The organism is Streptomyces sp. NBC_01017 (genome assembly GCF_045162795.1).
Classification (GTDB): Bacteria; Actinomycetota; Actinomycetes; order Streptomycetales; family Streptomycetaceae; genus Streptomyces; species Streptomyces machairae.
The window spans coordinates 4137006-4598378 of the sequence record NZ_CP108683.1 but is presented as its reverse complement, the minus strand read 5'-3'; the positions used below and the strand labels follow the sequence as shown (position 1 = coordinate 4598378).

General features: G+C 70.6%; 413 protein-coding genes, 5 pseudogenes and 1 riboswitch (1 of these 419 cut by a window edge). Of the genes and pseudogenes, 217 read left to right on the top strand and 201 right to left on the bottom strand.

Annotated elements, in window-relative coordinates; genetic code table 11:
* Positions 1-116 precede the first annotated feature (116 nt).
* From OG331_RS20730 to OG331_RS20715, 4 genes are all read left to right on the top strand, one after another.
* On the top strand, positions 117-1832 hold the full coding sequence (locus OG331_RS20730; RefSeq protein ID WP_406198383.1) for a serine/threonine-protein kinase: 1716 nt from the start codon (positions 117-119) through the stop codon (positions 1830-1832).
* Between the two features lie 38 nt (positions 1833-1870).
* Positions 1871-3700: a protein kinase domain-containing protein gene (locus tag OG331_RS20725; RefSeq protein WP_406198381.1), complete on the top strand. Its 1830-nt coding sequence runs from the start codon at positions 1871-1873 to the stop codon at positions 3698-3700.
* Between the two features lie 104 nt (positions 3701-3804).
* Positions 3805-5418, top strand: coding sequence for a succinic semialdehyde dehydrogenase (locus OG331_RS20720; RefSeq protein WP_406198378.1), 1614 nt, complete (start codon positions 3805-3807; stop codon positions 5416-5418).
* Positions 5419-5466: 48 nt separating this feature from the next.
* Positions 5467-7275: a GMC family oxidoreductase N-terminal domain-containing protein gene (locus OG331_RS20715; RefSeq protein WP_406198375.1), complete on the top strand. Its 1809-nt coding sequence runs from the start codon at positions 5467-5469 to the stop codon at positions 7273-7275.
* 93 nt (positions 7276-7368) lie between these two features.
* Here OG331_RS20715 and OG331_RS20710 read toward each other — a convergent pair whose 3' ends face one another.
* Both OG331_RS20710 and OG331_RS20705 read right to left on the bottom strand, forming a co-directional pair.
* Entirely contained in the window at positions 7369-8418 is a 1050-nt protein-coding gene (locus OG331_RS20710) for an LAETG motif-containing sortase-dependent surface protein (protein ID WP_406198372.1), read from the bottom strand.
* A gap of 722 nt (positions 8419-9140) precedes the next feature.
* Positions 9141-9428, bottom strand: coding sequence for a chorismate mutase (locus OG331_RS20705; RefSeq protein WP_383237483.1), 288 nt, complete (start codon positions 9426-9428; stop codon positions 9141-9143).
* 317 nt (positions 9429-9745) lie between these two features.
* Between OG331_RS20705 and guaA the strand changes: the two genes are divergently transcribed.
* Positions 9746-11323, top strand: coding sequence for a glutamine-hydrolyzing GMP synthase (gene guaA, locus OG331_RS20700; RefSeq protein ID WP_406198369.1), 1578 nt, complete (start codon positions 9746-9748; stop codon positions 11321-11323).
* Between the two features lie 11 nt (positions 11324-11334).
* On the opposite strand, the gene OG331_RS20695 is transcribed toward guaA, so the two are convergent.
* Complete coding sequence (locus OG331_RS20695; RefSeq protein ID WP_406198367.1) at positions 11335-11808, bottom strand: pyridoxamine 5'-phosphate oxidase family protein; 474 nt, start codon at positions 11806-11808, stop codon at positions 11335-11337.
* Positions 11809-11966: 158 nt separating this feature from the next.
* Between OG331_RS20695 and OG331_RS20690 the strand changes: the two genes are divergently transcribed.
* Positions 11967-12773 carry a class II aldolase/adducin family protein gene (locus OG331_RS20690; RefSeq protein ID WP_406198364.1) on the top strand — a complete coding sequence of 269 codons (807 nt, stop codon included), beginning with the start codon at positions 11967-11969 and terminating at the stop codon, positions 12771-12773.
* 91 nt (positions 12774-12864) lie between these two features.
* Here the strand turns inward: OG331_RS20690 and OG331_RS20685 are convergent, their stop codons facing one another.
* Positions 12865-13752 carry a DUF4429 domain-containing protein gene (locus OG331_RS20685; RefSeq protein ID WP_406198362.1) on the bottom strand — a complete coding sequence of 296 codons (888 nt, stop codon included), beginning with the start codon at positions 13750-13752 and terminating at the stop codon, positions 12865-12867.
* A gap of 367 nt (positions 13753-14119) precedes the next feature.
* On the opposite strand from OG331_RS20685, the gene OG331_RS20680 reads away from it, so the two are divergent.
* Both OG331_RS20680 and OG331_RS20675 read left to right on the top strand, forming a co-directional pair.
* The gene (locus OG331_RS20680) at positions 14120-15400 is read left to right on the top strand and encodes a hypothetical protein (RefSeq protein WP_406198360.1); all 1281 of its coding nucleotides are present in this window, start codon (positions 14120-14122) and stop codon (positions 15398-15400) included.
* A gap of 495 nt (positions 15401-15895) precedes the next feature.
* On the top strand, positions 15896-16426 hold the full coding sequence (locus OG331_RS20675; RefSeq protein WP_328879842.1) for a DoxX family protein: 531 nt from the start codon (positions 15896-15898) through the stop codon (positions 16424-16426).
* Between the two features lie 13 nt (positions 16427-16439).
* Here the strand turns inward: OG331_RS20675 and OG331_RS20670 are convergent, their stop codons facing one another.
* Together OG331_RS20670 and OG331_RS20665 are read right to left on the bottom strand one after the other, a co-directional pair.
* On the bottom strand, positions 16440-16709 hold the full coding sequence (locus OG331_RS20670; RefSeq protein ID WP_406198357.1) for a hypothetical protein: 270 nt from the start codon (positions 16707-16709) through the stop codon (positions 16440-16442).
* Positions 16696-18138 carry a PspC domain-containing protein gene (locus OG331_RS20665; protein WP_406198355.1) on the bottom strand — a complete coding sequence of 481 codons (1443 nt, stop codon included), beginning with the start codon at positions 18136-18138 and terminating at the stop codon, positions 16696-16698. The genes OG331_RS20670 and OG331_RS20665 overlap by 14 nt, the downstream gene beginning before the upstream one ends.
* 178 nt (positions 18139-18316) lie before the next feature.
* On the opposite strand from OG331_RS20665, the gene OG331_RS20660 reads away from it, so the two are divergent.
* Positions 18317-19606 (top strand): PspC domain-containing protein, encoded by a 1290-nt coding sequence (locus OG331_RS20660; RefSeq protein ID WP_406198352.1) that lies wholly within the window; start codon positions 18317-18319, stop codon positions 19604-19606.
* Positions 19603-20322 carry a LuxR C-terminal-related transcriptional regulator gene (locus OG331_RS20655; protein WP_406198350.1) on the top strand — a complete coding sequence of 240 codons (720 nt, stop codon included), beginning with the start codon at positions 19603-19605 and terminating at the stop codon, positions 20320-20322. The genes OG331_RS20660 and OG331_RS20655 overlap by 4 nt, the downstream gene beginning before the upstream one ends.
* Before the next feature lie 65 nt (positions 20323-20387).
* Here OG331_RS20655 and OG331_RS20650 read toward each other — a convergent pair whose 3' ends face one another.
* Positions 20388-21458 (bottom strand): NlpC/P60 family protein, encoded by a 1071-nt coding sequence (locus tag OG331_RS20650; protein WP_406198347.1) that lies wholly within the window; start codon positions 21456-21458, stop codon positions 20388-20390.
* A gap of 447 nt (positions 21459-21905) precedes the next feature.
* Here OG331_RS20650 and OG331_RS20645 point away from each other — a divergent pair, with 447 nt between their 5' ends.
* Positions 21906-22259: a hypothetical protein gene (locus OG331_RS20645; RefSeq protein WP_406198344.1), complete on the top strand. Its 354-nt coding sequence runs from the start codon at positions 21906-21908 to the stop codon at positions 22257-22259.
* Here the strand turns inward: OG331_RS20645 and OG331_RS20640 are convergent.
* Both OG331_RS20640 and OG331_RS20635 read right to left on the bottom strand, forming a co-directional pair.
* The gene (locus OG331_RS20640; RefSeq protein WP_406198341.1) at positions 22237-23223 is read right to left on the bottom strand and encodes a tellurite resistance/C4-dicarboxylate transporter family protein; all 987 of its coding nucleotides are present in this window, start codon (positions 23221-23223) and stop codon (positions 22237-22239) included. The genes OG331_RS20645 and OG331_RS20640 overlap by 23 nt on opposite strands.
* Before the next feature lie 260 nt (positions 23224-23483).
* Positions 23484-24650: an NlpC/P60 family protein gene (locus OG331_RS20635; protein ID WP_406198339.1), complete on the bottom strand. Its 1167-nt coding sequence runs from the start codon at positions 24648-24650 to the stop codon at positions 23484-23486.
* 8 nt (positions 24651-24658) lie between these two features.
* A riboswitch (cyclic di-AMP (ydaO/yuaA leader) is annotated at positions 24659-24827 on the bottom strand.
* A 365-nt stretch (positions 24828-25192) separates the two neighbouring features.
* Between OG331_RS20635 and pcrA the strand changes: the two genes are divergently transcribed.
* On the top strand, positions 25193-27679 hold the full coding sequence (gene pcrA / locus OG331_RS20630; RefSeq protein WP_406198337.1) for a DNA helicase PcrA: 2487 nt from the start codon (positions 25193-25195) through the stop codon (positions 27677-27679).
* Positions 27680-27775: 96 nt separating this feature from the next.
* Here the strand turns inward: pcrA and OG331_RS20625 are convergent, their stop codons facing one another.
* From OG331_RS20625 to OG331_RS20615, 3 genes are all read right to left on the bottom strand, one after another.
* A complete protein-coding gene (locus tag OG331_RS20625; RefSeq protein WP_406198335.1) occupies positions 27776-29245 on the bottom strand; it encodes a M23 family metallopeptidase in 1470 nt (489 codons plus the stop codon).
* A 291-nt stretch (positions 29246-29536) separates the two neighbouring features.
* Entirely contained in the window at positions 29537-30397 is an 861-nt protein-coding gene (locus OG331_RS20620) for an esterase/lipase family protein (RefSeq protein ID WP_406198333.1), read from the bottom strand.
* A 218-nt stretch (positions 30398-30615) separates the two neighbouring features.
* Positions 30616-30825, bottom strand: coding sequence for a hypothetical protein (locus OG331_RS20615; protein ID WP_406198331.1), 210 nt, complete (start codon positions 30823-30825; stop codon positions 30616-30618).
* A gap of 220 nt (positions 30826-31045) precedes the next feature.
* Between OG331_RS20615 and OG331_RS20610 the strand changes: the two genes are divergently transcribed.
* Positions 31046-31462: a cobalamin B12-binding domain-containing protein gene (locus tag OG331_RS20610; protein ID WP_362385184.1), complete on the top strand. Its 417-nt coding sequence runs from the start codon at positions 31046-31048 to the stop codon at positions 31460-31462.
* An 86-nt stretch (positions 31463-31548) separates the two neighbouring features.
* Here the strand turns inward: OG331_RS20610 and OG331_RS20605 are convergent, their stop codons facing one another.
* Both OG331_RS20605 and OG331_RS20600 read right to left on the bottom strand, forming a co-directional pair.
* Positions 31549-33195 carry a DUF5691 domain-containing protein gene (locus OG331_RS20605; RefSeq protein WP_406198328.1) on the bottom strand — a complete coding sequence of 549 codons (1647 nt, stop codon included), beginning with the start codon at positions 33193-33195 and terminating at the stop codon, positions 31549-31551.
* Positions 33196-33373: 178 nt separating this feature from the next.
* Entirely contained in the window at positions 33374-34732 is a 1359-nt protein-coding gene (locus OG331_RS20600) for an SWIM zinc finger family protein (protein ID WP_406198326.1), read from the bottom strand.
* 166 nt (positions 34733-34898) lie between these two features.
* Here OG331_RS20600 and OG331_RS20595 point away from each other — a divergent pair, with 166 nt between their 5' ends.
* The 7 genes from OG331_RS20595 to sucD all read left to right on the top strand — a co-directional run bounded on the left by OG331_RS20595 (position 34899) and on the right by sucD (position 46861).
* Entirely contained in the window at positions 34899-36029 is a 1131-nt protein-coding gene (locus tag OG331_RS20595) for an AAA family ATPase (RefSeq protein WP_406198323.1), read from the top strand.
* A 286-nt stretch (positions 36030-36315) separates the two neighbouring features.
* Entirely contained in the window at positions 36316-38877 is a 2562-nt protein-coding gene (locus OG331_RS20590) for a DUF5682 family protein (protein ID WP_406198320.1), read from the top strand.
* Between the two features lie 148 nt (positions 38878-39025).
* Positions 39026-40189 (top strand): VWA domain-containing protein, encoded by a 1164-nt coding sequence (locus OG331_RS20585; RefSeq protein ID WP_406198317.1) that lies wholly within the window; start codon positions 39026-39028, stop codon positions 40187-40189.
* Positions 40190-41275: 1086 nt separating this feature from the next.
* Positions 41276-42001: a hypothetical protein gene (locus OG331_RS20580; protein WP_406198315.1), complete on the top strand. Its 726-nt coding sequence runs from the start codon at positions 41276-41278 to the stop codon at positions 41999-42001.
* A gap of 243 nt (positions 42002-42244) precedes the next feature.
* On the top strand, positions 42245-44299 hold the full coding sequence (locus OG331_RS20575; protein ID WP_406198313.1) for a hypothetical protein: 2055 nt from the start codon (positions 42245-42247) through the stop codon (positions 44297-44299).
* Positions 44300-44767: 468 nt separating this feature from the next.
* A complete protein-coding gene (sucC, locus tag OG331_RS20570; RefSeq protein WP_406198310.1) occupies positions 44768-45949 on the top strand; it encodes an ADP-forming succinate--CoA ligase subunit beta in 1182 nt (393 codons plus the stop codon).
* Positions 45950-45976: 27 nt separating this feature from the next.
* On the top strand, positions 45977-46861 hold the full coding sequence (sucD, locus tag OG331_RS20565) for a succinate--CoA ligase subunit alpha (protein WP_363035549.1): 885 nt from the start codon (positions 45977-45979) through the stop codon (positions 46859-46861).
* A gap of 77 nt (positions 46862-46938) precedes the next feature.
* On the opposite strand, the gene OG331_RS20560 is transcribed toward sucD, so the two are convergent.
* Entirely contained in the window at positions 46939-48135 is a 1197-nt protein-coding gene (locus OG331_RS20560; RefSeq protein ID WP_406198306.1) for a helix-turn-helix domain-containing protein, read from the bottom strand.
* Between the two features lie 96 nt (positions 48136-48231).
* Here OG331_RS20560 and OG331_RS20555 point away from each other — a divergent pair, with 96 nt between their 5' ends.
* The gene (locus OG331_RS20555) at positions 48232-49989 is read left to right on the top strand and encodes a DUF6350 family protein (protein ID WP_406198304.1); all 1758 of its coding nucleotides are present in this window, start codon (positions 48232-48234) and stop codon (positions 49987-49989) included.
* Between the two features lie 280 nt (positions 49990-50269).
* Here OG331_RS20555 and OG331_RS20550 read toward each other — a convergent pair whose 3' ends face one another.
* On the bottom strand, positions 50270-51061 hold the full coding sequence (locus OG331_RS20550; RefSeq protein ID WP_406198302.1) for a hypothetical protein: 792 nt from the start codon (positions 51059-51061) through the stop codon (positions 50270-50272).
* A 146-nt stretch (positions 51062-51207) separates the two neighbouring features.
* On the opposite strand from OG331_RS20550, the gene purN reads away from it, so the two are divergent.
* Both purN and purH read left to right on the top strand, forming a co-directional pair.
* On the top strand, positions 51208-51993 hold the full coding sequence (gene purN / locus OG331_RS20545) for a phosphoribosylglycinamide formyltransferase (RefSeq protein WP_406198299.1): 786 nt from the start codon (positions 51208-51210) through the stop codon (positions 51991-51993).
* Positions 51990-53555 (top strand): bifunctional phosphoribosylaminoimidazolecarboxamide formyltransferase/IMP cyclohydrolase, encoded by a 1566-nt coding sequence (purH, locus tag OG331_RS20540; protein WP_406198297.1) that lies wholly within the window; start codon positions 51990-51992, stop codon positions 53553-53555. The genes purN and purH overlap by 4 nt, the downstream gene beginning before the upstream one ends.
* Positions 53556-53616: 61 nt before the next feature.
* On the opposite strand, the gene OG331_RS20535 is transcribed toward purH, so the two are convergent.
* The 5 genes from OG331_RS20535 to OG331_RS20515 form a co-directional block, all read right to left on the bottom strand.
* Entirely contained in the window at positions 53617-55383 is a 1767-nt protein-coding gene (locus OG331_RS20535; RefSeq protein ID WP_406198295.1) for a protein kinase domain-containing protein, read from the bottom strand.
* 262 nt (positions 55384-55645) lie between these two features.
* The gene (locus OG331_RS20530; protein ID WP_406198293.1) at positions 55646-56032 is read right to left on the bottom strand and encodes a hypothetical protein; all 387 of its coding nucleotides are present in this window, start codon (positions 56030-56032) and stop codon (positions 55646-55648) included.
* A 92-nt stretch (positions 56033-56124) separates the two neighbouring features.
* A complete protein-coding gene (locus tag OG331_RS20525; RefSeq protein WP_406198291.1) occupies positions 56125-57711 on the bottom strand; it encodes a serine/threonine protein kinase in 1587 nt (528 codons plus the stop codon).
* Entirely contained in the window at positions 57708-58502 is a 795-nt protein-coding gene (locus OG331_RS20520; RefSeq protein ID WP_406198288.1) for an FHA domain-containing protein, read from the bottom strand. The genes OG331_RS20525 and OG331_RS20520 overlap by 4 nt, the downstream gene beginning before the upstream one ends.
* 143 nt (positions 58503-58645) lie before the next feature.
* Entirely contained in the window at positions 58646-59362 is a 717-nt protein-coding gene (locus OG331_RS20515; protein WP_362385003.1) for an RDD family protein, read from the bottom strand.
* Between the two features lie 256 nt (positions 59363-59618).
* Here OG331_RS20515 and OG331_RS20510 point away from each other — a divergent pair, with 256 nt between their 5' ends.
* From OG331_RS20510 to OG331_RS20475, 8 genes are all read left to right on the top strand, one after another.
* Positions 59619-60473, top strand: coding sequence for a bifunctional methylenetetrahydrofolate dehydrogenase/methenyltetrahydrofolate cyclohydrolase (locus OG331_RS20510; protein ID WP_384194535.1), 855 nt, complete (start codon positions 59619-59621; stop codon positions 60471-60473).
* Entirely contained in the window at positions 60463-60957 is a 495-nt protein-coding gene (locus OG331_RS20505; RefSeq protein WP_406198285.1) for a DUF3017 domain-containing protein, read from the top strand. The genes OG331_RS20510 and OG331_RS20505 overlap by 11 nt, the downstream gene beginning before the upstream one ends.
* Before the next feature lie 225 nt (positions 60958-61182).
* Entirely contained in the window at positions 61183-61701 is a 519-nt protein-coding gene (locus OG331_RS20500; protein WP_406198283.1) for a helix-turn-helix domain-containing protein, read from the top strand.
* Positions 61702-62138: 437 nt separating this feature from the next.
* The gene (locus OG331_RS20495; protein WP_406198281.1) at positions 62139-63509 is read left to right on the top strand and encodes a DUF2690 domain-containing protein; all 1371 of its coding nucleotides are present in this window, start codon (positions 62139-62141) and stop codon (positions 63507-63509) included.
* A gap of 435 nt (positions 63510-63944) precedes the next feature.
* The gene (locus OG331_RS20490; protein ID WP_406198279.1) at positions 63945-64934 is read left to right on the top strand and encodes a malate dehydrogenase; all 990 of its coding nucleotides are present in this window, start codon (positions 63945-63947) and stop codon (positions 64932-64934) included.
* 311 nt (positions 64935-65245) lie between these two features.
* Positions 65246-67084, top strand: coding sequence for a hypothetical protein (locus OG331_RS20485; protein ID WP_406198277.1), 1839 nt, complete (start codon positions 65246-65248; stop codon positions 67082-67084).
* 67 nt (positions 67085-67151) lie between these two features.
* Positions 67152-67535 (top strand): hypothetical protein, encoded by a 384-nt coding sequence (locus OG331_RS20480; protein ID WP_406198274.1) that lies wholly within the window; start codon positions 67152-67154, stop codon positions 67533-67535.
* Between the two features lie 153 nt (positions 67536-67688).
* Complete coding sequence (locus OG331_RS20475) at positions 67689-68435, top strand: hypothetical protein (RefSeq protein WP_406198272.1); 747 nt, start codon at positions 67689-67691, stop codon at positions 68433-68435.
* Between the two features lie 38 nt (positions 68436-68473).
* On the opposite strand, the gene OG331_RS20470 is transcribed toward OG331_RS20475, so the two are convergent.
* Together OG331_RS20470 and OG331_RS20465 are read right to left on the bottom strand one after the other, a co-directional pair.
* Positions 68474-69364, bottom strand: a complete 891-nt coding sequence (locus tag OG331_RS20470) for a GNAT family N-acetyltransferase (protein ID WP_406198269.1) — start codon at positions 69362-69364, stop codon at positions 68474-68476.
* Positions 69352-69591, bottom strand: coding sequence for an alpha/beta fold hydrolase (locus OG331_RS20465; RefSeq protein ID WP_406198266.1), 240 nt, complete (start codon positions 69589-69591; stop codon positions 69352-69354). Before OG331_RS20465 ends, OG331_RS20470 begins: the two co-directional genes overlap by 13 nt.
* A 381-nt stretch (positions 69592-69972) precedes the next feature.
* On the opposite strand from OG331_RS20465, the gene OG331_RS20460 reads away from it, so the two are divergent.
* Positions 69973-70395 carry a hypothetical protein gene (locus OG331_RS20460; RefSeq protein ID WP_406198264.1) on the top strand — a complete coding sequence of 141 codons (423 nt, stop codon included), beginning with the start codon at positions 69973-69975 and terminating at the stop codon, positions 70393-70395.
* A 39-nt stretch (positions 70396-70434) separates the two neighbouring features.
* Here the strand turns inward: OG331_RS20460 and OG331_RS20455 are convergent, their stop codons facing one another.
* Positions 70435-71718 carry a DUF3533 domain-containing protein gene (locus tag OG331_RS20455; protein ID WP_406198262.1) on the bottom strand — a complete coding sequence of 428 codons (1284 nt, stop codon included), beginning with the start codon at positions 71716-71718 and terminating at the stop codon, positions 70435-70437.
* Positions 71719-72007: 289 nt separating this feature from the next.
* On the opposite strand from OG331_RS20455, the gene OG331_RS20450 reads away from it, so the two are divergent.
* The 5 genes from OG331_RS20450 (at position 72008) to OG331_RS20430 (ending at position 79248) form a co-directional block, all read left to right on the top strand.
* Positions 72008-73534, top strand: coding sequence for an aldehyde dehydrogenase family protein (locus OG331_RS20450; RefSeq protein WP_406198260.1), 1527 nt, complete (start codon positions 72008-72010; stop codon positions 73532-73534).
* A 63-nt stretch (positions 73535-73597) separates the two neighbouring features.
* Positions 73598-75127 carry a GMC family oxidoreductase gene (locus tag OG331_RS20445; protein WP_406198257.1) on the top strand — a complete coding sequence of 510 codons (1530 nt, stop codon included), beginning with the start codon at positions 73598-73600 and terminating at the stop codon, positions 75125-75127.
* Positions 75127-76317, top strand: coding sequence for a glycine betaine/L-proline ABC transporter ATP-binding protein (locus tag OG331_RS20440; protein ID WP_406198255.1), 1191 nt, complete (start codon positions 75127-75129; stop codon positions 76315-76317). Before OG331_RS20445 ends, OG331_RS20440 begins: the two co-directional genes overlap by 1 nt.
* On the top strand, positions 76317-78266 hold the full coding sequence (locus OG331_RS20435; RefSeq protein WP_406198253.1) for an ABC transporter permease: 1950 nt from the start codon (positions 76317-76319) through the stop codon (positions 78264-78266). Before OG331_RS20440 ends, OG331_RS20435 begins: the two co-directional genes overlap by 1 nt.
* A gap of 1 nt (position 78267) precedes the next feature.
* Positions 78268-79248 (top strand): ABC transporter substrate-binding protein, encoded by a 981-nt coding sequence (locus OG331_RS20430; protein ID WP_406198251.1) that lies wholly within the window; start codon positions 78268-78270, stop codon positions 79246-79248.
* 3 nt (positions 79249-79251) lie between these two features.
* On the opposite strand, the gene OG331_RS20425 is transcribed toward OG331_RS20430, so the two are convergent.
* The 3 genes from OG331_RS20425 to OG331_RS20415 form a co-directional block, all read right to left on the bottom strand.
* A complete protein-coding gene (locus OG331_RS20425; protein ID WP_406198249.1) occupies positions 79252-79989 on the bottom strand; it encodes an isocitrate lyase/phosphoenolpyruvate mutase family protein in 738 nt (245 codons plus the stop codon).
* A gap of 20 nt (positions 79990-80009) precedes the next feature.
* Positions 80010-80411: a carboxymuconolactone decarboxylase family protein gene (locus OG331_RS20420; RefSeq protein ID WP_406198247.1), complete on the bottom strand. Its 402-nt coding sequence runs from the start codon at positions 80409-80411 to the stop codon at positions 80010-80012.
* Positions 80412-80533: 122 nt separating this feature from the next.
* On the bottom strand, positions 80534-81112 hold the full coding sequence (locus OG331_RS20415; protein WP_406198245.1) for a carboxymuconolactone decarboxylase family protein: 579 nt from the start codon (positions 81110-81112) through the stop codon (positions 80534-80536).
* A 47-nt stretch (positions 81113-81159) separates the two neighbouring features.
* On the opposite strand from OG331_RS20415, the gene OG331_RS20410 reads away from it, so the two are divergent.
* On the top strand, positions 81160-82806 hold the full coding sequence (locus tag OG331_RS20410) for an aminotransferase class I/II-fold pyridoxal phosphate-dependent enzyme (RefSeq protein WP_406198243.1): 1647 nt from the start codon (positions 81160-81162) through the stop codon (positions 82804-82806).
* 257 nt (positions 82807-83063) lie between these two features.
* Here the strand turns inward: OG331_RS20410 and OG331_RS20405 are convergent, their stop codons facing one another.
* The gene (locus OG331_RS20405; protein WP_406210171.1) at positions 83064-83936 is read right to left on the bottom strand and encodes a hypothetical protein; all 873 of its coding nucleotides are present in this window, start codon (positions 83934-83936) and stop codon (positions 83064-83066) included.
* A 168-nt stretch (positions 83937-84104) separates the two neighbouring features.
* Between OG331_RS20405 and OG331_RS20400 the strand changes: the two genes are divergently transcribed.
* The 3 genes from OG331_RS20400 (at position 84105) to OG331_RS20390 (ending at position 86784) form a co-directional block, all read left to right on the top strand.
* Positions 84105-84467: a hypothetical protein gene (locus OG331_RS20400; RefSeq protein WP_406198241.1), complete on the top strand. Its 363-nt coding sequence runs from the start codon at positions 84105-84107 to the stop codon at positions 84465-84467.
* A gap of 15 nt (positions 84468-84482) precedes the next feature.
* Positions 84483-85721: a glutathionylspermidine synthase family protein gene (locus OG331_RS20395; protein WP_406198239.1), complete on the top strand. Its 1239-nt coding sequence runs from the start codon at positions 84483-84485 to the stop codon at positions 85719-85721.
* A 190-nt stretch (positions 85722-85911) separates the two neighbouring features.
* Complete coding sequence (locus tag OG331_RS20390; protein WP_406198237.1) at positions 85912-86784, top strand: alpha/beta fold hydrolase; 873 nt, start codon at positions 85912-85914, stop codon at positions 86782-86784.
* Positions 86785-86808: 24 nt separating this feature from the next.
* Here OG331_RS20390 and rocD read toward each other — a convergent pair whose 3' ends face one another.
* Entirely contained in the window at positions 86809-87996 is a 1188-nt protein-coding gene (gene rocD, locus OG331_RS20385) for an ornithine--oxo-acid transaminase (RefSeq protein WP_406210168.1), read from the bottom strand.
* Between the two features lie 322 nt (positions 87997-88318).
* On the opposite strand from rocD, the gene OG331_RS20380 reads away from it, so the two are divergent.
* Positions 88319-89767, top strand: coding sequence for a glycine hydroxymethyltransferase (locus tag OG331_RS20380; RefSeq protein ID WP_406198235.1), 1449 nt, complete (start codon positions 88319-88321; stop codon positions 89765-89767).
* 26 nt (positions 89768-89793) lie between these two features.
* On the opposite strand, the gene OG331_RS20375 is transcribed toward OG331_RS20380, so the two are convergent.
* The 4 genes from OG331_RS20375 to OG331_RS20360 form a co-directional block, all read right to left on the bottom strand.
* On the bottom strand, positions 89794-90408 hold the full coding sequence (locus OG331_RS20375; protein WP_406210165.1) for a hypothetical protein: 615 nt from the start codon (positions 90406-90408) through the stop codon (positions 89794-89796).
* A gap of 255 nt (positions 90409-90663) precedes the next feature.
* On the bottom strand, positions 90664-91371 hold the full coding sequence (locus tag OG331_RS20370) for a hypothetical protein (RefSeq protein ID WP_406198233.1): 708 nt from the start codon (positions 91369-91371) through the stop codon (positions 90664-90666).
* Between the two features lie 242 nt (positions 91372-91613).
* Entirely contained in the window at positions 91614-92609 is a 996-nt protein-coding gene (locus OG331_RS20365; protein WP_406198231.1) for a hypothetical protein, read from the bottom strand.
* The gene (locus OG331_RS20360) at positions 92602-93162 is read right to left on the bottom strand and encodes an RNA polymerase sigma factor (protein WP_406198229.1); all 561 of its coding nucleotides are present in this window, start codon (positions 93160-93162) and stop codon (positions 92602-92604) included. The genes OG331_RS20365 and OG331_RS20360 overlap by 8 nt, the downstream gene beginning before the upstream one ends.
* Positions 93163-93304: 142 nt before the next feature.
* Here OG331_RS20360 and trpS point away from each other — a divergent pair, with 142 nt between their 5' ends.
* Positions 93305-94318 carry a tryptophan--tRNA ligase gene (gene trpS / locus OG331_RS20355; protein WP_406198227.1) on the top strand — a complete coding sequence of 338 codons (1014 nt, stop codon included), beginning with the start codon at positions 93305-93307 and terminating at the stop codon, positions 94316-94318.
* A 213-nt stretch (positions 94319-94531) separates the two neighbouring features.
* The gene (locus OG331_RS20350; protein WP_406198225.1) at positions 94532-95110 is read left to right on the top strand and encodes a 2'-5' RNA ligase family protein; all 579 of its coding nucleotides are present in this window, start codon (positions 94532-94534) and stop codon (positions 95108-95110) included.
* A 162-nt stretch (positions 95111-95272) separates the two neighbouring features.
* On the opposite strand, the gene OG331_RS20345 is transcribed toward OG331_RS20350, so the two are convergent.
* Together OG331_RS20345 and OG331_RS20340 are read right to left on the bottom strand one after the other, a co-directional pair.
* Entirely contained in the window at positions 95273-96028 is a 756-nt protein-coding gene (locus OG331_RS20345) for a decaprenylphospho-beta-D-erythro-pentofuranosid-2-ulose 2-reductase (protein WP_406198223.1), read from the bottom strand.
* Positions 96029-96112: 84 nt separating this feature from the next.
* Positions 96113-97468: an FAD-binding protein gene (locus tag OG331_RS20340; RefSeq protein WP_406198221.1), complete on the bottom strand. Its 1356-nt coding sequence runs from the start codon at positions 97466-97468 to the stop codon at positions 96113-96115.
* 133 nt (positions 97469-97601) lie between these two features.
* Here OG331_RS20340 and OG331_RS20335 point away from each other — a divergent pair, with 133 nt between their 5' ends.
* From OG331_RS20335 to OG331_RS20320, 4 genes are all read left to right on the top strand, one after another.
* A complete protein-coding gene (locus OG331_RS20335; RefSeq protein ID WP_406198218.1) occupies positions 97602-98138 on the top strand; it encodes a phosphatase PAP2 family protein in 537 nt (178 codons plus the stop codon).
* Positions 98131-99123 carry a decaprenyl-phosphate phosphoribosyltransferase gene (locus OG331_RS20330; protein WP_406198216.1) on the top strand — a complete coding sequence of 331 codons (993 nt, stop codon included), beginning with the start codon at positions 98131-98133 and terminating at the stop codon, positions 99121-99123. Before OG331_RS20335 ends, OG331_RS20330 begins: the two co-directional genes overlap by 8 nt.
* A gap of 224 nt (positions 99124-99347) precedes the next feature.
* The gene (locus OG331_RS20325) at positions 99348-99773 is read left to right on the top strand and encodes a GtrA family protein (RefSeq protein WP_406210162.1); all 426 of its coding nucleotides are present in this window, start codon (positions 99348-99350) and stop codon (positions 99771-99773) included.
* On the top strand, positions 99761-100759 hold the full coding sequence (locus OG331_RS20320) for a YihY/virulence factor BrkB family protein (protein ID WP_406198214.1): 999 nt from the start codon (positions 99761-99763) through the stop codon (positions 100757-100759). Before OG331_RS20325 ends, OG331_RS20320 begins: the two co-directional genes overlap by 13 nt.
* Here OG331_RS20320 and OG331_RS20315 read toward each other — a convergent pair.
* Positions 100707-101993, bottom strand: a complete 1287-nt coding sequence (locus OG331_RS20315) for a D-alanyl-D-alanine carboxypeptidase family protein (RefSeq protein ID WP_406198212.1) — start codon at positions 101991-101993, stop codon at positions 100707-100709. The genes OG331_RS20320 and OG331_RS20315 overlap by 53 nt on opposite strands.
* A 91-nt stretch (positions 101994-102084) precedes the next feature.
* Here OG331_RS20315 and OG331_RS20310 point away from each other — a divergent pair, with 91 nt between their 5' ends.
* From OG331_RS20310 to OG331_RS20295, 4 genes are all read left to right on the top strand, one after another.
* Positions 102085-102324 (top strand): SCO4848 family membrane protein, encoded by a 240-nt coding sequence (locus OG331_RS20310; RefSeq protein ID WP_062702372.1) that lies wholly within the window; start codon positions 102085-102087, stop codon positions 102322-102324.
* Between the two features lie 57 nt (positions 102325-102381).
* Positions 102382-104013, top strand: a complete 1632-nt coding sequence (locus OG331_RS20305) for a metallophosphoesterase (RefSeq protein ID WP_406198210.1) — start codon at positions 102382-102384, stop codon at positions 104011-104013.
* A 237-nt stretch (positions 104014-104250) separates the two neighbouring features.
* Positions 104251-105810 carry an ABC transporter substrate-binding protein gene (locus OG331_RS20300; RefSeq protein WP_406198208.1) on the top strand — a complete coding sequence of 520 codons (1560 nt, stop codon included), beginning with the start codon at positions 104251-104253 and terminating at the stop codon, positions 105808-105810.
* A gap of 170 nt (positions 105811-105980) precedes the next feature.
* Positions 105981-106388 carry an ATP-binding protein gene (locus tag OG331_RS20295; RefSeq protein WP_406198206.1) on the top strand — a complete coding sequence of 136 codons (408 nt, stop codon included), beginning with the start codon at positions 105981-105983 and terminating at the stop codon, positions 106386-106388.
* A 1-nt stretch (position 106389) separates the two neighbouring features.
* Here the strand turns inward: OG331_RS20295 and OG331_RS20290 are convergent, their stop codons facing one another.
* On the bottom strand, positions 106390-107847 hold the full coding sequence (locus tag OG331_RS20290; RefSeq protein WP_406198204.1) for a sensor histidine kinase: 1458 nt from the start codon (positions 107845-107847) through the stop codon (positions 106390-106392).
* Positions 107844-108533, bottom strand: a complete 690-nt coding sequence (locus OG331_RS20285) for a response regulator transcription factor (protein ID WP_365061233.1) — start codon at positions 108531-108533, stop codon at positions 107844-107846. Before OG331_RS20285 ends, OG331_RS20290 begins: the two co-directional genes overlap by 4 nt.
* Positions 108534-108697: 164 nt before the next feature.
* Between OG331_RS20285 and OG331_RS20280 the strand changes: the two genes are divergently transcribed.
* On the top strand, positions 108698-111142 hold the full coding sequence (locus OG331_RS20280; RefSeq protein ID WP_406210159.1) for an MMPL family transporter: 2445 nt from the start codon (positions 108698-108700) through the stop codon (positions 111140-111142).
* Between the two features lie 18 nt (positions 111143-111160).
* On the opposite strand, the gene OG331_RS20275 is transcribed toward OG331_RS20280, so the two are convergent.
* The 5 genes from OG331_RS20275 to OG331_RS20255 all read right to left on the bottom strand — a co-directional run bounded on the left by OG331_RS20275 (position 111161) and on the right by OG331_RS20255 (position 114728).
* On the bottom strand, positions 111161-111958 hold the full coding sequence (locus OG331_RS20275) for a TetR/AcrR family transcriptional regulator (RefSeq protein ID WP_406198201.1): 798 nt from the start codon (positions 111956-111958) through the stop codon (positions 111161-111163).
* A gap of 37 nt (positions 111959-111995) precedes the next feature.
* Positions 111996-113012 (bottom strand): trypsin-like serine peptidase, encoded by a 1017-nt coding sequence (locus tag OG331_RS20270; RefSeq protein WP_406198199.1) that lies wholly within the window; start codon positions 113010-113012, stop codon positions 111996-111998.
* A gap of 197 nt (positions 113013-113209) precedes the next feature.
* Entirely contained in the window at positions 113210-113743 is a 534-nt protein-coding gene (locus tag OG331_RS20265; protein WP_406198197.1) for a thiol-disulfide oxidoreductase DCC family protein, read from the bottom strand.
* Between the two features lie 4 nt (positions 113744-113747).
* Positions 113748-114155 carry a hypothetical protein gene (locus tag OG331_RS20260; protein ID WP_406198195.1) on the bottom strand — a complete coding sequence of 136 codons (408 nt, stop codon included), beginning with the start codon at positions 114153-114155 and terminating at the stop codon, positions 113748-113750.
* Positions 114156-114317: 162 nt separating this feature from the next.
* Complete coding sequence (locus tag OG331_RS20255) at positions 114318-114728, bottom strand: VOC family protein (RefSeq protein ID WP_406198193.1); 411 nt, start codon at positions 114726-114728, stop codon at positions 114318-114320.
* Positions 114729-114796: 68 nt separating this feature from the next.
* On the opposite strand from OG331_RS20255, the gene OG331_RS20250 reads away from it, so the two are divergent.
* From OG331_RS20250 to OG331_RS20240, 3 genes are all read left to right on the top strand, one after another.
* Positions 114797-115189 carry a hypothetical protein gene (locus OG331_RS20250; RefSeq protein ID WP_406198190.1) on the top strand — a complete coding sequence of 131 codons (393 nt, stop codon included), beginning with the start codon at positions 114797-114799 and terminating at the stop codon, positions 115187-115189.
* Complete coding sequence (locus OG331_RS20245) at positions 115189-117678, top strand: DUF4132 domain-containing protein (RefSeq protein ID WP_406198188.1); 2490 nt, start codon at positions 115189-115191, stop codon at positions 117676-117678. The genes OG331_RS20250 and OG331_RS20245 overlap by 1 nt, the downstream gene beginning before the upstream one ends.
* Before the next feature lie 80 nt (positions 117679-117758).
* The gene (locus OG331_RS20240) at positions 117759-118688 is read left to right on the top strand and encodes a hypothetical protein (RefSeq protein WP_406198185.1); all 930 of its coding nucleotides are present in this window, start codon (positions 117759-117761) and stop codon (positions 118686-118688) included.
* 10 nt (positions 118689-118698) lie between these two features.
* On the opposite strand, the gene OG331_RS20235 is transcribed toward OG331_RS20240, so the two are convergent.
* From OG331_RS20235 to OG331_RS20205, 7 genes are all read right to left on the bottom strand, one after another.
* Positions 118699-119031, bottom strand: coding sequence for a hypothetical protein (locus OG331_RS20235; RefSeq protein WP_406198183.1), 333 nt, complete (start codon positions 119029-119031; stop codon positions 118699-118701).
* On the bottom strand, positions 119028-119606 hold the full coding sequence (locus tag OG331_RS20230) for a hypothetical protein (protein ID WP_406198181.1): 579 nt from the start codon (positions 119604-119606) through the stop codon (positions 119028-119030). The genes OG331_RS20235 and OG331_RS20230 overlap by 4 nt, the downstream gene beginning before the upstream one ends.
* A gap of 175 nt (positions 119607-119781) precedes the next feature.
* Entirely contained in the window at positions 119782-120543 is a 762-nt protein-coding gene (locus OG331_RS20225; RefSeq protein WP_406198179.1) for a succinate dehydrogenase iron-sulfur subunit, read from the bottom strand.
* Entirely contained in the window at positions 120543-122297 is a 1755-nt protein-coding gene (sdhA, locus tag OG331_RS20220; RefSeq protein ID WP_406198177.1) for a succinate dehydrogenase flavoprotein subunit, read from the bottom strand. Before sdhA ends, OG331_RS20225 begins: the two co-directional genes overlap by 1 nt.
* A gap of 22 nt (positions 122298-122319) precedes the next feature.
* Positions 122320-122802, bottom strand: coding sequence for a succinate dehydrogenase hydrophobic membrane anchor subunit (locus OG331_RS20215; RefSeq protein ID WP_406198175.1), 483 nt, complete (start codon positions 122800-122802; stop codon positions 122320-122322).
* Positions 122803-122807: 5 nt separating this feature from the next.
* On the bottom strand, positions 122808-123188 hold the full coding sequence (gene sdhC, locus OG331_RS20210) for a succinate dehydrogenase, cytochrome b556 subunit (protein ID WP_328879756.1): 381 nt from the start codon (positions 123186-123188) through the stop codon (positions 122808-122810).
* 253 nt (positions 123189-123441) lie between these two features.
* Positions 123442-123981 (bottom strand): 2-oxo-4-hydroxy-4-carboxy-5-ureidoimidazoline decarboxylase, encoded by a 540-nt coding sequence (locus OG331_RS20205; protein ID WP_406198172.1) that lies wholly within the window; start codon positions 123979-123981, stop codon positions 123442-123444.
* Positions 123982-124207: 226 nt separating this feature from the next.
* Between OG331_RS20205 and OG331_RS20200 the strand changes: the two genes are divergently transcribed.
* The 3 genes from OG331_RS20200 (at position 124208) to OG331_RS20190 (ending at position 127146) form a co-directional block, all read left to right on the top strand.
* Positions 124208-125821 (top strand): beta-N-acetylhexosaminidase, encoded by a 1614-nt coding sequence (locus tag OG331_RS20200; RefSeq protein WP_406210156.1) that lies wholly within the window; start codon positions 124208-124210, stop codon positions 125819-125821.
* A gap of 89 nt (positions 125822-125910) precedes the next feature.
* Entirely contained in the window at positions 125911-126414 is a 504-nt protein-coding gene (locus tag OG331_RS20195) for a hypothetical protein (RefSeq protein WP_383237259.1), read from the top strand.
* 117 nt (positions 126415-126531) lie between these two features.
* Positions 126532-127146 (top strand): hypothetical protein, encoded by a 615-nt coding sequence (locus tag OG331_RS20190; protein ID WP_406198169.1) that lies wholly within the window; start codon positions 126532-126534, stop codon positions 127144-127146.
* Between the two features lie 133 nt (positions 127147-127279).
* On the opposite strand, the gene OG331_RS20185 is transcribed toward OG331_RS20190, so the two are convergent.
* Positions 127280-127741, bottom strand: coding sequence for a DUF1877 family protein (locus OG331_RS20185; protein WP_406198167.1), 462 nt, complete (start codon positions 127739-127741; stop codon positions 127280-127282).
* 166 nt (positions 127742-127907) lie between these two features.
* Between OG331_RS20185 and OG331_RS20180 the strand changes: the two genes are divergently transcribed.
* On the top strand, positions 127908-128291 hold the full coding sequence (locus OG331_RS20180; protein WP_406198165.1) for a hypothetical protein: 384 nt from the start codon (positions 127908-127910) through the stop codon (positions 128289-128291).
* 70 nt (positions 128292-128361) lie between these two features.
* On the opposite strand, the gene OG331_RS20175 is transcribed toward OG331_RS20180, so the two are convergent.
* Complete coding sequence (locus OG331_RS20175; protein WP_406198163.1) at positions 128362-129246, bottom strand: septum formation family protein; 885 nt, start codon at positions 129244-129246, stop codon at positions 128362-128364.
* Positions 129247-129498: 252 nt separating this feature from the next.
* Here OG331_RS20175 and OG331_RS20170 point away from each other — a divergent pair, with 252 nt between their 5' ends.
* Together OG331_RS20170 and OG331_RS20165 are read left to right on the top strand one after the other, a co-directional pair.
* On the top strand, positions 129499-130116 hold the full coding sequence (locus OG331_RS20170; protein ID WP_362385090.1) for an RNA polymerase sigma factor: 618 nt from the start codon (positions 129499-129501) through the stop codon (positions 130114-130116).
* Positions 130117-130409: 293 nt separating this feature from the next.
* Complete coding sequence (locus OG331_RS20165) at positions 130410-131210, top strand: hypothetical protein (RefSeq protein ID WP_406198161.1); 801 nt, start codon at positions 130410-130412, stop codon at positions 131208-131210.
* An 82-nt stretch (positions 131211-131292) separates the two neighbouring features.
* On the opposite strand, the gene OG331_RS20160 is transcribed toward OG331_RS20165, so the two are convergent.
* Entirely contained in the window at positions 131293-132102 is an 810-nt protein-coding gene (locus tag OG331_RS20160; RefSeq protein ID WP_406198159.1) for a GNAT family N-acetyltransferase, read from the bottom strand.
* A gap of 398 nt (positions 132103-132500) precedes the next feature.
* On the opposite strand from OG331_RS20160, the gene OG331_RS20155 reads away from it, so the two are divergent.
* Both OG331_RS20155 and OG331_RS20150 read left to right on the top strand, forming a co-directional pair.
* A complete protein-coding gene (locus OG331_RS20155; protein ID WP_362385093.1) occupies positions 132501-133163 on the top strand; it encodes an RNA polymerase sigma factor in 663 nt (220 codons plus the stop codon).
* The gene (locus OG331_RS20150; RefSeq protein ID WP_406198156.1) at positions 133163-134296 is read left to right on the top strand and encodes a hypothetical protein; all 1134 of its coding nucleotides are present in this window, start codon (positions 133163-133165) and stop codon (positions 134294-134296) included. Before OG331_RS20155 ends, OG331_RS20150 begins: the two co-directional genes overlap by 1 nt.
* 200 nt (positions 134297-134496) lie before the next feature.
* Here OG331_RS20150 and OG331_RS20145 read toward each other — a convergent pair whose 3' ends face one another.
* Positions 134497-135357 carry a L,D-transpeptidase family protein gene (locus tag OG331_RS20145; protein ID WP_406198154.1) on the bottom strand — a complete coding sequence of 287 codons (861 nt, stop codon included), beginning with the start codon at positions 135355-135357 and terminating at the stop codon, positions 134497-134499.
* Positions 135358-135538: 181 nt separating this feature from the next.
* On the opposite strand from OG331_RS20145, the gene OG331_RS20140 reads away from it, so the two are divergent.
* On the top strand, positions 135539-137119 hold the full coding sequence (locus OG331_RS20140) for a methylmalonyl-CoA mutase (RefSeq protein WP_406198152.1): 1581 nt from the start codon (positions 135539-135541) through the stop codon (positions 137117-137119).
* Between the two features lie 31 nt (positions 137120-137150).
* Positions 137151-137222 (top strand): annotated as a pseudogene (locus OG331_RS20135) (LysE family transporter); the annotation flags it as partial.
* On the opposite strand, the gene OG331_RS20130 reads toward OG331_RS20135, so the two are convergent.
* Entirely contained in the window at positions 137223-138644 is a 1422-nt protein-coding gene (locus OG331_RS20130; protein WP_406198149.1) for an FAD-dependent oxidoreductase, read from the bottom strand. It lies immediately after the preceding pseudogene.
* 73 nt (positions 138645-138717) lie between these two features.
* Here OG331_RS20130 and OG331_RS20125 point away from each other — a divergent pair, with 73 nt between their 5' ends.
* A complete protein-coding gene (locus tag OG331_RS20125) occupies positions 138718-139368 on the top strand; it encodes a TetR/AcrR family transcriptional regulator (RefSeq protein ID WP_328424254.1) in 651 nt (216 codons plus the stop codon).
* A gap of 13 nt (positions 139369-139381) precedes the next feature.
* On the opposite strand, the gene OG331_RS20120 is transcribed toward OG331_RS20125, so the two are convergent.
* From OG331_RS20120 to OG331_RS20100, 5 genes are all read right to left on the bottom strand, one after another.
* Positions 139382-140311, bottom strand: coding sequence for a class I SAM-dependent methyltransferase (locus tag OG331_RS20120; RefSeq protein ID WP_406198146.1), 930 nt, complete (start codon positions 140309-140311; stop codon positions 139382-139384).
* A gap of 200 nt (positions 140312-140511) precedes the next feature.
* On the bottom strand, positions 140512-141384 hold the full coding sequence (locus tag OG331_RS20115; RefSeq protein WP_406210153.1) for a sulfotransferase family protein: 873 nt from the start codon (positions 141382-141384) through the stop codon (positions 140512-140514).
* 146 nt (positions 141385-141530) lie between these two features.
* Positions 141531-142700 carry an acyltransferase family protein gene (locus OG331_RS20110; RefSeq protein ID WP_406198143.1) on the bottom strand — a complete coding sequence of 390 codons (1170 nt, stop codon included), beginning with the start codon at positions 142698-142700 and terminating at the stop codon, positions 141531-141533.
* 666 nt (positions 142701-143366) lie between these two features.
* On the bottom strand, positions 143367-144701 hold the full coding sequence (locus tag OG331_RS20105) for an alpha-2,8-polysialyltransferase family protein (RefSeq protein ID WP_406198141.1): 1335 nt from the start codon (positions 144699-144701) through the stop codon (positions 143367-143369).
* Positions 144698-145675 (bottom strand): glycosyltransferase family 2 protein, encoded by a 978-nt coding sequence (locus tag OG331_RS20100; protein ID WP_406198139.1) that lies wholly within the window; start codon positions 145673-145675, stop codon positions 144698-144700. Before OG331_RS20100 ends, OG331_RS20105 begins: the two co-directional genes overlap by 4 nt.
* A 198-nt stretch (positions 145676-145873) precedes the next feature.
* Here OG331_RS20100 and OG331_RS20095 point away from each other — a divergent pair, with 198 nt between their 5' ends.
* The 4 genes from OG331_RS20095 to OG331_RS20080 all read left to right on the top strand — a co-directional run bounded on the left by OG331_RS20095 (position 145874) and on the right by OG331_RS20080 (position 150739).
* Positions 145874-147187: a DUF6716 putative glycosyltransferase gene (locus OG331_RS20095; RefSeq protein ID WP_406198136.1), complete on the top strand. Its 1314-nt coding sequence runs from the start codon at positions 145874-145876 to the stop codon at positions 147185-147187.
* 65 nt (positions 147188-147252) lie between these two features.
* Entirely contained in the window at positions 147253-148554 is a 1302-nt protein-coding gene (locus OG331_RS20090; RefSeq protein WP_406198134.1) for a cytidylyltransferase domain-containing protein, read from the top strand.
* A 13-nt stretch (positions 148555-148567) separates the two neighbouring features.
* Complete coding sequence (locus OG331_RS20085) at positions 148568-149506, top strand: N-acetylneuraminate synthase family protein (RefSeq protein WP_391393857.1); 939 nt, start codon at positions 148568-148570, stop codon at positions 149504-149506.
* A 162-nt stretch (positions 149507-149668) separates the two neighbouring features.
* On the top strand, positions 149669-150739 hold the full coding sequence (locus tag OG331_RS20080; RefSeq protein ID WP_406210150.1) for a hypothetical protein: 1071 nt from the start codon (positions 149669-149671) through the stop codon (positions 150737-150739).
* On the opposite strand, the gene OG331_RS20075 is transcribed toward OG331_RS20080, so the two are convergent.
* Both OG331_RS20075 and OG331_RS20070 read right to left on the bottom strand, forming a co-directional pair.
* On the bottom strand, positions 150740-150934 hold the full coding sequence (locus OG331_RS20075; protein WP_406198132.1) for a DUF397 domain-containing protein: 195 nt from the start codon (positions 150932-150934) through the stop codon (positions 150740-150742). It abuts the gene before it with no gap.
* An 8-nt stretch (positions 150935-150942) separates the two neighbouring features.
* Positions 150943-151794, bottom strand: coding sequence for a helix-turn-helix domain-containing protein (locus OG331_RS20070; protein WP_406198130.1), 852 nt, complete (start codon positions 151792-151794; stop codon positions 150943-150945).
* Positions 151795-152022: 228 nt separating this feature from the next.
* Here OG331_RS20070 and OG331_RS20065 point away from each other — a divergent pair, with 228 nt between their 5' ends.
* Positions 152023-152433: an ATP-binding protein gene (locus OG331_RS20065; protein ID WP_406198127.1), complete on the top strand. Its 411-nt coding sequence runs from the start codon at positions 152023-152025 to the stop codon at positions 152431-152433.
* Position 152434: 1 nt separating this feature from the next.
* Here OG331_RS20065 and OG331_RS20060 read toward each other — a convergent pair whose 3' ends face one another.
* Together OG331_RS20060 and OG331_RS20055 are read right to left on the bottom strand one after the other, a co-directional pair.
* The gene (locus OG331_RS20060) at positions 152435-153124 is read right to left on the bottom strand and encodes a class I SAM-dependent DNA methyltransferase (protein ID WP_406198124.1); all 690 of its coding nucleotides are present in this window, start codon (positions 153122-153124) and stop codon (positions 152435-152437) included.
* A 98-nt stretch (positions 153125-153222) separates the two neighbouring features.
* Entirely contained in the window at positions 153223-153576 is a 354-nt protein-coding gene (locus OG331_RS20055) for a hypothetical protein (protein WP_406198121.1), read from the bottom strand.
* Between the two features lie 648 nt (positions 153577-154224).
* On the opposite strand from OG331_RS20055, the gene OG331_RS20050 reads away from it, so the two are divergent.
* The 8 genes from OG331_RS20050 (at position 154225) to OG331_RS20015 (ending at position 164350) form a co-directional block, all read left to right on the top strand.
* Positions 154225-155445 (top strand): M20 family metallopeptidase, encoded by a 1221-nt coding sequence (locus OG331_RS20050; RefSeq protein ID WP_363046720.1) that lies wholly within the window; start codon positions 154225-154227, stop codon positions 155443-155445.
* Between the two features lie 538 nt (positions 155446-155983).
* Positions 155984-157039 (top strand): BMP family protein, encoded by a 1056-nt coding sequence (locus OG331_RS20045; protein ID WP_406198118.1) that lies wholly within the window; start codon positions 155984-155986, stop codon positions 157037-157039.
* A gap of 301 nt (positions 157040-157340) precedes the next feature.
* Positions 157341-158387 (top strand): BMP family protein, encoded by a 1047-nt coding sequence (locus OG331_RS20040; protein WP_406198116.1) that lies wholly within the window; start codon positions 157341-157343, stop codon positions 158385-158387.
* Between the two features lie 209 nt (positions 158388-158596).
* Positions 158597-160183 carry an ABC transporter ATP-binding protein gene (locus OG331_RS20035; RefSeq protein ID WP_406198113.1) on the top strand — a complete coding sequence of 529 codons (1587 nt, stop codon included), beginning with the start codon at positions 158597-158599 and terminating at the stop codon, positions 160181-160183.
* Positions 160183-161307: an ABC transporter permease gene (locus tag OG331_RS20030; RefSeq protein WP_406198110.1), complete on the top strand. Its 1125-nt coding sequence runs from the start codon at positions 160183-160185 to the stop codon at positions 161305-161307. Before OG331_RS20035 ends, OG331_RS20030 begins: the two co-directional genes overlap by 1 nt.
* Positions 161304-162578, top strand: coding sequence for an ABC transporter permease (locus OG331_RS20025; RefSeq protein ID WP_406198108.1), 1275 nt, complete (start codon positions 161304-161306; stop codon positions 162576-162578). Before OG331_RS20030 ends, OG331_RS20025 begins: the two co-directional genes overlap by 4 nt.
* A complete protein-coding gene (locus OG331_RS20020) occupies positions 162575-162982 on the top strand; it encodes a cytidine deaminase (protein ID WP_406198106.1) in 408 nt (135 codons plus the stop codon). Before OG331_RS20025 ends, OG331_RS20020 begins: the two co-directional genes overlap by 4 nt.
* Positions 162983-163072: 90 nt before the next feature.
* Positions 163073-164350 (top strand): thymidine phosphorylase, encoded by a 1278-nt coding sequence (locus tag OG331_RS20015; protein WP_406198103.1) that lies wholly within the window; start codon positions 163073-163075, stop codon positions 164348-164350.
* 79 nt (positions 164351-164429) lie between these two features.
* On the opposite strand, the gene OG331_RS20010 is transcribed toward OG331_RS20015, so the two are convergent.
* Positions 164430-165350, bottom strand: coding sequence for an AEC family transporter (locus OG331_RS20010; RefSeq protein ID WP_406198100.1), 921 nt, complete (start codon positions 165348-165350; stop codon positions 164430-164432).
* 175 nt (positions 165351-165525) lie between these two features.
* On the opposite strand from OG331_RS20010, the gene OG331_RS20005 reads away from it, so the two are divergent.
* Positions 165526-165912: an STAS domain-containing protein gene (locus OG331_RS20005; protein ID WP_406210147.1), complete on the top strand. Its 387-nt coding sequence runs from the start codon at positions 165526-165528 to the stop codon at positions 165910-165912.
* On the opposite strand, the gene OG331_RS20000 is transcribed toward OG331_RS20005, so the two are convergent.
* The 3 genes from OG331_RS20000 to OG331_RS19990 all read right to left on the bottom strand — a co-directional run bounded on the left by OG331_RS20000 (position 165796) and on the right by OG331_RS19990 (position 168671).
* Entirely contained in the window at positions 165796-166815 is a 1020-nt protein-coding gene (locus OG331_RS20000) for a sigma-70 family RNA polymerase sigma factor (protein ID WP_406198098.1), read from the bottom strand. The genes OG331_RS20005 and OG331_RS20000 overlap by 117 nt on opposite strands.
* A 191-nt stretch (positions 166816-167006) precedes the next feature.
* Positions 167007-167369: an ATP-binding protein gene (locus OG331_RS19995; protein ID WP_406198096.1), complete on the bottom strand. Its 363-nt coding sequence runs from the start codon at positions 167367-167369 to the stop codon at positions 167007-167009.
* Positions 167370-167507: 138 nt separating this feature from the next.
* Positions 167508-168671: an adenosine deaminase gene (locus OG331_RS19990; RefSeq protein ID WP_406198094.1), complete on the bottom strand. Its 1164-nt coding sequence runs from the start codon at positions 168669-168671 to the stop codon at positions 167508-167510.
* A gap of 173 nt (positions 168672-168844) precedes the next feature.
* On the opposite strand from OG331_RS19990, the gene OG331_RS19985 reads away from it, so the two are divergent.
* Positions 168845-169606, top strand: a complete 762-nt coding sequence (locus OG331_RS19985; protein ID WP_406198092.1) for an alpha/beta hydrolase — start codon at positions 168845-168847, stop codon at positions 169604-169606.
* 99 nt (positions 169607-169705) lie between these two features.
* Here OG331_RS19985 and OG331_RS19980 read toward each other — a convergent pair whose 3' ends face one another.
* Positions 169706-170659 (bottom strand): LysR substrate-binding domain-containing protein, encoded by a 954-nt coding sequence (locus tag OG331_RS19980; RefSeq protein WP_406198089.1) that lies wholly within the window; start codon positions 170657-170659, stop codon positions 169706-169708.
* A gap of 62 nt (positions 170660-170721) precedes the next feature.
* Here OG331_RS19980 and OG331_RS19975 point away from each other — a divergent pair, with 62 nt between their 5' ends.
* Positions 170722-171996, top strand: coding sequence for an MFS transporter (locus OG331_RS19975; protein ID WP_406198086.1), 1275 nt, complete (start codon positions 170722-170724; stop codon positions 171994-171996).
* Between the two features lie 88 nt (positions 171997-172084).
* On the opposite strand, the gene OG331_RS19970 is transcribed toward OG331_RS19975, so the two are convergent.
* From OG331_RS19970 to afsQ1, 5 genes are all read right to left on the bottom strand, one after another.
* Positions 172085-172294: a PspC domain-containing protein gene (locus tag OG331_RS19970; protein WP_328424202.1), complete on the bottom strand. Its 210-nt coding sequence runs from the start codon at positions 172292-172294 to the stop codon at positions 172085-172087.
* A 108-nt stretch (positions 172295-172402) separates the two neighbouring features.
* Positions 172403-172954 carry a VanZ family protein gene (locus tag OG331_RS19965; RefSeq protein ID WP_406198083.1) on the bottom strand — a complete coding sequence of 184 codons (552 nt, stop codon included), beginning with the start codon at positions 172952-172954 and terminating at the stop codon, positions 172403-172405.
* A 395-nt stretch (positions 172955-173349) separates the two neighbouring features.
* A complete protein-coding gene (locus OG331_RS19960; protein WP_406198081.1) occupies positions 173350-173967 on the bottom strand; it encodes a hypothetical protein in 618 nt (205 codons plus the stop codon).
* Entirely contained in the window at positions 173967-175553 is a 1587-nt protein-coding gene (locus OG331_RS19955) for an ATP-binding protein (protein WP_406198079.1), read from the bottom strand. Before OG331_RS19955 ends, OG331_RS19960 begins: the two co-directional genes overlap by 1 nt.
* Positions 175550-176227, bottom strand: coding sequence for a two-component system response regulator AfsQ1 (gene afsQ1 / locus OG331_RS19950; RefSeq protein WP_031477770.1), 678 nt, complete (start codon positions 176225-176227; stop codon positions 175550-175552). Before afsQ1 ends, OG331_RS19955 begins: the two co-directional genes overlap by 4 nt.
* Before the next feature lie 267 nt (positions 176228-176494).
* Here afsQ1 and OG331_RS19945 point away from each other — a divergent pair, with 267 nt between their 5' ends.
* Complete coding sequence (locus OG331_RS19945) at positions 176495-177241, top strand: SigE family RNA polymerase sigma factor (protein ID WP_362385156.1); 747 nt, start codon at positions 176495-176497, stop codon at positions 177239-177241.
* Between the two features lie 196 nt (positions 177242-177437).
* Here the strand turns inward: OG331_RS19945 and OG331_RS19940 are convergent, their stop codons facing one another.
* The 5 genes from OG331_RS19940 to deoC all read right to left on the bottom strand — a co-directional run bounded on the left by OG331_RS19940 (position 177438) and on the right by deoC (position 182016).
* Complete coding sequence (locus tag OG331_RS19940) at positions 177438-177809, bottom strand: DUF6281 family protein (RefSeq protein WP_406198076.1); 372 nt, start codon at positions 177807-177809, stop codon at positions 177438-177440.
* Positions 177810-177870: 61 nt separating this feature from the next.
* Positions 177871-178506: a uridine kinase gene (locus OG331_RS19935; protein WP_328879686.1), complete on the bottom strand. Its 636-nt coding sequence runs from the start codon at positions 178504-178506 to the stop codon at positions 177871-177873.
* Between the two features lie 192 nt (positions 178507-178698).
* Entirely contained in the window at positions 178699-179613 is a 915-nt protein-coding gene (locus OG331_RS19930; RefSeq protein ID WP_406198074.1) for an aldehyde dehydrogenase family protein, read from the bottom strand.
* A complete protein-coding gene (locus OG331_RS19925) occupies positions 179606-181042 on the bottom strand; it encodes an aldehyde dehydrogenase family protein (protein WP_406198072.1) in 1437 nt (478 codons plus the stop codon). The genes OG331_RS19930 and OG331_RS19925 overlap by 8 nt, the downstream gene beginning before the upstream one ends.
* A gap of 5 nt (positions 181043-181047) precedes the next feature.
* Complete coding sequence (gene deoC / locus OG331_RS19920; RefSeq protein ID WP_406198070.1) at positions 181048-182016, bottom strand: deoxyribose-phosphate aldolase; 969 nt, start codon at positions 182014-182016, stop codon at positions 181048-181050.
* A gap of 253 nt (positions 182017-182269) precedes the next feature.
* On the opposite strand from deoC, the gene OG331_RS19915 reads away from it, so the two are divergent.
* Complete coding sequence (locus tag OG331_RS19915) at positions 182270-182971, top strand: PH domain-containing protein (RefSeq protein WP_406198067.1); 702 nt, start codon at positions 182270-182272, stop codon at positions 182969-182971.
* Positions 182972-183033: 62 nt separating this feature from the next.
* On the opposite strand, the gene OG331_RS19910 is transcribed toward OG331_RS19915, so the two are convergent.
* From OG331_RS19910 to OG331_RS19890, 5 genes are all read right to left on the bottom strand, one after another.
* Positions 183034-184230, bottom strand: a complete 1197-nt coding sequence (locus OG331_RS19910) for a hypothetical protein (RefSeq protein ID WP_406198065.1) — start codon at positions 184228-184230, stop codon at positions 183034-183036.
* A 169-nt stretch (positions 184231-184399) separates the two neighbouring features.
* Entirely contained in the window at positions 184400-186040 is a 1641-nt protein-coding gene (locus OG331_RS19905) for a phospho-sugar mutase (protein ID WP_406198063.1), read from the bottom strand.
* A 254-nt stretch (positions 186041-186294) separates the two neighbouring features.
* Complete coding sequence (locus OG331_RS19900) at positions 186295-187119, bottom strand: purine-nucleoside phosphorylase (RefSeq protein WP_362385168.1); 825 nt, start codon at positions 187117-187119, stop codon at positions 186295-186297.
* Between the two features lie 109 nt (positions 187120-187228).
* A complete protein-coding gene (locus tag OG331_RS19895) occupies positions 187229-187507 on the bottom strand; it encodes a hypothetical protein (RefSeq protein WP_362385170.1) in 279 nt (92 codons plus the stop codon).
* A gap of 50 nt (positions 187508-187557) precedes the next feature.
* Entirely contained in the window at positions 187558-187995 is a 438-nt protein-coding gene (locus OG331_RS19890) for a gamma-glutamylcyclotransferase (RefSeq protein ID WP_328879680.1), read from the bottom strand.
* Positions 187996-188091: 96 nt separating this feature from the next.
* Here OG331_RS19890 and OG331_RS19885 point away from each other — a divergent pair, with 96 nt between their 5' ends.
* Positions 188092-189540 carry an NAD(P)H-quinone dehydrogenase gene (locus OG331_RS19885; protein WP_406198059.1) on the top strand — a complete coding sequence of 483 codons (1449 nt, stop codon included), beginning with the start codon at positions 188092-188094 and terminating at the stop codon, positions 189538-189540.
* Between the two features lie 178 nt (positions 189541-189718).
* Positions 189719-190675, top strand: a complete 957-nt coding sequence (locus tag OG331_RS19880) for a DeoR/GlpR family DNA-binding transcription regulator (protein WP_328879678.1) — start codon at positions 189719-189721, stop codon at positions 190673-190675.
* A 122-nt stretch (positions 190676-190797) separates the two neighbouring features.
* On the opposite strand, the gene OG331_RS19875 is transcribed toward OG331_RS19880, so the two are convergent.
* Both OG331_RS19875 and OG331_RS19870 read right to left on the bottom strand, forming a co-directional pair.
* Entirely contained in the window at positions 190798-191421 is a 624-nt protein-coding gene (locus tag OG331_RS19875; RefSeq protein WP_406198056.1) for a TetR/AcrR family transcriptional regulator, read from the bottom strand.
* Between the two features lie 137 nt (positions 191422-191558).
* On the bottom strand, positions 191559-193331 hold the full coding sequence (locus OG331_RS19870) for an acetyl/propionyl/methylcrotonyl-CoA carboxylase subunit alpha (RefSeq protein WP_406198054.1): 1773 nt from the start codon (positions 193329-193331) through the stop codon (positions 191559-191561).
* Between the two features lie 364 nt (positions 193332-193695).
* Here OG331_RS19870 and OG331_RS19865 point away from each other — a divergent pair, with 364 nt between their 5' ends.
* Positions 193696-194211 carry a hypothetical protein gene (locus OG331_RS19865; RefSeq protein WP_406198052.1) on the top strand — a complete coding sequence of 172 codons (516 nt, stop codon included), beginning with the start codon at positions 193696-193698 and terminating at the stop codon, positions 194209-194211.
* Here OG331_RS19865 and OG331_RS19860 read toward each other — a convergent pair.
* A complete protein-coding gene (locus tag OG331_RS19860; protein ID WP_406198050.1) occupies positions 194180-194800 on the bottom strand; it encodes a Maf family protein in 621 nt (206 codons plus the stop codon). The genes OG331_RS19865 and OG331_RS19860 overlap by 32 nt on opposite strands.
* A 31-nt stretch (positions 194801-194831) precedes the next feature.
* Positions 194832-194960 carry a morphogenic membrane protein MmpB gene (gene mmpB, locus OG331_RS19855; protein ID WP_328424162.1) on the bottom strand — a complete coding sequence of 43 codons (129 nt, stop codon included), beginning with the start codon at positions 194958-194960 and terminating at the stop codon, positions 194832-194834.
* A 121-nt stretch (positions 194961-195081) separates the two neighbouring features.
* On the opposite strand from mmpB, the gene OG331_RS19850 reads away from it, so the two are divergent.
* Complete coding sequence (locus OG331_RS19850; protein WP_406198047.1) at positions 195082-196236, top strand: SGNH/GDSL hydrolase family protein; 1155 nt, start codon at positions 195082-195084, stop codon at positions 196234-196236.
* On the opposite strand, the gene OG331_RS19845 is transcribed toward OG331_RS19850, so the two are convergent.
* Both OG331_RS19845 and OG331_RS19840 read right to left on the bottom strand, forming a co-directional pair.
* On the bottom strand, positions 196233-196442 hold the full coding sequence (locus OG331_RS19845) for an acyl-CoA carboxylase epsilon subunit (protein ID WP_328879672.1): 210 nt from the start codon (positions 196440-196442) through the stop codon (positions 196233-196235). The two genes, OG331_RS19850 and OG331_RS19845, sit on opposite strands and share 4 nt — an antisense overlap.
* Positions 196443-196459: 17 nt before the next feature.
* Positions 196460-198091: an acyl-CoA carboxylase subunit beta gene (locus tag OG331_RS19840; protein ID WP_406198044.1), complete on the bottom strand. Its 1632-nt coding sequence runs from the start codon at positions 198089-198091 to the stop codon at positions 196460-196462.
* A gap of 110 nt (positions 198092-198201) precedes the next feature.
* On the opposite strand from OG331_RS19840, the gene OG331_RS19835 reads away from it, so the two are divergent.
* Entirely contained in the window at positions 198202-199062 is an 861-nt protein-coding gene (locus OG331_RS19835; RefSeq protein ID WP_406198042.1) for a biotin--[acetyl-CoA-carboxylase] ligase, read from the top strand.
* Between the two features lie 97 nt (positions 199063-199159).
* Positions 199160-200287 (top strand): adenylate/guanylate cyclase domain-containing protein, encoded by a 1128-nt coding sequence (locus tag OG331_RS19830; protein ID WP_328879669.1) that lies wholly within the window; start codon positions 199160-199162, stop codon positions 200285-200287.
* A gap of 7 nt (positions 200288-200294) precedes the next feature.
* Here OG331_RS19830 and OG331_RS19825 read toward each other — a convergent pair whose 3' ends face one another.
* Positions 200295-200942, bottom strand: a complete 648-nt coding sequence (locus tag OG331_RS19825; protein ID WP_406198040.1) for a hypothetical protein — start codon at positions 200940-200942, stop codon at positions 200295-200297.
* 215 nt (positions 200943-201157) lie between these two features.
* Here OG331_RS19825 and OG331_RS19820 point away from each other — a divergent pair, with 215 nt between their 5' ends.
* The 3 genes from OG331_RS19820 (at position 201158) to hutH (ending at position 204846) form a co-directional block, all read left to right on the top strand.
* Complete coding sequence (locus OG331_RS19820) at positions 201158-201958, top strand: enoyl-CoA hydratase/isomerase family protein (protein ID WP_406198038.1); 801 nt, start codon at positions 201158-201160, stop codon at positions 201956-201958.
* Between the two features lie 108 nt (positions 201959-202066).
* Positions 202067-203215 carry a diguanylate cyclase domain-containing protein gene (locus tag OG331_RS19815; RefSeq protein WP_406198036.1) on the top strand — a complete coding sequence of 383 codons (1149 nt, stop codon included), beginning with the start codon at positions 202067-202069 and terminating at the stop codon, positions 203213-203215.
* A gap of 92 nt (positions 203216-203307) precedes the next feature.
* A complete protein-coding gene (gene hutH / locus OG331_RS19810) occupies positions 203308-204846 on the top strand; it encodes a histidine ammonia-lyase (RefSeq protein WP_406210145.1) in 1539 nt (512 codons plus the stop codon).
* Between the two features lie 71 nt (positions 204847-204917).
* Here hutH and OG331_RS19805 read toward each other — a convergent pair whose 3' ends face one another.
* Both OG331_RS19805 and OG331_RS19800 read right to left on the bottom strand, forming a co-directional pair.
* Positions 204918-205697, bottom strand: coding sequence for a hypothetical protein (locus OG331_RS19805; protein WP_406198034.1), 780 nt, complete (start codon positions 205695-205697; stop codon positions 204918-204920).
* Between the two features lie 42 nt (positions 205698-205739).
* The gene (locus OG331_RS19800) at positions 205740-206078 is read right to left on the bottom strand and encodes an LAETG motif-containing sortase-dependent surface protein (RefSeq protein WP_406198032.1); all 339 of its coding nucleotides are present in this window, start codon (positions 206076-206078) and stop codon (positions 205740-205742) included.
* A gap of 109 nt (positions 206079-206187) precedes the next feature.
* Between OG331_RS19800 and OG331_RS19795 the strand changes: the two genes are divergently transcribed.
* The 6 genes from OG331_RS19795 to OG331_RS19770 all read left to right on the top strand — a co-directional run bounded on the left by OG331_RS19795 (position 206188) and on the right by OG331_RS19770 (position 214852).
* Positions 206188-206541: a hypothetical protein gene (locus tag OG331_RS19795; protein ID WP_328879664.1), complete on the top strand. Its 354-nt coding sequence runs from the start codon at positions 206188-206190 to the stop codon at positions 206539-206541.
* Positions 206542-206761: 220 nt separating this feature from the next.
* Entirely contained in the window at positions 206762-208009 is a 1248-nt protein-coding gene (locus tag OG331_RS19790) for an Ig-like domain-containing protein (RefSeq protein WP_406198028.1), read from the top strand.
* 158 nt (positions 208010-208167) lie between these two features.
* Positions 208168-209652, top strand: a complete 1485-nt coding sequence (locus tag OG331_RS19785) for an ABC transporter permease (RefSeq protein WP_406198025.1) — start codon at positions 208168-208170, stop codon at positions 209650-209652.
* A 154-nt stretch (positions 209653-209806) separates the two neighbouring features.
* The gene (locus tag OG331_RS19780) at positions 209807-210490 is read left to right on the top strand and encodes an ABC transporter ATP-binding protein (protein ID WP_406198023.1); all 684 of its coding nucleotides are present in this window, start codon (positions 209807-209809) and stop codon (positions 210488-210490) included.
* A 196-nt stretch (positions 210491-210686) separates the two neighbouring features.
* The gene (locus tag OG331_RS19775) at positions 210687-213998 is read left to right on the top strand and encodes a S8 family peptidase (RefSeq protein ID WP_406198020.1); all 3312 of its coding nucleotides are present in this window, start codon (positions 210687-210689) and stop codon (positions 213996-213998) included.
* An 83-nt stretch (positions 213999-214081) separates the two neighbouring features.
* Positions 214082-214852, top strand: a complete 771-nt coding sequence (locus OG331_RS19770; protein WP_406198017.1) for a group II truncated hemoglobin — start codon at positions 214082-214084, stop codon at positions 214850-214852.
* Positions 214853-214881: 29 nt separating this feature from the next.
* On the opposite strand, the gene OG331_RS19765 is transcribed toward OG331_RS19770, so the two are convergent.
* Complete coding sequence (locus tag OG331_RS19765) at positions 214882-215265, bottom strand: VOC family protein (protein WP_406198015.1); 384 nt, start codon at positions 215263-215265, stop codon at positions 214882-214884.
* 190 nt (positions 215266-215455) lie between these two features.
* The gene (locus OG331_RS19760) at positions 215456-216496 is read right to left on the bottom strand and encodes an NAD(P)-dependent alcohol dehydrogenase (protein ID WP_406198013.1); all 1041 of its coding nucleotides are present in this window, start codon (positions 216494-216496) and stop codon (positions 215456-215458) included.
* Between the two features lie 187 nt (positions 216497-216683).
* Here OG331_RS19760 and OG331_RS19755 point away from each other — a divergent pair, with 187 nt between their 5' ends.
* Positions 216684-217625, top strand: coding sequence for a helix-turn-helix domain-containing protein (locus tag OG331_RS19755; RefSeq protein ID WP_406198010.1), 942 nt, complete (start codon positions 216684-216686; stop codon positions 217623-217625).
* Between the two features lie 7 nt (positions 217626-217632).
* Here the strand turns inward: OG331_RS19755 and OG331_RS19750 are convergent, their stop codons facing one another.
* The gene (locus tag OG331_RS19750; protein ID WP_406198007.1) at positions 217633-218106 is read right to left on the bottom strand and encodes an SRPBCC family protein; all 474 of its coding nucleotides are present in this window, start codon (positions 218104-218106) and stop codon (positions 217633-217635) included.
* 92 nt (positions 218107-218198) lie between these two features.
* On the opposite strand from OG331_RS19750, the gene OG331_RS19745 reads away from it, so the two are divergent.
* A complete protein-coding gene (locus tag OG331_RS19745) occupies positions 218199-218996 on the top strand; it encodes a carbon-nitrogen family hydrolase (protein ID WP_406198004.1) in 798 nt (265 codons plus the stop codon).
* Positions 218997-219057: 61 nt separating this feature from the next.
* Here OG331_RS19745 and OG331_RS19740 read toward each other — a convergent pair whose 3' ends face one another.
* Genes OG331_RS19740 through OG331_RS19730 form a run of 3 tightly spaced genes read right to left on the bottom strand, consistent with a single transcriptional unit; the run spans position 219058 to position 221527 of the window.
* Complete coding sequence (locus tag OG331_RS19740) at positions 219058-219849, bottom strand: ABC transporter permease (RefSeq protein WP_406198002.1); 792 nt, start codon at positions 219847-219849, stop codon at positions 219058-219060.
* A complete protein-coding gene (locus OG331_RS19735) occupies positions 219846-220820 on the bottom strand; it encodes an ATP-binding cassette domain-containing protein (protein ID WP_406197999.1) in 975 nt (324 codons plus the stop codon). Before OG331_RS19735 ends, OG331_RS19740 begins: the two co-directional genes overlap by 4 nt.
* A 32-nt stretch (positions 220821-220852) precedes the next feature.
* The gene (locus OG331_RS19730) at positions 220853-221527 is read right to left on the bottom strand and encodes a DUF4097 family beta strand repeat-containing protein (protein WP_406197997.1); all 675 of its coding nucleotides are present in this window, start codon (positions 221525-221527) and stop codon (positions 220853-220855) included.
* Positions 221528-221748: 221 nt separating this feature from the next.
* On the opposite strand from OG331_RS19730, the gene OG331_RS19725 reads away from it, so the two are divergent.
* Both OG331_RS19725 and msrA (OG331_RS19720) read left to right on the top strand, forming a co-directional pair.
* Complete coding sequence (locus OG331_RS19725) at positions 221749-222489, top strand: helix-turn-helix domain-containing protein (RefSeq protein ID WP_406197995.1); 741 nt, start codon at positions 221749-221751, stop codon at positions 222487-222489.
* Between the two features lie 249 nt (positions 222490-222738).
* Positions 222739-223251: a peptide-methionine (S)-S-oxide reductase MsrA gene (gene msrA, locus OG331_RS19720; RefSeq protein WP_406197993.1), complete on the top strand. Its 513-nt coding sequence runs from the start codon at positions 222739-222741 to the stop codon at positions 223249-223251.
* A 103-nt stretch (positions 223252-223354) separates the two neighbouring features.
* Here msrA (OG331_RS19720) and OG331_RS19715 read toward each other — a convergent pair whose 3' ends face one another.
* The 7 genes from OG331_RS19715 to OG331_RS19685 all read right to left on the bottom strand — a co-directional run bounded on the left by OG331_RS19715 (position 223355) and on the right by OG331_RS19685 (position 231510).
* Complete coding sequence (locus tag OG331_RS19715) at positions 223355-224389, bottom strand: MerR family transcriptional regulator (protein ID WP_406197990.1); 1035 nt, start codon at positions 224387-224389, stop codon at positions 223355-223357.
* A gap of 3 nt (positions 224390-224392) precedes the next feature.
* A complete protein-coding gene (locus tag OG331_RS19710; RefSeq protein ID WP_406197988.1) occupies positions 224393-225064 on the bottom strand; it encodes a HEAT repeat domain-containing protein in 672 nt (223 codons plus the stop codon).
* Positions 225065-225225: 161 nt separating this feature from the next.
* Entirely contained in the window at positions 225226-226512 is a 1287-nt protein-coding gene (locus tag OG331_RS19705) for an ATP-binding protein (RefSeq protein ID WP_406197986.1), read from the bottom strand.
* Between the two features lie 87 nt (positions 226513-226599).
* Positions 226600-227313 (bottom strand): peptide-methionine (S)-S-oxide reductase MsrA, encoded by a 714-nt coding sequence (gene msrA, locus OG331_RS19700; protein ID WP_406197984.1) that lies wholly within the window; start codon positions 227311-227313, stop codon positions 226600-226602.
* Between the two features lie 81 nt (positions 227314-227394).
* The gene (locus OG331_RS19695; RefSeq protein WP_406197982.1) at positions 227395-228513 is read right to left on the bottom strand and encodes a hypothetical protein; all 1119 of its coding nucleotides are present in this window, start codon (positions 228511-228513) and stop codon (positions 227395-227397) included.
* Positions 228514-228679: 166 nt separating this feature from the next.
* Positions 228680-230278, bottom strand: coding sequence for a M48 family metalloprotease (locus OG331_RS19690; protein ID WP_406197980.1), 1599 nt, complete (start codon positions 230276-230278; stop codon positions 228680-228682).
* Between the two features lie 113 nt (positions 230279-230391).
* The gene (locus OG331_RS19685; protein ID WP_406197978.1) at positions 230392-231510 is read right to left on the bottom strand and encodes a hypothetical protein; all 1119 of its coding nucleotides are present in this window, start codon (positions 231508-231510) and stop codon (positions 230392-230394) included.
* A 196-nt stretch (positions 231511-231706) separates the two neighbouring features.
* On the opposite strand from OG331_RS19685, the gene OG331_RS19680 reads away from it, so the two are divergent.
* A complete protein-coding gene (locus OG331_RS19680) occupies positions 231707-232861 on the top strand; it encodes a cystathionine gamma-synthase (protein WP_363037908.1) in 1155 nt (384 codons plus the stop codon).
* Between the two features lie 42 nt (positions 232862-232903).
* Here OG331_RS19680 and OG331_RS19675 read toward each other — a convergent pair whose 3' ends face one another.
* From OG331_RS19675 to OG331_RS19665, 3 genes are all read right to left on the bottom strand, one after another.
* On the bottom strand, positions 232904-233152 hold the full coding sequence (locus OG331_RS19675) for a hypothetical protein (protein ID WP_406197975.1): 249 nt from the start codon (positions 233150-233152) through the stop codon (positions 232904-232906).
* Positions 233149-233661, bottom strand: coding sequence for a sigma factor-like helix-turn-helix DNA-binding protein (locus tag OG331_RS19670; RefSeq protein ID WP_406197972.1), 513 nt, complete (start codon positions 233659-233661; stop codon positions 233149-233151). Before OG331_RS19670 ends, OG331_RS19675 begins: the two co-directional genes overlap by 4 nt.
* Positions 233662-233859: 198 nt before the next feature.
* A complete protein-coding gene (locus OG331_RS19665) occupies positions 233860-234366 on the bottom strand; it encodes a MarR family winged helix-turn-helix transcriptional regulator (protein ID WP_406197968.1) in 507 nt (168 codons plus the stop codon).
* A 163-nt stretch (positions 234367-234529) separates the two neighbouring features.
* On the opposite strand from OG331_RS19665, the gene ilvA reads away from it, so the two are divergent.
* From ilvA to OG331_RS19645, 4 genes are all read left to right on the top strand, one after another.
* Positions 234530-235759, top strand: coding sequence for a threonine ammonia-lyase (ilvA, locus tag OG331_RS19660; protein ID WP_406197966.1), 1230 nt, complete (start codon positions 234530-234532; stop codon positions 235757-235759).
* A gap of 207 nt (positions 235760-235966) precedes the next feature.
* The gene (locus tag OG331_RS19655) at positions 235967-236944 is read left to right on the top strand and encodes an ATP-binding cassette domain-containing protein (RefSeq protein WP_406197964.1); all 978 of its coding nucleotides are present in this window, start codon (positions 235967-235969) and stop codon (positions 236942-236944) included.
* On the top strand, positions 236941-237141 hold the full coding sequence (locus OG331_RS19650; RefSeq protein ID WP_406197962.1) for an integral membrane transport protein: 201 nt from the start codon (positions 236941-236943) through the stop codon (positions 237139-237141). Before OG331_RS19655 ends, OG331_RS19650 begins: the two co-directional genes overlap by 4 nt.
* Positions 237138-237938 (top strand): ABC transporter permease, encoded by an 801-nt coding sequence (locus OG331_RS19645; protein WP_406197959.1) that lies wholly within the window; start codon positions 237138-237140, stop codon positions 237936-237938. Before OG331_RS19650 ends, OG331_RS19645 begins: the two co-directional genes overlap by 4 nt.
* 567 nt (positions 237939-238505) lie before the next feature.
* On the opposite strand, the gene OG331_RS19640 is transcribed toward OG331_RS19645, so the two are convergent.
* The 3 genes from OG331_RS19640 to OG331_RS19630 all read right to left on the bottom strand — a co-directional run bounded on the left by OG331_RS19640 (position 238506) and on the right by OG331_RS19630 (position 241691).
* Positions 238506-239633: a pentapeptide repeat-containing protein gene (locus OG331_RS19640; RefSeq protein ID WP_406197957.1), complete on the bottom strand. Its 1128-nt coding sequence runs from the start codon at positions 239631-239633 to the stop codon at positions 238506-238508.
* Positions 239634-239840: 207 nt separating this feature from the next.
* On the bottom strand, positions 239841-240302 hold the full coding sequence (locus OG331_RS19635; protein ID WP_406197955.1) for an ArsI/CadI family heavy metal resistance metalloenzyme: 462 nt from the start codon (positions 240300-240302) through the stop codon (positions 239841-239843).
* Between the two features lie 27 nt (positions 240303-240329).
* Positions 240330-241691 (bottom strand): NAD(P)-binding domain-containing protein, encoded by a 1362-nt coding sequence (locus OG331_RS19630; RefSeq protein WP_406197952.1) that lies wholly within the window; start codon positions 241689-241691, stop codon positions 240330-240332.
* 105 nt (positions 241692-241796) lie between these two features.
* Between OG331_RS19630 and OG331_RS19625 the strand changes: the two genes are divergently transcribed.
* Positions 241797-242882: a flavin-containing monooxygenase gene (locus OG331_RS19625; protein WP_406210142.1), complete on the top strand. Its 1086-nt coding sequence runs from the start codon at positions 241797-241799 to the stop codon at positions 242880-242882.
* Positions 242883-242940: 58 nt separating this feature from the next.
* Here OG331_RS19625 and OG331_RS19620 read toward each other — a convergent pair whose 3' ends face one another.
* Both OG331_RS19620 and OG331_RS19615 read right to left on the bottom strand, forming a co-directional pair.
* Positions 242941-244074 carry an MFS transporter gene (locus OG331_RS19620; RefSeq protein ID WP_406197950.1) on the bottom strand — a complete coding sequence of 378 codons (1134 nt, stop codon included), beginning with the start codon at positions 244072-244074 and terminating at the stop codon, positions 242941-242943.
* Entirely contained in the window at positions 244071-244427 is a 357-nt protein-coding gene (locus tag OG331_RS19615; protein ID WP_406197948.1) for an ArsR/SmtB family transcription factor, read from the bottom strand. Before OG331_RS19615 ends, OG331_RS19620 begins: the two co-directional genes overlap by 4 nt.
* Before the next feature lie 86 nt (positions 244428-244513).
* On the opposite strand from OG331_RS19615, the gene OG331_RS19610 reads away from it, so the two are divergent.
* Together OG331_RS19610 and OG331_RS19605 are read left to right on the top strand one after the other, a co-directional pair.
* The gene (locus OG331_RS19610) at positions 244514-244888 is read left to right on the top strand and encodes an ArsR/SmtB family transcription factor (RefSeq protein WP_406197945.1); all 375 of its coding nucleotides are present in this window, start codon (positions 244514-244516) and stop codon (positions 244886-244888) included.
* A gap of 57 nt (positions 244889-244945) precedes the next feature.
* A complete protein-coding gene (locus OG331_RS19605) occupies positions 244946-245689 on the top strand; it encodes a TIGR02391 family protein (protein ID WP_406197942.1) in 744 nt (247 codons plus the stop codon).
* 21 nt (positions 245690-245710) lie between these two features.
* Here OG331_RS19605 and OG331_RS19600 read toward each other — a convergent pair whose 3' ends face one another.
* Genes OG331_RS19600 through OG331_RS19590 form a run of 3 tightly spaced genes read right to left on the bottom strand, consistent with a single transcriptional unit; the run spans position 245711 to position 247924 of the window.
* Positions 245711-246766 (bottom strand): ArsO family NAD(P)H-dependent flavin-containing monooxygenase, encoded by a 1056-nt coding sequence (locus OG331_RS19600; RefSeq protein WP_406197939.1) that lies wholly within the window; start codon positions 246764-246766, stop codon positions 245711-245713.
* Positions 246763-247572 carry an aquaporin gene (locus OG331_RS19595; RefSeq protein ID WP_406197937.1) on the bottom strand — a complete coding sequence of 270 codons (810 nt, stop codon included), beginning with the start codon at positions 247570-247572 and terminating at the stop codon, positions 246763-246765. The genes OG331_RS19600 and OG331_RS19595 overlap by 4 nt, the downstream gene beginning before the upstream one ends.
* A 37-nt stretch (positions 247573-247609) precedes the next feature.
* Entirely contained in the window at positions 247610-247924 is a 315-nt protein-coding gene (locus OG331_RS19590; RefSeq protein ID WP_406197934.1) for an ArsR/SmtB family transcription factor, read from the bottom strand.
* A gap of 103 nt (positions 247925-248027) precedes the next feature.
* Between OG331_RS19590 and OG331_RS19585 the strand changes: the two genes are divergently transcribed.
* The gene (locus OG331_RS19585) at positions 248028-248663 is read left to right on the top strand and encodes a low molecular weight phosphatase family protein (protein WP_406197932.1); all 636 of its coding nucleotides are present in this window, start codon (positions 248028-248030) and stop codon (positions 248661-248663) included.
* Between the two features lie 48 nt (positions 248664-248711).
* Positions 248712-249122 (top strand): arsenate reductase ArsC, encoded by a 411-nt coding sequence (locus OG331_RS19580; protein WP_406197929.1) that lies wholly within the window; start codon positions 248712-248714, stop codon positions 249120-249122.
* 343 nt (positions 249123-249465) lie between these two features.
* On the opposite strand, the gene OG331_RS19575 is transcribed toward OG331_RS19580, so the two are convergent.
* A complete protein-coding gene (locus tag OG331_RS19575; RefSeq protein ID WP_406197927.1) occupies positions 249466-250257 on the bottom strand; it encodes a protein kinase in 792 nt (263 codons plus the stop codon).
* 137 nt (positions 250258-250394) lie between these two features.
* Positions 250395-250823 (bottom strand): annotated as a pseudogene (locus OG331_RS19570) (glycine-rich domain-containing protein).
* 1377 nt (positions 250824-252200) lie between these two features.
* On the opposite strand from OG331_RS19570, the gene OG331_RS19565 reads away from it, so the two are divergent.
* Positions 252201-253214: a tetratricopeptide repeat protein gene (locus tag OG331_RS19565; RefSeq protein ID WP_406197925.1), complete on the top strand. Its 1014-nt coding sequence runs from the start codon at positions 252201-252203 to the stop codon at positions 253212-253214.
* A gap of 84 nt (positions 253215-253298) precedes the next feature.
* Here OG331_RS19565 and OG331_RS19560 read toward each other — a convergent pair.
* A pseudogene (locus tag OG331_RS19560) lies at positions 253299-253460 on the bottom strand (IS5/IS1182 family transposase); the annotation flags it as partial.
* A gap of 390 nt (positions 253461-253850) precedes the next feature.
* On the opposite strand from OG331_RS19560, the gene OG331_RS19555 reads away from it, so the two are divergent.
* On the top strand, positions 253851-254219 hold the full coding sequence (locus tag OG331_RS19555; RefSeq protein WP_406197923.1) for a hypothetical protein: 369 nt from the start codon (positions 253851-253853) through the stop codon (positions 254217-254219).
* A gap of 82 nt (positions 254220-254301) precedes the next feature.
* A pseudogene (locus OG331_RS19550) lies at positions 254302-254733 on the top strand (ABC transporter permease); the annotation flags it as partial.
* A gap of 76 nt (positions 254734-254809) precedes the next feature.
* Here the strand turns inward: OG331_RS19550 and greA are convergent.
* Both greA and OG331_RS19540 read right to left on the bottom strand, forming a co-directional pair.
* Positions 254810-255310 carry a transcription elongation factor GreA gene (gene greA, locus OG331_RS19545; protein WP_328879636.1) on the bottom strand — a complete coding sequence of 167 codons (501 nt, stop codon included), beginning with the start codon at positions 255308-255310 and terminating at the stop codon, positions 254810-254812.
* A 211-nt stretch (positions 255311-255521) separates the two neighbouring features.
* Entirely contained in the window at positions 255522-255920 is a 399-nt protein-coding gene (locus tag OG331_RS19540) for a DUF4307 domain-containing protein (RefSeq protein WP_406197921.1), read from the bottom strand.
* Positions 255921-256088: 168 nt separating this feature from the next.
* On the opposite strand from OG331_RS19540, the gene mca reads away from it, so the two are divergent.
* Positions 256089-256949 (top strand): mycothiol conjugate amidase Mca, encoded by an 861-nt coding sequence (mca, locus tag OG331_RS19535; protein WP_406210139.1) that lies wholly within the window; start codon positions 256089-256091, stop codon positions 256947-256949.
* Complete coding sequence (locus tag OG331_RS19530) at positions 256942-257202, top strand: hypothetical protein (protein ID WP_363037898.1); 261 nt, start codon at positions 256942-256944, stop codon at positions 257200-257202. The genes mca and OG331_RS19530 overlap by 8 nt, the downstream gene beginning before the upstream one ends.
* A gap of 73 nt (positions 257203-257275) precedes the next feature.
* On the opposite strand, the gene OG331_RS19525 is transcribed toward OG331_RS19530, so the two are convergent.
* On the bottom strand, positions 257276-260476 hold the full coding sequence (locus OG331_RS19525; protein ID WP_406197918.1) for a tetratricopeptide repeat protein: 3201 nt from the start codon (positions 260474-260476) through the stop codon (positions 257276-257278).
* 159 nt (positions 260477-260635) lie between these two features.
* On the opposite strand from OG331_RS19525, the gene OG331_RS19520 reads away from it, so the two are divergent.
* From OG331_RS19520 to OG331_RS19495, 6 genes are all read left to right on the top strand, one after another.
* Positions 260636-261970, top strand: a complete 1335-nt coding sequence (locus tag OG331_RS19520; RefSeq protein WP_406197915.1) for a recombinase family protein — start codon at positions 260636-260638, stop codon at positions 261968-261970.
* Entirely contained in the window at positions 261948-263981 is a 2034-nt protein-coding gene (locus tag OG331_RS19515; protein WP_406197913.1) for a thioredoxin domain-containing protein, read from the top strand. The genes OG331_RS19520 and OG331_RS19515 overlap by 23 nt, the downstream gene beginning before the upstream one ends.
* Before the next feature lie 191 nt (positions 263982-264172).
* The gene (locus OG331_RS19510; protein WP_406197910.1) at positions 264173-265435 is read left to right on the top strand and encodes a glycosyltransferase; all 1263 of its coding nucleotides are present in this window, start codon (positions 264173-264175) and stop codon (positions 265433-265435) included.
* Entirely contained in the window at positions 265432-267081 is a 1650-nt protein-coding gene (locus tag OG331_RS19505) for an ArnT family glycosyltransferase (RefSeq protein WP_406197908.1), read from the top strand. Before OG331_RS19510 ends, OG331_RS19505 begins: the two co-directional genes overlap by 4 nt.
* Positions 267078-268283: a glycosyltransferase gene (locus tag OG331_RS19500; RefSeq protein WP_406197906.1), complete on the top strand. Its 1206-nt coding sequence runs from the start codon at positions 267078-267080 to the stop codon at positions 268281-268283. The genes OG331_RS19505 and OG331_RS19500 overlap by 4 nt, the downstream gene beginning before the upstream one ends.
* A complete protein-coding gene (locus OG331_RS19495; protein ID WP_406197903.1) occupies positions 268280-270697 on the top strand; it encodes a galactose oxidase-like domain-containing protein in 2418 nt (805 codons plus the stop codon). The genes OG331_RS19500 and OG331_RS19495 overlap by 4 nt, the downstream gene beginning before the upstream one ends.
* Here OG331_RS19495 and OG331_RS19490 read toward each other — a convergent pair.
* The 4 genes from OG331_RS19490 to OG331_RS19475 form a co-directional block, all read right to left on the bottom strand.
* Positions 270694-271422 (bottom strand): Mut7-C RNAse domain-containing protein, encoded by a 729-nt coding sequence (locus tag OG331_RS19490; protein ID WP_406197900.1) that lies wholly within the window; start codon positions 271420-271422, stop codon positions 270694-270696. The two genes, OG331_RS19495 and OG331_RS19490, sit on opposite strands and share 4 nt — an antisense overlap.
* 33 nt (positions 271423-271455) lie before the next feature.
* Positions 271456-272085, bottom strand: a complete 630-nt coding sequence (locus OG331_RS19485; RefSeq protein WP_406197898.1) for a TetR/AcrR family transcriptional regulator — start codon at positions 272083-272085, stop codon at positions 271456-271458.
* 5 nt (positions 272086-272090) lie between these two features.
* Positions 272091-272240, bottom strand: a complete 150-nt coding sequence (locus tag OG331_RS19480) for a hypothetical protein (RefSeq protein WP_406197896.1) — start codon at positions 272238-272240, stop codon at positions 272091-272093.
* 151 nt (positions 272241-272391) lie between these two features.
* Positions 272392-273138 carry a hemolysin III family protein gene (locus OG331_RS19475; RefSeq protein WP_406197893.1) on the bottom strand — a complete coding sequence of 249 codons (747 nt, stop codon included), beginning with the start codon at positions 273136-273138 and terminating at the stop codon, positions 272392-272394.
* Positions 273139-273479: 341 nt separating this feature from the next.
* Here OG331_RS19475 and OG331_RS19470 point away from each other — a divergent pair, with 341 nt between their 5' ends.
* Entirely contained in the window at positions 273480-275303 is a 1824-nt protein-coding gene (locus tag OG331_RS19470) for a phosphoenolpyruvate carboxykinase (GTP) (RefSeq protein WP_406197891.1), read from the top strand.
* Between the two features lie 186 nt (positions 275304-275489).
* Here the strand turns inward: OG331_RS19470 and OG331_RS19465 are convergent, their stop codons facing one another.
* From OG331_RS19465 to OG331_RS19440, 6 genes are all read right to left on the bottom strand, one after another.
* The gene (locus OG331_RS19465; RefSeq protein WP_406210136.1) at positions 275490-276080 is read right to left on the bottom strand and encodes a hypothetical protein; all 591 of its coding nucleotides are present in this window, start codon (positions 276078-276080) and stop codon (positions 275490-275492) included.
* A gap of 4 nt (positions 276081-276084) precedes the next feature.
* Positions 276085-277674 (bottom strand): substrate-binding domain-containing protein, encoded by a 1590-nt coding sequence (locus OG331_RS19460; RefSeq protein WP_406197888.1) that lies wholly within the window; start codon positions 277672-277674, stop codon positions 276085-276087.
* The gene (locus tag OG331_RS19455) at positions 277671-278846 is read right to left on the bottom strand and encodes a toxic anion resistance protein (RefSeq protein WP_406197885.1); all 1176 of its coding nucleotides are present in this window, start codon (positions 278844-278846) and stop codon (positions 277671-277673) included. The genes OG331_RS19460 and OG331_RS19455 overlap by 4 nt, the downstream gene beginning before the upstream one ends.
* Positions 278847-278860: 14 nt before the next feature.
* Complete coding sequence (locus OG331_RS19450) at positions 278861-279925, bottom strand: hypothetical protein (protein ID WP_406197883.1); 1065 nt, start codon at positions 279923-279925, stop codon at positions 278861-278863.
* Positions 279926-280194: 269 nt separating this feature from the next.
* Positions 280195-280617 (bottom strand): hypothetical protein, encoded by a 423-nt coding sequence (locus OG331_RS19445; protein WP_362380798.1) that lies wholly within the window; start codon positions 280615-280617, stop codon positions 280195-280197.
* 117 nt (positions 280618-280734) lie between these two features.
* A complete protein-coding gene (locus tag OG331_RS19440; protein ID WP_406197880.1) occupies positions 280735-281946 on the bottom strand; it encodes a pyridoxal phosphate-dependent aminotransferase in 1212 nt (403 codons plus the stop codon).
* A 111-nt stretch (positions 281947-282057) separates the two neighbouring features.
* Here OG331_RS19440 and OG331_RS19435 point away from each other — a divergent pair, with 111 nt between their 5' ends.
* Together OG331_RS19435 and OG331_RS19430 are read left to right on the top strand one after the other, a co-directional pair.
* The gene (locus OG331_RS19435; RefSeq protein ID WP_406197877.1) at positions 282058-282690 is read left to right on the top strand and encodes a hypothetical protein; all 633 of its coding nucleotides are present in this window, start codon (positions 282058-282060) and stop codon (positions 282688-282690) included.
* Between the two features lie 231 nt (positions 282691-282921).
* Complete coding sequence (locus OG331_RS19430; RefSeq protein WP_406197875.1) at positions 282922-283851, top strand: serine protease; 930 nt, start codon at positions 282922-282924, stop codon at positions 283849-283851.
* A 55-nt stretch (positions 283852-283906) separates the two neighbouring features.
* On the opposite strand, the gene OG331_RS19425 is transcribed toward OG331_RS19430, so the two are convergent.
* Both OG331_RS19425 and OG331_RS19420 read right to left on the bottom strand, forming a co-directional pair.
* Complete coding sequence (locus tag OG331_RS19425) at positions 283907-285529, bottom strand: amidohydrolase family protein (RefSeq protein WP_406197872.1); 1623 nt, start codon at positions 285527-285529, stop codon at positions 283907-283909.
* Positions 285530-285548: 19 nt separating this feature from the next.
* Positions 285549-286820 carry an amino acid deaminase gene (locus OG331_RS19420; RefSeq protein WP_406197870.1) on the bottom strand — a complete coding sequence of 424 codons (1272 nt, stop codon included), beginning with the start codon at positions 286818-286820 and terminating at the stop codon, positions 285549-285551.
* Positions 286821-286956: 136 nt separating this feature from the next.
* On the opposite strand from OG331_RS19420, the gene OG331_RS19415 reads away from it, so the two are divergent.
* From OG331_RS19415 to OG331_RS19395, 5 genes are all read left to right on the top strand, one after another.
* Positions 286957-288162, top strand: coding sequence for a sugar kinase (locus tag OG331_RS19415; RefSeq protein WP_406197867.1), 1206 nt, complete (start codon positions 286957-286959; stop codon positions 288160-288162).
* Positions 288159-288935, top strand: a complete 777-nt coding sequence (locus OG331_RS19410) for an IclR family transcriptional regulator (RefSeq protein ID WP_328879610.1) — start codon at positions 288159-288161, stop codon at positions 288933-288935. Before OG331_RS19415 ends, OG331_RS19410 begins: the two co-directional genes overlap by 4 nt.
* Positions 288936-288946: 11 nt before the next feature.
* A complete protein-coding gene (locus tag OG331_RS19405) occupies positions 288947-289357 on the top strand; it encodes a RidA family protein (protein WP_406197864.1) in 411 nt (136 codons plus the stop codon).
* A gap of 123 nt (positions 289358-289480) precedes the next feature.
* The gene (locus tag OG331_RS19400) at positions 289481-290959 is read left to right on the top strand and encodes a GntP family permease (RefSeq protein ID WP_406210134.1); all 1479 of its coding nucleotides are present in this window, start codon (positions 289481-289483) and stop codon (positions 290957-290959) included.
* A gap of 137 nt (positions 290960-291096) precedes the next feature.
* Positions 291097-291717, top strand: a complete 621-nt coding sequence (locus OG331_RS19395) for a hypothetical protein (RefSeq protein ID WP_406197861.1) — start codon at positions 291097-291099, stop codon at positions 291715-291717.
* Here OG331_RS19395 and OG331_RS19390 read toward each other — a convergent pair whose 3' ends face one another.
* Positions 291718-293067, bottom strand: coding sequence for a M14 family metallopeptidase (locus OG331_RS19390; RefSeq protein WP_406197858.1), 1350 nt, complete (start codon positions 293065-293067; stop codon positions 291718-291720).
* Positions 293068-293450: 383 nt separating this feature from the next.
* On the opposite strand from OG331_RS19390, the gene OG331_RS19385 reads away from it, so the two are divergent.
* The 4 genes from OG331_RS19385 (at position 293451) to OG331_RS19370 (ending at position 298852) form a co-directional block, all read left to right on the top strand.
* Complete coding sequence (locus OG331_RS19385; protein ID WP_406197855.1) at positions 293451-295883, top strand: ATP-binding protein; 2433 nt, start codon at positions 293451-293453, stop codon at positions 295881-295883.
* A 79-nt stretch (positions 295884-295962) separates the two neighbouring features.
* The gene (locus tag OG331_RS19380; RefSeq protein WP_406197852.1) at positions 295963-296877 is read left to right on the top strand and encodes an anti-sigma factor RsbA family regulatory protein; all 915 of its coding nucleotides are present in this window, start codon (positions 295963-295965) and stop codon (positions 296875-296877) included.
* Positions 296878-296974: 97 nt separating this feature from the next.
* The gene (locus OG331_RS19375; protein WP_406197850.1) at positions 296975-297466 is read left to right on the top strand and encodes an ATP-binding protein; all 492 of its coding nucleotides are present in this window, start codon (positions 296975-296977) and stop codon (positions 297464-297466) included.
* A 66-nt stretch (positions 297467-297532) separates the two neighbouring features.
* Positions 297533-298852, top strand: coding sequence for an Nramp family divalent metal transporter (locus tag OG331_RS19370; protein ID WP_406197848.1), 1320 nt, complete (start codon positions 297533-297535; stop codon positions 298850-298852).
* Here the strand turns inward: OG331_RS19370 and OG331_RS19365 are convergent.
* Positions 298849-300099, bottom strand: coding sequence for a hypothetical protein (locus OG331_RS19365; RefSeq protein ID WP_406197845.1), 1251 nt, complete (start codon positions 300097-300099; stop codon positions 298849-298851). The genes OG331_RS19370 and OG331_RS19365 overlap by 4 nt on opposite strands.
* 72 nt (positions 300100-300171) lie before the next feature.
* Entirely contained in the window at positions 300172-300687 is a 516-nt protein-coding gene (locus tag OG331_RS19360) for a SigE family RNA polymerase sigma factor (RefSeq protein WP_406197842.1), read from the bottom strand.
* Positions 300688-300826: 139 nt separating this feature from the next.
* Here OG331_RS19360 and OG331_RS19355 point away from each other — a divergent pair, with 139 nt between their 5' ends.
* Positions 300827-301243, top strand: coding sequence for a hypothetical protein (locus tag OG331_RS19355; protein ID WP_406197840.1), 417 nt, complete (start codon positions 300827-300829; stop codon positions 301241-301243).
* A gap of 15 nt (positions 301244-301258) precedes the next feature.
* Here the strand turns inward: OG331_RS19355 and OG331_RS19350 are convergent, their stop codons facing one another.
* Entirely contained in the window at positions 301259-302941 is a 1683-nt protein-coding gene (locus tag OG331_RS19350; RefSeq protein WP_406197838.1) for a chitinase, read from the bottom strand.
* Between the two features lie 275 nt (positions 302942-303216).
* On the opposite strand from OG331_RS19350, the gene OG331_RS19345 reads away from it, so the two are divergent.
* From OG331_RS19345 to OG331_RS19280, 14 genes are all read left to right on the top strand, one after another.
* Positions 303217-304026, top strand: coding sequence for a hypothetical protein (locus tag OG331_RS19345; protein ID WP_406210131.1), 810 nt, complete (start codon positions 303217-303219; stop codon positions 304024-304026).
* Positions 304027-304114: 88 nt separating this feature from the next.
* Positions 304115-304822 (top strand): Flp pilus assembly protein CpaB, encoded by a 708-nt coding sequence (gene cpaB / locus OG331_RS19340; RefSeq protein ID WP_406197835.1) that lies wholly within the window; start codon positions 304115-304117, stop codon positions 304820-304822.
* A gap of 9 nt (positions 304823-304831) precedes the next feature.
* Positions 304832-306094, top strand: a complete 1263-nt coding sequence (locus OG331_RS19335) for a CpaE family protein (protein WP_406197833.1) — start codon at positions 304832-304834, stop codon at positions 306092-306094.
* A gap of 65 nt (positions 306095-306159) precedes the next feature.
* Positions 306160-306480: a pilus assembly protein gene (locus OG331_RS19330; protein ID WP_406210128.1), complete on the top strand. Its 321-nt coding sequence runs from the start codon at positions 306160-306162 to the stop codon at positions 306478-306480.
* Between the two features lies 1 nt (position 306481).
* Entirely contained in the window at positions 306482-306853 is a 372-nt protein-coding gene (locus OG331_RS19325) for a TadE/TadG family type IV pilus assembly protein (protein WP_406197830.1), read from the top strand.
* Positions 306854-306865: 12 nt separating this feature from the next.
* Positions 306866-308203, top strand: coding sequence for a CpaF family protein (locus OG331_RS19320; RefSeq protein ID WP_328879595.1), 1338 nt, complete (start codon positions 306866-306868; stop codon positions 308201-308203).
* A 10-nt stretch (positions 308204-308213) separates the two neighbouring features.
* Entirely contained in the window at positions 308214-309158 is a 945-nt protein-coding gene (locus OG331_RS19315) for a type II secretion system F family protein (protein ID WP_406197827.1), read from the top strand.
* A gap of 34 nt (positions 309159-309192) precedes the next feature.
* Positions 309193-310101 (top strand): DUF5936 domain-containing protein, encoded by a 909-nt coding sequence (locus OG331_RS19310; protein ID WP_406197825.1) that lies wholly within the window; start codon positions 309193-309195, stop codon positions 310099-310101.
* Between the two features lie 22 nt (positions 310102-310123).
* Positions 310124-311557: a sensor histidine kinase gene (locus OG331_RS19305; RefSeq protein ID WP_406210125.1), complete on the top strand. Its 1434-nt coding sequence runs from the start codon at positions 310124-310126 to the stop codon at positions 311555-311557.
* A complete protein-coding gene (locus OG331_RS19300; protein ID WP_406197823.1) occupies positions 311554-312279 on the top strand; it encodes a response regulator in 726 nt (241 codons plus the stop codon). The genes OG331_RS19305 and OG331_RS19300 overlap by 4 nt, the downstream gene beginning before the upstream one ends.
* Positions 312280-312412: 133 nt before the next feature.
* A complete protein-coding gene (locus tag OG331_RS19295) occupies positions 312413-312610 on the top strand; it encodes a Flp family type IVb pilin (RefSeq protein ID WP_406197821.1) in 198 nt (65 codons plus the stop codon).
* Positions 312610-313242 (top strand): pilus assembly protein TadG-related protein, encoded by a 633-nt coding sequence (locus tag OG331_RS19290; RefSeq protein WP_406197819.1) that lies wholly within the window; start codon positions 312610-312612, stop codon positions 313240-313242. Before OG331_RS19295 ends, OG331_RS19290 begins: the two co-directional genes overlap by 1 nt.
* Positions 313243-313258: 16 nt before the next feature.
* Positions 313259-313840, top strand: coding sequence for a hypothetical protein (locus OG331_RS19285; protein WP_406197817.1), 582 nt, complete (start codon positions 313259-313261; stop codon positions 313838-313840).
* Positions 313841-313847: 7 nt separating this feature from the next.
* Complete coding sequence (locus OG331_RS19280) at positions 313848-314477, top strand: OmpA family protein (protein WP_406197814.1); 630 nt, start codon at positions 313848-313850, stop codon at positions 314475-314477.
* 30 nt (positions 314478-314507) lie between these two features.
* Here the strand turns inward: OG331_RS19280 and OG331_RS19275 are convergent, their stop codons facing one another.
* Positions 314508-314870 (bottom strand): DUF192 domain-containing protein, encoded by a 363-nt coding sequence (locus OG331_RS19275; protein WP_406210122.1) that lies wholly within the window; start codon positions 314868-314870, stop codon positions 314508-314510.
* A gap of 30 nt (positions 314871-314900) precedes the next feature.
* Here OG331_RS19275 and OG331_RS19270 point away from each other — a divergent pair, with 30 nt between their 5' ends.
* Positions 314901-315836, top strand: coding sequence for an LLM class flavin-dependent oxidoreductase (locus tag OG331_RS19270; RefSeq protein ID WP_406197811.1), 936 nt, complete (start codon positions 314901-314903; stop codon positions 315834-315836).
* Between the two features lie 31 nt (positions 315837-315867).
* Here the strand turns inward: OG331_RS19270 and OG331_RS19265 are convergent, their stop codons facing one another.
* Positions 315868-316365, bottom strand: a complete 498-nt coding sequence (locus OG331_RS19265) for a DinB family protein (protein WP_406197808.1) — start codon at positions 316363-316365, stop codon at positions 315868-315870.
* 51 nt (positions 316366-316416) lie between these two features.
* Between OG331_RS19265 and OG331_RS19260 the strand changes: the two genes are divergently transcribed.
* Positions 316417-317202, top strand: coding sequence for a methyltransferase domain-containing protein (locus OG331_RS19260; protein WP_406197806.1), 786 nt, complete (start codon positions 316417-316419; stop codon positions 317200-317202).
* A gap of 17 nt (positions 317203-317219) precedes the next feature.
* On the opposite strand, the gene OG331_RS19255 is transcribed toward OG331_RS19260, so the two are convergent.
* On the bottom strand, positions 317220-318401 hold the full coding sequence (locus OG331_RS19255; protein WP_406197803.1) for a winged helix DNA-binding domain-containing protein: 1182 nt from the start codon (positions 318399-318401) through the stop codon (positions 317220-317222).
* Between the two features lie 894 nt (positions 318402-319295).
* On the opposite strand from OG331_RS19255, the gene OG331_RS19250 reads away from it, so the two are divergent.
* The 4 genes from OG331_RS19250 (at position 319296) to OG331_RS19235 (ending at position 324390) form a co-directional block, all read left to right on the top strand.
* The gene (locus OG331_RS19250) at positions 319296-320069 is read left to right on the top strand and encodes an isoprenyl transferase (protein ID WP_328879582.1); all 774 of its coding nucleotides are present in this window, start codon (positions 319296-319298) and stop codon (positions 320067-320069) included.
* Positions 320070-320373: 304 nt separating this feature from the next.
* Positions 320374-321699: a PhoH family protein gene (locus OG331_RS19245; protein WP_369273146.1), complete on the top strand. Its 1326-nt coding sequence runs from the start codon at positions 320374-320376 to the stop codon at positions 321697-321699.
* 418 nt (positions 321700-322117) lie between these two features.
* On the top strand, positions 322118-322813 hold the full coding sequence (locus OG331_RS19240) for a transglycosylase SLT domain-containing protein (RefSeq protein ID WP_328423974.1): 696 nt from the start codon (positions 322118-322120) through the stop codon (positions 322811-322813).
* A gap of 149 nt (positions 322814-322962) precedes the next feature.
* Positions 322963-324390 carry an AI-2E family transporter gene (locus OG331_RS19235; RefSeq protein WP_406197800.1) on the top strand — a complete coding sequence of 476 codons (1428 nt, stop codon included), beginning with the start codon at positions 322963-322965 and terminating at the stop codon, positions 324388-324390.
* Between the two features lie 24 nt (positions 324391-324414).
* Here OG331_RS19235 and OG331_RS19230 read toward each other — a convergent pair whose 3' ends face one another.
* Positions 324415-324954, bottom strand: a complete 540-nt coding sequence (locus OG331_RS19230) for an alkyl hydroperoxide reductase (protein ID WP_406197797.1) — start codon at positions 324952-324954, stop codon at positions 324415-324417.
* A 5-nt stretch (positions 324955-324959) separates the two neighbouring features.
* The gene (locus OG331_RS19225; RefSeq protein ID WP_328879577.1) at positions 324960-325514 is read right to left on the bottom strand and encodes a peroxiredoxin; all 555 of its coding nucleotides are present in this window, start codon (positions 325512-325514) and stop codon (positions 324960-324962) included.
* 170 nt (positions 325515-325684) lie between these two features.
* Between OG331_RS19225 and OG331_RS19220 the strand changes: the two genes are divergently transcribed.
* On the top strand, positions 325685-326662 hold the full coding sequence (locus OG331_RS19220) for a LysR substrate-binding domain-containing protein (RefSeq protein ID WP_406197795.1): 978 nt from the start codon (positions 325685-325687) through the stop codon (positions 326660-326662).
* A 12-nt stretch (positions 326663-326674) separates the two neighbouring features.
* Here OG331_RS19220 and OG331_RS19215 read toward each other — a convergent pair whose 3' ends face one another.
* The 5 genes from OG331_RS19215 to OG331_RS19195 form a co-directional block, all read right to left on the bottom strand.
* A complete protein-coding gene (locus OG331_RS19215) occupies positions 326675-329011 on the bottom strand; it encodes an ABC transporter permease (RefSeq protein WP_406197793.1) in 2337 nt (778 codons plus the stop codon).
* A complete protein-coding gene (locus tag OG331_RS19210; RefSeq protein ID WP_328879574.1) occupies positions 329008-329697 on the bottom strand; it encodes an ABC transporter ATP-binding protein in 690 nt (229 codons plus the stop codon). The genes OG331_RS19215 and OG331_RS19210 overlap by 4 nt, the downstream gene beginning before the upstream one ends.
* Positions 329694-330218 carry a PadR family transcriptional regulator gene (locus tag OG331_RS19205; protein ID WP_362380760.1) on the bottom strand — a complete coding sequence of 175 codons (525 nt, stop codon included), beginning with the start codon at positions 330216-330218 and terminating at the stop codon, positions 329694-329696. Before OG331_RS19205 ends, OG331_RS19210 begins: the two co-directional genes overlap by 4 nt.
* A gap of 365 nt (positions 330219-330583) precedes the next feature.
* Positions 330584-330841 carry a hypothetical protein gene (locus OG331_RS19200; RefSeq protein ID WP_328879572.1) on the bottom strand — a complete coding sequence of 86 codons (258 nt, stop codon included), beginning with the start codon at positions 330839-330841 and terminating at the stop codon, positions 330584-330586.
* Positions 330838-331773, bottom strand: a complete 936-nt coding sequence (locus OG331_RS19195) for an SPFH domain-containing protein (protein WP_406197790.1) — start codon at positions 331771-331773, stop codon at positions 330838-330840. Before OG331_RS19195 ends, OG331_RS19200 begins: the two co-directional genes overlap by 4 nt.
* Before the next feature lie 277 nt (positions 331774-332050).
* On the opposite strand from OG331_RS19195, the gene OG331_RS19190 reads away from it, so the two are divergent.
* Positions 332051-334435 carry a transglycosylase domain-containing protein gene (locus OG331_RS19190; RefSeq protein ID WP_406197788.1) on the top strand — a complete coding sequence of 795 codons (2385 nt, stop codon included), beginning with the start codon at positions 332051-332053 and terminating at the stop codon, positions 334433-334435.
* A 103-nt stretch (positions 334436-334538) separates the two neighbouring features.
* On the opposite strand, the gene OG331_RS19185 is transcribed toward OG331_RS19190, so the two are convergent.
* The 4 genes from OG331_RS19185 to OG331_RS19170 form a co-directional block, all read right to left on the bottom strand.
* Positions 334539-336704, bottom strand: a complete 2166-nt coding sequence (locus OG331_RS19185) for a SpoIIE family protein phosphatase (RefSeq protein WP_406197786.1) — start codon at positions 336702-336704, stop codon at positions 334539-334541.
* A 310-nt stretch (positions 336705-337014) separates the two neighbouring features.
* Positions 337015-337713, bottom strand: coding sequence for a DUF402 domain-containing protein (locus OG331_RS19180; RefSeq protein ID WP_406197784.1), 699 nt, complete (start codon positions 337711-337713; stop codon positions 337015-337017).
* A gap of 72 nt (positions 337714-337785) precedes the next feature.
* Positions 337786-339171, bottom strand: a complete 1386-nt coding sequence (locus OG331_RS19175; RefSeq protein ID WP_406197781.1) for a class II fumarate hydratase — start codon at positions 339169-339171, stop codon at positions 337786-337788.
* Positions 339172-339455: 284 nt separating this feature from the next.
* Positions 339456-341123 (bottom strand): fumarate hydratase, encoded by a 1668-nt coding sequence (locus OG331_RS19170; RefSeq protein WP_406197778.1) that lies wholly within the window; start codon positions 341121-341123, stop codon positions 339456-339458.
* A gap of 187 nt (positions 341124-341310) precedes the next feature.
* Here OG331_RS19170 and OG331_RS19165 point away from each other — a divergent pair, with 187 nt between their 5' ends.
* Positions 341311-341994, top strand: coding sequence for a DUF1707 domain-containing protein (locus tag OG331_RS19165; protein ID WP_406197775.1), 684 nt, complete (start codon positions 341311-341313; stop codon positions 341992-341994).
* Between the two features lie 175 nt (positions 341995-342169).
* Positions 342170-342547: a WhiB family transcriptional regulator gene (locus OG331_RS19160; RefSeq protein ID WP_328879564.1), complete on the top strand. Its 378-nt coding sequence runs from the start codon at positions 342170-342172 to the stop codon at positions 342545-342547.
* 180 nt (positions 342548-342727) lie between these two features.
* Here the strand turns inward: OG331_RS19160 and glpX are convergent, their stop codons facing one another.
* The gene (gene glpX / locus OG331_RS19155) at positions 342728-343765 is read right to left on the bottom strand and encodes a class II fructose-bisphosphatase (protein ID WP_406197773.1); all 1038 of its coding nucleotides are present in this window, start codon (positions 343763-343765) and stop codon (positions 342728-342730) included.
* Positions 343766-343891: 126 nt separating this feature from the next.
* Between glpX and OG331_RS19150 the strand changes: the two genes are divergently transcribed.
* The gene (locus OG331_RS19150) at positions 343892-344413 is read left to right on the top strand and encodes a DUF4245 domain-containing protein (protein WP_406197771.1); all 522 of its coding nucleotides are present in this window, start codon (positions 343892-343894) and stop codon (positions 344411-344413) included.
* An 84-nt stretch (positions 344414-344497) separates the two neighbouring features.
* Here OG331_RS19150 and OG331_RS19145 read toward each other — a convergent pair whose 3' ends face one another.
* From OG331_RS19145 to OG331_RS19130, 4 genes and pseudogenes are all read right to left on the bottom strand, one after another.
* Positions 344498-345088: a malonic semialdehyde reductase gene (locus tag OG331_RS19145; protein WP_328879561.1), complete on the bottom strand. Its 591-nt coding sequence runs from the start codon at positions 345086-345088 to the stop codon at positions 344498-344500.
* Between the two features lie 148 nt (positions 345089-345236).
* Positions 345237-345494, bottom strand: coding sequence for an exodeoxyribonuclease VII small subunit (locus OG331_RS19140; protein ID WP_406197768.1), 258 nt, complete (start codon positions 345492-345494; stop codon positions 345237-345239).
* Positions 345495-345503: 9 nt separating this feature from the next.
* Entirely contained in the window at positions 345504-346748 is a 1245-nt protein-coding gene (gene xseA / locus OG331_RS19135; protein ID WP_406197765.1) for an exodeoxyribonuclease VII large subunit, read from the bottom strand.
* Between the two features lie 67 nt (positions 346749-346815).
* Positions 346816-348202 (bottom strand): annotated as a pseudogene (locus OG331_RS19130) (APC family permease).
* A 117-nt stretch (positions 348203-348319) separates the two neighbouring features.
* Here OG331_RS19130 and OG331_RS19125 point away from each other — a divergent pair.
* Both OG331_RS19125 and ppgK read left to right on the top strand, forming a co-directional pair.
* Positions 348320-349345, top strand: coding sequence for a 4-hydroxy-3-methylbut-2-enyl diphosphate reductase (locus OG331_RS19125; protein ID WP_406197763.1), 1026 nt, complete (start codon positions 348320-348322; stop codon positions 349343-349345).
* A 29-nt stretch (positions 349346-349374) separates the two neighbouring features.
* On the top strand, positions 349375-350124 hold the full coding sequence (ppgK, locus tag OG331_RS19120) for a polyphosphate--glucose phosphotransferase (RefSeq protein ID WP_406197760.1): 750 nt from the start codon (positions 349375-349377) through the stop codon (positions 350122-350124).
* Positions 350125-350139: 15 nt separating this feature from the next.
* On the opposite strand, the gene OG331_RS19115 is transcribed toward ppgK, so the two are convergent.
* The gene (locus tag OG331_RS19115) at positions 350140-350478 is read right to left on the bottom strand and encodes a DUF6542 domain-containing protein (protein ID WP_406197758.1); all 339 of its coding nucleotides are present in this window, start codon (positions 350476-350478) and stop codon (positions 350140-350142) included.
* Positions 350479-350915: 437 nt separating this feature from the next.
* Positions 350916-351272, bottom strand: a complete 357-nt coding sequence (locus OG331_RS19110; protein ID WP_406197756.1) for a hypothetical protein — start codon at positions 351270-351272, stop codon at positions 350916-350918.
* Between the two features lie 823 nt (positions 351273-352095).
* Between OG331_RS19110 and ychF the strand changes: the two genes are divergently transcribed.
* The 6 genes from ychF to OG331_RS19080 all read left to right on the top strand — a co-directional run bounded on the left by ychF (position 352096) and on the right by OG331_RS19080 (position 357880).
* Positions 352096-353184 (top strand): redox-regulated ATPase YchF, encoded by a 1089-nt coding sequence (gene ychF, locus OG331_RS19105; RefSeq protein WP_328423923.1) that lies wholly within the window; start codon positions 352096-352098, stop codon positions 353182-353184.
* 284 nt (positions 353185-353468) lie between these two features.
* Positions 353469-353729 (top strand): anti-sigma factor family protein, encoded by a 261-nt coding sequence (locus OG331_RS19100; protein WP_406197753.1) that lies wholly within the window; start codon positions 353469-353471, stop codon positions 353727-353729.
* Positions 353730-353865: 136 nt separating this feature from the next.
* Complete coding sequence (locus OG331_RS19095) at positions 353866-354546, top strand: RNA polymerase sigma factor (RefSeq protein WP_406197750.1); 681 nt, start codon at positions 353866-353868, stop codon at positions 354544-354546.
* The gene (locus OG331_RS19090; RefSeq protein WP_363047663.1) at positions 354533-354763 is read left to right on the top strand and encodes a zf-HC2 domain-containing protein; all 231 of its coding nucleotides are present in this window, start codon (positions 354533-354535) and stop codon (positions 354761-354763) included. Before OG331_RS19095 ends, OG331_RS19090 begins: the two co-directional genes overlap by 14 nt.
* 116 nt (positions 354764-354879) lie before the next feature.
* Positions 354880-356523 (top strand): NAD(P)/FAD-dependent oxidoreductase, encoded by a 1644-nt coding sequence (locus tag OG331_RS19085; protein WP_406197748.1) that lies wholly within the window; start codon positions 354880-354882, stop codon positions 356521-356523.
* On the top strand, positions 356516-357880 hold the full coding sequence (locus OG331_RS19080; protein WP_406197745.1) for a hypothetical protein: 1365 nt from the start codon (positions 356516-356518) through the stop codon (positions 357878-357880). Before OG331_RS19085 ends, OG331_RS19080 begins: the two co-directional genes overlap by 8 nt.
* A gap of 73 nt (positions 357881-357953) precedes the next feature.
* On the opposite strand, the gene OG331_RS19075 is transcribed toward OG331_RS19080, so the two are convergent.
* From OG331_RS19075 to OG331_RS19005, 15 genes are all read right to left on the bottom strand, one after another.
* Positions 357954-358463 carry a DM13 domain-containing protein gene (locus OG331_RS19075; RefSeq protein WP_406197742.1) on the bottom strand — a complete coding sequence of 170 codons (510 nt, stop codon included), beginning with the start codon at positions 358461-358463 and terminating at the stop codon, positions 357954-357956.
* Positions 358464-358572: 109 nt separating this feature from the next.
* Positions 358573-358956: a hypothetical protein gene (locus tag OG331_RS19070; RefSeq protein WP_363047670.1), complete on the bottom strand. Its 384-nt coding sequence runs from the start codon at positions 358954-358956 to the stop codon at positions 358573-358575.
* A gap of 59 nt (positions 358957-359015) precedes the next feature.
* Complete coding sequence (locus OG331_RS19065) at positions 359016-359915, bottom strand: hypothetical protein (protein ID WP_406197738.1); 900 nt, start codon at positions 359913-359915, stop codon at positions 359016-359018.
* Between the two features lie 128 nt (positions 359916-360043).
* Positions 360044-360745, bottom strand: coding sequence for a flavodoxin family protein (locus OG331_RS19060; RefSeq protein ID WP_363047672.1), 702 nt, complete (start codon positions 360743-360745; stop codon positions 360044-360046).
* A gap of 63 nt (positions 360746-360808) precedes the next feature.
* A complete protein-coding gene (locus OG331_RS19055; protein WP_406197736.1) occupies positions 360809-361192 on the bottom strand; it encodes a CU044_2847 family protein in 384 nt (127 codons plus the stop codon).
* A gap of 34 nt (positions 361193-361226) precedes the next feature.
* On the bottom strand, positions 361227-362450 hold the full coding sequence (locus OG331_RS19050; RefSeq protein WP_406197734.1) for an ABC transporter substrate-binding protein: 1224 nt from the start codon (positions 362448-362450) through the stop codon (positions 361227-361229).
* Positions 362447-363262 carry a hypothetical protein gene (locus OG331_RS19045; protein ID WP_406197732.1) on the bottom strand — a complete coding sequence of 272 codons (816 nt, stop codon included), beginning with the start codon at positions 363260-363262 and terminating at the stop codon, positions 362447-362449. The genes OG331_RS19050 and OG331_RS19045 overlap by 4 nt, the downstream gene beginning before the upstream one ends.
* Positions 363263-363342: 80 nt before the next feature.
* On the bottom strand, positions 363343-364794 hold the full coding sequence (locus OG331_RS19040; RefSeq protein WP_406197730.1) for a VWA domain-containing protein: 1452 nt from the start codon (positions 364792-364794) through the stop codon (positions 363343-363345).
* 84 nt (positions 364795-364878) lie between these two features.
* Positions 364879-367032: a tetratricopeptide repeat protein gene (locus OG331_RS19035; RefSeq protein WP_406210119.1), complete on the bottom strand. Its 2154-nt coding sequence runs from the start codon at positions 367030-367032 to the stop codon at positions 364879-364881.
* A gap of 10 nt (positions 367033-367042) precedes the next feature.
* Positions 367043-368749, bottom strand: coding sequence for a serine protease (locus OG331_RS19030; RefSeq protein ID WP_406197728.1), 1707 nt, complete (start codon positions 368747-368749; stop codon positions 367043-367045).
* A gap of 65 nt (positions 368750-368814) precedes the next feature.
* On the bottom strand, positions 368815-370968 hold the full coding sequence (locus tag OG331_RS19025) for a hypothetical protein (RefSeq protein WP_406197726.1): 2154 nt from the start codon (positions 370966-370968) through the stop codon (positions 368815-368817).
* Between the two features lie 14 nt (positions 370969-370982).
* The gene (locus tag OG331_RS19020; protein WP_406197724.1) at positions 370983-372323 is read right to left on the bottom strand and encodes a VWA domain-containing protein; all 1341 of its coding nucleotides are present in this window, start codon (positions 372321-372323) and stop codon (positions 370983-370985) included.
* A complete protein-coding gene (locus OG331_RS19015) occupies positions 372320-374794 on the bottom strand; it encodes a DUF5682 family protein (protein ID WP_406197722.1) in 2475 nt (824 codons plus the stop codon). The genes OG331_RS19020 and OG331_RS19015 overlap by 4 nt, the downstream gene beginning before the upstream one ends.
* A 28-nt stretch (positions 374795-374822) precedes the next feature.
* Complete coding sequence (locus OG331_RS19010; RefSeq protein WP_406197720.1) at positions 374823-375923, bottom strand: AAA family ATPase; 1101 nt, start codon at positions 375921-375923, stop codon at positions 374823-374825.
* A complete protein-coding gene (locus OG331_RS19005) occupies positions 375920-379597 on the bottom strand; it encodes a DUF4132 domain-containing protein (protein ID WP_406197718.1) in 3678 nt (1225 codons plus the stop codon). Before OG331_RS19005 ends, OG331_RS19010 begins: the two co-directional genes overlap by 4 nt.
* A 149-nt stretch (positions 379598-379746) precedes the next feature.
* Here OG331_RS19005 and OG331_RS19000 point away from each other — a divergent pair, with 149 nt between their 5' ends.
* Together OG331_RS19000 and OG331_RS18995 are read left to right on the top strand one after the other, a co-directional pair.
* Positions 379747-382035: a DUF4132 domain-containing protein gene (locus tag OG331_RS19000; RefSeq protein ID WP_406197716.1), complete on the top strand. Its 2289-nt coding sequence runs from the start codon at positions 379747-379749 to the stop codon at positions 382033-382035.
* A gap of 62 nt (positions 382036-382097) precedes the next feature.
* Positions 382098-384374 carry a DEAD/DEAH box helicase gene (locus tag OG331_RS18995; protein WP_406197714.1) on the top strand — a complete coding sequence of 759 codons (2277 nt, stop codon included), beginning with the start codon at positions 382098-382100 and terminating at the stop codon, positions 384372-384374.
* 66 nt (positions 384375-384440) lie between these two features.
* Here the strand turns inward: OG331_RS18995 and OG331_RS18990 are convergent, their stop codons facing one another.
* Positions 384441-385346, bottom strand: a complete 906-nt coding sequence (locus tag OG331_RS18990) for a LysR family transcriptional regulator (RefSeq protein ID WP_406210116.1) — start codon at positions 385344-385346, stop codon at positions 384441-384443.
* Positions 385347-385464: 118 nt separating this feature from the next.
* Between OG331_RS18990 and OG331_RS18985 the strand changes: the two genes are divergently transcribed.
* Together OG331_RS18985 and OG331_RS18980 are read left to right on the top strand one after the other, a co-directional pair.
* Complete coding sequence (locus tag OG331_RS18985; protein ID WP_406197713.1) at positions 385465-386295, top strand: oxidoreductase; 831 nt, start codon at positions 385465-385467, stop codon at positions 386293-386295.
* Positions 386296-386501: 206 nt separating this feature from the next.
* Positions 386502-388079 (top strand): S8 family peptidase, encoded by a 1578-nt coding sequence (locus tag OG331_RS18980; RefSeq protein WP_406197711.1) that lies wholly within the window; start codon positions 386502-386504, stop codon positions 388077-388079.
* 7 nt (positions 388080-388086) lie between these two features.
* Here OG331_RS18980 and OG331_RS18975 read toward each other — a convergent pair whose 3' ends face one another.
* The gene (locus OG331_RS18975; protein ID WP_406197709.1) at positions 388087-389298 is read right to left on the bottom strand and encodes a serpin family protein; all 1212 of its coding nucleotides are present in this window, start codon (positions 389296-389298) and stop codon (positions 388087-388089) included.
* An 87-nt stretch (positions 389299-389385) separates the two neighbouring features.
* Here OG331_RS18975 and OG331_RS18970 point away from each other — a divergent pair, with 87 nt between their 5' ends.
* The 6 genes from OG331_RS18970 (at position 389386) to OG331_RS18945 (ending at position 396096) form a co-directional block, all read left to right on the top strand.
* On the top strand, positions 389386-390597 hold the full coding sequence (locus tag OG331_RS18970; protein ID WP_406197707.1) for a DUF4190 domain-containing protein: 1212 nt from the start codon (positions 389386-389388) through the stop codon (positions 390595-390597).
* 147 nt (positions 390598-390744) lie between these two features.
* On the top strand, positions 390745-391497 hold the full coding sequence (locus OG331_RS18965) for a GntR family transcriptional regulator (protein WP_406197704.1): 753 nt from the start codon (positions 390745-390747) through the stop codon (positions 391495-391497).
* A 390-nt stretch (positions 391498-391887) separates the two neighbouring features.
* Positions 391888-392079, top strand: coding sequence for an SPOR domain-containing protein (locus tag OG331_RS18960; protein ID WP_328879534.1), 192 nt, complete (start codon positions 391888-391890; stop codon positions 392077-392079).
* A 23-nt stretch (positions 392080-392102) separates the two neighbouring features.
* Positions 392103-392522 carry a (deoxy)nucleoside triphosphate pyrophosphohydrolase gene (locus OG331_RS18955; protein WP_406197701.1) on the top strand — a complete coding sequence of 140 codons (420 nt, stop codon included), beginning with the start codon at positions 392103-392105 and terminating at the stop codon, positions 392520-392522.
* A gap of 173 nt (positions 392523-392695) precedes the next feature.
* Positions 392696-393127, top strand: coding sequence for an ATP-binding protein (locus OG331_RS18950; protein ID WP_406197700.1), 432 nt, complete (start codon positions 392696-392698; stop codon positions 393125-393127).
* A gap of 260 nt (positions 393128-393387) precedes the next feature.
* Positions 393388-396096: a SpoIIE family protein phosphatase gene (locus OG331_RS18945; RefSeq protein WP_406197698.1), complete on the top strand. Its 2709-nt coding sequence runs from the start codon at positions 393388-393390 to the stop codon at positions 396094-396096.
* A 33-nt stretch (positions 396097-396129) separates the two neighbouring features.
* Here the strand turns inward: OG331_RS18945 and OG331_RS18940 are convergent, their stop codons facing one another.
* The 5 genes from OG331_RS18940 to OG331_RS18920 form a co-directional block, all read right to left on the bottom strand.
* On the bottom strand, positions 396130-397821 hold the full coding sequence (locus OG331_RS18940; protein ID WP_406197696.1) for a hypothetical protein: 1692 nt from the start codon (positions 397819-397821) through the stop codon (positions 396130-396132).
* Positions 397822-397923: 102 nt separating this feature from the next.
* On the bottom strand, positions 397924-398694 hold the full coding sequence (locus tag OG331_RS18935; RefSeq protein WP_406197694.1) for a succinate dehydrogenase/fumarate reductase iron-sulfur subunit: 771 nt from the start codon (positions 398692-398694) through the stop codon (positions 397924-397926).
* On the bottom strand, positions 398691-400658 hold the full coding sequence (locus tag OG331_RS18930) for a fumarate reductase/succinate dehydrogenase flavoprotein subunit (protein WP_406197692.1): 1968 nt from the start codon (positions 400656-400658) through the stop codon (positions 398691-398693). Before OG331_RS18930 ends, OG331_RS18935 begins: the two co-directional genes overlap by 4 nt.
* Positions 400659-400678: 20 nt before the next feature.
* Positions 400679-401500, bottom strand: a complete 822-nt coding sequence (locus tag OG331_RS18925; RefSeq protein ID WP_363034829.1) for a hypothetical protein — start codon at positions 401498-401500, stop codon at positions 400679-400681.
* A gap of 31 nt (positions 401501-401531) precedes the next feature.
* A complete protein-coding gene (locus OG331_RS18920) occupies positions 401532-401822 on the bottom strand; it encodes a hypothetical protein (RefSeq protein ID WP_406197690.1) in 291 nt (96 codons plus the stop codon).
* Positions 401823-402195: 373 nt separating this feature from the next.
* Between OG331_RS18920 and OG331_RS18915 the strand changes: the two genes are divergently transcribed.
* From OG331_RS18915 to OG331_RS18880, 8 genes are all read left to right on the top strand, one after another.
* Entirely contained in the window at positions 402196-404514 is a 2319-nt protein-coding gene (locus OG331_RS18915) for an ABC transporter substrate-binding protein (protein ID WP_406197687.1), read from the top strand.
* A gap of 312 nt (positions 404515-404826) precedes the next feature.
* Positions 404827-406734 carry a translational GTPase TypA gene (gene typA / locus OG331_RS18910; protein ID WP_406197684.1) on the top strand — a complete coding sequence of 636 codons (1908 nt, stop codon included), beginning with the start codon at positions 404827-404829 and terminating at the stop codon, positions 406732-406734.
* Positions 406735-407170: 436 nt separating this feature from the next.
* Positions 407171-408205, top strand: coding sequence for an ABC transporter permease (locus OG331_RS18905; protein ID WP_406197682.1), 1035 nt, complete (start codon positions 407171-407173; stop codon positions 408203-408205).
* A gap of 64 nt (positions 408206-408269) precedes the next feature.
* The gene (locus tag OG331_RS18900; RefSeq protein WP_406197680.1) at positions 408270-410078 is read left to right on the top strand and encodes an ABC transporter substrate-binding protein; all 1809 of its coding nucleotides are present in this window, start codon (positions 408270-408272) and stop codon (positions 410076-410078) included.
* Positions 410079-410177: 99 nt separating this feature from the next.
* A complete protein-coding gene (locus OG331_RS18895; RefSeq protein ID WP_406197677.1) occupies positions 410178-411158 on the top strand; it encodes an ABC transporter permease in 981 nt (326 codons plus the stop codon).
* Between the two features lie 14 nt (positions 411159-411172).
* Entirely contained in the window at positions 411173-412234 is a 1062-nt protein-coding gene (locus OG331_RS18890) for an ABC transporter ATP-binding protein (protein WP_406197675.1), read from the top strand.
* Positions 412235-412270: 36 nt separating this feature from the next.
* Positions 412271-413389 (top strand): ABC transporter ATP-binding protein, encoded by a 1119-nt coding sequence (locus OG331_RS18885; RefSeq protein ID WP_406197673.1) that lies wholly within the window; start codon positions 412271-412273, stop codon positions 413387-413389.
* Positions 413390-413426: 37 nt separating this feature from the next.
* The gene (locus OG331_RS18880; RefSeq protein ID WP_406197670.1) at positions 413427-413723 is read left to right on the top strand and encodes a hypothetical protein; all 297 of its coding nucleotides are present in this window, start codon (positions 413427-413429) and stop codon (positions 413721-413723) included.
* A gap of 4 nt (positions 413724-413727) precedes the next feature.
* On the opposite strand, the gene OG331_RS18875 is transcribed toward OG331_RS18880, so the two are convergent.
* A complete protein-coding gene (locus OG331_RS18875) occupies positions 413728-414468 on the bottom strand; it encodes a class I SAM-dependent methyltransferase (protein ID WP_406197667.1) in 741 nt (246 codons plus the stop codon).
* A 50-nt stretch (positions 414469-414518) separates the two neighbouring features.
* Between OG331_RS18875 and OG331_RS18870 the strand changes: the two genes are divergently transcribed.
* Complete coding sequence (locus OG331_RS18870) at positions 414519-414908, top strand: VOC family protein (RefSeq protein ID WP_406197664.1); 390 nt, start codon at positions 414519-414521, stop codon at positions 414906-414908.
* 33 nt (positions 414909-414941) lie between these two features.
* Here OG331_RS18870 and OG331_RS18865 read toward each other — a convergent pair whose 3' ends face one another.
* The 7 genes from OG331_RS18865 to OG331_RS18835 form a co-directional block, all read right to left on the bottom strand.
* Entirely contained in the window at positions 414942-415982 is a 1041-nt protein-coding gene (locus tag OG331_RS18865; protein WP_406197662.1) for an amidohydrolase family protein, read from the bottom strand.
* 71 nt (positions 415983-416053) lie between these two features.
* The gene (locus OG331_RS18860; RefSeq protein WP_406197659.1) at positions 416054-416806 is read right to left on the bottom strand and encodes a metallophosphoesterase family protein; all 753 of its coding nucleotides are present in this window, start codon (positions 416804-416806) and stop codon (positions 416054-416056) included.
* Between the two features lie 161 nt (positions 416807-416967).
* Positions 416968-418011, bottom strand: a complete 1044-nt coding sequence (locus OG331_RS18855) for an ABC transporter ATP-binding protein (RefSeq protein WP_406197656.1) — start codon at positions 418009-418011, stop codon at positions 416968-416970.
* Positions 418012-418041: 30 nt separating this feature from the next.
* Positions 418042-419076 (bottom strand): ABC transporter ATP-binding protein, encoded by a 1035-nt coding sequence (locus OG331_RS18850; protein ID WP_406197654.1) that lies wholly within the window; start codon positions 419074-419076, stop codon positions 418042-418044.
* 52 nt (positions 419077-419128) lie between these two features.
* Complete coding sequence (locus tag OG331_RS18845; RefSeq protein ID WP_406197652.1) at positions 419129-420109, bottom strand: ABC transporter permease; 981 nt, start codon at positions 420107-420109, stop codon at positions 419129-419131.
* 106 nt (positions 420110-420215) lie between these two features.
* Positions 420216-421976, bottom strand: a complete 1761-nt coding sequence (locus OG331_RS18840) for an ABC transporter substrate-binding protein (RefSeq protein ID WP_406197650.1) — start codon at positions 421974-421976, stop codon at positions 420216-420218.
* Positions 421977-422054: 78 nt separating this feature from the next.
* Positions 422055-423083, bottom strand: coding sequence for an ABC transporter permease (locus tag OG331_RS18835; protein WP_406197648.1), 1029 nt, complete (start codon positions 423081-423083; stop codon positions 422055-422057).
* Between the two features lie 528 nt (positions 423084-423611).
* Here OG331_RS18835 and OG331_RS18830 point away from each other — a divergent pair.
* The 5 genes from OG331_RS18830 to OG331_RS18810 all read left to right on the top strand — a co-directional run bounded on the left by OG331_RS18830 (position 423612) and on the right by OG331_RS18810 (position 429287).
* A complete protein-coding gene (locus OG331_RS18830) occupies positions 423612-425246 on the top strand; it encodes an ABC transporter substrate-binding protein (protein WP_406197646.1) in 1635 nt (544 codons plus the stop codon).
* A 7-nt stretch (positions 425247-425253) separates the two neighbouring features.
* Complete coding sequence (locus OG331_RS18825; RefSeq protein ID WP_406197644.1) at positions 425254-426177, top strand: ABC transporter permease; 924 nt, start codon at positions 425254-425256, stop codon at positions 426175-426177.
* Positions 426170-427210, top strand: a complete 1041-nt coding sequence (locus OG331_RS18820; protein ID WP_406197642.1) for an ABC transporter permease — start codon at positions 426170-426172, stop codon at positions 427208-427210. The genes OG331_RS18825 and OG331_RS18820 overlap by 8 nt, the downstream gene beginning before the upstream one ends.
* 69 nt (positions 427211-427279) lie before the next feature.
* A complete protein-coding gene (locus OG331_RS18815) occupies positions 427280-428254 on the top strand; it encodes an ABC transporter ATP-binding protein (protein WP_406197640.1) in 975 nt (324 codons plus the stop codon).
* Complete coding sequence (locus OG331_RS18810; protein ID WP_406197637.1) at positions 428247-429287, top strand: ABC transporter ATP-binding protein; 1041 nt, start codon at positions 428247-428249, stop codon at positions 429285-429287. The genes OG331_RS18815 and OG331_RS18810 overlap by 8 nt, the downstream gene beginning before the upstream one ends.
* 128 nt (positions 429288-429415) lie before the next feature.
* On the opposite strand, the gene OG331_RS18805 is transcribed toward OG331_RS18810, so the two are convergent.
* Entirely contained in the window at positions 429416-431530 is a 2115-nt protein-coding gene (locus OG331_RS18805) for a prolyl oligopeptidase family serine peptidase (RefSeq protein ID WP_406197636.1), read from the bottom strand.
* Between the two features lie 175 nt (positions 431531-431705).
* Between OG331_RS18805 and OG331_RS18800 the strand changes: the two genes are divergently transcribed.
* The 8 genes from OG331_RS18800 to OG331_RS18765 all read left to right on the top strand — a co-directional run bounded on the left by OG331_RS18800 (position 431706) and on the right by OG331_RS18765 (position 439448).
* The gene (locus OG331_RS18800) at positions 431706-431900 is read left to right on the top strand and encodes a hypothetical protein (protein ID WP_328423806.1); all 195 of its coding nucleotides are present in this window, start codon (positions 431706-431708) and stop codon (positions 431898-431900) included.
* Between the two features lie 45 nt (positions 431901-431945).
* A complete protein-coding gene (gene mshB, locus OG331_RS18795; RefSeq protein WP_406197634.1) occupies positions 431946-432809 on the top strand; it encodes an N-acetyl-1-D-myo-inositol-2-amino-2-deoxy-alpha-D-glucopyranoside deacetylase in 864 nt (287 codons plus the stop codon).
* Positions 432806-433207 (top strand): DUF6113 family protein, encoded by a 402-nt coding sequence (locus OG331_RS18790; protein WP_406197632.1) that lies wholly within the window; start codon positions 432806-432808, stop codon positions 433205-433207. The genes mshB and OG331_RS18790 overlap by 4 nt, the downstream gene beginning before the upstream one ends.
* A 249-nt stretch (positions 433208-433456) precedes the next feature.
* Complete coding sequence (locus OG331_RS18785; protein ID WP_406197630.1) at positions 433457-435850, top strand: hypothetical protein; 2394 nt, start codon at positions 433457-433459, stop codon at positions 435848-435850.
* 130 nt (positions 435851-435980) lie between these two features.
* Positions 435981-436934, top strand: a complete 954-nt coding sequence (locus OG331_RS18780) for an ABC transporter ATP-binding protein (RefSeq protein WP_406197628.1) — start codon at positions 435981-435983, stop codon at positions 436932-436934.
* Positions 436931-437671, top strand: coding sequence for an ABC transporter permease (locus OG331_RS18775; RefSeq protein WP_365060892.1), 741 nt, complete (start codon positions 436931-436933; stop codon positions 437669-437671). Before OG331_RS18780 ends, OG331_RS18775 begins: the two co-directional genes overlap by 4 nt.
* Positions 437668-438837 (top strand): sensor histidine kinase, encoded by a 1170-nt coding sequence (locus OG331_RS18770; protein WP_406197625.1) that lies wholly within the window; start codon positions 437668-437670, stop codon positions 438835-438837. Before OG331_RS18775 ends, OG331_RS18770 begins: the two co-directional genes overlap by 4 nt.
* The gene (locus OG331_RS18765; protein ID WP_406197623.1) at positions 438834-439448 is read left to right on the top strand and encodes a response regulator transcription factor; all 615 of its coding nucleotides are present in this window, start codon (positions 438834-438836) and stop codon (positions 439446-439448) included. Before OG331_RS18770 ends, OG331_RS18765 begins: the two co-directional genes overlap by 4 nt.
* 130 nt (positions 439449-439578) lie before the next feature.
* On the opposite strand, the gene OG331_RS18760 is transcribed toward OG331_RS18765, so the two are convergent.
* Together OG331_RS18760 and OG331_RS18755 are read right to left on the bottom strand one after the other, a co-directional pair.
* A complete protein-coding gene (locus tag OG331_RS18760) occupies positions 439579-440430 on the bottom strand; it encodes a transglutaminase-like domain-containing protein (protein WP_365060886.1) in 852 nt (283 codons plus the stop codon).
* 39 nt (positions 440431-440469) lie between these two features.
* Entirely contained in the window at positions 440470-441462 is a 993-nt protein-coding gene (locus OG331_RS18755; RefSeq protein ID WP_406197621.1) for a GNAT family N-acetyltransferase, read from the bottom strand.
* Positions 441463-441602: 140 nt separating this feature from the next.
* Here OG331_RS18755 and fdxA point away from each other — a divergent pair, with 140 nt between their 5' ends.
* Positions 441603-441923 carry a ferredoxin gene (gene fdxA / locus OG331_RS18750; protein ID WP_007495984.1) on the top strand — a complete coding sequence of 107 codons (321 nt, stop codon included), beginning with the start codon at positions 441603-441605 and terminating at the stop codon, positions 441921-441923.
* A gap of 118 nt (positions 441924-442041) precedes the next feature.
* The gene (locus tag OG331_RS18745) at positions 442042-443136 is read left to right on the top strand and encodes a bifunctional succinyldiaminopimelate transaminase/glutamate-prephenate aminotransferase (protein ID WP_406197619.1); all 1095 of its coding nucleotides are present in this window, start codon (positions 442042-442044) and stop codon (positions 443134-443136) included.
* 151 nt (positions 443137-443287) lie between these two features.
* On the opposite strand, the gene OG331_RS18740 is transcribed toward OG331_RS18745, so the two are convergent.
* On the bottom strand, positions 443288-443752 hold the full coding sequence (locus OG331_RS18740; protein WP_406197617.1) for an ATP-binding protein: 465 nt from the start codon (positions 443750-443752) through the stop codon (positions 443288-443290).
* A 374-nt stretch (positions 443753-444126) separates the two neighbouring features.
* Positions 444127-445104: a heavy metal transporter gene (locus tag OG331_RS18735; RefSeq protein WP_406197615.1), complete on the bottom strand. Its 978-nt coding sequence runs from the start codon at positions 445102-445104 to the stop codon at positions 444127-444129.
* A gap of 92 nt (positions 445105-445196) precedes the next feature.
* Here OG331_RS18735 and dapE point away from each other — a divergent pair, with 92 nt between their 5' ends.
* Positions 445197-446276 (top strand): succinyl-diaminopimelate desuccinylase, encoded by a 1080-nt coding sequence (gene dapE / locus OG331_RS18730; RefSeq protein WP_406197613.1) that lies wholly within the window; start codon positions 445197-445199, stop codon positions 446274-446276.
* A gap of 173 nt (positions 446277-446449) precedes the next feature.
* Positions 446450-447208, top strand: coding sequence for a TIGR00730 family Rossman fold protein (locus OG331_RS18725; protein WP_362380688.1), 759 nt, complete (start codon positions 446450-446452; stop codon positions 447206-447208).
* Positions 447209-447375: 167 nt separating this feature from the next.
* On the opposite strand, the gene folP is transcribed toward OG331_RS18725, so the two are convergent.
* Positions 447376-448236 (bottom strand): dihydropteroate synthase, encoded by an 861-nt coding sequence (gene folP, locus OG331_RS18720; RefSeq protein WP_328879489.1) that lies wholly within the window; start codon positions 448234-448236, stop codon positions 447376-447378.
* A gap of 146 nt (positions 448237-448382) precedes the next feature.
* Here folP and OG331_RS18715 point away from each other — a divergent pair, with 146 nt between their 5' ends.
* Entirely contained in the window at positions 448383-448733 is a 351-nt protein-coding gene (locus tag OG331_RS18715) for a DivIVA domain-containing protein (RefSeq protein WP_406210113.1), read from the top strand.
* Positions 448730-449317 (top strand): DNA-3-methyladenine glycosylase I, encoded by a 588-nt coding sequence (locus OG331_RS18710; RefSeq protein ID WP_406197609.1) that lies wholly within the window; start codon positions 448730-448732, stop codon positions 449315-449317. The genes OG331_RS18715 and OG331_RS18710 overlap by 4 nt, the downstream gene beginning before the upstream one ends.
* A gap of 93 nt (positions 449318-449410) precedes the next feature.
* Here OG331_RS18710 and OG331_RS18705 read toward each other — a convergent pair whose 3' ends face one another.
* Positions 449411-450214, bottom strand: coding sequence for an enoyl-CoA hydratase/isomerase family protein (locus OG331_RS18705; protein WP_406197607.1), 804 nt, complete (start codon positions 450212-450214; stop codon positions 449411-449413).
* A gap of 65 nt (positions 450215-450279) precedes the next feature.
* On the opposite strand from OG331_RS18705, the gene OG331_RS18700 reads away from it, so the two are divergent.
* Together OG331_RS18700 and OG331_RS18695 are read left to right on the top strand one after the other, a co-directional pair.
* Positions 450280-450444 (top strand): hypothetical protein, encoded by a 165-nt coding sequence (locus tag OG331_RS18700; RefSeq protein ID WP_406197605.1) that lies wholly within the window; start codon positions 450280-450282, stop codon positions 450442-450444.
* 146 nt (positions 450445-450590) lie between these two features.
* Complete coding sequence (locus OG331_RS18695) at positions 450591-450758, top strand: DUF3117 domain-containing protein (protein WP_003966491.1); 168 nt, start codon at positions 450591-450593, stop codon at positions 450756-450758.
* Positions 450759-450947: 189 nt separating this feature from the next.
* Here OG331_RS18695 and OG331_RS18690 read toward each other — a convergent pair whose 3' ends face one another.
* Positions 450948-451646, bottom strand: a complete 699-nt coding sequence (locus OG331_RS18690; RefSeq protein WP_406210110.1) for an O-methyltransferase — start codon at positions 451644-451646, stop codon at positions 450948-450950.
* Positions 451647-451881: 235 nt separating this feature from the next.
* Here OG331_RS18690 and sigE point away from each other — a divergent pair, with 235 nt between their 5' ends.
* From sigE to OG331_RS18665, 5 genes are all read left to right on the top strand, one after another.
* Complete coding sequence (gene sigE, locus OG331_RS18685; protein WP_406197603.1) at positions 451882-452580, top strand: RNA polymerase sigma factor SigE; 699 nt, start codon at positions 451882-451884, stop codon at positions 452578-452580.
* Positions 452577-453548, top strand: a complete 972-nt coding sequence (locus OG331_RS18680) for an anti-sigma factor family protein (protein ID WP_406197601.1) — start codon at positions 452577-452579, stop codon at positions 453546-453548. The genes sigE and OG331_RS18680 overlap by 4 nt, the downstream gene beginning before the upstream one ends.
* 1165 nt (positions 453549-454713) lie before the next feature.
* Entirely contained in the window at positions 454714-456405 is a 1692-nt protein-coding gene (locus OG331_RS18675) for a trypsin-like peptidase domain-containing protein (protein WP_406210108.1), read from the top strand.
* Between the two features lie 183 nt (positions 456406-456588).
* Positions 456589-457029, top strand: a complete 441-nt coding sequence (locus OG331_RS18670; RefSeq protein ID WP_406197599.1) for a sec-independent translocase — start codon at positions 456589-456591, stop codon at positions 457027-457029.
* Between the two features lie 228 nt (positions 457030-457257).
* The gene (locus OG331_RS18665; protein ID WP_406197597.1) at positions 457258-457914 is read left to right on the top strand and encodes a hypothetical protein; all 657 of its coding nucleotides are present in this window, start codon (positions 457258-457260) and stop codon (positions 457912-457914) included.
* A gap of 79 nt (positions 457915-457993) precedes the next feature.
* On the opposite strand, the gene OG331_RS18660 is transcribed toward OG331_RS18665, so the two are convergent.
* From OG331_RS18660 to OG331_RS18650, 3 genes are read right to left on the bottom strand one after another with little or no spacing between them, the layout of a single operon-like run.
* Complete coding sequence (locus OG331_RS18660) at positions 457994-459127, bottom strand: Mrp/NBP35 family ATP-binding protein (RefSeq protein ID WP_406197595.1); 1134 nt, start codon at positions 459125-459127, stop codon at positions 457994-457996.
* 43 nt (positions 459128-459170) lie between these two features.
* Positions 459171-459782 carry a DUF1003 domain-containing protein gene (locus tag OG331_RS18655; protein ID WP_406197593.1) on the bottom strand — a complete coding sequence of 204 codons (612 nt, stop codon included), beginning with the start codon at positions 459780-459782 and terminating at the stop codon, positions 459171-459173.
* Positions 459772-461067 (bottom strand): magnesium transporter MgtE N-terminal domain-containing protein, encoded by a 1296-nt coding sequence (locus OG331_RS18650; RefSeq protein WP_363034910.1) that lies wholly within the window; start codon positions 461065-461067, stop codon positions 459772-459774. The genes OG331_RS18655 and OG331_RS18650 overlap by 11 nt, the downstream gene beginning before the upstream one ends.
* Positions 461068-461316: 249 nt before the next feature.
* Between OG331_RS18650 and OG331_RS18645 the strand changes: the two genes are divergently transcribed.
* On the top strand, positions 461317-461373 hold the beginning of the coding sequence (locus OG331_RS18645) for a hypothetical protein (protein ID WP_406197591.1). It continues 645 nt past the right edge of the window; the window shows 57 of its 702 coding nt (coding positions 1-57); the start codon lies at positions 461317-461319; its stop codon lies off the right edge, out of view.

Here is a 461373-nt window from a genome sequence, read left to right as displayed (position 1 = left end):
CTCGTGCCGACCAACCTCGGATAAAGCGGAGATAAGTTGCGAGCTGAGTCACGGCTCTGTGACCGGAAAGCGTTCCCGCTGGATACGGGGGCGCTTACCGCGATATGGATGGACGCATGAGCAGCAACGGGGGAGCCCCTTACCGGTCCGACGAGCCGACGAGTTTTGAACTGCAACCACCGCAGCCGAACCCGCCGGGCCCCGTTCCGCACCCGGACAACCCGTATGCGTCGCCCGCTCAGGCCGTACCGCAGTCAGCCGTACCGCAGTCAGCCGTGCAGCAGCAGGCTGCGCCCTACCAGCCCGGGCCCCACCAGCCCGCACCCGCAGGGCCCGCCCCGGACCCCGGCACGGGACGCCTGATAGCCGGCCGCTATCGGCTGCTCGCCAAGCTCGGGCACGGCGGGATGGGTACCGTCTGGCGGGCCAAGGACGAGACGGTGGACCGCGAAGTCGCCGTCAAGGAGCCCCGCGTACCGGATCACCTTCCCGATCGCGAACGTGCCAACGCCTTCGAGCGGATGCGTCGCGAGGCCCGTGCCGCTGCCCGGCTCGACCATCCGGCGGTCGTGAACGTGCATGACGTCGCGGTCGTGGACGGCCAGCCGTGGATCGTGATGGAGCTGGTGCAGGGCCGTACGCTGGGCGACGCGCTGCAGGAAGGCACGCTCGGCGCCCGGGACGCGGCGAGAATCGGCCTCGAAGTACTCGGCGCGCTGGAGGCCGCGCACGCGGCGGGCATCCTGCACCGCGACGTGAAGCCGGACAACGTCCTCCTCGGCCGCCATGACCGCGTCGTCCTCACCGACTTCGGCATCGCCCAGATTGAGGGCGAGACCAACCTGACCGACACCGGCGGCTTCGTAGGCTCGCCCGAGTACATCGCGCCGGAGCGGGTGCTGGGCCAGCGGCCTGGGCCCGCGAGCGACCTGTGGTCCCTGGGCGTCGTCCTGTACGCGGCGGCGGAGGGCGTCTCGCCGTTCCGCCGCAGCAACACCCCGGCGACCCTCCAGTCGGTCCTCAACGCCACGCCCGCGCCGCCCGCCTCCGCGCAGGGCCCGCTCGCCGACGCCATCAACGGCCTCCTCCAGAAGGACCCGGCCCGCCGTCCGAACGCAGCGCAGACGCGTGCGCTGCTGGAGCAGACGGCCAACCCGCCGGCGCCGGCTCCGACGACGCAGATCGTGCGGGTCGCGCAGGGCGCCAAGGGAGGCATCCTGCTGGGGCGCAAGGCACTGCTCGGAATCGGGGCGGCGGTCGTCGCCGGTGCGCTGGCGGCGTATCTGGTGATCGCGGATCCGTTCGCGGGGTCCACGCCGGACGGCTGGACGCAGCGGGCGCACCCGAAGCTGGGTGTGACCCTGAAGGTGCCCGCGGCCTACCAGCTCACCAAGCCGGACCCCGACGACACGGACAAGAACTGGATCACCTACTCCGACTGGAGCGGCAGTGTCTGGGTCGGCGTGAGGCTGGCCCGGAAGTCCGAGGACACCTCGAACCAGATCAAGAACTCCGCGGCGGCCGAGATGTACGCCGACAACGAGCAGTTCAAGGAGCAGGGCGAACCCGAACTCTCCATGCCCGACGGTCCTCAGACCGACACGAGGCAGACCACGTACCAGGGCAAACAGTCCGCCGAGAACACGGTCAAGTACACGACCGACGACATCCAGAACCCCCGCCCCCGCGAGTTGAAGATCTTCTACTACAAGACCACGGCGGGCGACATGTACAAGGTGACGATCAGCTATCCGGGCAAGGGTGACTTCACGGACCGCGGACGTGAGGTGGCGCGGGCGACCATCGCGAACCTGGACATCGGCAAGCTCTGAACTGGCCAACGGCCCGCCCCGCAGGGTAGGCATGGTGCATGAGTAGCGACGGGGGCGGCACCGGCCCCAAGGGGCGTGTGATCGGCGGGCGTTACCGCCTGGTCGAGCGCATCGGCTCCGGCGGTATGGGCACCGTCTGGCGGGCACTCGACGAGCTGGTGGACCGTGAAGTCGCCGTCAAACAGCCGAGGTTGCCCGGCGACCCGGAGGACGCGGGCCATCAGCGGGCCGCCCACCGCCTCTACCGCGAGGCCCGCGCCGCGGCTCGCGTCGACCATCCGGCCGCCGTCTCGATCCATGACGTCGTCGTGGAGGACGGACTGCCCTGGATCGTCATGGAGCTGGTGCGCGGCGAGTCCCTGCACGAGGTCCTCCAGCGCGGCCCGGTGGAGGCCGCGGAGGCCGCCCGCATCGGCGTCGCCGTCCTCGGTGCCCTGCGCGCCGCGCACGCCGTCGGCATCGTCCACCGCGACGTCAAGCCGGCCAACGTGCTGCTCGGCGCCCACCGCCGCGTGGTCCTCACCGACTTCGGCATCGCCCACATCCAGGGCGAGGAATCCCTCACCGTCAGCGGCGAGTTCGTCGGCTCCCTGGAGTTCATCGCGCCCGAGCGGATGTCCGGCCGCGGCGCCGGCCCCGCCTCCGACCTGTGGTCGCTGGGCGTGCTCCTGTACGCCGCCGTGGAGGGCTGGTCGCCCTTCCGCCGTACGACCCTGGAGTCCACGCTCGCCGCGATCCTCGCCGCCGATCCGCCCGAGCCGAAACAGGCGGGGCCGCTGGGGTCGCTGATCGTGCGGCTGCTGATGAAGGATCCCGAGCTGCGCCCCGACGCGGAGGATGTCGGGGCCGTGCTGGAGGCGGTCGCACAGGGGTGGCCGGTGCCGGAGCCCGCCGTGGGCTCGGCGGGAGCCGGGTCTCAGGACGTCTCGGGGCTGCGGGAGTTCACGGAGGACGCGGGGACGATACGGCTCTCGGGCGCGACGGCTTCCGAAGGGGCGGCCTCCGAAGGGGCGGCCTCCGAAAGGGCAGCTTCCGAAGGGGCAGCGCCCGAAACGGCGGTCTCCGAAACGGCCGGTGACCAGGGGGCGCCGGGCCCTGAAGCGGCGCCCGGAGCAACCCCGGACGCGCCCCCGGAAGCGCTGCCCGAACCGGCGACCGCCGCCATGCCCCCGACCTCCTCCAGCCCCAAGGGCCGCTCCTGGCTGCGCCCCCTTCCCGTCGCCGTTCTGGGCGTCCTCCTCGTGGCCGGCACCTGGTTCACCACGTCCTCCTTCCTCGTCGACACCGACGAAGGCTCCAAGGAGATGGACCCCGTCCACACCTCGTCCCCCCTGGCGCCGGGCAGGACCACCCCCAGCTCCACTCCCAGCTCCACCGCCGGCGCCTGGATCGCGCACCGGGAGAAGGAGATGGACGCCGTGCTGTCCCTCCCGGCCGAGTACAAGGAGATGGCGCGGGAAGGCAGCACCACCGACCAGCCCCGCCTTGTCGTCTACGACATCGGCCTCGTCCAGGTCCGCCTCACCCTGTGGGACAGGTCGCCCCGCCCGCTGCTGGACCAGGCGCAGAACGCGCTCGACACCTGGGACAGCTACAACCACGACGCCAGTGGCCAGTCCACCCGCACCACCTTCAAGGGCTCCGACGCCGTCCAGTCCGACATCACCTACAACAAGGAAGAATCGCCGACCCGCGTCATGCAGCTGTTCGTGGTCACCGGTGACGACCGCATGTACGAGCTGCGCGTCGACATGCCCAAGGGCACGCCCACGGAGAAGAAGGGCACCGCGGTCTTCAAGGGCGCCCGTGACCGACTTGAGATCGGACCGGACCGAGCGCCACCTCCTCGTCCCCGCGCAACGCCCTGATCAGCGCGTTTACTGCCAGTGGACACTGGCAGCATGTGAGCACTCGGTGAATCCCCGTTACCGACGGGTACACAAAGCCTCCGTCGCGGCATACTCTGCGGCTCATGACGGACGCGCAGGCCCCGGCCAAGACCGGCACGAACCCCCTCGCCCCCGCCCCGGAGGGCGCCCGTACCGCCGCCGACGTGGTCACCCCCGAGCTGGTCGCCCAGCTCACCAAGGGCGTGGCCGGCTCCGGCCGTACCGCGAACCACACGCCGTTCACCGGCGAGAAGCTGGCCGACCTGCCCGAATCCACGCCGGAGGACGTGCAGAAGGCGTTCGAGGCGGCCCGGAAGGCCCAGGCGGTCTGGGCGCAGGTCCCCGTACGGCAGCGGGCCGCCGTCCTGCTCCGCTTCCACGACCTGGTGCTCGAACGCCAGGCCGAGGTCCTCGACCTCATCCAGCTGGAGACCGGCAAGGCTCGCCTGCACGCCCACGAAGAGGTGCAGGCCGTAGCCGTCGCGGCCCGCCACTACGGCCGTAAGGCCCCCGCCTATCTGAAGCCGAAGCGGCACGCGGGCGCCATGCCCACGCTGACCAAGGTCACCGAACTGCGCCACCCGCGCGGTGTCGTCGGCCAGATCGCGCCGTGGAACTACCCGCTGGAACTGTCCGTCGGCGACGCGCTCCCGGGGTTCGTCGCGGGCAACGCGGTCGTGATGAAGCCCGACACCGAGACCTGCCTGACCGCCCTGTGGGCCCGTGACCTGCTCATCGAGGCGGGGCTCCCCGCCGACGTCTTCCAGGTCGTCCTCGGCGAGGGCCCGGTCATCGGCCCCGAGGTCGTCAAGCACGCCGACTACGTCTCCTTCACCGGCTCCACCCGCACCGGCCGCGAGGTCGCCCAGGGCGCCGCCGCCCGCCTGGTCGGCGTCTCGCTCGAACTCGGCGGTAAGAACGCGATGCTGGTCCTTCAGGACGCCGACGTGGAGAAGGCCGCCGCCGGCGCCGTCCGCGCCTGCTTCTCCTCCGCCGGCCAACTGTGCATCTCCATCGAGCGCCTGTACGTCCACGAGTCCGTCGCCGACGCCTTCGTGGAGCGCTTCGCCGCCCGCACCAAGGCGATGCGGCTCGGCAAGTCCCTCGCGTACGGCGCCGACATGGGTTCCCTGGTCGGCGAACGCCAGCTGGAGACGGTCACCCGGCATGTGGACGAGGCCGTCGCCAAGGGCGCGAAGCTCGTCGCCGGCGGCACCGCCCGCCCCGACATCGGCCCGTACTTCTTCGAGCCGACGATCCTCGACGGCGTCGAGGCGCCGATGGCCGTCTGCTCCGAGGAGACCTTCGGCCCGGTCGTCTCCATCTACCGTTTCAAGACCGAGGAGGAGGCGATCGAACTCGCCAACTCCACGCCGTACGGTCTCAACTCGTCGGTCTGGACGAAGGACGGCAGCCGCGGTCGCGCGGTCGCCGCCCGCCTGCGCACCGGCACGGTCAACGTCAACGAGGGCTACGCCCCCGCATACGGCAGCGTCCAGTCGCCCATGGGCGGCATGAAGGACTCCGGCCTCGGCCGCCGCCACGGCTCCGAGGGCATCCTCAAGTACACGGAGGCCCAGACGGTCGCCCAGCAGCGGCTGCTGCCGATGGCGCCGTCGCTGGGGATGGACGACGAGAAGTACGCCCAGTTCATGAGCCGCAGCCTGCGCCTGATGAAGGCGTTCCGCTTCCGCTAGATCCCGCTCGACCGCACCGCCGCTTCACGCTTTCAATGAGGAGAGCAAGTGTCACAGGAGAACTCTGCCCAGAAACAGGACGACGGCTCCGGATACGACTATGACGTCATCGTCGTCGGGTCGGGGTTCGGCGGGTCCGTAACAGCGCTGCGCCTGACGGAGAAGGGCTACCGCGTCGGCGTCCTCGAAGCCGGCCGCCGCTGGACCCGCGACACCCTCCCCAAGAACTCCTGGGACCTGAAGAACTACCTGTGGGCCCCCAAGCTCGGCATGTACGGCATCCAGCGCATCCATCTGCTGGGCAACGTCATGGTGCTCGCGGGAGCGGGCGTCGGCGGCGGCTCCCTGAACTACGCCAACACCCTCTACGTACCGCCGAAGGCCTTCTTCGACGACCCCCAGTGGCGTGACATCACCGACTGGCAGGAGGAGTTGAAGCCGTACTACGACCAGGCGCAGCGGATGCTCGGCGTACGGATCAACCCGACGATGACCCCGTCGGACGTCCACCTGAAGGCGGCCGCCGAGCGGATGGGCGTCGGCGACAGCTTCCACATGGCGCCGGTCGGCGTGTTCTTCGGCGACGGCAAGGACGCCGCGGGGGAGTCGCAGGCCGAGCCCGGCCAGGAGGTGTCCGACCCGTACTTCGGCGGGGCGGGCCCGGCGCGCAAGGCGTGCACCGAGTGCGGTGAGTGCATGACCGGCTGCCGGCACGGCGCGAAGAACACCCTCAACGAGAACTACCTCTACCTGGCCGAGAAGGCGGGCGCGGTGGTCCACCCCCTGACGACGGTCGTCTCGGTCACGGACGACTCCCAGGGCGGCTTCGCGGTGGCGACCCTGCCGACCGACCGTGGGAAGAAGGGCGAGGGCAGGCTGTTCAAGGCCCGCAAGGTGGTCATCGCCGCCGGCACCTACGGCACCCAGACCCTGCTGCACCGGATGAAGGCGGGCGGCCAACTGCCCCACCTCTCGGCGAAGCTGGGCGAGCTGACCCGCACCAACTCGGAGGCCCTGGTCGGCGCGCAGACCGACAACCGGCGCTACCGCAAGGCGACGGGGCAGCCGAAGGTCGACTTCACGCGCGGAGTCGCCATCACGTCCTCGATCCACCCCGACGAGAACACCCACATCGAGCCGGTCCGCTACGGCAGGGGCTCCAACTCGATGGGCGGCCTGTCGATCCTTCAGGTGCCGTACGTGGACGGCCGTTCACGGGCCGGCGCCTGGCTGGCGAACGCGGCCCGCCATCCCCTCCTCGTCCTGCGCTCCCTGTCCAACCGCCGCTGGTCGGAACGGACCATCATCGGCCTGGTGATGCAGTCGCTGGACAACTCGCTGACGACGTACCTGAAGCCGGACGGCGTGGGCAAGGGCCTGCTGACCGCCCGCCAGGGCCACGGCGCCCCCAACCCCAAGCAGATCAAGGCCGCCTCGGAGGCCGCCTCGGTGATCGCGGCCGACATCAACGGCTTCGCCGGTTCCAACGTCGGCGAGCTGATGGGCACCCCGCTCACCGCCCACTTCCTCGGCGGCTGCCCGATCGGCGACTCGCCCGAGACCGGCGTACTCGACCCGTACCACCGGCTGTACGGCCACCCCGGCATCTCGGTCGTCGACGGGGCGGCGGTGTCCGCCAACCTCGGCGTCAACCCCTCCCTCACGATCACCGCGCAGGCCGAGCGGGCGATGTCGTACTGGCCCAACAAGGACGAGGCGGATCAGCGCCCGGCGCAGGGGACGGCGTACGAACGCCTCAAGCCCGTCGAGCCGAAGTCCCCGGTGGTCCCGGCGGAGGCCTTCGGGGCCCTGAAGCTGCCGTTCCTCGGGATGCCGGCGGTGCCGCCGAAGAAGTAACGGCCGGCGACGCGACAGCCGACAACGGAGAAGGACCTGCGCCCCCCTCCGAGCGCAGGTCCTTCTCCGTCTTGCGTAGAGCTTCGGTGAGGCTTAGGCCTCCGCACCGACCTTGCGGCGCTTCATGGCGAACACGACGCCGGCACCGGCGAGGATGGCGACGCCGCCGATCGTCCCGATGACCGGGAGGTTCGAGTCGGCGCCGGTCTCCGCCAGGTTGCCGCTGACCTCCTGGACCTCGCCCTGCGGCTTCTTGCCGTCGATGCCCGAGGGCTTCTCGCCGGTCGGGTCGGCCGGGTCGACGTCACCCGGGTTGCTGCCCGCGGCGAGCACGGTGAACTCGTAGAACTCACCGTTGCCGTAGCACGCGGCGTCGTCGCCCGCGTAGATCGCCTGGCTCAGCGCGAAGGACGAACCGGCCGGGGCGGACGACTTCACGCGCACACGCAGGTCCAGCGTGGAGGAGGAGTTCGCCTCCAGCTTGTCCAGGGAGGCGACGAAGCTGCCGGTGAAGACGACCTCGCCGTTCTCGTCCTGGTAGAAGTCCTGGTAGCTGCTGGTCCACTTGCCGTCCTGCTTGACCTGGATCTCGGCCATGTCCAGGTACAGCGACTCGTCGGCGTTCTCCTCCGCGTACTCGGTGAACGCCTCGATCCAGACGTTCTCCAGGTCCTTGTCGGAGTTGTTCGTGGCGACGAACTCGAAGTTGTGCCAGCCCGAACCCGCGACGATCTTGCTCGGCAGGCCCGAGATCTCGGCCTTGAGGTTGTCGTCGAGGTCGAAGGTCTCGCAGTCCTCGTACGGGTTCCAGGACGGGTCGTCCTCGGGGGTGCTCTCCTCCGGGGCCGGCGTGCTCTCCTCGGCGGCCGGGGTCGACTCCTCGGCGGCCGGCGTGCTCTCCTCCGCGGCGGGGGTGCTCTCCTCCGCGGCGGGCGTGCTCTCCTCGGCGGCCGGGGTCGACTCCTCGGCGGCCGGCGTGCTCTCCTCGGCCGCGGGGGTGCTCTCCTCGGCGGCGGGGGTGCTCTCCGACGCCGTCGGCGTCGCAGTGTCGTCCGTGGCAAACGCAGCCGGCGCGGACAGCAGTGCGATCGGCGCTATGACTGCCGTCGCGGCCGCAGCGGCCAGGGCACGGCGAAGCTTCATGAAGACCTCGAAAGTCCGGAGTGCTGCGATGTCGCAGCACGCGCATACAGGGAGGCCTCCGCGTGTGGGGCGCGGGAGTGGCCCTTGGTACGCACGGTTTGATCAGTGACGGCTGTGAATGGTTGCACCGTCACTAACAAATACTTTATGTGGCCTGCATCACATGGCGGCCGTGAGGCGGCATGAGACGGGCATGAGAAGGGCCCCGCGGGACGGAGCCGCGGGGCCCTTCTTTCGTCAGCACCGACGTCAGGGCAGCGTCGGTGCCTGGGGAGCGGCGCCGGGGGGTGCGCCGCTGGTCCTGGTGGCCGCGGCCGCCGGCAGTGCGTCAGCGCACGGCGGGGCCGAGGGAATTGCAGGTGTCCTACGGAGGGGCTTGGAGCTTTCTACGCATCGTGCTGGACGGGTGGGGCCACCGCAACCGCTCGATCCCGGCGTTACTCCGTCCTGCCCTTTCCGCCGGCCGACCCCGGGCGTCCCCGGAGCCGACCGTTCTCTAGGGTGACCGGGCTGCTGTCCCCTGCCGTCCGGTCACTTTCCCGGAGCGAGGTCCCACGACGCACGGGACGATCCGTACGTCACATCGCTCCAGCGAGCCACGCGTGGTTCTTTCGGGCCCGCCCCTGGCTGGCACGGACACCGGTACCAACGAAGGGGCCGGGAAGGTGTCACGCTCCGGACGGGTGAGAGCGGATGCGTACGTCTGTCCCCGGAACGTGGATTCAGATCCGACCGCGGCACAGCTCCAGAAGCGTCATCGCCAGCGAGGTGCCCTGCTTGCCCAGCGCCTCGCTGTAGTGGTTGAGGATCTCCATCTCGCGGGAGAGGTTCACGCGTCGGCCGCCCGAGGTGATCCGCGCCTCCTGGATCACCGCGGAGACGGCCATGCGTTCCTGGATCAGACCGATGATCCGGTCGTCGAGCGCGTCGATGCGTTCACGGGCACCGGTGATCACGCCGGCGGCCTCGGGGGTGCGGGCGCCGGTCTTTTCGGCGGCGGTGGCAGTCATTCGGGGCTCCTGTAGAGGCTGGGGTCGCCCCGGAGCGGCAGGACCCGGAAACGCCAGACGCCCCGGGCCTTGTCGGCCCGGGGCGCCTGGGAAGTCGCTTGTCAGTTGCTCAAGCAGCACGACCATGGCAGCCGGTGGGCCGGTTGCCATAGGTAAAGAGGAAGGTCGGGTGCGTGAGCATGGGGCCAGTATGCCGCGCCGCCCGGGGGAGTCCAAAGGGGTTCGCATCCTGAGACGGGGCTGGCCCCGGGAGGGGCCCCGCGGACCCCGGTAGACTCGGGCCCACACACACCTCGCTCACCGCCGGAAGGCAACCCGTGTCATCAGCGAACCCCGCAGCCGCCCCCGACACCGTCCTGGTCGTCGACTTCGGTGCGCAGTACGCCCAGCTCATCGCCCGTCGCGTCCGCGAGGCCCGGGTCTACAGCGAGATCGTGCCGAGCACCACGCCGGTCGCCGAGATGCTCGCCAAGAACCCGGCGGCGATCATCCTCTCCGGCGGCCCCTCGTCCGTGTACGAGGAGGGCGCCCCCCGCCTCGACCGCGCGCTCTTCGAGGCCGGCATCCCCGTCTTCGGCATGTGCTACGGCTTCCAGCTGATGGCGCAGAGCCTGGGCGGGACGGTCGACAACACCGGAGCGCGCGAGTACGGCCGTACCGATCTCCACGTGTCGAAGTCGTCCTCCACCCTCTTCGAGGGCACCCCCGCCGAGCAGGCCGTCTGGATGTCGCACGGCGACGCCTGCTCCGCCGCCCCCGAGGGCTTCTCGGTGACGGCCTCCACGGACGTCGTCCCGGTCGCCGCCTTCGAGAACGACGAACTGAAGCTGTACGGCGTCCAGTACCACCCCGAGGTCATGCACTCCACGCACGGCCAGCAGGTGCTGGAGCACTTCCTGTACCGCGGTGCGGGCCTGAAGCCGGACTGGACCACCGGCAATGTCATCGAGGAGCAGGTCGCGGCCATCCGCGAACAGGTCGGCGACCGGCGCGCCATCTGCGGGCTGTCCGGCGGCGTGGACTCCGCCGTCGCGGCGGCGCTGGTCCAGAAGGCCATCGGCGCCCAGCTGACCTGTGTGTATGTCGACCACGGCCTGATGCGCAAGGGCGAGACCGAGCAGGTCGAGAAGGACTTCGTGGCCGCGACCGGCGTACAGCTGAAGGTCGTGGACGCGGAGGAGCGGTTCCTGAAGGCGCTCGCCGGGGTGTCCGACCCCGAGGAGAAGCGGAAGATCATCGGCCGCGAGTTCATCCGGGTCTTCGAGCAGGCGCAGGCCGAGATCATCGCGGACGAGGGCCCGGCGGTGGAGTTCCTCGTCCAGGGCACCCTGTACCCGGACGTGGTCGAGTCCGGTGGCGGCACCGGCACCGCCAACATCAAGTCCCACCACAACGTCGGCGGCCTCCCCGAGGACCTCGAGTTCCAGCTGATCGAGCCGCTGCGCAAGCTGTTCAAGGACGAGGTCCGGATGGTCGGCCAGGAGCTCGGCCTGCCGGACGAGATCGTCCAGCGCCAGCCGTTCCCGGGCCCGGGCCTGGGCATCCGCATCGTCGGCGAGGTGAACAAGGAGCGTCTCGACCTCCTGCGCGAGGCCGACGCCATCGCCCGCGAGGAGCTCACCGCCGCCGGTCTCGACCGTGACATCTGGCAGTGCCCGGTCGTCCTGCTCGCGGACGTCCGCAGCGTGGGCGTGCAGGGTGACGGCCGGACCTACGGCCACCCGATCGTCCTGCGGCCGGTGTCGAGCGAGGACGCCATGACCGCCGACTGGTCGAGGCTGCCGTACGACGTGCTGGCGAAGATCTCGACGCGGATCACCAATGAGGTGTCGGACGTCAACCGTGTCGTCCTCGACGTGACCTCGAAGCCGCCGGGCACCATCGAGTGGGAGTAGGCGAGTAGGCCCTAGGTGCGCTTGATTGTGCGCAGGGGCCGGCCGGGCTGCCAGATCTTGACGACGAGGTACTTGTCGTCCTCGATGTAGGTCCTCACGACCTCGGTGAGCTCGGTACGGAAGAGGTGGAACGGCTCCGGCGGTTCCACCTCTTCGCCGTATGCGGCCTTCGTCCCGGGGTCCTCGACCTCGATCGCCCGCCCGGCGATCCGTACGTCGCCCCCGCCCATGGACTGCCCCTCCCCGGGGTTCGCCTGGAGCGCGAACCGCGGGTCGCGGCGCAGATCGAGGGCCTTGAGCGAGTCCGGCATCATGCCGAGCCACAGCTCGCCGTTCAGGAAACGGACCTCCAGGCCGGTGGTGCGCGGGGAGCCGTCCTTGCGGAGGGTGGCCAGGACGTGGTGCGTGAAGGCGCCGAAGCGCTCCTCCGCGGTGCGGGGGAGGTCCGGCTCGGCCGCGGTGAAGGTTGCCCAGTTCGCTGTCATACGGCGAGTGTGGCGCCGATACCTGACATCTGCTGTCGGGTATGCGCCCAACCGGCTCCCGCGAGCGTTGCGTGCGTCATCTTTACAGAACAACTCTGTTTTCCTGCGCTGACCGACGGTAACTTCCGCCCCGTAAGCAACCCAGTGCTGGAGGACAGATGCACGGGACGCCCCTCGGGTCCACCCCGCCCTCGCCCCTGCCGACCGACCGCCTGCAGTTCGCGATGCCGCCCATGCACGAGTCGGTCGAGGACGAGCGCCGGCACCGCAAGGAGCGGCTCGCGGGCGCGCTGCGGATCTTCGGGCGGCTCGGGTTCGAGGACGGAGTCTCCGGGCACATCACTGCGCGCGATCCGGAGTTCAGCGACTGTTTCTGGGTCAACCCCTTCGGAATGCCATTCAGGCATGTCACCGTCAGCGACCTGGTCCTCGCCAACTCCGAGGGGCAGGTGATCGAGGGCCGCTACCACGTCAACCAGGCGGCGTTCACCGTCCACTCCCAGGTCCATGCCGCCCGCCCGGACGTCGTCGCGGTCGCCCACTGCCACTCGGTGCACGGGCGGGCCCTCGCGGCGCTCGGCGAACTCCTCGACCCGATCACTCAGGAGAGCTGCGCCTTCTACGAGGACCACGCCCTCTACGACGCCTACTCGGGCGTGGCCGTCGACGCCTCGGAGGGCCGGCGCATCGCGACCGCGCTGGGCTCGCGCAAGGCCCTCGTTCTGCGCAACCACGGCCTCCTGACCGTCGGCGACTCGGTGGACGCGGCGGCCTGGTGGTTCCTGTCGATGGAACGCTCCAGCCAGGTGCAGCTGACGGCACGGGCGGCGGGGCGTCCCGTCCTCATCGAGCATCGGCAGGCCGTGGCCACGCGGGAGCAGCTGGGCGGGGATCTGGTGGCGTGGATCAACTATCAGCCGCTGTGGCAGGACGTCAGCCGGAGTGAGCCGGATCTGTTGAGCTGAGGGTTGCATGGGCTTCGGTCTTCGGTCTTCGGGCTCGGGGGAGGGCTCGCGGTGAGTGGGCCCTATGAGGGCCGGCCGGCTGCGCGGGCCGTCAGAAGCCGCGCAGGACGACCGCCTTCGTCATCGCGAACTCCTCGTCAGTGAGCACGCCGTCGCGGTGCAGCTCGCCCAACTCCCGCAGCCTGCGCAGGAGTACGTCGTGGTGGTCGGCCCGGGGCGGGACGGCGGCCGCGAGCTGCCGGCGGTCGGTGGGGTCCTCGACGCGGGGGCGGCTGGACGGGTGCGGCAGGCGGGCGGTGACGGCGGTGGCGACCAGGGCGGTGAGCAGGTCACGGCGGGCGTTGCCCCACAGGTCAAGGGCGTACGGGTCCTTCTCCGGCGGCAGTTTGGAGAGCACCGTCTCCCTGGTCACGAAGCGTAGGAAGCCGTCCTCGTAGCCGGAATTGGGCAGCCATTCGACCTGGACGAGGTCGCCGACATCGACGATGCGCGGGCCGGTCGCCCGCTTGACCCGCTCCGCGGTGTCCGACCAGTCGATCCGCACCTGCACGCCGTCGAAGGAGACCGTGCCGTCCGAGGAACGGACCGAGACCGGGACCGGTGGGCCGGGGAGCAGGTAGGCCCTGGTCGGCTCCTTGGGGATCTGGTCCAGCAGCAGCGCGCGGCGGATCTCCTCGGCGACGTACTCGGCGACCCCGGCGCGGTCGACGTCCACCGTCAGCCGATAGGGGTCGGCGGAGTCGGGGAGCCGGCCGCCGGTCGCCTGGAGGAGCGGGTCGGCGCCCTCGCGCAGCCGCATGCGCAGCCGTCCACGCTTGCGCTCGGGCTCGAACACGATGCTTGCGACGGCTTCCAGGGGTACGGCGATCTCTCCGTACGTCTGCCGGAACAGCGGCACGGAGCGGTGGAGTCCCGGCGTGATCCGGACCGTTGTGCCGTCGAAGGCCCAGGTCCCGTCGCGCTGGATGATCTCGGCCATGGAGAAATTCTCGCAGCCGGGTCAACACGGTGGCCCTGTCTTCACCCGCGCCGACCGGACCTGCCGGGTGGGGAGCGGGCGGGGTGCGGGACAATTCGCTGTCATCGTGCGGGAGTTATCGGTGGTGCGGCGGTCGTTCGGCGGTCGTTCGGCGGTGGTGCGGCGGTCGTTCGGCGGTGGTGCGGCGGAGGTCGAGGACAGCGATGTCCGAAAACGGTGATGGCCGGTATCTGAGATCGGGCTGCCGATCGGTGGGCCATGCGGCTATAAGGCCATGAGGGTTGTCGGGGCCTGTGAAGGGCGTAGTGCCCCCGAGGGTCGTGAGTTCGTCAGTACGTAAGAGTTGTCGGGAAGGCGGGCGTCGGGCGTGGCGGTGCAGGAGGCTGGGCATGGGGGCGCGGTGGTGGGCGCGCATGGGGGCGGCTGCACCTGTGGGAACTGTCCGTACGGGGCGCGGGCGGGGCATCGGCGTGCGGTCGCCGAGTTCCTGCTGAAACGGGACGAGTTCGCGGCCGGGCAGGGACTGCCGGCGGCCGTGGCCCACTCGGCCTCCGCCTCCCGGCAGTGGGTCTCCGAGGAGTTGACGCAGTCCGCGGAACTCGTCGCCCAGCGGGGGCGGGCCGAAGGAGACGCGTGGCTGGCGCGGCTGTGGTCGCGTACGGCGTGTGTGGTCTGGGCGCTGGTCGTGGCGTTGCTCCTTGGGCAGGCGTTCACGGCGATCGGCGCCGGGTGGACGGCCGCGCGTACGGCCGGGCTGCTGGCCGCGCTGGTGACGGCCGGGGCGCTGACCGCCGCGTCGTGGTTCCACCGGGCGCGGGGCGGGGCGCTGGCGCCGGTCATCGGTGAGGACAACCGGCTGTCCACGTCGCGTGCGGTGGCCGGGGCGTGGGTGCTCTTCGTCGCGTACGCCGTGCTCGTGCTGGTGGGGCAGCTGGCGTTGGCGTCCGGGCACGCGGAGCGCGATGCGCTGATCGCCGGCCTTGACCTGGGGCGGGGCGCGGGGGTCGTGACCGTCCTCGCCGTGTTGTGTGCGATCGCGGTCCTCGTGCGGCGGGTCGTCGGGGTACGGGTGCTCGGGCAGCGGCTGCAGAAGCTGCGGGCGGACCGGCCTCGGGCGGCGGATCTGCTGACGGATGATGCGGGGCGGGGGACGTTCGCCGACATCCAGTACGTCGTGATCGGTGGGGTTGCGCTGCTGTTCGCGGCGGTGCGGTTGGGGCGGCGGCCGGATCAGTTGCCCGATCTGCCGTGGGGGTTGGCGGTGGTGGTGCTGATCTCGGCGGCCACCTATCTGGCCGGGAAGTATGCGGAAGGGGGGCGGCCGGTGATCCTTTCCGTGGTGCGGGCGCGGGAGGCGGGGGATCTGGACGCGCCTATCCGCACCGGCGACGACATCGAGATTCGGGGGGCTGGATTCGTGCCGCCGGGGGCTCAGGGGGCGGAACGGCTGTCGCGGATGGTCGTGCGGGTCGGGGCGGTGCATGTGCATGTGCCGTTGGTGCCGGTGAGTGGGGGGTTCAGCAACCCGACGGATGCGGTGCTCACTGTGCCTGTGCCGGTGGAGGTGGAGCCTGGGCGGGTGGACGTGCAGGTGGTTACTGCGGCGGGGGTGGAGACCAATCGGTATGCGATTGATGTGACCGATTGACCGGTTGCCTCCGGCGGTTGGGTGGGGGGGGGGCCTGCGGCGGCCTGTGGCTGTTTCGGTGGGGGTGCGCGTAGCGCCTGCGGGTGTGTGGTGGGTCGGGGCTGTGCCGGGGGGTGTCCGTCCTCGGACCGGCGGTCGGGGTCGGGCAGGGTGGTGCCGTTTCTTGACGCCGGCCACTGCGGGCGGACACCCCCCGGCACGTCCCCTTCGCGCCGTGGGCGACTGCGGCGCCGCGGGGGTGCGCCACCCACGGCCAGTTCGCCGGTCTCTTTCCAATGCCGGTCCAGGCATTCCAGCCCGTCCTGTGTGTGAGGACGAGGCCCGTTGAGGGCCGAAGCGGGGGGCTGGGGGCCGTAGACCCCTGGGGCTCGGGTGCGACGCAGGGTTTCCTTCGGGCGGGGGAGGTCCCAGAATTCGGGTTGAGCGGCGCAGCCACTGCGTACGTATCGTTTTTTGAGGGGTCACGGCACGGCGGGCGAGAGGCGGCTACGGGCGATGACTCACGGTATGCATTCGGACACGCACCCCCCTTATCTCGATGGCGACCGGAACTGGCGGGACTCCGCCACCCGGTATGCACTGCTTCCGCTCCGCGTCTTCCTGGGCGTCACCTTCATCTATGCCGGCCTGGACAAGCTCACCGACAGCGCCTTCATGAAGGACTCCGGAGCGGGCTCGATCGGCGACATGATGCGGGCCGTTCGGGACTCCTCCGCGATTCCGGCCATGGTCGACCTGGCTCTGGACAGTCCCGTTGCGTTCGGCTACGCCATCGCCTTCGGTGAGCTGGCTGTCGGGATCGGCACGCTGATCGGACTGTTCGCCCGTTTGGCGGCGCTCGGTGGGGCGCTTATCTCGCTGAGTCTGTGGCTGACGGTGAGCTGGGCCTCCGATCCTTACTACTACGGCAATGACCTGGCCTACTTGATGGCCTGGCTGCCTCTCGTGCTGGCGGGCGCCCCCATGTTCTCGGTGGATGCCGCATTTCACAGGCGGCGACGGCAGCGGACCGGGGGCTATCGGTAGCTCGCGGGTGACGTCAGTGGGGTGTGTCCGGGTTTGAGTTCGGGGCCCGGTCCGGGGTTGGGGGGTGGACTTTGGGCGTAGTGCGGGAGCTGCGGCGTCTGCGTATTCCTCGGGTCGTCAGCGCCACCGCGGCTGCGAGGCACAGGCCGCCGGTCACTATGGGGATCACCACGAACCATGGGGTCTCCCAGGCGTCGCCCGCGTCGCCGATGTAGATGATGCCCGCGAGGGTCAGGAAGGTGCCGGCGACCAGTCGGCCGGGCTGGAACTCATGACGTAGCACGGGTCACCTCCGCCTGTCCCACGCCGACGCTCAGGTCGAGGTCCAGCGTGCCCGCCTTCTTGGTGCCCTTGGCCGGTGTCAGGGTCAGCTCCTTGTGCTTTCCCGGTGCCACGTCCACGTCCTGCTTGTCGTCACCCGGCAGCTGGATGTCGCCCACCCCCACGTCGATGCTCAACTCCACGGTCACGTCCTTGGGGACGATCACCTTGAGTTGGCCCACGCCCACGTCCGCTCTCGTCGTCACCGTCTGGGTGTCGGTGAGGTTCAGGCGGGTCAGGTCGAGGGTGCCGACTCCGGTGCCCAGGTCGTACTGCTGCCGGACGTCGGTCACGGCCGCCGGGCGCCAGCTTCTCTCGATCCAGTGGGTGCTGATGTCCTTGGGCAGTGCTGCCGAGGCGGCCAGCATGCCCGCGGTGATGATCGCCAGGAATATGGAGCCCGCTCCCGTGCGGCCCAGGAACGCGCTCACGGCTATGCCCAGGCCGAGGACTAGCAGGGCGCAGGCCAGGCCGGTCTGCAGACTGGTGCCGAGTGCCTGGTCCGACCAGGTCGCGCTGGTGCCGAGGGCGCCCGCGAGCAGGGCCAGCAGGAACACCCAGCCGCCGATCCAGCGGGGGCCGCGTTGCTTCGGCTGCTGAGGGTGTCGGGTGCGTATGTCCTGGCGGCTGCTCCAGGTGCTGCCGAGGCTGATGTTGACCGCTGCCGCGATATCGCGATCGCGGGAGTCGCGGGGGCCCCAGAGATAGCCCGTGCCGCCCTCGTGCGTGCCGTCCTTGACGATGGGTTCGCGCCACCAGGAGGAGAAGGCGGCGGGGACCGGCGGGGCCTGGGCCTCCGGTGGGGCGTCGGCGACGGCCTGGGCGGCGAGCGGGTCGGGGTCGGGGGTGCTGCGGTGCCGCGACCAGTATCCGGCGCCCGCGAGGAGGAGGGAGAGGACCACGGCGAAGACCAGCACACCGCCGTTTCTGAGCAGGGTCAGCAGGACGCCGCAGCCGACCAGCGCGAACAGCACGGCCGTTAGCGCCTGGCCGTCCACCCGGCCGGTCAGCAGCTTGCGCACCTCGTTCTCGTCCTCGTCGTCGTACGGGACGAAGAGCCAGGCGAAGCCGTAGAAGATGAGGCCGATGCCGCCGGTCGCGGAGAGGACGGCCAGGGTGATCCGGAAGATCACCGGGTCCATGTCGCACTGCCGCCCGAGCCCGGCGCAGACACCGGCCAGCATCTTGTGCCGGCGGTCTCGCCGGAACCGGTGCGGCGAGTCGAGTGTGCCCGCTTCCTCGGGCGGGGCTGCTTCTCCGCTTTCTCCGCCCGGGCGCACGCGGGGTTCCTCACCCGCGGCGCTCGCGGGTGCCGCGTCGGACGCGGTGCCCGCGGTGGGCACGGCGTCCGGCTCGGGCACGGAGTCCGCGGCGTGCTGGTGATCTGTCATGTGTCCATGGTGACGGGCGGGTCGGCGTGGCGGGAGTCGGAATGACCCTGGTCGGACCCTGATATCGGCCCTGAGGCGGCTGCGGGGAAGCGTTCGAGGCCGTGATGGTCGAAGATCAGGGGAGTATCGGGGGTCGACCCTGATGCTCCGGTGGTCCGACCGTGTGAACATCGATGGCATGCCGGAAGCCGCAGCAGCGCCACTCGTCGAACCGCGGCCGCCGCGCAAGCTCTACCGCAGCAGCGACGGACGCTGGCTCGGGGGCGTGGCGCGGGGGCTCGCCGGGCATCTCGGCCTGCCCGTCATCTGGGTGCGCCTCGTCTTCGTCGGCCTGTTCATGGCGGACGGACTGGGGGCGTTGCTGTATGCCGCGTTCTGGTTCTTCGTGCCGCTCGGCGTCGGCGGCGTCGACGCGCAGAAGCCGTCGACGTTCACCACCGAGACCGCGACAGACGGCCGCCGCAGACTCGTCGCCCGCAAGCCGGACAAGGGGCAGATCGTCGCCCTGCTCCTCATGGTCGTGGTGGCGATGGTCTTCGTCGGCAGCGTGGACCTGGGAAGCGGTGCCAAGGCCTATCTTCTTCCCGCCGTGCTCGTCGGTGCGGGAGTCGCCCTGGTCTGGCGCCAGGCGGACAACGCCCGCCGGGCCCGGTGGATGGAGGTCGGACGACGTCGGCACACCCTCACGCTGCTGCGTGCCGCGGGCGGCGTCGTGCTGGTCACGGCCGGCGTCTCCGGCATCTTCGTCCTGCAGGGCTCCGTCGCCCACCTCGGCTCGGTCCTGCAGGCGGCGCTGGCGGTCCTCGTCGGCATAACACTCCTCGCGGGCCCGTACCTGGTCCGGATGACCCAGGACCTCTCCGAGGAGCGCCTGATGCGCATCCGCGCCCAGGAGCGCGCCGAGGTCGCCGCGCACGTCCACGACTCGGTGCTGCACACCCTGACCTTGATCCAGCGCAACGCGGAGAACGCGAACGAGGTCCGCCGCCTCGCCCGCGCCCAGGAGCGCGACCTGCGCACCTGGCTCTACAAACCCGAGGGCACCGGCAAGGACGAGGCCGACGAGCCCACCAACCTCGCCGACGCGGTCCGGCGCAACGCCGCGGAGATCGAGGACAAGCACGGCGTCCCCATTGAGGTCGTGGTCGTCGGCGACTGCCCGCTGGACGAGAAAATCGCCGCACAGATGCAGGCCGCACGCGAGGCTATGGTGAACGCCGCGAAGTACGGTGGCGAGGGCGGCGCCGTGCAGGTCTTCGCCGAGGTGGAGGGCAAGACCGTCTTCGTGTCCGTCCGGGACCGCGGTCCGGGCTTCGACCTCGACTCGATACCCGCCGACCGTATGGGCGTCAGAGAATCGATCATCGGCCGCATGGAGCGCAACGGCGGTACGGCCCGGCTGCGGGCGGTACCCGGCGGTGGCACGGAGGTCGAGCTGGAGATGGAGAGGGCGGAGAAGACGTCATGAGCGACCCGACCGAGGCGAACGAGCCCGTGGAGTCGACCGGCGGGAGCGCGGGCGAGCGACACGCGCGCGTGGTCCTCGTCGACGACCACCGCATGTTCCGTACGGGAGTCCAGGCCGAGATCGGCCGGACCGAGCAGACCGGCGTCGAAGTCGTCGGAGAGGCCGCGGACGTCGACCAGGCGGTCACGGTCATCACCGCGACCCGCCCCGAGGTCGTCCTCCTCGACGTGCACCTCCCGGGCGGCGGCGGAGTCGAAGTCCTACGCCGTTGCGCCCCGTTGATGGCGGACGCCGAGCAGCCCGTCCGCTTCCTCGCCCTGTCCGTCTCGGACGCGGCGGAGGATGTGATCGGGGTGATCCGGGGCGGTGCGCGCGGGTACGTGACGAAGACGATCACCGGCACCGACCTGGTCGACTCCATCTTCCGGGTCCAGGACGGCGACGCGGTCTTCTCGCCGCGCCTCGCCGGGTTCGTACTGGACGCCTTCGCGTCGACGGACGCGCCGCCGGTCGACGAGGACCTCGACCGGCTCACTCAGCGCGAGCGGGAGGTGCTGCGGCTGATTGCGCGGGGGTACGCGTACAAGGAGATCGCCAAGCAGCTGTTCATCTCCGTCAAGACGGTCGAGTCCCATGTGTCGGCGGTTCTGAGGAAACTTCAGCTGTCCAATCGGCACGAGCTGACTCGGTGGGCGACGGCACGGCGTCTGGTGTGATGCCGGGCTCCGGTTCGCGGGCCGAGGTCCGCGGCGGGCCAGGGTATGGCCGGGTCCGGGCCGGGTCACACCACGCGTGTGGCCCCCGCGAACGGCATCTCGTCGAGTGGGGCCACCCGGACCGGGGCCGAGGGGTTCGGGGCGTGGATCATCTGGCCGTTGCCGATGTAGAGGCCGACGTGGCTGATGCCTGAGTAGAAGAACACCAGGTCGCCCGGGAGCAGTTCCGAGCGGGAGACGCGGCGGCCGGCGTCGATCTGGGCATAGGTCGTGCGGGGGAGGGAGAGGCCCGCAGAGCGGTACGCGGCCTGGGTGAGGCCGGAGCAGTCGAAGGCGTTCGGGCCGGTCGCGCCCCAGACGTAGGGGCTGCCCAGTTTTGAGTACGCGTACGAAATGGCCGACGCGGCGCGGGCGTTGGGTGCCTGTGCGGTGGCCGGGCCGGGAGCGGTCAGGGCGTCTCGGGAGCCTGTCGAGGAGCGGGCCGCGCGGTCGGTGCCGCCGCTCGCGCTCTGGAGGCGGGCGCGCTCCTCGGTGGTCAGTTGGGTGAGCAGAGTGCGGGCGGCGTCCAGCTTGTCGGTGATCGTTTTCCTGTGCCCTTGCAGTTCCGCCTGGCGGGACTGCAGCGAGGTCAGTTCGATGCGCGCGGCCCCGCGCAGTTGCTCGATCTCGCGTAGTTGCCTGCGGACGCTCGCGACGGATGCCGCCTGACGGTTGCCGGCGCGTTCGGCGAACTCCGCGCCGTCGAGGTAGCGGTCGGGGTCGTTGGAGAGCGCGAGTTGGAGGGCCGGTTCGACGCCGCCGTCGCGGTACTGCGCCGCGGCCATCGAACCGAGCGCTTCACGCGCCGAGTTGAGTTTCTCCGTCTTGCGGGCTGCCTCGTCCTGCAGCGACCTGATCCGCCGCTCGGCAGCGTCCGCCTTCTCCTTCGCGCCGTTGTACTTCTCGGTCGCGACCTCCGCCTCGTGGTACAGCTTGTCCACCTTCGCCTTGACCTGAGCCGGTGTCAGCTGCGGTTCGGCGTGACCGGTCCCGTCGAAGCCCGTCGCCGTCGCCGCGCCCGCCAGGGCGATCGTCCATGCCGTGCGGGCCGTACTGCCGCCGACCGAGCGCTGACGGGGCTTTCGGTGCGCTGCCACGTGGACTGCACGTCCTTTCGTACGACCGCCTCGTCCCGCACGTCCGCCACGACAGCCTGGGGAGCGGACGGACGACTGCCCGCGGGCGGATGACGCGTCCGGCGACGGCCCACACAGGGGGGAGCGGGCCGCCGCCGGACCTTTCTCGGCGGTGGTGTCCGACTGCCGCCCCTGGCCCGGGCGGCGGTGGGGAGCCGGTCACCTGGTGGAGGACGCTAAACCTGGGTGTGCCGGGGTGGTAACGCGTTGTGCGGAAGTGCCGGGAGTGGATCGTTGGGTGACCGTAAGTGAGCGTGATCGCGAGATGGGGGCGTCTTGTTCACGCTGTGTGCTGACCGATGTGGCGGAATGGGGGGTGGGCGGGGGCTGCGGGGTGCTATGGGGCGCATATATGCAAGACCGGGGCGGTGGTGGGTGCCCTGACGGGGCTGATTAGGCTCCGGCCCCATGGACGTACTCATCCACCTTTTCGTCGGTCTGCACATCATCGGTATCGCCGCGTTGCTGGGTGGTTTCTTCACCCAGATGAAGGCGATGGGCCAGGGCACCGCGCGGTTCGTGCCCGCGATGCTGCACGGCGCGCTGACCATGCTGGTCACCGGCGTCATCCTCGTCGGCCTCAACCAGGCGGACGATCAGTCCGTCAACAACATCAAGATCGGCGTGAAGCTGGCGCTGCTGATCGTGATCCTCGGGCTGGTGTACGTGAAGCGGGACGAGGAGACGGTGGACAAGCGGCTCTTCGGGTTGGTGGGGCTGCTGGCCATGGTGAACGTCTTCATCGCCGTTCTGTGGACGTGACCTCGGTGTAGCTCAGTACTGCGCCTGCCGCGACCGCAAGCCATGCCGCGACGGCGATCCACAGCAGTGCCTCGCCGGGGGTCTTGAGCCACGGGACGTCCACTGCGGTGGCGACGGCGAGGACCGCCGCGGCCGTCATGCCCATGGGGAACACGGTTGCCCAGCGGCGTACGTCGTAGCGCAGCCGTGGCCGGCCGATCTCGGCGAGGAGCAGGACGGCGTACCAGGCCAGGTCCAGGACGAGTAGGGCGACGGTCACCGTGCGCAGGACGTCGGTGTCGTCCTCGTTCCAGAGGTACAGGCTGGCGCTGTCGGCCGACATGAGCTTCGAGCCGGCGAGTGCGGAGATGGCGAGGGCGCCGCCTGCCACCCAGTGGTCGCCGGCGCCCCTGGTCACCTGCCGCAGGTCGAAGCGGGTCAGGGCCATGACGTAGAGCACCAGGCCGAGCCAGAACAGGACCAGGGCCGCGTGGGCGAGCCATGCCGTGGACTCGGTCGCGGCGAGGGTTGCGGCCAGGACGGCGAGGCCCTGGGTGGCCACGCAGCTGAGGAAGACCGCGCCGGGCATGCGGGGGTGCAAGCGGCGTACCACGGCGATGAGGAGGCCCGGCCAGAGCAGAGCCGCCAGGGCCAGTAGGGCCTTGGCGAGGGGTTGCCAGCCGAGGGTGGCGAAGCGGGTGCCGAGAACCGCCGTCGCTGCGATGGCGGTGAGGGCGGCGGGGGTGGCTGCCTCTTTGAGCCACCTGGCGCGGTCCCGGAGGAGCCTCGCGGTGAAGCCGCCCGCGAGGGCCAGCCAGGCTGCGCAGGCGAGGGCGAGGGCGATTCGGGACAGGGTTTCGTAGCCGGCCTGGTGGAGGGCGACCGACAGGATGCCGGTTGCCATGACGGCGGCGCCGGCGGTGGGGGGACTCTGCGACCACCAGGTGTGGAGGGGGGATGCGGGGGTGGTCGTGGGGGCGGGCATGGGGTCGATGCTAGGGATTGGGGGGTGTGGGGTGGGTGGGGGCACGCGCGCGTGTGGGGTGAAATGCACGTCTGCCGCGCGACGGTTGGGCGACGGGTGCCTGCGGCGGCCCGCTCGGGTGAGTGGGGGTTCGCGTAGCGCCTGACTGTTCGTTGTGGGTCGGGGCCGTGCCACCGTACGCGGGTGCGGGTGCGGGTGCGTTTGCCGCACCACTACGCGCGCGTGGCGGAGGCAGTGCGCCACGCGCGCGTGTGTGTTCGTCAGGCCGGGCGGACCACGCTGTGGATCGACGACTCTCCGTCGTAGTAGATCGATTCCTCGCGGACGTACGCGCCGGGCTTCGGGGCGTGGATCATCATGCCGTTGCCGATGTAGAGGCCTACGTGCGTGATGTCGTCGTAGAAGAAGACCAGGTCGCCGGGCTGGGCGCTGGAGACGGGGACCGCGGTGCCGGCGTTGACCTGGTCGTAGGTGACACGGGGGATGTCCACGCCTGCGGCCTTCCAGGCGCCCTGGGTGAGGCCGGAGCAGTCGTAGGAGTCGGGGCCGGTGGCGCCCCAGACGTACGGCTTGCCCACCTGGGCGCGGGCGAAGGCCAGGGCCTTCTCGGCCTTGGTGGCGTACGAGGAGTCCGACGCCGACGAGTCGGAGGAGGACGAGTCGGACGAGGAGTCGTTGCTCTCCTGCTGCTGCGCCGCCTCCTGGCGCCGGCGCTCGGCCGCCTCTTGCTGCCGGGCCAGTTCCGCCGCCTTGCGGGCGGCCTCCTCCTGCTTGCGCTTCTCGATCGCGGCGAGGCGGGCCTTCTCCTCCGCCGTCAGCTTCGACAGCAGTTCGCGTGCGTCGGCGAGCTTCTTCTGGACGGTGGACTTGGCCGTCTGGAGGTCGTTCTGCGACTCGGTGAGCGTTTCGAGGCTCTGGGTGGCCTCCTTGCGCTTCTTCATCGTCGCGGACTGCTGGGTGAAGTAGTCGTCGACCGATTCCTTCTGGCGGCCCGTCATGCGGTCCATCAGCTGGGTCTGGTCGAAGTAGTCCTGCGGGCTGTCAGCCAGGAGGAAGGTCGCCGTGTCGGGGGCCGAGGTGCCCGTGCGGTACTGGGCGGCTGCGTTGCGGCCGAGTTCCTCGCGCGCGTCGTTGAGCTTCTGGGTGCGCTGGGCGACGTCGTCGAGGAGGGTGTCGACGCGCTTGCGCTGCTTTGCGGTCTTCTCTTTGGCCGCGTTGTACTTCTCGGTCGCCGACTCCGCCTGGCGGTAGAGGTCGTCGACCTTCTTCTCGACCTCTTCGAGGCTCGGTTTGTCGTCCGTCGAGGGGCTCGCGTTGGCCGTCTGGGACAGCAGGGCGACGGAGGTGAGGGCCGCCGTGGCGAGGGCGGGGGTCCGTATGCCTGCTACGCGCGTACCAGCGGGACGCGACTTGCGGTGCGACGCCAAGGGAGGCGACTCCTTCCATGCTCCGCCTACCGAGTTAGCTGTCGGGTTCGGGCGGATGGTTAGGAAGGGTTGCCCTACGGCCGCTCCCCGGGCGGGAGTCGGGCCGATTCACCCCAAGTTCGGTGGGTCCCCGGCTCCGGGTGCACGGCGGCGCTCCGGACTCGGCGGAGGCCGTGCGGCCCGGCGACGTTCGCCGGTGGGGGTCGTACGGCCTGTCCGGCACGGTAGCCAACTCGTGTGGCCCCTGTGAAGGTTGATGTTCGATATGCCCGATACATTTTCGTGACCTTGGCGATGTGTGCCGTGGATCGTGGTCGATGTGGCGGGGTTGGTGGTCAGTTGTGAGCGTTTTGGGTTTTGAGGGTATTTCGGCCGACTCGGGTCGGTTGGTTTCGGGGGATTGCGGATCGTAATGGGGTGGTTCTGGAGGGTGAGGGGAGTGTTTGGGGTGCGTGGGTTCTGAAGATCGGTGAGTGCTGAAACAGGTGATGTTCTCAGGGCGGCGGCGGGCTGTCAGTGGGGCGCCCTAGACTCGGAGAGCGATGAGCAGCCTCTTTGACGACAGCTTCCTGGCGGGCCTCCAGGCCCCGCGGGCCCATGCGGGCGAACCACCACCGCCGCCCGAGGACGATCACGCTCCGGAGCCGGTTCCGGACGATCTGTTCGGCGGGAAGTTCGACGTGCCGCCGGACCGGGACGACTACTACCGCGACGGCGCCCCGCGCCCGGCCCTGGATGCGGCAGCGCTGCTGGCGGGGCTGAACGAGAACCAGCGTGCGGCCGTCGTCCACTCCGGCGGCCCGCTGCTCATCGTGGCTGGCGCCGGGTCCGGCAAGACGCGTGTGCTCACCCATCGCATCGCGTACCTGCTGGCCGAGCGGAATGTGCATCCGGGGCAGATCCTCGCGATCACCTTCACCAACAAGGCCGCGGGTGAGATGAAGGAGCGCGTCGAGCAGCTCGTCGGCCCGCGCGCGAACGCGATGTGGGTGATGACCTTCCACAGCGCGTGCGTGCGCATCCTGCGCAGAGAGAGCAAGAAGCTCGGGTTCACCTCGTCGTTCTCGATCTATGACGCCGCCGACAGCAAGCGGCTGATGGCGCTCGTGTGTCGTGATCTGGATCTCGACCCCAAGCGGTTTCCGCCCAAGTCCTTCAGCGCCAAGATCAGCAATCTGAAGAACGAGCTGATCGACGAGGAGGACTTCGCCGCCCAGGCGACGGACGGCTTCGAGAAGACCCTCGCGCAGGCGTATGCCCTGTACCAGTCGCGGTTGCGGGAGGCCAACGCCCTCGACTTCGACGACCTGATCATGACGACGGTCAATCTGCTGCGCGCCTTCCCGGACGTCGCCGAGCACTACCGCCGGCGGTTCCGGCATGTGCTGGTCGATGAGTACCAGGACACCAACCACGCGCAGTACGCGCTGGTGCGCGAGCTCGTCGGTACCAGTGAGCACCCCGTCGACGTGCCGCCGAGCGACAACGACATCCCGCCCGCCGAGCTGTGCGTGGTGGGTGACGCCGACCAGTCGATCTACGCCTTCCGGGGCGCCACCATCCGCAACATCCTCCAGTTCGAGGAGGACTACCCGGACGCGACGACGATCCTCCTGGAGCAGAACTACCGCTCCAGCCAGACGATCCTGACCGCCGCCAACGCGGTCATCGAGCGCAACGAGTCCCGGCGCCCCAAGAACCTGTGGACCAACGCGGGCGCCGGTGCGCGCATCACCGGCTACGTCGCGGACACCGAGCACGACGAGGCGCAATTCGTCGCCGAGGAGATAGACCGACTGACGGATGCGGGCGATGCGAAGGCCGGTGACGTCGCCGTCTTCTACCGGACGAACGCCCAGTCCCGTGTCTTCGAAGAGATCTTCATCCGCGTCGGCCTGCCCTACAAGGTCGTCGGCGGGGTGCGGTTCTACGAGCGCAAGGAGGTCCGGGACGTCCTGGCCTACCTGCGCGTGCTGGCCAACCCCGAGGACTCCGTACCGCTGCGGCGGATCCTGAACGTCCCCAAGCGGGGCATCGGCGATCGCGCCGAGGCGATGATCGACGCGCTTGCACAGCGGGAGAAGATCAGCTTCCCGCAGGCGCTGCGGCGGGTCGACGAGGCGTACGGCATGGCCGCGCGGTCGACCAACGCCGTCAGGCGGTTCAACACGCTGATGGAGGACCTCCGTACGATCGTCGAGTCCGGTGTGGGACCGGCGACGGTCCTGGAGGCGATCCTCGAACGGACCGGGTACCTGGCCGAGTTGCAGGCCTCCACCGACCCTCAGGACGAGACCCGTATCGAGAACCTTCAGGAACTCGCGGCCGTGGCCCTGGAGTTCGAGCAGGAGTCGGCTGAGGATGAGGCCTCCGGTGGGCTCGCGGCCTTCCTGGAGCGGGTCGCGCTCGTCGCCGACTCGGACCAGATCCCGGACGAGGACGAGGACGGCTCCGGCGTCATCACCCTGATGACCCTGCACACCGCCAAGGGCCTGGAGTTCCCGGTCGTCTTCCTCACCGGCATGGAGGACGGCGTGTTCCCGCACATGCGCGCCCTCGGCCAGACCAAGGAGCTGGAGGAGGAACGGCGGCTCGCGTACGTCGGCATCACGCGCGCGCGTGAGCGGCTGTATCTGACGCGCTCGTCGATGCGGAGTGCGTGGGGGCAGCCCTCGTACAACCCGCCGTCCCGCTTCCTGGAGGAGATCCCGGCGGCGCACGTGGACTGGAAGCGGACGGGGGCGACCTCGCCCGTGTCCTCCGGTCCGGCGGCCGGCGTGGCGGCCTCGCTGTCCTCGTCCCGTTCGCGCTCCTCGGCGTCGGGGGCGTCCGGGTTCGCCACCCGGCGGACCTCGGAGAAGCCGGTCGTCCAGCTGGCGGTCGGGGACCGGGTCACGCACGACCAGTTCGGGCTCGGCACCGTGACGGCGGTCAAGGGCACGGGCGGGAACGCCGAGGCGACGATCGACTTCGGGGACACCAAGCCGAAGCGGCTGCTGCTGCGGTATGCGCCGGTGGAGAAACTGTAGCGCTTACAGGTGTGCGCCCTCGCTGAGCTGTTGAGGAGCGGGGGCGCCTGAGCGCACAAGGCAGTTGGCGGGTTGCCGGGAACGTCGGCCGGTTGCCTACGACGGGTCCAGGCCGTGGCTGCGCAGCCAGGACAGTGGGTCTATCGCCGAGCCGCCGCCCGGTCGCACCTCGAAGTGCAGGTGCGGGCCGGTTGAGTTGCCGGAGTTGCCGGAGTACGCGATGGGGTCGCCGGCCTTCACCGTCGTACCGGAGGCGACACGGTAGCTGGAGAGGTGGCAGTACCACGTCTCCGTGCCGTCCTTCGCGGTCACGATCATCATGTTGCCGTAGGCGCTGTTCCACTGCGTGCGGACGGTGCCGTCGGTCGCGGCCATAACCGTCGTGCCGTACGAGACGGGGAAGTCGATGCCGCTGTGAATGGACATCCAGTTGATGCCGGACTGGCCGAAATAGGCGCTGAGGCCGTGCTGTGCGACCGGAACCGCGAACTTCGGGCGCAACCGCTCCTTGCGGGCCGCCTCCTCGGCGGCCTTCTTCTTCTCGGCCGCCTGCTGAGCCTTGAGGTCGATGCGCTCCTGCGTGCGGCTGGCCCGGTCGGCGAAGTCGTCGGCGCCGGCGGAGAGGCTCTCGAGCTGGGTGTCCAGCTTGTTGTTCGCGGTGGACGGCTTCACGGCCTCGCCGTCCGAGGCCAGCGTGGAGGACGCTTCCTTGTCGTCGGTCAGGCTGCCGACGGAGGCGGCGGCGATTCCCGCGACACCCATCACACACGCCGACGGCACGGCGACGGTCAGGAACGCGGAGCGCTTGGGGGGCGTGCGGCGGCGGGAGCGGGACCCGCTGCGGGAGGCGGCGCGCGGGGAGGGGGCCGGAGTGGTCTCCTCCTGGTCGTCGAGGAGGGGCGTCACGGCGGGGAGTTCACCGGTCGCGGTCAACTCGGCGTCGCCCTGGACGGGGGCGTCGTACGCCGTGGGGTCCAGGTGCTCGAAGTGCGCGGTCGCCTGCTGATCGAAGGATTCTGCTGAGTGCTCGTACTCGTCGATCGCCTGCGCGGTGGCCTCTACGGCGCCGTCGGAGTTCCACTGTGTGGCGTCGTACGCGCCCGTGTCGAAGGCCTGCGTGCCCCATTCCCAGTGCTGGGTCTGGTCGGCCGGGGCGCCGGACTGGTCGGGCTGGAGCCAGGCGTTCGCGTCCCACTGACCCGAGGTGTCGTGGCCGACTGCCTGCTGCGGGACGAAGGCGAGCCGTTCGTGGTCGGTCGTCCAGGCGGTGGTGTCGTACGCGCCGGTGTCGTAGGCGGCGTGGTGCTGGGCCGCGTAGGCGTCGTAGTTCACGGTGTGGTGGCTGCCCGTCGACCACTGCGTGGTGTCGTACGCGCCCGTGCTCTCGCCGGGGAGGCTGCCGAAGAGGGGGTCCGCGTCGAAGGTCGTGGTGGCGTGCCCGGTGGCGCCGAATCCGGTGGCGTCGTAGGTGCCGTACGTGGTGGAGTCACCGTACTGGGCTTCCTGGGCGCCGTAGGACGCGTAGTGCGCCGAGGCGGCATCGGAAGCCGAAGTCGGGGAGGTCATGGTCCCCGACGGGTGACGATCGTTCACCAACTTCTCTCTCGCCTCGACAACAGGGGCTGCCAGAGCAGTGCGGCGACTGTACCCGGCGGTATGCGGGCACGACAATCTTCGGCAGGTTTCGCGCGCGCAGGAAACGGGCATTCGGCCGTGTTTTGGCGGACTGCGGGCGTGAGTTTGGCCTTGTGTTCGAAGATTGTTCGACGTTTGGTCAGCTGTCCTGAGGCCGTGCGGCGAGTGCGATCAGGTCGTCGGGCGGCCGTCGGGCGCGGCCGGCGGGATGGTGCGGGAGGGCTACGCCACTGTCAGGCCGCCGGCCTGGGCGGTGGCCTCGGCTCCGGTTCGTGCGGAGTCGAGGGCCTGCCGGATCCCGGTTGCCACGGCGGGGTGCACGGGCAGGGCGAGGTGTCCGATGCCGGTGACGCGGACGTTCTGCGCCATCAGGTCCGGGTGCGCGATGCAGGCCGTCTCCAGCGGGTCCATCAAGTGGTCGAGGTCGCTCCAGAAGCTCACGAAATGGGTACGGCAGCCGGGCGCGGGACCTGCCAGCTCCTCTAGAACCGGTGAGCCGGGGCGCATCTGACGCACGATCGGGTGCGCGTTCGCCAGCGGGACGACGCGGGTGCCGGAGTGCGGCGTGCCGAGCGTGACGAGGGTGCGGACCCTGACGTCGCCGCCGAGACACTGCACGTAGTAGCGCGCTATCAGCCCGCCGAGGCTGTGCCCGACGACGTCCACCTGCCTGCTGCCGGTTCGCTCGCAGATCCCCTCTATGTGCCGGCCGAGCAGTTCGGCGGCGGTGCGGATGTCGCAGGTCAGCGGGGAGTAGTTGAGCGACTCGACCTGGTGCCTGCCGTGCTGGGCGAGGCTGCGGCGCAGCAGGACGAAGACGGAGCGGTTGTCGATGAAGCCGTGCAGCAGGACGACGGGGGGAGTGGTCTCCGTCGGCAGCTGGGCCGTGTCCTGCGCGGGGAGCTGTGGGGTGGTCCGGCGCTCCTGTGTGATGCCCGAGGGGTAGAGCAGCACGTGGCCGGCGAGGATCGCGAGCTCGAGGGCGGTCGCCTTCAGCAGGGCCAGGGAGAGGCCGGCGAGACTGCTCGGAAGCAGGCGTCGGCAGAGCGGGAGAAAGGGGAATACTGCCCCGGTGACCTTCATGGCCGACCTCCTTGCGGCACGCAGGAGGACGGCTCCGGCCCCCGTTGTGCCCTCATGGGAAGTCGCGGTGGAGGTGGCCGGCGAGGCACGAGGAAGGCGCGTGGGGTGAGCGAGGCGCGTGAAGTGAGTCGGTCGGGTCGGCCAAAGTGCACCGATGACCTGACGGGGCTCCCTGCCGGTGTGGCGACGAGGCTCCCCGCTGTCGTGCCTTACCTGCCCTACGTGCCCTTCGTGCCACCGTCGATGCGCCGCACCGCCACGTCGCGCGGCCTGCGGCGCGGTGGTGCGGCGACCTCGTTGCGGCTCCCGTTGCGCTTGGTCCCGCTGCGACGCGTGTGCCGCAGACCGCTGCGGCGCGTGTGCCGCAGAGATATGGAACGGTGCGCGGCGAACGTGTCCCACCGTGTGATTTCCCCCTCGCTCTGCACCGCGAAACTGCCGGTTGCGGGATGCTGGAGATAACGTTCGTTTACTTGCCCGGGCGGTGTGGCCCGGGGCGTCCGTGCCGTGAGGGTGCGTCCGGTGCTGTGAGCGGCGGAAAAGTGCGATACGCGCACCATGTATGACAAGTGCGGCCAGTGCGGCATAACTCATATGTGAGCGGTGCTTGTCGGTACGGATGGATGTAGTCGCTTCATGGAGGCAGTGATGGGTGTGGCAGCCGGTCCGATCCGCGTGGTGGTGGCCAAGCCTGGGCTCGACGGCCATGATCGAGGGGCCAAGGTGATCGCGCGGGCGCTGCGCGACGCCGGTATGGAGGTCATCTACACCGGGCTCCACCAGACTCCCGAGCAGATCGTCGACACAGCGATCCAGGAGGACGCCGACGCGATCGGCCTGTCCATCCTCTCCGGTGCCCACAACACCCTCTTCGCCGCAGTGATCGACCTCCTCAAGGAGCGCGACGCGGAGGACATCCTGATCTTCGGCGGCGGGATCATCCCCGAGGCGGACATCCCCCCGCTGAAGGAGAAGGGTGTCGCGGAGATCTTCACGCCGGGGGCGACGACTCAGGCGATCGTGGACTGGGTGCGGGCGAACGTCCGGCAGCCGGCGGGAGCGTAGGGCGCTGCTCTGCGCGCGTTCGTCGGGGTGGCCGTTGGCTGGGGGCTCCGCTCCCAGACCCCCCTTGGGCCTGAACGGCCTCGTCCTCAAACGCCGGACGGGCTGGATTCGCCCGGGCTGGACGGCGTCAGCTCGTCGATCATGGCCGCTCGCAGCCGCAACGTCGTGACCAGCCGCTGGAACGCCTCCGCCCAGTAACCCCCCGCCCCCGGAGACGCGTCCTCCGGCTCGTCCGGTACCGCCAGCAGGCCGTCGAGGCGGCCTGCCTCGGCCGGGTCGAGGCAGCGCTCGGCCAGGCCCATCACTCCGCTGAAACTCCATGGATAACTCCCCGCGTCCCGCGCGATGTTGAGCGCGTCGACCACCGCCCGCCCGAGCGGCTCAGCCCAGGGCACGGCGCAGACTCCGAGCAGCTGAAACGCCTCGGACAGGCCGTGCGTCGCGATGAACCCGCCGACCCACTCGGCCCGTTCGGCGGGACTCAACGTGCCGAGAAGCTTTGCGCGCTCGGCCAGGGACACCGCACCAGGACCGCCGGCTTCCGGGGCCGAGGGTGACCCGAGAAGTGCCCTTGCCCATGCGCCGTCCCGCTGGCGCACCGCCGCCCGGCACCATGCCGCGTGCAGCTCGCCCTGCCAGTCGTCCGCCACCGGCAACGCCACGATCTCCCGAGGCGTACGTCCGCCGAGCCGCCCCGGCCAGGTGCCGAGCGGCGTGGCCTCCACCAACTGGCCGAACCACCACGACCGTTCACCCCGCCCCGCCGGGGCCTTGGCCACGACACCGTCGCGCTCCATGCCCGCGTCGCACTCGTGCGGTGCCTCCACGGTGATCGTCGGGGCCTCGCCGGTGTGATCGAGGGCCACGCATGTCCCGGCCCGCACCGCCATCCGTGCCGCGAGTGCCGAACCCGGCAGCGCCGACAGCAACTCCGCCGCAGTCGCCCGGACGTTGCGGCTCCGGTCGGACAGTGCCTGCTCCAGGAACTGCTCGTCCTGCGGGCCCAGACCACTGCGCAGCGAGTCGAGGAACATCAGCCGGTCCTCGGCCCGCTCGGTCGCCCACGTCGTGGCCAGCAGCTCGCGCGCGGCAGCGGGCTCACCCGCGCGTATTGCGGAGAGCAGGGCGACCCGCTCGGCGAACAGCCCCTCCTGCCAGAGCTGCTGGACTTCGGCGGGGTTGTCCAGGTGCGGCAGTGACGCGCCGCCGCCAGGGGTCGCGCGCAGGGCGAACCGCCAGTCCGGGTTCAGCCGGGCGAGCCACACCGCCCGCGGGCCGGCGAACGTCAGCGCCGCCGGACGCAGGTCCGTCCGGCCCCGCGCCGCGTCCAGCAGCGCCGGCAGCAACTGCGGGGGCGGTGCGAAGCCGCGGTCGTTCGCCGTCGCGAGCCACTGGGGCAGCAGTTCCATGAGGTCGGGCGCCGTGCCCCTACGGCCGCTGCCCACACCGGGACGGTCGGTCAGCAGCATCGCCAGCCTGCGGGTCGCCGCCGGGGGTAGTGCGGGGCGAGGGTCCGCTGGAGCCGGCTGCGGCCGCTGCGCCGCCCGGGCCGGCCGCAGCCCGGCACGCCGTCGTACGGTCTCCACGGCCGCCGTGTCGAGCAGCGCCAGCGGTGCTTCCTGGCCCGGTGTGCAGCCGGGAGGCGTACGCCGGTCCGTCCCGAGCAGCGCCGCGGTGACGAGTTCCTCCCAGGCGCTGGGCGGCGAGTCCACGGGAACCGAGGGGCTGTTCATCAGGGTCGTTCCTCTCTGCCTTCGTGCTGGGTGCCGTGGGGTGGTGACAGGGGCCTTGGAGTGGGGTGGTCCTGGGGGAGGGGCGGGTGCGCGCGGATCCGGGCGGCCCTGAGGGAGGGGGGAGTGCGCGGAGCCGGGTGGCCCCGCGAGATGGGCGGGTGCGCGGAGCCGGTCGCGCTCAGCACAGCTGCACCACCTCTCCCTGTCCCTCTGGCCAGGCCGTCAGCGGGGTGAAGCCGCGATGGCCGCACTCGCCGAACACCTTGACCGGCGCGCCGCCCGACAGCGCGACCAGGCGCCACAGGCCCGGGCGGGCACGGTAGGCCGGGGTCAGTGGCAGAGCCGAGTCCGTGTCGGCGTCGGCCAGTTGCCACGAGTCGCCGTCCGGGGTCGGTACGACCCGGTCCAAGGTCACCGGGACGGAGTCCAGCCACGGGTCGTCACGGAGCGCCTCGCCGTATCGTGCGGTCGCCTCGGTCGTCGTCACGCCCGGCGGCCGTATGACCGCGGGCGCGGGCGGTGCGAACTGCTCGCCCAGGGCCGCCCGCAGCTGTCCGGCACCCGGGTACGTCGACACCTCCGCCTCCAGGGCCAGCCCCACCGGCAGTGCCAGCTCCGGGGCGCGGCCGGCGGCGCCATAGGAGAGGAGCAGTGCGGTGCGGCCCGACTCGGCGCCGTACAGCCATATCCGGCGCGTCGTCAGCTTTGTGTCCGCCGTGTCGTACTGGGCGAGGACCAGCCAGCGGTCCCGGACCGGCGGGCCGTCCGCCGAGGCGGGCAGGCCGATGCGGGAGCGGACCGTGTCCCCCAGGGCGTCGGGCAGCCCCTCTCGACGCAGCCAGCCCTGGTCGAGGAGGTGGAGAAGCGCGCACTCCTCCAGCAGACGCACCGGCCAGCCGGGGCCGGACGCCGGGATCGCGCCCAGCTCCCGCACCCGCGCGGCCAGTCCGGGCGCCTGGGCGTCGACCATGCGGGCCGCTGTCTCCTCCCACAGCCCGTACCCCGCCTGTTCCGCGCCGGCCAGGCCGCCGCGCAGCAGGTCCGCCAGGCGCTGCTCCAGCTCCGTCGCCCCCGCCGTGACGCGCACGGCCCGGCGCTCCGCACGACGCCGCGCCGCCTCCGGATCAGCGGACGCCGTCGAGGAACCGGAGGCGCCCGCCGTCCGCTTCTCGTCAGCGCGCTGCCTTCTCCCCTTTGTCCACTCCTCCGCCCAGTCCGGCGGCTGCTGCGCCGGCGGCACCGCACCTTCGCCGCCCGCCCAGAGCAGCAGCAGACCGAGCGCGTGCTTGCACGGGAACTTCCGGCTCGGACAACTGCACTTGTACGCGGGCCCGGACGCGTCCGCGATATCGATGACCGTCTGATACGGCTTGCTGCCACTGCCCTTGCACAGCCCCCACATCGTCCCCTCGTCGGAACTCCCCGCCTCGGACCACGGCCCTGCCGCGCCCAGTTTGCTTCCCGCTTTGCGTGATGCGGCGTCAGGTGCCAGTGCCAGCACCTGGTCCGCGGTCCAGCGCACCCCCTGCTGAGTCATGCCATCGAAGGTAGATCCCACCACTGACAATCGGCCCGGGCGCAGCGCCCGCGAACGGCTCCGCAAGGGTGTTTGCGCAGGTCGGAACGCATTGTCAGTGGCGTGGTGCAACGTGGATGCCAGATCCGAAACGGCTGAACCGGCCGAGCTGGAGGGGGACTTTGCCATGTCTGTTTCCGTAGAACCGAAATCCGTCGAAGCGGGGGAGACGGAAGCGGCCGAGGTGTTGCGACCGCACGCCGAGGACGCCTTCGCCCATGAACTCGCCGCGCTCGCCGAGCAGGATGATCGCCCGCGCCCGACCCGCTGGAAGCTGTCGCCGTGGGCGGTGGCCACGTACCTGCTCGGCGGCACGCTGCCGGACGGCACGGTGATCACACCGAAGTACGTGGGCCCGCGCCGCATCGTCGAGGTCGCCGTCACCACGCTCGCCACGGATCGCGCACTGCTCCTGCTCGGCGTGCCCGGCACCGCGAAGACCTGGGTCTCCGAGCACCTCGCCGCGGCGGTCAGCGGCGACTCGACGCTGCTGGTGCAGGGCACGGCGGGCACGCCGGAGGAGGCGATCCGGTACGGCTGGAACTATGCGCAGCTGCTCGCACACGGGCCGAGCCGTGACGCCCTGGTGCCCAGCCCCGTCATGCGGGCGATGGCGGAGGGGATGACCGCGCGGGTCGAGGAGCTGACCCGTATTCCGGCTGATGTGCAGGACACGCTGATCACGATCCTGTCGGAGAAGACGCTGCCGATACCGGAGTTGGGACAGGAGGCGCAGGCGGTCCGCGGCTTCAACCTCATCGCCACGGCCAACGACCGCGACCGCGGGGTCAACGACCTCTCCAGCGCTCTGCGCCGCCGCTTCAACACGGTCGTGCTGCCGCTGCCGGAGAGCGTCGAGGCCGAGGTGGACATCGTCTCCCGGCGCGTCGACCAGATCGGCCGCTCCCTCGATCTGCCGGCCGCGCCCGACGGCATCGACGAGATCCGCCGCGTCGTGACCGTCTTCCGCGAGCTGCGCGACGGGGTGACCGCCGACGGCCGCACGAAGTTGAAGTCGCCCAGCGGCACGCTGTCGACGGCCGAGGCGATCTCCGTCGTCACCAACGGCCTCGCCCTGGCTGCCCACTTCGGCGACGGAGTGCTGCGCTCCGGCGACGTCGCCGCGGGCATCCTCGGCGCCGTGGTCCGCGATCCGGCGGCCGACCGGGTCGTCTGGCAGGAGTACCTGGAGGCGGTCGTGCGTGAGCGGGACGGCTGGACGGACTTCTACCGGGCGTGCCGCGAGGTGAGCGTGTGAACGAGGACGACCTTGGATGGGGCCGCCCGGGCGGTGGGTCGAAGTCGGGTGGGTCCGTGGCGGCGGATTAGGGGGACGGGATGGTCGGGGTGGCGGCAGGTCGTGGTCCGACGGGTGGGGCGCGGCGGGTGCGGTCGGCGGCGTCGTCCGGCGGCCATGGGCGAGCGGGGCAGGTTGCGGTGAGGGGTGACGAGATGCGTCGGGAGCTGGGCGCGGGGGTGTGGTCGGCGTACGCGGCCGTGTGGGCGGCGGCATCGTCGGACAGTTGGGGACCGAGGGGGACGGTGTGACTGGCGTGGACAGGTCCGGCGGCGAGGGGCGCGGTGTCGGGCCGCTGCTGCTCGGCGTACGGCATCACGGGCCCGGGTCTGCGCGGACGGTGCGGGCGGCGTTGGACGCGGCGCAGCCTCGGGTCGTGCTGATCGAAGGGCCACCGGAGGCCGATGCCCTGATCGCGCTCGCCGGTGACGAGGACATGCGACCGCCGGTCGCCCTCCTTGCCCACGCCGTGGACGAGCCGGGCCGCTCGGCCTTCTGGCCGATGGCCGAGTTCTCCCCGGAGTGGGTGGCCATCCGCTGGGCCCTGGAGCACGGGGTGCTGGCTCGCTTCATTGACTTGCCGGCCACGCACACGTTGGCGTGGGGGAGGGATGAGGAGTCGGCGTCTGTTGATGAGGACGGGGGGCCGACGCCCGCTGACAAGGACGCGGGGCCGGCCCCGGCCGACAGGGGAGCCGATGAGCCTGACGGGGAGCGGGCCGGGAGCGGCCCCGGTCTCGCCGTTGACCCTGGCTCCGACGGCCCCGGCCCCGGCGCCGACGTCCGGGTCGACCCCCTCGCCGTACTCGCCGATGCCGCTGGTTACGACGATCCCGAGCGGTGGTGGGAGGACGTCGTCGAGCACCGGGGGGTGGGAGACGGGGACGCGTTCGCGCCGTTTCTCGGGCTCGAAGAGGCCATGGGGGCGTTGCGGGAGGCGTACGGGAGCGGGGGGCATGAGCGGGATCTCGTGCGGGAGGCGTATATGCGGCTCCAAGTGCGGGCCGCGCAGCGGGAGTTCGCGGATGACGTGGCCGTGGTGTGCGGGGCGTGGCATGTGCCCGCGCTGCGGCAGAAGAGCACCGTGGCCGCCGACAAGGCGCTGCTGAAGGGGCTGCCCAAGGTCAAGGCCGACATGACCTGGGTGCCGTGGACGAACCGGCGGCTGGCCCGGGCCAGCGGGTACGGAGCGGGCATCGACTCGCCGGGGTGGTACGGGCACCTCTTCGGCGCACCGGACCGGCCGGTCGAGCGGTGGATGACCAAGGTGGCCGGGCTGCTGAGGGACGAGGACCGGATCGTGTCCTCGGCGCACGTCATCGAGGCCGTGCGGCTGGCGGAGACGCTGGCGGCGATGCGCGGACGCCCGTTGCCGGGACTGGGCGAGATGACGGACGCGGTGCGGGCGGTGATGTGCGAGGGCTCGGACGTGCCGCTCGCGTTGGTGCGTGATCGGCTGGTCGTGGGGGACGTGCTCGGGGAAGTGCCGCGGTCGGCGCCGGCAGTGCCGTTGCAGCGGGACCTCGACCGGATCCAGCGCCGGCTGCGGCTCAAACCGGAGGCGCTGGAAAGGGAGTTGGAGCTCGACCTGCGCAAGGAGAACGACGCCGAGCGCAGCAGGCTGCTGCACCGGCTGCGGCTGCTCGGCGTGGAGTGGGGTGAGCCGGTCGCGTCGCGGGGGAGTACGGGGACGTTCCGGGAGACGTGGCGGCTGCGGTGGGAGCCCGAGCTGTCCGTGCGGATCGCGGAAGCCGGGGTGTGGGGAACCACCGTGTTCGCGGCGGCCACCGCCAAGGCAGAGGCGGATGCCGTAGCCGCGCGGGGGCTCGCCGATGTCACCGCGCTCGCCGAGCGCTGTCTGCTGGCCGACCTGTCGGACGCGCTGCCTGCGGTGATGCGGATCCTGGCCGACCGGGCGGCACTCGACGCCGACGTCGGCCATCTCGCCCAGGCGCTGCCCGCGCTGGTGCGGTCCCTGCGGTACGGCGATGTGCGGGGCACAGACACCAGGGCGCTCACAGAGGTCGCCGCGGGGCTCGCCGAGCGCATCTTCGTCGGACTGCCCCCGGCCTGTGCCGCGCTGGACGCGGACGCCGCCGAGGAGATGCGGCGCCATGTGGACGCGGTGCACGGAGCGTTGGGGTTGCTGGGCGACGCAGTGACGTCGGCGCGGGGCGAGGACGAGGACGCCTCGGAAGGGCCCGGTACTGCTCCGGGCGACTCGACCGCGCTCGGACACGGCGACCTGCGCAACCGTTGGCACGGGGTGCTTCGGGTGCTGTCCGTGCGGGACACCGTGCCCGGCGTCATCAAAGGGCGTGCCGTGCGGTTGCTCCTGGATGACGGGGAGTTGGTGCAGGAGGAGGCGGCCCGGCTGATGGGGCTTGCCTTGTCGCCGGGGACGCCGCCGGGGGACGCGGCTGCGTGGATCGAGGGATTCGTCGGCGGTGGTTCCGGCGGCGGGATGCTGCTGGTGCACGACGAGCGACTCCTCGGGCTGGTCGATGCGTGGCTGACGGGGGTGTCGGCGGAGGCGTTCACGGACGTGTTGCCGCTGCTGAGGCGGACGTTCTCGGCTTATGAGGCCGGGGTGCGGCGGACCTTGGGTGAGTTGGTCCGGCGTGGTCCGGGGCAACGGGGGAGCAGGGAGGCCGGCGGATCCGGCATACCCGGCTTCGGCGCCGAGCTCGATGTCGAGCGAGCGGATGCCGTGGTGCCGGTGGTGCGGTTGCTGCTGGGGCTGGACCGGGTGGAAGAGGACGCCGAGAGCGACGTCGGCGCGAACAGGCTGGTGGGGGCTACGGGATGACGACTGGCGGAGTGACGGAGCCGAGGGAGCGCGCCGGAGTGGTGGGCGCCGTCGGGCCATCGCAGTGGTTCGCGGCGCAAGGCCGGCGGACGACCACGACCGTGCCGGTGATGCCGCTGTGGGAGCGGCCTCGTGAAGGAGCATGCCGATGACGACCGAGGCGATGGATCCGGCCCGGGAGCGGCTGCGGCGGTGGCGGATGGTGCTGGGCGGGGACAACGCCGACGGCACCGGGTGCGCGCTCTCCGGGAAGGACGCAGCGATGGACGGGGCGCTCACCGCTCTCTACGGCAAGGGGGACAAGTCGCCCGCTGGGAAGGACCGTTCGGCGGGGCTCGGGGCGTCGGCGCCGTCCGTGGCGCGATGGCTCGGGGACATCCGGACGTACTTCCCCTCCTCCGTCGTGCAGGTCATGCAGCGGGACGCCATCGACCGGCTCGGGCTGTCCACGCTGCTGCTGGAGCCGGAGATGCTGGAGGCGGTGGAGGCGGACGTGCACCTCGTGGGCACGCTGCTCTCGCTCAACAGGGCGATGCCGGAGACCACGAAGGAGACGGCACGGGCCGTCGTGCGCAAGGTCGTCGAGGACCTGGAGAAGCGGCTCGCCACCCGCACGCGGGCCACTCTCACCGGGGCCCTCGACCGCAGTGCCCGTATCAACCGGCCGCGCCACCATGACATCGACTGGAACCGCACGATCGCGGCCAACCTCAAGCACTACCTCCCGGAGTACCGGACGATCGTGCCGGAGCGGCTCATCGGGTACGGGCGGGCGTCGCAGTCCGTGAAGAAGGAGGTCGTTCTCTGCATCGACCAGTCGGGGTCGATGGCGGCGTCGGTGGTGTACGCGTCGGTGTTCGGGGCCGTGCTGGCGTCCATGCGGTCCATCAACACGCGGCTCGTCGTCTTCGACACCTCCGTCGTCGACCTCACCGACCAGCTCGACGACCCCGTCGACGTCCTGTTCGGCACGCAGCTCGGTGGCGGCACGGACATCAACCGGGCGCTCGCGTACTGCCAGTCGCAGATCACCCGGCCCGCGGAGACGGTGGTCGTGCTGATCAGCGACCTCTATGAGGGCGGTATCCGGGACGAGATGCTCAAGCGGGTCGCCGCGATGAAGGCGTCGGGGGTGCAGTTCGTGGCGCTGCTGGCGCTGTCGGACGAGGGGGCACCGGCGTACGACCGGGAGCACGCAGCCGCGCTCGCCGCACTGGGCGCACCGGCCTTCGCCTGCACGCCCGACCTGTTCCCGGAGGTGATGGCGGCGGCCATCGAGAAGCGGCCGATACCGGTGCCGGACACGGTGTGAGGGGGACGGGAAGAGGGGTGAGGGGAGGGCCAAGGGACGAGAGGAGGGGGCCGGGGGCTGCGAGAAGGGGGCCGAGAAGACGTCGAGGAAGAGGGTCGAGAGGGTCGGGAGGGTCGAATAGCCCGGAATGGCTGGCGATTTGTCGACCTGGTGACGCCCGACTTGGGCCAGAAAAAGGGACATGAGGTGCATCGGTAGCGGAGGGCTTGCGCACCATCGGGAGGGCCGTGCGAGTATCGGACGCCTGTTCAGCGGTGCGTCGCGCTCCGCCTGTCCGTACCGCGTCGCATCGACTCGCTGCTCATCACGCGTACTTCGTTCCGCCGCACGGGAGGGCTCCCCGTCTTGACTTGGCCGGCCACCTTGCCCGGTGCCGCTCTGCGTGTCCTGCGCGGTGCGGCTGGGTGGCGTGCGCTGCAGCTGGTCCTGCTGGTGGGCGGCGTCCTCGCGGTCGGGCTCCTCTGCGGAGAGCGGGCGTATGCGGCCGACGGGGTGTCGGTGGGGACGGCCGTGTCGTCGTCCTCGGGCTCGACACCCTCCGCTGTCGTCGGGGCCACGGCTTCGGCGCCGGAGGGTGAGCGGATCGGGACGTTGACGAGGGGCGCGGTCGGGCGGTTGGTCAGCGACCTGGCGGAGGCGGGAGCGAGCGCTGTGGCCGGCCCGGCAATGCCGGAGCCTCCGGCAAGTCCGCAGCCCCCGGCGACTTCGCCGTTCTCCCCGACCTCGCAGCCCCCGGCTGCCAGTGGCCCGGGGCCCCAGGCTCCGGCTCCGGCTCCCGGAGTCTCCGCTCCCGGTGGCCCGGCGCCCCACGCTCCGGCGCCCCACACTCCGACTAACGGCTCTCCGGCGCCCCACGCTCCGACTAACGGCGCTCCGACTAACGGCGCTCCGGATCACGGCGCTCCGGCTCACGGTGACCCCGCTCCAAATGCGCCAACTCCCGGCGCCCAGCTGCCCCCCGGCCAGGCTCCCCATGGCCAGGGCAATGTCGGCCATGTTCACGGCCAGGCCAATGCCGGTCAGGCCAACACCGGCCACGCCACCCCCGCCGTCCCGCACCCCGCCGACGACCAGGTCCTGCGCCCCGTGACCGAGCGTGTCATCCAGGGCGTGGGTCATCGCGTCGTCGAACCGGTCGGGGACGTGGTCGAGTCGGTGACCGGCGGATTGGCCGAGGCACAGGCGAAGGTGCCGCCGTTGGCGTCGCTCCCGGCACTGCCTGCGCTCCCGGCACTGCCTGCGCTGCCCGCTCTTCCGACGGCGCCCGAGTCGTCGGTGTGGCCGAGTTGGCCCAGCTGGCCGGGACTGGAGTTCCCTGAATTCCCGCGTCCGGGGCTTCCCGGCGCCGACCTTCCCAGCCTCCCCGACGTCCCGGGGCTCCCCGGTTTTCCCGCCGTGCCCGGGCAGACGTTGCCCGCGCCCGGCGCCGCGACGCCCCGCCCAGTCGCGGAGGTGCCCGGGTCCGTCGACGGGCGGGGTGATGTGGGGCGTACCGGCAAGGACGTGGTCGTCGACTACGGCCCCCAGTTCGTCGCTGATGTCGCCGCGGCGGCGCACGCCTCGGCGTCCAGCGGTGCACGCACGACCGCGCCTTCCCGTTATGCCCCCGTTCCTCAGGCGCCGGTCGAACACCCGGGTGGTGTGCAGGGGAACCGTTCGGCGGGGGACAACAACTCGCCGCGGCACGGGGACGCGCACGCCGTCTCGTTGAACGGGCGGGCTCCGCTGCGGTTGGTGCCCGGCGCCGCCGCCCGCGTCGAGGCGGACGAGATCCAGGACAGGCACCGGGACATTCCGGTTTCCCCCGCTTAGGGCAGTAGGCCGGCCCGTCCGTCCGGAGACCCCACGTCAGTTCGCCGATGTCCCTCTGACATCGCCGGACCTTCCCGGACGGAAGCCGCCGGAGCCGTACCCGGTACCGCTGGTCCTCAACTCCCCGGACCGCGACCGGAGCCGGTGCCGCAATGTCCCCATTCCGTCCGAAGTCCCGGAGTTCCTTGGATCTCCGATCCTCCGGGGCCTTCGGAGCCCAAGATCTAGGGATCCGACGTACGTATGAACAAGAACATTCGCCGTTCGATCGTCATAGCCGCCGGGGTCACCGGCGCGTGGGCGCTCGGTTCGGCCGCCGCCAGCGCGGACGAGCTGCACGCCTCCACTCTCTCCGTACCGGACACGACCACCGACGCGACCGACGCGGCTGAGGCCGCCGACAGCGCCGACGCCCCCGGGCTGCTCAGCGCGGTCACCGGCAACGTCGACGGCGTCGTCTCCGACGTGGCCAACACCGTCACCGGCGTCACCGACGCCACCGACGGCGCCACCAGCGTGGTAGCCGAAACCGCCAGGACCGCGCCCGCGAACACGGGCGGCGCCGAGAAGGCCACTGGGGGCACCACCGCCACCACCGCCACGAAGGCCAAGGCAAGGAGCGCCACCGAGGTCATCCAGGGCGCCCAGGCCGCCCGCGCGGACAAGGCGGCGACACAGGACGCCGCGCATGCCGAGGCCAACGTCTCCGCGGCCGCCGCCGCTGCCGTCACCGACCTCAGGAACGCACCCGAGGGCACGCCACAGCTCCCCGGCACCCCCGGCATACCCAGCGCCCCCGGCACGATCGACTACCTCTTCGGCCCCCTCGCCGCCTTCGCCCCCGAGCTGGAGCAGGCGCTCGCCGCCACGCAGACGAAGCTGCAGGGCGCGGGCCGCACAGGGACGGGCGCGCAAGACGTCGCCCGGGCCGCCGCAGCCGAAGTCCAGGGCAGGGCCACGGGGACGGCAACGGCCGCGCAGGCCACCGCCACCGGCCGGGCCACCGACGTCGAGCAGCGGGTCGTCGGCACGGTCAGTGCCGTCCCCGGCACGGTCACCCCGGTCGTCACGCAGACTGCCCACGCGGTCGCCCCGCCGATCGCGACGCAGGCCGTGAACGGTGTACTGCCCGTCGCCGGCCAGGTGGTCGAAGGCGTCGTCCCGACCGCCGAGCACGCCGTCTCCGGCGTCGTCCCCATCGCCATCCACACCGCGGCCGGGGTGACGCCGGTCGGCACGAACGCCGTGGGCAGCGTCCAGTCGGTGGCCGGCGGTGCGGTGACCGGAGTGCGACCGGTCGTCGGGCGGGCCGTGGACGGCGTCGTCCCCGTCGCCCACGGCGTCGTGGCCGGGGGCACCCGGACCGCCGGGCACACGGCCGACGCCGCGACCGCGCTGGCGTACGGCGTCGTCGCCGACGTGCAGCCCATGGCAGGGCAGGCCGTCGCGGGCGTCCAGCCGGTCGCCGCCGATGCCGTGCAGGGGGTCCGGCCGGTCGTCGGCGGGGTAGTCCAGGGCGTGCAGCCGACGGCCCACGGCGTGCTCGGCGACGTCCAGCACCTTGCCCACGGCACGGTCGGCGACGTCCGGCCCATCGCCTCCGGCGCCGTCGACGGCGTGCAGCCGGTCGTGCGGGGTGCTGCCACTGACGTACCCCCGTATGCCACCGGTCTCGTCGGCCAGGTCGCCACGGACGTCACCGGCGCCGTCCTGCCGCCCGTCGCCGACACCGCCGTGCACGGCGTCGTGCCGGTCGCCGGGCAGGCCGTCGCGGATGCGGGCGGGCTGGCGTACGGCGTGGTCGGCGATGTCCGGCCGTTCGCGGGCGGTGTCGTCGGCGAGGTCGACCCGCTCGTGCACGGGGTGGTGGCCGGGCAGGCCGTGCCCCTCGCCGAGGGCGTCACGGGGGAGGTGCCGCCGTTCGCGTATGGCGTCACCGGTGCCGTGCGGCCCGTCGTCGACACCGTCGTGGACACCGTCCGGCCGGTCGTGCGGGGCGTCGGCGGCAGCGCCACGACGCTGGCGTACGGCGTGGTCGGCGACGTGCACCCCTTCGCCGGCGGTGTCGTCGGCGAGGTCGACCCCTTCGTGCACGGCGTCGCCGGGCAGGCCGCGCCCTTCGCCGAGGACCTGACCGGCACGGTCCGCGACTCGGCGGGCCCGCTGGCCGGCAACGCCGCGACCGGTGTGCAGCAGGTCGGCCGGTCGGTCACGCCGGACTACGCGCAGGACCTCCAGCGCGATCTGCGGAACGAGGTCCGGCACGACCTCCCCCAGGGCGGCGCGTCCCGCATCTGACGCACCGCTTCCCACCGACTCCGCGGGGCAGACGGCCCGGGCGGCCGAAAGCCGTCGGCTGTACCGACCGGAACCCCGCGGACGGGCCGGGTGATCCCCATTGGGGTGGGGATCACCCGCCCGGAGCCCACCGGGGCTGCCCATTCGTGCCCCTACGGGCGGTTCAAGGGACCTCACCGGGTCAACCCCAACCCGGTGAGGTCCTTCCGTCTCGCCTTCCGAGTGCCTCACAGTCGGCACGCCGTGCCAGTGATCCCCGCTGATCGCGGCATCATGTGACAGGTATCACCGCTCAGGTGTGACCCTCGATTTAGGGGCCTCCTTCAAGCAGAGATAACCTGCGGGACGGACATGCCGCGCGCTCGGACACCGTGTGCGCCTCCCTTGTGACAGCGGACGTCACGTTGCCCTTCGCGGCACGCCCACGCATCCAACGAACCGCGAGATCACTGATAGGGACGGAAGCGCGTGGACCTGTTCGAGTACCAGGCGAGGGACCTCTTCGCCAAGCACGATGTACCGGTGCTGGCCGGTGAAGTCATCGACACGCCTGAGGCGGCCCGCGCAGCCACCGAGCGTCTCGGTGGCAAGTCCGTCGTCAAGGCCCAGGTGAAGGTCGGCGGCCGTGGCAAGGCCGGTGGCGTGAAGCTCGCCGCCACCGCGGACGAGGCCGTCGCCCGCGCGACGGACATCCTCGGCATGGACATCAAGGGCCACACGGTCCACAAGGTGATGATCGCCGAGACGGCCCCGGAGATCCTGGAGGAGTACTACGTCTCCTTCCTCCTCGACCGTGCCAACCGCACCTTCCTCTCCATCGCCTCCGTCGAGGGCGGCATGGAGATCGAGGAGGTGGCGGCCACCCGCCCGGAGGCCGTCGCCAAGATCGCGATCGACGCCATCGACGGCGTGGACGAGGCCAAGGCCCGCGAGATCGTCGAGGCCGCCAAGTTCCCGGCCGAGGTCGCGGACAAGGTCGTCAACGTCCTCATCACGCTGTGGGACACCTTCATCAAGTCGGACGCCCTCCTCGTCGAGGTCAACCCGCTCGCGAAGGTCGCCTCCGGTGACGTCATCGCCCTCGACGGCAAGGTGTCGCTCGACGAGAACGCCGAGTTCCGCCACCCCGAGTACGAGGAGCTGCACGACAAGGACGCGGCCAACCCGCTCGAGGCCGCCGCCAAGGAGAAGAACCTCAACTACGTCAAGCTCGACGGCGAGGTCGGCATCATCGGCAACGGCGCGGGTCTCGTCATGAGCACCCTGGACGTCGTCGCGTACGCCGGTGAGAACCACGGCAACGTCAAGCCGGCCAACTTCCTGGACATCGGCGGTGGCGCCTCCGCCCAGGTCATGGCCAACGGGCTGGAGATCATCCTCGGCGACCCGGACGTCAAGTCCGTCTTCGTCAACGTCTTCGGTGGCATCACCGCCTGTGACGAGGTCGCCAACGGCATCGTCCAGGCCCTGAAGCTCCTCGAGGACCGCGGCGAGAACGTCTCCAAGCCGCTCGTCGTCCGTCTCGACGGCAACAACGCCGAGCTCGGCCGGCAGATCCTCACCGACGCCAACCACCCGCTGGTCCAGCGCGTCGACACCATGGACGGCGCGGCCGACAAGGCCGCCGAGCTGGCCCACGCCGCCAAGTAAGCACTCAGGACGAGGACACAACACACCATGGCTATCTGGCTCAACAAGGACAGCAAGGTCATCGTCCAGGGCATGACGGGCGCCACCGGCATGAAGCACACCAAGCTCATGCTCGGTGACGGCACCAACGTCGTGGGCGGCGTGAACCCGCGCAAGGCGGGTCAGACCGTGGACTTCGACGGCACCGAGGTACCCGTCTTCGGGTCGGTCGCCGAGGCCATCGAGAAGACCGGCGCCAACGTCTCCGTCATCTTCGTGCCGGAGAAGTTCACCAAGGACGCCGTCGTCGAGGCCATCGACGCCGAGATCGGGCTTGCCGTCGTCATCACCGAGGGCATCGCCGTGCACGACTCGGCGTCCTTCTGGGCGTACGCCGGCAAGAAGGGCAACAAGACCCGGATCATCGGCCCGAACTGCCCCGGCATCATCACCCCGGGTCAGTCGAACGTCGGCATCATCCCGGGCGACATCACCAAGCCGGGCCGTATCGGCCTGGTCTCGAAGTCCGGCACGCTGACGTACCAGATGATGTACGAGCTGCGTGACATCGGCTTCTCGACCGCCGTCGGCATCGGTGGCGACCCGATCATCGGCACCACGCACATCGACGCGCTCGCCGCGTTCGAGGCCGACGCCGACACCGACCTGATCGTCATGATCGGCGAGATCGGCGGCGACGCCGAGGAGCGGGCCGCGGACTTCATCGCGAAGAACGTGACCAAGCCGGTCGTCGGCTACGTCGCGGGCTTCACCGCCCCCGAGGGCAAGACGATGGGTCACGCCGGCGCGATCGTCTCCGGTTCGTCCGGTACGGCGCAGGCGAAGAAGGAGGCCCTGGAGGCCGCGGGCGTCAAGGTCGGCAAGACGCCGACCGAGACGGCGAAGCTGGCTCGCGAGATCCTCGGCGGCTGACCTTCACAGGCGCCCAGCGCATCATCCGGTGGGCCCGTCCCCTGCGTGGGGGCGGGCCCACCGGCGTTTTCGGCAGCTCACTGTGGCTGTGGTGCGAGTCTCTCCGGGCCGTGCTGCATCTTCGCCCTGAGCTTCGCGCGCAGCTTCTGCTCCTTCTCCGACAGCGGACCCGGCGCCACCCTCGGCGGTACGCCGAGCACGGTCTCCCCGGGCGGCACCGGCGGTTCGTACTGGGTCGGGGCGGTGCGCAGGGTCAGGGCTGTCGTGCCGATGAGGGCCACGGTGAACGCGATCGCCGCGCGGGTCCAGAAGCGGGCCCGGCGTTCGCTGCCGTCGCGTACCACCGCCGGTTTGGCCGCGCGCAGGCGCTCCGTGGAGGCGAGTTCGACCAGGCGGTGGTGGAGCTCGGTGGGGTCGGACAGGTCCGGGAGGCGGGCGGCGACCGCGGCGCGGGCGTTGAGGAGACGGTTGGCGGTGGCCGGTGTGGTCGCCTCCGTCTCCGCCGCCGTCTCGGGCAGGTCGAGGCCGACACCGTCGTACAGGAGCAGCGCGCGGCGCTGGGGCGGGGTGAGTTCGAGGAGCACGTTCAGCAGGGCGCGGTCGGATGCGTCCGACGGTGGGGGCTCGGGGTGCCGGTAGCGCGGGCGGAAACGGTGCCAGGGGGAGAGTGCGAAGTCGTACGCCGTTGCCCGGACCCAGCCCGCCGGGTCCGGGTCGCAGGCCACCTCGGGCCAGCGCTGCCAGGCGCGTTCGAAGGCCCGCTCGACCGACTCGCGCGCGAGTTCGCGGCGCCCGGTGAGCAGGTAGGTCTGCCGTACGAGGGCCGGGGCGCAGAAGGCGTAGAGCGCGTCGAAGGCCTGGGCGGGGGAGAGGGTGCGTTCGGGCCGGGCCTCGGGGGGCGGTGCCGGATCCTCGACGGGGACGGCTGCCGGTACGGCAGTCCGTACGGCTGTCTCGGCGCGCTCGCGGGCACCCTGACCTACCGTCATGTCGCGCCCTCCCATGGCTTCCTGAGGCTCTGTCTCTTCCGGTGACTTCTCCGCCGTGATCTCCGCCGTCACCTCTGCCGTCTGCTCCGCGAGCGAGCCGAGCAGGTGCGCGTACGCCACCCTCCTCCGGCCGCGTGGTGTCGTACGGCCGTTCTCCCAATCGCGTACTGTCTCGCGGCTGACGCCGACCCGTGCCGCGACCTGAGCCTGCGTCAATGAAGTGGCCTCGCGCAGGCGTCGGCGTTCCTTGGGCGGGGGAAGCGGGGGTACGGGGCTCTGCGTCACAGTACGCCCCTTCGTGCGAAAAAGTACATAAACGTATATTGAGCGACACTTCGGAGGTTCGCCTGTTACGGCGGGAAAGCGCGTGTCGTTGGGAGCATGGCGGGCGTGAACGAGATGACCGCTCGTCGAACGCCCCTGGCGTCCCTGCTCACTCGGCTGCGCTACCGCACGCCCGGACTCGGCGCGAGCCTTCTCGGCGGCGCGGTCGCGGCGGGGCTGGGGCTCGGTGTGATCTCCGTGGTGGTGATGGTGCTGTGGGTCAGTTCGCCGTATCCGGACAAGGGGCCGGGGGGCGCGTTGCAGGTCGCCGCCCTGCTGTGGCTGCTGGCGCACGGTGCCGAACTCGTCCGCACCGACACCCTCTCCGGTCTCCCCGCACCGGTGGGTGTCACGCCCTTGCTGATGCTCATGCTTCCGGTGTGGCTGGTGTACCGGGCGGCGCGGGACGCGGCGGCGGACGGCGGTGACGGGGCGCCGCTCGTGTCGGGGCGTACGGCGTGGGCGGGTGTCGTGCTCGGGTACCTCGGGGTCGGGGTGGCGGCCGCGGTGTACGCGGCGGGCGGTGAGCTGCGGCCCTCGTGGTGGTGGACCGGGGTGTGCGTGCCCCTTCTCGCGATGGCGGCGGCGGGGGTGGGCGTGTGGACGGCGTGCGAACGGCGGCCCGAAGCGGCCGACGGTGTGCTGGGCGTGATGCCGACACGGGTACGGCGGCTGGTTCCCGACGCGGAGGCGCCTGCCCGTCTCGGCGCGGCGGCCCGGGCGGCCGGGGCCGGTGCGGCGGCGCTCGTCGCGGGTGGGGCGTTGCTGGTGGGCGTCTCGCTGGCGTGGCACGGCGCCGCGGCACGGGGGTCGTTTCTGCAGCTGACGGAGGGCTGGTCGGGGCGGTTCGCGGTGCTGTTGCTGTGCGCGGCGCTGGTGCCGAACGCGGCGGTGTGGGCGGCGGCGTACGCCCTGGGGCCGGGGTTCGTGCTCGGGACGGGGCATGTGGTGGGGCCGCTGTCCGCGGCGCCGGCGCCGTTGCTGCCGCCGCTGCCGTTGCTGGCGGCGGTGCCGGACCCGGGGGTAGGGGGGCCCGTGCAGTGGGGGGTCGGGGCGGTGCCGGTTGTGGCGGGGGTGGTCGTGGGGTGGTTCGCGGCGGGGTGGGGTGGCGGGCCTGCGGCTCGGTCGGAGAGCGGGCACGCGCCGGCCGCGGCCTGGGCACCCGGGCGGACCGCCGGCGTTGCCCTGCTGGCGGCCGTGTTCTGCGCGGTCGTGGTCGCCGAGCTGGCCGAGCTGTCGGGTGGGCCGCTGGGGCGGGGGGCGCTTGCGGAGTTCGGGCCGGTGTGGTGGCAGGTGGGGGCGGCGGCGTTGGGGTGGGTGTCGGTGGTGGCGGTTCCGGTGGCTGTGGTGGTGCGGGGGTGGCGGTGCCACATGGAGCGGCGGGCGGGACGCCGGCTTGGCGAGACGGAGGGGGCTTGGATCGGCCGGCCTCGTGTGGAGGCGGCGACGGGGGAGGCCGTGGGGCGGTCGGCCCTCGTCCAGGAAGGGCCGTTCACGGCGTTGGGGCAGGACCAGGAGGGGCGGGGGGTTGGGCCTGACGAGGACGAGGGCGAGGGCTACGGGGGTGATGGGGAGGGGGTTCCGTACGGAGCGTACGACCATGACACGACGTTCGAGCCGGATGACTTTTCCGCTGTCGAGGTGCCGTCCGCGGAGGTGGCGGAGCCTGAGCCTGAGCCTGAGTTGGAGTCGGGGTCGGGGGCGGAATCGGCGCTCTCGCCCTGGGGTGACGATGACTCGCGTGAGGCTCGCTGGGCGGCGATGAAGGACGTGGCGGATCCGCCGGACGCGCCCGAGGGGTCGGCGTCGCGGTGAGCGCCGAGGAGGGTCTCGCCCCCGCCGCCCCTACCCTTCCCGTCCTTGAAGGGGCGCCGCCCCTTCGACCCCGGACCTGGGGGCCTGCGGCCCCCAGACCCCCGCTGTCGGCCTGAACGGCCTCGTCCTCAAACTCCCCCAGAGGGGGCACCCCAGACGGGCTGATTTCGCCTGGACCGGCGCCGACAGGCACCGCGGGTCTGCGCGCACAGCCCTCGTCCTCACGCGCCGGACGGGTTGGGGTGCCTGGACCGGCGTCAAGGAGCAGCGTCCGCGGTCCTCAGTCCCCCGTCCCCAGAACCCCCCGCAGCTCCTCCGGTAGATGCTCCTCGCACGACTGCTTCGCCGCGGTCGTCAGGGCGTCGCTCGTGCAGGTGTAGTAGTCGCTGTAGACCATCTGTGCCGTGAAGCCGGCGGCGACCACTGCGATGGCGAGGGAGGCTGTGACCAGGCCGCTTACTGCTGCCGTGGTCTGGGGGCGGCCGGTGGGGCGAGAGGGCGCCGGGGTGTTCGGGTCTGGGGTGCGGGGTTTGGCCCGGAGGCTGCTGATGCCCCAGTAGAGGGCCAGGGCACCCAGCAGCAGGGCGACGTACGGCCAGCTGAAGAGGGCGAAGAAGAAGGCCCACATGCCGGACAGCAGTGCGAAGCGAGCGCGGCGCTGGACGGGGTCGGTCGGGTCCCAGCGCAGGTTGGGGCCGGGCGCGGGGCCGCCGGGGCCGTCCTGGCCGCGTCGGGAGTTGTCGCCGAAGCCGTCGGGGGAGCGGCCCGGCTGGCGGTCGCTCCACTGGTTGCCCCAGGGTGAGCGGCCTCTGCCGTCGTCGGAGTCCTGTGAGTCGTCCTCGCCCGACGGGCGGCGGCGCGGCTGCCACGGGCGGTCCGGGGTGCCCTCCGGCGGCGGAGCGAAGGGGTTGTCGTCCTGCCCCTGGCCGCTGCCCCGCTCGTCGCCGTTCTGCCCGCCCGAAGGCGCGTCGGGCGGTGAGGCGGGGCGCTCCCGCAGCAGCACGCCGCTGTGCTCCCCTCCCTGCACCGGGTGCGGGGGGAACGTGAGGAGTCGCAGACTGCGGTCCGGCATCAAGTGAGCGTCTTCCCCTAGGTGATAAGGCTGGCTGTTCTGAGCTGTCACACGAAGAACGCACCGCACGACGACCGCGTTCCCGAGCCCGCTCGCCCCAGACGCTACCTTCCGGCCACGCCCCCGTCCCGTGGGGGCCTTCCGGTGTGCCGGTATCGTTGCTGACGGTCGGCTGCTTCGTAGACTTCCCCGTATCCCGGGGCGCGATGCATTCGTATGAACGTACAGATGCGAGACGTACGGACGCGAACGTACATGCCGTCGGCCGCATGAAGAACGCACCCCCGAGAAAGGGCCCCACCGTGGCCGCCAAGCCCGTGGCCAAGCGCCTCGTCGTGCTGGTCTCCGGATCCGGCACCAATCTGCAGGCGCTGCTCGACGAGATCGCCGCCGTCGGTTCCGAGGCGTACGGCGCGCGGATCGTGGCCGTGGGCGCCGACCGCGACAACATCGAGGGGCTCGCCCGGGCCGAGCGCGCGGGGCTGCCGACCTTCGTGCGGAGGGTCAAGGATCACGGCAGCCGGGAGGAGTGGGACGCGGCGCTCGCCGAGGCCGTGTCCGCCCACGAGCCCGATCTCGTCGTCTCCGCCGGGTTCATGAAGATCGTGGGGAAGGAGTTCCTCGCGCGCTTCGGCGGGCGGTTCGTCAACACCCACCCCGCGCTCCTGCCCAGTTTTCCCGGCGCCCACGGCGTTCGCGACGCCCTCGCGTACGGCGCTCGGGTCACCGGCTGCACCGTCCACTTCGTCGACGACGGCGTCGACACCGGGCCGATCATCGCTCAGGGCGTGGTCGAGATCCGGGACGAGGACGACGAGAGCGCTCTGCACGAGCGCATCAAGGAAGTCGAGCGAAGGCTGCTCGTCGAGGTCGTGGGGCGCCTCGCCCGCAACGGCTATCGCATTGAGGGACGAAAGGTAGTTATCCAGTGACCGCCGAGAGCAACAAGCGGGCCATTCGACGGGCGCTCGTCAGCGTCTACGACAAGACCGGTCTGGAAGACCTCGCGCGCGGCCTGCACGAGGCGGGCGTCGAACTCGTCTCCACCGGCTCCACGGCGGCGAAGATCGCCGCGGCCGGAGTCCCCGTCACCAAGGTCGAGGAGCTCACCGGCTTCCCCGAGTGCCTGGACGGCCGCGTCAAGACGCTGCACCCGCGCGTGCACGCCGGCATCCTCGCCGACCTGCGGCTGGAGAGCCACCGGCAGCAGCTCGACGAGCTGGGCGTGGCGCCGTTCGACCTCGTCGTCGTCAACCTCTACCCGTTCCGCGAGACCGTCGCCTCCGGGGCCACGCCCGACGAGTGCGTCGAGCAGATCGACATCGGCGGCCCGTCGATGGTGCGCGCCGCCGCCAAGAACCACCCGTCCGTCGCGGTCGTCACCAGCCCCGCCCGTTACGCCGACGTCCTCGCGGCCGTCCGCGACGGCGGCTTCGACCTCACCACCCGCAAGCGGCTCGCGGCCGAGGCCTTCCAGCACACGGCGGCGTACGACGTGGCGGTGGCTTCGTGGTTCGCCTCCTCCTACGCCCCCGTTGACGACTCCCGGTTCCCCGACTTCCTCGGCGCCACCTGGGAGCGCGAGAACACCCTGCGCTACGGCGAGAACCCGCACCAGCCGGCGGCCCTGTACGTCGACGGCAGCGGGAGCGGTCTCGCGCAGGCCGAGCAGCTCCACGGCAAGGAGATGTCGTACAACAACTACACGGACACGGACGCCGCCCGCCGTGCCGCGTACGACCACGCCGAGCCCTGCGTCGCGATCATCAAGCACGCCAACCCGTGCGGCATCGCGGTCGGCGTGGACGTCGCCGAGGCGCACCGCAAGGCACACGCGTGTGACCCGCTGTCGGCGTTCGGCGGCGTGATCGCCGTCAACCGCCCGGTCAGCAAGGAGATGGCGGAGCAGGTCGCGGAGATCTTCACCGAGGTCATCGTCGCGCCGGACTACGAGGAGGGGGCCCTGGAGGCCCTCGCCAAGAAGAAGAACATCCGGGTGCTGCGCGCCCCCGACGGTCCGACGAACGACGTCGAGGTCAAGGCCATCGACGGCGGCGTCCTCCTCCAGGTCACCGACCGCCTCCAGGCCGACGGCGACGACCCCGCCAACTGGACCCTCGCGACCGGTGAGGCGCTCGGCGCCGAGGAGCTTTCGGACCTCGCCTTCGCCTGGAAGGCCTGCCGGGCCGTGAAGTCCAACGCCATCCTGCTCGCCAAGGACGGCGCGTCCGTGGGCGTGGGTATGGGGCAGGTCAACCGCGTCGACTCCGCGAAGCTGGCCGTAGAGCGGGCCGGCGCCGAGCGCGCACAGGGGGCGTACGCCGCGTCCGACGCGTTCTTCCCGTTCCCCGACGGCCTGGAGATCCTGACCGAGGCCGGCGTGAAGGCCGTGGTTCAGCCCGGCGGTTCCGTCCGTGACGAGCTGGTCGTCGAGGCCGCGCAGAAGGCCGGCGTCACGATGTACTTCACGGGGACGCGGCACTTCTTCCACTGAGCCGGCATGGGTGAGGGGCGGGCCGTACCAGCGGCCCGCCCCTCACCCGCGTCGATCGCCGTTACGTCGAACTGCGCAGCGCCGCCCAGGTGTTGGGCCCCACCTCGCCGTCGACTTCCAGCCCCTTGTCGCTCTGGAACAGCCTGACCGCGGACTCCGTGTCCGCGCCGAACTCTCCGTCCACGCCCGAGCCGCCGACGCTGTAGCCGCGCTTGCTCAGCATGCACTGCACCTGGACGACGCGCCGGCCCTTGTCGCCCCGGTCGGTGATCTCGGTGCCGGAGTAGTGGGTGCAGTCGGAGATCCAGGGCGGGGTGGCGGGTGTCGTGGCTGTCTTGGTGGGGGCGGCGGTCGGGGCGCCGCTCCCGCCATTGCCGCTGGTGGGCGTGGCCTGCGTGCCGCCCGCGGCGCTGTCGGAGGCGCTCGGGCCGGCGGACTCGGCTGCGACGGCAGACGCCTTGGCGTCGGTGTCCTTCCCCGTCCCCTCCGCCTCCCTTTCCCTTTCCCTTTCCTCCTTCTCCTTGTCACGGGAAGGCGACGAGGAGGAGCCGGGGAGGGAAGAGTCCTGAGCGTCGTCGTCGGCGGTGCTGCCGGCCGCCGTGGCCGAAGCCGCCGCCGGGGCCGTTTCGTCGACGGACGGGCCGGTGACGAAGAAGGCGCCCGCGGCGACCGAGCACACGGCGAGACCCGCGGCGACGGCGAGGTATGCCCTCCGCCTGCGCCGCTTGCCGTCGTCCTCGGAGGCGGGGACGGCCGTACGCTTCCCCGGCAGCCGCAACTGGACCGTCTCCTGGGACGTCCGCGAGGTCCGCGAACTCAGGGGTGCCGGGGTGGTCTCCTGGACGGCGACAGCTTCCAGTACCTCGCAGGCCTGCCGTCGGGCCAGCAGCCGGGCGCTCAGCGGCTCGTGCCAGACGGCTGCGCCGCCGTGACCGGCTGCCGTGGCGGCGTCGGTGAGCTGTCGCGGGGTGGGGCGTCCGGCGGGATCCTTGGCGAGGCAGGCGGCCAGTAGGTCGGCCAACGCGGGGTCCACGGCGGAGAGTTCGGCCATGATGTCCTGCTTGGGCTCCTCGAACGCGACCCGGTGCATCACGTCGACGCCCGTTCCGTCCCCGAACGGGGCGTGCCCGGTGGCGGCGTAGATCAGGCTTCCCGCGAGCGAGAAGACGTCGGAGGCGGTGTCGCAGCGGCCCTCGCGCAGATACTCGGGCGCCATGAAAGCGGGCGTGCCGACCCGGCTTCCGGTCGAGGTGATCGCGCTGCTGTCGGCGGCCTGCGCGATGCCGAAGTCGATGACGTGGGCGCCCTGCAGGGACAGGATCACGTTGGACGGCTTGAGATCCCGGTGTACGACGTCGGCGGCGGCCAGCGCCGACAGGGCCTGCCCCATGTCCCCGACCAGCCGCCACACCCCGGCGCGCCCCAGCCGGCCGCACTCGCGGACCGCCTCGGCGAGGTCCAGGCCCGGCAGGTACTGCGTCGCCGTCCACAGCAGCGAGTCGTCGAACCCGGTGCCGAGCAGCTGCGGCGTGCGCGGGGTGTGGACCCGCCCGTGCACGGCGGCCTCCCGCTCGAAACGCCGCCGGAAGCGGGGGTCTTCGGCGTACTCGGGGCGGATCACCTTGACGGCGGCCAGGCCGGGGGTGTCGTCGGCGGGGCGGGCCAGGTAGACGTGGCCCATGCCGCCGCTGCCGAGCAGGCCGAGGGGTGCGTAGGGGCCGATGCGGGCGGGGGCGGTCGGCTTGAGGGGGGTGGCGCCGGCCTGCGTCAGGGCGGCGTCGAGGGCCGCCGGGGTGGGTGATGGCGTGGGCTGCCGCTGGTCGGTCATGGATCCCCCGTGCCGCTCTGCACCAACGGCCACTCGTGTCACGTCAGTTGGTGTGAGGCTACCGCGTGAGACAGCGAGGGGAAGGGTGGTCGCGGCTACGGGAGGGTGCCGCAGTGGCCGGTGGTGCTGCGCCACTTCAGCCTGTCGCGGGTCTTGGGGCCGTACACGCCGTCGTGCTGCCTGTGAAGCGCGGGCACGCGTCGCGGCCTCCGGCCCTCCCCCGAGGGAGCCGGAGGCCGCGGGTCGAGCGGTCAGCAGGCGCTCAGCAGGTGCGCAGCCCCGGGATCGCCCCGTAGTTCACGCCGCCGGACACCTTGTTGGCGGGGAACCAGCCCCAGCCGCCGTTGCTGACGTTGGTGTCGGCCTGGGTCCACAGCCACCAGTCGTTGCGGGCGTCGCCGACCGGCGGGTTCTCCTGGCCCGGGAACTTCCTCTGGCAGACGAACCAGTTGTCGCCCGCGTTCAGGCGGCCCGCGACGTTGCCGTTGAACATCACGTCGCCGGCCTGGTAGTTGTGGCAGTAGCGGGAGTTGTTCGGCCCGCTGCCCCAGCAGCCGTTCGGTGCCGCCGAAGCCCCCGCCGGCGTCAGGGCCACGGCGCCCGTGGCGAGTACGGCAACGGCGCCCAGCGAGGCGAGCATGCGCTTCATGGTCGGTGTCCCTCCGGAATTGCCACCCCCGTTGGTGGACGGCAACACCGTGACGCCGAGCGGCCCCGAGCGGTACCTGAGAACTCTCAGGGTCACCTCTTCGCGGGCGGCGTGTACTCCTTGAGGTAGTGGGCGACGCGGGCGGCGTAGTCGCGGTACTTCGGGGGAACTCCGCCCGCGTTGTTCACCACCTTGGTCGAGGTGCGGTAGGCGGCGGCCAGCAGCACCTGGCGGTCGCCGGACAGGCCGGTCCGGTCCAGGAGCGGCTCCATGTAGCAGAGGTAGCGGCCCACGGCGGGGATGGACTGGGCCGGTGTGAGGGGAGGCTTGGGGGTCGCCGTCGCGGGCACGCCGTCCGCGCGGATCCACCAGCGCAGCAGACTCGGCGTCCAGCGGGCGATGCCGTACTCGCCCTCCTTGCCCACGGACGGGTCGGACAGGTCCGGGTCGAAGTTGCTCTCCGCCTTCAGCAGGGCGGCGATCAGCGCGGGGGTGACCTCGGGCCGGACGCAGTCGTGGGCGGAGTCGACGATGAGGCGCCGGTAGGCCACCGGGACGCCCTTGTCGGTACGGAGTTCGGAGGCGCCGTAGGCGGCGGCCGTGCCCCTCGTGGTCTCGCGCCCCGGCCCGCCGGCCCCGCTCCCGCCCCCGTCGGCGCCGGTGTCCGCCCAGTTGCTGACGCCGTAGCCGAGGGCCGCCACCGCCACCACGGCGGTCGCGGCGGTCAGCATCGTCGTACGGCGGGAGCGGCGGCGGGGGAGGAGCGCCCGCGGCAGCCGCGGCGAGCGGCCCGTGCCCGCGGCGGCGCCGACCCGCCGCTGCAGCGCCTGGGTGCCGATCCGGTCGCCGTGCGTACGGGTCAGGCAGTCCCGCACGATCTCCCGCCAGGCGTCCGGGAGTTCGGACGACAGACGCAGTTCGTCGGTGCCGCGCGCGTAGGCGGCGGCAGCGTCGCGGCGGGTCGACGGGGTGGCGCCGGGCAGCGGGAAGGCGCCGGTGAGGACCAGGTGGGCGAGGACGCCGAACGCCCAGACATCGGCCGACGGGCGGATGCGCCGGCCGCGCTCGCCGATCTCCGACCAGAGCAGCTCCGGCGGCGTGTAGTCGGGTGTGGAGAAGGCGGGTGTGTACGCGTGCGTGCCCTCCAGCTCCGCCGCCATGTTGAAGTCGGCGAGCCGGGCCGAACCGTCCCTCATCAGCAGCACGTTGGCCGGCTTCAGGTCCCCGTGCACCCAGCCCGCGTGATGCAGTTGCGCCAGCCCCTCGCAGATCTGCGCGAGCAGGACGGGACCGGCGGCGGGGCGCGGCTGAGCCGCGAGCAGCGCGGACAGGGAGCCCTCCGCCTTCTCCAGTACGAGGACCGTGGCACCGTCGAGGGCGGGACGGGCCGGGTCGTCGACGGTGAGGGTGTCGTACATCCGGATCAGCCGCGGCTGCTTCAGCCGGCGGTGCAACTCGACCTCGCGCTCGATGAGTTCGCGCAGGTGGGTGAGCTGGCGGGGAGTGCCGGTGCCGGTGGGCAGGAACTTCAGGGCGACCGTCTTCGGCAGGTCCTCGTCGTCTCCGACGCGCCTGCCCTCGTAGACGCTCCCGAAAGCCCCCGTGGCGATCGGCTCCCGCACCTCCCACGCGCCCACCCGGTACCCCTTCGGCACCGGCACGGCGTACGGCTCGGTCACCGGGCCACCCGGCCGGACGCCGACGCCGACGCCGACGAAGCCGAGAGCGACGCAGCCGGCGGTGAGGACGCGCGCAGGACGACGAGATCGTCCTCGCGCACCAGGTCGAACCGGAGCGCCAGCGAGACCAGCGACTCCTTCTTTCCGTTGAGCCGCGGCCCCGTGTCGGCTGTCTCCGGGCCGGGCTTGAGCCGCAGCTTCACCGCGAGGTAGTCGATGTTCCACTGGACCGACGTACGGGACGCGGCGGGCCAGTTGGGGCGCAGCCGGTCCACGACCTGGTCGACGGTGGGCAGCGGGGCGTGCGGTTCGCCACGCAGCCGGGGCTCGCACAGGGCGGCCAGGACCGCGAAGTAGCGCTTGGTGCGGTCGACCGAGAAGGCGGGTGCGGTGGTCGCGCCGTCCAGGCCGCCCTCGGAACTGAGGTAGTCGTGGCGCGGCGCCCACACCTCGATCGGCAGCAGATCACCGGCCGCCGGCAGCACGATCCGCGAGAACTCGAAGGGGATCGGCGCGTCGAGCCGCCCCGGCCCCACCTTGATGTGCTCGCCCGCGCCCTCCGGGTTCTCCACGACGTACGTCTGTTCCCGGCTGAGGTTGCTCAGTATCCAGAAGGCGCCCTGCGCGGTGATCTCACCGGCTCTGCGGGACACGCCGTCGTGCGCGATCGTGAGGTCGTTGTCGGAGGCGGAACGGCCGAAGCCGAGCCGCTCGCCGGGCGCCAGCCGGAGCTGGGTGCGGCCGGTCTCGTCCTCCGTGGTCGGCGGAGGTACCACGATGATGCTGTACAAGGTGCGTCTCCCCGTGCCTGACGGCTACCCACGTCAGAGTAGGGCGACGCAGCGAGGCCGCGCCCCCCTCGTACGAGTGAGACACGGCCATCGGCTGTGTTTGGCGTGAACTGAGTCCCGCCCCAACGGGACCCTCGGTGAGGTCAGTTCTGTACGACCATCGTGCTCGCGGCCTTGTCGTGCCAGCCCTGCTGGCGGCCCGACTTGTCCCAGAACGGGGACAGGTAGACGAGGAGCTGGCCGATGCCGCAGGCCAGGCTGCCGACGATCGGGATGATCCAGCGGATGAACGAGGAGCCCAGGCCGGGCTTCTGGCCGGTGTCGGCCTTCACGACCCGCAGGCCGACGGCCATCTTGCCGAGGGTGGCACCCACCAGGCCGACCATCAGCCACTCGTACAGCAGACCGATCACCGCGAAGACACCGAACACGGCGCCGACGGAGGCCACGATGTCGCTGCTGGCGTCGTTCACACAGGTGCTGTAGTCGACGGCGGAGGGGTCGCAGTCATTGGCCGCGTTGAAGGAGCCCGCGACACCGACGGCGGCGAGGATGATGTAGATGACGGTGAACGCGACACCGTCGATCAGCCGGGCACCGAAGCGGCGGCCCATGGACGCCACGCGGGGAGGGAAGCCCGGACCGCCGCCGGGGTAACCCGGCTGCTGCGGATAGCCGTAGCCGCCCTGCGGGGGCACGCCCTGCGGCGACTGCGGGTAGCCGTAACCGGCCCCGCCCTGCGGGTAGGGAGGCTGTCCCGGCTGGGGGTAACCGGGCTGCTGACCTTGCTGCGGGTACCCGTAGCCCTGATTGGGGTCCTGCGGCTGACCGTAAGGCGGGTTGGGCGAGCCGAAACTCATGGCCGGATTCCTCCGTTGCGAATGCGGGGACGATGCGGCATTGCGCGGAGGAACTTCACGATTTGAGCGGTTTTGCCCCCCGAACATGTTCCGCGAAACTGCGCCGTTCATCGTTCTAGCTAACGTGCGATTTTGTCCAGTCTGAGGCGGAACCTGTTGTGCAGATGCAATCTTCGGGATCTTGCAAGGGCGATGTGCGTCACGGGTCAGGCGTCCGATTGGAACCGGGAGGGCGTCATCCGGGAGGATGGGTGTCATGACCGCCCAGATTCTCGATGGCAAGGCCACCGCAGCCGCGATCAAGTCCGATCTGACCGCCCGCGTGGCGGCGCTGAAGGAGAAGGGCATCACGCCCGGCCTCGGCACGATCCTGGTCGGGGAGGACCCCGGCAGCCAGAAGTACGTCGCCGGCAAGCACCGCGACTGCGCCCAGGTCGGCATCGCCTCCATCCAGCGCGAGCTGCCCGCCACGGCCACGCAGGAGGAGATCGAGGCGGTCGTCCGCGAGCTGAACGAGGACCCGGCCTGCACCGGCTACATCGTCCAGCTGCCGCTGCCCAAGGGCATCGACGAGAACCGGATCCTGGAGCTCATGGACCCGGACAAGGACGCCGACGGCCTCCACCCGATGAACCTGGGCCGGCTGGTCCTCAACGAGCCCGCTCCGCTGCCCTGCACCCCCAACGGCGTCCTCACCCTCCTTCGCCGCTACGGCGTCGAGATCAAGGGCGCCGAGGTCGTGGTCGTCGGCCGCGGCGTGACCATCGGCCGCCCGATGCCGCTGCTGCTGACCCGGCGCAGTGAGAACGCGACGGTGACCCAGTGCCACACCGGCACGCGGGACCTGTCCGCACACCTGAAGCGCGCGGACGTCATCATCGCCGCCGCGGGCTCCGCGCACCTGATCCGCCCCGAGGACGTGAAGCCCGGCGCCGCCGTCCTCGACGTCGGGGTCTCGCGCAGCGCCGAGGGCAAGATCGTGGGCGACGTCCACCCCGGCGTCGCCGAGGTGGCCGGCTGGATCTCCCCCAACCCCGGTGGCGTGGGCCCGATGACGCGGGCGCAGCTGCTGGTCAACGTGGTCGAGGCGGCGGAGCGCAGTGTCGGCTGAGGGCGGCGTCGGCAAGACGCAGGACACCGAGGACGTCGAGGAGCTCGAGGTCCGGGATCCGGTGAGCGCACCGGACGCGGAGGGCACGCCCCGGCGTACCACCCGCCGCTTCCCGCTGTTCACCAGGGACACGGCACGCCCCGAGGGCGGCGGCCGCGCCGCTGCCGGTGACGCCCCGGCGCCCGCCCGGCAGTGGCCGGTCCTGCTGGTGCTGGGCCTGGTCGCGGTGGGTCTGTTGATCACCGCGCTCGACGTGTTCCGGGTCGGCACCCTGGTGATCGGCAGCGCCCTGCTGGCCGGCGCGGTGCTGCGGTGGCTCCTGCCGAGCGTCGGCATGCTCGCCGTGCGCTCCCGCTTCACGGACATAGTGACGTACGGCGTGCTGGGCCTCGTGATCGTGCTCCTGGCGTTGATGGCGCAGCCGGAGCCGTGGCTGAGGATCCCGTTCCTGAAGGACGCCCTGCATTTCACGGTGGACAGCTGAGGCCTCCCGGCCCCGCAGGCCACACGGCGCGACGGCGGCCCGTCCTCTCCCCCGAGGAAGGACGGGCCGCCGTCTGCGTCAACCCTCGGGCACGGCGAAGGGGCCGTTCAACGCCTGTCAGTGCGCTGTGGCACGGAAGTGACCGTTCCGCTACGTCGCGGCACATCGGGAACCAATGCGCCGCCCGGTGTCGTCACCCGATCGGATCTGGTTCGGAGGTGAGCGATGGGTGCGTGGCAGCCGCTGCCCGACGATCTGCCGCCGGAGGTGCGGCACTTCGTGGAGCAGTTGCGGCAGCTCAAGGACCGCACGGGCCTGAGCCTGGTCGCGCTGGGCGCGCGCACCGCGTACAGCAAGTCCTCCTGGCAGCGCTACCTCAACGCCACCCAGCCCCCGCCCCGGCAGGCGGTCATCGCGCTGTGCCGGGTGGCGGGGACCGGCAGGGACGAGGCGGAGCGCTTCGGGGTGCGGTGGGAACTGGCCGTGCAGGCATGGCCGAAGCCCGCGGTGATGCCGACGAAGGCGGAGCACGGGGCGGACGGGGTGCACAGGCCGCGTGAGGCGGACGGGATGCCCAGGGAGTACGAGGAGCGCGAGGAGTACGAGGACGACCCCACCCTGCCGTGGTGGGACGCGCCGCCCAAGGAACCGGAGCCGTCGTCGAGTCGGCTGCTGGTGGCCGCCGTCGTGCTCGCCGTGGTTCTGGTGCTGACGGCGCTGATCGGGGCCCTTGCGCTGGGGTGAGCCCGGTGAGGCTGTGGCGTCGGACTTGCCCGAATACAGCGCATGTGACGTACGTGATCGTTTATGTGCTTTCTGTGTGTCGATGTGTTGACAAGTTCGGCAATTACGAGGAAGTCGCTCAACAGGCGGGCTAGCGTGGTCGACCGGGACGCCCGGGGTCGTCCCACGTGTTGGCAAGGGCTTACTACCAGGGTTGCGTCGGCCGGGGAGGGGCGCCGGTGGAACACTGGACGCCATTCGATGGGCGTGCAACGGTGCATGCCCACGGTCCCAATGCTCCCGTGCGCCCCCACCCCGGGAACTGAGATCCTTACTGGGCGCATCCCTGTGGGTAGCCACATCGGGGACTCGGCAGAGGGCACCACGCGCGGGGGAACGCGAGAAACACCAGCACGAACCGGGGGGAAGAGGGGGAAGCAATGCCTCGTTGGAGGGCTTTGCCGGATGAACTCGATCCGCAGGTCAGGGAGTTCGCGAGCCAGCTGCGCCGGCTTGTGGACCGCAGCGGTCTGAGCATCGCGGCGTTGGCCGACCGCACGGGATACAGCAAGACGTCCTGGGAGCGGTATCTGAACGGGCGGCTGCTCGCGCCCAAGGGCGCGATCGTGGCGCTTGCCGAGGTCACGGGTACGAATCCGGTCCACGTGACGACGATGTGGGAACTCGCCGAACGGGCCTGGAGCCGTTCGGAGATGCGCCACGACATGACCATGGAGGCCATCCGGATCTCCCAGGCCCGCGCGGCGCTCAGCGAGTTCGGGGCACCCCCGGCGAACGCCAAGGGGGGCGCGAAGGCGGGCCGGACGGCGCGCAAGAGCGGCAGCGCGACGGCGACGCCCGGCATCGCGGGTCCGGCGGGCGTGGCGCCGACGGTACCGCCGGTGCCTGCGCAGCCGACGGCACCGGAGGTCCGGGACTCGGCGGTCCGGGATTCCGCGGTCCGGGATTCTGTGGTGCGCGATACGCCGGTGCGGGATTCCTCCGTCCGGGACGCGGTCCGGGATTCCCAGGTACGCGATTCCTCGGTACGGGACTCGCCGGTCCGGGACTCCGGCGGAGGTGACGTCCGCGAGGACGGGTCCGCGTCCGGGGGCAACTCGTGGGGACTGCAGGGGTATCGAGGTCCGGCGCCCGTGAGCAGCCGTACGTCGGGGGCGGTGCCGTCGGGAGTGTCCGGGGCGTCTGCGACGTCCGGGGCATCCGGCGCCTCCGAGGCGTCCGGCGCCGCGTCGATGTGGGCGCAGGGCGCGTCCCAGCCGTACGGCGAGCCCCCGCAGGGGCCCCGCCCCGGAGGCGGGTCCGCCGGGGGCGGTGGTGGCAAGCGCCGGCTGACGATGTTCCTCGCGGGGGTCGTCGGTGTGCTGGTCGTGATCGCCGCGGTGTTCTTCCTCACCGACGCCGGCCGTGGCCAGAAGGGCGACGAGGCCACCAACTCGCCCTCGCCGTCCGCGACGACCGACCCCGACCTGCCTCCCGGCGTGAAGTGCAGCGGTGACTCCTGCACCGGCAAGGATGCGGAGAGCATGGGGTGCAGCGGCGACCTCGTGACGACCGCCAAGACGGCGACCGTCGGCGCGGCCGTGGTCGAGGTGCGCTACAGCGAGGCGTGCGGCGCCGCGTGGGGCCGTATCACGCAGGCCGCCCAGGGGGACGAGGTGGTGGTGACGGTCGGCAAGACGAAGCAGAACGGCACGATCACCGTCGTCGGCGACACGATCGCGTACACCCCGATGGTGTCCGTGAAGGACGCGGGCGAGGCCACGGCCTGCGCGACGCTGGCCGCCGGGCAGGAGGGCTGCACGCAGTAGCGGGGCACCTGAAAGGGCAACGGAGCGGCATCTCGACGCCGGTCAGGCAATCGCAGCCTGGCCGGCGTCGGGCGTTCGGACGGGGCCGGGGGATCGGGGCGACCGGGGCGGAAGGACCGACCCGAAACAATTTCGAGTCGGACAGGAATGGCCGTCGGCAAAGTGGGCACGCGCACCGTACCCCCACGGGAGTCCGGCAACCGGTACCCCCACCCGGCGGCCGCACGGTCCACCCTCTCCCGGACTGGGCGGCCGCCGCTTTTTGCCCCAGTGGTGGCTTTCTGTGGGCCGGGCCACACGGACCCGGCCGTGCGGGATCCCGGAGGCGCGATAGCCTGACCGGTGGATCTCTCGACGCCAAGAGATCGATCATCTCTACGTCCCGCACCCCGGGGCAGGGATGCCCTCACCGCCAGCTGTCATACGGAGAACGCCATGACCCGCACTCCCGTGAACGTCACCGTCACCGGCGCGGCCGGCCAGATCGGTTACGCCCTGCTCTTCCGCATCGCCTCCGGCCAGCTGCTCGGCGCGGACGTGCCGGTCAGGCTGCGCCTCCTTGAGATCACCCCCGCGCTCAAGGCCGCCGAGGGCACCGCCATGGAGCTCGACGACTGCGCGTTCCCGCTCCTCCAGGGCATCGACATCTCGGACGACCCGAACGTCGCCTTCGACGGCGCCAACGTCGCGCTGCTCGTGGGCGCCCGCCCGCGCACCAAGGGCATGGAGCGCGGTGACCTCCTGGAGGCCAACGGCGGCATCTTCAAGCCCCAGGGCCAGGCCATCAACGGCCACGCCGCGGACGACATCAAGGTCCTGGTCGTCGGCAACCCGGCCAACACCAACGCGCTCATCGCGCAGGCCGCCGCCCCGGACGTACCGGCCGAGCGGTTCACCGCGATGACCCGCCTCGACCACAACCGCGCGCTGACCCAGCTCGCGAAGAAGACGGGCTCGACGGTCGCCGACATCAAGCGCCTGACGATCTGGGGCAACCACTCCGCGACCCAGTACCCGGACATCTTCCACGCCACGGTCGCCGGCAAGAACGCCGCCGAGGTCGTCAACGACGAGAAGTGGCTGGCCGACGACTTCATCCCGACCGTCGCCAAGCGCGGTGCGGCGATCATCGAGGCCCGTGGCGCCTCCTCCGCGGCCTCCGCCGCCAACGCCGCCATCGACCACGTCCACACCTGGGTCAACGGCACCGCCGACGGTGACTGGGTCTCCATGGGCATCCCGTCCGACGGCTCGTACGGCGTCCCGGAGGGCCTGATCTCCTCCTTCCCGGTCACCACCAAGGACGGCAAGTACGAGATCGTCCAGGGCCTGGACATCAACGAGTTCTCGCGCGCCCGCATCGACGCCTCCGTCAAGGAGCTCGAGGAGGAGCGCGAGGCGGTCCGCTCCCTCGGCCTCATCTGACAGGCGCGAGCCGACACTCACACCGATCCCCGGGCGGCACGGCTGCCCGGGGATCGGTGCGTCCGCTCCTTGTTCTTCGCAGCAGCAGAAGAAGCAGATGAAGCAGCAGCATCGTCGTCGAACGCCCGTGCAGGCGCTGCGCAGGAAACGTGAGCGGAAGGAGGGAGACCGCGGCTTCGGGTGACCCGTGTCACACCTGTGTCCTATGCTGGTCGATCCAGACGCGGCCAACTCCTGTGCGGGATGGGGGAGTTGGCTGCGCCATGACAGGGCAACCTGCCATGACTGGTTCCTGAATCGGGGGACGATCCATGACTCAGCCGCAGCTCCCGCCCCAGCGGGGGCAAGAGCCGAGATCCGGGCCACGCCGTCCGGTCGACCCGGCGCGGAGTGAGGCGTGCCGGCTGCTCTGTGCGGGGACGTATCTGCACGTCGGCTACCGGGACGCGGTGATCGACGAACTGTACGTGCACCGCGAGCGGTTCGCCGCGCCCTCCTACGGCTACGACGCGGCCCGCGTCCTCGCCCACGCCCTGCGTTCCCGCCGCCAGGAAGTGGCGTGGTCGGCAGGGATGATCGCCCTGTGGGTGGTCGTGGCGGCGCTCACCAAGTTCCACATCACCGTGGTGATCTGGCCGATCCTGTTGATCGCGCTGGGCCGCCGGCTGGGCGGCAGCCGTGACATCGACGGGAAGTTCCCGCAGTTCGCCATGTTCCGGCGGCTCCTCGCCTTCGTACTGCGCTGGTACGGGCGTCTCACCCTGCTCTTCGTCTACGTCACCCTGTTCCGGCTGCTCATCGCCGGTCCGGACGAGTACGCGTCCGACTCCTACGGTGGTTCGGGTGACAGCTTCCTCGACTCGTCGGACGGCGCCGATTTCGGCACCCCCTTCGACCCGTTGAACGCGGCCCTCGCGGAACCCAACCGCTTCACCGCCGCGTGCCTGCTAGCGCTGCCGCTGCTGCTGGCCCTGCTCAGCGTGGGACAGCGGGGCCAGTTCGCGCGCACGATCGCGGGCGAGCTGTCCAAGCAGCGTTTCCCGAACGCCGCCGACGACCCGGCCGAGTCGGCATCCGCACCTAGGTTCGGCGAACTGAGCCGGCGTATCCGCCAGGAGCAGCACGCGCCGCTCATCCTCTACGCGAAGGCCGAGCCGTTCCGCGGCGCGGGACTGCCCTTCGAACCGTGGTCCCTGTCGATCGAACTGCGCCCCCGCACGGCCGGCGACGGGGACTCCCCCCTCGACGCGCTCAGGAAGACCGACGCCGCGCCCGCGGAGCCGCTCGACAACGCCACGGTGCTGGAGAAGATCAAGCCGCTGGTGGAGCAGTTGCGGGAGCCCTCGGCGCGCACCTCCCCGCAGGCCGCCGACGCCGTGCTGGACCGGCTGCGCGAACTCGTCGTGGACGAGTGCGTGTTCCTGCCCGCGGAAGGGCTGCCGGGGCGGATGGCCTTCCCGTACACCAAGGACACGTATCTGATGCACCGCACGGACGCGGTGGAGGAAGGCGGCGAGCAGCGGCGGCACTTCCTTCGGGTGCGCGTCGGCGGGTGGGACGAGGAGATCGTCGTCACTGTCTTCGTCCGAGTCCACACCCAGGGCGGCATGCTGATGCTCGAGGTCGCCCCGCACGTACTGCCGCCGGTCAACGCGCTGTTCGCCACCGCTGACAGGAAGGCGCACGAGCATCTGCACCGCGGCGGTTTCGGCCGCTACCTCTTTGCGTTGCTGCGCATCCCGGCCGCGACCGGCGACGCCTTGCGGGTCCTCGCCCGTGCCGTCGCCCAGACGTGGCGGCAGCTCACCGACGTCCACGCGGACACGCTGCCGGACGGGCCCGGTGCCTCCGTGCGGGAACTGGGCGCGGACGACCGGGCGACCCTCTTCCAGGAGATGGACGTCGCCCGCTATCTCAAGTCCATCCAGGACCGGATCGCGAGCGGGGTGGGCGAGGCGCTGTGGAACGCCGGGTACGAGGTCGCCGAGTTCGAGCAGAAGGTCACCAACGTGTTCAACAACAGCGGGACCTTCGTCGGCGGCAACGTGCAGGGCAACGGGATCGCGATCGGCAAGGACAGCAAGGCCAACTCGCCGGCCGGCAAGCCGCCCCCGGCCTCGTCGGCCGGTGCCGGTGGCGCGTCGAAATAGCGCGTCGCAATAGCGCGTAGTGCGTCGCATCAGCGTGTCGAACAGCAGCAGACAACGGAGGGACCACATGAACCAGCCGCCAGCGGCCGACGGACCCGGCTCCGGTACGTACGTCGGGGGATCCGTCACCGGCAACGGCATCGCCGTCGGTGCCGGTGCCAGTGCCGCGTACACCTCGATGTCGGCGCCGGCCGACGAGTCGCATCAGGCCTTGCTGAAGGCCGTCCGCGATCTCAGCGAGGACCTGAAGAGGTACCCCGCCACCTCCGAGACGGAGGAGCTCTCCGCGAGCCTGGACGAGGCCGAACGACAGGTGACCACCACCGGCCGCGCCCAGCCCGGCGTCCTGGACCGGCTCCGCACCGCCCTGGAGGCGGCGAGCGGAGTCCTCGGCGCGATCACGTCCGCGACCGCCCTCGGCACGGCCGTGGCCGGCCTCATCGGGGGCTGAGCTATGCGCGGCGGGGGCGCCGGCGAGGTCCGGTGGAACAAGGACACACAGTCGTGGGAGCCGGTGGGCGCAGGCGGTCCTTCCGCCCCGCCTCCGCCGCCCGAGAGGCCGCCGACGGCCGGGGCGCCGGGGGAATGGCCCGCCGGGGAACAGGTGGGCGGGCCGTTACCGCCCGCCCCGGGCCCCGACTGGCCGCAGCCGCCCGCCGCACCGCCCGAGGCCCCGCGTGGCCGCCGGAACAGGGCCATCGCCGGCGCGGTCGGCGCGGCGGTCGCGGTCACCGCGCTCGCGACCTGGCTCGCGGTCGACCAGGCAGGGGACGACGACAAGGCGGGCGGCGCCGCGTCGAGTACGGCCACCACGTCCCGGGACGGCCAGGCCGAACCGCCCTCGGATGCCTCGTCCGACCCGGTTCCCACCTCCGAGGACCCGTTCACCGCGGCCTCCGAGTCGCCCGAGGTACCCGACGGGTTCCGGGCGGTCGAGGATCCGGCGGGCTTCTCCACCGTCGTCCCCGAGGACTGGACCCGCAGCGAGCAGAAGGGCGGAGCCGTCGTCTTCTACACCTCGCCCGACGAGCTCGGCCTGCTGCAGATCTTCGAGGTCGTCGAACTGGGCTACACCCCCGACGACGCCCTCGACATCGCCGTGGACAGCCTCTCCGGGCAGCCCGGCTTCACCCAGGTCAGCCGGGGAGCCGTCCCGGGCGAGACGTATGCGAGCGAACTCGTCTACGAGTACGACAGCAAGGACCTCGGCGAGCGGGTCAAGGCCGTCGACCGGGTCTTCCAGACCGACGACGGGCGCCTGTACGCCATGGTCGTGCGCGGCACGACGGAGGACTGGCCCGGGACGCAGGAGACGCTGGAGACGGTCAGGGCGGCGTTCACGCCGAGCTGAAGCCTTCAGGGTCGGTCGGCGAGCGGGGCAGCGGGCGGTCAGGGGGAGGGCAGCCGCTTCTCGAACCAGTGGCTGGCATAGACGTTGTCGTCATACGCCGGGATGTCCGTGTATCCGCAGGCCCGGTACATCGCCTGCGCCTCGGTGAGCGCGGCGTGCGTGTCCAGGCGTACGGCGGTCAGGTGCCGTGCGGAGGCCTCCTGTTCGAGGGCGGCGAGGAGACGGCGGGCGAGGCCCATGCGGCGGGCGTCGGGGTGCACCCAGACATGGCGGATCTCGCCGACGCCGGGTTCGAGGCGCCGTAGCGCTCCACAGCCCACGGGGCGGCGTTCCTCGTAGGCGACGAAGAACGCGCCGGCGTCGCCGGACACCTCCTCGGGCCGTACGAGGTCGTCCTTGTCGAACCCCTCGGGGAACCGCTCGTCGAGGTCGGCCGCGTAGGCGTCCAGACAGGACCGGGCGTCCGGTGCGGCGCCGTCGACGAGGGCGACGGTGATGCCCGCGAGGCGCAGCAGCCGTTGAGCGGTGGCCATCGCCCCGGTCAGTTCGGCGCGCTGCGGTGCGCTCAGGCCGGCCAGCAGCCCGGCCGCGGCCACGCCCGCGCGCCGGTCCTGCTCCGTCACCTCCACCCGCCCCGCCGGGGTCAGCTCGATCATGCGCGACCGGTTGTCCTGCGGGTGCGCGCTCAGGCTGACCATGCCCTGGGCTTCCAGCGCCTTGGCCATCCGGCTCAGATACCCGGCGTCCAGACCGAGCCGGCTCCTGAGCTCCCGCAGGGACGTGCCGTCCCCGATCTCGAACAGCAGCCGGGCCTCGCCGAGGGGGCGGTCCTGGCCGAGGTAGTGGTCGTCCAGTACGCCGATGCGGCGCGTGAAGTAACGGTTGAAGCGGCGGAAGGCCGTCACATGGTCCGTCGTCACTGGCTCCATATTTCTTTGACTTTAGTCAAAGGTGCCGTCTGCGTCCATCCCTCGGCCGATGGTCGGTGCGCCTGCCACCAGCGGGTGATGACCTCGGCGTAAGCGTCCGCCGCTTCTTCCCAGACGAAATGGCCGGCATCGATGATGTCGAGCCTGCTGTCGGGCAGGCGCTCGTCGAGGTATTCCGCGTTCTCCACCGGGACCACGTTGTCGTCGCGGCCGATGACGACCTGCACCGGTGCCTCGACCGGTCGCCGAACCGCTGCCCCGTGTACGAGGCCAGGTGGTCCTCGCGTACGACGTCCGGGAGCTCGTAGCCGTGGATGTTGCCGGTCGCGGCCGCCACTGCCGTCCTGGGCGGCATGGTGCGGAAGGGGGCGAGGTAGCGCCGCAGCGGTGCCGATGTCCGGGCCCACGACATGCGGCGTCGCCAGCGGAGTGTCCGAACCCGGGCAGGTCCACCGTCACCAGTCGGGCCTGACCGGCCAACCGTGACCACGTCACTTCGTAGCTGTTCAGGCTCTCCGGCCAGGGAACCTGCCGGTGCGCGGCACTGGGCGGAGGTGCATCCTGAGAAGTGGGTCCTTCAGTGGTCTTCTCGAACGAAGGAGCAGGTCATGCCATCCCTCCATTTTCACGTGAACTCCTCGATGAGCCCATCCGAGGTGATGGGGGTGCTGACCAATTTCAGCCCCACCCGCGTCGAGGAGTGGCCCTCCATCGACGCCGAGCACTTCCAGGTCCACGAGCGGGGCGACACCTGGGCCGAGGTCACCGAGGGAAATGAAAAATCGTGGGAGCGTGCTCGCTACGAATGGGACCCGTCGACGAATCACGTCACCGTCACGACCCGCGACTCGAAGCCCTTCGGCTCGGGTGGATGGGAGTTCCAGATGACTCCCACGGATGACGGCACGCGTATCGACGTCGACCTCGAACGGCATCCCACCTCGTTCAAGGCGAAGATGATGTCTCCGATCATTCCCTTCGCCGGGTCGGTGTTCCGCAAGTCCTTCAAGGAGCCCCTGCACACCATGTAGCCACTTGGGCGAAGGCAGCGGCTGCGGCACGCACGCCACTCAGGCTTCCTGGAGGACCAGGCGGTGCAGCCCCTTGCGGTCGTAGTAGCGGGTCATGGCGAAGCCGAAGAGCAGAGCGACGGCGAGGCCGATGGCGATCATGGTCCAGCCGCGGGCCAGGCCGGCGTCGGCGCGGGCGTCGAAGTAGAGGATGGCGCGCACGCCGTCGGTCACCTGGCGGAACGGTTCGAACAGGGCGAGGAAGCGGTAGAAGTCGGGGACCGCCTGGAGGGGAACCGTCGCTCCCGAGGACGGGAGGGCCAGGGCGATGAACACGAACATGGACACCACCTGGCCGATTCCGCCGAAGGCCGCGTTGATGGCCTGCACACCCAGGCCCGCGGCCACGCTGGCGCAGAACGAGAAGATCCACAGCAGCGGCAGATGCGACGCGTCCATGCCCAGGATCGCGACCGTGGCGACCATCGTCAGGCTGGTGGTGAGCACGGCAATGCCGCCAGACATGATCATTTTCAGCAACAGGGTCTGCGTGCGGCTGATCGGGACCGTCGGCCGTCGCGAGTGCCAGGGTCCGATCTCGTTGTCGGTGTAGCCCAGGCCCGCGTCGACGCCGTTGTTGATGATGTTGCCGCCCACGAACGCGGTGAGCACCAGGAGCAGCGTGTAGTAGAAGGCGGTCAGGCCCAGGCCGCTGTGGCGGCCGATCGGGTGGCCCACCCGGGTGGTGACGGTGACCGGGTCGGCCAGGAGAGCGCGGAGCGTCGCGTCGGAACCGCCGGCCTCGGCCCGGTCCGTCAGCTGACGGCCGATCTTCAGGGAGCTCTGGTGAGCGGCGCGCTGGGAGATCTGGTTGGCCAGGGACGAACCGAGGCTTCCCAGGCCGGGGTTGGTGAGAATGGTGAGGGCCGGCCGTGCCGTGGCACGGGAGGTCGTCAGAGCCGCCACCGACTTGGTGAAGTCGGCCGGGACGACGAGGGCGCCGTAGATCTTGCCCGCCGCCAACTGCTCCTGCATCTGGGCCCGGTTCAGTCTGCGCCACTGCACCGCCTTCGACGGAGTCGCCGCGATGACCTCCCGGCTCAGCTGTGCCCCCACGGGCTGCCGCTGTCCCGGCAGCGGCGGGCCCTCGTCCGCGTCGACCAGGGCGATCGGCAGATCACGCAGGCTGTCGTTCGGATTGACGATGCCGCCCATGTAGAGCAGCGACAGGAACAGTGCCACCAGCGCGGACAGGACGGTCGGCACGAGCCAGAGCTTTCCGTGCCGCGCGACGACGACCGCGCGCGCGTGCGGCTGGTGCTGCCCGGACCCCGCTGATGTCATGGCACTCCGTCCGGCTCCGATCCGACATCGTGCCGGCCTCGCCGTGATGTCGACGGTCGGACCGCGACGATAGCTCCGCCGCTGCCGGCCTCCCGCCACGACACGCTGCGCCGAGCGGGGGAGGAATCCGCTGACTTTTGTCGCTTTTGTTCGCATCTTCCGTGACGCAGCGCACTTTCGACCGCGGATCGCGCATGCATTCGGAGGCCGGGGGCAGGCGCACTCGGTCCCGTGAGTGACACGTGTGTGACACAGGGGCTCTGAACAGGAACGGAAGGCAACACCGATCATGGCGGACAGTACGGAACTCCAGGCGCGCGGCACCCTCCACATCGGAGGAGAGTGGCGGGCGGCCGTCTCCGGCGCGACACGCGAGATCCTCGACCCCGCGGATGCCACGCCGTTCGCCGTGGTCGCCGAGGGCGACGAGAAGGACACCGATCTGGCGGTGGCGGCAGCCCACCGTGCCTTCGACGGCGGCCAGGGGGAGTGGCCACGCACGCCCGTCGCCGAGCGCGCCGCCCTGCTGCGCCGCGTCGCCGACCTGCTGACGCGCGACCGCGAGCAGCTCGGCCTGCTGGAGAGCCGCGACGCCGGCAAGACCGTCGAAGAGGGCCGGGTCGACATCGACTGCGTCGCCGACGCCTTCCGCTACTTCGCCGACCTCGTCGCCGCCGAGGCCCCGGGCCGGGTCGTCGACGCGGGCTCGCCCGACCTCCACAGCGTCGTCGTCCATGAGCCGGTCGGTGTCTGTGCGCTGATCACCCCCTGGAACTACCCCCTCCTCCAGGCGAGTTGGAAGATCGCGCCGGCCCTCGCCGCCGGGAACACCTTCGTCGTCAAGCCCAGCGAGATCACCCCGCTGACCACCATCGCCCTGATCGAGCTGCTCGTCGAGGCGGGGCTGCCCGCCGGGGTCGCCAACATCGTGACCGGGCCCGGCCACACCGTCGGCGCGCGGCTCGCCGAGCACCCCGACGTCGACCTCGTCTCCTTCACCGGTGGCCTGGTCAGCGGCACGAAGGTGGCCCAGGCCGCGGCGCCCTCCGTCAAGAAGGTCGCCCTCGAACTCGGCGGCAAGAACCCCAACGTCGTCTTCGCCGACGCCTGCGCCGGCGACGACGCCTTCGACACCGCCGTCGATCAGGCCCTCAACGCCGCCTTCATCCACAGCGGCCAGGTCTGCTCGGCCGGCGGCCGGCTCATCATCGAGGAGTCCGTCAGGGACCGCTTCGTCGCCGAACTCTCCCGCAGGGCAGGCCGGATCCGGCTCGGCCGCGGCACCGCCGACGGCGTCGAGTGCGGACCGCTCGTCTCCGAGCAGCAGCGCGCCAAGGTCGAGGCGTACGTCGACTCGGCGCTCAAGGAGGGCGCGGTGCTGCGCTCCGGCGGCAGGCGGCCCGAACCGTCCCCGGAGCGCCCGGTGAACGGCTACTTCTACGAGCCGACCGTCCTCGACCACTGCCACCGCGAGATGCGCGTCGTGCGCGAGGAGGTCTTCGGCCCGGTCCTCACCGTCGAGACCTTCCGCACGGAGGACGAGGCGATCGCCCTCGCCAACGACACCGAGTACGGCCTCGCCGGCGCCGTCTGGACCGCCGACGCGGGCCGCGCCCGCCGGGTCGCCGGCCGGCTGCGGCACGGCACCGTCTGGATCAACGACTTCCACCCCTACCTCCCGCAGGCGGAGTGGGGCGGCTTCGGCAAGAGCGGGGTCGGCCGCGAACTCGGCCCCGCCGGACTCGCCGAGTACCGCGAGAGCAAGCACGTCTACCAGAACCTCGCGCCGAAGCCGGTCCGCTGGTTCGCCGGCTGACCGGTCCGGTCCCGCTCCCCTCAACCCCGTAAGACCTCGCACGCCCCTGGAGCCACCCCCACCATGTCCCAGAGCACCCATGTCTACGACTACGTCGTGATCGGCGGCGGCACGGCCGGCTCGGTCATCGCCTCCCGCCTCACCGAGGACCCCGACGTCACGGTCGCCGTGATCGAGGGCGGACCCAGCGACGTCGGCCGCGACGACGTCCTCACGCTGCGCCGCTGGATGGGCCTGCTCGGCGGCGAGCTGGACTACGACTACCCGACCACCGAGCAGCCACGCGGCAACTCGCACATCCGGCACAGCCGGGCCCGCGTCCTCGGCGGGTGTTCCAGCCACAACACCCTCATAGCCTTCAAGCCGCTGCCGTCCGACTGGGACGAGTGGGAGGAGGCCGGCGCCACGGGCTGGGGCGCGGTGCCGATGGAGGCGTACTACGCCCGGCTGAAGAACAACGTCGTCCCGGTCGACGAGAAGGACCGCAACGCCATCGCCCGCGACTTCGTCGACGCCGCACAGGGCGCACTCGGCGTCCCGCGCGTCGAGGGCTTCAACAAGCAGCCCTTCACCGAGGGCGTCGGCTTCTTCGACCTCGCCTACCACCCCGAGAACAACAAGCGCTCGTCCGCGTCGGTGGCGTATCTGCACCCGGTGATGGACGAGCGCGAGAACCTGACGATCCTGCTGGAGACCTGGGCGTACAAGCTGGAGCTCGACGGCACCCGCGCCGAGGGCGTCCACGTGCGCACCAAGGACGGCGAGGAACTCCTCGTCCGCGCCCGGCGCGAGGTCGTCCTGTGCGCCGGCGCCGTCGACTCGCCGCGGCTGCTGATGCACTCCGGCATCGGTCCCAAGGAAGACCTCACCGAGCTGGGCATCCCGGTGGTCCACGACCTGCCGGGCGTCGGCGAGAACCTGCTCGACCACCCCGAGTCGGTGATCGTCTGGGAGACCGACGGTCCGATCCCGGACAACTCCGCGATGGACTCCGACGCGGGCCTGTTCGTCCGCCGCGACCCCGAACACCAGGGCCCGGACCTGATGTTCCACTTCTACCAGATCCCGTTCACGGACAACCCGGAGCGACTGGGCTACGAGCGGCCGGAGTTCGGGGTGTCCATGACCCCGAACATCCCCAAGCCCAAGAGCCGCGGCCGGCTCTACCTCACCAGCGCCGACCCGTCCGTGAAGCCGGCGCTCGACTTCCGCTACTTCACCGACGAGGACGACTACGACGGCCGCACCCTCGTGGACGGCATCCGCATCGCCCGCGAGATCGCCAGGACCGAACCACTGGCGAACTGGCTCAAGCGCGAGGTGTGCCCCGGCCCGGACGTCACCGGCGACGAGGAGCTGAGCGAGTACGCCCGCAAGGTCGCGCACACCGTGTACCACCCGGCCGGTACCTGCCGTATGGGCGCCGCCGACGACGAACTGGCCGTGGTGGACCCGCAGTTGCGGATCCGCGGCCTGGACGGAATTCGTATCGCCGACGCCTCCGTCTTCCCGACGATGACCGCCGTGAACCCGATGATCGGGGTGCTCATGGTCGGGGAGAAGGCCGTCGACCTGATGGGAAGTGAGGCGTGATGAGTACTGCGACGCCCGAGAACGTGACGAGTACGACGACTGCGACGACTGCGACGACTGCGACGACGCCCGAGGACACGCCGGTCTTCTCGGTCGAGGGCCTGTGGAAGGTCTTCGGCTCGAAGGCGCACCGCGTCCCCGCCGACCCGGAGCTGGCCTCGCTCGCGCCCGCCGAGCTGCGCGCGCGCACCGGCTGCACGGCGGCGGTGCGGGACGTGTCCTTCGATGTGCGCAAGGGTGAGGTCTTCGTCGTCATGGGCCTGTCCGGCTCCGGCAAGTCCACGCTGGTGCGCTGTCTGACCCGGCTCATCGAGCCGACGGCGGGCTCCATAGCCATCGACGGCGAGGACGTCCGCGCCATGGACAAGACCCGGCTGCGCGAACTGCGCCGCCACCGCGCCGCGATGGTCTTCCAGCACTTCGGACTGCTCCCGCACCGCACGGTCCTGGACAACGTGGCGTACGGCCTGGAGATCCAGGGCGTCGGCAAGGCGGAGCGCCGGGAGCGGGCCGCCGAGGTGGTCGCCAAGGTCGGCCTGGAGGGCATGGAGCACCGCAGGCCGGGCCAGCTGTCCGGCGGCCAGCGCCAGCGCGTCGGCCTCGCGCGAGCGTTGGCGGTGGACCCGGAGGTGCTGCTCTTCGACGAGCCGTTCAGCGCGCTCGACCCGCTGATCCGGCGGGACATGCAGGAGGAGGTCGTGCGCCTGCACCGCGAGGAGGGCCGCACGATGGTCTTCATCACGCATGACCTCAGCGAGGCCCTGAAGCTCGGCGACCGTATCGCCCTGATGCGCGACGGCGCCGTCGTCCAGCTGGGCACGCCCGAGGAGATCGTGGGCTCCCCGGCCGACGACTACGTCCGCGAGTTCGTCCGGGACGTCCCGCGCGAGCAGGTCATGACCGTGCGGTCGGCCATGCGGGCCGCGTCGGCGGACGAGACCGGCAGCGGCCCCGCGATCGCGCCGGACGCGACGGTGTCCGAGGCGATCGAGGCCGTGGCGCGCACCGGTTCCCCGGCCCGGGTCATGGAAGGCGGACGGTGCCTGGGAGTCGTCGACCACGAGCGGCTCCTCGGCGTCGTGGCGGGGACGCAGCAGGGCGCCGCGGCGGGGTCGGCGCACAGTGCCGCCGCAGCGGGTGCGGAGAACAGGTCCGCAGCGGGCGCGGAGAAGAGTAAGGAGGTGGCTTGATGGCCACCGTCACCGCCGCCGCCCCTCGGGCCACCGCGCCCGGCGTCCTCAAGCACCCGGTCGTCCGCAAGCTCCTGCTGCTGGTCCTCGCCGCCGCCATCCTCGTGCCGCTGGCGAACGCCCGCTGGGCGAGCGGCACCTGGCCCTCCGCGCTGACCGTCGACTTCTCCGACCAGCTCACCAAGGCCAGCGTCTGGATCATCGACAACCGGGACAGCCACCCGCTGTTCGTCTACTTCTTCGGGCACCTCAGCAACGCGGTCGTGATCTGCGTACGCGCCGTCTACCTGGTGCTGCTCGCCGCCGGCTGGGCCGGTGTCACGGCAGCCGCGTCCCTGATCGCCTGGCGCGTCGCGGGCTGGAGGCTGGCCGCCGGTACCGGTGCCGCGATCCTGGCCTGCGGGTTCCTCGGCATGTGGATCCCGACCATGCAGACGCTCGCGCTGATGGTCGTGGCGGTCCTCGCCTCGGTCGTCGTGGGCATGCTGCTGGGCCTCGCCGCAGGACTGTCCGACCGTATGGACCGGGCCCTGCGTCCCGTCCTGGACACCATGCAGGTGCTCCCGGCGTACGCCTACCTGCTCCCCGTCGTCCTGGTCTTCGGCATGGGCGTCCCCGCGGCCGTCCTGGCCACCGTCGTCTACGCCGCCCCGCCGATGGCCCGCCTCACCGCCCTCGGACTGCGCGGCGCCGACAAGGAGGTGCTGGAGGCCGTCGAGTCGCTCGGCGCCACCGCACGGCAGCGCCTGCTGACCGCCCGCCTCCCGCTGGCCCGCAAGGAGCTCCTGCTCGGCCTCAACCAGACGATCATGATGGCGCTGTCGATGGCGGTCATCGCCTCGGTCATCGGCGCCGGCGGCCTCGGTGACCGCGTCTACCAGGCGCTGGGTTCGGTCGACGTCGGCGCCGCGCTCGCGGCCGGCATCCCGATCGTGCTCCTCGCCGTCGTACTGGACCGGGTGACCTGCGCGGCCGGGGAGAGCCTCGGCGACGAGCCCCGGCCGAACGGCCGGGCGCGCTGGCTGTACGCCCTGGTCGCCGCCGTAGCCGTAGCCGTCGCCGGACGCCTCCTGGGGCGCCTCGACTGGCCCGACGCCTGGACCCTGAACATCGCCGAGCCGGTCAACCGCGCCGTCGACTGGATGACCGCGCACCTCTACTCCGGTGTCCCCGTCATCGGCGGCACCGCCGACTGGGCGGCCCACTTCACCACCTGGGTCCTCGACCCCGTGCGCGACGGCCTGCAGTGGCTGCCCTGGTGGTCGGTTCTGCTCATCGTCGCCACCCTCGCCTGGCTGATCGGCACCTGGCGCACCGCGCTGACCGCCGTGCTCGCCATGGCCGCGATCGGCGTACTGGGCGTGTGGGGCCCGTCGCTGGACACCCTCTCCCAGGTCCTCGCGGCCGTCGCCGTCACGCTGGTCCTGGGCTTCGCGACCGGCATCGCGGCGGCCCGCAGCGACCGCGTCGAACGCCTGCTGCGGCCCGTCCTGGACGTCTTCCAGACGATGCCGCAGTTCGTGTACCTGATCCCGGTGGTGGCGCTGTTCGGCGTCGGCCGCGCACCCGCGGTCGCCGCAGCCGTCGTCTACGCCCTGCCCGCCGTGGTCCGCATCACCACCCAGGGCCTGCGCCAGGTCGACCCGGCCGCCCTGGAGTCCGCCCGCTCACTCGGCGCGACCCCCGCCCAGCAACTGCGGCAGATCCAGCTCCCGCTCGCCCGGCCGGCGTTGCTGCTCGCCGTCAACCAGGGCGTGGTCCTGGTCCTCGCCGTCGTCATCATCGGCGGCCTGGTCGGCGGTGGCGCGCTCGGCTACGAGGTCGTCGCCGGCCTCGCGCAGGGCGACCTCGCGACCGGTCTGGTGGCCGGCGCCGCGATCGTCTGCCTGGGACTGATGCTGGACCGCGTGACCCAGCCGACGGAACGCCGCGCGAAGAAGGGAGCGTGACATGCGACTTCGTATGCGTAGTACTCGTGCGTCTCGTACGACTGCCGTAGTGGCCGGCGTGTCCTCGCTGGCGCTGCTGACCGGCTGCGGCGCGGCCGACATGACCAAGCAGGCCTCGCCGTTCGCCAACGCGCAGGGCGCCAAGTCCGTGACGCTGTCCGTCCAGTCCTGGGTCGGCGCGCAGGCCAACGTGGCCGTCGTGCAGTACCTGCTGGAGCACGAGCTCGACTACCGCGTCGACACCGTGCAGATCGACGAGGTGCCCGCCTGGGACGCCCTCAGCCAGGGCCGCGTCGACGCGCTCCTGGAGGACTGGGGCCACCCGGAGGAGGAGCAGCGGTACGTCAAGGACAAGAAGACGATCGTGCCCGGCGGCGACCTCGGGGTCACCGGGCACATCGGCTGGTACGTCCCGACGTACTTCGCCAAGCAGCACCCGGACGTCACCGACTGGAAGAACCTCAACAAGTACGCCGACCGGATGCGCACCGCCGAGAGCGGCGGCAAGGGCCAGCTGATGGACGGCTCGCCCTCCTACGTCACCAACGACAAGGCGCTGGTGAAGAACCTCGACCTGGACTACCAGGTCGTGTTCGCCGGCTCGGAGGCCGCGCAGATCACGCAGATCAAGCAGTTCGCCAAGGAGAAGAAGCCCTTCCTGACGTACTGGTACGCGCCGCAGTGGCTGTTCAAGAAGGTCCCGATGACCGAGGTGAAGCTGCCTGCGTACAAGGAGGGCTGCGACGCGGACCCGGAGAAGGTCGCCTGCGCCTATCCGCACACCCCGCTGCAGAAGTACCTCAACGCCGACTTCTCGAAGGAGGGCGGCAAGGCGGCGGCCCTGCTGAAGAAGTTCAAGTGGACGACCGAGGACCAGAACGAGGTCTCCCTGCTGATCGCCGACCAGAAGATGTCGCCCGAGGAGGCGGCGAAGAAGTGGGTGGACAGCCACGAGTCCACATGGAAGCCGTGGCTGTCCTGACGTTCACGTCGTGAGGTCGGCCGCGATGCCGCGCAGCGCCTGGGTGGCGGTGCGGTGGAGTCCCGGCCCGAACGTGACGCGGGTGGCCCCGAGTTCGCCGAGTTCGGCGGGCGAGGGGCCGCCGGTCACCGTGCCGTGCACATTGACCGGCCCCTGGATGCCGGACCGCAGCAGTGGCAGTACGTTCACGGGGGCGCCGATCGGATAGACGCAGTCGGCGCCGGCGGCGACGTACAGGGCGGCGCGCTCGATGGCCTGTTCGGCCGCCCGTTTGGGGTCGGCGTCCTGACGAGCCCGGACGAAGGTGTCGATCCGGGCGTTGACGAAGAGCCGGTCGGCGGCGGCGTGCCGCACCTCGGCGAGCCACTCGGCGTGCCGACGCGGTTCCTTCAGGACCCCGCCCTCGGAGTCCTCCAGGTTGCACCCCACGGCCCCGGTCTCCAACAGCCGTTCCACCAGCTCCTTCGGCGCGATCCCGTATCCGCCCTCGATGTCCGCCGACACCGGCACGTCGACCGCCCGTACGATCCGCGCGACCGCCGCGAACATCTCGTCGGCCGGGGTCTGTCCGTCCTCGTGGCCCAGGGAGGCGGCGACACCCGCGCTCGGCGTGGCGAGTGCAGGGAACCCCGCCTCGACGAAGACGCGGGCGCTGGCGGCGTCCCAGGGGCCGGGCAGGACCAGCGGGTCGCCGGGGGAGCGGCGCCGGTGCAGTGCACGTAAGGCCTCGATCCTGCTCACGGTTTCCGTCCGTCGTTCGGTCACGTCGGGTATCCCCCTGGTGGCATGCGGCGGGCGACCATCACCCGGTTCCAGTTGTTGATGGCGGCGATCAGCCCGATGAGATGGGCGAGTTCGGAGTCGTCGAAGTGCGCGGCGGCCCGCTCGTACACATCGTCCGGCACGAAGCCGTCCGTGAGGACCGTGACGGCCTCGGTCAGCGCGAGTGCGGCTCGTTCCCGCTCGTCGTAGACGTCCTCGGCCTCCTCCCAGGCGGCCAGCAGATCGAGCTGCCGCTCACTCACGCCGTGCTTGCGGGCGATGGTGAGATGCATGTCCAGGCAGAAGGCGCAGTGGTTGAGCTGCGAGGCCCGGATCACGACGAGCTCGGCGAGAGCGGGATCGCCGAGCCCCTTCTTCGCGGTGGCGCTGAGGGCGGACATGGCCTGCCCGACCGCTTGGTCGAGACGCCGGGTCCGGACCGTTCGGACCGGTTGGGCCACTTGGACCGGTTGGATCGGTTGGACCGGTTGGATCGGTGGGGCCGGTTGGGCCGTTTGGGCGGTCACTTGTGCCCGACCGAGCCCGCGGCCGCGTGCTGGGCGGGCTGGTGGTGCCCGGGGGCCATGCGGAAGGTCACGCCGAACCGGTTCCACGCGTTGATCACCGCGATCGCCGAGATCAACTGAGCCAGCTCGGCCTCCTCGAAGTGCTTGGCGGCCCGCTCGTACACCTCGTCGGGCACGAAGCCGTCCGTGAGGACGGTCACCGCCTCGGTCAGCTCCAGGGCGGCGATCTCCTTCTCGGTGTAGAAGTGCCGCGACTCGTCCCAGGCGCTGAGCTGGACGACCCGCTCGACGCTCTCACCCGCCGCGAACGCGTCCTTGCTGTGCATGTCGACGCAGAACGCGCAGTGGTTGATCTGCGACGCGCGGATCTTCACCAGCTCGTACAGCCTGTGGTCCAGGCCCTGCTTGGCGGCGGTGTCGAGCCGGATCATCGCCTTGTAGACGTCGGGGGCGAGCTGGGCCCAGTGCAGGCGAGCGGGGCGTTCGGGGGCGTACTCGATCGTCGAGGGCGAGGGCGAGGTATTGGGCGAGGGCGAGGTATTGGGCGAGGTCGAGGTCGTGTCCGTCGTCGTCATGATCTCGACCCTAGGAGCGAAGCAGCCCAGGAGTATGGTCCACTTCCATGCCGAAACCTTGGGCCACTCTGGGCGTCGACCTCCACCTGGAACCGGCGGGTGGGGGCCTGCGACGGGGCCTGACAGACGCCCTGCGCGAAGCCGTCCGCACCGGCCGCCTCGCCCCGGGAACTCGTCTGCCCTCCTCCCGCTCCCTCGCCGCCGACCTGGGCATCGCCCGCAACACGGTCGCCGAGGCCTACGCCGAACTGGTGGCCGAGGGCTGGCTCACCGCCCGCCAGGGGTCGGGCACGAGGGTGGCCGACCGGGAGGTGATCCCGCCGACGGGAGGGGTGACGGGAGGGGTGACGGCATCGGGCGCAGGGTCCGCTTCCGGCGCAAGGTCCGCACCCGGGGCCGCCTCCGGCCCCGGCCCCATGCCCGCCTCCGGCCCCATGCCCGCCTCCGGCCCCATGCCCGCCTCCGGCCCCATGCCCGCCTCCGGCCCCATGCCCGCCTCCGGCCCCATGCCCGCCTCCGGCCCCATGTCCGCCCCCGGTGCCGGCACCGCACCCCGCGCGATCGCCCCACCTCACACCCCCGCCCGATCCGTCACGGCTCCCCGTCCGGAACGCCCCCGCCCCGGCTACGACCTCGTCCCCGGCACCCCCGACCTCTCCGCCTTCCCTCGCACGGAGTGGCTCAAGGCGGCCCGCCGTGCATTCCTCGCCGCCCCGAACCACGCCCTCGGCTACAGCGACCCGCGCGGCCGCGTCGAGTTGCGCACCGCCCTCGCCGGCTACCTCTCCCGAGCCCGTGGCGTCCGCGCCGACCCCGACCACATCGTCGTGTGCGCGGGTTTCGCTCACGGCCTGCATCTGCTCGCCACCGTGCTGCGGGCGCGCGGGCTGAAGACGGTCGCGGTGGAGTCGTACGGCTTGCCACCCCACTGGAGGCAGCTGTCGAGAGCGGGCCTGTCCACCACCCCGCTGCCCTTCGATGAACTGGGCACGAATCCGGGGCAGTTGAGCGACGAGGGTGCGGTCCTCCTCACCCCCGCCCACCAGTTCCCGATGGGCGTGCCCCTGCACCGCGACCGCCGGGCGACGGTGGTCGACTGGGCGCGCCGCACCGGCGGAGTGGTCCTGGAGGACGACTACGACGGCGAGTTCCGCTACGACCGCCAGCCCGTCGGCGCACTCCAGGGCCTCGACCCCGACCGCGTCGTCTACCTCGGCACGGCCAGCAAGTCCCTCGCCCCCGGCCTGCGCCTGGGCTGGATGGTGGTGCCGCCGACCCTGCTGGAGGAGGTGACGGAGGCGAAGGGCGGCGTGGACACCTGCGGCGCCCCGGACCAGCTGACCCTGGCTGAGTTCCTCACCTCCGGCGCCTACGACCGCCACGTCCGCGCCGCCCGCCTGCGCTACCGCCGCCGCAGAGACGCCCTGGTCCGCACCATCGCCACCCACGCCCCCCATCTCCAGGTCACCGGCATCGCCGCCGGCCTCCACGCCGTCCTCCGCCTCCCACCCGGCACGGAACAGTCCGTCACCCAGGCGGCAACCTGGCAGGGCCTGGCCCTCCACGGCCTGACCGCCTACCGCCACGAGTCGGCGACGGTGCCCCCGCTGGACGCCCTGGTCGTGGGGTACGGGACACCGCCGGACCATGCGTGGGCGGGGGCGTTGGAGGCGTTGGGGAGGGTGTTGCCGTGAGGGGGGAGGGTTTGCGGGGCATGGGATGCGGAGTGTGCGGCGCGGGACGCGGGACGCGGGACGCGGGACGCGGGACGCGGGACGCGGGACGTGGGGCGTGGGATGCGGAGTGTGGGGCGTGGGATGCGGAGTGTGGGGCGCGGGACGCGCGGCGTGGGACGTGGGGCGCGGGACGCGCGGCGTGGGGTGCGGGCGCCGGTCCAGGCATTCAGCTCGTCCGGCGTTTGAGGACGAGGCTCGTTCAGGGGGCTGACAGCTCAGTCGGCCACCCGAGCCCGCCCCTCCCCGTCCTCGTCCCCTACCCCGCCGGAGGCAACCGGAGCCTCCCCGAACCGCGCCAACACCAACGCCCCCACCACCGACACCACAAACCCCAGCACCGCCAGCCAGGCCAACCCCTCGCGTGTCCGGTCCCCCAACCACACCACCCCCACCAGCGCCGGCCCCACCGTCTCCCCGATCACCATGGCCGCCGTCGCAGTCGTCACAGACCCCCGCTGCAACGCCGACGTCAAGGCCAGAAACGCAGCCCCACCCCCCAGCAACAGCGCATACGTCGCCGGATTGGCCAAAAGCTCCGGCACCGCCACCGAGTCGATCAACCGCACCGCCACCTCCACCACCCCGAACCCGAACCCCGCGGCCAACCCCAGCACCAACCCCCGCCCCCGCTCCGGCAACCGCCCGCCCGCCAGGCCGACCCCCAGCACCCCCAGAGCAACGCCGAGCATCGCGAACCTGAGCGCGTCCGATCCCTCCCGGTCCCCTTCCGCCCCCGAAGCGAGCCCCAGCATCGCGAGCCCTGCACACACCACGCCCACCGCGGCCCACTCGCTGCGCCGCAACCGCACCCGCAGCAACCGCGCCGCGACGACCGCCGTCACCGCGAGACTGGACGCCAACGCCGCCCCGACGGCGTAGATGGGAAGCGACCGCAGGGCGACGACCTGCAACACGAACCCCAGCCCGTCCAGGGCCAGCCCGGCCAGATACCGCCACTGCCGAAGCGCCCTCAGCAGCACCCCTGCCTCGCCGCCCCGGCCGCCCTGGGCACTCGCCGTCCGCGCGGCCATCGCCTGAAGGACGGTGGCCGTACCGAAACAGACCGCCGCACCCAGCGCACACAACATCCCAAACAGCACAAAGCGACTCTAGGTGAGCGGCGGAAGGGCAGCCCCCCGACAGCCCCACTCGAAACGATCTCTAGGCTGTCCGCCGGACGAGCAAGAACCGGATCATCGGATTCATCGGGTCCGTCGGATTGATCGGGAACAACGGGAACCTCGGGGGAGACCCACATGGCGGAAACGCGACGCAGGCTGCGCTCCAGCACAGTCGTACTCGGCGGCATGGGAGTCATTGCCGCGGCCCTCACCTCATGCAGCTCGGACCCGGACCGCCGCTGCGTCGACCGCGACAGCTACACCTACGAGGGCTACAAGGTCGTCGCGGACAAGAACTGCACGTCCGGCACGGGTTCGAGCACCTCGTACGGCAAGAGCGGCAAGGGCGGCAAGACGAAGACCGGCGGCGCGGACGCCGCCTGGTACTACGACGCCGACGCCTCCGGGGGCCGCGCCGACTACGGCACCTTCAGCCGCAGCGAGGCCGTCGACCGCGGCGGCTTCGGCTGCTCGGGCTCGGGCAGCAGCGGCGGCTGAGCGGGACCGTAGAAGATGGAGCGCCGCACGACGACCCCCCGCCCCGGCTGGCAGCAGACCGTCGAGGAGCAGGGGCTCATCTATCCCCTCACCCGCCACCCCGACAACTCCCTGCGCCCGTACTGGGACGAGAGCGCCTACTACGTCTTCTCCCTGGAGGAGGTCGAGGCGCTTGAGGAGGTCGTCGAGGAACTCCACCGCATGTGCCTGACGGCGGCCGAGCACATCGTCGCCGAGAACCGCTTCGCCGACCTCGGCATCACCGATCCGCGCATCGTGCACGCGGTCACCGAAGCCTGGCACCGCCGCGCCGAACTCCCTTCCGTCTACGGCCGCTTCGACCTCCGCTACGACGGCACCGGCCCGGCGAAACTCCTGGAGTACAACGCCGACACCCCCACATCCCTCGTCGAGGCCGCCTCGCCCCAGTGGTTCTGGATGGAGGAACGCTTCCCCGGCGCCGACCAGTGGAACTCCCTCCACGAACGCCTCATCGCCGCCTGGAAGAAGCAGTCAGCCCTGCTCCCGCCCGGCAGCCCCCTGTACTTCGCGTACTCCTCCGCCGACGAACTCGGCGAGGACATGATGACCGTCGCCTATCTGAAGGAGACGGCGGAGCAGGCGGGGCTGGACACCGGCTGGATCTCCATGGAGGAGATCGGCTGGGACCGCCTCTCCGGCCGTTTCGTCGACACCCGACTGCGCTTCATCCGCAGCTGCTTCAAGCTGTACCCCTGGGAGTGGCTCACCACCGACCGCTTCGCCGACCACGTCCTCGGCACCCTCGACAACGGCGGCGGCACCGGCTCGACACTGTGGATCGAGCCCGCCTGGAAGATGCTCCTCAGCAACAAGGCCCTCCTCGCCATCCTCTGGGAGCTCTACCCGGACCACCCGAACCTGCTTGCCGCCCATCTCGACGGGCCACGGGAACTGGCGACGACGACGGGCTACGTCGCCAAGCCCCTGCTGGGCCGGGAGGGCGCCGGGGTGACCGTGCACGAGCCGATGCCCTCGAACACCACCGGCGCCGACCCCGCCGACCCCGCCGACCCCGCAGTCTCCGCCGCCCCCGTCGCCCGTGAAGAGCGCTGCTGCTACCAGCAGTTGGCCCCGCTCCCCGCCTTCGACGGCAATCACGTCGTCCTCGGCGCGTGGGTCGTCGAGGACGAGTCGGCGGGCCTGGGCATCCGCGAGTCGTCCGGCCTGATCACGGACGAGTACGCACGCTTCCTCCCGCACGTGATCCTCTGACCGCACGTGGTCCTTGATCGCACGTGGTCCTTGACCGCGCATGGTCCTCTGACCGCACGTGATCCTCTGAAGGCGCGGGCCGGCGGAGCCATCCGTTGCTGCCGCCCGGCGGGGCTCCCCCAGAGGCGATGGCGGCGATGCGATACGATCCGTATCGTCTCGTGCATCCGGAGGCAGCGAAGGGAGCCCCATGGACCACGTCATCGACGTAACACCCGGCATCCGCCTCTGGGCAGAAGACCGCGGCGCCTCCGACGCGCCCCCGCTCCTGCTGATCATGGGCGCACAGGCCTCCGGTCTCGGCTGGCCGGACGACCTGGTCGACCTCCTCGCCGCGCAGCACCGCGTCATCCGCTACGACCACCGCGACACCGGCCGCTCCACCTGGGCATACGACAGCCACCCCTACCCCCTCACGACCCTCGCCGACGACGCCCTCGCGGTCCTGGACGGACTAGGCGTCGCTCGTGCCCATGTCGTCGGCATGTCACTGGGCGGCATGCTCACCCAGCTCCTGATCGCCGATCACCCCGATCGCCTGCTGAGCGCGACCCTGATCGGCACGGGGGCCCTCAGTGACGCCCCGTACCTCCACCCGGACGGCACCCGCACCCCGCCGGAAGAACTCCCCGGCGTCGACCCCCGCATCATCGAACTGTGGTCCCAGCCGTCGACGGACCAGGGTCAGGAAGCCGAGCTGGACCGGCGGGTCGAACACTGGCGAGCCCTGTCCGGCGACCAACTCCCCTTCGACGCCGACTACTTCCGCACTCAGGAACGCAAGATCATCGCCCACACCGGCCACCACAGGCCCGGCGACGCCCACGCCCGCGCCGACACCACCGGCATGCTCCGCACCGAGCAGCTCGCCCGGACCGCGGTCCCCACCCTCGTCATCTCAGCCCCTGCCGAACCCGTCTACCCCCTCCCGCACGCCCACCACCTGGCCCAGACGATCCACGGTGCCAATCTCGTGGAACTCCCCGGCATGGCCCACGCCCTCCCGCCCGAGATCCACACGCCCCTCGCGGACGCGATCCTCGATCACACCGCACACAGCTGAAACCGGACGGCCGGCGGCGCCGGTTCACATCCCGAGCACACCCCGCAACTGGGCGAGCCCCCAGTCCAGATCCTCCTTCCCGATCACCAGCGGCGGTGCGATGCGGATCGTCGCTCCATGGGTGTCCTTCACCAGCACACCCCGGTCCATCAGCTGCTCCGACACCTCCCGCCCCGTGCCGTACATCCGGGCGATGTCGACCCCCGCCCACAGGCCGCGCCCCCGCACCGCGGTCACCCGCCCCGTCCCGGCCAGCAGGCCCAGCTCCCGGTGCAGATGCGCGCCGAGCTGCGCCGCCCGCTCCTGGAACTCGCCCGTCCGCAGCATCGCGATCACCTCCAGCGCCACCGCACAGGCCAGCGGATTCCCGCCGAACGTCGACCCGTGCTCCCCGGGCCGGAACACCCCGAGCACAGCGGCCGACGACACCACCGCCGACACCGGCACGACCCCGCCCCCGAGGGCCTTCCCGAGCACATACACATCCGGCACCACCCCCTCGTGCTCGCACGCGAACGTCCGTCCCGTGCGCCCCAGCCCCGACTGGATCTCGTCCGCCATGAACAGCACGTTCCGCTCCCGCGTCAGCTCCCGCACCGCCGGCAGATAACCGGCCGGCGGAACGAGCACCCCCGCCTCGCCCTGGATCGGCTCCAGCAGCACCGCCACCGTGTTCTCCGTCAACGCCTCCCGCATCGCCGTCAGATCCCCGTACGGCACGATCTCGAAGCCCGGCGTGTACGGCCCGAAGTCCGCCCGCGCCTCCGGGTCGGTGGAGAAGCTGATGATCGTCGTCGTACGGCCGTGGAAGTTGTTGCCCGCGACGACGACCTTCGCCATCTCCGCCGGCACCCCCTTGACCCGGTAGCCCCACTTCCGGGCGGTCTTCACCGCCGTCTCCACCGCCTCCGCCCCGGTGTTCATCGGCAGCACCATCTCCATCCCGCACAGCTCGGCGAGCTGCTCGCAGAACGCCGCGAACCGGTCGTGATGAAACGCCCGCGACGTCAGCGTCACCCGCTCCAGCTGCGCCTTCGCCGCGTCCACGATCCGCCGGTTGCCGTGGCCGAAGTTGAGCGCCGAATACCCGGCCAGCAGATCCAGATACCGCCGCCCCTCCACATCCGTCATCCATGCCCCGTCCGCCGTCGCCACGACGACCGGCAGTGGGTGGTAGTTGTGGGCGCTGTGCGCGTCGACCGCGGCGATCATGGATTCGGTGGTGCTCGACGTACTCACGGGGCTCTCCGTTCCGCCACCACGAGGGCTCGCGCTCCGCCAGTCACGAGGCTCGTGGTCACTGTCCATTTCTGGCCGTTCGAGTGCTTTGCGGCCCCTTCCTATCGTTGCTCGCATGGCGGACGCGGGACCATGCCGCGTCGGCGCGCCCGGTAGTCTGATCGACGGGCCGTGACTGGCGCGCTGGGATGGGACCGACCATCGGGGAGCGGCCCACTGGACCTCGTCGTCCAGCACCGAGTGCCGTGCGCCTGGGCCGAACCGTGAACGCTGCACACGACGTCCGGAGGTCCCCATGCCAGCCGAGCCCCTCTCCAACGAGTCCACCGCCTTCCGTTCCGCCCTCGACGTGATCCGCGCCGTCGAGCCGCGCGTGGCCGACGCCATCGGCCAGGAGGTCGCCGACCAGCGCGAGATGCTCAAACTGATCGCCTCCGAGAACTACGCCTCCCCGGCCACCCTCCTGGCGATGGGCAACTGGTTCAGCGACAAGTACGCCGAGGGCACCGTCGGCCGCCGCTTCTACGCGGGCTGTCGCAACGTCGACACCGTCGAGTCCCTCGCCGCCGAGCACGCCCGCGAGCTCTTCGGCGCCCGCCACGCCTACGTCCAGCCCCACTCCGGCATCGACGCCAACCTCGTCGCCTTCTGGGCCGTCCTCGCCGCCCGCGTCGAGGCCCCCGCCCTGGAGAAGGCCGGCGTCCGCCAGGTCAACGACCTCACCGAGGCCGACTGGGCCGAGCTCCGCCAGGCCTTCGGCAACCAGCGCATGCTCGGCATGTCCCTGGACGCCGGCGGCCACCTCACCCACGGCTTCCGCCCGAACATCTCCGGCAAGATGTTCAACCAGCGCTCCTACGGCACCGACCCCACCACGGGCCTGATCGACTACGAGGCGCTGCGTGCCTCCGCCCGCGACTTCAAGCCGCTGATCATCGTCGCCGGCTACTCCGCCTACCCCCGTCTCGTGAACTTCCGGATCATGCGTGAGATCGCCGACGAGGTCGGTGCCACGCTCATGGTCGACATGGCCCACTTCGCGGGTCTCGTCGCCGGCAAGGTCCTCACCGGCGACTTCGACCCGGTCCCGCATGCCCAGATCGTCACCACGACCACCCACAAGTCGCTGCGCGGCCCGCGCGGCGGCATGGTCCTGTGCGACGACTCCCTCAAGGACCAGGTCGACCGCGGCTGCCCGATGGTCCTCGGCGGCCCGCTCCCGCACGTCATGGCCGCCAAGGCCGTCGCCCTGGCCGAGGCCCGCCAGGAGTCCTTCCGCGACTACGCCCAGCGCATTGTCGACAACTCCCGGGCGCTGGCCGAAGGCCTGATGCGCCGCGGCGCGACCCTCGTGACCGGCGGCACCGACAACCACCTCAACCTGATCGACGTCGCCTCCTCCTACGGCCTCACCGGCCGCCAGGCCGAGTCCGCGCTCCTCGAGTCCGGCATCGTCACCAACCGCAACGCCATCCCGGCCGACCCCAACGGCGCCTGGTACACCTCCGGCATCCGCATCGGCACCCCCGCCCTGACCACGCGTGGCCTGGGCACCGCGGAGATGGACGAGGTCGCCGCCCTCATCGACCGTGTCCTGACCACCACCGAGCCGGGCACCACCAGCAAGGGCGCCCCCTCCAAGGCTCAGCACATCCTGGACCCGAAGGTCGCCGACGAGATCTCCCACCGCGCGACCGCCCTCGTGGCGGGCTTCCCGCTGTACCCGGAGGTCGACCTGGGCTGACGCCTCCGGGCCTCGTCCTGGCGCTCTCAGAGATCCAGGTCGATCAACTCATGGCGTGGTTCCTCCCGCGGCGGTCCGGCTCCCGGCCGGGCCGCCGCGCGGCGTATCAGCAGCGTGCCGCCCACTCCGGTCGCGAACCCGACAGCCAGCCCTGCCACCGCCCACCCGGCATCACCCAGCGCCGGGCCGGGCTGCTTCCCGGCACCAGTGGCCTCGACGAGCCGGTCGTCGGTCTCGCCGAGGAGCCCTGCCAGGTCCAGCCGCTCGAAGACGGAGCGTGGCGCCCGGTGCCAGCGGATGTCGTCGTCCTCCACATCGGGAGCGAGATCCGAGCGCACCCAGGGGGTGCCGTCCCCGGCCACGAACAGCTGGTCCTGGCGCTGGACGGCCACGTCTCCTCCCGGCGGCCGATTCGTCCGGGGCCAGCCCCCGATCCCGGTCAGTCCCCAGATCACCGTGATGCGCATCCGCGGATGACGCCCCTCGACCCACTCCTCGGATACCCGCTCCGTCCCGACGTACGTCGGCTGCAGCAACTGCCAGAGGCGGGCGAAGGCCGACTCGCCGGAGCGCATGGTCGTCGTCCGTCCCGTGCCACCCGCGACGACCATCGCCACATCGGGAACGTCCCGCCCCTGCATCGGCGCCGCCGCGCCGGCCGTCACTGTTCCGCGCAGGACCAGCGCAGCCGACAGCGGGACGAGCAGCGCGAGCCGTGCCCTGCCACACCCACCTGGTCTCCACCATCTCCACGCTCTCCGTCCTCCGACGTGTGCCCCCACAGCTCCCCCTCACGTCTCATCAGCCCCATCAGTCCGCACAACGGGCTCGCCGGTCCGTGCCGGGCATGGCCTCCAAGCCCCGCCCCGGTCCGCGGTCCGCTTCTCAGGCCTCCCTCACACGTCGCGCAGCTCCTGCCTGGGCCCCGGCTCACCCTGCAAGCGCGCCAGAGGCAGCCGCGTGGCCAAGGGCCGCAGTACCAGCGCAATCACCGCTCCGGCTGCGGCGCCCGGCAGTGCCCACCACCAGTCGGTGCCGTCACCCGACCCGGTTGACTGGGCCAGGGGCGCCTCGGTCGCGGTGTCCGTGGCGTCGGTCGCAGTGCCGGACGAGTCCTGCGCGCCCACGCCCTCGCCGGGTGCCTTCGACTCCGGAGGGACGGCTGCTTGGCTTCCCCCGGCCGAGGTCTTGCCCGTCAGGCCCAGGTCCTTGAACAGGGTGCGCAGCTGGGCCGGCTGCTCGGCGCGATGCCAGGTGCCGTTTGCCGGCTGGTTGCGGCCCACAGCGGTGTGTATCCAGACGTTCCGCCCGTCGTCCATCTCGTAGACGCGGTCGAGGCGCCACGGCGTCACGTCATGGGCCATCCACGTGACGCTGACCTGGTGGGCCGCCATGAGGTCGGCCTCGGGCGGCTTGTCCCGCGTGCCCCTGCCGACGGGGCCGAGCAGCCGGTCCAGTTCGCCGTACTCCTCGTCCGAGTAGTACAGCGAAGCCGTCTTCTGGCTCTCCGGTGAGGCCAGGAAGACGCTTGTCGACCCTCCGGCCGAGGCGGGCGTCGCACCCCACAGCAGTAGGGCGAGTGTGGCGGCCAATGCCCCGGCCATGGCCGTCAGTTCACGACACCTGCTCCTCCAGTCGCCCCCGCGACCAGGCCGCCGATCTCCCGAGCGGCCGATCTCATGTCCCCACATCCGAACCCCCAAGTCGAGCGATGCCCGTCCGGCCCGTCCCCGAGCCGCATGTCACTTCTGGTACACCGCCCGACCCGTCGGGGTTCCCACCCTCGGCCCACTATTTCCGGACCGGCTTCTTCGGGGTTGGTCCTGCCTAACGGGGCTGTTCCTGCCTAATTCGAGGACACCTCGGCCGGCCCTTCGAGCGACCGCGCGATCTTCACCGCTCGGTCCTTCGACGCCACACCCTCCAGCCGCAGCGTCACGGTCTCGCTCCCGGCCATGTGGGTCCACAGCAGCGTCGGCCCGGCCGTCCGCTCCTCGTGGGCATGGCGCCGGCCGCCCGCGTCCACCAGCCAGAAGGTCAGCAGGTGCGGTCGGGCGAACCACAAGGCCGGGTCGGTCGTGCCGCCGGTCGAGGTGTCGGTGCCCAGGGAGATCCATTCCGGCGGTTCGCGCACCGTCTTGGCGAAGCCGGCGTCCAGGCTCGCCCGCCGCTCGTCCAGCCGTATCGTGCGCCCGTCCTCGCGCCAGCACAGGCTCACCACGACCCGCCCCTGCGGCTCACTCGTCACCGAGGCGGTGTCCGGCATGCCGAGCTCCTCCGGCACCGGCGGTTCGAACCCGGCCCGGCGCTCCGCCTCGGCGAGCGGCACCGAGCGGCCGCAGCCGGGAACCTCGGCGCCGGGTGTGGGGACGGCAGACGGGTCGTACCGCACGTCGACCCCGGCGAAGTCGAACCAGTCGAACACCGCAGCCCGCACCGGGGGCGTGAGCACAAGCACCGCCAGCAGGCCGCACAGGGCCGCCGTCAGCGAACGCCACCGCATCCGCGTCCAGCGCCGCAGTGCCCGCAGCCGTTCTGCGGCGCCCGGTGGCTCGGCCACCGGAACCGGTACCTGCTCGGCGAGTAGCTGCCCCAGCACCCGCTCGACCATCGTCTCGGCGCCGTCCGCCGCGCCCGGCGCGTCCAGTGAACGTCCGAGTGCCCGCAGCTCCGTGGGAAGCCCTTCGGCGGCGTCGCGTCGGCCGCGATCACCGGTGCCCGCGCTGCCGGCTCCCCGACCGCTCCGACCGGCGCCGTCACGCCCGCACGTACGCCGTCCGACACCTTCACCCTTGGGCGCCCCCGGACCGTCGCCGTCGTACGGCCTCTGTCCGTCACCCATGCTCATCACCCCCTTCCCGAGGCTGAAAATCGGGCAGCAAGCGCCCCAGCTTCCGCAGCGCGCGGTTCAGCCGGGATTTCACCGTGCCCCGGGGCCAGCCCAGGGCCTGGGCCGTCTCGGACTCGTCCATTTCCAGGAGGTAGCGGTAGGTCACGACCAGGCGATGCTCCTCGCTCAGCTTCTCCAGGGCGGACTGCAGCGCGGCACGGCGCTCTATCTCCAGGGCGGCCACCGCCGGGTCCGCCGACTCCGCTATCAGGGGCTCCGCCTCCACGAATGCCGCCTCGCGCCCGGCGAGCGAGCGCTGGCGGGCCGCCGTGCGCACTGTGTTCCTCGTCTCATTGGCCACGATCGCGAGCAGCCACGGCTTGAACGCCGAGCCGTCCTTGAACCGTCCCAGCGAGCAGTACGCCTTGACGAAGGCCTGCTGCACCACGTCCTCCGCGTCCGCACCCGCCCCGAGCGCGGCGGCCGCCCTGAGCGCGATGCCCGAATGGGCCCGCACCAGCTGCGCATACGCCTCCGGCTCTCCGGCGCGTACGCGTGCGATCACCGCGGCCTCATCGACGATGCGGCCCCCCTCCCGCGTTCTCACATTCTTGGTACACCGCCCGGACCGGATCGGTTCCCACCCGTGTCGCATCTGTTTCGGTGCCGTTCCGGATCGGCCCCCGACACCTGAGAGAATGGTGAGCATGGCCTCTGATCGACCCCGCGTGCTCTCCGGAATCCAGCCCACCGCAGGCTCGTTCCACCTCGGCAACTACCTCGGCGCCGTCCGCCAGTGGGTGGCCCTGCAGGAGACCCACGACGCGTTCTACATGGTCGTCGACCTGCACGCGATCACGCTCCCGCAGGACCCCGCGGACCTGCGCGCCAATACCCGGCTCGCCGCCGCCCAGCTTCTCGCCGCCGGCCTCGACCCCGAGCGCTGCACGCTCTTCGTCCAGAGCCATGTCCCCGAGCACGCCCAGCTCGCCTGGGTCATGAACTGCCTCACCGGCTTCGGCGAGGCGTCCCGCATGACCCAGTTCAAGGACAAGTCCGCCAAGCAGGGCGCGGACCGGGCGTCGGTCGGCCTGTTCACGTACCCGATCCTGCAGGTCGCGGACATCCTGCTGTACCAGGCCAACGAGGTCCCGGTCGGCGAGGACCAGCGCCAGCACATCGAGCTCACCCGCGACCTCGCCGAGCGCTTCAACGGCCGCTTCGGCCAGACTTTCACCGTCCCGAAGCCGTACATCCTCAAGGAGACGGCGAAGATCTACGACCTTCAGGACCCGTCGATCAAGATGAGCAAGTCGGCCTCCACGCCGAAGGGCCTCATCAACCTCCTCGACGAGCCCAAGGCCACCGCCAAGAAGGTCAAGAGCGCGGTCACCGACACCGACACCGTCATCCGCTACGACGTCGCGAACAAGCCGGGCGTCAGCAACCTGCTCACGATCTACTCGACCCTCACCGGGGCGGGAATCGCGGACCTGGAGCAGAAGTACGACGGCAAGGGCTACGGTGCGCTCAAGACGGACCTCGCCGAGGTCATGGTCGAGTTCGTGACGCCGTTCCGGGAGCGGACCCAGCAGTACCTGGACGACCCGGAGACGCTGGACTCGATCCTGGCCAAGGGCGCGGAGAAAGCGCGTGCCGTCGCCGCGGAGACGCTCTCCCAGGCGTACGACAGGGTGGGCTTCCTGCCTGCCAAGCACTGAGCCCGCGCCACGGCAGACGACCGGAACACGGCCGTACCACCGCACAGCGCTGCACATCACTACGGTTGCGCCTGCCCGCAGCACCGCCGTGGCCGTACAGTCGATAGCCGAGCGACCGCATCGGCGGCCGCTCACGCTCACCAACAGGGCACGAGCTCACAACAGGACGAGCCTCGCGATGCGCGAGCTCACCGACAGACGACAGGAGACGACGTGGGGACCGTAACGATCGGCGTGTCGATCGCGGTCCCGGAGCCTCACGGCAGCCTGCTCCAGGAGCGGCGCGCGGGCTTCGGCGACGCCGCGGCTCACGGCATCCCCACGCACGTCACACTGCTGCCGCCGACAGAGGTCGACGCATCGCTGCTGCCCGCGATCGAGACGCACCTCGTCGAGGTCGCGGCCGCCGGCCGCCCCTTCCCGATGCGGCTGTCCGGGACCGGCACCTTCCGGCCCCTCTCGCCGGTCGTCTTCGTCCAGGTCGTCGAGGGCGCCGCGGCCTGCACCTGGCTGCAGAAGCAGATCCGCCACGCCTCCGGTCCGGTCGCCCGCGAACTGCAGTTCCCGTACCACCCGCATGTCACCGTCGCGCACGGCATCGACGAGGCATCGATGGACCGCGCCTTCGAGGAGCTGGCCGATTACCAGGCCGCATGGTCCTGCAACGGCTTCGCCCTCTACGAGCAGGGCGCCGACGGCGTGTGGCGCAGGCTGAGGGACTTCGCCTTCGGCGGCTCCGTGGTGCCGCCGCAGGCAGGGGCGGTGGAGCGCGGGTCGATCCCGGCGGGGTAGCTCCGCTGGTGGGGTGGGGGCGGTTGGTGGTCGGCTGCGGGTTCGTGGTGGCTGGTTGCGCAGTTCCCCGCGCCCCTGGGGGTTTCGGGGCGCGGTGTTGATGCGGCGCCCCAATCGCGCGCCCCTGCGGCGTTGTGGAGTTGGCGCCCCATGCAGTGGGACCTAGATCGGCAGGCGGCGGAACATCGATCGCGGCATGTGCCGTAGCGCTGACATCACCAGCCTGAGTGCGCCCGGGACCCACACCGTCTCCGAGCGGCGCCGTAGGCCCACTTCGATTGCCGTCGCGACCGCCTCCGGGGTGGTCGCGAGCGGCGTTTCCTCCAGGCCGGCGGTCATCTTGGAACGTACGAATCCGGGGCGGACGATCATGACGTGGACGCCGGTGCCGTGCAGGGCGTCGCCCAGGCCCTGGGTGAAGGTGTCGAGGCCGGCCTTGCTGGAGCCGTAGATGAAGTTGGCGCGCCGGGCCCGCTCGCCGGCGACCGAGGACAGGACGACCAGGGAGCCGTGGCCCTGGTTCTGGAGGGCGCTCGCGCTGACCAGGGTCGCCGACACGGCACCCGTGTAGTTGGTCTGGGCGACCCGCACCGCGCTCAGCGGCTCGCGCTCGTCGTGGGCCTGGTCGCCGAGGATCCCGAAGGCGAGCAGCACCATGTCGATGTCGCCCTCCGCGAAGACCTTGCCGAGCGCCGTCTCGTGGGTCCCGGGGTCGAGCGCGTCGAAGGCCACCGTGTGCACGTCGGCCCCCAGAGCGCGCAGATCGGCCGCGGACTGCTCCAGGGCGGGCGACGGGCGGCCCGCCAGCCAGACCGTGCGGGTACGGCGCGCGATCAGGCGGCGTGCGGTGGCCAGCGCGATCTCGGACGTACCGCCGAGGACGAGCAGGGACTGGGGGAGGCCGAAGGCGTCCTTCACGACAGCTCCTAGGGATCTGAGGTCCGAGGGTGAGCGGTTGATGGTGCGAGAGGTCGGTACGGTGCGAGAGGTCCGTTGCCGGTGCTACAGGCTCAGTCGGCGGGCCAGGTCCGACACGAACACGCCGTGCGGGTCCACCTCCGTGCGCAGCGCGCGGAAGGCGTTCAGGCGGGGGTACATCGCGGCGAGCAACTCGGGCCGCAGCCGGGAGTCCTTGGCGAGGTACACGCGCCCGCCCGCCGCGGCCACCTCCTCGTCCAGCGCGTCGAGGAGAGTGCCGAGGCCGGGCAGGCCGGCCGGGATGTCCAGGGCCAGGGTCCAGCCGGGTGCGGGGAAGGAGAGCCAGCCGGGGTCGGCCTCCCCGAAGCGTTTGAGGACGGCCAGGAAGGACGGGCAGCGGTGCTCGGAGATGCGCCGCACGATCCGGCGCAGCGTCTCCTCCTGGCCGTGTCCGACGACGAACTGGTACTGCACGAAGCCGCCGCGGCCGTAGATCCGGTTCCAGTGCGGGACGCCGTCCAGCGGGTGGAAGAAGGCGGTGAGCCGCTGCAGTTCGCCGGTACGCGCGTGTGGCGCCTTGCGGTACCAGAGCTCGTTGAAGCAGCCCACGGTACGGCGGTTCAGCAGGCCCTCCGGCAGGAACGCGGGCGCGGCCGGCAGACGGGAGGGGCGGAAGGCGAGCGGGTCTCGCCACGCGCGTGTGCCTTCGCGCAGCGCCTCCAGGGGCGCGTGGTCGCCGCGGGTGAGCACCGCGCGCCCCGTCGCCGCGCCGCGTGCCAGCAGGTCGATCCACGCCACCGAGTAGCGGTAGTGGTCGTCGGTGGCGGCCAGGCGTGCCATGAGGTCGTCGAGGTCCCGCGCGCGTTCCGTGTCGACCGACATCAGCGAGGTCTGCACCGGCTGGAGTTGGAGCGTGGCCGTCAGGATCACGCCGGTCAGGCCCATGCCGCCGGTGGTCGCGTCGAACAGGGGCGTGCCGCGCCGGACGGTGCGGATCTCGCCGTCGGCGGTGAGGAGTTCCAGTGACAGGACGTGCCGGGAGAAGGCGCCCGAGACGTGGTGGTTCTTGCCGTGGATGTCGGCCCCGATGGCGCCGCCGACCGTCACATAGCGGGTGCCGGGCGTCACCGGCACGAACCAGCCGAGCGGGAGCAGCACCTCCATCAGCCGGTGCAGGGAGACGCCCGCGTCGCAGGCCACGGTGCCGCCGTCGGCGTCGATCGCGTGGATGCGGTCCAGGCCGGTCATGTCGAACACCGCGCCACCGGCGTTCTGCGCCGCGTCCCCGTACGCCCGCCCGAGGCCCCTCGGGATGCCTCCGCGCGCCCCACAGCCCCGGACGGCGGCCGCCGCCTCCTCGTACGTCCTGGGGCGGATCAGACGGGCTGTCGTGGGGGCGGTGCGGCCCCATCCCGTGACGGAGACGGTGTCGGCAGGCATGTCGGCGACCGTAGCGCCCGCATCTGAGGGATTACTTCTGAAACATCCAGCTTCTCCCCGAAATGGGTGATTAATGGGATGTCGCTCAATATTGCCGTAATTCTGGCCCTGTGGGCGTGAACAGTGAGTCCACATGGACCACCTCGACGACATCGATCAGCGAAGCCTTCGGGGCGCGGACCGCCGAATCCTTTCCGCACTCCATGCCCGTGGTGGCGACCCACGGGTCGCCACCGCCGCTCGTGCCCTCTCCCGGGCGGGCGAGCACGGCGCGCTGTGGCTGGCGGCAGGCGTCGCGGGGGCGGCTGTGGACGGTGCGCGACGTGGCGCATGGTTGCGCGGGACGGCGGTCACCGCGGGTGCGCACCTCGTCAGCATGGGTGTGAAACGGGTGGTGCGCCGCCCGCGTCCGGCGCATGTCGAGCCCCTGGTGCGCACCCTCGGCCGGCACTCCTTCCCCAGCTCCCACGCGGCCTCCGCGGCCGCTGCCGCCGTCGCCTACGGCGCGCTCGGCGCGTACATGATCGTGCCGCTCGCCGCCGCGATGTGCGTGTCGCGCCTGGTCGTCGGGGTGCACTACCCCTCGGACGTGGCGGCAGGCGTGGCGCTCGGGGCGCTCACGGCGCGCGCCGGGGCACGCTGGGTGAGCACGGGGGACGCCCGTGCCTGAGACCGCGCACCTGACAAGCGCCGCGCGCATCAGGCAGGCGGCACTCCACGAGCAGCGCACGCCCCCACGGCGGGCCGTACCGCCACCCCGCAGAGCCGGCCTCCGCGCGCTTCTGAAAGGCCTCCTCAAGACCGCGCGCCCCAAGCAGTGGATCAAGAACATCCTGGTCATCGCCGCTCCGGCCGCCGCCGGTCGGCTCTTCTCGGTCCATGCCCTCACCCAACTCGCGCTCGTCTTCGCCCTCTTCACCGCCAGTGCCGCCGCCGTCTACCTGATCAACGACGCCCGCGACGCCGAGGCGGACCGCGCGCACCCCACCAAGCGCCACCGCCCGGTCGCCGCCGGACAGGTCCCCGTGCCGGTCGCCTACGCCGTCGGCGGCACCCTGGCCGCCCTCGCACCGACCGCCGCGGCCTGGCTGACCTCACCGGCTGTAGCGGCCCTGCTCGCGGCGTACATCGGCATGCAACTGGCGTACTGCGTCAGCCTCAAGCACGTCCTGGTCGTCGACCTCGCCGTCGTCACGACCGGGTTCCTGATGCGGGCGATGATCGGCGGGCTCGCGCTGGGCATTCCGCTGTCGCGCTGGTTCCTGATCACGACCGGGTTCGGGGCGCTGTTCATGGTGTCGGCCAAGCGGTACTCCGAAGCCGTGCAGATGGCCGGGAAAGCGGGCGCCACGCGCGCGTTGCTCACCGAGTACACCACCGGCTATCTGCGCTTCGTCTGGCAGCTGGCGGCCGGCGTCGCCGTGCTTGCCTACTGCCTGTGGGCCCTGGAGGAGGGCGGCGTCCCGCACGCGAGCCTGCTGCCCTGGCGCCAGCTGTCCATGGTCGCCTTCATCCTCGCCATCCTGCGCTACGCCGTCTTCGCCGACCGCGGTACCGCGGGGGAACCCGAGGACGTCGTCCTGCGCGACCGCGCGCTCGCCCTCATCGGCGTGGTGTGGCTGGCCATGTACGGGTTGGCGGTGGCCAATTGGTAGGCACGCGTGTGTGGAGGGGCCGGCGTGAAGAGGTCGGCACGCGTGCGTGGGACGGCGGGGGTGAGGGGGTCGGCACGCCTGTGGCTGAGGGCGGGGGTGACGGGGATGGCCTACGTGTGGGGGATAGCCGGGATGAGGGAGTCGGCACGCGTGTGGGGAAGCCCTGGGGTGAGGCGGGGGGTACGCGTGTGTGGGAGCGCGGGGGCGAGGCGGGCGCCACGCGTGTGTGGGGTGACCGGCGGGAACTCCTCGGCTTCGCCGGCGTCGGCCTCCTCGCCTACACCGTCGACCTCGCCCTCTTCACCTGGCTGCGAGGCCCGGCCGCCCTCGACCCCCTCACCGCCAAGGCCCTCTCCTTCGTGGCCGCCTGCACGGTCGCCTACGTCGGGAACGCCCTCGGCACCTACCGCCACACCCACCCGAGGGGCCTGCGCCCCTACGCCCTCTTCCTCGTGGTGAACGCCGCCGGGGCGGCCGTACAGCTGCTGTGTCTCACCGTGAGCCACTACGGGCTCGGCTTCACCTCCCAGCGCGCGGACACCGTGTCCGGAGCCGGAATCGGGATGGTGCTGGCTACGGTCCTGCGGTTTTGGGGCACACGGACATTGGTCTTCCGGAGGGAGGGCAGATTCGGATCATGGACTGGCTGAAAAAACTCCCCGTCGTCGGGTCCGCGGCGACCTGGCTGATGACCACGCATGCGTGGCGGTCGTACGAGCGCATGGACCGGGTGAAGTGGACACGGCTGGCCGCCGCGATGACGTTCACCAGCTTCGTGGCGCTGTTCCCGCTGCTCACCGTGGCCGCCGCGATCGCCGCCGCGACGCTGAGCACGGAGCAGCAGAACAAGCTTGAGGACAAGATCGCCGATCAGGTGCCCGGCATCTCCGACCAGCTCAACATCGACGCGCTGGTGCAGAACGCCGGCACCGTCGGTCTCATCGCCGGTGCTGCCCTGCTGGTCACCGGCATCGGCTGGGTCACGGCCACGCGCGAGTGCCTGCGCGCGGTGTGGGAGCTCCCCGACGACGAGGAGAACCCCGTCCTGCGCAGGGCCAAGGACGCGGGCGTCCTCCTCGGCTTCGGCGGCGCCGTACTCGTGACGATCGCGGCCTCCACGGTCGCCTCCGCCCTGGTCGGCTGGATCACCCGGCAGCTGGGCATCGACGAGGGCGGCTGGGGCGGGATCCTGCTGCAGACCGCCGCGTTCCTGGTGGCCGTGCTCGCCAACTTCCTGCTCCTGCTGTACGTGCTGACCCTGCTGCCCGGCGTCGAACCGCCGCGCCGCCGGCTGATGGTGGCCGCACTGATCGGCGCGATCGGGTTCGAGCTGCTGAAGCTGCTGCTCAGCGGCTATATGCAGGGCGTGGCGACGAAGAGCATGTACGGCGCGTTCGGTGTGCCTGTCGCCCTGCTGCTGTGGATCAACTTCACCTCGAAGCTGGTGGTGTTCTGCGCCGCCTGGACGGCGACGCAGAGCAAGGAGGTCGAGCTCGCCGACGAGTCCGAAGGCCCCGGCGAGCCCGAGAACAGGGAGCCCGGGAAGGATGAACCCGGGAAGGGTCAGCCCGGGCAGCCCGGGGTCAGGAACGGCCCCGACGCCGCACCAGGTCGGGCAGCGGCCACCGGCGGTTGATCAGGAACGCGCCCGCCGCGAGCAGCACCAGCGCCCCGCCGGTGATCCCGAGCGCGACCCCGACGCCGCTCGAGCCGTCCGCGGCCGAGGCACCCACCGCCGACTTCGAGGACTTCTCGGCGTCCCCGGTGCCGCCGGCCTCCCCGGAGTCGTTCGCACCCGGCTGGGCGGTGGCCTGCGCCGCGCTCTTCGGCGGCACCAGCTCACCCACCGGCTGCACCTTGCCGGCCGCCTGGAAGCCCCAGTCGAAGAGCCTCGCGGTTTCCTTGTAAACCTCGTTGTGCTCGCTCTTCTCCGGGTTCATGACGGTGACGAGCAGCACCTTGCCGTTGCGCTCGGCGACGCCGGTGAAGGTGGAGCCGGCGTTCGTCGTATTGCCGTTCTTGACACCCGCGATGCCCTGGTAGACGGAGATGTCGGAGTCGCCGCTGAGCATCCGGTTGGTGTTCTGGATCTCGAAGGTCTCCCGGACGGACTTGCCCTTCTTGTTCTTCGTCGTCTCGCCCGGGAACTTGGCGCTGACGGTCGAGCAGTACTCCCGGAAGTCCTTCTTCTGCAGCCCCGAGCGGGCGATCAGCGTCAGGTCGTACGCCGACGAGACCTGGCCCGGAGCGTCGTAGCCGTCGGGGGACACCGCGTGCGTGTCGAGGGCTTGCAGCTCCTCGGCGTGCTCGTTCATCTCCTCGACGGTGTTGTCGATTCCGCCGTTCATCTTCGACAGCACATGCACGGCGTCGTTGCCGGAGCGCAGGAAGACCCCGAGCCACAGGTCGTGGACGCTGTACGTCTCACCCTCCTTTATCCCGACCATGCTGGAGCCGGACCCGATGTCCGCCAGGTCGGACGGGACGACCTTGTGCTCCGTGGTCTTCGGGAACTTCGGCAGCACCGTGTCGGCGAACAGCATCTTCATGGTGCTCGCGGGCGCGAGCCGCCAGTGCGGGTTGTGCGCGGCGAGCACATCGCCGGACTCGGCGTCGGCGATGACCCAGGAGCGGGCGGTCAGGTCCTTGGGCAGGACGGGGACGCCGCCCGCGAGGTTCACCTGGGTGCCGGGCTGCCCCAGCCGCTCGCCGCCAACGGTCGACATGTTCGCCGGGGGAGTGGCCGACGGACTCGTACTCGGTGACGGCTTGGGGGCCGCGTAGGAGACGGGCGCGGTCAGCGCGAGGGACGACACGACGGCTGAAGTGACCAGCAGGGCTCGCCCGGTGGTCTTCTTGGGTGCGGACACGAGCGAGAACGTACATGCCGTTCCCATGGAAGTCCCGCTTCTGTCCCCACCCCGCTCGGAGGGCCGGACACGCGACGGCGATACTGAACGCATGAAGCTCAGCCGCCCCGTCTCCTGGTTCCTGCTCGCCTTCGGGGTGTGGAGCTGGGTCATCTGGGTCACTTTCGTCAAAAACCTGATCAAGGACAGCAGCGGGCTCGCGTTCGACGACGGTCACCCGACGGCGTACTTCTGGGTGCATCTGCTGCTCGCCGTCGTCTCCTTCGTATTGGGGACGGTCGTCGGCGTGATCGGGTTGCGTGGAGTGCGCGCACTGCGCCGGACGTCATAGGAACTCGGCCATCGCGCCGGGCGTTCACTCAGCACGCAACGGAAAGGGAACGTCGGCGTGGTCATCGTCTTCGCGCTTGTCGCACTGCTGGTGCTGTCCGTCCTGGTGGTGGGCAACTGGTGGCTGTGGCGCCGTCTGTTCCGCGACACGACCCGCGGCCCCGGGTTCGTGCGCCGCGCGGGCGTGGTGGTCATCGCCGGTGGCTGGGCGCTGACGATCGGGGCCCTCGTTGCCGAGCGCTCGGGCGCGCCCTTCTGGCTCCAGCAGGTCCTGGCCTGGCCGGGCTTCCTGTGGCTGGCGCTGTCGATGTACCTGATGCTGGGCGTCCTGGCGGGTGAGGTCGTACGACCACTGCTGCGACGCCGGCTCGAGCGGCGGGCGCGCGCGGGCGAGCCCGAGCCGAAGCCGGTGCCGGCAGGTATGGCGCCGGTCACGTCACCCGACACGGGACCAGCCGATCGCCAGACCCTCACCCACGCGTCCGGCCCGACGCCGATGCGCACGGCCGCCCCGGACTCGGGGCCCACGGCCATCCCGACCGGGGAGCCTGCGACGGGCTCGACCACGGCGCCCACGACAGTCCCGGCCACGGCACGAACGACAGGTTCGGCCGCGGCGCCTTCGACGAGCGCTGCCGCAGCGACCAAGACCGACGCGGCCCCGGCGCTCACGACCGACCCGTCTCCGACCCTCACCACCAGCACGTCCTCGGCGCCCGTGACGGACCCGATCGCGACATCCGCGAACGGATCGGCCTCGGCGTCTGCGAACGGATCGGCCCCGGCAACCCCGACCGACCCCACCCCGGCCCCCACCCCCACCCCCACCCCCGACCCCACAGCCCCCTCCCGCCCCCTGGCCACCCCCACCCGCCGCCTCTTCGTCTCCAGAGTCCTCGCTGGTGCCGCCGCCGCGGCTGCCGTAGGGACCGTCGGTTACGGCACGTACGGAGTAGTGCGCGGTCCCAAGGTGAAGCGGGTCACCGTCCCGCTGGCCAAGCTTCCGCGCGCGGCGCACGGTTACCGGATCGCCGTCGTCAGCGACATCCATCTGGGCCCGGTCCTGGGCCGCGGTTTCGCGCAGAAGGTCGTCGACACGATCAACGGCACGCAGCCCGACATGATCGCGGTGGTCGGCGACCTGGTGGACGGCAGCGTGAAGGACCTCGGCCCGGCAGCGGCCCCGCTCGCCGGGCTTCGGGCGAGACATGGCGCGTTCTTCGTCACCGGCAACCACGAGTACTTCTCGGGCGCCGAGCAGTGGGTCGAGGAGGTACGCCGCCTGGGCCTGCGCCCCCTGGAGAACGCCCGCACGGAACTGCCCCACTTCGACCTGGCCGGCGTCAACGACGTCGCGGGCGAGAGCGAGGGCCAGGGCCCCGACTTCGCCAAGGCCCTCGGCGACCGGGACACGGCACGCGCGTGCGTGCTCCTCGCCCACCAGCCGATCCAGATCCACGACGCCGTCGACCACGGCGTCGACCTCCAGCTCTCCGGCCACACCCACGGCGGCCAGCTCTGGCCGGGCAATCTCGTCGCGGAGCTGGCGAACCCTACCCTGGCCGGTCTGGACCGGTACGGCGACACCCAGCTGTACGTCAGCCGGGGCGCGGGCGCCTGGGGTCCTCCGACGCGGGTGGGCGCCCCCTCGGACATCACGGTGATCGAGCTGGCGTCCCGTCAGGCCTGACGACGGCTGCCCGGCCCGCACAAGGCCGGTCCAACTCGCCTCACTTGGCCTGTGAATGAACTACGGACCACCTGTGAAACACGGCCGAAACGCCCGTAGGTAAGTTCTTTCCCATGTCACCAGAATCCTCTTCCCCCTGCTGAAACGCGTGTGATTAGGTGTGCGCGCCGCCAAGGGGAGGCGGCGCGATTCACTGCTCATGCGGGGCCCGTTCAGGGCCGGGGAGAGGGCACACCCATGCGTTCGGTTCGCATGCGGATTCTCGCGACGCTGCTCGTGCTGGCGGCCGTGGGAGTGGGCGGCTGGCAGCTGTTGCCGTCGCAGCGGGACGAGAACAGGACCATCACGGTCGGCACGACGGACGCCGTCACGTCGCTCGACCCGGCCGGCGCCTATGACGCCGGCTCGTGGGCGCTGTTCAACAACGTCTTCCAGTCACTGCTGACGTTCGAGCCGGGCGGGGTCACACCCGTGCCGGACGCGGCCCGGAGCTGCGAGTTCGTCGGCAGTGACCTGAGTACGTACCGCTGCGAGCTGCGCGAGGGACTCACCTTTCCGAGCGGGCGCGCCATGACCGCACAGGACGTCAAGTACTCCTTCGACAGGGTCAAGCGGATCAAGTCGGACGTCGGCCCGTCCTCCCTGCTGGACACCCTCGGCTCGGTGAGTGCCGGCGGTCGTACGGTCACCTTCCGACTGTCGTCGCCCGACGCGACGTTCCCGCTCAAGGTGGCCACCGGGGCGGGCGCCATCGTCGACCGTGAGAAGTACCCGGCCGACGCGCTGCGCACCGACAACGCTGTCGACGGCACCGGCCCGTACACCCTGACCGCGTATACGAAGGACAGCAAGGCCGTCCTCGCACCCAACTCCCTCTACAAGGGCGCTCTCAAGGAAACCGGCCGTCCCGTCGAACTGCGTTACTACTCCGACGCGGACGCCCTCGACAGCGCGTGGAAGGCGAAGCGGATCGATGTCGCCACCCGCACGCTGCCGCCCGAGGTCCTCGCCGGTCTGAACTCCGCCGACCCGGGCCAGCGTGTCTCCGAGGCCGACAGCTCCGAGATCCGCAATCTGTACTTCAACACCCGGGCGGGCTCGCCGCTGCACGACGTCCGGGTGCGGCAGGCCCTGGCCTGGCTGATCGACCGCGAGCGGCTGGCGGCCACGGTCTACAAGGGGACCGTGGACCCGCTGTTCTCGCTGATCCCGACGGGCATCACCGGCCACACCACGTCGTTCTTCGACAGCTACCCAAGCCTGAGCCCCACCAAGGCGCGCGCCCTGCTCGACGAGGCCGGCGTCAGCCTGCCCGTCCGCTTCACCTACGGCTACGCCACCGGCCGGGGCGCCGCGAGCGCCGAGGAGGCTGCGGAGCTCAAGCGGCAGTTGGAGGCGAGCGGGCTGTTCAAGGTGACGGTCAAGGGCTACGAGTGGACCGACTTCCAGAAGCGCTGGGCGAGCGGCAAGCTCGACGCGTACGCCGTCGGCTGGGTCGCCGACTTCCCCGACCCGGACACCTACGGCGGCCCGCTCGTCGGCACCAAGAGCACCATGAACACCGGTTACAGCGACAAGGCCGTCGACCGGCTGATCACGGCCAGTCAGCAGTACGCCGACCGCAGCGAGGCCACGAAGGACTTCCGCTCGCTGCAGGAGGCCGTCGCCCGCGACGTCCCCGTGATCCCGCTGTGGCAGGCCAAGGAATACGTGGTCACCAGCGAGGACGTCGGCGGCGGCCAGTATCTGTCGGACGGCACCGGTCTGTTCCGGCTCTGGAGCCTCAACTGGATCTGACGTCCCACCTGAGCCCTGACGTCCCACCTGAGCCTTGACGTCCCATCCGAGCCCTGACGCCTCACCCGGATCTGACGCGATCTCGCGGCCTTGACATCCGCCCGATGATGCCAGGGGGCCACTCGGCGCTGCACCATGTGTCGAAGGTGTGCGCGGGGTGAGGAGCAAACGTGCTGAGACGCAACGCCTTCCGGCTGCCCCGGCATCCGGCGTCGGTAGGTCTCGCCCGGCGCCGGGTCCGGGACCACCTGGCCGACTGGGGGCACGGGCCGCGGGATCCGGCGCTGGAGGACGCGGTACTGCTCGTCTCCGAACTGGCCACCAACGTCGTACGCCACGGCCCTCTGCTGGAGCGCGAGTTCGAGGTCGCCGTGACCGCGCTCGCCGACGGTTCCTGTCTGATCGAGGTGTCGGACGAGGGCCAGCACGCGCCGCGCCTGCGGCCGGTGGGGGAGTCGGAGGAGGCCGGCCGCGGCCTGCACCTGGTGGAGAGCCTGGCCGCGGCGTGGGGCGTGTGGAGCCGGGGGCGGCACGGCAAGACGGTGTGGGCACTCGTCCTCGCCGAAGCCACCTCATGACTCACCGCGACGGCAGCGTCACCGTCACCGCCAGCCCCTCACCCGGCGCGGTCCGCACCGCGACCTCCCCGCAGTGCGCCTCCACCACCCCCTGCACGATCGCCATCCCCAGCCCGCTGCCCGCGCCCCCGCCCGTCCGGAAGAACCGGTCGAAGACACGTGCCGCGTCCTCCTCGCACAGCCCCGGCCCCTTGTCCGCGACACACAGCCGTACGACCCCGTCCGCCCGCTCCACCCCCAGCCGCACCGGCACATCGGCCGGCGTGTGCGTGCGGACGTTGCTCAGCAGGTTGCCCAGCACCTGCCGCAGCCCCGACTCGTCGGCGTGCACGAGCAGTGTGCCGTCCGCGTCGACGGCGATGGGCCGCTCGGGCTGCTGCACCCGCAGGTCCTCCGCGGCCTCGCGCACGAGACGGCTCAAGTCGACGTTGCGGAAGCGCAGTTCGGGCCGCTGGTCGAGACGGGCCAGGGTGAGCAGCTCGTCGACGAGGCGCCCCATGCGGTCGACCTCGCCGTTCATCCGGTCCCAGGCCCGTCTGCGCTCGGCCGGGTCGGTGAGCATCCCTTTGTCGTACAGCTGGAGGTAGCCGCGTATCGCGGACAGCGGGGTGCGCAGTTCGTGCGAGGCATCGCCGACGAACGAGCGCAGCTGGGCCGTGCTGCGCTCGCGCGTGCGGTAGGCCGACTCGACCTGGTGGAGCATGGAGTTGAGGGCGACCCGGAGCTGTTCGACCTCCAGGGTCGGGTCGCGGCTGGAAGGGACGCGCCGGGTCAGATCGCCCTCGGCGATCGCCGACGAGGTCTCCACCATGTCCTCCAGCGGGCGCATCCGGCGGCGCACGCTGAACATCGTCAGGCAGCCGAGCAGGGCCAGCAGCAGGGCGCCGACGGCGAGGTCCATCCGCAGTGCCTTGCCCATGCCCTCGTGCAGGCTCTCGGTCGGCATGGCGATCAGCACGACGGTGCCGTCCGACAGCCGTGCGCCGACCATCCGGTGGCGGTCACCCTCGACCCGTACGTCCCGTGGCTCCTCGTCGGCGGCGAAGGCGACCGGGTCCTTCGCGGCTGCGGCGAGGGCATGCTGCCGGGGCGTCGGCTGCAAGGGGCCCAGGGCCACCGGCTTCCCGCCGGAGCCGACCGCGACGTACACCATGCTCGGGCTCGGCAGCGGATCGGTGTCCGAGGCGCCGCCGCCGTTGAACCTGTCCAGCGCGATGCCCAGTTCGCTCAGCGACTCGATCTGCCGCAGGGTGAACCCGGCGTTCTGCAGGGTGGTCCGCGCCCCCTGGAGTTCGGTGTCCACCTTGTCGAGCAGGTAGAACCGCGCGGTCATCAGGCTGACCGCGGTCGCGACGACGATGCCGACGGCCAGCAGCGCCACGTTCGCCAGCGTCAGCTTGCCGCGCAGTGAGTGGATGCCGCGCCGGCGGCAGACGTCGAGGATCCCGGCGAGCCTCATGCCAGCCCGTATCCGACGCCCCGCCGCGTGGTGATCACCGGCGGTCCCAGGGTGTCCAGCTTGCGCCGCAGATAACTGATGTAGGTCTCCACGACGGTCGACTCGGGCGGCGTGTGCTCGTACTGCCAGACGTGGCGCAGGAGTTGCTCCTTGGGCACGATCCGGCCGCCGTTGCGCACCAGGAAGCGCAGCAGGGCGTACTCGGTCGGGGTGAGTTCGACGGTGCGGCCCGCTCGGTGCACGGAGTACGTCGTCTCGTCCAGCTCCAGGTCGCCGTACCGCAGGGGCGGGCGCTGCGGCAGGACGTCGGCCGGGCGGGTGCGGCGCAGCACCGCCGTGACGCGGGCGATGACCTCGTCGATGTTGAACGGCTTGGTGATGTAGTCGTCGCCGAAGCCGAGGGCGCCGACGATCTCGGCGGGGGAGTCGCGCGCGGTGAGGAAGACGAGCGCCAGGTCGGGGCGTCGCTCGCGCAGTTCACGCCCGAGCGCCCGGCCGTCCCCGTCCGGGAGCATGACGTCGAGCAGCGCCGCGTCGGGGCAGGTGCGCTCGACCAGCGTGAGCGCCTCGCGGACCGTGCCCGCGGTCATGACCTCGAAGCGGTGGTAGCGCAGGGCGATCGCGAGGACGTCCGCGATGCTCTCCTCGTCCTCCACGATCAGCACGGTGCCGGAAGCCGTCGTCATGCCCCCAGTATCGGCGGCGCCACTGACAGTCGGGTGGCCGGCCGCTTTGGAGTTCCTTGAGAGTCATGGCCTTCGCCTGCCACGCGCGCGCGGCGCCGCCAATCCTGTTGCCCAGGACCTGGGGGACCGACCGAACCGAATAAGGAGCGTTGAGCGTGGCGGCATTGGCACGGTGGTGCTATCGGCACCGGCTGGTGGTCCTGTTGCTGTGGTTGGGGGCACTGTTCGGCCTGGGGGCGGCGAGTTCGGCCGCGGGCACGAACTACGCGAACGTCTTCTCCCTCCCGAACACGGACTCCACGACCGCGTACGACCTGATGGAGAAGGCCTTCCCGGAGCGCGCGGGCGACACCGACACGGTGGTGTGGAAGGTCGACGGGGACGGCGGGGGGAGCGTCCGGGACGAGTCCGTACGGTCCCGGATCGAGCCCGCGCTGGAGGAGATCGGGCGGATGAAGGGGGTCGGTGAGGTCACCGACCCGTATGCGGCGCAGGGGGCCGCGCAGATCAGCCGGGACGGGCGGATCGCGTACGCGCAGATCACCTTCACCGAGCAGGCGAACGCCATCCCGAAGGAGCTGATCGAGGACGTCGTCGACACGGCGCAGGCCGCCGAACGCGACGGACTCCAGGTCGAGCTGGGCGGCCAGGCGATCGCCCGCACCCAGGAGCCGCCGCAGGGCACCGCGGAGGCGGTCGGCATCCTCGCCGCCTCGGTCGTGCTGTTCCTCGCGTTCGGCTCGCTCTTCGCGATGCTGCTGCCGATCGTCGTGGCGCTCGCGGGCGTCGGCACCGGCCTGATCGGGACGATGCTGCTCAGCCATGTCACGGACGTACCCGAAGTGGCCCCGCTGCTCGGCTCGTTGATCGGCCTCGGCGTCGGTATCGACTACGCCCTGTTCATCGTCACCCGGCACCGGCGCGGCATCCTGCGCGGGATGAAGCCGGAGGAGTCGGCGGTGACGGCCCTCAACACGTCCGGCCGAGCGGTGCTGTTCGCGGGCGGCACGGTGTGCATCGCGCTCGCCGGCATGCTGGTGATGAACATGCGGTTCCTGGACGGCGTGGTCGTCGCGACCTCCCTGACGGTAGTCCTGAGCGTGCTGGCCGCGATCACCCTGCTGCCCGCCCTTCTGGGCCTGCTCGGCATGCGCGTCCTCAGCCGCCGGCAGCGGCGCCGGCTCGCCGCCGCGGGACCGGAGCCGGAGGAGGCGAGCGGCCTCGCGGCGCGCTGGTCGGCGTACGTCCAAAGGCGCCCGCGCCGGCTCGCGGCGCTGGCCGTCGTGGTCATGGCTGTCCTGGCGATCCCGGTGCTGTCGCTCCGCCTCGGCGCCACCGACCAGGGCAACCACCAGGAGTCGACCACGACCCGGCAGGCCTACGACCTGCTCGCCGAGGGCTTCGGGCCCGGCTTCAACGGCCCCCTCCAGGTGGTCGTCGAGGGCGACGCCCCCGCCGGACTGGTCGACGGCATCCGGGCGACCGAGGGCGTCGCCCAGGTGGCCGCCGTCCCGCCCGCGAACGGCGTCACGGTCATCCAGGTCGTACCGACCACCTCCCCCCAGTCCGAGCAGACGGACCGGCTGATCGACCGCCTGCGCGACGACGTGATCCCGCAGTCCGGGGCCGAGGCCCATGTCGGCGGAGTGACGGCGGTCTTCAAGGACTTCGCCTCGGTGACCGGTGATCGTCTGCCGTACTTCGTCGCGACGATCATCGCGCTCGGCTTCCTGCTGCTGATGGTGGCCTTCCGCTCGCTGGTGGTGCCGCTGACGGCGGCCCTGATGAACCTCATCGCGGCGGCCGCGTCCTTCGGCGTCCTGGTGGCGATCTTCCAGTGGGGCTGGGGCACGGAGCTGATCGGCGTCGGAAAGGAGGGCCCGATCACGTCGTTCCTGCCGGTCATCATGCTGTCCCTGCTGTTCGGTCTCTCCATGGACTACCAGGTGTTCCTGGTGAGCCGGATGCACGAGGAGTGGGTGCACACTAAGGACAACGCGCGCGCGGTCCGCGTCGGCCTCGCGGAGACCAGCCGGGTCATCAACTCGGCCGCTCTGATCATGATCTGCGTGTTCAGCGCGTTCGTGCTGAGCGGCGACATGGAGGGCGCGATGGCGGGCATCGGCCTCGCCGCCGCCGTCGCGCTGGACGCGTTCATCCTGCGTACGGCACTGGTGCCGGCCGCGATGCACCTGCTCGGCACGTCCAACTGGTGGCTGCCGGACTGGCTGGAGAAGCGGCTGCCACACCTGGCGGTCGAGCCGAAGGAGGAGGCGCCGGCGCCGGCGGCCGAGGAGGAGCCGGCCGAGGCGGGCCGGGCCTCGGCCGTGCACGGCTACGTCCGCACCGCCGACGGTGAGCCGGTCGACGGGGCGGCGGTGACGCTGCTGACGAAGGGCGGGCGCCAGGTGGACCGGGTGACGTCGCTGGCGGACGGCTCGTACATCGTGTCCGTGCCGGCGCCGGGGACGTATCTGCTGGCGACGACCGCCCCCTCGTACGGGTCGCGGGCGGGGCAGGTCGTCGTGACGGGCGGGCCGCTCGTGCACGACGTCGAGCTGGCCGAGGGCGAGGTGGACGCCGCGCCGCGCGGGGGCGGCGTCAACTGACCGGCGCGGAAGGAGGCTTCAGGGGCGCTCGTCCTCGGCGGGCGCCTCTTTGCCCTGCGTCCTGCCCTGGGTCTTGCCCTTCGTCCTGTCCTTCGCCGGGTCCGGCAACGCGTTCGTCATGCCGGGCAGGAAGTCCGTGAACAGCTCGTGCACGTCGCGCACCAGCGGCCGCAGCACCCGGAACCGAGCCAGCGCCACACCCCGGGCGGTCAGCCGGGCGGACCGCTCGGCCAGCCGATAGCTGCGCTCGCGCCCCTCGGTCCGGTCGAAGATCCAGTACAGGACGAGCCCCATCTGGCCGAGCCACATCATCTCGGGCAGTACGTCCCGGAGCTCCTCGGGCACCTTGGTCTTCGCCGAGCCCGCAAGCACCTGCCGGTGGAGGTCGATGGCCTCCACGCGCGCGTGCTCCGACTCGGCGGAGAACGGGCTGAGCGGGCTGTCGGGATCGGCGGCGTTCTTGAAGAACTGCACCGCGAACTCGTGGTACGGCGTGGCGATGTCCAGCCACACCTTCAGCACGCCCGCGAGCCGCGCCTCCAGATCGGTCTCGCGGGCCAGGACGTCCCGGACCGCCGCTCGGTGCTCGGCGGCGATCCGGTCGTAGAAGCCCTGGATCAGGTGTTCCTTGCCCGCGAAGTAGTAGTACGCGTTGCCGACGGAGACCCCGGCCTCCTGGGCGATCGCCCGCATGGTCGTCTTGTCGTAGCCGCGCTCCTGGAACAGCCGCATGGCCGTCTCCAGGATGAGCGCACGGGTCTGCTCGGACTTGCTGGGCGCATCGCCCTGTTCAGGGCTGTCGTTCTTCGAGGGCACGGAAAGAGAGCCTAACGAGTGCCGATTCGGCCGCCGGTCAGGAGGCCTGTGCCGCCTGGTAGAGGTTCTGGGCGTCGGCGCCGAAGTGCGGGCCGTACATCCGGTTCGGCAGGAAGTTGTACTTGAAGCTGTTCACCGAGGACAGCAGGCCGGTGCCCGTGGCCTCATTGAACTGCGTGAACCAGGGGCCGCCGCTGGCGCCGCCGGTCATGTTGCAGTTCATGCCGTGGTCGTCGGACAGCAGGAAGTCCCGGTTGGTGTTGCCGCTGCAGTAGATGAACTTCTCGCCGTCGTACGGGGCGGCGGCCGGGAAGCCGAACGCGTACATGCGCAGGTTGTAGCCGGTGTTGAAGGCCAGCCCCTGTCCGCCGACGACGTCGGTGAGCAGCTTGCCGTCCAGCGGGGCGACGACCGCCGCGCCGACGTCGTAGTTAATGTCCTCGCTCGCCGTCCACTGCGGGGTGGACAGGGTCTTCGACGCGGTCCAGCGGCCATGGGGGGCCTGTCCGTCGTGGTAGCCGGGCACGAAGACCCAGTTGGTGTGCCAGGCGCCCTCCAGCCGCACGCAGTGGCCCGCCGTGATCACGGTGCTCTTGTTGGCGCTGGTGACGGCGTTGCCGGAGCAGGACGCCGTACGCCCCTGGTACGAGAAGAACACGCGGCCCGCGGTGGATACGACCGCTCCGCCGCCGCTCCACTGGCCGCCGCCGTTCGGGAAGGCCAGGAGGCCGATGTCCGAGGCGGTGCGGTCGGCCGGGGTGGTGGGCGCGATGGTCGTCGCCTTGCCCTTGCGGGGCGCCGAGCCGCCGTCGACGTGCCCGTTCACGGTCACCAGGTCGAGCGGGGTGGCCGCGCGCATCCGTTCCGATGTCCAGAACTCACGGGCCTGCTGCTGTGCGCCGGCCGAGACGGACCGGACGCCGGTCGGGGTGTCCGGCTTCGGCGCGGCGCCCGCGGGTGTGGCGAGGGCGCCGGCGGTGAGCAGCGCGGTGACGCCGACCAGGGCGTCGAGGAGGGGGCGGGGTATGCGGGTGACGCGGGGTATGCCTCTCACGCGTACTCCTTCTGCGATGGGGGGAACCGGGCGGCCCGATGGGCGCCGCCCGGCGGACGACAGACAGTCGGTGCGAGTGCGGAGTGGTGAACCGGGACGCAGAGTGCCAACCCCGGGCCGGTTTTGGAAGGGTGCATACCAAACCGGTGACCCAAAACGTGCCGTTCAGGACGAGTTGGGCTCGCTCGGTACCCGCCTCATCGCGTGGCGCAGGTGCCGCTCTCGCAGCCCGGCGGCGCGTACGTCCAGCCCCGGCTCGTGTCGTACGACCACCCGTCCGTGCGCCGATAGGTACGCCCGCCCTGGCGTGTCCCGTCCCACTGCGCCCCTCGCCACTTGGCGGCGGCGAGCACGGCACCCTTGGCGAGCCGTGCCCCCGACGGAGTGCTGAGGCGATGCGCGAGCGGCCGGTGCTCGCGCAGGGCCCACAGGGTGACGATCCAGGCGGCGCCGCCCCGGTAGACCTGCCCCGCGTCGCCGACCACGGTGATCTCGGTGAGGGTGGCGCTGTGGTCGAGCCCGGGGTAGCGCCGCCGGGCCTCGTCGGACCCGGCGGCCACGAAGTCCAGCGGCACCAACTGGGGCTGCCGTACGAGCCAGTCGTGCAGGAAGGTGCACAGGGAGCACTGGGCGTCGTGGAGGACGGTCAGGCGGCGGACCGGGGTTCCGGGCGTGTCGGTCGCGACGCGGTCCGCCACCGCGTCCGTCCTGCCGGTCGCCTCGCCGGGCATTCGCTCACACCCCGGCCGACGGAGCGACCCAGTCCTGCGGTGCGACCGGTGGCGTCTGCTCCCGCTCCATGACCCCGCGCCGCCGGATCTTGTTGAGCACGTAGACGTTGCCCAGGTGCATCACGCCGAGCACCAGGAGCACCACGCCGAGCTTGGTCGACAGGGCCTCGAAGACCCCGCGGATGTCCACGATGGTGTCGTCGTCGCTCAGGTACAGGGCGACGAAGCCGAGGTTGACGAGGTAGAAACCGACCACCAGCAGGTGGTTCACGGCGTCGGCGAGCTTCTCGTTCCCGCGCAGCACGTCGGCGAGGAAGATCCGTCCGTTGCGGCTGAGCGTGCGGGCCACCCAGATGGTCAGGGCGATGCTGACGACCAGGTAGATGACGTAGGCGATGACCGTGCGGTCCATGACGCCTCCCCCTCCTTGAACACGTTCAAAATGCTGACAGTGAAGACTCTAGAGCTGTCTTTGAACGTGTTCAACTCGATTGCGTGAGGTCTGCGTCACGCGCCTGTGCCACGCCGGCGGCGGGCGTCCGGCAGGGAGGCCGTCAGCCCGCCGTGACTCAGGTCAGGGCCTGCGCCCGAGCATCGGCCGCTTGGTGTAGTCCGTGAACCCGACGACGTTCCCCCAGGGGTCGGCGATCTCGACGGTCCAGCCGGTGGCCACGGAGGCGGGCTCGTCGAGCAGCACCATGCCCGCCCCGGTCAACGCCCGCCCCGCCGCGCGCGCGTCCGGCACCTCCAGCCACACGCGCGCGGTGGGCCAGGGCGGCGGCCGGTATCCCAGCCCTTCCTCCGTGCGGAGCAGGATCCCGGGCGTCTCGCCGCCGACCTTCAGCCCTGCGATCCCGGCCTCGTCGAGCCGGAACCCGACCGAGAACCCGGCGCGCTCGTAGAACGCGAGGGCCTCGCCGAGGTCGCCGACCGGCAGCAGCACGTTGTCGAACCCGAGCAGTTCGTACGACTCGTCATCTGACATACCGTCAGGGTAAGGCGATGATCGGCCGGAACCGGTGATTGTCAGTGCCGGCTCGTACTGTCGTCGTCATGGGAATCGTGACGTTCGTCGACGAGACGACAAGCGGGGGCCGCAGCGACGGCTGGGGGCTCGAGATCGCCGAGGAGCGGCTCACCGTGCGCGAGTTGATCCGGCGCCGGGTGTTCCAGGAGGTCGCCGAGTACAACGCGCGCACGCCGGAGGTCTTCCAGGGCCTGGTGCAGCCGCAGGACACGGAGCGCGTGCTGAACGGCTACGCGGTGCGCACCCGCCGCCGGACAGACCCCGAAGCCCAGACCGAGCAGGCGCTCAAGGCCTTCGCCGGCAATGGATTCCTTGTGCTGGTCGGCGACCGTCAGGTCACCGAGCTCGACGACGAGATCGAGCTCGGGCTAGGCACCGAGATCACGTTCCTGAAGCTCGTGGCGCTGGTGGGTGGCTGATGGTCGCTTCGACGCCGGAACACGCGGCGCTGGTCGGCGAGGCCCTCGACCTCATCGAGGCCGAGGACGCCGAGCGGCTCGTCCCCGAACTGCTCGGGCTTTTCGAGATGACCGACGGCAAGTGGCGCCGCGACGGCCACAACGTCGCCGAAGCCGTCTATGCCGCGGACACCACCTTCCAGGCGCGGCTCCTGCACGGGCTGGCCGCCCGGTACCACGAGCTGGAGCCCGGCGCGGTCGGGCGCCGCCACATCGTGGACCTGCTCAACAGCTTCCGGATGCTGCGGGCCGCCGCCGAGGGACAGCCGCCCGCCACGCGCGCCGCGCTGATCGGCCTGATCGCCGACCAGGACGTGCATCACGACCCGGGCGGGCTGGTCCGGCTCGCCGATCAGGAACTCGCCGACGCGCGGGAGCTGTCCGGCGAGTTCGTCGCCGTGATCCGCCGCTCGTATCTGACGGTGTGGAAGGGCAAGAAGAGCCTGGGGGACCTGGTCGCGCGGCTCGACGGCCCGCCGGTGAATCCGGGCGAGACATGGTCCGACCGGGCCCTCGCGGAGGTGGCCGAGCTCGGCGGCGACTGGCGGCGACTGCTCGCCCACGCGGCCACGGCGACCAGCGCCCGCCCGTCCGCGAAGTGGGACCGGACCGGCCGGGCCCTGATCGCGGCACTCGATGCCGACGCGGTGCGGGAGCGGCTGCTGTCCTGGCTGCGGCTTGCGGGCAGGCCGCGCACCGGCCTCCTGCTCGAACCGCGCTACGGCCCGAATCCCAACGCCACCTACGACCCGTACAACGCCGACGCCCTGCGTGGCCTCGCCTGGCTGCTCTCCCTCCTGCCGGCACACCCGGAGACCGCCCGCACCCTGGGCGCTCTCGTCGAGACCGCCCTGCGCAAGGTCGCAGGCCTCGGACCGGTGAACCCCAAGGTCGCCAACGCCGCCGTCATCGCGCTGGGCCGCATCGACGACGAGCCGGCCCTCGCCGAACTCGCCCGCCTGGCCGGCCGCGTCACCTTCAAGGGCACGCTCAAGGTCCTCAACACCGCTCTGGACGCCCGCGCGGAGGCGATGGGCCTGAGCCGGGAGGAGATCGAGGAACTGGCCGTACCGGGGTACGGCCTGACGGAGGTGGGCCGCGCGGAGCACCGGCTCGGTGAGGTCACGGCGCTGCTCGAAGTCCGTGGCGCCAAGGCGGTGTTGAGCTGGCACAACGCGGGCGGCAAGGCCGTCAAGAGCGCCCCCGCCGCCGTACGCCGCGACCATGCCGAGGAGCTCAAGGAGCTGAAGGCCGCGGTCAAGGACATCGACAAGATGCTGTCGGCCCAGAGCGAGCGCCTGGACCGCCAGTTCCTGTCCCGCCGCACCTGGCCGTACGCCGCCTGGCGCGAGCGCTACCTCGACCACCCCCTGGTCGGCACGCTCGCCCGTCGCCTGCTCTGGACGGTCGACGGCACGACCGTCGGGTACACCGACGGCGAGCTGCGGACCCTGGCCGACGCACCGGTGACCGGGGGCAGCCGCGTCGAGCTCTGGCACCCGGTCGGCCACGAGCCCGCCGAGATCGTCGCCTGGCGGGACTGGCTGGAGCGGCACGGCATCACCCAGCCCTTCAAGCAGGCCCACCGCGAGGTGTACCTGCTCACGGACGCCGAGCGCGCGACGGGGACTTACTCCAACCGCTTCGCCGCGCACTTCCTTCGCCAGCACCAGTTCCACTCGCTGGCGGCGATCCGCGGCTGGAACAACAAGCTGCGCCTGGCCGTCGACGACGAGGCGCCGCCGGCCGTCCGGGAGCTGCCGCAGTGGGGGCTGCGCGCCGAGTACTGGATCGAGGGCGACGGCGGCGAGAACTACGAGGACATCACCGACTCCGGCAGCTTCCTGCGCCTGCGCACCGACCAGGTCCGCTTCTACCCGATCGACGCCCCGCAGAACTGGGCGCACTGCGACGGCGGCGAGTACCGCATGTGGCTGCGCGACGGCGCGGACCCGGTCGACCCGCTGCCCCTTACCGACGTCCCGCCCCTGGTCCTCTCAGAAGTCCTGCGCGACGTCGACCTGTTCGTCGGCGTGGCGAGCGTCGGCAACGACCCGGCCTGGCAGGACGGCGGCCCCGGCGGCCGCTTCCGCGAGTACTGGACGTCTTACGGCTTCGGCGAACTGGGCGCGAGCGCCGAGACTCGCCGGGCCCTGCTGGAACGCCTGGTCCCGAGACTGGCCATCGCCGACCGCTGCGCGATCGAGGGCCGCTTCCTGCACGTGAAGGGCGACCGCCACACGTACAAGATCCACCTCGGCTCGGGCAACATCCTCAGAACCCCGAACGACCAGTACCTCTGCATCGTCCCGAAGTCCAACCCTTCGGCGCCGCAGGCGGGTTACCTGCCGTACGAGGGGGACCGGATGCTGGCGATGATCCTGAGCAAGGCGATGATGCTGGCGGCCGACACGGAGATCACGGACCCGACGATCCTGAGCCAGCTGTAGCGGCACCCCTTCTCCGCTCCGCGCACGCCCGCCCCCCATACTGAACAGCGCTCAAGCGGCGTATGGGGAGGGCGGGCTTCGTGCGACGGGTGCTGGCGGTGCACTTTGCGCCGTGCGCGCTGTTCGTTGCCGGGGTGCTTGCGCTGATGCGGGCGGGGAGCTTTTCCGGGCGGAGCGACTGGGAGGCCGTGTGGCCGCAGCGGCCGACGGCGATCCTCGGCGTGATCTCGACGGTCGTCGTCTGCTCCGCCCTGCTCGGTCTCTTGCTACAGCCGTTTCAGGTGCGGGCGGTGCGCGTTCTGGAGGGCTATTGGGACCGGTGGTCTCTCACGGCAGGGCTCGCAGAAGCGCTGGCCCGGGTGCAGCGTCGGCGGTGGGAGGCATTGCGCAGGCGGGCCCACGAGGTGGCGGACGGATCGCGGCACGTGCGGGTGCGGGCAGATGCCCGGCGCCGACTCGCCGCACGCCCACCGGTCGAAGCTCTGCTGCCCACGGCACTGGGCAATGCATTGCGCTCCGGGGAGCTGACCGCAGGAGAACGCTACGGCCTGACGACACTCTCCTCCTGGCCGCGCATCTACCCGCAAGTCTCCGACCGCCTGGCCGAGGTGCTCCGCTCGGGCCGCGACGCGCTCGACACCGCGGTCAACCTGTGCTGGTCGTTCCTCGCGCTCACCGGGGCGAGCGCGTTTGCCCTGTACGACGAGCCGTCCGTCTGGTGGCTGTGCGGCGTCGGTCTGCTCATGGCGGGCGTGGCCTACAAGGGCGCGGTGACGGTGGCGCAGGGCTACTCGGGCCTCATGCACATCGTGTACGACCTGCACCGCTTCGACTTGCTGGAGGCGCTTCACTACCCGCTGCCTGCGGACCGGGCGAGTGAGGCGGAAGTGTTCTCCGACCTGTCGGACCTGTTCGCCGGGATGGCCCCGGAGGGCCGAGGATACGAACATCCGGACGCGTCGGGCCGTTCGGCCGAGGCTCAGGACAACGGGAAACCCACCGGGGCGTAGATCCCGGGCGTCATGCGTCGTCCGGTTCGGTCGGGCTGCCGTCCCTGCCAAGTGCGTCGTCCAGATCCTTCCTGGCGCGCAGCAGCTGCTCCCACGTTTCGCACAAGTCATGTACCGCCGGGGGCAGTTCGCGGAAGGGGCAACCGGTCTTGTGTCGCATGCCGGCATCGGCGTTGTGCTCGGTCTGATGGGCCTTGATCGCGTCAGGACCGGCTTTCAACGCCTCTTTCCAGGCATTCCGGAGGGGCACGGGGCGACGTACGAGTCCGAGGTCCCCCTGGCAGTAGCCGCAGGTCGTCGTGTGGGGCTGGTAACCGGGGAGCTCCATGGCGTGCATCGTCATTGAGGGCCTCCTTGCCCGACTGCGCCGGCGCTTTGCCGGGCTCGTTCATCCACGGCGCGCTTGAGTTTTCGTTGCCAGTAGATCTCTCCGACGGCGCAGCCCAGCACGATGGCCGCCGCGAACCAGCGCCAGGGCCGCTGAGTGCTGTCGTCACCGGGGGCCAGGGCCGCGGCGACACCGAACGCCAGCAGCACGGTCCCCGCGTTGAAGTAGCGGTTGGCCTTGTTGTTGTACTTCCTCCAGGTGCGGAAATCGTTGAACTGACCGATGCGCAGTTCCCTCAGAGTCTGCTGATCGGCGTCCTCCAGGTCGCACCAGTCCTCGACATCCTGGCGGGAGTAGAGGAACTTCCTCGCGTGATAGGCAAGTTGGATGCTGAAGATCAGTGCCATGGCCGAGAGCACGAGGACGAGGAGGGTCGGGCCCGAGAGGAGGAACAGGTCGTCCTTCGCTCCCGCCACGACTCCCGCCAGGCCGAGGGCGGCTGCCGCCAGCAGAGGAGCAGCGACGAACTGGGCTTCCTTGGCGCCTTGCCCGTAGCCCAGCGGAGTAGGGCGCTGCCAGTCGGGCGTCAAACCGTCGAGTGGTGTTGACACGTGCCCCCGCCTTCTCCAACACCCGTGGTCGGAACGTTCGACAGGAGTCTGGTGGCGGAATGCCTCCCTCCGTAGGAGCGGGAACCAGCCAAAACACCAGAGGGCCCCGTTCCCGAAGTGACGGAAACAGGGCCCTGATGTGGACCTGGGAGGGTCAGAAGCGCCGAGTGATCAGCGCCTTCTTGACCTCCGCGATCGCCTTCGTGACCTCAATGCCGCGCGGGCACGCGTCCGTGCAGTTGAACGTCGTGCGGCAGCGCCACACGCCGTCCTTGTCGTTGAGGATCTCCAGGCGCTGCTCGCCGGCCTCGTCGCGCGAGTCGAAGATGAAGCGGTGCGCGTTGACGATGGCGGCGGGGCCGAAGTACTGGCCGTCGTTCCAGAAGACCGGGCACGAGGACGTGCAGGCGGCGCAGAGGATGCACTTCGTCGTGTCGTCGAAGCGTTCCCGGTCCTCCGCCGTCTGGAAGCGCTCGCGCGTCGGCTCGTTCGTGTCCTTCGTGATGAGGAAGGGCATGACGTCGCGGTACGCCTGGAAGAACGGCTCCATGTCGACCACGAGGTCCTTCAGGACCGTCAGGCCCTTGATGGGCTCGACCGTGATCGGCTTCTCGGGGTTGATGTCCTTGATCAGCGTCTTGCAGGCAAGGCGGTTCTTGCCGTTGATCCGCATCGCGTCCGAGCCGCAGATGCCGTGGGCGCACGAGCGACGGAAGGTCAGCGTGCCGTCGATGTCCCACTTGATCTTGTGGAGGCCGTCGAGGACGCGCTCCTTCGGGTCGATCTCCAGCTCGAAGTCTTCCCACACAGCCTCTGCGGAGACTTCCGGGTTGAAGCGGCGGACCCGGAACGTGACCGTGATGTACGGGGAGTCCGCGGACTCCGCCTCGACCTTGTCCATAACGGGGGTTGCCATCAGTACTTACGCTCCATCGGCTGGTAGCGGGTCTGGACGACCGGCTTGTAGTCGAGACGAATGGACTCCGTGCCGTCGTCGCCGACCTCGCGGTACGCCATGGTGTGGCGCATGAAGTTGACGTCGTCGCGGTTCGGGTAGTCCTCGCGGTAGTGACCGCCGCGGGACTCCTTGCGGGCCAGGGCCGAAACCGCCATGACCTCGGCGAGGTCCAGGAGGTTGCCGAGCTCGATGGCCTCCAGCAGGTCCGTGTTGAACCGCTTGCCCTTGTCCTGGATCGAGACGTTCTTGTAGCGCTCGCGCAGCTCCGCGATCTTCTCGACCGCCGTCTTGATCGTCTGCTCGGTCCGGAACACCATGACGTTGGCGTCCATGGTCTCCTGCAGCTCCTTGCGGAGCGTGGCCACCCGCTCGGTGCCGGTGGAGGTGCGCAGGTTCTCCACCTGGTCGATCACCAGCTCCGCCGGGTTCTCCGGCAGCTCGACGTAGTCCGCCGTCTGGCTGTACTCCGCCGCGGCGATGCCGGCCCGGCGGCCGAACACGTTGATGTCCAGGAGGCTGTTCGTGCCCAGCCGGTTCGCGCCGTGGACGGACACGCAGGCGACCTCGCCGGCCGCGTACAGGCCCGGGACCACCGTCGTGTTGTCGCTCAGGACCTCACCCTCGACGTTCGTCGGGATGCCGCCCATCGCGTAGTGCGCGGTGGGCTGGATCGGGATCGGGTCCGTGTAGGGCTCGATACCGAGGTACGTGCGCGCGAACTCCGTGATGTCGGGCAGCTTCGCGTCCAGCTGCTCCGGCGGGAGGTGCGTGAGGTCCAGGAAGACGTGGTCGCCCTCGGGACCGCAGCCACGGCCCTCGCGGATCTCCGTGTAGATGGAGCGCGAGACGACGTCTCGGGACGCGAGGTCCTTCATGACCGGCGCGTACTTCTCCATGAAGCGCTCGCCGTCCTTGTTGCGGAGGATGCCGCCCTCACCACGGGCGCCCTCCGTCAGCAGGATGCCCATGCGCCAGATGCCGGTCGGGTGGAACTGGAAGAACTCCATGTCCTCCAGCGGCAGACCCCGGCGGTACACGGCCGCCTGGCCGTCGCCGGTCAGCGTGTGCGCGTTCGACGTCACCTTGAAGAACTTGCCGGTGCCGCCGGACGCGTAGATCACGGCCTTCGCCTGGAAGACGTGGATCTCGCCGGTCGCCAGTTCGTAGGCGACCACACCGGCGGACCTCTTGACGCCGTCCACCTCGGTGATCAGCTGGTCGAGGACGTAGAACTCGTTGAAGAACTCCACGCCCTCCTTGACGCAGTTCTGGTACAGCGTCTGGAGGATCATGTGGCCGGTGCGGTCGGCCGCGTAGCAGGACCGGCGAACCGGGGCCTCGCCGTGGTTACGGCTGTGACCGCCGAAGCGGCGCTGGTCGATGGTGCCGTTCGGGGTGCGGTTGAACGGCAGGCCCATCTTCTCCAGGTCGAGGACCGAGTCGATGGCCTCCTTCGCCAGGATCTCGGCGGCGTCCTGGTCGACCAGGTAGTCACCGCCCTTGACCGTGTCGAAGGTGTGCCACTCCCAGTTGTCCTCCTCCACGTTGGCCAGCGCGGCGGCCATGCCGCCCTGCGCGGCGCCCGTGTGGGAGCGGGTCGGGTAGAGCTTCGTCAGCACGGCGGTACGGCTGCGCTTCGTCGACTCGATGGCCGCGCGCATACCGGCGCCACCGGCGCCGACGATGACGGTGTCGTACTTGTGGATCTTCATGGTGTTTGCCTCAGCCCCGTGCCTAGCGGATGTTCGGGTCGAAGGTGAAGATCACCAGCGTGCCCAGCAGGATGGTGAACACCGTGGCGGTGTAGAGCAGGCCCTTCAGCCACAGCCGGGTGTTCGCGCGCTCCGCGTAGTCGTTGATGACCGTGCGCAGGCCGTTGGCGCCGTGCAGCATCGCGAGCCACAGCATCAGCAGGTCCCAGGCCTGCCAGAACGGGGACGCCCAGCGGCCCGCGACGAACGCGAAGCCGATCTTGGACACGCCGCCGTCCAGCACGAGCTGGATCAGCAGGTGGCCGATGACCAGGACGACCAGCACGACGCCGGACAGGCGCATGAACAGCCAGGCCGCCATCTCGAAGTTGCCCCGAGTGGACTTCGGGGTCTTCTTGGTGCGCTGGCGCGGGGCCTCGATGTAGGGGGCCGGGTTGTCGACGTTGTAGAGGGACTCGCCCTCGACCGGGCCGATACCCGTGGCGGTCTTCTCAGTGGTGGACATACGCGTCAGCTCCCGAACAGTTCACGAGCGGCGTGGCCGAGGACGGGGTAGATCGCCCCGAGCATCAGCACGACCCACAGGCCGACGACGGACCAGAGCATCTGCTTCTGGTAGCGAGCGCCCTTCGACCAGAAGTCGACGGCGATGACGCGCAGGCCATTGAGCGCGTGGAAGAGGATGGCGGCCACGAGGCCGTACTCCAGCAGCGCGACGATCGGGGTCTTGTACGTGGCTACGACCTTGTCGTAGTCCTCGGGAGAGACGCGGACGAGAGCGGTGTCCAGCACGTGAACGAACAGGAAGAAGAAAATGAGGACGCCGGTGACTCGATGAGCCACCCAGGACCACATTCCTTCCCGGCCGCGGTACAGCGTTCCAGCCGGCACGGAAGTTCCTCCGGGAGCGGGGATTGGGGCCGCGCCGGCTTGTGCTGTCGGTCGGGCCCGGCCGGGTACGGTCCACCGGCCCTCAGCATCGTATCCACGTGGGGCCGCGCGGCTGAGCGGGGGGCTGGGTATGTGATCAAAGTGGCACGCGGATGGGGTATTGGCGGCCAATGGGATGGAACATTCGGTTATCAGCCGAGTGCGGGGCCGTTGGGGCTGGTCGCGCGCCCGCGCGGCCCTGGCGGTACGTCGACTACAGCCCCGCGCCCCTGAGGGAATGCAGCAACCGCCCCTTCGCCAGGCGGCGCAGTTCCTCTGCCGCGACGACCCGCTCCTCCTCCGGATCGTTCGCCAAACGTGACCGGATTCCTGCCAGTACCTGGTCCAGGGCCTCGTTCGGCGACAGGTTGTCCACGCAGATCACGAACGCGTGGCCGAATTTCGCCTCGTATGCGGCATGTGCGGCGCTGAGTGCCGTATGGGCCGCTCCGTACACACCCTCCGGCAGCACGGGCAACGTTTCTCCTGCCAGGGCCTCCGCCAGATCGGCCGGAGTCAGGTCGTACGCCGCCTCGTCGGACGCGGCCAACAGGGAGTCGACGTCGGGGTACGGGCGGTGGTCGGCGAGGCGGTCGGCCCAGCGGGGGCTGTGCAGGCAGGTCAGGAGGGTGTGCAGGACCTCGTCGGCGGGGGCAGCGTTGAACGCCTCCAGCGTGTCTGCGGACGGTGGAGTGCGGGTCTGCTCGGGCAGCGACGGTATGGCGACTCGGCCAGGAAGGTGTGTGGGCGTCACGTGGTTTCGACAGAAGATTTTGGGGGAGGAGTGGCGCCACGTTACCGAGTGTGGACGTGAGGTGTCCGACGGATGCCCGAATTTCAGTCGAACGGGAGAGTTTCGGAACGCTCGCTGGACGGCCCGTCGGACGGCGGACCCAGCCCAAAGGGCCTAGGTTGGCGATGTGAGCCAGCACAAGCACAGGCGCCGGGCATCGGCCAGGAGGGCGCTGAAGCAGACGTGGGTGCTGATCGTCGCGGTGGTCCTCGTGACGGTCGGGGCCGGAGTGGGCATCGGACTCCTGGCCACCGGTGACGACGGATCGTCGGCCCGGTCGGAGCAGCAGCGGCGGTCGGGGCCGGGCACCGGCGAGGCCGCCTCGCCCTCCGCCCCGAGAGGGGCGGCTCCGACTCCTACGCCAACCCGGTCGTATCCGCTCTCGAAGGCCCCCAGCACCATCCCGTCCGTGAACTCCCACACCGCCGCCCGTGGGCCCGGCTGGCGTCCGGCGCAGGGTGAGCGGGTCGTCGTGAGCGACGCGGACCTGGCCGACGAGGGCCGGCTCATCGCCGGTGAGCTGGGACTGAAGTACGCCGGCGAGAAGGACGACGTGCAGGCCGGGGATGTGCGGCTGGCCCTGAACGACGACGAGGGTGCGGACCCGGAGTCGTACGCCATGACCGTGCGCGGCGGGCGGGTGACCATCAGCGGGCCCGGTGAGGCGGGGGTCTTCTACGGGACCCGGACGCTCAAGCAGGAGGTCCACGACGGGGGTACGGCGCCGGAGGGCGTCGTGCGGGACGAGCCCGCCAAGCCGGTGCGCGGGTTCATGCTCGACATGGCCCGCAAGTACTTCACCGCGGACTGGATCGAGGACCGGGTGCGGGAGCTCGGCGACCTGAAGTACAACCAGCTGGGGCTGCACTTCTCCGACGACCAGGGTTTCCGCATCGAGTCCACGTCGCATCCCGAGATCGTGTCCCAGCAGCACCTGACCAAGGCGCAGGTCCAGAAGATCGTCAAGCTGGCCCAGAGCCGGCACATCCAGATCGTGCCCGAGATCGACTCGCCGGGGCATCTGGGCGCGGTCATCGCCGCGCACCCCGATCTTCAGCTGCGCAATGTCAACGGCGTGGCGACCCGGGGTGCCATCGACATCTCCAAGCCCGAGTCCGCCGAGATCGTCGACGACCTGCTCAACGAGTACGCCGGTCTCTTCCCCGGCAACCAGTGGCACCTCGGCGGCGACGAGTACCAGGCGCTGGTCGTCTCGAACCCCGAGGCGTCCTACCCGCAGCTCGCCGCCGCCGCCCGCAAGGCCTACGGCTCCGGCGCCACCGTCGCCGACCTCGCCACCGGGTGGCTCAACGGCCGCGCCGCCACCGTCCGCGCCGACGACCGCACGCCGCGGGCGTGGAACGACGGCTTCTTCCGGGACACCTCCGTCCAGCCGGACAAGGACATCCAGGTGGCGTACTGGACGGGCAAGGAGATCGGCGCCCGGGCGCCGGTCGAGTACCTGAGCACGGGCCGGAAGGTCATCAACTACAACGACGAGTTCCTCTACTACGTGCTCGGGGAGCCGCAGACCTTCGTCTATCCGACGGGGCAGCGGATCTACGAGCAGTGGACACCGCGGGTCCTGCGCGGCACGACGGCCGTGCCGGCCAAGTACGACGACCAGATCCTCGGCGGGTCCTTCGCCGTGTGGTGCGATCTGGCGAACTCGCAGACGCAGGCGCAGGTCGCGGCCGGAATCCGGATGCCGCTGCGGGCGACGGTGCAGAAGCTGTGGGACGCGGGTGCGCCGGAACTGTCCTGGGCCGAGTTCAGGGCGCTCGCCGACCGGCTGGACTGAGCCGCGGATTTGGCCGATACGGCTGCGAACCCCCGTGCGACTGTGGTGTATTCGGCCCGAGCCGTACCGAACGACCAGGGGGAACCTAAATGGGGTACTGGGGGTACTTCGTCGTGGGCCGCGGGGAGCGGCCGCTGGCGGAGCTGGACGCGCTGGCGGGCGCCGAGGGGATGACCCTGCGGGCCCAGGCGCCCGGCGGGTGGCAGGTGTGGGAGTACCCGAGCAGCGGCGCCGACGTCGGGAGCATGAACGCCCTGGCCCTGGAGACCGGGGCGCCCGCGCTCTTCGGCTACGTCATGGACAGCGACTGCGTGGTGGTGGAGGCGGCGGCGCCGGAGAGCGGGGCGTGGACGACCTGTCTGGCGCGGGGCGCGATGGCCGGGTATCTCGGCGCCGGAAGCGAGGGGCTCACGCTGGAGGACTACTTCCTCGAACCCCCGGACGCGGCCGAGCGGGCCGTCGCCTGGGCCGCCGAGGCCGGGCACGAGGTGAACGCCGAGTCCCTCGTGGACGTACTCACCGCTGATGCGGACCCAATGGCCGAAAACCTCTTCTTCCGGTTGCTCGACCGGCTCGGCGTCGTGCCGCTGTGACACTCCCGGGCCGTTGCGCGCAGTAAGGGGAAGTGCGGGCTCCGTAAAGGACGGTGCCCGCCAGGGTTCTGTGCGGGGACACCGACCCTCAGGAATGACCCGCTTAGGGAGGCGTGGATGAGCCTGGTGGAATTGATCGCTCAGGCCGACGAACGCGGACTGGCCGCCAGCGGGTTGGCTTGTTTGGATCGGTGCGTGCCGCTGCTCGGCGGTGACGACGAGGTGCTGCGGCCCCTGTGGGCCAACCTCGCGGACGGCGGGGACTCCGCCGCGTGGGGTGAACTGCTGGAGCAGGTACGCGGGAAGCTGGGCGTCGCCGACGTCATGGACGACGCGGACGTCGAGGACGAGGCCGCCCTGCTCGCCCGGCGGATGCTGGCCGCGGCCCCGGTCGTACGGTCCGCCGCCGAGGCACGGATCTGGGCCGACGCCTGCTCCGTCGCCTCGCTGCAGATCCACCGGCTCCTCGACCCCGCGGAGGACGACGCGTCCTCGGCCGGCGCCCTCCCCGAGGCGATCGGCTCGGCCCGGGCGGAGGGGACCACTGCCGAGGGCCGCGCACAGGGCATGTCGCCGCTCGTCGCCGCCGAACTGCGCCGCCAGATCAGCGTCCTGGAGATCCTGGCCGGGCATGGCGCGAGCGGGTTGCGCCGGGCGCTGGAGGTGTCGACGGAGGGGCGGCGGGTGTTGCGGGCGGTGGTCTCCCGGCGTGCGCGGACGCTCCGCGGATAGCTCCGCGGGTGGTGCCGGGCGCCTGAGGGGGTGCCTCGGGGGGTTGTCGGGCGGGTGCGGGTGCGGGTGCGGGTGCGTGGGGGCTTGTCGCGCAGTTCCCCGCGCCCCTTGGGGCGTTGCAGGACTCTTGCCTTCATCGCAGGAGGCACTTCACCACCGCGTCGCCGTACTCCGCGGTTCGGGTGTAGAAGGCCGTCAGGTCGCGGTGGGCCGCAGCGAGGATGGCGTGCACTTCCGGATCGGGAGGGGCTGTGGCCCGCAGTGTGCGCCACAGTGTCTCGAAGCCGGTCGATCCGAGGTAGTCGGCCACGCGGGTGACCTGTGCCGCGGTGAGGATCAGGAACGGCGGGTGTTCCGGCACCGGGTGGGTCACCGGCCGGCCGCCCAGGACCACGTCGGCCTGGGGCCCGTCCTGCGCCTGCCCCGCGTAGAGGGCGTGCTGGTCGGCGTACCGCTGGTCCAGCATCTCCTCGAGGTGCCGGTCGAGACGTCGGCGCACGGTGTCCCAGTCGTCCTCGAACAGGCGCTGGAACCAGGTCGCGCTGTTGCGCAGTGCGGGAGGCGGCACCGCTCGGAGATGGAAGTACAGGCTCATCAGTGACTGGAGCGCACGGGAGCGGCAAAGCGTCACTCCCGGGTAAACCTCGTTCCTGGGGGAGTCGTGTGACTGTCGTGGGAGCGAGCTGGGGCGGTCCTGCACCGGTCCCGGGAAGTCGCCGGATCCGGGTGACGAATCCCAGTTCAGGCACGCTTTCCAGGGTGTGACGACTCAGCAGGAAACCAGGCCCGCAGCCGCAACCAGACCGGTGCGGTGGGCGGCGGACGCGGTGGCGACGATGCGCGAGGGGGCGCGGCTGCGACTCGACTACTCGGCGCAGAGCCTGTGGCGGGTCGACCGGATGATCGAGGAGCTGCGCCGGGAGCGGACGCCGTATCCCGCCGTGGAGAACACGCTGCGCGGTCTCGGCGCGTACGCCGGTGAGGTGATCGCCCGTCAGGCCGGCGCCGAGTGGTGGGCGACGGGCGGCGACCACTGGATCCGTACGCCCGATGGGCGGCTGTGGGACCCGATCGACGAGGCGCGGCGGTGCTTCGCCGGCGACGGGTCGCTGCGGTTGCTGTGCCGGGACGCCGTACAGCGGTAGGCGAGGAAGTGGCGGTGGCCCGGCCGGGGCTGCGTGAACGGGCGGGGCCCCGGCCGGGTCCGAGGGGGCGTCAGCTCGCCCAGACCTCGGCCTCGTCGGCCGGGACGGTGGTGGCCAGGCCCAGTTCCTTGCGGGCGGCGACCGACTTCTTCGGGTCGATGCCGGTGAAGGCCGAGTCGTAGGCGATGTAGAACGTGTCCGTGTCGGCGGCGCTCGCGGCCTTCCTCCACTGCTCGGCCGTCTTGGTCAGGTCGGCGCGCAGCTTGCCGACCTCCGCGCCGTCGATGTCCTTCATGCCCTTCACATGCGCGTCGAGGGCGGCCGCCACGGCCTTGGCCTGCGCCTTGTAGCCGGCGAAGTCCGCCTCGACGGTGTCCTTCTCGGACTGGTTGGCCCAGAGCGCGTCGTAGACGCCGTTCGAACCGTTCAGGTACGCGGTCTGCTCGGGCTTGAGGGACTTCGCGTTCAGCGCGCCGGTGAAGGTGCCCGACTCCTTGGTGTAACTGCAGCTCACGGCGCGGTCGCCGGTCGCCCAGCTCTCCCTGGTCGGGGTGTAGTGCAGGAGGGCGACGCCCTTGGGGAGCGCCCAGGTGTCCGGGGCGAACCTCCCGGCCTCGGCCGGGCATCGCTCGTCGGCGATGGCGGCGATCGCGTCGTCGCCGGGGTACTTCGACCCTTCGTCGATCTTGAAGTCGCCGACGACCTGACCCGTGTGCGCCTCGGCGCAGGGCACGATCTCGACGAGGATCTCCGTGCCTTCGCCCTTGTTGTTCGGGTTGTAGCAGTCCCCGACGCTCAGCGAGAACACCGATCTCTGGCGGGCCACCTTCTTCGCGCCGTCCTGGGCACTGTCGACGGCATCCGAGACGTCCGAGCACCCCACAGCGCCGATCGCGAGCAGGGCGACGACGGAGGATATGCCGCGAAGAGAGCGAAAAGGACTACGAACTGACATGACGTTACATCCCTTTATGCGAACTTTATGTGGATCGCGCGCATCGTATGCCATCCCTGTGACGGGGCTGTGCGCAGGTCGCGGCGACTCTGACTTCCGGTGAGCGGCAATGGTTGTAGCGGCCAGCCACGTGTACGGCCCCTGTGACACTTCTGTGAGGCCGGGCGCTGTTGACCGTGGAGGGGCGTGGGCAAGGGTGGCCGCACCGCGGGGTGCGAATCCGCCGCGAACCGGTACGGACGAGGACAGTTCTTGGGCCAGGGAGGGGAACCCCGCCGCGGACACGCGCACGACGGGGAGTTGAGCGCGGCCGTCGCGCGGGCTCAGGAAGGTGACGAGGCCGCCTTCGCGGTCGCGTACCGGCTGGTGCAGCCGGGACTGCTCGGGTACCTGCGCGGGCTGGTCGGGGACGACGCGGAGGACGTGGCGTCCGACGCCTGGCTGGAGATCGCCCGGGACCTCGGCCGGTTCAGGGGCGACGGCGCCGGGTTCCGGGGCTGGACCGCGACCATCGGCCGGCACCGGGCGCTGGATCATCTGCGCCGGCAGAAGGTACGGCCCCGGTCGTCGGCGCTGGAGCACGACGTACTGGACCTGCCCGGTCCGCAGAACACGCACGACCAGGCCCTGGAGTCGATCTCCACCGAGCACGCCCTGCGACTGGTCCGCGGGCTGCCGAAGGACCAGGCCGAGGCAGTACTGCTCCGGGTCGTCGTCGGCCTCGACGCCCCGGCCGCCGCACGCGTCCTCGGCAAGCGCCCCGGCGCGGTCCGGACGGCCGCGTACCGGGGGCTGAAGCGCCTGGCCGAGCAGCTGGGCGTCGCAGGTGTGACGGATGACGGCCCTCGGACGCTGGGGGAATCGAAATGAACAGTGAGGGTGTCGGCGGCTGACGGGCGGCGCCGGGGTGCTTCGCGCATCGGCACCACGGCGACATGGCACCACGGCGACATGGCGGTACGGCGCCAGGTCGCCACGGCGCTTCGATGAGGCGAGGCGGCGGGCGCGGTGAGTCGTACGGGGCGTGACGGACGTACAGGCTCTAGAAGCTCGTGAGTCACAACAGCAACGCAGCCACAGCAGCCACGCAGGTCGCAGCGGCTGCGCAGCCAAAGGGTGGCGAAGCCCAACCAAGCAGGTCGGACAGGGACGGGAAGACGGACATGGGTGAACGGCAGAGCGGCGGCGGAGAATCCGGCCGTCGGCGTGCGCACCCTGACGACCGGGCCCGGGGTCACGGCTCCGGCCCGGCAGTGGCCCTCGACGACGCCGAGCTGGAGGCGCTGCTCTCCGCCGCCGTACTGCGCGGGCATCGCGTGGACACCGAGGGCGAGCAGCGTGCCGTGGCCGCGTTCCGCGCCGCCCGCGCCGCGGGGGCACACCGGGCACGCACCCGGCGCCGGGACGACTGGCGGCCGTGCGAGCGGCGTCGGCTGGCGCTGTCGGTGAAGACCACGCTCTCCCTGTTCGTCGCGAGCCTCACGCTGGGCGGCGTGGCGGTCGCCGCGATCGGCTCGTCCGGCTCCTCGGAGGCCCCCGGCGAGGACAGGGCCAGGCCCACCCCGGCGGCCGGCGCCTCCGACGGGCCGGCCGCCGCGCACCGCTCCGCGGCGCCCGGCGTCGCCTCCGCCAAGCCCGCCCACCCGACCACCGCCCAGGACACCGAGGCCGAGTGCCGCGCGTACGACCAGGTCGAGGAGCGCGGCAACGCCCTGGACTCGACGGCCTGGCAGCGGCTCGTCGTGGCGGCGGGCGGTGCGGACAGGGTGGCCGCGTACTGCGTCGAGCAGTTGGCGGGGGCGAAGAGCGGGCCGACGAACGGGCCCAGGAACAAGGACGACGGGGGCGGCACCACCGGCCAGGGTCAGGCCCCGGTCCCGGGCTCGGGCGACAAGGGCGAGGGCGAGGGCGGCAGGATCGCCGAGAAGGCCGACAAGGCCGGTAAGGCCGACACCAAGGACTGAGTCCGCCCGCCGGACCTTTCAGCGAGCCATCTCCCGCGGCTGAAACGCGAGACGGACAAGCTGGAGACCTGGTTCGAAACCCCTACGGCGTGCGGAACCCGCGAAAGGTCACCTGCATGCGGCTTTCGAAGCCGAGCCGTTCGTAGAGTGCGATCGCGGCGGTGTTCGTGTCGGCCACGTGCAGGAAGGGGCGTTCGTCCCGGGACAGGATGCGTGCGGCCAGGGCGCTCACCAGGCGGTGAGCGTGGCCTTGCCCGCGTGCCTCGGGCGCTGTGCAGACGGCGCTGATCTCGGTCCACCCCGGAGGCCGTAGCCGCTCGCCGGCCATGGCCACCAGCTTGCCGCCCGCCCGGATGCCGAGGTAGGTGCCGAGTTCGCGGGTGCGCGGCCGTAACGGTCCCGGTTGCGTCCGTGCCACGAGGTCGAGCATCTCCGGTACGTCGGACGCACCGAGTTCGACCACGCCGGCGTCGATCGCGGTACGGGCCGTGGGCCGGTCGCTGCCGGGCCGGATCATCTGCCGGCCTTCGAGGACGAAGACCGGCTCCCAGTCCGGCGGCGGGACCGCCGGGCAGCTGAACAGGTCGGCGAACCCGCCTCGGCCGAGCAGCCGGGCGAGGTCGGCCCAGTCCGCCGGGTCCGCGGCGGGGGACACCGCCGAGAAGGTCGCGATGTCCGGCAGGTAGGTGGCGGCACGGCCGAGCCGGCGGGCCAGGCCTGAGTGGTGGCCGCGCAGCGACTCGCCCACTGGGTCGTCGAGTACGGCTGCATCCCCGCTCAACACCAGAACTTCCTCCAGGGCGTCCGGCTTCGGGTCCGGACCGGGCTCGGCCGTCTTCAGGGTACGGATCATGAAGTGCGCGACGTAAGCCTGGTGTCTGGTGCGGAGCACGACCAGTGGGTCAGCGAAGTCCGCGGCGGCTACCTCGTTGTCGACGTCCGGTAGCGGGGCGGGGCCAGGGCGCGAGACGACCGGGGCCGCCACCCCCCACAGGAGAGGCCCCGGCCGTCGCGCGGTACGGGCCGCGCGGCGGCCCGTACCTTCTACAGCGTCATGACTGCGTTTTCTGTCACACCCGTGCGGACACATCGCGGATTCCGGGGTAGTTGCACGTTGTACGGACATGGACGAGCAGCGCTTTCAGGCCGTAACGTGCCTTTCGCGCCGGACGCGGAAGGTGTACGACCACCGCAACCACCTGCGGTTCCAGAACCGCAATCAACTGAGGAACCACGACGGCGAGAACCGGTCCGCGACAGCGGCACCGGCTGAGGCGCAAAAGGGGCGCAGTGCTGGGGGACGACGCGGAGCTGACCGCCGCGGTGCTTGCGGCACAGGACGGGGACGAGAGCGCGTTCCGGACTGTGTACCGCGCTGTGCACCCGCGGCTGCTCGGGTACGTACGGACGCTGGTCGGCGACCCGGACGCCGAGGACGTCGCGTCTGAGGCGTGGCTGCAGATAGCGCGTGACCTGGAGCGCTTCAGCGGGGACGCGGACCGCTTCCGTGGCTGGGCCGCGCGGATAGCCCGTAACCGCGCGCTGGACCACATACGCATGCGCGGCCGCCGCCCCGCGATCGGCGGCGACGAGACGGAGCTGACCGGGAAGGCTGCCGAGTCCGACACGGCGGGCGAGGCCATGGAGGCCCTGGCCACCGACGGCACCCTCTCCCTCATCGCCCGCCTGCCGCAGGACCAGGCCGAGGCCGTCGTCCTGCGCGTGGTCGTGGGGCTCGACGCCAAGACGGCCGCTCAGACGCTGGGCAAGCGTCCGGGTGCCGTACGAACCGCCGCGCACCGGGGTCTGAAGCGGCTCGCCGAGCTGCTCGGCGACGATCCGGAATCGGCCGGGGTGCTCGACGCCCTGCCTCCCCAGCGAGGAACCCGCGACCGTGCGGTGACGTCTGCGAGTGTGACGCATATGCGTGCGCGTACGCAGAAGGATGTGTGATGGCCGACGAGCAGTACAGGTGGCTGGACCGCGAAACGGCGGATCGTTTGCTGGGCGGAGAGTCACTGGAAGCTGTCGACCCGGCCGACCGAGACCAGGCCGAACGCCTCGCCAAGACGCTTGAGGCGCTGACCGCCGAACCCGCGCTGAGCAGCGCGGAACTCCCGGGAGAGGCCGCAGCGTTGGCGGCGTTCCGCGCGGCGCGCGCGGGCCGGGACCCCGCGTCCGCGACCGTCGGCCACAGTTCCGCATCCGGTGCCTCCGAGGTCTCCGACGCCCCCGGCGCAGGGCCCGTCGACGTCGGACTGGTCCGCATCGGTGGCGCCGACAACGGTGTCTGCCGCCCCCGCCGACCCCGCTGGGCCCGCCCCGTACGGCTCGGTCTCGCCGCCGCGCTGGCCGTCGGCATGGTCGGCGGAGTCGCGGTCGCGGCCGGAACCGGAGTCCTGACATCGCCGTTCGTCGGAGACGAAGGGGGCCGCCCGGCCGCCACGGTCTCGGCACCGGCACCGCCGGAACGCCCGCTCTTCTCGCCCTCGCCGGAGGGCGGTGTGCGGGGCGGACCCACGCCCGACGACGACTCGCAGGCCCCCACCGACCCGGGCACCACCGAGGGCGCCGAACCCGGCGGTCCCGCCCCGGACCGCGGATCCGCCCCCGGCCGGGACAAGGCCGCCCGCGGCTGGTGGAAGGTCGTCACGGCGTACTGCCGCGACCTGCGCGACGGCAAGGAACTGTCGAGCGACCGCCGCCGTGCCCTGGAGAGCGCGGCGGGTGGCTCCGAGCGCGTGCGGAAGTACTGCCGGGGCGTCCTCGGTGCCGTCGGCGACGGCACCTGGGGCAAGTCGGGCAGCGGCAAGGACGGGGACCGCGACCGGGACCGGGAACGGGACAGGAACCGGGACCGGGACAGCGACGACGACGAGGGTGACCGTGCCGGTTCGGGTGGCGACGGCTGGGGCGGCCGGGACGGCGACGACGACCGTGACCACCACGGTCACCGCGGCCGTGACCGTGACGGCGGCCGTGACGGCCACCGCACGCAAGGCGCCGTAGCGGCCACGTCCACTGTGGTGGCGCGGACGGCGGCCCTTCTGCCGGGCCGTGCCCTCACTTCCGTAACAAGTCGCTGACCTGCAGTTTTGTGATTAGTTGAAAATTCTTCGCCGCCGGAGTGACACTTTCGGCCGCCATGGCGCTGATGTGAGTGAGCCGACTGGTCATCGGCCGTCGCACAGAGCCGGGGTTCCCCCCGTACCTACGGCTCGTGCATCGGCGCGGGCGGGACACGTTCCCCCGGTCCCGCCCGCGCCCCACACCCACCTCCCGCGCCTCACCAGTGGACGACGACCTTGTCGCCGGTCCCCACCTGCGCGAACATCTCCGCGATCGCCCGCTCGTCCCGGACGTTGACACAGCCGTGCGAGGCGCCGGCGTAGCCCGTGGCAGCGAAGTCGGACGAGTAGTGCACCGCCTGGCCCCCGCTGAAGAACATCGCGTACGGCATCGGTGAGTCATAGAGCGTCGACACATGGTGCCGTGACTTCCAGTAGACGCTGAACACACCTTCCCGGGTCGGTGTGTACTGCGACCCGAACCGTACGGGCACGGTCAGGACCGACCGCCCGTCGATCATCCAGCGCAGGGTCCGGCTCGACTTGCTGATGCACAGCACCCGGCCGGTCAGGCACCGCGCGTCCGGCGCGTCGGCCGGCTGGCCGCCCATCAGGTACAGGTCCCACTTGCCGGGCTCGCGCGTCATCTTCAGCAGCCGCTCCCAGGTGACCTCGTCGGTCTTCCCCGTTCTCGGCAGCCCCCGCTTGCCCTGGAAGCCCCTGACCGCCTGCTCCGTCAGATCGTCGTACGTCCCGGTCGGCCCGTCGAAGAGCCAGGCGATCTGACGCAGACGGGCCTGGAGCTCCCGGATGTCACGGCCCTCGTCGCCCCGCGACCACAGCACGGCGGCCGGTGCCGCGGGCGTGGGCTTCGCGCTCGGCTTGTCGTCGGGAGGCGCCGACTTCGGGGACGGTGTGCCGCTCGGGAGCTCTATGTGCACGGGCGAGCGCCGATCCTCCTCGCCGGAGGCCTGCACGGTGCAGCCGCACAGCACGGTCAGCGCGGCACCGCAGGCCAGTGCGGCGGTCCCTCGTCCCGTGCCCCTGCCCCGTGTCCGCCCCATACCCCTGGTACGCATCCCGGCCCCCGTCGTCTCACCGCGGCCACCCCCGACCGCCCGACCGCCCTGGTGTCACCTGAGATGTTCCCCGCACGTGACCGGTTGCGAACTACGCGGCATGGTTGGACACAGAGGTGAAGGACACCGTCCACCGTCCGCGGTGGCGGGCGACAGCCACGGCGAGCTCGGAGGCCACACCATGGCGCGAGAGTCTGAGTCCAAAGTGCCCATCGAGCCGGTTTACGGGCCGGACGCGCTGAGCGGCTGGGACCCGGCCGAGAAGCTGGGGGAGCCGGGCTCGTACCCCTTCACCCGCGGCGTGTACCCCACGATGTACACCGGCCGCCCCTGGACGATGCGCCAGTACGCCGGCTTCGGCACGGCGACGGAGTCCAACGCCCGCTACCGGCAGCTGATCGCCCACGGCACGACCGGCCTGTCGGTCGCCTTCGACCTGCCCACCCAGATGGGCCACGACTCCGACGCGCCGATCGCGCACGGCGAGGTCGGCAAGGTGGGCGTTGCCATCGACTCGGTCGACGACATGCGGGTGCTGTTCGACGGGATCCCGCTGGACCAGGTGTCGACGTCGATGACGATCAACGCGCCGGCCGCGCTGCTGCTTCTGCTGTACCAGCTGGTCGCGGAGGAGCAGGGGGTCCCGGCGGACCGGCTCACCGGCACGATCCAGAACGACGTGCTGAAGGAGTACATCGCGCGTGGGACGTACATCTTCCCGCCGAAGCCCTCGCTCCGGCTGATCGCCGACATCTTCCGGTACTGCCAGGCCGAGATCCCGCGCTGGAACACGATCTCGATCTCCGGCTACCACATGGCCGAGGCCGGCGCGTCCCCCGCGCAGGAGATCGCCTTCACGCTCGCCGACGGCATCGAGTACGTCCGCACGGCGGTGGCGGCGGGCATGGACGTGGACGACTTCGCGCCCCGGCTGTCCTTCTTCTTCGTGGCCCGTACGACGATCCTGGAGGAGGTCGCCAAGTTCCGTGCGGCGCGCAGGATCTGGGCCCGGGTGATGCGGGACGAGTTCGGCGCGCGGAACCCCAAGTCCCTGATGCTGCGCTTTCACACGCAGACGGCCGGCGTCCAGCTGACGGCCCAGCAGCCGGAGGTGAACCTGGTGCGCGTGGCGGTCCAGGGCCTCGCGGCCGTCCTCGGCGGCACCCAGTCCCTGCACACCAACTCCTTCGACGAGGCGATCGCGCTGCCCACGGACAAGAGCGCCCGCCTCGCGCTGCGCACCCAGCAGGTGCTGGCGTACGAGACGGACGTGACGGCGACCGTGGACCCCTTCGCGGGCTCGTACGCCATCGAGCGGATGACCGACGACGTCGAGGCGGCAGCGGTGGAGCTGATGCAGCGCGTCGAGGACCTCGGCGGCGCGGTGGCGGCCATCGAGGACGGCTTCCAGAAGGGCGAGATCGAGCGAAACGCGTACCGGATCGCCCAGGAGACGGACGCCGCCGAACGGGTCGTCGTCGGCGTCAACCGCTTCCAGCTCGACGAGGAGGAGCCGTACGAGCCCCTCCGCGTCGACCCCGCGATCGAGGCCCGGCAGGCGGAGCGCCTCGCGAAGCTGCGCGCGGGGCGCGACCGGGGCGCGGTGGACTCGGCCCTGGCCGCGCTGAAGAAGGCCGCCGCGGGGGAGGACAACGTCCTGTACCCGATGAAGGACGCGCTGCGGGCCCGGGCGACGGTGGGGGAGGTGTGCAACGCGCTGCGGGAGATCTGGGGGACGTACGTCCCGAGCGACGCCTTCTGATCCGCGCCGTCCCGCCCGCTGAAATCCGGGATTCCGGCGGGCCTTGGTCGTCAGCCTCCTCAACCCCAAGGCGATCCTCTTCCTCGTCGCCTTCTTCGTGCAATCAGAGGCCGACGCGCGCCAGGTAGGCAGTCAGGCCGTCGGCCGCCTCGCCCGCCCACCCCACATACCCGTCCGGCCGGACCAGGAGCAGACCCTTCCCGTACGACGCCTGCTCCTGCCCGCCGACCACCCGTACCGCCTCCGGCAGTTCCGGTGCCGGCGCGCCCACCGCGACCAGCGTCCAGTGCGGTCCCCGGAACGCGTCGAACAGCCGCACGCCGCCCAGCGTCCCGTCCGGCGCGCGATCGCCCGCCCGCACCGGGCCCGGCGCCGGCCGTGTCTCCCGGGTCAGCGGCGACTCCCGGTACCCCAGGCCGAGCTGGCGGGTCGCCTCGCCGCGGCGCACCTGGCCGCGGTGCACGCTCGTCGACAGGCCGAGCATGTCCGCGGCGATGGGACGCCGTTCCTCCTCGTAGGTGTCGAGGAGTGCCGCGTCGGCCCCGTCCCGCAGCACCGCGCCCAGTTTCCAGCCCAGGTTGTAGGCGTCCTGGACGCTGGTGTTGAGGCCCTGCCCGCCGGCCGGCGAGTGGATGTGCGCGGCGTCCCCCGCGAGGAACACCCGCCCGTCCCGGAACCGGTCCGCCAGCGCCGCGCGCGGCCGGAAGTCCGAGGCCCAGCGGACCTCCGTCACGTCTTCCGGCGCGAGGTGGGAACGCGCGGCGACCGCCTTGCGCACGCCGTCCGCCGAGACGTCCACCGACGCCCCCTCGGGGAACCGGGCCGCGACCTGGAAGTCCTCCGTGCCGGCGAGCGGACAGATCGCGAGGAAGTCCTGGCCCTCCCCGCGCGGCGGGAAGAGGTGCCAGTTGTCCCGGTCCAGGCCCGTGATCCTGACGTCCGCCACCAGCGTCGGGTTCGGGTCGACGGTCTCGCCGGTCATGCCGATGCCGAGGGCCCGCCGTACGGCCGAACGCCCGCCGTCGGCGGCGACGACGTACCGCGCGCGGACGCTCCCGCCCGCCGCGAAGCGGGCCGTCACGCCGTCCTCGTCCTGTGCGACCCCGACGAGCTCCCGGCCGAAGGCGACCTTTCCGCCCAGCTCCGTCAGCCGCGCGAAGAGGATCTCCTGCGTCCGCCACTGCGGGACCATCCACGGCTCGGTGTACGGCGAGTCCTCCGTGACCTCCGCCGGGTCGAACATCTGGTGCTCGCCGACCCGCCTGCCGTCCTGCCAGATCATCCCGACCGGATAGCTGCCGCCCGCCGCGCGGATCGCGTCGAGCACGCCGAGGTCGTCGAAGACCTCCATCGTGCGCGGCTGGATCCCCTTGCCCCGTGAGCCGGGGAAGAGCCGATCTGCCCGCTCCACGACGAGCGCGTCCACGCCGCGCCGGGCGAGATCGATGCCGAGGGCGAGGCCGGTGGGGCCCGCGCCGACGATCAGTACATCCGTGTCCGCCGGTGCATCCGCATGCGTGTTCATGAGCGCCATCTCCTTAACGCTGTTAAGTTCCCTTGGCCACGAGCGTGCCCTTAACGGCGTTAAGCTGTCAAGCGTGAATACGGAACGCCGAGCGCCCCTCGATCGCACACGCGTCGCGGACACCGCCCTCAAGCTCCTGAACGAGGTCGGCCTCGACGGCCTGACCCTCCGGGCCATCGCCAAGGAACTGGACGTCAAGGCGCCGGCCCTGTACTGGCACTTCAAGGACAAACAGGCGCTGCTCGACGAGATGGCGACCGAGATGTACCGGCGGATGGTCGCCGCGACGCCCCTCGACCCGGACGAGGGCTGGCGGGAGCGGCTCCTGAGGTCCAACCGGGGGCTGCGCGCGGCGCTGCTCGGCTACCGCGACGGGGCCAAGGTCTTCAGCGGCTCACGCTTCACCGGCATCGAGCACGCCGAGCAGATGGAGGACAACCTGCGCCTGTTCACGGCCGCCGGCTTCGCCCTCGCCGACGCGGTCCGCGCGACCTCGACGACGTACTTCTACACCCTCGGCTTCGTCACCGAGGAGCAGGGCGTCGAACCGCTCGCGGGTGAACGCCGTGAGGGGTACGACATAGAGCAGCGCGCCCGCCTGATGGCCGACTTTCCCTTGTCGGCTCAGGCGGGCGCGGAGATCTTCACCGACTACGACCGGCACTTCGAGGAGGGGCTGGCGGTGGTGATCGCCGGCATCGAGGCGCGGTACGGGGTCGGCTGAGCGGTGCGGCGGATCACCTCGCCCGGCGGCGGGCGTTGCGGATCGCGCGGGTGACGACCGGCGGGAGCACATCCGCGGCGAGCTTGCGGGCGCGGCTGCGCGGCGGCTTCGGACGCGCGGGGCGAGCGGCGGAGGCGGCGGGCGCGGCGGGCGCGGAGGGCTCCGCGGGGATGCTGTCCGCGTGCCGGGACGGCGGGAACGGCGGGGCCTGCATGCCCTTGGCCTTGAGGCGGATGATGCGGTGTCCGGCCGCCTGCTGGACGCTGAGGTGGCAGTCCTTGCGGGCCCGCACCATCGCCAGCAGCTCCTCCTGGACCGGCTCGGGGTCGCCCCAGGTGGCGTACAGCTTCTGGGTGCTCAGACAGATCGGGCGCAGGCCACGGTTGATCACGGCCTCCCAGGTGGCTATCGCCACTCCCGGCGTGTGCTCGGAGCGGAAGTCGTCCAGGACGACCACCCCGTCCGGCAGCAGCAGGTCGTGAGCCGCGCCGATGTCGCCGTACACGTGCTCGTACAGGTGCGAGCCGTCGACGTGGACGAACCGGCAGGAGCCCGCCGGGACCTCGTCGGGCACGATCGAGCTGGGGCCCTGAAGGACGCGCGGCAGTTCGTCGTGGAAGGAGAGGTAGTTCTCCTCGAAGGCCTGCCGGGTCAGCGCGCTGTACGACTTCGTCGACTCCGCCTTGTTGGCGTCGTCCGGCGCGTCTCCCTCGAAGAGGTCGCACACCGTGTAGCGCTCACCCGGCTGGAGGCGCCGGCCGAGGAAGGTCGCGCTCTTACCCATGAACACCCCGACCTCCAGCAGGTCGCCGCGCATCCCCGAGGACTGCTGCCGGTCGAGGAGCCAGTCGAAGAGCACCTGGTCGAGCGGGGGGAACCAGCCGGGGACGTCGTCAAGGGTGCGGGGGCGTCGGACGGCGGGCGAGGACTGTGTGGCTGCCATAGGCGCGAGCACTCCGTTGTGATCCTGCGAGTCGGACGGGGTACTCCGGTGTCTGCCCCGTGCGAATACGCCAAACCAGCTGTGCGATGAACGGCAGGACAACATCGCATGGTCAACGGGGGGCTCATCGGTTTCCGCGCGGTGTACCGGATCGCCGGGCCGTGGCAGGCCGCGCCCGGCGGGGCCTCGACCAGCGATTTTCAGTCCGGATAGCCCCATGCGCGGGCCAATTCCGCCAGCCGTTTCGGAAGCTCGACGTCCGGGTGGGCGGTGCGGGCGGGCTGGATCCGGCCGGACTTGAGGGTGCTGGACCAGTCGCCGAGCTGGGGGCGGAGGGTGCCGTGGTCCTGTGCGCCGTAGTCGAGCATGCCGGGCTCCCACGGGAGGCCGAGGTAGGCGCAGATGCCGCGGGTGACCCGCTCCGGCTCCGCGGTCAGCTCCTCGTACCGGATCACATGGGCGTCGAGGTTCTGCCGCGCCTCCTCCAGCTTCTCGCTGTAGCCGAGGACCTCGGCCCGGACGGCCTCGTGGTCGGGGTCCGCCCGGCGGCTGGTCAGGGACGCGATCACGGCGGCCGGGTGACGCAGCAGGAGGATGTGGCGTGCCTGGGGCCAACATCGGTGCAGCCGGGGCCAGATGAGGGTGTTCGGCGGGGTCTTGTCGACGATGACGTCCTTGCCGCTGCGGGTGAGCTCCAGATGCAGAACCCGGTCCCACAGCAGGTGCTCCAGCTCGTCCTTGTCGAGCTCCAGCTCCCGCATGGCGGCCGCGGTGAACTCGCGGGAGAGGTGCACGTGCAGCGTGCGCAGATGCATCTCGTGCGGGGCCCGGATCCGGCTGTGGCTGTTCAGCAGCACCCGCAGCAGCGTCGAGCCGGAACGCACCGAGGACAGCACGAAGACCGGCGACTCCACCAGGCGCGGAGCGGGCGGAGCGGGCGGGGCGGTGTAGCCGGCTTCGGCGTCATCCGCGCTGCGGGGCGAGGGGACGGCGTTCAGGTTCCCGCGCGGTGGGCTCACGGCCTGCATCATCAGCCTGCCCCGACGCTTCAGTCCCTTGCTGATCGCCGTCATCCGAGGGTCTCGCACGGTGACACCTTTCTTTCGCGCTGTGCCTCCGCATCCCAGGGGCGGCAGTTGAACGGCAGATGGCGCGCAGGAGAAGCAAAGCGGGGACGTGCATGCGCACATCCCCGCTGACCAGGTGTCTTACCGCTTCCTTAATTCTTCCTGGGAATCGAGGCCAGCTTGCGGCGAATCAGCGGAGTGGCCCAGTCCTCCACGTACCGGTTGAGCAGCCGGGCGAGCAGCAGCATCGCGCCGACGGTCAGCAGGACGGTGGCGTACGACGGGATGTTCAGCCCCTGGTGGAGTGCCTTGATGACGACCCAGCCCAGGTGCTCGTGCACGAGGTAGAAGGGGTACGTCAGGGCGCCCGCGACCGTCAGCCAGCGCCAGTTGGCCCAGTGCAGCCGGCCCAGGGCGATCGCGGCCACGGCGACGTAGCCCAGGGTGACCACCAGCATGATGCCGAAGGAGCTGCGGTAGGAGAACGCGTCCACGTCGGGGGCGTGCCACAGCCGCGACACCGCGTAGTGCTGGCCGATCAGCCAGCTCACGATCACGATGCCCCAGGCGTACACGTCCTTGCGGTCGCGGTGCACCAGGTACAGGCCGACGCCGCCGATGAAGTACGGGGCGTACTCGGGCATCAGGACGATGTCGAGGAGCGGCTGCTGCGCACCCTCCGTGATGACCGCGGCGAGGGTCCAGACGGCGCAGAACAGGATCACGCGGCGGCGGGTCGCGCCGGGCAGTACCACGCACAGCGCGAACAGGGCGTAGAAGCGGATCTCCGCCCACAGGGTCCAGCACACGCCGAGCACCCGGTCGACGCCCAGCGGCTGCTGAAGCATCGTCAGGTTCACCAGGGCGTCGCTGGGGGACACCGCCTTGTACGTGACGACGGGCAGTGCGAAGACGAGCGTCACGATGACGATGGCCGCCCAGTAGGCCGGCAGCAGCCGGGCGGCGCGGGACGCGAAGAACGACTTCAGCGGCCTGCCCCAGCCGCTCATGCAGATCACGAACCCGCTGATCACGAAGAACACCTGGACACCCAGGCAGCCGTACGCGAAGTAGCCGTGCAGCGTGGGGAACTGCTGCTGGGGCGAGCTTCCCCAGGCGTCGGTGACCTCGCCGCCGCGGCCGCCGTAGTGGTACGCCGCCACCATCAGCGCGGCGACCAGGCGCAGTCCGTCCAGTGCGCGCAACCGGGTCTCGCGAGGCTTGTCCGGCTTGGGTGGGCGGGACGAGGCGACCGGTGGGAGGACGGTGCGTACCACGGTGCCCGTGGAGGTCACTTTGGTGTCCTCGGGCGTGTCGATCACAGGATTCCCCTCGCTGGGATTCAGCCGGACCACAGCACACTAGTCCGAATCCAAGCGCCCACTTCGGCGAGCGGCGCAAGATTCGCCCCGCCGTCCGCGCGAGTTCACCTATGCGTCGCTTCCAACTCCGACCCCACCGGCCTCACCCGCGCGACGCCCCCCGGTTGTGAAAACGCCGCATAGACGGAGTGTCGTTCCGGCGACGCGGGGGTGCCTTGTTGGGGGCGGGCCCGGGTGGGTGAGGGCAGTTGAACAACTGCCCGACGGGGAGGGGCGGGCGGGGTCCTCCGGGCGTATCAGCGGGACGTCGAATGGCCCGATGGGCGCCCCCGCGCGGCGTCGCCCTCGGCGGGCTGTGCGCAGCGCTGTCCCTGCCGTGGCCGGGGACCGCAGGCCCCCACGCTCGAACAGCCTCGCCGCAGCGCCGCCACTCTTCCGCGGCCGGCCGGAGGCTCCTCCTGCTCGGACAGCCTCGCGCGAAGGCGCTCCGTCAGGGCCCCCGGCGGGCGCATTCCGGGCTCACGTCAGCCTCGCGCCGGGTGCACCACAACGGCCTCTCTTCCGTGGCCGGCCGCCGGAGGCCCCGTGCCGAAGAGAGAGGGGCGTGGGGCGCCCCCGACGTCAAGACGCCGTCAGTTCCCTTCCGAGTGGTCCGCCGGCCAGGCGTCAGCGGCGTACCGCCCGTCGCAGGTTGCGGGCCTTTCGGGCCATGCGGCGGACCGTGGCGTTGCGGGGGATGAAGGACAGCTGGGCGGGGAGGCCGCCCGGCAGGGCCAGGGAGGTGAGGCGCTTGCGCTTGAAGTAGCGGAGCGTCCGCTCGCTCAGGTTCTTGGAGAGGTAGCGCTCCGTCTCCTCGCGCAGCCCCGGCAGGATCTTCGGCTGCATCGCGAAGCCCACCGCACGCACCAGCGCCCCCAGCGCACCGACGTCCATGCTCCGGCGCTGCTCGGTGACCGCGGTACGGTCGCCCAGCTCCGGAAGCAGCGCGTGCACGATCGTGACCGGCACCCGGTTGCTGTTCTCGTACGGTGTCAGCCGCTCCAGCAGCAGCTCGGTGCCCACCTGCGCGACCGGCAGGCCGTACAGCGCGGACGCGGTGAGCAGGGCCGTGGAGAAGCAGCCCACCACCAGCGCGGGCCGCATCCGCTGGTACAGCACCTCGGCGAGAACCGGCGTGTCGAGCACGGTGAGCTCGACGCCGAGCTTCTCCGCCTCCTTCTCCAGGCTGCGGGTGAAGCGGGCCGGAGCCGAGGGGTGCGGCTTGAACACCACCTTGTCGTGGCCCAGCCCGGCCGCGCCCTTCAGCATCCGCACATGCAGGTCCTCCTCCTCGTCATCGCTGAGGATGCCGAGCGCGGAGAGGTACTGACCGAGCAGCAGCGCGGGTTCCTCGATCTCCGGCAGCGCGTCACCGGAAGCGACGAGTTCCGCCAGCACCTTGGTGATGGCCGGAGTCGGCACGATCTCCGCCGGCACACCGAACTCGGTGAGCAGCAGCGGCTTCAGACCGGGCACCAGGTCGAGGTGGAGCACCCGGTCCACGCGGGTGCCGACCAGCGGGTCGATCTTGTTGCGGGTGGGGCCGTAACTCATCAGGCCGTCGGCGTAGACGGTGACCGGCGCGCCGGTGAAGATCTGCGCGATGCCCAGCGACGGGTTGACCTGGATCGACTCCACCGCCAACTCGACGTCGTCGTCGCCGAGTTGCCACTCGTGGCGCAGGAACCTCTCCCACAGCGGCAGGTCGTCCTGCCGGGGCGACCAGCCACCGGGGTGGAAGGGGAAGATCGTCTCGTTGTACGACAGCACGTTGTCGAAGCGCTCACGCAGCCGCTCGAAGCCCGGCATCTCGTCGAGGCCGGGCGTCGTCTCGGGCGTGGTGGCGTTGTTGCAGACCAGCAGGATGCGCCGGTCGGCGGGGCGGAAGCAGCCGGAGTCCAGGGCGGTGGCGAGGGTGGCCACGCCGTAGAGGGTGGACGCCTGGAAGATCTGGGTGGTCACGCGGCGACCCCCGCAGGAGCGGGACGGCGACGCAGCCGGCGCAGCCGCGTGGCGCGCTGGATGTCCATGGAGTCCAGCGCCTCGTCCAGTACGTTCTGCGGCATGCGGCGCAGGGCCGCGGCACTCATGGATTTCAGCTTTTTCGCCACCGCGGGCTCGAACCTTTCGATGGATCCCAGATGATGGGAAATGATGGCGCAATAAGTACGCACGGCCTTCGGCAGGAGTTTGTCCGCCTCCCGGTCCTGCGCGGTTTCCTCGATGACCTGGTCGAACGCACGAATGAAATCGAGTTGGCGCACATCGCCGATCTGGGTGAGCGAAGAGGCGACCCCACGCCGGTAGAAGACGCCGAGCAGGCTCACCGCGGCGAAGGAATCCGCCTCCCGGTGCAGCTTCCAGATCCACGGCCGGTCCTCGGCGGTACGCAGCCCGTCGGTGAAGTGCAGCACCCCCTTGTCGACCAGCCGGCGGTGGTAGATCCCCGCCCAGGCGTACGCGTAGTCGACGGAGGTGGAACGGTCGGCGGGCAGGATCGCCTCGCGCGGAGTCATCACGACGTTCCGGCGCCCGTGCGGCACCCGGTGCACAGCGCGCGCCCGTGCCGTGCACTGGACGTGGTCGGTGCGCAGGAAGTCGCAGCCCAACTCCTCGATCGCGGCGACCAGCCGGGGGTAGTAGCCGGGGGCGAGCCAGTCGTCGCCGTCCAGGAACGTCAGGTACTCGCCGCGTGCGCGGTCGATACCGGTGTTGCGCGCGGTCGCCAGTCCCCCGTTCTTCTCGTGTCTGACATATACCGCGCCTGGCAACTCGCGTTCCGCGCGCGCGAGGATCTCTGGCGTCCCGTCGCGCGAGCAGTCGTCGACGAGAATGAATTCGAAGTCCTCACGTGCGTTCGCACGCAGGCTCCTCAGGGTGTCGGGCGCGTATTGCTGCACGTTGTAGAACGGCACGATGACGGAGAGCTTGACCACGCAATGGACGTTAGGACGAAGCCCGTCATTCGTCTTGACGATCGCCTTGAATCGAGGTGAACGACGTGTGGCGAAGCCGTGAACCGGGCTTTTTTACAGCCCGTTCCCGGCTCGATTCGCCGTTCGTCGATGTGCTGTTAACCGTCTGTTGCATTCTGGTTGGGCAGAACCTCGAAAAGGCTTCCTAGCGTCTTCGGTGTGCCAGCAAGTGCGACGAAGACCCGACGAGTTGCCGTCCTCGCGGATTCCGATACCCGGTGGAAATGGGGCGCGCTCACCGCGAACCGTATCTCCCCGGAGGATTCGGACATCCGTCTGGACGGATTCCTCCTGCGTGGCCGGGCCACCCCCACCGCCCGCCAGCTCCAGGAGGTGGGCGTCCACGCCGACTCCCTCCGTGAGGTGAGCGCCGTCGAGTTCCTGCGCACCATGGCGCAGGAGTCGTACGACGTCCTGGTCCTCGCCCTCGTCGGCGGGGGCGTACAGGCCATGCTGCACGGCCTCAAGCGGGTCTGGGAAGAGCAGCCCCAGCGGCCCGTGATCGTCACCGGCTACGTCGGTGTCGTCTACGAGAAGCTCGCCGACGGCCTGCTCCTGCGGCACGGCGCGGACCTCGTCCTCGCCAACTCCCGCCAGGACGCCGAGCGTTTCCGCGCGGTGTACGTCGGGGTCGGCGCCGACTCCTCGGCGGTGACCGAGGTCGCCCTACCGTTCCTCGGCGGCGCGCCCTACCCCGGCGAGCACGACCCGTACACGGTCGTCTTCGCCGCCCAGCCCTCCGTGCCGGACAGCCGCAAGGACCGTACGTACCTGCTGAACCGGCTCATCCAGCATGCCCGCAGGCACCCCGAGCGCGAGGTGCTGCTCAAGCTGCGCTCCAAGCCGGGCGAACACACCACGCACATCGAGGAGTTGCCGTACCAGAAGCTGGTCCAGCGGCTCGACCCGCCGGCCAACTTCAAACTGGTGTACGGGAACATGGGCGAGGTCCTCGACCGCACCGACCTGCTGGTCACGATCAGCTCCACGGCGGCGCTGGAGTCGCTGCACCGCCGTATCCCCACCGTCGTCCTCAGCGACCTCGGCGTGCGCGAGGTGCTCGGCAACCACCACTTCGTGGGCTCCGGCTGCCTCGCCTCCTGGGACCGGCTGGACGACGGGTACAGCCCGACGCCCGACGAGGAATGGGTCTCCCGGCAGGGCGTCTGCGCCGACGGCTCGTACGCCACCGCCTTCGACGCGGCCCGCGAGCGCATCACCAAGCTGCTGGAACGTCCGGGCGGTCTGCCCGCCCTCACGCCGTACTACACGCCGGCCACCGCGCCCGGCTATCTGCCCGGCATCCTCGCCCGCCACCACCTCGGCCCGGACGGCAGCCCGCTGCCCGGCGCCCCCGCCCACGACAGGGAGCCCGGCCCCGTCCGGCAGATCGTGCGCCGGGCGGCGCGCGGCGCCTACCGGCACGGCGTGCAGCGCGTGGCCCCCGTCATCCGGCGGATGGGGGAGCTGTGAGCGACCCGACCGGGGCGCCGGGACGCGCCCCGAAGCCTTTGCAAGGAGCCCAAGGAGTGGAGCCCATGTCCAACCCGGAAGCAGGTCAAGGCACCTCGGTGCCCAGGGTGCTCGCCGTGATCCCCGCGCGCGGCGGCTCCAAGGGCGTGCCCGCGAAGAACCTCATGCCCGTCGGCGGCGTACCGCTGGTGTCGCGTGCCGTGCGTGAGTGCCGGGCCTCGCGGCTCGTCACGGACGTCGTCGTCTCCACCGACGACCAGGGCATCGCGGCCGCCGCCCGCCAGGCCGGCGCCGAGGTCGTGCTGCGCCCCGCCGCCATCGCCGGTGACACCGCCACCTCCGAGGCGGCCGTCCTGCACGCCATGGACGCCCACGAGGCGGTGCACGGCTCGCCGGTGGACGTGGTCCTGCTCGTGCAGTGCACCAGCCCGTTCATCATCCGCGAGGACCTCGACGGCGTCGTCAAGGCGATCGTCGCCAACGGCGCCGACACGGCCCTGACCGTCGCGCCCTTCCACGGCTTCGTGTGGCGCCACGGCGACGACGAGCCGGCCGCCCTGCGCGCCGAGCGCGAGGCCGCCGAGGGCGGCACCAACACCGTCACCACCCGCACCACCACCAGCGGCGGCGGCTACGGCGTCAACCACGACAAGTCCTTCCGCCCGCGCCGCCAGGACCGCCCCCAGGACTTCCTGGAGACCGGCGCCGCCTACGCGATGGACGCCGACGGCTTCCGCCAGCACAAGCACCGCTTCTTCGGCCGCACCGAACTCGTGCGCACCGACCCCGCCCGGGTCCTGGAGATCGACGATCCCCACGACCTGGCCCGCGCCCGCGCGCTGGCCCCGCTGTTCGACGCGGACCGGCCCGGCGCGCTCCCGACCGCCGACGACATCGACGCGGTCGTACTGGACTTCGACGGCACCCAGACAGACGACAGGGTGCTGATCGATGCCGATGGAAAGGAGTTCGTCTCCGTGCACCGCGGAGACGGCCTCGGCATCGGAGCCCTGCGCAAGAGCGGGCTCAAGATGCTCATCCTCTCCACGGAGCAGAACCCGGTCGTCGCCGCCCGCGCACGGAAGCTGCAGATTCCCGTGCTGCACGGCATCGACCGGAAGGACCTCGCACTCAAGCAGTGGTGCGAGGAGCAGGGCATCGCGCCTGAGCGCGTGCTCTACGTCGGCAACGACGTCAACGACCTCCCGTGCTTCGCCCTCGTGGGCTGGCCCGTGGCGGTCGCGAGCGCCCACGACGTCGTGCGCGGCGCCGCACGCGCGGTCACCACCACCCCCGGTGGCGACGGCGCAATCCGAGAGATCGCCAGCTGGATCCTCGGCCCCTCTCTCGATTCCCTCACCAAGTAAGGACATCTCTGCCATGAGCACCTACTCCCGCCTGCGCACCTTCGGTTCGCGTGAAGTCGGCCCGGGCAAGCCCGTCTACATCTGCGGCGAGATCGGCATCAACCACAACGGTGAGCTGGAGAACGCCTTCAAGCTCATCGACGTGGCCGCCGAGGCCGGCTGTGACGCCGTGAAGTTCCAGAAGCGCACGCCGGAGATCTGCACCCCGCGCGACCAGTGGGACATCGAGCGCGACACCCCCTGGGGCCGGATGACCTACATCGACTACCGCCACCGCGTGGAGTTCGGTGAGGACGAGTACCGCCAGATCGACGAGTACTGCAAGTCCAAGAACATCGACTGGTTCGCCTCCCCGTGGGACACCGAGGCCGTCGCCTTCCTGGAGAAGTTCGACATCCCGGCCCACAAGGTCGCGTCCGCGTCCCTCACGGACGACGAGCTGCTGAAGGCGCTGCGCGCCACCGGCCGCGCCGTCATCCTCTCCACCGGCATGTCGACGCCGAAGCAGATCCGTCACGCGGTCGAGGTCCTCGGCTCCGAGAACATCGTCATGTGCCACGCCACCTCGACGTACCCGGCGAAGGCCGAGGAGCTCAACCTCCGCGTGATCAACACGCTGGAGAAGGAGTTCCCGAACGTCCCGATCGGCTACTCCGGCCACGAGACGGGCCTGCAGACCACGCTGGCCGCGGTCGCCCTCGGCGCCGTCTTCGTCGAGCGTCACATCACCCTGGACCGCGCGATGTGGGGTTCGGACCAGGCCGCCTCGGTCGAGCCGCAGGGCCTGGTGCGCCTCGTCCGCGACATCCGCACCATCGAGGCCTCCCTCGGTGACGGCGTCAAGAAGGTCTACGACTCCGAGCTGGGCCCGATGAAGAAGCTGCGCCGCGTCGCCGGTGCGGTCGCCGAGGCGGAGATCGCCGCGGCGGCGGGCGAGCCGGTTTCGGTCTGACCCGGAACGCCCCGAGTTCGAACGCGCGCCGATGTCCGAGTGCCCCGAGCAGGGGCGCTCGGGCTCGGCGCCCTTCGAGCTTCCCGAACACGAGCAGCGCGAGCTGCACGAGCTGAATACGAGCGCCGCATGAGCGCCTTACGACGGGACGGTCGTACGTCGATGAGCCCCCGCGCCGGGAACACCGGCCCCCACACTCTCGCCTTCGTCGAGAGCCCGGTACAGCTCCTCAATGTGCTGGAGTGGGCGCACGCCCGCCGGCATGCCGTCGGCACGGGACTCACCCTCGTCGTCCTGTCCCCGAACGACCCCATGACCCGCGGCCAGCTGCGCCGGATGGCCGAACTGGCGCGCGAGGACGGGCACGCGGTCCGCTGGGAGGAGGCGCGGGGCGGCCCGGCGGCTCCCTTCCAGACGATCGGCGGCCTGGCGGGCCTGCTGCGCCGTGCCGACCGGATCGTCCTGGGCGACCCCTTCTCCCGCTACGTACAACTCCTGCTGACCATCACCAAGGCCCGTGACATCGTCGTCGTCGACGACGGCACGGCGACCATGGAGTTCGTCGCCCAACTCGCGCGCGGTGAGCGCCTGGTTCGCTGGCACCGCAAGGGCGGCCGCCCTGGCCCCCGCGACCTGGTCTTCGCGCCGGTGTCCGCCGCCGCCCGCAAGCGTCTGACGCCGAGCGAGCACCGCAAGGTCGAGATCTTCTCCTCCATGCCGATGGAGGAGACCCTGGCCGGCGTGACGGTCACCGCCAACACCTTCGCCTGGACCCGCGACCGCTTCGGGCCGCCCCGCATCACCAAGGGCGCGGACATGGTCGGCACGTCCCTCGTCGAAACGGGTGTGGTCGACGGCGACCGCTACCTCGAAGCCGTCCGCTCCCTGGCCAAGGCCCACGGCGCCACGCGCTACTTCGCCCACCGCCGTGAGAGCGCGGAGAAGCTGCACCGGCTGGCGGTGGAGACGGGTCTGGAGGTCGTACGGCCCGATCTCCCGCTGGAGTTGATCGCGCGCCGGGGTCCGATCGGCCGTACGATCCTGAGCTTCCCGTCGACGGTCGTCCACACCCTGCCGCTGGCGCTGTCGGGGACCGAGGTCCGGGTGGCGGTGTGCGACATCGACCCGGCGTGGCTGACGGAGAACGCGTCGCCGCGGGCGCAGGGGTTCTTGTCGGGGGTTACGGGGACGGCGCGGGATGTGCACCGGTTGTCGGCGGTTACGGCTGTGTGATCACTGGGCTGAAGGGGCCTTCAAGGCTTCGATGAAGGGGGCGAAGGCCTCGGTGGGGACCGTGAGGGTTCCGTGGGCCGGGGCCTTTGAGTCGCGGATGGCTATGTGGGTGCGGCGGTCTGAGATTTCCACGCAGGCGTTGCCGTCGCCGCCACCGGAGTACGACGACTTCCGCCAGTTGTCGGGAGTGTTCACGGTGTGCCTCACAGCTCCTTGGCCAGCTTGTGGATCAGTTCACGCGACCGTTCAGGACCGAGTGACGCAGCTTCTACTCTACGGAAAAGCGTTCGAAAGACGCCGAGTTGGGCCTCGGAATCGATGAACGTCGTGCCGTGCGGGCCGTCGCGCACCACGGTGTCCAGCTTCGGCACGACGCCGTTCGCGTAGATCATGGCGCTGCCGGTGTCGTCGAAGCGGTCCAGGGCGAAGGGGATGACGCGGACGGTGACGTGGTCCGCTTCGGAAAGTTCCAGGATGCGGGCGAGCTGAGCATGTGCGGCGGCCCGGCCGCCGACTCTGATTCGCAGTGCCGCCTCGTGGATCACCGCCTCGTACGGGGTAGGCGTGGCCCCTTGGATGATCAGACGCCGCTGCATGCGGTGCCGCACACGCAACTCGAGCTCGCTCTCCGGGAGTTCCGGAATGCGGGTCGAGAAGAGCGCCCGTGCGTAGTCCTCGGTCTGCAGAAGGCCTGACACGTGGAGCAGGTCCACGTCCCATCGGGAGGTGGCGTGGTGTTCCAGCTCGGACAGGTCCAGAAATGAATTGGGCAGATGCCCCCTGTACTCCTCCCACCAGCCGTGTGTCCGGTCCGTTGCCATGGCCACCAGGGCCTCGGTCAACTCGGTGTCCGTACAGGCGTAGTGAGCTGCAAGGCGTCGTACGCGTTCCTCGCTCACTCCCGCTGTGCCGAACTCGATCTGACTCAACTGAGCTGAGTCCGTGCCGAGCAGCGCGGCGGCGTCACGTCCCTTGAGTCCTGCGGCCTCACGAAGTTTGCGCAGTTCGGAGCCTAGGCGCTCCTGGCGTGCGGTGGGCTGTTTCCTGCGCGCCATGTCTTCCTCCTTGCCTGCCCAACTGCTGTGGGGCAGCACCTCGTTCGAGGGAGAGATTATGGCAACGGCTTGCAAGGTCCCAAATTGTGGCCCTACCGTCGGTGACGCGACGCACACCCTGCGGAACCCCGGGACCCCGGAAGCGCACCACTCCGTCCTGCCACGACGGCTGCGGCACTGCCACCGCCCGCCCACCGCACCCCCACACCACCGAACCGGAGCTGACGCATGCCCGAAACCGAGCCCGAGTCCTGGGAGTACTCCCTCTACATCCCGAACGACGTCAGAGCCGTCACCGTGTCCCGCCGAACCCTCCGTCTGATCCTCACCATGCACGGCCTGATCAACCTCGTGGATGTCGCCGAACTGCTCGCCACGGAGCTGGTGTCCAACGCCGTACGCCACACGAAGGGCACCGCCGCCCTGCGGGTGCGCTGGGCGGCGGGCGTGCTGCGGATCGGGGCCTGGGATGCCGATCCCGAACCGCCCGAACCGCCACGGCCGTTGGATGACCCGGCCGAACTGGAGGACGGGCGCGGCCTCGCCCTCGTCCGGGCCTGCTCCGACCTGTGGGGATGGCAGCCGCTGTCCCGGCACGGCAACCGGGGCAAGTACGTGTGGTGCGAACTGGCCAGGTAGGTCACGCCTGCTTGCGGGCCAGGACGAACGCGCGGGGGCGCGTCTCCCCGTCGACCGGCTCGCGCAGCACGCGGGCCTGGGCCGGCAGGTCCGCCTTGGCCAGGTGGGCGGCGACCGCCTCCGGGGTGCGCCAGTAGTAGTCGAGCGAGATCTCGTGGCCGAAGCGCTCCGCGAGGTGGAGGTGCTCCTCGTCGCCGTCGGGACTGCCGGACTGGAACCCGAGGAGTACATGCCCGCCGGGGACCAGGACGCGGTGCAACTCGGCGAACGTGGCGGCGAGATGCTCGGTCGGGATGTGGATGACCGAGTACAGCGCGATGACCCCGCCCAGCGTCTCGTCCGGGAGGTCGAGGGAGGTCATCGAGCCCACGTGGAACCGTAGTTCGGGGTGCGCGCGGCGAGCCAGGGCGACCATCCGCGGCGAGAGGTCGACCCCGAAGACCGGGATGCCGAGGGCGTTGAGGTGGGCGGTGACGGAGCCGGGGCCGCTGCCCAGGTCGGCGACGGGGGCAGGGGCCAGCTCGCGGGCCATTTCCGCGAAGGCGGTGATCAGGGAGCGGTCCAGAGGCGCGCTGTCGGCGAGCCAGTCGGGAAAGTGGTCCGTGTAGGCGGGGGCTATCGCGTCGTACGAGGCCCGGGTGGCCTTGAGGAAGTCGGCGTATCCGGGGTTCGCGGGGATGTCGGCGGTCACAGGGCGCACCTTAGTCAGGACGGAGGGCGGGAACCGGTGCGTTCACCGGGGCTGCGCCGACTGTTCCCGGACCACCTGACGTGACGGCCTGCAGCTGATCACCCGCCGTTCGTCACGTACACCGCGTAAGGGATCAAGACCGCCGGCAGGGTCAGCAGGTGTGGCTTGAGGGGACGGCCGGCGCGCAGGGGGCGCAGAACGTCGAAGAGGAGGAGCAGGAGGAGGACGAGGGAGCCGATCAGGATCAGGGCGATCAGGGCGAAGCCGCTGTTCTCGATCTGGTCGTAGGTGCACCCGTCCAGGTCGCGGCGGCCGAGGTCGCCGTACTCGCAGTGGCCGTATGCGAGGTACCAGCGCGCGCAGACGAAGGCGAGGGCCGCGGGGACGCCTATCAGGAGGTGAACCAGGAGCGGCGGCAGGTGGCAGCGCAGGGCGCGCAGGGCGGTACGCATCCGGCCACCTCACCAGGACAGGGGCGGCCGGGCTGTGGCGGAAGCCACTCCTCCGGTCACGGGACCGTCACAGGCTCCGGGCGGGGCGGCGATCGCACCGCCGGAAGATGACAGAAAGCGCACGCAACCGGCCTGAGGCGCCTGATGGTTGCCCCCTTGGTCCGCCAGGGTCCGGCAGGGGCCGCCGGGGTTCGCGAGGGCGTCGATGCGCGTCAGGACGCCTGTGATCACGTCGGTCCAGGGCCATCCAGGTGAGCTGATCGAGTGCGATCTGGATGATCTCCGGTAGGTCCGGTTCGGTCCCTGGAGCAGGCCCGCCCGCGTGGCGCAGTTCACGGGTCGGCGATCAAGGGTGTTTCCGGTGCTGGTGGCGACGCAGGTCAGACGCTTCCCGCCCATGTCAGGGCAGCCAGTCCTCGCCGCAGCCGCTCGCCCCGCATGGGGGTAGCAGTGCGATCCCACAAGGTGAACAGAGCCGCTGAGGGAGCGCGGAGCGTGGTATGCGTAGAGAATTGAAGTGTTTACCCATCTCAACCCACACCCATGCGTCGGGCGGCCAGATTTTCTTCCCCTAACGGGCTGAACTTTTGTTGATCGAGGGTCAGTTGGCCACCCCGGCCTCCTACCCTTGAGCGGGTGAAGCAACTGATGTCCCCAGAGTCCGAAGCCGATCATCCCGGGGAAGCCGTCCTTCCCGGCACCTTGCCGGAGGCGCTCCGTGCCGAACTCATCGAGTTCCGGCGCGACTTGCACATGCACCCGGAGCTCGGCAACCAGGAGTTCCGTACGACCGCAGCGATCAAGGGCCGCCTGGAGAAGGCCGGCCTGAGGCCCCGCGTACTCGACTCCGGAACCGGGCTCGTCTGTGACATCGGGGAGTGGGACGGCGAGCGCCCCATGCTCGCCCTGCGCGCCGACATCGACGGCCTGCCCATCCCGGACACGAAGAGTGAGTGCTCGTATCGCTCGACCGTGCCGGACCGGGCGCACGCCTGCGGGCACGACGTGCACACCACCGTGGTGCTGGGCACCGGCCTGGTCCTGGCCGAGCTGCACAGGCGCGGGCAGCTGCCCCGCCCCGTCCGCCTCCTCTTCCAGCCCGCCGAGGAGGTCCTCCCCGGCGGCGCCCTCGACGCCATCAAGTGCGGGGTGCTCGAAGGGGTCGGCCGGTTCCTCGCCCTGCACTGCGACCCCAAGGTGGACGCCGGGAAGCTCGGCCTGCGGGTGGGCCCCATCACCTCCGCCTGCGACCGGCTGGAAATCGCCCTGGACGGGCCCGGCGGGCACACGGCCCGCCCCCATCTGACGACCGACCTGGTCACCGCCGCCGCCCGGGTCGTCACCGACGTGCCCGCTGTCGTCGCCCGGCGCACCGACGCCCGCAGCGGCCTGTCCGTGACCTGGGGCCGGATCGAGTCCGGCCACGCGCCCAACGTCATCCCGCAGCATGCCGAGCTCTCCGGGACCGTACGCTGCCTGGACCTCGACACCTGGCGGCAGGCGCCCGATCTCGTCGTCGCCGCCATCGACGAGGTCGCCAATCTGCACCGCGCCAAGTCGGAGATCAACTACGTCCGCGGCGTCCCGCCCGTCGTCAACGACGAGGACTCGACCGAGCTGCTGCGCGCCGCCATGACCGCCCGCCGTGGCGCCGACTCCGTCGAGAGCACCGAGCAGAGCCTCGGCGGGGAGGACTTCTCCTGGTACCTGGAGCACGTGCCCGGCGCCATGGCCCGGCTGGGGGTCCGTGTGCCCGGCGACCGGATCGGGCGCGACCTGCACCAAGGCGACTTCGACGTGGACGAGTCCGCCATCAAGGTGGGCGTGGAGCTGTTCACGGCGGCAGCGCTGCTCGACGCCGCGGGTTAGGCGTGGCCCGGTCGTCGTAGGGGGCTCGGGCCCGTCGTGGCTGGTCGCACCCGCGTGGCGGAGCCGCGTGTCGACACAGCCCCGCGCCGCCCCTTGCGGCGTGGCGTGCACGGCGTTGGGCAGGACCCGCCGCGCTCGACGCCGTGGGTCAGGCGGGGGCCGGTCGCCGTAGGGGGCTCGGGCCCGTCGTGGCTGGTCGCACCCGCGTGGCGGAGCCGCGTGTCGACGCAGTCCCGCGCCCCTTTGTGGCGCGGCCGTGCACGGCGTTGCACCCTACGCTCCGCTCCGCTTGCGGGCCGCGCCGAGCGGGGGGAGTCTTTCCCCATGGCGGGCGGTCCTGAGCGCCATCGTGGCGAAGGCACCACCGGTGCTGTCGCCCCATGCGTGCCTTTCGATCCGGTGGTTCACAAGGACGTAACCGGCCATCGGCACGAATGGATAACGGCCGGGCGAAACCCCGTTCCCAGGAGTGTCTACGCGCGTTAATGTGCGCCGAACTCAGCACCCACTGCGGGGCTTGGAGAATGGGGACTTCACGATGCGTCGGACATCCAAACTGACCCGTGTCGCGGTGGGGGTCGCGTCGATCGCGCTCGCCGCCACGGCGTGCGGTGGTACCAGCAGCGACAGCGGCGGCGACAGTGACGGCAGCGGCGACACCAAGGGTCTCGCCATCGCGTACGACATCGGCGGCAAGGGCGACCAGTCCTTCAACGACGCCGCGTACGCCGGTCTGCAGAAGGCCCAGAAGGAGTTCAAGTACAAGACGGCCGACATCGAGCCCACCGAGGGCGAGACGGACGCCGACAAGGAGCAGCGCCTGGCCTCCCTGGCCAAGCAGGGCTACAACCCGGTGATCGGTGTCGGCTTCGCCTACGGCCCCGCGATGGAGGCCGTGGCCAAGAAGTACCCGGACACCACCTTCGGCATCGTCGACTCGGTGGTCGAGGGCGACAACGTCGCCTCGCTCGTGTTCGCCGAGGAGCAGGCCTCCTACCTGGCGGGCGTCGCCGCCGCCAAGGCCACCAAGACGAACACGGTCGGCTTCATCGGCGGTGTGGACATCCCGCTGATCCACAAGTTCGAGGCCGGCTACAAGCAGGGCGTCCAGGACACCAGCGGCGGCAAGGTCAAGGTCCTCTCGCAGTACCTGACGCAGACCGCGGAGGAGGGCGGCTTCTCCAGCCCCGACAAGGGCAAGGCCGCCGCCGAGGGCCAGATCGAGAAGAACGCCGACGTCCTCTACCAGGCGGCGGGTCTGTCCGGTCAGGGCGTCATCGAGGCTGCCGCGAAGGCCAAGGTCTGGGCGATCGGCGTCGACTCCGACCAGTACGAGCAGGCCGCCCTGGCTTCGTACAAGGGCTACATCCTGACCTCCGCGCTCAAGGACGTCGGCGGCGCGGTCTACGCGCTGGCCAAGTCCGTCGAGGACGGCAAGCCGCTGACCGGCACCCAGACCTTCGACCTGAAGGTCAACGGCGTCGGCCTGTCCGAGACCAACCCGGAGTTCGCGAAGATCCCGGGCCTCACGGAGGCCGTGGCGAAGGCCAAGGAAGGCATCATCGACGGCTCGATCAAGGTCAAGACCGAGTAGTCACGGTCGACGTACGACGTCGTACAGCGTCGTACAACCTGGTACGGCTGGAAGCGGGCGGGCATCCGAGGGTGCCCGCCCGCTTCGCTGTCCCCGGCCCCTCCGCCTCCGCTCCCGCTTTGCTTTCGGCAAGCCCTGGGTCAAGGTCGCGCGTGGACTTGGCCACGGGCGCATAACAAGGTGGACAGAAGGGGTTTTCAGGTTGGTCTACGCGCGTTAATCTGCGGCGAAAGCCAGCGCCGTTGCTGTGAAGCTGTACCGAGCTGTACCGTCCGGCGCTTGTACTAAGGAGCACCTACACATGCGCCGGATTTCCCGGATCACGGTCGCAGGCGCAGCGACCGCCTCCCTGGCCCTCGCGCTCTCCGCCTGCGGCGGCACCTCGACGTCCGCCTCGTCGGACTCGAAGGGCAACAAGGGTCTCGCCATCGCGTACGACGTCGGCGGCAAGGGCGACCAGTCCTTCAACGACGCCGCGTACGCGGGCCTGGAGCAGGCGAAGAAGGAGTTCCAGTACGACACGGCCGACGTCGAGCCCACCGAGGGTGAGACGGACGCCGACAAGGAGCAGCGCCTGGCCTCCCTGGCCAAGCAGGGCTACAACCCGGTCGTCGGTGTCGGCTACGCCTACGCGGCCGCCGTCAAGGGCGCCGCGGAGAAGTTCCCCGACACCACCTTCGGCATCGTGGACGACTCCACCGTCGAGTCGAAGAACGTCGCCGACCTGGTCTTCTCCGAGGAGGAGGCCTCGTACCTGGCGGGCGTCGCCGCCGCCAAGAGCACCAAGACGAACACGGTCGGCTTCGTGGGCGGTGTGGACATCCCGCTCATCCACAAGTTCCAGGCCGGCTTCGAGCAGGGCGTCAAGGACACCAACCCGCAGGCCAAGGTCCTGACCCAGTACCTCACGCAGACCGCGGAGGAGGGCGGCTTCTCCAGCCCCGACAAGGGCAAGTCGGCCGCCGAGGGCCAGATCGAGAAGAAGGCCGACGTCGTCTACGCGGCCGCCGGTCTGTCCGGTCAGGGTGTCATCGAGGCCGCCGCCGCCAACAAGGTGTGGGCGATCGGTGTCGACTCCGACCAGTACAAGCAGGAAGCCCTCGCCAAGTACAAGGACTCGATCCTGACCTCGGCGATGAAGGACGTCGCCAAGGCGGTGTACAACCTGGCGAAGTCGGTCGAGGACGGCAAGCCCGAGACCGGTATCGTTCGTGGCGATCTGAAGACCGGCGAGGTGAGCCTGTCGAACTCCAACCCGAAGTTCGCGGACAACACCGAGCTGCAGGACGCCATCAAGACGGCCAAGGAGAAGATCATCAGCGGCGAGATCAAGGTCAAGTCCAGCTGATTGAAGCAAGACCCTGAGCAGCGGTAACCGAGGGGTTACGTCCGCTCAACGGGGTACGGGGAGGATTCTCCCCGTACCCCGTTGTCGCGGTGCGTCGGCCCCTTATCAGGCCATAGGGGCGCTACGCGCGTAGACGACCCCCGTCCCCAGGAGAGTGCGCCATCAACGCGTCCAGCAGCCCTCCGGCCGGAGCGGCGGTCAACGGTCAGGTGACCGCCGTCGAGCTCGCCGGGATCACCAAGCGTTTCCCGGGCGTCGTGGCCAACCACGACATCCACCTCACCGTCCGCAAGGGCACCGTCCACGCCCTCGTCGGCGAGAACGGTGCCGGCAAGTCGACGCTGATGAAGATCCTCTACGGCATGCAGAAGCCGGACGAGGGCACCATCGCCATCGACGGCCGGCAGGTCACCTTCTCGTCGCCGGCCGACGCCATCGTCCGCGGCATCGGCATGGTGCACCAGCACTTCATGCTCGCCGACAACCTCACCGTCCTCGAGAACGTCGTACTGGGCAGCGAGAAGCTGTACGGCATCGGCGCCAAGGCCCGTCGCAAGATCAAGGAGATCTCCGAGCGCTACGGCCTCGGCGTGGAGCCCGACCGCCTGGTCGAGGAGCTCGGCGTCGCCGCCCGCCAGCGCGTGGAGATCCTCAAGGTCCTCTACCGCGGCGCCACCACGCTGATCCTCGACGAGCCCACGGCCGTCCTGGTGCCGCAGGAGGTCGACGCGCTCTTCGACAACCTGCGCGAGCTGAAGTCCGAGGGCCTGTCGGTCATCTTCATCTCCCACAAGCTCGGCGAGGTCCTCTCCGTCGCCGACGAGATCACCGTCATCCGCCGCGGCACGACGGTCGGTACGGCCGTGCCCGCCGAGACCACTCCGAAGCAGCTGGCCGAGATGATGGTCGGCAGCGAGCTGCCGACGCCGGAGACCGCCGAGTCCACGGTCACCGACCGCCCGGTCATCACCGTCGACAAGCTGCGCCTGGAGGCGGTGGGCGGCAAGGCCCTGCTGGACGACATCACGTTCACCATCCACGCGGGCGAGATCCTGGGCATCGCCGGCGTCGAGGGCAACGGCCAGACCGAGCTGGTCGACGCGCTCATCGGCCTCAAGGGCGCCGACTCCGGCACGATCACCCTCATCGACGAGGAGATCACCGGCTGGGCCACCCGCAAGCGCCGCGAGCAGGGCATCGGTTACATCCCCGAGGACCGCCACCGCCACGGTCTGCTCCTGGATGCCCCCCTCTGGGAGAACCGCATCCTCGGCCATGTCACCGAGAAGCCCCTCGCCAAGGGCGTCTGGCTGAACCCGAAGGCCGCGCAGGAGGACACGCGTCGCATCGTCGAGGCGTACGACGTCCGCACGCCCGGCATCGACGTCACCGCCGCCTCCCTGTCCGGCGGCAACCAGCAGAAGCTGATCGTCGGCCGCGAGATGAGCCACACGCCCCGCTTCCTGATCGCCGCGCACCCGACCCGTGGTGTGGACGTCGGCGCGCAGGCCGCGATCTGGGACCACATCCGTGAGGCCCGCCGCGAGGGCCTGGCCGTGCTGCTGATCTCCGCCGACCTCGACGAGCTCATCGGCCTGTCCGACACCCTCCGCGTGATCTACAACGGCAAGCTGGTCGCCGACGCCGACCCGGCCACCGTCACCCCGGAGGAGCTCGGTTCGGCGATGACCGGCGCCGCGACCGGTCACCTGGAACACGACGAGACCCCCGAGACCCCGGCAGACACCCCCGAGATCCGCAAGTCTCCCGAGTCCGGCGAAGACGAGGCCCGCTGATGAAGAAGTTCGACAAGGAGCGCGTGCTCCTCGCGGTGGCCGGCCCGGTCATCGCGCTCGCCGTGGCCTTCGTGCTCAGCGCGATCGTGCTGATCGCCTCCGGCAAGAGCCCGGTCGAGCCGTACACCCTGATGTTCGAGCAGCTCGGCTTCTCGGACATCCAGGTCCTGATCATCAACCAGGCCTCGATGTACTACATCGCGGCTCTGGCGGTGGCCATCGGCTTCCGGATGAACCTGTTCAACATCGGCGTCGACGGCCAGTACCAGCTCGCCGCCATGATGGCCGCGATCGTCGGCGCCCACGCGAACCTGCCGGCCGCCCTGCAGATCCCGCTGCTGCTCCTCACCGCCGTCTGCACCGGCGCCTTCTGGTCCGGAATCGCCGGTGTCCTCAAGGTCACCCGCGGTGTCAGCGAGGTCGTCGCGACGATCATGCTCAACGCGATCGCCACGTCGGTCATCGCCTACCTGTGGCTGCCGAACGTCTTCGGCGTCAAGGTCGGCAACAACAACACCACCGGCGAGATGCACGAGTCCGGCTGGGTCCCCGGCATCAGCGTGGGCGACGCCGGCGAGATCTACGGCCTGGTCTTCCTCGCCGTCCTGCTCGGCATCGCCTACTGGGTCGTCCTCAACCGCACCCGGTTCGGCTTCGACCTGCGCGCCTCCGGCGCCTCGCAGACCGCCGCCGCGGCCAGTGGTGTCGACCCCAAGCGCATGGTGCTCACCGCCATGCTGCTCTCGGGCGGTCTCGCCGGTCTCGCCGGTCTGCCGATCCTGCTCGGCGACACCCACACGTACAGCCTGAACTTCCCCACCGGCATCGGCTTCCTCGGCATCGGCATCGCCCTGCTCGGCCGCAACAACCCCGTCGGCATCGCGTTCGCCGCCCTGCTGTGGGCCTGGCTCGACAAGGCCTCGCCGGAGCTCGACTTCCACGGCTACGACAAGGAGATCGCGGTCATCATGCAGGGCCTGATCGTGCTCTCGGTCGTCGTCTCCTACGAGGCCGTCCGTGAGTGGGGCCTGCGCCGCCAGCAGCGCCAGGTCGGCGCCGAACTCGCCGCCGGTCACGTCCTCGGCGCCGACAACAACACCACGAAGGAGGTGGCTGGCCGATGAGCGCCCCGACCTCGGCGACCGACGTCAACCAGCCCACGCTGCAGCCCGCGGCACCGACCGGCCGCCGCCTCTCGTGGCCCGTCCTGCTCCTGGTCATCGCCGGAGCCCTTGCGCTGACCTCGATCGTCCGCCTGATCACCGGCGCCGACGGCATCACCAACGTCAGCCAGATGTCCACCGCCCTCCAGCTCGCCGTGCCGATCGGTCTCGCCGGCCTCGGCGGTCTGTGGGCCGAGCGGGCCGGCGTGGTCAACATCGGCCTCGAGGGCATGATGATCTTCGGCACCTGGTTCGGCGCCTGGGCCGGCTTCCAGTGGGGCCCGTGGACCGGTGTCGTCTTCGGCATCCTCGGCGGCTGCATCGGCGGCATCCTGCACGCCATCGCCACCGTCACCTTCAGGGTCAACCACATCGTCTCCGGTGTGGCGATCAACATCCTCGCCCTCGGCATCACCCGCTACCTCGCGCCCCTCGCCTTCGAGGGCCACGCGGGCGGCTCCGCCAAGCAGTCCCCGGCGATCGACTCCCTCGGCCACTTCACGGTGCCCGGCCTGTCCGACGGGCTGCGGGACCTGAACAACCAGGGCTGGTTCTTCATCTCCGACATCGCCGGCCTGCTCGGCGGTCTGGTCACCAACGTCTCCTGGCTGACCCTGATCGCCATCGCTCTGATCCCCGGCACCTGGTGGATCCTGTGGCGCACCGCCTTCGGTCTGCGCCTGCGTTCCTGCGGTGAGAACCCGGTCGCGGCCGAGTCCCTCGGCGTGAACGTCTACAAGTACAAGTACATCGCCGTGATCATCTCCGGCGGCCTGGCCGGCCTCGGTGGCGCCTTCCTCTCCATCGTCGCCAACCCCTTCTACCTGGAGGGCCAGGTCAGCGGCCGCGGTTACATCGGCCTCGCCGCGATGATCTTCGGTAACTGGATGCCGGGCGGCCTCGCCCTCGGCGCCGGCCTGTTCGGCTACACCGACAGCCTCAACCTGCGCGGCGGCTCCACGAACGTGCACGCCCTGCTGCTGCTCGGCGCGCTCCTGCTGATCATCGGCGCCATCTGGCTGGTGATCCGCAAGAAGTACGCGCCGTCGATGATCACCGCGGTGGTCGGCGCCCTGGTCTACACCTGGTACGCCACCACCAACGAGGTCCCGAACCAGGTCGTCTCCGCCACGCCGTACGTCGTCACGCTCGTCGTCCTCACGCTGTCCGCACAACGCCTGCGGATGCCCAAGGCGGACGGCCTGCCGTACAAGAAGGGCGAGGGCAAGTGACCTCGGCCGCGTCCCACGACGTCGACTGGGACAAGCTGCGCGCCGCGGCCCGGGACGCCATGTCCCGTGCCTACGCGCCGTATTCCGGATACCCGGTCGGTGTCGCGGCCCTGGTCGACGACGGCCGTACGGTCACCGGCTGCAATGTCGAGAACGCGTCGTACGGCGTCGGCCTGTGCGCCGAGTGCGGACTGGTCTCGGAGCTGCAGAACACCGGGGGCGGCCGCCTGACGCACTTCACCTGCGTCGACGGCGAGGGCGACGTCCTCGTCCCCTGCGGCCGCTGCCGCCAGCTGCTCCACGAGTTCGGCGGCCCTGAACTGCTGCTGGAGACCCCGGCGGGCATCCTGCCGCTGTCGGAGATGCTGCCGCAGGCCTTCGGGCCGGGCCACCTCAGAAAGTAACTCCCGTGCGGCCCTTCCGAGTTGCTCCAGTGAGCCGCTCGGAGGGGCCGTGCCGTTTCCGAATGTTCGGCCGGAAGGAAAGTCATGGCCATGGACGCAATCTCTGTCATCCGCACCAAGCGGGACCGCGGTGAGCTCAGCGACGAGCAGATCGACTGGGTCATCGACGCGTACACCCGCGGGGAGGTCGCCGACGAGCAGATGTCCGCGCTCGCCATGGCGATCCTGATCAACGGCATGAACCGCCGCGAGATCGCCCGCTGGACGGCGGCGATGATCGCCTCCGGCGAGCGCATGGACTTCTCGTCGCTGTCCCGCCCGACGGCCGACAAGCACTCGACCGGCGGCGTCGGCGACAAGATCACGCTGCCGCTGGCCCCCCTGGTCGCGGCCTGCGGCGCGGCCGTCCCCCAGCTCTCGGGCCGCGGCCTCGGCCACACGGGCGGCACGCTGGACAAGCTGGAGTCGATCCCGGGCTGGCGCGCCCTCCTCTCGAACGAGGAGATGCTGAACGTCCTCGACACCACCGGCGCGGTGATCTGCGCGGCGGGCGACGGCCTGGCCCCGGCGGACAAGAAGCTGTACGCGCTGCGCGACGTCACCGGCACCGTCGAGGCGATCCCCCTGATCGCCTCGTCGATCATGTCGAAGAAGATCGCGGAGGGCACGGGCTCCCTGGTCCTGGACGTGAAGGTCGGCACGGGTGCCTTCATGAAGACGATCGAGGACGCGCGCGAGCTGGCGTCCACGATGGTGGGCCTGGGCACGGATCACGGCGTCAAGACGGTCGCGCTCCTCACGGACATGTCCACCCCGCTCGGCCTCACCGCGGGCAACGCCCTGGAGGTCCGCGAGTCGGTGGAGGTCCTGGCGGGCGGCGGCCCGGCGGACGTGGTGGAGCTGACCATCGCCCTGGCCCGCGAAATGCTGGACGCCGCCGGGGTGAAGGACGCCGACCCGGCCAAGGCCCTGGCCGACGGCTCGGCGATGGACGTCTGGCGCCGCATGATCGCGGCCCAGGGCGGCGACCCGGACGCGAAGCTGCCGGTGGCGCGCGAGCAGCACGTCATCAAGGCCCCTTCCTCCGGCGTCCTGACCCGCATCGACGCCTACGACATCGGCGTCGGCGCCTGGCGCCTGGGTGCCGGACGCGCCCGCAAGGAGGACCCGGTCCAGGCGGGCGCGGGCATCGAGCTCCACGCCAAGCCGGGCGACACGGTCACCGAGGGCCAGCCCCTGCTGACCCTGCACACCGACACCCCGGAGCGCTTCGAGTACGCGCTCCAGTCGGTGGAGGGCTCGTACGACATCGCGGCCCCGGGCACGGACTTCACGGCTTCGCCGGTGGTGCTGGAGCGGATCGCCTGAGGCGCATGAGCGGGCGACGGGCCGGGGCCTTCGGGTCCCGGCCCGTCGTCCTTCGTGCTGCCTTCAGGGACCGCCCGGGTCAGCCGAGACGAGCGGCGACGACCACCAGCACCGGCACCGAGATCACCGTCGACAGCAGGATCGAGTCCCGCGCCAACCGCTCGCCCACCCCGTAACTCGACGCGTACGTGTAGAGGTTCTGCGCGGCAGGCAGTGCCGACGTCACCACCACGTCGAGCAGCGGAGCGCCCCGCAGGCCGAAGACGCCCGCCGCCAGCGCCCAGGCTGCCGCCGGCTGGCCCAGGGACTTCAGGGCGACCGAGAGCAGGACCGGATGCCGGTCGGGCCCGCGGCCGGGCATCGTGCTGCCGCACAGGGAGATGCCGAAGGCCAGCAGGACCGCCGGGACCGACATGCCGCCGATCAGGGTCAGGGGGTCCAGGGCGGGTGCCGGGATGCGCAGACCCGTCGCCGACACCGCCACGCCCGCCAGCGAGCCGACCGCGATCGGGTTGCGCAGCGGGGTCAGCAGGCGGCGCCACAGCGGGCCCTTCCCGCCCCCGCCGGACAGGTCGAGGATCGTCAGCGCGATCGGGGTGACCCCGACCAGCTGGAACAGCAGCACCGGCGCCACCAGCGAGGCGTCGCCCAGGACGTACACCGCGATCGGGATGCCGAGATTGCCGGAGTTGACGTAACTGGAGCACAGCGCGCCGATCGTCGTACGGCCCACTCCCCAGCGTCGTACGACACCCACCGCGACGAAGACGCCGGCCGCCGCGGCCGTGCTCAGGGCGGTCACCAGGAGGCGGCTGGAGAAGATCACCGAGAGGTCGGTCTGCGCGAGCGTGGTGAAGAGCAGCGCCGGGGACGCCACGTGGAAGGCCAGCTTGGTGAGGACCTCGCGGCCGTGGTCGCCGAGGTAGCCGCGCCGGCCGATTGCATAGCCCACCCCGATGACGACCGCGATCACCGCGAAGCCCGTCAACACCCCCTGCACGGCACCTCCTTGGCGGAAAGGAAACCGCAGGGTATTCGGGGAGGTGCTGATACGTGGGGCATACAGCCAACCCTCTGGGGAAGGAGGGCACCCGGTCAATGTGATCCCGGCAGGCGGACACCCCACGGCGCACGGACACCGGGCGGCGGGCGACGGACGGGGGCCTCCGGCCGCGATGAGTTATCCGTCGCCGCCCGGTCTACCGATCGTGGATGCCATGACACCCGCTGTACTCGTGTTGGCCGGCCCCGTCACCCGGGATGAGGTGGCAGGGCTGTGCGACGACGTGCGGGCCCGGCTGGAGGCCGGCAGAGCGGGCGTCGTGGTGTGCGATGTCGGAGGGCTCGGACCCCCGGGACTGGGCACCGTCGACCTGCTGGCACGGCTCCAGCTGGCCGCCCGGCGCGCCGGGGGCCGGATACGGCTGCGGGACCCCGACCCCGCGCTACACGCCCTCCTCGACCTGGTGGGCCTCCGCTTCGAGATGGAGGGGGAGCCCGAACAGCGGGAACCAGCGCTTGGTGTCGAGGAAGCAGTGGAACCCGGTGATCCGGCCGTCTGAGACCTCCAGCACCTGCACCGCCCACGGCGTGAAGCCGCCCGCCTCCGGGTCGGGCTTGTACTGGGCGAAGCCCGGCAGCCCGTTGACCTGGACCGGCAGCAGACGCGAGCCCGCGCAGGGGGCGCCGAGCGTCGTCATGAAGCCCGTGATGTCCTTGACGCCGGTCAGCCACAGGTCGAACGGCGGCATCGTCATGATGGCGTCCTCGTGCAGCAGGGCCGTGAGCGCCGTCATGTCGTAGCCCTCGAAGGCCGCGACGTACCGCTCCAGGAGCTTTTGCTGCTCCTCGTCCAGCGGATCGGAGAGGGCGGCCTCGGCGCCCGGCTGCTGCTGCTCGGCGAGCGTGGCGCGCGCCCGCTGCAACGCGCTGTTGACCGACGCGACCGTCGTGTCGAGCAGCTCGGCGACCTCGCTCGCCTTCCAGGCCAGCACCTCGCGCAGGATCAGCACCGCCCGCTGCTTGGCGGGCAGCTGCTGCAGGGCGGCCATGAAGGCGAGCCGCACCGTCTCCTTGGCGACCGCGGCCTCCGCCGGGTCCTCGGTGCTGGGCAGCACCCGGTTGTCCGGCATCGGCTCCAGCCAGGTGTTGTCCGGGCGCGGCGAGAGCGCCGCCTGCGCGAGCGGGGTCGACTCCGTGAGGTCCATGGGCCTGGCCCGCTTGTTGCCGGCCGTCAGCATGTCCAGGCACACGTTCGTCGCGATGCGGTACAGCCACGACCGGAGACTGGAGCGCCCCTCGAACTTGTCGTAACTCCGCCAGGCGCGCACCATCGTGTCCTGGACCGCGTCCTCGGCCTCGAAGGAGGAGCCGAGCATGCGGTAGCAGTACCCGGTCAGTTCGACGCGGTGTTTCTCCAGCCTGACGTCCAGGTCCGTTGTCGTAGTCGCCGTGCCGTCGCTCATCGTCCACCCACCCCTGTGGCCGTTCCCGAAGTGCGCCTCATCGCGCCCCACACTTCGGAAGCTACCGCAGCCCACTGACAATGGCCCCCGGAGCGAACAAAGCAGCAGTTCAGAAGGGGTCGACAACACGCCGCTGGGGCGCACCCGGTGTCCAAGGTGCGCCCCAGCGGCGTGCTTCGGGAGATGCGTGATCAGGCGAGCGGAACGCCGCTCACGGGCAGGGTCTGCAGCGGCAGACCGCCGAGCAGCCCGGTGGCGACGCCGGTCGGGCCCCCGGCCAGCGCCTGCTCGGCAGCCGGCTGGGCGGCGGCCAGTCCGGCGCCGAGCGCCTCCTGACCCTGGGCGAGACCCGCACCGCCCTGGGCGAGACCCGCACCCGCGGCGGGCGCCGCCTGGGAGAGGTTCTCGGCCGGGAGCGTCCGGGTGACGGTGTCCAGCGCCGAACCGGCGGCGTCCGGGGCGACCGGCGCGGCGTTCGCGGCACCCGCACCGGCGGCGGCGAAGGCGGCACCGAGAGCGGCGACACCGAGGGTCTTGGCAGCAGACTGCTTCATGAAGGTAAGTCCTCGAAATTCGTTACGGGGTTGTGAGCGGTTCTCGACCGTAAACACGCCCCGCACGCCACCGCAAACATCGAAATGCGGACGGATTGTGAATGGCGTCCGCATTCCGTGTGCACGGAGAACTTCCGGTCAGCCCTCCTCACCCTCAGAACCGCTGGTAGAGCTGGTCTGACGGAACAGCCATTCGGACTTGAGTTCGGCATATCCGGGCTTGATCACGTCATTGATCATCGCGAGTCGTTCATCGAAAGGAATGAACGATGATTTCATCGCATTGACGGAGAACCACTGCATGTCATCGAGCGTGTAACCGAATGCTTCGACAAGGTGCTCGAATTCCCGGCTCATGCTGGTGTGGGACATCAGGCGGTTGTCGGTGTTCACGGTGGCGCGGAAGTGCAGCCGCCGCAGCAGACCGATGGGGTGCGCGGCGTACGAGTCGGCCGCGCCCGTCTGGAGGTTGGAGCTCGGGCACAGTTCCAGCGGGATGCGCTTGTCCCGGACGTACGAGGCGAGCCGGCCGAGCTTCACGGAGCCGTCGGACTGCACCTGGATGTCGTCGATGATGCGCACCCCGTGCCCCAGCCGGTCGGCGCCGCACCACTGCAGGGCCTGCCAGATGGACGGCAGACCGAAGGCCTCGCCCGCGTGGATGGTGAAGTGGTTGTTCTCGCGCTTGAGGTACTCGAAGGCGTCGAGATGCCGGGTGGGCGGGTGGCCGGCCTCGGCGCCCGCGATGTCGAAGCCGACGACGCCCAGGTCGCGGTAGCGGTTGGCGAGTTCGGCGATCTCCAGCGCGCGGGCGGCGTGCCGCATGGCGGTCAGCAGCGCGCCCACGCGGATGCGGTGGCCGTTCTCGCGCGCGATCCGCTCGCCCTCCCGGAAGCCCTCGTTGACGGCCTCGACGACCTCTTCGAGGCTGAGCCCGCCCTCGAGGTGCTGTTCGGGCGCGTACCGCACCTCGGCGTAGACGACCCCGTCCTCGGCGAGGTCCTCCGCGCACTCGCGCGCGACCCGGACGAGGGCGTCGCGGGTCTGCATCACCGCGACGGTGTGGGAGAAGGTCTCCAGGTACCGCTCCAGGGAGCCGGAGTCGGCGGCCTCGTGGAACCACACGCCGAGCTTGTCGGGGTCGGTCTCGGGGAGCTGGGTGTAGCCCGACTCGCGGGCGAGCTCGACGATCGTGCCGGGACGGAGCCCGCCGTCGAGGTGGTCGTGCAGCAGAACCTTCGGGGCCCGGCGGATCTGGTCCGAGCTCGGGATGTTCGCCTTCTGGGCAGTCTCGCTCGTCATTTTCGCACTCTAACGCCTACGCGCGTAGACGGCGCCTTCATCGCTGATTTCCCTGCCGCCGTCGCGCATTTCTCCCCTGGTGTACGAATCCGTCGGCTGTACGAATCCGTCGATACGTAACGGTGACCCCGAGGACGGGTGGCGTACACCCGCGCTTCTGACACTGTTCTGTCATGGCACAGCAAGCGACGCCGGTGCGCAGGGTCCGGCTGGGCAAGGTGATCGGGCCGGAGCCGACGGCGGTGAGCGGAGTGGTGCTCCTGCTGCCCGGAGGTGACGAGGTCTCACATCGCAAGCCGGCGACGTTGTTGGCGACCTCCCATGTGCGCACCCTCGGGCGTCGGCTGGCGCGGGCGGGGCGCGAGGAGGGTCTGGCCGCACATGTCGTCCGCTACCGCTTCCGCGGGTGGAACGGCAGCGACGCGAACCTCTTGAGCGACGCGTTGTGGGCCGCCGACGAGGTCGTACGGCGCTACGGCGACGTTCCCGTGTGCCTCGCCGGTGTCGACATGGGCGCGCGGGCGGCGGTGCGGGCGGGTGGCCACGAGGCCGTCAACTCCGTGCTGGCGATAGCTCCTTGGCTGCCGGAGGAGGATGTCGCGGCGTCACCCGAACCGGTGAAACAGCTCGGGGGGCGGCGGGTGATGTTCGTGCACGGCACCAACGACGAGCGGACCGATCCCGAGCTGTCGTTCCGGCTGGCGGAGCGGGCGAAGAAGGCCAACCGGGACGTGTGCCGGTTCGAAGTGCACTCCGATCGGCACGGGTTGCAGCAGCACCGGGATGAAGTCCTCGCGTTGGCCGAGGACTTTGTCATGGGGGTGCTGTTCGGGAGGTCGTTCTCGCGGCCGGTCGCCGATGCGTTTGCGGCTCCGCCTCCTTTGGGGTTGCGGATGCCGTTGGCTGCGGGGTTCGGTAAGTCGTTGCGGCGGTAGTGCCGTTGGGGTTCGGGCTTGGGGTCGGCGGCTGCCGGCTGTGTGTGGTTGCTCGCGCCCACGCGGCGGAGCCGCACATCGATACAGCCCCGCGCCCCTTCAGGTTGGCAGCAGATTGCCTCTCCTTGAGAGCAGGAACTTCTTGAAAGCGGCCACAGGGGGCGTGTCCGGGCGGTCGGCCATCCATGCAACGCCGATCTCGCGTGCTGCCCGCGGCGCTGTGACCGTCAGTTCCATGACCCCTGGGCGAGGCACTGCCGGTGGTGGCAGGAGTGCGACTCCGAGGCCCGCCGCCACCAGGCCCCTCAGCGTCTCCGCCTCCTCGCCCTCGAAGGCGATGCGCGGCTTGAAGCCGGCCTCCTGGCACAGGTCGTCGGTGATGCGGCGCAGGCCGTAGCCCGGTTCCAGGGTCACGAAGATCTCGTCGGCCGCCTCCTCCAGGCGGATGCGCTTGCGGGTGGCCAGACGGTGATCGGCGGGGACGACCAGGCGGAGTTTCTGCTCGTCCAGGCGGCGGGCGACCAGGTCGGGGGCGTCGGGGACGGGGGAGGTGAGGCAGAGGTCCAGCTCGCCGGCCCGGAGTCGTTCGAGCATGGCCTCGCCGTAGTTCTGGACCAGGCTGAAGCGGACCCGGGGGTGGTCGGCGCGGAAGGCGTGGATCAGGCCGGGGACCGTTTCCGCGCCCATGGTGTGCAGGAACCCGAAGGCGACCTTGCCGGTGGCCGGGTCGGCGTCCGCGCGGACCTCGTCGGCGGCGCGCCGGATCTCGGCGAGGGCGCGTTCGGCGGAGGCGAGGAAGGTGCGGCCGGCGGGGGTGAGGGAGACCGTACGGCCGTGGCGGGCGAACAGGTCGACGCCCAGGTCCTGTTCCAGGCGGACCATGGCGCGCGAGAGCGTGGACTGCGGGACCTGCATCTCCTGGGCGGCCCGGGTGACGTGCTCGGTGCGGGCCACGCCGGCGAAGTACGCGAGGCGGGGTGCGAGCAACATCGTCATGTCTTCTGTGTCACTGGATGGTGACAGTCGAGGCTGTGAGCTGTGCTGATGCGCCATGGGAACGATTATGGCGAATCCATGCATTGGACGGATGAGTGGGGCGTACGTAGCTTCGAAGCATGTCTCCCGCCAGTACCGGGGCGTCCACCACCGTGGGCGCCGCACCCTCAGTCCCCGTCGTCGACTCCCGAATGGCCCCGGGCGGCCCCGGCTACCGCCGGATGAGCTTCGCCCTCTTCCTCGCCGGTGTCGCGACCTTCGCGCTTCTCTACTCCACGCAGGCCCTGCTGCCGCTGATCTCCGGTGAGTTCGGCGTGGCGGCGAGCGAGGCGAGCTGGACGGTGGCGGCCGCGACGGGTGGTCTGGCGCTGTTCGTGCTGCCCATGAGCGCGCTGTCGGAGCGGTTCGGACGCCGTACGGTCATGACGGCGTCCCTGGCGGTCGCGGTGGCGGTCGGTGTGCTGGTCCCCTTCGCGCCGAACCTGACCTCCCTGGTCGTGCTGCGGGCGGTCCAGGGTGCGGCGCTGGCGGGTCTGCCGGCGTCGGCGACAGCGTATCTGGCCGAGGAGGTCCGGCCGAAGGCGTTGGTGACGGCCATCGGACTGTTCGTCGCGGGCAACAGCGTCGGCGGGATGAGCGGCCGTGTGATCACCGGCTGGGTCGCCCAGGAGTGGGGCTGGCGGGTCGCGGTCGGCGTGATCGGCGTGATCGCGGTGGCGTGCGCGGTGGCCTTCCGGCTGCTTCTCCCGGCCCCGCGCCACTTCAAGCCGGGCTCGCTGCGTCCGCGCGTCCTTGCCCGCGCGGTCCGCGACCACCTCTCCAACCCGCTGCTGCGCCGTCTGTACGCGATCGGCGCCCTGTTCATGACGGTCTTCGGCGGCGTGTACACCGTCATCGGCTACCGCCTCACGGAGGAGCCGTTCTCGCTGCCCCAGGGCATCATCGGCTCGATCTTCCTCGTGTACCTGGTCGGTACGGTGTCCGCGTCCACGGCGGGACGGCTGGTGGGCCGCCTGGGCCGCCGCGGCGCGCTGTACGCGGCCGGCGCCACGACGGCGGCGGGCCTGCTGCTGTCCCTGGCGGACTCGCTCCCGCTGGTCCTCCTCGGCCTGGTCCTCATCACGGGCGGCTTCTTCGCGGGCCACGCGGCCGCCTCCTCGGCGGTCGGCAAGACAGCCACCCACGGCCGCGCCCAGGCCTCGGCGCTCTACCAGTCCGCCTACTACATCGGCTCCAGCGCGGGCAGCACGGTCGGCGCGGTGGCCTTCCACGCAGGCGGCTGGGCCGGCACGGTCGGCGTCGGCCTGCTGGCGGTGCTCGGCGTCGTGACGATCACGGTGTTCGGCACGCGGGCGGCGCGGCTCGAGCAGCGGCGGCTGGCTACGGCGGCCTGAGGCGGGCGTAGCTCGTAGGCTCCGTCCCCACTGGCACAAACGACTGCGCCCCGCCGGACATCGGCGGGGCGCAGTCGTGTTTGTGCGGTTACCAGGCCTCGCGCGTCTTGTTCGCCTTGTCCTCCGAGGGGAGCAGGATCCACAGGACTATGTAGAGCAGGAACTGCGGGCCGGGGAGCAGGCAGGAGATCAGGAAGATCACGCGCATCGTCGTTGCGGAGGTGCCGAAGCGCCGTGCCAGCGCGGCGCACACTCCGCCGATCATGCGGCCGTTGGTGGGTCGGGCGAGCGCGGTCATGGTGCGGCTCCTTCGCGAGCGTCGGCCGGAGGCCCCCTTGTGGGGCCTCCCGAGGGCTTCCCTCATCTGACATCCACGCTACGGCGACGAACCGGGCAAAGCGTCCCTCTACGGAGCTATCCCGACCCTGGGAATCGTCGGGGTCCGACCCTGGGAAGGCTCCTCCTGGGGGACCGGTGCCCGCTCTGTGCGCTCGGACCTGCGGCGGAGCCAGGCGCGGGACGCGGGGACGATCGCCGCGTGTGCCAGGGCCACGCCCACGGTGTTCAGCAGCAGCGAGTCGATGTCGACGATCTGGCCGGGCACGCCGGTCTGCAGCAGCTCTATGCCCAGCGAGATCAGGGCGCCGGCGGCGACCGCACGGACCAGGGAGCCCAGCGGGGAGGCGTTGATCCTGCCGTGTGCCATCGGGATCAGCACGCCCAGCGGTGCGAGCAGGGCGATGCCCTCGGCGATGTGCCGGGCGCCCTGCTGCCAGCCCAGCGCCAGATCGGCTCTGATCCCGTCGAACGGCCGCAGGTTGGGCGGCATCACCCAGGGGACGTCCAGGGGGCGCAGCGTGAGCCAGGCGACGAACGCGAGGTGCGCGACCAGGAGAACACCCCCAGTCGCACGGATGCGGATCTCGGCGCTGCCGCCGATGGAGCCTTGACGCTGCACGCCCCCCTAGACGCGCCCCCCGGCAGGATCGGTTCCGGGAGGGGGCTTACGGGGGTGAGGCGTCCGCCACACGGGCCTCCGGCGGTGGGTGCGCGTCTTTGCCTGCGGCGGCCTGTGCGGGGTGGGTGGGGGTTCGCGTAGCGCCTGCGGGTGTGTGGTGGGTCGGGGCCGTGCCGGGGGGTGTCCGTCCTCGGACCGGCGGTTGGGGTTGGGCAGGGTGGTGCCGTTTCTTGACGCCGGCCACTGCGGGCGGACACCCCCCGGCACGTCCCCTTGCCGCCGTGGGCGACTGCGGCGCCGCGGGGGTACGCCTTCCGGAACGTCCCCTGCCGCCCTACGCGGGTGCGGCGCCGCGGGGGTGCGCCTTCCGGCACGTCCCCTGCCGCCGTACGCCGTCAGTTGTCTGTGATCTCCGTTGACGGGGGCTCGTTGCTGCCGGGGCGGGTGCGGACCTCGTCCGTGCACTCGTAGCGGCGCAGGGGGTCGGCGCCGGGGCCGCCCAGGATCACCGAGCCGTCGCCCTCGGCTGCCGTCGAGTCCGAGAAGGTGCAGACGATCTGGGCGAGGGCGTACGAGGTGAGGTCGTTGGGGGGTGTGCTCAGGCGCAGGGTCTCGTCGGGGTCGCCGGGGTGCGGGCCGCTCGCTTCCATGGCCCCGCGGACGTCGGTGGTGTAGCCGGCCTCCTTCTCGGCGGCCGACGGCGTTGCCTCCAGTTCGTCGAGCAGTCCCTGTGCCACCAGCACGCGCCGCGCCGAGTCCGCCGTACCGTCTCCCACCCGCACCGTTCGGTCCACGGCCACCAGCTGTGACCCGCAGAGCAGGAAGACCTGCACCGGGAGGCCTCGCGTGGCCTGCGTCGACACGTTCGGTTCGGAGAGTGAGCAGTGCACGCGCGAGGGAGCGGGACCGAAGTTGGTCGGCACCTCCGTGGAACGGATGCCGCACCCGGTCAGCAGGGCGGCAGCAGTTGCGGAGAGGGCCAGGAGGCTGCCCGCCGGGCCGCGTACCTTCATCAGGCGTCCCCCTTCTTCGGCCCGTCGGAGCCCTTGCCGTCGGTCTCGTTGGCGTCCGTCTGTTCGGTCAGGTTCGATGCGTCCCGGGGGAGGCGCAGGGTGAACACCGCGCCGCCGTCGGGGGAGTTGGCGGCGGTGATCTCGCCGCCGTGGATGTGAGCGTTCTCCAGAGCGATGGACAGGCCGAGGCCACTGCCCTCGGAGCGGGGGCGGGAGGCGCTGGCCTTGTAGAAGCGGTCGAAGACGTGCGGGAGGACGTCCTCGGGGATGCCGGGGCCGTGGTCCCGTACGGCGATCACGATCGAGTCGTCCGCCTCCCTGACCGCGACCCGCACCGGCGAGCCGCCGTGCTTGAGCGCGTTGCCGATGAGGTTGGCCAGGATGACGTCCAGGCGGCGCGGGTCCAGGCGGGCCATGATGCCGCGCTCGGCGTCCAGGTCGACCGCGTCCAGCCAGGCGCGGGCGTCGATGCAGGCCGTGATCTGGTCGGCGAGGTCGACCTGGTCGATGACCAGGCGGGCCGTGCCCGCGTCGAAGCGGGTGACCTCCATGAGGTTCTCGACGAGGTCGTTCAGGCGGCGGGTCTCGCTGACGACCAGGCGTACGGCCGGTTCGATCATCGGGTCCATGGAGCCGGTCTCCATCTCCAGCTCCTCCTCCAGCACCTCCGTCACGGCGGTGATCGCGGTGAGGGGGGTGCGCAGTTCGTGGGACATGTCGGCCACGAAGCGGCGGGACGCATCGTCCCGTCCGGCCATGTCGGCGACCCGTTTCTCCAGCGCCTCGGCGGCCTTGTTGAACGTCCGGGAGAGATCGGCCAGTTCGTCCGTGCCCGAGACGCGCAGGCGGGTGTCCAGCTTGCCCTCGCCGAGCCGGCGGGCGGCGGCACCGAGGCGTTGGACCGGCTTCAGTACGGTCGTGGCGGCGGCCTGCGCGAGCAGCGCGGAGCCGATCAGCGCGAGGCCGGTGGCGATGCCCAGCGACCAGGCGAGGGAGTTGAGGTCCTTGGCCTCCGGCTCCAGGGACTTGAGCATGTAACCGGTGGGGCCACCGCCGATCACCTTCGTGCCGGCGACCAGGTAGGGGGTGTCGTCGGCGACTATCCGCTGCCAGTACAGGTGGTACTCGGCCTCGTTGGAGGAGTCGACCTGCTGCTTCTCGTTCACCGCCGTGCGCAGCGACTGGGGCACGTCCGCGAGCGTGAAGCCGTCCAGGCCGCCGGAGTTGCCGTACGCGGGCTTGCCGGCGGCGTCCTGGGCGACGAGCAGCACGCTGAAGCGCTGGCTGCTGTTGGCCATCTGCCCGGCGGTGTGCTGCAGTTCGTCCTGCGTCGGCTCCTCGGGCAGCAGGCCCGCGCGGTTCTGCATCTCCTGCTGGAAGTCGCGCAGCACCGCGTCCTGGGTACGGGTGAGCACCGCCTCGCGGTTGAGCCAGTAGGCGATGCCGGAGGCCGATACCGCGGCCGTCAGCGCCACGAGGCCGAAGACGACCACCAGTCGCAGGCGCAGGCTGGTGAAACGCAGCCTCGACCACACTCCCTTGCGAGCCGCGACCCAGCCGCGGAATCCCCCCTGCTCGTCCGTCACTGAGGCGCGTCCAGGCGGTAGCCGACGCCACGGACGGTACGGATGAGTGTGGGGGACGACGGGACGTCCTCGACCTTGGCGCGCAGCCGCTGGACGCAGGCGTCCACGAGGCGGGAGTCGCCCAGGTAGTCGTGCTCCCAGACGAGGCGCAGCAGCTGCTGGCGGGACAGGGCCTGGCCCGGGCGGCGGCTCAGTTCGAGCAGCAGGCGCAGCTCGGTCGGGGTGAGCTGGAGGTCCTCGCCGTTCTTCGTCACGGTCATAGCCGCACGGTCGATGACCAGGCTGCCGTACGTAGCCGCGTCGTTCGACTCCCGCTCCCCGCGCCGCAGCACCGCCCGGATCCGGGCGTCGAGCACCCGTCCCTGCACCGGCTTGACGACATAGTCGTCCGCGCCGGACTCCAGGCCGACCACGACGTCGATGTCGTCACTGCGCGCGGTCAGCAGAATGATCGGCAGCTGGTCCGTGCGCCGGATGCGCCGGCACACCTCGAACCCGTCGATGCCGGGCAGCATCACATCCAGCACGATGAGGTCCGGCCGCTGCTCACGCAGCAGTTTCAGACCGTCCTCGCCGGTGGCAGCGGTGGCCACCCGGTGTCCCTGGCGCGTCAGTGAGAGCTCCAGGGCCGTACGGATGGCGTCGTCGTCCTCGATCAGCAACAGGGAAGGCACGGGGCTCATTCTGGCCCATGCGGGGGTCGTCTTTCGACACCTGTACGAGCTGTACAGCTACGGGCACGTAGCGCTCATGACTGTGTCCGCGCTGTCGCCCGCCTGGGGGCGACCTACGACACAGGCCCCTGTGACACGTCTGTGACAGTCGGCGGACACGGCGATGAAGGTGCCCCGGCAAGCTTCTCGGCACAGGCAAGACAGCAGGACGCAACACAGCAAGCCGTACCAAGCAGAACACCGGAAGTCCACGACGGGGGGCGCGAGATGAACACGCTGCACGGCACCAGCACCAGCGCAGTGATCACGCGTCTGCACGACGTGAACGGGGGCCGGGGTTCCGAGAAGTCCGGTGCCGTGAGCGGGCGGGGGTGCGCTCGCGGCACCGGGCGTCAGCACACCGCGTACATGACGGTGGTTGACGGTTTCACGGGGGAAACGCACGGGGGAGCCGCGTACAGGGAGGACTCGGGGGAGCGTCGTCGCTCGCTGTCGGAGGCGGAGTTCACCGCCTACGTCCAGGAGCGCCGCGCCTCCCTGTACGCAACCGCCTACCACCTGACCGGTGACCGCTTCGAGGCCGAGGACCTGCTCCAGAGCGCACTGTTCTCGACGTACAGGGCCTGGGACCGGATCAGTGACAAGGCCGCCGTCGGGGGTTACCTGCGGCGGACGATGACCAACCTGCACATCAGCGCGTGGCGCCGCCGCAAGCTGAACGAGTACCCGACCGAGGAACTGCCGGAGACGCCCGGCGACACGGACGCGATGCGCGGCACCGAACTGCGCGCGGTCCTGTGGCAGGCGCTGGCCCGGCTGCCCGAACTCCAGCGCACGATGCTGGTCCTTCGTTACTACGAGGGCCGCACCGACCCGGAGATCGCGGACATCCTCGACATCAGTGTCGGCACGGTGAAGTCCAGCATCTGGCGGTCGCTCCGCCGGCTGCGCGAGGACGAGGTCCTCAGCTTCGGCCGTGACGAGGAGGACGCCTTCGGGGAGCTTGTCGCCTGAAGGTCCGGGGGGACCGCATCCGGGGGGATGCAACGGGGGAGCGGTAAGAAGTGGGGGGGACCCACGGGGGCCGGGGGGCCCACGGGGGACCAACGGGGAAACACGGGGGAGTGCTCCCACGGGGGATTCGGGGGAGCACGACGAGAGCGGGGCTGGAGGGCCGGGGGGTCCGTCCAGTCCCGTTCTTCGTGTGCGGTCAGTGGGCCTTCATGAGGATCGCTCCGGCGGGAGTGTCACCGACGGCGATGGCGGCTGCCGGGTCCGTTCCCTCGACCGCGTACGCGGTGATCCGCTGCTCGCCGATGGCGTCCGGGGGATCGTTCGGGGTGTCGTCGCACGCCGGGATCGTGGCGGTGCCCAGCTTCTTCCCGACGGTGAAGTCGGTGTTCGCGACGTCCTGGTAGGAGCGGTTCCCGTACGTCACCACGTACGCGCAGGATGCCTCGGCCGCGCCGCCCGGCTCCGCGCCGCCCGGCTCCGCGCCGCCCGTTTCCGTGCAGCCGACGGCCGTGCCGAGGAGCAGTGCGGCCATGAGCAGACGTCGGCCGGACCGGAGGGTGGTGCGCATCGGGCTTCCTTTCCGCGGGGACCGTATTCCGGTCCTACGACGGACAGGGCGTCCTGTTCGTTCAGGTGGCCGGCGTCGCCGCCGGGCGGCGGCCCGCTGCTGCTGCGGTGAGGCGGCCGAGGGCCTCGTCCCTGTCGCAGGCGTGGGCGCCCAGGGACGTCTGGTGGGCGACGATCGAACGTTCCAGGCGCATCAGGCGCCAGCCGCGGCGCAGCAGGAACGGGACCGACTTGCGGCCCTCTCGCAGGTCGCGGAGGAAGCGGCGGCGGAACGTCTTCATGGGGCCGCGGCTCAGGCACAGCGCGTCGGCGAGGAGGCCGAGCTCCCGGCAGCGGGTCACGATCTCGGCCGCGAAGATGCCCTCCGCGATGAAGAGGGGGGTGCGGCCGATGTCGACGGTCTCCGCGCCCGTGCGGGCACTCAGCGAGAGGTCGTACAGCGGAACGTCCGTACGGCCCGTGCGGCACAGCTCCGCGATCGCGGCGACAGCCGTGTCCGCGTCCCACGAGTCGGGGTGGTCCCAGTCGATGTCGGAGCTCCCGGGGACCTGCGGCAGGGTCGGGTCGTCACCCTCTTTGTAGAAGTCGTCGAGCCGCAGCACCGGAAGACCGGAGTGGGCGGCGAGAAGGGACTTGCCGGAGCCGGAAGGGCCGCAGAGCAGCACGACTCGCGTCGGTATGGGCGGATGGGAACTCACGGGACACCAGTGTGAGGCATCGCAGGGCCCGTGTACGACCCGGCGTACCGCAATTGAAGCGCGCGTCACACCTCACAGCCCTCTCGCGTTCACATGACAACTCGTCGCGGCGGCGGCAGGGCAGAGAGCCGCGCCTCCCCTGGACGGAGGGGAGGCACGGCTCTCCGGTCTGGGTGGCCGTCGTGCCGGTGATCAGTACGACGAGCCGGACGCGCCCAGCGAACCCGTCGGGTGCCAGACCGTCTTGGTCTCCAGGAACGCCGTCATGCGGTCGATGCCGGGAGTGGCGGCCCAGTCGTCCACAGGCTGTGGACGAAGAACGCGCTTCAGGTTGTCGGCCGCCGCGATCTCCAGTTCCTTCGCCAGCACCTCGTCGGCGCCGGCCAGGTCGATCGCGTTGACGTCCTGGTGCGCGGCCAGCGGCGTCGCGATCTCCGCCGTACGGCCCGACAACACGTTGACGACGCCGCCCGGCAGGTCGGACGTGGCCAGGACCTCGCCCAGGGAGAGGGCGGGCAGCGGGGACTTCTCGGACGTCACCACGATCGCCGTGTTGCCCGTCGCGATCACCGGGGCCAGCACCGAGACCAGGCCCAGGAAGGACGACTCCTGCGGGGCCAGAACGGCGACCACGCCGGTCGGCTCGGGGGAGGAGATGTTGAAGAACGGGCCCGCGACCGGGTTTCCGCCGCCGACCACCTGGGCGATCTTGTCCGTCCAGCCCGCGTACCAGACCCACCGGTCGATCGCCGCGTCGACCTGCGCCGCCGCCTTCGACTTCGACAGGCCCTCGGCGTCGGCGACTTCACGGACGTACTGCTCGCGGCGGCCCTCCAGCATCTCCGCGATGCGGTAGAGGATCTGGCCGCGGTTGTACGCCGTCGCGCCGGACCAGCCGCCGAACGCCTTGCGCGCGGCGACCACCGCGTCACGGGCGTCCTTGCGGGAGGACAGGGGGACGTTCGCCAGCCAGTTGCCCTTCGAGTCCGTCACCTCGTACACCCGGCCGCTCTCGGAACGCGGGAACTTCCCGCCGACGTACAGCTTGTAGGTCTTGAAGACGGAGAGCCGCTCGGCGCGCTCGGTCTTGTCGTTCTTCTCAGACATCGAGGTACGCCTCCAGGCCGTGGCGGCCGCCCTCGCGGCCGAAGCCCGACTCCTTGTAGCCGCCGAACGGCGAGGTCGGGTCGAACTTGTTGAACGTGTTGGACCAGATGACGCCCGCGCGGAGCTTGTTCGCGACGGCGAGGATCCGCGACCCCTTCTCCGTCCAGATGCCCGCCGACAGGCCGTACGCGCTGTTGTTGGCCTTGGCGACGGCCTCGTCCGGCGTGCGGAAGCTCAGGACCGACAGGACCGGGCCGAAGATCTCGTCGCGGGCGATCCGGTGCGCCTGGGTGACGTTCGTGAAGAGCGTCGGGGCGAACCAGTAGCCGCTCTCGGGGAGTTCGCAGGCCGGCGACCAGCGCTCGGCGCCCTCCGCCTCGCCCTGCTCGACGAGCGAGGTGATGCGGGTGAGCTGTTCCTCGGAGTTGATCGCGCCGATGTCGGTGTTCTTGTCGAGCGGGTCGCCGAGGCGGAGCGTGGAGAGGCGACGCTTCAGCGAGTCCAGCAGCTCGTCCTGGATCGACTCCTGGACCAGCAGCCGGCTGCCGGCGCAGCAGACCTGGCCTTGGTTGAAGAAGATGCCGTTGACGATCCCCTCGACCGCCTGGTCGATCGGGGCGTCGTCGAAGACGATGTTGGCGCCCTTGCCGCCCAGCTCCAGGGTGACCTTCTTGCGGGTGCCGGCGACGGTCCGCGCGATCTCCTTGCCGACCGCCGTCGATCCCGTGAAGGCGACCTTGTCGACGTCCGGGTGCGCGACGAGCGCGGCGCCGCTGTCGCCGTAGCCGGGCAGGATGTTGACGACGCCCTTGGGCAGGCCCGCCTGGCGGCAGATGTCCGCGAAGAACAGGGCCGACAGCGGGGTGGTCTCGGCCGGCTTCAGCACGACCGTGTTGCCGGTCGCCAGCGCCGGGGCGATCTTCCACGCCAGCATCAGCAGCGGGAAGTTCCAGGGGATGACCTGGCCGGCCACGCCGAGGGGCGCCGGGCTCGCGCCGAAACCGGCGTGCTCCAGCTTGTCGGCCCAGCCCGCGTAGTAGAAGAAGTGCGCGGCGACCAGGGGGAGGTCGGCGTCGCGGGTCTCCTTGATCGGCTTGCCGTTGTCCAGCGTCTCCAGGACGGCCAGCTCACGGCTGCGCTCCTGGATGATCCGGGCGATGCGGAACAGGTACTTCGCGCGCTCGGAGCCGGGCAGCGCCGACCACTTCACGAAGGCCTTGCGGGCGGCCTTCACGGCGCGGTCCACGTCCGCCTCGCCGGCCTGGGCGATCTCGGCGAGGACCTCCTCGGTGGACGGGGAGACGGTCTTGAAGACCTTGCCGTCCGCCGCCTCCACGAACTCGCCGTCGATGAACAGGCCGTACGACGGCGCGATGTCGACGATCGAGCGGGACTCGGGGGCCGGTGCGTATTCGAATACCGATGCCATGGTGATCAGTCCACCGTCACGTAGTCGGGGCCGGAGTAGCGGCCGGTGGCCAGCTTCTGACGCTGCATCAGCAGGTCGTTCAGGAGCGAGGAGGCGCCGAAGCGGAACCAGTGGTTGTCCAGCCAGTCCTCGCCGGCGGTCTCGTTCACCAGGACGAGGAACTTGACGGCGTCCTTGGTCGTCCTGATCCCGCCGGCCGGCTTGACACCCACCTGGATGCCGGTCTGGGCGCGGAAGTCGCGCACCGCTTCCAGCATAAGCAGGGTGTTCGCGGGGGTGGCGTTGACGGCGACCTTGCCGGTGGACGTCTTGATGAAGTCGGCGCCCGCCAGCATGCCGAGCCAACTCGCGCGCCGGATGTTGTCGTACGTCGACAGCTCGCCGGTCTCGAAGATGACCTTGAGGCGGGCAGAGGTCCCGCAGGCCTCCCTCACGGCGACGATCTCGTCGTACACCTTCATGTAGTTCCCCGCGAGAAACGCCCCGCGGTCGATGACCATGTCGATCTCGTCCGCACCGGCGGCGACGGCGTCCCGGACGTCCGCCAGCTTCACACCGAGGGCGGCGCGCCCGGCCGGGAAGGCGGTCGCGACCGAGGCGACCTTGACCGAGGAGCCGGCGACGGCCTCCTTGGCGGTGGCCACCATGTCGGGATAGACGCAGACGGCCGCGGTCGCCGGGGTCGTCCGGTCGCTCGGGTCGGGGTGGACCGCCTTGGCGCCGAGCGCCCGGACCTTGCCCGGGGTGTCCGCGCCTTCCAGCGTCGTCAGGTCGACCATCGAGATGGCGAGGTCGATGGCGTACGCCTTGGCGGTCGTCTTGATGGAACGGGTCCCGAGGGACGCGGCGCGCGCCTCCAGGCCGACCGCGTCGACGCCGGGCAGCCCGTGAAGGAAGCGGCGCAGCGTGCTGTCGGACGCGGTGACGTCCGTAAGGGTGTGAGCTGCGGTGGGTGCATTGGTGGGCATGGTCACCAGACGAGCATATCTACGCGCGTAGCGGCTGTACACCCCGAGGGACAGGGATCTGTTCTGCGGCAAGGGAACGGATCTGTTTCTGCGGCGATGGGGAACGGATCCGCGCCATGCCGGGGAGCTGTCCGACCCAAGGGGCGCGGGGAACCGCGCGAGCAACCCACCCACCACCCGCACCCGAGCCCGCAGCCCGCCCCCATGGCGAAGGGGCGCCCCACCAAGTCGCCGGAAGGCATACGGCAGAATCGGCCCCATGACGACCCCGGAGTACCAGCCCCCCACCCCGGCCCCCGTGTCGAAGGACCGCGTCTACCGCTCGCCCATGGGCATGATCGGCGGCGTCGCGCTGCTCGGAATCGCGCTCTGGCTGGGCATCGACGCACTGGTCCGGGGCGAGGGCCGCACCCAGTGGGTGGCGCTCGCGGCGCTGATCCTGATCGTGCCGCTGGTGTCCGCGTTCACGCTGAGGCCCGCCGTCTACGCCAACGAGGACCGGCTGCGCGTCCGCAACCCGCTGCGCGTGATCGTGCTCCCGTGGGGCCAGATCGCCGCACTGCGGTCCGGCTACTCGAACGAGGTCGTCGACAAGTCCGGCACCAAGTTCCAGCTCTGGGCGGTCCCGGTCTCGCTGCGGGCCCGCAAGAAGGCGGCACGGCGTTCGGCCCGGTCGGCGGCGGAGCGGAGCGCTGCCGCGCGGGGTGAGCGCAGTGGCCGCGGCGGCGGGGGTATGGGATTCGGCGGGCTCGGGTTCGGGGCGCCGCGAGGCGATGTCGACATGGACGGCCCGGCGCGGGCCGAGACCGACAAGGTGATGGACGACCTGCGGGAACTGCTGGAGCAGCGGGAGAAGCTGGAGTCCTCGCAGGGTGAGGTCACCGTGCGGTGGGCCTACGAGGTGGCGGGGCCGGTCATCGCCGGGGCCGTGCTGCTGGCGATTCTGCTGGCGACGGCCTGACGCGCCGGGTCCGAGCCGTGATGGGGGCGCCCAACCCGCCGTGAACCGGGCCGCGTCGGGGCTCAGGGGGCGCCCGGATACACGAGTGCCATGTACGCACCGCAGTAGGCGGAGCCGGTGACCGCCGCCGCGAGGACCAGCATGCGGTGGCGGCGGGAGGCGCGGGCCAGATGCAGGGCGAGGGGGAGCAGGAGGGGAAAGGCGGGCAGGAGGAACCGGGCGCGGGGGAAGTAGACCCCGCCGCTGCCCAGGACGATCGCCAGCAGTACGGCCGTGAAGACCAGCAGCGGCACCGGCTGCCGGTCCCACACCGACAGCCCGAACAGCATCACCGACGCGATCAGCGTGAGCGTCACGACCACCAGGAACAGCTCCGGCATCCGGTCGTACACCAGCAACTGCCGCATCAGACGCAGGGTCTCGCGGCCGCCGTCCAACTCGTTGCGCCACAGCCGCTGCACGGCGAAGTATCCGTCCCAGCGGCCCACGCGCAGGCCCACCCAGCCGACGTATCCGCACCAGCCGAGCGGCGCGATCACGGCGGCCGCGAGGGTACGCGGACGGAAGCGGCGGCGCAGCGCGAGCAGGGCCGCCACCGTGACGGCGGCCGCCACCGCGACGCCGGTCGGGCGGGTCAGGCCCGCGAGCACCGCGAGCCAGGCGGCGGCGAGGAGGCGGCCGGTGAGCACGGCGTACAGCGACCAGGCCGCGAGCGCCGTGAACAGGGACTCTGTGTAGCCCATCCACTGCACCAGCCCGACCGGCAGCGCGGCCCACAGGACCGTGAGGAGAACGCCGACCCGGCGCCCGTGCAGCCGGTCCCCGACCGCGAAGACGCCCCACGCGGCGACGAGGGAGGCGATGACGGCGAGGGCGAGACCGGTACTGGCGAGGGAGCCGGGCGTGACCGCCGTGGCCCCTTTCACCAGCACCGGGTAGAGCGGGAAGAAGGCGAGGTTGTTGGCGTTGTACGCGGTGCCGAGCCCGTGCGCGTACCCGTGCTCGGCGATCCCGAGGTACCAGTCGGCATCCCACTGCGTCGCCAGGATCGGCCAGACTCCGTGCCGCTGCCGGTGTGCCCAGACCGTGAGCACCAGCAGGCCCGTGCCGCGTACGGCGAGGTAGGCGAACAGGGCGGGAGCCGCGTGCCGCAGGGCGTGCACTGGTGCGGGGCGCCCCCGTGGGGGCGGGGAGCCGGACCGTGCCTCGCCGTGGGCGGCGGTGGTCGCTCGGGGGGTCGGCCGGACGGTCGTGGACACGGCGGCGGCTCCAGGCAACTCGGTGACGCGCTTGCCCGTCCACCGTTGCCCGTGCGCCGGGGCCGCGCGTGGAGCCCGGGTCAACCACCGTGAGGAAATCGCCCGAAGGGGTGCCTCCGAATGGGGGCACCCCTTCGCGAACGACCAGAACTTTGCCTGTTCGTACGGCTCAGATGCCCGCCGCCGCCGACAGATCCCGCTTGATCGTCGCGAGCAGCCCGGCCGCCTCGGCGCGGGCGGCCGGGAGGTCGGCGTGGGTCGCGACCGGGACGACGACCTCCAGGTAGCACTTCAGCTTGGGCTCCGTGCCGCTCGGACGGACGATGACGCGGGCGCCCTCGAGCGTGTAGCGCAGACCGTCGGTGGGCGGGAGGGTGTCCGTGCCCCGGGTGAGGTCCTCGGCACGGGTGATGGCCAGCCCGGCGAGCTCGGTCGGCGGCTGCTCGCGCAGCTGCCGCATGGCGTCGGCGATGACCGACAGGTCCTGGACGCGCACCGAGAGCTGGTCGGTGGCGTGCAGACCGTGGGTCACGGCGAGGTCGTCGAGGAGGTCGAGGAGCGTGCGGCCCTCGGCCTTCAGGACGGACGCCAGCTCCGTGATCAGCAGGGCGGCGGTGATGCCGTCCTTGTCGCGTACGCCGTCGGGGTCGACGCAGTAGCCGAGGGCCTCCTCGTAGCCGTAGCGCAGACCGTCGACGCGGGCGATCCACTTGAAGCCGGTGAGGGTCTCCTCGTACGGCAGCCCCGCCTTCTCGGCGATTCGGCCGAGGAGGGAGGAGGAGACGATGGACTCCGCGAAGGTGCCGCGTGCTCCACGGTCGACCAGGTGGGCGGCGAGCAGGGCGCCAACTTCATCGCCGCGGAGCATCCGCCACTCGTCCCCGCTCTCCCCGTCCCGTACGGCCACGGCGCAGCGGTCGGCGTCCGGGTCGTTGGCGATGACGAGGTCGGGAGCCGTCTCGCGGGCCTTCGCGAAGGCCAGGTCCATCGCGCCGGGCTCTTCCGGGTTGGGGAAGGCGACGGTGGGGAAGTCCGGGTCGGGCTCGGCCTGCTCGGCGACGAGGGCGGGGGCGGGGAAGCCGGCCCGCTCGAAGGCGGCGAGGAGGACGTCCTTGCCGACACCGTGCATCGCCGTGTAGACGGTGCGGGCGGTGCGCGGGGAGTCGGGGGACAGGACCGCGTCCGTGCGGGCGAGGTAGGCGTCCAGGACGCTGTCGTCCAGGCTCTCCCAGCCCTCCGTGGGGCGGGGGACGACGGTGAGGGACGGCACCGCGGCGATCTCCTGCGCGATGTCGATGTCCGCGGGCGGGACGATCTGGGAGCCGTCGCCGAGATAGACCTTGTAGCCGTTGTCGCGCGGAGGGTTGTGGCTGGCGGTGACCTCGACTCCGGCGACCGCGCCGAGGTGCCTTATCGCGTACGCGAGGACCGGGGTGGGGAGCGGGCGGGGCAGTACGGCGGCGCGCAGGCCCGCGCCGGTCATCACGGCGGCCGTGTCCCTGGCGAAGTCCTCCGACTTGTGGCGGGCGTCGTAGCCGATGACGACGAGACCGCCCTCGTGGCCCTGCTTCCTCAGGTACGCGGCGAGGCCGGCCGCGGCGCGGATCACGACCGTGCGGTTCATGCGCATCGGGCCGGCGCCGAGCTCGCCCCGCAGGCCCGCGGTGCCGAACTGGAGGGTGCCGCTGAAGCGCGCGGCGAGTTCCTCGACGTCCGCGGCGTCGATGAGCTTGGCGAGCTCGTCGCGGGTCTCCGGGTCCGGATCCTCGGCGAGCCACGCCTGGGCCCGGGCGATGAGATCGTCGTGCACGTCGGTCAACCTCTCGTTCTGGTGGTGAGGAAGGGGGGCTGAGGGTGGGATGGTTCTCGCCCCCGCCGCCCCTACCCGTCCCGTACCTGGGGGCTGCCGCCCCCAGACCCCCGCTGTCGGCCTGAACGGCCTCGTCCTCAAACGCCGGACGGGCTGAAAATTCAGCCCCTCCGGCGTTTGAGGAGCGGGGTCGAAGGGGCGGAGCCCCTTCAAGGACGGGACGGGTAGGGGCGGCGGGGGCGAAGAAAGCGGCCCTACAGACGCCCCAGCACCTGCGCCAGCAACGACCCCATCTGCGTGGCCGAGTCCCGCCCGGCCTGCAGAACCTCCTCGTGGTTCAGCGGCTCCCCCGTCATCCCCGCCGCAAGGTTCGTCACCAGCGAGATCCCCAGCACCTCGGCCCCCGCCTCACGCGCGGCGATGGCTTCGAGCACCGTCGACATACCCACCAGATCGGCCCCGATGACCCGAGCCATCCGGATCTCCGCCGGCGTCTCGTAGTGCGGCCCGGGGAACTGGGCGTAGACGCCCTCCTCCAGCGAGGGGTCGATCTCCTTGCACAGCGCCCGCAGCCGCGGCGAGTACAGGTCCGTGAGGTCGACGAAGTTCGCGCCGATGATCGGGGACGTGGCCGTGAGGTTGATGTGGTCGCTGATCAGGACCGGCTGCCCGGGACGCATGCCCTCGCGCAGACCGCCGCACCCGTTGGTGAGGACGACCGTCTTGCAGCCGGCGGCCACCGCGGTACGCACCCCGTGCGCGACGGCGGCCACCCCACGGCCCTCGTAGTAGTGCGTACGGCCCAGGAAGACCAGCGCGCGCTTGTTGCCGATCCGGTACGAGCGGATCTTGCCGCCGTGCCCTTCCACCGCCGGCGGGGGGAACCCCGGCAGCTCGGTGACCTGGAACTCGGCCTCGGGTTCGCCGAGGGCGTCCACGGCCGGAGCCCAGCCGGAGCCCATCACGAGGGCGACGTCGTGGGTCTCGGCGCCCGTGAGTTCGCGCAGGCGCGCGGCGGCGGCGTCGGCGGCGGCGTGGGGGTCGCCCTGGATGTCGTCCGGAAGAAGAGATGCGTTCACGCGACTGAGGGTAGCCGGTCTGGGCCTACGCGCGTAGATGACAGAGCTCACGGGATGGCGATCGTTGTCTTGTCGTTTCCAACGAAGACCGCACCGGGAAGCGGCACGCTCACTCCTCGGGAATGAGGACGTCCTTGTCGTTGAAGACCTCGACGATGAAGATCAACAGCCGGCCGCGGCTGACCGTGTACTCCACGAGGACGTTCTGCGTGAGCCGGATCGTCCGGTCGTCGCCGGTGGAGCTTATGGGCCGTGACACCGAGAGGAACGGGTCGCGGGCCAGCAGCGCGATGCCCTTGTCGAACGCGTTGCGCTGCCTGTCGTCGAGCCGGTCACGGGCCTCGGCGGCCTGCACCGTGTAGTAGACGTCATACGTGGTGGGGGCCATGAGTTCTCCCGATGATGGGCCGATTCGCCCAGTCTAGAAGTCGCCCTCCGTCAGCAGGGGCGCTTCCGCAGCTCCATCACGTAATCGTGTGGCGCGCCGGCCGACTCCGCAGCATCCGCGACCTCGCCGAGGTACCGCGCGGAGGGCAGCCCGCCCTCGTACGCGTTCAGCACGTACACCCACGCCGACTCCTCGCCCTCCAGCGTGTGCACGCGCACCCGCAGCCGGCGGTATATGCCGAGGCCGACGCCCTCCCAGCGGTCCAGGGAGTCCTCGTCCATCGGGGCGACGTCGTACAGCGCGACGAAGACCTGCTCGCCGGGTTCCTCGACGAGCGTTGCCAGCGCGCCGTCCCAGCCGAGCTGCTCGCCCCCGAACGTCAGTCGCCACCCGTTCAGCCAGCCGGTGGCGCGCAGCGGCGAGTGCGGGGCGCGGCGCGTCATCAGCCGCGCGTCGAGATTGCCGGCGTACGCGGCGTAGAGCGACATGGGGAGAGGGTACGGCAGGTGAATCGTGTGCCCCTCCCGTAACGGTGGTGTCTCGGGCGGGCCCCCAGGCAGTACCACGGTGATGCGTGCGGGACAATGGAGTACGTGACTCGGATCGTGATCATCGGTGGCGGACCCGGCGGATACGAGGCGGCCCTGGTGGCCGCCCAGCTCGGCGCGGAGGTGACCGTCGTCGACTGCGACGGTCTGGGCGGGGCGTCGGTGCTCACCGACTGCGTGCCGTCGAAGACTCTCATCGCCACGGCCGAGGTGATGACCACCTTCGATTCCTCGTACGAGGAGCTGGGGATCATCGTCGCCGACGACACCCCGCACATCGATACGCCCGCGCGTGTCGTCGGCGTGGACCTGGGCAAGGTCAACCGGCGTGTCAAGCGGCTCGCGCTCGCGCAGTCCCACGACATCACCGCCTCCGTCACCCGCGCCGGCGCCCGGGTCCTGCGCGGCCGCGGCCGGCTGGAGGGCATGCAGGGCCTCGACGGCTCGCGCAAGGTCGTCGTCCGTGCCGCCGACGGCACCGAGGAGACCCTCACCGCGGACGCCGTCCTCATCGCCACCGGCGGTCACCCGCGCGAGCTGCCCGACGCCCAGCCCGACGGCGAGCGCATCCTCAACTGGACCCAGGTCTACGACCTCACCGAGCTGCCCGAGGAACTCATCGTGGTCGGCTCCGGTGTCACCGGCGCCGAGTTCGCGGGCGCCTACCAGGCGCTCGGCTCGCGGGTCACCCTCGTGTCGTCCCGGGACCGCGTGCTGCCGGGTGAGGACCCGGACGCCGCCGCCGTCCTCGAGGACGTCTTCCGGCGCCGCGGCATGAACGTCATGGCCCGCTCGCGTGCCGCCGCCGCCAAGCGGGTCGGCGACCGCGTCGAGGTCACCCTCGCCGACGGCCGCGTCATCAGCGGCAGCCACTGCCTCATGGCCGTCGGCGCCATCCCGAACTCCGAGGGCATGGGCCTGGAGGAGGCCGGCGTCAAGCTGCGCGAGTCGGGACACATCTGGACCGACAAGGTGTCCCGGACGACGGCCCCCGGCGTGTACGCGGCCGGTGACGTGACCGGAGTCTTCGCCCTCGCGTCGGTCGCGGCGATGCAGGGACGTATCGCCGTGTACCACTTCCTCGGCGACGCGGTGGCCCCGCTGAACCTGAAGACGGTCTCGTCCAACGTCTTCACCGACCCCGAGATCGCCACCGTCGGCTACACCCAGGCGGATGTCGACGGGGGCAAGATCGATGCCCGGGTCGTCAAGCTCCCCCTCCTGCGCAACCCGCGCGCGAAGATGCAGGGCATCCGGGACGGCTTCGTCAAGATCTTCTGTCGTCCGGGCACGGGCATCGTGGTCGGCGGCGTGGTCGTCTCCCCGCGCGCCTCGGAACTGATCCATCCGATCTCGATCGCGGTCGACAACAATCTGACGGTCGAACAGATCGCGAACGCCTTCACCGTGTACCCCTCTCTTTCGGGGTCGATCGCCGAGGTGGCACGACAGCTCCACACCCGGAAGTCCGGAGGCGAACTCTAGGGCGAAACCGGGCGGCCGGAACCGATTCCCCGCTGGTCACAGGGAGTTGTCGAGCATGCGTACGGCATAGGCGGCGGGACTAGGCCCTATACCACTCCTTGCCCTCGCGTGCGAACAACTTCTGTTATTCGGCGCAAACTGCTGAAACCAGACGGTCGTTGGGGTTACTGTCAGTTTCGTGTTCGCTGCAGAACGTCGCCAATTGATCCTCGAAATGGTGCGAGCGAACGGGGCCGTGTCGCTCCGTGAGCTCGCCCGCGTCGTCCAGACCTCCGAAGTGACCGTACGGCGGGACGTGCGCGCACTGGAGGCAGAAGGACTCCTCGACCGCCGGCACGGCGGTGCGGTATTGCCGGGCGGGTTCACGCGGGAGTCCGGCTTTCCGCAGAAGTCACATCTCGCGACCGCCGAGAAGACGGCCATCGCCGACCTCGCCGCGAATTTCGTGGAAGAGGGCGAGGCAATCGTCGTCGGGGCGGGAACCACCACACAGGAGCTGGCCCGCCGGCTCGCCCGGGTGCCCGGACTGACCGTCGTCACCAACTCCCTCCTGGTGGCCCAGGCGTTGGCCCATGCCAACCGGGTCGAGGTCGTGATGACCGGCGGGACGCTCCGCGGGTCCAACTACGCCCTGGTGGGCAGCGGTGCCGAGCAGTCCCTGCAGGGGCTGCGGGTGTCGCGGGCCTTCCTCTCCGGGAGCGGTCTGACCGCCGAGCGCGGCCTGTCCACGTCCAACATGCTCTCGGCCTCCGTCGACCGGGCCCTCGTCCAGGCGGCCGCGGAGGTCGTCGTCCTCGCCGACCACACCAAGCTCGGCACGGACACGATGTTCCAGACGGTGCCCACGGATGTCATCACCCGGCTGGTCACCGACGAGCCGCCGGCCCATGACGACCGCGCCCACACCGAGCTCCAGGCCCTGGCCGATCAGGGGGTGCAGATCGCCGTGGCCGGGGCGACCGGGAACCCGGGGGGTGACGAGGTCCCGGCGCGGCGGCGTGCCTTGCCGGGGCCGCGGCGGGGTCAGGTGCCGGGCGGTGCCGCGGGGTTGCGTTCGGCCGCGGCGGTGCTGGGTGAGCAGGGGGCGGAGCGGGAACGCGAGCGGGCTCGCGTCGCGGATCTGCGGCGGCGGTAGTCTGCCGACGGCGCGGCCGGGCGCCACTTCGCCGTAGGGGTTTGCGCTGATGTGCGCGTGCGGGTGGTTTGTGGCTGGTCGCGCCCACGCGGCGGAGCCGCACATCGATACAGCCTCGCCCCCTAGGCCGGCTTCAGTCCCCGCAGCGTCAAGTGCAGCAATCTGTCCGCGAGGTCCGGGTCTCCCGGCGTTTCCTCCGCCGCCAGTGCGATCGCGTGGGTCAGCTGAAGCAGGTCGTTGATCGAGACGTCCGGTCTCACGGCACCCGACTCCTGAGCCCGGGCCAGCAGCGCGCCGCCCGCCTGTCTGATCGGGCCGCTGCATCGGGCCAGGGCCGAGGTGTTGTCGTACGAGACGGACATCAGGGACCTGGCCAGGCCGCGGTACTCGCCGGCATGGGTGACCATCTCGCGCAGCCAGGTCACCAGGGCCGCGCAGGGCTCCGGGGCGTGCAGGAGTTCGCGGGACCTGGTCAGCAGGTCGCCGACGGCGTCCTCGAAGACCGCGCTCAACAGGGCGTCGCGGTTGGGGAAGTGGCGGTACAGCGTGCCGATCCCGACGCCCGCGCGGCGGGCCACGTCCTCCAGCGACGCGTCCGTGCCGTGGGCGGCGAAGGCGGACCTGGCCTCGGCCAGCAGGCGCTCATGGTTGCGGCGGGCATCGGCGCGCATGGCACGCGGCTGTGCCGTCGGCGTCGCCGCCGTGCCCGAGTTCCCCGCACTCTCGCGCGAGATCGCGCCCACCATGACTCTCACCTGCCCTCTCTCGCGCCCTTGGCGTGCCTCCAGGATGCCATCGCGCCCGGCTGCAACGAGGCGCCCGGCGGACTGTGTGTTCCAGTCCGCCGGGCGCCTCGGATGCCGTAAGGCTTGTGCCGGGTGCGTCAGTCCTTGATCTCGCAGATGGCCGCGCCGGAGGTGAGCGACGCGCCGACCTCGGCGGACAGGCCCTTGATGGTGCCGGACCTGTGGGCGTTGAGCGGCTGTTCCATCTTCATCGCTTCGAGTACGACGATCAGGTCGCCTTCCTTGACCTCCTGGCCTTCCTCGACGGCGACCTTGACGATGGTGCCCTGCATCGGGGAGGCGAGGGTGTCGCCGGAGGCGGCGGGGCCGGACTTCTTGGCCGCGCGGCGCTTCGGCTTGGCCCCGGCGGCGAGGCCGGTGCGGGCCAGGCTCATGCCGAGCGAGGACGGGAGGGAGACCTCCAGGCGCTTGCCGCCGACCTCCACCACGACCGTCTCGCGGCCGGCTTCCTCGTCCGCCTCCACGTCGGCGGGGGCGGCGAAGGGCTTGATCTCGTTGACGAACTCGGTCTCGATCCAGCGGGTGTGGACCGTGAACGGGTCGCTGGAGCCGGTCAGTTCCGGCGCGAAGGCCGGGTCCTTGACGACCGCGCGGTGGAACGGGATCGCGGTGGCCATGCCCTCGACCTGGAACTCGGCGAGGGCGCGGGCGGCGCGCTGGAGCGCCTGCTGACGGGTGGCGCCGGTGACGATCAGCTTGGCGAGCAGGGAGTCCCACGCCGGGCCGATGACCGAGCCCGACTCGACGCCGGCGTCCAGGCGGACGCCCGGGCCGGTCGGCGGGGCGAACGTGGTGACCGTGCCGGGGGCGGGCAGGAAGTTGCGGCCCGGGTCCTCGCCGTTGATGCGGAACTCGAAGGAGTGGCCGCGCAGCTGCGGGTCGTCGTAGCCGAGTTCCTCGCCGTCGGCGATGCGGAACATCTCGCGCACGAGGTCGATGCCGGTGACCTCCTCGGTGACCGGGTGCTCGACCTGGAGGCGGGTGTTGACCTCCAGGAACGAGATCGTGCCGTCCATGCCGACGAGGAACTCGACGGTGCCTGCGCCGACGTAGCCGGCCTCCTTGAGGATGGCCTTGGAGGCGGAGTACAGCTCCGCGACCTGCGCCTCGGAGAGGAACGGGGCCGGGGCTTCCTCCACCAGCTTCTGGTGGCGGCGCTGCAGCGAGCAGTCACGCGTGGAGACGACCACGACGTTGCCGTGCTGGTCGGCCAGGCACTGCGTCTCGACGTGGCGGGGCTTGTCGAGGTAGCGCTCGACGAAGCACTCCCCGCGCCCGAACGCCGCCACGGCCTCACGGACCGCGGAGTCGTACAGCTCCGGCACTTCCTCCAGCGTGCGGGCGACCTTCAGTCCGCGTCCGCCGCCGCCGAAGGCTGCCTTGATCGCGATCGGCAGGCCGTGCTCCTCGGCGAAGGCGACGACCTCATCCGCCCCCGACACCGGGTCGGGCGTGCCCGCGACCAGCGGGGCGCCGGCGCGCTGGGCGATGTGCCGGGCGGCGACCTTGTCACCGAGGTCGCGGATGGCCTGCGGCGGCGGGCCGATCCAGACCAGACCGGCGTCCAGGACGGCCTGGGCGAACTCGGCGTTCTCCGACAGGAACCCGTAGCCCGGGTGGATGGCGTCCGCGCCGGACTCGCGTGCCGCGTTCAGGACCTTGTCGAAGTCCAGATAGCTGCTTGCCGGGGTGTCACCGCCCAGGGCGAACGCCTCATCCGCAGCGCGGACATGCAGAGCGTCGCGGTCCGGATCCGCGTAGACGGCCACGCTCGCGATCCCGGCATCCCGGCAGGCCCGGGCCACGCGGACAGCGATTTCGCCACGGTTGGCGATGAGCACCTTGCGCACGATTGAGGCTCCCTCCTTGAAACAAGCCGAGTTTAGGGACTGCCGACACGCCACATCGACCCGTCCCCAGTGGTGAGCTTGCCCACACGGAGCGTGATTCCAGGCTTGCTCGACCTGCGAAATCCCATGTCGCGCCTCGGCACGCAGGTCTCTCCCGGAAAACCCTAGCCCTCCTCTGTGGTCAAGGTCTCTGTCATCACGTGCTGCGGGCCACTCGGTTTCTTTGTGGAATCCCTACGAATGGCCCAATGATTCTTTGCCCCCGACCGAACCCTTGTCCCGGGGTTTACCCGTTAGTAGCGTTCGCGATGTAGTTGAACGTACTTGGGGTAACAGCGCGGAGCTCGGAAGTGGGTGGGGCCCGGTGGTGCGCAGGCCGGTGGCGTGGGTGGTGGCGGTCGTGCTCTTCACGGAGGCGCTAGGCATCGCCGCTGTGAACTGGTTCCTCGGGGTCGTCGTCGACCGTCAGGACATGTCCTTGGCGGGGCTCGACCCGAACATGATGTCGGTGTCCTCGAAGGTCGGCGGCCTGGTCTTCGGCGCCTACTTCGCGCTGTGCGGCCTGGTCGCCCTGCTCGTGGCCGTGCGCGACCGCGCCCCGGCCGGCTTCGGCCGCATCCTGCTGATCAGCGCGGCCGTGGTGCACGCCCTGCTGGGCGCGTTCGCCTGGGGCCTGGTGGGCTGGACGGCGTTCCTGTTCATGGTCGTCGTGCTCGGCCTGATCGTGCTGCTGCTCATGACGTACGACGCCCACGGCGCCGCGGGGGAGCCCGCCGACGCCGCTCCTGACGGGGGCAAGGGCGGCGACGGCTCCCCGGCGGCAGGCTCCCCGGCGGGAGGCTCTCCGGTCACGCCTCCGCCGGCGCCCACAACTCCGTGATGCCGATGCCCAGTTGCGCCAGCAGTCGGCGCACCAGCGGCAGGCTGATGCCGATCACGTTGCCGTGGTCGCCGTCGATGCCGTCGATGAACGGGGCCGAGCGGCCGTCGAGGGTGAACGCCCCGGCGACGTAGAGGGGTTCGCCGGAGGCGACGTACGCGGCGATCTCCTCGTCGGTCGGCTCGCCGAAGCGGACGACGGTGGAGGCGGTGGCCGAGGTGTACCGGCCGGTCGCGGTGTCGTAGACGCAGTGGCCGGTCTGCAGCGTGCCCGCCCGGCCGCGCATCGACTTCCAGCGTGCCGTGGCCTCCTCGGCGTCGGCCGGCTTGCCCAGGGCCTGGCCGTCCAGGTCCAGGACCGAGTCGCAGCCGATCACGATCGCGCCCATGACCTCGGGCTTCGCCGCCACGACGGAGGCCTTCGCCTCGGCCAGGGCCAGGGCCAGCTCGGCGGGGGTGGGCGCGGTGACGGCGTCCTCGTCGACGCCGCTGACGATGACCTCGGGAACCAGGCCGGCCTGGCGGAGGAGATTCAGCCGGGCGGGGGACTGGGAGGCGAGGACGAGCCGGCGACGGGGCTGATCAGTCATGCGGTCAGCGTATCGGCGTGCCCGGCCGGACTCACCTCAGACCGAGCACGATCATCGTGAGCACCATGGCCAGCGCCATGAGAACGCCCAGCCGCCGCAACATCTCCTGCGTCTCGCGCAGTTCCTCGGGCGGCTCGTTCTCGGGGTCGGACCACAGCATGCCTTCCATCGTCGGTCGGCGGTTCGCGGCGGCGCCTGAGTACGCATACTCAACTTTCCCCTAAATGGTGCTACCGTTCCATTAGCTAAAGGGATTACAGTTCCGTTTGGAGGGTCGTGTCATGTTCACCACTTCCTGGACCGCATCACCTCAGCTGCCCAGCGAGGGCTTCACGCCCAACTGGTCCCGCGAGGGCTTCTGGCGCCAGTCACTACGGCAGGTCGTACGCCTCTCGGCGGGAGGCGGCCGGGTGCGGGTGCGGCTCTCCCACGCGTACGGCACGTCGCCCGTCCGGATCGCGGGTGCGAGCGTGGGGCGTACGGCCGCCGGGGCGGCCGTGGAGCCGGGCTCGCTCACGCGGCTCACCTTCGGGGGTGCCGCACAGAGCGTGCTGCATCCACGGCGCGCCTCCGGCGCGACGGCGCGCGGGGAGCTGGTCAGCGACGACGTCCCCCTCGCCGTCGCCGCCGGTGAGTCGGTGACCGTCACGCTCCACTTCGACACCGCCACCGGCCCGGCGACCTTCCATGCCCAGGCCTTCACGACCAGTTACCGGGGCGAGGGCGACCGGTCGGCGGAGCCCGGCGGCGAGGGCTTCGACGCGGCGACCGAGTCGTGGTACTTCCTGTCGGCCGTGGAGGTCGACGCGGGCCGTACGGACGCCGTCGCCCTCTTCGGTGACTCGATCACCGACGGGTTCGGGTCGACGCCGGGCGCGGACCGGCGCTGGTCGGACGTCCTCGCCGAGCGCACGGGCCGGCCGGTCCTGAACGCGGGGATCGGCGGGAACCTGCTGCTCAACGACTCGGCGTGGTACGGCGAGAAGGGCGTGCACCGGTTGCGCCGGGATGTCCTCGACCCGCCGGGCGTGGACACGCTCGTCGTCCTGCTCGGCTTGAACGACATCGGCTTCAGCGAGACGGACGAGCAGCCCACCTACAAACCGGCGCCGGTGCTGGAGGCCGGGGAACTCATCGCCGGGCACCGGGAGTTGATACGGCAGGGCAGGGCGGCGGGAGTCAGGGTGATCGGGGCGACGCTGCTGCCGTTCGGGGGCTCGGACCACTGGGGCGAGCGGGCGGCGAAGGTGAGTCACGAGCTGAACGAGTGGATCCGCAGCTCGGGAGAGTACGACGCGGTGGTGGACCTGAACCGTGCGCTGGCCGATCCGGCGGACCCGGACCGGCTGCGTCCGTCGTACGACTTCGGCGATCACCTGCACCCGAACGACGCCGGGTACGAGGTGATGGCCGAAGCCGTGTCAACGGCCCTTTAGCCGGGCCAGTACGTGCGCGCCCACGTCGACGGACCCGGCTGCGGCAGCCGGTGCGCGGCGATGCGGGACGGGTCCGACCACCCGTCCCGCGGCTTGGGTGCGCCGGGCGGCGTGGCTGCTGCCGCCGCGGCGCGGGCGCGGACCACCGCCAGTGCGGCGGCCAGCTCCTCGGGTGTCGGGTTGCCCCGGAGGACCTTGATGTTCATGACGGCTCCCAGCAGGCCTAGAGGGGGATGTTGCCGTGCTTCTTCGGGGGCAGGGATTCCCGCTTGGTGCGCAGCTGACGCAGACCGCGCACGACATGGCGGCGGGTCTCGGACGGCATGATCACCGCGTCGATGTAGCCGCGCTCGGCCGCGACGTAGGGGTTGAGGAGCGCGTCCTCGTACTCCTGGATCAGCCGGGCGCGCACCGCCTCAGCGTTTTCGGGGTTCTCGCCGCCGGCCTCCGCCTCGGCGATGGTGCGCCGGTGCAGGATGTTGACCGCGCCCTGGGCGCCCATGACGGCGATCTGGGCGGTGGGCCAGGCCAGGTTGAGGTCGGCGCCGAGGTGCTTGGAGCCCATGACGTCGTAGGCGCCGCCGAAGGCCTTGCGGGTGATGATCGTGATCAGCGGGACCGTCGCCTCGGCGTAGGCGTAGATCAGCTTGGCGCCGCGGCGGATGATGCCGTCGTGCTCCTGGTCGACGCCCGGGAGGAAGCCGGGCACGTCGACGAAGGTGATCACCGGGACGTTGAAGGCGTCGCAGGTGCGCACGAAGCGCGCGGCCTTCTCGGAGGCGGCGATGTCGAGACAGCCGGCGAACTGCATCGGCTGGTTGGCGACGATGCCGACCGGGCGGCCCTCGACCCGGCCGTACCCGGTGACGATGTTCGGCGCGAACAGCGGCTGCGTCTCGAAGAACTCGGCGTCGTCCAGGATGTGTTCGATCACCGCGTGCATGTCGTACGGCTGGTTCGCGCTGTCCGGCACGATCGTGTCCAGCTCGCGGTCCTCGTCGGTGACGGCGAGGTCCGCCTCCTCCGGGAAGGCCGGGGGCTCGGAGAGGTTGTTGGACGGCAGGTACGACAGCAGCTGCTTGACGTACTCGATGGCGTCCTTCTCGTCGCCGGCCATGTGATGCGCCACGCCCGAGGCGGAGTTGTGGGTGCGCGCGCCGCCCAGCTCCTCGAAGCCGACGTCCTCGCCGGTGACCGTCTTGATGACGTCCGGGCCGGTGATGAACATGTGCGAGGTCTGGTCGACCATGATCGTGAAGTCGGTGATGGCGGGGGAGTAGACCGCACCGCCCGCGCAGGGCCCGACGACGAGCGAGATCTGCGGGATCACACCGCTGGCGTGGGTGTTGCGGCGGAAGATCTCGCCGTACGCGCCCAGCGAGGCCACGCCCTCCTGGATACGGGCGCCGCCGGAGTCGTTGATGCCGATGACCGGGCAGCCGGTCTTCAGCGCGAAGTCCATGACCTTGACGATCTTCTGGCCGTAGACCTCACCCAGCGCACCGCCGAAGACGGTGAAGTCCTGCGAGAACACGGCGACGGGGCGGCCGTCGACGGTTCCGTACCCGGTGACGACACCGTCGCCGTACGGGCGGTTGGCCTCCAGGCCGAAGTTGGTCGAGCGGTGCCGGGCGAACTCGTCGAGCTCGACGAAGGACCCCTCGTCGAGGAGGAGGTCGATGCGCTCACGGGCCGTCAACTTGCCCTTGGCGTGCTGCTTTTCGACGGCGCGTGCGGAGCCGGCGTGCGTCGCTTCCTCGATACGGCGCTGGAGATCCGCGAGCTTGCCCGCGGTGGTGTGGATGTCGATCCCTTGGGGCTCTTGGATCTCGTGACGCTCTTCCGGCTCGGACATCGGGATGGCGCTCCCTGCCTGCTCAAAAGGGGGGACGGTTACTCATCCGTAGAGTAGTGGGGGGCCTACGAATCAGCAGTGCGGCGTTTCACACACCTAGGGTGGCTTGCATGACGCCGCGAGATGCATCAGACGACAGCCGTTGGTCCGACCTGGACCGTCCACCGCTGAACGCCGCCGCACTGCGGCGCGGGCTCATCCGGGACGGCGGGCTGTGGCGCGAGGTGGAGGTGGTGCAGCGCACCGGCTCCACCAACAGCGACCTGGTGGGCCTGGCGACCGACGGCAAGGCGGTCGAGGGCTCGGTGCTGGTCGCCGAGGAGCAGACGGCCGGCAAGGGCCGCCTGGACCGCACCTGGACGGCACCGCCCCGCTCGGGGCTGTTCTTCTCCGTGCTGCTGAACCCGGCCGAGGTGCCGGTGCCCCGGTGGGGCTGGCTGCCGCTGCTCACGGGGGTCGCCGTGGCGACGGGGCTGTCGCGCGCGGCAGGCGTCGACACGGCACTCAAGTGGCCGAACGACCTGCTGGTGACCGTCGGCGGCGAGGAACGCAAGGCCGGCGGGATCCTGGCGGAGCGGGCCGGGGACGAGGGTGTGGTCATCGGCGTCGGCATCAATGTCACGCTGCGTGCGGACGAGCTGCCGGTGCCGCAGGCGGGCTCCCTGGCCCTCGCCGGAGCCGTGAGCACGGACCGGGATCCCGTGCTGCGGGGCATCCTGCGCTCGCTGGAGGAGTGGTATGGACGGTGGCGGGCCGCGACCGGGGATCCGGTGGTGAGCGGGCTCCAGGAGACGTATGCGGCGGGGTGCGCGACGCTGGGGAGAGTGGTGCGGGCCGAGTTGCCGGGACATCGGTCGATCATGGGGGAGGCCGTCGCGATCGACGGGGACGGGCGGCTGGTGCTGGCCACGGCGGAGGGCGTGCAGGAGCCGGTGGGAGCAGGCGACATCGTGCACTTGAGGTTGGCGTGACTTCGCCTACCGGGCTTCCGGAGTGAGGTGGCCCACACCTGCCGTAAAGTGAAGGCCGGTCGATTACTGACCGCGGCAGATCGGAAGGGCAGCAGGCGTGACCGTCGACGACACGGGCTCCGGCGCGGGCGAGGACGGCCGGGTGGATTCCCCCGACGCCGACCCCGGCGAGGATCCGCTCGCGCTGCGCCTCGAACAGCTCATCCTCGGTGCCGAGCGGCGCTACACCCCGTTTCAGGCGGCCCGTAGCGCCGGTGTCTCCATGGAGCTGGCGTCCCGGTTCTGGCGGGCCATGGGCTTCGCCGACATCGGACAGGCCAAGGCGCTGACCGAGGCCGACGTCCTGGCGCTCAGGCGCCTCGCCGGTCTCGTCGAGGCGGGGCTGCTCAGCGAGGCCATGGCCGTGCAGGTGGCCAGATCCACCGGGCAGACCACCGCGCGTCTGGCCGACTGGCAGATCGACTCGTTCCTGGAGGGACTCACCGAGCCGCCGGAGCCGGGGATGACGCGGACCGAGGTGACGTATCCCCTGGTCGAGCTGCTCCTGCCCGAACTGGAGGAGTTCCTCGTCTACGTCTGGCGCCGCCAGCTCGCCGCCGCGACCGGCCGGGTCGTGCAGGCCGCCGACGACGAGGAGATGGTCGACCGGCGGCTGTGCGTGGGCTTCGCGGACCTCGTCGGGTTCACGCGGCTGACCCGCCGGATGGAGGAGGAGGAACTCGGCGAACTCGTCGAGGCCTTCGAGACCACCGCCGCCGACCTGGTGGCCGCGCGCGGCGGGCGACTGGTCAAGACGCTCGGCGACGAGGTGCTCTTCTCGGCCGACGACGCGGCGGTCGCCGCGGAGATCGCCCTGCGGCTCATCGAGACGATGGCCAACGACGAGACGATGCCCGAGCTGCGCGTCGGCATCGCCTTCGGCACGGTGACCACCCGAATGGGCGATGTCTTCGGTACGACCGTGAACCTCGCCTCGCGCCTGACGTCGATAGCTCCGCGTGACGCCGTCCTCGTCGACAGTGCGTTCGCCGAGGAGCTCATTCGATCGGGTGAGGCCCCGGCCTCCGAGGCGGAGGCGGCGGAGGCCGCTCTCGCGGCGGAGAAGGAAGGCGAGGAGTCGCCGGTGTACCGGTTTGCGCTTCAGCCGATGTGGCAGCGGCCGGTGCGAGGGCTCGGGGTCGTCGAGCCCTGGCTGTTGACGCGCAGGGCGTTGCCGGCGGACTGAACGCCGTTCAGCCGCCGCCGGTCACGTGGTCCACACAGAGGCCGATGATCGGGATGCACACGCTCCCGTCGTCGGGGTCGTCCGGCCGTGGGGCCGGGGGGTTCGATGCGGTCCGGCTCGGGGCCGGGGTCTTGGTAGGGGCCGGGGCCGGTTGCTGCGCCTGCCCGGTCGTGGCCGGTGCGTCCGGTGCGGGAGTGGGCGCCGCGGCGTCGTCCGCCGGGCGCCCCCGGCCGTTGGGCGGCGTGGTGGCAGGGCTGTTCGTGGTCGGTACGACGATCGTGCCCGTCGTCGGTGTTGTTCCCAGGCCGCCCATGGCGGAGGTCGCCGACGGGCTCGGCTTCGGGGTGGTCGTCGGGATCGCGGCGGCGGCGTTGGTCGCGCTGTCCGTGTCCGTACCGGGGACCGGGGTGGGGTCGGCTTCCGCCGCGCCGAGGCCGGTGACGTCGGAGTCGGGGGTCAGGCGTACGAGGCTCAGCGCGCCGGCGGCCAGGGCGAGGCCTCCCGCCGCGAGGAGGACCCTGCGGGGGCGGGGTCGGCGATGGCGGCCGCGGGGGCCGAAGAGGCGGCTCGCCTCGGTGTCCGCCGGTGCCTCGCTCGCTTCGGTACTCCGCGCCGCCGCGCCTCTCGCCTGCGGTCCTTCCGCCGTCACACCCATCACGACCCCTCCCAACGCGCTCGCGCCCCCAATGCGCTGTGGCTCGCGCACGTTATGTGCTGTCGTTGGCGGTAGGGCGGGAGTTGGGCGGGATGTCACTCGAACGGGGTGTCGGGACTCGACTCGGGAACCGCCCGCGGTGGGCCTTTCCCCGGCGGGGTCCGGCTGCGATGATCGGGGCGAGTGTTGTTAACCCGCGTTAACCGGAGGGTGTCATGAGTGAGGAGCGGTACGGGGAGTTCGTGCTGGTGCGCAGGCACGGGCCCGGACATGTCGCGGAGCTCGTACTCGACCGGCCCAAGGCCATGAACGCCGTGTCGACGGAGATGGCCCGTTCGATCGCGGGGGCGTGTGCGGCACTGGGTGCGGACAACGGCGTACGGGCCGTCGTTCTGACCTCGACGCATGAGCGGGCGTTCTGTGTCGGTGCGGATCTGAAGGAGCGGAACTCCTTCAGCGATGCGGATCTGGTGCGGCAGCGGCCGGTGGCGCGGGGGGCGTACACGGGGGTGCTGGAGTTGCCGGTGCCGACGATCGCGGCGGTGCACGGCTTCGCGCTGGGGGGCGGCTTCGAACTGGCGCTGTCCTGCGATGTGATCGTGGCCGACCGCACGGCTGTGGTGGGACTGCCCGAGGTGTCGGTCGGAGTGATTCCGGGGGGTGGGGGCACGCAGTTGCTGCCGCGCCGGGTGGGCGCGGCCAGGGCCGCGGAGCTGATCTTCACCGCGCGCCGGGTCGAGGCCGTCGAGGCCCGGGAGCTCGGGCTGGTGGATGAGCTGGTGGAAGAGGGGCAGGACCGGGAACAGGCGCTGGCCCTCGGGGCTCGGATCGCCGCGAACTCGCCGGTCGGACTGCGGGCCGCCAAGCGGGCGCTGCGGGTCGGGCACGGCATGGACCTGAGGGCCGGGCTGGAGATCGAGGACGCGGCCTGGCGGGCCACGGCGTTCTCGGGGGACCGGGCGGAGGGGGTGGCCGCGTTCAACGAGAAGCGGAAGCCCGAGTGGCCCGGCGAGTGAGGCCGGCCGGGGGGAGTGACGGTGTCTTTCGGCTTGCGGGCCGGTGCTGAGCTCCCCGTTCGCCACACCAAAGTCCCAAATCATGGCAAACCTCCCTAACCTGGAGTGATGGGTGAGGACACACGGCTCGCGGCCGTAGTGGCGTTGGCGCAGGGGATGGCGGCGGTGCACACCCCGCGGGAGTCCTGGCGGGCTGCGGCGTTCGGGGCGTGTCGGGCGCTGGCCGGGAGTTTTGCCGCGCTGTCGGTGTGGGAGCGGGAGCTCGGGCGATTGCGGGTGCTGGTCAACGTCGGGGACCGCACCCAGGGGGAGGAGGAGTTCCCCGGGGATGAGGCCTATCCCGTGCATCAGTTCCCGGAGATCACCGAGTTCCTGCATGAGCGGTGGGCCGCCGGCGGGGAGCCCAACGCCTGGGTGGAGACGGCCGAAGGTCCCGCCGCCGGGCAGCCCGGCTACTGCCACCAGCGGGTCGCCGCCCTGCGGCGGCGGGGGCGGGGGTGCTGTGTCGTCGCGCCGATCGTGCTGAACGGGCGGGCGTGGGGGGAGCTCTACGTGGCCCGGTCCGCAGGGGCTCCCGTCTTCGACCGCGGGGATGCCGACTTCGCCACCGTGCTCGCCTCCGTCGTGTCCGCCGGCCTTGCGCAGAGCGAGCGGCTGGAGGAGGCGCGGCGGCTGGCGTTCACCGACGCGCTCACCGGGCTCGCCAACCGGCGTGCCGTCGATGTGCGGTTGGAGGAGGCCATCGAGCGGCATCGCAGGGACGGGGTCGTGGTCAGCCTCGTGGTCTGCGACCTCAACGGGCTCAAGCGGGTCAACGACACCCAGGGGCATGCGGTGGGTGACCGTCTGCTGGAGCGGTTCGGGTCGGTTCTGTCGTTGTGCGGCGCCATGCTGCCCGGCGCTCTCGCGGCGCGGCTCGGCGGTGACGAGTTCTGTCTGCTGGCCGTCGGGCCGGCCGCCGACGACGTGGTGAAGGCTGCGGATGAACTGTGCCGCCGGGCCGCCGAGTTGGAGCTCGGGGAGGGGGTGGCGTGCGGGGTCGCGTCCACGGAGGATCCGATCGGGGCCGTGCCTTCTGCCCGGCGGTTGTTCCGGCTGGCCGATGCCGCGCAGTACCAGGCCAAGGCCGTGCTGTCCGACAGGCCCGTGATCGCCGGGCGGGAGGGGCCGGACGACCCGGTCGTACGCCTCGCCGACGCGGAGCCCTCCGGGGAGGGGGCGGTGGAGCGGCGGCGGTTCCGGGGGCGCCTGCCGTGAGCCGCCGGCTGTGCTGACCGGCGTGTAAGGGGTGTACCCCCCACCCACTAGTGACATCTTCGTCTTCACTGCGTACGCTCCTGAATATGGATATGCACACTGTGGTGGTGGGGACGTCCGGGGTCACCGCGTCCGACGTCCTTGCCGTGGCGCGGGGTGGGGCCCGGGTCGAGCTGTCGGAGGAGGCGGTCGCGGCGCTGGCTGCGGCTCGCGGGATCGTGGATGCGCTGGCGGCCAAGCCCGAGCCCGTCTATGGCGTGTCCACCGGCTTCGGCGCCCTGGCGACCCGGCACATCAGCCAGGAGCTGCGGGCACAGCTGCAGCGCAACATCGTTCGTTCGCACGCGGCGGGGATGGGGCCGCGGGTGGAGCGGGAGGTCGTACGGGCCCTGATGTTCCTGCGGCTCAAGACCGTCTGCTCGGGGCACACGGGAGTACGGCCGGAGGTCGCGCAGACCATGGCCGACGTGCTCAACGCCGGGATCACGCCCGTCGTCCACGAGTACGGCTCCCTCGGCTGCTCCGGTGACCTCGCTCCCCTCTCGCACTGCGCCCTCACACTGATGGGGGAGGGGGACGCCGAAGGCCCGGACGGGAGCGTGCGGCCCGCCGGTGAGCTGCTTGCCGCGCACGGCATCGCCCCCGTCGAACTGCGTGAGAAGGAGGGGCTCGCCCTCCTCAACGGCACCGACGGCATGCTCGGCATGCTCGTCATGGCCCTCGCCGACCTGGACGCGCTCTACAAGTCCGCCGACGTCACCGCAGCGCTCAGCCTCGAAGCGCTGCTCGGGACCGACAAGGTGCTCGCGCCCGAACTGCACGCCATCCGGCCGCACCCGGGACAGGGCGCCTCCGCCGCCAACATGCTCGCCGTGCTGAAGGGTTCGGAGCTGACCGGGCATCACCAGGACGACGCTCCCCGCGTCCAGGACGCCTACTCGGTGCGCTGCGCCCCGCAGGTCGCCGGCGCCGGGCGCGACACCCTGGCGCACGCACGGCTCGTCGCCGAGCGGGAACTCGCCTCCGCCGTCGACAACCCGGTCGTGCTGCCCGACGGACGCGTGGAGTCCAACGGCAACTTCCACGGGGCGCCCGTCGCCTACGTGCTCGACTTCCTCGCCATCGCCGTCGCCGACCTCGCCTCCATCGCCGAGCGGCGTACCGACCGGCTGCTCGACAAGAACCGCAGCCACGGGCTGCCGCCGTTCCTGGCCGACGACGCCGGTGTCGACTCGGGTCTGATGATCGCCCAGTACACGCAGGCGGCGCTGGTGAGCGAGCTGAAGAGGCTGGCCGTTCCGGCGTCCGCCGACTCGATTCCCTCCTCCGCCATGCAGGAGGACCACGTCTCCATGGGCTGGTCGGCCGCACGCAAGCTCCGTACCGCCGTCGACAACCTCACGCGCGTCCTGGCCATCGAGCTCTACGCCGCCACCCGCGCCATAGAACTGAGGGAGGGGCTCGCCCCCGCGCCGGCCTCGCAGGCGGTCATCGACGCCGTACGGGACGCCGGGGTCCAGGGCGCCGGGCCCGACCGGTTCCTGGCACCCGACCTCGCCGCGGCCGACGCGTTCGTGCGCGGCGGGGAGCTGGTCACCGCCGCGGAGAAGGTCACCGGGCCGCTCCAGTGACAAGCGAAGGGGCCCTGTCGTACGACCGACAGGGCCCCGACGCCGCTTGAGCGGGTTACTTCTGGAGCCGGTTACTTCAGCTTGGCGCTCTGGGCGTCGATCAGGGCGGCCGGGACGTCGTACGGCTTGTCCGTGAACATCAGGCCGAGGTTGATCGTGTAGTACGTGGCGATGGTGCTGCCGTGCCGCACCACCTCGATGTGCGTGGTGCCCGTGTCGCCGTCCTGCTCACTGACCGCGGTGAACGCCACGGACTCGTCACCGGCACCGGACGCCTTCTCCGCGGTGATCTTGGTGAGCTTCTGGTCGCTGCCCTGCATGGTGACGGGGAAGCCGCCGGAGCAGCTCTTCACCGCGTCCGACACGGACTTGAAGGTCTCGGTGGCGCCGTCACCGTCGTACGAGGACAGGCCCACGACCGTCATGTTGAGGCTCATCGCGTTGGTGAGAGAGTCCTCGATCTCGCCCTCGCCCAGGTCCTCGAGGGACTTGGAGGCGTTGTCGGTGGGCTTCTCTTTCTTCTCGCGGGTCATGACGGCCGCGTTCGACGCCGAATCGCCCGGCGGCAGCCCGCCCATGGCGTAGGCCAGCGGTGTGCACTGCGCCTCGCTGCTCTTGATCTGGTCCTTGGACTTCGGCAACTGCTTGCCGGACGCGTCCACCTCGTAACCCTCGACATCGCTCTGCGCGATGATCGCCTTCTTCAACTCCGCGGCGCTGAGCGCCTTCGCGGCCTGCCCGTCCGACCCGTTCGAGTCGTCCGACCCCCCACCGCAACCCGTGACAAGGGCGAGCGACAGTGCGCTCACGGCAACCGTGGCGGCTGCACGCACGCCCGATGATCTCTTCATGGGCGGACTATGAAGCCGATGTGAAGGAATCGTCAAGTGAATTCAGAAGCCGAGGCGTTCCCGGCGTACCGAGTAGGCGACGAAGCCCGCGCCCAGCGCGAGGAACACGGTCCCGCCGACGATGTACGGCGTGGTGTCGAAGCTTCCGGTGTCGGCGAGCCGGGTGCCGTCCCCGGTGCTGTCGTCGGCGCTCGCGGACGCGGCCCGTGCCTGCTGGGTGACCTGGGCCGTGGGTATCGCCGTGGGCTCCGTTCTCGCCGGCCCGTCGCCCGTGGCGTTCGCGGAGGGTACGAACCACAGGGCGCCCAGCAGGGCTCCCGCGGCGGTGGCGGTCAGCAGCGATCGGCGTGCGGTGGACGTCGATCGATGAGCGGCGGACACGGAATATCGATCCCCTTGTGGCGCTGGCGAATTGGCCGTGTGGGGCGATGTTAGTGAAAGTCGCGGGTCACGGGAAAGTCACGGGAGAAAAGGGCCGTACTCTCCGGGCATGAGTACTGCAGAAACATCACGGTTTGTACGGCTTCGCGTGGAGCTCGTCCTCGAAGTGGACGAGCGGGACGCCGTGACCAAGGCCGCCCTGCGGCGGATCGCCGACGACGTCACCATGCCGGTCGACGAACGAGCCCACGCCGAAGCCGCTGTGACGGAAGACACTGCCGAGGCCCTCGCCTATCTCGTTGATCCGTTCGACCTGGTCAGCGAGGTGCCGGGAGTCGAGCTCGCACAGGCCTCCTGGTCCAGCGAGCGGATCGACTACGACCCGGATTCGCCGGAGTGGGACCTCGGCGAGGATGATGGTGAGGAGGACTTCGACCGCGAAGTGGCCGAGCGGGCCGGCTGAGGCGTCTTGGGGAAATCGTGACCCCGGGCGGCAACCGCCGCCCGGGGTTTCGTCGTCTCATGGGGCGCACTGACCGAAACCCGCACCACCTGCGTTCAGCAGACGTGGTGTGCCCCACACATGCGGGGAATGTGGAACGGGATGAACCGGTCGTAGCGTTGAAGATCCTTGACGGGGACTCTCGGGGTTCTGGGGATTCGGGAAGATGGAGAAGCGTGTGATGACGAACAGTAGGCGGCGCAAGGGCCTGACGGTCGCGTCCGCACTGCTCGGCGGTGTCCTGGTGCTCTCGGCCTGCTCCGGCGGCGACAGTGCCTCCGGCAGCGACGGGGGCGACTCCTCGCAGGCCAAGGTCGACGAGGCGGCTGCCAAAAAGACCTCCGAGGCCCAGATCAAGATCAAGCCCGAGGACGGCACCGACAACGCCTCCATCAACAACTCCGCCGCCGTCACCGTGAGCAAGGGCACGCTCACCGAGGTGACGATGACCACCGCCGAGGGCGCCGCGGTCGAGGGCGAGATATCCGCCGACAAGACCAGCTGGAAGCCCAGCGCCCAGCTGGAGCGCTCGACCACCTACAAGATCTCGGTGACCGCGAAGGACACGAAGGGCCTGGACGCCCACGAGAACGCCTCCTTCACCACGGTCTCCCCGAAGAACAGCTTCCTCGGCTACTTCACGCCGGAGGACGGCTCGACCGTCGGCGTCGGCATGCCCGTGTCGATCAACTTCGACAAGTCGATCAGCAACAAGGCTGCCGTCCAGAAGGGCGTCACCGTCTCCACCACCAGCGGTCAGGAAGTCGCCTGTCACTGGTTCAACGACACCCGCATGGACTGCCGGCCCGACGAGTACTGGCAGGAGGGCTCGACCGTCACCCTGAAGATGGCCCTGGACGGGGTCGAGGGCGCCGACGGTGTCTACGGCGTCCAGGAGAAGACGGTCACCTTCAAGATCGGCCGCAACCAGGTCTCCTACGTCGACGCGAAGACCAAGCAGATGAAGGTCACGCAGGACGGCAAGACCATCAAGACCATCCCGATCTCGGCCGGTTCCCCGGAGAACAAGACCTACCAGGGCGTCATGGTGATGTCCGAGAAGTTCAAGGAGACGCGCATGAACGGCGCGACCGTGGGCTTCACGGACGACGACGGCAAGGGCGAGTACGACATCAAGGACGTGCCGCACGCCATTCGCCTCAGCGGCTCCGGCACCTTCATCCACGGCAACTACTGGGGTGCGAAGTCCATCTTCGGCAGCGTGAACACCAGCCACGGCTGCGTGGGCCTGTCCGACACCAAGGGCGCCAACGACAAGGGCACCGCGGGCTACTGGTTCTACAACAACTCGATCGTCGGTGACGTCGTGGTCGTCCAGAACACCGGCGACAAGACGATCGCGCCGGACAACGGCCTCAACGGCTGGAACATGGACTGGGCGCAGTGGAAGGCCGGTTCGGCCGCCTGATCCGTCCCGCGCGCGTAGCCGCCGCACAGTCCCCTCACAACTGACCGATGCCGCCCCCAGGGGCGGCATCGGTGTTTTGGGGGCTGCTCCCAGCCTTCTCATCCATCTCTTATTTCGGCCTTATCCCTTCATCACGCGCCGTACCTACTTTGCGGCGCATGTTCTTCACCTACCTGAGGCGCGAGCTGCGCCGCCGCAGAAAGGCGGCCCTCGTCGTCGCCTCCGGACTCGCGCTGGGCATCGCGCTGGTCATCGTGGTCAACTCCGTGTCCTCCGGCATGAGCAAGGCCCAGGACAAGGTCCTGCAGTCCCTGTGCGGCCTGGGCACGGACATGACCGTCACCAAGGCCGCCGAGCCGGCCGCGAGCAGTTCCGAGCGGCCGCGCTTCCAGTTCGACGCCCGGGAAGACGGCTCCGACGAGGAGCAGTCCACCGACCGTGTCATGGTCCAGGGCTTCCAGACGCTCGCGAGCTCGACCGTGACCAAGGTCGGTGCGCAGAGCGGTGTCTCGGACGCCGTCGGCGGGCTGAGCCTTCAGGTCGTCAAGGTCAGCGGGCAGTTCACGCGGGGGCAGTTCCAGCAGGACCAGAGCGGCAGCGGGGGCCGGCAGGGCGGCGGGCCCGGGCAGGGCGGGGGCGGCAGCAGCCAGCCGCAGGGCGAAGTGCGGGGCGGCGGAGCCGACTTCGACGTCAACAGCTACTCCGTCTACGGCGCCGACGTCACCAAGCCCGCGCTCGGCCCGCTGACGTCCTCGAAGGTCACCAGCGGTCGTACGTTCAAGTCGTCGGAGACCAACGCGAAGGTCGTGGTCGCCGACACCTCCTACGCCAAGGAGAAGAAGCTCAAGGTCGGCTCCACCGTCACCGTCAAGGGCACCAAGTTCACGGTGATCGGCATCGCCACGCCCGACAGCGGCGACGCGGCGGCCAACCTGTACATCCCGCTGAAGCGGGCGCAGACGCTCGCCGACGCGAAGGACAAGGTCACCACCATCTACGTCAAGGCGTCCGACTCGCAGCAGATCGACGCCGTCAAGTCGGCCATTCAGAAGAACATCTCCGGTACGACGGTGACGACCTCCGCGGACCTCGCGGACACGGTGTCCGGCTCCCTGTCCACGGCGTCCTCCCTCGCCACCAGCGTCGGCAAGTGGCTCTCCATCGCGGTGCTCATCGCCGCGTTCCTGGTGGCCGGGCTGCTGACCTCCTCGGCGGTGTCGCGCCGGGTACGGGAGTTCGGCACGCTGAAGGCGCTGGGCTGGAAGTCGGGCCGGGTGACCCGGCAGGTGGTCGGCGAGGCGATCGTGAACGGGCTGCTGGGCGGGGCACTGGGCATCGCGATCGGCCTTGCGGGAGCGTACGTCGTGACGGCCATCAGCCCGACGCTGCAAGCCCAGTTGGGCGGGGGTGGCGGTGGCGGCGGCATGGGCGGCGGCCCGGGCGGGGGTGGCTTCGGGGGCGGCGGCCCCGGGCGGCAGACGGCAAGCACGACACTCGACGTCGCCCTGACGGCACCGGTGAGCCTCACGACGGTCGCGCTGGCGGTCGGGCTCGCGGTGACGGGTGGGCTGATCGCGGGCGCGTTCGGCGGCTGGCGCGCGTCACGGCTGCGCCCGGCGGACGCACTGCGGCGCGTCGAGTAGCCGACGTCGGCGGGGGCTGGGCCGAGGCCGGCCGTGGCTCGGCGGGACTGCAACCCCCCAAGGGGCGCGGGGAACTGCGCCACCAGCCCCCACTCACCCGCAGCCGAAAACGACGCGAACCACCCCCGAACCTCACCCCACCCAGGAGCACCCCATGTACGAACTCAGAAGCGTCACCAAGCGCTACACCCGAGGCAAGGAATCCATCCACGCCCTCGACGGAGTGGACCTCACCATCGCCGACGGCGACCGGCTCGTCATCCAGGGCCCCACCGGCGGCGGCAAGTCCACCCTGCTCCAGATGATCGGTGCCCTGGACCGGCCGACCTCCGGCGAGGTCGTGCTGGACGGCACCGACCTGGCCAAGCTCTCCGAGACCCGGCTGACAAAGGTCCGCAGCGAGAACATCGGCTTCGTCTTCCAGTCGTTCAACCTCATCCCCACCCTCACCGCACAGGAGAACGTGGAGACCGCCCTCGTCCCCCTCGGGGTCAAGGCGAAGGCGCGGCGCGAACGGGCCGCCGAGGCGCTGCACTCCGTAGGCCTGGGCGAGCGGCTCGGACACCTCCCGTCCGAGATGTCCGGCGGCCAGCAGCAACGCGTCGCGATAGCCAGAGCACTCGTCAAGCAGCCCAAGGTTCTGCTCGCCGACGAACCCACCGGAAACCTCGACGAGTCGATGCGCGACGAGATCATGGACGTACTCGAACGCATGTGGAAGGAGCTCGGGTTGACCTTCATCATGGTCACCCACGACTCGGCGATCGCGAAAAAGGCCCCGCGGCTGGCGACCATCCGCAAGGGGCGGATCACTGTCAAGGAGAACGCGGGGGCGTAACCCGGCGACTGCGTAACGGAGTTCGCGCCGTCGCGTAACAGTCGGCCGGCGTGCTTCTTACCTTCTTCTCATCTCTTGAGGTGTCTGATCGCCCCTCGGCATACTCCGTATTCCGGGGGGCGGCGCGCATGCGTACGGGACCTCCCCCGGCCGGGTGAACGGGGTAATTCGCCCGGACCTTCTGCAAGGGGGAAACTTGCGCAGACAATTCAAAAGAGTAGGCGCGGCCTCTGTCGCCACGGCCGCCGCCGTCGCCCTCGCCGCGGGAATGACCAGCCCGGCGTCGGCCGAACCGGAGCAGCGCCCGTCCGGCGCCGCTGCCTCGCTCACGTCCCCCCACCGCATCACCCTGATCACGGGTGACCGGGTCTCCGTCGACTCCAAGGGCCGCGTGGTCGGCATGGAGCGGGCGAAGGGGCGCGAGCACATACCCGTACAGATCCGCAAGGTCGACGGACGCACGCTGGTGATACCCGCCGACGCGGCCCGGCTGGTCGCCACCGGCCGGCTCGACCGGCGACTGTTCGACATCTCCGAGCTCAACAAGTCCGCGAGCCGCGCCTCCCAGGCCAAGGGCCTCAAGGTGATCGTCGGCTACCAGGGCGCCGCCGCCGGCGCCAAGGCGGACGTCCGAGACGCGGGCAAGCTCCGCCGGACCCTGAAGTCCCTGAACGCGGACGCGGTGCAGACCCCGCACCGGGACACGCCCGAACTGTGGGACGCGCTCACCAACGGCGACAAGGCGGCCTCCGGCATCGCGCACGTCTGGCTCGACGGCGTCCGCAAGGCCAGCCTCGACAAGTCCGTGGCGCAGATCGGCGCCCCCAAGGCGTGGGCGGCCGGCTACGACGGCAAGGGCGTCAAGATCGCCGTCCTGGACACCGGGGTCGACGCGACCCACCCGGACCTCAAGGACCAGGTCGTCGCGGCGAAGAACTTCACCCCCGCCGCCACCGCCGAGGACAAGGTCGGCCACGGCACGCACGTCGCGTCCATCGCGGCGGGCACCGGCGCCAGGTCCGGCGGCAAGTACAAGGGCGTGGCGCCCGGCGCCGACATCCTCAACGGCAAGGTCCTCGACGACGGCGGCTTCGGCGACGACTCCGGCATCCTCGCCGGCATGGAGTGGGCGGCCGACCAGGGCGCCCAGGTCGTCAACATGAGCCTCGGCGGCGGCGACACCCCGGAGATCGACCCGCTGGAGGCGACGGTCAACAAGCTGTCCGCCGAGAAGGGCATCCTCTTCGCGATCGCGGCGGGCAACTCCGGTCCGGAGACGGTCGGTTCGCCCGGCAGCGCGGACGCCGCGCTCACGGTCGGTGCCGTCGACGACAAGGACGTCCTCGCGCCCTGGTCCAGCACCGGCCCCCGGCTCGGCGACGGCGCGATCAAGCCGGACGTGACCGCGCCGGGCGTGGCCATCACGGCGGCGTCCGCCAAGGGCAGCCTCATCGAGCAGGAGGTCGGCGAGAACCCGCCCGGCTACCTGACCATCGAGGGCACGTCCATGGCGACCCCGCATGTCGCGGGCGCGGCGGCGATCCTCAAGCAGCAGCACCCGGACTGGACGTACACCGAGCTCAAGGGTGCCCTCACCGGTTCCACCAAGGGCGGCAAGTACACGCCGTTCCAGCAGGGTTCGGGCCGTATCCAGGTGGACAAGGCCATCAAGCAGGACGTGATCGCCGACCCGGTGTCGGTGAGCTTCGGCACGCAGGCGTGGCCGCACACCGACGACAAGCCCGTCACCAAGGAGCTGACGTACCGCAACCTCGGTACGAAGGACGTCACGCTCCAGCTCGCCGAGACGGCCACCAACCCCAAGGGCCAGGCGGCTCCGGCCGGGTTCTTCAAGCTCGGCGCGACGAAGGTGACGGTCCCGGCGGGCGGCAAGGCCTCCGTCGGCTTCACCGTCGACACCAAGCTGGGCGGCACGGTCGACGGCGCCTACTCCGCGTACGTGACGGCGACGGGCGGCGGGCAGAGCGTCCGTACGGCCGCCGCGGTGCAGCGTGAGATCGAGTCGTACGACGTCACCGTCAAGCACATCGGCAAGGACGGCAAGCCGGCCCCCGAGTACCTCACCGACCTGATCGGCTACTCGGGTCTGGCGACGGACCGTGCCTTCCAGGTGCCGGTCACCGAGTCCGGCGTGACCAAGATGCGGCTGCCCAAGGGCACGTATCTGATGGATGCCTGGATCGCCAAGGACTGGGTGAACTTCGAGGGCGGCCTCGACTGGGTCGTCCAGCCGAAGCTGAGCGTCACCAAGAACACCTCCGTGACGATCGACGCCCGCACCACCAAGTCGGCCGACATCACCGTGCCGGACGCGCAGGCCAAGCAGGTGCTCGCCGGCACCAACTACTTCTATGCCCCGGCCGGTATCGGCATCGGCGTCGGCCTCGCCTCCTTCGCCGACCTGCGCCTGGCGCACCTCGGCCCGGAGATCCCGAGCGGTCTGACCCAGACCTGGAACGGGCAGTGGACCAAGGGTGACGCCGCCGAGTACGACGTCGCCACCACCGCCAAGGTCAAGAAGGTCCAGGGCGACAAGGTCCGCCACTTCAAGGCGGGCGAGCTCGCCAAGGTGAAGAACGACCTGGGTGCCTCGGCTCCGGGCAAGAGCGGCGCGCTGATGCCCCTGGGGGCCTTCCCCGAGGACGTCGTGTTCGGCACGCCGGTCGAGCAGAAGCTGCCGGGCTCGCGGACGCTGTACCTGTCGACGTCGGACAAGGTCCAGTGGACGTGGGACTTCCAGCAGTACGCCGGCAAGGACGCGGACGGCTTCCCGGTCATCGACGCGTTCTACACGCTGGGCACGCCGCAGACCTTCAAGGCGGGCCAGAGCTACTCGAAGACCTTCAACACGGCGGTCTTCGGCCCGCACATCAACAAGGAATTCGGCCTGTTCCGCCAGGGCAACGACCTCTACGGTTTCCTGCCGCTGTTCGCCGACGCGAGCAAGCACGCCGGCTCGTCGGACTTCACGGCGGTGACCACGAACCTGTACCGCAACGGCACCAAGCTCGCCTCCAACGACGACCCGCTCTTCGGCGAGCAGGCCTTCACCGTTCCGGCCGCGGACGCCGAGTACAAGCTGACGACCTCGGTCAAGCGCAGCGTCAAGGTCGCGGCCGCGTCCACGCGGATCGACGCGAGCTGGACCTTCCGCTCCAAGAAGTCGACCGCGGACCGGGTCACGCTCCCGGCCTCCACGGTCCGCTTCGGCGCCAAGACCGGACCGGACAGCCGGGTCGAGGCCGACAAGAAGGTGACGTTCCCGGTCACCGTCGTCGGCGCGGCCTCGGGCAGCAACCTCAAGTCGCTGCACGTGTACGTGTCGTACGACTACGGCCAGACCTGGAAGAAGCTCGACGTCAAGAACGGCAAGATCACCGTGAAGAACCCGGCGAAGGGGAAGGCCGTCTCCTTCCACGCCAAGGTCGCCGACAAGAAGGGCAACAAGTCGACGATCTCGATCTACAACGCGTACTACGGCAAGTGAGCCACGGTTAACCGGCTGAGCCGATAGCGAACCGTCCGCCGGAAGTGCAGCTTCCGGCGGGCGGTTCGTGTTTCCGTGAGGCCATGACGGCTCACACGGTGGAATACATCCGGTACCGCATCCCCGAGCAGAAGTCGGCCGAGTTCCTGGCCGCCTACACCCGCGCCGCGGCCCAGCTCGCCGCGTCCCCGCACTGCGTCGACTACGAACTCGCCCGCTGCGAGGACGACTTCGAGCACTTCATCCTGCGCATCACCTGGACGTCGACCCAGGACCACCTGGAGGGCTTCCGCGAGTCGGAACTGTTCCCCGACTTCCTCGCCGAGATCCGCCCTTACATCCCGCACATCCAGGAGATGCGCCACTACAAGCCGACGACGGTACGCGGCGCGGGCGCGTCGGTGCCGACGCTGTACGCCTGGGCGGGCGGCGCGGAGGCGTTCGCCCGGCTGACCTCGGCGTTCTACGACAAGGTCCTCAAGGACGACCTCCTGGCCCCGCTGTTCGCCGACCTCGACCCGGCCCACGCGGAACACGTGGCCCTGTGGCTCGGCGAGGTCTTCGGCGGCCCGCCCGCCTACTCCGAGACCCAGGGCGGCCACGGCCACATGGTCGCCAAGCACATGGGCCGCGGCATCACCGAGCCCCAGCGCCGCCGCTGGGTCAACCTCATCCAGGACGCCGCCGACGAGGCCGGCCTGCCGACGGACGCGGAGTTCCGCTCGGCGTTCCTGGCGTACGTGGAGTGGGGGACCCGGCTGGCGGTGTACTTCTCCGGCCCGGACGCGGTGCCGCCGGCGGAGCAGCCGGTGCCCAGGTGGAACTGGGGGGTCATGCCGCCGTATCAGGGGTGAGGCTCGGTGCGGGGCTTCAGCGCGGGGCGTCAGTCGCCGCTGCCGTACGGCCTCGTCAGGATCTCCAGGTTGTGGCCGTTCGGGTCATCGAAGTATGCGCCGCGACCGCCGTCGTTGTGGTTGATCTCGCCGGGGCGGCGGTGGTAGGGGTCGGCCCAGAACGTCAGACCGGCCTCCCGTATCCGGCCGAAGATCGTGTCGAACTCGTCCTCCGACACCAGGAACGCGTAGTGCTGCGCCGTGATCGTGCCGGGCGAGTCCAGGTAGTCCAGGGTCACACCGTTGGGGATCTCGACCGGGATGAAGGGGCCGTACTGCGGGCTCACCTCCAGGCCCAGGATGTCGGCGAGAAACCGGGCCGAGGCCTTCTTGTCGTGCGCGGCGACGATGGTGTGGTTCAGCTGGACGGTCATGGGGGGCTGCCTCCTCGTGTGCACGGTTCGGACGGGCTCCTGGTTTCACGGTAGGCAGGGCCGCCGCACGGCACATCGGTCCTGAGGAGGGGCGGCCGTACTCCTCCGGTGCTCCGTCCCTCCACGAGCCGGGTACGCCGAAGGCCCCGGAGCGGTGCCGCTCCGGGGCCCTGGAACAGGGAACGAACGATCAGATCGTCGCCGTGTCGATCACGAAGCGGTACCGCACGTCGCTGTTCAGCACCCGCTCGTACGCCTCGTTGATCTCGGAGGCGGCGATCAGCTCGATCTCGGCGCCCAGGCCGTGCTCGGCGCAGAAGTCCAGCATCTCCTGGGTCTCCTGGATGCCGCCGATGCCGGAGCCGGCGAGGGTCTTGCGACCGCCGATCACCGAGAAGAGGTTGAGCGCGACGGGCTCCTCGGGCGCGCCGACGTTCACGAACGCGCCGTCCGTCCTGAGGAGGGACAGGAACTGGTCCAGGTTCAGCGGGGCCGAGACCGTGGACAGGATCAGGTCGAAGGTGCCGCGCAGCTCCTCGAAGGTCTTCGGGTCGCTGGTGGCGTAGTAGTGGTCCGCGCCCAGCTTCAGCCCGTCGTCCTGCTTGCGCAGGGACTGCGACAGGACCGTCACCTCGGCGCCGAGCGCGTGCGCGATCTTCACGCCCATGTGGCCGAGGCCGCCCATGCCGAGGATCGCGACCTTCTTGCCGGGGCCGGCGTTCCAGTGCCTGAGCGGGGAGTACGTGGTGATGCCGGCGCACAGGAGCGGCGCGGCGACGTCGAGGGAGAGGCCGTCGGGGATGCGGAGGACGAAGTTCTCGTCGACGACGACCTTCTGCGAGTAGCCGCCGTAGGTGGGCTCGCCGTCCTTGCCGACGGCGTTGTACGTGCCGACGACGCCGCCGGTGCAGTACTGCTCCAGGCCGGCCCTGCAGTTCTCGCACTCGCGGCAGGAGTCGACCAGGCAGCCGACGCCCACACGGTCGCCGACCTGGTACTTGGTGACCCCGGAGCCGACCTCTGAGACGATGCCCGCGATCTCGTGACCGGGGACCATCGGGAAGATCGCCTCGCCCCAGCCCTCGCGGGCCTGGTGGATGTCGGAGTGGCAGATACCGGCGAACTTGATGTCGATCAGGACGTCGAACTCGCCGACCTCACGGCGCTCGATCGTGGTGCGCTCCAGCGGAGCCTTGGCGGCGGGTGCTGCGTATGCGGCAACGGTGGTCATGCCGGGGTTCTCCTAGCGGGGGTTCTGCGCCCGGCTGCCTTCTGGTCTGGTTCTGCTTCCGTCCGGGCACGGCATTCAGCCTGGTGGAGAGCGCAGAAAGTACCCAGACCCCGGTTGTACGTACGTCCGCCGGTCCTACCACTGACGGGGACAGGCTGGTGTGCGTACGACCGGGAATACTTGAGGCATGGACGATAAGCCCGAATCGATGAGGGGAGCCGCCGACACCGGCGCGAGCCTGGACCGGCGCGCCGAGCTCAGCGAGTTCCTGCGCACCCGGCGTGCCCGGCTGAAGCCGGAGGACGTCGGGCTGCCGGACTTCGGGCGGCACCGCAGGGTGCCGGGCCTGCGGCGCGAGGAGCTGGCACAGCTGGCCGGGGTGTCCGTGGCCTACTACACGCGCCTGGAGCAGGGCAACGGGCGGAACGTCTCGGCGGAGGTCCTGGACGCGATCGCCCGTGCCCTGCGCCTGAGCGACGCCGAGCACTCGCACCTCACGCATCTCGCGAAGCCGAAGCAGCACAAGAAGAAGCCGGCCAAGCGGACGGAGCAGGTGCGGCCGGCGCTGCGGCAGCTGCTGGACTCGATCGACGGCGTCCCCGCGTACGTCTCGGGCCGGCGCTCGGACATCCTCGCCTGGAACCGGATGGCGGCGGCGGTCTTCGGCGACTGGTCGGAGCTGCCGGCGCAGGAGCGGAACTGGGCGCGGCTGGTGTTCCTGAAGCCCGAGTACCGCGATCTGTTCGTGGAATGGGACCAGAAGGCGTCCGACATGGTCGCCTTCCTGCGCATGGACGCCGGCTGCCACGCCGACGACCCGCGGCTGTCCGCCCTGGTCGGCGAACTCTCCCTCAAGAGCGAGGAGTTCCGGCGGCTGTGGGCCAACCACGACGTCAAGGAGAAGAGCTACGGCGTCAAGCGCCTGCGGCACCCGCTGGTGGGCGAACTGACCCTGAACTTCGAGTCGTTCCGCCTGTCCGACGGCACGGAACAGGTCCTGATCACGTACCACGCGGAGCCGGGGTCACCGTCGGCGGAGGCGCTGAGGCTGCTGGCCAGCTGGGGCGCGGACGCGACGAAGGCGGGGGCGGCCGGGGCGGCGGGGGCTACGGGGACGTCGGGGGCGTAGGGGCCGTCTACAGCCTTCGGCCCTCGACCGCCGAGGCGACATCGTCCAGGTCCTTCGCGATGGCCTTGCGCACCGCGCGCGCACCCACGCCGCCGAGAATCTTCGCGAGCAGCCCCGCGACGCCGCCGGAGCCCGCGACGGGCGCGCCCGAGAACGTCATCCGGACCGTCGTCGCCGACGGCCCGTCCGCGAGAAGCTCCCACTCCGAGACGTAGTGGGTTCCGTGCGACTCGGCCTCCACGACATACCGCTCGGGCGGCTCGCACGCGGTCACCCACATCTCCTCGGTGGCCTCCTTCCCGAACATCTTCCGGGTCTCGCGCCACCGGGTACCGACGCCGAAGGCGCCGTCCGTGAGCACCTCGACCTTCGACACCCCACTGAGTACGCGCTCCATACCCCGAAGGTCGGTCACGGCCTCCCAGACAGGGCCCTGACCTGCGGCGATATGCCGCTCCACGACGACGCTTGTGTTGGCCATGCCCCCATGAAAGCAGCAGGGTCCGACAATCGCGCGGGAGAGCGGCTGTCGTCCTACGCTCGTAGAAGGGGACGGTCACGGAGGTGACAGCCATGCGTGCCTCGCTGATACAGCTCTCCGTGGACTCGTCGGATTCCGCCGACGAGCGCCGCCGGAGGGCAGCCTCGCTGGTACGCGAGCGAAGAGGCGACGATCTGGTGGTCCTGCCGGAGCTGTGGACGGCCGGGGCGTGGGCGTACGACGGCTGGCAGCGCGATGCCGAAGAGGCCGACGGCCCCACTGCCGAGGTCATGTCCGCCGCCGCACGCCAGGCCGGCACCTGGCTCCACGCCGGATCGATCGTCGAGCGGGACGCGGACGGGACGCTCTACAACACCGCCCTCCTCTTCGACCGGTCCGGAGACCTGCGCGGTCGCTATCGCAAGATCCATCGGTACGGCTTCGACACCGGCGAGGCGACCCTGATGGGCGGTGGCGACGACATCGTCACCGTCCCCACCGACTTCGGCGTGATCGGTCTCGCCATCTGTTACGACCTGCGCTTCCCCGAACTGTTCCGGGGCCTGCTCGACGCGGGCGCGGAGCTGATCGTGGTGCCCGCCGCGTGGCCCGCGGCTCGTCTCACCCACTGGCAGCTCCTCACGCGCACGAGGGCCCTGGAGGAACAGGTCTTCCTCCTGGCCTGCTGCGCGACCGGTGAGCATGCCGGCATGCGGCAGGCCGGGCACAGCATGGCCATCGACCCGTGGGGAACCGTGCTGGGCGAGGCCGGGACCGCGCAGGAGACGCTGACGGTGGACTGCGACATGACCCAGGTGGCCCGGATCCGCTCCGAACTCCCCGTCCTGCGCGATCGCGTCCTGGCCATTGCAGCACCAGGAGGACGGTGACCTTTGCGGTCGCCGCCCTCTGGTGAAGCGCGTTGCGGGATGGCCCGCGTTGTCATGGCAGTTACTTCGGGTCGTCGTTGAACTTCGAGGTCGACCAGAGGTAGCCGAGCACCGCGAGGCCCAGGCACCAGAGGACGGCCAGCCATCCGTTGTGGCCGATCTCGCTGCCGAGGAGCAGCCCGCGCAGGGTTTCGATGGCCGGGGTGAAGGGCTGGTACTCGGCGATCGGCCGGAACCAGCCCGGCATCGAGTTGACGGGGACGAAGGCGCTGGACAGGAGGGGCAGCAGGATCAGGGGCATGGCCTGGTTGCTGGCGGCCTCGGCGTTCGGGCTGGACAGGCCCATGCCGACCGCGATCCAGGTGAGAGCCAGGGCGAAGAGTACGAGCAGGCCGAACGCGGCGAGCCATTCCAGGACGGTGGCGTCGGTGGAGCGGAAGCCGATGGCCACGCCGACGGCTCCGACGAGGACCACGCTGAGGATCGACTGCAGCACGCTGCCGATGACGTGTCCGATGAGGACCGATCCGCGGTGGATGGCCATGGTGCGGAAGCGGGCGATGATGCCCTCGGTCATGTCCGTGGCGACGGAGACGGCGGTGCCGATGGTGGTGCTGCCGATGGTCATCAGCAGCAGGCCCGGGACGATGTAGGCGATGTACTTCGAGCGGTCCGCACCGCCTCCGCCGATGCCCGCGCTCATGGTGTCGCCGAAGATGTAGACGAAGAGCAGCAGGAGCATGATCGGGGTGAGCAGGAGGTTCAGGGTGAGGGAGGGGTAGCGGCGCGCGTGCAGGAGGTTGCGGCGCAGCATGGTGGTGGAGTCGCGTACGGCGAGGGAGAGGGAGCTCATCGGACGTTCTCCTTGGGCTGGTTGGGCTGGTTGGGCTGGTGGGGGATGGCGGTGCCGCCGGTCAGGGCGAAGAAGACGTCGTCGAGGTCCGGGGTGTGCACGGTGAGTTCGTCGGCCTCGATGCCGGCGGCGTCGAGCCGGTCGAGGATCGAGCGCAGCTCGCGCTGACTGCCGTCGCTGGGGATCTGCACGGCGAGGGCCTCGTCGTCTCGGGTGGCTTCACGCAGTGCGGTCGCGGCGTTCTGGTAGGTGGCCGGGTCGGTGAAGCGGAGCCGGACGTGTCCGCCGGGGATGAGCCGCTTGAGTTCGGCGGCGGTGCCCTCGGCGGCGATCTTCCCGTCGTTGAGCACGGCGATACGGTCGGCGAGTTGGTCGGCTTCCTCCAGGTACTGCGTGGTGAGGAAGACGGTGACACCACCGGAGACGAGCTCGCGGATGATCTGCCACATGTTGTGCCGGGAGCGCGGGTCGAGACCGGTGGTCGGCTCGTCGAGGAAGATGATCCGCGGGTTGCCGACCAGGGTCATGGCGATGTCGAGGCGGCGCTTCATACCGCCGGAGTAGGTGGAGGCGGGCTTCTTGGCGGCCTCGGTGAGGTCGAAGCGCTCCAGCAACTCGGCGGCGACGCGCCGCCCTTCGTGCTTGGACAGGTGGTGCAGGTCCGCCATCAGGAGCATGTTCTCCTCGCCGGTGATCAGCCCGTCGACGGCGGAGAACTGCCCGGTCACGCCGATCGCGGCACGCACGGCCTGCGGTTCGGCGGCGAGGTCGTGACCCGCGACCCGGGCCTGTCCGCCGTCGGCGGTGATGAGGGTGGACAGGATCTTCACGGCGGTGGTCTTGCCGGCGCCGTTCGGGCCGAGCAGGGAGAAGACCGTTCCTTCCGGGACGGCCACGTCGATGCCGTCGAGCACGAGCTTGTCGCCGTAGGACTTGCGCAGCCCGTTCGCCGCGATGGCCACGTTGGTCATGAGGGGTGCTCCTTCTACAGGCTGCGGGCGGGTCAGAGGCTGCGGGCGGTGACGTCGCCGTAGGTGGTGGTCGCGTGGATGTTCAGGCCGGCTGCGGCGCCGTCGGCGTTCATGAGCGCGTTGTGGATCCGGCCGTAGGTGGTGCCGGCGTCCAGGGAGGCGGAGACCCCGCGGGCGGCGCCGACCGAGATCTCGCCGTGCTCGGTGCGCAGCGTGACGGTGCCGCGCACGGCTTCGGTGATGTGGAGGTCGCCCTTCAGGGTGCTGATCTCCGCGGGCCCGGTGAGGCGGCCGACCGTGATGTCGCCGGCCTGGAGGGCGAGGCGGGCGCCCGCGGTCTCGTCGAGCTTGACCGTGCCCTGCGCGCCCTCGAAGGTGACGTCGCCGAGGCGTCCGACGCCGCGGAGTTCGGCGGCGGCCGCCTTCGCCTCGACTCGGGAGCCGGTGGGCAGTTGGACCGTCACCTCGATCGACCCGGAGGAGGCGCCGAGGACCCGGTTCTTCCCCGCCGGCACCTCGATGCGCAGGACGCCGTCGCCGTAGGCGACCTCGGTCTGCTCCGCCGCCTGCACGTCGCGGCTCCTGGAGGCGTCCGCGGGGCGGACCTCGACGGTGGTGTCGGCCCGGTCGGCGGCGATGAAACGGATGCGTCCGGCGGGGATGTCGAGGACGGCGGAGACGGGGGCGGGGGTGTCGAACTTCTGCATCGTGCTCTCCTTGATTCGTCGTTTCCGATGAGGGAAAAGCTACGTTGCGTTCAAGGATTGCGCAATCAAGTCGTTGCGCTATGGCGGCGTATTTGCAGGTAAACTGAAGGATTTCGTTGCAACGGTCTTGAAATTAACGCAACGAAATGCAGCTGCTCGTTGCAATGGAATGGAGCTGAACGCTATGCTGGCCGGCACCAGAAAGTGCGAAGGAGATTGCGGTGCCCGGAGGCAGACTCACCCAGCAGGAACGCCAGCAGATCGCGCTGGGACTGGCCGACGGCCTCGCCTACGCGGAGATCGCCAGACGCCTCGACCGTCCCACCTCGACGGTCACGCGCGAGGTGATGCGCAACGGCGGCCCGACCGCCTACCGCGCCGACCTCGCCCACCGCGCCACCGAACACCGCGCCCACCGGCGCAGGCAGGCCGCGCCCCGAGGATCGGAGGCGCCCCCGCCGGCCCACGGGCGTGACGCCGAGGCCGTACGCGAGTACGAGGAGCTGCTCACGACCGTCTTCATGCAGTCGGGCATGCCCAAGATGATGTCCAGGGTGATGGCCTGCCTCACCATCACCGACGCGGGCAGCCTGACCGCGTCCGAACTCGTCCAGCGCCTTCAGGTCAGCCCGGCGTCCATCTCCAAGGCGATCACGTTCCTCGACAGCCAGGGCTTCGTCCGCCGGGAACGCGACGAACGCCGCCGCGAGCGCTACGTCGTCGACGACGACGTCTGGTACGACTCGCTGATGGCCAGCGCCCGCGCCATCGCCCAGGTCGTCGTGACCGCACGGCAGGGCGTCGGCGTTCTCGGCCCCGGCACCCCGGCCGCCACCCGCCTCGACAACATCGCCCGCTTCCTCGACTTCGTCTCCGAGAGCACGGCCCGCGCCGCGGAGCAGGCCCGGGAAGTGCTCTACACGAAGCCCGAGACGACCTCGGACGCAACCGCCGAGTCGTAGGGGGCGGCCGAACCCGGCTGACGGGGGGTGCCTTCTCCGCCTGGCGGCGGACGGCGGACGGCGGACGGGGGGACGGCGGAGGGGGGCAGGGGTAGGGCGGGGCGACGGGCAGAGGCGGGGGCGGGGGCGAGGGCGAGGGCGGCGGAATCGCCAGGCCCCCTCATGCGTTGACGGGAGTGGGCATGGGATGCCGGTGTGTGCGAGCAGAGCAGCCCGAGTGACCGAGCTGACCGATATTGGAGGGCCACGATGGCTGCGCAGACGCAGAGGGCCGTGCTGGCGGGCGGATGCTTCTGGGGGATGGAGGAGCTGATCCGCCGACTGCCGGGCGTGACGGCGACCCGGGTGGGATACACCGGGGGTGACGTGCCGAACGCGACGTACCGCAACCACGGCACGCACGCGGAGGCCATCGAGATCCTTTTCGACCCCGCGAAGACCGACTATCGCGCGATCCTGGAGTTGTTCTTCCAGATCCACGACCCGAGCACGAAGAACCGCCAGGGCAACGACATAGGCCTCAGCTACCGCTCGGCGATCTACTACGTGGACGACGAGCAGAAGCGGATCGCCGAGGACACGATCGCGGATGTGGACGCCTCTGGCCTGTGGCCGGGCAAGGTCGTCACCGAGGTCGAACCGGTGGGCCCCTTCTGGGAGGCCGAGCCCGAGCACCAGGACTACCTCCAGCGTTACCCGGACGGCTACACCTGCCACTTCCCGCGCCCGGGATGGCGGCTGCCCGCCCGCGCCGAGGGCTGACCGAGGGGCGGCCCGGGGGACGGCGGAGGCCGACTGGCACAGACTCCGCCGTCCGCGGCACGCCAGGACGAACCGGTCCTGCACGCCAGGACGAACCCGTCCGTCACCGTGCGTCGCGTAGCCGGCGAAGGTACGCCGCGGTCAGCGCAACGGCACGGTCCCCGTCCTGCGACAGATCCACGAGGGCATCAGAAGCCGTGCTCCCCGGGATGTCCGCCAACGCCTGGGTCAGCCGTACGCGTGCGGGCGCTTCGGTGGTGCCGTGGGCGAGGCGGTCGACGAGCCCGGTGGCGATCTGATCCACAGCGGCCTGATCCACGGCGGCCTGATCCACCGTCGCGGCGTCGCCGGCCAGCATGCTCAATGCATCGGCGGCATCGGTGTCGTTCCTTCCCGCCACGATCATGTCGATGAGCGCCGGGATCGCCTCGGCCACTCCACGCGTCCCGAGCGCCAGAGCCGCATGGCCGCGGACGACGACATCGGCGTTCGCGAGGGCGTCCCGCAGCCGGGCGGTGGCCTCATCGCCGGGCATCTCTGCGAGGGACTGAACGGCACGCTCCCGCACCTCGGCCACCGGTGAGTAGAGGCCCTCCGCCAGCAGTGCCGTGCCGCCGTCACCCGATCGCGCCAGCGCCCATCGAAGGGCTCCGGCGACGTTCGGCTCCGACTCCCTCAGTACCGCCTCGACCAGGGCTTCCACCGGCACCGGAACCTCGCCGGTCGAGGAGAGGGCCGCGCGCTGGCGTGCGGCTGCGCTCTTCGACCCCAGCGCCTGGAGGAAGGCGACGACCTGGAGGACGTCCTCCCAGTCGGCGGGTTCCACGGCATCGATCCGGCGTAGCCGCGTGAGCAGCTCGTTCTCGGCCGCGATGCGTTCGTGTGTCTGACGGATGAGGTCGTCGACGAGCGCCGAGGGCGTGAAGCGGGGATCGTCGAGCGCCCGTCCGATCTCACGCAGCGACAGCCCCAGCGACCTCAGGCTCTCGATGTGGAAGATCCGCCGGATGTCGTCGCCGGAGTACTCCCGGTAGCCGGAACCCGTGCGACCCGAGGGCCGCAACAGGCCGAGCGACTCGTAATGCCTGAGCATGCGGGCACTGACCCCGGACCGTCGCGCCACCTCACCGATCAACACTTCCTATCGTCCCTCCTGGCCGGACCCGCCGAGGGCCACGAGGCGCTTCGCCTCCTCGATCGCGAACTCGAATCCCGCATCGGGGTCTTGCAGCAGCCGTTCCGTGGCGAGCGCGTGCGTGCGCACATGCCGGTCAGCAGCTGTCGTCGCAGCACGCAGTGCCGGCACGACGGCCTCACCCAGTGCGACCAGCGCCCGGCTGAGGCTCAGCTGAGTCTCCCGCTCACCGCGCCCGAACTGCGTCGCCAGTACGGCGGCCAGCCCGGACTCCTCGCCTTCCGGCACGAGCACGACTGCGGCCCGCCAGGCGCTCCGCGCCACCGCGTCGTCGGCGTCGGTCAGGAGCGCCCGCGTGATCGCCGGCCACGCCTGCCGGTCCCCGATCTTGGACAGCGTGTGCAGCGCTTGACTGCGTGCCTGCGCCCGCTCCGAGCGGACTGCGCGGAGCAGCGCGGGGAGCGTCAGGGACACCGGGTGGCGGGTGAGCGCCCAGGTCAGCATGTCGCGGACGAAGAACTCGGGCTCGATCGCGCAACGCTCGACGAGCTTGTCGACGAAGCGCGGATCCGGCGTCGTGCCGACCGCCATAGCCGCCCGCAGCCGCACGGACGAACTGCCGTCCTCCAGTGCCTGGAGTGCTCGTATCGCATCCGTTGCCTGTCGCGTCATGGTCATCGGGACCACCTCCTCGGCAAGCAGTGAAGGCCTTGTCACCGTGTCAAGGTCAAAGCCTCGCAGGCAACTTCGCTGCTTTGCCGGTCCTGAGGGCAGGTCCTGCGGCGGCCGGCGGCCAACGGCACGACGCTCGCCGCCGGGGCCAAGGACCGGCTCCGGTTTCAAAGGCGGCTGAACTTTTCGATGTCCTCGGAGAAGTCCTTGATGGCCTGTGCGGTGAGCGTCGGCCGGACGTCGGCGATGGCGGTCATGTAGTCCTCGGTGGTGGCGGGTCGGCCGCTTCGGTGGGTGACCTCGCGCTCGAATGCTGCCTGCGCACCCTTCCGTGCCGCGAACTCGATGTCGGCCGGGGTGAACAACTCGCTGGCGTTGACCAGCCGGGCGAGGTCCACCGAGTGGGCGGAGGCTCCGACATAGCGCGCCCAGATCGCCGCGCGGGCCGTCGGGTCCGGTGGGCCGATGGGAATGACGTTGTCGAACCGGCCCGGTCGCAGGAAAGCCGGGTCGAGCGAGCGCACGGAGTTGGTGGCACAGGCCAGCAGCCGCGCGTCGTGCTCGCGGAAGACAGGGATCAGTTTGAGCAACTCGTTGGTCACCCCGTGTCCCGGATCGACCGCCTTCCCGGACCGCACGCCGGCGATCTCCTCGACCTCGTCGATGAAGAGCAGCACCGAGTCCAGTTCCGCCAGGTCCGCGAAGGCTTCCCGCAGCGCCGCGGCCAGCCCCTCGCTCGTGTCGGCAGCGAGCCGTGACGGGAAGAGCTCGACGAACGGCCAGCCGAGCCGCGAGGCCACCGCTTTGGCGAAGCTGGTCTTCCCGGTGCCGGGAGGGCCGAACAGGATGACGGCCTTGGGAGGGACGACACCGTAACGGTCGGCCAGCGCAGGCTCCGTCAGCGGGAGCACGACACGGCGTTCGACGACCTGTTTCTCCCGCTCCATGCCGGCCATGGCATCCCACAGCCCTTCGGGCAGCATGCGTCCGCCCAGTGACGCGAGGACGTCGGCGTTGGCGGCACCTGGCGGTTCGAGCTTTTCGTAGTAGGTCAAGCCGTCGCGGGACCGGTAGCCGGAGTTCTCCAGAGCCTTCGTGCCGGCGGCCCCGGCGGGCAGCAGCGCGCTGATGTGGCGCACGCCCAGTGCCCGCAGGCGCCGTTCGAGCTCGGCGAGGAGAGCGCTGCCGATCCCGCGCTCGCGCCAGCGGGAGGCGAGCGCCACCAGGAGGATCCACCCCCGCTTGCCGGACGACTGCGCTACGGCCATGCCCACCAGTTCGTCGCCGACCACCGCGACCACCGCCGTCTGACCGGCCTTGGCCGCGGCCATCACCTCGGAGACAGAAAACACCCGGTCCTCGTCGGCCCGGCGGCTCTGGTCCCAGATCTGGATGGCCTGGTCAAGATCGTCATCGTGATAGTCGCGCAGATGCCATGGGGGCATCGTCACCACCTCACCTGCCCCGAGGGACTCCCATTGTCTCCCGCGAGAGCGCTGGGCGACGAGCGCAGCAGGCCCATCGCACCCGCACCCGCAGACCTACTGTTCTGCAGTCTCCGGTGCGGGCACGACCCCCGTGGGGCACGAGGCGCCCCAGTTGGTTTCGAACGGGGTACTCAGCTTGACCCCCGTCCCGCCGATGCCGCAGTACCCGGCGGGGTTCTTGTCCAGGTACTGCTGGTGGTACCCCTCCGCCGGATGGAAGACCCGCCCCTCCGCGGGCAGTATCTCCGTCGTGATCGAGCCGTAGCCGGAGCGGGTCAGGGCCTCCTGGTAGGACTTGCGCGACGCCTCGGCCGTCTTCGCCTGTTCCGGGGTGTGCGGGTAGATCGCCGAGCGGTACTGCGTGCCGACGTCGTTGCCCTGGCGGAAGCCCTGCGTGGGGTTGTGGGACTCCCAGAAGGTCTTCAGGAGCCTTTCGTACGAGACGAGGCTCGGGTCGAAGACCACGCGGACGGCCTCCGTGTGGCCGGTGAGGCCCGAGCAGACCTCCTCGTAGGTGGGGTTCTCGGTGTGGCCGCCCTGGTAGCCGACGAGGGTCGTCCACACGCCCGCCGGGAGCTGCCAGAACTTGCGCTCGGCGCCCCAGAAGCAGCCCAGCCCGAGGTCGGCGATCTCCAGGCCCTCGGGGTAGGGGCCGAGGAGCGGGTTGCCGAGGACCGTGTGGCGGTCGGGGACCCGGAAGATCGGTTCCGGACGGCCCTGCAGTGCCTGCTCGGGGGTGGGCAGGACGGGCGTACGGCCGAAGAGCATGAGGGTTCCTTCCTCGCGGGTACAGCGCAGCCCGAAGGGGCGACGGCTGCGCTGTACCCGCCTCAACGTACGGCCGAGCGCTCAGATTCCGCCCCGCGCCTTCACCACCTGCGCGGCGCTGAAGTCCCGTTGCTGCACATACGCCTTGATCATCGCGTCCCGGCCGCCCCGGTACGACCAGGGCACCGCGTCGATGTACCCGTCGACCAGCCGGAACTGCTCGGCCGCCGCCTCGTACCGGTCCTGCCAGAACAGCAGGCTGGCCAGCAGGTGACGGACCTGCGGGATGCGCCAGTCCTCGGGGTCGGCGGCAGCCGCGGCCGCCACGTCGACCAGGGCCGCGTCGACCGCCGCCACGATCTCCGGGCGCTTGTAGAACTCGTCCTGCTCCAGGTCGGAGTGCTGGATCTCGTACTCGAAGTACGCCTCCAGCGGCAGCAGGGTCAGCAACTGCCCCGGCGTGCCCTTCTCGGCCGCGGAACGGGCGAAGCTCTCCGCCAGCTCGTGCGAGCCGCGCCACTTCGCGCACCAGTACTGGAGGGCGGAGGTGTGCGCGGCCAGGTGGTGCGGGTCGCGCTCGACGATCTCGGCCCAGATCTCCTCGAACCTCTCGTGCGGGTATCCGAGGCCCTTCGCCAGCGGGATCTCCACGATGAACGGGCACGGGTCGTCCCCGGCCAGCGCCTGCGCCTGCGCGCACGCCTCACGGGCCTGGTCCAGGATCCGGCGGAAGCCCGCGAACTGCTCCTGCGTGGTGTGCTTGGCGGTCGCCGAGCCGCGGACCTCCCAGGCGAGGTAGATCATTGACTCCGCGAACACCAGCGCCATGTCGGGGTCCTCCGGCCGCTCGGTGCGCCAGGCCAGCAGCCAGGAGTCGTCCTTGACGGCCTCGTCGGCCAGCACGCTGGAGCGCCGGTCCCGCTCCTGCCAGTCCCGCCCGGCCTCGGCCAGGAACTGCGCGCCGGCCTTCCAGTCCCCGGCCCGTACGGCTTCCCGTACGGCCGCAATCCGGGGGGCGGGGGCGTAGGCCCGGTCGGTGTCCAGCTGCTCGCCGGGCAGGAAGCCCAGCTGGGCGGCGGCCTTGGCCAGATCCCGGTTGCGGACGGACGCGCCGCCTCCGCTCGGCGCCGACTTCTTCTGCGCGCGGTACCAGGAGTAGATCGCGAGCAGGATCACGATGATGGGGAGTATGTGACTCATGGGTGTGTCTGCGTCCTTGAGCAGTGAGGGGCCTGAGCGGGGAAGGGGAAGGGGAAGGAGGGGGAGGAGGACGGGGACGGAGGGAGGGGAGGGGGGCTGTGCTCGATGGCGGGCCTCGGCCGGGTGCCGGTCCTGAACCCGGCGTCGGCCTGCCGGTTGGTGTCGGTCACTGCGCTCGCGCCAGCAACTGCCGCAGTTCCCGCGTGTCCGGTACGTCCTCCACCACCGCGTCCAGCGCCTGCTTCAGCGCCTCCTCGTAACCGTCCGGCAGGCGCAGCCGTGCCGGGTCCGACCAGGACAGCTCCCATTGGGCCCGGCCCTGGCGGACGAGTTCGGCGACGACCATGCGCGAGAGGCGGGCGCGCACCTGGGGGCGCGCGAACTCGCGGGCCGCGCGGCCCGTGGCGGCCTGCGCCTCCGGTGACTTGGGCAGGCGGTCGGCCATCTGCCACAGCCGGCCCGCGTCGACGGCATTCAGGAACGAGGCCAGGGAGCCGTCTCCGCCGTGGATCTCGGTGACGGCCGTGCGCAGCGGCTCGGCGTCCTGGTCGGCGTGCCAGAGCATCGACTCGTTGACCAGCTGGGTCCAGTCGGCGGTGCGGCGCAGCTGATGGGCCTCGGGGGTGAGGGCGGCCTGCTCCAGTGCGGCGAAGGCGTGGGCCGGGTCGGTGAGCAGACAGAGCGCGGGGCGGGCGCCGGTCAGGGCGCGGCCGTCGTCGGGGAGTTGCTCGATGCGGGCGATGCGCTCGGCGATCGGAGGGTGTGAGTCGTACGGCGACTGCTCCTCCTCGGGCAGGGCCTGCCGCATCTCGTCCAGCTCGTCGGCGCGCCCGGTCAGCAGATGGCGCAGCCCGCCGAAGACCTCGCCGGGCGGCGGCAGCAGTCCGGCGCCGGTGCCGAGGGTCGCGTACGACTGCATGTAGAAGCCGTGGGCCGAGTCCAGCACGGGGATCTCGCGCAGCGCGGACGCGGTGGCGTCGCGGCCGGCGATACGCGCGGCGGCCAGGTCGGCGGCGAGCTCCTGGCGCCTGCCCAGGCCCTGGGAGGCGCGCAGGTAGAAGGTGCCGTACCAGAGGAACGGCTTGGCGGCGAGGCGGTAACTCAGGCCCGCCGTCCCGGCGTCGACCGTGCCCGTCTTCTTGCCCTTGGCGAGCCGCTTGGCGATCTTCTTCTCCTGCTTGGCCTCCTCCTTCGCGACCTTCTTGCGGGAGCGTTCGTGCAGGCTGGCGACGGTGCGCAGCACCTGGAGGCGGCCGCGCAGGGTGATCGCGGAGAGGCGGGTGTCGTGGTTCGTGTAGTGCCCGAACTCATGGGCCAGCACGGCCCGCAGCTGCGGTTCGCTCAGCCCCGCCATCAGCGGCAACCCGATGTACATACGGCGCCGGCCGGGCTTGAGACCGAGGAACGTCGCGTCCTCGGCGACGGCCGCGTTGACGTCCGGCGTCAGGACGATCGCGTCCGGCGCGCGGGTTCCGGTCTCCTCGGCCAGCGTGCGTACGGCTGCCCAGAGCGCCGGCTCCTGCTGTTCGGTCATGACCAGGCCGGGCGGCGGTTCTTCCTTGGGCGTGCGCAGCGCGAACATGCCCTGGACGATGGGGATCGCCAGCAACGCGCTGACGATCCACACCTTGGCGGTGACGCTCCCCACCCCGCCCTCGGCGACGGCCCAGTCGACGGCGACGAGCGCACCGAGCATGACGAAGCCGAGCAGATAGAACCCGGCGAGCAGGATGAGCGCGCGCACGGCACGCAGAGTTGCCCCCATGTTGGGCAATTCCCCCCACGAGAAATGGACATGACGAAGTGTGTGGGGGGAAGCGGAGTATGCCCTACCGCAGGTCAGTGCGGCAATGCGGGTTTTTTCCGGGGGTGCGCGGCTCAGTGCGGCAGGGTCGCAGGGCTGCCGCCGTTGGCCTCGTAACCCGCCACGGCCAGCGCCCGGTAGACCGCGAACTCGGCGGCCGGGTCGGGGGACAGGGTCCAGGGGAGGGCGCCGATGTGGCCGTCGACGTGTATCAGCTGGTCCATGGCCTCGGCCCAGCGCTCGCCGCGGACCAGGAAGAACACCAGCAGGTGGCGTACGTGCGCCAGCATCGGGTCGTCGGGGCGGGCCGCATGCACGGCGTACAGCGCGCCGTGGATCGCCTTCGTCACGACCTCGCTCTGGTAGAAGCCGCTGACCAGGTTCACCTCGGGCAGGTGCTCGAACACCGCGAACAGCGGCATGGCGGCGAGGAGGGAGCCCTGGGGTGCGCGGGCCGCCGCCGCTTCCGCGAACTCGTAGGCCAGCTGGCGCGAGCCGTGCCACTTCTCGCACCAGTAGTGCAGGGCCGCCAGATGCGCGCCCATATGGGACGGGGCGCGGTCCAGGATCTTCAGCCAGAGCTGCTCGAACTCCGCCCGGGGATAGGCGAGTCCTCGCGCGACCGACAGCTCGACGATGTACGGAATCGGGTCGCCCGGGGCGAGCAGCGCCGCATCACCGCACGCCGACTTCGCCTCCTCCATGATGATCCGGAACTCGTCCGTGCCCGGCGTCGCCGTGCGCCACGCCTGCTGCACCAGGAATTCCGCGTGCACGGCCGCGCCGCCCGCGTCCTTGGGCTGCTCGGTCCGCCACACCCGCAGCCACTGGCCGCCCGGCGACTCGCTGACGCCGCCGGGCCGCTGCTGGAGCTCCAGCGACGCGGCGCCCGCGAAGGCCTGCACGCGCTGCCAGCGCTGCTCGCCCTCCGCCTCGGTGCCGGCGAGGAGCTGGGAGGCCGCCTTGTAGTCCTGTGTGCGCTGCACCAGGTCCAGGACGTCCAGCAGGTCCTGGTCGGGGCCGGGCATCCGCACGTCCAGCTCCTCCTGCCGCGCGAAGCCGTAATTCGCCGGGTCCGCGGCGTCCGGGTGGCCGGGGTGGACCTGCTCGATCATGCCCCGCCTGCGTCGCATGAACGGCACGACCACGAAGCCGATCATGAGCAGCGCGATCAGGACCCAGAGAATTTCCATGCCTCCAGCGTTCCAGACGCCGCCGACAATTGGCCAACGAGGTCGGGCGGCCTGTGGAAAACGCGTTCCGTGGCGTGCGGGACTGTGGAAAACGGAGGCCGTGGTGAGCGGGCAGGGCGGGTCCGGGCGGGCCGGGCGGGGCCGGGAATCCCCGCCGTCCGGCATCCGCCCCGTTCGCGCATTACGCTCGGTTCCCATGAGCGACAGGCATATCAGTCAGCACTTCGAGACTCTGGCGATCCATGCGGGGAACACCGCCGATCCCCTCACCGGCGCGGTCGTCCCGCCGATCTACCAGGTCTCGACCTACAAGCAGGACGGCGTCGGCGGCCTGCGCGGCGGCTACGAGTACAGCCGTAGCGCCAATCCGACGAGGACCGCCCTGGAGGAGAACCTCGCGGCCCTGGAGGGCGGCCGCCGCGGCCTTGCGTTCGCGTCCGGACTGGCGGCCGAGGACTGCCTGTTGCGTACGCTGCTCAGCCCCGGCGACCACGTGGTCATCCCCAACGACGCGTACGGCGGCACGTTCCGGCTGTTCGCGAAGGTCGTCGCGCGGTGGGGCGTGGAATGGTCGGTCGCCGACACCAGCGATCCGTCCGCCGTCCGGGCGGCCATCACCCCGAAGACCAAGATCGTCTGGGTGGAGACCCCTTCCAACCCGCTGCTCGGCATCACCGACATCGCGGCCGTCGCCCAGATCTCCCGGGACGCGGGCGCGAAGCTCGTCGTCGACAACACCTTCGCCACGCCGTATCTGCAGCAGCCGCTGTCCCTCGGCGCCGACGTCGTGGTGCACTCCCTGACCAAGTACATGGGCGGCCACTCGGACGTCGTCGGCGGTGCGCTGATCGTCAGCGACGAGGGCCTTGGCGAGGAACTGGCCTTCCACCAGAACGCGATGGGCGCGGTCGCCGGCCCCTTCGACTCCTGGCTGGTGCTGCGCGGTACCAAGACGCTGTCGGTGCGCATGGACCGGCACAGTGAGAACGCCACGAGGATCGCCGACATGCTGACCCGGCACGCGCGCGTCACGAGCGTTCAGTACCCGGGCCTGCCCGACCACCCCGGTCACGAGATCGCCGCCAAGCAGATGAAGGCGTTCGGCGGCATGGTCTCCTTCCGTGTCGCCGGCGGCGAGGCGGCGGCCGTCGAGGTCTGCAACCGCGCCAAGGTCTTCACGCTCGGCGAGTCCCTGGGCGGCGTCGAGTCCCTCATCGAGCACCCCGGCCGCATGACCCACGCCTCCGTCACCGGATCCGCCCTCGAGGTCCCCGCCGACCTCGTCCGCCTCTCCGTGGGCATCGAGAACGTCGAGGACCTCCTGGAGGACCTCCAGCGGGCGCTCGGCTAGCCCTCACGGCGGCAGGAACGGGCAGGGGACCGAAGGAAGGATTCACCAGCCCGTCAGTGGTGGAGTCGTCTCCGACGGCGGCTCCACCCAGGGGCGTGCCGTCAGCGCCCACACCACGAACGCCATCGTCGCGGCGAACAGCACCAGCCACATCAGCAGCATCGCGGCCTTCCTGCGGCGCAGCATGCGGCCACCGCGCTGCACGGCCTCGGCGTACAGCTCCGGCGGCACCGACGGCGGCGTGCGCTCCATGATCCGCCGGGCGGCCGCTTCTCGTTGGGCGCGATTCACGGCGACACCACCTTCGGGCCCAGCACGGTCGGCGCGGGCTCGCGCGGAGGATGCAGCAGGGTCGCCGTCGCCCGGTCGCAGATCGCGTGGACGCGCTCCCTGGGCAGGCCGAGCAGGGCCGCCGCCTGCTCCTCGGCGACACCCTCGTACAGCCTCAGGACCAGGATCAGGCGTTCCTGCGGGGAGAGCCGGGCGAGCGGGCTGTCGGGGTGCGGCCGGGACCGGCCGAGGGCGGCGAGAGGGCCGTACTGGTGCCATACGGTCCGGGAGAAGCGGGTGGCCAGGTACTGGCGGGCGCGGTCGTACGGGTCCTCGCCGCGCAGTCGGTCCCAGCACGCGTACGTGTGCGCGAGGGACAGCGTCAGCAGGTGCCGCGCGCGTGGGTTGTCGCCCGGCGGCTCCGCGGTGAGCAGTGTGGCGGCATGCAGCAGCCGCCCTGCCGCGCCCGCGACGAACGCCGCGAACTCGCGGTCCCGGCGGGCGTCCTGGACCACTCGCTGTCGTCCCACCGCCCCTCCTGCCTGACCGACCCTGAGGAACCCGGCCCCGCGCATGACGCGTTTCGGCCGCGCACGAGGAGGACCCGGTTTCATATGAGGCCAGCGGCGGCCCGGGGTCAAGAGCCGGGAGCGGATCACGCGAGTACGCGCGTGTGCGGGTGGCGGATTCGGCGCGGCGACGGCCTCACCGAGGCGCCGAACGGGCTCTCAGGAGGCCGTGGGCGAGTCCGAGCCAGAGATTCCCTGCGCCGCCATCCGCGACGAGAGCGCGGTGTTGAAGCGAGTGAGGAGCGTGCAGAACGCCTCACGCTCCTCCGGGGCCCAGTCCTGCGTCAGCTCGGCCATCAACTGACGCCGGGACGAACGCACTTCCTCCAGCCGCGACTGCCCGCGCGGGGACAGCTGGAGCACCACCGCCCGCCCGTCCTCGGGGTGCGAGGTGCGCTTGACGAGCCCTGTGTCGACGAGCGGCGCCACCTGGCGCGTCACCGTCGACGAGTCGATCCCCATGCTCGCGGCGAGCGCCTTGACGCCCATGGGGCCTTCCTTGTCGAGGCGGTTGAGCAGCAGGTATGCGGCGCGGTCCATGGAGTTGCGCACCTGTCCGACCCCACCGAGCCGGGTCTGTTCGGCACGACGGGCGAACACCGCCACCTCGTGCTGCAGCGTGTCGAGGAGACCGCTGTCAGCGACGGTCGTCATGTCCATCGACATTTCAGGTGTTGTGGGCATGGCCGGGGGCTCACTTCATGAAGGGGGTGCTGGGTTGGGGGACAGGGTACGCGGCCCGGACGCGGGGTGTACCGGGGCTGCGCAAACCCATCTCTGTGCTTGGTCACACCAGGGCCGTGCGCCTGTGAACTGCGAGACTTGGGTCATGAGCTACAGCACGGCTGACTCCTGGCCTCCCCTCACCCTCGACGACGTGCGCGGGGCGCAGAAGATGCTGACCGGCGTGGCGCGCGTGACGGCGATGGAGGGCAGCAGGCACCTGTCCCAGCTGGTGGGCGCGCCGGTGCACCTCAAATGCGAGAACCTCCAGCGGACGGGATCGTTCAAGCTGCGCGGCGGCTACGTCCGGATCGCCGGGCTGCTCCCGGAGCAGCGGGCGGCGGGCGTCGTGGCCGCGAGCGCCGGCAACCACGCACAGGGCGTCGCCCTGGCGTCGTCGCTGCTCGGGCTGCACTCGACGGTGTTCATGCCGAAGGGAGCCCCGCTCCCCAAGATCAGCGCCACCCAGGACTACGGCGCCGAGGTGCGCCTGCACGGCCAGGTGGTCGACGAGACGCTCGCCGCGGCGCAGGAGTACGCCGCCGAGACGGGCGCGGTGTTCATCCACCCCTTCGACCACCCCGACATCATCGCGGGCCAGGGCACGGTCGGCCTGGAGATCCTCGAGCAGTGCCCGGAAGTGCGGACGATCGTCGTCGGCATCGGCGGGGGCGGGCTCGCGGCGGGTATCGCGATAGCAGTGAAGTCGCTGCGGCCCGACGTGCGGATCGTGGGCGTGCAGGCGGCCGGTGCCGCGGCGTATCCGCCCTCGCTGGCGGCCGGGCACCCCGTCGCCGTCGACAACCCGGTGACGATGGCGGACGGGATCAAGGTCGGCAGGCCCGGTGACGTGCCGTTCCGGATCATCGGCGACCTGGTGGACGAGGTCCGCACGGTCAGCGAGGACGAGCTGGCCACCGCCCTGCTGCTGTGCCTGGAGCGGGCCAAGCTGGTCGTCGAGCCGGCCGGCGCGAGCCCCGTCGCGGCGCTGCTGAGCGACCCCGGCGCCTTCGAGGGTCCGGTCGTCGCGGTGCTGTCCGGCGGTAACGTCGACCCGGTGCTGCTGGAGCGCGTCCTGCGGCACGGCATGGCCGCGCAGGGCCGCTACCTGGCCGTACGGCTGCGGCTCACGGACCGGCCGGGCGCGCTCGCGACGCTTTTGGGGGTGCTGTCAGTGGTGGACGCTAACGTCCTCGATGTGAGTCACGTACGGACCGACCCCCGGCTCGGGCTCACGGAGGCGGAGGTCGAGCTGCACCTGGAGACGAAGGGCCGTGCGCACTGCGTCGAGGTCGGCCATGCCCTGCGTGAGGCGGGCTACACGGTCATCGGCTGAGACGCGAGCGGTCGTCGGTCGAGGCCTTGGCGGGCGAAAGCGCAGGTCGGAATCCTTCTGTCACTCGTTCGGGCAATCCCGTTGAGAGACGCGATACATCGCGTTATGGTGTGTCTCGTATCTACGCCACAGCGCCGAGTCCTGGCGCGGAACGAACAGCGCAAAACCTAGGCTTTCCGAAGTTTCCCCGAAGACGTGGAGATTCATATGCCAGGCGCCATCTATGCCGAAGGCCTGGTGAAGACCTTCGGTGACGTAAGGGCTCTGGACGGCGTCGACCTCGATGTTCCCGAGGGCACGGTCCTGGGCCTGCTCGGGCCGAACGGCGCGGGCAAGACGACGGCCGTCCGCTGTCTGACGACCCTGCTGCGCCCCGACAGTGGCTCGGCGGTCGTCGCGGGCATCGATGTCCTCAAGGAACCCGATGCCGTGCGCCGTTCCATCGGTCTGTCCGGACAGTTCGCGGCGGTGGACGAGTACCTCACCGGCCGCGAGAACCTGCAGATGGTCGGCCAGCTCTACCAGATGAGGTCCAAGGCCGCGAAGGCACGCGCGGTCGAGCTGCTGGAGCAGTTCGACCTCGCCGACGCCGCCGACCGTCCCACGAAGACCTACTCCGGCGGCATGCGCCGCCGCCTCGACCTTGCCGCCGCGCTGGTGGTCTCGCCGCCCGTGATGTTCATGGACGAGCCGACGACCGGCCTCGACCCCCGCAACCGGCAGATGCTGTGGGAGGTCATCAAGCGCCTGGTCTCGGGCGGTACGACACTGCTGCTCACCACCCAGTACCTCGAAGAGGCCGACCACCTCGCGCACGAGATCGCGGTCGTCGACCACGGCCATGTCATCGCCACCGGCACCTCCGACCAGCTCAAGGCCCGCACCGGCGGCGAGCGCGTCGAGCTGGTGGTGCACGAGCGCGACGAGATGCAGGCCGCCTCGGAGGTGCTGCGCGGCTTCGGCAAGGGCGACACGACGGTCGAGGACCACATGCGCAAGCTCACCGTCCCCGTGACCGGAGGCGCCAAGCTCCTCGCCGAGGTCATCCGCGAGCTCGACACCCGGGGCATCGAGATCGACGACATCGGGCTGCGCCGCCCGACCCTGGACGACGTCTTCCTGTCCCTGACAGGACACCTGGCCGAGGTGAAGGACGAGGCGAACGGCAAGGAGGCCGCCAAATGAGTGCTCTCGACGCCGTGCGGGTCGCGCCGGCCACGAACCCGGTCAGCCAGTCCGTCCGGGACTCGGTCGTCGTTGCGAAACGCAATCCGATCCGGATGTCCCGGATCCCGAATCTTGTTCGCACGTATCGGCCAGGATCCGTCTCGCTGCGCATCCGGGACCGGCGGAGCCACGCCTTGAAGGAGCAGGTGAAGTGAGCGCCATCAACGACTCCGCGGTCATCGCCCGTAGGAATTTGATCCGCATGGGCCGGATTCCCGAGATGATCATTTTTGGGCTGATCCAGCCAATCATGTTCGTGGTGCTGTTCACCTACGTGTTCGGTGGCTCGATCCAGGTCGGCTCGTCCACCTCCACCCAGGCCTACCGCGAGTTCTTGATGGCCGGCATCTTCGCCCAAACCGTCACGTTCGCTACGGCGGGTGCGGGTGCGGGCATCGCCGACGACATGCACAAGGGGCTCATCGACCGCTTCCGCTCCCTGCCGATGGCACGTGGTGCGGTGCTGACCGGGCGCACCTTCGCCGACCTGGTTCAGACGGCGCTCACCCTCGTCGTCCTGGCGGTCGTCGCCGTGATCGTCGGCTGGCGCACGCACGAGAACATCGGCAAGGTGCTCGCCGGGTTCGGGCTGCTCCTGCTTCTCGGTTATGCGTTCTCGTGGATCGGCGCACTCATCGGCCTGTCCGTGCGCACTCCTGAGGCAGCGACCTCGGGCGGCCTGATCTGGCTGTTTCCGCTGACGTTCATCTCGAACGCCTTCGTGGACGCGAACCAGATGCCCACCTTCCTCCAGCACATCGCGGAGTGGAACCCGTTCAGCGCCACCGTGCAGGCCTGCCGCGAGCTGTTCGGCAACCTCCCCCCGGGCTTCCAGGCATCCGACGCCTGGCCCATGCAGCACCCCGTGTGGGCCTCGCTGATCTGGTCGGTCGTGATCATCCTGCTCTTCCGCACACTCGCGGTCCGGAAGTACCGCCGGGCGACCGGCTGACGGTTCCCGGATCCTGTTCGTCAAGGTCGGCTCGATTGCGGCTGGCGTGTATGCCGGGCAGGGAGAACGACCCGCAACGAAGGCTCCTCCACACGGAGGGGCCTTCTTGTTTGCGCGTACGAGGCGTTGGGCGGCCGTACCGTCGTCTGCGCCATCGGCGTCCCGAAGTTCTCCGAGTGGCACGTGAGTTCGTGAGCTGGTGCTGTGGAGCCCTCAACGCAGCCGAGTTACAACCCTCTGTACTTGATCAAGGCGGCTCGCTCCGCTCCCCGTGCCGCGCTCAGAGCAATCAGCCGCCTGATGCCAGAGAAGGTGTACGTCGTGGCTGGGGCGGTCGGCTCCACGGCTTTAGGCAGCCACTTTGGCGCGAGCCTCGAAGATCATGGCCCCAACGTCGTGCTTTACCGGGCAGGTCCACGGACTGCTGCCCGACGCGCCGGAAGCTTACGGGGCCATGATCACTCGCGCCAAAGCAGCTCCAGCCCAATGCCGCTCCGCAGACCTTTGAGGCCTGTCCCACTGTGAACGAGCAGCGACCCATTTAACGCGATAGCCGACTCTAATACCCTAACCCGCCGCCTCGGAAGGTTTAGTCGAGAGTTCAGGCAGGAGAGTTTCATCGTCACACCGGGCAGACTCAAGGATTTTCGAAGTAACCCCTTTTGCTGTTCGAAGATCAGCATGTCGAAGGTCGACACCCTTCAAGACTGCATCGTCGATCTCGGCGTTAGCCAACGAGGCGCGCAGGAATGAAGCCGTAGGGAGTTCACACCGTATAAGCTTAACCCCTTCCATATTGGCACCCGTGAAGTCGACATCCGCCCCCTCGGCCTTCCATAACGAGACACCCGTCATGTCGGCCAGTATGAATCTTGCGGCGCCGATTCTCGCGTCCATGAAGTGGGCACCGGTTAGCGTGGCCTCAGAGAAATCAGCACACCGCAAATAAGCCCGATAGAACGAGGCTCCCTGCAACAAGCATCTTTCCATGTCGACGTGATCCAGCACCGCATCCGCCAGGTTTGCCCCGCGCAGATCCGTGCGACGCAGGTCGATGAAGTCAGTGTTCTCTTCATGAATGGGACGCCGCCCGAGTACCGTGAGTGCGGCTTGCACGTCTTCTTCCGGATTCTTACCGTTGCCCGACTCATCCGAATCCCGAATCGCGGCACGCTCTCGTATGAAAGCCGCAAGTACCTCAACCGCAGTCGAGCGATCCTTATCTGAATCCCACATTATGCGCTCGAGTGAGTAAATCCCACCCAGTCTCTGGGTTAGGTTTCCAGAGGAGAGAAGCTTGATCGCTTCCACATACCGCTCTGTAACCTGCCCTTCCCTGGTAATTTCCGCTTGTTCGCGATCCTTGGCCTGCGTATGAGAGAACTGCTCCTGGGAATGCGTGAACTGCTTTTGGGCTAGAAGAAACTGAGCTTGCCCCTGTTCGTACTGCTGCTGAGCCAGCTGGTGATTGCGGTGTGTGTAGTACAGGCCAAACGCGGCTACGGCTCCGGCGCCGAGTGCGACGAGCATGGTACGGAACCCTGTGATGACAACGCCGTCGGCAGGCTGAAGGTCCTGCGTACGCAGGTGCTCGCCATCGATCCACCAAGGCCCGCGCCACAACAGCAATACGTATCCAGCGATCACTAGGGCAAGGAGGACTCCAAGCGCAGTCCGCTTCACGTTCCGCTTCATGGAAAGCAGGATGGCATCCGGCTCCGCGACTTAACTGTGCGAAGCCCTAAGTTCAGAGGAGGAGTTGAGCCTGCACGACAGGTGCACCAGCATTCGAGCGCCCTCCCTTGTGCCGTGCTCGGATTGTGGATGGGCGATCAACGGGGCCGTGACCGCTCCCCTGCGCCGGTCACGGCCTCGCTGGTGTGAAGGTCGGTCATCGGCGGATCAGCAGCAGCCGCCCGCAGTGACCGGTTCCTTTGAGTCGGTGTCGGCCGAGGCCGGGGTGCAGCAGGTGCTGCCCTGCTGCTTGGTCAGGGAGTTGGCGTCGGCCTTGACGACGTATACCTCCCAGGGTTCCTGGCCAGGGCCGTGGACCCAGACTTTGTCTTGGAGGGCGTAGCAGCAGGTGGTGTCGTTCTCCTCGGTCGTCGCCAGGCCGGCCTCACTCAGGCGGGCTGTGGCGGTGTGAACGGCATCCGTCGATTCCACCTCGACGCCGAGGTGGTCCAGGCGGGTGGCCTCGTCCGAGGTGCCTTCGATCAGGACGAGCTTGAGTGGCGGCTCGGTGATGGCGAAGTTGGCGTAGCCGTCGCGGAGTTTGGCGGGCTCGGTGCCGAAGAGTCGGCTGTAGAAGGCGATGGACGCGTCGAGGTCCGGGACTCGCAAAGCCAGCTGTACGCGGGACATGGCGATCCTCCTTGTGCAGGTGTGGGGTCAGCAGCCGCCAGCGGATGCCGGGGCGCCGACGCCGATCTGGAGGGTGGTGGGGGTGGCGCAGCATCCGCCGCCGGACTCCTCGGCGTTCTCCGGCTCGTCGAACAGGCCAGCGCCGCCGCACACGCCCGTTTCCGGGAGGGTGAGTTCGACGCGCTCGGCGGCCTCCTGGTCACCTGCGATTGAGGCGGTGATGGAGCGGACCTGCTCGTAGCCGGTCATGGCGAGGAACGTCGGGGCGCGGCCGTAGGACTTCATGCCGACCAGGTGGATGCCCTGTTCCGGGTGGGAGAGCTCGTTGACGCCGTGCGGGTAGACCGTGCCGCAGGAGTGGACGTTGGGGTCGATGAGCGGGGCGAGGGCGGTCGGGGCCTGGAGGCGCTCGTCGAGGCCGAGGCGGAGCTCGGAGAGGAAGGACAGGTCGGGGCGGAAGCCGGTGAGGACGATGACCTCGTCGACCGGGTCGAGGCGGCGGCCGTCCTCCGCGACCAGGACAAGCTGATCGCCGTCGCGTTCCACGGCCTGTGAACGGAAGCCGGTGACGGCGCTCGCATGGCCGGCCTCAACAGCGGCCTTGGCGCGCAGGCCGAGTGCTCCGCGGGCGGGGAGCTGGTCGGCCTCGCCGCCGCCGTAGGTGTTGTCGCTGATTCCGCGGCGCAGAATCCACACCGCGTGCGTGCCGTCGTTCTCCTTCGCGAGGTCGGCGAGGAGGGCGAGGGCAGTGAAGGCGGAGGCGCCGGAGCCGACGACAGCGGTTCGCTTGCCCGCGTACCGGGCGCGAATAGCCGGGTCACTCAGGTTGGGAACGCGGTAGGTGATGCGGTCGGCGGTCTTCTTCTCGCCGAGGGCGGGCAGGCCGTCGGCGCCCATCGGGCTCGGGACGGACCAGGTGCCGGAGGCGTCGATGACCGCGCGGGCGGTGATCCGCTCCTCGGTCCCATCGGAGGACTGGATGTGCACGGTGAACGGCTGCTCGTCGCGGCCGGAGTCGACGATGCGGTCGCGGCCTGCGCGGGCGACGCCGGTCACCGTGGCGCCGTAGCGGACCTTGTCGCCGAGGACGTCGGCGAGCGGCTGGAGGTAGCGCTCGGCCCAGTCGCCGCCGGTCGGGTAGGTGGAGGCGTCGGGGCGGACCCAGCCAGTCGGAGCGAGGAGCTTCTCCGCGGCCGGGTCGATGAGCTCACCCCAGGTCGAGAACAACCGAACGTGCGACCACTCGCGCACGGCGCTGCCCGCCGTCGGACCAGTCTCCAGGACCAGGGGTTCGATACCGCGCTCGACGAGATGGGCAGCGGCAGCCAGGCCGATGGGACCGGCGCCGATAACCACGACGGGCAGCTGGTCGGTGCTGAGCGCGTTCACGAGATTCCCCTTTGTTTCGACATCCGTCGATCTCTTGCGCTGCCAAGCATTACACCTGTATCGATGGGCGTCAACATAGACATTCATCGAATCTGGGGGTTCGGCATGGAGCGGGTGGACGTAGCGGTGATCGGGAGCGGCCAGTCCGGAATGGCCGCGGCGCATGCCCTGCGCCGACACGGGCTGGCACCGGTGGTCCTGGAGGCGTCCGACCGGCCTGTGGGATCTTGGCCGCGCTATTACGACAGCCTCACGCTCTTCTCTCCGGCCCGGTACAGCTCGCTACCGGGGATGCCCTTCGATGGGGACCTGGATCGCTACCCGCACCGGGACGAGGTGATCACCTATCTGCTGCGGTACGCCGACCAGCTGGACGCCGAGATCCGCACCCGGACGCGCGTGCTCGAAGTCGGCTACCGCGATGGCGCGTTCGGGCTGAGTCTGGAGGATGGCGGCCAGTTGGAGGCCCGTGCGGTCGTCGCGGCAACGGGTACCTTCGGGCGTCCCCACCGCCCTGACCTTCCGGGTCTGGAGGGCTACGCCGGCGCTGTGCTGCACGTTGCTGACTACCGCTCGCCCGAGCTGTTCACGGGGCAGCGCGTCGTGGTCGTCGGTGCAGGGAACTCCGCGGTGCAGATCGCCGCCGAGGTCGCCGAGCGGGCTCAGGTGACGCTGGCTGCGCGGCATCGGGTGAGGTTGGCTCGCCAGCGCGCGCTGGGGCGGGATCTGCACTGGTGGCTGGCCCGCACGGGCCTCGACACGCTGCCCATCGGCCGGTTCCTGCGCACACCGCCGACGCAACTGGTCATCGACGACGGCCGCTACCGGGCTGCGGTCACCGCAGGGCGACCGGATCGACGGCCGCTGTTCAAGGGCATCAGCGACACCAAGGTCCTCTGGGCTGACGGCGCCACCGAGGAGGTCGACACCATCCTGCTGGCCACCGGCTACCGACCCGATATGGGCTACCTCGCTCCGCTCGGCGCCCTCGACGCAGCCGGGCACCCCCGCCACCGCGAGGGCATATCGCTCACCCACCCGGGACTGGCCTACGTCGGTCTTGAATGTCAGCGCAGCTTGTCGTCGAACTCCCTGCGCGGAGTGGGCCGGGACGCTGCCCGGACAGCACGGCACGTCGCAGCCCACCTCGCTTCGGTGGAGCAGGACTGGGAACCGCGACGAGCTGACTGATATCCGGACGCTGCGCGACGTTGCCCTTGGGTAGAAGCCGCGATGCGGAGCTGGCAGCTCATGACTGTTTGCGCCGGGCGAGCATCGCGGCCACACCCATGGCCGTCAGCGCAACGACGGCGGCGACTGCGCCGTAGCCGAAGGCATCGGCTACGGGTCCGCCGATCGCGGGAGCGGCCAGGTAGCCGAGAATGCCGATCTGAGACCACAGCACCATGGCCGTCACGATGCGCTGGGCGGGCACGGCGCCGAGAAGGAGGCCAGTCGCTCCGGTGTTGGCCAGGCCGATACCGACCCCAGCGATGGCGAGCGCTGCAATCCACGCGAGTACGGCCGTACTGGCACCGGCGAGCGAGAAGCCGATGGCCACCAGCACCGTAGAGACCAGCAGCACCGCCCGCGGCTGCCACCGGGCCGCCACTGCTCCGGCCACCGCCACCACGACGGACGTTGCGGCGTACAGCACTCCGATCTGGGTCTGGCCCAGCTTGGTGCCGAAGTGGAGCGGCAGCACCCCTTCGAGAGTGCCGAGTGACAGCACGGCGAAGGCGATAGCGACGGCGGAGGCCCTGAATCCAGTTGAGCGCAGAGCGCCCCGGTCGGGGGCGAACGCGCCGACCGTCGCAGGAAGTCGCAGCGTTAGAACCGGCACAATCGCGAGGAGGACGAGGGTGAGGTAGGCGGCAAAGGGGCCGCGCACCCCGTGGATCGTCCCGAGCAGCGGACCCAGAAGTCCGCCCGCGGAGTAGGCGGCGTAGACGCGGCTCATGCACAGGTACTCCTGGCCGGGCCAGGCGGCAAGGGTGGCGAAGGTGATCCCTAGCCACAGACACCCGGAGCCCAGGCCCGTCACCAGACGAGAGACGGCAAAGACGGCCATATCCGTGCCGAAGACGAACCCGAGGCTGCCCGCCGCGATCAGCGACAAACCCACCAACAGCAGTCGTGCCGGGCTGCTGCGCTGAATGACAGCCCCGCCCAGCGCGAAACCTACGACCATCCCCAGCGGGAACGTCGCGACCAGCATCCCCAGCGCCGTGGCACTGGCTCCGGTCTGCGCAGCCAGACCGGGAAGCACCGGCGCGATCAGGCTGTAACCGGCCGCGTCAAGCGCACCCAGCCCCAACAGCAGGGCATAGACCGCCCCGGAACGCATCGGCGCCCGCTCCGCCTGTCCGACGCCGGTACTCATGGGTCGCTGCGCCAGCGTCCGCGCGTCGCACCGCTTCCGTTTCGGGCCGGCGCAGGGCGCCCCATGACGACATCGGCAGCCGAGGGAAAGGCGTCGACGCACTCCTCGTTCAGCCGGTACCAGCTGAACGCGCCCTCCCGCTCCACCAGCACGAAGCCCACCTCCGCCAGCGCCTTGAGGTGGTGCGAGACCGTCGACTGCCCCACCCCCACGGCCTCGACGATCTGTCCCACGGCGAGACGCTCACCGCTTCGCGCCAGCAGCGTCACGATCTGAATGCGCGTGGCGTCGGCCAGCGCCTTGAACCAGCCCGCGTATTGCTCGGCCTCGGAACGCTCCAGAGAATTTCTCATCGATAATCGACGATAATCGATGACCTCGGGATGGGATACCGCTAACGCCCCTCGCTCACTGGTTCGACATATGTCAACATAGATGCATGTCGAATACGCAGGTGCTGCCGCTGACGCTGCTGGAGCCCGAGGTCGCCGAGGCCGTGGCACCGTGCTGCCCTCCGCTCACCGAACGGCCGCTGACCGCCGATGAAGCCGAGAAGACGGCGCGGATGTTCAAGGCGCTGGGTGACCCGGTACGGCTGCGGTTGTTCTCCGCGGTGGCGTCGCACGAGGGCGGAGAGGCGTGCGTGTGCGACATCTCGGACGTCGGCGTCTCGCAGCCGACCGTCTCCCACCACCTGAAGAAGCTCAAGGAGGCCGGTTTGCTCACCTCCGAGCGGCGCGGCACGTGGGTGTACTACCGGGTGGAGCCGTCGGTGGTGGCAGCGATGGGCCGGATGCTGAAGATCGCGGGCTGAACGCGGACTTGCTCCAGCGGGCACCTGATTGTCAGTGGGGCCCGTCACCATGAACTCATGGGCATCGACATCTCTTGGGCGCGCAACGAGCTGGCTCACTTTCTCGGCCTCACTGAGCTCTACCGGAAGCCGGATCCCCCTGGCGTTGTCAGTTTCAGTTCTCGCCTCTCGAACCGCGGCTCACAGGCAGACATCGCCACCAGCGCCCACGTGGTGGAACAGATCCTCGACAGGGTCCTGCCCGGATGGCGCACGGAGGTCGACAAGAGCAAGAACGGCGAGGTCAACCGCTGGGTCCAGCATCGGGAAGCCGCTCAGCGTGCCGACGCCGCGCTTCTGCGGGATGGCGAGGTCCGCTCCCGTCTGGGCGACGACGCTCCCCAGCTGAGCGCGGGCAGCATGCACCCCTGGGTGTGGGACGGCGCCCGGGCGCTATGGGGGAGCGGACACCTCCGGGAGGCGGTGACGGCAGCCGCAAGGAAGGTCAACGCCGAGGCGCAGAACAAGATCGGGCGTCGCGACGTCGGCGAGACGAAGCTCTTCCAGCGTGTCTTCTCACTGGATGCCCCGAAGGCGGATCAACCCCGGTTGCGGTTGTTGGAGGACGACGGAAGCGACACCTTCCGCAGTGTCCACCGCGGAGCCATGGCCTTTGCCGAGGGCTGCTACGCGGCGATCCGCAACCCCAACAGCCATGAGGACGGTCTCCCCGAGCTGCCAGAACACGAGGCGTTGGAACAGCTCGCCGCCTTCAGCCTGTTGGCTCGCTGGGTGCACGCAGCGACTGTGCTGACCGTCTGAGTGGCTGGCCCTGGACCAGGGTCAGAGGACGAGATCCGCGACCGTGCGGGCCACGTCTCTCGCTGGTCGGCCGACGCCGATCAAAGTGGCGGAGGCCGGCCCTGTCCAGTCGCCGTACCCGAGCAGGTGCAGACGTGGTTCGTCCACCGAACGCGTCCCCTCGACGGCGATGTGGCCACGCTGACCTCGCAGCCCAAGGGGCGCCAGGTGCGAGAGGGCCGGACGGAATCCGGTGCACCAGATGATCACATCGGCGTCGGCGCGGGTGCCGTCGGCCCAGAGGGCTCCGCCAGGGTCGAGGCGTACGAACATGGGCGACGCCTTGAGCAGTCCGGCGTCACGGGCGTCGCGTACAGGCGGTACAGCGACGATGTCGCCGAGGGACGCGACGCCTCCGGTGTCGGTGCGGCCCTCGTCGAGCGCGCGACGACGGGCTGTGGCCGCGTCGAACAGGGCCCGCCCGTCAATGTCGTCAGCCAGGAAGCGCGGCGGGCGTTGAGTTACCCACGTCAGCTCGGCGTCGCACGCCAGATCGGCCGCGATCTGGGCACCGGAGTTGCCGCCGCCCACCACGACGACGCGCTGCCCGGCGAAGTCGCGCGGGCTGCGGTAATCGACCGTGTGCAGCTGCTGTCCGCGGAAGTCCGAGCGGCCTGGAACGGCGGGCACGAAGGGACGCCACCAAGTGCCCGTGGCGCTGACAACGGCCCCCGCACGCCAGGTGCCCGCGTCGGTCTCAACACGCAGGAGCGTGCCGTCACGGTGAACACCTTCGACGCGTACGGGACGGTGCACGGGAAGGCCGTAGCGACGCTCGTAGTCGGTGAGGTAGCCGACCACGTGGCCGGCATCCGGGTACACCTCCCCGGTCTGTACGGGCATGAGACGGCCAGGCAAAGAGGAGTAGGCGGCCGGGGAGAACAAGTGCAGCGAGTCCCAGGCGTTCCGCCAGGCGCCGCCCGCTTCGGTCTGGGCGTCGAGGATGACGAAGTCCACCCCGAGGCGGCGCAGATGGTAGCCAGCGGCGAGCCCGGACTGGCCGCCGCCGATCACTACCGCTTGCGTCGTCTGCGTCATGCGTCGGCGCGCTCGGAGGCGACCCGGCTCGGCATGAAGATCAGCGCCACAAGTGCCAGCCCCACTACACCGCCGATGAGTTGCATGCCGATGAAGCCCGCGACCGAGCCAGGGGCGATGCCGGCGAAGGTGTCGGTAAAAGCGCGGCCGATGGTCACCGCCGGGTTGGCGAAGGACGTGGACGAGGTGAACCAGTACGCGGCGCCGATGTAGGAGGCGACCGCGACAGGGGCGAAGCGGAGGCGGTCGGTGCGGGCCAGGCCGAAGATCAGCAGGATCAGCCCGGCCGTCGCGACGATCTCGCCCAGGAGCAGGTGTCCGGCCGAGCGGTCGTGGGTGGACCACTTCACCAGCGGTTCGCCGAACATCGCGTCGGCCAGGATCGCGCCCGCGATGGCGCCGACGATCTGGGTGGGGACGTAGACGGCCGCTTCCCGCAGCGTCACGCCGGGGCTGCCGCGGCGGGCGGTCCACCACTCGGCGAGGGTGACGGCGGGGTTGAAGTGTGCGCCGGATACCGGGCCGAGCAGCAGGATCAGCACGCCGAGGCCGAGGACGGTGGCCGTGGAGTTCGCGAGGAGTTGCAGGCCGACGTCCTGGGTGAGTTCGGTTGCCTGGATGCCGGAGCCGACCACCACCGCCACGAGTGCCGCGGTGCCGACCAGTTCGGCCGCGGCCCTGGCGAGCAGCGGCGGTGTCTGGGGCGGGGTGGCGCCTGGGGCGGGCTGCGGGTCGGTCCCGACCGCGTCGGGGGCTGTCGGGGATTCCTCGGCTTTGTCGTGCTCGGCAGCCTCGGTGGCGGTCAACTGGACTCCTCGGTGCAGGTCGCCGCAGGGGCGGGGATCAGGGGCAGGACCGCTTGACGTTGTTCTCGGCGGTGGTGCGCGCGGTCTCCGCCAGGTCGGCGAACTGGCCCGCGAGGGAGGTGATGACGTCGGGCTTGAGCCGGTAGTAGGTGAACCGGCCGCACGGCTCGGTCTCCACGACCCCGGCCTCGCGCAGCACCTTCAGGTGGTTGGAGAGGTTGGTCTGTCTGGCCCCCGTCTCCTCGATCAGGTGCGTGGTGCAGAGCGTCTCCTTGGCGAGCAGGGTGACGATCTGGAGGCGGAGCGGGTCCGCGAGCACCCGCAACAGATCAGTGTCGACTGACGTCAGCATGGACTGATAATCTCACATCACTCCGGGCTGATACCAGCCTGGGCTGATCTTTGGGACCTGCATCCCCACGACCGTGGGGACCCATGCCCCGAAGGGGGTTCCCATGACCGCATCCCTGCCGCCCGTCCTGCCCGACGACCGCCTTGCGTCCGGCATAGCCCGCCTCGCCCTGCACTACCGCGGACGTTTCTCCGCCGAGACGATCCAGCGCCTGGTCATCGACTCCTACGAGCGGCTGGCCGAGCACGCCCGGGTCCGTACTCACCTGGTGGTGCTGGCCGAGCACCTGGCAACCGAGCGTCTGAACGCCCTCGCCCACATCGAGGGCGCACCGGGGTGCGGCCTGCCACGGGTGCTGTTCGTGTGCAGCCACAACGCCGGCCGCTCCCAGATGGCCGCCGCTCTCCTCGCCCACCGAGCGGGCGGCCACGTGGTCGTCTCCTCCGCCGGCACAGACCCTGCGGCCGAGGTCGAACCGGTCGTCGCCCAGGCACTCATTGAGGCCGGTGTGGACCTCACGGACGCCTTCCCCAAGCCGCTGACCGACGAGGTCGTGCAGGCCGCCGACATCGTCATCACGATGGGCTGCGGCGACGCCTGCCCCGTGCTCCCAGGCCGCCGGTACCTGGACTGGCCGGTCACCGACCCCGAGGGCGCCCCGATCGCCGTCGTCCGCGGCATCCGCGACGAGATCGACGCCCACATCACCGAACTCCTCGCCTCCCTGCCGAGCACCTGAACCGACCACCTGCACAACCCTCTTGATGCACTGACGAAGGAAGAACCGATGTCCTCCAGCCCGCTCGCCTCCGTGCTGTTCGTCTGCGTCCACAACGCCGGGCGCTCCCAAATGGCCGCCGGATTCCTCAGCCACCTCGCGGGCGACCGGATCGAGGTCCGCTCCGCCGGCTCCATCCCCGGCGACCAGGTCAACCCAGCCGCCGTCGAGGCCATGGACGAGGTCGGCATCGACATCTCCGCGGCCGAGCCGAAGATCCTCACCAATGAGGCCGTCCAGGCGTCCGACTACGTCATCACCATGGGCTGCGGCGACGCCTGCCCGATCTTCCCCGGCAAGAAGTACCTCGACTGGGCCCTGGAAGACCCCGCGGGCAAGGGCGTCGAAGCTGTCCGCCCCATCCGCGACGAGATCCACAAGCGCATCGAGGCCCTGATTGCCGAGATCGACGCCCAGTAGAAGGCGTGAGCCCGGACTTGGTCGGAGACGGCTTACGCCAGGTCATCATCATCAGCTCCGGCCCCGCGACCTGGCCGACGTGCTGCTGGCTGGGAAGTCACGCGAGAGCACGAAGTCAGCAGGGTGCCCCGCGCGGCAGGTACCGCGCGGGGCTCTTTGCTTGCTGGTTCAGCGTCGCGTTCCGACGTAAAGCAGGACGTCAATCATGAGCGGCCCTGGTGGCACGAGGTGAACGCAGTCAGGGCAGGCGAAGAGCGTAAAGTCGGGACCGCTGACCCGCTCGACGTCACGGACGGGTACGGCACCTTCTGACTCTCGCTCGCATCGGCAGCAGACGCGTGAGCTAGAGCTCGGCTTTGAGAGCATCGCAGACCTCGGCAGGCGTCGGACGGTCGTCCGGGGAAGGGTTGAGCATCTGCTCGATTAGCTTGCCGAGAATGCCTGGAACGTTCACTGGGCGGTGCGGGCCGTCGACGACGGCTTGTCGTTGCTCTTCGCGGGACGCGTCGTCGGGGTAGGCAACGGCTCGCCATCCCGTGGCACTGATGAACAGACTTGCTCCGAGGGCGTAGCTGTCGGCCTTCGTGGTCGGCACCGCCTCACCGGTGTTGAGCACGCTTTGGGAGATCTCTGGTGCTTCGTAGTGGACGAGACAGCCGGTGAAAGGGAAGGCATAGCGCTCGGGAATCGTCCCTCCGTGAGCCAAGGCTAGGTCGATCAGTGATGCCTTGGCAGGCCCCAGGATGAAATGCGCCGGCTGTACGCCGCCGTGGACCCAACCTTTGGAGTGCAGGTCAGCAAGGGTTTCGGCGCATGAAAGCGCCTCTCGTAGGTCTGGCTCCGTGGTGGCTTCGCCGGTCCGGTGGGGCTTCCATCTGTCATACAAGCTCTCACCGGGGTGCCATGGCTGCACATTCCATGTCCCGTGTTCCCATGCTCCGTAGGAGACGTCTCCTACTCCTAGGTCGTGGAGCACGACGCCTTCTCTGGCTGGGGCGCGGGCGGTCCACTCCCGGGCTGCCCACTCGGCTGTGGCTTCGATGGAGTAACCCAGTTTTACGGCGTACTCACCTCGCTCGGTGTGGACCTGCCACACCGTCGACCCTCGTCGGTGGAGTACCAGTCGGCGGGCCATGGGCATGAGCATCTCGGCAATGGGAGCCGGGATGGCGTGTGGCGTTCGGTCAGGCATCGTGGCCCATCCTCCCTGCAGAGCGGGCCGACCCGCGTGGGGTCGACCCGCTTGGTTCCTCGGCCGGAAGCTACCGACCGCTAGCCTCCGTACGGGCGGCCACAGTCCGAGTCGCACTGTGCCGCGTTCTCACCGTTCACGGTCCAACACCTGGAACCCGGCTGCCTTCATGGCGTGTGCTGCGGCCTGAACGCTTCGAGCCGGCGACGGCCCCCGCCGGGCGCGGGGTTGTGGTGCAGGAAGCGCCCGGCATGCGTCTCACAGAAGGATGCGTACTCCTTGGTGTGCAGGATGAACGCGTGAAGGCCCATGTCGACGTCGTCGGACGGAACCATGGGCACGGTGGCGACCGCGACCGTTGCCAGGAAGGCGGCGGCCTGGTCGGCGATGCGCTCCGCCTGCTCGGGCATGGCTCCGTCGTGGACGGTGATGAAGTGCGTGAGCGAGTCGAAGAGTTCGGCGCTCAGGAGCGAGCGGCCGGTACGGACCTCGCTGTCGATGATGGTCATGCGTGTGTTCCCTCCTCGTAGGTGGAGTGGTGCACTGCACTTGCCGAGTCCGGCCCCAGCGCCGGTCTTGCCTGGACTTAGCGCCAGGGCCGGACCCATTTCCCGCCTCCTGCCGAGGCCTCCGATTGCCGTGGGGGAGATGTAACGGAGATCGTTGAACACCTCCCGGCAGGTGCGGGAGCTAAGGGGCTAGCGGGAGCAACTTGAGGTACGGCCACACCTTGACCCTTCTTGCGTGGGCAGGCGTCCAACGGATCAGAGCTGGCAAGTGCCACGAATGTGACAGGCCGGACGGTCCAGACGATTCGCGTGTCATGAGCGCTGATAGACAACTCGCAAGGCTCACCGCGCCGTAGAGCGGCTCCGGCGCTGATGACCCCGTCGCCATCGATCCACTCAAATGCTCGAATCATCTCGGGGTGCGTTGTCGCGTAGTAGGCGGCAGTCAAGACGGTGCCGTCGACCGGTGCGGTGTACCTGATCCGCTCGAACCAAAATCCAGGCTCGGTCAGCCTCTGGCTTACCGGGGTTGCCATGCCGTCCCTTCCGCTTGCCAGAGGGCGAGATAGGGAGTCAGGTCTACGACGACGGGCCAGGCAGCGAGAACAAATGCAACTCCCCCGTCGTCCTGGGCCTGGACTTCATATCGCTCGCCACGGGCCAGACGTCCTAGCGCCCACGCCCGTTCGGTGTCGTCGTTGAGCCACGCACGCAGGGGGCCGGCGTAGGGCGGGTCCAACTGGTCCGCCACATCGCTGGTGCGCCTTCGTAACCAACGGACGGTTAAGCGAGGTGTCGTGGCTGTTTCTCTCCCGAGAGAAATCGACCGCCCGTCGGGGTAGTGAGCGGAGGCCTGCACCTGGTAGCCGGTTCGTACCCGGCCCCAGGGAGGGGCCCCTCGCCTGCCAGCAACATGGCCACTCCGTCATCAGATTTGTGGTCGCTCCGTGGGTTGATCTCTCTGCCTCTACGCAACCGCATGAACACCGTGAGCGGTACGGTTGCAACGAGGTGCGGACTTGAAAGCCCTGAAAGTTCAGGAAGCGCAGGAGAGTTCACGATGAGCAGGCGCCTACCGAACGCAGCACTGGGCCGGTTACTCGCCGAAACTGGCTGGGGTCAGCAACAGTTCGCCACTGCCGTCAACCGTGTTGGCACTGAGTCCGGCATGCCCTTGCGCTACGACGATTCAGCCGTGAATCACTGGCTGAACGGCACCATCCCTCGGGAGGTCGTCCGGCCTCTCATCCTCGAAGCGCTCTCCCGGAAACTCCGTCACCCCATCACGCACGCGGACGCCGGGTTCCCGTCTCCCCACCTGGAACATCCGGCGGCGTAGGTTCCTTGGAAGGGTTGATGGAGCTGGGGAGGCAAGACATGGATCCGTCCCGCCGTGGCGTCCTCGGTGCTGCGTTGTTCTCGGTTGCGCTCACCATTCCCGACTGGCCGGATGTCGTCGGCCGGCTCAGCGCTGTGCAGTCCGGAAAGGCTCGGCGCATTGGATATCGCGAGGTAGACGCGGTTGCAGCCATGACCGAGAAGGTTTCCGAACTGGACGACCAGTTCGGTGGGCGAGCTGCGCGGCCGATGGCTGCTGCCTTCCTGGTGAACACAGTGGTTCCCCACCTCGATGCTGATGCGCCCGACGACGTCAGGAAGGCCCTTCTTTCGGCGACGTCGGATCTTCTGTACCTCACGGGTTTCATGGCCGTGGACGAAGGGCTCCAAGGACTGGCGCAGCGCTACTACGTGAAAGCCTTGGAGCTGGCAGGCGAGGCAGACGACCATCTGACGTTCTGCACCACTCTGCGGGGCATGAGTCTTCAGGCCGTTGACCTGGGTCACAGTGGCCAGGCTGTTCGCTTGGCTGATGCTGCTGCGGCAGCGTCACCGAACGCGGGGCCGCGCATGCGGGCGTTCCTCGCCGGTCAGCAGGCCCATGCCTACGCGGCTAGCGGGAGTGGCTACCGAGGCGAGGCCTTGCAGTTCATCAAGGAAGCCGAAGTTGCCATGGAGCGGGCCGAGTCCCGAGCAAAGGCCTTCGGCAGTTACGCGCCCTCGTCCCTGGCCTACCACGTGTCTCAGGTGCGCTACGCCCTTGGCGACAAGAAGGGTGCTGTGGAGTCCCTGAAGGAATCGAACCGGTTGCGGCACAGTCACTACCGACGTGTCAGCGTCCGCTACAACTCACTGTTGGCCGAGCGTGAGCTAGAGCTGGGGCGTCTTGAGGAAGCGTGCGCGACTTGGGACAAGGTGTTGGATGACTACCCGCTGGTTCAGTCGGGGAGTGCAGATCAGAAGATCGGCAACATGCAAGCGTTGTTGAAGCCGCACGTTCGGCATCGCGCGGCGCAGGCCGTGTATGAGCGTTCGTTGTCCGTCTGCGCTTGAACTGACGACTCGTCACAGCTTGGGTACTCGCGATTTGGGTCTGTTGGGAAAGTGCTGGTCACAGCCACTCGTTGATGACTGCGATCAGCACGTTGCCTCCTGGCGGACGGCAAGCTTGTCGTATCCGGTGGCCACGGCCCGGTGACGTTTGAGGCGGTTGATCCCGCACTCCACCGCGTGACGCTCGCGGTAGTCGGGCCTGTCGAACTTCGGCGGCCGACCGCCTCGGGACCCTGGTTTCTGGCGGTTGCGGACGCGGTACTCCGGTGGACGGCCCAGCTTGATGCCCTGCGGCAACAACGGCTCCAGCCGCGCCCACTTGCTGCTCGTCGGATCATCATGCTCCACGAGGCGTGATCATCCACAACCAAGATCCGCTTCCGCAGCAGACTCCAGGCTCCGGCCGCCGGCCGGAGGAGTCAGCCGCTCCCTGGGGTGCAGCAGGGGGTATCCGGGGGCGCAGGAGCGGAGCGGATGAGCTGGGCATGCTTGCACTACCCCTCAACTGATGGTTTGGCCTGGGAAGGTGAGGGGCGTCCTGAATGCGTCCCTAGCGTGGTTCGTGCCGCGGTCTGCGGGCTGCGGTGCGGCGTCGCTTCCCGCGGCACCGGAGCAGTGACAGGCAAGGAGTACTGAGTGGCGAACTTCCAGACTGGCGAGATTCCCCCCGGCTTCGCGTTCACCGAGAGCGGCGGGCTCATCCACTACAAGTACGGCATCGTCCTGGCCGTCCCGGCGGCCAACCAGGCCAACTGGTCGGGCGACATGTGGATCAGCTTCGGCTCCGCCTGGGGGGATGCAAAGATCAAGGTGAACTGGCACGATGGCTCCAACTGGAGCGCCGCTGTGGACTTAGACGTCACGCATGCAGGCGGCCGGGTCTCCAACGGTGCGAAGCTCCCGACGAGCACCCAGAAGATCGCTATCGGCCGGGTCAGGAAGAGCGCGAACGACTTCGAGGACGACATCCCGGTCAGCTGGCTGCTCCAAGTTGCCGAGGCCTGACCCCGGACAGCTCCCATAACTCCCGATGCCCGGTCCGGCCCAGCAGGACGGACCGGGCATCGGCGTGGTGGCCGTGGCCTTGTCCGCCCTGCTGGTCGGCCGGCGCGTCGGGTCGGACGGCAGCACCAACGCCGGCAGGGTGCCGGCGGCCTTCGGACCGCTGCTCCTGCTCGGTTACGCGTTCACCTGGATCGGTGCCCTGATCGGCATGTCCGTCCGTACCCCCGAGACGGCCACGTCCAGCGGACTGATCTGGCTCTTCCCGGTCACCTTCATCTCGAACGCGTTCGTGGACACCAGCCACATGACCCCGTGGCTGCGGCACGTCGCCGACTGGAACCCCTTCAGTGCCACGGTCCAGGCCTGTCGCGAGCTCTTCGCCAACCCGGGAGTCTCACCGTCGGACGCCTGGCCCATGCAGCACCCGGTGTGGGCCTCGCTGATCCACTCGATCCTGATCATCGTGGTCTTCCGCACCCTGGCGGTTCGGACGTACCGCTCGGCGACGGCATGACGAAGCCCCCGGCGCCGGTGGGCGCCGGGGGCTCGTGAGGGAGATGCAGGCCGGGGCAGCGCCGCACGGCCCGGGTTCAGCCGCTGTAGGGCTCGGCCTTCAGGATCTTCACGGAGGCCGTCTTGCCGTTCGGCAGCTCGTACTCCGCGTCCTCGCCGACCTTGTGGCCGATCACGCCGGAACCCAGCGGGGACTGCGGGGAGTACGTCTCGATGTCCGAGCTCGCGTACTCGCGCGAGGCGAGCAGGAAGGTCGTCGTGTCGTCCTCGTCACCGTCGAAGGCGATCGTGACGACCATGCCGGGCGCCACCTCGCCCTCCGCCGACGTCGGCGCCTCGCCGACCTTGGCGTTCTCCAGGAGCTGGGTCAGCTGGCGCACACGGAGCTCCTGCTTGCCCTGCTCCTCCTTGGCCGCGTGGTACCCGCCGTTCTCGCGCAGGTCGCCCTCCTCGCGCGCGGCCGCGATCTTGGCGGCGATCTCCGTGCGCGCAGGACCAGACAGGTGCTCCAGCTCGGCCTTGAGCTGGTTGTACGCCTCCTGGGTCAGCCAGGTGACGTTCTCGCTGGTCTGGGTCACAGGTGCTCCTCGTAGGTACTGGGGATACAAAGCATCGCCCTACCCAGAAGGATGTTCCTTCATGGATGGGCGAAACCACGAGCCTAACAATTCAACGGCCGAAGGGGGAGGACATAAGCCATCAGAATCACGTCAACGCAGGTCAGCGCCTACGTATTCCGGACAAAGGCGGTCGGTGTTCGCCAGGGTCGGTCAGTTCCGGACGGCCCGGTCAGCCGGCGTGGCAGCCGAGCAGCTCGGCCGTCGTTCCCGGTGACGTCGTGCGGAGCGTGACGACCTTGTCGATCCGGGTCGCGTCGCCGTCGAAGCGGAAGTCGGCCCGGCCCACCTCGGCGCCGCTCTCCGCCTGGGAGCGCAGCGTGCAGTAGCCGGAGGCGCCGGCGTCCTTGCGGACCTCCAGATGCACCTTCACCGCGTTCTTCCCGGCGTCGAACTCGATCACCTCGGCGCTGATCTTGTTCTGGCCGACGTAGTGGTAGCCGAAGTAGCCGATCACCGCCAGCAGTACCGCCCCGAGGGCGGCGCCGACGACCTTGAGCGTGCGGTCGGCGCGCTCGTCCGAGGAGCGGCCGTAGCGGCTCTCGGGCCGCCGCGTGCTCGCCGTACTCATGATCGTCCTCTCGGCCGGGGCGGGACGGATGTCCCGAAAGGGGTTCTCGGAGCCGTACCCCGGAATTATCCGCCCCCCGATTCGGTCACTATAGAAGCCGCCGATCGCACCGGTTCACACCGGGCGCCGACTTATGAGGATTGAGTCTTGACTGACCAGCTGCGACTGATGGCCGTCCACGCCCACCCCGACGACGAGTCGAGCAAGGGCGCGGCCACCATGGCGAAGTACGTGTCCGAGGGGGTGGACGTGCTGGTCGTGACCTGCACGGGCGGGGAGCGCGGCTCCATCCTCAATCCGAAGCTCCAGGGCGACAAGTACATCGAGGAGCACATCCACGAGGTACGCAAGAAGGAGATGGACGAGGCCCGCGAGATCCTCGGGATCAAGCAGGAGTGGCTCGGCTTCGTCGACTCCGGCCTGCCCGAGGGCGACCCGCTGCCCCCGCTTCCCGAGGGCTGCTTCGCCCTGGAGGACGTCGACAAGGCGGCCGGTGAGCTGGTGAAGCAGATCCGCTCCTTCCGTCCCCAGGTGATCACCACCTACGACGAGAACGGCGGCTACCCGCACCCCGACCACATCATGACCCACAAGATCTCGATGGTGGCCTTCGAGGGCGCGGCGGACACCGAGAAGTACCCGGAGGGGGAGTACGGCCCCGCGTACCAGCCGCGGAAGCTCTACTACAACCAGGGCTTCAACCGCCCCCGCACCGAGGCGCTGCACCAGGCCATGCTCGACCGCGGCCTGGAGTCCCCCTACGGGGACTGGCTCAAGCGCTGGGACGAGTTCGGCATGAAGCAGCGCACACTCACCACGCATGTCCCGTGCGGCGACTTCTACGAGATCCGCGACAAGGCCCTGATCGCGCACGCCACCCAGATCGACCCCGACGGCGGCTGGTTCCGCATCCCGCTGGAGCTCCAGAGAGAGGTCTGGCCGACCGAGGAGTACGAGCTGGCGAAGTCCCTAATCGATACCTCCCTCCCCGAGGACGACCTCTTTGCGGGCATCCGCGACAATGCCTGACATGAGCGCAAGCGCAAGCCTGGCAATGACACAGCTCGCCACCCTCGCCAAGGAGGTGGACGAGGACAAGGTGACCCCCGGCGTCCTCGGCTTCATCGTCTTCGCGGTGATGGCACTGGCGGTGTGGGCCCTGATGAAGTCGATGAACCGCCACATGAGCAGGGTCGACTTCATGGAGCCCCCGGCTCCGAAGACGGAGGGCTCCACCGAGGACGCCGAGGCCACCGGCCCGGCCAAGCCACGGCAGGGCTGAAAGCCTTCCGGGCTCGGCGGGCTCGGCTCCCGAGGGTCGTACCGCCGGGCCGGCGGTACCGACGGCACCCGACTCACTGCCGGGCTGCGACCGCCACCCCCATGACCTCCCGGGCATGGCGGTTCGGCACCATGCCGAGCCGCCATGCCTGCCATCCCGCCTCCAGATTCACGCCGCGCTCCAGCAGGAGCTGGTACGCCTCCAGGTAGCCGTCCAGCTTCGCGTCCCGCAGCGGATGACCGGCGCGGGCCAGCTGGGCCAGTTCCTCCTGCGCCACCGCCGCGCCGACCTCCACGCCGCCGGGAGCCGCGTACGGCAGCAGCGTGCAGCGCAGGAAGCGGGCCCAGTCCTCGCCCCGCCGGTCGCCGTACGAGGCGAACAGACCCACCGCGTCGTCGCACAGGGCCAGTGCCTGCTGTGTACGGGTGTTCCCGGCATCCACCACCGCCAGCTCCAGGCATGTCCACGCCTCCCCGTGGGCGACGCCGATCCGCTGGAAGTTGGCGCGGGCGTCCACCAGGAGCTGGCGGGCGAAGCCGGAGTTCTTCAGCGACCCGGTCTGGGCGGCGCGCTGGTCCCGGGTCACGCGGGCCGAGTGGTGCCGGGCGCAGGCGAGGCCGTAGACGTCCTGCATGCGCGAGAACATCGTGCGGGAGCGTTCCAGCTCGCGTACCGCGACATCCAGGTTGCCCGTCTCCTCCAGGGCCTGGCCCAGGTAGTAGACGGACCAGGCCTCGCCGCGCGCGTCCTCGTTGTCGCGATGCCGGGACGCCGCCTGGCGCAGTCCGTCCACCGCCTGGGAGGGATCCCCGGCGACCAGGCGGGCGCGGGCCAGCTGGGTCAGCGCCCACGCCTCCCCGCGGGCGTCGCGTGTACGGCCGTACAGGTCGAGGGCCTGGCGCAGCTCGGACTCCGCGCGCGGCACGTCGCCCATGCGCAGGCCCAGCTGGCCGAGCTGGAAGTGGGCCCACGCCTCGCCGTGCACCGACTCGCCGGCGCGGTGCAGGACCAGGGAATCGGTGAGCAGGCCCAGGGCCTCCGACACGCGCCCCCGGTCCCGTTCGACCGCCGCCAGCGCGTGCATCGTCCAGGCGCGGTCGGTCGCCAGCTGGGGCGCCGACTGGAGGTCCAGGGCCTCGCGGAGTTTGGCCGCCGCCTCGGTGAGGTGGCCCTGGTGGTGCAGGGTGATGCCGAGGGAGCACAGGGCGCGGGCCGCGCCCGCGTCGTGGTGGGCCTGCATATAGAGGTCGACCACCGAGGTCAGGGTCGTGCGGGCCTTGTCCAGCTCACCCAGCTGACGGGCCGCGATGCCCGTACGCCACTGCACCGAGCGGACCAGCAGGCCCTGGTCCACGGCCTGGGCCAGCTCGCTGATCTCGCCGAGGCGGTAGAGGTCGCCCCGCAGCAGGCAGTAGTCGCACAGGGCGCCCAGCAGATTGAGCACGGCCGCCTGGTTCGCGTCCTCCGCGTGCCTGAGGGCCGCCGTGATGAAGCTCGACTCGTCGTCCAGCCAGCGCAGCGCGTCGTCCAGCGAGGTGAAGCCGTGCGGGCTGAAGCGGTCCGAGCGGGTCGACATGTTGCCGTCGACCAGGCGCAGGACGGATTCCGCGAGATCGGCGTAGTTCACGATCAGCCGCTCCTGGGCCGCCGTACGCTCCGACGGCTCCTCCTCGTCGAGAAGGCGGGCGTGGGCGAAGCCGCGGACCAGGTCGTGCAGGCGGTAGCGGTTGCCGCGGACGTGGTCGATCAGGCCCGACTCGGACAGGGCCACCAGGTGCCGCGTCGCCTCCGCCTCGTCCGTGGCCAGGAGTGACGCCGCCGCTGCCGCGCCCAACGACGCCCGGCCTGCCAGCGCCAGCCTGCGCAGCAGCCGTCTCGCGGACTCCGACTGGTCGGTGTAGCGCAGCCACAGCACCCGCTCGATCGGCTCCACCGGGCCGTACGCGCCCAGATCCGTCGCCAGCGTGCGCGGTGAGCGCGGCCCCAGCGACGAGCCCGCGATGCGCAGCGCCAGCGGCAGCCCGCCGCACAACTCCCCGATCAGCTCGGCGGATTCGGCGTCATAGGGGCTGGCGGAATCCTGCGCCGCCGCGGACAGCAGCTCCTCCGCGCCCGCCGCGTCCAAGGACTCCACCGGCAGCTGGTGCACCCACGCCGCGAGATCCGCCGGCAGGTCGAGAGCCTCCCGCGCGGTGACCAGGACCAGGCTGTCGGAGCGCTCGGGGACGAGGGTGCGGACCTGCTCGGGGTCCGAGGCGTCGTCGAGTACGACAGCGACCGGGAGGCCGGTCAGATGCTGGTGGTAGAGCTCGCTCAGCCGCTTGACCTGCTGGTCCGTCGAGGATCGCTCACGGAAGAGAAGCTGCTCGCGCGGGGCGCCCAATCGGTTCAGCAGATGCAGCAGCGCGTCCCGCGTCGACAGCGGCGGCTCCTCGGTCGTGTCACCGCGCAGATCCACCACGCACGCCCCGCGGAACTGGTCCTTCAGATCGTGGGCCGCACGGATCGCCAGTGCCGTACGGCCACTGCCGGGCGCCCCGTGCAGGACGACCACCGTCGGCTTCGTCTCCGTACTCGCCCGCGCCGCCTGCACCCACTGCCGGATGCGGGCCATCTCCTGCCTGCGGCCCGCGAACGGGCCCATCGGCTCGGGGAGTTGACCGAACGACTGCTCCAGTACGCTCCGGCCGCGGGCCGCCGCGCTCTTGTCCGCGCCCTTCAGTCGCGGCGCCGACTTCTGCGGGCCGGTGGACGCGCTCAGCACCCGCTGCTGGTCGAGGAACGGACGGATGCCCCGTACCTCCAGCGCCGTCAGCCACTGCAGCCGCAGCTGTTCCGGGCCGCCGGGCTGGCCGACGGCGCCCGCGCGATGGTGCGCGGCGGGCAGATGCGTGCCGGCCACCTTCACGACCGTCGCCGCGGCGCCGACGACGCCCACGGTCACGCCCGCTCCGACGGCCGTCACCGTGCCGGTGCCGAGGGCCAGGTCGGACACCACGGCCGCGAGGGCGGCGACGCCGGCCACCATCAGCGGGGTACTGCCGCCTTCCCGCGCGAACCGCTGCCCGAACGTCAGCCGGCCGGCCTCCGCCTCCTCCAGCGCGTGCGTATACGCCTCGTACTCCTCGGCCGCCGCCTGCGCCATGGCGTCCAGCGCGCCGCGCGCCCGCGACAACAGCACCTGTCCCTCGACGCGCCCGCCCGAGCGGCGTACCTCCTCCTCCACGGCCCGAGCCAACAGCCGCTCGGCCTCCGTCCGATGGCTGTCCCGCATGTCACGTCCCCCTCCGGCAGCAACTCCTATGCCTATGAGTGTCCTTCGGGGGAGGCCTGAGCGCGAGAGGGACGGCGATCATCGAACCGCCTTCCGTGACCTTCGAGGTGGATCGCTCGTTCTTTTGACTGGGGAGCGAACTATCGAATCGGGGGCGTTGTGAACCAGCATGTCGTGCGAGACCCGAGTGAACTGATTCCGGTTGTGTCCTATGCGCGTACGTCGGAGGACTCAAGGCAGCGTGACGGGCACGGTGTGCGCTATCAGCTGCGGATCAACGAGCGGATCGCGCATGAACAGGGCTGCATCGTCGTAGCCGCATACAGCGACAACGGTCGCAGCGCCTCCAAGGAGGGAGTGCTGCGGCCTGGATTCGACCGGCTGGTGGCGGACCTGGCACGTGGTCACATCGACGGCGGGCAGCGGGTGGACGGGGTGGTCTGCGTCGCTGACGACCGGCTGTATCGCCGCGCGGAGGATCTCTCGCGGTTTCTTGCCGCGTTGACCAGTCGGCCAGGGCGGATCCATGTGGATCCGCAGGGCGTTCGGGATCCGTACTCGCAGGAGGGGCTGTTGCAGGCGGTGCGATCACTGGAGGTAGCGGTCACGGAAACACGAGTCAGGAGTCGGCGGGTGTCGGACTGGCACTGGGCGCGTGCCGCCGAAGGTGTGCCGCACAGCGGGCCGAGGCCCTTCGGCCGGCAGCAGGACAGAATCACGCTTCATCCCGCAGAGGCGAAGCTCGTTGAGCAGGCGATCAGCGACCGCATCGCGGGGAAGGCGGTCCGGGCCATCGCGGCGGACTGGTGTGATCTCGGGGTCACCGGCACCCGTGGTGGCAGAGCCAACGCGCAGACCGTCACCCAGATCATCACGGCGCCGCGGGTCTGTGGCTATCGGGCCAACCGGGGCGAGTTGCTGTTGATCCCGGACACGGGGCAGCCCGTGCGCGGTCAGTGGGAACCCATTGTGGTGCCGGATCAGTGGCACGCGGTGTGCGCCACGTTCTCGCCCGGGAGTCTGTACCTCCACAGGGGAAGTGGCGCTCCGAGACTGACCGGGCAGAAGCGGATGGCTCCCCGCCACCTGGCCACCGGCTTTCTTCGCTGTGGGGCGCAACGTCACGACGGCACGCTCTGCCGAGGATCGCTGTGCGCTCAGAAAGGGAGGAGCAAGAAGAGCCCGTACGTCTACTCCTGCCGAAGCTGCGGTCGATGCAGCATCAGCGGGCCGCTGGCGGACGAGGCGCTTGAACGGCTGGTCTTCTCCGAAGATCGAGGAGCGGCGAAGCCGCCGCAGCTGCTGCGGGACCGCTGGCGGTCCGGGGAGATGGGGCTCGAGGAGAAGAGGAAGGTCGTCGCGTCCGTCGTCACACGCTGCATCGTCCGCCCCGGCGTGAAGGGAGCCCCTTCCTGGGACCACTCGCGGGTGGAACCCCTGCCGGAGCGCCCCCGTCAGGCAGGATGGAGGTATGCCGAACCGACTGGCCCATGAGACATCCCCGTATCTCCTTCAACACGCCGACAACCCCGTCGACTGGTGGCCTTGGTCGGAAGCGGCCTTCGCGGAGGCGCGTCGGCGAGGTGTTGCCGTACACCTGAGTGTCGGGTATTCGAGCTGCCATTGGTGCCATGTCCTCGCCAAGGAAAGCTTCGAGGACGAGGCCGTGGCCGCATACATGAACGAGCACTTCGTCAACATCAAGGTCGACCGAGAAGAACGCCCCGACGTAGACGCCGTCTACATGGAGGCCGTCCAGGCCGCCACCGGGCAGGGCGGCTGGCCCATGACGGTGTTCCTCACCCCCGACGCCGAGCCCTTCTACTTCGGCACCTACTTCCCGCCCGCTCCCCGGCAGGGGATGCCGTCCTTCCGGCAGGTCCTGGAGGGGGTGCGCAGTGCCTGGGCGGACCGGCGGGACGAGGTCGCCGACGTCGCGGGGAAGATCACCCGGGATCTCGCCGAGCGGGAGATCTCCTACGGCGGGACCGAGGCGCCCGGCGAGCAGGAGCTGGCGCAGGCGCTGCTCGGGCTGACGCGGGAGTACGACCCGCAGCGCGGCGGATTCGGGGGCGCCCCCAAGTTCCCGCCGTCCATGGCGGTCGAGTTCCTGCTGCGGCACCATGCGCGGACGGGGGCCGACGGTGCGCTGCAGATGGCCCAGGACACCTGCGAGCGGATGGCCCGGGGCGGGATCTACGACCAGCTCGGCGGCGGCTTCGCGCGGTACTCCGTGGACCGGGACTGGGTCGTGCCGCACTTCGAGAAGATGCTGTACGACAACGCCCTGCTGTGCCGCGTCTACGCCCACCTCTGGCGCGCCACGGGCTCCGAGCTCGCCCGCCGGGTCGCCCTGGAGACCGCCGACTTCATGGTGCGTGAACTGCGCACCAACGAGGGCGGGTTCGCCTCCGCGCTCGACGCGGACAGCGACGACGGGACCGGCAAGCACGTCGAGGGCGTGTACTACGTGTGGACCCCGCAGCAGCTGCGCGAGGTGCTCGGGGACGACGACGCCGAACTCGCCGCCAGGTACTTCGGTGTGACGGACGAGGGCACCTTTGAGCACGGTTCCTCCGTCCTCCAGCTTCCGCAGCAGGACGGGGTGTTCGACGCCGAGAAGATCGCCTCCGTGAAGGAGCGGCTGCTCGCCGCGCGGGCCGAGCGTCCCGCGCCCGGCCGGGACGACAAGATCGTCGCCGCCTGGAACGGCCTCGCCGTCGCCGCCCTCGCCGAGACCGGCGCCTACTTCGACCGCCCCGACCTCGTGGACGCCGCCGTGGCCGCCGCCGACCTCCTGGTGCGGCTGCACCTCGACGAACACGCCCGCCTCAGCCGCACCAGCAAGGACGGCAAGGCCGGCGCCAACGCGGGCGTACTGGAGGACTACGGCGACGTCGCCGAGGGCTTCCTCGCGCTCGCCTCGGTCACCGGCGAGGGCGTCTGGCTGGACTTCGCCGGGTTCCTGCTCGACCACGTGCTCGCGCGCTTCATCGACGCGGAGTCCGGTGCCCTCTACGACACGGCCGCCGACGCCGAGCAGTTGATCCGCCGCCCCCAGGACCCCACCGACAACGCCGCCCCGTCCGGCTGGAGCGCGGCGGCCGGCGCCCTGCTGAGCTACGCCGCGCAGACCGGCGCGGAGCCCCATCGCGCCGCGGCCGTAAGGGCGCTGGGCGTCGTCAAGGCCCTCGGCCCGCGCGTCCCCCGCTTCATCGGCTGGGGACTCGCCGTCGCCGAGGCCAACCTCGACGGGCCGCGTGAAGTCGCGGTGGTCGGCCCGTCCCTGGCCGACGAGGGCACGAGGACCCTGCACCGTACGGCGCTCCTGGGCACCGCCCCGGGCGCGGTCGTGGCCGTGGGCACTCCGGAGAGTGACGAGTTTCCGCTCCTTGTTGACCGGCCGCTGCAGCAGGGCGCACCCGCCGCGTATGTGTGCCGCAACTTCACCTGCGATGCCCCGACCACGGATCCCGACCGTTTGCGGACCGCGCTGAGCAGGTGAAACGGCAGGCAAATCGGGGCACTTACGCAGCCTGTGTTCGATTTACTCACTCTCGGGGCTCGTTGTGAGGAAACGCGCTCTTCATCAAAACAGCCTGCGGACTTCACAGATCCCCCTTAATGTCTCCACAGTGACGCGACGGCTGTAACTCACCGTTGCGACAGGGGGCATTGGGGATCTGGGGGGATCTGTTGCTGACGTCTTTTTTCATAGCCGTCGTTTCGCTGGCCTTGTTCTGGATGGCGGCTTTCACCTTGTGGTGGCAGATGCACGCGTGGCGTACGCCCGAAGTGCTCGCCTCCACCCGTTTCAGCAGACCGGACGGCGGCGAGCACGTGTCGTTCTCGCTGCTGTTGCCGGCCCGGCACGAACAAGCCGTGCTGGACCACACCATCCAGCGGCTGCTGGAGTCCACACACACCGACTTCGAGATCATCGTCATCGTCGGACACGACGACCCGGAGACCACCGAGGTGGCCGAGCGGGCCGCGGCACGTGATCCGCGCGTCCGCGTCGTCGTCGACACCCACGAGAAGAAGAACAAACCGAAGGCCATGAACACGGCCCTGCCGCACTGCCGCGGCGATGTCGTGGGGGTCTTCGACGCCGAGGACCAGGTCCATCCCGAGCTCCTCGCGCACGTGGACCACGCGTTCCGGACGACCGGGGCGGATGTCGTCCAGGGCGGGGTCCAGCTGATCAACTTCCACTCCAGCTGGTACAGCCTGCGCAACTGCCTGGAGTACTTCTTCTGGTTCCGCTCCCGGCTGCACCTGCACGCGCAGAAGGGGTTCATCCCGCTCGGCGGCAACACCGTCTTCGTACGGACGGACGTGCTCAGGGAAGCCGACGGCTGGGACTCGAACTGCCTCGCCGAGGACTGCGATCTGGGCGTGCGGCTGTCCAGCGTCGGCAAGAAGGTCGTCGTCGCGTACGACTCCGACATGGTGACCAAGGAGGAGACGCCCGGCAGCCTGATGTCGCTGCTCAAGCAGCGCACCCGCTGGAACCAGGGCTTCCTGCAGGTCTACCGGAAGAAGGACTGGAAGCAACTGCCCACGTTCGGGCAGCGGTTGCTGGCCCGCTACACACTCACCACGCCGTTCCTGCAAGCCTTCACCGGGCTGATCATCCCGCTGAACGTGGCGATCGCGCTCTTCCTCGACGTGCCGGTGAGCGTCGCGTTCATCACCTTCCTGCCGGCCGTGACCGCGCTCGTCACGTTCGTCTTCGAGGTCGTCGGACTGCACGACTTCGGCAAGCAGTACGGGCTTCGGGTCCGCTTCGTCCACTACCTGAAGCTGATCGTGGGCGGCCCCTTCTACCAGGTGCTCCTCGCCGGCGCCGCCATCCGCGCCGTATGGCGTGAGCAACGCGGCCGCAATGACTGGGAGTTGACCAGCCACGTCGGCGCACATCTCGCGCACGTGAACCGAGAGGACGTTCCTGCGTGACCTCCACCCTTCCCGCGGTGACCACAGTCAAGGTCCCCGCGCAGCGGCAGCCTGCGCCCACGACGCGTTCGACCAGCCGAACAACCCCGCCGACGCGCCTGCGTTCGTCCCGTCCCGACCTGATCCTGTGCGGCGTGCTCCTCGTCGCGATCCTCGTCGTGCAGGGCTGGAACATCGCCGACTACCCCACCCTCAGCGACGACGAGGGCACCTACCTCGCCCAGGCCTGGGCCGTCCAGGAGGGCCGCGGCCTCGCCCACTACACGTACTGGTACGACCACCCGCCGCTCGGCTGGATCCAGCTGGCCCTGCTGACCTGGATACCGGCCGCGCTCAGCCCCGAGTCGATGAACGTGGGCACCATGCGCGCCGCGATGCTCGTCATCAGCGCGGTCAGCGCGGTCCTCGTCTACGTCCTCGGGCGGCGGCTGTCCCTGCCGCGCTGGGCGGCCGGACTCGGCATGGTCCTGTTCGGGCTCTCGCCGCTGTCGGTCGTGCTCCAGCGGGAGATCTTCCTCGACAACCTCGCGGTGATGTGGACGCTCCTCGCGTTCGCCCTCGCCGCCTCCCCGAGCCGCCACCTCTGGCACCACTTCGGCGCGGGGATCGCAGCGGCCACGGCCGTGCTGACCAAGGAGACGATGCTCTTCGTCCTCCCCGCGGTCTTCGTCACCATGTGGCGGCACAGCCACCGCGACACCCGTAAGTTCGCCCTGACCGGCGCCGTCACCGCCTGCACGCTGATCGGCCTGTCGTACCCGCTGTTCGCCCTGCTGAAGGGCGAGTTGTTCCCGGGCAGCGGGCACGTCTCGCTCTGGGACGGCATCAAGTACCAGATGACCAGGCCCGGTTCGGGCTTCATCCTCGACCAGGGATCCGGCTCCTGGGGCGTCCTGCAGTCGTGGCTCTACTACGACCGCGTCCTCATCGTCGGCGGCCTCGCGGGCGGCCTGCTGCTCCTGGTCACCTGGCGCTGGTCGGTCACCGCCCGGGCCCTGGCGGGCCCCTCCTTCGCGGTGGTGATCCTCGCGCTGGTGGCCATGCGCCCCACCGGCTACCTGCCCGCGATGTACGTCATCCAGGCGCTGCCGTTCCTCGCCCTCGTCCTCGCCGGTGGCACGGCCTCCGTCGCCCACGCCGTCCTGCGGCGACGGCGTTCCGAGGCCGAGAACCGGTACGTCACCGGCGGGCGGTACGCCCTCGCGGCCGTCCTCGCGATCGCGGCCGGCGCCTATGTCGTACCCCGCTGGTACGACGGCGCCCACACCGCCGTCACCGCCGACGCCAACGCGCCCTACCAGGCGGCCTCGAAGTGGCTGGCCACGGAGGTGGAGGACCCGAAGGACACCCGGGTGCTCGTCGACGACGCGCTGTGGCTGGACCTGGTGCACGCCGGGTACGAGCCCGGGCTCGGCGCCATCTGGTTCTACAAGGCGGACCTCGACCCGGCCGTGACGAAGACGATGCCGCGCGGCTGGAAGGACCTCGACTACGTCGTCGCCTCGCCGACGGTGCGGCGGGACGCGGTCGACCTGCCCAACGTCAAGGCGGCCATGGAGCACTCGAAGCCGGTCGCCGTGTTCGGCACCGGTGCGGACCGGATCGAGATCCGGCAGATCCAGACAGCATCCGGAGGGGTTCGATGACGCACGAGTACACCGCCCCAGGAGCGCTGGGCGAACCGTCGGTCGATGCCGCCGAGGTGCCCGAGCCGGGCGCCGTCACCATCGTCGTACCGACCTACAACGAGTCGGCGAACGTACGGCAGTTGCTGCACCAGATCACCGAGTCGGTGCCGTCCCGGCTGCCCTGCGAGGTCGTCTTCGTGGACGACTCCAGCGACGACACCCCGCAGGTCATCGAGGAGGCGGCACAGGACTGCCCGTTCCCCGTCACCGTCATCCACCGCGACGAACCCGTCGGCGGGCTCGGCGGCGCGGTCGTCGAGGGGATGAAGGCGGCCGGGTCGGACTGGATCGTCGTCATGGACGGCGACTGCCAGCACCCGCCGTCCCTGGTCCCGGACCTGGTCGCCACCGGCGAGCGCGCGAACGCCGGGCTCGTCGTCGCCTCCCGGTACATCAAGGGCGGCAGCCGGGCCGGGCTCGCCGGCAGCTACCGGGTGGCCGTGTCGCGCGGCGCGACCTGGCTGACCAAGTCCCTCTTCCCGCGCAGGCTGCACGGCATCAGCGACCCGATGAGCGGCTTCTTCGCGATCCGGCGCAGCGACATCACCGCGGAGGCGCTCAAGCCGCTCGGTTACAAGATCCTGCTGGAGCTGGCGGTCCGCAGCCGCCCGCGCACGGTCACCGAGGTGCCGTTCGTGTTCCAGGACCGGTTCGCGGGGGAGTCCAAGTCCACGGCGGCGGAAGGCCGGCGCTTCCTGCGGCACCTCGCCGGGCTGCGTACGGCCGACCCGCTGTCCCGGATGGTGGTGTTCGGGCTGATCGGGCTGACGGGATTCGTGCCGAACCTGGCCGCGCTGTGGGCGCTGACCCAGGCGGGGCTGCACTACCTCCCGGCGGAGATAGTCGCCAACCAGTTCGGCGTGGCCTGGAACTTCCTGCTCATCGAGAAGCTGCTGTTCCGCGACCGCCGTATCCACCGCCACTGGGCCGACCGCACCGTACGGTTCGCGCTGCTCGCCAACGCCGACCTGGTGCTGCGCATCCCGCTGATCGCGCTGCTCGTCGGGCAGTTCGGGTTGGCCGTGCTGCCGGCCACCGCGCTGGCCCTGGTCATCACCTTCGTCCTGCGTTTCGTCGGTACCGAAGCGCTGGTCTATCTGCCGCGCCGGAGCGGGAAGGGCACCGGGCGCGGGAGCCGCACAGCAAGGAGTTCCGCATGAGAACCAGCCGCAAGAGATCCGGGAGGAGAACGGCCCTGCTGGCCGTCATGGGCCTGACCGGGGGCCTGCTCCTCACCTCGCCCGAGTCCGCCTCCGCCGCCAACCTCATCAAGAACCCCGGCTTCGAGACCGCCGGCACCGACGACATGCCCTACTGCTGGAAGAAGTCCGGCTGGGGCGACAACGACTTCACCTTCGAGACGACGACGGACGCCCACAGTGGCTCCAAGGCGATGAAGGTGTCACTGACCCGCCGTGCCGAGGGCGATCGCAAGGCGCTCATCACCGAGTCCGCCGACTGCGCGCCCGTCGTCACGCCGGGCAAGCAGTACGACCTGGGGCTCTGGTACAAGTCGACCACCCCCGACACCTCGGTCACCCTCTTCCGGCACGACGCGACTGCGGGCTGGCAGTACTGGACCGACCTCAAGACGCTGGAGATGGCGGGCGGTTGGACCGAGGCGACGGTCCGTACGCCCGAGGTGCCCGCCGGCACCGACCGGATCGCGTGGGGCGTCTCCGTGTACGGCACCGGCTCCGTCACCACCGACGACTACACGATGGACCAGGTCGCCGAACCGGTCCCGGACCCGGTGTGCACGGGGACGGCCGAGGAGTGCGCGAACGGCCGCTGGGACGTGCTGCCCACGAAGAACCCGGTCCGCTCCATGCACTCCGTCGTCCTGAACAACGGCAAGGTGCTGCTGATCGCGGGCTCCGGCAACGACCCGACGATGTTCCAGGCGGGCACCTTCACGAGTGCGGTCTACGACCCGCAGAACGGCACGTACAAGCAGATCCCGACGCCCAAGGACATGTTCTGCGCCGGTCACGTCCAGCTCGACGACGGGCGTGTGCTCGTGATGAGCGGCAACAAGGGCTATCCGTCGGCGGACGGCACGGTCGGCTACCAGGGCTACAAGGACTCGTACATCTTCGACCCGGTCAGCGAGACGTACAGCAAGACCAACGACATGAACGACGGCCACTGGTACCCGTCGGCCACCATCCTCGGCAACGGTGACGTGATCTCCTTCGGCGGGCTGAAGGAGGACTCGACCGGTTCGGTGACCGCCGAGCGGTGGTCGGACGCCGAGCAGAAGTGGCTGGAGCTCTGGAAGGTCAACCAGACCTGGTCGTACTGGGGTCTGTACCCGTCGATGATCCTGATGCAGGACGGCCGCCTCTTCTACTCCGGCAGCCATGTCTTCGGCAACAACATCCCGGGCACCGGATCGGCGATCTACGACTACGACGCCAACACGGTCACCCAGGTCCCCGGCCTGCAGCGCAAGGACGAGCGCGACCAGTCCGCGAGCGTGCTGCTGCCGCCGGCCCAGGACCAGAAGGTCCTCACCATCGGCGGCGGCAACATCGACTCCAACCCGGACGCGAACCGCCTCACCGACGTCATCGACCTCAAGCAGCCCAACCCGTCCTACGTCGCCGGCCCGCCGCTCCCGCAGGGCACCGTCGACCTCGGAGCCGGCAAGGTCCCGCAGACCGGCAACCAGGGCAAGATGTACGTCTCGGCCGTGCTGCTGCCCGACGGCAAGGTCCTGGAGACCGGTGGCGCGCTGCACAACCGGGCCGACCCGGTGTACGAGTCGTCGCTCTACGACCCGGCGACCAACACCTTCGACCCGGTGGCGGCGGACCCGGAGGAGCGCGGCTACCACTCCTCGGCGTTCCTCCTGCCCGACGGCCGCGTGATGGCCACCGGCGACAACCCGGGCAACGGCTCCTGGAACCATGACGTGTCGATCTACACCCCGCCCTATCTCCTCAAGGGCGAACGTCCGACGATCACTTCGGTGATCGACACCGAGTGGACGTACGGCGACACCCAGCGGATCACCGTCGACCGGCCCATCGCCAAGGCCGAGCTGATCCGCCCGGCCGCCGTGACTCACTCGTCGGACCCGAACCAGCGCTTCGTGGATCTCCCCCTGTCGGTCGACGGCAACAACGTCGACCTGAACGTGACGAGCAACCCCAACCTGGCCCCGCCCGGCTGGTACATGCTCTTCGCGGTCGATGCCAACGGAGTGCCGTCGGTGGCCAAGTGGGTGCACCTCCAGGGCCCGCAGGCGCTGAGCGCCAAGGACGCCTCGGCGCATGTCCACGACTTCGCCGACAACCTCAAGGGCAAGGTCGCGGGCCCCGGCAAGAAGCGCACGTCGCAGAAGGTCAGCCCGACCGTGTCCGGCTGCGACCGGCACTACGGCTCCGCCAACGTCTGTGTGCCGACGGACTTCCCGCCGACCGTGAAGGCTACGACGAAGGCGCGCTGCGACTGGCTGAAGAAGAACGACTACGGCCGCCTCAAGGTCAACGGCAAGGACGACCCGCTGCGGCTGGACACGAACAGGGACGGAATCGCCTGCGGAAAGGGTGATGTGACCCGGCGCTAGCCGGCGTAGTCCGCGAGGGCGCGCTCCACGATGGCGACCAGCTGTTCGTGGTGCGCGCCCTTCCAGTACGCGCGCTTGCACGCGGTGCACTGCGCGAAGACGTCGTACGACCGCTGCGTGCCGCCCTCCAGCTGGTCCGCGACCTCCTCCTTGGTGGCCTCCTTGAGCAGGCCGTTGCAGGCGGTGCAGCGGGTCCAGGGCCGCAGCTCGGGGCGGAACCGGCCCAGGATGTCGCGGAGTTGGTCCTCGGGGCGGGTGCTGTAGACGTACGCGCCGGCCCACAGTTCGCGGCGCCGCAGCAGGCCCCGGTCCCGGCTGAGCATGACCCGCTGCTCGGCTGCCGAGAGGGCGGCCAGCGCCGGGTCGCCGATGTCCGTCGACTCGTACGCCGTGTCCACGCCGAGCAGGCGCATACGGCGGGCGAGGGTGCCGAGGTGGACGTCGAGCAGGAAGCGCAGCGGGGCGCCGGGCACCCGCTGAGGGCGCTCGACGGGCCGTACGGAAACGGACTGGCCCGCCGTCGGGATGTGCGAGACCGGCACCTCGTGGCCGTCCACGACCAGCGGACCGGCCTCGGTCAGCGGGACGCCGAGGGACTCGACGACATGGCCGAGGGTCGAGAAGCCGTCGGCGGTGACCTGGGCGGCACCGTCCTGGCGCCGTCCGTTGGGGAGGAACAGGCGCAGCTCGGGGGCGAACTCGACGTGGATCTCGGGACCGTTCACCCGGTCAGGATGGCACGGCACAGGGGGCGCGCCTCAGGTGTTTTTCGCGGGGAGGCCGTGCTCGATGACGTCCAGGGCGCGGTCGAGGAGGACGTGGAGGTCGTCCTCGAAGTCGTTCTCGGCCCAGTACAGGGTGATCTCCACAAGGCCGCCGATGAGGGACATCGTGAAGACCCGCACCTCGAAGCTGTCCCGTGCCCTGCCGGTGCGCTCGGCGATGGCCTCGCCGAGCATCCGGCCGGTGACCGACATGCTCTCCAGCATCCGGGACCGCACCGCGGGGACCTGGACCAACAGGTGCGAGCGCAGCCGCACGGCCTCGGGATCCTCCTGCGTCGCGGCGCCGATGGCCAGCCGCATGACGTACCGCAGGGACTCCATCCACGGCTCGTCCGCCGGCCGCCTGCGCAACTCGTCCAGCAGGATCGGGTCGTACTCGTCCGTGAGGACGATGTCCTCCTTGGTCGGGAAGTAGCGGAAGACCGTGGACGGCGACACCTCGGCACGCTCGGCGATCTGCTCGATCGTGGTGGTGTCGTAGCCCTGCAACTTGATCAGCGCGTACGTCGCGTCGCGGATCGCCGTCCGGGTCTTGATCTTCTTCCGCTCCCGAAGCCCCAGCTGGGGACGGTCGGTCAGGGGAGAGGAGTGCGCGGGGGTCATGGGGCTCATTGTCGGGCATCGGCCCCCGCGGCGGCCATGTCCGGGCTCTCGGGCTCACGCGCATCGGGCGTGCCCGGCAGGATCACCGCCGCCGGCTCCGCCGAGCCGACCCGCTCGGCCACGAGGTGCGCCGCGACCACGGACCCAGCGCCCACCAGCGGCGAGCATCTGTAGTGACAGTAGGCACGAAATGAGAGCAACTCTCAAAAGAGTAAGACCATCAGTATCTTGCGACTGTCAACATTTTTGGACGCGAAAAGGGCCACGGCTGGGAAGTCGTGGCCCTTGGAGAGGCTGTGCGGTGGACTACGCGTGCTGGTACGCGACCAGCGAGATCCCGACGTAGTGCACGACGAACGCCGCCAGTGTGAAGGAGTGGAAGACCTCGTGGAAGCCGAACCAGCGCGGTGACGGGTTCGGGCGCTTGATGCCGTAGATCACGCCGCCCGCGCTGTAGAGGAGGCCGCCGACGATCACCAGGACCAGCACCGCGATGCCGCCGGTGCGCATGAAGTCCGGGAGGAAGAAGACGGCCGCCCAGCCCATCGCGATGTAGCAGGGGGTGTACAGCCAGCGCGGGGCGCCGACCCAGAACACCCGGAAGACGATGCCCGCCGCGGCCGCGCCCCAGATGCCCCACAGCAGCCACTGCCCCTTGGCGCCCGGCAGCAGCAGCATCGTCAGCGGTGTGTATGTGCCCGCGATGATCAGGAAGATGTTGGCGTGATCGAGCCGGCGCAGGATGCCGTCCATGCGCGGGCTCCAGTTGCCCCGGTGGTACAGCGCGCTCACGCCGAACAGCAGACAGGCCGTGAGGGCGTAGATCCCGCAGGCGAGACGGCCCCGGGGTGAGTCCGCGAGGGCGGTGAGTGCCAGGCCCGCGACGAGCGCGGCCGGGAACATGCCGAGGTGCAGCCAGCCGCGGAGTCTGGGCTTGATCTCGTCCGAGAGCTGCTGGGCGTGGTGCGCGATCTGGTGCTGCAAGGAGGGCGCGCCGGAGTCGCGGCCGGCGGCCGGCGTGTCCGAGGATGCGTCGGGGACGGGCGCAGTCATGCCCTGCATGGTACCTACGGAACCGTAAGTTACGTATCAGGACGGCGAGATGGCTGCCCGGAAGTGGCCATCGTCTCATGGGGTACCCGGCAGGAGCGCACCCGGGGTGAAGCAGTGGTGACGCATCGAAAACATCTGGATGAGTGGCGATGCTCACGCCGCTCACCTGTGACGCCCTCTGGACATATGCGCGGACGCGTCGGATGATCAAATGAGTGCGGTCGGCACCGGATGAGCGCGGAAGATCCACGGCAGATCAGTCCGCGAAGCACCCGGGTCGCGGCCCCCACGGGGCATACAAGGGCATATTCAGGACAAAAACCCCTCATTTAGGAGCAACCGTGGCGCGCGACATCGCGGCTCCCCCCGTCGTACCCACCACCCACCGGGAGCTGGTCTCGTGGGTGAACGAGATCGCTGAACTGACGCAGCCGGACAGCGTGGTCTGGTGTGACGGATCCGAGGCCGAGTACGAGCGTCTGGCCGAGGAGCTCGTCGCGAAGGGCACCTTCAAGAAGCTCGACCCGATCAAGCGCCCCAACTCGTACTACGCGGCCTCCGACCCGACCGACGTCGCCCGCGTCGAGGACCGGACCTTCATCTGCTCCGAGAAGGAGGAGGACGCAGGCCCGACCAACCACTGGAAGGACCCCGCCGAGATGCGGGAGATCTTCGCCGGTGAGAAGGGCGTCTTCCGCGGCTCGATGCGCGGCCGGACCATGTACGTCGTGCCGTTCTGCATGGGCCCCCTCGGCTCCGACCTCTCCGCGATCGGCGTCGAGATCACCGACTCCGCCTACGTCGCGGTCTCCATGCGCACCATGACCCGCATGGGTCAGCCCGTCCTCGACGAGCTCGGTGAGGACGGCTTCTTCGTGAAGGCCGTGCACACGCTCGGAGCGCCGCTGGAGGCGGGCGAGCAGGACGTGCCCTGGCCGTGCAACAGCACCAAGTACATCTCCCACTTCCCCGAGGCCCGCGAGATCTGGTCCTACGGCTCCGGCTACGGCGGCAACGCCCTACTCGGCAAGAAGTGCTACGCCCTGCGCATCGCCTCCGTGATGGCCCGCGACGAGGGCTGGCTGGCCGAGCACATGCTGGTCCTCAAGCTCACCCCGCCGCAGGGCGAGGCCAAGTACGTCGCCGCCGCCTTCCCGAGCGCCTGCGGCAAGACCAACCTCGCCATGCTGGAGCCCACGATCTCCGGCTGGACCGTCGAGACGATCGGCGACGACATCGCCTGGATGCGCTTCGGTGCGGACGGCCGGCTGTACGCCATCAACCCCGAGGCCGGCTTCTTCGGCGTCGCGCCCGGCACCGGTGAGCACACCAACGCCAACGCGATGAAGACGCTGTGGGGCAACTCGGTCTTCACCAACGTGGCGCTCACCGACGACAACGACATCTGGTGGGAGGGCATGACGGAGGAGACTCCGGCCCACCTGACGGACTGGAAGGGCAACGACTGGACGCCGGGCAGCGAGACGCCGGCCGCCCACCCGAACGCCCGCTTCACCGTCCCCGCTTCCCAGTGCCCGATCATCGCGCCCGAGTGGGAGGACCCCAAGGGCGTGCCGATCTCGGCGATCCTGTTCGGTGGCCGCCGCGCCACGGCCGTCCCCCTGGTCACGGAGTCCTTCGACTGGAACCACGGCGTCTTCCTCGGCGCCAACGTGGCCAGCGAGAAGACGGCCGCCGCCGAGGGCAAGGTCGGCGAGCTGCGCCGCGACCCGTTCGCGATGCTGCCGTTCTGCGGCTACAACATGGGCGACTACATGGGCCACTGGGTCGACGTCGCCAAGGACAAGGACCAGGCGAAGCTCCCGAAGATCTACTACGTCAACTGGTTCCGCAAGAACGACGAGGGCAAGTTCGTCTGGCCCGGCTTCGGCGAGAACAGCCGCGTCCTGAAGTGGATCGTCGAGCGCCTCGACGGCAAGGCCGAAGGCGTCGAGACCCCCATCGGCATCCTGCCGGCCAAGGGCGCCCTGGACACGAACGGCCTGGAACTGGCCGACTCCGACCTGGACTTCCTCCTCACCGTCGACAAGGAGGTCTGGCGCGAGGAGGCCGCGCTCGTCCCCGACCACCTGAACACGTTCGGCGACCACACGCCCAAGGAGCTGTGGGACGAGTACCGCGCTCTGGTGCAGCGCCTGGGCTGACCAGCCCCCAAAGACGCCGCGGCCGGCTCCGATTGTGCCCTGACCAGCAATATCGTCACGGCCGGCCGCGGTGACAGCACCACAGACCGGCGAGGTTCCGTACAACGACGTGCGGGGCTGTGGGCCTGTCGTCGCACGCTCCCGTCCGCCCCGACGGGAGAAACGCGACGACGGGCCCTCGCCTGCTTACAGCGTCCCGCCCCGGTCCTCCAGGTACCGGGTGTGGGTCTCCTGGCGGCGGGCCTCCACCTCGCGCAGGCTCGCCGCCAGGCGCTCGGCGTCCTTCTTCAGCAGGCCGAGCTGGCGCTCCAGATGCAGTTCGGGGGACTCGGTTCCCGGCGTCATCCGGGTCCACCAGCGCGTCCGTACGAAGCTGTCGACGGCCTCGGGGAGATCGCGCCGCACGATCCGGGAGAGCACGTGCACGCCCTCCGGGTCGTGGGTGAGCAGCTCGGCGACCCAGCCGCGGTCGAGCAATGCGGTGAGCAGCTCGGTGAGTTCACGCAGCCGGGCGGCTGCCGTGACCGACAGCTCGATGTCTGCCAGATAGCCGCGCAGCTTCTCGAAGTCGCCCCGCACCTCGTCGAGCTGGGCCGACGGGTCCGGGAAGTCGGGCAGCGCGGGCAGCTCCGGCGGGGCGATCAGTGCGCCCGCGCCGTACAGACCGGCGACGACGACGGGCCAGTACGGCCCCGCGACCCCCGTGAGGGTCAGCACGACGCCGGCCAGCCCGCACGCGCTTCCGGCGATGTTCTTGCGGGACTCCAGGTACGACAACGCCTTACTGGTAGCCACGGATCTCCTCGAAGGCGCCGTCCAGCGAGCCCTCCTGGGCGTCGAAGAGGCGGCCGCCGGTCAGCTCGGCGATGTGCTCCAGCTCGGAGCGGTCGGAGTCGCCGAAGAGGATGGGGAAGACGGGCGTCTCCCGCCGGTCGCGGTCGAGCCCCGCGTAGAAGGAGTCGAAGTCCGCCGCCTCGTCGCCGGTGGTGTTCTCGCCGTCCGTCATCAGCACGATCGACGTGAAGGTGTCCTGCGACCGGCCGGCGCCCAGATGCTCGTACGCCTTCTCCAGCGAGGTGTAGATCGCTGTGTCGCCCTCGGCGCTCAGCTCGTCGGTCTCCTCGCGGATACCGGCGAGCCCGGCCTTCGGGTCGGCCGGATCGACGACATGCGTGGCCACGCTCTTCACATCGGAACCGAAGGGCATCAGCGTGACCTCCTCGCGCTCGCGGAAGTCGCCGGTGAGGTCGGCGAGCGCCTGCTTCAGCTGCTCCAGCCGGTCGCCCTCCATCGAGCCCGAGGTGTCGAGGACGTAGACCGTCCTGGACGGGCGGCGCAGCTCGTTCTCGTACGAGTCGAGCAGGCCGTCGGCCACGGAACGGCTGCCCGGGAAGGGCAGTTCGCGCCGCCTGCTGGTCTCCAGGCCGGGCCCGGGCCGGACGGAGGCGACGACCGGGCGGCGGTGGGTGCGCTCGGTGATCAGCCGCTGGAGGTCGTCGGTGCGCAGGGCATCGGTGACACGGCGGACGTCCTCGCGGGTCTCGGCGTCGGTGGACGCGAGGGAGGAGAGCGGGTAGTCGGCGGTGACGACGCCGTCCTTGGGGCGGATCACGGTCAGGCCCGGGATGCCCTTGAGGACCGACTCGTAGTTGAGCAGCGCGTCGACGTTCCCGCGCCGTTCGTACGCCGCCGCCAGCCAGCCCGACGAACCCGACGTCAGCTTCTGCCCCTTGAAGAACTCCTTCAGGCGGGGCGTGGCCTTGGTGACGTCGGCGTCGGTGAGCGCGGACTGGGCGCCGGAGAGGGCCGAGGCCACCGAAACGAGCGTGGCGAAACCGGAGTTGGAGCGGGCCGGGTCGGTCATGCCGTACGTCAACTTGCCGTCCTGGACGGCCTGCTCGATCTGCGACCAGGTGACGTCATCCGGCTTCCAGCCGAGCCGGCCGAGGGTGGTCGTCCTGACTCCGAGGGCGACCGGGCTCGCCATGACCGGCGTCTCCGACACGACCTTCTTCGCCGCGTCGGGGCGCAGCCGCAGATAGTCGTTGGAGGACAGCCACAGGGCGTCGTACTGCCCGTCCACCTTGCCCTTCGCCAGCATCTCGACGGCGTCGAGTGTGCCCATGTAGGTGGGCCGGATCCTGACGCCCGTGTCGCCGGCGATCCGGTCGAGGACCGGGGTCATGTCACTGAGCTCGCTGGAGGCGAGGACACGGAGGGTGCCGGGCTGCGGGGCGTTCGGGTCCGGGTCGTCGGTGCCCTTCTCCGCGGTGCAGCCCGCCAGCAGCGCCACCGCCGTGAGAGCGACGGCGAGCAGGCGCCCGGGGCGTCGGATGTGTCGGGTGTGCTGGGTGTGTCGGGCGTGTCTCATCCGTGGCCGCCCTCCAGCGCGCCCTGCGAGCGGCTGCGCTCCAAGTAGGCACTCGCGTGCTGCAGTTCGGCGGTCAGGTTCTCCACCGTCGTCGCCATCGCCTCGGTCGCCTGCACCTTGTAGGTGTCGATGGCGTCGAGGGTGCGGTAGATCTGCTGGAAGGCCGAGCGCAGGGTCTCGGCGCCGACGGCCGGGTCGGCGGCGATGCGCTGGATCTCGCCGCTCTGCGTGGCGAGCATCTCGGCGTTGCCCCGGATGAGGTCCTCGGTCGTGCCTCGCAGGGCGTTGACCTGTTCGATGACCTTCTTCTGGTTGTCGAGGGCGGACGACAGCATCACGGAGATGCGCAGCGCCGAGACGGTCGTGGTCGCGGCCCGGTCGACGCCCTTGATCAGTTCCTCGTTGTTGCGTCGCACGACGTCCATGGCGAGGTAGCCCTGCGCGCACACCGCGAGCTGGGTGAGCAGGTCCTGGTGCTTCTGCCGGACGGGGAAGAGGATGTCGGCCCGGAGGTTGTCCGCCTGTGCGGGGTCCTGTGTCTGCACACCGGTGATGTGCTGCCCGACGGCCGTGTCCAGGGCTTCGGTCAGGACGACGTACTCCTGGAGCTTGCCCATGGTCTCCCAGAGCCGCACCCGCTCGGTCTGCAGGGCGGCGTTGTCGCGGCGGAGCTCGTCCTGCCCGCCCCGGAGCGACCCGACGATCTTGTTCAGGGTCCCCTGGGCCGAGGCGTACTTGGCGACGTGGTCGCGCAGTTTGTTGCCGCCGGGAAGCCTGGAGAGGAACTTGCGCCCCTTTGAGGCGGGCAGGTCCCGCGGGTCCAGGTCCTGCACGACCCGCCGCAGTTCCACGAGCGAGCCCGCGACCTGCGACTGGGCGTCCCCGCCCTGGTCGGGCAGGCTGCGGATGGTCCGCTCCAGCATGCGGTTGGACTGCGCGGCGGCGCTGCGCATCTCGCCGGCACCGAGGCCGGTGATCTCACCGACCTTGCCGGCGAACTCGGGGGAGCGGGCGTCGAGCGCCGCGAGCCCCTCCACGTACGCGGATGCCTTCTTCGCCATGTCCGTACGGACGCCCTCGTCGACCGGGACGAGTCCGCCGGCCCTCTCGCGCGGCACGGTGGCCACGGGCTCGGGCGGAGTGAGGACGAAATCGTCGTCGCTGTTGTTCATGAGGTGCTGCCCCCTTATCCGCGCGCCCGTCGCGCCAGCTCGTGCAGCACCTCGGCGGTGGGCACGGGCGCCTGGCGGACGCCGGTCAGTTCCTGCTTGAGATACGTCGTGTCCGAGGCGAACTCGGTGACCTCGCCCTGCGGGCGGAACCCGTGCTTGACCTCCAGCGCCCGCAACTTCGGGTCCGTGGCGAGGAGTTCGGCGACCGCATGCCCGTTCTCGGTGAGCGGTACGGCCGTGTGGTCGCTGTTGACCGTGGTGTCGGGGTAGAGGACGACCAGGTCGTCGGGCTGCTGCCCGTCCGTCAGCAGCGAGGCCACCTGGGACTCGTAGACCACGACGAGGGGATTGCCGGCCCCGCTGACGAAGTCGCGGAAGGCGGCGTCGCTGCTGGACTGCTGGGCGCCCTGCACACTGACCAGCTTGTGCAGCAGGGGCGAGGTGCGGTCCACCTCGGCGCCGGAGGCGACGACCTTGCCGCCGTTCGCGACGTAGGAGGCCGCGGCGAGGTAGAGGGCGCCGGAGTTGGAGGTCTCGGGGTCGGTGCTGGACAGGTAGAGCGTGCCTGTCAACTCCCCGTACTTCCCGGCGCCCTTGAGCTGCTGCCAGGTGCGGTCGGCGCGGGCGGCGTCCAGATAGGCGGCCATCGCGAAGGTGCCGCGGTGCTCGGTGTCCAGGGTGGCGAGCTTGTTTGCCGCGAGCACCTCGGCGGCGCTCTTGTGCGCCACGACGACGAGGGGCGAGTAGAAGGGGCGGGGGAGAGTCCCCGTCACCTTGTACTTCGCGGCGAGTTCGGCGGCCGGCGCCCGGCTCGACGGCAGCGCGAGGTCGTACCCCGCGAGGTCGAGTCCCTCCATGGCCCAGGACCCGGAGGTCTCGGCCTTCACGGTGTAGCCCTTGGCGGCGAGGGCCCGCACCACGTCGGGATCGGCGAAGAACTCCGCCTTCTCCGATCCGATCACCGCGCGCACGGTCTTCGTTGCCGTGCTCGTGTCCCCATCACTGCGGCCCGCGACGACGGCGGCCACCACGCCACCGATCAGCAACACCGCGAGGACGATTCCTGCAATTCGTCTCACGCCGGGGAGAGTGCTCGCGGAATCCAACGTTCCCCGCCGACGAGGGTGAACGGCGGGTGTCATGTCGGTCCCGTTCCAGCACGGGCGACGGCAACGCCCTGCTTTCAGGGGCGCGGGGAACTGCGCGACAAGCCACCACGAACCGGTGGCCGCGACCCGGTATCAAGCCCTACGGCGAAGGCGGAAGTCGGCCAAGCCGACGCAGTGCTGTGGCACCCGGTCCGCGCGTCGCTGCGGGTGCACGCGGACCGGGGCCGTTCGAGGGGGTGTCAGCCGACGCCGGTCAGTTCCTGCGACTCGGGCTGCGCAGCGGCGTGCGCGTCCATCCGCTCGGCGGCGAGGATCGCGGCAGCGGTGTCCGCCCGGGAGGCCGCGACGACCAGCGCACGGCCCGCCAGGGCATGCGCCCGGTGATGCAGCGCCGCGAGCCTCGCGTCACCGCCGGCGGCAGCCGCGCGGGCCGGCGCACGTCCGCCCCGCAGCCGGGCCACCTGCTCGGCGAGCCGCTCGGCGGCCTCGTCGAGGTCGGTGGACGGGGCCTGCGCACGCAGCTCGTCGGTGACGGCGAGCAGCGCCGCGAGGTGGCCCGCGAGCTGGATGTCCAGCTCCTCCTCGCGCGACCGGTGGGGGAAGTCGGAGGTGGTGCCGGCCATCGTGCTGTGGACCGACTTGGTGCGGATCGGTTCGTACATGGGGATGGCCTCCTGTGCTCTGACAGGAAGCCATCCTAGCTTAGATTTCGTCTAAAGTTGAGCGCGTCACAAAACAGGGCCGCCCGCACACGGAGCGTGAGCGCCCGTCCGGGGCCGTCAGGGCTGGCCGTAGCCGTCGAGGAACCGCCCGATCCGTCCCATCGCGTCCCGCAGGTCCGTTGCCGTCGGCAGGGTCACCACCCGGAAGTGATCCGACTCGGGCCAGTTGAAGCCCGTGCCCTGAACGACCATGATCTTCTCGCTCCGCAGCAGGTCCAGGACCATCTGCCGGTCATCCTTGATCTTGAAGACCTTCGGGTCGAGGCGCGGGAAGAGATACAGCGCCCCCTTCGGCCGTACGCATGTCACGCCGGGGATCTGCGTCAGCAGCTCGTACGCGACATCCATCTGCTCCTTCAGCCGCCCCCCGGGCAACACCAGGTCATTGATGGTCTGCCGCCCGCTGAGCGCGGCCACGACCCCGTGCTGACCGGGCATGTTCGCGCACAGCCGCATGTTCGCGAGGATGGTGAGGCCCTCGATGTAGGAGTCGGCGTGGGCGCGCGGGCCCGAGATCGACATCCAGCCCACCCGGTACCCGGCGACCCGGTAGGCCTTGGACATGCCGTTGAAGGTGAGGGTGAGCAGGTCGGGGGCGACGGCGGCCGTGGGCGTATGGGTGGCGTCGTCGTACAGGATCTTGTCGTAGATCTCGTCGGAGCAGACGAGGAGGTTGTGCCGCCGGGCGATGTCCGTCAGCCCCCGCAGCATGGCCTCGTCGTACACGGCCCCCGTCGGGTTGTTGGGGTTGATGATGACAATGGCCTTGGTGCGGTCGGTGACCCTGCGCTCGATGTCGGCGAGGTCGGGCATCCAGTCGGACTGCTCGTCGCACCGGTAGTGCACGGCGGTACCGCCGGACAGGGAGACGGCGGCGGTCCACAGCGGATAGTCCGGCGCGGGCACCAGGACCTCGTCCCCGTCGTCGAGGAGCCCCTGCATCGCCATGACGATCAGCTCGGAGACGCCGTTGCCGATGAAGACGTGCTCGACGTCCGTCTCGATGCCGAGGGTCTGGTTGTGCATGACGACGGCCCGGCGCGCGGCGAGCAGCCCCTTCGCGTCGCCGTACCCGTGGGCCGACGACACGTTGCGGAGGATGTCCTCCAGGATCTCGGGCGGACACTCGAAGCCGAACGCCGCCGGGTTCCCGGTGTTCAGCTTGAGGATCCGATGCCCCGCCGACTCGAGCCGCATCGCCTCCTCGAGCACCGGGCCCCGGATCTCGTAACAGACGTTGGCGAGCTTGGTCGACTGGATCACCTGCATGCCAAGGAGCTTACGGCCCGGTAACGGCCCCCGACACGTGAGACGCGGGGTTTGGGCTGTTATCGGCGGTAGCTGTCCCAGGGGCCCCTCGCGTCCCTAGAATTCGTGGTCATGTCCAGGCCGCCGGAGAACGACAACGGGCACCCGTCGACGCCGCCGAACGTGTACCACCCGCGGCCGACGACGCCTCCCCCCTACGAAGAGTTCGCGGACCCCGCGGCCGCGCACGGCTGGCAGAACGCGTACGACGCGACGGCCGAGCTGCCCTCGGTGACCGAGGAGCCCGCCCCGGGCGGGGGAGAGCCACGCGGCCACCGGAGTCCGGGTACCGGTCGCGGCTCGCGGCGCAAGGCGCGTGTCCGGGGCTCGCGGCGGATCCTGGTCGCGGCCGGTGCGGTCTCGGTGGTGTCGGCGGCGGCGCTGATGGCCGGCCTCTCCCTGTCCGGCTCGTCGTCGGGCGACCCGCAGGGCGGGCATGACCGTACGAGCCCGACCTCGGGGGAGCCGGCCGACTCCGTCGCACCCGGCGCACCGAAGGCCACCGAGCCCTCGCGCACGGACACCCCCGAGACCTTGGCGAGCCCGTCCGCGTCCGACGGTGCCGCGGACGGCGAGGAGGAGCCCACGGCGGCGCCCTCCGCCAGCACCGGTGCCACCCCGACCGCCACGGCGGGCAGCGTCGCTCCGGGCAACTCGGGCGAGAACCGGGGCCGCGGGCAGGGCAACACCAAGGGCCCCAAGTAGGCGGCGGGCGACCGGACACTGTCGCGTGTGGCGATCTCATCGCCCTCCCGTGAACGTCCTGCGCCGCCCTCTTCGCACCCCCCATTCACCGTGATAGGGAATCCCCTACGGCTTGAACTCACGGGTAACCAAGTCCTTGTCCGCACCCCCCTCGTGCGTGACAATGCGCATGACAAACACGGGGTGACCGGAGATTTTCCGGTCACCTTCTCCGTATGAGGGGACCCCCACATGAGAAAACCTCTCGGCGCCGCCCTCCTCGCCCTGGCGATAGCCGGGGCCGGCGCCGTACCCGCGGCTGCGGCTCCCGTGAACTCGGCCGAGTCCTTCGGCATGAGCGCGGACACCGACTCGGTCACCTCCTTGGTCCGGGACACCGTCACGTCCACCACGGCGACCCTCGACCAGGTCCTGAACCCCAAGGTCCAGGCCGTCAACTTCGCGGGCACCGTCTCGCTCAGCAACTGCTCCGGCTCCGTCGTCCGCTTCTCCGACTCGGAGGACAACGACCCGGCGCTGGTGATGTCCAACGGCCACTGTCTGGAGTCCGGCATGCCGGGACCCGGCGAGGTCGTCGTCGACCAGGCATCCAGCCGGACGTTCGGTCTGCTCAACGCCTCCGGCAGCCGGGTCGCCAACCTGCGCGCCAACAAGCTCGTGTACGGGACGATGACCGACACGGACGTGTCGTTCTATCAGCTCACCACCACGTACGGGCAGATCAAGAGCTCGTACGGCATCGACGCGCTCACCATGGCGGAGACCCACCCCGTCGCCGGCACCGCCATCACCGTGGCCTCCGGTTACTGGAAGCGGCTGTACAGCTGCAACATCGACGGGTTTGCGTACAGCCTCAAGGAAGGTGACTGGACCTTCAAGGACTCGGTCCGTTACACCTCCCCCTGCAAGCCCATCGGCGGCACGTCCGGCTCCCCCGTCATCGACCACGCCACCAACAAGGTCGTCGCCGTCAGCAACACCGGCAACGAGGACGGCCAGCGCTGCACGATCAACAACCCGTGCGAGGTCGACGAGAGCGGCAACGTCACCGTCCGCCAGGGCATCAGTTACGCCCAGCAGACCTACCAGATCCCCGCCTGCTTCGGCGTCGACAACAAGCTCGACCTGAACGCGAGCGGGTGCGTGCTGCCCAAGCCGTAGCCGCAGTCGTAGGCACGGCCCGCGGGGCGGGCGGTCCCCAGGTCACTGAGACAGTTCACGGTGTCCTGCGGACCGCCCGCCCCGCCAGTACGTCCGTCCGGCGCCCGTCCTCGATCACGAAACGGCCGTCGACGAGGACGTACGGGATGCCCGTCGGGAGCCTTCTCGGCTCCTCGAACGTCGACCCCGCCGCCACCGTCCGCGGGTCGAACAGCACCAGGTCCGCCCGGTAGCCCTCGCGGACCAGCCCCCGGTCCGGCAGCCGCAGCCGCGCCGCCGGACGCGCGGTCAGATGGGCCACGCACTCCTCCAGGGACAGCACTCCCAACTCCCGTACGTAGTGGCCGAGATAGTGCGGGAACGTGCCGTACGCGCGCGGATGCGGCTTCGTGCCCTGCAGGATGCCGTCCGAGCCGCCCGTGTGGACGCGGTGGCGCATGATCGTCCGTACGTTCTCCTCGTGGCCGACGTGCTGGAGGATCGTCGAGCCCAGCCGGTCCTGAAGGAGCAGCCCGCGCGCGGTCACCCAAGGGGCCTCGCCCCGCGCGTCCGCGGACTGCTGGATCGTACGGCCGACGAAGTCCCCGAGCGCCGGGTCGGTCACGCCCGAGATCTCGATCGTGTCCCACTCGATGGGCACGCCGTGGCAGCCGTCCGCGCCGATGACCTCCATGTGGTGGCGGATGCGCTCGGCCGTGTCGTCGTCCGACAGGCGGGCCAGGATCGCCTCCGGACCGCCCTCGCTCGCCCAGCTCGGCAGCATCGCGACGAGGGTCGTGCAGCCGGGGGTGTAGGGGTAGGTGTCGAGGGAGATGTCGGCACCGGCCGACAGCGCCTCGTCCAGGAGCTTCACCAGGTCCGGGGCCCTGCCCTCGTTCACGCCGAAGTTCATCGTGGCGTGCGCGAGATGGAGCGCGCAGCCCGCCTCCCGGGTCAGCGCCACCATCTCCTCGTACGCCTCCAGGGCGCCGGCCCCGTAGGAGCGGTGGTGCGGGCAGTAGTAGCCGCCGTACGACGCCACCACCCGGCACAGCTCGGTCAGTTCCGCGTCCTTGGCGTACATGCCGGGCGTGTACGTCAGCCCGGACGACATGCCGACCGCGCCCTGTTCCATGCCCTGAGCGACCAGCTGCCGCATCCGGTCCAGCTCGTCCGGCGTCGCCTCGCGGTCCTCCCAGCCGACGGCGAGGGCGCGGACCGTCCCCTGCGGGATCAGGTACGCCGCGTTCACGGCGATGCCCCGGCCTTCGAAGCCGGCGTCGAGGCGGTCCAGGTACTCGCCGACCGTCCGCCAGTCGAAGTCGATGTCGTCGCCGGAGCCGTTCCAGCCGGTGATCGCGCGGCGGACCTCCGCGAGGGTGCGGTCGTCGACGGGGGCGTACGACAGCCCGTCCTGGCCGATGACTTCGAGAGCGACCCCCTGTGCCGCCTTCGCGCTGTGATCGGGGTCCCTCAGCAACGCCAGGTCGCTGTGGGCGTGCATGTCGACGAAGCCGGGGGAGAGGACGAGGCCCTCCGCGTCCAGCTCCCTGCGGGCCTTGGGCCGTTGGCAGCCGGCCGCTGCCGCCTCCTGGACGATCGACACGATCCTGCCGCCGTCCACGACCACATCGGCGCGGTAGGACGGGCCGCCGCTGCCGTCGACGACGTCCGCGTCCCGGATCACCAGCTCTTCCATGGCTGACGCCTCCCCTGTCCTAGAAGAACGTGCGGATGTAGTCGACGACGGTCCCGTCCGCCTCGGCGACCGGAATCAGCTGCCACTTGTCGAACGACGTGCACGGGTGGGACAGCCCCATGCCGAGCCAGTCTCCGACCTCCAGGTCCGCCTCCTCGGTCGTCCGCAGCCACGCGTGCTGGTCGGACAGGGCGGTCACGGAGATGCCGGTGGCCGGGCGCTCGGGTCCGTCGCGGCGGACCACCTGGGCGAAGGGCAGGTCGAGGTCGTACGCCGCGTCGCGCTTGCCCGCGTTGACGAACGCCTGGTCGGGGGCGGGGCGGGAGACGACCTGGGCCCACAGGCGGAAGGCGGGTTCGAGGGCGCCCTCCTGCGGGACCCGGTTGAACGGGGTGAGCTTGCGGTAGTGGCCGTCGTCGTGCGAGACGTACGCGCCCGAGCGCAGCAACTTCAGTACGGGCAGCGACAGTTCGGGGATCTCGGCGAAGACGTCGGCCACCGCGTCGAACCATGCGCTGCCGCCCGCGCTGACGACGACCTCGTCGAGGCCGGCGAACCGGCCGGACTTGTCGAACTCGGCCGCGAGCAGGACGAGCCGCCGCAGCCACGCGTGCACCCGCTCGGGGTTCGCGTCCGGCACCTCGCCCTCGTACCCGGCGACGCCGACCAGCCGCAGCGTCGACACGGCGGCCACCGCGTCCGCGACGGCCGCGCACTCCGCCTCCGTACGGACGCCGGTACGGGCGCCGTCACCGGCCGCCAGCTCCACGACGACGTCCAGCGGACGGGTGGCCCCGGCCCCGCTCAGCGCCGCGTCCATCTGCTGCACGCCGCGCACGGAGTCGACGTAACAGATGAGGCGGAAGTCCGGATCGGCGGTCAGTTCACCGGCGATCCAGCGCAGGGCGGCGGCGTCCACCAGCTCGTTCGCGAGGAAGATCCGCTCGGTGCCGTATGCCCGCGCCACCCGCACCTGGTGCGGTACGGCGAGGGTGATGCCCCACGCTCCGTGCTCGATCTGCCGCTGGAACAACTGCGGGGCCATGGAGGTCTTGCCGTGCGGGGCGAAGGCGAGGCCGTGCCGGGTGGCGTACGTCTCCATGAGGTCGAGGTTGTGCTCCAGGCGCTCGGCGGAGAGGGCCAGCACGGGGGTGGCGAAGCCGTCGGTGAAGAGGTTGCGGCGCTGAGCGGCCAGTTCGGCGACGGTGAGCCCGTCGGCGTCCGGCGGGAGGCCCTTGAAGCGGTGGTCGACGCGTTCCTCGGCCAGGCGGGCGAGTGCCTCGTTGCTCATGGAACCTCCCTGATCTGGGGAGTTGCATTCTCTGCAACATCCATTGCGTATATCGCTTACCGCTGTCTAACATCTCGGCGAACCGCGGGTCAACGAAGTCCGCGTCCCACGCAACCGCCGAGGAGCTACGACGATCGTGACTGCCACCGGACCCTGCAATGCCCTCGACGTCGTGGACGTTGTCGCGCTCGGCGAGTCCATGGTCACGTTCCTGCCGACGCGGCCGGGGCGCCTCGCCGACGTGCCGTCGTTCGAGCGGGCGATCGGGGGCGCGGAGTCGAACGTCGCGTGCGGGCTCGCCGCCGCGGGGCATTCCGTGCGGTGGGTCAGCCGGGTCGGCGCCGACGGCTTCGGCGACCATCTCGTCGAGGCGATCCGGAAGTACGGCGTCGACGTCTCGGCCGTGCGCCGGGACCCGGTGCGTCCGACGGGCGTGTACTTCCGCACCGCGGGCGACCGTGCCACGGACCAGCACGAGGTGGCGTACTACCGGGCGGGTTCCGCGGCCTCCGCGATGTCCGCGGCGAACGTGGACCTCGCGGCGGTGCGGGCCGGACGGGTGCTGCATCTGTCGGGAATCACGGCGGCACTGTCGGACGCCTGCCTCGCCCTGCTGAGGGAACTCGTCGCCGGCCGGCCCGCCGACGGCCCCCTCGTCTCCTTCGACGTCAACTACCGCCCGGGCCTGTGGCACACCACCGACGGCCCCCACGTCCTCCTGGACCTGGCCCGCGCCTGCGACGTGGTCTTCGTGGGCACCGACGAGGCAGAGGCGGCCTGGGGCGTCACCGGCGGCCCGGAGGCGATCCGCGCACTGCTGCCGGAGCCGAGCGTCCTGGTCGTGAAGGACGGGGCGCGGGGGGCGACGGCGTTCGAGCGCGCGGCCATGCCCGGCCGGTCCGGCCACGGGCCCGCGGACGCGGCCACGCCCGGCGCCCAGCCCTTGTGCAGCACCGCGGCCGTCCCCGGCTCGGAGCAGGACGGCACCTTGCCCGCGCCGGCCGACGCGACCCGCATCCGCCCGGCCACCTCCGAGTCGACGACCACCTTCGTACCCGCCCTTCACGTCGACGTCGTCGCGGCGGTCGGTGCCGGTGATGCCTTTGCTGCCGGTTTTCTCTCCGGGACACTGCGTGGGCTCGGCGTTCGGGAGCGGTTGCGGCACGGGCACCTGATGGCTGCCGCCGCTCTCACCGTGCCCGGGGACCTCGCCGCACCGCCCTCCCGGGACCACGCCGACCGGCTGGTCGCCCTGGACGGCGTCGAGTGGGAGAAACTTCGACTCGGCCCGGGCTGGACGCAAGCCACTGAGCGGGCCGTCGAGGAGGTACGTACGCCATGAGCCAGACCGTCGACCGTGCGCTCAGCATCCTGCCGCTGCTCGCCGAGGGTCCCGCCGACCTCGGGCAGGTGGCCGACCGGCTGGGGGTGCACAAGTCCACCGCGCTGCGGCTGCTGCGCACCCTGCACGAGCACGGCCTCGTCTACCGCCAGTCCGACCAGCGCTACCGCCTCGGCGCCCGCCTCATCGCCCTCGCGCAGGAGGCCATGGAGAACCTCGACATCCGCGAGATCGCCCACCCTCACCTGGCCCGTCTCAACGAGCAGTGCGGGCACACCGTCCACCTCGCCGTGTACGAGGAGGACGAGGTGCTGTACATCGACAAGGTCGAGAGCCGGTACCCGGTGCGCATGTACTCGCGGATCGGCAAGCCCGTCGCCATCACCGTCGCCGCCGTGGCGAAGCTGCTGCTCGCCGACCGGCCCGAGCACGAGCGCCGCGCCCTCGCGGAGAAGCTCGACTACCCCATGTACACGGCCCGTTCCACCCCCAACGCCCCAGCCTTCCTGCGGGAGTTGGAAAAGGTGCGCGAACAGGGCTGGGCCACCGACCTCGGTGGCCACGAGGAGTCCATCAACTGCGTCGCCGCACCGATCCGCGGCGCCGACGGCCGTGTCGTCGCCGCGATGTCGGTCTCCGCGCCGAACGTCGTCGTCACCGCCGACGAACTCCTCACCCTGCTCCCACTGGTGCGCCGTACGGCGGACGGCATCAGCGGCGAGTACTCCGGCAGAAACCCCGTGCACCCGGCAGCCCCCCGACAAGGACCGTAAGGACACCCCGCATGACCGAGAAGATCGCACTCACCCCGAAGACCCACACCACCCCGCCCGCGAAGTTCTCGCACGGCGTCAAGAAGGGGAACATCCTCCAGGTCGCCGGGCAGGTCGGATTCCTCCCCGCGGTCGAGGGCCAGGCCCCGACGCCCGCCGGTCCCACCCTGCGCGAGCAGACCCTCCAGACCCTCGCCAACGTCAAGGCGATCCTGGAGGAGGGCGGCGCTTCCTGGGACGACGTGATGATGATCCGCGTCTTTCTGACGGACGTGGCCCACTTCGCCGAGATGAACGAGATCTACAACATCTACTTCGAGGAGCAGGGGCTGACCCAGCCGCCCGCCGCCCGCACGACGGTGTACGTCGGCCTGCCGGCGGGGCTGCTCATCGAGATCGACGCGCTGGCCGTACTCGGCTGACGCTGAAGCACCTCCCGCACGCCGCACACGGCACGGCGTCCGTCATCCCCCGGGACGCCATGCCGCGATCCTCCCTGCCCGAAAGCAGTATGTACTTACCCAGAGGACCCCCAATTGTCCCCGATATCCTTCCCCCTGGCCGCATCGGCCCCCGCCGAGACACCACCCCACACCGGCGGCCTGCTCCTCCTCATCGACGGTACGGCCGGCCTGCTCACCGTCGCCGCCATCGGCATCGCGCTCCTGCTCTTCCTGATCATCAAGACGCGCCTGCAGCCCTTCGTGGCCCTCCTCGCCGTCTCCATAGCCGTCGGCCTGATGGCGGGCCTGTCGGTCACCGAACTCTTCGGCACCGTCCAGCGGTCGGACGCCGTGTCCACCATCGAGTCCGGCATGGGCGGCATCCTCGGCCATGTCGCGATCATCATCGGCCTGGGCACCATGCTCGGCGCGATCCTCGAAGTCAGCGGCGGCGCAGAGGTGCTGGCGTCCCGTCTGCTCAACCTCTTCGGCGAGAAACGAGCCCCCCTCGCCATGGGCCTCACCGGCCTGATCTTCGGCATTCCGGTCTTCTTCGACGTCGGCATCTTCGTGCTCGCGCCGATCGTGTACGCCGCCGCCAAGCGCTCCGGGAAGTCCATCCTTCTCTACTGCCTGCCGCTGCTGGCCGGCCTGTCGATGACGCACGCCTTCCTGCCCCCGCACCCCGGTCCGGTGGCGGCGGCCGGTCTGCTCCACGTCCAGCTGGGCTGGGTCCTCCTCATGGGCATCATCTGCGGCATCCCGGCGGTACTGGCCGCGTGGGTGTTCTCGGCGTGGATCGGCAAGCGCATCTTCGTCGCCGTGCCGCAGGACATGGTCGAGGCGGCGGCCGAGGCGAAGCAGGCGGTCATCGACGAGCAGCGTGCGTCCGGGGTCGAGCCCCGGGAGACGCCCGTACCGCTCGGCACCGTCCTCGGCATCATCGGTACGCCGCTGGTGCTGATCCTGGCCGCCACGTTCTCCTCGATCGCCCTGGACCCCTCCACCACCCGCTCGGTGATCGAGTTCTTCGGCAACCCGTTCGTGGCCCTCACGATCGCCCTGCTCCTGGCCTACTACCTGCTGGGCATCCGCCGCGGCTGGTCCCGCAAGTCCCTGGAGACGGTGTCGACTTCCTCGCTCAAGCCGGTCGGCAACATCCTCCTGGTCGTCGGCGCGGGCGGTGTCTTCGGCGCCGTCCTCAAGGCCAGCGGCGTCGCCCAGGCCCTCTCCGACACCTTCAACGACGTCGGCCTCCCCGTGCTCGTCCTGGCCTACCTGATCTCGCTGGTCCTGAGGGTGGCCCAGGGCTCGGCAACGGTCGCGATCGTCACGACGGCCGGCATCGTCGCCCCCCTGCTCACCGAGGGCGATCACTCCCAGCCCTTCGTCGCCCTCGTCATCATGGCCATCTCGGCCGGCTCGATCTTCGCCTCCCACGTCAACGACGGAGGCTTCTGGATCGTCGCCAAGTACTTCGGCATCACCGAGCGGGACACGTTGAAGACGTGGACGGTGCTGGAGAGCGTGCTGTCGGTCGCCGGGTTCGTGGTGGCGGCGGTGCTGAGTCTGTTCGTCTAGCGGGGCGTTCGCCCGGCGGTGCGGAAAAGTCGGCGGCCCCCGCTGTGCTGGTGGGGGCCGCTCGCATGTGAATCTTCCGGTAACGATGCGGGGGCTGGTTGCGCGGGACACAGGGTTGTCGACCATACTGCTCCGCTGTGGAGCAGCGCATAGGTTCAGGCAGCCAGCCCCTGGAAGGCGCCGGGTTCGACCCGGCCTTCATCCCCGGGCTCACGTCACCCGCGTCCGCCAAGCCGGAAGGCGTGAAGGAGAAGGACGCGGCCGAGGAGGCCGCTTCCGGCGTGACGGACTCCGAGGAGACGGAAGCCGAGGTGAGGGACCCCGAGGAGCCGGATCCCGAAGCCGCCGACGAGGACGAGGCGGGCGTCGACGACGAGACCGAAGAGGACGACGACGAGGACGACGAGGACGCCCCTGTCGACGGACCCGTGTTCGAGGCCGCCGACCGCCGGGCCCGAATCGTCGTCGACCACAAGGGCGTACGGCTCTCCCTGGACGACCAGAAGTGCGAGTTCCACTGGGACGAGATCGGCGCGATCGAGACGGAGACCCCGCGCTTCGGGAAGCGTTACACCGTCACGGTGCACACTCCCGACCGCCGCTGGTACCCGATCGAGATCGAGGCGACGGCCAGGAGCCGCTTCAAGGAGTGGGACGAGCAGCTGGACGCGGTCCTCGACGCCTACTTCGAAGACGGGGACGCCAAGGAGGCGGACGCCGTCGAGGGAGCGGACGTCGAGGAAGCCGACGACAAGTAGCTAGCTGCAGTACTGGGCTTCCTTCCCGATCGACCGGTACATGCAGTCGGCGTTCTCCAGCAGCTGCAGCACCGCATCCCGGTTCCGGGACGTCTCCCGCTCGATCACCTCGTCGGGCGGGTAGAAGCCGCCGCCACCGGAGCGCGGGTACATCTCGAAGGTGTACGAGAAGATCTTCTGGTTGCCCCACAGCCAGTCGTCGATCGACCCGTCGGTGATGTACAGGTCACTGGCCTGCTCGGCCGTATAGCCGTTGCTGGCCGCCATCTTCTGCCCGACGGCCGCGAACGCGTTCCGGTCGTCGGCCGTCATCCCGGTCGTGGTGTCGGAGTACGTGTACCCGAACGGCCACAGCACCAGCTCGCTGTACGTGTGGAAGTCGACCCCGGCCTTGATCTGCTGCGCGCCGCCGACGATCCGGCTGCGCACGAAGTCGGCGACGACCTTGACCTCCGGCGCCGACTCGGCGGACGCGCCCCGGTAGGTGTCCGAGGACGCCGACCCCGACGAACCGCCGCAGCAGCCCCACCGGTAGGCCCAGTTCCGGTTGAGGTCGGTCCCGACCGCCGACGAGCCCGAGTTGGGCTGCCGGTTCTTGCGCCACGACCGGTACGAGCCGGTGGCGATGTCGTACTCGCCGCCGTCCGGGTTGAGGTCGGGCACGATCCAGATCTCGCGGTTGTTCACCATGCTGGTGACCCGGGAGTCGCTGCCGTAGTCGGAGGTCAGCTCGCGCAGCAGGTAGAGCGCCATCTCGACGGTCAGGTGCTCACGGGCGTGCTGATGGTGCGTGAAGAGCACTTCGGGCTCGGCCTCGTCGCTCGCCACGTTGTCGCTGATCTTGATGGCGACGATGTTCCGGCCCTGGTAGGAGGTGCCGATGACACGCCGGCTCGCGATGGAGGAGTTGGCCGAGACGAGCGAGTTGATCTCGCTCGTCATCTCCGCGTAGTTGTGATAGCGCGAGTCGCCGGACGGGAAGTCGTACAGGCGGACGTCGTCCGCGTCGGCGGACCGGTCGGGGACCGCGCCGAGCGGGGTGACGTCGTAGCCGAGCGTCTTCAGCTTCTTGATCTGGTCCGCCCGGCCGGAGACGACGACGCCGTGGGAATCGGCCTCGTCCACGGTCACGCCGGCCTGCTGAAGCGCCGTGCGGTCCTTGGCGGTGGAGTGGATGTGGACCTCGTACTGCCGGATGTCGTCGGCCGTGGGGGCCGGCTTGGCGGCGCTGTCGGCGTTGGCGGACACGTTCGCCGACAGGGGAGCGGCGAGTGCGAGGGCGAGCAGCGCGGCGAGAGCGGCGGAACGTCTGCCGCTGCGGCCGCCTGAGCCGCGGATGCGAAGTCGCATGAATTCTCCTTGTGGGAGTGGGGGGTGGGGTTCAGTGCGACGTACGGACGTGGTGCGGGTGTGGCGCCTCATCGTCCGGCGGTGGCATGGACAGGTCAAGGGTGACACTCCGGTTGTCGGCGTGAACCACCCGAAAATCAGCCGCGCAGTGTACGCGGGCCGGTTCCGCCCGGAGCGGTCCCGCGCGAAGTCCACCCGGCGGTGTGATCCGGGTGTGCGTGCCGGCCAGGGGGCGGGGGAGGGTGAGGTTCCGCGCAAGGGGGGAGCGGCGGGAGCGGCGGCATGGCGGGGACCGGCGCACCCGCCGGCTCCCCGACTCCCTTGCCGTCGACTCCCGGACTCCCCGGCTCCCTTCGACACCACCCCCACAGGAACGGCTGATCATGAGCGGATCAGCGCCACGACGGGATCACCATCTGCCGGTCGAGACGACCAGCTTCGTCGACCGGCGCGGCGACCTCGCGGCCGGCCGCGAGCTGCTGGCCAGGACCCGGCTGGTCACGCTCACCGGGCCCGGCGGCGTCGGCAAGACCCGCCTCGCCGCACGGATCGCGGCCGCAGTACGGCGCACCTTCCCGGACGGCGTGCGCTTCGTGCACCTCTCCGGCCTGGACGACCCGGCGCTCGTCCCGCTCGCCGCCGCCGACGCGCTCGACCTTCACGACCACTCCGCGCAGCCGCCGCTCCGCGCGCTGGTGGAGCAGCTGAGGGACCGTCGGCTGCTCCTGCTCGTCGACAACTGCGAGCACCTGCTGCCGGCCTGCGCAGAACTCGCCGCGGCGCTGCTGCACGGCACGACCGGCGTACGGATCCTCGCCACCAGCCGCCACCGCCTCGGCCTCACCGAGGAACACCTCCTGGAGGTACGCCCCCTGCCGGTCCCCGACCCGGACGGCGACCTGTCCTCGTCCGAGGGCTGCCCGGCCCTGGCCCTCTTCGCCGACCGGGCCGCCGCCGTGGTCCCCGGCTTCCGCCTGACCGCCGCCAACCGCGCGGCCGTCGCCCGCCTCTGCCGCCGCCTCGACGGCCTCCCCCTCGCCATCGAACTCGCCGCCGTCCGCATGCGCGTCCTCGACATCGACCAGCTCCTGGACCGCCTCGACGACCGCTACCGCCTCCTCACCGGCGGCAGCCCCGCGGCCCTGCCCCGCCACCGGACCCTGCGGGCAGCGGTCGACTGGAGCCATGAACTGTGCACCGAGCGGGAGCAGTTGGTGTGGGCGCGGCTGTCGGTCCTGGCGGGGAGTTTCGATCTGGAGACGGCGGAGGTGGTGTGTGCGCAGGAGGGGGCCTCCGCCTCCCCGGAGGAGGCCTCCCCGGAGGAGGCCTCCCCGGCGGGGGCGTCCGTGGCGGGGGCGTCCGTGGCGGCGCTGCGGAGTGCCGACGTCCTCGACGCCATCGCCGGCCTCGTCGACAAGTCCGTACTGTCCCGCGAGTCCGGCCCGGACGGCACCCGCTACCGCCTCCTCGACACCCTCCGCCACTACGGCCTCGACCGCCTGCGCCGACTCCCCGGCGAGGAGCCCGCGGCCCGCCGCCGCCAGCGGGACTGGATGCTGCGGCGCGCCACCGCCTGCGAACGGGCCTGGTTCGGCCCGGGCCAGCGCGAGATCGTCGCCCGCCTGCGCGCCGACCAGGACAACCTCCGCGCCGCCCTCGACTTCGGCCTCACCACCCCGGGCGAACGCCTCACGGGCCTGCGCCTCGCCGGCACCCTGTGGTTCTACTGGCACGCCTGCGGCGCCCCGCGCGAAGGCCGCCACTGGCTCGACCGCGCCCTCGCCGCCAATCCGGAACCGACCCGGGAACGCGCACGCGGCCTGTGGATCGCGGGCCTCCTCGCCGCCGCCACCCACAACCTCACCGCGGGCCTGGCGCTCGCCCGGGAGGCCCACGCCCTCGCCCGTGACCTGGACGACGAGGCGGAGGCGGCGCACGCCGAGTACGTCATCGGGGTCGTCACCCTGTTCATGGACGACCTGCCGACCGCGCTGAAGCACTTCGAGGCGAGCGTCGTCCGCGGCCCCGTCCCCGGCCAGCACCTCAGCCTGTACGGCCTCGACCAGGTCGAACTCGCCTGCGCGCTGGGCTTCCTGGGCGAGGCCGACCGTGCCGTCGAGGTCTGCGAGCGGGCCCGGCGGATGTGCGAACTGCACGGCGAGGAGTGGGTGCACTCGTACGTGCTGCGGATGCTCGCCCTGGCCCACACCGTGCGGGGCGACTGGCACCGGGCCGAACGCCACGCCCGCCACGCCCTGCGCCTCAAGCTCGCCGTCCACGACGTCATCGGCATCGCCCTCACCCTCGACCTGCTGGCCCGCGTCGCCGCGGAGACGGGCGCCCACGAGCGGGCCGCCGTCCTGCTGGGCGCCGCCGACCACACCTGGGCCGGCATCGACCGCGACCGCTGGGCATCCGCGGCCCTGAAGTCCACCCGCCGTGACAGCGAGACCCGGGCCCGCGAGGAGCTGGGCCCATCCGCCTTCCGACGGGCGTACGAACGCGGCCTCGGCCTCGACCTCGCGGAGACCGTCGACTACGCCGTGCACGACCGCAGCCGGCCGCTCCGGCCCACCGGGCCCGGCGAGCCGAACGCCGGCCGTCCCGGATTCCCCCGGGCCACGACCGGCCTCCGACTCACCCGCCGCGAGAGCGAGGTCGCCGAACTCGTCGCCCAGGGGCTCGCCAACCAGCAGATCGCCGACCGTCTGGTCATCGCCCGCCGCACCGCCGAGGGCCATGTGGAACGCATCCTCGGCAAGCTCGGCTTCAGCAACCGCAGCCAGATCGCGGCCTGGGTGGCGGCCCAACGCTGAGACGCCCGGCCATCGGGCCCGGGCACCTTCGTCCCGACAAGCAGCCCCGACTGCCAGCCCCGAGGAGAGCGCACCCACCATGACCACCCAACCGGCTCCATCCCACAGCCACTTCGACCACCGCATGGCCGTCTTCGCGGCCGACGACGAGTTCCTCGCCACGGCCCTGCCCTTCCTCACCGAGGCCCTCGCCGCCCCTGGCGAACCCCTGCCCGTCGCCATCGCCGCCCCCGGCAACCTGGACCTTCTGCGCGACGCCCTCGGCAGCGACGCCAAGAGCGTCGGCCTCGTCCCGCACACCGAGTGGTACACCGGCTCCGCCGCCAACGCCGTCGCCCAGGGCGCCGGTTACCTCGCGGCGAACGCCGGCCCCGGCGGCCGTATCCATCTGCTCATGGAGCCCGTCTGGGGCGGCCGTGCGGGCCGCTCCCCGCGGGAGACCGCCGAGTGGATCCGCTACGAGGCCCTCGCCAACCTGCTCTTCGCCCCGCTCGCCACGACGGCCCTGTGCGCCTACGACGCCCGCGTCGCGGGTCCGGCCATCGTCGCCGCCGCCCGCCGCGCCCACCCCGACACCGACGTGTACGAGGACCCGGTCCGGCTCGCCGCCGAACTCGACGCCGTACCGCTGCCACCGCTTCCCGCCGACGCCGAGCGGCTGCCCGGCCCGGCGCCCACGGCCGGCGCGGTCCGCGGCTGGGCGGCCGCCCACGGGCTGACCGCGGCGGACGCGGAGCTGTTCGCCCTGGCCGTCACCGAGGCGGCCGCCGCGCTCGGCCCGCTCGACGGTGCCCTGCTGTGGGGCGACGCCCCGGCATGCGTGTGCGAACTGCGCACGGCCCGCCGCGTGGACGACCCGCTGGCCGGCTTCGTACCGCCGCCGAGCGCGGAACTGGAACCCGGGCAGGGGCTGTGGTTCGCCCGGCAGGTGTGCGCGTACGTGGATGTACGCGACGAGGGGGAGGGGACGAGCGTACGGCTCCAGTACGGATAGCCGAGGCGGCGGAGCACCCCGGGGGCGACCGGGTGCAGGTATCGAATCGGGTATTCCTCCCCGTGTGCGGTACCCCCGCGCGAGCCACTGTGGAGTCATGCTGCACCTCCACGGGGCGCGCTTCCCGGATCCCGGTCCCCAGTACGGCTCGTTCGGTTGCTGTCCCCAACCGCCCCTGGGGGCAGGACACCTGAGCGTCGAGTACGACCCCCGTCCCTCCGTCGTCCGCGAGGCCCGTGCGGAGGTCCGCCGGCAGCTGGAGGGGTGGGGGCTCGCGGACCTCGACGAGCTGGTCGAGGTGGCCGAACTGCTGGTGAGCGAGCTGGCCACGAACGCCGTGCGGCACTCGGCGAGCCGCTTCATGCTCACCCTGTCCGCCGCGCACGGGATCCTGCGCTGCGAGGTCCGCGACGGTGGCAGCCGCGTTCCGGCCGTGCTGGACGCGGGGGATTCGGAGGGCGGCCGGGGCATGTTCCTCGTGGACGCGCTCTCCCGGCGCTGGGGCTGCCGCCAGGACGGGCCGGGCAAGACGGTGTGGTTCGAGCTCGGCACCTGCGGGTCGGACGACTGCGGCTCCAAACCATGGTGAGCACATTGGGTGGAGATCGCGCACGCCCTCTTGTCCCCCCGGCACCTTTGAGATTTCTTGACCCTCATGGCGGACACCACGGGAAACACAGCGGCATCACAGGTCGGCGAGGCGGAATCCCGGCCACGTAAGTCCAGTTGGCGGTACATCGGCCCCGGCATCGTCGTCGCCGCGACCGGCGTGGGGGCCGGTGACCTGGTCGCCACCCTCATCGCGGGCAGCAACTTCGGCTACACCCTGCTCTGGGCCGCGATCATCGGCTGCCTGGTCAAGATCTCCCTCGCGGAGGCGGCGGGCCGCTGGCACCTGTCCACCGGCCGCACCCTCTTCGACGGCTGGGCGAGCCTGGGCCGCTGGACCACCTGGTTCTTCGCGGTCTACGTCGTGATCTGGGGCTTCGTCTACGGCGCGGCGGCGATGTCGTCGAGTGCGCTGCCGCTGCAGGCGCTGTTCCCGAACGTGATGGACCTCGAATGGTGGGCCATCGCCTGTGGTCTGGTCGGCCTGGTCTTCGTCTGGTTCAACAAGTACTCCGTCTTCGAGAAGGTCATGACGGTCCTGGTCGGCGTCATGTTCGTGGTGACGGTGTACCTGGCGATCCGCGTCACGCCCAACCTCGGCGACGCCTTCGCGGGCCTGCTGCCCGTCCTGCCCGACGAGAAGGACTCGATCCTCAACACCCTCGGCCTCATCGGCGGCGTCGGCGGCACCATCACCCTTGCCGCGTACGGCTACTGGGTCAACGCCAAGGGCTGGACGAACACCGGCTGGATGAAGGTCATGCGGCTGGACAACCGCGTCGCCTACGCCACCACCGGCATCTTCGTCATTTCGATGCTGTTCGTCGGCGCCGAGCTGCTGCACTCCGCGAACATCGCCATCGCCAGCGGCGACAAGGGCCTGATCCAGCTCGGCGACATCCTGGAGGACGAATACGGCACGGCGACGGCCAAGTTCTTCCTGATCGGCTTCTTCGCCACCTCCTTCACCTCCCTCATCGGCGTCTGGCACGGCGTGAGCCTGATGTTCGCGGACTTCGTGACCCGCTACCGCACCGGTGAGGCGCTGAAGGGCGAGGAGGTCGCCTCGGGCGAGCGGGAGCGGTCCTGGTCCTTCCGCGGCTACCTGCTGTGGCTGACCTTCCCGCCCATCGTCCTGCTCTTCCAGGGCGAGCCCTTCCGCCTGATCATCATCTACGGCGTGCTGGGCGCGGCCTTCCTGCCCTTCCTCGCCGGCACGCTGATCTGGCTCCTCAACACCTCCCGCACACCGGCCCAGTGGCGCAACGGGCCGCTCAGCAACGCCATGCTGGCCATCGCGGGCCTGCTGTTCCTGGTGCTGTGCCTGAAGCAGATCTGGGACCAGCCGTGGGCGGACTTCTTCTAACGGAACTCGTCCCACCGCGGGCTGAGGGCGATCTCCCGTAGCTGCTTCTCGGTCAGGGCGGGGGTCTCGCGGCTCGGGGCGTCGTGCTGGGTCCCGGCGTTGAAGGCGCTGACGGCGATGCGGAAGCCGTCCGTGCGCAGCGTGTCGACGGTCCACATCACGGCGCCTTCGACGCCCTTGTCGCCGCCGCCCGGCCGGAAGGCGACAAAGGTGCCGTCGGGCAGCTCCTCGGCGTCGTCGCCGAAGAGCTCGCCGGCCACGTCTCCCATGCCGTGCTGGACGTCGATCTGGACGTAGCTCCTCCCCTTGCCGTCGTCGACCACGACGTACGAGTAGTCGCTGCCCTTCTCGACGACCTTCGCGTCCTTGGGCAGCAGCGGCACGAGGGTGCCCAGCACCGCTTCGACCGTCGGCTCGGCGGGGGCGCTCGGCGCGGCCGTCGCCGCGGGCTTCTTCGGGTCCTCGGGAATGGAGTCGACGTACCCGCGCCAGACCTCGGCCGTCGCCAGCTCCTTCAACCGGTCCGTGGACAGGGGCGGTTCGCTCCTGGTGACCGGCGCGTCCTTCTCGGCGGCCGCGTTCCACTCGCTGACCGCGACGTGCTGGCCGGTCGGGGTGAGCAGGTCGGCCGACCACAGCTTGGTGTCGACGCGCCGGTCGGGATACTCGTAGCCCTGGAACAGCTTGAGCAGGGAGCCGTCCGGCAGCCGGGTGGAGACGCAACTGTCGTGCGGGACCAGCGCCTTGTCCGGGCAGTCGATCGTCTGCCGGGCCCGGTCGCTGCCGGGCTCGATCCGGCCCAGGCTGACGCCGACGGCCGCGGGCCCCCTGCCGTCGTCGTGCACGAGGCGGACGTACGGCTGCAGCAGGGCGTCCGTGGCGCCCCGCGCCTCCTGCGCGCCGACCTTGCCCTCGGGGAGCAGCTCCTCGAGCGCCGCGATGAGTTCGCGGCCCGTCACGGGAGCGGGGGCCGGGGTGCCGGACGGCCGCCCGGCCACGCTGGAGCTGGACGGCTGGGGGGCGGAAGTGCCGCCCTCCGGCAGCAGCAGCGCCCCGCCCACCCCCACCAGGGCGATCCCGGCCGCGCCGCCCGCCACCGCGGCCCGCCGCCTCAGCCGCAGCCGACGGCCCCGCGCCAGACCGGCGGTGACGAGCGCCGTCCGGTCGGTGTCGAAGTGGTCACCGGCGTCGTGCAGGGCGTGACCGAGACGCCCCTCGAACTGCTCCTCGTCGTGTTCCACAGGCATGGCGAAACCACCGTTTCTCAGGGTTGGGGTCGGGAGTTGGGGTCGGGAAAGGGGGGCGGGAAGGGGGTGTGGTCAGGGAGCCGCGTACTCGCCGAGGTCCTCGCCCAGCAGCTCCCGCAGCCGGCCGAGTGCCCGGGTGCACCGCGTCCGCACCGCCGCGGAACTGGCGTTCAGCGCGTCGGCGGTCTGCTCCACCGACCGGTCCTCCCAGTACCGCAGGACGACCACGGCCCGGTCCTTGGCGGGGAGCCGGGCGAGTGCCTGCAGCAGGGTCAGCCGCAGCGACAGGTCACCGTGCCCGCCGTCGTCCGCGGGCCGGTCGGGGAACGTGTCCGTGGCGCGCTCGGTGCTGCTGCGCCGGCGCTGGTGGGCGAGGAAGGTGCGGGTGAGGACCGTCTGCGCGTACCCGGCGGGGTTGTCCACCCGGGACACCCGTCCCCAGCGGACGTAGATCCGGCCGAGGGTCTCCTGGACGAGGTCCTCGGCGAGGTGGGTGTCCCCGGCGGTCAGCAGACAGGCGGACCGGTACAGATGCCCGGCCCTGGCCACCGCGAACTCCGCGTACTCGTCCACGCGGGCCTGTCCCATGCCGTCCCCCTGCTGCCTGCCTGCCTGCCGGCCGTCGGTGAGGCCCTCACTTCACTGATGCGGCGGGGCAGGGAGAATGTTTCACCGCAGCGCCGAGAAGTTCACAGCCAGGGCAAGGACAGGACCGAGGACCCGACGGATGACCGAGCAGCCACCACCACCGCCCGTGCCGGGCTTCGGCCCGCCCCCGCCGCAGTACGCGCCGCAGCACCCGCCCGCGCACCCCCCGTACGCCCCGGTCCCGGGCCAACCGGTGCCGCCCCGGCCGGTCCCGGCCGGCCCTGAGTTCCTGGCCGTGGACAAGCGCAACGCGGTCGTCGTCGACGCCTCCGGTGTCGTCTTCGAGATGTCCGGCCTCACGATCGAGTTCCGCTGGCCCGAGATCCGCGGCGTCCACTACAAGGCGAGCCCCGACGGCAAGGCCCTGATGGTCGCGGTGGTCCACATGGACGGCCGGTTCTACGAGTGCGTGGTGCAGGCCAAGCCCAGGACGCGGCTGCAGGAGTGGTTCCCGCAGCTGGCCTGGGTACTTGGCCATTACCGACCGATGGGGTGACGGTGTCCGGCGCTGCTACGGCAGCCCGTGGACGTGCGGCCCCACCGCGTTCGACCAGGCGTTGCCCGCCGTCGCGTCCCAGTTCGTCGACCAGGTCATCGCGCCCCGCAGGTCGGGATACGTCCGCGACGGCTTGAACGAGCCGCAGTTCGTGCCCTTGGCCAGGCAGTCCAGAGCGTTGTTCACGACGGACGGCGCCACGTACCCGCTGCCCGCGCCCCGCGTCGACGCCGGCAGACCCAGACCCACCTGGGACGGGGCGAGGCCGCCCTCCAGCTGGATGCAGGCCAGGGCGGTCAGGAAGTCCACCGAGCCCTGGCTGTAGACCTTGCCGTCGCAGCCCAGCATCGAACCGCTGTTGTAGTACTGCATGTTGACGACCGTGAGGATGTCCTTGATGTTCAGCGCGGTCTGGAAGTACGAGTTCGACGTCGACTGCATGTCGATGGTCTGCGGGGCCATGGTGATGATCAGGGATGAGCCCGCCTTGGCCGACAGTGACCGCAGGGCCTGCGTCATGTAGGTGGCGTTGAGGCCGTTCTCCAGGTCGATGTCGACGCCGTCGAAGCCGTACGTCTGCATCAGGGAGTACACGGAGTTCGCGAAGTTCGCCGCCGACGTGGCGTCGTTCACCGCGACCGTGCCGCGCTCGCCGCCCACCGAGACGATGACCTTCTTCCCGGCCGTCTGCTTGGCCCGGATGTCGGCCTTGAACTGGTCGACGGTGTAGCCGCCCAGTCCTGCCGAGTCCAGGTTGAAGGTCACCGCGCCCGGCGTCGACGTCGCGTCCGCGAAGGCGACGGCGATGATGTCGTACTGGGACTGCACGTCGGCGAGCTTCTGGACCGCGGCGCCGTTGTTGAAGTTCTGCCAGTAGCCGGTCACCGCGTGCTTGGGGAGGGCGGGGCCCGGCCCGGTCGGGTTGTTCGTGGTGCCTGTGACGGCGGCCGACTTCGGTGACTCACCGGCCGCGTTGGTGGCCGTGACCTGGAAGGAGTACGACGTCGAGGCCGCGAGCCCGGTCACGGTCGCGGAGGTGCCGGTGACCGCGGTGACCTTGGTGCCGCTTCGGTAGACGTTGTAGCCGGTCGCCCCCGAGACGGTGTTCCAGGCGAGGGAGACCGACGAGGAGGTCGTGCCCGACACCGAGAGCCCGCTCGGCGCCCCGGGGATCGTCGGCGAGGGGTCGGTGCCCCCGCCGCCGTCGGGGCCGTACACCGACACGTCGTCCGCGTAGTACGCGGCCTGTCCGTACCAGCCGTGCGTGTAGAGGGTCACGGACGTCGTCGAGGAGCCGGTGCTGAACGTGGTCGACAGCTGCTTCCACGACGTCGAGTCCGGCGTCCAGGTCGACACGTCCGTCGTACCCGTGCCGGTGACGCCGAGGTAGGTGTAGCCGCCCTGCACCCAGGCGCTCAGCGTGTACGTGGAGTTGGGCTTCACGGCCACCGTCTGGCTGCACCGGGCGTGGTCCTGCCCGGCCGGTGTCGCCTTCAGCGCGGTCGAGCCGCCGTGCACCGGTGAGGAGACGGTCGTCCCGCTGTTCGCCGAACACGTCCAGTTGCTCAGGCCGGACTCGAAGCCGGCGTTCTTGGCGTTGTTGACGTCCGCGGCGGACGCGTGGCCCGCGCCGATGAAGGTGAGGGAGAGGGCGGAGGCGATGGCTGCCGCCCACAGACGGGCTCTGTGTATGAACATGTCAACCAAGTTGGTCCAGACCAATCCGGCTGTCAAGGGATTCCGGTCATGGAGGATTGGTGTGCGTGACCTGCCCCGTTTTGGCGTGAGTTGTGCGAGGTGAGTTCCTTCCCGGCTACAGAAAGGCTGTTCTCCGGTCATCAAGCCGTGGATACAGTGCTGAGATAGTCACGCAATGAAGTCATCTCGGTGCACCGGAGTAACACCCGTGCACCGGACCGGGCGGGAACGGGGAGCTGCGCGTGCCAACTGCCATTGCCGTGACCAGTGCCGACATGGCGCTGCCGGCGCAGGACGAGCGAACCGTGCCCGCCGTCGTGCTCCAGGACCTCGACCGGGAGCCCCTGGAGAGGTCGCTCGCGGGCATGCAGACGCTGATCGAGCAGCACGGGCATGTCGTGGTCGTCTGCTCGCAGGCCGTTCCCCGCGGCGTCCAGCAGCGACTGCACACCGTACGGTCCCTGCTGGAGAGCGACCGTATCGCCGTGTTCCGCCCCGAACTGCCCCCGCTCGGACTCGCCGTCCTCGCCCGCCAGTTGCGGCAGCTGGCCTCCTGCGACCTCAGCCCCGGAGTCCTCGCCTCGGCCGGCCGGCTGCTCACCCACTACCTCCACGCCGGAGCCCTCCTCGGCTCCGTCGCCAAGCTGGACCGCGTCCCCGTGGACCTCAGGTCGCACGCCAAGTCCTGGATGCCCGGCAGCCAGTTCGGCGTCCTCGCCCACCCGGCCCCGCACCTCGTCCGCATCGCCCCCGGAGTCACCCTCCCCGGCCCGGAGTTCGGCACCTCGATGCTGGTGGCCCAGGGCCAGCTCCAGTCCGACTGGGTCACCGCCACCCTGGCCAAGTCCTGGAACGCCCAGGGCCTGAGAGAGGTGGTCCTGCCCGCCGAGTCGACGGCCTGGTGGGGGACGGCCAAGCTGATCGAGTTCTGCGCCTATCTGCCGGAGCTGTCGGTGCTCTACCAGCTCGTCACCTCCGTACGGCAGAACTCCTGTCACTGGTGCGGCATCGACGTCATCGGCGATCGCTGCGTCTTCTGCTCCGCCACCCCGCCCACCCACGAGCAACCGGCCCGCGCGGGCTGACCGGGACAGGCCGTTCACGGCAGCCCGACCCGACCGACTCCACTCCGACCGCACCCGACCGATTCCCCCAATGAGGTTGCACGGTTTCATGAACTCCCGTCAGCGCCGCGGCGTGATACTCCTGCTCCTGTCGGTCGTCTGCGCCCTCGGCGCCTTCGCCGGTGTCCTGTCCGTCATCAACGACGTGAAATCCAAGGTCGGGCCCGAGGTCACCGCGTACCGGCTCAAGCGGAACGTGGATCCCTACACCCCGCTCAGCGCGGGCCAGTTCGAGAAGATCGAGATGCCCGAGCGGTGGCTGTCCGACAACGCGGTCACCAACCTCCGCGAGATCCAGGGCAAGATCGCCGTCACCAGACTGCTCGAGGGCTCCCTGCTGCAGAGCGACATGATCGTCGACCAGCCCGCCCTCCGGCAGGGCGAGCAGGAACTCGCCATCATGATCGACGCGGCGACGGGCGTGGCCGGCAAGATCACCCCGGGCTCCACGGTCAACGTCTACGCCACCTTCGAGGGGCAGCGCGACGGCGACCCCGACCAGTCCAAGCTCATCGTCGAGAACGCCCGCGTCATCGACGTGGGCAAGCTGACCTCCCTGCGCCCCGACGCGGACGACCGGGACCGGCAGCCCACCGAGGCCGTCCCGATCACCTTCGCCCTGCGGACCGTCGACGCCCAGCGCATCACGTACGCCGAGTCCTTCGCCGACGAGGTCCGGCTCGCCCTGGTGGCACCCGGCGCCGACTCCGACATCTCCGCTACGGACCGCACCTACGAACTCGCCAAGGACAAGTGAGAGGCCCCCATGCCCACGAGGATCCTCCCGGCCGTCGGCGACGCGGACGCGGTCCGGTCCCTCACGACCCTTCTCAGCCAGCTCCCCGACGCCGAGCCGGTCGCCCCGGTCACCGACTCCACCCAACTCGTCGACACCCTCGCGCGCCTGGCCGCCGAGTCCATCGACGAACTGCCCGAGGTCGTCGTCGTCCACGAGCGCATCGGCCCCGTCCCGGCCCTTGAGCTCATCCGCGAGGTCGCCCTGCGCTTCCCGGCGGTGGGCGTCATCCTCGTGACGTCCGACGCCAGCCCCGGCCTCTTCCAGGCCGCCATGGACTACGGCGCCCGGGGCCTGGTCGCCCTGCCGCTGCACTACGAGGAGCTCGCCAGCCGCGTCCACGCGGTCGCCCAGTGGTCGGTGGGCGTACGGCGTCATCTGGGCGCCGGCGGCGATGTGTTCAGCGGCGTCGGCGGCACCGTCGTGACGGTGAGCGGCGCGAAGGGAGGCGTGGGCGCCACCCTCACGGCCATCCAACTGGCCCTCGCGGCCCAGGCGTCCGGCCGCAGCGCCGCCCTCCTCGACATGGACCTCCAGACCGGCGACATCGCCTCCTACCTGGACATCCAGTTCCGCCGCTCGGTCGTCGACCTCGCCGCCATCAGCGACATCACGCCCCGCGTGCTGGCGGACGCGGTGTTCCGGCACGACACGGGGGTGGCGCTGCTGCTCGCCCCCGGCGACGGCGAACGCGGCGAGGAGGTCACCGACCGCGCCGCCCGCCACGTCGTCACCGCCCTGCGCTCCCGCTACGAGGTCGTCGTCGTCGACTGCGGCGCCCAGCTGAGCGGCGCGAGCGCGGCAGCCGTGGAGATGGCCGACACGGCCCTCCTCGTCACCACCCCGGACGTGGTCGCGGTGCGCGGCGCCAAGCGCACGGTCCGGATGTGGGACCGCCTCCAGATCCGCAAGGCGGAGGAGACCATGATCGTCGTCAACCGGCACTCGCGCGGTACGGAGATCCAGCCCGCCCTGATCCAGCGGATCACCGGCACGTCGGTGGCGGCCACCGCGATCCCGGCCAACTTCAAGGAACTCCAGGGCGCGGTCGACGCCGGCCGGGTCCACGAGCTGGACAACAGGGGGACGGTCAAGCAGGCACTGTGGGCGCTCGCGGGGGAACTGGGCCTGGTCAAGGGCACCGAGGCAAGCGCACAGCGCCGGGGCGGGCGGGCACGGGGCGGGGACCGGGCGGCGCTGACGTTCCGGCGCCGGAAGGAGATCGGGAGGTGAAGGGGCGGGGGGACAAGGGCCGGATCAGGGACGACCGGGGTCAGGTCGCCGTCGAGTTCCTCGGCATGACCCCGCTGATCATCCTGACGCTGGTGCTGCTGTGGCAGTGCGTGCTGCTGGGGTACACGTTCACGCTCGCGGGGAATGCTGCGGACGAGGCGGCGCGGGCTGCGACGGCGTCGGAGGGGCAGTCGGCCTGCGCGGAGGCAGGGCTGCAACACCTTCCGGATTCATGGCAGGGGGGCGCCACTGTGGAGTGCAGCGCGAGCGGCGACTTCGTCACCGCCGATGTGACCCTCCAGGTGCCCGTCCTCTTCCCCGGCTCCATCGGCTTCCCGTTCACGGTGGAGGGCCACGCGGGGGCCGTGCAGGAGGAGAAGGACTGAGATGTCGTACCGGCTCTTCCCCCGCCGTGCGGGCCGCGACCGCGGTCAGGTCGCCATCGAGTACCTCGGGTTCATCCCGATCCTGATCCTCGTCGCCATGGCCGGCATCCAGGTCGGGCTCATCGCCTACACCGCCCAGCAGGCGGGTACGGCGGCCAGGGCGGGGGCGCGGGCCGCCTCGCTCGAACCCGGTGCCGCCCAGGAAGGGTGCCAGAACGCGGTCAGCGGCTGGCTCGCCGACGGGACCGACTGCTCGGAGGCGGCCGGCGGCGACGAGGTCACCGTCACGGCCACCATCGAGATCCCGTCGATCGTCCCCGGCTGGAACTTCGACCCCGCCCAGAAGACCGCGACCATGCCGCTCGACCACTGAACGAGGATCCACATGAGCCTGAGGTCACGCATCAACGCCCCGGAGGAGAACGCCGGCCGGGGCGAGGACGGTCACCTGGTCGCCTCGTACCGGGCCAAGCTCCTGGAGGAGATCGACCTCGCGGAGATGAGTTCGCTGGCCGCGGCCGAGCGCAGGGCCCGCTTGGAACGGGTCCTCGGGCACATCATCAGCCGTGAGGGCCCGGTGCTGTCCACGGTCGAGCGCTCGCAGCTGATCCGTAGGGTCGTCGACGAGGCACTCGGCCTGGGCATCCTGGAGCCGCTGCTCGAAGACGCGTCGATCACCGAAATCATGGTGAACGGCCCGGACGCGATCTTCGTCGAACGAGGCGGCCGCGTCGAGCAGTTGCCGCTCCGCTTCCCCTCCCACGACCAGCTGATGCAGACCATCGAGCGGATCGTCTCGACGGTGAACCGGCGCGTCGACGAGTCGAACCCGATGGTGGACGCGCGCCTGCCGTCCGGCGAGCGCGTGAACGTCATCATCCCGCCGCTGTCCCTGACCGGCGCGACCCTGACGATCCGCCGCTTCCCCCGCTCCTTCACCCTGCACGAGATGACCGGCCTCGGCTCGCTCGACGAGCCCATGGTGTATCTGCTGGCCGGGCTGGTGCAGGCGAAGTTCAACATCATCGTCTCGGGCGCGACGGGCACCGGCAAGACGACGCTGCTGAACGCACTGTCGGGCCTGATCCCCGAGTCCGAGCGCATCATCACCATCGAGGACTCGGCCGAACTCCAGCTCCAGCAGGGACACGTCATCCGGCTGGAGTCCCGCCCGCCGAACGTCGAGGGCAAGGGCCAGGTCAGCATCCGGGACCTGGTCCGCAACTCCCTGCGGATGCGCCCCGACCGCATCGTCGTCGGTGAGGTCCGCGGCGGCGAGTCCCTCGACATGCTCCAGGCGATGTCCACCGGCCACGACGGCTCCCTCGCCACCGTGCACGCCAACAGCGCGGAGGACGCGCTGATGCGGCTGAAGACCCTCGCGTCCATGTCCGACGTGTCGGTCCCCTTCGAGGCGCTGCACGACCAGATCAACAGCGCGGTGGACGTGATCATCCAGCTGACCCGGTTCCCGGACGGCGCCCGCAGGATCACCGAGATCGCGATCCTGGACAGCCACGGGGCGGAGCCGTACCGGCTGGCCACGGTGGCCCGCTTCCACGCCCAGCCCATGACGCCGGACGGCCGCGTCCACGGCGCCTTCGCGTACTTCCCCCTCCCGCGCCGCACCGCCGACCGCCTCTACATGGCGAGCCAGCCGATACCCCAGGCCTTCGGCGTCGCCCAGTCCCCGCTCGAGCTCGCCACCCGAGAAGCCAGGTAGGACCCCGCTGATGGACCTCCAGACCCGTATCACGCTCACGACCGGCGTCGCCCTAGTGACCTGCGCCCTGGCCGTGGCGGGCGTACACGTCCACGCCGCCGGCCGGGCCCAGCGCCAGGCCCTGGTCGAGCGTCTGACCTCCGCCGGCCAGATCACCGGAGGCGGGCGCCGTCGCCGCTTCGCCGACCTGGACCGCCGCCTGCGCCGCACGAAGCCGGGCAAGCGGCTGGAGTTGCGGCTGGTGGCGACGGGCCTGGACGTCACGCCGGGCGAGTTCTTCGTCTACATGCTGGCGACGGTGGCGGGCCTGTGGCTGGTCGGCCAGGCGACCCTGGCCCCCTTCTTCGGCCCGATCGCGGGCCTGCTGGGCGTCTGGGCCGCGTGGCAGTTCCTGAACTGGCAACGCCAGAAGCGCATCGAGCGGTTCATCAACCAACTCCCCGAACTGGCCCGCATCCTGGCGAACGCCGCCCACGCGGGCCTCGCCCTCCGTACCGCCATCGGCCTGGCGGCGGAGGAGCTGGAAGCCCCGGCGGGCGAGGAACTGGCCAAGGTGTCCAACCAGTTGGCGCTGGGCGCCTCGATGGACGACGCCCTCGGCGAGCTCGCGGAACGCCTCCCGTCCCGCGAACTGGTCGTCCTCGTGACCACGCTGATGCTGTCCAACCGGGCCGGCGGCCAGGTGGTGAGCGCCCTGCGGAACCTGACGGAGACGCTGGAGGAGCGCAAGGAGACGCGACGCGAGGTCCGTACGCAGCTGTCCCAGGTGAGCATGACGTCGTACGCCGTCCCGGCGCTGGGAGTCGGGTCGCTGTTCCTGATGAACGGGGTGAAGGACGGGGCCCTGGACCGCATGACGGCCTCCCCGGTGGGCCAGGTGGCGGTGCTGATCGCGTTCGGGCTGTATGCCGTGGGCTTCGTCCTGATCCGCCGCCTCTCGCGGATCGACGTCTGAGGCGCCGGGGCGCGGGAAGGGAGAACGACGGACCATGGGAATCGGACTCGGACAACTGGGACTTGTGCTGGCCCTGGTGACGGCCCTCAGCGTGTGGGGGATCTTCGCCGGCATCCGCATGTACCGCGCGGACGCCAAACTGCCCAGCGATCTCGCGCTGGCCCTGGAGATCGGCGCGACCCGCACCGGCGCCGTCGACTCGCTCATCGACCGCATGGGCATGCGCTACGCCCCCGCAGTACTGCGCCTGATGGGCCCGAAGCTGGTCGCCAAGTACCGCCGCAAGATCGACCTGGCGGGCAACCCCGGCGGCCTCACCATCGACCGCTATGCGGCCAGGCGTGCGGTGTACGGCTTCCTGGGCGCGGTCGGCTTTCTGGTGTTCCTGCTCCGGGGCCAGGTACTGGTCGCCCTGCTCCTGCTCGCGTTCGGCGCTTTCTGGACGGAGGTCGGCATCTGGTCGGCGATCCGGATCAGGAAGGACGAGATCGAACGCACCCTGCCCGACTTCCTGGACGTCCTGGCGGTGGTGGTCAGCGCGGGCCTGGGCTTCCGCCAGGCACTCGACCGGGTCGCGTCCAAGTACGAGGGCCCCTGGGCGGACGAACTGCGCATCACCCTGCGCCAGATGGACCTCGGCATGAGCCGCCGCCAGGCCTTCGCGGAACTGCGTCGCCGCAACGACTCCGAACAGGTGGCGATGTTCGTGACGGCGCTCCAGCAGGGCGAGGAACTGGGCGCGCCGATCGTCGACACGCTCGTCGCCCTCGCCAAGGACATGCGCCGCACCGACGCCCAGAACGCCCGCCGGAAGGCGGCCAGGGCGGTGCCGCGCGCCACGCTGATGATCACGACGTTCATGGTGCCGGCCACGATGATCCTGCTGGGGGCGGGACTGCTGCTGGGGTCCGGGACGGACTTCGGGTCGTTGACGGGGGAGTAGGGGGGAGGGCTGTATGGCCGGCATGCCGGTGAGGATGCGCGCGGGCACGGGCGCGGGCACGGGCGTGGGGACGGGCCCCAGCTCGGGCGTGGGCGCGGGGCCAGGGGCGCCGGGTGCGGCGGCGGGCTCTGCGCTCTTGCCGCGGCGCCGCTGGAAGCCCCGCCTGTCCCGGGCGGCCGGGGAGCGCGTGCCCTCAGCCGCAATTCCCCTCCAGATAAACGCCCTCCAGGCGATGTGCCGCCAGGTCTTCGGCTTCCGCCTCGCCATGATCGCCCTCGCCGCACCCGCGGCCCTGCTCAACGCGACGCCGGGCCTCGGAACCCGTCTGATGGGCGCGGCGGTCGTGGTCACGTTCATGGGCTCGTACGCCCTGTTCCGCGACTGGGAACGCTTCGGCCCGCTCCTCCTGCGCCACCCCACCCTCCTGGCGGTGGACACCCTCTTCACCGCCCTCCTCCTCATCTCCGCGGGCCCCGACACCACGCTGGCCTACGTCAGCGTCTGCACGCCCCTGCTCGCCGGCATCGTCTACGGCTACCGGGGCGCGGCGGCGTTCGCGAGTGTGCAGTCGCTGATCCTGCTGCTGGCGTACGCCATCAACCAGGAGGCGCAGGCGGGCAGCGGCCTGACGGAGAAGCTCCTCCTCCCGGGCCTGTGCGTCATCACGGGCGCACTCGGCTCGTCGCTGCGCAACCTCATGCTCCGCTTCGGCACGGCCACGCAGGCCCTGACGACGATCCAGGCGCGGCTGGCGGTGACCGAGGCGGTCGGCGCGGAACGGGCCCGCCTGGCCCGCGAGATGCACGACTCGGTGGCGAAGACACTGCACGGTGTGGCGCTGGCGGCGGACGGGCTGGCGCTCTCCGCGGCCTCGGCGTCGATGGACCCGGCCCGCGTCAGCCGGCAGGCCGAACTGGTGGCCCGCGCGGCACGCCGAGCCGCCGCGGAGTCCCGGGAACTCCTGGCGGACCTGCGCCGCGAGTCCGACCCGGACCACGCGACGGACATCACGCCGGAACTGGCCGCCCGTACCGAGGCGTTCACGAGGCGCACGGGCATGACAGCCACGTACGGCACTCTGGGCGAGGCCGCCCGCACCGCCCTCCCGGTCCCACCGGCGGTCGCCCGCCACCTCCTCACCATCACCGAGGAGGCCATGGAGAACGCCCACCGTCACGCGGCCGCGACCCGGGTCGACGTACGAGCGGGCGTGCGGGCGGGCGCACGGGGCGAGGTGCTGTGCCTGACGGTCCAGGACGACGGTCAGGGCCTGCCCCCCGACACGACCTTCGAACACCTCCGCCGCTCGGGCCACTTCGGCCTGATCGGCATGGCCGAACGAGCCGCCTCGATAGGCGCAGGCATCCACATCGGCAAGGGCACCCACGCGCGCGGCACGGAGGTCCGCCTGGAACTCCCGCTGGCGGCCCTGACGACGACAAAGGCGACCCCATGAACACCCCCCTCCGGCTAGTGGTGGCAGACGACAACCCGGTGGTCCGAGCGGGCCTGACGGCTCTCCTCTCCACCCACGTGGACATAACGGTGGTGGCCGAGGCGGCGAACGGCCAGGAGGCCCAGGAAGCGGCCCGCCGCCACCGCCCCGACGTGATCCTCCTGGACGTCCGCATGCCCGGCACGGACGGCATCACGGCCCTCCCGCACCTGGTCGATATCGCCCCGGTGATGATGCTGACCTACAGCGGGGAGTCGGAAACGGTCCGCGAAGCCCTGCGTCTCGGCGCCGCCGGCTATCTGGTCCACGGTGAGTTCACGACGGACGAACTGGTGGCGGCCGTGCGGGACATCGAGCGGGGCGGGGGGTCGGCGGGGCCCCGTCTCACCCCCACAGCAGCGGCATCACTCGCGCAAGCAAACGCCGAACTCCCAACTGCTACAGGCAATTCCGCAGAACCGCTTTCGCAAGTGCAACCAACTGTGGGACAGTCGTCGTCGTATCGGTCACGGTTCCGGCTGAGCAGGAGGGAGGCGGAGATCATGGACCTCATCGCATCCGGCATGAACAACCAGCAGATCGCCGCCGCCTGCTTCATCAGCGAGAAGACGGTCAAGAACCACATCAACCGCATCTTCGCCAAACTCCACAGCAGCAGTCGCGGGGAGGCCGCGGCCAAGTGGCTGGGTACGGCGCCGGGTTCACACCCAGGGCGGGGATGAGCGGCGATGCTGCGACGGCGGTTTTCGGCCGAGGCCTGGAATTGGGTCCTGGGACCCTCTGGTGTTCGGGGTGTTCGCGCTTACTTTTCTCCTGATACTTCTCACAGGACTTGCGTGCCCAGAGGGGAACACCATGAGCAACTGGATCAACACCACCGTCGAGTACTTGCGCTCCCGTGCCGCGCGCGACGACAAGGGGCAGACGGCGGTGGAGTATCTGGGGATCATCGCGGTGGTGGTGGCGATTGTGTTGGCCATTACGGGGACGGACATCGGCAGCACGATCTACGACGCGATCACGGACAAGATCACCGAAGTGACCGGCGGTTGATGCGGCCGTCCAGGTACGGCGACGCAGGGCAGGCCTTCCCCATCTACATCACGGTGGTGGCGGGCCTTCTCTTTCTCGCGTTCGCGTATCTTGCCGTCGGTCAGGCCGCGGCAAATCGGAACGGTGCCCAAACCGCCGCCGACGCTGCGGCGTTGGCGGCAGCCCAGGAGACCAGGGACCAACTCGCGGGGGACTGGTTGGAGGTCATCGGCGACCCGACGAAGTGGCAGGACATCCTTGACGGCGACACGGAACTGGTCGACGGATGCTGGCGGGCATACGAACTGGCGGCACAGAACGACGCCGAGGTCCGGGGCTGCGGGCCGGCAGAGCCGTTGGGCTACACCGTGGATGTCGAAACCAACAAGTCGGTGGGCGACTCCATCGTGCCCGGCACGGAGGACTTCAAGTCGACGGCATCGGCCACCGCCGTGATCAAGCCCCTCTGCACGTTCGATCTCCCCGGCGAGGGTGGTGACGAGGGTGACGGGAACGACACGCTGCCGCTGCCGCAACTCACGTGCGACGACGACACGGACTGGGACCTGGACCCGGACGACCCGACCACTCTTCCGGCCCCCGAGGACCTCTTCGACGTCCATCTGGCCGACTCACAAGCGAACGACGAGTGACGAAGGAAGCAGAGGCATGAGTATTCGGTTCACGGCGAAGGCCCATAGGGGGATGGTCGCGCTGACCGTTGCGGCCGGGCTGGCCCTCGGCGTGGCCGGCTGCGGTGGTGGGGGAGACGACGGAAAGAAGCCGAAAGCGTCGTCGTCCGCTCCCACGAACCGTGGATCGGACCCAAGTACTCAGGAGGGAGAGACGGACGGGCCCTTGGCGGAGATGAAGGGTTCGGACGGTCTGCTCCTCCGCATCACCTCTGCCGAGCGGGACTCAGGCGGCTTCCTCACGGTGAACGGCAGTCTCGTGAACGACGGCGACAAGAGCGTCACCGTTCCCTCGCAGGTGAGGGGGGACGAGACGGAGATCGTTCGGCACGGTAGGTCTCTCGGCGGCGCCACGCTCGTGGACTCGAAGAGCAAGAAGCGGTACTACGTGCTGCGCGACACCGACGGCCGCCCGTTGACCACCACTGGCTTCTCGACTCTCAAGTCCGGCGAAAGCCTGGCTGTGTTCATGCAGTTCCCGGCACCGCCCGCGGACACGCCCGAGGTCGTCTTCCAACTGCCGACCTTCGCCTCCGCCACCCTCCAGATCTCCGGGTGAGGCCAAAATGACCCGCACCCCCCGCCTCCCCCTCACCCTCACCGCAGCCACCCTCATGGTCGCCACCAACCTCCTGGGCGCCACAACAGCCGACGCCGCCGACGACCCCAGCGTCCCGCCGGGCACCGAAGCCACAGCCACCGCCCCCGTAGAGGTGGACGCCAACGACCCCGACCTCAAGCTCCCCGAAGGGGCGACGCTCGCCGAGGCCAAGGTGCTGGACATCAAGCAGGTGGTCGAGGACCAGGCCGGCGAGGAACGCCGGGAAGACACGAACTCGGACGTGAAGTTCGCGCTGCAGGCCGAGGTTCTCTTCCCCAAGGACAGCGCGAAGCTGACCGGTGAGGCGAAGGCCCGTATCTCGGAAATCGCCGAGGAGATCAAAACCCAGAACGCCACCCGCATCCGCGTCTTCGGCTTCACCGACAACCTGGGCTCCTCCGCCCACGGCGACGTCCTGTCCAGGAAGCGCGCGAACGCCGTACAGGGCGTCCTGGAATCCGAGCTGACCGACTCCACCGTCACCTACGAGGTACGCGGTTACGGCGAGCAGTACCCCATCTCCTCGAACGCGACGGAGTCGGGCCGCAAGAAGAACCGACGGGTGGAGGTGTCCTTCCCCCGCACGGACGACTGACCCGGCGTGGGGAGTCAACCCCACCCACGCCTACACCTCGACAGTCACCCGCACCCCGGCCCGTACCCCCCACCCGGCCATCGCCCCGGCCTCCGCCTCCAGCACATGCCGCGACCGAAGCCGGGGCCGGCCCAGTCGCCCCGGTGGCATGGTGTGCACGGCGATGACGTTCAGCCGTCGGTCGAGATAGGCGACGTCGACGGGCATGCGCATCCGGAAGGTGTGGACGCTCCCGGCCGGCGTGAGCAGCATCGCTCCGGCGATGGAGTCCCGCCCCAGCAGCCCCTTCGTACGGGCCCGGTAGGACGCGGCGACCTCCAGCGGCACCGAGACGTCTCCCCGCTCCCCGTGAACGACCAGCGTTCCTCGGCCGTCCCGCCACCGCCGCCCCATCCCCAGCCACCTCCTGGACGCCATGACGCCATGACGCCGTTCCAAACTGTGTTGTCCGCCGTGTGCCTGCCGGGTAGGAAAGATCCCATGACCGGACTAGGCGCAATCTTCCGCCCCCAACTCGCCCCCGAGCGACTCCGTTCCGTCGCCCGCATCGCGGACGAGGCAGGCCTCGAAGAGCTCTGGCTCTGGGAGGACTGCTTCCGGGAGGGAGGGATCTCCACCGCGGCGGCCGCGCTCGCCTGGACCGAGCGGGTCAAGGTCGGCGTCGGGCTGCTGCCCGTCCCGTTGCGGAACGTCGCCATCACCGCCATGGAAGCCGCCTCGCTGCACCGGATGTTCCCCGGACGGCCGATCCTCGCCCTCGGGCACGGTGTGCAGGACTGGATGGGGCAGGTCGGGGCCCGGGCCGAGTCGCCGGTGACGCTGTTGCGCGAGCATCTCGTCGCCCTGCGCGCCCTGCTCGGCGGGGAGACGGTCACCACCGAGGGACGGTACGTCAAGCTCGACGACGTCGCCCTCGACTGGCCGCCCGCCGATCCGGTGCCCGTCATCGCCGGCGTCACCGGGCCCCGCTCGCTGCGGCTCGCCGGTGAGGCGGCCGACGGGACGCTGCTCACCGCCTCGACCTCGACCGAGGGGGTGAGGAAGGCGCGGCAGCTCATCGAGGAGGGGCGGGACGCGGCGGGCCGTACCGGCGACGAGCCGCACCAAGTCGTCGTCTACCTCCTGACCGCCACCGGCCCCGACGGGCCCGCCCGGCTCAAGGCCGAACTCGAAGCCGAGGGGGACGGTGCCGTCCCCGGTCTCGGCGTCGCCGGAGACGCCGGCACCGTCGCGAAGGCCGTCCAACGGCTCGCGGACGCCGGTGCGGACACCGTGGTCCTGCAGCCGACCGGGGACGAGCCCGACCCGGAGGGATTCGTGCGGTTCGCGGCGGAGGAAGTGCGGCCGTTGGTGCCGTGAGAATCGACGCGGGCGATGGTGCGAGGGAGGCTCACGCCGGCCGGTGATCCCCCGTCGCCCCGTCGATCAGCTCCCGCACGATGTCCAGGTGGCCCACGTGCCGTGCCGTCTCCTCGATCATGTGGACCAGCACCCACCGCAGCGACACCGCCTCGCCCCGCCACGCCGGCTGCCCCAGGTCCGTCAGCGACCGCTCGGCGATCATGCGGTCGGCGGCGGCGCGCGCACGGCCGTAGAACTCGACGATCTGCTGTGTCGTCTCGCCCTGGTCGGCCGTCATGTCCTCGGCGCTGTAGGGGTCGAACCACAGGGGTTCCACTTCGCCGCCGAAGGTCGAGACGAACCAGCCGTACTCCACCGAGCCGAGGTGTTTGACCAGGCCCAGCAGGCTCGTGCCGGACGGGGTCATGGGGCGCCGCAGCTGCTCGTCGTCCAGGCCCTCCAGCTTCCACAGCACAGCGTCCCGGTGGTGGTCGAGGCTCGCCCGGAGCGTTTCCTTCTCGCCCGCCGTGTACGTCGAGTTCGTCATGGCGCCGAAAACTAGCAGCGGCCACTGACAGCGCCCTGCGATCATCGCGGCATGGGACAGGACAGCAGGTCGTTCGAGGAACTCGTCGCCGAGGGCGCGGCCGTACCCACCGAGGGCTGGGACTTCTCCTGGTTCGAGGGGCGGGCCACCGAGGCGCGGCCCAGCTGGCGGTATGCCGTCTCCCTGGCCGACCGGCTGGCCGGCGCGACCGCCGCGCTCGACCTCCAGACCGGGGGCGGGGAAGTGCTGGACTTCGCCCTCGGCCGGGCCCCGAAGGCCCCACCGCTCACCGTCGCCACCGAGGGCTGGCCGCCGAACGTCGCCAAGGCCACCGCCCTGCTCGCCGCCCGTGGCGTCGCGGTCGTCGCCTCGCCCGAGGACGCCCCGTTCCCGTTCGCCGACGGGGCCTTCGACCTCGTCACGAGCCGGCACCCGGTGCGGGCCCACTGGCCGGAGATCTCCCGCGTACTTGGGCCCGGCGGCACGTACTTCGCCCAGCACGTCGGTCCCCACAGCGTCTTCGAGCTGGTCGAGTACTTCCTGGGGGCCCAGCCCGACGAGGTCCGCGGCGGCCGCCACCCCGACCGGGAACGCGCCGACGCCGAGGCCGCCGGCCTGGAGATCGTCGACCTGCGGGCCGAGGAACTCCGCATGGAGTTCCACGACATCGCAGCCGTCGTGCACTTTCTGCGGAAGGTGGTGTGGATGGTCCCCGGCTTCACCGTCGAGGCGTACCGGCCGCACCTGCGCGCCCTGCACGAGCGGATCGAGTCCGAGGGCCCCTTCGTCGCGCACAGCACCCGCCACCTCTTCGAGGCCCGCAAGCCCGGCGTCTGAGCCGCCCGGCGGGACACTCACGCATGCGGTCCGACGGTCACCTTCCCGACCACCAACTCCGCTTTAGCCTCCAGCACCTCCCCCACCCGCTCCACCTGCTCGCCCAGCTCCCGCTCCTGCCGTGCCGTCAGACGCCGCCCGATCAGCTCCACCGTCACCGTCGTCCGACGGCCCCGGCGCCGCTGGTGCCAGACCCCGGCCACCACCCCGTCCACCAGCAGCACCGGAAAGTTCCCCGCCTGCCCGCCCGCCAGCGCCCGCTGGTACGCCTCCCCGGGGAACAGCGTCTGCCGCGGCTGTGCGGCGATGGCGTACGCGTCGAAGTAGGGCAGCAGCCGCACACCACGCGCCTTCTCCGCCGGAAACTCCGTGTCACCCGCCGCCACCCAGGCCGCCGCCCCCTCGAACGACACCTCCTCGACCTCCCCGGCCCCCGCCAGCTCCCCGAACAGCGCCACCGCCCAACCCGCGGGCGCCGCCAGCCACTTGGCGAAGTGCTGCGGCGTCGCCGGGCCGTACGCGCGCAGATACCGTCGTACGAGCTCCCGCAGCGCCTCCTCGCCCGCCGGCCCGGGCCCGGGTACCGGTCCGACCCCCGGCGGCCGGGTGTACGTCACCTTCCGCCCCCGGTTCGGACCGAAGCACAGGGCGCCCGACTGGCCGGCCCGGTGCATGACCTGCCGCCAGCGCGGCCACAGGTCCTGGAAGGCGGGCATCACCCGGTCCCCGGCCCACGGACCCGTGCGCGCCACGACCTCCTCGCTCAGTTCCTCCACGGTCAGGAACACCCCGTCGAGGGCGTCCCCGATCGCCGCCACGATCTGCTCCGCCTGCTCCTCCGTCACAGCGATGTCCGGCGGGAAGGTGCTCGGGCCCGTCGGAATCGCGCTCAGCGCGCCGCACCACAGCGGCAACTCGGCGGCGGGCAGCAGATGCACGGTTCCGCGCGGACCGAACGTCTTCACCAGCGAGCGGTCCTCCCAGAGCGCGGCCCGTACGTCGGCCCGCGTCACCCCGGAAGCCCGTACCCCCACCGACACCTCGGCCGCGGACAACACCTGCGCATGCGCGCCCAGCATCGCCCCCACCACATCGGCGACCGGCGTGCCGTGTGCGGCGGGACGTGCCAGGAACTGCCGCTCCGTGCGCCGTGCGCTCGCCTCGTCCCATGTGACGGTCCTGCTCGCGTCCGCTGTCATGACGGCGACGTTAGGCCGGATGTAGGCCAGAGACTGTCCGCTTGGGCACCTGAGGACACGTGAGGACACGTGAGGACACGTGAGGAACGTGTGGTGCAAACCGTGCATCCGTGCGCGAACGCGTGCTGGCCCCTGCGCATCCAAGGAGCCCACACCTTTTCCACATTGTTATGGGGGCCGACTCGATTTCCTCACACCTCTCGCGTAAGTTCAGACCAAGGTAATTCGCGTAAGCAAAGCTGCGCGGCGGCACCGCGCAGTGGAGGGGGCTGCGCGGTGTCATGCCCCCGTAAGTGCCCCTGCTGGACGCGTGTCGCGTCGAAGCCGCACCCCCGCTCCCGCAGTCATGTGCGCCGTCAAGCCGACGTTCGCGGCCGGGGTCACCCGGGTGGGGGAAGCGGGGACAAGTCGCACGGCGAGTTGCAAGATGCGGCAAACCCTATGGATCCAGCCACATTCCACCCGTTTCCCCTGGGAATCCGCTCCTGCCAGGCCATGAATCGGCCACAAAGAGGCCCTCTCGCGGCTACCGGGCCGTCGCCGAGCGACTTCGGAGAGTAGTTGTGGCACGCCGATGCACGCAGCATCACTTACGAAGGGTTATGGTGGAAACCCCCCCTCGGGCCGGTCCGTCTCCCCCCCACGGACCGGCCCGTTTTATTGCTCGCGCACGGAGCGAGCCCCCTGAGGGGCGCGGGGAACTGCGCGACCAGCCCCCACTCACCCGCAGCCGCCGACCTCCCCCGGGCGCCCCCACCCGAGGCGGACGGCCCAAGCCCCGCAGGGGTACGCTTCGCCGGTAGGGGACCGCCATACGGACAGGAACCGCCCTCGCCTGCGCCGCGCGCAGCGCCCGCGCGCCTGTCCGATCCGTACGGAGGGGCTGACAATCACGTGAACCTGCGCGACAAGCTGCGCGGCCTGCTGGTCAGGCTGTACGCACGCCGGGTGGAGGGCCACCTGGACCACGCTCAGGTGCCCAAGCACATCGGCGTGATCATGGACGGCAACCGGCGCTGGGCGAAGGCGGCGGGCTCCTCCACCGTGCACGGGCACCGGGCCGGTGCCGAGAAGATCGAGGAGTTCCTCGGCTGGTGCAGCGAGACGGACGTCGAGGTCGTCACCCTCTGGCTGCTGTCGACGGACAACTTCGACCGGCCCCAGGACGAGCTCGGCCCGCTCCTCGGGATCATCGAGGACGTCGTCCGCACCCTCGCCGCCGACGGGCGCTGGCGCGTGCACCACGTGGGCACGCCCGACCTGCTGCCCTCCGGGATGCAGACCAGCCTCAAGGAGGCCGAGGAGGCCACCGCACACATCGACGGGATACTGGTCAACGTCGCCATCGGCTACGGCGGCCGCCAGGAGATCGCCGACGCCGTGCGCTCGATGATCGTCGACGCCCATGACAAGGGCACCTCGATGGAGAACCTCGCCGAGTCCGTCAGCGTCGACCTGATCGGCAGCCACCTCTACACCGGCGACCAGCCCGACCCCGATCTCGTGATCCGTACCAGCGGTGAGCAGCGGTTGTCCGGTTTCATGCTGTGGCAGACGGCCCATTCCGAGTACTACTTCTGTGAAGTCTTCTGGCCGGCCTTCCGCAAGGTGGACTTCCTGCGCGCTCTGCGCGACTACGCGGCCCGTCACCGGCGCTACGGCGGCTGAGGGACATATCCCCCGCGGGACGGAAGTAACGAGGAGTTCACCAGCGCGCCGTCATATGCGTCGGCATGGCATCGCACGTTCGAGGGCATAAGGCAAGCAGGTCGACACCCGAACCACGGGTGTCGTATCTCAGCGGACGGCACGGGGCCGTCCGCCCGGGAGGCCCTTTGCACCAGCCCCACCGTGCGGTCACGGCACGGAAGAAGACGCGGGGGGCCGGTTTTCGGCCCGTGCAGAGCGGCCGACGACCGGTCCAGCTCCACTCCGTCGCTCCCCGACCTCATCCGAGGGGGTACGTCCTTCCGTGGTGACCAGCACAAAGCGCCACAAGCCCGACCGGCGCACCTACGTTCTCGACACCAGCGTCCTGCTGGCCGACCCGAACGCCCTGAACCGCTTCGACGAGCACGAGGTCGTGCTCCCCATCGTCGTGGTGACGGAACTGGAGGCCAAGAGGCACCATCCCGAACTCGGCTACTTCGCCCGGCAGGCACTGCGCCTGCTCGACGAGTTCCGGGTCAAGCATGGCCGTCTCGACGCCCCCATTCCGATCGGGGACCTCGGCGGGACCGTCCGTGTCGAGCTCAACCACTCGGACCCCAGCGTTCTGCCGACCGGCTACCGCCTGGGGGACAACGACTCCCGCATCCTCGCGGTCGCCCGCAATCTGCAGGCCGAGGGGTTCGACGTCACCGTCGTGTCGAAGGACCTGCCGCTCAGGATCAAGGCCTCGTCCGTCGGCCTCCTCGCAGAGGAGTACCGCGCCGAACTCGCCATCACGGACTCCTCCGGCTGGACCGGAATGTCCGAACTGACGCTGCCGGGCGAACAGGTGGACATCCTCTTCGAGGAGGGGCACGTCTTCGTGCCCGAGGCCGCCGACATGCCCGTGCACACCGGCCTGACGATCCACTCCGAGCGCGGCAACGCGCTCGGCCGGATCACGCCCGAGGGCAACGTCAGGCTGGTGCGCGGCGACCGGGAGGCGTTCGGCATCAAGGGCCGCAGCGCCGAGCAGCGGATCGCGCTGGACCTGCTGCTCGACCCGGACGTCGGGATCGTGTCCATGGGCGGCCGGGCCGGCACCGGCAAGTCGGCGCTGGCCCTGTGCGCCGGTCTGGAGGCGGTGCTGGAGCGCCGTCAGCACCAGAAGGTGATGGTCTTCCGGCCGCTGTACGCGGTGGGCGGGCAGGAGCTCGGCTATCTCCCCGGCAGCGAGGCCGAGAAGATGAGCCCCTGGGCGCAGGCGGTCTTCGACACGCTGTCGGCCGTCACCAGCCGCGAGGTCATCGAAGAGGTCACCGCGCGGGGCATGCTGGAGGTGCTGCCTCTCACGCACATCCGCGGACGCTCGCTGCACGACGCGTTCGTGATCGTGGACGAGGCGCAGTCGCTGGAAAGGAATGTCCTGCTGACCGTTCTGTCCCGAATCGGGGCTAATTCACGGGTCGTTCTGACCCATGACGTGGCCCAGCGGGACAATCTCAGGGTCGGGCGCTACGACGGTGTGGTCGCCGTCGTGGAGAAGCTGAAGGGGCATCCGCTCTTCGCCCACGTCACGCTGACGCGGTCCGAGAGGTCCCAGATCGCCGCCCTTGTGACCGAAATGCTGGAGGACGGGCAGATCTGACCCAAGTGCTCAACTTGCGGTAGCTACTCGTTGGTTGGCGCCGTTCGGAAAGGCAGTGAGCCTATCCGGGCGGCGCCTCGGCGTGTGCGGCTTTCCGTAAAACGCCTGGGACAAACGAGGTGTGAGCTTTCACACGCAACACAGAATTGCCTTGCGGCGTCGGGGTACGGCAGAGTCTCACTCCTGTCAGGCCCCGCATACGACACACCTGTACCCCCAGCGGTACGGCACCACAGCAACACCACAGCCAACTCCATAGCGTCGTCGTATGCCGCCCGAGTCTTTACGCGGCGCTCCCCGCAAGGGAGTTGCCCACCGGGTCCGCGCCTCCCGTGACCCCGCAGTTGGGAGGCCAGAGCCAGGGGCACGATTGCGTCCGCCAGGGTCACCGAAGCGGGCGATGCTGGAAGGAAACCGTGTGAGTCCGATTTCGGTCAGGGGATTCGCAGTGGCGTCGGCCACCGCGGTCACCGCTGTCGGAAGCGTCGTCGGCGTTGCCTCGGGCAGCACCGCGCAGAACAACGACGCCGAAGCGACGGCTGCTGCCGATTCGACGCTCCTCGCGGACATACCCGCGGGCCAGCAGGCCCAGGTGCAGATCGAGTCCATGTCGGCGCAGGCCGACGTCCAGGCCATCGCCGCGGACGCGAGCGCCAAGAAGGGTGCTGAGGAAGCCGCCCGCAAGGCTGCTGCCCAGACCGCGATCGAGAAGAAGGAAGCCGCCGAGAAGGCAGAGAAGGCGGCGCAGGAAGCCAAGGAGCGCGAAGAGGCCGAGGCGAAGGCCTCCCGATCCTCCTCCGACTTCCCCGTCCAGGGCTCGTACAGCATCGCGCAGATCCAGTCGATGGCGCGCCAGATGGTGCCGAGCGGCCAGTTCCAGTGCTTCAGCAACATCGTGGACCACGAGTCCGACTGGAACTACCGGGCCGTCAACGCCTCCTCGGGTGCCTACGGCCTCTTCCAGGCCCTGCCCGGTTCGAAGATGTCGTCCGTCGGCTCGGACTGGCAGACGAACCCGGCCACCCAGATCAAGTGGGGCCTCAACTACATGAACGACCGCTACGGCAGTCCCTGCGACGCCTGGTCCTTCTGGCAGGCCAACAACTGGTACTGAGCCGGCACCGCCGCCGCTCAACCTTCGCGCAGCCCCTCACCGTCTCTTGGTGAGGGGCTTTCGCGCTTCCCCGTGACACGCCATGTACGGTCGGACGCAACGACTCCAGGGGGAGTGGTGCGGAGAGAGACGGGGGAAGAGGACGGATCATGTCGCGAGTGCCAGGGTGGCTCGGTCGGCTCGGCGCCGGACTGACCGAGATGAGTGAGCGGTTGGACGAGCGCCGCGCCGCGGTGGAACGGGAGGACACCGAGCTCCAGCCGGAGCGGCGGACCGCCACGGCCGTAGCGCCCGACCCGGCCGCCGAGGACGTCCCGCCGCCGCGCGCCGACCACGTCCCACGGCCCCCCGACTACGCACCCACTGCACCGCCGCCGCGGCCCGACCCGGCGCAGGTCGTGCCGTGGGGCGTACGGGTCGCCGCGGAGGCAGGCTGGCGGCTGCTGGTGCTCGCCGGCACGGTCTGGGTGCTGATGCGGGTCATCAGCGCCGTACAACTCGTCGTGCTGGCCTTCGTCATCGCCCTGCTCCTCACCGCGCTGATGCAGCCCTCGGTGGCGTGGCTGACCCGGCGTCGCGTGCCGCGCGGGCCCGCCACCGCCCTGACCGCGATCCTCGGGTTCGTCGTCATCGGGCTGATGGGCTGGTTCGTGACCTGGCAGGTCATGGAGAACATCGACAACCTCTCCGACCAGGTCCAGGACGGCATCGACGAGCTGCGCAACTGGCTGCTCAACAGCCCCTTCCACGTCACCGACAAGCAGGTCAACGAGATCGCCGAGAACCTCCGGGAGGCGATCGGCGCCAACACCGACGAGATCACCTCGGCCGGGCTCGAAGGCGTCACGGTCGTCGTCGAGGCCCTCACCGGCATTCTGCTGGCCGCGTTCTCGACGCTCTTCCTGCTCTACGACGGCAAGCGCATCTGGCACTGGACGCTGAAGCTGGTGCCCGCCGCGGCCCGTCCCGGTGTCGCCGGCGCCGGCCCGCGCGCGTGGGCGACGCTCACCGCCTATGTGCGCGGCACCATGCTCGTCGCCCTGATCGACGCCGTCTTCATCGGCATCGGCATCTACTTCCTCGATGTGCCGATGGCCGTGCCGCTGGCCGTCTTCATCTTCCTGTTCTCCTTCATTCCGCTCGTCGGCGCGGTGGCCTCCGGCGCCCTGGCCGTGGTCGTGGCGCTGGTGACGCAGGGCGTCTTCACGGCGGTCATGACCCTCATCGTCGTCCTGGCCGTCCAGCAGATCGAGGGCCACATCCTGCAGCCGTTCATCCTCGGACGCGCGGTCCGTGTCCACCCGCTGGCGGTCGTGCTGTCGGTGGCGGCCGGCGGCATGGTCGCGGGGATCGGCGGCGCGGTGGTGGCCGTACCGCTGGTGGCCGTGTCGAACACGATCGTGGGGTATCTGCGGGCGTATTCGCAGGAGTCGGTACCGGGCAAGGAGGCTGTGCCGCAGCCGGCCCGTCCGGCGCTCGAGGACGAACCCGCTCAGGCCGAAGAAGCGAGGTCCGGGGACGCAGCCCCCCAGGCCGACGGCCCCGCCAACGCAATGGACCCCGCCCACACAGGGTGAGCGGGGTCCACGGGGCAACGGCGCCTACTCGACGTCGGCCAGCACAGCCTCGGCGTCCAAGGTGGAACCCACGGCCTGGATCACGGAAGCGATCTTGAACGCCTCCTGAACCGTCTCGCGGTCCACGCCCGCCTTGCGCAGCACCTGCTCGTGCGAGTCGAGGCACATGCCGCAGCCGTTGATGGCGGACACGGCGAACGACCACAGCTCGAAGTCGACCTTGTCGACGCCGGGGTTGCCGATGACGTTCATCCGCAGGCCCGCGCGCAGGGTGCCGTACTCGTGGTCGGACAGCAGATGCCGGGTGCGGTAGAAGACGTTGTTCATCGCCATCACGGCGGCGGCGGACTTGGCCGCGTTGTACGCCTCCGGCGAGAGGTTCGCCCTGGCCTCCGGCGCCAGTTCGCGCAGCACGATCGGGGAGCGCGAGGCGATCGCGGTGGCGAGCACCGTGCCCCACAGCTGCTGGGCCGGGAGGTCCGAATTGCCGATGACCGAGCCCAGGTTGAGCTTAAGGTCCTTGGCGTAGTCCGGTATGCGGGACTTGAGGGAGTCGAGCGGCATGTCAGTCACTCTCCGGCAAGCAGCTTGACCGGGTCCAGGGTCTCGTCGCCCTTGGACCAGTTGCACGGGCAGAGCTCGTCGGTCTGGAGGGCGTCCAGGACCCGCAGGACCTCCTTGGGGTTACGGCCGACGGAGCCGGCGGTCACCATGGAGAACTGGATCTCGTTGTTCTGGTCGACGATGAAGACGGCGCGCTTGGCGAAGCCGTCCTCGCCCTCGATGCCGAGGTCGCGCATCAGCTCGTGCTTGGAGTCGGCCAGCATCGGGAACGGCAGGTCGCGCAGGTCGTCGTGGTCCTTGCGCCAGGCGTGGTGGACGAACTCCGAGTCACCGGAGAAGCCGAGCACCTGGGCGTCGCGGTCGGCGAACTCCTCGTTCAGCTTGCCGAAGGCCGCGATCTCGGTCGGGCAGACGAAGGTGAAGTCCTTCGGCCACGCGAAGACGATCTTCCACTTGCCCTCGTAGGTCTTGTGGTTGATCGTCTCGAACTCCGAGCCCTTCTCCAGCGAGACGCAGGCGGTCAGTTCGAACTCGGGGAACTTGTCACCGACAGTGAGCACACGCTCTCCTTGCAGCGAGGAGACACCCGTTCGGTACAGGGGTCTCCCATGGGGTTGGACCTTACCGATCCTGGCACAACGTGCATTGATACGGGAAATAGCTACACTCGGTCGGGTTGATCGGAGGTGCCTATTGATGGCCGTGGGTAAGGGATGACGGTGGGCAGGACATGAGCGTGGGCAAGAGGCGGCAGCCCAGCCTCGCCCAGTTGCGGGCGTTCGCCGCGGTCGCCGAGCATCTCCACTTCCGGGACGCCGCGGCCGCGATCGGGATGAGCCAGCCCGCGCTCTCGGGTGCCGTGTCCGCACTGGAGGAGACCCTCGGGGTCACGCTCCTGGAGCGTACGACCCGCAAGGTGCTGCTCTCACCGGCCGGCGAGCGGCTCGCCGTGCGGGCGAAGGCGGTGCTCGTGGAGGTCGGGGCGCTGATGGAGGAGGCGGAAGCCGTCCGGGCGCCGTTCACCGGTGCCCTCCGCCTCGGCGTCATCCCGACCGTCGCGCCGTATCTGCTGCCGACGGTGCTGCGGCTCGTCCACGACCGGTATCCGGACCTCGACCTCCAGGTGCACGAGGAGCAGACCGCGAGCCTGGTCGACGGCCTCACCACCGGCCGCCTGGACCTGCTCCTGCTCGCCGTGCCGCTCGGGGTGCCCGGTGTCGCCGAACTCCCGCTCTTCGACGAGGACTTCGTGCTCGTCACCCCGCTCGACCACTGGCTCGGCGGCCGGGAGGGGATTCCCCGGGAGGCGCTGCGCGAACTGAACCTGCTGCTGCTCGACGAGGGGCACTGCCTGCGCGACCAGGCCCTCGACATCTGCCGGGAGGCGGGCCGCGAGGACGCCCCGGTGACCACGACGGCCGCCGGCCTGTCCACGCTCGTCCAGCTGGTCGCCGGCGGACTGGGGGTGACCCTGCTGCCGCGCACCGCCCTCAAGCTGGAGACGACCCGCAGCAGCCAGCTCCTCACCGGCTACTTCGCCGACCCGGCCCCCACCCGCCGCGTCGCCCTCGCCATGCGAACGGGGGCGGCACGCGCGGCGGAGTACGAGGAACTGGCGTCGGCTCTGCGGGATGCGTTGCGGCCGTTGCCGGTGCGCATGTTGGGGGAGCAGCGGTTGGGGGCCGGATCCGGGACCCGGCCCCCTTGATCACCCCGGTGATCACTCCGTGCGCAGGCCGTCCGGGCGCATCAGGCGCAGCAGCGGAGGCAGGCTGAGGAGGGTCACCGTGAGGACGACCCCGGCGCCGATGCCCGTCATCGCCAGCACGCTCGCCCAGTCCACGGTCACCGCGGCGCCGGCCATCTTCAGCAGGACCGCGCCCAGTGTCAGCCCCACGGTCGACGCCAGCAGCAGGCCCAGCGCGATCGGGATCGCCGTCTGCCAGAGCACCGACAGGCTCAGCGTGCGGCGCCGGGTGCCGAAGGCCACCAGCGACGACAACAGCTTCTTGCGCTCGCGCAGCTGCTCCAGCTGGGAGACCAGCAGGCTCGCGCCGATCAGCAGCAGGACGCAGGTGGCGCCGACGAACAGCCCGTTGCGGATGGAGCGGAACTCCAGGGACTCCCGGTTGGCCGCCAGCGTGAACACGTCCGCCAGCGGGTCCAGCCGCGCGGCGCTGTTGCGCGCGTAATCGGAGGCGTCCGGCACCGACGGGTCCAGCGAGACGAACACCCGCTGGACCAGGCCGGCCTCGGCCCCCTCGGGCAGCGCGCCCGGGGTGAACAGCAGGCCGCCGCGCTCGTAACCGGTCGGGTCCTCGCGCGTCGCCGCCGTCTTGATGCCGCCCGGCACCTTCCACGCCACCGTGTGGCTCGTCATCCCGCTGTAGCCGGGGTCGAAGTACAGGGTGCCGCCCGCCTTGACGAGTTTCTCCGAGCCGTCGTCGTACTCGCCGCCGACGACCCGGAAGGTGTCCCCGTCCCGGCAGGACTTCAGACGCGCCACCTCACGCAGCTCGGCGCAGCTGCCGACGGCCACCTCCAGTGAGTTCTCGGGTTCCTTCGCCTTCTCGCCGAGCGAGCCCAGCGACAGGGCCGACGCCCGGCGCACGCCCTCGGTCTCGCCCAACTGCCGGGCGACGTCGTTCAGCTGGACGTCGCCGTGCACGTAGACCGTCATCTGGGCGCGGTTCACGTCGTTGCCGGTCCGCTCGGTGTAGTCGCCCTCGACCCCGGCGAAGAGCATCTGCAGCGCGATCGCCCCGGCCACCGCGACCGCGATGCCGTTGACCATGCGGGCGGCCGAACCGCTGCTCAACTGCAGCCTGCGGACCGCCAGCTGCCAGGAGACCGACCCGGAGTTCAGCCGGGCCACCACGGCCTCGACCAGCCAGGGCAGCAGGGTGGTGACGCCGACCAGCAGCAGCACGGTGCCGCTGATGACCATCCACTCGTTGAAGTTCCCGTTGTCGTTGCCCTGCCCCACCATCGGGTACAGCAGCGCGAGACCGCCCACCGGCAGCAGCAGCCGCCACCACAGCCGACGGCGCGGGGGCTTCGTCGTACGGACCACACCGAGCGGCTCAATGACGACCCCGCGCAGCGCGAACAGCGTCACCAGGACCGCCGCGGCCGGTACGGCTACGGCGACCAGCAGGGCGAGCGCGATCGACGGGTTGAGGTCGCTCGGGAACACGCTGATGTCCCGCACCTTCAGCAGAGTCGCCAGGTGACGCCCCGCCAGGAAGAACCCGGTGCCGAGAACGAGCCCGAGCAGCGCCCCGGCGAGCGCCTCGCCGCCCGCGACCCGGCGCGCCATCCGCCCGTCCGCGCCGACCAGCCTGAGCGCCGCGAGCCGACGGTCCCGGCGCTCGCCGCCGAAGCGCACGGCCGCCGCGATGAACACGCCGACCGGCAGCAGCAGGACCACGAAGATGATCATGATCAGCAGGATCAGGATCGGATCCAGCGGGTCGTCCGTGGCCCCGTCGGAGGGACCGAAGTAGTCGATCCGCTCGACGGTGCCTCCGGCCAGCTGGTCCTCGAGCCCCGCCCCGCCCGCGTAGTAGGCGAGTTCGGTGGGCCCGATCAGCCCGGGCTGCTCGATGGTGCCGGTGACCCGGTAGGGGATGCGTTCGCGCAGCAGCTTGCCGTAGTCGGACTTCAGCAGCTTCTGCAGCGCGGGCGAGGCGATCATCTCGCCCTTCGCGGGGAACTCGTCCACGCCCGGCGGCAGCGGCGCCAGCGACCCCTCGGGCTCCAGGAGCCGGCCCCGTACGTCGTCACCGCGGTACTCGGTGTCGGCGCTGGCGATGATCAGCGTGTCGACCGCCTTCGGCATCACCGTCCCGCTGTACGTGAAGTCGTCCCGGGCACTACCGCGTCGGTCACGCTCGGACAGCGCGCTCGGGATCGCGGTCGTCAGCAGCAGCAACGCCACCCCGAGCCCCACGCCGACGGCCGTCAGCAGGGCCCGGACCCACCCCTCGCGTCCGCCGGCGAAGGCGAACCGGACGCCCATGCCCAGATCCTTGGCCCACTGGGACGCGGCACTCATACGACGCGCTCCATGTCCCGGGACTTGCCGTCGCGTACGACGATCTCGCGGTCGGAGTAGGCGGCGACCCGTGCCTCGTGCGTGACGAGGACGACGGCGGCGTTGGTCGAGCGGGCGGCCTCCGTCAGCAGCTCCATCACACGCTCACCGTTGAGGGAGTCGAGCGCGCCGGTCGGCTCGTCGGCGAACAGCACGCGCGGGTTGGTGACCAGGGCCCGGGCGACGGCGACGCGCTGTCCCTGACCGCCGGAGACCTCACCGGGCCGCTTCTTGCGCAGGTCGTCGACCTCCAGCCGCTCCATCCAGGTCAGGGCCGCCTTCTCGGCCTCCTTGCGGGAGGTTCCGTTCAGCCGCAGCGGAAGGGCGACGTTCTCGACGCAGGTCAGCTCCGGCACCAACTGCCCGAACTGGAAGACGAACCCGAACTCCGAGCGCCGCAGGGCGCTGCGCTGGGCGTCGCCCATGGTGGCCAGCTCGCGGCCGTTGTAGGTGATGGACCCCGAGTCGGGCGGCACGATGCCGGCGAGACAGTGCAGCAACGTCGACTTGCCCGAGCCGGACGGGCCCATGACGGCGACGACCTCGCCGGGGTGGATGGAGAACTCGGCGCCGTCGAGCGCGAGGGTCGGGCCGTAGGCCTTGCGCAGCTCCTGGGCCGCGAGCAGGGAACCGGGAGGAGGAGTCACTTGGTCACCACCTCGGCCAGCTTGTCGAGACGCGCGGCGGTGAGTTCCAGCCAGCGCAGGTCGGCCTCCAGGTGGAACAGGGCGTGGTCGCAGATCAGCTGATCGGCGAGGTCCCCCTTCCGCTTCCGGTCGGTGAGGATGCGCATCATCCGCAGGTGCTCGGAGCGCTGGGTGTCGAGGATGTCGGCCGCGTTGCGCCGGGTGAGCAGAGCGAGGACGACCTTCGTGTAGAGGGTCGACTGGAGGTACGGCTCCGGCTTCTCGGGCGTCGCGAGCCACTGCTGCACGTCGGTGATCCCGGCGTCGGTGATGGCGTACCGCTTGCGCTCGGGCCCGCCGCCGGGCTCGATCCCGTCGACCTCGACGAGCCCGTTCTTCAGCAGCCGGGACATCGTCGAGTAGACCTGGCCGTAGTGCAGCGGCCGGTCGTGACCGAACTTCTCGTCGAAGGCCCGCTTCAGGTCGTAGCCGTGACGCGGGCCGGACTCCAGGAGCCCCAGGAGGGTGTGACCGATGGACATGCCGAGGACACTACACGGGGTGTATACGCAGCATGTATACGCGGAGTGTGTAGATCATGGCTGGGGGTGTGAAGGCCCTGGTGGGAGGTGATTGTCACGGTTTTGCTACATGGACATGGCAGGGGATATGGCAGGGGCTCTGGAGGGGGCGGGGAGCCCCATGGTTCCGGGCCCGTCCGGCGCGCACGGATGGACCCGGCTCGGCTGATTCCAGCCCGTCCGCGCGCACGGACGGGCTCGGCTCAGCCAATTCCAGCCGGTCCGGCGCGCGCGGGCCCGGCTCGGCCGATTCCGCCGGTCCGGTGCGCGCGGACGAGACCGGCTCAGCCAATTCCAGCCCGTCCGGCGTTTGAGGATGAGGCCGTTCAGGCCGACGGGGGTCTGGGGGCGGAGCCCCCAGGTGGCCGACCACGACGGGGAAGAGGCCCCGTGTCCCGCGGAAGCCGACCGGCGTCGGCCAAAGCCTTCCGCAGCAGAAACTCGATCTGAGCGTTGGCCGAGCGCAGCTCATCCCCCGCCCACCGCGCCAGCGCCTCGTACACGGACGGGTCCAGCCGCAACAGCACCTGCTTGCGCTGCTGCGGCCGACGCTGAGGGGCCGACCCCTCGGACGGAACCGTCACTGGTAGAGCGTCCCGGTGTTGAGGACCGGCTGCGGGGACCTGTCGCCGCACAGCACCACCATCAGGTTCGACACCATCGCCGCCTTCCGCTCGTCGTCCAGCTCCACGATGTCCCGCTCGGAGATCCGTGCGAGCGCCGCCTCGACCATGCCGACCGCCCCGTCGACGATCTGCCGCCGTGCCGCGACGACCGCCCCGGCCTGCTGCCGCTGGAGCATCGCGGAGGCGATCTCGGGAGCGTACGCGAGATGCGTGAAGCGCGACTCGATGATCTGCACCCCGGCCGCCTCCACGCGTGCGTGCAGTTCGGCGGCGAGCTTCTCGGTGATCTCCTCGGCGTTGCCGCGCAGTGAGAGGCCGCCCTCGTCGTGGGCGTCGTACGGGTACTCGATGGCGATGTGCCGCACCGCCGCCTCGGTCTGGGTGGAGACGAACTCCAGGAAGTCGTCGACCTCGAAGGTGGCCTGCGCGGTGTCCTCGACCTTCCACACCACGACCGCGGCGAGCTCGATCGGGTTGCCGTAGGCGTCGTTGACCTTCAGGACGGCCGTCTCGTGGTTGCGGACCCGGGTCGAGATCTTCGTACGGGACGTGAAGGGGTTCACCCAGCGCAGCCCGTCCTCCCGGATCGTCCCGCGGTACCGCCCGAAGAGCTGGACGACCCGAGCCTCGCCCGGCGCGACCATGTTGAGCCCGCACATCGCGAGGACTGCGCCGATCGCGACCAGAACCCCGGCGATGATCAGTGCCGCCTTGGCGCCGCCTCCGGAAACCGCCGCGGTGCTGACGATCAACCCCGCGCCGGCCAGCAGCCCGACGAGGCCCAGCAGCAGGGCGAGCCCGCCGCCGATGCTGTGCGCCGTGAACTCGCGTACACGTGGGGCGGGCATCTCGGGTACGTCGGCGGTGGCGGAAGTGGTGTCGGTAGGCATGGGTGATTCCCCCGTTTCGTTCGCATTCATCCATGAAGCCGCAGTGGCTTCATCTAGCTTCGAACTAGCTAAGTGATATCACTTTACCCTGTGCGGGCAACCCTATGCATCCCTGAGTCGTCGGTTCCGGTGGGACGGGTGCTGATTGTCACGTCCGCAAAAGACCGGATCGACAGCTCTTTGTCACAACTTCCGGTGTTAGCTTTCTGAGCTGACCTGAGCGGCGAACCTGTGTGGCAGGAGTGCACACAAGAGCGAAGCGGAGCGGAACACACCCATGGGACGAGCGGAAGACAGACGAGCGCGTCAGCAAAGCGGGCGCCGCGCCGCGCCCCGGCGCCCGTCCGGGATGCCCTCGGCCCCTGTGGGAGGCGAGTCGGCCACCGTGGTGGGCCCGCCGGCCGCCCAGGGTGGCCGGGCCGCGGCCCGCCGGGCGGCCAAGGGCGCCAAGGGGGGCGGCAAGGGCCGAATACGCCGGCTCTTCACCTGGAAGAAGATCCTCGGCACCTTCCTCGGCGCGTGCCTGCTCGGCATCGGCGCCTTCATCGCGCTCTATCTGTACGTCGACATCCCGGAGGACAACGCGGCCGCGCAGGCCGCCCAGCGCCAGAGCAACGTCTACAAGTACAGCGACGGCAGCACCCTGGCCCGCGACGGCGAGGTCAACCGCGAGATCGTGGACCTGGCCAAGGTGCCGAAGAAGGTCCAGCGCGCCTTCGTCGCGGCGGAGAACAAGTCCTTCTACAAGGACAACGGCATCGACCTCAAGGGCACGGCCCGCGGTCTGCTGAACACCGTGATGGGCAAGGGTGCGCAGGGTGGTTCGACGATCACCCAGCAGTACGTCAAGAACTACTACCTCAGCCAGGAACAGACGGTCAGCCGCAAGCTCAAGGAGATGGTCATCTCCCTGAAGGTCGACCGCGAGCTGTCCAAGGACGAGATCCTCGCCGGCTACATCAACACCAGCTACTACGGCCGCGGCGCCTACGGCATCCAGGCCGCCGCCCAGGCCTACTACCGCGTCGACGCCGACAAGCTCAAGCCCGAACAGGGCGCGTACCTCGCCGCGTTGCTCCAGGCGCCGAGCCAGTACGACTGGTCGGCCGCGTCCGAAACCGGCAAGAAGCTGGTCACGGCCCGCTGGAACTACGTCCTGGACAACATGGTCGAGGAGGGCTGGCTGGACCGGTCCGAGCGGCAGGGCATGACGTTCGACAAGCCGAAGGAGCCGAAGCCCACCGCCGGCCGTGAGGGCCAGAAGGGCTATCTGATCGAGCTCGCCAACCAGCAGCTGATCAACCAGCTGATGAAGCAGGAGGGCATCACCCGCTCCCAGGCCGAGGCCGAGGTCGTCGACCAGGGCTGGACCATCACCCTGAACATCGACAAGAAGAAGCAGGCCGAGCTGGAGAAGGCCGCCAAGGCGCAGTTGACGAGCAAGCTGGACGCGAAGAAGCGCAAGGTCGACGGGAACGTCCAGGCCGGCGGGGTCTCCGTCGACCCCAAGACGGGGAAGGTCGTCGCCCTGTACGGCGGCGTCGACTACTTCAAGCACTACACCAGCAACGCGACCCGCACCGACTACCAGCCCGCCTCCACGTTCAAGCCGGTGATCCTGGCGGCCGCCCTGGAAGAGAGCGCCGAGACCCAGGACGGCAACCCGATCACCGCGAACACGATCTACGACGGCACCAGTAAGCGACCGGTCGTGGAGGACGGCAGCAAGGTCGGCTTCGCCCCCGAGAACGAGGACGACCAGGACTACGGCGACATCACCGTTCAGACGGCGATGAACAAGTCCGTCAACTCCGTCTTCGCACAGATGGGCGTCGACGTCGGCATGAAGAACGTGATGGACGTGGCCGGCAAGCTCGGCATGGACACCACCAACGAGCAGGCCGTGCCCGCCCAGACCCTGGGCACCATGGGTGCGAGCCCGCTGCAGATGGCCGGGGTCTACGCCACCCTCGACAACCACGGCAAGAAGGTCACGCCGAGCATCCTCGAGTCGGCCGAGCACAACAGCCGCGCGGTCGAGCTTCCGGACCCGATCGGCGAGCAGGTCATCAGTCCGCAGGCCGCCGACACGGTGACCTCGGTGCTGACGGGCGTGGTCGACGACGGTACGGCGCGCACGTCCGTGGCGAACAACCCCAAGCGCGACGGCCAGAAGGTCGCCGGCAAGACGGGTACGTCCGACGACAACAGGTCGGCCTGGTTCACCGGTTACACGCCCGACCTGGTCACCTCGGTGGGCCTGTTCGGCGAGGACGCCAAGACCCACGCCCAGGCCAAGATGTACGGCGCGGGCGGCGAGGATCGCGTCAACGGCGGTGGCTTCCCGGCGAAGATCTGGGCGGCGTACATGTTCGGCGTGACCGACACGGACGCCAGGTTCGACCTCGACACCGACCAGGGCGCGGCCGTCCAGCCGACCTGGACGCCGACTCCGACCGAGGAGCCGACGACCGAGGAACCGACGGACGAGCCGACGACCGAGGAACCGACGGACGAGCCGACGACCGACGAGCCGACGGACGAGCCGACGACCGACGAGCCGACGGACACGCCTACGACGGACGAGCCCACGGACGAGCCGACCGACGAGCCGACGGACGACATCACCCTGGACCCGGTCAGACCCAACAACGACGAGTAGGGAAGCGCCCCGGAAGGGGCGCGGGGCGGTGTGTGACATGCGGCTCCGCCGTGCGGGCGCGATCAGCCACGATGCACCCGCACTCGGCGGTCCGCAGTTCCCCCTACGGCGCTGAGCCGCGATTCAACTCGAACCACACAACCTTGCCGGTGCTCAACCGCGTCGCCCCCCACCGCCGGGCCAGCCGATTGACCAGATACAGCCCCCGGCCGCCTTCATCCGTGGCCCGAGCCTGCCGCAGCCGCGGCAGCTGCGGCACGTCGTCGCCGACCTCGCAGCGCAGCACATCGGTCCTCAGCAGGCGCAACGTCACCGGCCGTGAGGCATACCGCACCGCGTTGGTCACGACCTCACTGACCAACAGCTCGACCGAGTCGGTGAGTTCCTCCATGCCCCAGCGGGCGAGGGCACGGCGGGCCAGGCGCCGGGCGCGCCCCGGGGCGGCGTCCTCCGGCTCCAGGAACCAGTACGCCACGTCGCTGGGCGCGATCCCGTCGAAGCGGGCGGCGAGCAGCGCGATGTCGTCGTCGCGGTCGCCGGGGCCGAGCATGTCGAGGACCTCGTCGCAGAGGGCCTCCAGCGGCGGCGGATGGTCGGGCCCGGTGAGCTGCGCGGTCGCGGCGAGCTTCTCGCGCAGCTGCTCTATGCCGGTCCACACGTCACGCAGGCGGGACTCGACGAGGCCGTCGGTGTAGAGGAGCAGGGTCGCTCCGGCCGGTGCGTCCAGTTCCACGGCCTCGAAGTCGACACCGCCGACGCCGATCGGGGCGCCCGCCGGCACCCGCAGTACCTCCGCGCGGCCGCCCAGGTGCAGCAGGACGGGCGGCGGATGGCCGGCGTTGGCGATGGTGATGCGGTGCGATACCGGGTCGTAGACGGCGTACAGGCAGGTCGCCATGCGGTCGGTGCCCAGGCGCTGGGCCTGCTCGTCGAGGTGGTGCAGGACCTCCTGCGGAGGCAGGTCGAGGCCGGCGAGGGTCTGGGCCGTCGTCCGCAGCTGGCCCATGATCGCGGCCGAGGTCATGGAGTGGCCCATGACGTCGCCGACCACGAGGGCGACACGGCTGCCGGGCAGCGGGATCGCGTCGTACCAGTCGCCGCCGACCCGGGCGGTCTCGGCCGCCGGGAGGTAGCGGGACGCCAGCCGAACGCCGGTCGGGCGGGGGAGCGTCTCGGGCAGCATGGTGCGCTGGAGCTCGTCGGCGATGTACGCCTCACGGCCGTACAGCACCGCCTTGTCGATGCCGAGCGCGCTGTGCGTGGCGAGCTGGGCGGCGACGAGGAGGTCGTCGGGCTCGAAGGCGAGGCGTTCCGGGCGGCGCAGGAACACCGCGGCGCCGATGACACGGCGCCGGCCGCGCAGCGGGGCGAGGATCGCACGCTGACCGTCGGGGATGAGCAACTCGCCGTCGTCGCCGAGAAGTTCGGGCAGGGCGGCGCGCGCGGCGGGTGCGTCGGCGAAGACGGGACGTACGCCGCGCAGCACCTCGGCGAGCGCGCCGCCGGGCCGCACCTCGCACAGTTCGGAGGTGAGGGCGGACAGTTCGGACAGCTCGGTCGGCTCCGGCTGCTGTGCGCCCGAGGGCAGGAAGCTGCCTTCGGTGTCCCGCTCCTCAGGGATCCGGTCGGTGCGGCGCAGCCGCAGCACGACGGGCCCCGTGGGCCGCTCGTCGCCGACCGGCAGCGGGTCGCGCAGATAGACCAGGATCGCGTCGGAGAAGGTCGGCACGGTCGCCCGGCACAGCCCCATCACGATCTCGTCCAGGTCGATGCCGCGGGCGATCCGCCGGGTGGCGGCGCCCACGAAGCGCAGCCGGTCCCCGTCCCGCCGCATGGGCGTCGGGCGGCCGGGCACCACGCCCTGTCCGGTGCGCCGCTCGGCGGACGACTGCGGCGGCTCGGCGCCGGGCTGCGGCGGGATGGCCTCCGGAACGGGCCGCGGCCGGTGCGTGTCGGGCTCGGCGGCGACGGAGGGCTGCGAGTGCTCGGGGCCGTTGCCGGCGATGTCTGAGGGCTCCTTGCTCGGGCCGGACGGTGCGGTGGTGCCCGGCGTGGAGGGGGTCTCTCCGGTGCGCGCCTGCGCGGATAAGGGGGTACCTGCGCCGGCGCCGCCGCAAGGGGTGTGCGACGGCGTGGAATGCGCAGGCGTGGTGTGCGGTGTCGACTGTGTCGAGGTACGCACGAGCGCCCCGCGGGTCTCCGCGGGGTCGACGCCCGTCTCGGGGCGCTCGAAGGAGGTCGGCTGCTCCGTCACGCCTTTCGAATCCATCCGTCCGGGGCTGCGCGCCGCGCGTGCAGTTCGTCCCGCCGAAACTCCGATACCCGCAATACGTGCCCCAGGAACGGAATTCCCGCGTGGCCAGGGGCGGTTCCTGTGCCGCCGGTGGGGCGTCTGCTCCCAGGGCCGACGTAGAAAGCCCCGCCGGCCCTGGCGGCGTTGCCCTGGTAACCCTCGCTCACGTCCTGCCGCCCCTCGGTGACGATCGGTCAAGCCCGGCGCGCACTCCGGTAGTTGCCGCCCAAGTGCGCCCTTGCGGAGGACGATCCTACGTTTGTTGCCCGGGGGCGCATCAAGGGTCTCATGAGGACATGTGCGCGGGCGTGCGATCCCAGTCCTCAGGCAAAGAAGGTACAGCCCAGGCGGGATCCGGGCGCCAGTGCTGCCAGTCGTCCGAGAACGGCGGCCCCCAGGCGCGGATCACCTCGACCGCGCCGTGCCCCGCTTCCCGCACCCGCGCGGCGAGCCGGTCGTCCACCAGTCCGTCCCGCTGGGCCTGCGCGAACTCGTCCTCGTCCCGCCAGTGCCAACTGCGGTCCGGGTGCACGGAGATGTCGAGGAAGTGGTCCTCGGAGTCCACCCCGCCCGCCCAACGGGCGAGCGGCTCCTCAAGATTCACGTACCAGTTCTTGAACAGCCATCCGGGCTCCCAGAACAGCCACACCGACCACGGCTCACCGGGCCGCGCGAGCTTCAGCACCCCGGTCCCGAACCACCGGTCGCGCTGGACGGCGCGCGGCTTGGTGTACCGCGTCTCCAGGGGTTCCAGGTGCACGGACGTCCCGTCGGCGAGCACGGGCTTCACACACTGGGTGCCCGGAGCCAGCCATACGGCGAGGATCTCGTCGTCGTCCCGTACGACGGTGACGGGACGCGCGATGTGGAAGCGCCGGCCCGCGTTCTCCCGGTACCGCCACAGGATCTGTGTCCCGGGCGCCCAGAAGCGGGTCGACCCACCTGCTTCCACGTCCGTCGTCGTCACCGCTCCACCGTCTTCCATGGACAGATATTAGGTGCCGTAGGCATACGACGCTGCGGCGTCCGTCACGGTTCACGCCGTCGTGCCAGACGGTTACGGCCGTGTCATCCGCAGGACATCGAGGGCCTCGTCCAACTGCTCGACGGTGAGGTCGCCGCGCTCCACGTACCCGCCCTCCAGGACGACTTGGCGGATCGTCTTCCGCTCCGCGAGGGCCTTCTTGGCGACCTTGGCGGCCTCCTCGTACCCGATGTACTTGTTCAGCGGCGTGACGACGGAGGGCGACGACTCGGCGTACTCCAGGGCCCGTTCGCGGTGGGCGACGACGCCGTCGACGGTGCGGTCGGCCAGCAGCCGGGACGCGTTGGCGAGCAGGCGGATGGATTCCAGGACGTTCTTCGCGATGACCGGAAGCATCACGTTCAGCTCGAAATTGCCCGCGGCGCCGGCGGTGGCCACCGTGGCGTCGTTGCCGACGACCTGCGCGGCGACCATCAGGACGGCCTCCGGAATGACCGGGTTGACCTTGCCGGGCATGATCGAGGAGCCCGGCTGGAGGTCGGGGAGGCTGATCTCCGCGAGGCCGGTACGCGGCCCGGACGACATCCAGCGCAGATCATTGGCGATCTTGGTCAGCCCGACGGCGATGGTCCGCAGCTGCCCGCTGGTCTCGACGATCCCGTCCCGGGCCCCCTGCGCCTCGAAGTGGTCGCGCGCCTCGGTGAGCGGCAGCCCGGTGGCGCGGGCCACCTCCTCGATGACGGCGGCGGAGAACCCGGGGGGCGTGTTGATGCCGGTGCCCACGGCCGTGCCGCCGAGGGGGAGTTCGGCGAGCCGGGGGAGGGAGGCCTCAAGCCGCTCGACGCCGTACCGCACCTGGGCGGCGTAACCGCCGAACTCCTGCCCCAGCGTGACGGGCGTGGCGTCCATGAGGTGGGTCCGCCCCGACTTCACGACATCGGCGAACTCCTCGGCCTTGCGCTCCAGCGACCCGGCGAGGTGTTCCAGCGCCGGGATCAGGTCGCGGGTGACGGCGGCGGTGGCGGCGATGTGGATGGAGGAGGGGAAGACGTCGTTGGAGGACTGCGAGGCGTTGACGTGGTCGTTGGGGTGCACGTCCCGCCCGAGCCGCTCGGTGGCGAGGGTGGCGACGACCTCGTTGGTGTTCATGTTGGACGAGGTCCCGGACCCGGTCTGGAACACGTCGACCGGGAAGTGCTCGTCCCACCGCCCGTCGGCGACTTCCGCGGCCGCGTCCTGGATGGCCTCGGCGATGTCCTTGTCGAGCACTCCCAACTCGGCGTTCACCTTCGCGGCGGCGCCCTTGATCCTGGCCAGGGCCTCGATATGGGCCCGCTCGATGCGCTGCCCGGAGACGGGAAAGTTCTCGACGGCACGCTGGGTCTGGGCACGCCACTTGGCGCCGGCGGGCACCCGGACCTCGCCCATGGAGTCGTGCTCGATGCGGTAGTCGCTCATGCCTGAGTAAGCGTGCTGGGCGGCGGGGTTGTTCCTGTGCTTGGCCCATCCGGGTTCCACCGAGGGGTTTCGCCCCCGCCGCCCCTGCTCATCCCGTCCTTGAAGGGGCTCCGCCCCTTCGACCCCGCTCCTCAAACGCCGGAGGGGCTGAATTTTCAGCCCGTCCGGCGTTTGAGGACGAGGCCGTTCAGGCCGACAGCGGGGGTCTGGGGGCGGCAGCCCCCAGGGACGGGACGGGTAGGGGCGGCGAGGGCGAAGACCCTTGTGTGCCGCAGCCGCAGGGACTACGCCAGCCCCGGCCCCCGCACCGGAATCGACGTGAACGTCGGCGCGGGCGCCGGGTCCTGGAAGAAGTCGTTGCCCTTGTCGTCGACGACGATGAACGCCGGGAAGTCCTCGACCTCGATCTTCCAGACGGCCTCCATGCCGAGCTCCTCGTACTCGACGACCTCGACCTTCTTGATGCAGTCCTGGGCGAGGCGGGCGGCGGGGCCGCCGATGGAACCGAGGTAGAAGCCGCCGTGCGTGCCGCACGCGTCCGTGACCTGCTTGCTCCGGTTGCCCTTCGCGAGCATCACCCTGGAGCCGCCGGCCGCCTGGAACTGCTCGACGTAGGAGTCCATGCGCCCGGCGGTCGTGGGGCCGAAGGAACCCGACGCGTAGCCCTCCGGCGTCTTGGCCGGGCCGGCGTAGTACACCGGGTGGTCCTTGAGGTACTGCGGCATCTCCTCGCCCGCGTCCAGCCGCTCCTTGATCTTGGCGTGCGCGATGTCGCGGGCCACGACCAGCGGACCGGTGAGCGAGAGCCGGGTCTTGACCGGGTACTTGGTCAGCTCGGCGAGGATCTCGTCCATCGGCTGGTTCAGGTCGATCTTCACCACGTCCGAGGACTCGTCGAGGTGCTCGTCCGTGGTCTCCGGCAGGAACCGCGCCGGGTCGGTCTCCAACTGCTCCAGGAAGACCCCCTCGGCGGTGATCTTCGCGACGGCCTGGCGGTCGGCGGAGCAGGACACGGCGATGGCGACGGGGCACGAGGCACCGTGCCGCGGCAGCCGGACCACCCGCACGTCATGGCAGAAGTACTTGCCGCCGAACTGCGCGCCGATCCCGATCTGCTGCGTCAGCTCGAAGACCTTCTCCTCCAGCTCCTTGTCCCGGAACCCGTGCCCGAGCGGCGAGCCCTCGGCCGGAATCTCGTCCAGGTAGTGCGCGGAGGCGTACTTGGCGGTCTTCAGCGCGTACTCGGCGGACGTGCCGCCGACCACGATCGCCAGGTGGTACGGCGGACAGGCGGCCGTACCGAGCGAGCGGATCTTCTCCTCCAGGAACTTCATCATGGAGGCCTCGTTCAGGACGGCCTTCGTCTCCTGGTAGAGGAAGGACTTGTTGGCGGAGCCGCCGCCCTTCGCCATGAAGAGGAACTTGTACGCGCCGCCGTCGGTGGCGTACAGCTCGATCTGCGCGGGCAGGTTCGACCCGGTGTTCTTCTCCTCCCACATGGTGAGCGGAGCCATCTGCGAATAACGCAGGTTGAGGTTCAGGTACGCGTCGTAGATGCCCCGGCTGAGGGCCGACTCGTCGCCGCCCTCGGTGAGCACGTTCTGCCCGCGCTTGCCCATCACGATCGCCGTGCCGGTGTCCTGGCACATGGGCAGCACGCCGGCGGCCGCGATGTTGGCGTTCTTCAGGAGGTCCAGCGCCACGAACTTGTCGTTGCTCGACGCCTCGGGGTCGTCGATGATCCGCCGCAGCTGCGCGAGGTGCGCGGGCCGCAGATAGTGCTGGATGTCGTGGATGGCCTCCTCGGCCAGCTTGCGCAGCGCCTCGGGCTCCACCTTGAGGAACGTCCGCCCGTCGGCCTCGAAGGTGGAGACACCCTCGGCGGTCACCAGCCGGTAGGGGGTGGTGTCCTCTCCCATGGGGAGCAGATCGGTGTACGCGAACTCAGGCATGTCGCCCATTCCTCACTCGACAGACAGCGGCTGGCCTCCATTGGCAGCGTCCACCAGCGTAGAACCTGCCTCCGACAGCGAGCTTGTGAGGTAAGGCTCAGTTCGATATCCGGTGACCCCCTCGGCGTCCGGTGAACGACCCGGACGGGGTCTATCGCGATCTATCGTGTTTGGGTACGCTGCTGCCGTGGACCTTCAGAAGCAGACCGCACCCGCTGCCGCGACCGAGCTCCGTGCCTCCGACGCGGACCGCGACCGGATCGCCGACATCCTGCGCGACGCCCTGGCCGAGGGCCGCCTCACCGCCGACGAGCACGCGGAGCGCGTCGAGGGCGTGCTGGCCGCGAAGACGGTCGGCGAACTGGACGTCTTCATAAGGGACCTGCCCGCCGCCCACCAGCGCCGCGCATCCCATGTGCCCGCCCCTGCGCGCCCCGCCCCGGGCGCGATCCCGGCCGAGCCCGACGACAACGTGGTCGCGGTCTTCAGCAGCGCCGTCCGCAAGGGCCGCTGGCGCGCGGGCCGCCGTATCCACGTGTACGCGGTCTTCGGCAGCGTGGAGATAGACCTCAGCGAGGCGCTCTTCGAGTACCAGCAGGTCATGATCCGGGCGGTCTCGATCTTCGGCAACGTCGAGGTCCGTGTCCCGGAGAACGTCTCGCTGCGCGGCACCGGCGGCGGTGTCCTCGGCAACTTCGAGGTGGACCACCTCGACGCGGAGGACCCGTATGCGCCGGTGGTCCATGTCGACGGCTGGGCCGTGCTCGGCAACATCGAGGGCAGGCCGAAGCGGGGCAAGCTCGTCGCGGACATACTCGACCGCGTCCAGCGCAAGGTCGACAAGGGTTTGCGCAAGCATCTGGATCGTTGACGGTTGTGAAGCGGATCGGCTCCTTCCTGGCTCCCGGGCCCTTCCGGGGGCCGCGCAGCGGCGCGCAGGACCCCCCGAAATCCAGCGGTTCGGAACTGACTGCATAGGCGCGCGTACAGCGGGTAGACCTTGCTGCATCGTCTCTCGCTCGCGAAGCCGTCGTCAGGAGTAGACCGTGCTGCAACCGCCGCATTCGTCCCTGCAGGTAGCTGCCGTTCCGGCCCAGCGGGTGCCAGCGCGAGACAGGGATCAAGACGCCCCATGGCATACGGAGGCCGTGTGCCGGCGTGACGAGGCAGGCCTCTTCTTCGCCCCCTCCAAGGAGCCCACCGCGGCCCGCCTCTCCCGTGAAGAGGCCGCCAAGCGGGTCTGCGCCCGCTGTCCCGTCATGGTCGAGTGCCGCGAACACGCCCTGCTCCAGCCCGAGCCGTACGGCGTCTGGGGCGGCCTCACCGCAGCCGAACGCCGAGTGGTCCTGGCAAGGCGCCGCCGCCGCGAAATGGAACTGAAGAAGACGGCGAGGACGACCGACCGCATAGCGCAGGCAGGCTGAGAAACAAGAAACAGGGCGCCCCCTCCGCACCGGGGGCGCCCTGTTCGGCTGTGAGTTGCAGTCAGGGGGCGCGGCGAACGCCCGAAAGGGCGCGGGGAACCGCGCGATCGGCCGGACACCGACCCGCAGTCGCCGACAACCCGCAGCCCCCGAGTTCTCGGGCGGCGCTACCCCCTGCTGCTACTTCGCGCGGTCGAAGTCAATCGCGCTGTACGCCCGCAGCTTGCTCAGCCGGTGCTCGGAATCAATCCGCCGCACCGTCCCCGACTTGGACCGCATCACGATCGAGTCGGTCGTCGCGTTCTCCGACCGGTACCGCACACCGCGCAGCAGCTCACCGTCGGTGATCCCGGTGGCGACGAAGAACACGTTGTCCCCGGCGACCAGGTCATCGGTCATCAGCACCCGGTCCAGGTCGTGCCCGGCGTCGATCGCCCGCTGCCGCTCCTCGTCGTCCTTCGGCCACAGCTTGCCCTGGATCGTGCCGCCCAGACACTTCACCGCACAGGCCGAGATGATCCCCTCCGGCGTACCGCCGATGCCGAGCAGCATGTCGACGCCGGTGCCCTCGCGCAGCGCGTAGATCGACCCCGCGACATCGCCGTCGGAGATCAGCTTGATGCGCGCACCGGCATCCCGGATCTCCTTGATGATGCCCTCGTGCCGGGGCCGGTCGAGGATGACGACGGTGACGTCCTCGGGCGTGGACCGCTTGGCCTTCGCGACCCGGCGGATGTTCACGGACACGGGCGCATCGATGTCGACGAAGTCGGCGGCCTCGGGGCCGGTGACCAGCTTGTCCATGTAGAAGACGGCGGACGGGTCGAACATGGACCCCCGGTCCGCCGCGGCGAGCACGGAGATCGCGTTGGGCATGCCCTTCGCGGTCAGCGTGGTCCCGTCGATCGGGTCGACGGCGATGTCGACCTCGGCCCCGGTTCCGTCGCCGACCCGCTCCCCGTTGAAGAGCATGGGCGCCTCGTCCTTCTCACCCTCGCCGATGACGACGACGCCGTTCATCGACACGGTGTGGACGAGGGTCCGCATGGCGCGCACCGCGGCGCCGTCGGCGCCGTTCTTGTCGCCCCGCCCGACCCAACGGCCAGCGGCCATCGCCGCTGCCTCGGTCACACGGACCAGTTCCAGGGCGAGGTTGCGATCGGGGGCTTCGCTGGGTACTTCGAGCTCGGACGGCAGCTGATGATGATTCTCGGTCATCGAGGCGCACCTTTCTGATACGACGACGGCCGGATGAGGGTGACCGCCCTGACTCTATCCTCGGGCGTGCAGAATGAGCAGGGGGCCCCACGGATGAGCAGCCGGGGCACCTGCGACGATAGGGGCGTGGCAGGTTCGAACGGCAAGCAGAAGTCGGTCCGCAACATGGTCCTCTCGCTCGGAGTGACCGTGCTCGCGGCGGGAGTCATCTATCTCTTCGTCCCCCATGACGACGGCGAACCCGACCTCCCGCGGGTCGACTACCGCGTGGAGCTGCTCACCGCCCGTCGCGCGGCGTCGTACCCGGTGGTCGCACCCCAGGGCCTGCCCGACACCTGGAAGGCGACGTCCGTCCGCTTCAAGGGCGACGACTTCGACGCCTGGCATCTCGGCTTCCACACCTCGGCCGGGGCGTACGTACAGGTCGAGCAGTCGACCGAGAGGCCGGCGACGTTCCTGGAGGAAGCCACCCAGGGCGGGCAGCCGACCAAGGACACCGAGGAGATCGGCGACCGGACGTGGACGCGGTACACGGGCGGCCGTTACGAGGCACTGGTGCACCAGGACAAGGGTGCGACGACCGTGGTGGCCGGCACGGGCTCGTTCGAGCAGCTGACGCAGATGGCGAAGGCTCTGAAGGCGGAGTGAGCACCTGAATGTGAGGAAGGCCCCCGGCGGCAGCGCCGGGGGCCTTCGTCATGTGCGCTTGGTTCAAGCAGCGACGGGCCGGACTCAGACCGTCGTGATGACCTCGTCGTACGCCAGACGCGGGGAGCGCGGGTACCAGGCGTCGGGGCCGGGCCGGCCGATGTTCACGACCATCAGCGGGGTGTGGTCGTCGTCCAGGAACTCCTTGCGGACGCCCTCGAAGTCGAAGCCGGTCATCGGGCCGGCGGCCAGCCCGGCGGCGCGGACGCCGACGATGAAGTACGCGGCCTGCAGGGCGGCGTTCAGCCCGGCGGCGTTCTCGCGCGCCGGACGCTCGCTGAAGAAGACGTCCTTGGCCTGCGGGAAGGCCGGGAACAAGGCCGGCAGCTCCTCGTGGAACTCGTTGTCCGCGGACAGGATCGCGACCAGCGGGGCGGCGGCGGTCTTGGCCTGGTTGCCCTCGGCCATGTGCTGCACCAGGCGCTCACGGGCCTCGGCGGAGCGGACCAGGGTGATGCGCAGCGGGGTCTGGTTGAAGGCGGTGGGGCCGTACTTGACCAGGTCGTAGATGGCCTGGACCTGCTCCTCGGTCACCGGCTCGTCGGTGAAGGTGTTCGCGGTGCGGGCCTCGCGGAACAGCAGGTCCTGGGCGGCGGGGTCAAGAACGAGAGACATGCGTGAACCTTCTCGGGTAGTGCGTGCGTCGTGCTTCGTGCCGGTAAACGGACCGGGGACCGTTTGTCGGTTCGACGGTACGCGAGATAAGTTCAAGCTTCAACAAAAAGCGGGGCGTGGTGATCCGCTTCACAGCCCCGCTCATGCGTTACCGGTCGTCCGAGCCGTCCGCGCCGTCGGCGCCGCCCTCCTGCTCGGCCTCGGCCTCCTCGGCGAGAGCCGCGTCCAGCCGCGCCCGCGCCCCGTCCAGCCAGCGCCGGCACACCTTGGCCAGCTCCTCGCCCCGCTCCCAGAGCGCGAGGGACTCCTCCAGCGTCGTACCGCCCGCCTCCAGCCGCCGTACGACCTCGATCAGCTCGTCCCGGGCCTGCTCGTACCCGGGTGCCTCTTCCACCTTGCTGGTCATTCGCCCACCCTATGCATCGGTTTGTGCGTCGCTTCGCGCGTCGCTTCCTGCGTCGACTCGTACGGAGAACTCGCCCTCGGCGACCCGCGCCCGCAGCGCTTCGTCCGCCGTCACTTCGGCCGGGTCCCGGACCACATGCCCGTCGGCCCTCTGCAGCACCGCATACCCGCGCTTCAGGGTCGCCGCGGGGGAGAGGGCCACCACGCGCGCGTGCGTGTGCGTCAGCTCGGAGGCCGCGCGGTCGAGGAGGTGGCCGAGGCAGCGGCGGCTGCGGTCGAGGAGCGAGGCGACGTGATCGGCGCGCTCGTCGATCATCCGGTGCGGATCCTCTATCGAGGGCCGCGCGAGGGCATGGGCGAGCCCGCGTTCCTCGCGCTCCACGAGCGCCTCGACACAACGCCGGGCCCGGTCGCGCAGCATCCGCACCCGCTCGTACTCCTCACCCACGTCCGGTACGACCTTCTTGGCCGCGTCGGTGGGGGTGGAGGCGCGCAGGTCGGCTACGTAGTCGAGGAGGGGGTTGTCGGGTTCGTGCCCGATGGCGGACACGACCGGCGTCCGGCACGAGGCGACCGCCCGCACCAGCTGCTCGTCGGAGAAGGGCAGCAGATCCTCGACGCTGCCACCGCCCCGGGCGACGACGATCACATCCACGTCTTCGATCGCGTCGAGCTCCTTGACCGCCTGCACGACCTGTGGCACGGCATGCACGCCCTGCACGGGGACATTGCGCACCTCGAAGCGGACCGCGGGCCAGCGGTGGCGGGCGTTCTCCAGGACGTCCCGCTCGGCCGCGGAGGCCCGGCCGCAGACCAGGCCGATCAGCTGGGGGAGGAAGGGCAGCGGCTTCTTGCGCTCCGGCGCGAAGAGCCCCTCGGCGGCGAGGGATTTCTTCAGCATCTCCAGCCGGGCGAGCAGCTCGCCGACGCCGACGGGCCTTATCTCCGAGGCGCGCAGGGAGAGCTGGCCGCGGGGCGCGTACCACTCCGGCTTGGCGAGTACGACGACGCGGGCGCCCTCGCTCACCACGTCGGCGACGTTGTCGAACACCTGCCGATACGCCGTCACGCTCACGGAGATGTCGTACGACGGGTCCCGCAACGTCAGGAACACGACCCCGGCGCCGGGGCGCCGCGACAGCTGGGTGATCTGGCCCTCGACCCAGATCGCCCCGAGCCGGTCGATCCAGCCCCCGATGAGCCGGGACACCTCGCCGACGGGCAGAGGGGACTCGGGGGTTGTGTTCGCAGCCATGCGGCGAGCGTAACGGGGAGGGCTGACAACGCGGTCCAGCCGCTCCCGGACCCCCGCTTCGGGCCCCTCAAGGACGGGACGGGTAGGGGCGGGGGCGAAGAACCAGCACAGCGACCCCCACCCCCAGCCAAACCGCCCCCACCACCTGCGCAACCCCCGCCGCCGCCACGATCACCGCAACCGTGATCGCCGCCCCCACCACCGGCACCACCCCATGCCGCCACCAGCTCACCGGCCCCCCGCTCTCACCCCGACCCCCACGCCGCACCACAAACCACCCCACCACGCTCGCGTGCAGCAACGTGAACGCCGTCAGCGCCCCGACGTTGACCACCGACGCCAAGTGATCCAGCCCGTCATCCCGCCGAGCCGCCCACACGGCAGCGACCAGCGTGACGACGCCCGCGCACAGCAGGGCGACCCGCGGGACGCCGGAGTCCGTCCTGGACAGCACCCGCGGCAGCCCCCGCGCCCGCCCCATCGCGAACAGCAGCCGCCCCGCCGCAGCCTGCCCCGCCAGCGCAGCGAACGCGGCGCCGATCGCCTTGCTCACGGCCACCAGATCGTGCAGCCACGTCCCCACCGACGCGTCCACGGCGTCGTAGAACGCCGCTCCCCTGCCGCTCCGGCTCGGCCGCCAGCCGGGCGGACGACACCGGCTCCAGCAGCGCCACCAGATAGGTCTGGGCGAGGAACAGCACCCCGGCCAGCGCAAGACAGAGGAGCACCGCCCGAGCCACCTTCTCCGACCCGCCGGTCACCTCCTCCGCGAAGGAGACGATCGCGTCGAAGCCCAGATACGACAGCACCGCGATCGACACCGCGCCGATCACCGCCGCCACCTCGAACGAACCCTGCGTGCCGTCCCCCGACAGCGGCGACAGCCACCCCCGCTGCGCCCCGTCCCGCGCGAGCACGACCACCGCCGCCCCCACGAAGACCAGCAGGACCACGATCTCCATGGCGAGCACCAGGAAACCCACCCGAGCCGCCACCCGCACGCCCCACAGGTTCAACAGCGTCGTGATCACCACCGCCAGCGCGGTCCACACCCATCGCGAGACCTCCGGAACCAGCGCGTTCATCGCGATACCGGAGAAGAGATAGGCGACGGCGGGAATCAGGAGGTAGTCCAGCATCGCCATCCAGCCGGCGATGAATCCGGCCCGCTCACCGAGCCCCACGCGCGCGTACGCGAACACCGACCCCGCCCGAGGGACCACCCGCACCATCTGCGCGTAGCTGAATGCGGTGAACGCCATGGCGACCGTCGCGACGAGGTACACCAGCGCGACCGCCCCGTGCGATCGCGCGTCCAGCGTGCCGAACACGCCGACGGGCGCCATGGGCGCGATGAACAGCAGCCCGTAGACGACCAGGTCACGGAAGCCGAGGCTCCGGCGTAGCTCGTGTCCTTCGTCGGACGTACGTTCCGCTGTGCCGGTCCCGGACATCACGCCTCCGCCAGTGCCTCGTCCGTCGCTCCGTTTCCCACCCCTCACAGCCCACGGTCAGTGTGCCCACCGACCTGTCACCCATGCGATCTTCGACCCGCCGAACGCACCCTTACGATGGGACGCATGACTGCTTCGCCTGGCCGCCGTGTCCTGCTCGCCGCCCCCCGTGGCTACTGCGCGGGTGTGGACCGCGCCGTGATCGCCGTCGAGAAAGCCCTGGAGCAGTACGGCGCTCCGGTGTACGTCCGGCACGAGATCGTCCACAACAAGTACGTCGTGCAGACCCTGGAGAAGAAGGGCGCCATCTTCGTCGAGCGGACCGAGGAGGTGCCGGCGGGGAACATCGTGATGTTCTCCGCGCACGGCGTCGCCCCTGTCGTCCACGAAGAGGCAAAGCGCGGCCAACTCGCCACCATCGACGCCACCTGCCCCCTGGTCACCAAGGTCCACAAGGAAGCCGTCCGCTTCGCGAACGAGGACTACGACATCCTCCTGATCGGACACGAGGGCCACGAAGAGGTCATCGGTACGTCCGGTGAGGCCCCCGACCACATCCAGCTCGTCGACGGCCCGGACGATGTCGCCAAGGTCGAGGTCCGTGATCCGTCGAAGATCGTGTGGCTGTCCCAGACCACCCTCTCCGTCGACGAGACCATGGAGACCGTCGACGCGCTGAAGGAGAAGTTCCCGCAGCTCATCTCCCCGCCCAGCGACGACATCTGCTACGCCACGCAGAACCGCCAGCTCGCGGTGAAGCAGATGGGAGCCGAGGCCGAGCTGGTCATCGTGGTCGGCTCGCGCAACTCCTCCAACTCCGTGCGGCTGGTCGAGGTCGCCAAGCTGGCCGGCTCCCGCGAGGCCTACCTCGTGGACTTCGCCGCCGAGATCGACGAGGCCTGGCTGGAGGGTGTCACCACGGTGGGCGTCACCTCCGGCGCCTCCGTCCCCGAGGTGCTGGTCGAGGAGGTCCTGGAGTGGCTGGCCCAGCGTGGCTACGGCGACGTCGAGCTGGTCAAGGCGGCCGAGGAATCGATCACCTTCTCGCTGCCGAAGGAACTCCGTCGTGACCTGCGCGAGGAGGCTGCGGCACTGATCGCCGAGCGCACGGGGTCCGGCGGTTCCGGCGACTCCGGGGAGTGACTGTCAGTCGTTCGTCGTAACGTAGGGCCATGCAGATCTTCGGCTTGGACATCGGCGGATCCGGGATCAAAGGTGCCCCGGTGGACCTGGACAGGGGCGACCTGACGGAGGAGCGCTTCAAGGTGCTCACTCCGCACCCGGCCACGCCGGACGGGGTGGCGGACGGCGTGAAGCAGGTCGTCGAGCACTACGGCTGGACGGGGCCGGTCGGTCTCACCTTCCCCGGCGTGGTCACCGGCGGCTCCACGATCCGTACGGCGGCGAACGTCGACAAGAGCTGGATCGACACCGACGCGCGCGCGTTGTTCAGCGAGCGCCTCGGCGGCCACCCGGTGACGGTGGTCAACGACGCGGACGCGGCCGGCGTCGCCGAGATGCGTTTCGGCGCGGGCCGCGACCGCCGCGGCACCGTGATCCTCCTCACCTTCGGCACGGGCATCGGCAGCGCGCTGTTCATCGACGGCGCCCTGGTCCCCAACACCGAGCTGGGCCACCTCGAACTCCACGGCCACGACGCGGAGAAGCGCGCCTCCAGCAAGGCCAAGGAGGACGAGGACCTGTCCTGGGAGCACTGGGCCCACCGCGTCCAGAAGTACCTCGCCCATGTCGAGATGCTGTTCTCCCCGGAGCTGTTCATCATCGGCGGCGGAGTGAGCAGGAAGGCCCACAAGTTCCTGCCCCACATCGAGGGCATCAAGGCGGACATCGTCCCGGCGCAGTTGCAGAACAACGCGGGGATCGTGGGCGCTGCGATGCACGCGGCGGAGCAGGACGGCTAGCCGACCGGCCGACGCTCACGTCTGGTGGCGCCGGGCCGCCGCCCTGCGCGCCACCAGGCGCACTCTCCGTACGAGCACGATGAGACCGGCGATCAGCGTCCCCCCGTACAGCCACCCGGCCTGCGTGGCGAGGCCGGTGAAGAGGCCCATCAGGTGCCCGCTGATCCCGCCACCGTGGTCGGACACCGGAAGCAGCCCCACGGCGAACGCGATCGGCAGGACCACCGGCGCGGTCATCAGGTCACCCCTGCGCACCCAGACGGCCGTCAGCACGCACACCGGCACGAACAGCACGCCGTACAGCGCGAGCGACGACCCGAACAGCAGCGAGTCGAGGTAGCCGAGCACGACCATCACGGCACCGCAGAACAGACCGCTGCCCAGCCCGGTCAGCCGGGGGTTGGGAAACAGGCGCAGAGCCTGCGGCGCCGAGGGCGGCCCGGGGTGCCGTACCGCCGCTGCCGCCGGGTCCGAACTCGGGCGGCGCTGGGAGACGGGCCGGGTGGCGCGCGGGGGTGAGGCGGGTTGCGCGGACCGCGCGGGCCGGCCGGCCCGGGCCGCCGCGGCGGACCCTGGGGCCGCCTCCGGGTTCCCCGCGGGGCCTGGGGTCTCTACGGCCCTCGCGGACCGGGCAGCCCCTGCGGACCGGGCAGCCCCTGCGGACCGGGCAGCCCCTGCGGACTCTGCGGACCGGGCAGACCTTGCGGACCGCGCAGGCCAGGCGGGCCGTGTGGGCCAGGCCGACCGAGCCGCACCGCTCACACCTCGCGAGAATCCGCCCTCGCCCCGCCTCATACCACCCTCACCCCGCACCACTCGGTCTTCACCCCGCGCCAGTCCACTCGCGCTGTCTTCACTTCGCCGCCGCCCCGCACCATTCCGTCCGCGCCCCGAGCCGGTCTGCTCGCGCGGCGCTCCTCGCTCTCCATGCCCCGCGTCAGTCCGCCCCCGCCCGTCTTCACCGCGTTGCGGCCCCGCACCTTTTCGTCCGCGCCCCGCACTGCGCCGTTCGCGCCGCGCTCCAAGCTGTCCTCTCCCCGCACTGCTCCGCTCACACCTCGCGCCAGTCCGTCCGCGCCGCGCACCGCGCTGTTCACGCCCCGCACTGGTCCGCCCGCGCCCCGAGCCGGTCCGGTCGTGCCGGGCACCAGCCGGACCTCTTCCCTCGCTCCTCGGCCTGCGCGTCGCATTGGGCCCGCCCGAGGCCCGCGTCGGCGCGCCCCTGCCCCGCACACTCCGCTCGTGCCCCGCGTCCGTCCGCAGGAGCCGGTCTTCCGTGCGCCGCCGCCCCGCGCTGCTGCGTCGCCGCCCCGAGTCGGTCCGTTCGCGCCCTGCTCTGCACTGCCGGCGCCTGGAGCCATTGCGCTCGCGCCCTGGGCGGGTCCGTTCGTGCCGCGCTCTGCACTGTCCGCGCGCCGACCCATTTCGCGTGCGCCCCGAGCCGGCCCGGCGACGCCCCGCACTGCTCCGCCCCCACCCGGCGTCGGCCCGTCCCGTCCCCGCACCACACCGCCCTCGCCCCGCACCACATCGCCCTCACCCCGTGCCGACTCACCCTGCCCCCGTGCCGACCCGCCCCCGCCTCGCCTCAGCTCGGCCCCTCCCCGCTCTATCGCGGCCCGGCCCCTCGTGACGCGGCCCCCGCCCCGTCCCGCCGCGCCTCCACCCCGAGCCGCCCGCTGCGGCAACGGTGGTGGCGTGCCGCGTGGCGGTCCGTGCCCGGCAGGTCGCGCCCTGTATTGCTCCACTGGTCCAACCTAGGTCGGTTTATGTGGCGAATCGGGGATCGGACACGCCCGGGGGCGGACCTTGGCCAGGTGTTCGACAGGGCGCAAGGGCCCGGGCCGGTACGCCGTAGACTGGTGGATCGGCCCGTGCATCTGCATCGAAGATCGATCTGTATCGAAGATCGAAGAAGGACCGGGCCCCAGCCAAGCCCCTGAAGTCCTCTCACGTACGGGAAGTCGCAACGTGTCGCTCACGATCGGAATCGTCGGTCTGCCGAATGTCGGCAAGTCGACCCTGTTCAACGCCCTGACCAAGAACGACGTGCTGGCGGCCAACTACCCGTTCGCCACGATCGAGCCGAACGTCGGCGTGGTCGGCGTCCCGGACCCGCGCCTCACCAAGCTGGCCGAGATCTTCTCCTCCCAGCGCGTCCTGCCGGCCACCGTCGACTTCGTCGACATCGCGGGCATCGTGCGCGGCGCCTCCGAGGGTGAGGGCCTGGGCAACAAGTTCCTCGCGAACATCCGTGAGTCCGACGCGATCTGCCAGGTCATCCGCGCCTTCAAGGACGAGAACGTCGTACACGTCGACGGCAAGGTCTCGCCCAAGGACGACATCGAGACGATCAACACCGAGCTGATCCTCGCCGACCTCCAGACCATCGAGAAGGTCCTGCCCCGGCTCCAGAAGGAGTCGCGGATCAAGAAGGACATCGCGCCGAAGGTGAAGGCCGTCGAGGAGGCCCAGGAGATCCTGGAGAAGGGCGACACGCTCTTCGCGCACGGCATCGTCCAGGGCACCGAGCGCAACGAGCTTCTGCACGACCTGCACCTGCTGACCACGAAGCCCTTCCTGTACGTCTTCAACGTCGACGAGGACGAACTGACCGACGAGGACTTCAAGAACGAGCAGCGCGCCCTCGTCGCCCCCGCCGAGGCGATCTTCCTCAACGCCAAGCTGGAGGCGGACCTCGCCGAGCTCGACGAGGACGAGGCGCTCGAACTGCTCCAGTCCGTCGGCCAGGAGGAGCCCGGCCTCGCCACCCTCGCCCACGTCGGCTTCAACACGCTCGGTCTGCAGACCTACCTGACGGCCGGCCCCAAGGAATCCCGCGCCTGGACCATCAAGAGGGGCGCCACCGCCCCCGAGGCCGCCGGTGTCATCCACACCGACTTCCAGAAGGGCTTCATCAAGGCCGAGGTCATCTCCTTCGCCGACCTGGTGGAAACCGGCTCGGTCGCCGAGGCCCGCGCGAAGGGCAAGGCGCGTATGGAGGGCAAGGACTATGTGATGCAGGACGGGGATGTCGTGGAGTTCCGCTTCAACGTGTGACCCCCCATGCCGCTGACCCGGAGATCCTGCTGAAGCAGCACGGGAATGCCGGCGAGGCGGTGCGGAAGGCGGGTTCGTCGGCGTAGTCCGGCGGACCCGCCTTCCGGGGTCGGGCACTGCTCGCCCCCGGAAGGCGGCGCGCGTCTTGTCAAGGAACTGCGGTCAGTCATGGACCACGACGTGTCGAGGCGCATGTGTCCCTCTGGTGTCGGGAAAGCGGTATCTGGTTATGTGGTCCTTTCGGTACTCCATGGACCGTCCGCTGAGCGAATCAGGCAGGTGGCATGAACTGCGACGAGTTCGTCGAGCTGGTGACCGTCTTCCTCGACGGCGCCATGGACGAGCCGACCGAGCTGCGCTTTCTCACGCACCTGACGAGGTGCGACGACTGCGAGATCTGTCTCGACCAGTTCAAGCAGACCATTGCAATCCTTGGTGAGCTGCCCGCCGAGAGTCTGCCCGCCGAGAGTCTGCCCGCCCCGAGCCTGCCCGGCGAAGCGAGTGACCGGCTGCGGGGCGCGTTTCGCGCGATGCGGCGAGGTTGACGGCTGACCGCGGCCTCGTGCGCACGGCTGTGACAGTCCTTACCGGGACATGAACGAAGTCACCGCCATGAGATCTCGATCACTGGGCTGCCCTAAGCTGACCTCCCAGTTGACGGCCGGCAAGGGGGAGTGACGAATGGCGGGCGCACGCGAACTGCCGCCGGACGAGGTCCTGGTCCAGCGGCTGCGCGACGGTGACGAGGAGACGTTCGCCCTGGTGTTGGACACCTGGTCCGGCGGCATGCTCCGGCTGGCCATGTCCTTCGTGTCGACCAAGGCATCCGCGGAGGAGGCCGTCCAGGACACCTGGCTCGGAGTCATCAGGGGGATCGGCGACTTCGAGGGCCGCTCGTCCCTGAAGACATGGGTGTACCGGATCCTCGTCAACACGGCCAAGGCGCGCGGTACGAAGGACAGCAGGACCGTCCCCTTCACCAGCCTGCTGCCCGAGGAGGAGGGGCCGACGGTGGACGCCGCACGGTTCCGCGGCCCCGACGAGCAGTACCCCGGCCACTGGGCCGTCGGGCAGCAGCCCCGGCATCTGCACATTCCCGAGGACCATGTGCTGCGCGGCGAGGTCCGCGAGGTCATCGCGGAGGCGCTCGACGAACTCCCGCCCCGCCTGCGCACGGTGATCACCCTGCGCGATGTGGAGGGGTACGGCTCGGAGGAGGTCTGTTCCCTCCTGGACATCTCGCCCGGAAACCAACGTGTCCTCCTCCATCGGGCGAGGGCGTTCCTGCGCCGTAAGCTGGAGGACTACTTGTCCGGTGCCCATGACGTCGTGGCGGGAGGGAACGACCGTGGACTGCGTTGACTTCGTTGAGCTGGTGACCGACTTCCTCGAGGGCGTCCTGTGCGAGGACGACGAGCGGCGCTTCATCGAGCACCTGGCGGAATGCACCGGGTGCGAGACCTACCTCGACCAGTTCCGTCAGGCGATCGCCACGACGGGCGAACTGACCCCGGACAACATCTCGTCGGACGCCAGGCAGCAGCTGCTCTCCGCCTTCCGGAACTGGCAGGGGCAGTGACGGCAGTGACGGCAGTGACCCTCGGATAACCGGCAGTTCGTCGGCGACGCCTTCGCTCGATGCCTTTGTATCCAAGGGAGTTGTAACGCTCGTGCGGCCCGCCCGCACTGAACGGCATGACTCTGCTCGGACGACTCTTCTTCGGCGTCATCGCCGCACTACCCGGCGGCGCGCTCGTGGCCGTCGTGACCAAGCCTCCATGGCTGCCGTGGGCCGCCCACACAGTGGTGCTGGGAGCCGTGCTCGGCCTCCTCCTCGGCGGCCGGCGACAGAGCAACGGCTCGGCCTTCTCCGTAGGTCTGCTCATCGGCCTGCTCGACTGGGTGACGTGGACGCTCACCCTCGCCCCCGCGCTGGACGGACAGAAGCCGTCGTGGACGATCGCGGTGGCCGTCTCGCACTTCCCCGAACTCGTCGGCGCCGCACTGTTCGGCGCGATCGCCGGGCTCTCGTTCCACGCCCTGTGGGCCTGGTTCCCGCCCCGGCCGGCGCCCCAGCGGGCCAAACCCCATGTGGTGATCGTCGGTGGCGGCTTCGGCGGCGTCGGTGCCGCGCGGGAACTGGACCGGCGCCTCGGCCGCGGGCTCGACGCCCACGTGACGCTGATCAGCGACTCGAACTTCCTGCTGTTCACCCCGCTCCTCGTCGGCGTCGCCTCCAGCACGGTCGAGGCCAGGCATGTGAGCGCCCCGGTGCGCGCCGGGCTCGGCCATGCCTCCTTCCTGCACGGACGGGTGGCCTCGATCGACACGCAGAACCGCAACGCGTACGTCTCCGCAGGCAAGGAGGGGATGCTCCGCGTGCCGTACGACCAACTGGTCCTGGCCGTCGGCGCGGTGCCGCACTTCTTCGACCTGCCGGGAGTGGGCGAGCACGCCTTCGCGATGAAGTCCGTCGAGGACGCCACGAGGCTGCGCAACCAGGTGCTGGGCGGGCTGGAGCGGGCCGACCTGGAGCCGGATCCGGCCGAGCAGGCCAGGCTGCTGACGTTCGTGGTGGCGGGCGGCGGCTTCGCCGGGACGGAGCTCGTGGCCGAACTGTTCGACCTCGTCCATGACGTACTCCACTTCTATCCGCGGCTGCACGGGCTGCGGCCCAGGTTCGTGATCGTGCACGCGGGGGAGCGGCTGCTGCCGGAGCTGTCGCCGCAGCTCGGCCTGTACGCGCAGCGCAAACTCGGCGGACGCGGCATCGAGTTCCGTCTCGGCGCGCGCGTGAGCAAGGCCACCGCCGAGGACATCACGCTCGACTCCGGCGAGACCATCCCCACCCGCACCCTGGCCTGGACCGCGGGCAACCGGCCCAACCCGCTGGTGCAGCAGGTCATGCCGCCGCCGCTCGCCGTGCAACCCACCATGCAGGTCCCCGGCATACCCGGCCTCTGGGCCCTGGGCGACTGCGCGAGAATCCCCGACCTCGCGGGCGGCTTCCACCCGCCGACCGCGCAGCACGCGATCCGCGAGGGCAAGGCGGTGGCGAAGAACATCGCCGCGGTGCTCCGCGGACGCCGACCCGTCCCGTTCCGCTTCGGCGGCCTCGGCGTCCTGGTCTCGCTGGGGCACCGCACGGCGGCCGGCGAGATCGGCGGGCGGCGGGTCTCCGGTTTCCTCGCCTGGGTGCTGTGGCGCTCGGTCTACCTGAGCAAGCTGCCCAGCGTGGAGAAACGGCTGCGGGTGCTCGCCGACTGGACCCTCGACCTGGTCTTCCCCAGGGACATCGCCCTCTCGACCGAATCCACCAAGGAGGACCGTCATGTCTGACTCCGGAAGCGCCGTCCGCAGCGCCGGACTCGGAGCCCTCGCCGGCCTCGCGGGAGGGCTGGTCTTCGGCGGGGTGATGGCGGAGATCGGGTACCTGCCCACCGTCGCGGCGATCGTCAGAACCGACTCACCCGGCGTGGGCTTCGCCGTCCACCTGCTGATCGCGGCGGTCATCGGGGTCGTCTTCGGCGCCCTCGTCGCACGCCAGCGCGAGCTGCTGTTCTGGGGACTCGCGTACGGCGTGCTGTGGTGGTTCCTCGGGCCGCTGACCCTGCTGCCGTTCCTGCTGGGCAGGTCGGTGGCCTGGGACGTGGCGTCGGCACAGGCCCTCATCCCCAGCCTGCTCGGCCACCTGGCCTACGGGGCGGCCACGGCCGCCGTCCTCGCCCTGCTGGTGCGCAGGGAGCGGCAGTTCAGGCCCGGACTTCTGGTGCGCGCGTCGGCCTCGGGGCTGCTCGTCGCCCCGGTGCTCGGGCTCGGCTGGAAGGGGCTGATCGTCGGGCTGTTGGCCGGTGCGTCGTATGCGGTGGTCTTCGGCGACGCCCGTGAGGGCTCCGGCCCCGCCCTGATCCGGGGTGCCGCCTTCGGCTTCGTCTGGTGGGGGCTCGCGGCCGTCACGGTCTCGCCGCTGCTGGACGGGCGGGGCCTCGAGTGGACGCCGGCCGCGGTGCGCACCGGCGTGGCGTCACTGCCCGGACACGTGTTGCTCGGTGCCGGTACGGCTCTGCTCAGCGGCTGGCTGGGCAGCCTGTCCCGGGTGGTGTTCTCCGACGACGTACGGCACGCCCAGGAGGGACGTCTCACCGGCGGGCGGGTGATCTCGATCTGGCACGGCGTCATCGCCGGACTGGCCGGCGGCGTGCTCTTCACCGGCGTCATGGTCGCCGTGGGATTCCTGCCGACCGTCGCCGCCCTGGTCGGCTCCGAGTCGGAGGTCGTGGGCCTTGTCCTCCACCTGCTGATCTCCCAGGTCGTCGGCGTCACGTACGCGGTCTTCTTCCGTCGGCGCAGCTTCGACGCGGCCTCGGGGGTCGGCTGGGGTGTGTCGTACGGCTTCCTCTGGTGGGTTCTCGGCAATCTGACGCTGCTTCCCGTGCTGCTCGGGGCCGACCCGCAGTGGAGCGCCGCCGCGCTGGCTGTGGCGTTTCCCTCCCTCGTCGGCCACCTCGCCTACGGCGCCGTACTCGGCCTGGTGTACCAGCGGCTCGAGGAGCGGGTCGCCCCCTGGCATCTGACCCGTAGTGAGGCGGCCGCGGCCCGGGCGGCCGCGCGGCACGAGCAGACGCTGAGCGCGGCCCCCGCGCTGTGGAGCCTGATCACCTGCGTGGCGTTGCTCATCCCCATCCTGGTGTCGTAGGAGGGGCCCCACACAGCAGTGGGGCGGGTGGCATGGCCACCCGCCCCACTGTTTTCCGCGCGATCCGGTTCCGTCAGGCGCTCTGCTTCAGTTCGGCCGCGCCGAAGGACACGCTGAAGCGCTCGCACCAGATCGTCACCGTGGAGTACTTGTTCAGGTCGGTGCCCGCCGGGATCGCGTAGTTCTGGTTGCCTTCGTTGCCCTTGAGGTCGCCGAGGTCGACGTGCTTGCCGTCGTCGAGGTTGCCGCCGCCGCCCTGCTCGACCGGCTGGTCGCTGAGCCACACGTGCAGGGCCGGGCCGTCGGAGGTGCGCAGGTCCGTCAGGCGCAGGGTGGCCTTCCCGCCGTCGAGCTTCAGCACCTCCACCGAGCCGCTGGTCTCGTGCTCGTGGGACACGAAACTGCCGGTCGCCGACGGCTTGGCCGCCGCGGCCCCCTGCCGGCCGGTGGCCACGGGAGCCGCCTCGTCCACGCGGTCCGTGGTGAACAGCCGCCAGGGCTGGAAGAGGTAGAGCCCGACGGCCACCGCGACGACCACAACCGCGGTGGTGATCCACAGGAGGGGGCGCTTGTTTCGGCACATGAGGGTTTTCCGTTTCTGTTCGTTCCGATTGGTGTTTCAGGGCCCGCATACGGGACCCACGCACAGGGCCGGCCCGGGGATGCCGCCCCGAACCGGCCCTGAACTCTGCTTAGCGCCAGCTCCAGTTGACGGCGCCGTAGGTTCCCCTGGTGGTGATGTCGATGCCCCGGCTGTCGGCGTAGCTGAACCCGGCGAAGACGTAGCTGCGGGAGCCCTTCCACTGCCCTTGGACCGCGTAGAGGCTGACCGCCTGGTTGGGGTCCTTGAGCACGGGCGAGATGGTCTGGCACTTTCCGGCAGGCACGCGGAACGCGTAGCCACCGTGGTTCGGGAACTCCACGACGGTGTCGTAGCCGCTGCCGTAGTTGCAGAGTCGGAACTTGTGGGGGGTGCCTGCCTGGGCGGTGGCCGCCGGGACGAGGGCGGCGGTCGCCGCGATCACGGTGGCGGCCGCGATCCGGGCGGACCACTTCGTGAGTGTGCTCTTCTGCATCGTTTTCCCTTGTCCTCGTCCCCGTGCCTGTCCTTGTTCCTGTCCTCGCCCTTGGCCGGTCAGCACTGGTGCTCAGCGGGGCGCGGCTGCTCGGGGGCGGTGGAGTGTTCGGGGGCGGTGGAGTGCGCGGCCCTCTCGCGGCGCAGCTCGTCGGCCTCGTCACGGACGGCGTCGAGTCGGACCTCGAGCATGCCGACCCGCTCGCGGTAGCGCTCCAGTTCGGCCCGCACGAACTCGGCGTCCGCCACCTGACGGGCCGTCTCCTCGCGGATCGTGGCGGTCTCCTCGGCGAACTTCTGCTGCGCGGTGTCGAGAGCGGTGACGGCCATGTCGGCTGCCTCCTCGGCGAGTGTGGCGCGCTCCTCGGCGGCCAGGATGCGCTGTGCGGCGGCGCGGGTGACCGTCTCGATCCGGGCCTCGGCCGCAGCCGAGTCCGTGATGATCGCCAACTCCTCGATGTAGGCGGGCAGATCGGTGGCGAGCTGCTTGATGAGCGTGACGACGGCGTCGCGCGACTGAGCGGCATCGTCGCCGTCGTTCATCGACATCACGGCCATGTCCGCCATGGCCGTCATCTCACTGGTCACGGCTTCCACCGACGCCTGCTCGGACGCATCGGCGACGGGGGCCTGCCCGTGCCCCTGGGGCACCACCTCGGCGCCGGGGACCAGCCCGGCCGCGTATGCGGTGGGGGCGGGCCAGGGCTGCCCGGCGACCGGCGCCTCGGTGCCCTTCGCCTCGTCCTTGGCCGCCTTCTTGGCCTCGGCTGCCACGCGCTTGTCCTCCTTGCGCTGCTGCCGCTTGGCGCGGAACTTCCGGAACGCGCCGAGCGCGTTGTGCTCGGGGTGCTCGCAGTAGCGGGGCGCCGGACCCTGCGCGCCGTGTGCGTGCGGCTCGGCCGGGTTGGTGCAGCCCGGGTAGGCGCAGGTGGGGACGGTCTCGGTGGACTCGACGGTCATTCTCGGGCTCCTCGTTGCTGACTTGCTGACGTACTGACTGGCGTACGGGCCGGCGTACTTGCCGACGTACTCGCTGACTCGCTTGTGGACCTGCCGGCCTGCGACCTGCGGACCTGCCGACCTGCCGGTCAGCGGTATTCCGGGTTCTCGAAGTCGAACCGGCACCCGGCGTCCCACTGCGACCGCTGGTTGCCGTGCGCCGGAACGCCACCGGCGTCCTTGAGCAGCCGGGCCAGATGCAGCAGGTTCCACGTCATGAACGTGGTGTTCCGGTTGGTGAAGTCGTTGGTGGGACCGCCGGAGCCCGGATCGAGGTAGGAGGGACCCGGCCCGGCCTCACCGATCCAGCCCGCGTCCGCCTGCGGCGGGATCACGTATCCCAGGTGCTGGAGGCTGTACAGGACGTTCATGGCGCAGTGCTTGGCGCCGTCCTCGTTGCCGGTGATCAGGCAGCCGCCCACTCGCCCGTAGTAGGCGTACTGACCGGCGTCGTTGAGCAGGCCGGAGCAGGCGTAGAGGCGCTCGATGACCAGCTTGGCGACCGAACTGTTGTCACCCAGCCAGATCGGCCCGGCGATGACGAGGATGTCGGCCGCCATCACCTGCTCGTAGATCGACGGCCATGCGTCGCGCTCCCAGCCGTGCTCGGTCATGTCCGGCCACACGCCGGTGGCGATCTCATGGTCGATCGGCCGCAGGTGCTCCACAGAGACGCCCTGCTTCTCCATGATCCGCGAGCTGAGGTCGATCAGGCCCTGGGTGTGGCTGCGCTCCGGACTCTTCTTCAGCGTGCAGTTGAGGAACAGCGCACGCAGGTCGTCATGGCTCATACCCCTCAGTGCCTGCGGCGGGCCGAACGTTACAAGCGACGCTCGATTTCTCCGGACGCGAGGTCAGGACGGGGTCGCAGCACCCGAGTTCGTACCGGAGTCCGGCGCCGTGCCCGCCCCGGCGCCGTCCCTGTTGTTGTCGCCGTTCCAGCGGAGCGTGACGTCGAGGTGGGCGCCGGCCGTGGCGCTCGACAGGACCGCGCCCAGCTTGGCGTCCAGGACGACGCCGAAGGTGACCTCCACCTCGTCGGGCCGCTCGGCGAGGGACCGGAAGCCGCCGATCACCTCGGACGCGGCGGCGGTGACCGGTGCCAGGGCCTCCCGCAGGGAAGTCGCCGCGCTCTCCAGACGGGTCCCGAGTCCCACCGCGCCGGTGCCCGCGCGAGCGGGCGGGGCGACGAGGACGACGGTGCCGTCGGAGAGGGTGAACTGGACTGCGTCCGGCATGGGGGCTCCTGGGGGAGGGGGGAGTTGGGGCGCGTCAGGCGTGGTTCGGGGTGCCGCAGAGGGGAGTGGGCGGCGGGGAGTCCCGCATCGCCCGCTGGACTTTGTTGAGCGCCTCCAGCAGTGCGGGCAGTTCCCTGCCGTTCGCGTACTCCAGGACCGCTCGGTAGAAGGCGGCGGACACATCGGGATCCATCGCGTCGGCGGCGCTGAAGCAGAGCGTGTAACCGGAACGGAGCATCCCGGCGATCCGCTCCTGGGTGTCGTTGCCGTACGCCGTCACCTTCCTGTTGGCGGAGAGCGCGAACCCGGGTGCGTCCACCCAGGCCTGCTGTGCCTGTTCGCTCGCCAGGTAGGAGATGAGCTTGTCGGCGCTGTCGTTGTTCCCGGTGAACTTGCCGACGAAGTCCGCCGAGACCTCCAGCACGCGATCCGGGGACGGCGTCACGTACGTGTACCTGCCGGGCGTCACGCGGTCGGGCTCGAAGCCCATCGCGGACAGTGCGCCGTGGCCCAGGGAGCAGGAGTTGTCGGTCATGCCGTCGGTGGCCTCGCTGAACGCGCGCGTGGCCGCGCCGGCGGGGGCACTCTCGATCAGATCCCCCCACGCCCGCCACGCCTCTTCGACCGGCGTCGAGTCCCACTTCAGATCACCCGACACCCAGGCCTCGTACGTGTCCGCGCCCGCCTCGGCGAGCAGCAGGTCCGCGATCCAGTCGGCGCCCGGCCAGCCGGACGTCGGGCCCGACTCCAGCCCCAGGCACCAGCTCTCGGGCCGGGCGCGCAGTGCGGTCCAGGTGCGGGGAGGGGGCGGGGCGGCCCTCGTCGCGTCGTACCAGACGAGGCTCTTGACGTCGGCCTTGACGGGGACCGCGTAGACGTCGCCGCCCTCCATGGCCAGCTCGCGGAACGGCTCGGGGTACGCGGCCGTGTCGACGGCGAGCGGCCTCAAGGCTCTGTCCTTGCGGTACTCGGAGATCGCGCCCACGCTCGGCAGCACCGCCAGGTCGGGCGCCGCCTCCGCGGCCACCGCGGCGTCGAGTTGCTGGGTGAGGGCGCGGGTGACCTGTGGCTCGACGTCGATGCCGGGGTTGCGGTCCTCGAACGCCTCGATGACCGAGTAGAACGCCTTGAACTCGGTGCCGGACCAGGGAACCATGATCGTCACCCGCTCCTTCTCGGGCCCGCCGCAGCCGACCGCGGCCAGCAGCAGACCGAGGGCCAGGGCGCAGCGCACCAGTGGTGCCGTCGGCCGCCTCATGGGTGCGGGAACCGGTACTCGTCGATACGGGGGCGGTAGGCCAGGTATCCGAGCCCGCCTGCGGCGAGGAGCAGGGGCAGCGCGATCGCCGTGACCCATCCCTTGCCCGGGAGCAGCGGATCGCTGCACGCGGTGACGGCGACGGACGCGGTCGCCAGCAGGGCCAGGCCGAGCGCCGGGCTGGGGTACTGCTTGAAGTGCCGGGCGACGACACAGCCGGTCGCACAGGCCAGCAGCAGCATGACGGCCACCGGCGTGAGGAACAGGGGCCACAGCAGGTAGGGGTTCAGCCACAGCGACCGGAGCTGCTCGTCCAGGGCCAGGGTCTCGATCTCCCGGAGATCCTCCAGCGATTCGATGAGCCCGCCGGTGAACCGGACGTCACGGCCCTCGTGGTCCCTCTCGGGTCCGTCCTCCACGGCCGCGATGGCCGCCGACGCACCCTGCGGGCCGTTGGCCAGCTGCAGGCAGGTCGTCAACTGGCCCTGGACGAACTGGATGTGGTGCAGCCCCTGCTCCCCGGCCGCGTTGCCCTTGGTCGCCGAGGTGAGGAGGGTGCTCACGCTGGTGGTGGCGTTGGCGAAGCCGGTGCCGGCGCCGATCAGGTCGACCTCGCCGGTGGCCGCCTCCGCTTTCGTGAGCTCGACTTTCGCCTGTACGGCTGCCTCGCGAGCCGCCGTGAGGTTGTCGATGGCCTGGCGCGTGCGGCCCGCGGCGGCCATCTGCTCCCCGGCCCGATTGGCCACCAGCAGATACAGCAGCGCCGTCAGCGCCACCATGCTCAGCACGCCCACCCGGAGGCGGCGCAGCACGATGACGGGATGGGCCCGCCGCCCCGCACGATTCCGTCCCCAAGGCATGCGCGCCAAGGGACCCCGCCCCCGCACCGCCCTCACGACGCGTCCACCGGCTCCCCGCCCGCCGCGCCGTCCCCGAGCCGATGCCCGCACTCCTCGCAGAACTTGGCCGAGGCCGACGTCGAGGCCGTACCGCACCGCGGGCACTCACGCGGCGGCAACAGGACGTCGAGCACCGGGAGTTCGACCGGGCCCACCCGGGGCGCCACCGTCTTCGTCGAGTCGACCCCGATCCGCTGGATCTCCGCCCGGGAGACATCGCGCCGCACCCGCAGCCGCCCGTCGGGGCCGGTGGTCGCCAGTGCCCGCAGCAGCCGTAGCCGCACGGTGTCCCGAAGGTCCTGCGCGAGGCCGGTCGCCAGGCGCAGTTCGTGGTCGGCGCGTTCGGGGTCGCCGCGCAGGTGGGCGTCCGCGCAGGCGCGCATCGCCATGCCGAGTTCGCGTTCGTTCTCGACCCGGGTGAGTTGGGCCGACCTGGGAATCCCGAAACCGGGTGTCGAGCGGCGGCGTACGACCATGGCCGCCGTGTCGGAACACGGCCCACGCGTGCCGTCGGGGCGCTCGGCGTGCAGGGTGATGCGCGCGGCGCGCAGGTCCTCGTCGACGGTGAGGGCGTGGGGGTCGAAGCGCAGGGAGACGTGGTACTGGCGGGATTCCGGGGGCCAGGAGCCCAGCGGGACATGGGTCTCGCCGTCCTGCGACTGGCGTGCCGTCAGGTCGGCCTCGACAGGGCGGGTCTGGCGTACGAAGGCGAGCTGGAACCGGTCGTTGAGGCGCAGGCCCAGGTAGACACGGGGCACGACGATGCGTTGCGCCTGGCGTACGAGCCGGGTGAAGTCCTCGGTGAGATCCGAGACGCTGACGACGGCCGCGGCGGTGCCGTGCAGGGCCTCGGTGATGCGCAGCAGCTCGGCGTAGTGCCAGTCGCCGCCCACGCCCCGGGCGTCGCACACGAACTGGTCGGTGCAGGCGGTGAGTACGTCCCCGAGCTGCTCGGGTGTCTCGTGCTCGTCCTTGCCGTCCGTGTAGAGCACCGCGTGGCGCACGGTGCCGGGGGCGGCCACCGACGTGAACAGGTGCTGGGCACACGTCAGCCACTGCCCGATCGCCGTACCGCCCTCGGCGAACTGGCCGACGACCCGCAGCTTGGCGTCCTCCCGTGTCAGGGCGTCGACGCGGGCCAGGCCGCCGGTCGCCGGGAAGATCACCTCGGCCTTGTGGTGGCCCGCGACGATCCCCAGGTGGGTACCGTCCCGCAGGGTGTCGATGGCCGCGCACAGCGCGCGCTTCGCCTCGTCCAGCTTCCGGCCGGACATGGACAACGACCGGTCCATGATGAGGATTTCGGCGCCCGGCCGGTCCGGGAGCGCGTTCGCTTCGCCGTCCGCGGCGGAGCGTGCCGTGACGGTGACGAGGGCGTCCGCGCGCTGCTCGTCGTGGGCCAGATCCGAGGGTGCGTCCACTTCCAGGGCAAAGCTGAGCCCCAAGGGCGACCTGTCCCCCACCGGCACCACCCGATCGCGTCGCTGCGTGTCCCTTACGGAGCGTGTAACCGTCCCTTACCTGGCGTATCAGGAGCTTAGCGTCCTGGGTGCTCCTCCGAAACGGGATTCACCGGTTCTGCCGCGTCGTCCGGCCCTTCGCCACCGCAGCGGGGGACGCAGCCGGTTCGCCAGGTCCACCAGTGCGACGTACTCGCGCTCGGTGGGCGCGTGCGGGCCGAGTTCGCGGATCGCGTCGGACAGTTGCTCGCGGTCGCGATGGTGCAGGAAGTGCGCGTACCTGATCTCCGCGCGCAGTCCCGCGGCCGCCGCCGCGTCCACGTCGAGGCCGTCCAGGCCCGCCCCGGCCCGTTCCAGGTCGTCCCCGGTCGGCTCCCGGTGGGCGGGCTCGTCGAGGATCACGACGCTCAGGCGTACGGCCGCCACGCGCGCCTCGCGTTCGTAGCGGAACTCCTGCGCCAGCCGTACGGCCGTGCCCACCGCCTCGGTCCGCTCACCGGACAGCAGATGGACGCGGGCCAGGCCGAAGCCGGCCGCGCCGAGTGCGGGGGTGGTGTCGAAGACCGCGCTGTAGCGCGACCGGGCAGCGGCGAGGTCGCCCCGCAGCTCGGCGCACAGGCCGAGGGCGAGCTGCGGTATCAACTCGCCGGGAACCGCCTCCCGAACGGTGCCGAACGCCTGGGCTGCCGACCGCGCGTCCTCGCGGGCCAGTGCGATCAGGCCGGAGTACCAGGCGTGCAGCCAGTGCCAGTCGGGCAGGCCCGCCGCCGCGAGCGTCCGCTCCGCCAGCTCCGGGTCCTTTCTGCGCAGGGCGAGCCGGCTCTCCGCCAGGGCACGTCCGGCCGAGCCCGCCATGTCCGGGGCGTCCGGGTCGGACAGCGGGGCCGGGAGCGCGGCCGCGATGTCGCCGGGCTCGGGGGAGGCGAACGGCGCGCGCATCGTCAGCGTCGCGTCCTCGCCGGGCCGCGCCTCGACCCAGTGGGCCAGCGGCCGGGCCGCCCCGAGGCCACCGTGCAGGGGCTCGGGCATCGAGCCGAACAGGGCCGACGGGCGGGCCACTTGACGATGGACCGGCGCCGCCGCGACGACCTGCCGGATGACGCCGCTGAGCTGTTCCGCGAACTGCCGCGCCGACACGAACCGCCGCCAGGGCTGCTCGGTGTCGGTGGCGCGGTCCAGCAGCAGCCGGAGCGAGTCGACGCCGGGCACCGAGCGGTCGGTCCAGCGGGAGTGGCACATCTCGCGCAGGGTCATGCCGAGGGAGTACAGATCGAAGCCCGGCGTCGGCCGCCGATGCTCCGGATCGCCCTCAGGGGGTGCGTACGGCGGCGTGTACGCCACGACCGGCCCCGCGTCCTTCTGGCTGCGCACCGCGCCGAAGTCGATGAGCCGGACCCGGTCCAGCGTGCCCGCCGGGCTCCGCTCCCGGAACCGGATGATGTTCAGCGGTTTGACGTCGCAGTGCAGCAGGCCCCGGGCATGGAGATAGTCGAGCGCCTGGAGGATGCGGATCCCGTGCGCGAGGAGGGCCTCAAGACGGTCGCCGTCACCCGCCGAGAGCGGTACGCCCGGGACGTACTCCAGGACGAGATGCGGGCCCTCGTGCTCGTAGCCCAGGATGCGGACGATGCTGTCGTGCCGGAGCCCGACCAGGACGTCCCGTTCGTGCAGGGCGGTCCTGGCGACCGACTTGTTCAGGGCCTTGAGGACGACGTGGGTGGCGAGGTTGCGGTCATGGACGAGGTAGGCCGCGCCGTACGCGCCCGAGCCGAGGACGCGTTCGACGTCGTAGCGGCCGGCGATGGTGAGGCCGCTGGGCTGGGCGAAGTCGAAGCGGGTGCCGCAGCGGGGGCAGAAGCCCTTCGTCCGGCCGGGTTCGCCGGCAGAACCCCGGCCGACCGGCTCCCCGCAGGCAGGGTTCGCGCAGAAACGATGCTCCTCGGCGACGGGCTCCGCCGACCGCAGCGGTACGTCCGGGACCTCGGGACCCCGGTCGGAATCGACCAGGCCGAGCCCGTACCAGGGGTCCGGCCGCACCTGCGCCACGCCGACGCCCGCTCCCCGCACCGGCTCGGGGACACGCACCGGCTCGGGGACACGGGCCGGCTCGGGGACACGGGCCGCCGGAGCGGCCGGGTCCCGCGGCAGCGGACGCCGGTCGCACGCGTCGCAGAAGCCCTGCTCATCGATCTCGCCACGCCCGCAGTCGGGGCGATTGCACATCGGCACGGCGTCACCCTTCCTCGATACGGCGGTTGACCTCGTCCACATACCGGCCGACCGTCCGGCGGACGGCCGCGAGGTCGATCGGCACGGTCTGCAGCGCGCGGGCGGCCGGGGCGTGCAGTTCGGCGAGCCGGCGGTCCTCGTCGCCGAAATACCGCGCCGCTCGGAGCCGGTGCAGCTCCAGGGTCGAGGAGAGGTCCTGGTGGGCCCCGGCCAGCCGGCGCACCTCGCGGTCGTACCGGGCCACGGCCGCCCGCGCGGCGACGGCCCGGTCGTGGACGGCGGTGAGTTCGGGACTGGGCTCCGTCACCCGGGCGACGGCCAGCCGGACCCGCAACTGCGGCGCGGCGCGGGGCGGCAGCCGGGGCGGGGCGAAGAACCGCACGCCCCACTCCTGTTCCAGCGCGGCCGCGGCGTCCTCCTCGGCGCCGAGCCGGCCGACGACCCCCTGGGCGTTCGCGGCGGTCACGGCACCGACGGCGGGCCCGCGCATCGGTTCCGGGTCGAGGGACACGTCGTGGGCGAGGCCGTCCGGCGGCGTGCCCTCGAACCCGAGGACGAGACGGATGCCCCGCGACCGGGCACGTCCCGCCAACTGCCCCAGCAGATCCCGTACCAGCGCATCCGGGTCCTGCGCCCGGTCCACGCCGCCCACCACCAGACAGGCGGGCGGCCGGCGCCGCAGCAGCTGCCGCGCCACCGCACGGGCGTCCCCGCCGGGGAGCCCGAACCGGCGCGTGAGGTAGCCGCACACATCGGCGACCGACCTGCCGCGGGCGTCGTAGGCCGCGTCGATGACGCCCAGCCCGAGAACCGTGTCGCCGGGCGCGCCGGTGAGTTCGTCGTCGGAGACGGTCGCCCGGGCCGCCGGGTCGGCCGTGCGCACGAGACGCACCAGCCAGGAGTCGCCGACCGCGGTCGTACCGCCGGTGCCGACGGTGACGGTGCCCGACCAGCCGCTGTCGAGCAGCCGGGTGAGTTCCTGCGTCAGGGCGAGCCGCAGCGGGTCGCCCAGCACGTCGTCCGTCAACTCGCCGCGGGTGCGGCCGAGTTCGTCGGCGGGGTCACCGTCGAAGAACCCCAGCTCGCCGATGCGGGGCAGATACGACAGCACCGTCTCGGTGGGCAGCATCCAGGCCGCCTTCGCGTCTCCGTCGACGTAGTCGGCCACCACGATGCCGATGACGCGCCCGTCGAACTCCCCGCCCAGCGCCATCACTCCCGCGCCCGAATACCCCGGCTCGATCCACGGATCGCCTTCGCGCACCCGCTTCAGCAGCCCCCACTCGCCCTGCCGGCCACCGGACCCCGCGAGCCGCGCGTCCGTCCCCATGCCGATCGGGTCGGCATGGGGAAAGCCGTACACGCGCACCGAGCCGCCGGAAATGGGGGCCTTCCACAGGGTGGTGCGGGTGCCGCACCCGGCCGGTTCGTCGAGTTCGAGCAGGGCCACGTCGCCGCGCTGCGTGTCGTTCCTGTGCACCCAGGTGTCCGGCGCGACATGCGCGATGCGGCTCCACTCCGGGCGGCACGCGACGCTGCTGATCCGCACGTGAGCCGTGGTGCCCCCGGGGCCCGCTCCGGCGTCCCGGACGACATGCGCGCAGGTCAGCACATGCCGGTCGTCGAGCAGTACTCCGGCGCCGCACGGCGTGCCGTCCTCGTCGTCCACCCTCACGCGCCATGGACCGTCACTGTGGTGATGCAGCGCCATATGCCCACGGTATGGCAACGGGCGCCACATCGACCCGAGTTGTCAGGCCGGGTGAGCTCCGTCCCTCAGCCATCCGGGTTCCCGGCGGTGTCGAGTCCTTGCGCTCCTTCCGCGTGCAGTTCCAGGCTCACCGCCAGCTGGATCTGGGCGTCGACCCAGGCCGGGACGGCCGCCGTCGCGCCGTCCCGGTGGAGGACCGTGACCAGGTCGCGTATCAGGCGGGCGGCCGAGTGCAGACCGGCGCGTTGGAGTGCCGCCGCGCTGTCGGTCAGACGAGTGCGGGCCGGCGCCGTCAGCCGGCGCAGGCCGTGGTGGGGCGCCTGGGCCAGGGCGGTGAGGGCCGATTCGAGAGCCGTGGTGATCGGGTCGGTGGGGCGGGCCCGGGCCATGGCGAGTGCGGTGTCACCTTCCCCCGGGGCGAGGTCGGGGATGATCACGCCCTTGCCGGTCAGTACGGCCAGCGGGTCCAGCACGATCCTGCCGTGGGCGCGGTTCAGCATGCCGCTGACGCCGTGGACCTCCTCGTCGCCGAGCGCGGCGGCGAGCGCGTCCAGTCCGCCGGGGCAGAGGGGGTTGTACGCGGCGCGGACCAGGATCTCGTTGCCGGCCGGGTCGCGTACGACCGCTTCCAGCCGTTGCGCGGCGGGGTCGTAGCCGACGGACTCCACGGCCGCCACTTCGACCACCCGCACCGACTCCGCCTGGACCCGCGGGCGGATCAGCCGGGGCGGCCGTTCGCCGGCGGCCCGCAGATGCGCGGCGGTGTCCCGGAGCAGCAGGCTGCCGGGCAGTTCCCGCCAGGCCGAGCCGAGCGGGGTGACGCTCGTGGCGGCGATGCGGCCCCGGGAGATGGAGACGGTCCGGTCGGCGGCCCGTGAGGTGTGCTCGCTGACCACGTTCGCGGTGGCGAGGGTGCGCAGGGGCGAGCCGAGCAGGCGGCGGCCGGCCAACTCGTGCCCGGAGAGGGACTGGTCCTCCGTCAGCTCCCAGCGCTTGCGCAGCACCAGCGCGATTCCGGCTTCGGCGTGGGCGAAGTACGTCTCGGCGGTACGGTCGCGCGCCGTGCCGCCGATCCGGCAGCCGAGCGCCACCAGCCGCACCCGGCGCAGCGGAGTCTGCGGTGCCTCCTTGGTGCCCAGCGCTCCGACCGGGTCGTGGCCGGCGGCGCGGTGCCGGGCGTGCAGTTCGGCCAGCAGCAGGGCGAAGCGCTCCGCCTCGTAGTGCGTGCCGCGTGTGGCGTACGCGTGGACCTGCTCCCGCAGTTCGGCCACGGCACCGGCGGGCCAGTGCAGCAAGGCGCCGGTCAGCGCTTCTTGGGCGCGGGCGAGGGAGCCGGCGAAGACCGGGCCCGCCTGCTGGACGCCGTCCAGGAGGAGGTCGTCGGCGAGGCCCAGGGCGGTGCGCAGGGGGCCGTCGGTGAGGTGTGCGGTGGCGGTGGGGGTACGGCCGCCGACGCTTACCTCGGTGGTTCGGGGGGTGTTGGGCGTGGCTGTGGGTGCCGGTGCCGGTGCCGGCGTGGGCGCTGGTGCGTGCGTGGGTGCCGTGGCAGCTGGGGTGGCTGCGCCGGCTGCCGTCGTCGCCCCGTCCGTGCCGTCCGCGGCCCGGAACGCCCAGACCGCCAGGACCACCACCTCGCCGCGCAGGGCGGCGGACGCGTCGGTGAGGGCGTAGCCCAGTTCGTGGGGGACGGGGAAACGGACGGTGCAGGTGGGCAGTTCGACGCGGGGTTCCGGGGCGGCGGCCGTGGGGCGGTGCAGTCGGGCGACGTAGCCGCGGTCCTTGACGCGCTGGGCGGCGGAGAGGGCGGCCCGGCCCAGCGCGGCGGTCAGCGCGTCGTCGTCGAACTCGGCCGGCGTCCAGTCGACGAACTCGGCCTCGGCGGCGGGCGAGTCATCTGCCGGGGCGGACTCGGCCGTGCGCTGATGCGTGCGCTGATACGCGAGCACCAGTCCGATGCGGTGGCGGCACACGCCCGTCGCCGCACAGCCGCAGTCCGCCGTGTCCAGGCCGAGGCCCGGTGGGAGAGCCGTATCCGTCCCGTCCGGGAAGCGTCCGCGTACGGTGCCGTCGTCGGTGACGGTCACCTCAGGGCCGGAGCCCGCCTTCACATCCTTCTCGGCACGCTTGACGAGGCCGCGGTTGGCGAGGGAGGCGAGTGTCTGGGGAGTGAGGGCGAGCAGATCGGTGCGGAGGGTCGTCGGCTGTGTCATCTGAGTCATCTGTTTCATCTGAGTCATCCGAGACCTCCCAGTGCGCCCTGTCCGCCGGGTCCGCCCTGTCCTCCCCGGCCGACCTTCTCCGCCACGAATTCGGCCAGCCGGCCCGGCGTCATCGCGCCCACCGGGGCGCCGACCTGCGCCAGCCGCCCGGCCAGACCGCGGTCGTAGACGGGGTCGGCGGCCTCGTCGAGGGCGGCCAGGCACAGCACGGTGGTGCCCTGCTCGACCAGTCGGCGCACGGTACGGACCAGGCGATACGGGTCGCCGCCCTCGTAGAAGTCGGAGACCAGGGCGACGATGGTGCGCCGTGGGTTCTCGACCAGGGAGGCGCCGTAGTCGACGGCCCGGGCGATGTCCGTGCCGCCGCCCAGCTGCACTCCCATCAGCAGCTCCACGGGGTCGGTCACCTCGGACGTCAGGTCGACCACCTCGGTGTCGAAGGCGACCAGGTGGGTCTTCAGGCCCGGCAGGCTCCACAGGCAGGCGGCGGTCACGGCGGAGTGGATCACCGAGCCGGCCATGGAGCCCGACTGGTCCACCAGCAGCACCAGTTGCCACTGTTCCAGGTGGCGACGGGTGCGCGAGTGGAAGTGCGGGCGCTGGATGAGGATGCGGCGTTCCTCGGGCTGGTAGTGGGCGAGGTTGGCGCGGATGGTGGTCCGGAAGTCGAAGTCGCGGGCCAGGGACAGCCGGCTGGGGCGGCGGGAGCGGGAGCCGGTGAACGCGCGGCGGACCTCCGGGCGCAGGCGCTCCATCAGCTGCCGTACGACCGTCTCGACGATCCGGCGTGCCGCGGCCAGCACTTGGGGGTTCATCAGGTGCTTGGTGCGCAGGACGGCGCGCAGCAGGGTCTGGCTGGGCTCGACGCGGGCGAGGACGTCCGGGTCGGTGACGATCTCGTGGATCCCGTACTGCTCCACGGCGTCCCGCTCCAGCCGCTCCACGGTCTCCTTCGGGAACAGCCGGTGGATGTCGTCGAGCCAGTCGACGGCGGTGAGTTGGGATGGCCCGTCGCCGCCCTCGCGGGAGTCGGACTTCGACCCGCCTCTGCGCACCCCACGACGACGCAGGTCCTCGTCACGGCCGTAGAGCCAGTCGAGCGCGGCGTCCCGGGCGACGGCGGAACCGCGCAGCTGCCCGGTGCAGCGCTCGGCGGGGGAGCCGAGGATCAGGCGCCAGCGTTCGAGGGCGGGGTCCGGCGAGGCGGGGTCCGGGGATGATGGGTCCGGCGAGGCGGGACTCGGGGAGGTGGGCTCCGGCGAGGTGAGGTCCGGCGAGGTGGGCTCCGGCGAGGTGGGGTCCGGGGAGGTGGGGTCCGGCGAGGCGGGCGGCTGCTTCGGTGTCGGGGAGTTCATCGCACCGCCCCCAACCCGTGCCGGTCCAGCAGTCGGGCCACGTTCTCCTCCAGGGCTCGGGCGCGGGCGAGTTGCAGCGGGTCGGCGGTCGTCCGCAGCAGGGAGCGGGCCGAGCCGTGCTTGCCGCGCCGCTGAAGCAGGCGTTCCGCGATGCGCTCGCGTTCGCGGGGCGGAAAGAAGGCGAAGGCCTGGCGGAGGGCGGGCAGGCCGGTGAGGAAGTCGTCCTCGGCCATCGCGGCGACGATGCCGTCCAGGACGTCGATCAGGGGCGCGCCGCCGGCCTCCGCGCCGCCGGCATCCCCGTCGGCGACCCCGTCGACCTCCGCGCTGACCTTCCCGGCAGCCGTCGCGTCTGCGGGGACGCCGGCCGTCGCACCGGCGGCCACTTCCTCGCGGGCCAACGCGAACAGGCCCGCCAGCCAGTCGCCGAGAGTGTCGGTGGCACCGGCCGCAAGTGCCTGGACGGCCGTCGCCGGGTCGTCCGGGACGCCCAACGCCCAGCGCAGACCGAACGCGGCGCCCCGCAGGTCGGCCGGGGCACGCCGGTCGCGGCCGATGCGGGAGGCGGCCTCGGCGGCGGCTTCACGGGTGACCGACAGCAACTCCGGGGCGTGCAGCAGCGCGTCGCGCGCGGCGGCCAGTGCGCGCAGCCGCGCGAAGTCCACGCCAGGGCCGCCGTGCAGCCCCTCCGCCAGCCAGAACACGCGGTCGGCGGCGCCCGCGACAACGCTGCCCAGCAGCCGGCCGCGGGCCACGCCGAACACCCGGTCGTGCCGCCACAGCCCAAGCGCCGCCGTCAGTACCTCGCCCAGCGGCCCGAGTTCCGGGACCTGGCCGACCTGCTTGGCGAGCAAGTCCAGCAGTTCGTCGCAGAGCGGGCCGACACCGCACAGCACCGCGTCGAACAGCAGCCCGGCGAGCGGTCCGGCGTCTGTGCCGACCGCGCGCGCCCGCTCACCGAGCAGCACCGAGGCCGCCTCGTCCAGCCGCGCCCCGTACGCACCCGCCTCGATGAGCGCGGCCTCCCGCCCGCTCGCCGGACCGGGCTCCCAGCGCTCGGTGAACACCGGATCGGCGCCGTCGGACGGGCCCGAGACCCGGGTGAAGCCGGGGACGCCCAGCATGCGCAGGCGATGCAGGACCCGGCTGCGCGCCAGGCCGTCCGGGTCGGTGAGGTCCAGGGTGAGGGGCCCGTCCGCGTCGGCCAGGCCCAGGCGGGCGAGCTGTTCGGTCACGTCGTGCACGAGCGGGGGCAGGGGTGTGCCGGGATGCAGACGGCCCTCGGTCCCACCGGCGCAGGCGGCGACCATCTCCACCACGACCGGATGGCTGCCGGCGCCGAGCGTGCCCCTGCCGGTCCACGGCAGCGGCTGCTCCAGATCGTCGCTGATCAGCGCACCGGCCAGACCGTCGAGGACATCCACCCGGGTCTCGTACGGATGCCCCCGCATCAGGGCCAGCCCCTGGGCCAGACCGCGCGCGGCGATCAGGTCGGCCGTGGACACCGGGATCCTGCGGGCGCGCAGCCGCTCGGCGACGGAGCGCAACAGGCCCTGCGCCGCGGCGCCCGCACCGCCTTCCCACAGCTGCTGGTAGTAGCCGGGCGAGGGCATGCCGGACTGGTAGCCGGAGAAGGCGTCCAACTGCCGGAAGGAGTAGGGCACCAGAAAGCTGCCGCCGAGAGCGCCGTCCGGCGGGGCGGGGACCTCCGGCCAGTCGGCGGTCCCGTCGGACCCGCAGTTGCCAGGGCCGCCGGCCGGGAACGACAGCGCGCGCAGCGCCGGCTGGTGGAAGCCGCCGGTCACCACCAGCACGGGCCGCTCCCCGGCGCGGGCCACCGCGGCCCGTACCCAGGAGGCCATGTACTCCTCGCGCGCCCGGTCGCCGGGGTCGGCTTCGGCGTCGCCGCGGACCAGCTCGAAGTAGGCGTCGAGGCGGGCCCGGAGGCCGCCCGGGTCATGCGGCTCGGCCCCGACGCCCGGTTCGGCCCCGTCGCCCGGCTCGGCGACCTCGAACAGCCCGTCCCACAGTGCGTCCACCGAGTCCACGGCGAAGTGCGCGCACAGCCGTCGCGTCGCCTCCGTGTACCTCGCCTCGGCGTCGGCGTAGCGGTTGGTCTGCCGGTCGGCGCGTTCCGCGAAGGCCGGATGCCAGGCCGGCAGGTCGATGAACCGCACGTCCGCACCGGCGGCGCGACCGTCCCGCAGCGCGATCCACTCCGGGGAGTAGTCGCACAGCGGGGCCCACGAGGTCGCGACGCGTGTCTCGTCGCGGTAGTGGCTGAAGACGGCGACGGGCAGCCGGTGGCCGAGCAGCAACTCGTCCAGCCGGTCGTTCATGTCCGCCGGGCCCTCCACCAGGACGTACGCCGGCCGCAGTGTCTCGATCGCGTGTCTGACAAGACGGGCACACGCCGGCGAGTGGTGCCGTACGCCGAGGAAGACAGCGGATGCGACAGCGGGCGGCAGCACGCCACCGTCCCTTGATGTGCCCGGCATATCAGTCCGCCAGCAAATGCCGTGCGTCGTGCAGCGCCTGCCACTGCGCCCCCTTGCGCCGCGGCACGTCCTGCTCCAGGAACCGCCGGAGCCGCGCGAGGTCCTCGGGACTGTCCTTCGCGGCCGTGCCCGCCAGGCTCGTCACCACGTCGGCCGCGCTGCCCGGCTCGCCGCGCAGGAACCAGCCACGCACCCCCACCGCGTGCGCGACGGACACGGCCTCGGCGGTGCTCATCACCGTGGACATCCGCTCGCCCCGCTCCGCCGGGCCGCGCAGTTCCCGGAACGTGCCCACCAACACCTCCAGCACATCCCGGCGCGGCGCCGCCTCCACACCCGACTGCCGCAGCAACGCCGTGGCCTCGGCCTCGACCAGCGCCAGCTCGGTGTCGAAGTCGGGAATCGGGAAGACCGTCTCGAAGTTGAAGCGACGCTTGAGCGCGGCGCTCATCTCGTTGACGCCCCGGTCGCGGGTGTTGGCGGTGGCGACGACGTTGAAGCCCTGCCGGGCGAACACCATGCCCTGCGGCCCGTCCAGCTCGGGGATGGCGATGACCCGGTCGGACAGCAGCGACAGCAGGCAGTCCTGCACCTCCAGCGGGCAGCGGGTGATCTCCTCGAACCGCACGATCCGGCCCTCGGCCATGCCGCTCAGCATGGGCGCGGGGACGAGGGAGCGGGGCGAGGGGCCCTCGGAGACCAACAGGGCGTAGTTCCAGGAGTACTTGATCTGGTCCTCGGTGGTGGCCGCGCCGCCCTGCACGGTGAGCGCGGAACTGCCGCTGACGGCCGCCGCGATCAGCTCGGACAGCAGCGACTTCGCGGTGCCCGGCTCTCCCACGAGCATCAGGCCGCGGTTGGTCGCCAGGGTGACCAGGGCGCGCTCCACCAGGGAGACGTTGCCGACGAACTTGCGGCTGATGCCCGCCCGTTCGTCGCCCACGATGAAACGGCGGGCGGCACGCAGGCTGAGCTGCCAGCCCGGCGGGCGCGGGTCGCCGTCGCCGGCGCGCAGGGCGGCGAGTTCCGCGGCGTGGCGGACCTCGGCGGGTGGGCGCTGGAGCTGCTCGTCGGCGCCTTCGACGGTCACGGTCGCGGTCACTTCGCGGTCACCTCGGTGAGATCGGCCAGGATTTCGGAGGCGATGACGGGGTCGAGGCCGCCGAAGCGCAGCTTGTACTCGCGCCTGCGCCAATAGTCGTCCGGCCTGGTGTCGAGAAACACCGTCTCGAACTTCTGGTCGCCGAACTCCTCGACCATGCCGACGGCGATCCCCGGGTCGAGTTCGATCACCAGGTAGCGGTCCGTGGCCATCCGCCGGGAGAACCAGCGCTCCACACCCGCGTCCTGCGGTGTGCCCCGCTCCCAGCCCCGCTTGGTCAGGCCGAGCAGCTTGCCGACCGGTGCGCTGGCCCCCTCGAAGCGGGCCAGCCGGTGGCCCGCGGACTCCTCCTCGGTGAGCGCGTGCACGGCCCGGCCCAACTGCGGGAAGGGCTGCAGGATCTCGTAGTCGGCGAACAGCTCCGACCAGGCGCCGAGATCCTCACCCAGGTGCAGCGGATGTGCCAGGCGGACGCTCGCCTCGTCGGACAGCGTCAGCTCGTCGTCCTCGACGTCGGCGAACGTACGGTCCTCCGCGACCCGGAACGCCGTCACCTCGCCGTCCACCTCGCTGAGCCAGACCAGGCGCCGCACCAGATGCCACAGCAGGGGATGCGCCACGAACAGGTCCCGGAACTCCGCGCCCGGCCAGGAGCGCTGGGCGACCATGGCCGCCTCCAGCCGCCGCACCTGGTCGCCGGCGACGGTACGCACGTCCTTCTTCAGTGCCGCGAACCGCTTGCGCTCGGCCGGCGCGAGCTCCGGGTCGTCCTTGGCGGCGGGCGCGGGCAGGGCCTTGCGGGGCTTGCCGTCGGCGTCGCGGACGTACGGCCGCAGCTGCTCGTCGAAGCCGACGGTGAACTGCCGGGTGCCGTAGTCGATGACGGTGCTGCCGTCGGCGTCGAGCCCGAAGTCGGGGACGAGCCGGTCGCCCAGCTGCTCCGGCGTGAGGCCAAGTCCCTCGGCGACCTCGGCGATCTTCTCCTGGGCGCGGACCTTCAGGGCCTTGAACGGCACCCGCTGGGCGATGCCGTGCAGATGCAGCAGCGCCACGTCGGTGCCGATCGTCGCGAGGACGTTCAGCCCCTCCACGGCACGGTGGTGCGCTCCCTCACCGGGCCACGCGCGCAGCACGGGAGTGAGACGCCGGACGGTCTCGTCGTCCCCGAGCCAGCCCAGGGTGTGCAGCGCCCAGCTCTCCTTGGGAGGCATCCCGGCGAGCCGCCACTGCTCGAACAGGCCCCAGGCGAACACGGCGAGGGAGTCGGCGGCGCAGTGCTCGGTCAGCACATCGAGGCCGGGGTAGACCTCGCCCGGCTTGGACACCGCCAGGACGGTCAGGGCGTGCCGTACCGCGTCGGAGGGCAGCGCGCCGCCCTGCTTCAGCAGGATCTGCGGCAACAGAGCGGGGTCGGCCCAGGCGCCCACGGCCGGCATACGTGCCGGAAGTGCGCTCTCCAGCGGATCGGCGGACAGCAGTTCCCCGACGATGTCCGTGGCCTCCTGCCCGCACTCGGCGACGGCCTTCAGCACCGCCTCGCCGCCCTGGGCGTCCGCCACCAGCCGCAGCGCCTGCTCGGCGCCCCGCCGCACGACGCCGGGCTTGCCCACCGCGTGGGGCACGAGGTACGGGACGGCGGCCAGAGCGTGCCGCGCCAGCCACGCGCGGGCCGTCGCGTCGGCCGACTTCAGACGGGCGAGCCAGTCGCACACCAGCCCGGCGACCTCGACACTCAGATACGGCAGGACCGGCGCCCCCAGAGTGGAGGGATGCCGGGCTGCGGCGTGCAGCAGCAACGGCAGGGCGTGCACCTCGTGCTTGGCGGCGACCGGCTTGAGAGAGGACTCGCCGTCCCAGTAGTCCTTCGGGGCGCAGACGGCCAGCAGCGGCCGGACGACGTCCGCGGGCCCGTCGACGAACAGCCGGACGTCCCGGACGTCCTTCAACTGCTCGCCCCGCTGGAGGATTTCGATCTCCTTGCTCCAGGTGTACTTCTTGCGCCACTCGGCGTACCAGGACTTGGTACCGGCCCACTCCTCCCGCTCACCCGGCAGCCACGCCACCCGGGGCTCCGGGACGACCGGCGTCTCGTCCGCCACGCGCGCCTTGCGGGCCGTACGCCTCTTCGCCCACGGCGGGCTGACCAGCAGCGTGGGCAGCGCCTCCGGCGGGGCGTCGGCGACTCGGTCACTGCTGGTGAGCATCGGTTCGACGAGTTCGGCGACGGCGGCGGGCAGGTCGGACAGCACGGCGGCCGTCAGCTTCCGGTGCGTATGGACGTGCGCGGCCAGCAACTGCCCGGCCATCGACGCGTACTTGGCGGAGCCGAGCGCAGCCTTGCCCAGCAGGCGCAGCGCGCGGACCGGGTAACGCCGCATCGCCTCCAGCAGATGCGGGCGTACGTGCTTGTCCTCGACGCGGGCGAGGAGGATGCCGAAGGCGTCGTCCGACGGCAGCTCGACCAGGGCGCCGGCGAGGATCTTGGTCCGGTCGGAGCCGTACGCAACGTCCAGCCCCTCCTCCAGCCGTGGCGCGAACGCGGTGCCGGTGCCCTCGGTGAGCGTGGCGACGAACGCCATCGACCAGCCGCCCCAGTGCAGATGCAGCCTGCTGCCGAAGTGACCGAGCTGATCGGGGGAGCCGATCGAGCAGAGCAGCATCTCCCGGAGCAGCGGGTCGTCCACGACCTCGCCCGTACAGCACTCGGCGACCCACTCCCGCTCGCTGGGCACCAGATAGGACACGACGACGCGACGACGCTCCGCGTCCCGGCACTGCGCGAGCGCGGCGACGGCCGCCCCGTACGAGTCCTCGTCGGCCGCTGCGAGCAGGGACCGCATCCGGTCCGCGAAGTGGGGGCGCGCCCACTGGCCGTCGACATAGCCGCCGACGGGCCGGAAGCGCAGCCGGGGATCCTGCCGGTTGATGCCGTACTGCAGCCAGTAGGCCTCGATGTCGAAGTACTCCACGACCGCACGAGCGGCGAAGGCCAGGCCGTGGTCCTCGACCCAGGTGTCCACGAAGACCCCGCTGGGGAGTTGGTAGTGCACGGTCAGCGCGGCCAGGGCGGCCGCGCCGAGGGGGCTGGGGCTCCCGCTCAGATGCGCGCGGGCTGCCTCGACGATCCGGGCGTCGCTCTTCGGGGAGGAGAGCATCTGCTCGATCCAGTCCGCCTCCTCCTTCAGCCGGCCGGCCACCAGTTCCTCGGCGTCCTTGCGCGGCGCGACGGCGCCACGCCTGATCCCGCCCCGCCTCGGATGGACCAACCGCCGCCAGGCGGCCGGTACTTCGAAGGTCTCCTCGTCGGGCAGGACGATGTCATCGGGCAGGACGATGTCATCGGGCGGGACGATGTCATCGGGCGGGACGACCTCATCGGGCGGGACGACCCCGTCCGGCGACGCCGCGGGCGTGTCCACCGCCGGCGCCGACTCCACAGCCTGCGCCGAATCCTTGGCAGCGACCTCCGCCGCGACCTCCCGATACCCCTTGCGTTCCTTCTCCGCGATCACCTTCGCCAGATGGACTTCGGCGGCCTCGGCCGAGTCCAGCTCCTTCACCTGCGTACGGCCCGCCGCGCCAACTCGCCCGTAGCGCACGGTGACAGCGGCGCCCCCGGCCTCCGCCTCCCAGAACTTCGCCGAACCGTCCCCGACAAACTCCCAGCGCCGCACGGCCCCTCCCCTTCGCCGACCCCCCGGTCGGTGATCGTTCGATCAATTGGCCGCCACAGTAATGGGGGCCACTGACAACGGGATGGCGGCGTGAGCGTGGGGCGGATCGGTCCGGAGGCGATGTCAGTGCCGGCTGCCATGATCCCCGCATGGACTACGAAAGGGACGCGGCGCACCCCGACTTGTCGCAGGTCACCGCCGAGGAGCTCGGCGGCATGCTCGTGGAGACGTACCAGGTGGACGTCTCGGAACGGCACGCGACGACGAGATTCCGCGCCGCGATCGAGGAGGCGGCCGGGGAACGGCAGCCGCGCTACACGCCGGACGTGTGCCGCCGGCTGTTCGGGATGCTGGTCGAGATGGCCGAGCAGCGCGGCTGGGCGGACCTCACCTTCGGCCTGGCCACGCTGGAGTGCTGCGCCGGCCCGCTGCCCGACGTGTCCCGACCGGCCCGCCGACTGGTCGGGTTGCTGCTGGAGAAGGGCACCGTGCGACAGCCTTATGCGCTGCTCGCGGTCGCGGGGCTCGCGGACGAGGCGACACTGCGGGCGGCCGTGGAGCGCCTCTCGCAGGACGTCGGACCCATCGTCGCCGACGAGATCGCCGTCATCGCCGCCCTCGGCCGGGCCGAGCGGGCGCGGCTGTCCGAGATCGACCGGAGCGACAGGTTCAGCTCGCCGCCGCCGTCGCTCACGGACGCCTGGCGCGGTGCGGCCGAAACCGCCGCCTACGTGGCGTTCGCCCGCCGTGCTCTGGAAGCGGCGGCCGACCGCACCGACGCGATCCGGGCGGGGGAGATCCCCTACCGGGCGGACAAGGCGTTCACGGACCGGGAGGTCGTCTCGCTCGGGCAGGCCGCCCGGGTGGCGCTGCTGCGCGACGAGCCATGGCTGCCCGAGCTGTTCGACCGGCTGCTGCCCGGCGTCGCCATCGCCCCGACGCCGGCCAGGACCGTGCCGTCGCAGGCCCTCCTGTACGAACTCGTCCGTGCCGCACAGGACTTCCCCACGCCCGAGCTGGTGACCGCGATACGCACCGTGCGCGGGAACGTCCGGCACGCCGGAGTGCCCAAGCAGCTCGACAAGATGCTCAAGAAGGTCGAGGCAGCCCTCGCCGAGCGCACCGACGTGGCGCTGCGGCTGCCGAGGCTGGGGTTCGGCGACGACGGCGTGCTGCGCAGGAAGGCCGGCGACTACGAGGCCGTCGTCACCGTCGCCGAGAACGCGACGTTGAGCTGGGAGAAGGACGGCCGCCCACTGCGCAGCCTCCCCGCGCCGGTCCGCCGCGACCACGCCGCCCTCGTCAAGGAGCTGCGCGAGCTGGTGAAGCGGGTGAACGCCCAACTCGTCACCCTCGCCCGGGCGCTGGAGGGCGGCTTCACGGTCGACGCCGTGCACCCGTACGGCTGGTGGCGCGCCGAGCTGGCCGGACATCCGCAGGCCCGGACCCTCGTACGCCGCCTGATCTGGGAGATCGAGGTCGCGCCGGGGGAGTGGCAGGCCGTACTGCCCGAGGCGGGTGACCTGCCCGACGCACCCGACGACGCCGCCGTGCGTCTCTGGCACCCGCTCCGCTGCGGCCCCGACTCCGTGCGGGCCTGGCGGGACCTGCTCAGCGAGCGGCGGATCCGGCAGCCGTTCAAGCAGGCCTTCCGGGAGATCTACCTCCTCACCCCGGCCGAGGAGGAGACCCGCGTGTACTCCAACCGCTTCGCCGCGCACCTCGTCCACTACCGCAGGATGTTCGCGCTGCTGCGCGCCCGGGGCTGGACGAGCGGCCGGGTCGGCCCCTGGGACGACGGGGACGGCGACGCGGCCGAGCGCACCCTGGCGGCGGGGGAGTGGCAGGTGCGCTTCCTCCACACCTGGTACGACTGGGCCGACGGCGACGAACTGGCTTCCACCGACCAGGTCCGCTTCGCCCGCCGGGGCGACGGTGCCTGGCGTGAGGCGCCGCTCGCGGACGTGCCCCCGCTGGTGTTCAGCGAGGCGATGCGGGACATCGACCTCTTCGTCGGCGTGACCTCCATCGCCGCCGACCCCGACTGGACCGACGCCGGCCCCGGGCGCACCTACTGGGAGCGGGCCGGCTTCGCCGAACTGACCGAGAGCGCGGCATCCCGGCGCGACGCCCTGGAGCGGATCGTGCCCCGGCTGAAGATCGCCGACCGGTGCTCGCTCGACGGCCGCTTCCTGGTCGTCCGCGGCGACCTGCGCACGTACAGAATCCATCTCGGCTCGGCCAACATCCTGATGGAACCGGACGGCAGCTACCTGTGCGTCGTCCCGGATAGGGACAAGCGGGACAAGGGCGACGGCAGGGTGTTCCTGCCGTTCGAGGACGACCGGCTCTCGCTGATCCTCAGCAAGGCGTTCCTGCTGGCCGCCGACACCCGGATCACGGACGGATCGATCCTGGCGCAGATCACGAGAAGCTAGCGCGCCGTGGATGGCAGGATGCGGAGGACGCGACGAGAGGGGCTGGAAGGGGCCGGGGCGCGATGGGGCGGAGTGAGCGGGAGACGGTGGCCCGGGGCGGGCGGTTGTACGAGGCGGCGCAGGCGGTGGCCGGTGACCACGCGCGGGCCGTCGCGGCCGTACGGCAGGCCCTGGAGCCGATCCATGACGACCTGGCGCGGCGCGAGCTGGACGTCATCCCGGTCGCCCGGCTCAAGGACGTCACCGAGGGCAGGCTGCGGCTGGGCGAGGTGGAGAAGGGCGGGTTCCGGACGGTCGGGCAGGTCCTCGACGCCGGGCCGTACCGGTTGCGCCAGCTGCCCGGGGTCGGACAGCAGACCGCCGACCAGACCGTGGCCGCCGCCCGGCGGATCGCCGACGCCGTACGGGACACCATCGCCGTACACATCGACGTGGACAGCCCGGAGCCCCGGACCACCGCACTGGTGATGGCGCTCGGCGTGCTGGTGGAGGCGGGCGACGAGGCACGGCGGGCTGTCGACGCGGCCGGGGCGCTGACCGAGCGGCTCGGCCCGCTGCTGGCCGAGGCCGGGCCGGCGACCGGGCGGCTGCGCATGCTGTTCGCCGGGCAGGCCAAGCGGGAACGGGCGCTGGCGGCCGTCGCCGAGATCCGCACCCTGACCGAACAGGCCGAACGGGACGGGGTGCCCGAGCTGCTCGCCCAGGCCTCGGTCGACCTGCTGCGCCGCCCGGAGTCCGAGGTGGCCGCCCTCGTCGATTTCGAACTGCGCTCCGCCGAGTACTACGGCCTGCTCGCCGAGCTCTCCGGCCGCGCTCCCGATCCCGCGGCGGCCGAGGGGTTCCTGCCGGACGAGGTGGCGGAGCGGGTCAGGAACCAGACGCTCGACGACACGCACCGCCGGGTCTCCCTCCGCGGCTACCAGGCCTTCGGCACCCGCTTCGCCCTGGCCCAGCGCCGGACGGTCCTCGGCGACGAGATGGGGCTCGGCAAGACGATCCAGGCCATCGCCGCACTGGCCCACCTCGCCGCCGAGGGGCAGAGTCACTTCATGGTGGTCTGCCCGGCCAGCGTGCTGATCAACTGGACCCGGGAGATCGAGAAGCGCAGCGCGCTGCACGTGACACCGCTGCACGGCCCCGAACGGCAGGAGGCGTTCGCCGACTGGAAGGGCCGGGGCGGCGTCGCCGTCACCACCTTCGACGCCCTGCGCGGCTTTCCGGTGCCGGGCGGCGGCGAACTGGGCATGCTCGTCGTCGACGAGGCGCACTACGTCAAGAACCCCGCGACCCGCCGCTCCAGGACCGTCTCCGAGTGGGCGGAGCACTGCGACCGCGTGCTGTTCATGACCGGCACCCCCATGGAGAACCGCGTCGAGGAGTTCCGGAGCCTGGTGCGGATCCTGCAGCCGGGCCTGGCCGAGTCCGTCGACGAGCACGACGGCGTTGCCGGTTCCAAGGCGTTCCGGAAGGCGGTCGCGCCGGTCTATCTGCGCCGTAACCAGCAGGACGTCCTCACCGAACTCCCCGCGCTCCAGCACACGGACGAGTGGGAGGAGCCCAGCGCGGCGGACGAGGAGGCCTACCGCGAGGCCGTGCGGGCCGGCAACTTCATGGCGATGCGCAGAGCGGCGTACGCCCGCCCGAAGCGGTCGGCGAAGCTGGACCGGCTGCGCGAGATCGCCGAGGAGGCCGCAGAGAACGGGCTGAAGGTAGTGGTGTTCTCCGCCTTCCGGGACGTACTCGCGGTCGTGCGGGAGGCGTTGGTGCTCGCGGACGTCCCGGGAGCGGCGCAGCCGTCGGATCCGGCGGAAGACGGACGGGGCGCCGAAGGGCTCAACGGGCGGCTCAACGAGCGGGTCAACGGGCGGGTCAACGGGCGGGTCTTCGGGCCGATTTCGGGGAGCGTGCCGCCCGCCCGCAGACAGCAGCTCGTCGACGACTTCGCCGCCGCGCCCGGCCATGCCGTGCTGCTGTCGCAGATCGAGGCGGGCGGAGTGGGCCTCAACATGCAGGCAGCGTCCGTCGTCATCCTCTGCGAGCCGCAGCTGAAGCCGACCGTCGAGCATCAGGCGGTCGCCCGCGCCCACCGCATGGGCCAGGTCCGCTCGGTGCGCGTGCACCGCCTGCTGTGCACGGGCGGGGTCGACGAACGGCTCGTGCGGATGCTGGAGAACAAGACCCGGCTGTTCGACGCGTACGCCCGCCGCAGCGCGGTCGCCGAGTCGACACCGGACGCCGTCGACATCTCGGACATCGCCATCGCCCGCCGCATCGTCGAGGAGGAGCAGGCCCGGCTGGGCACCACCCCGGCAACGGAGCCCGCCACGGAAGGGGCGTGACTTCCGGGCGACGAGGGGTCATGACGACGTACGAGGGCCCGCTCCCACCTCCCCGGCCCTGCGCGGTCAAGACCGCCCCGCCGCCCGGCGACAAGCCTCCGCATACGCCCGTACGAGCGGCCGCCCGGCATCCTCGCGCCGCCAGGCCAGCGCATATCGGCTCGCCGACAGCCCTCGCACCGGACGCGTCACCACCGAGCCCAGAGAGACCAGCGGGGCGTTGCCCGCGGCCACCAGGCAGACCCCGAGCCCCGCGACCAGCGCCTCGTACGTCTCCTCGGTGCTCGCGATCTCCGCTCCGATGCGCGGCAGGCGCCCGCCTCGCTCCTCCAGCGCCAGCCAGTGGTCACGCAACGGCCCCGCGCTCGCCGGCAGGGCGAGGAACGGCTCCTCGAACAGGTCCGTGAAGTCGACCTCCGCGCGGGCGGCCAGCGGATGCGCCTCGGGCAGGGCGACCAGGCGGGGCTCCTCCACGACCACGGTCCAGCCGTAACGTCCGGCGTCCGGCAGCGGCAGCCACACGAAGGCCACGTCGGCCTCACCGTCCGCGAGGCCCGCTGTCGGGTCGTCCCAGCTCACCTGCCGCAGCCGCAGGACGGTCTCCGGGTGCGCCGCGCTGAAACGGGAGCGGATCGCGGGCAGCAGCCCACCGCGCCCCGGACTGGTGCTCATGCCCACGACCAGCGTGCCGAGTGCCGCCGCCCGCGCGGCCTGAAGCGCGTCCGTTCCCTCCGACCAGGCGTCCAGCACCCGTCGGGCATGCGGCAGCAGGGCCGTGCCGGCCTCGGTGAGCGTCACGCCCTGCGGCTCGCGGCGGAACAGTTCCACGCCCAGCTGCCGCTCCAGCGCGCGGACCTGCTTGCTGAGCGCGGGCTGGGAAACGTACAGCCGCTCGGCCGAGCGCGTGAAGTGCAGTTCCTCGGCCACCGTCACGAAGTAGCGCAGGTCCCGTAGATGAACATCCATCGCCATAGCCATCGGTTATCAGCGTGGGTCTTGGACGGGCAACCCCGTTGCGCAGCAGGCTGGTCCACATCACGGCGGTACGAGATCACGGCGATACGAGATCACGGCGATACGAGGAGCTGTCATGAACAAGGTGTGGCTGATCACCGGTGCGACCAGCGGCTTCGGAAGGGCGATCGCTGAGGCGGCGCTCGCCGGGGGCGACGTGGTGGTCGGTGCGGCACGGCGGCCCGAGGCCCTGGACGACCTGGTGGCCGCGCACCCCGACCAGGTCGAGGCGCTGCGCCTGGACGTCATGGAGACGGGTGCCGCGGAAGCCGCCGTACAGGACGTGATCGCGCGGCACGGCCGGATCGACGTCCTGGTCAACAACGCGGGCCGCACCCACGTCGGCGCCTTCGAGGAGACGACCGAGCAGGAGCTGCGCGAGCTGTTCGACGTGCACGTCTTCGGGCCGGTCGCCCTCACCCGGGCCGTGCTTCCGCACATGCGCGAGCGGCGCTCCGGGGCGATCGTGCAGATGAGCAGCATGGGCGGGCAGATGTCCTTCGCGGGCTTCTCGGCGTACAGCGGAACGAAGTTCGCGCTGGAGGGGCTGTCCGAGGGGCTCGCGGACGAGGTCGCCGAGTTCGGCATCAAGGTGCTGATCGTGGAGCCGGGTTCCTTCCGAACGTCCCTGTTCGAGACGGGGCGCAGGGGGACCAGCGCGGACAGCGGCCTGTACCCCAAGGTGAGCCGGACCCGCGGCCTCGTCTCGGGCGGCGACGGCACCCAGCCCGGCGACCCGGCGAAGGCGGCGGCTCTGATCCTCGCCGCACTGGAGTCCGACCGCACCCCGCTGCGCCTGCCTCTCGGCGACGACGGCGTCGACGCCGTACTCGGTCACCTCGACCAGGTGCGCGGCGACATCGCGGCCTGGGAGAAGCGGACCCGGGCGACGTCCTTCGACGACTGACCTGATCCGGCGAACTCGGCAGAGCCCGACGGGCCGAGTTCGCCGTGCAGGCCCCTTGTGTAATTCCTGTGGAGCCCTCAATCTTTCGGCTGACGCACAGGTGCGGCACAGACATTTGACAAGACATTTGACATGTTCCTGTCTACCTCGTGCGTGCACCCGTGCAACCCCCACCAGCGCACCACCGATTGAGGAGGACCCCTCAGATGGCAGTGATGCGTACTCCCCACAGCACGGCACGCCGAAGACTGGCTCTGCTCAGCGCAGCGGCCACCGCGGTGCTCACCGCAGGCCTCGTCTCCGCACTCCCCGCCGCGGCCGCTCCCGAGGGCCGTATCCAGTACGCGGGCGCGGCCGACGCCGTCGCCGACAGCTACATCGTGACCCTCAAGGCGGACCACGCCCGCTCAAGCTCCAAGGCGGGGCGGACCCTCGTCGAGGGGTACGGCGCCGGTATCGAGCGCACGTACAAGAAGGCCCTCAACGGCTACGCCATCGAGGCATCGGAGGCGGAGGCCAAGGCGCTCGCCGCCGACCCGGCGGTCGCCTCGGTCGTCCAGAACCGCACGTTCAGCATCGACGCCACCCAGACCAACCCGCCCTCCTGGGGCCTGGACCGCATCGACCAGAAGAACCTGCCGCTGAACAGCTCGTACACCTACCCGGACTCGGCCGGGCAGGGCGTGACCGCGTACGTCATCGACACCGGCGTCCGCATCACCCACAGCGACTTCGGCGGCCGTGCCTCCTACGGCTACGACGCCATCGACAACGACAACACCGCCCAGGACGGCCACGGCCACGGCACGCACGTCGCCGGCACGGTCGCGGGCAACGCCTACGGTGTCGCCAAGAAGGCCAAGGTCGTCGGCGTCCGCGTGCTGAACAACTCCGGTTCCGGAACGACCGCCCAGGTCGTCGCCGGTATCGACTGGGTCGCCCAGAACGCGGTCAAGCCGGCCGTCGCCAACATGTCCCTCGGCGGCGGCGCCGACACCGCCCTCGACACGGCCGTACGCAACGCCATCGCCTCCGGCATCACCTTCGCCGTCGCGGCCGGCAACGAGACGACCGACGCCTCCACCAGGTCTCCGGCACGCGTCACCGAGGCCATCACGGTCGGCGCGACGACCTCGACCGACGCCAAGGCGAGCTACTCCAACTACGGCTCGGTGCTCGACCTGTTCGCGCCGGGCTCCTCCATCACCTCGACCTGGAACTCCAGCGACTCGGCGACCAACACCATCTCCGGTACGTCGATGGCGAGCCCGCATGTCGCGGGCGCGGCGGCGCTCTACCTCGCCGACCACCCGACCTCCACCCCGGCCCAGATCTCCTCGGCACTGACGTCCGCCGCCACGACCGGCGTCGTCACCAGCCCCGGCACGGGCTCGCCCAACCGGCTCCTGTACGTCGGCGGCGGTACGACCACCCCGCCCGGCCCGCGCTTCGAGAACACCGGTGACTACGCCATCGCCGACAACGCCACGGTCGAGTCCGCGGTGACCGTCTCCGGCGTCTCGGGCAACGCGCCCGCGGCCCTGCCCGTCGAGGTGCACATCGTCCACACGTACATCGGCGACCTCCAGGTCCAGCTGATCGCCCCCGACGGCACGGCGTACACGCTGAAGTCGTACGGCACGGGCGGCAGTTCGGACAACATCAACACCACGTACTCGGTGAACGCCTCCTCGGAAGCGGCGGCCGGCACGTGGAAGCTGCGCGTGAGCGACAACGCGAACTACGACACCGGGCGGATCGACGCCTGGGCGCTGCAGTTCTGATTCCGGATCAGTAGTCCTCCTCGTCCTCGCGGTACGGCTCCGGGTCCGTGACCCAGCCGGCCGCGAGGACGAGCCGTGAGTGACGGTGCAGGGCGAGGAAGCCGAAGGGGCGGTCGTAGGTGGCCCGGATGGTGGTGGTCACCCAGCGGACAGGGGGCGGGGCGCCGCCAGCGAACATGGCTACGGCCGTCACCGCGGCAGCGCGGAAGCCCAGCTCGCCGAACCTCGCCATCGTGGACTGTCGGGCCGACCCGATCGCCAGGGGAAAATCGCTGATGCCGGGAAAGTGGCCGCGACTCGCGTCCATGGCCGTCGTCAGGCCGAACACCCGGTGCAGCTCCAGCAGATCGTGGCGAGTGCTCATGTCGAACGCCACCGTCTCCACGTCCAGCGTCGGCGGCACGGGGCGGGTGTTGCGCTGCTTCACCACCCGCAGTCCCGGCCCCACTTCTCCGTAGGGCAGTCGGGACCCCGGCACCACCGCGTACCTGCGCTCCAGGATGTCCACCCCGGCCCCCAGCACCTCCCCGGCCGTCATCCCCACCTCGCCGAGCAGCAGATGCACGTCAATCGCGTTGTCGCCCAGCACCTTCAGCTCGGTGACGTGACCCGTCGGCGTGTCCGCGACCCCGACCCGGTCCAGCAGCGTGCTCCTGCGGTGCAGGCCCAGATGCGTACGGTCACTCCAGGGGCCGGCCTCCGGCGTCGTCGGCCAGTCCCTGAAGCGCCGCAGCCACTCCGTCCGCAACGCCAGCGCACTCGCCACCACCATCTCGGTGTCGACGTCCAGCCGCACGGGCATCTTCTCGATCAACCCACCCGTCCGCTTCACCGCCCACGCGTCCAGCGCCGCCTTGTCGGCCTCCACGTTCCCCGTCAGCACCCCGTGCGCCTCCGCCGGCAGCCCCGCCTCCCACCGTTCCCGCAGCTCCAGCGTCCGCTTGGTCCACAGCCCGAGCGCCGAGTCCAGCCCCCGCATCGCCCTCATCGCGCCCAGCAACTCCCGCGCCGCGCCGGCCGCTTCGTCCGCGGGCAACCCCACCGCGTCGGCCAGCTCCGTCCGCGCCGGACCGCCCGCCCCGTCCACCAGGAAGGCGAGCAGCGGCCACACACCCGCAGCCGAGAACACGGTGCCGCCCTCGGAAGCAGCCGCCCACCGCGCCGTCAGCCCGTTGACCGCCCGGACCGTCGCATTCGTGACCCGCACCACGTCCCCCATCGCCCCACCCCACGCTTACGATTCGCCCAGTCGTACGCCAGTTCCCACCACCCGGCACCGCCGCCCGAACGCAGGAGCACGGTACTCGTGTCCATACCTCCGCCTCCCGGACGCCACCGGCCACAGGGGTCCCCGGGGCAGCCCCAAGGGCCGTACGCGCAGGGCCAGTACCCGTCGCCGAACCCCTACGGCGCACCCGCCGCCCAGGGGCCGTACCCGCACCACCCCTACGGCGCCTACGGCCCCTACGGTCCTTCCGCGCCCGTCAACGGTGTGGCCATCGGCGCCCTCGTCCTCGGCATCCTCTGCTTCGTGCCGGCCGTGGGACTGGCGCTGGGGCTGGTCGCGCTGGTGCAGATCAGGAAGAAGGGCGAGCGCGGCACGGGCATGGCGGTCGCCGGGTCCGTGCTGTCCACCGTCGGGATCGCACTGTGGGCGCTGATGCTGTCGACGGGCGCCGCCTCCGACTTCTGGGACGGCTTCAAGGGCGCCGCGAGCGGCGAGGGCACCGCCTTCGCGCTCGCCACGGGCGACTGCTTCAACTCCTCGACCGGCACCCTGGAGGGCGAGACCTACGACGTCGACGAGGTGCCCTGCACCGATGAGCACGACGCCGAGGTCGTGGGCGTCGTGCAGGTGCCGGACGGTTCCTTTCCCGGCGACGACGAGCTCGCGGAGGTCGCGGACGACAAGTGCTACGAGCACGCGGGCCGCTACTCCTTGGACGCCTGGGCCGTCCCGGACGGCGTGGACGTGTACTACCTCGTGCCGACCCGGCAGAGCTGGCGTTTCGGAGACCGCGCGATCACCTGCATGTTCGGCAGCACGGACGGCAAGCCCCTGGCCGAGTCGCTGCGCCGCGACTACATGACCCTCGACGGGTACCAGGTGCGGTTCCTGTCGGCGTCCAACATCATCGACAACGTCCTCTACGAGGAGCCCGAGGCCTACCCCGAGGACGACCTGGAGGCGAACCGGGCCTGGGCGAAGGACGTCCACCGCGTCATCGGAGAGCAGACCGGGAAACTGCGCACACAGCCCTGGCCGGAGGACGCCAAGGGGGCCGTCACCGAGTTCCTCGCGGAGATGGAGGACGCCCGCAAGGAGTGGGCCAAGGCGGTGGCGGCCGACGACGCGGACACGTTCTACACGCACTACGACAAGGCGTACGGCTACGTCGACGGCCCCGCGACCGTCACCGCGCGCAAAGCTCTGGGCCTGGACACGACCGTGCCGACGTACGAGGACGACTCCGACAGTGGCGGCGAGGGCGGAAGTGGGGGCGGCCTGGATGTGTGAGAGCGCCCTATACGGAAAGAAAGTGCCTGGGTAAAGCCCTCCCCCGGCACAAGTCATCACATCGAGTGATTCTCTGGCCTTTGCTTGCATGGGACAACCCACGGTTGCCACGCTGTTGCTGTCTGTACAACCTGATGGGAGCGGCCAGTGACTTTCGGTGAGCAGCCGGCGTACCTGCGCGTCGCGGGTGATCTCCGCAAGAAGATCGTCGACGGTTCGCTGCCACCGCACACCCGGCTCCCGTCCCAGGCCAGGATCCGCGAGGAGTACGGCGTATCGGACACCGTCGCCCTGGAGGCGCGGAAGGTGCTGATGGCGGAGGGGCTGGTCGAGGGCCGCTCCGGTTCCGGGACGTACGTCCGTGAGCGTCCCGTGCCCCGCCGGATCTCCCGGTCCGGCTTCCGCCCGCCGACCGGTGCCACACCCTTCCGCCAGGAGCAGGCCGACGGCGAGACGCGCGGCACCTGGGAGTCCAACAGTGCGCAGGCCGAGGCGAGCGTCGCCGTCGCCGAGCGGCTCGGCATCCGCCCCGGCGACCGAGTGATGTGCACGAGGTACCTCTTCCGGGACGCCGGCGAGGCGATGATGCTCTCCACCTCCTGGGAGCCGCTCGCCGTCACCGGCCGTACGCCCGTGATGCTGCCCGAGGAGGGCCCGCTCGGAGGCATGGGCGTCGTCGAGCGCATGGCGGCCATCGACGTCGTCGTGGACAACGTGGCGGAGGAAGTGGGCGCCCGCCCCGGCCTCGCGGAGGAGCTGCTGACGCTGGGCGGCGTCCCCGGTCATGTGGTCGTGGTCATCCAGCGCACCTACTACGCGTCCGGCCGTCCGGTGGAGACGGCGGACGTGGTCATTCCGGCGGACCGCTACCGAGTCGCCTATCACCTTCCGGTGAAGTAGCGCACATGTTCGTGAACTAGCGCACACCTCCACGGCAGTTGCCCCCGGCAAAGCCTCAACTCCCGCCCCTTCATCGGCCGTTGCAATCTGGCCGTTCTCGCAGGTCGCCGCAGGCGTGCGCACCATGCCCGCGACCGGATGCATCGACGTTTCCGCACGGCGCATTCGATGCCGTGCGCCCCCTGCGACTTGGCTGGTTGCGTACCTCTTTGTGAAAAGGCGTATTCGCTGCGTAAAGGTTAGGCGTAGGCTCGGGCATATGCGGATTGCGGTTTCCTTAGCGGGCGGGGCACGGCACAGGCCGCGAGCGAAGCGAGATGGGGGTCCCCCCGGCCGAAGACTGGGGGAGGGACTCGGGCGGTCGTGGGCGGGAAGGAGCAGTGGAGCGCGATGAACGACAGCACGATCACTCTTCCTTGGCTCGTGGTTCGGCAGGACGACAACGGCAATCGCTACCGCGTGGGCCGGTACGCGACCCGGGCGGAAGCCCAGAAGATCGCGGACAGCCTCGACAGCCGGGGGCACAAACAGCTGTATTGGGTCGAGCGAATCGCTCAGAACGGGGACAGCGGGGACCACTGACCCGCTCCCGTAGGCTCCGGCGCATGACGGAACGGATCGTGGTCGGCGCCGCGTTGTTGGAGGCGGGCCGTCTGCTCGCCGCGCGCCGCAGTGCGCCCGAGGAACTGGCCGGGCGCTGGGAGTTGCCCGGCGGCAAGGTCGAGGCCGGCGAGGCGCCCGAGGCGGCGCTCGTGCGCGAGCTGCGGGAGGAACTCGGCGTGGCTGCCGAGGTGGTCGAGCGAGTGCCGGGGGCGTGGCCCCTGAAACCCCCCTACGTCCTGCATGTGTGGACCGCCCGTCTGCTCCCCGGCTCCGGGGACCCCGAGCCCCTCGAGGACCATGACGCGTTGCGCTGGCTGGATGCCGGGGAACTCTGGGACGTGGACTGGCTGGACCAGGACGTGCCGGCGGTCCGGGAGGTCGCGGGACGGCTGGGTGACGGGGCGCCTGAGCCGCGGGCCTGAGTGACCGGCCGAGCGGCCCACCTGAGGCATCGGAAGGGACCTGACAGGCTGACAGGCCGGATGGCGACCGTCGTTGGGGGGCGTTGAGAACTCCCCGAGGGTCTACCCGGTCGCACGGTACTGCCCCGTGAATATCGGGTATGTGCCAATCAAACCTATGAAACCGGACATGGGTGAGCTCGCTGGCCCGGGATGTGATCGGCGTGATCGACTCCGATGGCGACTGCGCCGCGTGGACCTTCCCCGCGGAGGCGGGTGCCGTCCGCGCGGCCCGCGCCGCCGTCCGCGGCCGGCTGCGCGAGTGGGACCTGGACAGCCTCGCGGACATCACGGCGCTGCTGGTCAGTGAGCTGGTCACCAACTCCCTGCGGCACGCCACCGGCCCCATCGGCGTATGCCTGGTGCGTCCCGCCGGCCTCGACGGCGTCCTCAGGGTCGAGGTCTCCGACCCCCTTCCGGACCCGCCCCGTGAACGGGTCGCCGACCTCGAAGACGAGAGCGGGCGCGGACTTCAGCTCGTGGCGCACTCCGCGCGCCGATGGGGAACCCGGCCCGGACGGAACACGGGCAAGACGGTGTGGTTCGAGCTCGCAGTGCCGGAGTGACCCCCCGGCTCCCTCGACTACGTGCACCCTGCCCTCTCGAACGAATGGTTCAGGCCAGTGGCAGTTGTCGCGATGCGTGATTCGACTGCGTGTCCGCTGGTTAGAAGACTGGAAGTGTTTCCGCGGCCGGGACCGAAAACCATCGGGAACGTGCTGTGATCGTGAACACCGTGTTGTGCGGGGCCGTAGTGCTGGATACTGCGGGCAGCCGCCACCCGGTGACCGGTGCCGGACGCGGTGAGCTGGAGGGGACGGTTCGCGTGAGCGAGATACCAGCGAGGGCCTCGGGGTCCGACGACCCGTCGGACGGCGCGAGGGCGAAGGCCGCGGGAGAGGGGGCCCACGACACACGGGCCTCCCACAAAACAGGCGTCTCCCGCGACACACAGGGCTCGCAAGCCTCGCAGGGCACACAGGCATCCCGCGACACGTTCGCCTCCGACGAGGCCCGCCCCGGTGACCTGGTCTGGCAGAGCAGCCCGCCCGGCTCGATCTACGACTACATCAAGGTCGCGTCCTTCTCCATCGGCCCCGACGGCCTGGTCGACCAGTGGAGCCTGCGCGCCGAGCAGCTCTTCGGCATACCGGCCGAGCGGGCCGTCGGCATGGATCCCATCGAGGCCTTCATCGACCCGGACCTGCGGGAGCAGGGCCAGCGCAAGATGGCCGAGATCCTGGACGGACGGGAGTGGACCGGTGTGGTCCCGTTCCGGATGCCGCAGGACGCCGAGGACCGGCCCGGTCAGGACGGTCTCGCCGAGGTGTACGTCATGCCGACGCGGACCGAGGACGGTGAGAAGGCCGCCGTCTGCATCGTCGTCGACGTCCGCACCCTCCGTCGGATGGAGACCGACCTCGCCGCCTCGCAGGCGATATTCGGTCAATCTCCGTTCGGCTTCCTGCTGATCGACCCGGACCTGCGGGTGCGCCGCGCCAACCAGCGGTTTGCCTCCCTGTTCGGCGGCACGCCCGACGACCATCGCGGCAACGGCGTCCACGACTATCTGCCGCGCCCCGAGGCCGAACGCGTCTCGGCGACCCTGCGTCGTGTCCTGGAGAGCGGCGACTCCATCACGGACATGCACGTCACCGGCTTTCTGCCCGGATCCGACGAGCGCCGCCACTGGTCCGTCAACCTCTACCGCGTGCGCAGCGGCAGCGGGCGCCCCATCGGCATCGCCTGGCTCGGAACCGACATCACCGCCCGCCGTGCCGCCGCCCGCGAGGCCGCCGCCGCCCGACGGAATCTGGCCCTTCTGAACGAGGCCGGTGCCCGCATCGGCAACTCCCTCGACCTGGAGACCACCGCCCGCGAACTCCTCGACGTCGTGGTCCCCGGCTTCTGCGACCTGGCCACGGTCGACCTCTACCAGGGGCTGCTGGCCGGCGACGAGACCCCGCCCGGCCACGCCGACGGCAGCGCGGAGCTGCGCCGGGTCGCCTTCGCCAGCGCGGTCTCCGACGCGCCCTTCGTCGGTGGCGGCGCCCCCGTCGCGGTCGGCGCCGTCCACCACTACCCCTTCAACTCGCCCTGCGCGGACGCCCTGCGCACCGCCCGGCCGCGGTACGTGCCCGGCGAGGAGGGCGGTCTCGTGCAGTCCACGCTCGCGGTGCCGATGGTCGCCCACGACACGGTCGTAGGACTGGCGCAGTTCGCCCGTACGAAGGGCAGCGAGCCGTTCGGCGACCGGGACCGCGATCTGGCGGTCGAGCTGGCCGCGCGAGCCGCGGTGTGCATCGACAACGCCCGCCTTTACCGGCGCGAGCACGAGCGGGCGCTGATACTGCAACGGTCCCTGCTCCCGCCGGGCGACCCGGTCGCCTCAGGCCTGGACATCGCGTGCCGCTACCTGCCGGGCAGCTCCTCCTCCGACCGGCCCAGCGAGGTGGGCGGTGACTGGTTCGACGTCATCGAACTCCCCGGGCACCGCACGGCGTTGGTGGTGGGCGACGTGATGGGCCGCGGGCTGCGTGCCGCCGTCGCGATGGGCGAACTGCGGTCCGCCGTACGGACGCTGGCGTTGCTGGACCTCGAACCGGCCGAGGTGCTCTCGGCGCTGGACGAGATCGCGCGCGGCCTCGGAGCCCCCGGCGGCGTCCAGCAGGCCACCCGCGCGGCGCGCCGGCCCCGGGAGGCGGACCTGTCCGAGGTGTACCTCGCGACCTGCGTCTACGCGGTCTACGACTCCGTCACGCGCCGCTGCACCTTCGCCAACGCCGGCCATCTGCCGCCGGTCCTCGTCGAACCGGGCGAGGACGCGCTGATGCTGGACGTGCCGCCGGGGATGCCGCTCGGCGTGGGCGGGGAGCCGTTCGAGGAGGTGGAGGTCGAGCTGCCGGAGGGCGCGCTGCTGGCGCTCTACACGGATGGACTGGTGGAGTCCCGCGACCACCCCCTGGACGAGGGCCTCCAGGCCTTCGTCGGCGCACTCACCGACCCCTCGCGCCCCCTGGAGGACGTCTGCGACCACGTCCTCAACACCCTCGACACCCACCACGGCGAGGACGACATCGCGTTGCTGATGGCACGCGTCCAGGGCCTGCCGGCCGACTCGGTCGGCGACTGGACCCTGCCACGCGAGCCGCGCAGCGTGGGCCGCGCCCGCGAGTTCGCCCGCGGCCGGCTTCTGTCGTGGGACCTGGAACCCCTGGTCGACACGACGGAGCTCCTGGTCAGCGAACTGGTCACCAACGCCCTGCGCTACGGCGAGGGCGAGATCCGACTCCGCCTCCTCCTCGACCGCACCCTGGTCTGCGAGGTCTGGGACTCCGGCCTGGTCCAACCCCGCCGCCGCCGCGCCCGCGACACCGACGAGGGCGGCCGGGGCCTCCAACTGGTCGGCCTCCTCAGCGCCGCATGGGGCTCCCGCCGCACACCACGCGGCAAGACGGTGTGGTTCGAACTGCCCCTACCGGACGGCGAGAACGGCCTCACGGATCCGGCGGAGGCGTTGCTGAGCCTGTTCTGAGGGGTGCGGGGGCGAGGGCCTGGCTGAGCGAGCTCACGCCCGGTCCGTGTCGCCCCGGCGCCCCCGGGTGCGGGGGCCGCCGAAGGCTGCGGGTGGGGCGGTTTCCGGGTCGCCGCCGAGGAGGACACCGCCGAGGAGTGCGCCCGCGAGGCCGGTGATGTCGTCGGTGGGGCTTTCGACGGGGTTGCCGTGCAGGCGGATGTCCTGTTCGGCGAGGGCTTGGGCCTGTTGGGCCAGGGTGTCGGATGCCGGCAGGTCGGCCGGTTCCGGCGGTGGTGTCCGGTCGGCCGGGGCGGGCAGTGGGGGAGCGAGCAGTCGCCGGGCCTCCGCGAGGCGGGTGCGGGCCTCGCTGCCGACCGCTGCCCGATGCGTCGCGACGACGTCGTCCGCGTCGGCGACGGCACTGCGGGCGCAGAGCAGGGCGGCGGCCGCGATCACCCCGGCCCGCCCCGCGGCGACGGGCACGACGGCCTGCACGATCCGGCGCAGCACGTCGAGGGGGTCGTACGGCCCGGAGGTCAGCTGTTCCCGTACGAGGGCCAGGACGACGTCGGCATGGGTGATGCGGGCGCGCAGCTCGCCGGGAGGGACGTCCGGGTACGGGCCCCGAGCCCCCGTCAGCGACTCCCGCGCCCCGGCGATCTCCACCTCGCCGCCGGTCAGCGCGGCCGGGACCGTCGCCGCGGCCGTGGCGAGGTTCGCGGCGAGCCGTTCCACGCCGTCGATGAAGACGGCCGCCTGGGCGATGGCGCCCTCGGCGGCCCGCAGCCGGCCCGCGGCCCGCTCGTTGTCGCCCGAGTCGACGGCCTGCCGGGCCTGGTTGAGGCGCGTGGTCGCGAACACCAACCGGTCCTTGGCCTGCTCGACATGTCCCGCGACGGCGTCCGTGGCGGACGGGGCGTACCGCACTGCCAGCTCGCGCAGGGTCGCGTCCGCGTCCCCGGTACGCCCGGTCAGTTCCCGGAACCGGCCCTCGGCGACGACCAGGGCATACCCCAGCCCCCCGCCCAGGCCCTCCTCCAACCCCCGTACCTGGTCGAACGCGGCGGCCTGCGCGTCCAGCAACCGCCCCGCCTCCTCGCACCGCCCGACGATCCCCGCGAGCGCATGCCGCCGAGCCGCGGCCTCCTCCGGAACCCCGTTCTCGTACTGCCACCGCATCCGAAACGCGACCGCCAGCTCGGCCTCGGCGTCCCGAAGCGCCCGAGCGAAGGGCACGCCCCGGCCGGCCCCGTCGACGTCCTCGACGCGCCCGGCGTGCGCGAGATCCTCCAGCTCGCAGCGCCCCTCGACGAACCCCAGCTCCTCCCAGCCGACCCGCACCCAGTCGTCGGCCGCCACGAGCAGCGTCCGAGCCCGCTCGTCGAGCTCTCCGACCGGCTGCTCGGCCTCGCCGTGACCCGCCGCCCCACCGGGTGTCGTCCGCTCCCGCGCCCGCCGCCTGCGCCGCAGGAACCCGTATCCCGCGAGCGCGGTCGCGGCGACGACGGCCAGCATCGGCACCACCAGATCCGTGGCCGACGTCCCCTCGTCCTCCCCCTGAGCCACCGCACCGGCGACCGGCCGGTCCGCCCCGCCCGCAACAGGACCACCCGCACCGACCGTCATCCCGGGCAGCACCAGCCACACCACCCCGACCAGCCCGCCCACCAGCGCATGCGCGACCCGCACCGATATGTGCGAACCACCGCGCCGCGCCCGGCCCCGGATCGAAGATGACGTCACATTTCGGAGCGTATGAGCAGGAATGCAGGGGCGCGACCGGGGTGCGTCAGGGGTGGGGTGGAGTGACGTGCGAGTTTCCCGGCGGAGCCGAGGGCGGGCACCCTACGTGGACCGCCTCCCGATCTTCGACCCCAGCCACACCAACGGGTCGAACTTGCGGTCGACGGCCCGTTCCTTCAGCGGGATCAGCGCGTTGTCCGTGATCTTGATGCCCTCGGGGCAGACCTCCGTGCAGCACTTGGTGATGTTGCAGTAGCCGAGGCCGTGCTCGTCCTGGGCCGTCGCCTTGCGGTCCAGTCCGTTCTCCGCGGCCGCGTCGAGCGGGTGCATGTCGAGTTCCGCGACCCGCATCAGGAACCGCGGCCCCGCGAACGCCGGCTTGTTCTCCTCGTGGTCGCGGACGACATGGCAGGTGTCCTGGCACAGGAAGCACTCGATGCACTTGCGGAACTCCTGCGAGCGGTCCACGTCCTCCTGCATCATCCGGTACTCACCGGGGCCCACACCCTCCGGCGGCACGAACGCCGGAACCTCGCGCGCCTTGGTGTAGTTGAAACCGACGTCCGTGACGAGGTCCCGCACCACCGGGAACGCCCGCAGCGGTGTCACCGTGATGGTCTCCTCCGGGGTGAACACCGACATCCGCGTCATGCACAGCAGACGCGGCCGCCCGTTGATCTCCGCGGAACACGAACCGCACTTGCCGGCCTTGCAGTTCCAGCGCACGGCGAGATCGGGGGTCTGGGTGGCCTGGAGGCGGTGGATGATGTCCAGGACCACCTCGCCGTCGTTCACCTCGACCTTGAAGTCCTCCAGGCCGCCGCCCTGCACATCGCCGCGCCACACCTTGAAGCGGGCCTCGTAGCTGCTCACTGGTAGAGCTCCTCCTCGGCGAGGTACTTGACCAGCTCCTCCTTCTCGAAGAGAGCCAGCAGGTCCGGGCGGACGGGGTCGGTGGTCTCACGCAGCAGGTTGATCTGGCCGCGCTCCGGGTCCGTGGCGGCCAAGCCGCCCGTCGGGTCGGCCAGTTGGCACAGCAGGTTGATGTTGCGCCACTTGCGGTCCATCGTCGGGTGGTCCTCGCGGGTGTGCCCGCCGCGCGACTCCGTGCGCTCCAGCGCCGCCCGCGCCACGCACTCGCTGACCAGCAGCATGTTGCGCAGGTCCAGCGCGAGGTGCCAGCCGGGGTTGAACTGACGGTGGCCCTCGACACCGGCCCGGCGGGCCCGTAGCCGCAGGTCGGCCAGCTTCTCCAGCGCCTGCTCCATCTCGGCCTCGCGGCGGATGATGCCGACGAGGTCGTTCATGGTCTGCTGGAGTTCCTGGTGGAGGGTGTACGGATTCTCCGGCGGGCGTCCGTCGTCCGCACCCCCGGTCGGCCCCTCCGCCGAGAACGGACGCAGTGCCTCCGCGGCTGCCGTGTCGACCTGGAGGTCGCTGACCTCGGGGCGTTCGAATGCCTGCGCCGCCGAGTACTCGGCGGCGTGCCAGCCGGCCCGGCGGCCGAACACCAGCAGGTCGGACAGCGAGTTGCCGCCGAGGCGGTTCGAGCCGTGCATACCGCCGGCCACCTCACCCGCCGCGAACAGCCCCGGCACCCCACGCGCCGCCGCCGTGTCCGACTCGACCGCGATGCCGCCCATGACGTAGTGGCAGGTCGGCCCGACCTCCATCGCCTCCGCCGTGATGTCCACGTCCGCCAGCTCCTTGAACTGGTGGTACATGGAGGGAAGGCGACGCCGGATGACCTCCGCCGGCATCCGGGTGGACACGTCCAGGAAGACACCGCCGTGCGGGGAGCCCCGCCCCGCCTTCACCTCGGAGTTGATCGCCCGCGCCACCTCGTCGCGAGGGAGCAGCTCGGGAGGCCGCCGGTTGTTGTCCGGGTCCTCGTACCAGCGGTCGCCCTCCTCCTCCGACTGGGCGTACTTCTCCTTGAAGACGTCGGGGATGTAGTCGAACATGAACCGTTTGCCCTCGGAGTTGCGCAGCACCCCTCCGTCGCCGCGCACCGACTCCGTGACCAGGATGCCCTTCACCGACGGCGGCCAGACCATGCCCGTCGGGTGGAACTGCACGAACTCCATGTTGAGCAGTGGCGCGCCCGCCAGCAGCGCCAGCGCGTGGCCGTCGCCCGTGTACTCCCACGAGTTCGACGTCACCTTGAAGGACTTGCCGATCCCGCCCGTCGCGATGACGACGGCGGGGGCGTCCAGGACGAAGAAGCGGCCCGTCTCGCGGTCGTAGGCGAAGACCCCTGAGACCCGGCTGCCCGCGGCGGAGCCGCTATCGGACTCAGTCTTCAGGATCCGGGTGACCGTGCATTCCTGGTAGACCTTGAGCCGGGACTCGTAGTCGCCGGTCTCCTTCTCGTCCTGCTGCTGAAGCGCGACGATCTTCTGCTGGAGGGTGCGGATCAGTTCCAGTCCCGTCCGGTCGCCGACGTGCGCGAGGCGCGGGTACTCATGGCCGCCGAAGTTGCGCTGGGAGATACGGCCGTCCTTCGTACGGTCGAAGAGCGCCCCCCAGGTCTCCAGCTCCCACACCCGGTCCGGCGCCTCCTGCGCGTGCAACTCGGCCATCCGCCACTGGTTGAGGAACTTGCCCCCGCGCATGGTGTCGCGGAAGTGGACCTGCCAGTTGTCGTGCTCGTTGGCGTTGGCCATGGCCGCCGCGATGCCGCCCTCGGCCATCACGGTGTGCGCCTTGCCGAACAGCGACTTGCAGATCACGGCGGTACGGGCGCCTCGCTCACGTGCCTCGATCGCCGCACGCAGGCCCGCGCCCCCGGCGCCGACCACGACGACGTCCCACTCCTGCCGTTCGACCACGGACATCTGTTCAGTCCCCACTCAATCTAGAAGAAGCGCGGATCGTCGAAGACCCCGGACGCGACGAGATAGACGTAGAAGTCGGCGAGCGCCACGCTCACCAGCGACGCCCACGCCAGCTGCATGTGGCGGGCGTTGAGCTTCCCGATCCACTGCCACATGCGGTAGCGCACGGGGTGTTTGGAGAAGTGCTTGAGCTTGCCGCCGACGATGTGCCGGCAGGAGTGACAGGACAGGGTGTACGCCCAGATCAGCGCGATGTTGGCGAGGAAGACGAGGGTGCCGAGGCCCATGTGGCCCCACTCGTAGTTCTCGTCGCGGAAGGCGAGCACCGTGTCGTACGTCAGGATCCCGGCGACCAGGAGCGCGGCGTAGAAGAAGTACCGGTGGATGTTCTGCAGGATCAGCGGGAAGCGCGTCTCACCGGAGTACTTCTTGTGCGGCTCCGCCACCGCGCAGGCCGGGGGCGACATCCAGAAGCCGCGGTAGTAGGCCTTGCGGTAGTAGTAGCAGGTCAGGCGGAAGCCGAGCGGGAAGATCAGGATGATGATCGCGGGGGAGATGCCCCACCAGCTCCCGAACAGGTCCCAGTTCGGCCCGGCGCGCATGGGCTCGCAGTTCTCCGCCAGACAGGGCGAGTAGAACGGGGAGACGTACGGCGCCGCGTAGTAGTCCGCGTTCGCGAAGGCCCGCCAGGTCGAGTACACGATGAACGCCAGCAGACCGGCCGCGGTGGCGGCCGGAGCCAGCCACCAGCGGTCGGTCCGCAGGTGCGGGGCGGTGATCGCGGCGCGCGTAGGGGTTCGTACGCCGCCGCTGTTCAGATGGGGTTCCGTACCAGTGGCCAATGCATGACTCCGGTCGGGTCAGGGGGTGGGATCAGGGGGCACGGCGGTCCCGGGCGCCGAGACCCTCGTCATCCGTGTCGATCCACAGAGAGTCGTCGTACGGCGTGTCGGGGATGGTGACGAGCTCCGGTTTGCGCTGGGTGGTGGGCGTCGCGGCCGCATCCCGCAGCAGCGCGACGCTCTCGCGCAGGTGGTTGGCGTCGGCGCGGACGCGACGCATCTCCAGCCCGCCGGTGCCCAGCTGCTTCTCCAGCCTGCCCACGGACCGGGACAGCTCGTCGATGCAGCGCTGGACCGCTGTCAGTTCGTCTTGCACGGACATGACGTGACCTCACTTCCGTGGGCCCTATGGCCCTGGGTGGTGACGTTCATGCGCCTGCGAGTGTTGCGCGTCACACCTATCGCTGTGAAGGGATGTGCAGCGATTGGCGGATTGCGCGCCTCCATTGCACGCTCGCATGCGCTCTGTGTACGCCGGAGATCCGAAAAAGGACGAGGGGCGTGATTGCGCCGTACGGGAGTGCATTGCTCCGCACGGGTGGCCTTGCGCGCCCTCGCCGCCGTGTCGTCTCCGCCTGGCGAACCCTTTCCTCTTCAGTGGGTGCCTTAGATCTGATCAGCTCCAAAATACCGCCAAACGTGATCAGAACGTACTTAATGTCACCGGCGGGAGCAGCTCCCCGGAGGTACCTCAGATGTCCCACGACGGCTTCGGACCCAGGCCTGGCCGCACCGCGGTCATGCGCTCGGTGGCCTTCCTGACCGCGGGCGTGCTCGCCGTGCCCGCGCTCGCCGGCTGCAGCGACCCGGACCCCGCCGGCAAGCCACTGGCCGGGCAGGACATCGCTCCGGCCGGCCGGGACCGGATCGCCGACGGCGGCACTCTGCGGTGGGCCGTGGACGCCGTACCGGAGACGCTGAACACCTTCCAGTCCGACGCCGACGCCACCACGACCCGGATCGCGCAGGCCACCCTGCCGTCGATGTTCCGGCTCGACCAGAACGGGCGGCCGGAGCGCAATCCGGACTATCTGGAGTCCGCCAAGGTCGTTGAGACCGAGCCCAAGCAGGTCGTCCTGTACAAGCTGAACCAACAGGCCGTCTGGAGCGACGGCCGGGAGATCGGCGCCGCCGACTTCGCCGCCCAGTGGCGTGCCCTGTCCGGCAAGGACAGCGCCTACTGGACCGCCCGCAACGCCGGCTACGACCGCATCGAGAGGATCGAGCGCGGCGCCAACGACCTGGAGGTGCGGGTCACCTTCGCGCGGCCGTACGCGGACTGGCAGTCGCTGTTCTCGCCGCTGTACCCGAAGGAGGTCATGGGCACGCCGGACTCGTTCAACGACGGGGCGCGGCGCAAGCTCAAGGTCACCGCGGGGCCGTTCACGGTGAAGAAGATCGACCGCAAGGGCGACGAGGTCGCGCTCACCCGCAATCCCCGCTGGTGGGGTGAGCGCGCCAAGCTGAACGAGATCGTGCTGCGTGCCGTGCCGCGCGACCAGCGGGCCGCCGCGCTGGCCGCGGGACAGCTGGACCTGGCCGAGATCGACACCGCCGCGGCCCGGCGCATCGCGCTCGCCGCGCCTCCTCGCTCCGCGACCGCCAGTGCCTCCGCCCATGGCTCCGCCAGTGCTTCCGGTACGCCGCTGATGGGCCCGGAGCCGGGCGCCAGGCTGACCCTTGAGCAGCGACGGGACCAGGCGAAGTTCCGGGGCTTCGAGGTACGCAAGTCCCTGGAGCCGGCGTACACCCAGCTCGCCCTCAACGGCGGCGACAGTCTGCTCGCCGACGAGCGGGTGCGGCGGGCCGTGGCGCGCGCGATCGACCGCGAGGAACTGGCCAAGCTGGTCCTGGCCCCGCTCGGCCTGCCCACCGAGCCCGTCGGCAGTCACCTCGCCCTGTCGGGCCAGGCCGCGTACGCCGACAACAGCGGGGCGGTCGGCGGCCAGGACACGGCGGAGGCGCAGGCACTGCTCGCGGACGCGGGGTGGGTGCCGGGAGGGCCGGTCAAGGAGAAGAAGAAGGGGGAGGCGGACGGCGCCGCGGGGAGTGAGGGGAAGAAGGGCGACAAGGGAGAGAAGGGCGACAAGGGAGAGAAGGGGGAGAAGGGCGAGAAGGGCGAGAAGGGGGCGGACTCCGGGGACAAGTCCAAGTCCAAGTCCGACTCCGGGGAGAAGCCCAAGGCCAAGTCCGACTCCGGCGACGAGTCCAAGTCCAAGTCCAAGTCCGATGCGGAGTCCGAGGACGAGGGGACGTACATCGTCGGCGAGGACAACAAGGCGGGCGAGGACGAGGGGCACACCGGGAAGAGCAGCGGCGAGGAAGGCTCGCGGCATCTCGCCCAGGACGGCAAGCAGTACGGCAACAAGCAGCTGCAGCAGGGCGGTGCGCCCGGCGCGTACGCCCCACGCGGCACCGCCGCACCGGCCGGCGCGGCGGCCCGGCCGCTGGCCAAGGACGGCGAGCCGCTGGCGTTGCGGTTCGTGGTGCCGTCGGGGGAGGGCTCGCAGACGCTGCGTACGGTGGCGGACCGGATCGGGATGATGCTGGAGCGGGTCGGCATCCGCACCGACATCGTCAAGGTCTCGGACGAGAGCTACTTCAAGGACCACATCGCGTCCGGCCAGTTCGATCTCGCCCTCTACTCCTGGCCCGCCTCCGCCTACCCGGCGACCGACGCCCGGCCGATCTACGCCAAGCCGGTGCCGGCTGCCGACGGGTCGCTGAACGTCGAGCAGAACTACACCCGGGTCGGGACCGACCAGGTCGACCAGCTCTTCGACCAGGCGATCGCCACGCTCGACGAGTCCGAGGCGCGGGCGCTGATCCGGAAGGCCGACTCGCGGATCTGGGCCGCGGCCGGGTCGCTGCCGCTGTTCCAGCGGCCTCAGCTGACGGCGGCGCGGACGAGTGTCGTCAACGTGGGTGCCTTCGGCTTCGGGACGCCGGTGTACGAGGACATGGGCTTCCTGAAGAAGGGCGCGAACCCGGGACCGAGCGGGTCGTCCAACTGAGGCTTCTCGCCCCCGCCGCCCCTACCCGTCCCCGTCCCTGGGGTCGAGTAGGGGCGGCGGCCGGACCCCCGCCGTCGGCCCTGAACGGGCCTCTTCGTCCTCAAACGCCGGACGGGCTGAGTGCCCGGGCCGGCGTTTGGCGTTTCAGCGGGGTCCAAACAGCCCCCCACCTGCACCGATGTATCCCGGCGAGCCCCAGCGGCAGCGGCCCCGTACCATGGGGTGAGGCCGTGGCGTGTCCAGCCCGGCAGGGCCCGCGTAACACAGACGTACGCGAGAGCCGTCCTCACCACTCCGGGAGTACGCCGCAATATGGCCACGCGCCACGACATCCGCAATGTCGCCATCGTCGCCCACGTCGACCACGGCAAGACCACCATCGTCGACGGCATGCTGAAGCAGGCCGGCGCCTTCGCCGCGCACCAGCTCGAAGGCGTCGACGACCGCATGATGGACTCGAACGACCTGGAGCGTGAGAAGGGCATCACGATCCTGGCCAAGAACACGGCGGTGAAGTACCACCCGAAGGACGGGGGGGACGTCATCACCATCAACATCATCGACACCCCTGGCCACGCCGACTTCGGTGGCGAGGTCGAGCGCGGTCTGTCGATGGTCGACGGTGTCGTGCTGCTCGTCGACGCCTCCGAGGGCCCGCTGCCGCAGACCCGCTTCGTGCTGCGCAAGGCGCTGCAGCAGCGCCTGCCCGTCATCCTGTGCATCAACAAGACGGACCGCCCGGACTCCCGCATCGACGAGGTGGTCAACGAGACCTACGACCTCTTCCTCGACCTGGACGCCGACGAGGAGCAGATCGAGTTCCCGATCGTCTACGCCTGCGGCCGTGACGGCATCGCCTCGCTGACCAAGCCGGAGAACGGCACGGTCCCGGCCGACTCGACCAGCCTGGAGCCCTTCTTCTCCACCATCCTCCAGCACATCCCGGCCCCGACCTACGACGAGGAGGCCCCGCTCCAGGCGCACGTCACCAACCTGGACGCGGACAACTTCCTCGGCCGTATCGCGCTGGTCCGCGTCGAGCAGGGCGAGCTGCGCAAGGGCCAGACGGTCGCCTGGATCAAGCGTGACGGCTCCGTCAGCAACGTCCGCATCAGCGAGCTGATGATGACCGAGGCGCTGACCCGCAAGCCCGCCGAGAAGGCCGGCCCGGGTGACATCTGTGCCGTCGCCGGTATCCCGGACATCATGATCGGCGAGACCCTCGCCGACACCGAGAACCCGATTCCGCTGCCGCTGATCACGGTCGACGAGCCCGCGATCTCCATGACCATCGGCACGAACACCTCGCCGCTGGTCGGCCGTGGCGGCACCGGCAAGGGCGCTGACAACAAGGCGGCCGTCAAGGACCGCAAGGTCACCGCACGTCAGGTCAAGGACCGCCTGGACCGCGAACTGGTCGGTAACGTCTCGCTCCGCGTCCTCGACACCGAGCGCCCGGACGCCTGGGAGGTGCAGGGCCGCGGTGAGCTGGCGCTGGCCATCCTGGTCGAGCAGATGCGCCGCGAGGGCTTCGAGCTGACCATCGGCAAGCCGCAGGTCGTCACCAAGGACGTCGACGGCAAGGTCTACGAGCCCGTCGAGCGCATGACGATCGACGTCCCCGAGGAGCACATGGGCGCGGTCACGCAGCTCATGGGTGTCCGCAAGGGCCGGATGGACAACATGTCCAACCACGGGTCGGGCTGGGTGCGCATGGAGTTCGTGGTGCCCTCGCGCGGTCTTATCGGGTTCCGGACCGAGTTCCTGACCCAGACCCGCGGCACCGGCATCGGCCACTCCATCCACGAGGGCTTCGAGCCCTGGTTCGGCAACCTCCAGACCCGTAACAACGGTTCGCTGGTCGCCGACCGCTCCGGTGCCGTCACCGCGTTCGCGATGACCAACCTGCAGGAGCGCGGCGTGCTGTTCACGGACCCGGGTACCGAGGTGTACGAGGGCATGATCGTCGGCGAGAACTCGCGCTCCGACGACATGGACGTGAACATCACCAAGGAGAAGAAGCTCACGAACATGCGGTCCTCCTCGGCCGACTCGTTCGAGGCGATCGTGCCGCCCCGCAAGCTCTCCCTGGAGCAGTCCCTGGAGTTCTGCCGCGACGACGAGTGCGTCGAGGTGACGCCGGAGGCCGTCCGTATCCGCAAGGTGAACCTGGACGCCCGCGAGCGCGCCCGCGCCGCGAGCCGGGCCAAGCACGGCTGAGTATCGGACGCTTGAGCCCCGGCTCCCCCGTCATGGGGGAGCCGGGGTTTTTTGCAACCCGTTTTCCGGTGGCCGAGAACCGTCCTCCTGTCCGAAATGCGGAGATCGTCGCCCGATACCCATGTAACACGTCCGTTTCGCGACGTTCTTCGACCCAACACTTTGTCCGGATTTTGGAAGGTCTACGCGTCAGCTGTGACTGAATTGAGATTTAAAGACAGTGGTCGGTAGTTGGCTCATGGCAGATAGTTAGCCGCAGCGCTCGGGTCAACGGGTCTCGCACTGTGGGGACGGTGCGAACTCACGAGCAACAGGGGGTTGTCTGCTCCTCCGTCAGGGGTGTCGGTGGAAGAGGCGCATACCTCCTACGCGCGTCCGGCTGCGGTGTTCCGCACGCCTCGCTTTGGCATACCCATACCAGCGAAACGGGCGAAACGTGACAAGTGGTATCGGCATTGAGGGTGGCGGGACCTCGGTCATCGCGGACGGCGCACCACAGCCGGACGTGAAGGCAGAGGACGCGGAGCTGGTCGGGCGTTCGCCCGGCCAGCTGATGTGGATCCGCTTCAAGCGGGACCGCACCGGTGTGATCTCGGCGTACGTCGTCATCTTCTTCTTCCTGATCGGCCTGCTCGCCCCGGTGATCTCCTGGCTGTACGGCAATGATCCGTACACCGTGTACGCCGACGAGCGCCCCGAGCTGTTCGACAGCGCGGGTGTGCCGGTGCAGCCCAACGGCGGGATCAGCGGCGAGTTCTGGTTCGGCCTCGAACCGGGCAACGGGTACGACGTCTTCACCAAGTTGCTCTACGGCATCCGGACTTCGCTCGGGATCTCGGTCGCGGTCACGATCGCGACCGTGCTCACCGGCATCCTCCTCGGTGTCACGGCCGGCTATCTCGGCGGCAGGACGGACTACTGGATCAGCCGCGTCATCGACTTCCTGCTGGCCTTCCCCTCGCAGCTGTTCTTCATCGCCAGCATGCCGGTCGTGGTCTCACTGTTCGTCAGCCCGCGCGACGAGACCCCGGTCTACGTCCGGGTGGTCTCCCTCATCCTGGTGATGTGGTTCCTCGGCTGGATGAGCCTCGGACGGATCCTCAGAGGCACCACACTCGCCCTGCGAGAACGGGAGTTCATCGAAGCGGCCAAGGTCAGCGGGGCCCCACCGTGGCGGATCATCCGCAAGGAGATCCTGCCGAACGTGGTCACGCCGATCCTCGTGCAGGGCACGTACATGCTCCCCAACTTCGTGACCGCCGAGGCCGGTCTGTCCTTCCTCGGCGTGGGCATCGTCGAACCGACGCCGGACTGGGGGCAGATGTTCTCCAAGGCGTCCACCGAGCTCGTGATGCAGAACGACATCACCTACATGTTCTTCCCCGGCATCTCGATGATCATCTTCATCGTGGCGTTCAACCTGCTCGGGGACTCGGTCAGGGACGCCTTCGACCCCAAGACGGCGCGCTGAACCACTGGTTGGCACTTGGCACTTCCTAAGCACTGGTGACACACAGATGGGTGGAAACTGAGTGATGAGTAGGGGCGGACGCCACGCATACACGGCGATCTCGGTGCTCGCGGCCGGCGCACTCGTGCTGACCGGGTGCAGTGAGGGCGGCAGCAAGAGCGGCAGCAACGACGAGAAGCAGCAGGAGAACGCCGAGCGGCAGCAGGCGGCGATCAAGTTCGGGGACGCCGCGGCGTCCAAGGGCCCCGCCGCCGAGGTCCCCGGCGGAAAGCCCGGCGGCACCATCTCGGTGCTGGCCCGCGACAGTTACGCCCACCTCGACCCGGGCCAGATCTACGTCCAGGACGAGATGGCGGTCTCCCAGCTGCTGCACAGAGGGCTCACCGGCTACAAGGCGACCAGCGACGACGGCAGCAAGCACGAGGTCGTCGGCGACCTCGCCACCGACTCCGGCACCACCACGGACGGCGGCAAGACCTGGAAGTACACGCTCAAGGACGGCATCAAGTTCGAGGACGGCTCCGCGATCACGTCCGCGGACGTCCGGCACACCTTCGAGCGGCAGTTCGCGTCCTTCATCAACCAGGGCCCGCCGTACATCCAGCAGTGGCTGGCCGACACCCCGGGCGCCGACTACCGCAAGCTGCTGCCGGACGGCCCGTTCAAGGGCAAGCACCTGCCGGACAGCCTTCTTGAGACGCCGGACGACAAGACGGTCCTCTTCAAGTTCAAGACGGCCCACCCCGACCTGCCGTACGCCCTGGCCATGGCGGGCTACGCCCTCGTCTCCGAGAAGGGCGACACCAAGGAGAAGTACGACAAGGACCCGGTCGCCACCGGACCGTACAAGATCCAGGAGTTCAAGTCCGGCAAGTCGATGGTGCTCGTGAAGAACACCAACTGGGACGCGGCGACGGACCCGCTGCGGCACCAGTACGTCGACCGGTTCACCATCACGTTCAACCAGCAGTACGAGGACTCCACGAAGGCCCTCCTCGCCGACAGCGGCAGTGACCGGACGGGCGTCAGCTTCAGCAACCAGGTCGACGCGGGCAACCTGACCAAGACCCTGAACGACCCGAAGCTGAAGTCGCGCACGGTCTCCGGCTTCCAGCCCTACGTCGGCCAGATGAACATCAACCTGGCCCACCCGGAGATGAAGGACATCAAGGTCCGCCAGGCCATCGCCTACGCCCTCCCGGTCACGCCGTTCGTGCGGGCCTACGGCGGCACCGACGCGATGGAGGTCGCGGGCGGCATCATCAGCCCGACCGTCACCGGCTACGACCCCGGCTTCGACCCGTGGGGCAAGAAGAAGAAGCCCGCCGGTGACCCGGCCAAGGCCAAGGCGCTCCTGGAGGAGGCCGGCAAGACCGGTCTGAAGCTGACCTTCGGCTACATCAACACGCCCGAGGGCCAGCAGTACTCCACCGCCATGGCGGCGGGCCTGGAGAAGGCCGGCTTCGACGTCCAGCGCCAGGAGGTCCCGGCCGAGACGTACTACGACCAGGTCAGCAAGCTGGACAACAACTACGACATCTTCCACACCGCGTGGGGCGCCGACTGGCCGTCCGCCTCGACCGTGATCCCGCCGCTGTACGACGGACGCGGGATCGCCGAGGGTGCCCAGAACTACTCGCAGGTCAACGACTCCAAGGCCAACAGCGAGATCGACCGGATCAACAAGATCACCGACCCGGTCAAGGCCGCGGCCGAGTGGAACAAGCTCAACGAGTACCTGGTGAAGGACATCGTCAACGTCGTCCCGACCGCGTACTACAAGCAGACCCAGATCGCCGGATCCAAGGTCGGCGGCCTCGTCTACGACGACATCATCGGCGGCGTCGACCCGCGCCGCCTGTACGTCAAGTAACCCCGCCCGCCAGGCACCCGGTGCGCCCGCTTTCGTCAGGGGCGCGCCGGGTGCCGCCGGAGAGGCCCTGTGCCCGCCGACGTCTGAGAGCTGCCTGCCATGCTGCGCTTCCTGGTCCGCCGGTCCCTCGGCACCGTCGTCATCCTCTTCCTGCTGAGCGTCGTCGCGTTCCTGCTGTTCTTCGGGATGCCGCGCGACCCGGCGCTCCTGATGTGCGGCAAGACGTGCACCCCGGCCAACCTGGAGAACCTGCACCGGGTGCTCGGCCTCGACAAGCCGATCCCCGAGCAGTACTGGATCTTCCTGACCAACCTGGTCTCGGGCAGCGACGACTTCGCCCAAGGCCCTTGCCCCGCCCCCTGCTTCGGCTACTCGTACCACTCCAACGAGCAGGTGTGGGGCACCCTGATGGACCGGCTGCCCACTACCCTCTCGCTCACCCTCGGCGGGGCCGTCTGCTTCCTGATCGTCGGGCTCGGCACCGGCCTGATCGCCGCGTGGAAGCGCGGCACGCTCATCGACAAGACCTTCACGGCCGGCGCGATGGTGATCAGTTCGATGCAGATCTACTTCCTCGGCCCGCTGGCCCTGGCGATCCTCGTCTACCAGACGCATGTCTTCGACAAGCCCGCCTACAACGAGTTCACCCAGAACCCGGGCGCCTGGTTCACGGGCCTGATCATCCCCTGGGTCGTCCTCTCCACGATCTTCGCCTCGCAGTACACCCGTATGTCCCGCTCGTCGATGATCGAGCAACTCCAGGAGGAACACGTCCGCACCGCCCGGGCCAAGGGCATGTCACGGCGGTACGTCTTCTTCCGCTACGCCTGGCGCGGCTCGCTGATCCCCATCGTCACCATTTTCGGCATCGACCTCGGCTCGCTGCTCGGCGGTGCCATCATCACGGAGTACACCTTCGGTCTTCCGGGGCTCGGCCGGCTGGCGGTGGAGTCGGTGTTCTTCAGCGATCTGCCGCTGCTGCTGGGCGTGATGCTGTTCTCCGCCACCATGATCCTGCTCTGCAACATCGTCGTCGACGCGACGTACGCCTTCATCGACCCGCGCGTGCGGTTGTCCTAGGTAGGAGCACTGACGTGAGCACTCTGACCAAGGAGGCCGGCGCCCCGGTCCCGGCCGACGCGGACGCGTTCCTGTCGGTGCGGGACCTGCACGTCAGCTTCAAGACCGAGGACGGCGTCGTACGGGCCGTGGACGGGCTCTCCTTCGACCTGGAGCGCGGCAGCACGCTGGGGATCGTCGGTGAGTCCGGCTCGGGCAAGTCGGTGACGAACCTGACCATCCTCGGCCTGCACAACCCCATGTTCACCACCGTCGAGGGCGAGATCCTCCTGGAGGGCCGGGAGCTGACCACGGCCCGGGAGTCCGAGCTGGAGAAGCTGCGCGGCAACAAGGTCGCCATGATCTTCCAGGACCCCCTCACCGCGCTGTCGCCGTACTACACGGTGGGCCGGCAGATCGCCGAGCCGTACATGAAGCACATGCGCGTCTCGAAGAAGGCCGCCTGGGAGCGGGCGGTGGAGATGCTGGGGAAGGTCGGCATCCCCAACCCGAAGCAGCGGGCGAAGGACTATCCGCACCAGTTCTCCGGCGGTATGCGCCAGCGCGCGATGATCGCGATGGCGCTGGTCTGCGACCCGGACCTGCTGATCGCCGACGAGCCGACCACCGCCCTGGACGTCACGGTCCAGGCGCAGATCCTGGACCTGCTGAAGGACCTGCAGCGGGAGTTCGGCTCGGCGATCATCTTCATCACCCACGACCTCGGGGTGATCGCCGACATGGCCGACGACATCATGGTGATGTACGCGGGCCGTGCGGCGGAGCGCGGCACGGTCAACGAGGTACTGAGGGCGCCGCAACACCCCTACACCTGGGGCCTGCTGAACTCGATGCCGCGCCTGGACTCGGACCCGCACACTCCGCTGGCTCCGATCCCCGGCACCCCGCCGTCCCTGCTGCGCCCGCCCTCCGGCTGCCGCTTCCACCCCCGCTGCACGTTCCAGGACCGGGTCGGCGGCACGCGCTGTGTCACCGAGGTCCCGTTGCTGGGACCGGACCGCTCCTCGGCCTGCCACTTGACGGCGGACCAGAAGCGGACCATCTTCACCGAAGAGATCAAGCCCCGACTGCACTAGCGCCCCGATCAGCCCCGTCTGAGGAGGACTACGGCTATGACAGAGGACCTCGTCCTCCCCGCACCCCGCGGGGCCGCCACCGACGCGTCCGGCGAACCGCTGCTGGAAGTGGAAGGGCTCGTGAAGCACTTCCCGGTCAAGGGCGGCTTCCCGATCCGGCGGACCGTCGGCCAGGTGCAGGCCGTCGACGGCATCGACCTGACGGTGCATGTCGGGGAGAGCTTCGGGCTGGTGGGGGAGTCGGGCTGCGGCAAGTCGACGACCGGACGCCTGATCACCAAGCTCATGGAGCCGACCAGCGGCAAGATCTCGTACCGGGGCAAGGACATCACCCGGGCCACGCGCAGGCAGCTGACGCCGATCCGCTCCGAGATCCAGATGATCTTCCAGGACCCGTACTCCTCGCTCAACCCGCGCCAGACGGTCGGAAAGATCATCTCCGGGCCGATGGAGATCAACGGGATCGAGCCGGACGGCGGAAGGGAGAAACGGGTCAGGGAGCTGCTGGAGATCGTCGGTCTGAACCCCGAGCACTACAACCGCTTCCCGCACGAGTTCTCCGGCGGCCAGCGCCAGCGCATCGGCGTGGCAAGGGCGTTGGCCCTCGAACCGAAGCTGATCGTGGCCGACGAGCCGGTGTCGGCGCTCGACGTCTCGATCCAGGCGCAGGTGGTGAACCTGCTGCAGAAGGTCCAGCAGGAGCTGGGCATCGCGTTCTTGTTCATCGCCCACGACCTGGCCGTCGTACGGCACTTCTCGCAGCGCGTGGCGGTCATGTACCTCGGCAAGGTCATCGAGGTCGGCGACCGCGACTCCATCTACACCCGGCCCCGGCATCCCTACACCCACGCCCTGCTGTCCGCGGTGCCCGAGGTGAGCGTGGCCGACGAGGAGGCTCCCGCGCGTGAGCGGATCCGCCTGGCCGGCGACGTACCGTCCCCGATCTCCCCGCCCTCCGGCTGCCGGTTCCGCACCCGCTGCTGGAAGGCCCAGGACAAGTGCGCGGCCGAGGAGCCCCCGCTGATCCGGATCGAGGGCAACCACGACGGCCACCTGACGGCGTGCCACTTCCCGGAGGAGCCGACGATCGAGGCGCGGGGCGAGGACATCGTGCTGGATCCGGCGCTGGCGGCGCTGGAGGAGTCGGACGACTAGGCGCCGGGTTGTCAGTGGCCGACGGTACGTTGGGCGCATGTCGATATCTGTTGGGCTCAGCCTCGACGTCTCCGGTCTGCGTCAGGAGGAGGAGGCCCGGGTCGCCGAGGCGCTGACCGCGTTCCTCACCAAGCACGATCTTGAGAGGGACGTGACGGTCGGAGAGGGCGCGTCGGCGGGGCAGGTCTCCGCGTGGAGCGAGTACCCCATCATCGTGACCCGCTTCGGCAGCTGGGCCGACAAGATCGAGCAGGGGGCTCAGGACGCCGTGCGGGCGGTTGTTCCCGCCGCGAAGGTTGACCTCCGGTGGAGTTTCGACGACGAGGACGACTAGGGCTCTAGGAGGCCCGCCGGGCCACGGTGATGATCTCCGGGGCGGTGGGTGTGACCGGCGTCCGCGCCCAGTCGCCGTACTGGTCGGCGACGGTGAGGCCGGCTTCGGCGAGCAAGGCGGACAAGGCGTCAGGGGCGAGGAAGCGGAGGGTGGTGCGGCTGACGGCGGGGGCCGGCCAGGTGTCGCAGGCGTACGTCTCCGTGAAGGTCACCAGATCTCCGACGACAGGCCCTTCGAGGTCGTGCCACACACGGACGGCGGCCCCGTCCGCGCCGGTGACCGTGCGGGCACGTTCCGGCGTCCACATCTCCCAGGCCCGCGCGGCGGGATTCCGCGTCTCGAACACGAACCGCCCGCCGGGGCGCAGGGCGCGGTGCACGGCGAGCAGAGAGGTGCGCAACTCCTCGTCACGGAGGAGCACTTGGAACGCGTGCCCGGTCATCACGACCAGATCGAACCGCGCGCACCAGTCCTGCGTCCGCAGATCCCCGAGCACCCATTCGACGTCGGTACCGTGCCGCCGCGCCTCCACGAGCATGGCGGCCGCCGGATCGAGCCCCACGAGCCGCCCACGGTGACCACCGGCCCGGGCGCGCCGGAGCAACCGGCCCGTACCGCAGCCGACATCGAGAACCGCACCGGCGGCCCGCACGAGTTCGAGGTAGAAGTCGTCACCCGGCCCCCAGGGGTTCAGGGTGTCGTACAACGCGGCGAGCGCAGGATCCGCGAACGACTGATCGACCACGCGCGGAAGTCTGCCACAACGAACCCGAACACGAAGGAAGGGTGCGGGAGTTGCTGCATCACGTGGAGCTGTGGGTGCCGGATCTGCGGCGTGCCGTCACGTCGTGGGGGTGGCTGCTGGAACGGCTGGGCCACGAACCCCACCAGGACTGGCCCGCGGGGCGAAGCTGGCGCGCGGGGGAGACGTACCTGGTGGTCGAGGAGTCACCGGCGCTGCGGGGCATCCGGCACGACCGGCTGCGGCCCGGCCTGAATCACCTGGCGTTCCATGCCCCGGGCGGCCGTGCGGACCTGGACGCACTGGTCGAGGAGGCGCCGCGGCACGGCTGGAGCCTGCTCTTCCCGGATCGGCATCCCTATGCGGGCGGGCCCGAGCACTACGCCGCCTACCTGGAGAACGGCGACGGCTTCGAGGTGGAGTTGGTGGCGCGCGAACCCTGACCCCCGCACCCTGCCCCCTGTCGCCGTCGCCGCTCAGCGGACCACCCGCCCCCGCAGTACGATCCGCCGCGGATGCCGCAGCACCCCCGGCTCCACCCGCGGATCCGCGTCGTACACCGTCACGTCGGCAAGCCCGCCCTCCACCAGCCCGGGCAGCCCCAGGAAGTCCCGTGCCGTCCAGCTCGCCGCGCCCACCGCCACGTCGGCCGGCAAGCCGGCGGCGATGAGGTGTTCGACCTCGGTGGCCACGTTGCCGAAGGGGGCGGAGTCGGTGCCGGCGAGGACGCGTACACCGGCGTCGTGGGCCTCGCGGACCCGGCGGATCATGATGCGGTGGCCCTCGTGCCAGAGGCGCCCGCGGGGGTTGTCCTTGATGGCAGGCACGCGGCGCGCGAACGTCGTCAGGGTGGGGACGTACACGGTCCCGTGCGTGGCCATCAGCTCGACGCACTCCTCCGGCATGCCCATCCCGTGCTCGATGGAGTCGACACCGGCCCGTGAGGCGTTCAGCACGCCGCGCGCCGACTGACAGTGCGCGGCGACCCGCCCCCCGACCGCGTGCACCGCGTCGGTGACGGCACGCAGGATGTCGTACGGCACCGGATCCGACTCGTAGTCCCAGTCGCCCATCAGCTTGCACCAGCCGTCGTGGGCCTTGGTCTCCGCGACTGCGGCGGCGACGAGATCGCCAGTGACGGTGTGGAAGTCGGCGCTTCTCGACAGCCCTGCCCACGCCAGCCAGCGCCCCGCCGTGATCATGCGCGGAGTGTCCGGGGCTTCGCGCAGACCCGCCGGGATCTCGCCCAGCAGCCCCGGGAACCGCAACGCCGTCGTTCCCGCGTCCCGGTGCGCTGCGATCTGCTCGGCGAACGCCTCGGGGTCGAAGACGGGTTCGTCCTCGGACGGGGACCCCGGATGCGTGTGGACGTCGACCAGCCCCGGCAGCAGGTAGCCGCCGTCGGCCACGGTCTGCGCCTCGCCGGACGGGCGGTCGAAGGTGATGCGGTCGCCGAGGAGCCAGAGGTCGCGGTGGGTGCCGTCGGGGAGGACGGTGCCACGCAGGTGGAGGGCCATCCGACCCAACCTAGGTGATCGGCAGGGGAGTTGCCGAGACCGCCGTACCGTTCTCAGTCGCCGTACCGTTCTCAGCCGTCGCGACCGTCCCGGCACGCGAAGGCGGCGAAGGCTTCCGCCTCGGTGGCCCGGGCGTTGAGGAAGTCGGCCCACTCGGCGGCCTGCTCGAAGGCGGAGTCCGCGACGACGCGGGCGGCCGCGGCCTGCACGTCCAGCAGCGTGCGCCGTAGCTCGACGCCCGGCCCGAGCAGCGCCCAGTGCGCCCCGAGCCTGCCGTACGGCATCCCGACGCTGCCCGGGTTCACCACGAGCCGGCCGGCGGCGAGGCGGGTGAACGGCATATGGGTGTGGCCGCACACGACGGTGGTGACGGCGGAGTCGACATGGGCGAAGACCTCCGCCCACCGCTCGGCGCGGGAGTCGACGAGCACGACCTCCTCGTCGTCACGTGGCGTCGCATGGCAGAAGAGCACCTCGCCGAGGCCGGCCACCGGAAGGGTGAGGGACGTCGGCAGCCGCTCCAGGAAGGCGACCTGATCCTCGCGGAGGTTCTCGGCGGCCCACGGTCCGATGGGGTCGGGGATCGGCGTGCGCAGTCCGCGCCGGTACTCGACGAGTTCGCGGTCGGCGTTGCCCCGGATCCGGACCACGCGGTCGCCCAGGCCCGTCAGGACGTCCATGACCTGGGCGGGCTGCGGACCGCAGGCGATGTCCCCGGTGAGCACGATCAGGTCCGCCGCCGTGACCTCCGGTTCCGCGAGGAGGGCTTCGAGGGCGGGCAGCACGGCGTGGATGTCGGAGAGCACGGCCACTCGGTTCACCATGCGCCCCAGCATCCGGGGCCCGCGACCGAGAGATGAGGGCCCGTGCGCACCCAAGGGGTGTGCACGGGCCCTCCTTCCCCTGGAACGGGACGCTCATGGGCTCGGGTCAATGGGCCGGTGAAAGTCCGTTCCGGGCACGGCGGCTGACGAAAAGGGGTGTGTCAGACCACCGGCTGGGGGTCCTTGGCGAGACGCGGCGCGGGGACCGTGTCGTCCGTCTCCGGGTAGTGGCACGCGGTCAGGTGGCCGGGCTTGTTGCCCTCGACCTGGACCAGCGGAGGGGCCTCGGTCGAGCACTTCTCCGTCGCCTTCCAGCAGCGGGTGCGGAAGCGGCAGCCGGAGGGCGGATTGATGGGGGAGGGGACATCGCCCTGGAGGCGGATGCGCTCGCGAGGGGTCTCCTCCACCGTCGCCTCGGGTACGGCGGACAGCAGCGCCCGGGTGTACGGGTGGCGCGGGTTGTCGTACAGGTCGTCGCGGTCGGCTATCTCGACGATCTTGCCGAGGTACATGACCGCCACGCGCTGCGAGAAGTGCCGTACGACGGCCAGGTCGTGGGCGATGAAGACGAAGGCGATGCCCAGTTCCTGCTGGACCTTCTGGAGCAGGTTCACCACCTGCGCCTGGATGGAGACGTCGAGCGCCGAGACCGGTTCGTCGGCCACGATGAGCTTCGGTTCGAGGGCCATCGCCCGTGCCACGCCGATGCGCTGGCGCTGGCCGCCGGAGAACTCGTGCGGGAAGCGGTTGTAGTGCTCGGGGTTCAGGCCGACGATCTCCAGCAGTTCGCGGACACGCTTCTCGCGGCCGCCCGCCGGGTTGATGTCGTTGATCTCCATCGGGCCGGAGATGATCTTGCCGACCGTCTGGCGCGGGTTCAGGGACGCGTACGGGTCCTGGAAGATCATCTGGATCTCGGAGCGGACCGGCGCGAGCTGCTTGCGTCCCGCGTGCGTGATGTCCTGGCCGCGGTACGAGATCTTGCCGCCCGTCGGCTCCAGGAGCCGTGTGATCAGCCGGCCCGTCGTCGACTTGCCGCAGCCCGACTCGCCGACCAGGCCGAGGGCCTCGCCCTCACCCACCTGGAAGTCGAGGCCGTCCACGGCCTTGACGGCGCCGACCGTGCGTTTGATCGGGAAGCCGCCCTTGATCGGGAAGTGCTTGGTCAGACCGCTGACGTCCAGGAGCGGTTGCGCGTTGCTCATGATGGTGAAGTCCCGTCTCGTGTACGTCAGTCAGTGCCGGGATCCGGCGAATTCGGCGAACAGATCCTTGCGCTCCCCCTGCGGCAGGTGGCAGGCGGACCCCCGGCCGTCCACCACGTCGAGGAGCGGCCGCTCGCTGGAGCACAGCCCGCCCGAGACCTTCTCGGTGAAGGCGCACCGCGGGTGGAAGCGGCAGCCGGAGGGCGGGTTCAGCAGTGACGGAGGTGCACCCGGGATCGGGGACAGCGGCACGTCGACCGGCCCGTCCAGGCTCGGCATGGAGCTCAGCAGACCCACGGTGTAGGGGTGCTGCGGGTCACGCAGCACCTCCTCCTTGGTGCCCCGCTCCACGCACCGGCCGCCGTACATCACCAGCACGTCGTCCGCGATGTCGGCGATGACACCGAGGTCGTGCGTGATGAAGATGATCGCCGTGCCGAACTCCTGCTGCAGGTCCTTGAGCAGGTCCATGATCTGCGCCTGGACGGTCACGTCGAGCGCGGTGGTCGGCTCGTCGGCGATCAGCAGCTCGGGGTCGCAGACCAGCGCCATCGCGATCATCGCGCGCTGGCGCATGCCGCCGGAGAACTGGTGCGGGTAGTCGTCCACCCGCATGTCCGGCTGCGGGATCCCGACCCGCCGCAGCATCTCGATCGACCGCGCCCGGGCCTCCTTCTTGGAGGCGCCGGTGTGCTTGCGGTACGTCTCGCCGATCTGCGTGCCGACCGTGTGGTACGGCGACAGCGAGGCCAGCGCGTCCTGGAAGATCATGGACATCTTGTTGCCGCGCAGGCGCTCCATCTCCCGCTCGGAGGCGGTGAGCAGCTCCTTGCCGTCCAGCAGGATCTCGCCGTCGATGATGGTGCGGTGGGCGTCGTGCAGGCCCAGGATCGTCAGGTTGGTGACGGACTTGCCGGATCCCGACTCCCCCACGATGCCGAGCGTCTTGCCCTTGGCGAGGTCGAAGGAGAGCCCGTCGACGGCCTTGACGATGCCGTCCTCGGTGGAGAAGTGGACTTGAAGGTCCTTGACGGAGAGGAAGGGCTGCTGATCGGTGCTCGTCACGGGGACGCTCCTGAGGGGGGTGATGCGAGGGGTCGGGAGTGGGGGGCGGAGGTCAGGCGAGCCGGATCCGCGGGTCGATGAGGGCGTAGACGGCATCGACGATGATGTTGAAGAAGACGATCGCGCCGGCCGCCAGCAGGGTCACGCCCAGCAGCATCGGCAGGTCGCTCTGGTCCACGGACTTCACCGCGAGCCGGCCGATGCCCGGGAGGCTGAAGGTCGACTCGGTGATGATGGCACCGCCGATCAGCCCGCCCAGGTCGATGCCGAAGACCGTGACGATGGGGCCCATCGCGCCACGCCAGGCGAACCGGAAGAACACGTTCGACCGGGACAGCCCCTTGGCCCGGGCCGTCCGAACGTAGTCCTCGCTCAGCTGCTCGACCAACTGGGAGCGGGTCATACGGGTGTAGTTGGCGGTGAAGATGATCGCGAGGACCAGCCAGGGTAGTAGCAGTCCTGAGAACCAGGCGACCGGATTCTCGGTGAGAGGGGTCCACTGCGGCTGGTCGAGCCACCCCAGCTGCGAGACGAAGAAGAACATCGCGATGTAGCCGACGAAGTAGATCTGCAGCGAGGAGCCGAGCAGCGACGCCGAGCTGGCGAACTTGTCCAGGAACTGGCCCTGCTTGAGGGCCGCGAGCATGCCGGCGCCGATACCGATGATCAGGAAGACGATGGCCGCGCCGAAGGCGAGCGACAGGGTGGTCGGCAGCCGATCCATGATCGTGTCGAAGACCGGCTCGCGGTTGGCGAAGGAGTAACCGAGGCAGGGGGCGTCGCAGTAGTCGTAATTGGGGTAGTTCCGCCCGACGAAGATGCCCACGAGCCACAGCCAGTACTGAACCGGGATCGGTTTGTCGATGCCCAGGTTCTCCCGGATCTGCGCGAGGTTCTCAGGAGTGCAGTTCTTGCCGCAGGACATCATGGCGGGGTCACGCGGCACGGCGTAGAAGAGCCAGAAGGTGATGGCGCTGATGATCAGCAGGATGACCATCGCGCCGGTGACTCGGCGGACAAGGAAGCGGAACATGAGGCGTGACTTTCCGGACGGGGCGCCGTCGCCGGGAGGGAAGCAGAGGGGGGTGGGCCACAGGGGGCGGCCATGTGGATGACCGCCCCCAAGGAGTGCTGCGCGCTTACTTCTTGGCGAAGAGCTTGCAGAGCGCGACGCAGGTGTTGCCGGCGTCCCAGATGACGTTGCCGACCTTGGAGCCGTACAGGTAGTTGCGAATCTTGTGGTAGTCCGGGACGACCGCAGCCATCTCCAGGATCATCTTGTCGACGTTGCCCCAGGCCTTGTTGGCCTCCTCCACGTCCGCGATCTTGGAAGCCGCGTCGATGGCCTTGTTGACGCTCGGGTCGTTCAGCTGGGCGTAGTTGCTCCGGCCGTCGCCGATGTTCTTGCCGCTCCAGCAGGGGTAGAACTGCGAGTAGCCGTTCGGCCAGTCCGGGCTCCAGCCGGCGCCCATCAGGTCGAAGCCGTTGTCGAGCTTGCCGATCTGCGTGTAGAACGTCGACTTGTCGACCTGCTTGGTGACGACGTCGAAGCCGGCCGCCTCCAGGGCGTTCTTGACGGCGACGGCGACCTTCACCTGGGTGTCCGACTGCTGGAAGGCGATGACCAGCTTGTAGCCGACCTTGCCGGCCTCCTTCAGCAGGGCCTTGGCCTTCGCGGGGTCGCCGTTCGGCTTCTTGGCCGCGCCGTACAGGTCGAACTTGCTGTAGCCGGGGGTCACCGGGGCGAGGATGGTCGTGGCGACCTCGCTGGTGGCGGCGCCGCCATTGATGGTCTGGACCTGCTGGTGCGGCCAGGCGTGGTTGATGGCCTGGCGGACCTTGAGGTCCTTGACGCGGGTCATGTTGATCGGCCAGTAGTAAGTGGCCGTGTCGACCGCGGTGAGGACGCGCTTCTTCAGCTCCGGCTTGGTGAGGACCTGGGCGACGCGCTCGGGCGCGACCTCGTTGAAGATCGGCACCGCGTACTGGTCGTTGCCCTTGTCCGCGATCCAGCGGTCGGTCGACGCGACCAGCTCGTAGCCCATCTGGAAGACGTACTTGTCCGGGTAGGCGTTGCGGATCGAGTCCGTCTTCGGGTCCCAGTGCTCGTTGCGCACGAAGGTCATCGACTTGCCGATGCTGCGGTCGCCGATCTTGTACGGGCCGCAGGAGAACGGGCGCTTGTCGTACTTCTCCTTGGTGTCCTGCTTCTTCGGCACCAGGGAGTAACCACGCATCGCGAGCGTGTAGTTGAAGTCGACGCGGGGCTCGTTGAGACGGAAGGTGATGGTCTTGCCGTCGATCTCGATGGAGTCGAGGCTCTTGCCGTCGTAGGGGCCCTTGTACTTGTCGCCGCCGACCGCGAACTGCTGGACGTAGCGGGGACCCTCGGTGATGAACTCGGCGAAGAGGCGCTCGAAGGTGTGGCGGACGTCGTCCATGGAGAGGTCGGCGCCGTCCTCCCACTTGATGCCGTCCTTGATGGTGAAGGACCAGGTCTTGCCGCCGTCCTTCATCGTGCCGGCGTCGGTCGCGGCGTCGCCGACCAGGGTGGCGTTGCCCTTGTCGTCCAGCTTGTAGCCGGTCAGGCCGCGCATGATCGGCACGGTGATGGCGCCCTCGGTCGAGACGTAGATCTGCGCCGGGTCCATGTGGTCCATGTCGAACTGCTGGAGCGAGTAGATCGTCCCGCCCTTGGCCGCACCCTTGACCTCGGGAGCCGGACCGGTCGAGTCGGCCTTGGTGCCGACCGGGATCTCGGTCGTCTTGGAGCCGCTGACCTTGGGGGCGTCGTTCTGCCCGGAGCCGCCCTCGCTGCCGCTGCTGCACGCGCTCAGTACCGACGTCGACGCCGCGGCCACGCCGGTGGCGATCAGGAAGTTTCTACGCGAGAAGGACATCGCATCCTGCCTTGAAGTGAGTTGATGAGAGAGATCCGGCACCCCGGCGTCTTGCCGTGGTCCTGAAATGGGCCGGAGTCAGCGCTTGGACTTCGGGTCGAGTGCGTCACGCACCGAGTCCCCGAGGAGGTTGAACGCGAGCACGAAGATCACCATGGACAGGCCCGGGAAGAGCATGAAGGTGATGTCCTCGGTGTAGAACATTGCGCCCCGCTGAATCATGACGCCCCAGTCCGGTGTCGGGTCGATCATGCCGACGCCGAGGAAGGCGAGACCCGCCTCGATCGTGACGAACGCCGGGAGCATCAGCGTGGACTGGATGATGATCGGCGTCCACAGGTTGGGCAGCAACTCCTTGAAGACGATACGCCGCGGCGACGCGCCCGTGACCTTGGCCGCCTCGACGAACTCCCGCTCGCGCAGGCCGAGTACCTGGCCGCGCAGCAGTCGGGCGATGGAGGCCCAGCCGAAGGCGGCGAGGACGATGATCAGGCCGGTGGCCCGAAGCCAGGTAGGGATCTCCTCGTCGGGAGCGACGAAGAGCCCGTACACGACCGGCATGAAGGCGATGAAGAAGAGGGTGGAGGGGAACGACAGCAGGATGTCGATGACCCGGCCCACGAGGTAGTCCGTCTTGCCGCCGAGGTAGCCCGCGGTGACGCCGATGATCACACCGAGCATCACGGTCAGCAGGGTAGCGGCGAGGGCGATGCCCAGTGAGGTGCGGATCGCGTAGAGCAGGAAGGAGAAGACGTCACGTCCCAGCTGGGGCTCGATGCCGAACCAGAACTCGCCGCTCATGCCGCCGTTCGGACCCGCCGGGTACGAGAAGGCGTTCAGCAGCTCGGGCCGCTGGCTCGCGTACGTCGTGTACGGATCCTTGCCGTACAGCTTCGCAATGAGCGGAGCGGCGAGCGCGATCACGAAGAAGAAGATCACGATGTACGCCGATATGACGCCCGTGCGGTCCCGCTTGAAGCGGTTCCACGCCAGCCGTCCCGGCGAGCGGCTTTCGTTGCCCTTAGGGGTGGAGGGCGAAGGCGACTTGTCGATGCTTTCGTCAGTCGCCTCAAGCGGGGCAGCCGCGGATGGAGTTGGGGGGGTCATGGTGCTCCTGGCCCAAGGGAGGGTCTGATGACTCCGCAGGGCACGCTCCCCTACGGGCTACGCCGGACTTTTTCAACGCAATTCATTCAAGGTCAATAAATTCTCGGCCGACTTGGTTGTCTCTTTACGTTCTTTACCCTGCCTTGACCATTCCGTAGCTACGCGGGTAGCGCAACGTGATTGAGTTGTGCCTTGACTCGGACTAACTGGACCAATCGGGCAACAAGTTCGATATGCGGACGCTCCTGTGTCGAAATGTGTACATCCAGCGGTCGTAATCCAACGGTTCGGCATCGGATGACAGAGATCCATTGCGCCATACATCGAAGATCCATGGGGCCGGACGAAAGAAGTCCGTTTCGTCGCCCGCGGGGGTCGTCGCGTGGACCTCGCACAGGGGTCCGGTGGGTGTGCTTCGGGCACCGGCATCCGGACGGTCGGTTGCTCCATTGGCCGGAGTCCAAGTGCGATATGTGCCTTTTCGCTTGATATTGGCCCGTAACGGATCAGTACCAGAGGAGGCACTCCATGCGTGGAGCCACGTTCGCCGGACGGGCGGCCGGTCGGGCCGCATGCGCGATGGCGGTCGCGCTCGTGGCGACGGCCTGCGGAGGCGGGGGTGACAGCGGAGCCGGCGGCGAGGTGCTGAGCTCGTCGTGGACCGATCCGCAGAACCCGCTGGAGCCGGCCAACACCAATGAGGTGCAGGGCGGCAAGGTGCTGTCCATGATCTTCCGGGGCCTGAAGCAGTACGACCCGAAGACCGGCGAGGCCGAGGACATGCTCGCCGAGCGGATCGAGACCGCCGACTCGCGCACCTACACGATCACCGTCAAGGACGGCTGGACCTTCAGCGACGGCGAGAAGGTCACCGCCAAGTCCTTCGTGGACGCCTGGAACTACGGGGCGAGCCTGAAGAACAACCAGAAGAACGCCTACTTCTTCAGCTACATCGACGGCTACGACAAGGTCCACCCGGCCAAGGGCGAGCAGAGCGCCGACACCATGTCCGGGCTGAAGGTGGTCGACGACAGGACGTTCACCGTCCGGCTCAGCCAGAAGTTCTCCAGCTTCCCCGACACCCTCGGCTACAACGCCTTCGTCCCGCTGCCGCGCGCCTTCTACGACGACCACGCCGGCTGGCTCGCCAAGCCCGTCGGCAACGGCCCGTACACCGTGGAGTCGTACACCAAGGGTTCCGAGATGGGCCTGACGAGGTGGGACGCGTACCCGGGTCCGGACGCGGCCCTGAACGCCGGCGTCACCCTCAAGGTCTACACGGACAACAACACGGCCTACACGGACCTGATGGCCGGCAACCTCGACCTCGTCGACGACGTACCGGCCCAGCAGCTGAAGAACGTCCGCAGCGACCTCGGCGACCGCTACCTCAACACCCCGGCCGGCATCATCCAGACCCTGGCCTTCCCCCACTACGACAAGGCCTGGAACAAGCCCGGCTCGGTCAAGGTCCGGCAGGGGCTGTCCCGGGCGATCGACCGTGAGCAGATCACCAAGACCATCTTCCAGGCGACCCGTACGCCCGCGACCGACTGGACCTCACCCGTCCTGGGCCCGGAGGGCGGTTACAAGGAGGGGCTGTGCGGTGAGTGGTGCCAGTACGACGCGGCCGCCGCGAAGAGGCTGATCGAGGAGGGCGGCGGGCTCCCCGGCGGGCAGGTGAAGATCACGTACAACGCGGACACCGGCTCCCACAAGCTGTGGGTGGACGCCGTCTGCAACTCCATCAACAACGCCCTGGACAACGACCGGGCCTGCGCCGGCAACCCGATCGGCACCTTCGCCGACTTCCGCAGCAAGAGCACGACCCAGAAGCTCTCCGGACCCTTCCGGGCGGGCTGGCAGATGGACTACCCGCTGACCCAGAACTTCCTCCAGCCCCTCTACTACACCAACGCCTCCTCCAACGACGGCAAGTGGTCCAACGAGGAGTTCGACAAGCTCGTCGACGAGGCGAACGCCGAGACCGACCCCGCGCGTGCCGTGGAGATGTTCCAGAAGGCCGAGGCGGTCGTCCGGGACAACATGGCGGCCATTCCGCTCTGGTACCAGAACGGCAGCGCCGGCTGGTCGCAGCGGCTGTCGAACGTGGCCCTCAACCCGTTCAGCGTCCCCGTCTACAACGAGATCAAGGTCGGCTGAGCCCGTCATGGGGCGGTACGTCGTCCGGCGCCTGGTGCAGATGGTCCCGGTGTTCATCGGGGCCACCCTGCTGATCTTCCTCATGGTCAACGTGATGGGCGACCCCGTCGCGGGCCTGTGCGGCGACCGGCAGTGCGACGCGGCGACGGCGACCCAGCTGAGGAAGGAGTTCGGCCTCGACAAGCCCGTGTGGCAGCAGTACCTGACCTATATGGGGAACGTCTTCACCGGAGACTTCGGTACGGCGTTCAACGGCCAGGAAGTCACCGAGCTGATGTCGACGGCCTTCCCGGTCACCTTCCGCCTCACGATCGTGGCGATCCTCTTCGAGGTCCTCATCGGCATCACGCTGGGCGTCGTCACCGGCCTGCAGCGGGGGCGCCCCGTCGACTCCGGCGTCCTGCTCCTGACCCTCGTCGTCATCTCCGTCCCCACCTTCGTCACCGGCCTGCTGCTCCAACTGCTGCTCGGCGTGGAGTGGGGCTGGATCCGCCCGTCGGTCTCCTCATCGGCACCCTTCGGCGAGCTGCTGATCCCCGGCCTCGTCCTCGCCTCGGTCTCCCTCGCGTACGTCACCCGGCTGACCCGGACCTCCATCGCGGAGAACCGGCGCTCCGACTACGTCCGTACGGCGATCGCCAAGGGACTGCCGAGGCACCGAGTGGTCACCCGGCATCTCCTGCGCAACTCCCTCATCCCCGTCGTCACCTTCATCGGCGCCGACATCGGATTCCTCATGGGCGGCGCGATCGTCACCGAGCGGATCTTCAACATCCACGGCGTCGGCTACCAGCTCTACCAGGGCATCCTGCGCCAGAACACACAGACCGTCGTCGGCTTCGTGACGGTCCTCGTCCTCGTCTTCCTCGTCTGCAATCTGGTCGTCGACCTGCTGTACGCCGTACTCGACCCGAGGATCCGCTATGCCTGAGCAGCCGTTCCAGTCCGAGGGGGCGATCGCCGGCAGCGGCGCGGGTGGTGCGGGCGGTGCGATGGAGCTGGCCGCGGGCGAGGCGCAGACGCTGGAGCCGGGGCCACGGGTCGGCACGGCACCGCGGGGTCCGCAGGGCACGGGACCGCCGGGACCGGAGCCATCGGCCGCCGCCTCCGTGGGCGAACGGCCGCGCAGCCTCTGGTCCGACGCCTGGCAGGACCTGTGCCGCAACCCCGTCTTCATCATCTCGGGCATGATCATCCTCTTCCTGCTCTTCATCTCCCTGTGGCCCTCGGCGATCGCCTCCGGCAGCCCGCTCAAGTGCGACCTCGCGAAGGCCCAGCAGGGTTCCGCGCCCGGCCATCCCTTCGGCTACGACGGCCAGGGCTGCGACGTGTACACGCGCACGGTCTACGGCGCCCGTACGTCCGTCGCGGTCGGCGTCTGCGCCACGCTCGGGGTCGCCGTCCTCGGCTCGGTGCTGGGGGCGCTCGCCGGCTTCTTCGGCGGCCTGTGGGACTCGTTCCTCTCCCGCATCACCGACGTCTTCTTCGCCATCCCGGTGATCCTCGGCGGCCTGGTCCTGCTGTCCGTGGTCACCAGCAACTCCATCTGGCCGGTCATCGGCTTCATCGTGCTGCTCGGCTGGCCGCAGATCTCCCGCATCGCCCGCGGTGCCGTCATCACCGCCAAACAGCACGACTACGTCCAGGCCGCCCGCGCCCTCGGCGCCTCCAACTCCCGGATCCTCCTGCGCCACATCGCACCCAACGCCATCGCCCCGGTGATCGTGGTCGCGACCATCGCACTGGGTACGTACATCGCCCTGGAGGCGACCCTGTCCTACCTGGGCGTCGGCCTGAAACCCCCGAGCGTCTCCTGGGGCATCGACATCTCGGCCGCCTCCCCCTACATCCGCAACGCCCCCCACGCCCTCCTGTGGCCCTCCGGAGCCCTGGCCATCACGGTTCTGGCCTTCATCATGCTGGGCGACGCGGTACGCGACGCCCTCGACCCGAAGCTGAGGTGAGGGGACCCCCAGTCCTCTCGGCGAAGCCACCCGCAACGCCCCCCATCCGAAAGTGAGGTGAGCCCCGGCATGTTGCTCGAAGTGCGTGATCTGCAGGTGGAGTTCCGGACGCGGGACGGGGTTGCCAAGGCGGTCAACGGGGTGAGTTACGGCGTGGACGCGGGGGAGACGCTTGCCGTGCTCGGGGAGTCCGGGTCCGGGAAGTCGGTGACCGCGCAGGCGGTGATGGGGATTCTCGACATGCCGCCCGGGCGGATCACCGGGGGCGAGATCCTCTTCCAGGGGCGGGACCTGCTGAAGCTGGGGGAAGAGGAGCGACGCAAGGTCCGCGGCGCCGAGATGGCGATGATCTTCCAGGACGCCCTGTCGTCGCTGAACCCCGTACTGACCGTCGGCGACCAGCTCGGCGAGATGTTCGTCGTGCACCGGGGCATGTCGAGGAAGGACGCGCGGGCGAAGGCCGTGGAGCTGATGGACCGGGTACGCATCCCGGCCGCACGAGAGCGCGTCAAGCAGTACCCGCACCAGTTCTCCGGCGGCATGCGCCAACGCATCATGATCGCGATGGCCCTCGCCCTCGAACCCGCACTCATCATCGCCGACGAGCCCACCACCGCCCTCGACGTCACCGTCCAGGCCCAGGTCATGGACCTGCTGGCGGAGCTGCAACGCGAGTACCGCATGGGCCTGATCCTCATCACCCACGACCTCGGCGTCGTCGCGGACGTCGCGGACCGGATCGCCGTGATGTACGCGGGCCGGATCGTGGAGTCGGCGCCGGTGCACGACATCTACAAGGCGCCTGCCCACCCGTACACCAAGGGCCTGCTGGAGTCGATCCCGCGCCTGGACCAGAAGGGCCAGGAGCTCTACGCCATCAAGGGCCTGCCCCCCAACCTCATGAACATCCCGCAGGGCTGCGCCTTCAACCCCCGCTGCCCGACGGCCCGGGACGTGTGCCGCACCGACGTACCCGAGCTGTACGAGGTCTCCGAAGCACGGGGCAGCGCCTGCCATTTCTGGAGGGAGTGCCTGGATGGCTAGTTCCGCATCGGCCGAGCCGATTCTGGAGGTGAGCGGGCTCGTCAAGCACTACCCGCTCACCCGGGGCATCCTCTTCAAGAAACAGGTCGGCGCGGTCAGGGCCGTGGACGGCGTCGACTTCTCACTGCACCGCGGCGAAACCCTCGGCATCGTCGGCGAGTCCGGCTGCGGCAAGTCGACGGTCGCCAAGATGCTGGTCAACCTGGAACGACCGACGGCCGGTTCGATCAAGTACAAGGGCGAGGACATCACCAGACTGTCCGGCCGCGCCCTCAAAGCCGTACGCCGCAACATCCAGATGGTCTTCCAGGATCCGTACACCTCCCTCAACCCCCGCATGACGGTGGGCGACATCATCGGGGAGCCGTACGACATCCACCCCGAGGTCGCGCCGAAGGGCGACCGTCGCCGCCGGGTGCGGGAGCTGCTGGACGTGGTCGGCCTCAACCCCGAGCACATCAACCGCTACCCGCACCAGTTCTCCGGCGGCCAGCGCCAACGCATCGGCATCGCACGGGGGCTGGCGCTGCGCCCGGAGGTCATCGTCGCCGACGAACCCGTCTCCGCGCTGGACGTCTCGGTCCAGGCCCAGGTCATCAACCTGATGGACCGCCTGCAGAACGAGTTCGACCTCTCCTACGTCTTCATCGCCCACGACCTGTCGATCGTCCGGCACATCTCCGACCGGGTAGGGGTGATGTACCTCGGACGGATCGTGGAGATCGGCAGGGACGCCGAGATCTACGACCACCCCACGCACCCCTACACCCAGGCGCTGCTCTCCGCGGTCCCCGTCCCCGACCCGTCGGCCCGTGAACGCAGCGCACGCATCATCCTCGCGGGCGACGTCCCGTCCCCGACGAACGTCCCCTCCGGCTGCCGCTTCCGTACTCGCTGCTGGAAGGCGGAGGAACGCTGCGCCCAGCAGGTGCCGGTGCTAGCGGTGCCGGCCCGTCTGCACGACCCGAGCGGACCCGAGGCCCACGACTCGGCGTGCCATTTCGCGGCGGCGCAAGGCAACGGGCCGGGGTGACATGGCGCACCCCGGCCCGCTTACGGCACCCGCACGGCCGTACGCTGTTCAGCCTCCACCGTCCGTATATCGGTGCCGCTTCGGTGAAGTTGCCTGCGTGTTAACGCAGTTCGGGCGCTTTTGAGCCGCTATGCCAGGGACCGCTGCAGGAAGTCCAGCTGGAGCAGCAGCAGGTTCTCCGCGACCGCTTCCTGCGGGGTCATGTGCGTGACGCCGGACAGCGGCAGCACCTCGTGCGGACGGCCCGCGGCGAGGAGGGCCGAGGACAGGCGCAGGGAGTGGGCGACGACCACGTTGTCGTCCGCGAGGCCGTGGACGATCATCATCGGGCGGTGCGGTTCGGCCGGGTCCACCAGGCCCGAGTCGTCGATCAGCGAGTTGCGGCGGTAGACCTCCAGCTGCTCGTCGGGGTGTCCGACGTACCGCTCCTGGTAGTGCGTGTCGTACAGGCGCAGATCGGTGACCGGCGCGCCGACCACCGCCGCGTGGAAGACGTCCGGGCGGCGCAGCGCGGCGAGCCCCGCCAGATAACCGCCGAAGGACCAGCCCCGGATGGCCACACGGGTCAGATCGAGCGGGAACCGCTCGGCGAGCGCGTGCAGCGCGTCGACCTGGTCCTGCACCACGATCGCCGCGATGTCGTCCTTGATGGCCTTCTCCCACCCGGGCGAGCGCCCCGGCGTACCGCGCCCGTCCGCGACGATCACCGCGAACCCCTGGTCGGCGAACCACTGCGAGGTGAGGTACGCGTTGTGCGCGGCGACGACCCTGGAGGCGTGCGGACCACCATAGGGATCCAGCAGAACCGGCAGCGGGGTGTCACCGGCGTAGTCCCGAGGCATAAGCACGGCGCACGGGATGCGGCGTGCGCCCCCCTCGGTGAGTGTCACGCGCGGGGTCAAACCGGGATCTTCGGCATACGACCGGACCGTCGCCACCGGCTTCCCGTCTCGCAGCACCTGGATCTGAGCGCCGGGCCGGTCAAGCGCATGGGACGCCAACACCGTCACGCCTCCGGCGCGCACCGCCGAGTGCACGCCGGGCTCCTGTGAGACGCGCTCCACGCCGAGCTCGTTCACCCGGTACACGTGCACTTCGCCGATCTCGGGAACGGCCGCGGCCTCGCCCGCCGACGCCGAGATCAGCACGTCGTCCGAGGTGACGTCCAGCACCGCGCGGACGTGCAACTGCGGTCCGGTCAGCGGGCGTTCGCCCACCGTGAGGACCCGCGCGCCGCCCTCGTCGGCGATGCGCACGAGATGGCCCGCCGGGCTCCAGCAGGGCACGCCAGGGAAAAGATCCAGCCATTGTGGATCTTCGTCCGCATGCACCATCCGGGTCGCCCCCGTCGCCGGGTCCACGGCCAGGAACAGCTGGCTGCGCTGGTCGCGTGCCTGTACGAGCAGCAGCGGTGCACCCGCCGCTGACCAGTGCACTCGCGCCAGATACGGGTACCGCGCCCGGTCCCAGGAGACCTCCGTGCGCACCCCGTCCAGACCGATCACGAACAGCCGTACGTCCGCGTTCGGCGTTCCCGCCGCCGGGTACGCCACCCGCTGAGGCTCGCGCTCCGGATGCGCCGGATCGGAGATCCACCACCGGCGCACCGGCGTGTCGTCCGCCCGCGCCACCAGCAGCAGGTCCGACTCCGGACCCCACCAAAAGCCCCGGTAGCGCCCCATCTCCTCGGCCGCGATGAACTCCGCCAGGCCGTAGGTCACACCGTCCGACTCCGGCTCGGCGAGCGCACGGTCGCCCTCGCCCTCGGCGCCCACCACCCGCAGGGCACCCTGCGCGACGTACGCGATGTGCCGTCCGTCGGGGGAGGGGCGGGGGTCGATCACCGGTCCGGGGACCGGGAGTTCACGTGCCGTACCGGCCCGCAGTTCGGCCGTGAAAAGCCGCCCTGACAAGGCGAAAGAGGCCAACTCGACGGCCGCGTCGGTGGCGTGGGAGACGATGCCGGCGCCGCCCTCACGGCTGCGCTCGCGGCGTGCCCGCTCCTCGGGCGAGAGGTCCTCCGAGGTGCCGCCCAGGAGGGCGCGCGGGTCGGCCGCCACGCGCTCCCCGCCGTCCGTGGTGTCGAGCACCCACAGCGAACTCGCCGGATCCGTACCGGAGGTGGAGCGCAGGAACACGACACGGGAACCGTCGGGCGCCACCGTGAATGCGCGCGGTGCGCCGAAGGTGAACCTCTGGGTGCGGGCGTGCCGTCGGGGGAAGGACACAGGCTCGGTCGTCATGCCCCGACCATATTGGCCAGTGCGCCCCCTTGTGCGGCTGTGCGCCGATCGATGCGCACGGACGGATAGTTATGATCACAAGCGCATAGTGGGTATGAACCTGCTGGCTGCTGCATGGATTTATCTGCCCCCATAGTCCGACCCCCGCGCCTGGGATTCTTGGAGGTGAGCCGCCGTGGCACTCTCGATTTCGGCGGTGGTGCTGCTGGCGATCGTCGTCTTCCTGCTGGTCAAGAAATCAGGGCTGAAGGCGGGCCATGCCGTGGTCTGCATGCTGCTCGGTTTCTACCTGGCGTCCTCGACCGTCGCTCCCACCATCAGTGAGCTGACTACGAACATCGCGGGCATGATCGGCAGCATCAAGTTCTGAGCCGTGCCGGGCAGTGCTGTCGGTACCGCCTCGTAGGCTGGGGCCATGACGGAACTGCCCGACCGGCGTCTGCTCCTGGTGCACGCGCACCCGGACGACGAGTCGATCAACAACGGCGCGACGATGGCCAAGTACGCGGCCGAGGGTGTCCGGGTGACCCTGGTCACCTGCACCCTGGGTGAGCACGGCGAGGTCATTCCCCCCGAGCTGCACCACCTGACCGGAGCCGAGCTCGGCGAACACCGCCTGGGCGAGCTCACGGCCGCGATGCGCGAGCTCGGCGTCGAGGACTTCCGTCTCCTCGGCGGCAGGGGCCGCTACGAGGACTCGGGGATGATGGGCCTCGCCGACAACGACGACCCCGCGAGCCTGTGGCAGGCGGACGTCGACGAGGCGGCCCGGGAGCTAGTCGAGGTGATCCTGGAGGTACGCCCCCAGGTCCTCGTCACCTACGACCCCGACGGCGGCTACGGCCACCCCGACCACATCCAGGCCCACCGCGTAGCCATGCGCGCGGCCGAGCTGGCCGCCGACGCCGGGTGGCGGATCCCCAAGATCTACTGGAACCGCGTCCCGCGCACGGTCGCCGAGGAGGCCTTCGCCCGACTTCAGGCGGACCTGCCCGGATTGCCCTTCGCCAAGGCCGCCACCGTCGGCGACGTGCCGGGTGTCGTGGACGACGAGCGGATCACCACCGTGATCGACGGCACGGCCCACGCCCCCGCCAAGGCCGCCGCGATGCGGGCGCACGCCACGCAGATCGACGTGGCCGAGCCGTACTTCGCGCTCTCCAATGAACTTGCGCAACCCCTCTTCACCACCGAGTACTACGAGTTGGTGCGCGGGGAGAGGGCGGCGCGGGCGGAGTCCGATCTGTTCGCCGGTGTCGCCGTCGAGGAGGCGTCATGAGCTCGATGCTCGCCCAGCCGCTGAAGCGGCCCTCCGCCCTGCGGGTCCTCGTCCACCTCGGGCTCTTCGTGCTCGGCGCGGTCGTCGGCGTGGCCGGGGCGCTGGTGCAGCCCGCGTGGTTCCCGGGCGGCCTGCTGATCGCCCTCGCGGGCGAGGCCGGGCTCTGCCTGGGCGCCGCCCGGGCGATGGGCAGCCGGGCCGCGGCCGTCGCCCCCGCCGGCGGCTGGATGATCACCGTCATCCTGCTCACCGCCAGCCGCCCCGAAGGCGACTTCGTCTTCGGCACAGGCGCCGCCTCCTACCTCTTCCTGCTCGGCGGCATGGCCGTGGCTGTGATCTGCGCCACGCTCGCGCCTGTGCGGCAACCGGGTGGCGACGGCGTCCGACTTGCCAAGTGACGTACCACTTCTCCACGCCGCACTCGTGCGAGTCCCGTGTGGGTTTCCCAGGCGGTCGTGGGATGCGGGCCGGAAGTGGCCAGTATGGTGGTGCGCGCCGCCGAGCCGTCCGCAGCAATGAGGTCGAACAGGCGGTGGAGCCAACCGGGAGAACCTGCCTTGAGTCGTGAAACTGACACTCCGTCCTCCGGGCCCAACGGGCGCGGCGGAGCCGCATACCCTTCGGGCACGCCGCCGTACGGGACCCCCATGGCTTCCGACAGCGGTGCGGATGCGGGCCGTTCGGCCGCGCAGCCGGAGGAACGCAAGACCGAGACCACGCTGACGACACGGATCCGGATCAACATTCCCGGGTCCCGGCCCATTCCGCCGGTCGTCGTGCGCAAGCCCGTCGCGGACGCCGAGAGCGCCGGCTCCGTCGGCGGCAGGGATGCCGAGACGCCGACGCCGTCCGCCGACACCGCCATGTCAACGGGCACCGTCGACCCCCCGGCCCAGCCCGCGGGGCAGGCGGAGGAGAAGACGAGCGACTGGTTCGCGCCCCGCAAGTCCTCGGGGGGCAAGGGCGGTCAGGGCGGCGCGTCCACCAATGGGGCAGGTCTGCCCGGCGGTTCGGGCCCCGGCGCGGGCGGCCCCGCCGGCCCGGGCACCGGTGGTGCCGGGCGGCCCGGTGGGGTCGTCGGCTCGATGAGCGTGCCGGGCGGCTCGCGCCCCGGCGGTGCGAGCGGCCCCGGGCTCGCCGGTGCGACCGGCGGTCCCGTGGCTCCGGGGCACGGCGGCGGCACCGGTTCCTTCGACGTGACCGAGGCGCTGGCGGCGGGCCCCCTGGGCGGCGGCAACGGCGCGCGCCCCGGCGGCGAGGCCCGCCGCGACGACCTGCCGTACTTCGCGGAGAACGGCAACCGCGGCCAGGACGGTCAGGGCACCCCGAACAGCTACGGCAGCCAGGGCGGCCCGAACGGCCCGGGCGGATACGGCGCCCAGGGCGGCCCGGGCGGCTTCGATCCGTCCGCCGACTTCAACGCCCCGAACAGCTTCGACGGCGCCGGCGACTTCGGCGGCCCGAGCGACTTCAACGGCTCGAACGGCCACGGCGGCCAGGGTGGCCCGCACGGCCCCGCGGGCCCGACGACCGGTCCGGTCACCGGCGACGGCCCTGCGTTGCCGCCGGTCACGGGCGGCGGCCCCGGCGGTCCGGGTGGTCCGGCCGGTTCGGGTATTTCCGCCGGTCCGGGTGGTGCCGGTATCTCCGCGGGCCCGGGTCGGCCCGGCGGGCCGAGTGGTCCCGGCGGTCCCGGTAGTGGCCGTGGCGGCCCGTCCGGTCCCGGTGGTCCTCCCGGACCTGCCGGACCTGCCGGCCCGGGTGGTCCCGGTGGTCCGGCCGGACCCGGCATTTCCGCCGGACCCGGTGGCCCCGGCGCAGCCCCCCACGTCCCGGGCCGTGGCCCCGGCGGTGGCATGAGCGACGACACCGCGATCCTCACTCCGCAGAAGCCGGCTCCCGAGCCCGGCAACCCGAACTACGGCGTCGCCGACAACGTCTCCGGCCACACCGTCACCAGCGGCATCCCCGTCGTCCCCGCCGGCGCCCAGAGCGGGCCCTTCGGGCCGGGCGGCGCCGACGCACCCGGGCCGCACACACCCCCGAAGCTGCCGGAACCCGCCACTTCGGAGGCCCAGTCGTCCCGTGCGCCCAAGAAGAAGGGCCGCAGCAAGCTGGCCCTGATCGGCGGCGGCGTGATCGTCCTCGCCGGTGGCGTCTACGGCGCCGGCCTGCTGATGGCCCACTCCGACGTGCCCAAGGGCACCAGCGTGCTCGGCGTCGACATCGGCGGCGGCACCCGCGACGAGGCGCTGAAGAAGCTCAACGACGCCTTCGACAAGCAGGTCGGCAAGCCGCTGAAACTGTCGGTGGGCGGCAAGACCGTCACGCTGGAGCCGGACAAGGCCGGGCTGCAGTTCGACATGCAGCAGACGGTCAGCGCGGCCGCGACCAGTGACTACAACCCGGTCTCGGTCATCGGCTCCCTCTTCGGCAACCACCGGGTCGTCGACCCGGTCATGCCCACCGACGAGGAGAAGCTGCAGGCAGCCCTGCAGGACGTCTCCGGCGGCTCCGGCTCGGTGACCGAGGGCACGATCAAGTTCGAGTCCGGGAAGGCCGTCGCCGTCTACGGCAAGGCCGGCAAGGGCATCGACGTCGCCAGGTCCACCGCGGCGGTCCAGGAGGCCTACCGCACCCAGGTGGAGACCGGCGCGTCCGCCGCGGTGCAGGTCGCCACGACCACTCAGCAGCCGACGGTCGCGAACGCCGAGGTCGACCGGTTCATGAAGGAGTTCGCCGAACCGGCGATGGCCAACAAGGTCACGATCCAGACGGACGCCGCGCACAGCATCCAGTTCGGCTCCCTGTCGCTGCCGAAGATCCTTGGAGCCAAGGCCGTCGACGGCAAGCTCGTCGACACCTACGACCTCAAGGCGCTCAAGGCGGCCTACGGCGCCACCTTCGACGGCGTGCAGATCAACGGCGCGAGCGGCAAGCGCGACGTCCTTCCGCAGGATGTCGCCTCCGCCCTGCGCAAGGCGCTGCGCGCCAAGACGGCGGCGGAGCGCACCGTCACCATCGACACCAACCCGAGCTAGCGCAGCCGCTCGGACCAAGGGCACCCGGCACTCGCCGGGTGCCCTTCGGTCGTCGTATGACATCTGTCATCCGGCAGTCAGGACCGCCGACACTGCCGGGCTGCCGGCCCCCGCGGCCACTCTTGAGCACATGACAACGACAGTGTTGAACACGACGACTGAGGTGGTCGGATTCGACCAGGTGAGCAAGAGCTACGGGGACGTACGGGCCGTCGACGGCCTCACGCTCGCGCTGCACCCGGGGGAGACCGTTGCCCTGCTCGGCCCGAACGGGGCCGGCAAGTCCACCACGCTCGATCTGCTGCTCGGCCTCAAGCGCCCCGACAGCGGCAGCGTCGGCGTCTTCGGCACCGACCCGCGCGAGGCGATCGTCGCCGGCCGGGTGGGGGCCATGCTCCAGAGCGGCGGGCTGATGGGCGAGGTCACGGTCGCCGAGATGGTGCGGCTGGCCTGCGATCTGCATCCGCGGCCGTACCCGGTCTCCGACGTGCTCGCCCGCGCGGGCATCACGCAGATCGCCGACCGCAAGGTCGACAAGCTCTCCGGCGGCCAGGCCCAGCGCGTCCGCTTCGCCCTCGCGACGGCCGGCGACAGCGACCTCATCGTCCTCGACGAGCCCACCACCGGCATGGACGTCACCACCCGCCAGGCCTTCTGGGCCACCATGCGCGAACAGGCCGACCAGGGCCGCACGGTCCTGTTCGCGACGCACTACCTGGAAGAGGCGGACGCGATCGCAGACCGGGTGCTGGTCCTGCACCGCGGCCGGCTGCTGGCCGACGGCACCGCGGCCGAGATCAAGGCGAAAGCGGGGACGCGGCGGATCTCCTTCGACCTGGCCGACGACCCCGTCGACGAGGCCGCCCTGCGCGAGTTGCCCTTCCTCACCACGCTCACGGTGTCCCACAGCGGCTCCGCCGCGGGGTCCGGCCGGACCGTCCGCATCCAGTCCTCCGACGCCGACGCGACCGTCCACGCCCTCTACGGTCTCGGCCTCTACCCCCGCAATCTGGAAGTCGCCGGGCTCGGCCTCGAGCAGGCGTTCGTCGCCATCACCACCGCCGAGGAGGCACGTACGTCATGAAGGCCCTGATCCGGCTGGAACTCACCCGCGCCCTGCGCAACCGCAAGTTCCTGTTCTTCTCGGTGCTCTACCCGTCGATGCTGTTCCTGCTGATCGCGGGCAGCGCCGACAGCACGACCAAGGTCGACGGCACGGGCCTGACCCTGCCGACCTACATGATGGTCTCCATGGCCTCCTTCGGCGCCCTCACCGCCGTCCTGATGGGCAACAGCGAGCGCATCGCCAAGGAGCGCGAGAGCGGCTGGGTACGGCAACTGCGGCTGACCACCCTGCCGGGCCGCGGGTATGTGCTGGCCAAGACCGCGAGCGCCGCCGTGGTCAGCCTGCCGTCGATCGTCGTCATCTTCGTCGTCGCCGCCGTCGTGAAGGACGTACGACTGGATGCCTGGCAGTGGCTCGCCCTCACCGGTGCGATCTGGGCCGGGAGCCTGGTCTTCGCAGCCCTCGGTGTGGCGATCGGGTACTCCGCGACCGGTGACGCGGTACGCCCGATCACGATGATCATCTACTTCGGCCTGTCGCTGCTCGGCGGCCTGTGGATGCCCACGACGACCTTCCCGCAGTGGCTCCAGGACATCGCCGCCTGGGTGCCCACGCACGCGTACGCTGCGCTGGGGCAGGCCATCGAGCAGAGCCAGGCCCCCCACGCGAAGGACCTCGTCGTCCTGGTCGTCTCCTTCGCGCTGTTCACGGGCGGCGCGGCCTGGCTGTACCGGAAGGACACGTTGAAGGCGTGAGCGGCACCGGCGTCGGGATCGGGCAGCGCCCGGAGAATCGCAGGCAACGGTTCGTCAAGCTCCTGTGGACCGGCATCTGGCTGGTGTACCTGAGCGCGCCGGCCAACGACCTGCTGCACGGCGGTCACAGCACGGGCGTGCGGATCCTCGGCTGGCTCGGTCTCGCCGCGTTCGTCACCTGGTACATGCTGCTGCTCTTCCGCACCGGCCGGGGCGAGCGCAACGGCGTCGTGCTCGCCTCGCTCGGCGTCCTCGCCGCCCAGTCCACGCTCCTCGCCCTGACCCTGGGCCGGGAGTGGCTGGTGCTGTTCGTGTACGTCTCCATCGCGTCCGGCGCGGCCCTGCCGCTGCGCATGGCGCGCTGGACGATCCCGGCCGCGTCCGCGCTGATGACCGTGATCGCGTTCGCGACACCGGGCGGCAAGGCCTTCCTGGCCGGGCTGCTGATCCCGGCCCTGCTGGGCGGCTTCGCCATGACCGGCGTACGCGAACTGATCCGCACGACCGTCGCGCTGCGCGAGGCCCGCGCCACCGTCGCCCAACTGGCCGCCAACGAGGAGAGACTGCGCCTGGCCCGGGACCTGCACGACCTGCTGGGCCACTCCCTCTCCCTGATCACCATCAAGAGCGAACTCGCGGGCCGTATGCTCCCCGACCACCCCGACAAGGCGGCCCGCCAGGTCGCCGACATCGAGCAGGTCAGCCGCCAGGCCCTGGTCGACGTGCGCGAGGCGGTCTCGGGCTACCGCCGCCCGCGCCTCGCGGCGGAACTGGCGGGCGCCAGGGTCGCCCTGACGGCGGCCGGGGTGACGGCCGGACTCCCGGCCGAGCCCGACCTCACCGGCGTCCCCGAGGACAGCGAGACGGCCCTCGCCTGGGCCCTGCGCGAGGCGGTCACCAACGTCGTACGGCACAGCGGGGCCCGGCGCTGCACGATCGAGGTCCTGCCCCGCCAGACCCTCGACGGCCCGGTCCTCGAACTCTCCGTCGAGGACGACGGCTCCGGCGACCAGGGCAACGGCCCCGGCCACGGTCTGACCGGCCTCACGGAACGCCTGGAGAAGGCGGGCGGCACCCTGGAGGCGGGCGGCACCCGGCAGGGCTTCCGGCTGATCGCCCGCGTCCCGGCCGCCGCGATCTCGGCGGACGTAGGATCCGGTTCATGAGCCGCACGATCAAGGTCCTCCTCGCCGAGGACCAGTCGATGGTCCGCGAGGCCCTGGCCGCTCTGCTCGGCCTGGAGGAGGACATCGAGGTCGTCGCCCAGGTGGCCCGCGGCGACGAGGTCCTGGCGGCGGCCCGCGACCACGACGTGGACGTGGCGCTCCTGGACATCGAGATGCCGGGCGCGACGGGCATCGAGGCGGCGGCACAGCTGCACAAGGAGCTGCCGGCCGTGAAGCTGGTTGTCCTCACGACCTTCGGCCGCCCCGGCTACCTCCGCAGCGCGATGGAGTCCGGCGCCGACGCCTTCCTGGTCAAGGACGCCCCCGCGGCCCAACTCGCCGAGGCCATACGCAAGGTCCTGGCAGGCGAACGGGTCATCGACCCCACCCTGGCGGCAGCGGCCCTGGCGGAGGGCGCCAACCCCTTGACCGACCGCGAGCGAGAGATCCTCCGGGCAGCGGAGGACGGCTCCACGAACGCCGAACTGGCAGCCGCCCTGCACCTGTCCCAGGGCACGGTCCGCAACTACCTCTCGACGGCCATCCAGAAACTGGCGGTGCGGAACAGGGCGGAGGCGGTACGGATCGCGAGGGAGAAGGGCTGGCTGTAGTCGCCGGTCAAGGGCAGCGCCCCAGGGGTGCGGGGCTGTATCGATGTGCGGCTCCGCCGCGTGGGCGCGATCAACCACGACACACCCGCACCCGCCTGACAACACAACCCACTACGGCGAACCGGCGAACTCAGTTGAGCAACGCCCGCGCGGCCCGAGCCTGCCCCCGCACCTGCTCCGCCGCCCCCTCATCCACCGCACAGATCAACTCCGCGTACTCCTCCAACTCCACGGCCCCCTCGACGAAGTCCCCCCGCTGGACAAGCAACTGCGCCCGCTCGAACCGCAGTCGAGCCGGATGCGACGGCAGCAGCAGCGACAGCTCCACCGCCCACAGCGCCACATCCGAGCGCTCGGGCCGAGTCGCCGCCCAGGCCCGGACGTTGTTCAGAATCCGCAGCACCACATCCAGCGGATCGGCCGGCGACAGCATCGACGGATCCAGCGGCGCCCCCGTGGCCCCCGCCACCAGCAGCTCCGCATCGCCGCCCGTCAACACCCGGCCCCCGTCGAACGGATCGGCGAGCACCTGCTCGTCGGTCGGCCCGAACCCCACGACGAAGTGCCCGGGCAGCGCGACCCCGTACACCGGGGCCCCCGCCCGCCGGGCCACCTCCATCCACACCACCGACAACAGGATCGGCAGCCCACGCCGCCGCTGAAGCACCTCGTGCAGCAACGACGACTCCAGCCGCTGATAGTCCGCGGCCGAGCCGCGAAACCCGTACCGCTCGCCGAGCAGCTCCCGCAGGGCCACGGCCCACGCCCTCGGCCCGCCCGGGCGGAACGGCAGCTGTCCGGCCAGGGCATCCAGCTCCACCTGTACGGAATCCATCCCCGACTCGTCCAGCGCCCCGTCCGCCTCGGCTCCCACCAGCAGACACAGCATGGACAGATCGGGCCGCTCGGACCGCGCCTCTTCGGCGAACCGCCTGCGCAGCTCGGCGGAGCGTTCGGGCGGTGGGGGGTAGGGGGGACGCATAGCTGGCTCGTGCCCTTTCGCGGCGATCGGTACCACTGCTCACGAAGATCGATAGTGGTGGTAGGCATGATGCGCGGCGAACCCCATCCCGGCGTACATCTCCCGCGCGCCCACGTTCTCCGCCTCGACCTGCAGCCACGCCGCCGACGCCCCCTCGTCGAGGGCCTGCCGGGCCAGCGCGGCCATGACCCGGGTGGCCAGCCCCTGCCGCCGCAGCGCCGGATCGACCTCCACGGCGGCGAACCCGGCCCACCGCCCGTCCACGACACAGCGCCCGATCGCGGCAGGCGCACCACCCTCCGCACTCGGAACCGTCGCGAACCACACCGACGGACCGCTCCGCAGCACCTTCAGCGCCACCTCGCTCACCCCCTTGCGCTGATACCGCGCAAGCCAAGCCTCGTCCGCCTCCCGGGCCAGCACCACTCCGGCGCCCTCGTCCCGGTCGGTGACGGGCGCGAGCGCCCCGATCCACATCTCGGCGGACACCTCCCGCGCCCACCCGAGCCGCTCCAGCTCCGCGCACAGCAGCTCCTGCGTGCCCTCGGCCCCGGTCGCGGTCTGGACGTAGGCGGGGAGCCCACGGTCGCCGTACCAGCGCCGTACGACGTCCAGCGCGGCCGGCAGCGGTATGCCGGGGTCACCGAGCGGCAGCACCGAGTTGGCCCGCCGGGTGAACCCGGACGCGGCGCGCAGCTCCCACTCGCCGAGCCGCTCGCTCTCGACGGGCCGCCACGCGCGCGCGGCGACGTGCGCGAGTTCCTCGTACGAGGCGGCGGGCCCTCGGCGCCGGGCCGGAGCGGCGGGCACCACCTTCCCCGCCACCAGCGACGATTCCGCGATGCGGACGGTCTCGCCACTCTTCCGTGTGATCAGCAGCACACCGTCGTCCCATGATGCGAGAACACCCACCGTGTCGGTGAACTTCTCACCCTCGGCCGCAGGATCGTTCAGGCAGCGTACGGAGACCCGTTTGCCCACGTCAGCAGTGGTGATACGGACCTCAAGGCGTCCCGTCGCTGAGATTTCCACAGGTCAGTTCACCCCTCCTGTTCGGATCATGCCCAAGAACGGAGATACTAGGGGCGGGCATCGACGACGCCGCGCTCCCGCGCGCCAGGCGGCGGAGCCTGAGGAGGCCCGCCGGCGCCCAATCGAGGAGGAACGACAGCGTGACCTACGTCATCGCGCAGCCTTGTGTCGACGTCAAGGACAAGGCGTGCATCGAGGAGTGCCCGGTCGACTGCATCTACGAGGGCCAGCGGTCCTTGTACATCCACCCGGACGAATGCGTCGACTGTGGTGCCTGTGAGCCGGTATGCCCGGTCGAGGCGATCTTCTACGAGGACGACACTCCGGAGGAGTGGAAGGACTACTACAAGGCGAACGTCGAGTTCTTCGACGAGCTCGGCTCCCCCGGCGGCGCCAGCAAGCTGGGTCTGATCGAGCGCGACCACCCGTTCGTCGCCGCGCTCCCGCCGCAGGCCGAGTAACCCTCACCGGCGACCCGCACAGCGTGCCGCCTCGGTCCCGTACGGCCTGATCGCCCTGATCGTCGTACGGGACCGAGGCGTTGCCGTATCTGCTGTACCAGAAAGTGAGCGAGATCCCGTGTCCGCAGTCTCCGACCGCCTTCCGGCCTTCCCCTGGGACAAGCTGGAGCCGTACAAGAAGACGGCCGCCGCGCACCCCGACGGCATCGTCGACCTCTCCGTCGGCACGCCGGTCGACCCGGTCCCTGAGCTGATCCAGAAGGCCCTGATCGACGCGGCGGACTCCCCGGGCTATCCGACGGTCTGGGGCACCCCGGCACTGCGTGACGCGATCACGGGCTGGGTGGAGCGCCGCCTGGGCGCCCGTGAGGTCACCCACCGGCACGTCCTGCCGATCGTCGGCTCCAAGGAACTGGTCGCCTGGCTCCCCACCCAGCTGGGCCTCGGCCCCGGCGACAGGGTGGCCTACCCGCGGCTCGCCTACCCGACGTACGAGGTCGGCGCCCGCCTCGCCCGCGCCGACCACGAGGTCTACGACGACCCGACCGACCTGGACCCGGCCGGCCTGAAGCTCCTCTGGCTGAACTCCCCGTCGAACCCGACGGGCAAGGTCCTGTCCAAGGACGAGCTCACCCGGATCGTGGCGTGGGCCCGCTCGCACGGCATCCTGATCTTCTCCGACGAGTGCTACCTGGAGCTGGGCTGGGAGGCCGACCCGGTCTCGGTCCTGCACCCGGACGTGAACGGTGGCTCGTACGACGGCATCGTCGCCGTCCACAGCCTCTCCAAGCGCTCGAACCTGGCCGGCTACCGCGCCGCGTTCCTGGCCGGCGACCCCGCGGTCCTGTCGCCCCTCCTGCAGATCCGCAAGCACGGCGGCATGATGACGTCGGCCCCGACCCAGGCGGCCGTCGTCGCGGCCCTCGGCGACGACGAACACGTCCGCCTCCAGCGCGACCGCTACGCCGCCCGCCGCACGGCCCTGCGCGAGGCCCTGCTCCGCCACGGCTTCCGCATCGAACACAGCGAGGCCAGCCTCTACCTCTGGGCCACCAAGGACGTGTCCTGCTGGACGACGGTCTCGGCCCTGGCCGACCTGGGCATCCTCGTGGCCCCGGGCGACTTCTACGGCGAGGCGGGCGCCCACCACGTACGAGTCGCCTTCACAGCAACGGACGAACGCGTGCGGGCAGCCGTACAGCGCCTGACGTAACCACGGCCGCCGGTCCCCGCCGCTACCCCTGTGGGCCGACCGGCGCCGCCGCTACCGACGGACCGACGGACTGGTGACGGCACGCAAAAGCCGACGGGGCCCAGGGAGACTCCCTGAACCCCGTCGGCTCAAGCCAGGCGCACGCCGACCGTCAGCCGATGGGAAGCCCCTGCACCGGCAGCGCCCCGGTCGCCGGCACGCCGGACCCAGCCGCGTCACCGAGAACGGTCCCGACCGACCCGGCAACACCGCCCGCGGTCTCCTGCGCCGCGGGCGTCGCCTTCTTCGTGACCTTGCTGCCGGCCTTGGTCGCCGTCGGCACCGCCTTCTTCGCGGCCTTGCCGCCGGTCTTGGTCACCTTGCCACTGGCCTTCGTCGCGGTCGGCAGCGCGCCGTCGACCGCGGTGTCGACGGCGCCACCCGCGAGCCCGGTGGCGTTGCCGGCCGCGCCGTCAACGACGCTCGCGCCGTCCAGGGCGGTCAGCCCGCCGACCTTGGAGGCGTCGGGCAGTTCGGGGGCCGCGCTGGCGGAGCCGGCCGCACCGACCCCGGCAGCCGCTCCCGCAGCGACGAGCAGCGCGGCACGGGCGATCCGGCGGGTCAGGGGGAGGGACATGATGCTCCTTCGACGGTTATGTCGGATGAGAACGATGAAGTGTCCGACCACGCCCGGCAGTTGACCGACTGGCTGTTGATCTCCGGGCTCGGACGCAGTGACTACCGCTCGAAGCCCTCGAAGGTTGCGGCGGCGCAACGTAAAGAGTTGGCAATGCGTCGCATTATCGCCTGCGGATAAATAGGGGCAAAACTCATGTCGCCCGAAACCCTGCCGAATCCTTACAGCCCTTGATTCTCAAGGCCTTTGACGGATGCGAGGGTGTCCGCGCGAAAACCTGCCCACGGCACCGACGGCCGACACCTCGGGTAACCCTCGGGAGTGATCCGCCGAACGTCTGCGCGTAGCAGTCGATGTGTACTGCTCGGCGGCTGCTACGGCATGGTCGCGATCCGGACCGAGTCCAGACTGCTCGGCGCCCCCGCGGTGCCCTGCCCCGCGAGCGGACGCCACCGGCTGTCGGTGTTCCCGGCGGTCCACTCGCGCCCGGCGTACGACACCCGCTTGATGTGCAGATCGGAGGCGTTGGCCACGGCCCAGTGGGCCAACTGCCAGCCGCGCTCCCGGACACCGCGCCCGGCGCCGGAACCCCCGTCCGCGGTCACGGGCAGCACGACGGTCTGCCCGCCGCTCCCGGACGCGGTGGGCGTTGGCGTGGGCGTCGCGTCCTCGGCACCCACCTCGGCAGAGGCCGGCTGCAGCGCGTCCCGCCCGAAATCCCGTACGAGCGCGGCCCGCACGGCGTCCGGGCCCGTGGTCAGCTTGGCGGCGGGGCGTCCCTCGCAGGTCAGCGTGGCCGCCGAACGCCCGGTGAGGGCGGCCGCGAGCAGCGTCGCGTCCGGCTCGTGCTTGGCGTACGCCTCGGGGAAGCCGCTGCGCTGGACGTGCTGCGCGGCCACGGTGAGCGGCATCTCCCTGTATCCGCGGACCTTGACCAGGTGCTTGTAGAACATGCCCGACGAATAGGTCGGGTCCATGATCTCCTGCTCGGTGCCCCAGCCCATCGAGGGCCGCTGCTGGAACAGGCCCAGCGAGTCGCGGTCGCCGTGGGCGATGTTGCGCAGCCCCGACTCCTGCAGCGCGGTCGCGAGGGCGATCGCCACGGCCCGCTCGGGCAGCCCCCGGCCGGTGCCGACGGCGGCGATCGTCGCCGCGTTCACCGCCTGTTCCGGTGTGAACTCGTACCGCGCCCCGGCGCCGTCGCCCGAAGCGACCTCGCAGCCCGGCTCGCCCGTGCCGCCGGTGACGTACTGCACCGCGAGATACCCCGCGACGGCGAGCAGGACAAGGAAGGCCGCCCCGCGACGCAGGAGGCGGCCACGACGTTTGGAGGAGGGGTACGGCTCTGGCACGCCTACAAGGTAGCTGAGGTTACCGAGGGGTATGGGTCGAGTGAGGAAAGTGGGCCGACGGCCCGACGGTCCGGCGCGTTAGGGTCGGCACCATGGCCGACACCTCCCTTGACCTCACGCTGGACGCCGCGAAGCTCACCGCGCAGCTCGTCGACTTCCCCTCCGTCAGCGGCACGGAACAGCCTCTCGCGGACGCGATCGAGGCCGCCCTGCGCGCCCTGCCGCATCTGACGGTCGACCGGTACGGCAACAACGTCGTGGCGCGCACCAACCTGGGTCGGCCGGAGCGCGTGATCCTCGCCGGCCACATCGACACGGTGCCGATCGCGGACAACGTCCCGTCGCGGCTGGACGCGGACGGCGTCCTGTGGGGCTGCGGCACCTGCGACATGAAGTCGGGCGTCGCGGTCCAGCTCCGCATCGCCGAGACGGTCCTGGCCCCGAACCGCGACCTGACCTTCGTCTTCTACGACAACGAAGAGGTCACCGCGGACCTCAACGGCCTCAAGCACGTGTCCGAGGCCCGTCCGGAGTGGCTGGAGGGCGACTTCGCGGTCCTGCTGGAGCCGTCGGACGGCGAGGTCGAGGGCGGCTGCCAGGGGACCCTCCGGGTGCTCCTGAAGACCACGGGCGAGCGCGCCCACTCCGCGCGCAGTTGGATGGGCTCCAACGCGATCCACGCGGCGGCCCCGATCCTGGCCCGCCTGGCGTCGTACGAGCCCCGTTACCCGGTGATCGACGGCCTGGAGTACCGGGAGGGCCTGAACGCGGTCGGCATCTCGGGCGGCGTGGCGGGCAATGTCATCCCGGACGAATGCGTCGTCACCGTCAACTTCCGCTACGCCCCCGACCGCACCGAGGAGGAGGCCATCGCACACGTCCGCGAGGTCTTCGCCGACTGCGGCGTCGAGGAGTTCGTGGTGGACGACCACAGCGGCGGCGCGCTCCCCGGCCTCTCCCACCCGGCGGCAGCGGCGTTCATGGCCGCGGTCGGCGGCACCGCGCGCCCCAAGTACGGCTGGACGGACGTCTCCCGTTTCTCCTCCCTCGGCATCCCCGCGGTCAACTACGGCCCCGGCAACCCGCACTTGGCACACAAGCGGGACGAGCGGGTGGAGACGGCGAAGATCCTTGCGGGGGAGGAGCGGCTCAGGGCGTGGCTCACGGCGTAGGACCCGGGCTGGACGAGCGATGAGCGTGCGCCCGGGGATCGCCGGTACGGCGCTTCATGGCGGACATGCACACGTCCCCCGTCCGTAACCCGCGTGGATCTACGCTGAGTGGAAAGACCTGCAACATCTGCACGACCTGCAAGACCGCAGGCCCCGCAGCGGAGGGAGCGTACATGGCTACCGGCAACCCCGAGGGGAAGAAGCAGCCACCGTCGGAGCAGCGTCTGGGACCGGTGATCCGCAGGCGGGATCAGGTGACGGCGAGCACGACCGACCAGCGCCTGCTGGATGCGGGCGGGCCCTCCGACTGGGTCCACACGGACCCCTGGCGAGTCCTGCGCATCCAGTCGGAGTTCATCGAGGGCTTCGGCACCCTCGCCGAACTCCCGGCCGCCATCAGCGTGTTCGGCTCGGCCCGCACACCGGCCGACTCTCCCGAGTACGACGCCGGAGTCCGCCTCGGCCGGGGCCTGGTCGAGGCCGGCTTCGCGGTCATCACCGGCGGCGGCCCCGGTGCCATGGAAGCGGCGAACAAGGGCGCCTGCGAGGCGAAGGGCGTCTCGGTCGGCCTCGGCATCGAGCTCCCCTTCGAGCAGGGGCTCAACCCCTACGTCGACATCGGCCTGAACTTCCGGTACTTCTTCGTCCGCAAGATGATGTTCGTCAAGTACGCCCAGGGCTTCGTGGTCCTCCCCGGCGGCCTCGGCACCCTCGACGAACTCTTCGAGGCCCTCACCCTCGTCCAGACCCAGAAGGTCACCCGCTTCCCGATCGTCCTCTTCGGCAGCGAGTACTGGGGCGGCCTGGTCGACTGGCTGAAGAACACCCTGATCGCCCAGGGCAAGGCCTCGGAGAAGGACCTGCTCCTGTTCCACGTCACGGACGACGTGGACGAGGCGGTGGCACTGGTGTCGAAGGAGGCGGGGCGCTAGCGCTGGGCATCGGCACCGGTCCCGGCAATCCAGCCCGTCCGGCGTTTGAGGACGAGGCCGTTCAGGCCGATGGCGGGGGTCTGGGGGCGGCAGCCCCCAGGTCCGGGGTCGAAGGGGCAGCGCCCCTCCAAGGACGGGACGGGTAGGGGCGGCGGGGGCGAAGAAGGCTAGGCCAACCCCCGCCGCGCCACCGCCGGCGCCCGCCACCCCGCGATCGACGCCACCATCTCCAACACCTGCCGCGTCTCCGCCACCTCATGCACCCGATACACCTGCGCCCCCAACCACGCCGACACCGCAGTAGTGGCCAACGTCCCCACCACCCGCTCCTTCACCGGCCGGTCCAACGTCTCCCCGACAAAGTCCTTGTTGGACAGCGACACCAGCACGGGCCACCCCGTCTCGACCATCTCCCCGAGCCGCCGAGTCGCCTCAAGACTGTGCCGCGTGCTCTTCCCGAAGTCGTGCCCCGGATCGATCAGGATCGACTCCCGCGGCACCCCCAGTGCCAGCGCCCGCTCGGCCAGCCCCACAGTCACCCGCAAAATGTCGGCCATGACGTCGTCGTACGTCACCCGATGCGGCCGGGTCCGAGGCTCCGCACCCCCGGCATGCGTACACACCAACCCCACCCCGTACCGAGCGGCGACCTCCGCCAGCCCGGGATCCACCCCACCCCACGCGTCGTTCAGCAGGTCCGCCCCCGCCTCGCACACCGCCGCCCCGACCTCGGCCCGCCAGGTGTCCACGCTGATCACGACATCCGGAAAGCGCCGCCGTACCTCGGCCACGAACCCGACCGTCCGCCGCGCCTCCTCCTCGGCGGTCACCTCTTCGCCGGGCCCGGCCTTGACCCCGCCGATGTCGATGATGGCCGCCCCCTCCGCCACGGCCTGCTCCACGCGCGCGAGGGCGGGCTCGTCGCGGAACGTCGCCCCCTGGTCGTAGAAGGAGTCCGGGGTCCGGTTCACGATCGCCATGATCACCGGCTCGTGCGTGTCGAACTCACGCCTGCCCAGCCTGAGCATCCCCTGTGACCTCTCCTTGTGTTTCCTGGTACGTCCCGCCCTTTGGGCCGCCTGCGACCCTAACTGTCAGAGTCGCATGGCACGATCGGACACTGACACACTCGACCGCTCGCATAAACCGACCGTGGGGGCCCGCAGCGATGGTTATGTTCTTGTTCCTGGTCGTCGCGCTGGCCGTCGTGGTCGCCGCGGTGACACTCGCCGTGGTGGGCGGCGGCGACAGCGACGGCCCGCTGCCCGAGGCGGCGCCCGAGCGCCTGCAGGACCTGCTGCCGCTGGACCGCCCGGTCGACCGCGCGGACATCGAGACCCTCCGCTTCCCGCTCGCCGCCCGCGGCTACCGCATGGCCGACGTCGACGACGCCCTCAGCCGGCTCGGCGCCGAGCTCGCCGAGCGCGACGCCCGTATCGCCGACCTGGAGTCCGCCCTGTCCGGCGCGCAGGCCTCGCGCGGTCATGTGTCGATGGACAAGCCCGCCCAGGAGGACCAGCAATGAGTGACGGCACGGCCCTCGCCGGCCCGGACGGCGCCCTGCGCTGCCCCTGGGCCCTGTCCACCCCGGACTACGTGACGTACCACGACGAGGAGTGGGGCCGCCCGGTCCACGGCGACGACGCCCTCTACGAACGCCTCAGCCTGGAGGCCTTCCAGTCGGGCCTGTCCTGGATCACGATCCTGCGCCGCCGCGAGGGTTTCCGAGCCGCCTTCGCGGGCTTCGAGATCGCCAAGGTCGCCGCCTTCACGGACACCGACAAGGACCGCCTCCTCACCGACGAGGGCATCATCCGCAACCGGGCGAAGATCGACGCGACCGTCGCCAACGCCCGCGTCCTGGCCGACTGGGCCCCCGGCGACCTGGACGCCCTGATCTGGTCCCACGCCCCGGACCCGACCACGCGCCCGGCCCCCAAGAGCGTCGCGGACGTCCCGGCGGTCACCCCGGAGTCGACTGCCCTGTCCAAGGCCCTGAAGAAGAGGGGCCTGCGCTTCGTAGGACCGACGACGGCATACGCGTTGATGCAGGCGTGCGGTCTGGTCGACGATCACTTGGAAACCTGCGTCGCGAGAATCACCGTCTAGGGGCGCGGGCTGTGTCGATGTGCGGGCTCCGCCGCGTGGCCGCGACCAGCCCCCCACGAGCCCGCAGACCCCGACGGCGCAACCGCCCCGAGCTCATCGGCCCAAGTACTTCGGCCTCTCCTTGTTGACGAAGGCCTGCACCGCGATCGCATGGTCCTCGGAAGACCCGGCCCGCGTCTGCAGCTCGTCCTCCTTCTCCAGGGTCTCCTCGAGTGAGTGCGACAGCCCGAACGCCACGGCCTCCTTGATCGCCCCATAGGCCACGGTCGGCCCCCCGGCGAGCGCCCGCGCAACCTTCTCGGCCTCGGCCCGCAGCTCCGCGGCGGGCACCAACCGGTTCGCGATCCCCAGCTCGTACGCCTCCTGCGCCTTGATGGTGCGGGGGAAGAGCAGCAGGTCCGCCGCGCGGCCCGGTCCGACGACCCGCGGCAGCGTCCACGAGATCCCGGAGTCGGCGGTCAGCGCGACCCCCGCGAAGGATGTGTTGAAGGCCGCCGTGTCGGCCACCACCCGATAGTCCGCCGCCAGCGCGAACCCGAAGCCGGCTCCGGCAGCGACCCCGTTCACCCCGGCGACCACGGGCTTCGACATCCCGGCCAGCGCCCGCACGATGGGGTTGTAGTGCTCCCGCACGGTGCTCATCGTCTGCCCCGAACCCGTCTCCCGGTCGGAGATCAGCAGCCCGATGTGCTCCTTGAGGTCCTGCCCCACGCAGAACGCCCGCTCCCCGGCCGCGGTCAGCAGTACGGCTCGTACGGCGTCGTCGCCCGCCGCAGCCTGGACCGCGTCCCGCAGGGCGACCTTGGTCTCGATGTTCAGCGCGTTCATCGCCTCGGGGCGGTTCAGCGTGATCGTCGCGAGCCCGTCGCTCACCTCGTAGAGCACGGTGTCGGCCATGGCGTATCCCCTCCGGTGTGGCGGCTCGGGCGTACTCGTCGGTACGCACCTGTCTGAAGGACAGCATGGCGGAGATCATCGGCAACGGCCCCGACCGGACGTGTGACCTGCGTCAAAGAATTTGTGTCAGGTTCCGTTCGGCCGAAGCGCGTGCGGCGGAGCAGTATCGCAGTCACATCGCCGAATTGAGTGGTTTTGCTCGCGCGCGTTGCCCAAGCGATGCCGACTGATGTTGGTCATCGGGTCCTGAGATGCGGGATAATGGCTTGGAAGCAATGTGTTCGATGCCGGTGTCGCGTGTCCCATACCCGACGCGCGTGCCCTCCATGGGGCCGTCGGCTTTGACGATGAGCTGGTTTCAGGAAGGGGAACGAGCATGGCGGCCATGAAGCCGCGGACGGGCGATGGCCCGCTCGAGGTGACCAAGGAGGGGCGGGGCATCGTCATGCGCGTTCCGCTCGAAGGCGGCGGTCGGCTCGTCGTCGAGCTGACCCCGGACGAGGCCGACGCGCTCGGCGATGCCCTCAAGAAGGTCGTCGGCTGACGCGGCAGCGACCCCACCCTTTCGGCGACCCCGGCACCGCACATGGTGCCGGGGTCGTTGCTTTCCCCGGTACCTCTGCGAGTCTCTTCGGTTCGTCCGTCGGTCCTACCGGCACGCTCGCCAGTCTTCCCGGTAGGTCCGTGGCTATTCCCGGCAGGGATACGGCGTGTGTGGCGGCCGGTCAGGCGGTCAGCGCTTGACCGCGCAGAGCAGCCCGTCGCCCACCGGCAGCAGGGACGGCACCAGCTCCTGGCTCTCGCGCACCGCGCGCAGCAGTTCCCGGATCCGTATGACCTCGGTGGGCTGCGGGCCCGAGTCGACGGTGCGGCCGCTGGCGAAGACGCCCTCGAAGACGACGAGGCCGCCCGAACGCAGCAGGCGCAACGATTCAGCGAGATAGTCGAGGAACTCCAGCCGGTCGCCGTCGCAGAAGACGAGGTCGTAACCGGCGTCGGCGAGGCGGGGCAGGACGTCCAGGGCGCGGCCCGGGATGAAGCGGGCGCGGTTGCTGGCGAAGCCGGCGGCCCGGAAGGCCTGGCGGGCGAACTGCTGGTGCTCGGGCTCGGGGTCGACCGTGGTCAGCACGCCGTCCGGGCGCATACCGTGCAGGAGGTGGATTCCGGAGACGCCGGTACCGGTGCCGATCTCCGCGACGGCCTTGGCGTCCACCGCGGCGGCGAGCATCCGCAGCGCGGCACCCGTGCCGGGCGACACCGAGCGCAGCCCCGCCTCACGGGCCCGGTCACGGGCCCAGCGCAGGACGTCGTCCTCGGCGACGTAGGCGTCGGCGAACGCCCAGCTCGTCTGCCGGTTGCCGGTAATGACCCTCTCCTGTCCCCGTGGTTGCCTGGGCGTGACTGTATCCGTTGCGCCCGGGAACCCGCAGATGGGACCAGGCGTTTAGAGGGGTGGGAAGACGAGCGGGGGGACACAGTTGGATCACGACGACGAGCAGGGCCGAGAGCAAGTGCTGACGCAGGCCCACCAGCCGTGTCAGCCCAGATCAAATTCTCGTAAAACCGCTTATCCGGAGCTAACGGGCGAGGTGGCTATGGTAGGGGCTCCACTGGACACCACCAGAGCCGACAGGGGAGGTGCGGCTGCGCCTGTGGATCGGGGAGGAGTGCTCCGGCGCTTTCTCGGATCGGCAGGTAGGCCGAAATCCGTGAACGACACCGCTGACCACAGCCACGCCGACGGCTACGCCCAGACCGCGACCTTTTCCACCGACGCGGACGGGCAGGCGTGGACTCCGCCCACCTGGGAGGAGATCGTCAGCACGCACAGCGGCCGCGTCTACCGCCTGGCGTACCGCCTGACCGGCAACCAGCACGACGCAGAGGACCTGACGCAGGAAGTCTTCGTCCGCGTCTTCCGCTCCCTGTCGACGTACACGCCGGGCACCTTCGAGGGCTGGCTGCACCGCATCACCACCAACCTCTTCCTGGACATGGTCCGTCGCAAGCAGCGCATCCGCTTCGACGCGCTGGGCGACGACGCCGCCGAGCGGCTGCCCAGCAAGGAGCCCACGCCCCAGCAGGTCTTCAACGACGCGCACTTCGACGCGGACGTCCAGCAGGCCCTCGACACCCTCGCGCCCGAGTTCCGCGCCGCGGTCGTCCTGTGCGACATCGAAGGACTGTCGTACGAGGAGATCGCCGCGACTCTCGGAGTCAAGCTCGGCACCGTCCGCTCCCGTATCCACCGCGGCCGTTCCCAGCTGCGCAAGGCCCTCGCGCACCGTTCGCCGGAGGCGCGTGCCGAGCGCCGCTCCTTCGTGCCGCGCGTGCCTGCACTGGGGGGAGGGGGCGCGACCGCGTGAGTGGAACCCGACCCAACCCCGCCGAACGGCTCCTCGCCGAGCAGCACCTTGGCGACCGACTCTCCGCCCTCGTCGACGGAGAGCTCGGTCATGAGACGCGCGAGCGCGTCCTGGCCCACCTGGCGACCTGCGCCAGGTGCAAGTCGGAGGTCGACGCCCAGCGCCGACTGAAGAACGTCTTCGCGGAGGCGGCCCCGCCGCCTCCCTCAGAGAGTTTCCTGGCCCGTCTTCAGGGCCTCCCCGGAGGAGGTGACCTGGACGGCGGTGGCTCGCCGCTGGGCGGGGGAGGATTCGGCGGACTGTCCGGACGGCCGGGCGCCGGGGCCTTCGGCATGAAGCGGGACGACCGCTTCGAGTTCGGATACGTCCCGTCGCGTTCGCACGCCGTCCCGGCGCTCCCCGCCTCCGACGGCGGCTTCCGCACCCACCCCGTGGGCCGTCATGACGCCGATCGCGCGTCCTCCCGCATGCGGTTCGCCCTGGTCGCGGCGGGCGCGGTGTCGCTGGCGGCGATCTCGCTGGGCGGCGTCACGACCAGTGCGCCGACCGACGCGGAGGCACGCGGCGGCTCGGGGACCGGCAGCAATGTGACGCCGACGCGGACCCAGGGCACGGGCGCCACGACGGCACCGGAGAACCAGCGCCGCCGTGGGGTGGGCCCCCTGCTCGCCCAGGGGCAGGGTGACGGGACGCCCGACACCCCCGTGGCCCCGACCGAGGTCTCGGCTCCCCTCCTGCCCGGGATGCCGGTCCAGGCCGCCGACGCGGACATACACACCCTCGCCGCGCCCGTGGTGGCCGGCGCGGCCGCCATGTCCCCGCTGATACGCCCGCTCGGCGCGACCTCGCCGCTCGCGCTGACCTCGTGGGCCACGACCGCCGCGATCACAGCGGCCCCCGACCTGCTCACCGCACCCCTCCCCGACGCCACCTCATCCCCCTCCGCCCCTCCGGCCACCGGCCGCTGACCCGGTCTCTGCGCAGCGGCCCACGAACCTGATTGAATCCAGGGTGGGCCGCGCGCCGTGCCTGCGGGCCGGGCGCGGAGTGGATGAACTGCGGCCGCCGTTGACGCCGCGTGCCGGATGGGGGGTAGCACGAGGTCGCCGGTTTCCTGGGGGAACCTGAGTGCGACAGCGCAGAGTCGAGTAGGCATTCGGGCGCCGGGATGTCCCGGTGGCGGCCTGCCGGGTAGCCAGGGACCACATGCGGCGGCTGCCGTCGGCGCGGCACCGTTCGGGCGGGGTTCCTTGGACAGCCGGCACATACGGGCTGCGGGGTGGCGACCGATCGGCTGAGGCTGCCCAGCCGGACGCCGGCCGTGTCCGTTCGGATGCGGCCAGGAGCGGAGCGCCCTACTCGAGCATCGGGTCAGCAGTGAGCAGGAAGCAGAGCATGAACGAGGGGAAGCCCGCGAAGGCGAAGTGGTGGAACCGACCTCGACCGCAGGGGCCTTCGGCCGAGCCGGAGGGGGCGGCTCCTACGCCCGACGACTTGCGCGAGCCGAGGACATCGGCCGGGGCTGCCGGAGACGCCGGTGCGCGGGGCCACGGCGCTGACACCGACGGGGACTTCGAGCTGGCGCTGCCTGCGGTGAGCGACGGTGGTGGCGGGGCTTCGGCCGAGGGCGACTTCGAGCTGGCGCGGCCCGAGGCGGGCGCAGTCGGCGACGGGGCCTCGACCGAGGGGGACTTCGAGCTTCGGCCCGCGGTGAGCGGCAGTGGTGGTGACGCGGCTTCCCCCGGGACGGACTTCGTACAGGCCCGACCTGCCACGGGTGTGGACGGCGACAGCGACGGCGACGGGGCCTCGGCCGAGGGGGACTTCGAGCTTCGGCCCGCGGTGAGCGGCAGTGGTGGTGACGCGGCTTCCCCCGGGACGGACTTCGTACAGGCCCGACCTGCCACGGGTGTGGACGGCGACAGCGACGGCGACGCGGCTTCGGGCGAGGGCGACTTCGAGCTGGCGCGACCGGCTGGAGCGCCCGCGTCCGTCCCGGAACCAGACAGGACAGTCCCGGCCACGGAGGTCGCCGAGCAGGCCGGCGCTGTGGCCGACGGTGCCGGGGTCGCGGGGCCCGCGGCCGACGACGCCGCCGTTCCCGCCGCGCCCGTCGCCGAGCGCCCCAAGCCTCTGCACGACCCCGACCCCTACAGCACCCCGCCCTACGGCGAGCCCGGCCCCTGGGCCCTTGCTCCGCCGGTCCAGCACCCGGCGACCACGCCCGCGCACGGGACGGCGGTGCCGATGCCGCCCCCGCCGGCACAGGGCGTCCAGACGCCGGCGCAGGGCACTGCCGTACCCATCCCGCCCCCGCCGGCGCCCGGCCTGCCGACGCCCGCGCCCGGTGCACCCGCCCCGACTGCCCCGACGGCCGGCACCCAGGCCGCAGCCCACACCGCACCCGTCTCACCGGTACCTCCGACCCCGCCCGTCGGCGAACCCACGCCCGCACCGAAACCGGCCCTCACTGCAACCGTCACGGCGGCGCCCCCCGGCATCCCCGCCCAGACAGCACCCCCGGCGCCCGGCACAGCCACCCAGGCCACCCCCACCCCAGTGGCCCCGGCGGCCGACACCCCACCCCCCACCAACCCCTGGCAGAACTACGACCCCTGGTCCCGCTCCCACCACCCCACCCACCACCCCACCTCTCACCCCGCCGCCCCCCTCCAGCAGAGCGGCACCGCGCTCGCCACCGGCGTGCCGAGTCGCAAGCGTGGGAGGAAGGCGCTCGTCGTCGGTGCCCTGTTGCTCGCGCTCGTGTCCGGTGGCGTCGGTGGGGCCGTAGGGGCGTATCTGGAGCGCAACGGGGGTGTGGGGGACGTGGAGCTGCCGCAGGCCGGCAGTGAGTCCGCCGGGCGGGCAGCGGACAGTGTCGCCGGGATCGCCGCGCGTGCCCTGCCGAGTGTCGTGACGCTGCATGTCAGCGGCAGCGAGGAGCAGGGCACCGGCACCGGGTTCGTGCTCGACGACCGCGGTCACATCCTCACCAACAACCACGTCGTCGAACCCGCGGGCGACGACGGCGAGATATCCGTGACCTTCCACAGCGGCGACACCGCGAAGGCCACCGTGGTCGGACGGGACGGCGGCTACGACCTCGCCGTCGTCAAGGTCACCGGCGTCAGCGGGCTCGCCCCCCTGCCGCTCGGCAACTCCGACAACGTCCAGGTCGGCGACCCCGTCGTGGCCATCGGCGCCCCGTTCGACCTGGCGGGCACCGTCACCTCAGGCATCGTCAGCGCCAAGGAGCGGCCGATCACGGCAGGCGGCGAGAGCGGCGACGGCAGCGACGTGTCGTACGTCGACGCGCTGCAGACCGACGCGCCCATCAACCCCGGCAACTCCGGCGGCCCTCTCCTCGACGCCCAGGGCCGTGTCGTCGGCATCAACTCCGCGATCCGTTCCGCCGACAGCGGGTCCGACCTCGACGGCGGCCAGGCAGGCTCCATCGGCCTCGGCTTCGCCATCCCGGTCAACCAGGCCAAGCGCGTCGCCGAGGAGCTGATCAACACGGGCAGGGCGACCCACCCCGTCATCGGGGTCACCCTCGACATGGACTACACCGGCGACGGAGCCCGCGTCGGCACCAAGGGCAGCGACGGCGGCCCCGCGGTCACCGGCGGCGGCCCCGGCGCCAAGGCCGGCCTCAAGTCCGGCGACGTCATCACCGAGGTCGACGGCCAGCGCGTCCACTCCGGCGAGGAGCTCATCGTCAAGACCCGCGCCCACCGCCCCGGCGACCGGCTGGAACTGACCTTGGAGCGTGGCGGAAAGGAGATCTCGATCTCCCTGACACTGGGCTCTTCGAGCGGTGGCTGAGCGGGGCCGAGACGCACAGAAACCTCTCAGCGTGACCCGTGTCACCACCCACACGGGCCCTGACAAGGCAAACAACCCGGAAAACCGCACGCCCACACGCATTCGGAGGCCTCGGGACAGTACCGGTCGTAGCGGATCGCCGGGTACCGTGGAGCCGACCGAGGACATCGCAAGGAGCTTCAGGTGTTCAATGACATAGGACCGCTCGAGCTGGTGACGCTCATCGTCCTCGCCGTGCTCGTCTTCGGTCCGGACAAGCTCCCGAAGCTCATCCAGGACGCCACGCGGACGATCCGTAAGATCCGCGAGTTCTCGGAGAGCGCCAAGCAGGACATCCGGCAGGAACTGGGCCCGGAGTTCAAGGACTTCGAATTCGAGGACCTCAACCCCAAGACGTTCATCCGCAAGCAGATGGACAACGACGAGCTGGGGCTGAAGGAGATCCGCAACGGCTTCGACCTGAAGAAGGAAATGGCCGAGGTCACCGACGCCGTCCACGGCCGTGACGCGGAATCGTCCTCGTCGTCCTCCGCCTCGGGTTCCGCCGGCGGCGCGATCGACATGACGAAGAAGCCCGAGAACCCCCGCGACGAGCGCCCGCCGTACGACGCGGACGCCACCTGAGCCGTACGAACACGCGGGCGGGACACCGCTCGTACGTGATGCTTCTCATACTCCGCCCGGGTCGTGCACGGCCTGAACCCGCCCTCTGTGCGCCCCACGCGCCGGGCGCTTTCACTGCTGCTCGGAGCGGTGTGGCTATGCTGCCGAGTTGTTGTGCGGACCGGACGAGTACGCCCGAAGGGGGGCGGGCCGGGCTGGTCCGGCGAGAACGAGGAGGCGTCCGGGCACATGGAGACGACGAGTCAGGCAGTCGCGCAGGAACCGGCCGCGGATGGCGGACAGCAGGTCCCCTCCGCCCGGCGCACGGTCGACGGCTACCTGTTGGCGCCTTTCCCGTGGTACGGCCTCGATGAGGCCTTCACGGGGCCGCGCTGGCTGATGCAGGTCGGCATGGCTGCCGACGGGTCCGTGGAACACGGATCGATCGGGCACGGCGACGAGCCCTCCGTACGGAACGAGGCGACGGAGGACCGGGACAAGTTCGCCGTGGTCGTGACCGTCGCGACGAATCCGTCCCGGCGGAGCGCCGACGGCACGGGGCTGCTGGAGGCCACCTCGGTGTCCTCGGCGGCATGGCTCGCCGGGGTGGGGCTGCTGTCCTTCACCTGGCCGGGGCAGATGGACCACTCGCTGCGCGACGACTGGCTGGAGCAGCAGACGGAGACGGCGTGGGCCCTCGCGGACGACCTGGAGGGTTCGGACTGGTCGACGCTGTCCCTGCCGGTGGACGGGGTGCCCACGCCCTTCCACTACCGGGAGTCCGAGTTCGGCTGGGTGCTGGCCGGGTCGACTCAGGAGGGCGTGCATGTGGGGGCGTACGGCAGAGGCATGAGCGCGTACGGGTTGGGCTTCGCCATGATCAAGGACATCGCGGCGTACGCCTAGGCCTCGGCCCGCACGGAGACACAGATACGCCGATGGGGGCGCCGTCCGGTGAGACGGCGCCCCCATCGGCGTACCGGAATCAGAACTTGTTCTTCGGGGTGATCCCCAGGGACAGGCCCGAAAGGCCCCGCTGGCGGCCCCCCAGCTTCCCCGCGATCGCGCGCAGCGCCGAGCCCGCCGGGGAGTCCGGGTCCGTCAGGACGACCGGCTTGCCCTCGTCGCCGCCCTCGCGGAGGCGGACGTCGATGGGGATGCTGCCGAGGACCGGGACGTTGGTGCCCGTCGTGCGGGTGAGGCCCTCGGCGACCCTCTGGCCGCCGCCCGTGCCGAAGACGTCGACCATCTCGTCGCAGTGCGGGCAGGGCAGGCCCGACATGTTCTCGACCACGCCGACGATCTTCTGGTGGGTCTGGACGGCGATGGAGCCGGCCCGCTCGGCGACCTCGGCGGCGGCCTGCTGAGGCGTGGTGACGACGAGGATCTCCGCGTTCGGGACCAGCTGGGCCACCGAGATCGCGATGTCGCCCGTGCCAGGCGGCAGGTCGAGCAGCAGGACGTCCAGGTCGCCCCAGTACACGTCCGCCAGGAACTGCTGGAGCGCGCGGTGCAGCATCGGGCCGCGCCAGACCACCGGGGCGTTGCCCGGCGTGAACATGCCGATGGAGATGACCTTCACGCCGTTCGCCGACGGCGGCATGATCATGTTCTCGACCTGGGTAGGACGACCGTCGGCGCCCAGCATGCGGGGCACGCTGTGGCCGTAGATGTCGGCGTCGACGACGCCCACCTTGAGGCCGTCGGCCGCCATCGCCGCCGCCAGGTTGACCGTCACGGACGACTTGCCGACGCCGCCCTTGCCGGACGCGACCGCGTACACGCGGGTCAGCGAGCCGGGCTTGGCGAAGGGGACCTCGCGCTCGGCGGTGCCGCCGCGCAGGGCGTTCGCCAGTTCCTTGCGCTGCTCGTCGCTCATGACGTCGAGCGTGACGTCGACGCGGGTGACGCCCTCGACCGCGGCGACGGCGTCCGTCACGCGCTGGGTGATCGTCTCTCGCATCGGGCAGCCGGAGACCGTCAGGTACACGGTGACCGCGACCGCACCGTCCGCACCGATCTCCACCGACTTGACCATCCCCAGTTCGGTGATGGGGCGGTTGATCTCGGGGTCGTTCACCGTCGCCAGCGCTTCGCGCACCGCGTCTTCCGTAGCCATAAGGACGATGGTACGGCGCGGTGGCCATGCCCCGGTAAGCCCGTCAGCGGTCGTCTACGTCACGTCCCGCAGACCGATCTGCCGGGAATACCCCGTGCTCGCGGTGACCGCCGTGCCGGTGACCGTTGCCCCGCTCGTCCAGGTCCTTGAGCAGGTCCTGCAATTCCGAGCGCATCCAGTCGCGGGTGGCCACCTCGCCCAGGCCGATGCGCAGCGCGGCGATCTCGCGGGTCAGGTACTCGGTGTCGGCGATCGACCGCTCGTTCTGCTTGCGGTCCTGCTCCAGGTTGACCCGGTCGCGGTCGTCCTGCCGGTTCTGCGCGAGCAGGATCAGCGGGGCGGCGTAGGAGGCCTGCAGGGACAGGGCCAGCGTCAGGAAGATGAACGGGTACTCGTCGAAGCGCAGATCGCCGGGTGCGGCGATGTTCCACAGCACCCACACGATGATGACGATCGTCATCCAGACGAGGAACCGTCCGGTGCCGATGAAGCGGGCGACGCGCTCCGACAGCCGTCCGAAGGCCTCCGGATCCCACTCGGGCAGGACCCGGCGCCGCGGCGGACGGGGTTGGTCGAGGCGCGCGCGGGGCGCCCGGGTGGCCGCGGTGGCACCCGACACGACGCGCTCGCGCGTGCCCTCGCGCTCAGGAGCCATGCGCCGTCACCCCCTCGCCCGCGCCCTCGTCCAGATGGAACTCCGTCTCCCGCCAGTCGTCGGGCAGCATGTGGTCCAGTACGTCGTCCACGGTCACCACGCCCAGCAGCGACCCGGACTCGTCGACGACGGGCGCCGCGACCATGTCGTACGTCGCGAAGAACCCGGCGACGACCGGCAGCTCCGCGTCCGGGTCCAGGGCCTCCAGGGCCTCGTCGACCATCGAGCTGACCAGCGTGTACGGCGGGTCGCGCAGCAGCCGCTGGAAGTGGACCGTGCCGAGGTACTTGCCGGTCGGGGTCTCGTCGGGCGGTCGGCAGACGTAGACCTGGGCGGCCAGGGCGGGGGACAGGTCGGGATTGCGGACCCGGGCCAGGGCGTCGGCGACGGTGGCGTCGGGGCGCAGGATGACCGGCTCGGTCGTCATCAGACCGCCGGCCGTGTGCTCCTCGTACGCCATCAGGCGGCGCATGTCGGCCGCGTCGGCGGGCTGCATCAGGCTCAGCAGCCGCTCCTGGTCGTCCTCCGGCAGCTCACCGAGCAGGTCGGCCGCGTCGTCCGGGTCCATGGCCTCCAAGACGTCGGCGGCACGTTCCTCCTTCAGCTTGCCGAGGATCTCGATCTGGTCGTCCTCGGGGAGCTCTTCGAGGACGTCGGCGAGGCGGTCGTCGTCGAGGGCCGCGGCGACCTCGGCGCGGCGCTTGGGGGAGAGGTGGTGCAGGACGTTGGCGAGGTCGGCGGGGCGCAGCTGCTCGAAGGTGGCCAGGAGGCTCTCGGCGCCCTGTCCCTTCTCCTCCAGGGTGAAGCCGGTGACGGCGGACCACTCGACGGTCAGCGACTCGCCCCTGGCCCGCCGGAAGGCACCGCTGCGGCCGCCCTTGCGGACGAACACCTTGTCGATCTCCCAGTCCCGGCGGGCCGGCAGCTGCCCGACCGACAGATCGAGGACGGTGACCTCCTCGCCGGTCTCGACGAGGGTGACGCGCCGGTCGAGCAGCTCGCCGAAGACGAGGCGCTCGGTGGGGCGCTGCTCGAAGCGTCGGACGTTGAGCACGCCGGTGGTGATGACCTGGCCGGACTCGATGCTGGTGACGCGGGTCATGGGCAGGAAGATGCGGCGCCGGGTGGAGAGTTCGACGACCAGGCCGAGCACGCGTGGCGGGCGCCGGCCGACCCGCAGCATGACGACCAGATCGCGGACCCGGCCCACCTGGTCGCCGTTCGGGTCGAACGCGGCGACGTCGGCGAGGTGCGAGACGAAGATCCGGGGAGCGCCGGCTGCCATTGCTGAGGCTCCTTTGCCTGCTGTTGCGCTTGCCGTTCGTGGACTGTGCCGCTTACCCGAATTGCCCGCTCGGGTGGGCTTCAGGCTAGCCCGTCCGGATCCGATACGCCCTGGTGAGCAGTCCGGACGGACTGGCTCCGCTCGGGCCCTGACACCCCGGTACGCTGCGGTACGCCGCTCGGGTCCCACAACAGAAAGGCAGCCCCACCTGTGCCTGCGATTCCTCAGGATCGTCTTCGCCGGGCCGCGATGGTGAGCGCCGTGTGCGCGCTGGTCGTGTCGGGAGCCGGACTGACGGGATGCAGT

Bases quoted from the DNA above. Each gene is read 5' to 3' on its own strand.
- OG331_RS20730 (WP_406198383.1), top strand. From the start codon at position 117: ATGAGCAGCAACGGGGGAGCCCCTTACCGGTCCGACGAGCCGACGAGT.
- OG331_RS20725 (WP_406198381.1), top strand. From the start codon at position 1,871: ATGAGTAGCGACGGGGGCGGCACCGGCCCCAAGGGGCGTGTGATCGGC.
- OG331_RS20720 (WP_406198378.1), top strand. From the start codon at position 3,805: ATGACGGACGCGCAGGCCCCGGCCAAGACCGGCACGAACCCCCTCGCC.
- OG331_RS20710 (WP_406198372.1), bottom strand. From the start codon at position 8,418: ATGAAGCTTCGCCGTGCCCTGGCCGCTGCGGCCGCGACGGCAGTCATA.
- OG331_RS20705 (WP_383237483.1), bottom strand. From the start codon at position 9,428: ATGACTGCCACCGCCGCCGAAAAGACCGGCGCCCGCACCCCCGAGGCC.
- OG331_RS20695 (WP_406198367.1), bottom strand. From the start codon at position 11,808: ATGACAGCGAACTGGGCAACCTTCACCGCGGCCGAGCCGGACCTCCCC.
- OG331_RS20690 (WP_406198364.1), top strand. From the start codon at position 11,967: ATGCACGGGACGCCCCTCGGGTCCACCCCGCCCTCGCCCCTGCCGACC.
- OG331_RS20685 (WP_406198362.1), bottom strand. From the start codon at position 13,752: ATGGCCGAGATCATCCAGCGCGACGGGACCTGGGCCTTCGACGGCACA.
- OG331_RS20675 (WP_328879842.1), top strand. From the start codon at position 15,896: ATGACTCACGGTATGCATTCGGACACGCACCCCCCTTATCTCGATGGC.
- OG331_RS20665 (WP_406198355.1), bottom strand. From the start codon at position 18,138: ATGACAGATCACCAGCACGCCGCGGACTCCGTGCCCGAGCCGGACGCC.
- OG331_RS20660 (WP_406198352.1), top strand. From the start codon at position 18,317: ATGCCGGAAGCCGCAGCAGCGCCACTCGTCGAACCGCGGCCGCCGCGC.
- OG331_RS20655 (WP_406198350.1), top strand. From the start codon at position 19,603: ATGAGCGACCCGACCGAGGCGAACGAGCCCGTGGAGTCGACCGGCGGG.
- OG331_RS20645 (WP_406198344.1), top strand. From the start codon at position 21,906: ATGGACGTACTCATCCACCTTTTCGTCGGTCTGCACATCATCGGTATC.
- OG331_RS20640 (WP_406198341.1), bottom strand. From the start codon at position 23,223: ATGCCCGCCCCCACGACCACCCCCGCATCCCCCCTCCACACCTGGTGG.
- pcrA (WP_406198337.1), top strand. From the start codon at position 25,193: ATGAGCAGCCTCTTTGACGACAGCTTCCTGGCGGGCCTCCAGGCCCCG.
- OG331_RS20625 (WP_406198335.1), bottom strand. From the start codon at position 29,245: ATGACCTCCCCGACTTCGGCTTCCGATGCCGCCTCGGCGCACTACGCG.
- OG331_RS20620 (WP_406198333.1), bottom strand. From the start codon at position 30,397: ATGAAGGTCACCGGGGCAGTATTCCCCTTTCTCCCGCTCTGCCGACGC.
- OG331_RS20610 (WP_362385184.1), top strand. From the start codon at position 31,046: ATGGGTGTGGCAGCCGGTCCGATCCGCGTGGTGGTGGCCAAGCCTGGG.
- OG331_RS20605 (WP_406198328.1), bottom strand. From the start codon at position 33,195: ATGAACAGCCCCTCGGTTCCCGTGGACTCGCCGCCCAGCGCCTGGGAG.
- OG331_RS20600 (WP_406198326.1), bottom strand. From the start codon at position 34,732: ATGACTCAGCAGGGGGTGCGCTGGACCGCGGACCAGGTGCTGGCACTG.
- OG331_RS20595 (WP_406198323.1), top strand. From the start codon at position 34,899: ATGTCTGTTTCCGTAGAACCGAAATCCGTCGAAGCGGGGGAGACGGAA.
- OG331_RS20585 (WP_406198317.1), top strand. From the start codon at position 39,026: ATGACGACCGAGGCGATGGATCCGGCCCGGGAGCGGCTGCGGCGGTGG.
- OG331_RS20575 (WP_406198313.1), top strand. From the start codon at position 42,245: ATGAACAAGAACATTCGCCGTTCGATCGTCATAGCCGCCGGGGTCACC.
- sucD (WP_363035549.1), top strand. From the start codon at position 45,977: ATGGCTATCTGGCTCAACAAGGACAGCAAGGTCATCGTCCAGGGCATG.
- OG331_RS20555 (WP_406198304.1), top strand. From the start codon at position 48,232: ATGGCGGGCGTGAACGAGATGACCGCTCGTCGAACGCCCCTGGCGTCC.
- OG331_RS20550 (WP_406198302.1), bottom strand. From the start codon at position 51,061: ATGCCGGACCGCAGTCTGCGACTCCTCACGTTCCCCCCGCACCCGGTG.
- OG331_RS20535 (WP_406198295.1), bottom strand. From the start codon at position 55,383: ATGACCGACCAGCGGCAGCCCACGCCATCACCCACCCCGGCGGCCCTC.
- OG331_RS20530 (WP_406198293.1), bottom strand. From the start codon at position 56,032: ATGAAGCGCATGCTCGCCTCGCTGGGCGCCGTTGCCGTACTCGCCACG.
- OG331_RS20515 (WP_362385003.1), bottom strand. From the start codon at position 59,362: ATGAGTTTCGGCTCGCCCAACCCGCCTTACGGTCAGCCGCAGGACCCC.
- OG331_RS20510 (WP_384194535.1), top strand. From the start codon at position 59,619: ATGACCGCCCAGATTCTCGATGGCAAGGCCACCGCAGCCGCGATCAAG.
- OG331_RS20500 (WP_406198283.1), top strand. From the start codon at position 61,183: ATGGGTGCGTGGCAGCCGCTGCCCGACGATCTGCCGCCGGAGGTGCGG.
- OG331_RS20490 (WP_406198279.1), top strand. From the start codon at position 63,945: ATGACCCGCACTCCCGTGAACGTCACCGTCACCGGCGCGGCCGGCCAG.
- OG331_RS20485 (WP_406198277.1), top strand. From the start codon at position 65,246: ATGACTCAGCCGCAGCTCCCGCCCCAGCGGGGGCAAGAGCCGAGATCC.
- OG331_RS20480 (WP_406198274.1), top strand. From the start codon at position 67,152: ATGAACCAGCCGCCAGCGGCCGACGGACCCGGCTCCGGTACGTACGTC.
- OG331_RS20470 (WP_406198269.1), bottom strand. From the start codon at position 69,364: ATGGAGCCAGTGACGACGGACCATGTGACGGCCTTCCGCCGCTTCAAC.
- OG331_RS20460 (WP_406198264.1), top strand. From the start codon at position 69,973: ATGCCATCCCTCCATTTTCACGTGAACTCCTCGATGAGCCCATCCGAG.
- OG331_RS20455 (WP_406198262.1), bottom strand. From the start codon at position 71,718: ATGACATCAGCGGGGTCCGGGCAGCACCAGCCGCACGCGCGCGCGGTC.
- OG331_RS20450 (WP_406198260.1), top strand. From the start codon at position 72,008: ATGGCGGACAGTACGGAACTCCAGGCGCGCGGCACCCTCCACATCGGA.
- OG331_RS20445 (WP_406198257.1), top strand. From the start codon at position 73,598: ATGTCCCAGAGCACCCATGTCTACGACTACGTCGTGATCGGCGGCGGC.
- OG331_RS20440 (WP_406198255.1), top strand. From the start codon at position 75,127: ATGAGTACTGCGACGCCCGAGAACGTGACGAGTACGACGACTGCGACG.
- OG331_RS20435 (WP_406198253.1), top strand. From the start codon at position 76,317: ATGGCCACCGTCACCGCCGCCGCCCCTCGGGCCACCGCGCCCGGCGTC.
- OG331_RS20430 (WP_406198251.1), top strand. From the start codon at position 78,268: ATGCGACTTCGTATGCGTAGTACTCGTGCGTCTCGTACGACTGCCGTA.
- OG331_RS20420 (WP_406198247.1), bottom strand. From the start codon at position 80,411: ATGTCCGCCCTCAGCGCCACCGCGAAGAAGGGGCTCGGCGATCCCGCT.
- OG331_RS20415 (WP_406198245.1), bottom strand. From the start codon at position 81,112: ATGACGACGACGGACACGACCTCGACCTCGCCCAATACCTCGCCCTCG.
- OG331_RS20410 (WP_406198243.1), top strand. From the start codon at position 81,160: ATGCCGAAACCTTGGGCCACTCTGGGCGTCGACCTCCACCTGGAACCG.
- OG331_RS20405 (WP_406210171.1), bottom strand. From the start codon at position 83,936: ATGTTGTGTGCGCTGGGTGCGGCGGTCTGTTTCGGTACGGCCACCGTC.
- OG331_RS20400 (WP_406198241.1), top strand. From the start codon at position 84,105: ATGGCGGAAACGCGACGCAGGCTGCGCTCCAGCACAGTCGTACTCGGC.
- OG331_RS20395 (WP_406198239.1), top strand. From the start codon at position 84,483: ATGGAGCGCCGCACGACGACCCCCCGCCCCGGCTGGCAGCAGACCGTC.
- OG331_RS20390 (WP_406198237.1), top strand. From the start codon at position 85,912: ATGGACCACGTCATCGACGTAACACCCGGCATCCGCCTCTGGGCAGAA.
- rocD (WP_406210168.1), bottom strand. From the start codon at position 87,996: ATGATCGCCGCGGTCGACGCGCACAGCGCCCACAACTACCACCCACTG.
- OG331_RS20380 (WP_406198235.1), top strand. From the start codon at position 88,319: ATGCCAGCCGAGCCCCTCTCCAACGAGTCCACCGCCTTCCGTTCCGCC.
- OG331_RS20375 (WP_406210165.1), bottom strand. From the start codon at position 90,408: ATGCAGGGGCGGGACGTTCCCGATGTGGCGATGGTCGTCGCGGGTGGC.
- OG331_RS20370 (WP_406198233.1), bottom strand. From the start codon at position 91,371: ATGGCCGGGGCATTGGCCGCCACACTCGCCCTACTGCTGTGGGGTGCG.
- OG331_RS20365 (WP_406198231.1), bottom strand. From the start codon at position 92,609: ATGGGTGACGGACAGAGGCCGTACGACGGCGACGGTCCGGGGGCGCCC.
- trpS (WP_406198227.1), top strand. From the start codon at position 93,305: ATGGCCTCTGATCGACCCCGCGTGCTCTCCGGAATCCAGCCCACCGCA.
- OG331_RS20340 (WP_406198221.1), bottom strand. From the start codon at position 97,468: ATGCCTGCCGACACCGTCTCCGTCACGGGATGGGGCCGCACCGCCCCC.
- OG331_RS20335 (WP_406198218.1), top strand. From the start codon at position 97,602: ATGGACCACCTCGACGACATCGATCAGCGAAGCCTTCGGGGCGCGGAC.
- OG331_RS20320 (WP_406198214.1), top strand. From the start codon at position 99,761: ATGGACTGGCTGAAAAAACTCCCCGTCGTCGGGTCCGCGGCGACCTGG.
- OG331_RS20310 (WP_062702372.1), top strand. From the start codon at position 102,085: ATGAAGCTCAGCCGCCCCGTCTCCTGGTTCCTGCTCGCCTTCGGGGTG.
- OG331_RS20300 (WP_406198208.1), top strand. From the start codon at position 104,251: ATGCGTTCGGTTCGCATGCGGATTCTCGCGACGCTGCTCGTGCTGGCG.
- OG331_RS20290 (WP_406198204.1), bottom strand. From the start codon at position 107,847: ATGAGGCTCGCCGGGATCCTCGACGTCTGCCGCCGGCGCGGCATCCAC.
- OG331_RS20285 (WP_365061233.1), bottom strand. From the start codon at position 108,533: ATGACGACGGCTTCCGGCACCGTGCTGATCGTGGAGGACGAGGAGAGC.
- OG331_RS20265 (WP_406198197.1), bottom strand. From the start codon at position 113,743: ATGCCCGGCGAGGCGACCGGCAGGACGGACGCGGTGGCGGACCGCGTC.
- OG331_RS20260 (WP_406198195.1), bottom strand. From the start codon at position 114,155: ATGGACCGCACGGTCATCGCCTACGTCATCTACCTGGTCGTCAGCATC.
- OG331_RS20255 (WP_406198193.1), bottom strand. From the start codon at position 114,728: ATGTCAGATGACGAGTCGTACGAACTGCTCGGGTTCGACAACGTGCTG.
- OG331_RS20250 (WP_406198190.1), top strand. From the start codon at position 114,797: ATGGGAATCGTGACGTTCGTCGACGAGACGACAAGCGGGGGCCGCAGC.
- OG331_RS20245 (WP_406198188.1), top strand. From the start codon at position 115,189: ATGGTCGCTTCGACGCCGGAACACGCGGCGCTGGTCGGCGAGGCCCTC.
- OG331_RS20235 (WP_406198183.1), bottom strand. From the start codon at position 119,031: ATGACGATGCACGCCATGGAGCTCCCCGGTTACCAGCCCCACACGACG.
- OG331_RS20225 (WP_406198179.1), bottom strand. From the start codon at position 120,543: ATGGCAACCCCCGTTATGGACAAGGTCGAGGCGGAGTCCGCGGACTCC.
- sdhA (WP_406198177.1), bottom strand. From the start codon at position 122,297: ATGAAGATCCACAAGTACGACACCGTCATCGTCGGCGCCGGTGGCGCC.
- OG331_RS20215 (WP_406198175.1), bottom strand. From the start codon at position 122,802: ATGTCCACCACTGAGAAGACCGCCACGGGTATCGGCCCGGTCGAGGGC.
- OG331_RS20195 (WP_383237259.1), top strand. From the start codon at position 125,911: ATGGGGTACTGGGGGTACTTCGTCGTGGGCCGCGGGGAGCGGCCGCTG.
- OG331_RS20190 (WP_406198169.1), top strand. From the start codon at position 126,532: ATGAGCCTGGTGGAATTGATCGCTCAGGCCGACGAACGCGGACTGGCC.
- OG331_RS20185 (WP_406198167.1), bottom strand. From the start codon at position 127,741: ATGAGCCTGTACTTCCATCTCCGAGCGGTGCCGCCTCCCGCACTGCGC.
- OG331_RS20175 (WP_406198163.1), bottom strand. From the start codon at position 129,246: ATGTCAGTTCGTAGTCCTTTTCGCTCTCTTCGCGGCATATCCTCCGTC.
- OG331_RS20165 (WP_406198161.1), top strand. From the start codon at position 130,410: ATGGGTGAACGGCAGAGCGGCGGCGGAGAATCCGGCCGTCGGCGTGCG.
- OG331_RS20150 (WP_406198156.1), top strand. From the start codon at position 133,163: ATGGCCGACGAGCAGTACAGGTGGCTGGACCGCGAAACGGCGGATCGT.
- OG331_RS20145 (WP_406198154.1), bottom strand. From the start codon at position 135,357: ATGCGTACCAGGGGTATGGGGCGGACACGGGGCAGGGGCACGGGACGA.
- OG331_RS20140 (WP_406198152.1), top strand. From the start codon at position 135,539: ATGGCGCGAGAGTCTGAGTCCAAAGTGCCCATCGAGCCGGTTTACGGG.
- OG331_RS20130 (WP_406198149.1), bottom strand. From the start codon at position 138,644: ATGAACACGCATGCGGATGCACCGGCGGACACGGATGTACTGATCGTC.
- OG331_RS20120 (WP_406198146.1), bottom strand. From the start codon at position 140,311: ATGGCAGCCACACAGTCCTCGCCCGCCGTCCGACGCCCCCGCACCCTT.
- OG331_RS20115 (WP_406210153.1), bottom strand. From the start codon at position 141,384: ATGACGGCGATCAGCAAGGGACTGAAGCGTCGGGGCAGGCTGATGATG.
- OG331_RS20090 (WP_406198134.1), top strand. From the start codon at position 147,253: ATGTCCAACCCGGAAGCAGGTCAAGGCACCTCGGTGCCCAGGGTGCTC.
- OG331_RS20085 (WP_391393857.1), top strand. From the start codon at position 148,568: ATGAGCACCTACTCCCGCCTGCGCACCTTCGGTTCGCGTGAAGTCGGC.
- OG331_RS20080 (WP_406210150.1), top strand. From the start codon at position 149,669: ATGAGCCCCCGCGCCGGGAACACCGGCCCCCACACTCTCGCCTTCGTC.
- OG331_RS20070 (WP_406198130.1), bottom strand. From the start codon at position 151,794: ATGGCGCGCAGGAAACAGCCCACCGCACGCCAGGAGCGCCTAGGCTCC.
- OG331_RS20065 (WP_406198127.1), top strand. From the start codon at position 152,023: ATGCCCGAAACCGAGCCCGAGTCCTGGGAGTACTCCCTCTACATCCCG.
- OG331_RS20055 (WP_406198121.1), bottom strand. From the start codon at position 153,576: ATGCGTACCGCCCTGCGCGCCCTGCGCTGCCACCTGCCGCCGCTCCTG.
- OG331_RS20050 (WP_363046720.1), top strand. From the start codon at position 154,225: ATGTCCCCAGAGTCCGAAGCCGATCATCCCGGGGAAGCCGTCCTTCCC.
- OG331_RS20045 (WP_406198118.1), top strand. From the start codon at position 155,984: ATGCGTCGGACATCCAAACTGACCCGTGTCGCGGTGGGGGTCGCGTCG.
- OG331_RS20040 (WP_406198116.1), top strand. From the start codon at position 157,341: ATGCGCCGGATTTCCCGGATCACGGTCGCAGGCGCAGCGACCGCCTCC.
- OG331_RS20030 (WP_406198110.1), top strand. From the start codon at position 160,183: ATGAAGAAGTTCGACAAGGAGCGCGTGCTCCTCGCGGTGGCCGGCCCG.
- OG331_RS20025 (WP_406198108.1), top strand. From the start codon at position 161,304: ATGAGCGCCCCGACCTCGGCGACCGACGTCAACCAGCCCACGCTGCAG.
- OG331_RS20015 (WP_406198103.1), top strand. From the start codon at position 163,073: ATGGACGCAATCTCTGTCATCCGCACCAAGCGGGACCGCGGTGAGCTC.
- OG331_RS20005 (WP_406210147.1), top strand. From the start codon at position 165,526: ATGAGTTATCCGTCGCCGCCCGGTCTACCGATCGTGGATGCCATGACA.
- OG331_RS20000 (WP_406198098.1), bottom strand. From the start codon at position 166,815: ATGAGCGACGGCACGGCGACTACGACAACGGACCTGGACGTCAGGCTG.
- OG331_RS19995 (WP_406198096.1), bottom strand. From the start codon at position 167,369: ATGAAGCAGTCTGCTGCCAAGACCCTCGGTGTCGCCGCTCTCGGTGCC.
- OG331_RS19990 (WP_406198094.1), bottom strand. From the start codon at position 168,671: ATGACGAGCGAGACTGCCCAGAAGGCGAACATCCCGAGCTCGGACCAG.
- OG331_RS19985 (WP_406198092.1), top strand. From the start codon at position 168,845: ATGGCACAGCAAGCGACGCCGGTGCGCAGGGTCCGGCTGGGCAAGGTG.
- OG331_RS19980 (WP_406198089.1), bottom strand. From the start codon at position 170,659: ATGGCGCATCAGCACAGCTCACAGCCTCGACTGTCACCATCCAGTGAC.
- OG331_RS19975 (WP_406198086.1), top strand. From the start codon at position 170,722: ATGTCTCCCGCCAGTACCGGGGCGTCCACCACCGTGGGCGCCGCACCC.
- OG331_RS19970 (WP_328424202.1), bottom strand. From the start codon at position 172,294: ATGACCGCGCTCGCCCGACCCACCAACGGCCGCATGATCGGCGGAGTG.
- OG331_RS19960 (WP_406198081.1), bottom strand. From the start codon at position 173,967: ATGAAGGTACGCGGCCCGGCGGGCAGCCTCCTGGCCCTCTCCGCAACT.
- OG331_RS19945 (WP_362385156.1), top strand. From the start codon at position 176,495: ATGAACACGCTGCACGGCACCAGCACCAGCGCAGTGATCACGCGTCTG.
- OG331_RS19940 (WP_406198076.1), bottom strand. From the start codon at position 177,809: ATGCGCACCACCCTCCGGTCCGGCCGACGTCTGCTCATGGCCGCACTG.
- OG331_RS19930 (WP_406198074.1), bottom strand. From the start codon at position 179,613: ATGTCTGAGAAGAACGACAAGACCGAGCGCGCCGAGCGGCTCTCCGTC.
- OG331_RS19925 (WP_406198072.1), bottom strand. From the start codon at position 181,042: ATGGCATCGGTATTCGAATACGCACCGGCCCCCGAGTCCCGCTCGATC.
- OG331_RS19915 (WP_406198067.1), top strand. From the start codon at position 182,270: ATGACGACCCCGGAGTACCAGCCCCCCACCCCGGCCCCCGTGTCGAAG.
- OG331_RS19895 (WP_362385170.1), bottom strand. From the start codon at position 187,507: ATGGCCCCCACCACGTATGACGTCTACTACACGGTGCAGGCCGCCGAG.
- OG331_RS19890 (WP_328879680.1), bottom strand. From the start codon at position 187,995: ATGTCGCTCTACGCCGCGTACGCCGGCAATCTCGACGCGCGGCTGATG.
- OG331_RS19885 (WP_406198059.1), top strand. From the start codon at position 188,092: ATGGAGTACGTGACTCGGATCGTGATCATCGGTGGCGGACCCGGCGGA.
- OG331_RS19875 (WP_406198056.1), bottom strand. From the start codon at position 191,421: ATGGTGGGCGCGATCTCGCGCGAGAGTGCGGGGAACTCGGGCACGGCG.
- OG331_RS19860 (WP_406198050.1), bottom strand. From the start codon at position 194,800: ATGACTGATCAGCCCCGTCGCCGGCTCGTCCTCGCCTCCCAGTCCCCC.
- mmpB (WP_328424162.1), bottom strand. From the start codon at position 194,960: ATGCTGTGGTCCGACCCCGAGAACGAGCCGCCCGAGGAACTGCGCGAG.
- OG331_RS19850 (WP_406198047.1), top strand. From the start codon at position 195,082: ATGTTCACCACTTCCTGGACCGCATCACCTCAGCTGCCCAGCGAGGGC.
- OG331_RS19845 (WP_328879672.1), bottom strand. From the start codon at position 196,442: ATGAACATCAAGGTCCTCCGGGGCAACCCGACACCCGAGGAGCTGGCC.
- OG331_RS19840 (WP_406198044.1), bottom strand. From the start codon at position 198,091: ATGTCCGAGCCGGAAGAGCGTCACGAGATCCAAGAGCCCCAAGGGATC.
- OG331_RS19835 (WP_406198042.1), top strand. From the start codon at position 198,202: ATGACGCCGCGAGATGCATCAGACGACAGCCGTTGGTCCGACCTGGAC.
- OG331_RS19825 (WP_406198040.1), bottom strand. From the start codon at position 200,942: ATGGGTGTGACGGCGGAAGGACCGCAGGCGAGAGGCGCGGCGGCGCGG.
- OG331_RS19820 (WP_406198038.1), top strand. From the start codon at position 201,158: ATGAGTGAGGAGCGGTACGGGGAGTTCGTGCTGGTGCGCAGGCACGGG.
- OG331_RS19815 (WP_406198036.1), top strand. From the start codon at position 202,067: ATGGGTGAGGACACACGGCTCGCGGCCGTAGTGGCGTTGGCGCAGGGG.
- hutH (WP_406210145.1), top strand. From the start codon at position 203,308: ATGCACACTGTGGTGGTGGGGACGTCCGGGGTCACCGCGTCCGACGTC.
- OG331_RS19805 (WP_406198034.1), bottom strand. From the start codon at position 205,697: ATGAAGAGATCATCGGGCGTGCGTGCAGCCGCCACGGTTGCCGTGAGC.
- OG331_RS19795 (WP_328879664.1), top strand. From the start codon at position 206,188: ATGAGTACTGCAGAAACATCACGGTTTGTACGGCTTCGCGTGGAGCTC.
- OG331_RS19790 (WP_406198028.1), top strand. From the start codon at position 206,762: ATGACGAACAGTAGGCGGCGCAAGGGCCTGACGGTCGCGTCCGCACTG.
- OG331_RS19785 (WP_406198025.1), top strand. From the start codon at position 208,168: ATGTTCTTCACCTACCTGAGGCGCGAGCTGCGCCGCCGCAGAAAGGCG.
- OG331_RS19780 (WP_406198023.1), top strand. From the start codon at position 209,807: ATGTACGAACTCAGAAGCGTCACCAAGCGCTACACCCGAGGCAAGGAA.
- OG331_RS19770 (WP_406198017.1), top strand. From the start codon at position 214,082: ATGACGGCTCACACGGTGGAATACATCCGGTACCGCATCCCCGAGCAG.
- OG331_RS19765 (WP_406198015.1), bottom strand. From the start codon at position 215,265: ATGACCGTCCAGCTGAACCACACCATCGTCGCCGCGCACGACAAGAAG.
- OG331_RS19760 (WP_406198013.1), bottom strand. From the start codon at position 216,496: ATGACCACCGTTGCCGCATACGCAGCACCCGCCGCCAAGGCTCCGCTG.
- OG331_RS19755 (WP_406198010.1), top strand. From the start codon at position 216,684: ATGGACGATAAGCCCGAATCGATGAGGGGAGCCGCCGACACCGGCGCG.
- OG331_RS19750 (WP_406198007.1), bottom strand. From the start codon at position 218,106: ATGGCCAACACAAGCGTCGTCGTGGAGCGGCATATCGCCGCAGGTCAG.
- OG331_RS19745 (WP_406198004.1), top strand. From the start codon at position 218,199: ATGCGTGCCTCGCTGATACAGCTCTCCGTGGACTCGTCGGATTCCGCC.
- OG331_RS19740 (WP_406198002.1), bottom strand. From the start codon at position 219,849: ATGAGCTCCCTCTCCCTCGCCGTACGCGACTCCACCACCATGCTGCGC.
- OG331_RS19735 (WP_406197999.1), bottom strand. From the start codon at position 220,820: ATGACCAACGTGGCCATCGCGGCGAACGGGCTGCGCAAGTCCTACGGC.
- OG331_RS19730 (WP_406197997.1), bottom strand. From the start codon at position 221,527: ATGCAGAAGTTCGACACCCCCGCCCCCGTCTCCGCCGTCCTCGACATC.
- msrA (WP_406197993.1), top strand. From the start codon at position 222,739: ATGGCTGCGCAGACGCAGAGGGCCGTGCTGGCGGGCGGATGCTTCTGG.
- OG331_RS19710 (WP_406197988.1), bottom strand. From the start codon at position 225,064: ATGACCATGACGCGACAGGCAACGGATGCGATACGAGCACTCCAGGCA.
- msrA (WP_406197984.1), bottom strand. From the start codon at position 227,313: ATGCTCTTCGGCCGTACGCCCGTCCTGCCCACCCCCGAGCAGGCACTG.
- OG331_RS19695 (WP_406197982.1), bottom strand. From the start codon at position 228,513: ATGAGTCACATACTCCCCATCATCGTGATCCTGCTCGCGATCTACTCC.
- OG331_RS19690 (WP_406197980.1), bottom strand. From the start codon at position 230,278: ATGGGGGCAACTCTGCGTGCCGTGCGCGCGCTCATCCTGCTCGCCGGG.
- OG331_RS19685 (WP_406197978.1), bottom strand. From the start codon at position 231,510: ATGGAAATTCTCTGGGTCCTGATCGCGCTGCTCATGATCGGCTTCGTG.
- OG331_RS19680 (WP_363037908.1), top strand. From the start codon at position 231,707: ATGAGCGACAGGCATATCAGTCAGCACTTCGAGACTCTGGCGATCCAT.
- OG331_RS19665 (WP_406197968.1), bottom strand. From the start codon at position 234,366: ATGTCGATGGACATGACGACCGTCGCTGACAGCGGTCTCCTCGACACG.
- ilvA (WP_406197966.1), top strand. From the start codon at position 234,530: ATGAGCTACAGCACGGCTGACTCCTGGCCTCCCCTCACCCTCGACGAC.
- OG331_RS19655 (WP_406197964.1), top strand. From the start codon at position 235,967: ATGCCAGGCGCCATCTATGCCGAAGGCCTGGTGAAGACCTTCGGTGAC.
- OG331_RS19650 (WP_406197962.1), top strand. From the start codon at position 236,941: ATGAGTGCTCTCGACGCCGTGCGGGTCGCGCCGGCCACGAACCCGGTC.
- OG331_RS19640 (WP_406197957.1), bottom strand. From the start codon at position 239,633: ATGAAGCGGAACGTGAAGCGGACTGCGCTTGGAGTCCTCCTTGCCCTA.
- OG331_RS19635 (WP_406197955.1), bottom strand. From the start codon at position 240,302: ATGTCCCGCGTACAGCTGGCTTTGCGAGTCCCGGACCTCGACGCGTCC.
- OG331_RS19625 (WP_406210142.1), top strand. From the start codon at position 241,797: ATGGAGCGGGTGGACGTAGCGGTGATCGGGAGCGGCCAGTCCGGAATG.
- OG331_RS19620 (WP_406197950.1), bottom strand. From the start codon at position 244,074: ATGAGTACCGGCGTCGGACAGGCGGAGCGGGCGCCGATGCGTTCCGGG.
- OG331_RS19615 (WP_406197948.1), bottom strand. From the start codon at position 244,427: ATGAGAAATTCTCTGGAGCGTTCCGAGGCCGAGCAATACGCGGGCTGG.
- OG331_RS19610 (WP_406197945.1), top strand. From the start codon at position 244,514: ATGTCGAATACGCAGGTGCTGCCGCTGACGCTGCTGGAGCCCGAGGTC.
- OG331_RS19605 (WP_406197942.1), top strand. From the start codon at position 244,946: ATGGGCATCGACATCTCTTGGGCGCGCAACGAGCTGGCTCACTTTCTC.
- OG331_RS19600 (WP_406197939.1), bottom strand. From the start codon at position 246,766: ATGACGCAGACGACGCAAGCGGTAGTGATCGGCGGCGGCCAGTCCGGG.
- OG331_RS19590 (WP_406197934.1), bottom strand. From the start codon at position 247,924: ATGCTGACGTCAGTCGACACTGATCTGTTGCGGGTGCTCGCGGACCCG.
- OG331_RS19585 (WP_406197932.1), top strand. From the start codon at position 248,028: ATGACCGCATCCCTGCCGCCCGTCCTGCCCGACGACCGCCTTGCGTCC.
- OG331_RS19580 (WP_406197929.1), top strand. From the start codon at position 248,712: ATGTCCTCCAGCCCGCTCGCCTCCGTGCTGTTCGTCTGCGTCCACAAC.
- OG331_RS19575 (WP_406197927.1), bottom strand. From the start codon at position 250,257: ATGGCCCGCCGACTGGTACTCCACCGACGAGGGTCGACGGTGTGGCAG.
- OG331_RS19565 (WP_406197925.1), top strand. From the start codon at position 252,201: ATGGATCCGTCCCGCCGTGGCGTCCTCGGTGCTGCGTTGTTCTCGGTT.
- OG331_RS19540 (WP_406197921.1), bottom strand. From the start codon at position 255,920: ATGAGTACGGCGAGCACGCGGCGGCCCGAGAGCCGCTACGGCCGCTCC.
- mca (WP_406210139.1), top strand. From the start codon at position 256,089: ATGGCCGTCCACGCCCACCCCGACGACGAGTCGAGCAAGGGCGCGGCC.
- OG331_RS19530 (WP_363037898.1), top strand. From the start codon at position 256,942: ATGCCTGACATGAGCGCAAGCGCAAGCCTGGCAATGACACAGCTCGCC.
- OG331_RS19525 (WP_406197918.1), bottom strand. From the start codon at position 260,476: ATGCGGGACAGCCATCGGACGGAGGCCGAGCGGCTGTTGGCTCGGGCC.
- OG331_RS19515 (WP_406197913.1), top strand. From the start codon at position 261,948: ATGCCGAACCGACTGGCCCATGAGACATCCCCGTATCTCCTTCAACAC.
- OG331_RS19500 (WP_406197906.1), top strand. From the start codon at position 267,078: ATGACGCACGAGTACACCGCCCCAGGAGCGCTGGGCGAACCGTCGGTC.
- OG331_RS19495 (WP_406197903.1), top strand. From the start codon at position 268,280: ATGAGAACCAGCCGCAAGAGATCCGGGAGGAGAACGGCCCTGCTGGCC.
- OG331_RS19485 (WP_406197898.1), bottom strand. From the start codon at position 272,085: ATGACCCCCGCGCACTCCTCTCCCCTGACCGACCGTCCCCAGCTGGGG.
- OG331_RS19475 (WP_406197893.1), bottom strand. From the start codon at position 273,138: ATGACTGCGCCCGTCCCCGACGCATCCTCGGACACGCCGGCCGCCGGC.
- OG331_RS19460 (WP_406197888.1), bottom strand. From the start codon at position 277,674: ATGAGACACGCCCGACACACCCAGCACACCCGACACATCCGACGCCCC.
- OG331_RS19455 (WP_406197885.1), bottom strand. From the start codon at position 278,846: ATGAACAACAGCGACGACGATTTCGTCCTCACTCCGCCCGAGCCCGTG.
- OG331_RS19445 (WP_362380798.1), bottom strand. From the start codon at position 280,617: ATGTACGAACCGATCCGCACCAAGTCGGTCCACAGCACGATGGCCGGC.
- OG331_RS19440 (WP_406197880.1), bottom strand. From the start codon at position 281,946: ATGCAGGTGATCCAGTCGACCAAGCTCGCCAACGTCTGTTACGAGATC.
- OG331_RS19435 (WP_406197877.1), top strand. From the start codon at position 282,058: ATGTCCAGGCCGCCGGAGAACGACAACGGGCACCCGTCGACGCCGCCG.
- OG331_RS19430 (WP_406197875.1), top strand. From the start codon at position 282,922: ATGAGAAAACCTCTCGGCGCCGCCCTCCTCGCCCTGGCGATAGCCGGG.
- OG331_RS19425 (WP_406197872.1), bottom strand. From the start codon at position 285,529: ATGGAAGAGCTGGTGATCCGGGACGCGGACGTCGTCGACGGCAGCGGC.
- OG331_RS19420 (WP_406197870.1), bottom strand. From the start codon at position 286,820: ATGAGCAACGAGGCACTCGCCCGCCTGGCCGAGGAACGCGTCGACCAC.
- OG331_RS19410 (WP_328879610.1), top strand. From the start codon at position 288,159: ATGAGCCAGACCGTCGACCGTGCGCTCAGCATCCTGCCGCTGCTCGCC.
- OG331_RS19405 (WP_406197864.1), top strand. From the start codon at position 288,947: ATGACCGAGAAGATCGCACTCACCCCGAAGACCCACACCACCCCGCCC.
- OG331_RS19390 (WP_406197858.1), bottom strand. From the start codon at position 293,067: ATGCGACTTCGCATCCGCGGCTCAGGCGGCCGCAGCGGCAGACGTTCC.
- OG331_RS19385 (WP_406197855.1), top strand. From the start codon at position 293,451: ATGAGCGGATCAGCGCCACGACGGGATCACCATCTGCCGGTCGAGACG.
- OG331_RS19380 (WP_406197852.1), top strand. From the start codon at position 295,963: ATGACCACCCAACCGGCTCCATCCCACAGCCACTTCGACCACCGCATG.
- OG331_RS19375 (WP_406197850.1), top strand. From the start codon at position 296,975: ATGCTGCACCTCCACGGGGCGCGCTTCCCGGATCCCGGTCCCCAGTAC.
- OG331_RS19370 (WP_406197848.1), top strand. From the start codon at position 297,533: ATGGCGGACACCACGGGAAACACAGCGGCATCACAGGTCGGCGAGGCG.
- OG331_RS19365 (WP_406197845.1), bottom strand. From the start codon at position 300,099: ATGCCTGTGGAACACGACGAGGAGCAGTTCGAGGGGCGTCTCGGTCAC.
- OG331_RS19360 (WP_406197842.1), bottom strand. From the start codon at position 300,687: ATGGGACAGGCCCGCGTGGACGAGTACGCGGAGTTCGCGGTGGCCAGG.
- OG331_RS19355 (WP_406197840.1), top strand. From the start codon at position 300,827: ATGACCGAGCAGCCACCACCACCGCCCGTGCCGGGCTTCGGCCCGCCC.
- OG331_RS19350 (WP_406197838.1), bottom strand. From the start codon at position 302,941: ATGTTCATACACAGAGCCCGTCTGTGGGCGGCAGCCATCGCCTCCGCC.
- OG331_RS19345 (WP_406210131.1), top strand. From the start codon at position 303,217: ATGGCGCTGCCGGCGCAGGACGAGCGAACCGTGCCCGCCGTCGTGCTC.
- cpaB (WP_406197835.1), top strand. From the start codon at position 304,115: ATGAACTCCCGTCAGCGCCGCGGCGTGATACTCCTGCTCCTGTCGGTC.
- OG331_RS19335 (WP_406197833.1), top strand. From the start codon at position 304,832: ATGCCCACGAGGATCCTCCCGGCCGTCGGCGACGCGGACGCGGTCCGG.
- OG331_RS19330 (WP_406210128.1), top strand. From the start codon at position 306,160: ATGACCCCGCTGATCATCCTGACGCTGGTGCTGCTGTGGCAGTGCGTG.
- OG331_RS19325 (WP_406197830.1), top strand. From the start codon at position 306,482: ATGTCGTACCGGCTCTTCCCCCGCCGTGCGGGCCGCGACCGCGGTCAG.
- OG331_RS19320 (WP_328879595.1), top strand. From the start codon at position 306,866: ATGAGCCTGAGGTCACGCATCAACGCCCCGGAGGAGAACGCCGGCCGG.
- OG331_RS19315 (WP_406197827.1), top strand. From the start codon at position 308,214: ATGGACCTCCAGACCCGTATCACGCTCACGACCGGCGTCGCCCTAGTG.
- OG331_RS19310 (WP_406197825.1), top strand. From the start codon at position 309,193: ATGGGAATCGGACTCGGACAACTGGGACTTGTGCTGGCCCTGGTGACG.
- OG331_RS19305 (WP_406210125.1), top strand. From the start codon at position 310,124: ATGCCGGTGAGGATGCGCGCGGGCACGGGCGCGGGCACGGGCGTGGGG.
- OG331_RS19300 (WP_406197823.1), top strand. From the start codon at position 311,554: ATGAACACCCCCCTCCGGCTAGTGGTGGCAGACGACAACCCGGTGGTC.
- OG331_RS19295 (WP_406197821.1), top strand. From the start codon at position 312,413: ATGAGCAACTGGATCAACACCACCGTCGAGTACTTGCGCTCCCGTGCC.
- OG331_RS19290 (WP_406197819.1), top strand. From the start codon at position 312,610: ATGCGGCCGTCCAGGTACGGCGACGCAGGGCAGGCCTTCCCCATCTAC.
- OG331_RS19285 (WP_406197817.1), top strand. From the start codon at position 313,259: ATGAGTATTCGGTTCACGGCGAAGGCCCATAGGGGGATGGTCGCGCTG.
- OG331_RS19280 (WP_406197814.1), top strand. From the start codon at position 313,848: ATGACCCGCACCCCCCGCCTCCCCCTCACCCTCACCGCAGCCACCCTC.
- OG331_RS19275 (WP_406210122.1), bottom strand. From the start codon at position 314,870: ATGGGGCGGCGGTGGCGGGACGGCCGAGGAACGCTGGTCGTTCACGGG.
- OG331_RS19270 (WP_406197811.1), top strand. From the start codon at position 314,901: ATGACGCCGTTCCAAACTGTGTTGTCCGCCGTGTGCCTGCCGGGTAGG.
- OG331_RS19265 (WP_406197808.1), bottom strand. From the start codon at position 316,365: ATGACGAACTCGACGTACACGGCGGGCGAGAAGGAAACGCTCCGGGCG.
- OG331_RS19260 (WP_406197806.1), top strand. From the start codon at position 316,417: ATGGGACAGGACAGCAGGTCGTTCGAGGAACTCGTCGCCGAGGGCGCG.
- OG331_RS19255 (WP_406197803.1), bottom strand. From the start codon at position 318,401: ATGACAGCGGACGCGAGCAGGACCGTCACATGGGACGAGGCGAGCGCA.
- OG331_RS19235 (WP_406197800.1), top strand. From the start codon at position 322,963: ATGTCGCGAGTGCCAGGGTGGCTCGGTCGGCTCGGCGCCGGACTGACC.
- OG331_RS19230 (WP_406197797.1), bottom strand. From the start codon at position 324,954: ATGCCGCTCGACTCCCTCAAGTCCCGCATACCGGACTACGCCAAGGAC.
- OG331_RS19220 (WP_406197795.1), top strand. From the start codon at position 325,685: ATGAGCGTGGGCAAGAGGCGGCAGCCCAGCCTCGCCCAGTTGCGGGCG.
- OG331_RS19215 (WP_406197793.1), bottom strand. From the start codon at position 329,011: ATGAGTGCCGCGTCCCAGTGGGCCAAGGATCTGGGCATGGGCGTCCGG.
- OG331_RS19205 (WP_362380760.1), bottom strand. From the start codon at position 330,218: ATGTCCATCGGTCACACCCTCCTGGGGCTCCTGGAGTCCGGCCCGCGT.
- OG331_RS19195 (WP_406197790.1), bottom strand. From the start codon at position 331,773: ATGCCTACCGACACCACTTCCGCCACCGCCGACGTACCCGAGATGCCC.
- OG331_RS19190 (WP_406197788.1), top strand. From the start codon at position 332,051: ATGGGACGAGCGGAAGACAGACGAGCGCGTCAGCAAAGCGGGCGCCGC.
- OG331_RS19185 (WP_406197786.1), bottom strand. From the start codon at position 336,704: ATGGATTCGAAAGGCGTGACGGAGCAGCCGACCTCCTTCGAGCGCCCC.
- OG331_RS19180 (WP_406197784.1), bottom strand. From the start codon at position 337,713: ATGGAAGACGGTGGAGCGGTGACGACGACGGACGTGGAAGCAGGTGGG.
- OG331_RS19175 (WP_406197781.1), bottom strand. From the start codon at position 339,171: ATGAGCGACTACCGCATCGAGCACGACTCCATGGGCGAGGTCCGGGTG.
- OG331_RS19170 (WP_406197778.1), bottom strand. From the start codon at position 341,123: ATGCCTGAGTTCGCGTACACCGATCTGCTCCCCATGGGAGAGGACACC.
- glpX (WP_406197773.1), bottom strand. From the start codon at position 343,765: ATGACCGAGAATCATCATCAGCTGCCGTCCGAGCTCGAAGTACCCAGC.
- OG331_RS19145 (WP_328879561.1), bottom strand. From the start codon at position 345,088: ATGTCTCTCGTTCTTGACCCCGCCGCCCAGGACCTGCTGTTCCGCGAG.
- OG331_RS19140 (WP_406197768.1), bottom strand. From the start codon at position 345,494: ATGACCAGCAAGGTGGAAGAGGCACCCGGGTACGAGCAGGCCCGGGAC.
- xseA (WP_406197765.1), bottom strand. From the start codon at position 346,748: ATGGCTGCGAACACAACCCCCGAGTCCCCTCTGCCCGTCGGCGAGGTG.
- OG331_RS19125 (WP_406197763.1), top strand. From the start codon at position 348,320: ATGGGACGCATGACTGCTTCGCCTGGCCGCCGTGTCCTGCTCGCCGCC.
- ppgK (WP_406197760.1), top strand. From the start codon at position 349,375: ATGCAGATCTTCGGCTTGGACATCGGCGGATCCGGGATCAAAGGTGCC.
- OG331_RS19115 (WP_406197758.1), bottom strand. From the start codon at position 350,478: ATGGTCGTGCTCGGCTACCTCGACTCGCTGCTGTTCGGGTCGTCGCTC.
- OG331_RS19100 (WP_406197753.1), top strand. From the start codon at position 353,469: ATGAACTGCGACGAGTTCGTCGAGCTGGTGACCGTCTTCCTCGACGGC.
- OG331_RS19095 (WP_406197750.1), top strand. From the start codon at position 353,866: ATGGCGGGCGCACGCGAACTGCCGCCGGACGAGGTCCTGGTCCAGCGG.
- OG331_RS19085 (WP_406197748.1), top strand. From the start codon at position 354,880: ATGACTCTGCTCGGACGACTCTTCTTCGGCGTCATCGCCGCACTACCC.
- OG331_RS19080 (WP_406197745.1), top strand. From the start codon at position 356,516: ATGTCTGACTCCGGAAGCGCCGTCCGCAGCGCCGGACTCGGAGCCCTC.
- OG331_RS19075 (WP_406197742.1), bottom strand. From the start codon at position 358,463: ATGTGCCGAAACAAGCGCCCCCTCCTGTGGATCACCACCGCGGTTGTG.
- OG331_RS19070 (WP_363047670.1), bottom strand. From the start codon at position 358,956: ATGCAGAAGAGCACACTCACGAAGTGGTCCGCCCGGATCGCGGCCGCC.
- OG331_RS19065 (WP_406197738.1), bottom strand. From the start codon at position 359,915: ATGACCGTCGAGTCCACCGAGACCGTCCCCACCTGCGCCTACCCGGGC.
- OG331_RS19060 (WP_363047672.1), bottom strand. From the start codon at position 360,745: ATGAGCCATGACGACCTGCGTGCGCTGTTCCTCAACTGCACGCTGAAG.
- OG331_RS19055 (WP_406197736.1), bottom strand. From the start codon at position 361,192: ATGCCGGACGCAGTCCAGTTCACCCTCTCCGACGGCACCGTCGTCCTC.
- OG331_RS19050 (WP_406197734.1), bottom strand. From the start codon at position 362,450: ATGAGGCGGCCGACGGCACCACTGGTGCGCTGCGCCCTGGCCCTCGGT.
- OG331_RS19035 (WP_406210119.1), bottom strand. From the start codon at position 367,032: ATGTGCAATCGCCCCGACTGCGGGCGTGGCGAGATCGATGAGCAGGGC.
- OG331_RS19030 (WP_406197728.1), bottom strand. From the start codon at position 368,749: ATGGCGCTGCATCACCACAGTGACGGTCCATGGCGCGTGAGGGTGGAC.
- OG331_RS19025 (WP_406197726.1), bottom strand. From the start codon at position 370,968: ATGACTCAGATGACACAGCCGACGACCCTCCGCACCGATCTGCTCGCC.
- OG331_RS19020 (WP_406197724.1), bottom strand. From the start codon at position 372,323: ATGAACTCCCCGACACCGAAGCAGCCGCCCGCCTCGCCGGACCCCACC.
- OG331_RS19000 (WP_406197716.1), top strand. From the start codon at position 379,747: ATGGACTACGAAAGGGACGCGGCGCACCCCGACTTGTCGCAGGTCACC.
- OG331_RS18995 (WP_406197714.1), top strand. From the start codon at position 382,098: ATGGGGCGGAGTGAGCGGGAGACGGTGGCCCGGGGCGGGCGGTTGTAC.
- OG331_RS18990 (WP_406210116.1), bottom strand. From the start codon at position 385,346: ATGGCGATGGATGTTCATCTACGGGACCTGCGCTACTTCGTGACGGTG.
- OG331_RS18985 (WP_406197713.1), top strand. From the start codon at position 385,465: ATGAACAAGGTGTGGCTGATCACCGGTGCGACCAGCGGCTTCGGAAGG.
- OG331_RS18980 (WP_406197711.1), top strand. From the start codon at position 386,502: ATGGCAGTGATGCGTACTCCCCACAGCACGGCACGCCGAAGACTGGCT.
- OG331_RS18975 (WP_406197709.1), bottom strand. From the start codon at position 389,298: ATGGGGGACGTGGTGCGGGTCACGAATGCGACGGTCCGGGCGGTCAAC.
- OG331_RS18960 (WP_328879534.1), top strand. From the start codon at position 391,888: ATGAACGACAGCACGATCACTCTTCCTTGGCTCGTGGTTCGGCAGGAC.
- OG331_RS18955 (WP_406197701.1), top strand. From the start codon at position 392,103: ATGACGGAACGGATCGTGGTCGGCGCCGCGTTGTTGGAGGCGGGCCGT.
- OG331_RS18930 (WP_406197692.1), bottom strand. From the start codon at position 400,658: ATGTCCGTGGTCGAACGGCAGGAGTGGGACGTCGTCGTGGTCGGCGCC.
- OG331_RS18920 (WP_406197690.1), bottom strand. From the start codon at position 401,822: ATGTCCGTGCAAGACGAACTGACAGCGGTCCAGCGCTGCATCGACGAG.
- OG331_RS18915 (WP_406197687.1), top strand. From the start codon at position 402,196: ATGTCCCACGACGGCTTCGGACCCAGGCCTGGCCGCACCGCGGTCATG.
- typA (WP_406197684.1), top strand. From the start codon at position 404,827: ATGGCCACGCGCCACGACATCCGCAATGTCGCCATCGTCGCCCACGTC.
- OG331_RS18900 (WP_406197680.1), top strand. From the start codon at position 408,270: ATGAGTAGGGGCGGACGCCACGCATACACGGCGATCTCGGTGCTCGCG.
- OG331_RS18895 (WP_406197677.1), top strand. From the start codon at position 410,178: ATGCTGCGCTTCCTGGTCCGCCGGTCCCTCGGCACCGTCGTCATCCTC.
- OG331_RS18885 (WP_406197673.1), top strand. From the start codon at position 412,271: ATGACAGAGGACCTCGTCCTCCCCGCACCCCGCGGGGCCGCCACCGAC.
- OG331_RS18880 (WP_406197670.1), top strand. From the start codon at position 413,427: ATGTCGATATCTGTTGGGCTCAGCCTCGACGTCTCCGGTCTGCGTCAG.
- OG331_RS18865 (WP_406197662.1), bottom strand. From the start codon at position 415,982: ATGGCCCTCCACCTGCGTGGCACCGTCCTCCCCGACGGCACCCACCGC.
- OG331_RS18860 (WP_406197659.1), bottom strand. From the start codon at position 416,806: ATGGTGAACCGAGTGGCCGTGCTCTCCGACATCCACGCCGTGCTGCCC.
- OG331_RS18855 (WP_406197656.1), bottom strand. From the start codon at position 418,011: ATGAGCAACGCGCAACCGCTCCTGGACGTCAGCGGTCTGACCAAGCAC.
- OG331_RS18845 (WP_406197652.1), bottom strand. From the start codon at position 420,109: ATGTTCCGCTTCCTTGTCCGCCGAGTCACCGGCGCGATGGTCATCCTG.
- OG331_RS18840 (WP_406197650.1), bottom strand. From the start codon at position 421,976: ATGTCCTTCTCGCGTAGAAACTTCCTGATCGCCACCGGCGTGGCCGCG.
- OG331_RS18835 (WP_406197648.1), bottom strand. From the start codon at position 423,083: ATGACCCCCCCAACTCCATCCGCGGCTGCCCCGCTTGAGGCGACTGAC.
- OG331_RS18830 (WP_406197646.1), top strand. From the start codon at position 423,612: ATGCGTGGAGCCACGTTCGCCGGACGGGCGGCCGGTCGGGCCGCATGC.
- OG331_RS18825 (WP_406197644.1), top strand. From the start codon at position 425,254: ATGGGGCGGTACGTCGTCCGGCGCCTGGTGCAGATGGTCCCGGTGTTC.
- OG331_RS18820 (WP_406197642.1), top strand. From the start codon at position 426,170: ATGCCTGAGCAGCCGTTCCAGTCCGAGGGGGCGATCGCCGGCAGCGGC.
- OG331_RS18815 (WP_406197640.1), top strand. From the start codon at position 427,280: ATGTTGCTCGAAGTGCGTGATCTGCAGGTGGAGTTCCGGACGCGGGAC.
- OG331_RS18810 (WP_406197637.1), top strand. From the start codon at position 428,247: ATGGCTAGTTCCGCATCGGCCGAGCCGATTCTGGAGGTGAGCGGGCTC.
- OG331_RS18805 (WP_406197636.1), bottom strand. From the start codon at position 431,530: ATGACGACCGAGCCTGTGTCCTTCCCCCGACGGCACGCCCGCACCCAG.
- mshB (WP_406197634.1), top strand. From the start codon at position 431,946: ATGACGGAACTGCCCGACCGGCGTCTGCTCCTGGTGCACGCGCACCCG.
- OG331_RS18790 (WP_406197632.1), top strand. From the start codon at position 432,806: ATGAGCTCGATGCTCGCCCAGCCGCTGAAGCGGCCCTCCGCCCTGCGG.
- OG331_RS18785 (WP_406197630.1), top strand. From the start codon at position 433,457: ATGGCTTCCGACAGCGGTGCGGATGCGGGCCGTTCGGCCGCGCAGCCG.
- OG331_RS18780 (WP_406197628.1), top strand. From the start codon at position 435,981: ATGACAACGACAGTGTTGAACACGACGACTGAGGTGGTCGGATTCGAC.
- OG331_RS18775 (WP_365060892.1), top strand. From the start codon at position 436,931: ATGAAGGCCCTGATCCGGCTGGAACTCACCCGCGCCCTGCGCAACCGC.
- OG331_RS18765 (WP_406197623.1), top strand. From the start codon at position 438,834: ATGAGCCGCACGATCAAGGTCCTCCTCGCCGAGGACCAGTCGATGGTC.
- OG331_RS18760 (WP_365060886.1), bottom strand. From the start codon at position 440,430: ATGCGTCCCCCCTACCCCCCACCGCCCGAACGCTCCGCCGAGCTGCGC.
- OG331_RS18740 (WP_406197617.1), bottom strand. From the start codon at position 443,752: ATGTCCCTCCCCCTGACCCGCCGGATCGCCCGTGCCGCGCTGCTCGTC.
- dapE (WP_406197613.1), top strand. From the start codon at position 445,197: ATGGCCGACACCTCCCTTGACCTCACGCTGGACGCCGCGAAGCTCACC.
- OG331_RS18725 (WP_362380688.1), top strand. From the start codon at position 446,450: ATGGCTACCGGCAACCCCGAGGGGAAGAAGCAGCCACCGTCGGAGCAG.
- folP (WP_328879489.1), bottom strand. From the start codon at position 448,236: ATGCTCAGGCTGGGCAGGCGTGAGTTCGACACGCACGAGCCGGTGATC.
- OG331_RS18715 (WP_406210113.1), top strand. From the start codon at position 448,383: ATGTTCTTGTTCCTGGTCGTCGCGCTGGCCGTCGTGGTCGCCGCGGTG.
- OG331_RS18710 (WP_406197609.1), top strand. From the start codon at position 448,730: ATGAGTGACGGCACGGCCCTCGCCGGCCCGGACGGCGCCCTGCGCTGC.
- OG331_RS18705 (WP_406197607.1), bottom strand. From the start codon at position 450,214: ATGGCCGACACCGTGCTCTACGAGGTGAGCGACGGGCTCGCGACGATC.
- OG331_RS18700 (WP_406197605.1), top strand. From the start codon at position 450,280: ATGGCGGAGATCATCGGCAACGGCCCCGACCGGACGTGTGACCTGCGT.
- OG331_RS18695 (WP_003966491.1), top strand. From the start codon at position 450,591: ATGGCGGCCATGAAGCCGCGGACGGGCGATGGCCCGCTCGAGGTGACC.
- OG331_RS18665 (WP_406197597.1), top strand. From the start codon at position 457,258: ATGGAGACGACGAGTCAGGCAGTCGCGCAGGAACCGGCCGCGGATGGC.
- OG331_RS18660 (WP_406197595.1), bottom strand. From the start codon at position 459,127: ATGGCTACGGAAGACGCGGTGCGCGAAGCGCTGGCGACGGTGAACGAC.
- OG331_RS18655 (WP_406197593.1), bottom strand. From the start codon at position 459,782: ATGGCTCCTGAGCGCGAGGGCACGCGCGAGCGCGTCGTGTCGGGTGCC.
- OG331_RS18650 (WP_363034910.1), bottom strand. From the start codon at position 461,067: ATGGCAGCCGGCGCTCCCCGGATCTTCGTCTCGCACCTCGCCGACGTC.